Origin of the sequence: Pantoea trifolii, from assembly GCF_024506435.1 — a bacterium.
GTDB lineage: Bacteria > Pseudomonadota > Gammaproteobacteria > Enterobacterales > Enterobacteriaceae > Pantoea > Pantoea trifolii.
Window position 1 is genome coordinate 460052 of the sequence record NZ_JANIET010000001.1, and the last position, 461373, is coordinate 921424.

The following is a 461373-nucleotide window of genomic DNA, read 5'->3' on the forward strand; positions in this document are numbered from 1 at the left end:
GGTCGCCATAAATGGCGACCCTACGAAAAAGCGGGCCTAAGCCCGCTTTATTACTTCAACGCAAAAACTTACTTCGCATCTGGCAGTGCATAAGCAATCACATAATCACCCAGCTTGGTACCAAACGAACCGTGACCACCTGCCGCGATAACAACGTACTGCTTGCCATCCACTTCATAGGTCATCGGCGTTGCCTGGCCGCCCGCTGGCAGACGTGCTTGCCAGAGCATTTCACCGGTATTGGTATCGAATGCACGCAGATAGTTATCTGCGGTAGCACCAATGAAGAACACGTTACCTGCGGTGGTGATTGGGCCGCCCAGCATTGGCATACCCATTTTGAACGGCAGTGGAACTGGCGCGCTATCGCGAACCGTACCAATGCGTTTTTTCCACACAGTTTCGTTAGTCTTCAGATCAACCGCAGAGACATAGCCCCACGCCGGTTGTTTACACGGCAGACCAAACGGTGACAGGAACGGATTCAGCTCCACGCCGTACGGTACGCCGTACTGTGGCTGGATGCCGGTTTCAGTACCTGAACCGCCTTTGTCGTCAGCCGGTGGCTCGATCGGGTTGCCCGGACCGCGCGGAACCAGCTTGGAAACAAACGGCAGCGCCATTGGGTTAGCAATCGCAATCTGACGATGTGGATCCACCGCGATACCGCCCCATTCGAACATGCCGAGGTTGCCTGGGAAGACCAGCGTACCTTGCTCAGACGGCGGGGTGAACGGACCTTCATAGCGCAGACGCTTGAAGATCACGCGGCACACCAGCTGGTCGTACATCGTCGCGCCCCACATGTCCTTGTCCGTCAGATTCTGTTTCGGACGGAAGGTCAGTTCGGAGTACGGCTGAGTTGGTGAAACGTGGTCACCTTTGGCGGCGCCCTGTGGAACCGGGGTTTCCGGCGCAGGGACAACCGGCTCGCCGGTGCGACGATCCAGTACAAAGATGTTACCGGTTTTCGCCGGTGCATAAATCACCGGAACGGTTTTGCCATCTTTGGTGGTGATATCGGCCAGCGTCGGCTGCGACGGCAGGTCCATATCCCACAGATCGTGATGCACGGTCTGATACGACCACACCAGCTTACCGGTAGTGGCGTTCAGTGCCAGTACGCTGCTCGCATAACGTTCCTGCTCTGCGGTGCGGTTGCCACCCCAGATATCCGGCGTTGACACACCCATTGGCAGGTAAACGATATCCAGCTTCGGATCGTACACCGCCGGTGCCCATGAGTTCGGTGAATTCATGGTGAAGGTGTGTTCATCCTGTGGAATCGCGTTTGGATCTTTCGCGCCCGGATCGAACACCCACAACAGTTTGCCGGTGTTGACGTCGAAGCCACGGATGGCGCCAGACGGCTCACGGGTTGAGTAGTTATCGGTGACCGCGCCCGCTACCACGATGGTAGTGTCGGTGATGACCGGCGGTGAGGTTGGCTCGTACTGACCTGGAGTCAATACGGGCTGCTTGTGCTGCAGATCCAGTTCACCGTTGTTGCCAAAGGCAGCGCAACGTTCACCGGTTTCCGCATCCAGCGCGAACATGCGGCCATCATTTACCGGCAGGTAAATACGGCGTGAGCACAGCGCAGGTTGGGTATTGGCCGCATCAGCTGCAGCAGGGACTTCGTGATAAGAAACGCCACGGCAGGTCACGTGCTGGAAGGTTGGATTCGGCTTCAGGCCCGGATCAAATTTCCACTTCTGCTTGCCAGTTTTGGCATCCAGCGCAAACAGAATCTGATGCGGTGAGCACAGATACAGGGTGTCGCGGATTTTGATTGGCGTGACTTCATCGGTGATTTCGCCCGGATCGTTTGGCGTCTTCAAATCGCCGGTCTGGAACTGCCAGGCAACCTGCAGCTCTTTAACGTTACCGGTGTTGATCTGCTTCAGCGGCGAGAAACGGGTGCCTTGCTGGTCACGTGCATAGGCAGGCCAGTCAGCATCATTGATGTTGCTCAACGGCTGCGCCTGCGGAGCATTAGAGGCTGCCGCTGGAATTTCACCGTTCAGCTCTTGTGGATCGTGGAACACTGCCCACGCCAGCACCAGCACGCTGGCAAGCAGCGCCACTGACAACAGCGCCAGAGCGCCTTTGCCGGCATTATTCAGACCGCGATACACAAACGGCAGAATCAGCCAGATGCCGAAGATCACCAACACATCGGTACGCGGTGCCAGCGCCCAGAAGTCGAAACCGACTTCCCACACGCCCCACACCAGCGTTGCCAACAGCAGCAATGCGTACAGCAGTAATGCTGAGCCGCTACGGCGCCACAGCAGAATAGCGGTGATCAACATGACCACACCGCCAATAACGTAGTACCAGGAACCACCAATGGCGGCTAACCAAACGCCACCAACCAGCATAAACGCGCCCGTCAGCAGTGCAAAAAGCACTGTGAGAAAACGGATTACGCCAAAAGATGAGGAAGCTTTCCCCATAATATTGACCTCTTTCTTTGCCATTAAAAACTAAAAAGGAAACAACGCGTTGGGCTGCTTCCCGACATAGAGTACGAAATAACGAAACGGTTCGAACGACGCTTTCCATGCGGCGAGATGTTCCCTTTGCGTTAAATTTTATCTTAAAAACGTTAAAGGGTTTGATATTTTTAGTGCTTTGCACGCGTGGAGAGGAAGTAGTGCGACATTTTATGGGGGAATAACGGTGTTATGTCCGGTTAGATCGGGCCATAACACCTAAGAGCAACACTTTGTGTAAACGTTTACCCTTCGAGCAGCATGCTGCCGGTGCGTTGCTCTTGCCAGCCGCTCAAATTAAGTAGCGCATAGTGCTTAGCGGGCAGCGTTAACTGCGGAGTACGTAATATTACCTCCGCTTCTCTTTCGCGGCAGGACTCCAGTAGAAAAGGAAAGCTGAACTTGAGGTAATTATCGTTAAAAAACTCATCGGTCAGCACAATACCGCGAAAAGGAAAGGTGGATATATTCTTCCAGCAAGTGCCGGGTGGTGCCAAATCATATAGCCAAAATGAGAAACGCTCTGCGGCCTGGCGTAATGCACTATCTTGCTGAACTAAGTCGGCATAATTGATCGCCAGTTGTACATTCTCATTCTGCAGGCAGGAATAATTATCCGGCGCCTGTAAAAAGCGCACAAGGTTATTTCCCGTCAACGGGATGATTATTAATTCGGGTGCATCCGGCAACTGGTTATGCAGCGAAATTATGTTGCCTCCATTAAGTGTTGTCGTGCTTTCCTGTTCGCAATGCATAAAAGGTGCTGAATAACACACGCCAGCTAGCGCACCGTCGAAACGGCGAATGCGCTCAGTAATATAAGGATTATAAGATCTGTTTTCCATTTATCTCTGTGAATAAATTAATTGGATGCAACGTCTTAATTATTATAAGAACGGGCGACTGGTGAAATCTTAACCCCGACAATATAAACCCTTTGCTGAATAAAGTTGATCTTTTTTAATTTTCTCTGATAGAGAGATATTAAGTGAAGCGGTAGCGATAATTCGCCATCATCTTATGTGTGTTGATATTTTCAAACTACAACCATCAGCCCGCTAATATTAAGAGCGCTATGTTTAGCTGAATTCTGGATAAGCTTCTGTTTTTAAACAGCACGGCTAGCCATTGCTTGGCTCAACAAGATGTCGCACTCTGTGGCCTGAAAAAATAAAGCGGAAGCCATGATGGGCTTTTCACCAGGTTGGTGCAACGACGCTAACCGATGTAATGATTTAGGATGGGATAAAACTATGGGTTCTCCAGTATCCGCAGCAGAGGATTCATTGCTGCGGCACAGGTCGTTTGTCGCCTTTTGGCTGGCGCGCACCTGTTCATCGTTTGGTTTTCAAATGTTCTCGGTCGCGGTCAGCTGGCAAATCTACGCGCTGACCCACAGTGCGATGGCGCTGGGCATGATCGGTCTGATGCAATTTCTGCCTTCCGTGCTGTTGGCGCTGCCCGCCGGACATCTGGCGGATCAGCTCGATCGTCGCCGCATCGTTTTGCTCGGACAATGCATTGAGTGGCTGGCGCTGCTGGGGCTGGTTGCGCTCACGCTAATGAACTGGGCGGGCAAAATTGAGATTTGGGGATTGGTGTTCCTGATCTCTGTCGCTAAGGCGCTCGAGTGGCCAGCGATTACCTCTATGCTGCCGGCGCTGGTGCCGCCGCCGATTCTGGCTCGCGCCATGGCCGCCAGTTCGGTGGGCGGACAGGCGGCGGTGATTATCGGCCCAACGCTCGGCGGCTTCCTTTATGTCGCCGGTCCGGATGTGGTGTATGGCGTCTCGGCGCTGTTCTATCTGTTCTCCATCGTGCTGGTGAGCCGACTGCGCTATGAGCGGCCGCCACAGGCGCGCTTGCCGATGAATCTGCCGAACCTGTTCGCCGGCGTGCGCTTTATTCGCGATCGCAAAGATGTGCTCGGCGTGATTTCACTCGATCTGTTCGCGGTGCTGTTGGGCGGTGCAACCGCGCTGTTGCCGATATTCGCGCAGGATATTCTGCATACCGGGCCGTGGGGATTGGGCATCCTGCGCGGTGCGCCATCGGTCGGTGCGCTGCTGGTTGGCGTGTGGCTGAGTCGTCATAAGCTGGAAAAGAACGTCGGCATGATCATGTTCGGTTCGGTGGCGGGTTTTGGCGTGGCGACGTTGGTGTTCGCGCTCTCCACCCAGCTTTGGCTTTCGGTGATCGCGCTGGCGGCGCTGGGCGGCTTCGATATGGTCAGCATGGTGATTCGCGGCGCGCTGGTGCAGTTGGATACGCCGGATGACATGCGCGGCCGCGTCAATGCGGTCAACGCCATCTTCATTAATACCTCGAATCAGCTCGGCGAGTTTGAGTCAGGTTTGCTGGCGGCGTGGATGGGCGCAGTGCCCGCAGCGGCAATTGGCGGCATCGGCACGCTGATCGTCGTGGGGGTGTGGATGACGATTTTCCCGCATCTGCGTAAGCGGCAGAAGCTGGAAAACGAAACCGTGGTTTGATAGAAACGGTGCGCGTAGGGTCGCCATTAATGGCGACCGTCACGATGGACGCACGAAAAATGGCGACCGTCACGACGGACGCACGAAACTTTTCTCCCGCGTCACACGCTTATTGCTTTCCCCAGGCTAGCATCAAAGGTTTTCCAGCTCTCGGTCATATCCACCACGGTTTTCGATTTTCGCGCTTCATCGATTTTGATCGCGGTAAGTCCCGCTTCCAGCGCATCCACCACGGAAACCTTCAGCGGCGTTCCTTGCGTAATGTGTTTCACAATCTCTTCTGCCATCAGCGCATCGGCGCCGTAATGGCCGTCATAAGCGTTGCCGTCATACTCGGTATCCACTTCGCGCTCGCCGGTGCGGGCGTTGTGCACGCGGAAGTAGTTACGCACAAAGTCACCTTCGGCCATGCCATCGGTGCCCATCACGCAGAAGCGGCGGAACTCATCCGGCACGTTAAGGTTGGCGTGGAAGGCGAGGGTGGCGCCACCGGCATACTCAATCAGCGCGGTTTGGTAATCGACGATATCGGCATCGCCGTCAAACACCGCATCGGTGCTCGACCAGCCGCTCGGCTTAACGTGATACACCTCAGACTGCGGCGTTACCGCACCTTTAGGCGCATGCTGCGGCGTGAAGTTTTTGCGTCCGCCGAAGCTGGCAACGCTTACCGGACGCTCGCCGACCAAACCCTGATAGAGATCGATATCGTGGCAGCATTTTTCCAGAATGTACGGACCAGCGTACTTCTCAAGACGACGCCAGTCGCGCTGGAAGAACGCACCGTGGTAGGGCTTGATGTGTTCGGTGGCTTCAATTGAGGTAATTTCGCCGAGGCGATTTTCATCGCGCGCGGTGAGCAGGTCGCGATAGAGCGGCGAGTAGCGCAGCACCAAGCCGACCAGAATGCGCTCGTGACCATATTGCTGCACCAACTGTGCCATCGCCATGGTCTGCTCTTCGTTGATCACCACCGGCTTCTCGGTGAATACCGTGTAGCCCGCCGCCAAGCCCTGACGAATATGTTCAAGGTGCATAAAGTTCGGCGAACCGACCAGCAGCAGATCAAAGCCGCCGTGTTGCAGCAGCGCATCCACGCTGTCAAACGCGGTGCCCGCATCAATGCCAAAGCTGTGCAGATTCGGTAATCCTGCCGGAGCCGGATCGACATAACCCACCACGGAAAACGCTGTGTCGGCTTTGTTGAACTCTTTCACCACATGGGAAAGACGAAAGCCCAGACCAATAATGCCCACTTTCATGTTGTACCCCTGAAGCCCGTTGCCTGTAAGCCGCCCGACCTGTCAGGCTGCTGATAATCTGACCGCTAACTTATTACGACAGAAAAACTAATGTCAATCCGTGTGGCGGATCTCAATTGGTGAAAAATTGTTATTCATATGATTTATATCTATTTTAATTAACTATACGGATTGCCTATTTATTTGTTATTGCGATTTAAGTTTTTTTCCCCTATCTTTCGCACATCTATAAGCGTCATACCGTTTCGGGCTGGCAGGAGGAAGCGCGTGCAATCACTAATGCTGGGTATTGATGGCGGTGGTACGCACTGTCGCGGACGCCTGACCGACAGCGCCGGACGGCTGCTGGCGGAAGCCAAAGGCGGTCCTGCTAACGTCTGGTCGCAGTTTGATGCCGCCATTGCGGCCATCGGGCAGGTCATCGACGATCTGTTTACGCAGGCGAATTTACCCGCTGAAGCGCGCGACCGAACGGTGATCGTCGCCGGCCTGGCGGGCGCGAATGTCGCCTCAGTGCAAACCCGTCTCGCCAGCTGGCAGCCACGCTGTCAGGCGCGCTATCTATTTACCGATGTCGAAATCGCCTGTGCCGGTGCGCACGCCGGTGCGCCGGGCGCGGTGTTTATTATTGGCACCGGCAGCCAGGGCGCGGCCTGGGATGGCGCGCACTTCACGCTGCTCGGCGGCTGGGGTTTTGCCTTGTCGGATGCCGGTTCGGGTGCGATTCTCGGCCAGCGCGCGCTGCGGCTGGCGCTGCTGGCACACGAAGAGATTGTGCCCGCCTCGGCGTTAACGCAACGCGTCATGGCAAGCTATCAAAACAGTCCGGAACAACTGCTGATCTGGTCGAAACAGGCGACGCCTGCCGATTGGGGCCGCGTGGTACCTGAGGTCTTCGCTGCCGCGCAGCAGGGCGATGAGCACGGCACAGCGCTGGTGCAGCAATGCGCCGCAGATATCGTGCAGATGGTGCAGCCGCTGCTGGCGCGCAGCCACGGCAAACTGGCCTTAATGGGCGGATTAGCCGAACCCATTCAGGCGTGGCTACCGGCGGATATTGCTGCGCTGCTGGTGCCGCCGCAGGGCGATGCGCTGAGCGGTGCGATTCGCCTCGCCACGCAGTTCAGCCTGACACTTCCTGCTTAACTTCAGATAAAGAGGCTCATGAGCGCTCCCAACGTAACCGCGCGCATTCTGCGGCTGATTGTCGAAAATGCGCCTATTAGTCAATCCGATCTCAAAGTGCGCAGCGGCCTAAGCATGTCGACGGTATCGCAAGCCACTAATCGTTTGCTGACCGGCGGCATTGTGCAGGAGTTGGGGCTGCGTCGCGTCTCGATGGGGCGACCCAAAACGCTGCTTGGCCTCAATCCGGATCACGCCAGCGTGGTGGGGATTCAGCTCAACGCCGAACGTAATCTGATGGTGTTGACCGATCTCAGCGGCAACATCATCGGTGAACAGCAGATTCCTTCTGGCGCGATGACACCCAAGCAACTCGGCGATGCGCTGGCGAAGTTTTTGCGCGGCGTTGAAGGCAAAAAGGTTGGGGCGATTGGTCTGGCGCTGTCGGGTTTGGTTGATGCCAGCAACGGCGTTTGCGTGCTGTCACGCGCGTTGGGCTGGGATAACGTGCCGATTGCCCGGCTGCTGGAAGAGCGCTTCTCGCTGCCGGTATTTATTGAAAATGACGCTAACGCGCTGGCGATGGCGGCGCTGGTGTTTGGTCAGCTCGGCCACGCGCAGTCGGCGGTGATTGCCACTTTTGGCAAAGGCATCGGTGCGGGGATTCTGCTCGATCGCCAGCTCTATCGCGGTCGTCACGGCAAAGCGGGTGAGATTGGCGTTTCGCTGCTGGGCGACGGCTCTGAGCGTTTGCTGGAGGATGTGGCATCGTCGCAGGCGATTCTGCAGCGCGTGGCGGCCACCACCAAAGACGAGGCGCCGCACACGCTGCGCGATCTCGATGTGCGTCCAACGCCAGAGGTGCTGAGTGCGCTGGCCGAGGCCGGGCAGCATTTAGGGATGTCGCTGGCGAATCTGTCGGTGGCTTACGATCCGGACGTGGTGTATCTGGCGATGGAGCCGCAAATGGCCTCGCGCATTTTGCTTGATCACATTACGCAGAGTTTCCAGACTTACCGTTTGAAGCTGACGCCGCACATGACGCCGCTGCAATTCCTCACCGAATCCAACCGCATGTGGGCGCAGGGCGCTGCTGGGTTTGCAGTGAATAAGTTGCTGGATTTGTTGGCCGCGCAGGCCGATGAGGATATCGCGTCGTGATTTTGTGCGCGCGTTGAGACGGTCGCCATTTATGAACTGCACCCCAAATGTTGGACCATAATCTGACATTGAAGGTGCAGCTCTATGACAACAAAATATCCCATCGAATTTAAACTCTCGGCCATTCACTATTTTCTTAGCGGCCATGCCGGTATTGATGGAACGGCTAAGCACTTCAGCATTGCCCCTACTAACCTCCGCCGCTGGGTTGCGCGCTATCAGCATCACGGTGAGCAGGCTTTGCTTCCCCGCGGGCACCGGCGTTATTCTTCTGACTTCAGGGTCCAGGTGGCGCATTATGCTCTGGCTCATACCGGTGAGTCATACGCTGCGGTTGCGGCGCGTTTTAATATCAGCTCACACAAAACGGTTGAATCCTGGGTCCGCCAGTACAGCCTTAAAGGTCACTATGCTTTCCCGCCCGAAAACAGCACGCGGAGAACACCAATGTCAGGCAAAGAAAAATCACCAAAACCAGTCGGGTCAATGACGCCGGAAGAGCTGCTTAAGGAGCTCGAATACCTGCGTGCCGAAAACGACTATCTGAAGGTCATGCAGGAGATTATCCTGGAAAAAAAGCGCCGGGAGCGGGAGAAAAAGCCGCAGCCGTGACGCTGCTGCGCACGCGGCATCGCCTGCCGGTGCTGCTGAGCGTATCGCGGCTGCCAAAAAGCACTTTTTTTTATCAGCTTGCCCGCCAGCAGGCAGCGGATAAGTACGCAGAGGTGAAGACGCTTATCGTCAGGCTGTCAGAGGAGCATCGCAGTGTTTATGGCTACCGGCGCATGGGCTGCCTGCTCAGGCAGCACGGCTGGGCGCTGAGCGGGAAAACCGTGCTGAAGCTGATGTCGGCGCTGGGTCTGCAGTCGCCGGTAAGAAAGAAGAGATACCGGTCCTGTCGCGGGCCCGAGGGGCGGACAGCCGGCAACGTGCTGCAGCGCAACTTCCGGGCACAGGCACCGAACGAGAAGTGGGTAACGGACGTAACGGAGTTCAGCGTTGCGGGTGAAAAATGCTACCTGTCCCCGGTTCTGGACCTGTATAACGGCGAAATCGTGGGCTGGGAAACGGCGCGTAAGCCGCTGATGCCGATGATAAACGGTATGCTGAGCAGAGCCTTACAGCATCTGACGGGCGAGCAGCGTCCGCTTCTTCACAGCGATCAGGGCTGGCAGTATCAGATGCCGGAGTATCAGCGGCGCCTGGCGGAAAACGGGATAAAACAGAGCATGTCGCGCAGAGGAAACTGCCTGGACAACGCGGTGATGGAAAACTTCTTCGGTCATCTGAAGTCGGAAATGTTTTACCTGAAGAAATACCGTGACGTAGAGGAGCTGGAGAAGGACATCGGAGACTATATCCACTTCTGGAATACTAAGCGGATAAAAATGGGGCTGGGTGGGCTGAGTCCGGTAGCGTACAGGACTCAGCATTACGCAGCGCTTTAACTAAACGGTCCAGGTTATGGGGTTCAGTTCATTTATGGCGACCGCCACCATGAACGCACCGCACCCCTTAACGTAACCGCAAACCCTGCTCATCAAACAACAAACAATGCTCGGCGCGCAGCTGGTAACTCATCCTCTCGCCAATCGCGTGTTCCGCCACGTTGCGCTCTTCAATCACCAGCAGCTTCTCTTCGCCGATATCGAGATAGAGATAATTGGTGTGTCCCAGCATCTCGCTAAACGACAATTCGCCGCTGAAACTCGCGGCATCATCGTTGCTGCTCACCGGCTGGAAATGCTCCGGGCGCATGCCCAGCGTGATTTTCTGCCCTTCGCGGCACGGTGCGGCGATCGGCAGCGTAAGCTGATTGATGCCCAGCGCGGGCACACGTAGCCGCACCGCACCCGGCGCGATCGCCGCCACTTCGGCACTGAGGAAATTCATCTTCGGCGAGCCAATAAATCCGGCGACAAACAGATTATCGGGATCGCGATACAGCGCCATCGGTGCGCCAACCTGCTCAATACGGCCCTGACGCAGCACCACAATGCGATCCGCCAGCGTCATCGCTTCCAGCTGATCGTGCGTCACGTAGATCATGGTGTTGCCCAGCGAGGCATGCAGGCGAGCAATCTCAATGCGCATCTGCAAACGCAGCTCAGCATCGAGGTTCGACAGCGGCTCATCAAACAGGAATATACGCGGATGGCGGATAATCGCGCGGCCAATTGCCACGCGCTGCCGCTGCCCGCCGGACAATGCACGCGGTAAACGGTCAAGGAATTCAGTGAGATGCAGACGCGCCGCCGTCTTTTGTATCGCCTGCTCAATTTCCGCTTTCGGGCGCTTCATCACCTCCAGCGGATAGGCCAGATTGCCGCGCACCGTCATGTTCGGGTAGAGCGCATAGGACTGAAACACCATGGCGATGCCGCGCTCGGTGGCGTGCTGATCGGTCATGTCGGCACCTTCAATCAGCAACTTACCGTCGGTGATCTCCTCCAGCCCGGCAATCATGCGCAGCAGCGTGGATTTCCCGCAGCCGGAAGGGCCGACAAACACCACGAATTCGCCGCTGTTAATGGTGAGATCGATGCCGTGAATCACGTTCACATTCTCGTAGGACTTCTTAACGTTTTGCAGATGCAGGCTGGTCATGCGATGCCTCGAATCAGAGAAGTTGGCCCATATAAATGGCGTTGCTGCGCATAATCGGCGTGAAGCCGAGGCGCTGATAGAAACCGCACACCTGCTCATTCTGCAGGCTGACGCCGAGGTACACGCCCGGCACGCCTGCGGCACGCAGATCGTTTAGCAGCTGTTCAATCAGCTTGCGCCCCCAGCCGCCTTGTTGTGCGGCTGGCAGCAGATTGATGTGCAGATGCGCAGGCCACTGTGTCACCAGCTGATCCGCCGCCGCATCGGGCTGATGAATCGCTTCCAGCACTTTGCTGTCGAGCGCCGCCTGCGGCGCGTAATCGCGATACTGCTGTTGCAGCTGTGGCCACCAATCGCTATTCAGCTTTGCTTCGAAGGCGCGCGTATCGGGCGCGGCGACCGCGTAACCCACCACCTCGCCATGCTGTTCCAGCACATAAGCAAATTCGGGCGCAAAGCGCGCGTAGGGAATGACAAAGCGCAGGCCGGGCAGTGCGGGATCGGAGTAGAGCGCACTGGCATCGGTCCCGGCATTGGCGGTCTCTAAGCAGATGCGCGACAAGGCGGGGAAATCAGCCTCGCTGGCGCGACGAATAACACCTTCAGCCGTCATGGTGGAGCCTCTTGGTCAGGAGATGAACAGATTTTACGGTAAAGAAAGCCGACTTAGTTTTCAAGGTGTAATAATTGCGCTGGCGCACAAAGCTGATGCGAACTATAACCACAATGCATGACGGCGCGCCTGACAAACTCACACGCCACGCCGGTTTACGCGCCAGATGACAACACATTGCCTTTGGCTCTCGCAGCGTAATGATAATAACGATAGGATTTTCATATGCTCTATCAGTAAGTTAAAGCGATTCACTTGCCTGAGTGATTTATACTGATGCTCAGGCTTTAATCCTCAGTGCCGTCTGGTTTGCGCGCGGAATCGCAGCATGCTCTGCTGTTCCAGTGGCTTTTCTTCTTACTCTTTGCACTGTATCACAGAGCAAAAATTCCGCAGTGGCGATGTTTGACTTTCTTTTGTGCATAAAGTAAGTATGAATTATGTACGTTGTCGCTGCTGAATCAACCTGCCGGGAATCGCAGGTGTCGAGATGAAGGGATGCCAGTCATCTGTTGGAGAAACCGAGCATGATGTGTGATTCAACCAATCGTCCTTCCCGTTTGCAAAGCTCACTGCGCACCGTGTCGCGTCTGGTCTCCGCCGGGATTTTGCTCGGTGCGACCATGGCAGCCGCGCAGGCCGTCACCCTGAATGAGTGGGACATTTACAACTATCCGCAGCAAACCGAAGCGGTGGATGAAGCGGTAAAAGCGTTCCAGCAAAAGAATCCGGGCATTGTGATTCAGCGTTCGGTGCACTCGTTTGAAGACACGCGTATTCCGCTCAAGCTGGCGTTGACTGCTGGTGACGGCCCGCAGATTGCGCAGGTGAATCAGGGCGGCGGCGATATGGGCTCGCTGGTGAAAGACAAGCTGCTGTGGCCGCTGGATGATTACGCCAAAACCTACGGCTGGACCACGCGTTTCCCGGATTCGATCCTGAAGCGTAACCGCTGGTCTGATAAACAAGATTTCGGCAGCGGCAAACTCTACGGCGTGGCAAGCCTCGGCGAGATGGTGGGGTTGTATTACAACAAAGCGCTGCTGGATAAAGCCGGTGTCGCGGTGCCTAAAACCTTGCCGGAACTTGAGCAGGCGATGGAGAAACTCAAAGCCGCCGGCACGCCGCCGATGATGCTGGGCTTACTCGACGGCAACATGGGCCAGCAGCTGCTCAGCACCTTGTGGGAAGCGCAGATTGAGAGTAGCGACCGGAAAAAACTCGACGATCTGATTTACGACGTGGGCGGCACCTTTAAAGACGACAAGCTGGTGAAAGCCGCCAACCTGATGAAAGGCTGGAACGACAAAGGCTATCTGTTCCCCGGCTTCCAGGGCATTGGTCACGATGATGCCGCGACCCTGTTCCAGAATGGTCAGGCAGCGTTCCTGGTCAGTGGAACCTGGTATCTCGGCCAATTTAAAGACAACAAAGATCTGCACTTCGCCGCGATGCCAGCGGGCGAGGGCGTACAGCATCCGCTGATGGTGGGCGGCACCGATCTGGCGTTCTCGATCACCAGCACCGCCAAAGACAAAGCGCAGCAGGACGCCGCGGCGAAATTCATCGATTACATCGTCTCGGATGAGATGGCGAACCGCTGGTTGAAAGTGGGCTTCCTGCCGGCCGGCACCAGCAAAAATGCGCAGATTCCGGCGGATAACCCGCTGCTGGCGGAAGCCTATCAGGTGTGGGTAACGCTGAATGACAACGATGGTCTCGGCCATTATCTCGACTGGGCTACGCCAACCATGAACGCTGAACTGAATCAGAATGTGCAGCTGCTGTTGGCGGGACGTCAAACCGCCGATCAGATGGTGATCAACTTCGATAACAACTATCAACGTTACCTGAAAACCCTCAAGCACTGATGACGTACGGCCCGGCGTAAGTGGCCGGGCCGCAACAGGCCCGCAAGCGAGTACGGTTATGCTGAATAAATCTGCCTGGCGCAATGCGCTCTATCTTCTGCCCGCGGTGCTGGTGTATGCGGTGTTTCTGCTGCTGCCGCTGCTGGCCTCGTTAGGGATCAGCTTTACCGAATGGGACGGCACTTCGTGGCCGATTTTCATCGGCATGGGCAACTATTTGCGCATGTTCCAGGATCCGGTGTTCTGGGTGGCGCTTGGCAATAACGCCTTGCTGATGCTGTTCTACACGCTGTTTCCGATTGGCGTTGGGCTGCTGTTGTGCAGCTTCCTGTATGAGACGCGCAATAACAAAGAGCGCAGCGTGCTGCGTATTCTCTTCTTCCTGCCGTACATCATGCCGATGGCGGTGCTCGGTGTGGTGTGGCGCTGGCTGTATAACCCGGCGTTTGGTCCGATCGATCAGTTCTTGCGTGCCGTCGGTTTGCCGCAGCTGGCAAAGTCGTGGCTGGGCGATTTTACCTGGGCGCTGCCCGCCGTGGGCTTTGTTGCCACCTGGTACTTCTTCGGTTTCTGCCTGGTGCTGTTTATGGCCGGCTTGCAGCGCATGGATCCCTCGCTGCTGGAAGCGGCCGATCTCGATGGCTCATCACGCCGCCAGAAATTTATGCGCATCACGCTGCCGTCGCTGCGTCCCGAACTGCGTATCGCGCTATTGCTGACGGTGATCGCCAGCCTCAAAGCTTTCGATCTGGTCTACGTGATGACACAAGGCGGACCGGGCACGTCCACTATGGTGACCAACATCTTTATGTATAAGCAGGGCTTTGATCTGCATTACTTCGGCTATGCCTCCGCCGTGGCGGTGTTCAGTATGCTGATTGTGTTAATGATCAACGGCTTAATTCATCTTTGTTTACGGGAGCGTCACTGATGCGCGGCACGCCAACTGTCTCACGCGCGCTGATCTGGATTGTCGCGCTGATGACCATTCTGCCGTTTTTAATGGCGCTGATGACCTCGTTCAAAACGCAGATGGAGCTGTTTCAGGGCGTATTCACCTTGCCCTCGTCGCTGAATTTTAAAAACTACGTCACCGCGTGGCAGCAGGGACATTTCAACGTCTACTTCATGAACTCGGTGCTGGTGGTGATTCCGGTGGTGATCTGCAGCATCCTGCTTGGCATTCTGGCGGGATTCGGTTTTGCCTGGCTGAAGATCCCCGGCAAAACGGTGGTTGCCGCGCTGCTGGGCCTTGGCATGGTGCTGCCGAGTGAAGCCTTTATTATTCCCCTCTATCACGAGTTGCGCTGGATGGGCCTCACCAATACCTATCTGGCGCTGATTCTGCCGCAAATTGCCCTATCGCTGCCGTTCACCACGCTGATGATCGCCACCGCGTTGCAGCAGGTGCCGCGCGAGCTGGTGGAAGCGGCGGTGATGGATGGCGCTTCGCGCCGTAAAATTCTCTGGGGTTTGCTGGTGCCAGCAATCTGGCCGACGCTGTCCACGCTGGCGCTGCTGCTGTTTATCTGGACGTGGAACGAGTTCCTTATTCCGTTGATTCTGGTGAATAAAGACGAGCTGCGCACCTTGCCGATCGGCATGATGTTTTTCCAGAACAAAAATACCATCGATATTCCGGTGCTGATGGCGGGCGCGATGATTGTCATTCTGCCGCTGGTGGCGGTGTTCCTGGTGTTCCAGCGCAAATTTATCAGCGGCGTCACCGAAGGCGCGGTGAAATAAACACGTTGTCCACCAGCAAAAGGTTTTGGTCATGCGGCGCGTGCTGCAATAGCGCATCGCCGCTATTCAGGAGAACCGCATGCACGTTTCACTGGCTGATTTCTATCCCATCGCCGATGGCGAGACGCTGGATACTTACTGCTTCCAGCGCGCGCTTAATCATCTGGCATCGCGCGGCGGCGGCACGTTGTCGGTGCCGCCCGGTCGCTATCATCTCGGCACCTTAACGCTGGGTTCCAACATCAATCTGCATCTCGAAGCGGGCGCCACGTTGCTCGCCAGTTCCCGCGTCGAGGATTATCAGCAGCAGTTGGCGCAGAGCCAGGCTGAACTGTCGCAGCATGTGCTGATCTACGCCGTCGGACAGCGCAATATCCGCATCAGTGGTAAAGGCGTGATCGACGGTAACGGCGATGCCTGGTTTGCCGCAGAAAAGGACGATCAGGGATATCGCCTGCCGCGTCCGCAGCGCCCGCGCATCGTGGTGTTTGAGGATTGCGAGCAGGTAACGCTGGAAGATTTCACCATCATTCAGGCACCGATGTGGACGGTACATCTGGTGAGTTGCCGTCATGTGCACGTCGATCACCTCACCATCGATAACAGCATGAGCATGCCGAACACCGATGCGCTGGATATCGACAGCTGTGAAGCGGTGTTTGTCAGTAACAGCTACCTGAGCGCGGCCGATGACGCCATCTGCATCAAAGCCACTCAAAAACCCGCGCATCTGCGCCGAGCCGCGCGACAAATCATGATCAGCAACTGCCTGCTGCGTTCTTACAGCTGCGCGTTCAAAATCGGTACCGAAACCTTCGACGACGTGGAAGATGTCACCGTCTCCGGCTGTACCATCTTTGATTCCAATCGCGCAATTGGCTTGCTATCGCGCGATGGCGGCCAGTTCCGCCGTTTACTGTTCAGCAATATCACGCTGGCCTGCCGCCATGCGCCGCCGTGCCATTGGGGTAAAGCCGATGCGCTGTTTGTTTCAGTACGCGCGCGCGATCCGGCGATCGCGCCGGGCAGCATTGAGCAGCTGCAATTCAGCAACGTCAGCGGTGTGATGGAAGGGGCAATTAACCTGCATGCGGAACAACCGGGACAGATTCGTGATGTGATGCTGGCGAATGTGCAGCTGCGGCAAGTGGTGGCGGCAGGCGCGGATCAAGGGCATTACGATGTGCGCCCGCCGTGTAATCCCGAATCGCCAACCGGCATGGGCCTCGATAATGCGTACAAACTGGATAGCGCATCGGGTTTAGCGTACGGCGTTGCCGCCTATCCGGATGGCTTGCCGGGCGTGTTTGCGCGCGGTGTGGAGAACCTGCAGTTGCATAACGTGGTAATTGCGCGCCCGCAACCGTTGCCGCACGGTTGGCATGCGGAAACGGTGCAGATTTTGTAGGGTGCGCATTGATGCGCACCTGGATGTTACAGCGCCTGCGCGATAGCCGCGCCCAGCTCCTCGGTTGATGCGCTGCCGCCGAGGTCGCGCGTCAGGCTGTTGCCCGCTGCCAGCGTGCGTTCGATGGCATCTAACACCGCCGCGCCCGCTTCCGCGTAACCGAGATGCTCCAGCATCATTGCGCCACACCAAATCTGGCCAATCGGATTAGCAACGCCTTTACCGGCGATATCGGGCGCCGATCCATGCACCGGCTCAAACAGGCTAGGGAATTTGCCTTCCGGGTTGATGTTGGCTGAAGGCGCGATGCCGATGGTGCCGGTACACGCTGGGCCGAGATCCGACAGGATGTCGCCAAACAGGTTGCTGGCGACCACCACGTCGAACCAATCCGGATGCAGCACAAAGTTAGCGGTGAGAATATCGATATGATATTTATCGACTTTCACATCAGGATAGCTCGGTGCCATCGCTTCCACACGGCTGTCCCAATACGGCATGGTAATGGCGATGCCGTTGGATTTAGTCGCGGACGTGAGGTGTTTTTTCGGGCGCTTCTGCGCCAGATCGTAGGCAAATTTCAGGATGCGATCGACGCCAACCCGCGTCATTACCGTTTCCTGAATCACCACTTCGCGATCGGTGCCGGGGAACATGGTGCCGCCCACTGACGAATATTCGCCCTCGGTATTTTCACGCACCACGTAGAAATCGATATCGCCGGGCTGACGATTGGCCAGCGGCGCTTTAACGCCCGGCATCAGGCGCACCGGGCGCAGATTGACGTACTGATCAAACTCGCGACGGAACTGCAGCAGCGAGCCCCACAGCGACACGTGATCCGGCACCACATCTGGCCAGCCCACCGCGCCAAAGTAGATGGCATCGAACTGGCTGAGCGTGGCGAACCAGTCATCGGGCAGCATTTTGCCGTGCTGCTGCCAATATTCGGCGCTGGCGAAATCAAACCATTGCCACTCCAGCGCAATATCAAATTTCTTTGCCGCTGCATCCATCACGCGGATGCCTTCAGGCATCACTTCTTTGCCAATGCCATCGCCAGGGATGACGGCGATTTTATAGTTTTTGCCGCTCATAGGGTTTCTCGCAGGTTGCTGTTGATGTTCTGTACGCAGTATAACCATGCATCTGTGGGAAATAATTAGCCTGAGCGATAAGCCAATGTTGAATAAAAGTAGAGAATCGCGCACTTCAACCGATGATCTGGCGTTCTTCGTGCGCGTGGCGGCGCTGGACAGCTTAACCGCCGCCGCACGTGAACTTGGCTTATCGCTTCCGGCAGTGAGCAAGCGCCTGAGCCAGCTGGAGCAGCGCTTAGGCGTGCAGCTGCTCAAGCGCACCACGCGGCGGCTGGAGCTGACGGCGGAGGGCAAACGCTATCTGGAGGGCGCGCGTCCGCTACTGGATCAGCTGGCGGAGCTGGAAGAATCGGTGAGCAGCCAAACCTCGGTGCTGCGTGGCTCGCTCAACATCAACGCCTCTTTCGGCTTTGGACGGCGTCACGTCGCCCCTTGTGTGTCGCGCTTTGCCGCGCTGCATCCCGAATTAGCCATGAGTTTGCAGCTCAGCAGCCAGCCGCTCAATTTTCTCGATGCGCGCGTGGACATCGACATCCGCGTCGGTGAGCCGCCCGATGCGCGACTGATTGCGCGTAAGCTGCGCACCAATCCGCGCGTGCTGTGCTGCTCACCGGCGTACGCCGCGCGCCACGGCATGCCAGCAAGCATCGCCGCGCTGGCGCAGCACAACTGCATTTTATTGCGCCAGTTCGACAGTGATTTCGCGCTGTGGCGCCTGGGCGATGGCACACAGCAGCTGACGCAAAAGGTGCGCGGCAGCTTAATCACCAACGATGGCGAAGTGGCGATGCAGATGGCGCTAGATGGGCATGGCATTCTGCTGCGTTCGTGGTGGGATGCGCAGCACAGCATCAAACGCGGTGAACTGCTGCATGTGCTGCCAGAGTGGAGCGCCGCCGATGGCGACATTTTTGCCGTCTGGCAGCCGCAGCGTCAGCTGCCGGTGCGCATCAGCGCGTTTGTCGATTTCCTGCAGACGGAGTTGTAATTAATAAGTTGATTTTGATTATTTGTAATCATCATTGATGATTTGTGAGCAACTTCAAACAAATCCAGCCCGGTTTACCCTATAAATTGCCCCTATTATGCGTAAATTCATTCTTGTTTGAGCGAAATGAATCATAAGCGTAAGTGGGGTGGCGAAGTGCAGAGACACGCGTTAATAACAACATTGGCCACCTCATCAACGGAACGCGTGAAGCCCAGCGCGTTCCACGACCCTACGTTATCGATGAGGCTGAAATGAAACAATTCTCTACAGAAGGGATGGTGATTATCGTCGGGATTGTCATTGCGTACATCCTGTTCACCACCTGGCTCACCTGGCGCCTGCGCAGTAAAAACAGCGGTGACTTTATGGCCGGCTCCAATGTGATGCCGGCTTTTGTGGTGGGCGTGATGCTGATGTCGGAATACATCGGCGCTAAATCCACCATCGGTACGGCTCAGGCGGCCTTCGAGGATGGCTTTGCCGCGTCATGGTCGGTGATTGGTGCCGCCATCGGTTTCCCGCTGTTTGGTTTTCTGCTGGTCAAACGCATCTACAACACCGGCAAAATCACCATCTCTGCGGCGATCGCTGAACGTTATGGCAACTCGACCAAAAACATTATCTCGCTGATCATGATCTATGCACTGCTGCTGGTTAACGTCGGTAACTACGTGAGCGGTGCGGCGGCGATCTCCACGGTGCTCAACCTCGATCTCACTACCGCAGCGGTGATCACCGCGATCGTCAGTACGTTCTACTTTATGTTCGGCGGCATGAAAGGCATCGCCTGGGTTACGCTGCTGCACAGCGGACTGAAATATATCGGGATTCTGATCATTCTTGGCGTGGCGTTGCACATGACCGGCGGCGTTAGCCCGATGATCAAAGAGATGCCGCATTTCTACTGGACGTGGGATGGCAATGTCGGCGGCAGCACCATCTTCGCCTGGATGATTGGTACCATCGGTTCGATCTTCTGTACGCAGTTTGTGATTCAGGCGATTGCCTCGACCAAAAGTGCCGAGTCCGCCAAACGTGCAACCTGGGTGGCGTTCTTCTTCTGCATGCCGATTGCCATTGCCATCGCGCTGATTGGCGTGGCGGCGAAATATCTGCATCCCGATATCAAAAGTCTCTATGCGTTGCCGGTGTTCCTGCAGGACATGAGCCCGTGGCTGGCGGGGATTGTCACCACCTCATTAGTGGCATCGATCTTTGTCAGCGTCAGCACCGTAGCGCTGGCGATTGCCTCGCTGGTGGTGAAAGATTTCTACGTGCCCTATCGCAATCCGACGCCGGAGCGCGAGTTCCGCATGACGCGCTGGCTGTCGCTGCTGATCGGTTTCCTGCCGCTGATTTTCGTGTTGTTCGTGCCGGAAGTGTTGAAGCTCTCATTCTTCACCCGCGCCATTCGTCTGTCGATTTCAGTGGTGGCAATCATCGCCTTCTATCTGCCGTTCTTTAAAAGCACGCGCGGCGCTAATGCCGGCCTGATTGGTGCCTGCGTCATGACCTCGGTGTGGTATCTGCTCGGCGATCCTTTTGGTATCAACAACATGTATGTGGCGCTGGTCACGCCTGCGGTGATCATGGTGATTGACCGCCTGATCCCGTCAAGCCAAACCGATGAAAAAAAAGCCCCGAAATCTTCAATGCAAAACAGTGGAGCCTGAAATGAGTGATGTAACCCTTACCGTTGAACGCAGCGGTAACCTCTCTCCGCACGCACAGGATGCGCAACAGCTCACGGCGATGCTGCCTTCGGTCTGCCCGCAGAACCACGCGGCGAATCTGCTGCCGCTGCCCAATGGCGACCTGCTGTGCGTATGGTTTGGTGGCACGCAGGAGGGGATCGCCGATATTTCTGTGTGGTGCTCGCGGCTGGAAAACGGCAGCACGCAGTGGAGCGAGGCGCAAAAGCTGTCTGACGACCCCACGCGATCCGAGCAGAATCCGGTGCTGTTCCTCGATCCCGACCAGGTGCTTTGGCTGCTGTGGACGGCGCAGAAGTCCGGCAATCAGGACACCGCGATTGTGCGCTATCGCCAGTCACGTGATTTCGGCCGCAGCTGGGGCGCTATCGACACTTTGCTCGATCAGCCCGGCACCTTTATTCGCCAGCCGATTGTGGTGCTGCCAAACGGTAACTGGCTGCTGCCGGTGTTTTACTGCCGCACGCAGCCCGGCGTGAAATGGGTGGGTAACGATGATATCAGCGCGGTGAAAATTTCCAGCGATAAAGGCCAAAGCTGGCGCGATGTGGCGGTGCCGGACAGCCTGGGCTGCGTGCATATGAACATTACGCTGCTGCAGGATGGCAGCTTGCTGGCGCTGTATCGCAGCCGTTGGGCTGATTTCATCTATCAAAGCCGTTCGACCGACGGCGGCGAAAGCTGGAGCGCGCCGCTGGCGACTGACCTGCCAAACAACAATTCGTCGATTCAGGTCACGACGCTGCACAACGGCCATCTGGCGCTGGTGTTTAACGCCATGAGCGCCAAAGATGCTAGCGAGCGCCGCTTATCGCTGTATGACGAAATCGAAGATGAAGAGGATGATGGCGATGTGGCGGTGGCGGCTGAGCCGGTGGTGCACAGCGGACGCACCGCATTTTGGGGCGCACCGCGCGCGCCAATGACGCTGGCGATTTCCGCCGATGGCGGCAACAGCTGGCCGTGGCAACGTAATCTCGACGAGGGCGACGGCTATTGCATGACCAATAATTCGCAGCAAAAGCTTAACCGCGAGTTCTCCTATCCGAGCATTAAACAGAGTGACGATGGTGCGCTGCATGTGGCTTACACCTATTTTCGTCAGGCGATTAAATACGTGCGCGTCGATGAACGCTGGGTGAAAGGATGAGCAGGCCGCGACACGCGCTGGTGACGGGCGTCAGCTCTGGCATTGGCGCGGCGATCGCTGACCATCTGTTGCAGCAAGGTTGGCAGGTGACCGGTTTTAGCCGCACACCGGTGCAGAAAGATCATTCGGCGTTCACCTCGGTTAGCGTGGATTTGCTGGATGCCAATCTGCTGAAGCAGGCGCTACTGGCGCTGCCGAAGGTGGATGCGCTGGTGCACGCTGCGGGCATGATGGCGGCTGCGCCGCTTGGTGAGCTGGATGAGGAGCAGAGCGCGCGTTTGTGGTACTTGCACGTGCAGGTGGCACAGATCATGGCGAATGCTTTGCTGCCACAGATGGCGCAGGGCGATCGTATCTTGCTGATTGGCAGCCGCACGTCACGTGGCGCGGCGAATCGCAGCCAGTACGTGAGCACCAAAGCGGCCATGGTGGGCATGGCGCGCAGCTGGGCGGCGGAACTGGCACCCAAAGGCATTACGGTAAATGTGATTGCGCCGGGCGCGACGGAGACGCCCATGCTGCAGCAGCCTGGCCGCACCAGTTCACCGCCAAAGTTGCCGCCGATGGGGCGCTATATCAAGCCAGAGGAAGTGGCGGCGCTGGCGGGATTTGTGCTGTCGCCGGCCGCCGATGCGATTACCGGGCAGGAGTTGGTGATTTGTGGTGGGGCGTCGTTGTAGTTTTTTCCCCTCACCCTAACCCTCTCCCAAAGGGAGAGGGAATTGAATAATGCACCGACTAGCTCCCTCTCCCTGTGGGAGAGGGCTGGGGTGAGGGCAACAAGCCGCACTTACCCGCGCCGCAATCCCGCCACATCCACCTGCCACTGATTCAGCTTGTTATACAGCGCGGTGCGTGAAATCCCTAGCAGCTGCGCGGACTGGCGCAGATTGCCTTTCTGCTCGCGCACCACCTGCATCACATGCTGGCGCTCATTCTCCTGTAGCGAGCTCAATTCGCTGGCGACAGGCGCGTTACGCAGCACCATCTCTTCCGGCAGATCGTGGCGATCAATCTCCAGCCCTTCACACAGATTCACCATGCGCTCGACCAGATTCTCCAGCTCGCGCACGTTGCCGGGCCAGTGCCACGCCTGTAAACAGCTCATCGCCTCGGCGGAGAGTTGCGGCGCAATGCGCTTCAGCCGGGTGCAGAGCGCCTGAATAAAGGTATTCACCAAACCGGGAATATCCTCCTGACGCTCGCGCAGTGGCGGGATCTCCAGCGAAATCACATTCAGGCGATAGTAGAGATCGCGGCGGAACGCGCCTTTCTCTACCGCGTCGAGCAGATTGCAGTGGGTGGCGGCGATGATACGCACGTTAACCTTGATGGGATGCGCCGCGCCGATTCTCACCACTTCGCCTTCCTGCAGCACGCGCAGCAGGCTGGTTTGCGCCTCGAGCGGCATTTCGCCGATCTCATCGAGGAACAAGGTGCCGCCATCCGCCAGCTCAAACTTGCCCGCCGAGCCGCCGCGCCGCGATCCGGTAAACGCGCCGTCGACATAACCAAACAGTTCGCTCTGCACCAAATCACGCGGCAGCGCGCCGCAGTTGAGCGCGATAAACGCTTCCTGCTGGCGTGGGCTGGCGTTGTGAATCGCCTGCGCGAACAGCTCTTTACCGGTGCCGCTTTCGCCGGTTAATAACACGGTGCTGTCGGAGCGACTGCTGGCGCGCGCTTTCTGAATCGCTTGCAGCACGCGCGGCGCGTGCCCGCGAATCATCTCAAAGGTGTAGCTGGCGCCCACGCCCATCACGCGGCGCGTAATGGCGCGGATACGCTGGTTCTCGCGCAGCGACAGCACGCGGCCGCCGTCGGGCGCGGGCATCAGCGAAATCAGGCAGGAAAGGGGATGGACGCCATCCGGCATAAATTGCAGCTCACGATCATTGCAGAACGGCATGGTGAGCAGCGATCCGCCTTGCGGTTGCAGCAGCACATCGATCGGCCCAGCGTGGGGATCGATGCCGCTGAAGATCTGGCGGGCATAGCGATTCAGCGTTTTGATGCGGCCGTGGCGATCGCAGACGATCACGCCCTCATTGAGGGTTTCGAGGATCGACTGCTGCTCGGCCAGCAAGCGGCGTAGCATCAATTGCTGACCGACCGCTTCCGCTGCCGCCTGCACCGTGCCGAGCGTGTGCGCATTGAAGTTGTCGGGCGTGGCGGTCAGCGTGAGTACGCCAAGCAGCTGGCCGGTGGCATCGCGCACCGGCGCGGCGGCGCACTGGCGATGGCGTTTGCGCAGATCGAGCTTCCAGTTTTCGCCGCTCAGCACATACACCAGCCGCTGCTCAATCAGGCAGCGTGCGGTGCAGTTGGTGCCGAGTACCTCTTCGCGCAGGATGCTGCCGACCGGCGTTAGATCCGCGCCGCAGAAATGCAGCGTCACACCTTGCGCATCGGTCAGGTTGATGTGGCCATCCGGGTTATACGCTAGCAGGTTTTCCATGATGCTGCGCGCTGCGAGGATCAACTCGGCGTTGTGCTCAAGGATCGCCGCCAGTTCCGTCGCGGGCGGCGAGACATAGGCAAAGGTGGCGGGATCGATCGCGCGCTGCTGCGATCGCTGCCACGACTGCAAAATGCTGTGCCGCATCCAGCCGGGCTGTTCACCGCGTTCGAAGCTGTGCCAGCCCTGCCACAACAACGTATCCCATTCACCCACCTCCGCGCTGTCCGGCAAGCTGAAGATCGGATCGCTTTCATCTTTAAACGGCAAACGCTCACTGGCACGCATGTGACACTCCTGATGAAGATGGAATGTCCATTTTATTGACATGTGAAGTTGACATGTAAATTTTGTTGCCAGATTGTGAGCGATATCTGTGTTATGCCTCACATAAAGCGGCGGATTGCAGTTGGCATCGCCTTTGCACTACAGATTGCACATCCCTGCGCTCGAATGAGTACATCCAAAACAAAAAGGAATAGGTCATGACATTTCATCTTAAGCCAGTACGCGTCGGCCTGATTGGCGCCGGACGCATGGGCAGTTTCCACGCGGAAAACCTGGCCTGGCGCGTGCCGGGAGCGATCCTGGCGGCGGTGGCCGATCCGCAACCGGGCGCCGCCGACGCGCTGACCAACAAGCTGGGCGTCGCCCAAGCCTATAGCGATCTGCATGCGCTGCTGCAGGATCCCGACATTGAAGCGGTGGCGATTGCCGCGCCGGCGCGTACGCACGCCGAATGGGTGATCGCAGCCGCGAATGCCGGCAAGCATGTGTTCTGCGAAAAGCCGATGGCGGTGACGCTGGATGAGGCGGATCGCGCGATTGCTGCCGCGAAAGCGGCTGGCGTAGTATTGCAGGTCGGTTTTAACCGCCGCTTTGATTCCGGCTTTGCTGCAGCGATCGCCGCGGTGAAAGCGGGTGAGAATGGCACCACGCAGCTGAGCCGATCGCTGACGCGCGATCCCGGCCTGCACGATCCTTCGCGCATCCCGCAGTGGACGATCTTCCTCGAAACGCTGATCCACGATTTTGACACGCTGCTGCACTTCAATCCCGGCGCGAAGCCGGTGGAAGTCTATGCGCTGGCCGATGCGCTGGTGCGCCCGGATTTCAAAGACAAAGGCTTGCTCGATACCTCGGTGGTCACTATTCGCTTTGATAACGGCGCGATTGCCACCGCTGAAGCCAACTTCCAGGCGGTATACGGCTACGACGTGCGCGGTGAAGTGTTCGGCAGCAAAGGCATGTTGCAGGCGGGCCACATCAACGTTAACAACTGCGTGCGCTATCACCAGGATGGCATCGCGATTGAAACCTCACGCATGGATTCAGACCTGCTGCGCGAAGCCTATGTGACGGAGATGGCGGAATTTGCCCGCTGCATTCGCCGTGGCGAAACCCCGCGTGCTACCGGTGAAGATGCGCGAAACGCGCTGGAGATCGCGCTGGCCTGTATCGACTCGGTGCAGCAGCAGCAGCCGATCAAACTGGGAGGTCGCTAATGGCCGGTTATCAGCTATCGGTTTGTGCCGAAATGGTGTTTCTCGATCTGCCTTTTGTCGAGCGCGTGAAACGCATTCATGAACTGGGCTTTGGCGTCGAAATCTGGGGCTGGGCCGACAAAGATATCGATGCGCTGGCAGCAACCGGCGCGCGTTTCACCTCAATGACCGGCTACCTCAGCGGCAACCTGACCGACGATAACGAGATCCAGCAGCTGCTGCAAAGTGCCGAAGCGTCGCTGGCGGTGGCCGAGCGGCTTAACTGTCCGGCGTTAAACCTGCACGGCACCGGGCTGGATGACAAAGGGTTGCCGGTCAAACCGGTGGAAGTGGTGACCGGCGCGATGTGGCTGAAAGCGGCCGATACGCTGCGCAAAGTGGCGCAGCTGGGCGAGCGCGCCGGACGCGTTTTCACGCTGGAGAACCTTAACTTGCCGGTTGATCATCCCGGCACGCCGTTCGCGCTGGCCGCCGACACGCTGGCGCTGGTGGAAGCGGTAAACAGTCCAGCGCTCAAGATGAACCTCGACCTGTATCACGCGCAGATCGGCGAAGGCAATTTGATCGAATTGATTCGCCGCTGTGGTTCGGCGATTGGGGAGGTTCAGGTGGCGGATGTGCCGGGGCGTCAGCAGCCGGGGACCGGTGAAATTAACTATCGCGCGATCGCCCGCGCGCTGCACGATGTCGGTTATCAGGGCACCGTGGCGCTGGAAGGCTGGGCCAGCGGCGAAAGTGGTGCCGCGCTGCAGCAATTCCGCGATCACTTCACGCTTTAACGGTTCCACCGCCGGGTATTTGCCTGTTGCCCGGCGTTAACTCGATGAAATAAATAATAATATCTCAACCCTACAGGACTAACCTATGAACATCAGAAATGTGATGCTGTGCCTCTGCGCATTGCTGCTCAGCCTGAGCGCGAGCGCTAAAACCTTCACCGTCGGCGTCGCGCTGGCGAACTTCGATCTCAACTTCGTTTCGATTCTGCGCACCCAGATGCAGGAGGAACTGAAAGCCAATCAGCTCAACAGCCAGTTTGTCGATGCCAAAGGCGATGTGGCGCTGCAGGTGCAGCAGGTGGATGATTTTGTTAACCAGGGCGTCGATGCCATCATCCTCAATCCGGTCGACACTCAGGGCGTATTGCCGATGATTACCGCAGCGAAAAACGCCGGTATTCCGCTGATCTTCGTCAACCGTAAACCGGAAGTGAAGCTGGCCACCGACATGGCGTATGTCGGTTCTGACTCGGCGTTGGGCGGCGAAATGCAGATGGAAGCGCTGGCGAAGAAGATGAACTACAAAGGCAACGTGGCGATTCTGATGGGGGCGCTGTCGAACGAAGAAGCGCGCGAACGCACCCGCGCGGTGGAAGCGGTGATCGCCAAATATAAAGATATGAAGGTGATTGAGAAGCAGAGCGCCAAATGGCAGCGCAACGAAGCGGTGGATGTGGTGTCGAGCTGGCTGCTGAATCAGCGACCGATTGACGCTATCGCGGCGAATAATGATGAGATGGCGATTGGTGCCATCATGGCGCTCAGTCAGGCGAAGAATGAGAAGATTTTGGTCGCCGGTATCGACGGCACGCCAGATGGTCAGCAGTTCGTGAAGAACGGTAAAATGACACTGACCATTTTCCAGGATGCAAAAGGGCAGGCGACCGGCGCGGTGCAGGTGGCGAAAGCGCTACTGGAGAAGCAGAAAGTGCAGGCGTTTAACTGGATTCCGTATCAAACCATTACGCCTGATAATTATGCGCAGTTTGTGTCAAAGTAGTTTTTCCCTCACCCTCTCCCATAAGCGGGAGAGGGAACACTTCAGGCTGATCATTCCCCACCAACACTCTTTTCCTTTTGTTAATCTGCAAGATTAATTCTCCACTTTGCTTACAACATTCAACGAACCAATTTAGCAAAAAGAGCTGAAAATCGTTGATGTTCGTGTAAAATTCCTCCGCTAAACACGATTAAGTTTTTGCATGATTTTGTCTTTTTTTTAGCTAAATTCTGAGGCGTAGATGAAGGTTTTTGTCATCAATTTGGAAAAAGATGTAGCAAGAAAGGAGCACGTACTCAAACAGTGCCAAAGTATTGGCTTTGAGGCTGAGGTGTTCAATGCAATTGATGGTCGTTTACTCTCGCCTCAGGAAATTAGTGATAAGACACATCCTGAACTTTCTGCTGGATTAACTGAAAGTGAAATAGGATGTGCGCTAAGCCACCATGGCGTGTATCAACAGATGGTTACAGACAATATTGAAGTCGCGCTGATATTAGAGGACGACGTTGAATTTGATCATCAATCACGTGATATTCTAAATTATCTCGCAAGCCATATACCTCAGCGACCGACTATTTATCTATTGGCGGGTGTGAGAAAATATCTTAAAGGTGGAAAAAAAATCCCTTGCAGTGAACATACATTGGTAAATGTTAGCCAAGCTGCACTATCTCATGCATATATAATTAATTTGGCAGCTGCAAAAAAACTAAATGATTATTTATATCCCATCTGGCTCGAAGCTGATCGCTGGACTTTCATGATTGAATGCGGATTGGTTAATATTAAGGCCATATTGCCTGTTATTGGACATTTGTCTGAATTGAGTCATGAATCGACAATATGGAGTTCTGAAAGTGATTTTGAACGCAAAGCGGCAATCAGAGAATTACGCAAAGTAACAGTAAAGAAGATTAGGAAAAACCGTACGCTATCGACTAAATGTAAAAATTCAATGTGGCGTATTTTTATTAGGCCATTTTTTGAAGTTAAACAGGAATAAAGGATGTCAATGTCAGTTTTAGATAGAAATAATCTTATTATGCTGCTTCCGTGGCTGGCATTTGCTTCACTCATCTCAATTTTGCCGTTAGCCTTTATTTATGAAAAAGGTGGGCGCGTAATTTTTTATTATTGTGCTTATTTCAGTTTGGCTGGTTTGGCCGTTGATTTTTATAGAAAGAAAAAGGTATTGCTAACTGATCGAAAAGCGTTGACCATGCTCATGCTGGGCATTATGTTTATTGGCTGGTCTATTTATGCAAAATATTTACACGGTGAAAAAGGCGAGCTTTACTTCACTGCGGGTAAAAGATGCGTTCTTGCTTTCATCATTATGACCTATATTTTCCATATTTATCATGAGAAATACATTAATAAATCATTCTTGATAAAATGCTGTACGGTTTCACTGGCATTAGCCTTCGTTACATCTAGTTCATTTGCGTTGCTTCAGGCGCTGACCTCTGCTGATCGAATTGTGCTGGGCATTAATCGCGCAACGCTTACGGCTTATGCTTATTCCGCAGTAACTTTGGCATTGATTGCGCTTATTCTTAAAATGCATGATGGTAAATATAAAAAGTTATATTTTCTAATCGTTTCAATTATGTCACTGTACGTCATTTTACTCACGCAAACACGCTCTGCGATGGTGATACACTCGCTATTTTTAGCTTACATGACATTTAGACTTTTTGCTGTGACAAGAAGTATTAAATTTATCAGCGTTGTAGCGGTACTAATGTTGGTAGCCGCAGGTGCAGGATATAAGCTGATTGAAAAACGACTTGATCTTACATTGCATGAATATCAAGCTTATGAAAAGGGTAATGACAGAACATCTCTAGGTTCCCGTTTCACTATGTGGAAAACTGGAGCGTTATCTTTTGAGAACGCGCCTTTGGGACAGGCTCAGGTCGAGCGTAACAAATTTATAAAATCGTATCTTGATGCACATAATAATAAAAATTCGCTGGCGCTCTTTTACATGAATGTTCACCTGCATAATGAGTTCATTCAATATGCATCTCTATTCGGTGTGGTCGGTGTATTGGTTTTGCTATACTTTTTTTACGTCTTCATCGTTTCTGAGTTGATATTAAAACGAACGCTGACTCCGATTGCGGCAGCGGGCATTGCAATACTTTTGTATGGCATGACTGATGTGGTGCTCACTTCCATTGAGTTTATCGTGATATTCAGTGTGTTAGTTGTTCTACTAACGCTAAAAGAAAAGAATGATGCACTGTAATATAAAAGGCCTCAAATGGGGCCTTTTTTTATAAGAAATTAAGCCATTCCCCGCAACTTCATCTTCAGATATTTTTTCTTCAGGCTAAATCTAACTTTCCCGTCCATCAGGAATGAAACCATAGGCACGTGCTCTATCGCCTGCTTCACCACACCTTTTTCATACTCATCACTGATTAACGGGTAAAACTTATGTGCCAGATTGATCCAATGACAAGCGAGCAAGTTACGGTATTTTTTACCCAAAACCGCATCCATCTGTTGCGTGGCTTTGATTAGCATCGATATTTTATTGGCATCCAGCGCGCTGGAGAGGCTTTGCCCTCGTTTAAAATAGAGATAAGGCCCGTACATTGCTAAAGAGATCTTTTCACTGGCTTTCAGGATAGAAGGGAATAAATACGCATCCTCGTAGCAGCTGAAATCAGGAAAGTGGTTATCAACCAACAGCGATCGTCTAATAAACTGGCCGATGAAATGCGCCTGAATATCGCGGTGGATAAGGAATTTTTCAATCACCTGATGCTGCGATAAGGCAGTAACCTGCAAACCGTTCCACTTTAGCGGCTGCGGTTTACTTTCATAAACTTCATTCAGCGGTGCCAGCAGAATATCCGGTTTTTGCGCCTGCAAAAAAGGCACGATGTCAGCAAAAGAGTTCTGAAGAAGCTGATCGTCACCATCCAGCATCGTAACGTAGTCGCCACTGCATTTGCTGACGCCAAAATTTCTTACCTTGCCGATGTTACGGAACATCACGTCGAAGATTTTCACCTGGCTGAATGAGGCGGCAAAAGTGTGCAGCAACTCACTGGTGTTATCTGTGGATGCGTCATTCACCAAAACAATCTCAACCGCATCCTCAATGCCCGTGCAGGCATTTTTAAGGCTGTTTAATGTCTCGGCAATATACTTTTCGCAATTATGAGCCGTGACCAGGACGCTGAGCGTGCAGGGTGAATCCATCATTAGCCTCTATCGGTTAGCAGCTTGTGTGGCGAACAAGTCTATCGTTTTCTGTGCTGAAGGGAATGAAATTGTGTTGCACGGCTTTGGTGATCATCCTCACAACTCCACACCTCATTTATTAGCGCAACTAAACTTTCTCACCGCTTCGCCGATATTTTTCACCACTGAGTCCGTGCGCTTTGCCCCACGATTTTGGGGCTCTACGATCAACTTCTGGTGTGGAAAAATGTCATGATCGCAACGCCCTTGTCAGGCCCGGCGGCTTCGCCGGTGGAGATGGTTTCGCTCAAACGTATCGCCCAGCGCGCGGATAGCCTGGCGGTGATCCTCAGTTGGGCGCTGTTGCCGATTGCACTTGGCGTTGGCTGGCTCAATGACAGCGTGCTGGTGGCGCTGATTGCCGGCTTAGTGCTGGCGCTGCTGGCGACGTTTTTCGGCACCGCACTGCGCGGTACGCTCACGTCACGGCTGGTGTTATCCGCGCTGTTAATCGGCTGGGCCGGTTTGCTGATTCAGGTTGGCGGCGGCGAAACCGAGTATCACTTCTCGGTGTTTGTGCTGATGTCGGCGCTGCTGGCATGGCGTGATGTGCGCCCCTTATTGATGGGCGCTACGGCGGCCGCCACGCACCATGTGTTGTTCAATTATCTGCAGGAAAATGATCTTTTCGGCGTGGTGGTGTTCCATCATCCGGGCTGGGACATGGTGTTGTTCCACGCGCTGTTTGTGGTGGTGCAAACGGCGATGCTGCTGGTGATTGCGCGCCAGATGGCAGCCGATGCGCGCTCCGCCAGCGAAGTGGCGCAACTGGCGGCCCACATCAATCAGCAAGCCGGTTACCTCACGCTGAGTGCCGATACCCAGCAGAGTGAAACGCCATTCGCGCGCACCTTCAGCACTACGCTCGGCACCATGCACGGCACTTTGCATCAGGTCAGCGACGGCGTCGACCAGTTGCTGGCGGAGTCCGACAGCATTCTTGAACGCAACGCCGCGCTTTCGACGCGTACCGATGAGCAGGCGCAGGCGCTGGAAGTGGCAGCCAGCGCCATGACGGAAATCAGCATCGCCGCCAGCTTAACCCGCGACAAAGCGCAGAGCGCACGCGCGCTGGCGAGTGAAACCCGTGCGGTGGCGACGCGTGGTGAAGAGAATATTCAGTCGGCGATTCGCTCGATGGAAAAAATCAGCGAAGAGTCGAGAAGGGTGAAGATCATTCTGGAGCTGATCGACGGCATTGCGTTTCAGACCAATATTCTCTCGCTGAATGCCTCAGTGGAAGCGGCGCGCGCCGGTCATCAGGGCCGCGGTTTCGCCGTGGTCGCCAGCGAAGTGCGTAACCTGGCGATGCGCAGCGAAAGTGCGGCGCGCGAAATCCGTCAGCTGATGGATGCCAGTTCCACCAGCACCGAGCACGGCACCGTGCAGGTGGAGCATGCGGCACAAACCATGCGCGAGATTCATCGCAGTATTAGTGGGTTATCGCAGCTGGTGACGGAACTGTCGGAGATGAGTGAGCAGCAGAATTTGAGCATTGAGCAGATTCAGCAGAGCATCAATAGCATCGATCACAGCGTGCATCATAACGTGCAGCACGTGGCGGAAACGCTGCAGGTGGCGCAGCAACAGCAGCAGCAGGCTAATGCGTTGAAGCAGGCGATTTCGTTGTTTAGGTTGGGGTAAGTGCGGGGTTTGATAAGGTCGCCATGAATGGCGACCTTACGTCAATTACGCGACGCCATTCACCAGCAGCACGCGGTACTTCGCGCCTTTCAGGCGATGCGCTTTGGCTTCCTGATACGCCGGGCTGAAATACCAGCCTTTCGCCGCTTCAGCATCCGGAAACTCCAGCACCACCACGCCTTCCGCTTCCGGACCTTCCAGCGTTTCCAGCTGGCCATAAAACGCCAGCGGGGTGATCGGGTGAATGCCGCGCGCCTGGCCAGCTTTCTCTGCGTAGGTTGCCAGCTCGTCTTTGTCTAAGGTTTCGTCCTTAATAAACACCACATATGCAGCCATTACTTCTCTCCTCGCGCCTGACGTTTGTCTTCAGTGTTGTTATCGAAATCGGCGGCATCATGGCGCTCCAGCAGCTGATCCTGCGGCTCGGCACCAAAGGCGCGATTCACTTTACGACCACGAATCACCGCCGGACGCTCAGCAATCTCTTTCGCCCAGCGCACCACATTTTTGTACGACTGCGCATCAAGGAATTCGCTGCCGCCATATTGGTTGTTCAGCACCAGATTGCCGTACCACGGCCAGGTGGCGATGTCGGCGATGGTGTATTCATCACCGGCGAGGAAGCGATGGTCGGCCAGCTGGCGATCCAGCACGTCCAGCTGGCGTTTGGCTTCCAGCGTGAAGCGGTTGATGGCGTATTCGATTTTTTCTGGCGCGTAGTGATAGAAGTGACCAAAGCCGCCGCCGAGGTACGGTGCAGAGCCTTGCAGCCAGAACAGCCAGTTCAGGGTTTCGGTGCGGCCCGCCAGCGAGGTTGGCAGGAAGTGACCGAACTTCTCGGCCAGATAGAGCAGGATGTTGCCGGATTCGAACACGCGCTGTGGTGGCGTGACGGAATGGTCGCTCAGCGCCGGGATTTTCGAGTTCGGGTTGACATCGACAAATCCGCTGGAGAACTGATCGCCATCGCCAATACGGATCAGCCAGGCATCGTATTCGGCGTCTTTGGCACCGACCGCCAGCAACTCTTCCAGCAGGATGGTAATTTTCTGGCCGTTTGGCGTGCCGAGCGAGTAAAGCTGTAGCGGATGTTTGCCGACCGGCAGGGCTTTCTCGTGCGTCGGCCCGGCGGTTGGACGGTTGGTTTTCGCGCCGTTACCTTTGGCTTCCGGGTCCCAGGTCCAGACTTTCGCGGGCTGATACTGATGTTCCGACATAGTGGTTTCGCCTTGTTGTGTTTGTATTTTTGCTGCTACTGAGTGTAGCAGCGCGTGATACAGGCGATTTAACCGCGCTGGCGGTGCGACGCAAAGTCCGATTATGTAAAGTTCTCTTGCGTAAACAGCATAAAGTCCACTTTACCGGGCTGATAAGTATCGGGAATCTCGCCCTCTTCCAGATGCCGCAGCATCAGCGTTAACGCGAGCTGGGCATGGCGCAGGGTGTTTTGATCGAGGGTTAAGGTCAGCACGCGATCCTGCAATAGCCTGCGTGTGGTGCTGTACAACTCGTGCGTGACATACAGCACTTTGCCGTCGAGACGATGCCGCGCCAGCGCTTCGTGCACCTGTGTATTGCCAATGCCGGTGTTATACAACCCGACAATCGGCGGCGAGGCAGCCAGCGTTTTTTCTAGCAGACGGCTGATGCGTTCGCGTTCATCCTGACCGGCAAGAATCTCGCGCAGGCGCAGCTGCGGAAAGCGTTCGGCCAGCACCGCCTGAAACCCCTCAATGCGCAGGCGATGCGCGGCGTAATCGGCGCGTCCGCTCATCAACACCACTTCACCCGGCTGCGACAGCATGCTGCCGAGCATCAAACCGGCGGTGCGTCCGGCTTTGTATTGATCGATGCCGACGTGACACAGCCGCGCGGCATCGGGCAGATCGGCGACCAGGGTGATTACCGGCACGCCACGCGCTTTACAGGCGGCGAGCGCATCGTAGATCAGCGGGTTTTCATGGGCGAAGACGATCAGCGCGTCCATCTTTTTACTGCTGGCGGTAATGTGTGCGGCAAGTTTTTCCGGCGCGTTTTCCGGAATCAGCGTGCGATGCAGACGCAGGCGACGATAACCGAGTTCGTCGGCGAGTTTGGCAAAATCTTGCGCGAGTTGCTGGAAGAAGAAGGAGGCGTTACCGCTGAGCAGCACTTCGATCTGCCACGGATGGCGATGCTCCTCGGGCAGAATGCGTTTCAAACCGGCGTCACGCGCTGCCTGCAGGATTTTTTTGCTCATGGCGGGCGATACGCCGCCGCGATCGTTGAGTACCCGGTCAACCGTGGCAACACCCACGCCCAGTTGTTTTGCCAGCTCGGCCAGCGTCACTGCTTTCATGTTGCGTGCATTCCATCAGAGCGGGCCCTCATCCTAACCTTCTCCCGCCAGCGGGAGAAGGGACTGTTTAGTTCCCTCTCCCTGTGGGAGAGGGCTAGGGTGAGGGCATCAGCGCCCACTTAACTAACCCAACAGCTCACGCTCAATCAGCTCACGGGTTTCCACCGCCTGATACTTCATCTTTTCCGGATAGCCAAACAGCGCCGCCGAGATAATCGACTCGCCGCCGACCTTAAAGGTACGGTTGGCGAAATTCATCTCGCGCAGCGCTTCAAACAGCGCATCGAAATTCACTTCGCCTTCACCGACCGCCACATGCTGGTGGATAGTCGCATCCACGCCAGGCGGGTTAACGATATAGCGGCAGTGTTTGGTATGGTTCATGGTATCGGCGATCAGCATATGCGACAGATCGTCACCGGCGTAATGCAGCATGTTCTTCACATCGCCCACGCCTTTGTCGTAGTAGAAGGTGTGCGGTGCGCTGTAGATGTACTTGACGTTTTCGCTGCGGAACGACTTCACAATGTCTGCGGTTTCGTTGTTCTGCTCGCAGAAATCCCACGGGTGCGCCTGTATCTCGACGCGGATACCTTCACGTTCGATGATCGGCAGCAGCTCTTCCATCGAGCGATAGAACATCTCTTCACAAATTTCCGGCTCGTTGGGATTGCCCGACAGCTCGGTGTTGATCACCTGCACGCCCATTTCGACGGCGATCTCGATCATGCGTTTCCAGTTCTTCACCGCCGCCTGACGACGCAGTTCATCCGGGCCAGACCAGCGATAAACGGTAATGAATGAGGAGATTTCCAGCCCGGTGGCATTCAGCGCATTTTTGTATTCGCGCATGATTTCACGGCTGGCTTTCGGATGTTTATAGAACGGATTGATCTGCGGGTGCGGCGACTGCTCGATGTACTTGTAGCCCCATTCCGCCACCTGATGCACCATGCGCGTAATGCCAAGATCCCTGATTACATCCACATCAAAAGCGATTTTCATTGTTTTCTCCTAAGCGTTAAGCGGTGTGGACTTTGATGATGACCATACGGATCTTTTTCCATGCTTCATCACTTTTTCTGATGCGAAACCATCAGCCTAAACCGCCTTTAATGCGCCAATAAATATCAAACATTTATTCTGAATGGTATGGAAATGAAATGGGTTATTCCGTTTTTGCGAGGGCGATCAAAATACTGAGAGATTCTCTATCACCCGATGCCGTTTAATGATGATTTCTGCGTTTGAGGATTGGTGATTTTTAGCGGGTTAGGGCATTATTTTTGATAATTTATTATCATTTTTAATCCGGAAATAGCGTATGAGTAAAATCACCATGACCGCGATTGCCGCCGCTGCCGGTGTTGGCGTGGCGACAGTCGATCGCGTATTGAACCGTCGTGCGCCGGTGCGCGCCGCCACTGAACAGAAGGTGCTGGAAGCAGCCAATCGCCTCGGTTATCGCATCGGCAATGTGCCACTGCTGAGCGGCATCGCGCACGCCTCGAGCGTAACGCTGCGCATGGGCTTTATCCTGCTGTCAAAATCCTACTCGTTCTATCATTCCCTCACTGATGCGCTGCGCCAGCATACGCAGCCGTTTCATCCGGCAGGCAGCGAACCGCTGTTTACCTGGCACGACATCGATGATGTGGAAGCGGTGGTGGCCTCGCTGTATGCGCTGGCCGAGCAGGTGGATGCCATTGGCCTGGTCGCGCTGGATCACCCGCTGATTCGCCATGCGATAGAAAACATATCGCGTCAGGGCGTGCGGGTTTATGCGCTGTTTTCCAACTTTTCACCGTGCGGCCACGCCGGTTATGTCGGCCTGGATAACCAGAAAGCCGGGCGCACTGCCGCGTGGATTGCCACCCATCTGCTGCATCAGCCGGGCTCGGTCGGCGTGCTGGTGGGCGACCATCGCTTTATCTGTCAGGAGAGTAATGAGATCAGTTTCCGCTCCTATCTGCGCGAACAGGACAGCGCGCGGCGCGTGCTGGAGCCGCTGAAGACCAATGAATCGATTGATGGCGGCTACCGTTCCACGCGTCAGTTACTGGAAGAACATGCCGATTTGGCGCTGATCTTCGCGCCGTGCGGCGGCATTGAGGGCGTGATTCACGCGTTGCGCCAGCAGCCGCAGCGCAAGGTGGCGTTGATTTGTCATGGTCCGGTGAAAGAGGGCGAGCTAGCGCTGATTGATGGCACTATCACGGTGATGATCCGCAACCGCATCGACGAAATGGCCATGCGTCTGGCGCAGATGGTGCAGCAGCATCATGCCGAACCGGGCGATCATTTCACTCAGATCATCCTGCCGTTCGATATCGTCACGCGTGAAAACCTGTAAAGCGCGTCATTGCTGGTTTTGATATTTTTTCTATCATTTTAATGATGCGAAATACTATGATCGCTATCAAAAAATGAATGTTTCATGGTTGTTGGTGATGAAATATTTATTTGATACTTGCGCTATCCACTACCGCAAGGAACGATCATGACTATTCATATTGCTAACGCGCCCTGTAGCTGGGGCGTTGATGACCCGAAAAATCCTTTCCTGCCGCCGTGGCAGAAAGTCCTGAGTGAAGCGTCGCAGGCCGGTTATAAAAGCATTGAGCTGGGCCCGTGGACCTATCTGCCGGTTGAACCTGCCGAACTGCGTCAGCAGCTGGAAGCGCACGACCTGTCGCTGGTGGCGGGCACCATTTTTGATAATTTGGTGAGCGAAGCCAATTTCCCGGCGATGGTTGAGCTGACGCACAACATCTGTCGCAACTTGTCTTTGGTGCCAACCGCCAGCAAAACCCATGCGGATAACAAACCTGCGCCTTATCTGGTCATTATCGACTTCGGTAATCCAGAACGCGCCAAATATGCCGGTCAATCCGCCAAGGCGCCGCGCCTGTCAGATGAGGAGTGGCAGCGCATGATGCAGCACATCACCACGCTGAGCCAGATTGCCTGGAACGAATACGGCGTGCGCGCGGTGATCCATCCGCATGCCGGCGGCTGCATTGAGTTTGCCGACGAGCTGCAACAGCTGGTGGAAGACATCCCGCACGAGGTTGCCGGTTTGTGCCTCGACACTGGACACTTGTACTACTCCGGCATGGATCCGATTCCTTACCTCAGCCGCTACTGGGATCGCATTGATTATCTGCACTTCAAAGACGTTAACGATGGGGTATGGCGCGACGTGATTGCACGCGGCGTCGATTTCTTCGCTGCCTGTGCAGAAGGCGTGATGTGCCCGATTGGCAAAGGGGCAATTGATTATCCGGCGGTGCGCGCCTTCCTGGCAGAGCGCAATTATCAGGGCTGGATCACCGTCGAGCAGGAGCGCGATCCGCGCGATGCCGACACCAGCCTGCGTGACGTCACCGCCAGCCTGCACTATTTGCAATCGGTCGGATTCTGAGGAGAACAACATGATCAACGGCATTAAGGCTTTGGATCGCTCGCTGCGCTGGGGCATGGTTGGCGGCGGCGGCACCAGCCAGATTGGGTATATTCATCGTTCGGCGGCCACACGTGACAACAACTTTACGCTGCTGGCGGGCGCGTTCGATATCAACGCCGAGCGTGGCCGCGCCTTTGGCACCTCGCTGGGGATTGACGCCGAACGCTGCTATGCGGATTACGAAACGATGTTTGCGGCAGAAGCGGCGCGTCCGGACGGCATTGAAGCGGTGTCGATCGCCACGCCTAACAACACGCACTTCACCATCTGCCGCGCCGCGCTCAATGCGGGTTTGCATGTGGTGTGCGAAAAGCCACTGTGTTTCACCGCCGTTGAAGCCGATGAGCTGGAACAGCTGTGCGCCGAGAAGAAGAAAATCATCGGCGTGACCTACGGTTATGCCGGCCATCAGTTGATTCATCAGGCGCGCGAGATGATTGCGGAAGGTTTGCTGGGCGAGATCCGCATCATCAACATGCAGTTCGCACACGGCTTCCATAACCAAGCGGTGGAATTGCAGAACGAAAGCACCAAATGGCGCGTCGATCCGCGCTTCGTCGGGCCGAGCTATGTGCTGGGCGATTTGGCGACGCATCCGCTGTTTATCGCTGAAACCATGGTGCCGCATCTGCAGGTGAAACGCCTGCTGTGCAGCCGCCAGAGCTTTGTCAAAACCCGTGCGCCGCTGGAGGATAACGCCTTCGTGATGATGGAGTACGACAACGGCGCGGTCGGCACCATGTGGGCATCGGCGGTGAACTGCGGTTCGATGCACGGCCAGAAAGTGCGGGTGATCGGCGAAAAAGCCAGCCTGGAGTGGTGGGACGAACAGCCGAATCAGCTGCGCTATGAAGTGCAGGGCGAGCCGGTGCAGATTCTTGAGCGCGGCATGGGTTATCTGCATCAAAGCGCGCTGGCTGACGATCGCATCGGCGGCGGGCATCCGGAAGGATTGTTTGAAGCCTGGTCCAATCTTTATCGCCGTTTTGCGCTGGCAATGGATGCCACCGATCGTGGCGATCGGGCGTTCCTCAAAGACTTCTGGTATCCAGGCGCGCATGCCGGTTTGATGGGCGTGCGTTGGGTGGAGCAGTGCGTGAAATCTGCCGATGCGGGAGCGGTGTGGGTGGATTGTTAAGATAGGTGCGGTAGTTGGCAAGGTCGCCATTTATGGCGACCTGAAATTCAGTGTGAACGCAAATCGCTGAGGAAGCGCTGTGCGCGTGGGTGTTGCGGTTGGGTGAAGAACTGTTCCGGCTGTGATTTTTCCAGAATCTGTCCCTGATCCATAAACCAGATGGTATCCGCCACTTCACGGGCAAAGTTCATCTCGTGGGTGACGCACATCATGGTCATTCCTTCCTGCGCCAGACCGCGCATCACCGACAACACTTCGCCGACCATCTCTGGATCGAGCGCCGAAGTCGGTTCATCGAACAGCATCACCGGCGGCTTCATCGCCAGCGCACGGGCAATCGCCACGCGCTGCTGCTGGCCGCCAGACAGCTGCGCCGGATAGGCATCGGCTTTATGCGCTAAACCGACGCGTTCCAGCAATTCACCGGCCTGACGACGCGCTTCGCTGCGCTTCACGCCCAGCACTTTCATCGGTGACATCATGATGTTTTCGGCTACCGACACATGCGGGAACAGGTTGAAGCTCTGAAACACAAAGCCGATGCGCGTGCGAAGTTGATTGAGGCGCGTGCTGCTGCCGTGAATATCGGTGCCATCAAACACGATCTGGCCGTCATCAATTGGCTCTAAGCGGTTAACGGTGCGAATCAGCGTCGATTTGCCCGAGCCGGACGGGCCGCACACCACCACCACTTCACCGGGATTAATCTCGGCGCTCAGGTTGGTCAGCGCCTGATACGCGCCGTACCATTTGTTAACCTGATTAAACATGATCATCGGTCCCATGCGGTTTCCTTATTGCGAAGAGGTTTTAGTCAGCATCACCGCGGGCGCCACGCTGGGCGTTGGCAGCGGCGGTTGACGACGTTTCTGCGCAATGTGCGCTTCGAGTTTATTGGCCAGCCAGGTAAGGCTGAAGCAGATGATGTAGTAACTCAGCGCCACAATGGCGAACACCTGGAACGGTTTGGTCAGCAGCTGATTACTCACCTGATTGGCGGCAAAGGTCAGCTCCGGCACGTTAATCACGTAGCCGAGCGTACTGTCTTTGATGATTGACACCAGTTGGCTAACCAGGCTCGGCAAGGTGTTAAACAGCGCCTGCGGCAGAATCACCAGACGCAGGGTTTTCAGGTGGCTCATGCCCAGCGCGCGTGAGGCTTCGTATTGGCCGTGCGGCAGCGCCTGAATGCCACCGCGCACAATCTCGGCGATATAGGCACTCTCATAGATCACCAGCGTACACAGCATGGTGGCGAAACCGCTGATGTTGTGGCCAATCAGCAGCGGCACGCAGAAGTAGGTCCAGAACACCACCATCATCAGCGGGATGCCGCGCAGCAGGTAAACCCAGCCGGTGGCGGGCCAGCTCAGCCAGCGCCACGGCGACAGACGCGCCAGGCCCAGCAGCACACCAATCGGAAACGCCAGCAGCACCGCCAGCACCGAGATCAGCAGCGTACAGAGCACGCCGCCAATCGGACCGTTCGGGTATTGCCCCATCAACAGCAGCATGCCGTTGTCATGCAAAATGGTGAAAATCTCAAACATCGCCATTACCTCGCATAGACGCGCTGGAAGCGGCGGGCCAGCAGTGCGCCAAGGCCCATCAGCAGCAGGGAGAAGAACAGATAGCCCACGGTCGCCACGATGTAGGATTCGAAGGTACGGAACGTTTGGTTCTCAATATCACGCGTCACATAGGTCAGATCCGCCACGCCAATCACCATCGCCAGGCTGGTGTTTTTAAACAGCAGCACCGTGTGATTGATCATCGCGGGCAGCGCGTTGCGAATGCCCTGTGGCAGAATCACGCCGCGCATGGCGCGCACGTAGCTCATGCCGAGTGCGCGCGCGGCTTCGTTCTGGCCGTCGGGAATGGCGCGCAGGCCGCTGCGGATATCTTCGGAGAAGTACGCCGCCTGACACAGACCCAGCGCGGTGAGGGAGAACAGGAACTCGGCGTTGTAGTTGTTGATCCACATCTGCAGCGCCTCTGGCAGCAGCGTGGGAATGGCGAAGTACCACATCATCAACTGGATCAGCGTCGGCACATTGCGGTGATAAGAGACATAGGCTTTGACCAGCCCGACCGCGATGCGGTTTTCAGTCAGGCGGATCACCACCAAAAGCAGCGCCAGCACCATTGCCAGCAGCCAGGCACCCAACGCCAGTTCAAGGGTGATCACCGTTCCGTCAACGATCATCTGGCCGTACTGGCCGGTTATCACACTGCTGAAATCGAGAGCCATTCTGTTACCTCATGGTCGCAAATTACGCGCTGTGGTCGCCCGGTCGCATAGTGGAAAGACCACCCGGCACCTGCAGCGTTGGGGTGATTTCGATGTTGCCAATATTCACCGCCAGCGGTGCCGCGAGCGCGAAGGCGACGCAGTCGGCGATATCTTTGGCCTGCGGCAGTTCAAAGCCATCAATGAAGCGGCGGCGCGCCTCTTCGTGATCGCCCGACACGTTGCCGAAGATATCGGTGGCGACGCGGCCCGGACAGATTTCGGTGATGCGCACGCGTGCGCCGTAGCAATCGACGCGCAGCTGGCGCGAAAGGGCATGCACACCGGCTTTGGTGGCGTGATACACCGAGTTGCCGTTGAAGTTGTAGATGGCAGCAATCGAGGTGATGTTGAAGACGTGGCCGCGATCGCGTTTCACCATGCCCGGCACCAGCAAGCGGCATAGATGCAGCACCGCGCGCAGATTGACGTCGACCTGGGTTTCAATCACGTTCTCGTCGGCATCAAGGATCGATCCCGGATGCGACAGGCCTGCGTTGTTGACCAGAATGTCGATTTCGAGATCTTTGCACAGCGCGGTCAGCGCGTTGACGTCGCTGACATCCACCGCATGCGGAATACAGCCGGTACGATCGGCCAGCGCCGCCAGCTGCTCTTTACGGCGCGCCACCGCGTGCACGGTGATGCCCTCTTTGCACAAGCGTTCAACGATCGCTTCGCCCATTCCCGCGGATGCGCCGGTTACCAGCGCGGTTTTGTAATCTGAAAATGGCATCTGCCTCTCCTCGTTATGGCGTCTTTTGACTGTATGCAGTTATGCCGCAAGGGCATAAGACATAAAAATTTTGAGGCAATAAGCGCCCCTTATAACCCCGTTCGCCCGCCATTTATGGCGACCGAAACGTCAACACGTCCTCGTCATACTCCACCGCAGACAAATGCTCTGCCGCGAACGACTGCACCGTGCCGCCATCCGGGCTGATCACCGGCACATACAGCGGGCCAACCTGCACCAGCGCCACCACTTCACCGGCCGTGATCTGCTGGCCGGGCGCGACAAAATCCTGCTGGCTATGCGGATGGCGGCGCAGCAGCGTGCCGGGCATCGGTGCGCCAATGCGTTGTGTGATGGAGGGGATTTCAGCGGCGGGAACCGTGGCAGGCGCGGGCGTGGCTGGCGTGGCGGCGAAGGTCAACCGCACCGACCAGTGCTTGCCATCGAGCGCCAGACTGTTCAGCCCGGAGGATTGCATCTTGCGTGCCAGCGCGCGCAGCGTCGGCAGCGGTATTGCGGTTTTATCCATGGAATTCCCGTCAAAGCGAAACACGCCCGCCTGAGCGGGCAAAATCGTAATCTAGCGCGTTCGCAATACGGGCAGTAAGAGGGTTTCGCTTTGCGGCAATAAGCGGGACTTATCCCACTAAGGTCAGTGGATGATTCTCAACGTTGCGGCGCGACATCAGCGACAGCAGGATCGATTTCACCGCTTCGGCCGGCTGTGACAGCGGCAGGTGATCCGACATGCAGAACGACAGCGACACCTGCACATCCGGATCGACGATCTTCGCCATCCACGCATCGCCGCTTTTCAGCATCGCGCGCGCGGCGGATTCCGGCATGATGGTGGTGCCGAGCCCGGCGCTGAGCGCGGCATTCAGCGTGGTTTGTGACTCGATCTCACATTTCACGCGGTACTGCAGATTGTTGTGTACGAAGGCATCGTCGAGCACTTTGCGCATGATGTTGTAAACGCGCGGCAGGAACAGATCGTATTGCGCCACCTGCGCCAGCGGGATCTCTTTCACCGGTTGCGCGAGGCTGAACGGGCAGACGAAGTAGAGATCCTCTTTCATCAGCGGCATAAAGCGCAGGCCGTGAATGGTGCGGTGATCGTAAATTACCGCCATATCCATGCGGCCATTCATAATCAGCTCGCTAAGCGTGGTGCCGAAGTTTTCATTGAAGTAGAGCACGATGCCGGGATGCTGCTGCTGCACTTCCATCATCAGCGGCAACGCGAGGTTTTGTGCGGCGGTGCCCGGCGCTAAGCCCACTGAGACGCTGCCGCTCAGCGATGCGCCAACCAGCTCAATGGCACTTTGTGCCTGTTCGCACTGGCGCAAAATCGCCTGCGCGTGGGAGTAGAGCGTTTTACCGGCTTCGGTCGGCGTCACGCCGCGCTTGGTACGAATGAGCAGTTGCTGATTCACTTCCCCTTCCAGCGTAGCCAACTGCTGGCTCAGCGCGGGCTGGGCAATATGCAAAATATCGGCGGCCTGGGTCAGGCTGCCTACATCAACAATTTTAACAAAGTACTTCAGGCGACGAAGATTCATGAACGCTTCCTCCAACAGAACGCATAGCGGGTATCAAGCAAAGTTGATGCCAAAATAAGCTTTCGCGAATGAACTCAGACAGGAGGGTAGAGCCACAGTGCCTCCTAAGGCCGATGCTGAGTTGGACAGTTGCCGTGACGGCGAGGGTAAAACAGCGACCTTTGCACTGGTATGGTGCGATTCACTCATTAGATTTGGCGATGATGGGAGTGAGTAAACGGGCGTTGCGCGCTGTTAACCGGCACTCAAAGTAACACTCTATTAACATTGCGTCAGGCGCTGACGCGTGACCTGCCGCGCATTTCCACATCAGGCTCGCCACCTTTATGGCGAAAGTGTGCGGTCGGTTCAGTCATCGCTTTGTGTTATATCACCACAACAAAGCACTATTAACTGCCGCTTCGGGCAAAAACCTATCCTCTGGTAAACGTCGTGTTTGCAGCTTGCTGCAAGCCGTTCATGCTGACACTGAGCCAGGATAAACCCATGCCCGAGATAGCCAATCGATTAAAGAATGTCACCGTTTCTGCCTCTGTTGCTATGACCCAAAAGGCCCGCGATCTCGCCGCGCAGGGTATTGATGTGGTAGCACTTTCCACCGGTGAACCCGATTTCCCTACGCCACCTCACGCGATTGAAGCCGCTTACGCCGCCGCGCGCGCCGGAGATACGCGCTATCCGCCTACCGACGGCACGCCAGCGCTGCGCAAGGCGATCCAGCTGAAGTTCAAACGCGATAATCAGCTCGATTACGACGTCAGCCAGATCCTCACCGCCGGCGGCGCTAAGCAGATCATCTTTAACGCGATCCTCGCGACCATTAATCCGGGCGATGAAGTGGTGATCCCAACGCCGTCGTGGATCAGCTATGCCGATATCGTCAAATTCGCCGGTGGCGTTCCGGTGGCGCTGCCGTGTGCGCAGGAGAACGGCTTCAAGCCGCTGCCTGTTGATTTAGACGCCGCCATCACCGACAAAACCAAATGGTTGCTGCTCAACTATCCGAGTAATCCCACTGGTTCGGTGGCGAGCAAAGCGGAGCTGCACGCGCTGGGCGAGGTGCTGTTGCGCCATCCGCAGGTGTGGATCATGACCGACGATATCTACGAGCACCTGATTTACGACGATGTGCGCTTTTATACGCTGGCGCAGGTTGAGCCGCGTCTCTATGACCGCGTGCTGACGGTGAACGGTGTGTCGAAAGCTTATTCCATGACCGGCTGGCGTTTGGGCTTCTGCGGCGGCCCGGCACCGTTGATCAAAGCAATGAGCAACGTGAATACGCAGAACAGCGGCGGCGTTTGCACCTTAACCCAGGCCGCGGCGGTGGCGGTGCTGGAAGGCCCGCAGGATCTGTTGCAGGAGCGCGCGCACATCTATCGTCAGCGCCGCGATTACGTGCTGGAGCGCTTGACGTCGATTGACGGCCTGCGCTGCCATAAACCGCAGGGCGCATTTTATCTGTTTGTGAATATCGCGGGCTACATTGGCAAAACCAGCGCCGGTGGCCGGTTGATCACCAATGATGCCGATTTTGTGCTGGCGCTGATTGAGGAGCAGCACGTGGTGACGGTGCAGGGCGCGGCGTATGGCATGAGCCCGTTTATCCGCTTGTCGTATGCCACGAGCATGGAGCGGTTAGAGACGGGATGCGATCGTATAGCGGCGTTTTGTGGTGGTTGCGTTTGATGTCCCGGTCGCCGTAAATGGCGACCCTACAAAACTTATTATTGCGCGATAACCTCTGCGGCCGGGGCGACCTGATGGCCGCAGGCTTCGATTTCGCTGCGCACAATGGTGGCGAGCGCCAGCGAACCTGGCGTGTCGCTGTGAACCAGAATCGAGCGCGCACGCACCGCAATCTCTTCACCTTCAATCGTCGTTACCGTGCCATGCTGCAAAAACTGGCGCACGCGGGCGCGCAACGCGGCTTCCTCTTTGATCACCGCACCGGCAATGCCGCGCGGCACTAAACGGCCTTGTGCGTCATAGGCACGATCCGCCAGAAACAGCGTCAGCGTCTTCAGGCCAGCGGCCTGCGCGGCGGCTTCGATGATGGTATCGGGCTGGGCGAAGATGATCAGATCGCTATTGATGCGCACCACCAATTCCATCACCTGTTGCGCCAGCGCGGCATCGCGGTTGACGATGTTGCCCATCGCAGCGTGGAAACTGAAGTGGCAAACATAGGTGCCTTCCGCGCGGGCAATCGCCGTGAGCGCGCCGAGCTGATAGGCCACTTGCTGGCAAATCTCTTCGGCGCTAAACGGCAGTTCGCGGCGGCCAAAACCCTGACGATCCGGCAAGCCAGGATGCGCACCAATCCCCACGCCATGTGCCTTCGCCAGCCGCACCATGTTGCTCATGATCGCTGGATCGCCGGCGTGGAAACCGCAGGCGATATTAGCCGATGACACCACTTTCATCAGCGCGGCGTCATCGCACAGCTGGTACACGCCAAAGCCTTCACCCATATCGGAATTCACATCTATCTTCATGTCTGGTTCCTTGTGCGGATTAAACGGTAAGCGCTTTACGCAGTGGCTGGCAGCTAAGGCGCAGGCGGCTCAGCCAGCGCGTGACTTCCTGTTCGATGGCGATCGCTTCGCGCACATCACATTGGATCAGCTGGATCGACTGGCCCGGCAGCACTTGCCCCAGCCGCCACAGATCCTGCTCGATCACGCCCGCGATCTTCGGATAGCCGCCAGCGGTGTTGGCATCGCTCAGCTGGATGATCGGTTCGCCGCCCGGCGGCACCTGCACAATGCCGGGGATTAGCCCGTACGATCGCATCTCAACGGTCTCTGACGGGAAGATCGGATCGCCTGAAAGCCGATAGCCGGTACGATTGCTTTGATTCGATACCTGCCACGACTGCTGCCAGAAACGCGCGGCATCGGCGGCAAACAGCGGGTATTCGCCGGAGGGAATGGCACGCAGCTGGATGTCTCCGGCGCTGTTGCGGGGAAAACAGGCGTGTAATGCGCTGTCTGGCGGTTCGATGCCGATGCCGCTGTGGGGAAGTGCCGGGCTGCAACTGTCGCCGAGCGCCAGCCGATCACCACGCTGTAGCGGACGTCCTTCAACGCCGCCGAAGCCGCCGCGCAGCGCGGTACTGCGCGAGCCGAGCACCAGCGGCACATCGATGCCGCCCGCAATGCACACATAGCCACGCGCGCCGCTGCGTGGATAACGCAGTTCCAGCACTTGCCCGGCCCGCACGCTGCAGCCCCACCACGGCGGCAGCGGCGTGCCATCCAGCGTGGCGCGGCAATCGGCACCGGTCACCGCGATGCTGCTTTTTTGCAAAAAACGCAGGCGAAACGGAAACAGCTGCACTTCAATCGCCGCTGCATTTTCGTCGTTGCCGAGCAGAAGATTACCAGCACGCAGCGCCAGCGGATCCATCGCGCCGCTCACCGACACCCCCATGTGGCGATAATTGAAGCGACCTAAATCCTGCACCGTGTTCAGCGCACCGCTCTGTTCGATCTCAATCACAGCTCAATCCTCTGCGGCAGAAAACGGATGCGATCGCCCGGTGCCATCAGCGCGGGCGATGCGGCCAGCGGATCAAATACCGCCAGCTCGGCAAAACCAATCGCGTTCCAGCCGTTCGGGCCGGTCAGCGCCGAGACGCCCGCCTGCGCGCCGCCGATGGTGACGGTGCCTTTCAGCATGCTGAGCGACGGCACTTTCTTGCGCGGCGTTGCGAGTAGCGGATCCAACCCATGCAGATAACCGAAGCCCGGCGCGCTGCCCAGCGCAAATACGGTGTATTCACTTTGATGATGCAGGCGCACCACGTCGCGCGGGCTTAAGCCGGTATGGCGACAGACCGCCTCGAGATCGGTGGCGTGTTCACCACCGTAATGCACCGGGATTTCAATCAGTTTGCCCTGCGGACTGATCGCCTGCGCCTGATCCCAGGCAGCATGCAGCTGCATGCGCACGGCGTTTTCATCGGCTGGGATATGGCGGAACAGCACCAGCAGATTGGTGACGCCGGGGATCAGCGCTTCAATGGCTTCGTCGGCATGCAGCAGGCGCGCCAGCGACCAGATGCGCCGCTGCGCCGGGAGATCGAAACCGCCCGGCGCTTCCACCAACCACGCGCGTGCGCCGATGGTGGAGAGCTTAATATCAGAGGAGCAAGCCAGCGCGGGGGCGCTGGCGGGCGGGAGTGCAGAGTGCGACTTCACGGGCATGGTTATTCCAGCGGTTCAAATTTCAGACTGGAGAGCGGCTGTACGCGCTCTTCGCGCACCATTTTGTATTCGGTGTTGGGCCCAATCCATGTATCCCAGATTTTGTCGATGGTGCCGTCATCGTCCATCGCCTTCAGGCTGCTGTTGACGCTGGCCAGCAGTGCCGGTTCATCACGCTTCATGCCAACACCAATCGGCTCCAGCGCCATCGGCTCTTTGATCATCGCCAGATTGATGCCGTCTTTTTTCGCCTGCGAAATGGTTTTGATGCCGGTCATGGTGTTGGTGACGAAGCCGACCGATTTGTTCTGCTCCAGTGCGAGGAATGCGGAGGCCGAATCCTGGAAGGTCACCGCTTTGCCGCCTTTAATGTGGATCGACTGTTCAGAGGTGGTGCCTTTGGTAGCGCTGATGCGTTTGCCCTGGAAATAGCTCAGCGGCTTATCGGCCAATGGTGCTTTCACCAGCAGCATCTCTTTGGCGACGTAATAGGGATCGCTGAACTGAATCTGGTTGCCGCGGGTTTTGGTATAGGCAAGGTTAGCGATCAGCACGTCGGCGCGGCCAGTGGCAATCACCGCAATACGCGCTTCCACCGAGGTGGGCACCAGTGTCAGTTTGACGTTCATCTGCTTCGCCAGCGCGTTGCACAGATCGATATCCATGCCCGCCAGCTGACGCGTTTTCGGATCCGGGGAAGAGAAGGGCGGCACGTCCGAATAGACCGCACACTTCAGCTCGCCGCTGGATTTGATGTTCGCCATCATGTCTGCATGAGCAGCCGAAATAGCCAGCAGCGGCAGCAGTGCCAGCCCGATGGTGGTACGTCTTTTCATGGTCATGTGAACTTCCTCAATGATGAATACCACGGCGTCACCGGGACGGAGCGCCTGATTTCTCGCTTTTCTGGACTATATCGGCTTTGTTTTCAGACGAAAAAGAGGGAAACCCTGTCGTGCAATAGCAAAAAAATATGGCTAAGCGGCGCATAAGTTCTTTCTATTCGGGCAGAGCAAAAAAGTGTTATCCAGCGCACACTTTTCTCGCCAGGCTGGTCGCATATCCTCTCGGCAGTCCCGCCGATTGCATGTGGTAGAGAGAAGTGAAAAAGCATGAATGCCCGATTAGGCGTGTTATTGAAGATAGTGGCCGCGCTGTGCGCCACCTTGATGCTGGCGTGTGTGAAGGGATTGAACGGCGCCATTCCCACTGGCGAAGTGATATTTTTCCGCAGTTTTATCGCGCTGTTTCCGCTGCTGATTTGGCTGAAAATGCAGGGCAACGTGCTGGAAAATCTCAAGACGCGTAACCTGTTTGGTCACTTCATTCGTGGCTTCTCCGGTACCGGCGGCATGTATTTTAACTATCTGGCGCTGGTGTATATCTCACTCGCTGATGCGACGGCGTTAAGCTATGCCGCGCCGCTGTTTACCGTGATTCTGGCGGCAATGCTGTTGAAAGAGCGGGTGCGGGTTTCGCGCTGGATCGCGGTGGTGGTGGGATTATCCGGCATTCTGATCATGCTCTCTTCCAGCCTGAGCGCCAGCGGCGCGCTGTTTTCTCAGGGTGCCAGCAACGCGACGGCGAGCCTTGGCGTGGCATTTGCGCTGATTGCGGCGCTGTGTTCCGCGACCTCTAACGTACAAATTCGCTTTCTCAACGGCATCGAAAAGCCGGGCGCGATTGTGTTCTATTTCTCTGTAATGACGACCCTTATTGGCCTGGCGACGGCGCTGTTTGGCTGGAGCAAACCGAGCGCGTTACAGCTGTTGTTGCTGGTGGGCTGCGGCCTGTTTGGCGGTCTGGCACAGATTCTGGTGACGCTTAGCCTGCGTTACGCCGATGCCTCACTGCTGGCACCGTTCGATTACACCACGCTGGTGTGGTCGATGCTGATTGGCTATCTGTTCCTGAACAGCCTGCCGGGCAGCACCACCTTGCTGGGCGCATCGATTGTGGCGCTGGCCGGGATATTTGCGGTGTGGCGTGAGAATCGCCAGCGCAAGCTGGCGATGGTGAGTAGCACGCCGTAGGGTTGCCATTAATGGCGACCTGGTGCGCATAAATACGCACCCTACGACGGCAAAAGATTAGCGGAATACATCATCAATGATTTCAACCTGCTTGGTGCGCAGCGTCTCATCCAGCCAGCCACGTTCCAGCGCGCCGGTTTTCGCCAGTTCGAAGTTGTGTTCATCAACAATGAGATACGCCTGCGCCGCTTCGAGAATGCGCGCGGCATCCTGACGTGGAATCACAATCACACCATCCGCATCACCCAGCACGATATCACCCGGCGAAACGTGAATTTTGCCGCAGGCAATCGGCACGTTGATCTCGCCGGGACCGTCTTTGAACGGGCCACCCGGCGTGTGACCGGCGGCGTAGATGGGGAAGTCCATGCGTGACAGCCCTTCGATGTCGCGGACCGGTCCGTCCAGCACAATGCCTTCCATACCACGCTGTCTGGCATAGGTCGCCATCACTTCACCCATCAGCGACTGGCTGCGATCGCCTTCGTTCGACAGAATAATCACATCGTTTCGACCTGCCATATCCAGCGCTTTATGCAGCATCAGGTTGTCACCGGAACGCGCTTTAACTGTCACTGCCAGGCCACACATGATCGGTTGGCGCGGCGCGGTTTTCAGGCTGATCTCTGCCGACAAAGCGGGCAAGCGGCTCATGCAATCCGCTACCACTGCGGCCGGTAATCGGCGAAAGGCTTCCAGCAGCGGTTCGGCATCGGCGGGACGGCGTAAATAGATTCGGTTTCCTGCGCTCATGGTTATTTTCCTGTAGGGAGTGATTTAATTAATCGAATCGTGTTTCTGAATAAATAATTAAATATGAAAGTAAGTGATTTTATTTTTCGTTTTGAACAGTCATTACTTCAATGATTAGGGCGTTAGGCTAACAAGCTGAATCAGCAGGTTATTACTGGGATGAGATTAAGCTTACGCGATTGCGCAGGTGTTGCGTATGGGATGTTACGGCTAACCGAGACAGGATCACGAATTAATATGTAAAATAGATTTAACTCACTGATAATTAATTTTATTGGATTTTATTATGGGGGAATAGATTAAAAGTATTAGCTAGGGATAAATAAATTGGTATCGATCAATGCTGAATAATCAACGTGTAGGGAAGGAAAGGAGGCAGTGGTTGAGATTAGCAAACGCAGAAAAGCAAAAACCCAGCCATAAGCTGGGTTTTCAGAATGTTGGTGCCCGGACGCGGAATCGAACCACGGACACGGGGATTTTCAATCCCCTGCTCTACCGACTGAGCTATCCGGGCAACGGGGCGCATTAAACCCTAATGGCTTATCGTCGTCAACGGCTTTCGTCAAAAAAGCGCTGCAATCGTGATTGATTGCTTGCTTTTCAGACAAGATGGATAAAAAGGCTACGCCAGCGCACCATTTTTGCGGCACAGCGCGATGCCGAGTACATCTTCCGCCAGGCGGCGCGCCGTCGCCACATCCTGTACGTTACGTTTCACCAGCAGTTTGCTCAGGCAACCTTCCAGAATCAGCTCCATCTGATCGGCCACCATGGTGGGATTATCCAGCGCTAAATCGACCAGAATTTCATGGGTGAATTGCCAGGAACTGCGCTTTTGCTGTTCTGCTAACTGATGCACCGGCTGATCGGGTTGCGGATAGAAACTGCAGGCGGCGATAAACAGGCAGCCGGGAAAGCGGCCTTTGCTGACGTGTTCACTCAGCACTTCGTAGCGGGCTAACAGCTTTTGTTCCGCGCTGAGATGTTCATTGAGCTGCACCTGGCGACGCCAGCTGTCAATCTGCTGGCCGTGATAGCGCAGTGCGTCGTACAGCAAGGCATCACGATCGGGCCAGAAACGCGTCAGCTGTTCGGCTTCAAGACCGGTTTCGCCAGCCAGTTGGCTCAGGGAAGTGGTGGCGGCCAGACCGCTCTGTTCGAGCACATTCAACGCATGCTCGAGTATTTGTTCACGTTGCAAGTGACTCTCCTCTGGAATGCGGGCCCGCTCGCGGACGCGCGGGCAGTGTTCTGCTGACAGTGTCGTTTAACGTGACACATTCTGCAAATGCGCACGGAAATCGGCGGCGTTAAGGAAGCCGGTGACACGCGAATCAGGGATCTCTTTGCCATGCGCATCGAAGAACAGAATGGTCGGCAAACCTAAAACCTGCAGATGCTGTAAAAGCGCGTTGTCCTGCGCGTTATTGGCGGTGACATTGGCTTGCAGCAATTGCACCTGACTTAATGCGTTACGCACACCTTCATCGCTGAAGGTGTATTTCTCGAACTCTTTGCAGGCTACACACCAATCGGCGTACAGATCGACCATGGTAATGCGGCCTTGCGCCTGCTGCAGCGCGCTATCAAGCTGCTCGCTGCTGGTGATGGTTTGGAACGGCAGATGCGCCACGGCTTGCGCGCTGTTGCTGCTGCCAAACGCCCAATCCTGTAACGGGCGAGCACTGACCAGCGCGGCGGCGAGCATGATGATCTGCAGCACACGCCATTTACCGCTGGCGCGCAGGCTAAGGCTGAATGCCCAGGCAAAAAACGCCACGCCGAGCAGGCTCCACAAACGGATGCCCCACAGATCGCCAATCACGCGTTCCAGCAGGAATACCGGCAGCGCCAGAATCACAAAGCCAAAACCTTCTTTGACGGTTTGCATCCACGGTCCGCTTTTTGGCAGCAGTTTGTTGCCAAACAGGGTCACGGCAATCAGCGGCAGGCCCATGCCGAAGGCATACAGCCACAGCGTGCCGGCGCCGGCCCACAGATTACCGCTCTGCGCGATATACAGCAGAATGGCGCTGAGCGGTGCGGTGGTGCAGGGCGAGCAGATTAATCCGGCCAATGCGCCCATCATAAATACGCCGGGCAGCGATCCACCTTGCTGGCGATTGCTCCACAGCGTGAGGCGCGTTTGCAGGCTGGCAGGCAATTGCAGCGAGAACAGGCCAAACATCGACAGCGCCAGCACGATAAACAGCGCCGACAAGCCCATTAAAACATAAGGATGCTGCAGCGCCGCCTGGAAGCGTAATCCCGCCGCGGCGACCACCATGCCGAGCACGGTGTAGGTTAGCGCCATGCCTTGCACATAGACCATCGCCAGCGCGAACAATCGTCCCATCGAATAGCGGCGCGGGCCACCTAAAATGATGCTGGAGATCAGCGGATACATCGGCAATACGCACGGCGTGAAAGCGACGCCAATACCAATCAGCAGCGCCCACAGCGGTGAAAACGGCAGCGGCGTGCTGTTTCTAGCGGGCTGCGCGCTGACTGCGGGCGCATCCTGATTGGCGGCAACCGCGCTCAGCGGTACGGCGCGGGTTTCAGGCGGATAGCAGAAACCGGCGGCGGCGCAGCCTTGATAGGTGACGGTAATGCTCGCGCCAGCATCGGCCTGACGCAGCGTGATCGGCAGTTGCAGATCCTGCGGGTAGATTTCACTTTTGCCATAGAACTCATCTTCGTGCGGCTGGCCAGGCGGTAGCGTCAACGGGGTAATCTGCGCTTTTTGCGGCGTAACGTGGATTTGCTGGCGATAGAGATAGTAGCCATCCTTCACTTTCCAGCTGAGCGTCAACTGATTGCCCTGCTGCGAGAAATCGAAGCCAAAAGCCTGATCAACCGGCACAAAACGGCTGTTGTTGTTCGGGGAGAAGAGTGAGGCTTGTGCCGAAAGGCAGAAAACCAGCGCCAGGCAAAAGCCGGCAAGGCGAAAGAGTCGTGCAGCCATAGCGAATAAATGAGCTCCGGTGGCGAATAGGCCGCGATAATAGCATGACCGCTTCGCCACGAGGTTTTCAGGATGTAACGGCGCTACAAAATCAGGCTGCCAAACAGGAAGCCAAACGCCACCGAGAAGGCAATCGCCAACACGCCGGGAATAATAAAGGAGTGGTTAAACACAAACTTACCGATACGGGTTGATCCGGTGTCATCCATTTCGACGGCGGCCAACAGCGTAGGATAGGTCGGCAGCACGAACAGCGCGGAAACCGCCGCAAAGGAGGCGACGGCGGCCAGCGGCGAGACGCCCAGCATCAACGCGGCAGGCATTAACGCTTTGGTGGTGGCGGCCTGCGAATAGAGCAGCGTGGCGGCGAAGAACAGCACCAGCGCCAGCATCCACGGATAACCTTGCAGCATGTCACCGGCTAACGCCTGAATGTCGTTGAGGTGTGCTTTAACGAAGGTATCGCCCAGCCACGCAACGCCCATCACGCAGATACAGGCGCTCATGCCTGATTTAAAGGTGCTGGCGCTAAGGATTTCACCGGTATCGATTTTGCAGGTCAGGCAAATTAGCGTGGCAACGGTCAGCATAAACACCACGATAGCTTCGTTGCGCGGCAGCACCGGATTGGTGATCAGGCCAACGCTGTCGCTAATCGCGGTGGCGTAGAGCACCACGGCGGCGATGCCGATCAGGAAGAGGAAGACAGCACGCTTCGCGCCTGGTTTGATGTCATAAACCTGCTCACCGCGCAGTTTCACTTCTCCTTTTGCTAAACGCGCCTGGTAAACCTCATCATCCTTGAGTTCTTTGCCGAGGAAACTGGTGATGATAGCGGCGCAGAAGATTGCTGCCATGGTAGAGGGAATCGCGACGCCTAACAGCGCCAGATAACTTACGCCGCGCGGTTCAAGAATGGAGGCGAAAAACACCACTGCCGCAGAAAGCGGCGACGCGGTGATGGCAATCTGCGAGGCGACGACCGCAATCGACAGCGGACGAGAAGGGCGCACGCCTTGCTCTTTCGCCACTTCAGCAATCACCGGCAAGGTGGAGAACGCGGTGTGACCGGTACCGGCCAGCAGCGTCATGATGTAGGTGACCAGCGGCGCAAGGAAGGTGACATAGCGTGGATGACGGCGCAGCAGGCGCTCGGCCAATCCCACCAGATAGTCGAGACCGCCAGCGATCTGCATCGCGGCAATCGCGGCAATCACCGCCATGATAATTTCGATCACATCGAAGGGGATCGCGCCAGGTTTTAAGCCGCAAATCAGCGTCAACGCCAGCACACCTAAACCGCCCGCGAAACCGATGCCGATGCCGCCAAGACGCGCACCGAGCCAGATCGCCAGCAGGACAATAACCAACTCCACTACTACCATTCGTTCCACTCCCTGAGCCGCAGAGAAATCCCGACTCTTAAAGTTGTAGCCGCCAAAATGAAAAAAGCACGCCGCATTGTATACGGGCGTGCTTTTGGCAACTTGATCCGGAACGGATTACTGTTCGTTTTCGTCAGTGTAGCGTTTGGCTTTATATACTGGATGCATCAGGTTCTGAATGGAGAAAATATCGTCCAGTTCGGTTTCCGTCAGCAGGCCGCGCTCCAGCACCACTTCACGTACGCTCTTGCCAGTTTCGGCACAAATCTTACCGACGATATCGCCGTTGTGATGGCCGATGTACGGGTTGAGATAAGTGACGATACCAATCGAGTTGAACACGTAAGCTTCACACACCGCTTTGTTGGCGGTGATGCCGTTGACGCATTTTTCCAGCAGGTTGAAGCAGGCGTTCGTCAGGATGCTGATCGATTCGAACAGCGCCTGGCCAATCACCGGCTCCATTACGTTGAGCTGCAGCTGACCGGCTTCTGACGCCATGGTGACGGTGATGTCATTGCCGATCACTTTGAAGCACACCTGATTCACCACTTCTGGCACCACAGGATTCACTTTGGCGGGCATGATTGATGAACCGGCCTGCAGTTCTGGCAGGTTGATCTCATTCAGGCCGGCGCGCGGACCGGAAGAGAGCAGGCGCAGGTCGTTACAGATTTTCGACAGTTTCACCGCCAGACGTTTCAGCGCTGAGTGCACCATCACGTATGCGCCGCAGTCGGAAGTGGCTTCAATCAAATCTTCTGCAGGCACCACCGGCAGATTACTCACTTCCGCCAGACGCTGTACCGCCAGCTGCTGGTAGCCATCTGGCGTGTTGAGACGGGTACCGATGGCGGTCGCGCCAAGGTTCACTTCCAGCAGCAGTTCGGCGGTGCGCAGAATGCTGCGGGTCTCTTCATTCAGCAGCACGTTAAATGCGTGGAACTCCTGGCCAAGCGTCATTGGCACCGCATCCTGCAGCTGGGTACGACCCATTTTCAGGATGTTTTCGAACTCAACCGCTTTACGCTGGAAGCCTTCGCTCAGCTGATTGATACCGTCGAGCAGTTTCAGGATTGAAGCGTATACCGCGATACGGAAACCGGTTGGATAAGCGTCGTTGGTGGACTGACACTTGTTCACGTGATCGTTGGGATTGAGGTACTGATATTCACCTTTCTGATGGCCCATCAGCTCCAGACCGATGTTGGCCAGCACTTCATTGGTGTTCATGTTGACCGAGGTGCCCGCGCCGCCCTGATAGACGTCAACCGGGAACTGATCCATGCATTTACCGTTATTCAGCACTTCATCACAGGCCTGAATAATGGTGTTGGCGATATTGCGGGGAATGGTCTGCAACTCTTTGTTGGCGAGCGCGGCTGCTTTCTTCACCATCACCATACCGCGGACAAACTCCGGTATGTCGCTGATTTTACTGTTACTAATATAGAAGTTTTCAATCGCACGCAGAGTATGAACACCGTAGTAAGCGTCTGCCGGAACTTCGCGCATGCCTAACAGGTCTTCTTCGATACGAATGTTGTTCGCCATGATTACCTTCTTATTATTGCTGCCTGGTTACTGCCGGGCGTCCGGATGGACGGGCGGCAATTAACGTGCAGGTGAAGCGATTATATTGTCGTGGAATGTCAGCGCCGACATATTATCCATCTTCGCGCTGACGGGCACGATCATATTCTGATGTTACAGAATTGTTTGTGCACAGATCACTTTACGGGCTTTTGCAGGCCCAGCGGTAATAACGATATGTGATGTACTTCGCAATTTTAAGTCAGTGGGAAAAAAATGGCAGGATCGGTTGAAAATGCCGGTGCAAATGCCCATCTCTATCAATACGGTCCTACAGACCCTACCTTTCTGCTGCCTGGCAATTTGCGGGGCAGCTCCAACTCACAGGAGAATTCGGTGCGCTGGTTACCGTTAGTGATTTTTTTTGTTTTGGCCTGGATTGAGATCTCAATCTTCATTCAGGTCGCACATGCGCTGGGCGTGCTGCTCACCATGCTGCTGGTGATCTTCACCTCGTGTATTGGTGTGTCGCTGGTGAAAAATCAGGGCATGAAGAACTTCCGGCTGATGCAGGAGAAGCTGGCGCGTAACGAAAGCCCGGCGGCGGAGATGACCAAAAGCGTTTCGCTGATTATCTCCGGCTTCCTGCTGCTGTTGCCGGGTTTCTTCACCGACTTCCTTGGTTTACTGCTGCTGTTGCCGCCGGTGCAAAAACATCTGACCCTGAAGTTGATGCCGCATCTGCGCATGTGGCGCGGACCGGGCGCTGGTCCGGATGCCGGTTTCACCGTGGACGGTGAATACGAGCGAAAAGATCAGGACCGAATTGGTCGCGATAAAGACCGATAAACTCATCAAGGCGGCGCAAGCCGCCTTTTTGCTGCATTTTTCGCCATCTGTTGCAAAAACGAAAATATTTATATTTTTTGCCCTTGAATCCCCACTTATTGCCCCTATCTCTTCCAGCACGAGGCTGGAAGCCCTGCTGTCCGGCTCAACCCCAAAAATGAATGATTGGACTTTCTAAAGGAGAGCTATCAAATGAAAATTCGTCCATTGCACGATCGCGTTATCGTCAAGCGTAAAGAAGTCGAAGCTAAATCAGCGGGCGGCATCGTGCTGACCGGTTCAGCTGCCGGTAAATCTACCCGCGGTGAAGTCCTGGCTGTTGGCAAAGGCCGCATCCTGGAAAACGGTGAAGTTAAGCCACTGGACGTAAAAGTGGGTGATCTGGTGATTTTCAGCGAAGGCTACGGTGCTAAAACCGAGAAAATCGACAACGAAGAAGTTCTGATCATCTCCGAAAGCGACATCCTTGCAGTAGTTGAAGCGTAATTTACGCGTAATTCACTGAACGAAACGAATTTAAGGGATATTTGAAATGGCAGCTAAAGACGTAAAATTCGGTAATGACGCACGCGTAAAAATGCTGCGTGGCGTAAACGTACTGGCAGATGCAGTAAAAGTTACCCTGGGCCCGAAAGGCCGTAACGTGGTTCTGGATAAATCTTTTGGTGCACCGACCATCACTAAAGATGGTGTTTCTGTTGCGCGTGAAATCGAGCTGGAAGACAAGTTCGAAAACATGGGCGCACAGATGGTGAAAGAAGTGGCCTCTAAAGCGAACGACGCAGCAGGCGACGGCACCACCACCGCAACCGTTCTGGCTCAGGCAATCATCACCGAAGGCCTGAAAGCAGTGGCTGCGGGCATGAACCCGATGGATCTGAAGCGCGGTATCGATAAAGCCGTTATCGCTGCCGTTGAAGAACTGAAAACCCTGTCTGTACCTTGCCAGGATTCACGCGCTATCGCACAGGTTGGTACCATCTCTGCTAACTCCGACGAAACCGTGGGTACTTTGATCGCTGACGCGATGGACAAAGTGGGCAAAGAAGGCGTTATCACCGTTGAAGAAGGCACCGGCCTGCAAGACGAACTGGACGTGGTTGAAGGTATGCAGTTTGATCGCGGCTACCTGTCTCCGTACTTCATCAACAAGCCAGAAACAGGCGCAGTTGAGCTGGAAACCCCGTTCATCCTGCTGGCTGACAAGAAAATCTCCAACATCCGCGAAATGCTGCCAGTGCTGGAAGCCGTTGCTAAAGCCGGTAAGCCACTGCTGATCATTGCAGAAGACGTGGAAGGTGAAGCACTGGCAACACTGGTGGTGAACACCATGCGCGGTATCGTGAAAGTGGCTGCGGTTAAAGCACCTGGTTTCGGCGACCGTCGTAAAGCTATGCTGCAGGATATCGCTATCCTGACCGGCGGTACCGTGATCTCTGAAGAGATCGGTATGGAGCTGGAAAAAGCTACCCTGGAAGATCTGGGTCAGGCTAAGCGCGTTGTGATTAACAAAGACACCACCACCATCATCGATGGTGTGGGCGATCAAGGCGCTATCTCTGGCCGCGTAACGCAGATTCGTCAGCAGATCGAAGAAGCGACCTCTGATTACGACAAAGAGAAACTGCAGGAGCGCGTAGCGAAACTGGCAGGCGGCGTTGCCGTTCTGAAAGTGGGCGCAGCAACTGAAGTTGAAATGAAAGAGAAGAAAGCACGCGTTGAAGATGCTCTGCACGCGACCCGTGCTGCAGTAGAAGAAGGCGTAGTTGCTGGTGGTGGTGTGGCGCTGGTTCGCGTTGCAGCGAAAATCGCCGCATCTGGCCTGAAAGGCGATAACGAAGATCAGAACGTGGGTATCAAAGTTGCGCTGCGCGCAATGGAAGCACCACTGCGTCAGATCGTGTCTAACGCCGGCGAAGAGCCTTCAGTTGTTGCTAACAACGTGAAAGCGGGCGACGGTAACTACGGTTACAACGCGCAGACCGAAGAGTACGGCAACATGATCGACTTCGGTATTCTGGACCCAACCAAAGTGACCCGTTCTGCGCTGCAGTACGCTTCATCTGTTGCGGGCCTGATGATCACCACCGAAGCGATGGTGACCGATCTGCCTAAAAACGATGCACCTGATTTAGGTGGCGCTGGCGGTATGGGTGGCATGGGCGGAATGGGCGGCATGATGTAATTGCCCCTGACTGCTTAAGTCATCTGGAAAACCCCCGATCGGAAACGGTCGGGGGTTTTTCTTTTGCTGGGGAACAAGGTATAAGTAAGGGCGCAATACTTCGGCTTTACGGGTTTAGGGCAATGAATGTTCAGAAAAAAAGTGCGCTTTTCTGCTACGCTGCCGCCCGACACTGATGATAATAAATGGGGATTACAATGCGGATTAACCTCTTGCTCGGTCTGGCAGTCGGAACTTTACTGCTGGCGGGCTGTAGCAGCTCCAATCAACTGAGTGCTGGCGGCGAACGCGTGACCTTCACCGACCAACAACCCGCAAGTCAATGTCAGCTGCTGGGAACGCTCACCGGCTCCCAGAGCAACTGGCTGAGCGGTTCAGGCGGTGAAGGCAGTTCACTGCGTGGCGCAGCGAACGACCTGCGCAACCGCGCGGCAGAAATGGGCGGTAACGTGATTTATGGCGCCACCAGCCCGACGCAGAATCTGCTGTCCGCTTTCGCGCCGCTCGACAGCAAAATGACCGGACAGGTGTATAAGTGCCCGTAAGTTGCAATCGTAAAAAAAGCCGCTAATGCGGCTTTTTTTATTCCTGACGCAGCTGTAAATCCAGCGGCGTCTTGCTGGGCTCGCCGCCAATCTCGCGCGCCAGTTTTGGCACCATATAACCGGACACCATCGCCAGCAGCTGGCGCACTATCATGCGTGCTTCTTCATCGGAAACAAAGAAGTGCGCCGCGCCTTGCACCTTATCCAGCACATGCAGGTAGTAGGGCAGAATGCCGGCATCAAACAGCGCATTGCTGAGATCCGCCAGCGTCTGCGCATCATCATTCACATCACGCAGCAACACGCTCTGATTAAGCAGCGTAACACCCGCACGCTTCAGCATCTGCATGCCGAAACGCAGCTCGTCATCAATTTCCTGCGCGTGGTTGATGTGGCTCACCATCAACACCTGCAGACGCGTGTCGGCCAAAATCTGACACAAGCCTTCAGTGATTCGCGCCGGGATTACCACCGGCAAGCGGGTGTGAATGCGCAGGCGTTTGAGGTGCGGGATTTTTTCCAGCGCGTCCACCAGCCATGCCAGCTCATGATCTTTCGCCATCAGCGGATCGCCGCCGGAGAAGATGATCTCATCCAGTTCCGGATGCGTGGCGATGTAATCAATCGCCGCCTGCCAGTTGCGCTTGTTGCCCTGGTTATCCTGATAGGGGAAATGACGGCGGAAACAGTAGCGGCAGTTGACCGCACAGCCGCCTTTTACCAGCAGCAGCGCACGGTTTCTATACTTATGCAGTAAACCCGGCACCACGCTGCTTTGTTCATCCAGCGGATCGGTGCTATAACCTGGCGCATCAATAAATTCCTGACGGCTGGTGAGCACTTGCAGCAGTAGCGGGTCCGTCGCATCGCCTTTTTTCATGCGTGCGATGAAGGCGCGCGGTACGCGCAGGGCGAAAAGCTTGCGTGCATCAGCGCCTGCAGCCAGATCAGCATGCTGATCAAGAGATAAAAGTTGCAGTAATTCAGCAGGTTCGGTGACAACATCAGCTAGTTGCTGCAACCAATCTTCTCTGACGGGGGGATTTAGGGTTACAATGTGTGCCATTTTTTTGGCTATTTACCAGTTCAATATTTACAGAGGGCCTTTATGGCGACTTATCTTAGCAACGATTTCCGTCCCGGTCTTAAAATCATGTTCGAAGGCGAGCCATATGCCATCGAAGCCAGTGAGTTCGTTAAGCCGGGTAAAGGCCAGGCATTTGCGCGCGTAAAAATGCGTCGTCTGCTGACCGGTTCTCGCGTTGAGAAGACCTTCAAATCTACTGACTCTGCCGAAGGCGCAGACGTTCGTGATATGACGCTGCAATACTCTTACAACGACGGCGACTTCTACTACTTCATGCATCCGGAATCTTTCGAGCAGTATCAGATCGAATCTAAAGTGCTGGATGACGTGACCAAGTGGCTGCAGGACAATGCAGATTGTATCGTTACCCTGTGGAACGATAAAGCGATCGCTGTTCAGCCACCGAACTTCATCGAAGCGGAAGTCATCGAAACCGATCCAGGCCTGAAGGGTGATACCGCAGGTACCGGCGGCAAGCCCGCTACGCTGTCGACTGGCGCGGTCATCAAAGTGCCACTGTTCGTACAGATTGGCGAAGTGGTAAAAGTGGATACCCGCTCTGGCGAATACGTTTCTCGCGTAAAATAATCGTCAAATCAGGCGCATCATTGATGCGCCTTTTTTCTCTCTGTGTGTTTCCCTTCTCTTTTTTCACCCGCCCAATCCGCAGTTTTACAGATCAAGACTATGCTTTAAGAGCTGTACTTTTACTGCAACCAAAAAGGATATGGCTATGTTAAAGAAAAGTATTGTCGCGATTTTTTCCGTGCTGGTGCTCTCATCCGTTCTGACCGCCTGTAATACCACCCGTGGTGTTGGCGAAGACGTTCAGGCGGGCGGGAAAGCGATTCAGCGCAGCGCACAGTAAGCTATTCCGGTGTGAAAGCGACTTTCGCACCGGTTCTCTCTATTTCTGCTCTACCCAAATCAATTCATCCACCGGGAATCCGGCACGTCTGGCCTGTTCAACCAAACGCTGTTTTACACTCTCATCCAGCTGCGGCGTACGCGACAGAATCCACAAGTAGCTACGATTCGGCCCGCATATCAGCGCATAGCGATAGTCAGGATCCAGCGCAATCACGTTGTAACCGCCATAAAACGGGCCAAAGAACGACACTTTCAGCGAGGCGCGCTGTTTATCGCCGGTGAAGTAGGCTTTGCCCACGCTCTCCTGCCAGCGCTGTTTCTGCGGATTGTAGCCACGGTTGATCACCTTCAAGCCGCCGTCCTCGCGCGGACTATAATTAGCGGTAACCTGTTGTAATCCGCGCTCAAAGCGGTGATCGAGGCGGGCGATTTCATACCACTGGCCGAGATAGCGCTGACTGTCGAAACCTTCTACCACCGTGACGCCTTTGGGCGGCGTGGTCGTACAGGCAACGGAGAGAAAGGCGCTCAGGCTGGCGAGCAGGGTTTTCCATGGGGACATTGTGGGATTCCTTTACGATTTTAATAGGTTAAGTATAGCTGCCCGATACCAAATTGCTGCCTGCGCCCGCTGTCGTTGTTTGCTTTCGGCAATGCGGGTAGACTTCCACCCCTTATCTGTATGAGGAGTCATCAACATGAGCGAAACGGCAAGCTGGCAGCCGAGCGCATCCATTGCCAATTTGTTGAAACGCGCCGCTATTATGGCGGAAATACGTCGTTTCTTTGCCGATCGCGGCGTGCTGGAGGTCGATACCCCGGCGATGAGCCAGGCGACCATTACTGACATCCATCTGGTGCCGTTCCAGACGCGTTTTGTTGGGCCCGGCGCTGCCGAAGGGCGCGATCTGTGGCTGATGACCAGTCCGGAATATCACATGAAGCGCCTGCTGGCGGCCGGCAGTGGCCCGATCTACCAGATGGGTCGCAGCTTCCGTAATGAGGAAGCGGGTCGTCACCACAATCCCGAGTTCACCATGCTGGAGTGGTATCGTCCGCACTATGACATGTACCGTCTGATGAACGAAGTGGACGATTTGATGCAGCAAGTGCTGGAGTGCGATAGCGCGGAATCGCTGTCGTATCAGCAGGCGTTTATCCGCCATCTGGAAGTGGATCCGCTGTCGGCCGATAAAGCACAGCTGCGCGAAGTGGCGGAGAAGCTGGGCGAGGGCGAGCTGGCGAATCGTGAAGAAGACCGCGATACGCTGCTGCAACTGCTGTTTATGCTGGGCGTTGAACCGAAGATTGGTAATGATAAGCCGTGCTTCGTCTACCACTTCCCGGCAACACAGGCCGCGCTGGCGGAGATCAGTACCGAAGATCACCGTGTCGCCGAGCGTTTCGAGGTCTATTACAAAGGGATTGAGCTGGCGAACGGTTTCCGTGAGTTAACCGATAGCCGTGAGCAGCGTCAGCGCTTTGAACAGGACAATCGTCGTCGTGCTGCGCGTGGCCTGCCGCAACATCCTATTGATACCAATCTGCTGGATGCGCTGGCACACGGAATGCCTGCTTGCTCAGGCGTGGCGTTGGGCGTGGATCGTTTGATCATGCTGGCACTGAAGGCCAGCTCGCTGAGCGAAGTGATCGCCTTCCCGGTTGATCGCAGCTAAATTATCAGGGCGCGCAAGCGCCCTTATGGCGTGGTGGTGGCGGGCGCGGTGACTTCAGGGAATTCCTGAATCGTCACCGGCAAGGTCATTTTCTTTTCATTACGCAAAATCTGCACGTCAATCACCGAGCCCGGACGAATTTCTGCCACCTGATCCATGGTTTCCTGCGCCGAGAGCGCAGGTTTTCCATTCACTTCAAGCAGCACGTCATTGGCTTGAATGCCAGCGCTATCGGCAGGCCCGCCCGGCGTGACGTCGTTAACGATGATGCCCTGAACGCGATCGAGATTATTGCCCTGGCCATGTAGCGGCGGCAGTTCGCGCCCCCTAATGCCGATATAGCCGCGAATCACCCGACCATCACGAATCAGCTTATCCATGATTTTGCTCGCCAGCGCGGTGGGAATGGCGAAGCCAATCCCTTCCGGGGTTTCGCCATCGCTGCTTTTATCAAACGTCAGGGTATTAATGCCCATCAGTTCGCCCAGCGAGTTAATCAATGCGCCGCCCGAGTTGCCCTGATTGATCGAGGCATCGGTCTGCAGGAAATTTTGTCGTCCGGATGAGCTTAAGCCCACGCGTCCGGTGGCGCTGATAATGCCTTGCGTCACGGTTTGACCGAGGTTGTACGGGTTACCGATCGCCATCACCACATCGCCGATGTGCGCGATGCGTTTGGCGTTGATGGGGATAACCGGCAAGTTGGAGGCGCTGATTTTCAACACCGCTAAATCGGTCATGGCATCGGAACCCACTAAGTTGGCTTCGAAGAAGCGTCCATCCTGCAGCGCGACGATGATTTGATCGGCGTTATTAATCACATGTTTATTCGTGAGGATGTAGCCTTTGCCGTTCATGATCACGCCGGAGCCGAGCGTGGTGATGCCGCGATTATTGTTGCCGTGGGCGCTGCGGTTATAGACGTTGACGACTGCGGGCACGGCGCGTCGCACACCCTGATTAAAACTAACGGGTGCTTCATCGTCGCTGTTGTCATGTTCAAAGGTGATGTTGCTGCCCATACGTAACGCAGGGATCGCGACAAGCAGTAAGCCAGCCACGATCAGGCCCATCACCACAGAACGCAAAAGTTTAAGAAACATGGTGTTATTTCAAGCCAGGTGAGATCGCAGGGCAGAATAGCATGAGAAAGGCGGACAAACACCTGCTTGTCCGCCTGATGCGAGGATTATCGCAGAAGCAGGTAAATACTCTCTTCGCCGCGCACCACGTTCAGTGCCAGCACCGGCGGTTTGCCTTCCAGCACTTTGCGCATTTCAGCAATAGAAGCGACGCGATTGCGGTTCACGCCGATGATCACATCGTCTTTCTGCAAACCCACTTGCTCCGCTGGCGTGCCTTTTTCGATGGCATCGACTTTCACGCCTTTGTCACCGGTTTTGGTCGCGCCATCGCTCAGCGTTGCGCCTTGCAGGGCCGGGGACATCAACTGCGCGCTGGCGGTGGTTTGCGCGCTCTGTTCCAGCGTGACGGTGACATTGACCAATTTGCCTTCACGCAGCAGGCCAATTTTCACGTCCTGGCCCGGCGGCGTGGTGCCGACTTTCACACGCAGCTCAGCAAAGCTGGTGATCGGCTTATCATTGATGGAGGTAATAATATCGCCGGCTTTAATGCCCGCTTTCTCGGCGGCTGACTTCGGCAGCACTTCAGAAACAAAGGCACCGCGCTGCGCATCCACGTTGAACGCTTTGGCGATATCGGCGGTCATTTCCGTGCCTTTAATGCCGAGCTGACCGCGCTTCACTTCACCAAATTGAATCAGCTGCTGCGCCAGATTCATCGCCATGTTGGCGGGGATGGCGAAGCCGATGCCGATGTTGCCGCCGCTTGACGCCAGAATCGCGGTGTTGATACCAATCAACTCGCCATTCAGGTTCACCAGCGCACCGCCGGAGTTACCGCGGTTAATCGCGGCATCGGTCTGAATAAAGTTCTCCAGACCTTCCAGATTCAGGCCGCTTCGGCCCAGCGCAGAGATGATGCCTGATGTGGCCGTTTGACCCAGACCAAATGGATTTCCGATGGCCACGGCAAAATCACCCACTTTTAACGAATCGGAATCGGCGATTTTTATCTGCGTGAGATTTTTCGCGCCTTCAACCTGAATCAAGGCGATGTCGGTTTGTTCATCGTGACCGATTAACTTAGCGTCATATTCGTTGCCGTCACCCAGCTGCACGCTGATTTTGTCGGCGTTGCTGACCACATGATTGTTAGTAAGGATGTAGCCTTTAGCGGCATCGATGATCACGCCGGAGCCCAGACCTTCAAAGGGTTGAGGCTGAGATTGGCCCGGAGCCTGACCAAAAAAGCGCTTCAGCGGTTCAGGAATCTCCTGCGCCTGCTGGCCGCTGTCGGTACCTTCAACACGCACGCTCACTACTGCGGGCAGAACTTTTTCCAGCATCGGTGCCAGGCTTGGCAATGCTTGTCCCTGAATCTGGGCGGGAAGAGTCGCCAGCGCACTCGGTGCCGCAGCCAAACTCATCCCGATACCCAAGGCTAATGCGCTTAACAGACGTGCTTGTTTTTTCATTGCTACAACGCTCTCGCTGCGAAAGGGATAAAAGAAGTGTGACAGTAGTTTGTGGTTTGTGTTCGAAAACAAAAAGGGCACAGCCAAGCTGTGCCCCAAAAGGATTAATTACGCGGTGCGCGGTCGCTGCCACGTAACAGGCCGGATGCGCCTTCAGAATAATCACGCGGCATCTGTACCGGCGCCTGATCGTTATCCGCTTCGGCTTCCGTCAGCTGGTAGGCAAACGGATTTTTTTCGCCCGGCAGGTTTGGCAGCAGGTCGTTAGATCCTTTCGCCATGTGCTGATACAGCTGGCGGTAATCATGTGCCATGTTGTCCAGCAGCTCGGCGCTGCGGGCGAAGTGGTTGGTGAGCTCTTCGCGGTAATCCGCCAGCTCAGCCTTCGATTTTTCCAATTCATACTGCATGCTACGCTGCTCGCGCAGCTTCTTGTTGCCAAAACGCATGACGACTGCGCCGACAATAATGCCAATCACTAACCCAATCAGCCCGTATTCCCAGGTCATAATGACTCCCGTGTAATTTCCGTTGTTTCGTAGGGCATTGCTTCTGTTGCAACATCAACTTCAATAGCAGCCACTATACCCAATAATCTATTGGAAGTGGAACTATCGGGCTGCATCGCTTAGTGTAGAGCGGCCTAATTTTCGTCAACCGACCCGTGAATCGGACTTTTTCAGGGATTCTGAGAGAACCATGCAAACCTCATCTCCGCTTGCACGCTACGAGCAGGCGCTGTCGCAGGGCGAATTCCGCCCGGATGACGTACAACGAGAAGCGATTACCCGCTTAGATACTATCCAGCAAGGATTGATTGCCCGCCAGCAACAGGTTGAACCGGCTGCCAAAGGTCTGTTTGGCCGCTTGTCTAAGATGATCAATAAAGAAAAAAACACCCATGAAGCGCCCGTACGCGGCCTCTATATGTGGGGCGGTGTAGGACGCGGTAAAACCTGGGTAATGGATCTGTTTTTTCAGTCAATTCCTGGTGATCGTAAGCTGCGCCTGCATTTCCACCGCTTTATGCTGCGTGTCCATCAGGAACTGACGCAGCTGCAAGGCCACAGCGATCCGCTGCTGATTGTCGCCGATCGCTTTAAAGCGGAAACTGACATTCTCTGCTTCGATGAGTTTTTTGTCTCAGATATCACCGACGCCATGCTGCTGGGCACGCTTATGGAAGCGCTGTTTGCGCGCGGCATCTCGCTGGTAGCCACCTCGAACATTCCGCCGGATGAGCTCTATCGCAACGGCCTGCAGCGCCCGCGTTTCCTGCCTGCCATCGAACAAATCAAGCGTCATTGTGACGTGATGAACGTGGACGCCGGTATCGATTACCGCTTGCGCACCTTAACCTCGGCGCATTTATGGAACTTCCCGCTCAACGATGCCACGCACAGCGAAATGGAGCGCATGTTCCGTGCGTTGTCAGGCAAAGTGCGTGAAGACGCGCCGGTGCTGGAGATTAACCACCGCCAGATGCCGACGCTCGGTGTGCATGAAGGCGTGCTGGCGATCAATTTCCTGACGCTGTGCGGCGAAGGGCGCAGTCAGCATGACTATATTGAGCTCTCGCGCCGTTTTCACAGCGTCTTGCTGTATGATGTGCCGGTGATGATTTATAAGACCGAAGATCAGGCGCGCCGCTTCCTGGCGCTGATCGATGAGTTCTACGAACGCCATGTGAAACTGGTGGTCGCGGCGGAAACATCACTGTTTGAAATTTATCAGGGCACACGCTTGAAGTTTGAGTATCAGCGCTGCTTGTCGCGTTTGCAGGAGATGCAGAGCGAAGAGTATTTGCGTCTGCCGCATCTGCCCTGATGACGTGGCATAAATCGTAGGTTTTAGATGCAAAAAGGTTCGATCTTTGAGTTCGACTTCTCTATAATCTTGCGACCCCACGTTACAGCATCGGTTTTCTTTCCCAAGAACTCGATGTGATCCGGTAACTCACTTGAAGGGGTGGCTTGCTGGGCAAAATGGTCGTGTGAGCCTCAATCGTTTACTTAGCGTTTGGGATTTCACCAACGTGTAACTTTTTATTTGGGTAAGCTTTTCAATGAAAACTTTTACAGCTAAACCAGAAACCGTACAGCGTGACTGGTATGTTGTTGACGCAACGGGCAAAACCTTGGGTCGCCTGGCGACTGAACTGGCGCGCCGTCTGCGTGGTAAGCACAAAGCGGAATACACTCCGCACGTTGATACCGGTGATTACATCATCGTTCTGAACGCAGAAAAAGTTGCTGTAACCGGCAACAAGCGTACTGACAAGATTTACTATCACCACACTGGCCACATCGGTGGTATCAAGCAAGCGACCTTTGCAGAGATGATCGAGCGCCGTCCTGAGCGTGTGATTGAAATCGCGGTTAAAGGCATGCTGCCGAAAGGCCCACTGGGTCGTGCTATGTACCGTAAACTGAAAGTTTACGCAGGCAACGAGCACAACCACGCGGCGCAGCAACCGCAAGTTCTTGACATTTAATCGGGATTATAGGCAATGGCTGAAACTCAAAACTACGGCACTGGTCGCCGCAAAAGCTCTGCCGCTCGCGTCTTTATCAAGCCGGGTAGCGGTAACATCGTAATTAACCAGCGCTCTTTGGAGCAATACTTCGGTCGCGAGACTGCACGCATGGTCGTGCGTCAGCCGCTGGAGCTGGTTGATATGGTTGGTAAATTTGACCTGTACATCACTGTTAAAGGTGGTGGTATTTCTGGTCAGGCTGGTGCGATCCGTCACGGTATCACACGCGCTCTGATGGAGTACGACGAGTCTCTGCGTTCTGAACTGCGTAAAGCGGGCTTCGTTACCCGTGATGCACGTGAAGTTGAACGTAAGAAAGTCGGCCTGCGTAAAGCACGTCGTCGTCCGCAGTTCTCCAAGCGTTAATTGTTTGCTGCTTCGGCAGCGGCAGTTGGCTCAAAAAACCCGCTTCGGCGGGTTTTTTATTATCTGCATTTATGATTTTTTCCCACAAAAAACGCGAGCTCTACCCGCATTTTGCCCGCAAATCATCACGCCCGCCCCACAAGCTGCTTAAAATCTGGTAAACTCACTGTCACTTTGCGCCTGCGAGACGCAGCGTTGTGCTTGTCGTTCCTGTCGGGAAGGCCGGTCGATGCGACTAACGCTGACGGTAGGCGAATCTGATGAGCCGGTGAGTCGCCGCGTGGTTGGCTATTCGCAGTATCTTTTTGTGAACAAACTTGGAGGTTTTCATGGCTGTCGCTGCCAACAAACGTTCGGTAATGACGCTGTTTTCTGGTCCGACTGACATTTTCAGCCATCAAGTACGTATCGTACTGGCTGAGAAGGGCGTCAGCGTGGAGATCGAGCAGGTTGAAACGGATAACCTGCCGCAGGATCTGATTGACCTCAACCCGTATCGCACCGTACCTACGCTGGTCGACCGTGAACTGACGCTGTATGAATCACGCATCATCATGGAATACCTCGATGAGCGTTTCCCGCATCCACCGCTGATGCCGGTTTATCCGGTCGCGCGCGGTGAAAGCCGTCTGATGATGCACCGCATTGAGCAGGATTGGTACAGCCTGATGCGCACCATCGAAACCGCCAACGGTGCAGAAGCCGACGCAGCGCGCAAGCAGCTGCGTGAAGAGCTGCTGGCGATTGCGCCACTGTTCGCACGCACACCGTTCTTCATGAGCGAAGAGTTCAGCCTGGTGGATTGCTATCTGGCGCCACTGCTGTGGCGTTTGCCGCAGATGGGTGTTGATCTGTCTGGCGCGGGTTCAAAAGAGCTGAAAGGCTATATGACGCGCGTGTTTGAACGTGACTCTTTCCTTGCGTCACTGACGGAAGCAGAACGTGAAATGCGCCTGCAAGCTCGGGGCTAATGTATGGAAATGTCGCAACTAACGGCGCGTCGTCCTTACTTGTTGCGGGCGTTCTACGACTGGTTGCTGGATAATCAGTTGACGCCGCATCTGGTGGTCGACATCAATCTGCCTGGTGTGCAGGTGCCGCTGGAATATGCGCGTGATGGACAGATCGTTCTGAACATTGCGCCGCGTGCGGTAGGCAATCTTGACCTCGCCAATGATGAAGTGCGTTTCAACGCACGTTTCGGTGGCGTACCACGTCAGGTTTCTGTGCCAATGGCTGCGGTTTTGGCGATTTATGCCCGTGAAAACGGCGCTGGCACCATGTTCGAGCCGGAACCGGCTTATGAGGTGGCGACGGACGAGCAGGATGGTAGCGGTCAGGAAGAGACGATGATGTCTGTGATTGATGGCGATCGTCCGGATGATGCGACTGACGACGATCACTCGCCAGATGATGAGCCGCCGCCGCGTGGCGGACGACCTTCACTGCGTGTGGTGAAGTAAAACGTGCAATAAAAAACGGGCCGATTGGCCCGTTTTTTTATGCCTGCGCGTCTTAGTAGACGTCGCGCAGGTAGCGTTTATCTTTCTTCAGCTGATCAACGTAAGCCGCCGCACGCTCGCTGGACAAGCCACCGAACTGACGAACCACTTCATACAGCGCGGCATCAACGTCTTTTGCCATGCGTGATGCATCGCCACACACGTAGAAGTACGCGCCATCCTGCAGCCAGGCGTACAGCTCAGCGCCTTTCTCCAGCATGCGATTTTGCACGTAGATCTTCTCTTCCTGATCGCGCGAGAAGGCCAGATCCAGATTAGTCAGCAGACCTTTCTCCTGCCATGCCTGCAGCTCTTCTTCGTAGATGTAATCATGTGCCTGATGTTGGTCACCGAAGAACAGCCAGTTTTTACCTTCTGCGCCAGTTGCCTGACGTTCCTGCAGAAAAGCGCGGAATGGGGCGATACCGGTGCCTGGTCCAACCATGATCAGCGGCGCATTGCCGTTTGACGGCACGCGGAACGCTTTGTTGGGCGAGATAAAGATCGCCGGCTTTTCGCCGCGACGTACACGTTCAGCCAGATAGGTTGAACACACGCCTTTGCGCTCGCGGCCGCCGCTGTGATAGCGCACGGAAGCGATGGTCAGATGCACCTGATTTGGATGGGCTTTTGAGCTCGACGAGATGGAGTAGGCGCGATGCTGCAACGGACGCAGCATGGCAACGAATTCCGGCACCGACAGGCTGCGCGTCAGCTCAAGCTGCAGCAGATCCAGCGTATCTTTGCCCCACAGCCAAACGGCAAGGGTATCTTTGTCGTCGTGTTGCAACACGTGACGCAGTTCCTGGTTAGTAGTGTTCTGGCCAACCCATTCAATCAGTTTGCGTGACGGCTCGGAAATTTCGAACTGATAAGTCAGCAGATCGCCAAGGTTGCGGTCAAAGCCAGGTACCGGCGTTTCGTAATCGGCTTTCAGCTGAGTCAGCAGCAGTGAAACCAGCGACGCGTCATTCACCGGGATTACACCCAGCGCATCGCCCGCTTCATATTTCAGACCGCTGTCGGTGAGATCAAACTCAAAGTGACGAATATCTTTCGCTGACTCTTCAGCCGACAGGCGCTTATTGGTCGCCAATGCGGCCGCATAAGGATTTTGCTTATTGCTGCCCGGAATGACAGGTGCTTCTGGCGCGCTTTCTAATGCATTACCGCTGCTGCCCGCACTGGCGGCGAATTGCGGCATTGCCGTGCCAATCCATTCGCTGGATGGCTCTTCGAAGTCGATATCGCAGTCGATACGATCGGCGACGCGTTTGGCACCGAGCTGCTCCAGACGCATATCGATGAATTTACCTGCCTGGCAGAAACCGTCGTAGCCGGTATCGCCAATTGCCAATACCGCAAAGTGCATCTGCTCCAGACGCGGCGCGGTGCTGGCTGAAATTGCGTTCCAGAACAGCTGAGCGTTATCCGGCATTTCGCCTTCGCCGTAAGTCGAGGTGACAATCAGCACGTGACGCATGGTAGCGAACACATCCAGATCCACTTCGCCCAGCGCCTGTACCACCGGCACCAAACCTTTGGCGCGTGCGGCTTTGGCAGCAGTTTGCGACAGCGCTTCAGCGTTACCGGTCTGTGAACCGAACAGAATATGCAACTGGGTATTTGCACCCGCAGCCGGTGCGCTCTGCTTGTCTTCTAATACCAGCAGGCGCGAATGGAGACCGGCGAGGAAGCCCGCCAGCCAGTATTTCTGCTCACCGTTAAACGGTGCATCTTCAGGAATGTAAGGAATTTTCATCGGTAAGGCACTCAATCCTGTTCAATCAAAATATAAAAACTAAATTACACATGTTCAGTAGCACTGTAATCAGGAAAGTTTTCCGACTGCAGCTGCGATTTCTGGCAATGCCGCACGCGCAAACAGCTCTTCAAAATCAGGCAGATGGCCCAGTACTTCACGGTTGCAGGCATCCTGATAAATGATCCAGCCGTATGTCGCCAGGCTGTCCATGGAGCGAATGTTGCGCTGCGTTAATGCTGCTTTGTAATCTGCCATACGTTTAGCGGCGATCAGGCTTGCCAGTTCGTCATCGCTGTAGCTCTCAATCGCCGAGCGTGCATGACGTTGCAGACGGCTTATCAAGGTGAAATCTTCGGTCATCAGCAGATTGCGTACCGCTTTTTCCACCGCCGGATCTTCCACTGCCGTGCCTTTCGGCAGTTTGCCCAGCGCCAGCTGCTGCGCGAGGCTGAGAACGGTGTAGTTGTTCAGCAGAACAAACATCTCCAGCGTATCGGTCGCGCCGTAAGCCGGAACCGCGCCATTGGCAATGGTTTTACCGTCACGCCAGGCCGATTTGAATTTCGTCACCTGATGCGCAGCCAGCGACGTTGACAGCTCTTCAAGCAAGTCTTTGCGTGATTTGGCTTTCAGGATCTCGGTGCCATCCTGATACAGCAGCAGCGAACGCGGCATCACATACACAAAGTGATGGCACTCGGTTTCCCAGTTATCCAGCAGCCAGGCCGCGCGTGGCGATTGGGTCGCTTCCAGATGCCAGTTCAGCATGGTTAGCACCGCTTGTTTGTGCACCTGCGCCATTTCATCTTCATCGGCGATGGAGCCAAACAGCACCGAATCACCTGCCGCGTGCGCAGCCAGCGATCCATACGGATCATACTGGTAAGCGAAACCGCCGCTCATGCCGTTGCCGAAGCCTTTACCAAAGGTGCCAAGGTTAAGAATGGCGCCGTTGGTCATGTATTCGCAGCAGAAATCACCAACGCCTTCAACTACCGCTGTAGCGCCGGAGTTACGCACGGCGAAGCGGTCACCCGCCTGGCCCTGAACGAACAGACGACCACCGGTCGCGCCAAACAGCGCGAAGTTACCGATCAATACGTTGCCATCGCTGTCCTGTGCGCCGCCGCCTGGTGACATCACCACCAGTTCGCCGCCGCACTGGCCTTTGCCAACGCCGTCGTTACAGGTGCCGTAATGCTTCATTTGCATGCCGTCGTTGCAGAACGCGCCGAACGACTGGCCAGCAGAACCGCTGGTGTTAATCTGCACGCTACGCGGCGCCAGATAGTGACGACCGCGATCGTCTTTCATTACCGCTGGCAGAGCTGCCAGTTGATCTTTAGGTAACTCATGGTTCAGCATGCGCTCGATATCGATCGCCAACTGACCGCCCACGCTCTTGTTACGGTTGTTCAGGGTGATGCCCGCGCCCAGCGCGATTTCACGGCTTGCCGCGCCAACCAGCTGCGTTTTCAGCTCGTTTACCCAGCCATCATCCAGTTCAAAGTCTTTTTCCAGATACACTGGCTTAGCAATTTTCTGCTCTGGCACCACGGTCAACATCGCGCGCAGATCCAGTTTGCCGACTTCCAGCGGGTGATCCATCAAGTGCAGCAGATCCGAACGGCCACGCGCTTCACGCAGGGAACGCAGACCAAGGCGGGCGAGGAACTCACGCACTTCCTGCGCCACGTTGATGAAGTACTGCGCCAGCTGACGCGGATCACCATCAAAGGCTTCGGCGTTGGTGGTTAAACCGGCCGGGCATTTGACGTTACAGTTTTTCGCCATCACGCATTTCAACATCATCAGCGCGGTGGTGCCGAACTCGAAGCTGTCGCCACCGAGCAGGGCAGATTTGATCACATCGCTGCCGGTCTGCTGCGCGCCGGAGCAGCGCAGCTGCACTTTGTCGCGCAGGCCGTTAGCACACAGCGCCTGATGCACTTCGGCGATACCGATTTCCGCGACGCGGCCGGTATATTTCAGGCTGGTAACGGAAGCTGCGCCGGTGCCGCCGGTATTACCCGCGACGTTAATCACATCCGCGCCGGCTTTCGCCACGCCGACGGCGATGGTGCCAATACCTTCAGATGAAACCAGTTTGACGATGACGCGCACGCGCGCGGCTTTACAGTCGTGGATCAGCTGTGCCAAATCCTCGATGGAGTAAGTGTCGTGGTGCGGTGGCGGTGAAACCAGCTCAACACCCGGCGTACCGCCACGCGCGGCGGCAATCTCAACGGTCACTTTCGGTGCCGGCAACTGACCGCCTTCACCGGGCTTCGCGCCCTGACCGATTTTGATCTCCAGCTCTTCGAGCATCGGGTCAGCCAGATAAGCCGCCCACACGCCGAAACGACCGGATGCCAACTGCTTGATACGTGACGCACGGATGGTGCCGTGACGTGAATAGTGCTCGCCACCTTCACCGCAGTTACTCATGCCGCCAACCATGTTGGTACCGTGCGCGACAGCTTCGTGCGCAGGCGCAACCAGCGCACCGTGGCTCATCGCACCGGAAGCAAAGGTGCGGGTGATTTCATGTGCCGGTTGAATCTCTTCCAGCGGCAGCGATGGCAGCGCGGTGAAGATCAGCGACAGATAATCAGCGGCTTTGCCGTAAGCGGTGATGTGCAGTACGCCATCCGCCACGCTGCTGCTTTCGATATCGTCGGTAAAACGGGTTTTCAGCGCACGCGCCAGCGCTTCCAGGCGCTCGTTCTCTGGTTTCAAGCCCGCAATCGCATCGATCAGACGCAGCTCAAATTGATTCAGGCTGCCGTTCACCGCTTCACACTTCAGGCCACGCGTAGCGAAGCCGTTGTTCACCAGCGAGTAGCGGCCCAGTTTGCGGCCGAATTCGGCTTCGCTATCAACGTGGGTCAAATCGCACGGCAGCGCAAGGATGTCGCGCAGGGCCGCTGGACGCCGTTTACGCTCGGCATGCATCAGGCCGGAGAACTGACGGTAATCGGGCGTGATGGCAAAGGTGTCGATCACATCATTCGGGATGCGCTCAAAGCTGCTGTCTTTAAAGGCTTCTGCTTTGATGTTGAATGCGTTATCCAGTTTGGCCAACGTCATCAAACGAATAAAGTTGTCCTCTTCGCGCTCTTTATTAGCAAAGCGAATCGGCTGTTCCGTCATATCGATAAAGGTACGTACCGCGATGGTGCCGTACGAGTGGCCCGCGCCTTCAGCACGCTCTTTGAACAGGCCGAGCAACGGCACTTCCGCTTCGCCCTGAATTTTCAACGCGCTCTGATGCCAGTCAACTGCCATTTGAGCGATTGCCGGGAAGCCCGCGCCGCCGACTGGGGTTTTGATATTCGGGAAATATTTCTTCAATACCGGATCGTCGGTATTGAGGAAGTTCGGCTCGAAGAACTCGCCGCAGCTGTAGCTCTCAACGGTACACAGGCCGACTTTACCCATGGTTTTCATCAGCGCTTTTTCGGCTGCTTTGGCATAGCGTTTAAAGGCTTTGTTGCCTTCTTCGCCTTCACCGAATTTCTCTTCTGCACGCATCTGCACGCCGAGTGGGTATACGGCAGAAGCACCGAAGCCCAGCGTCGCCGCGATGTGGTGTGAAGAGATGCTTTGACCACTTTCGACCACCAGCGAAACATCCAGACGCAGACCTTCCTGCACCAAGCGCTGGTTGATCGCCGACACCATCAGCAGCATCGGAATCGCTGCGTGCGTTGAGGAGATATGACGGTCGGTGATCACCGCGATGCCGCCTTGCTGGCGTGCGAAATCCACCACCTGCTGGGCTAAGTCATCAATGGCTTTTTCCAGCGCGTTGGCGTTGGCCGCACGGCTGACGATATCTTTGCCGACCACCGGCTCATACAGCATCTCGAAGCGCGCATAAGGTGCGACGGTTTGCTCGCGCAGGCGCAGCATGTCGAGATGCGTCAGAATTGGCGTCGGAACAATGATTTGCTGACCTTTACTGCGGCCGAGATGCGGTTTCGCACCCAGAGCAACGCGCAGCGTCATGCCGTCCGCTTCACGAATCGAATCGAGCGGCGGGTTGGTGACTTGTGCAAATCGCTGTGAGAAGTAGTGCGCCATGCCGCCTTCGTGATCGGACAGGCCATTGATGGCGTTGCCGTAACCCATTGCTGAGATCTTCTCAGCGCCGGTTTGCAGCATCGGATCCATCATGAATTTGAAGCTTTCCTGGTTGTAGTAGTAGGCGACAAAACGTTGATAGGTTTTGAGGTCTCCACGATAACGCAGCGGCGAGCCGAGTTGCTCCGCCTGAATTTCCGGCAGGTCGGCGAGATCGATACGCGCTTTGCTCAGCAGCGACAGGTAATCTTTTTCGGCCGCCAGTTTCTCCAGCGCTTCAACCGTGGTGTAAGAGCGTTTCTCTTTGTGATCGTAATAGAGCATGCCGCCCGCTTCGATGCGGCCACGACGCAGGACGCTTTCCGGTGGGAAGGCGATCTGGCCCGCTTCAGACATCGCACCGATGTATTCCGCAGTTTCAACGGAACGCAGCGGACGCAGACCGAGGCGGTCAAGACGCGCGCCGATCACTTCACCGTTACCGAAGATCAGCGCAGCTGGACCATCGTTCTTCTCTTCATATAAAGAGAAGTACTCGAGCATGGCGCGCACTTCGTTTGAGAGTGACGTATCGTTCTCCCACGCCGGCGGCATCATCGACACCACGGCGTTAATCAGGTCGAGATTATCTTCCATCAAACGGCTGTGGATGCTTTGGTCGAGACGTGAGCTGTCTGACTGACCTTTTGGACGCACAATTTTTTTACCGCGCGCCAGCATCAGTGCCGCTTCAGCGATGCGGTTTTTACGGTCGGTATTCAGCTCGCCGTTGTGCGCCATTAAGCGGAACGGCTGCGCCATGGTGGTGTGCGGATCGGTGTTAGTCGAGAAACGGGTATGGAAGAACAGCCCGCGGACCTGATGGTCCTCATCGGTCAAATCTTTGAAGTACGGGATCACTTCGTTGGAGTTCAGGCGTGCTTTAAATACCTGCGTGCGCGAAGAGAGCGACAGCGGATAGAGGCCGCCGAATTCGCTTTCGGTAAAGGCGCGTGCTTCGATATCCAGCAGCGCGCGATAAATTTGGCGCTCGAATTCGAGTTGTTCAGTCACTTCCTGCGGCGCGGCAAAAATCCACTGCACAATCGGCAGCTGGAATTGCAGGGCGGCCGGGCGCGTCACGCTGCCGTCGAGCGGCATATCGCGTTTCACTAAGATCGGGAAGTTATGCGCCGCCAGCGTTTCTTCGACCAGACGCTCGGCGTTAGCACGCAGCTCTGCGTCTTTTGGCACGAAGAAGTTACCCACGCCAAAACGGCCAGCTTCCAGCGCCAGACCGGTAACCTTGCGGAAGAAGTTCAGGGAGAGATCGACGTTCACACCCGCGCCATCGCCGACGCCTTCGGCAGACATGCCGCCACGGTGCGGGACTGTGCATAGCGCGCTATGGGCCATGCGCAGAATCTCATGCGTCTGCTCGCCGTCCTTACGGGTAATGAAACCTACACCACAGCTGTCACTTCCGGCTGATGGGTCATACAAACCATAGGGATTCGGTTTTTGCGTGGACATTGAGAGTCTCCTTAAACTTCTTTTGACATTACCTGCATTATTTCGCGTACCGCAGCGTGACAATTTAAGTCAGCGCGGCGGTATCAATTCTTGTGCCGCTCAGTAAAGAGCGGGCGTCGCAGCACCGAGCAAGGGCTCTTAAGACACTGTTGTCACGTCCTTAATGAGCTGCTCTTTTTATTCCGGTCTCTTTCGGGAGATAGCTTGCATCCAGAGGGAGGCTTCTTGCTGCATAGATATGCCGAGACACAGGCCCACCAGGAAAGCTTCCAGTGGAATTCCAACTTATCGGGAAAGCGAACTCAGGTCAAATAGCCAGCTTTGTTGCGGGTAATCCGCTTTCTTATCGCTTAATTAAATGATTATTAAGGTTTTATTGCGTAAATTTATGTCAATCTCCCGCTACGCATTCCCTCAGGAAGTGTGAGCCGTCTCACTGTGACCCAGCCCTCTAATATCCAAACAATGCTGGCAGGAAGGGTTACAACAGCATTTAATTCTGTTGGGGGCAGTTGATACACAGCATGTATCTGTTTTTCTTATGGCGTCATATTTGAATCAAAATGGGGCTGCCATTAGTAAAATTAATTACGCGCGGCGTGCTTAATAAATCACTTAAGTTGAATGGGTATGCAATAAAGAGGTGCAACCATCAGGGCAAATGGCTGCCAGGGTGCTGATTAGCACAGGATGTTGAGATAAGGCCCGCAAAAGCGCGGCCCTCCAGATTATTCAGTTGGCAGAATTAGTCAAGCGCTTTGCGCATATAGAAGGGAACGTCGGCGAAATCGCGCTACGATGCACCATTACAGGGCATAACCCGCGCGATATGGGCGGGTGAAGCGGGGCAGCGCAGCGATAATTACGCTATCATGAGCCAGATTTCGTTCAGGGAGCTCGTAATGAAACAGATTCGTCTTTTAGCGCAGTACTACGTTGATTTGATGGTCAAACTCGGCCTGGTACGCTTTTCGCTGCTGTTAGCCTCGGCGCTGGTCGTACTGGCGATGGTGGTGCAGATGGCCGTCACCATGGTGTTGCGCGGACATGTGGAAAGCATCGACGTTGTCCGCTCCATCTTCTTCGGTCTGTTGATTACGCCCTGGGCAGTCTATTTCCTCTCGGTGGTGGTCGATCAGCTGGAAGAGTCGCGCCAACGCCTGTCAAAACTGGTGGATAAGCTGGAAGAGATGCGTACGCGCGATCTTGAGCTTAATCAGCAGATGAAGGAGACCATCACCCAGCTTAATCAGGAAATTAACGATCGTATTAAAGCTGAGCAGGCGCGTGAGCAGGTGATGGATAAGCTGCGCGAAGAGATGGCACGACGCGAGCAGGCGCAAATCGAGCTGGAACAGCAATCCTCCTTCCTGCGCTCTTTCCTGGATGCATCACCGGATTTGGTGTTCTACCGCAACATTGATAAGCAGTTCTCCGGCTGTAACCGCGCCATGGAACTGCTAACCGGCATGAGCGAAAAGCAGCTGATTGGCCTGACTCCGCGCGATATCTACGATGACGAAGCCGCTACTAAAGTGCTGGAAACCGATGAGAAGGTGTTCCGCCACAATGTATCGCTGACGTACGAACAGTGGCTGCAATATCCCGATGGGCGCAAAGCCTGTTTCGAAATCCGCAAAGTGCCCTATTACGATCGCGTGGGTAAACGCAGTGGCCTGATGGGCTTTGGCCGCGATATTACCGAGCGTAAGCGCTATCAGGACGCGCTGGAGAACGCCAGCCGTGAGAAGACCACCTTTATTTCAACTATCAGCCACGAGCTGCGTACGCCGCTGAATGGCATCGTTGGGCTGAGTCGCATCCTGCTGGATACCGACCTCAATCAGGAGCAACTCAAGTACCTCAAAACCATTCACGTTTCAGCCATCACGCTGGGCAACATCTTCAATGATGTGATCGAAGTGGACAAAATCGAGCGCCGCAAAGTGCAGCTGGATAATCAGCCGCTGGATTTCACCGGCTTTCTCGCCGATCTGGAAAACCTCTCCGGTCTGCTGGCGCAGCCAAAAGGGCTGAAGTTTGTCATGGCGCCAGAGCTGCCGCTGCCGCATAAAATCTCGGCGGATGGTACGCGCTTGCGTCAGATTCTGTGGAACCTGATTGGCAACGCCGTGAAATTTACCCAGCAGGGCGAGATTGTGGTGCGCGTCGCCTATCGTCAGGATGAAACGCTGCACTTTGAAGTGCAGGATTCCGGTATGGGCATTCCGCAGGAAGAGCAGGACAAGATCTTCGCGATGTATTACCAGGTGAAAGATCAGCACGGTGGCAAACCGGCGACGGGCACCGGCATCGGTTTGGCGGTCTCGCGTCGTCTGGCACAGGCGATGGGCGGCGATATCAGCGTCAGTAGCGTCGCGGGGCAGGGTTCCTGCTTTACCGTCGAGATCAACGCGCCACGCGTCGCTGAGGAAGTGGAAGACGACAATCTGGATGACAGCATGCCATTGCCGGCGCTGCACGTGTTGTTGGTGGAAGATATCGAGCTCAACGTCATTGTAGCGCGTTCGGTGCTGGAGAAGCTGGGCTGCAGCGTCGACGTCGCGATGACCGGAACGGATGCGCTGGCGATGTTTGATCCGCAGGAGTTCGATCTGGTGCTGCTCGATATTCAGCTACCGGATATGACCGGCCTCGACGTGTCGCGTGCCATCCATCAGCGTTATGCAGATGTGGCGCTGCCGCCGCTGGTGGCATTGACCGCCAACGTCCTGAAAGACAAAAAAGAGTATCTCGATGCCGGCATGGATGATGTGTTGAGCAAACCGCTTGCCGTGCCAGCGCTGACGGCGGTGATCAAGAAGTTCTGGGATTATCAGCCGGAACAGGAAGAGATTGCCGTCGATTCATCAGACGCACAGTCGCGTACGCTGTTAGATGTGACGATGCTGGAGCAATACATTGAGCTGGTTGGCCCAGGATTGATTACCCAAAGCCTCACTATGTTTGAGCAGATGATGCCGGGTTATCTCGACGTGCTGGATTCCAACATGATGGCGCGCGACCAAAAAGGCATTGCTGAAGAAGGACACAAGATCAAAGGTGCAGCAGGTTCGGTTGGCTTACTGCATTTGCAGCAGCTAGCGAAACAGATTCAGTCGCCAGAATTGCCAGCGTGGTGGGACAATGTGCAAGAGTGGGTCGACGAATTAAAACAGGAATGGCTCAGAGACGTGAACGTTTTACGCGAATGGGTCGCTGAGCGGGAAAAATTACAGGACGTTAGAAAAAAATGACCCCAGTCGAAACTGGGGTGCGCGAATACTGCGCCAACACCAGGGAAATGGGTACTGTTGCTATTATTAGAAATCGAATAAGAAAGCAACAGTTCGGTATTGGTTAACGCTCCAAAATCACCTTAACAAATTCGCCAATGCTTGCGACAAGATTCATTAAATTGTGTGATGTTGAGCAGCGATTAAATACAGAAAACATTAATTTGATGACACAGTCAAGCAAGGAATTAATTTCTTTGCCATATTGCACCTTTTTTGACCAAATGTTCTGCTTTTAGCCTGGTTTTGCTTCAGTGAGCCACAAGAAAATCCGGGTGGAAGCATGGAAAATCTGATTCTGACAAAAAATTGAGGTTAAGTGAGATTAACACTCTGATGTTTATAGGTAAAAACAGATTTTTCGACGGCTTATCCAAAACGTTTTGGAAACCTTAAACGGAAAGTTCCAGTTTAGAGTTTATTGAATAATGTAAACCAAACGTGCGGTAAATCGCTTTACCATCCGTGAGGTCGAATGTGCGCAGGATCGTACAGATTTGGTGGCATTTTTCAGAATGGTCTCTGTTATCAATGAACATGTTCGAACAACAGTAAAATTGATAGTTAAGTATCATGAAAGAATTTGCGTGAGCGATATCACATTCAGTTAAGTGTCCATGCATGCAGCATTTGATCTATTTATCGTTATGGAACCGATTCCTTTTTGGCGGAAGTGCTTGATGTGATTGGCTCTAATAGAGGAACACTGATTACAATGGCAACAATTTTCCAGACGTCTTTACCTGTCTGAGGATAAAATTTAGTGGTTAATCGTTGGTATTCGCTATTGTGACTTGGGTGATTGATTAATACAGGGAACAGGTAAGAGAAAATTGCATGAGCAAGAGTAAAGGGACACTGGGAAAACGTATTAAAGTGCTGATTGCTAAAGTGCTGCTGGCCTGGCTTGGCATCTGGTTAGCGGGCATTTTGCTGTTTGCATTTTTACCGGTACCGTTCTCGGCGGTGATGGTGGAACGGCAAATCGGCGCCTGGTTTACCGGGCGTTTTGATTATGTGGCGCACTCGGATTGGGTCGGCATGGACGAGATCTCGCCATGGATGGCATTAGCGGTTATCGCCTCTGAAGATCAAAAGTTCCCTGAGCATTGGGGCTTTGATGTTGATGCTATCCAGTCAGTGCTGGATAACGATGGCAATGAACGCATGCGCGGCGCTTCAACCCTTTCGCAGCAGACGGCGAAAAACCTGTTGCTGTGGGATGGTCGCAGCTGGTTGCGTAAAGGGCTGGAAGCAGGATTAACGGTGGGAATCGAAACCGTGTGGACTAAGAGGCGTATCCTGACGGTTTATCTCAATATCGCAGAATTTGGCGACGGCGTGTTTGGCGTGGAAGAGGCTTCACAGCGCTATTTCCACAAACCCGCCAGCCGTCTGACGATGTCTGAAGCGGCATTACTGGCAGCGGTTCTGCCCAATCCGATCCGTTTCCGCGCTGATGCGCCTTCAGGCTACACGCGGCAGCGCCAGCAGTGGATTATGCGGCAGATGCGCCAGTTGGGCGGCGAAGGTTTCCTCAACCGATACAAGCTGCATTGATAGGTTTAATCTTCGTCAAAGCCCGCTTCAAACAGTTCTATAACCGCTGCCAGCGCCTGCTCTTCCTGCGGGCCGCTGGCTTCAATCTCAATATGGCCGCCTTTCGCTGAGTCGAGCATCAGCAGCGCAATCACGCTGCTGGCTTCGGCTTCGGTGCCCGATTCGTTACGCAGCAACACTTCAGCATCAAAACTCTGCACCAGCTCGAACAGCTTCATTGCCGGGCGCGCGTGCATGCCCAGCTTGTTACGAATCTCAACGGTTTGCTTCACGGTCATGATTTACGTTTTTCCAGAGTGCGATGACGAGATTGCACGTTTTTACCGCGTGAACGGAAATAATCCGCCAATTGTTCAGCGATATACACTGAGCGGTGCTTCCCGCCAGTACAGCCGATGGCGACGGTGAGATAGCTGCGGTTGTTGGTTTCCAGCATCGGCAGCCACAGTTCCAGGTAGCTGCGCGTTTGATAGATAAAGTTATGTACTTCGGTGTGGCGATCGAGGAAGGCGGCAACCGGACGATCCAGGCCGGTCATCGGACGCAGTTTGGGATCCCAATGCGGGTTCGGCAGGAAGCGCACATCGAAGACATAATCGGCGTCGATTGGAATGCCGTGTTTGAAGCCGAATGACTCAAACACCATGGTGAGTTCACGCTCGCGCTTGCCCAGCAGGCGCGTGCGCAGCATCTCCGCCAATTCATGAACCGACATCTCGGAGGTATCGATAATCAGATCGGCGCGTGAGCGCAGCGGCTCCAGCAGATCATTCTCTTCATCGATAGCACTCTCCAGCGACAGATTTTTGCTGGAGAGCGGATGCAGACGACGCGTATCGCTGTAGCGGCGAATCAGCGTGTTGCGATCGGTATCGAGAAACAGCAGTTGCGGCGAGAAGGTATCAGGCAGATTGTTGAGCGCGGCTTCAAAGACTTCCGGTGATTCCGGCATGTTGCGCACGTCAATGCTGACCGCCGCAGAGATATTGCGTTCGGTTAAGGTATTCGCCAGCTCCGGCAGCAAAACCACCGGCAAGTTGTCGACACAGTAAAAGCCCATATCTTCAAGGGCACGCAGCGCGACTGATTTTCCTGAGCCTGACCGACCGCTAACGATCATCAGCACCATCACATTTCTCCCGTTTTAAACCGGCGAACAGGCCGGTAAAAGTGTTTCTCGCTTAAGAGTGTGCTTCCTGAGCTTCTGTGATAATGGCGTAGAGCTCTTCGTCGCTCTGTGCCGCACGCAAACGACGACAGACGGTTTTATCCGCCAGACGTTTGGCAACCAGCGAAAGCGTGTGCAAGTGGGTTTTACACTGGTCTGCAGGTACCAGCAGGGCAAACAGCAGGTCAACCGGCTGATTGTCTACCGCATCAAAAGCGATAGGCTGATCGAGGCTGATAAACACGCCGACAGCGCGTAATGTGTCCTCCTCCAGCTTGCCATGTGGAATGGCAATGCCGTTGCCAATACCGGTACTGCCCATACGTTCGCGGGTCAGGATGGCTTCGAAAAGCGTCTGGTGCGGCAGATTGAGCTGCTTCGCTGCCAGCTCGCTGATAATTTCCAGCGCGCGTTTTTTACTCTGGCAGTGTACGCCGCTACGGGTACAGTCCAGTGAAAGGACCGAGCTCAATTCCAGTGTTAGATCGTTGTTCATCATCGTTTCACTTGCGAGTTCACATAGCCGCGAGGTTCAGGCGATTGATTTCATTGCCGTTCGCCCGCTGGCGCTTGCGCAGATGACAAAACGGGGCGGTAATATCCGCCCCATTAAGCTCTAAGTGCCGAATCAGTCAGCACTCTGCAAGCGTGAAGGTTAGTGTTTTTTCAGTTTGTCTTTGTGTTTGGTCAGCTGACGGGAAAGCTTGTCGATTAACCCGTCGATGGCCGCGTACATGTCTTCCGCTTCCGATGTGGCGTGCAGCTCCCCGCCGTTGACGTGCAGTGTTGCATCCGCAATCTGCGTCACCTTCTCAACCTTCAGAACAATATAAACCTGATTGATACGATCAAAATAGTGTTCCAGTTTGGCAAATTTGGTATTTACAAATTCACGCAGAGGTTCGGTAATCTCAACATTAAGTCCGGTAAGGTTTAGCTGCATAGGTCTTCCTTCTTCGTTCGGTCAAACCAGCTGTTTACGCTGGTTTGATGGCGGTATAGATAAAGACTCGCGATATTTAGCAACCGTACGTCGCGCTACCATGATGCCCTGTTCGGATAACATGGAGGTCAGTTTGCTGTCGCTCAAGGGTTTTGCGGGGTTTTCCGCCGAGATCAATTTTTTCACTAATGCACGAATCGCCGTAGACGAGGCTTCGCCGCCGCCCTCGGTGTTGACGTGACTGGAGAAAAAATACTTCAGTTCAAAGATGCCACGCGGGCTGTGTAAATACTTTTGCGTGGTCACGCGGGAAATAGTGGATTCGTGCATATCAACAGCCTGAGCGATATCCGCCAGCACCATCGGACGCATGTACTCCTCACCCTGCTCAAAAAATGCCTGCTGCTGTTCAACGATACAGCGTGTCACTTTCAGCAGCGTGTCGTTACGGCTCTCCAGGCTCTTAATCAGCCACTTGGCTTCCTGTAAGTTGCTACGAATATACTGATTATCGCTTTCATTACGGCCAGCTCCGCCCATCGCAGCATACTGCTGATTGATTTTCAGGCGCGGCATGCTGTCGGAATTGAGTTCAACTGTCCAGCGCTTGCTGATTTTACGCACCAGCACATCGGGAATGACATATTCCGGTTCGCTGGTATTGATTGACTGGCCAGGGCGCGGATCCAGTGACTGAATCAGCAACATCGCCTCCTTCAGCACCTCTTCCTTCAGACGGGTTACGCGTATCAGGCTGCGGAAATCATGGTTGGCCAGCAGATCAAGATGTTCGCTCACAATCAGGCGCGCTTCCGCCAGCATGGGCGTGGCGGCATCATATTGCGACAGCTGGACTAACAGGCAATCACGCAAATCACGGGCACCAACGCCGACTGGATCAAAACGCTGCACGCGCTTGAGCACGGCTTCAACTTCTTCCAGCGTCAGCTCTTCATCGCCAATACTGTCATAAATATCTTGTAAGTTGACGGTGAGATAGCCGGTGTCGTCAATGGCATCAACAATGGATGTGGCGATGGCGCGATCGGTATCAGTGAACGGCGTTAACTCCACTTGCCACATAAGATAATCCTGCAGCGATTGCGTGGTTTCGCCCTGATAGATTGGCAGTTCGTCATCCTGGTAATCGGTGCCGGTGCCTGACGGCGTGCCCGCCGTGTAGATTTCGTCCCAGGTGGCGTCGAGCGGGAGATCTTCAGGCATGTCTTTCTGTTCAAGTGCTTCACGTGTGTCTAATGAATCACTCTCTTGTTCCTGAAATTCTCGCGCGTCGATTTCTTCGTGCAGATCGGTTTGTTCAAGCAGCGGATTGCTTTCCAGCGCCAGTTGGAGTTCTTGCTGGAGTTCAAGCGTAGAGAGTTGCAGCAAGCGAATGGCTTGCTGCAACTGTGGAGTCATCGCCAGCTGTTGGCTGAGCCTGAGTTGCAAACCTTGCTTCATAATTCGGTTAGAATTTCCTAAGCAAACGTAGGGTGTTACGACACCTTATCAGAGTCTGAACTCTTCGCCCAAATAAACACGCTTAACCTGCTCATCTACAAGAATTTCATCAGGCGTGCCATGGGCAATTAAATGACCCTGGCTAACGATATACGCGCGTTCACACACCGCGAGGGTTTCACGCACGTTGTGGTCGGTAATCAGTACGCCAAGGCCGCTGTCACGCAGATGCTCGATGATTTTTTTGATGTCGATAACCGAAATCGGGTCAACACCGGCAAAAGGCTCATCCAGCAGGATGAATTTCGGATTAGCCGCCAGCGCGCGGGCAATTTCCACACGACGGCGTTCACCACCCGACAGCGCCTGGCCCATGCTGTCGCGCAGATGGCCTATATGGAACTCTTCCATCAGCTCGTTGGCACGATCCTGACGCTGCTCTTCTGTCAGATCATCACGGATCTGCAGCACCGCCATCAGGTTGTCGTACACGCTCAGGCGGCGGAAGATCGAGGCTTCCTGCGGCAGATAGCCGATACCGCGACGGGCGCGCGCATGCAGCGGCAGGATGCTGATGTCTTCATCATCAATTATGATGCGGCCCGCATCGCGCGGCACAATTCCGACCACCATGTAAAAGGTGGTGGTTTTACCGGCACCGTTTGGGCCCAGCAGGCCGACAATCTCGCCGGATTTTACCTGCAGGCTAACATCTTCCACCACGCGGCGGCCTTTGTAGGCTTTCGCCAGGTTCTCAGCGATTAGTGTTGCCATAGCAATCAGTTACTCTTTTTAGGGCTCGCGGACGAACCGTTTTTGTCCTGCAGCTGCGACGGAACCAGAACGGTGGTCACGCGCTTGCTGTCACCCTGGCTGAACGCCTGCATCTTCTGCTCTTTCACCAGGTAAGTGATGCGGTCGCCTTTGATGTTGCTGTCCTGCTGCTGAATGAAGGCATTACCGGTCAGTTCAACAAAATCGTTCGCCAGTTCATAGTGCAGTTTACTGGCGTGGCCTTGCACCGGCTTGCCGTTATCCTGCATCTGATAGAAGGTGGCTGGCGTGCCGTAAGCATCAACGATGGTTTTCTTGCTATCGCCGCCCGGACGGGTGACGACCACTTTATCGGCGGTAATCTTGATGGAACCCTGGGTCACAATCACGTTGCCGGTAAAGGTCGCGACGTTGCCCTGCAGGTCCAGCGCCTGGTTGACGGAGTCAATATTCACCGGCTTGTCTGAGTCGCCAGTTAATGCCAGCGCAGGCAGGCTCGTTGCCAGCAGCGTACCCACCAGCAATAACTTAAGGCTATTTTTGTTCATTTTGAATTTCATAGGAAGTTTTGACCTTTTCAAGCAGCTCTGCGTGTTTCGTCCGTAAATTGCCGCGCATTTTCATGCCAGTGGAATTAAAACTGCGGCCAAAAAGGGTGACTTGATCGTCAGATGTCACATCCTGGGTGACCAAATTAACCTGAGCGTTATCGGTAAGGATGCGCTCAAGCTGTGAATCCTGGGTCAAGGTATTGACGACAACGTTGCCATAAAGATAAAGCATACGATCTTTAGTCAGCTTTGCCTTATCGGCGCGCACCGACCATGTCGCGACTTTGTTTACGTCATAGGTGGTCATCACCGGATTATCGAACCAACTTATCTCATCGGCAGCAAAGTAGGTGACTTTATCGGAGACCAGCTTATAGCCCAGCGCGCCTGTTGGGTTATACACCACCGTGTTCGATTTCTCGCTGGTGTAGGTTGGCGCTTGATCGTTGGTTGCTACCGGCGTTCGGTCGTCATCCTGGTTGGTGAGATTCCAGCCGATCAGCACTAAGGCGATCAAGGCCAGGATCAGCGTCATCCAACGCCTGCTCTTACTCATATTGATTGCCCTTTGGCATCCTCAAATTTGTTCTGCGCCATCAAGATCAGATCGCACAACTCACGTACCGCGCCGCGCCCACCGGCAATGCGGGTCACATAATGCGCGCGCGGCAGTAAAATCGGGTGGGCATCGGCAACGGCCACGCTCAAACCCGCCTGCGCCATCACCGGCCAGTCGATCAGGTCATCGCCAATGTAGGCGACCTGCTCTGCGGTCAATGACAGTTTATCCAGGAGTTCCCGCCAGGCCAAAAGCTTATCCGATTGTCCCTGGTAAAGATGCGTAATGCCGAGCGTCTTACAGCGATCTTCCAGCAGTTTTGCTTTGCGGCCGGTAATAATAGCCACTTCAACGCCGGAGGTCAGCAGGCAACGCACGCCATAACCATCGCGCACGTTAAAAGCTTTCAACTCTTCACCGCTGTTACCCATGTAAATCACGCCATCCGACATCACGCCATCAACGTCACAAATCAGCAGGCGAATCTTCGCAGCACGCGCCATGACTTCCGCGCTCACCGGACCGTAGCACGTCTCGACCATTGCTGTTTCAGCACTCATTGTTTCTTCCTGTTCAGACTACGCCAGCGCGCAGCATGTCATGCATATGTACCACACCGAGCAGGCGATCGTCATCGGCCACCAGCAGGGCGGTGATGTTTTTGTTTTGCATCAGATTAAGGGCATCGACCGCGAGCATATTCGGGCGCACGCGAATACCGCCGCTGGTCATCACTTCCTGAATGGTGGCTTTCTGGAAATCGATGCCCATATCGAACACGCGGCGCAAGTCACCATCGGTGAAGATGCCTTCGATTTTCATCAGGTCATCGACAATCACCGTTAAACCAAGATTCTTGCGGGTAATTTCCAGCAGCGCATCACGCATCGACGCATCACGGCTGACGTGCGGGATTTCATCGCCGCTGTGCATGATATCGCTGACGTGCAGCAGCAGTTTGCGGCCCAGCGCACCGCCGGGATGCGACAGCGCAAAATCTTCCTGGGTAAATCCGCGCGCTTCCAGCAACGCCACGGCCAGCGCATCACCCATGACTAAGGTCGCGGTGGTGCTGGTGGTCGGCGCCAGGCCGAGCGGACAGGCTTCCTGCGGCACTTTCACGCACAGATGCACATCCGCGGCGCGGCCCATCGCGCTGTCCGGACGCCCGGTAATACAGATCAGCTGCACCTTCTGGCGCTTTAACACCGGCACCAACGCCAGGATTTCGCCGGATTCACCGCTATTGGAAATCGCGATCACCACGTCATTGGTGCTGACCATGCCGAGATCGCCGTGGCTGGCTTCACCGGGATGCACAAAGAAAGAGGGCGTACCGGTGCTGGCAAACGTCGCGGCCATCTTTTTACCGATATGTCCGGATTTTCCCATGCCCATCACCACCACTTTGCCTCGGCAGGCAAAGATCATCGCGCAAGCGCGATCGAAATCATCATTGATATATTGATCAAGCTGCTCCAGCCCTTCGCGTTCGATGCGCAGCACCGCTTTACCTGCTTGCTGAAAATCGAAATCCGGTTGCTGATGTGACATGGTCAGTCCGTCCTTAATAGCTTGTGATAAGCATGGGGCTGAGCCACAGCCACAGCACCCACGCGATAAAACCACCTAATAATAGTGTGCCTGCGATACGGCCAATACGGCGTTTGCGCAGCAGGCAGAGCAGGGCGAACAGCACGCTCACTGCCAGCATCACCCAGTAATCACGTGCGAAGGCATGCGCATCAACGCTGCCGGGATGAATCAGCGCTGGTAGGCCGAGCACAATCGCCAGATTGAAAATGTTGGCGCCGATCAGGTTACCGATAGCGATATCGTCCTCACCTTTCAGCGCGCCGGCCACAACGGTAGCCAGTTCGGGTAAGCTGGTGCCGACGGCAATCAGCGTCAGGCCCATCACCAGTTCGCTCACACCGAAGTAGTCGGCAAAGACGGTGGCGTTGTCGATCACCATCCGCGTTGACATCGGCAGAATAATTAGCGCGACTGCCAGCCACAGAAAGGCCACGGTGTTGCCAGCTTCGTCGCGCGGCAGTTCGGCCAGCTGTTCACGGGTGAGCGTGTCGTTATTGTCACGTTCAGCGCGGCGAGCAATGCGGATCACCACCAGCAGATAACCCAGCGCGATCAGTAGCAGCGCAACGCCATCAAGACGGCTCAGATGATTATCAAACAGCATGATGCCGCTGAGCAGTGAGACTAGCAGCATTAATGGCAGTTCGCGCCGAATCAGATTGGAGTGTACTGTCAATGGGTGGAGCAACGCTGCGCCACCCAGAATCAAGAGAATGTTGGTGATGTTCGAGCCCAGCGCGGTGCCAACCGCTAAATCCATCTGTCCATGCTGTGCGGCCGAAAATGAGACAATTAATTCCGGCAATGATGTGCCAATGCTCACCACCGTCATGCCTATGATCAGTGGTGGGATGCCAAAGGATCGACAGAGGATCGCGGCGCTAAATACCAGACGGTCGGCGCCGTAAACCAGTAAAATCAATCCGATAAACAGCAAGGCAGAGGCTACGAACATTAAAAATCCTTGATGGATGGAGGTGTCGGCGAACCTTGTCCGACAGGTAAAAACATTCTGCACACACTAACAGGCGCTGATTTTGACTGTCTGAGAGGCAAAAGTAAATTTTAAGGCCGTTTTCGCCACACTAAGTGGGTAAGTTTCTGTAAAACTATCGTGCATTCGAGGCGACCAGGCTACCATCCACCGTTTTGATAGCGCCCGATCCGCATAAAGAGGTAAAGATGATCCAGCAGCAAACGAATCTGGTTGAGGTTCGTGGCGTCAGTTTCACGCGCGGAGATCGTACAATCTTTGACGATATCTCGTTAACGGTACCCGCCGGTAAAGTCACCGCGATCATGGGGCCGTCCGGAATTGGTAAAACCACGCTTTTACGTCTGATTGGCGGGCAATTACAGCCCGATAAAGGCGAGATTTGGTTCCGCGATCAGAATATCCCGACGCTTTCCCGCACGAAATTGTACGAAGCGCGTAAAAAAATGAGCATGCTGTTTCAGTCAGGCGCGCTGTTTACCGATCTCAACGTGTATGAAAACGTTGCCTGGCCATTGCGTGAACATACGCAACTGCCACCAGAACTGTTGCACAGCACCGTATTGATGAAGCTGGAAGCGGTGGGTTTGCGTGGTGCTGCGAAACTGATGCCTGCCGAACTCTCCGGCGGTATGGCGCGCCGTGCGGCGCTGGCGCGTGCTATCGCGCTGGAACCGGAACTGATCATGTTCGATGAGCCTTTTGTCGGCCAGGATCCGATCACCATGGGCGTGCTGGTGAAATTAATTGACGAACTTAATCATGCTTTGGGCCTGACCTGCATTGTGGTTTCACACGATGTGCCTGAGGTATTGAGCATTGCCGATCATGCCTATATTGTTGCCGGACAAAAAATTATTGCTCAGGGCAGCGCGCCGGAACTGCGGGAAAATCCCGATCCGCGTGTGCGCCAGTTTATCGAGGGTCATGCGGATGGTCCGGTGCCGTTTCGCTTTGCCGCTGGCGATTATCTCAGCGACTTGACCCGCTCAGGGAGAACGTAAACTGATGTTGTTACAGGCGCTAGCGTCATTTGGACGTCAGGGAATTAATACCTGTGCCGCTTTTGGCCGCGCAGGCCTCATGCTCTTTCATGCGCTGGTGGGTAAGCCGGCGTTTCGTCGCCATGCGCCGCTGCTGGTAAAACAGCTCTACAGCGTGGGCGTATTATCGTTGCTGATCATTGTGGTATCCGGCCTGTTTATTGGCATGGTGCTGGGTCTGCAAGGCTATCTGGTGCTGACCACCTACAATGCTGAAACCAGCCTTGGCATGCTGGTGGCGCTCTCGCTGCTGCGTGAACTCGGTCCGGTAGTGACCGCATTGCTGTTTGCCGGCCGGGCAGGTTCAGCGTTAACCGCAGAAATCGGGCTGATGAAAGCCACTGAACAGCTCTCGAGCATGGAGATGATGGCCGTCGATCCATTACGTCGCGTGGTATCACCGCGCTTCTGGGCCGGCTTTATCAGCATGCCGCTACTGGCGCTGATCTTTACCGCCGTCGGTATTGCCGGTGGCGCGCTGGTGGGGGTGAGCTGGAAAGGGATCGATCCGGGTTTCTTCTGGTCGGCGATGCAGAACGCGGTGGATTTCCGCACTGATGTCGTTAACTGCATGATCAAAAGCGCGGTCTTTGCCGTTACGGTAACCTGGATTGCGCTATTTAATGGCTATGATGCCATCCCGACCTCGGAAGGGATCAGTCGGGCGACGACGCGTACCGTGGTGCATGCTTCACTGGCGGTACTCGGTTTGGATTTTGTGCTGACAGCACTGATGTTTGGGAATTGATGCAATGCAAAGCAAGAAAAACGAAATCTGGGTTGGCGTCTTCATGCTGGCTGCGCTGCTGGCGCTGTTATTCCTCGCTCTTCGCGTCGCCGATCTTAAAACAATCGGCACCGAACCGACGTGGAAGATGTATGCCACCTTCGATAATATTGGCGGACTCAAAGTCAGTTCTCCGGTAAAAATTGGCGGCGTGTTAATTGGCCGTGTATCAGATATCGCGCTTGATGAGAAAACCCTTTCTCCGCGTGTGACCATGGATATCAGCGATAAATTCGCCAATAAGATTCCAGACACCAGCTCATTAGCCATCCGCACCCAAGGTCTGCTGGGTGAGCAGTTCCTGGCGTTGAATTTAGGTTTTGACGATCCTGAACTTGGCTCTTCGATGCTGAAAGATGGCGGCACGCTGCGTGACACCAAATCGGCACTGGTGCTGGAAGACCTCATCGGTCAATTCCTCTATAAGAGCGGCGATAACAAACCCAACGACAAATCCCAGGGTGCGGAGAGCGCACCAGCAGCACCTGCAACAACGGAATAACCAACGAGGTAAAACATGATGTTTAGACGCTTACTGATGATTGCCGTGTTGGCAATCGCACCGCTGGCAGCCAACGCCGCAGCGGATCAAACTAATCCTTACAAGCTGATGAACGAAGCGGCGGAAAAGACCTTCACCCGTCTGAAAAACGAACAGCCGAAGATTAAGCAGGATCCGAACTATCTGCGCGAAGTGGTGCGTCAGGAACTGATGCCTTATGTACAGGTAAAATATGCCGGTGCGTTAGTTCTCGGTCGCTATTATCGCGATGCGACACCGGCGCAACGCGATGCCTATTTTGCCGCGTTCGGTGATTATCTGGCGCAGGCGTACGGCCAGGCGCTGGCGCTGTATAACGGTCAAACTTACCAAATCCAGCCGGAACAGCCGATTGGCGATGCCAATATCGTAGCGATTCGCGTCACCATTATCGATCCGAATGGTCGTCCGCCGGTGCGCCTCGATTTCCAGTGGCGCAAGAACAGCCAGACCGGCAACTGGCAGGCGTATGACATGGTGGCCGAAGGCATCAGCATGATCACCACGAAACAGAATGAGTGGGGCGACCTGTTGCGCACCAAAGGCATTGATGGCTTGACGGCTCAGCTGAAAGTCTATGCAGCACAGCCGATCACCCTGGATAAAAAGCAATAATGAGTGAACCGTTACGCTGGCAGCGTACTGCCAGCACGCTGGCTTTAAGCGGCAAATTAGATCGTGATACTTTGCTGACCTTGTGGCAGGAACGTGACACTGCGGTGGCGGATATCACCACCATCGACGTTGCCGGGCTGGAAAGGGTCGATTCAGCGGGTTTAGCGCTGTTGGTGCATCTGCGTGAAATCGCGCGAGCCCAAGGCAGCGTGCCACTTTTCTCTGGCATCTCCGATAAACTTCAGTCACTGATCACGCTGTATAACCTGCAGCAGATTATTGTTTCTGCGGAAAAAATCGCCTGATCTGCGGATGTCGATGCTAAGCCCCTGATTTTTTCAGGGGCTTTTGCGTATTTAAGAGTCAGGCGCTTTCCTCTAAGATGGCAGCCTTATTATTATTAAGTGAAGTAACGAGCGATGGAAAATAGTGAAGTTCAGGCCGTGCTGATGCAGGCGCTGGCATTAGAAGAAGTACACGTACTTAGCAACGATGGCAGCCATTTTCAGGTCATCGCAGTGGGCGAAATGTTCGGCGAACTGAGCCGCGTGAAGAAGCAGCAGGCTGTGTACGCGCCGCTGATGGAATATATTGCGGATAATCGTATTCATGCGGTTTCCATCAAAACTTATACCCCAGCCGAGTGGGCGCGCGACCGTAAACTCAACGGTTTCTGAGTGCCTCACCGGTTGTTTTATTGATAGATAATTGAGAGCCGTGTTAATGGACAAATTTCGTGTGCAAGGCCCCACTCGTTTAAGTGGTGAAGTGACCATTTCCGGGGCGAAGAATGCTGCGTTGCCGATTCTGTTTGCTGCGCTGCTGGCTGAAGAGCCGGTAGAGATTCAGAACGTACCGAAGCTGCGTGATATCGATACCACCATGAAGCTGCTGAATCTGCTGGGTGCGCGCGTTGAGCGTAATGGTTCGGTCCACGTTGATGCTCGCGAAGTTAATGTTTTCAGTGCGCCATACGATTTAGTGAAAACCATGCGTGCTTCGATCTGGGCGCTGGGTCCGCTGGTGGCGCGTTTTGGTCAGGGCCAGGTTTCACTGCCGGGCGGTTGCGCCATCGGTGCGCGTCCGGTTGATCTGCACATTACTGGTCTGGAACAGCTGGGTGCGGAAATTAAGCTGGAAGAAGGCTACGTTAAAGCTTCGGTGAATGGCCGCCTGAAAGGCGCGCACATCGTGATGGATAAAGTGTCTGTTGGCGCTACCGTCACCATCATGAGCGCGGCGACGCTGGCTACCGGCATCACCATTATTGAGAATGCCGCGCGTGAGCCGGAGATTGTCGATACGGCAAACTTCCTCAACACGCTGGGCGCGAAAATCACGGGTGCGGGCACAGATAAAATCACCATCGAAGGTGTTGAGCGTCTGGGCGGCGGCGTATATCGCGTTCTGCCAGATCGTATCGAAACCGGTACTTTCCTGGTCGCTGCAGCGATTTCACGTGGCAAAGTTGTTTGCCACAACACTAAGCCCGATACGCTGGATGCGGTGTTGTCTAAACTGCGTGAGGCGGGTGCAGAGATCGAAGTGGGCGAAGATTGGATCAGCCTGGATATGCACGGCAAGCGCCCAAAAGCGGTGAATATCCGTACGGCGCCGCATCCAGGCTTCCCAACTGACATGCAGGCGCAGTTCACGCTGCTCAACCTGGTGGCAGAAGGAACCGGTGTGATTACCGAAACCATCTTCGAAAACCGCTTCATGCATATCCCTGAACTGATTCGTATGGGCGCGCATGCGGAAATCGAAAGCAACACCGCGATTTGTCATGGCGTTGAAACCTTGTCGGGTGCGCAGGTAATGGCCACCGATCTGCGTGCATCAGCGAGCCTGGTGCTGGCGGGTTGTATTGCAGAAGGCACCACGCTAGTTGATCGTATCTATCACATCGACCGTGGCTATGAGCACATCGAAGACAAGTTGAAAGCGATGGGTGCAAATATCGAGCGCGTAAGCGGCGAATAATTTTTACCTTTGCGCATTAAAAAACCAGTCACGGTAACGCGGCTGGTTTTTTTTCATCTGCAGTATGGTCAGATCTTTTTACGATCTTTGGGCGCTCGTATGCGCTTTTTGCGATCCTTCAGCAGACCGGTAAAAGGATCATAATATCGGCTCGGCCAGATCTCTGCCGGATGCACCTTAATCGCATTGGCAATTAGCCATTCGCCTTTGGGCCAGGGGCGCGACAGCGCATTGGCCAATGTTGACGAGCTAAGCCCTGATTCCCGTGACAGCGCTGCCAGTGATGTGCCTTTCTTACGTAATGCTGCAATGATATCTGCCGGGTGCCAATCCACTTTCCTTGGGTACATAACTTTCTTCTCCGTGTCCGTGTTATTACTTCATCTCCGCTGAAAAAGCTTTCCCGTCGCAGAGATATCTGGAAAAAACCCGCATTTTTATAGCAAATGTTTCCAGTTAATTTCCAGTAAATGTTTGAACGGCGCACGAAACTGCGTCGCTTTTCGCAAAAGTGATGCAAGCGATGTAAGTAAAGGGGAGAAGAGTGAGAAAGGAAACGGGACCAATTCAGGCCCCGTTAAAATCAGAAGTCGCGTTGTACGGACATGTGCGCCAGCGCTTCAAGTGCGCTGCGCCACGGGCTTTCAGGTAATACTTGCAGTGCTGAGATAGCTTTATCCGCCTCTTCTTCAGCACGTTTACGCGTCCACTCCAGCGAGCCAGTTTGTTGCATCGCTGCCAGCACCGGTTCCAGCAGATGACGACCGTTGCCTTCTTCAATCGCTTTGCGGATCATCTGCGCTTGCTCAGGCGTTCCATTGTGCATCGCGTGCAGCAGCGGCAGCGTCGGTTTGCCTTCGCTCAGGTCGTCACCGGTATTTTTACCCAGTGTTTCGCCATCCGCGCTGTAATCCAGCAAATCATCAATTAACTGGAAAGCGGTACCAAGATAGCGACCATAATCCTGCAGTGCTTTTTCCTGCGCTGGCGACGCATCAGCTAAAATCGCCGATGCTTGCGAAGCTGCTTCGAACAGGCGGGCGGTTTTGCTGTAGATCACCCGCATGTAGCTCTCTTCAGTGATGTCGGGATCGTTGCAGTTCATTAACTGCAGCACTTCCCCTTCGGCGATCACGTTGACCGCTTCCGACATCAGCGCCAGGATCTTTAAGGATCCCATGCTGGTCATCATCTGGAATGAGCGCGTATAGATAAAATCGCCCACCAGCACGCTAGCCGCATTACCAAACGCGGCGTTCGCGGTGGCTTTGCCACGGCGCATATCGGATTCATCCACCACATCATCGTGCAGCAGCGTCGCCGTATGGATAAATTCGATCAGCGCCGCATTGGTGATGTGCAACGATCCCTGATAATTCAGCGCGCGTGCCGACAGCACAGCGATCATCGGACGGATGCGTTTGCCCCCGCCGCTGATAATGTAATAGCCCAACTGGTTAATCAGTGAGACTTCTGAATTCAGCTGCTCGAGGATGGTCTGGTTGACGGCCGCCATGTCCTGCGCGGTTAATTCATTAATCTGTTCTAAGTTCATTCGTCTTTTCAGCTTTACTCGTTTTTTGCATGGTAAGCGCTTTAAACAGCGTGAGTTCAGGTAATCTGTTACTGATTGTACTTGAAAAATCGGGTTGCGAAACGTTTGCATTCGCCTTGCGCTTTTTTTCTGCAAGAGTGTGCAAAGTGCTCTTGTCTTCTGCTGGAGTATTGCGTAGAATTCGCGCCCTATTGTGAATATTTATCGCGCCGCCTGATGAACAAGAAAGGCACGCGCAGAAGCGGAGTTTTATATGTACGCGGTTTTCCAAAGTGGTGGTAAACAACACCGAGTAAGCGAAGGTCAGACCGTTCGCCTGGAAAAGCTGGACATCGCAACCGGTGAAACCATTGAGTTTGACCAGGTTCTGATGATCGCAAATGGCGAAGACGTGAAAATCGGCGCGCCACTGGTTTCAGGCGGTGTGATCAAGGCAGAAGTTGTGGCTCACGGTCGTGGCGAGAAAATTAAAATCGTTAAGTTTCGTCGTCGTAAACACTACCGTAAGCAAGCTGGTCACCGTCAGTGGTTCACAGATGTGAAAATCACTGTGATCGGCGCGTAAGAGGAGATCTGACAAATGGCACATAAGAAGGCTGGTGGCTCGACCCGTAACGGTCGCGACTCCAACGCAAAACGTCTGGGTGTAAAACGTTTCGGTGGCGAATCTGTTCTGGCAGGTAGCATCATCGTTCGTCAGCGTGGCACCAAATTCCACGCAGGTAGCAACGTAGGTTGTGGTCGTGACCACACCCTGTTTGCCACCGCAGACGGCAAAGTAAAATTCGAGATTAAAGGCCCGAACAACCGTAAATATATCAGCATCGTTGCTGAGTAAGGTTGTCGTGCTGCAGACGTCTACCGTCTGAATACACGAATGAAAGGCCCCGCAGCTTTGCGGGGCTTTTTACATTCTGCTACTGAGCTTGCTGGATAACAGTTACGCTTTAGCACAGTTGTTGTACAATTTATGTACTCCTGGCTTTGCCAGTCTTGTATTATCCGCCGTCGGTCAGCGCAGAAGACCCTGGCGGACCCGTTTGCGGCCTGCAAGCTGCCGTGAACGACAGCGTGACGGAGAAATAAAATGAAGTTTGTAGATGAAGCGACGATCCTTGCGGTCGCGGGTGATGGCGGCAACGGTTGCGTAAGCTTCCGCCGTGAAAAATATATTCCAAGAGGCGGCCCGGATGGCGGCGACGGCGGCGACGGCGGCGACGTATATCTGTTGGCGGATGAAAACCTCAACACCCTGATCGATTATCGCTTTGAAAAGTCTTTCCGTGCCGAACGTGGCCAGAATGGCCAAAGCCGTGATTGCACCGGTAAACGTGGTAAAGACATCATCGTTAAAGTGCCGGTCGGTACCCGCGTCATTGACCAAGGTACAGGCGAAACGCTGGGCGACATGACGCGTCATGAGCAGAAGCTGATGGTGGCGAAAGGCGGCTGGCATGGCCTTGGCAACACGCGCTTTAAATCCTCGGTTAACCGTTCCCCGCGTCAAAAAACCATGGGAACACCGGGCGAGAAGCGTGACCTGCAACTGGAACTGATGCTGCTGGCTGACGTTGGTATGCTGGGTCTGCCGAATGCCGGTAAATCGACCTTTATTCGCTCGGTTTCCGCGGCGAAACCAAAAGTTGCGGATTATCCGTTTACTACGCTGGTGCCAAGCCTTGGCGTGGTGCGTATGGACAACGAAAAGAGTTTTGTTGTCGCTGATATTCCTGGCCTGATTGAAGGCGCAGCGGATGGCGCAGGTTTGGGTATTCGCTTCCTGAAGCACCTTGAGCGCTGCCGCGTGCTGCTGCACCTGATCGATCTTGCCCCTATCGATGAATCTGATCCGGTAGAAAATGCCCGCATCATTCTCGGCGAGTTGGAGAAGTACAGCGATAAACTGTTCCAGAAGCCGCGTTGGTTAGTGTTCAACAAATGTGACCTGCTGAGCCGCGAAGAAGCGGAAAGTCGTGCCAAAGCGGTAGTGGAAGCATTAGGCTGGGAAGAAAAATATTACCTAATCTCTGCGGCTAGCCATGATGGCGTGAAAGATCTTTGCTGGGATGTGATGAGCTTTATCATCGAAAATCCAAAAGAAGCCGAAGAAGAAGCTAAAGAGCCAGAGAAAGTGGCCTTCATGTGGGATGATTATCACCGTGAAGCCATGGAAACGGCGCAGGAAGTGGAAGAAGACGACGATTGGGATGACGACTGGGACGAAGAAGACGACGAAGGCGTCGAAATCATTTACCAGCGTTAATCGCACAAAAAAGCGGCCAGAAGGCCGCTTTTTTTATCTCTTAACCCAGCACCGCCACCGTCAATCTTGAGGTGCAGCACAGCTGATCGCGGGTATTACGAATCTCAATCTGCCAGCTTTGATTACGCGCACCAAGGTGTAGCGGGCGACAAATGCCACGCACTTCACCGCTGCTTACCGCGCGATGGTGGCTGGCACTCACCTCAATGCCCACCACGCTTTTGCCGTCTTCGATGCTGAGATAACCGGCGATCGATCCCATCGACTCCGCCAGTACCACCGAAGCACCGCCGTGCAGCAAGCCAAACGGCTGCTGCGTGCGGGCATCCACCGGCATGGTGGCTTCGAGATAATCTTCACCGATGGTGGTAAACACAATGCCAACGTGTGCCACCAGCGAGTTCTCACCCATCTTATTCAGCGTTTCAAGGTCGACCGATCGTTTCCAGATTGCCATCACTTAGGATCCCAGCGTTGCGCCACCGTCGACCACAATATCCTGCAGTACCACGTGGCTGGCAAGATCCGAGGCGAGGAACATCACGTTAGCAACGATCTCCTGCGGTTTAGCGATCTTACGCAGCGGGATCCCCAGCTTGTACTGATCCGGAAAACCGTTAATCATCTCCTGCTCGGCTTCTGGCGTATGCCACAGGCTGCGTTGCATATCGGTATCGGTGGAACCTGGCGAGACGATATTGCAGCGCACGCCGAACGGCGCCATTTCCAAACCCACGGTCAGACACAAGCTGCGCAGTGCGGCCTTGGACGCGCCATAAGCGGACATCCCAAGACGTGGCGCATGTGCCGCATTTGACGCGATGGTGACAATCGCGCCCGCACGCTGCTGGCGAAACACCGGCAAGGTTTGCTGGAACATGTTGAACGCGCCGCCGGCATTCACCGCCAGACACGCTTGCCAATCTTCAAACGCCAGTTCATCGGTGCTGCCAATACGCAGGATGCCGGCACCGTTCACCAGCACATCCAGACGTGGCTGGTCCGCCAGCAAACGCTGACAAACCGCTTTCACCTCGGCGGCGTTCGCGACATCCAATACCTGCGTGGTGAACGGATAGTCGGCTTGATCGAAACGCAGATCGAAGCCGATAACCTGCGCACCTGCCTGATGGAAGCTCAGCGCGGTGTGATAACCAATCCCTTTGCCCGCGCCGGTCACCCAGACAATCTTTCCGCTAAAGTCGAACGTCGCACTCATTTAGTCGGCACCCTTGATAACAGCGCCCACCAGCCATCGACGGTCGGATTTTTTGCCAGACTGACGAAGTCGATATCGCTGTGCACCTGACGCCAGCGCGCCGCTAGCGCCATTACGCGTACCGAATCCAGACCGTAATCGATTAGGTTCTCGTCATCTTCCGGCACATCGTCATCTTCCAGCAGCGGCAGAATCAGCGCACGCAGATCGTCTTTGCTCAACGGCAGCGGCATCAGATCGGCGGTCATCACCACTTTACCGCTGCGACCCGCAGTGTAAGTCAGCGCCATCATGTGCTCTTCACGCGTGAAGTCGGCCAGCGCATCCGCCACCATGAACGGCTGGATGTTACGCATAAAGGCGTCAGTCGCGGTGGTCAGGCAGCCGATATGTGCGTACACGCCGGTGATGATCAGCTGATCGCGGCCCATCTCCTGCAGGATCGATTGCAGCGGTGAGCGCACGAAGGCGCTGTAACGCCATTTGGTCAGAACCTGGTCGTCCTGATCCGGTGCCAGCGCATCAACGATCTTCTGCTGATCCGGATGTTTGTTCAGGCCCGGTCCCCACATGTCATTAAGCAACGCGCGATCGGCATCGCTCTGCTCGTTCGGCTGGGCGGTGTAGAACACCGGAATGCCCTGCGCTTTGCAGTAAGCACGCAGGCGAGCGATGTTTTCCACCACCTGATTAACCAGCGGGCTGTTTTCGCCCCAGAAATTGAGGAAATAAGCCTGCATATCATGAATCAGCAGCGCGGCGCGCTGAGGTTCCAACACCCACTTCACTTTATTGGTTGGCAGTTCAGTCGCTGCAGGCAGCGCGTAAGCGTTCAGTTTTGGAATAGCCATTACAATCTCCGGAACAGGTCAGGCTTGCGCTTGTTGATCGGCAAGCTGTTGGCGTAAACGTTTTTTATCCACCTTGCCGACAGGCGTCAGCGGCAGGGCATCTACGCAGGTAATACGGTCAGGTAATTTGAACTCGGCCACGCCCAGTTCGCGCAGGTGACGACGCAGCGCCACTGCTTTAATCGGTTGGCTGGCGACAATAAAGGCGCAGCTCTTTTCACCCATCAGTTCGTCGTTCATTGACACCAGCGCGGCGTGGATCACATCCGGATGGCGCTGCAGCAGGTTTTCGATCTCTTCTGCGGCGATCTTCTCGCCACCGCGATTGATCTGATCCTTTTCGCGCCCTTGCACGGTGATGTAGCCCTGAGCGTCGATCTCAATCAGATCGCCCGAACAGTAATACCCGTTGGCGTCGAAGCTGGCGGCGTTATGTTCCGGGCTCTTGTAGTAGCCTCGGAAGGTGTAAGGGCCGCGCGTCATCAGGCGGCCGATGGTGCCGGTTGGCAACGCGTTGCCATGTTCATCGGCGACCCACACTTCATCATCTTCAGAGATCGGGCGGCCTTGCGTGGTGAGAATGATGTTCTCATCGTCGCCAAAGCGGGTGTAGTTCACCAGACCTTCAGCCATGCCGAACACCTGCTGCAGCTGACAGCCAATTTCACGCTGAATACGTGCCGCCAGGGTTTCGCCCAGTTTGGCACCGCCCACCTGAATACGCTGCAGCGAGGCCAGCTGTGTATTGCTGCCCCATTCCTGAATCGCCTGTAACCACAAGCTCACCGCCGGCGGCACCAAACCGGTATCGGTGACCTGATGCTTCTCGATCAGCGGGAAGCAGAGCGTGGCGCTGGGATCGGCGGCCAGAATTACCTGACCACCGGCATAAAATACGCCGAGCGAGCCCGGTGAGCTCATCGCGAAGTTATGCGGTGCGGGCAGGGCGATGAGATAGCGCGTATCGGCGGTCACCTGACAGATCTCATCACTGGCGCGAATGCTGTAGTAATAGTCGTTGTGGGTGCGCGGAATCAGCTTCGGCGTGCCGGTACTGCCGCCAGAGAGCTGGAAAAATGCCACTTCATCGGCGGCGGTTGGCGTGGCGACGAAATCTCCCGCAGCTTCCGCCATCAAGGATTCCAGCGTGTTTTCCGGCTGGTTGTCATTGCGCAGAATCACCTGCTGCAGAGAAGGCTGCGCATCGCATAGCGTGCTGATAAAGCTATCGTCAGCAAACAGCGCGTGAGTGCGATCGGCAATCAGCAGCTTAGGTTCGATCTGCGCCGCATAGGCGCTCAGCTCGGTACGCTGATGGCTGAACAGCGCAAATACCGACGCCACGCCGAGCTTAAACAGCGCAAATACCGTGACATAAAAATCAGCCACGTTGCCAAGCTGCACCAGCGCCGTATCGCCGTTTTGGAGGCCACGACGCTGCAGCGCGGCGGCCAGATTGCTGCTCAGCACATCCATTTCGCGATAGCTGATCTGACGATCGCCATCAATCACCGCGATGGCATCATTGTGCTGATGACGCACCAGAATGTCGGTCATCGGCACATCCAGCCAGTAACCTTTTTCACGGTAGCGCGCAGCCAGATCGTCCGGCCAGCGAGTATAGGGAATGCTCATGCTCTTTCCTTTATTGCAGTCCAAAGGCGCGCAACATGGTGTCCAGCTTCACGCCGGTTTCACGCCACTCTGATTCGGGTTGGGAGTCGGCGACAATGCCCGCGCCAGCAAACAGGCGTACGCGCGTACCCTGCACGGTGCCGCAGCGGATGGTGACCACCCATTCGCCATTGCCTTCGCTATCGCACCAGCCGACGATGCCGCCAAACAGTTGACGATCAAAAGGTTCCAGCTGCTGAATGAGCTGCTGCGCGCGCTGATGCGGGAAGCCGCTCAGTGCTGGCGTTGGATGCAGCAGGCAGGCCAGCGACAGCGCATTTTCGCGCTCATCCTGCACTTCACCGTCAATTTGCGTGGCGAGATGCCACAGCGTGGCGGTGGTGATCAGCGATGGAATAGTTGGCACCGACAGCAAACGGCTGCGCGGCTGCAGGGTGTCGCGCATCGCATCGGTCACCAGTTTGTGCTCGTGACGATCTTTACCGGAGTCCATCAGCGTATCGCCTGCTGCACGATCCTGTTGAGCATCGTCGTGATTACGCCGCGCCGAGCCCGCCAGCGGGCAAGAGCTAAAATCGCGCCCCTGTTTGCGCAGCATCAGCTCCGGACTGGCGCCAATCAGCGCACCGCCTTGCGGCAGCGGCAGATGGAAATGGTAGCTGTTGGGGTTCTGCGCAATCACGCGCTGCATCAGTGCGGCGGTATCAACCGGCTGTTCGGTGACGATATCCATCAGACGCGACAGCACCACTTTATCCAGATCGCCGCGCTGCGTGGCCGCCACCGAATCGGCCACCATGGTGGTAAATACGTCGTGGTCCGGTATCGCTGCGCGACGACGCACCTGCGGCAGATCGCTGACGTTTTGCGGCAGCGCGCTTTGCAGGTCGGCGCGGTTAAACGTCTGATAGGTTTCAGGAATAAACAGCGCAGCCGGTTGGCTGACGTCAAACGGGATCGCGCCGACCAGAATCGGATTGTCGATGCCCTGTTTTTTTGCCGCGGCAAAATGCTGACGCAGCTGTTGTTGGAAATCACCGTCCAGCGACGCGGCGTCTGCTACCGGCGCGGTAATGGTGGTATAGCATCCTTGCGTTGCCAAACTACGCCACGGCGAGGTAAAGAGGAAACCACGGCTTAGCGCGGAATAATCCTTCAGCCAGGCATTTTCAAACGTGGAAGATTCCACCATAATTTTCACCTATAAATGATAAGATTATTAAGAATGATTATCATTTTTATTATGGGCCTGTAACCTACGTCGATTGGGCAAAGGTGTCAATCCATTCGCGGGATTTCAGCTGCGTTTAAACGTAATCAGGCGCTGACGCTAAGCAGGGCAATATGCTAAAAAGTGGACCAAAACTTATGAATAAATGCGGTTTTTGGGGCATTGCAGCCCTTATATGTGTTTTCCAGATTTTCACCAGCATCGCCCACGCTGAACAAGGTTGGCCGCGCACCGTGCAGGGCGCCAACGGGTCAATCACTCTTGATCACGCGCCGCAGCGCATTGTCTCGACCAGCGTCACGCTGACCGGCTCGCTGCTGGCCATTGATGCACCGGTCATCGCGTCCGGCGCAACCGCACCAAACAGTCGTCTTGCCGACGATCAGGGTTTCTTCCGTCAGTGGAGCGATGTTGCTAAAAAGCAGCATCTGCAACGTCTGTACATCGGTGAACCCAATGCCGAAGCGGTTGCTGCGCAAGCGCCGGATCTGATCATCGTCAGCGCTACCGGCAACGATTCTGCTATTAAACTCGCCGAACAGTTCTCGGCTATTGCACCGACGCTGGTGGTCAATTACGACGACAAAAGCTGGCAGGATGTTGTGACGCTGTTAGGCCAGGCTTCAGGTCACGAAGCGCAGGCGGCGCAGCGCATTAAAGCTTTCGACGATCGCGAAGCGGCACTGAAAAAAGCCATCACGCTGCCACCGCAACCGGTTTCCGCCATGGTGTGGAACGGTGGCGGGCGCGCGGTCAATCTGTGGACCACAGCCTCGGCGCAGGGCAAGCTGCTGGAACAACTTGGCTTCACCCTGGCAACGCCACCGGCGACGGTTGAGCAGGGCCACAGCATGGGGCAGCGCAAAGACATCATTCAACTGTCGGGTGAAAACGTTGCCAGCGGGCTGAACGGTAAAACCTTCCTGCTGTTTGCCGCTGACGATAAAACCACGCAATCGGTGTTAGGCAATCCGTTCCTTGCGCAAAACGCTGCCGTGCAGAACAAACAGGTGTACGAGCTGGGCGTCGATTCTTTCCGTCTCGATTACTACAGCGCCAGCAATCTGCTAGCGCGTCTGGAAAAGCTGTTCGTTAAATCATGATGCCTGTTCCGCCAGCTCCGGTGCTGGCGGATGGTAACGACGTAAACGGCCCATCACCAACCACATCGCTATGCCCAGTAGCGCCGCCGCAAAGCCAAACACGGCGGCGGCCTGCGGTGGCAGCAGCCATGAACCCATTGCGCCAATCACCGCCGCACCAATCGCATCGCCGGTCACGTTCTGCGCGGTCCACAAGCCGTTGATACGGCCTAACAGATGATCCGGCGTTAATGCCTGAATCATCGCGTACTGCACCAGACTGTTGATGGCGCTGAAGTAGCCGAAGGCGACTAAACAGGCGAGTGCCAGCGGCAGATTCGGCATCAGGCTAAACAAACCCAGCGCGATAAACGCCGCAATCGCGCTGCCGAGCACCAGCTGTCCGGGACGCGCGGCGTGTTTCAGTCTACCGCTGGTGAATGCGCCGATAGCCGCACCAAGCGGCACGGCAGCGTACATCAGGCCAAGCTGGTCCGCGCTTACTGACCAATGCGGCGCGAGGGATGGATAGAGCACGCGCACCGCGCTGGCCAGCGTCACTAATGCGCCAATCAGCGCCACCATGCCGACAATCGGGCTGGCGAAAAGAAACTGCACGCCAGCGGCGAGGGATTTCAGCGGATGTTCACGCGGCTGCGGCGGAGGCGGCAACGTCGGCAATTTCAGCAGCGTTAACACGGTAAGCAAAGTGCCGAAGGCGGCGAGGGCGTAGTTCCAGGTTATGCCGCCATGCGCAATCACCAGACCGGCAATCGCTGGCGATAAAATCGAGCCGAAGCGCACCGTCAACATGGTGATCGCGCCCGCCTGCATAATGTTTTCCCTGCCGACCAGCGCGGGCGTCGCCGCCAGCAGCGCGGTCACGCCAATCGCGCCGAAAAAGCCATCCCAGAAACCGAGCAGATAAACCGCGATCAAAGAGGGTTCTGGCAGCGCGGCGTTGGTGGCCAGCGCGATAAAACCTAAGCCGCAGGTGGATCGGGCAAACAGAATCAGCTTTTTGCGTTCATGGCGATCCGCCAATACGCCGCCGGTGAGCAGGCCGATAAACATGCCCGCAGCGGCCAGCGTCACCGCCAATCCCACCAGCAGCGGTGAATTTGTCAGGTGCTGAATCTGCACCGGCACCGCCACGGCGAGCATGCCGAGTGCGACAATCGAGATAAAACGCGCGATAAACACCGCGCGAAAAGCCGGATGGGTTTTCAGCAGCGAGAGATCGATAAAGTGGGAAGATTTGTTCATGTGTTCGCCTTATTGCACCAATTTTCCTCATCGTCCGCGAGGCGAGTCATGGTAACATAGCTAAACGCGAGTAATAACGATAACCATTATCAAGTTACATCGCGCATGCGACGACGTTGAACAGTGAAGGTTTAGAACGCTATGCGCCAGATTCGTGCATTAGCAGGCTCAGGGATTCTGCTCTTGCTCCTCATCGCGCTCAGCTTAATGCTGGGGGCAAAATCGATACCGCTTCCCGATGTTTATCATTCGCTTACCACCTCCTGTAACAGCGCGGAGTGCGTCATTGTGCGTGACGCGCGCCTGCCGCGTACGCTGGCCGGTTTGCTGGCGGGCGTGGCGCTGGGTCTCGCCGGTGCGTTAATGCAGAGCCTGACGCGCAATCCGCTGGCCGATCCCGGCATCCTTGGCGTTAACGCCGGAGCCGGTTTCGCGGTGGTGATTGGCATTGCGCTGTTCGGTGCGGACTCGCCGGTGGATTGGCTCGGCTTCGCCTTTGGCGGCGCGCTGCTGGCTTCAGTGCTGGTAGCGATGACCGGCGCGATTGGCGGCGGGCGCGTTAATCCGGTGCGTCTGACGCTGGCCGGCGTAGCGCTGGGCGCGGTGCTGGATGGATTAACTTCTGGCCTGTCGCTGCTTAATCCTGACATCTACGATCATCTGCGCTTCTGGCACAGCGGCTCGCTGGATATTCGCACCTTCTCCACGCTGCGCACGCTGTTTCCGGCGGTGCTGATCGGCAGCATGGTGGCCATTGCGCTGTCGCAGGCGCTGAACAGTTTGAGTATGGGCGGCGACATGGCGACCGCGCTCGGTACGCGGGTGGCGCGCACCCAACTGCTTGGCCTGCTGGCGATTGCGCTGCTGTGCGGCGCAGCCACGGCGGCGGTAGGCCCAATTGCGTTTGTTGGTTTGATGACACCGCACTTTGCTCGCTGGCTGGTGGGCAACGATCACCGCTGGATGCTGCCCGCCACCGCGCTGATCACGCCGATTCTGCTACTCGCCGCCGATATCCTTGGCCGCCTGCTGGTGGCGGGCGAGCTGCGGGTTTCCATCGTTACGGCGATGCTCGGTGCGCCGATGCTGATTGTACTGGTGCGCCGTAAATTGGGCCGGGGTGCACTATGACGCGTCGTGTCTGGCTTCATACGCTTTGGCTGCTGTGCGCCTGCGCTCTGCTGGCTTATCTGGCGATGACGCGCGGCGCATTGCAGATCAGCGGTGAACAGATCTGGCAAATTCTGCTTGGGCAGGGCGCCAGTAACGTCAAACTGATCGTGCTGGAGTGGCGTTTGCCGCGCGTGCTAATGGCGCTGTTGATTGGTGCCGCGTTAGGCATCAGCGGCGCGATTTTCCAGTCTCTGCTGCGTAATCCGCTCGGCAGCCCGGATATTCTCGGTTTCAACACCGGCGCATACAGCGGCGTGCTGGTGGCGCTGGTGCTGTTCAATCAAAGCGTCACGGCGATGACCGGCGCAGCGTTAATTGGCGGCATTGCCACGGCGGCGCTGGTCTATCTGTTTGCCTGGCGCAACGGCGTGGAAACCTTCCGCCTGATTATCGTCGGCATCAGCGTGCGAGCGCTGCTGATGGCGTTGAATTCATGGCTGATTATCAGCGCCTCGCTGGAGTCGGCGTTGAGTGCGGGCTTGTGGAGCGCCGGATCGCTTAACGGCATTACCTGGGCGAAAACGCCGCCGGTGATTGCGGTGCTGCTGCTGGCGTTACTGCTAATGGCGCTGCTGGCGCGGCGGATGCGGTTGCTGGAGATGGGTGACGACACCGCCTGCGCGCTCGGCGTACCGGTGGAGCGCAGCCGCATGTGGCTGATGCTGATTGGCGTAGTGCTCACGGCGGCGTCCACCGCGCTGGTCGGGCCGATTTCGTTTGTCGCGCTACTGGCGCCGCAGATTGCCCGTCGTCTCGGCGGCGGTGTCAAAGGTGCGTTGCCGCTGGCGGCACTGTGCGGCGCGCTGCTGCTGATAGCCGCAGACTTCGCCGCCCAGCATCTGTTCCTGCCTTATCAATTACCGGTTGGCGTGATTACCGTCATTCTCGGTGGACTTTATCTGATTGCTTTACTGGTGCGGGAGGCGCGACGCCAATGACCGAGATCCCTTCACGTCTGCGCGGCGATGACCTGACGCTGGGCTACGACAAAAAGGTGGTGGCAGAGAATCTGTCGGTGGCGATTCCGCAAGGTGAGCTGACGGTGATTATCGGCCCCAACGCCTGCGGCAAATCGACGCTGCTGCGTACGCTGAGTCGTCTGCATACACCGCTGCAAGGTGAGGTGTTGCTGGATGGCGCGGCCATTGCCAGCTATCCCACCAAAGAGGTGGCGCGGCGTCTGGGCCTGCTGCCGCAAAGTTCGGATGCGCCAGCGGGCATCAGCGTCACTGAGCTGGTGGCGCGCGGACGCTATCCGCATCAGGCGCTGTTTGGGCGCTGGCGTGCGGAAGATGAAGCGGCGGTGCAGAACGCGATGCGCGCCACCGGCGTGGCCGATTTGGCACAGCAGTCGGTAGATACGTTATCGGGCGGTCAGCGCCAGCGCGTGTGGATTGCCATGGTTTTGGCGCAGGAAACGCCATTACTGCTGCTGGATGAACCGACGACCTGGCTGGATATCACCCATCAAATTGAGCTGCTGGAGTTGATGCAGGATCTTAATCAGCAGCATGGTCGTACGCTGGTGGTGGTGCTGCACGATCTTAATCATGCCTGCCGCTATGCCACGCATTTGATAGCGATGCGTTACGGCAAGATCGTTGCCGAAGGGAAGCCGTCGGAGATTGTGACGCCGGCGTTGATCGAGCAGGTGTATGGTTTGCGCTGCGTCATTGTGGAAGACCCGGTGGCGCATACGCCGATGATTGTGCCGCTGGGGCGCGGGAGTAGTTAAAGACAGTGCGCGCTGGCCCTCATCCCAACCTTCTCCCGCAAGCGGGAGAAGGAGAAGATTAGTTCCCTCTCCCGCTTGCGGGAGAGGGCTAGGGTGAGGGAAAGAGCGCTATTGCAACAACCGCTGCAACAACGGCCCAATCTGCTCAAACATCTGCGGTGAAATGATCTCCACGTGGGCGCAATCCATTGGCCACACTTCCAGTTCACCGACATACGGCGCCCAGGCGTGGCGCGCATCTTGTCCTGGCTGCTGCGTCTGTTCGGCGAGGAACAGCGTGGCGCGACCGTTGAAACGCGCGCTGCGGGCCGTTGCCAGCAGGCGCACCGAACTGGCGTAGTTGGCTTCGATAGTATCGAACATCGCACGCATCTCTTCACCGGCCTGATGGCGCTGCGCGGCGATAAACTGCTCGCGCTCGCGATTGACCTCTTCCAGCACCGCCGGATCCAGCACGTTCTCGCCGCGTTTCTCATCCCAGTTTTGCGTTTCCGGCGGCCAGGTATCCAGCAGGCCGAGGAACGCCACTTCTTCACCCGCCGCTTCCAGCCGTGCGGCGATGCCTTGTGCCAGGGTTCCGCCCAGCGAATAGCCGAGGAAGTAGTAAGGTCCGTGTGGCTGCACCTCGCGCAGGGTTTGCAGATGGGCGTCACACACCTCATCCAGATGCGCACTTTGGTTCAGCGGGCTGTCGATATCCGGCGACTGAATGCCCACCAGCGACCAGCGCTGATTGAGATAACGCTGCAGAATACTGAACTGCCAGGCAAAACCCGACGCCGGATGGAAGCAGAACAGCGTCGGTCCGTTGCTCTGACGCAGCGGCAGCACCGCTTCAAAACCGGCTTGCTGGTGTGATTGCGTATCACTGAGCAGCGTTGCCAGTTTCTCCACCGTCGAGGCCACCATGATTTGCCCCACCGAAACCGGCTGTTGTAGCTCACGGCGCAGCTGCGCCGCTAAGCGCATCGCCAGCAGCGAATGGCCGCCGAGGGCGAAAAAGTCATCCTGCGCGCTGATTTGCTCGCGTGCCAGCAACTGACAGAAAGCCTTGGCTAAGGTGGTTTCCAGCCCGGCGAGCGGGGCACGCCCAGCGCTGACGCCAGCCGATTGCGGCAACGGCAGCGCTTTACGATCCAGTTTGCCGTTGCTGCTGAGCGGGAAGGCATCGAGCTGCACAATCGCCACCGGCACCATATGCGCAGGCAGGCGTTGCGCCAGCGCCTGACGCAGCGCGTCGCTATCAACCGGCTGCTCTGCAATCACGTAAGCGACCAGCTGACGCGCATCACCTTGCGCCGCCGAACCGCCGAGTACCACCGCGTGCGTGACCGCCTGTTCAATGCCGGGCTGCGCGCTGAGCACATGATCGATTTCATTCAGTTCGATGCGCTGGCCGCGAATCTTCAACTGATCGTCGCTGCGGCCAAGATATTCCACCGCGCCGTTATCCAGCCAGCGCGCCACGTCGCCAGTAAGATACATGCGCTCGCCGGGCATGAAAGGATCGGCGATAAAGCGGCTGGCGGTGAGATCGGGACGGCCGAGATAGCCATGCGCCAGCTGCACGCCGGTTAAATAGAGATCGCCCGCCACGCCCGGCGGCACCGGCTGCATGCGGGCATCGAGGATGCGCAGGCCGGTATTCCACACCGGGAATCCAATCGGCACGCTGGCGCCTTCGACGGCGGCCAGGGTATCACCAAACGCCGGATACCAGCTGACATCCACCGCCGCTTCGGTTGGGCCATACAGATTGTGCAGCGGCACGCGCGTCAGTTTTTCCCATTCGCGTGATAAATCCGTCGGCAGCGCTTCACCGCTGCAGAACACGTTGCGCAGACTGGCGCAGCAGGCAATCGCCGGTTGATCATCCAGCGCCGCGACAAAGGCCGCCAGCATTGAGGGGACGAAATGCGTGGTGGTAACTTTGTAACGGGCAAACAGCTGCTGCAGCGCTTCCGGATCGCGATGGGCTTCTGGCGGTGCCATCACCAACTGCGCACCGACCAGCAGCGGCCAGAAGAATTCCCACACTGAGACGTCGAAGCTGCTCGGGGTTTTCTGTAGCACCACATCATCGGCTTGCAGCGGATAGCGATCCTGCATCCACAACAGGCGATTGACGATGGCTTCATGTCCCACCAGCACGCCTTTAGGGCGACCGGTCGAACCTGAGGTGTAAATGATGTAGGCGCCATCCTGCGGCGTCGGCGCGCTGGCCGGCTGCGGCGCATGCGGGTTGTTATACAGCACATCAAAATGCAGCTGATTGACCGATGCGATGGCGCTGAAGCGCGCGCTGAGCGCCGCGCAGGTGATCAGCGTTTTCGGCGCGGCGTCTTCCAGCATCAGCTGCAAACGGTCATCCGGGTATCCGGTATCGAGCGGCAAATAGGCGGCCCCGAGCGAAACAATCGCCTGCAGCGCCAGCGAGAGTTGCACCGAACGCGGCAGCGCCACGGCGACAATATCGCCACGCTGCACGCCGGCGGTGCTGAGATCGGCGGCCAGCGTAAACACCTGCTGCTGCATCTCGCGGTAGCTAAGCTGATGCTGTGCGTCGGCCAGCGCCGGGGCATCGGGCGTGCGTGCTGCCTGCTGCGCTAACAGGGATGCCAGGGTTTCTGCTGGCAGCGGATAGGCGGTTTGGTTGATCGCGGCAATCTGCGCATGCTCTTCGGCGGTCAGCAGATCGAGCTCGCCGCACGGCCGTTGCGGTTGTTGCGCCAGCTGATTGAGCAGCAGAGCAAAACGGCTGGCGTGACGCTGCAAAGTTTGTTCGCTGTAGCGTTCGGCATTCGCCAATAGCTCCAGCGTCAGTTCACCGTGCTCGCTGATATAAATGGCGATCTCCAGATCGCGCACCGGCCCGGATGCCAGTTGATGTGTGATGCCTTCCACGCCAGCGAAATCGAGTTGGTAATCAAACATCTTCAGATTGATCACCGGTCCGTACAGCGGATCGCTATCGCCGAGGCGGCCGAGATCGCGCTGCACCTGCTCAGCGTCATAGCGCTGATGACGACGCATCTTTTTCACTTCGCCCGCCAGCTGGGCGGCGAGTGCGCTGATCGGCTGCGTCGGATCGTAATGTACCGCCATCGGCAATACGTTGATCACCGGGCCGGTGGCGCACAAGGCGGCCGAGCCGATACGGCGCATAAAGATGAAACCGGCGGCAAAGTCGTTTTGCCCGCTGAGACGCGCCAGCCACAGCACCACCAGCGCAAAGGCGAGATCGGCGGCGCTGGCGTGCGGATGCTGCTGCACCAGCGTCTGGAAGGTGCTGCGATCCAGCGTCACGCTGTGGCGCAGCAGATCGGTGCTGGCATGTTGTCCGGCGAGCGGCAGCGGCGAGAGCGAAGCCGGTGAAGGCAGCGCCGCGCCTTTTTCGCGCCAGAATTGGCTGTCACGCGCAAAGGAGGAGGATTCGCGATAGCGCTGATACTCGTCCACCACTTCGCTAAACGGAATAAACGGCGTTGGTTCAGCGGCTTGCTGGCGTACGGCCGCGCTATAAAGGTTGGCGATGCGGCGCGTCAGCGCGGTAAAGCTGAAGCCATCCACCACCAAATGGTGATAGCGCTGATACCAGAACCAATGCTGATCGTCGAGACGGAACAGGCGGTGATGCCACAGTTTTGCGCCGCTTAATACGCGCAGATCGCCATTCATGTCGTCACGCATCAGCGCACGCGCTGTGGCGGGCGCATCGGCCTCAGCACGCAAATCGACAATCTGCGGCAGGCTAAAGGCGTGTGGCTGCGGCCACTGCAACGCTTCGCCTTCCACCTCACCAAATGCCATGTTCAGCGTGTCGGCTTCCTGCATACCCGCGACGATCGACTGGGCCAACAGGGCGCTATCAATCTCACCGCGCAGTTCGACAAAGTGCGCCACCGCGTAAGCGTTGTGGTGCGGTGACAGCTGATCGGCAATCCAGATGCCGGGCTGTGCCGCGACTAACGGCAAGGTTTTTTGGTCGGTTTGCGTATTCATCAGGGATTCGGACATGGATGCTCCGGTTTGCTCCACAGCGCTTGCAAGCCATTCAGCAGGCCGCCGCGCCAACAGAGCGCGTCATGGCCGCCTTCCACCGGCTGGTAATTTACCTGATAGCCGGCAGCACTAAGCTGCTGTTTAAGTTGTTGATTAGCTTGCAGAATCAAGCCTTCGCGTTTGCCGGCTTCGAGCCAGAAACGCAGCGGTTGGCGCGGCGCGAGACCGCTATCCAGCGCCTGCAGCAACCAGCCGTGTGGATTGCCGCGTTCCGGCCACCAGAAGGATCCGGACAAGCTGAGCGCGTTGCCGAAAGTTTCTGGCCAGTGCAGCGCGGCAAACACCGACGCCAGGCCGCCAAAGCTTTGTCCGGCGACGATGGTGCTGTCCGCCTGCTGGCGATAAGGCGTTGATTGTGCGATTTGCGGTAACAGTTCTTGCTGAATGGCTTGCCAAAACTGCGCGTTGCACGGCAGCTCGCGGCTGCGGTGTTCGCTGTCGATGATGTCGATAAACAGATATACCGCTGGCGGCAAAGAACCGGCATCGGTGAGCTGCTGCAGCGGTCCGGCAATCGGCATGCTGTGCGCCCAAAATTGCCCGTCGAGCATGATGGCCAGCGGACGCTGCGCGGGGTTGGCCTCGCCGGTGGTGTGAATCCACACCTTGCGGCTGTTGCCCAAGAGCGCGCTATCCCATTGCTGTTGTTGCAGTTCAATGGCTGGCGCTGTGCCGTGATCCACCGCTTGCCACAGCTGTTGATTGGGCGCGTGCGGCAGATGCAGCGGCGATACGCCCATACCGCGACCACCGGACCAGCCACGTAAGTGATTCAAAGGATCGGCCTGCGCCGTCGGGAATTTATTGCGCCACCAGTTGCGCAGCGTGGACATCTCGGCAACGCCGGTGAAGTCGGTGGCCTGATCATCGGGCATCAAACAGTAACTGCCGCGCCAGTTGGCGGGCAACGAAGTCTGCCAATACCAAACATTGGTGCCCGCCACGCGCATTAACGACTGCGGCGGGCGGCGCTGGTGGTGATCGGTCACGCCGGTGATGTTGATCCACACGCGCTGGGTCGACGATTGCGTTTCATCGCCTTGTGGGTCACGCCAGAAGAAGGTGACCTGACATTGGCCATCGTCTGCTAACGCAATGCGGGGAATGCCTTGGGATTGTTGCGCCTGCCACCAGGCTTCACTGCCGGTTACATCATTTCGCCAGGTCATAGGGCTGCCAGTCGGTGTTTACGCGGAGATTTACATAAGCTTGATGAATAATACTATTGATAATAATTTGCATTTGCAATAGGGTGACTGCGCTCAAAAATGAGCACGCCTGTTCCGCCTGATGCTTACCGTTCGGTAAGGTTGCGCTACGGATGGTTTGAAGGGTCTGGAACTGGGCGCGATATGGACAGGGATTTTCTCACCGGCTCGCCAGTTAAGCATCCAACGGCTTTTCGCTGGCCATCCAGGAACGTATAAAATGAAAAATTACTCACGCTTATCATTAGCCATTCTGATTGAACTGGGGCTCAGCGCCGCACTGCTCTCCAGCAGCGCCTGGGCAGCAGAGACTTCTTCCAGCAAAACCTCAGCCAGCACCACTGACGCACCATCAATGGACGGCGGCATCTTGATGGTCACCGCGCAGCAGCAGAACCTGCAAGCGCCGGGCGTCTCAACCATTACCGCCGACGAAATCAAAAAGCATCCGCCAGCACGCGATGTATCTGAAATTATCCGTACCATGCCTGGCGTTAACCTGACCGGCAACTCCACCAGCGGCCAGCGCGGTAACAATCGCCAGATCGATATTCGTGGCATGGGCCCGGAAAACACCCTGATCATGGTAGACGGCATGCCGATCACCAGCCGCAATTCGGTGCGCCTCGGCTGGCGTGGTGAACGTGATACGCGTGGCGATACCAACTGGGTGCCGCCGGAGATGATCGATCACATCGACGTGATTCGCGGACCGGCAGCGGTGCGTTACGGCAACGGTGCAGCGGGCGGCGTGGTGAATATCATCACTAAGAAACAGACCGATCAGCAGTGGCACGGTTCCTGGAACACCTATTTCAACGTGCCGGAACATAAAGCGGAAGGCGCGACCAAGCGCACCAACTTCAGCCTCGAAGGGCCGCTGGGCGATGATTTCAACTTCCGTTTGTACGGCGGTTTAGCCAAAACCCAGGCCGATGCCTATGACATCAACGAAGGTCATGCGGCGGCGCGCACCGGCACCTATGCCGACAGCTATCCGGCGGGTCGTGAAGGCTCGGTTAATAAAGATATCAATGCCTTGCTGAGCTGGGCCTTTGCGCCGATGCAGACGCTGGAGCTGCAGGGCGGTTTCAGCCGTCAGGGCAATCTGTATGCGGGTGACACGCAGAACACCAACACCAGCGCGCTGGTGAAAAGCCTGTACGGTGACGAAACTAACCGTCTGTATCGGCAGAACATGTCATTGAAATGGACCGGCGCATGGGATAACGGCGTCAGCACCAACACCTACGCGCGCTACGAGAAAACCCGCAACTCGCGCATTAACGAAGGTTTGGCGGGCGGCACCGAAGGCATCTTCTCCAACAGTGATTTCAACACCATCCAACTGGATGATGTGCTGCTGCATAGCGAAGTCAGCATTCCGTTTGAACTGCTGTTTAACCAAACCGCGACGCTGGGTACCGAATGGAACCAGCAGCGCATGAAAGACGGTTCTTCCAACACGCAGGCGGCGAACTACGGTTCGGTGCCGGGCATCGATAACACCGGCCGCAGCCCGTATTCCCAGGCAGAGATTTTCTCGCTGTTTGCGGAAGACAACATGGAGCTGACCGACAGCACCATGCTGACGCCAAGCCTGCGTTTCGATCACCACTCGATTGTTGGCAATAACTGGAGCCCGTCGCTCAACCTGTCGCAAGGTTTGGGCGATGACTTCACGCTGAAGATGGGGATTGGACGCGCTTACAAAGCGCCGAGCCTGTATCAAACCAATCCAAACTACTTGTTGTACAGCAATGGCCAGGGTTGTGCGGCCAGCACCGGCGCTTGTTACCTGCAAGGTAACAGCGACCTGAAAGCAGAAAACAGCATCAACAAAGAGATTGGTCTGGAGTGGAAACACGAAGGTTATCAGGCCGGTTTGACCTGGTTCCGCAACGATTATCGTAACAAGATCGAAGCCGGTTACTCGCCAGTCAGCAAAGCGTCCAATGGCACCACCGATATTTATAAGTGGGAAAACGTACCGAAAGCGGTGGTGGAAGGGCTGGAAGGTACCGTCAACGTGCCGTTCTCCGACAGCGTGACGTGGAACAACAACTTCACTTATATGCTGCAGAGTAAGAACAAAGAGACCGGCGATCGTTTATCGGTGATTCCGGAGTACACGCTGAACTCGACGCTGAGCTGGCAGGCGACGCAGGATCTTTCACTGCAAACCACGCTGACCTGGTACGGCACGCAGACGCCGAAGAAGTATGATTATAAAGGGAATCTTTCTACCGGCAGCGCAACGGATAAAGTGAGTCCTTACTCAATTATCGGCATGAGCGGTACCTACGATATCAACAAGTACGCCAGCGTCACGGTGGGAATCGATAACCTGTTCGATAAACGCCACTATCGCGAAGGTAATGCGCAAACCACCGGTAACGCCAACACCAACTCTTATCTGTATGGTGCCGGCGCCAATACCTACAACGAATCCGGTCGTACTTACTTTATGAGCCTGAATACCCACTTCTAACGGCGTTTAGCCAATTAGTTGATGCGGTAAATAGCAGCGGGCAATCAGCCCGCTGCGATCTTCACGATTGACCAATTCCAGTCTGCCGCGATGCATCTGCACGATGCGCAGCACGATATTCAAACCCAAACCGCTGCCGCCGTAACGCTGATCGCGACGACGAAATGCTTGCGTGAGCTCTTCCGCTGCGGCGGCTTCAATGCCCGGACCTTGATCCCACACTTCGATAATCACTTGTTGCTGATCCTGCTGCATCTTCACCGCGACTTCGCTGCCTTCCGGGCTGTAACGCGAGGCGTTTTCCAGCAGATTGCGCAGCATCAGGCGCAGCAGTACCGCTTCGCCTTGCTGCGGCACATCGTTGTTCTGCGGCCAGTGCAGGATTTGCTGACGCTGTTGATACATTTCGGCCATTTCTGGTTTCAACGGTTGCATGATGTCTTGTTGCCACTGCAACTGCTGATAGTGACCGCCCGCCAGCGCTTGTCCGGCGCGCGATAACATTAAAAGCTGTTCCACGGTGTGCATCAGCTGATCGATGCGTTCAATGAGCATCTCGCTCTGCGGCACGTTCTGCTGGTGGAGCAGCTCGAGGTGCAGGCGCAACCCGGCCAGCGGCGTACGCAACTCGTGCGCGGCGTCGGCGGTGAACAGCCGTTCCTGCTGCAAGGTGTGATCGAGGCGTGAAAACAGTTGGTTGATCGAGGTGGTTACCGCCACGATCTCATCCATTTCGGAGTAGATCGGTAACGGCGTCAGATTATCCGCTGAACGATGCGCCAGGCTGTCCTGCAGCGATTTCAGCGGACGAATAATCCAGTTAATCGCCCAAAATGACAGCAGCAAGGTGAGGGCGACCATCACTAATGAAGGCAGCAGCAACGAGGCAATCGCCTCACGGATCTCGTTTTCCACGCGATCGTTACGCGCCTGCGCCGAGAGCGTTTCGTTGACCAAAAAACTGATCTGCTCGCGGCTTTCATGCCACAGCCAGATGGCGCTCATCACCTGACAGGTGAGGAGAATCAGCGCCAGCATAATCAGTAATCGCTGACGCATGCTGTTCATTCGCGGATTTCCAGACGGTAACCGACGCCGCGCACGGTTTTGATGCGATCTTTCCCGAGCTTGCGACGTAAATTGTGGATGTGAACTTCGAGGGTATTGGAGCCGGGATCGTCATTCCAGCTGTAGAGATCCTGCTGCAGCGTTTCGCGATGCACGTTTTGCCCCACGCGCATCAGTAAGCGGGTGAGCAACGCGAACTCTTTTGGCGTGATCTCCAGCGGAATCGCTTCCAGCAAAACCTGCTGTGAACTGAGATTGAGCGTCAAATCGCCCTGTTGCAGCAGGTTATCGCTGTGGCCCTGATAACGGCGAATCAGCGCTCGCACGCGTGCCTGTAACTCAACCAGCGCAAACGGCTTCACCAGATAATCATCAGCGCCGGCATCCAGACCATCAACGCGATCCTCCAGCGCATCGCGCGCTGTAAGGATCAATACCGGCACCGCAATGCCGTCGCGTCGCCACTGACGCAGCAGTGAAGCACCATCGCGATCCGGCAAGCCGAGATCGAGCACAATCAGGCTGTATTGCCCGCTACGCAGCAGCGCATTGCTCTCTGCAGCCGTGCTCGCGCAGTCGATGGCGTAGCCCTGCGAGCTTAGTGCCTGCGCAAGGCCCGATTGCAATAGTGCATCATCTTCAACAATTAGCAGTTTCATCAGTTGTTCTTGTTGATATCCGTATAGAGGCGGCTCTCAAAACGTACCAGCGGGATGCGGCGCGTTTTCTGATCTTCCGGCGGCACAGCATAGCCGGACAGGAACTGGACAAAGGCGACGCGCGCGCCGCTGGAGGTGGTGATGAATCCTGCCAGATTATAGACGCCCTGCAGCGAACCGGTTTTCGCCGATACTTTGCCATCCAGTCCTGCTTCGTGCAGACCGCCGCGATATTGCAGCGTGCCGTCGTAACCGGCCAGCGGCAGCATCGAAATGTAATTCAGCGTCGAATCATTTTTCGCAATGTATTGCAGCACTTGCATCATGGTATCTGGCGCGATCAGGTCATGGCGCGACAGCCCGGAACCATCAACCTGAATGCTGTTACCGAGATCGACACCGGCTTTTTCGCGCAGAATGCGACGTACCGCATCCGAACCCGCGCGGAAGGTGCCCGGCACGTTGAAGTAGTGATGGCCGATGGTGCGGAACACGGTATCGGCGATCATGTTGTCTGACTTCTTCAGCATGGTGTGCAGCAGCGTGTGCAGCGGTGCAGATTGCGTCGAAGCCAACACGGTGCCCGGCGATGTCACTTGTGCCTGGCGAACCAGATGACCACTGTAATCAATATCGGCGGCGCGCAGCTCGGCTTTAAGAATCTCACCGGCCCACGCAGCCCCGTCCTGCACGGCAAAGGCCAGCGGCAGCGGCTCTGAACGTTGGCGCATGCAGCCGGTTAAGGTGTAGCGATTGAGCTCGCCTGGCACCACATCCAGCTCGCAATATTGTCCGTCACCGCTGTTGCGGCCAATGGTGCGCACCTGACTAAACATGTGCGCCGGATAATAGGAAGCGATACGCACAAAGGCGTTTTCGCCCGGCGTGTTGGCGCTATACAGCGAAACCGAGAAACAGTTTTTATCGACGATTGCTGCGCCCGGCGGCGCACTGAAGCACTGCGTCAGATCGTTCCACGGCCAGCCTGGCGCCATATCGTGGCTGGCGAATACCGAGGTGTCGATCACCAGGTTGCCCTTGATATGGGTGATGCCCTGCTTTTTCAGCGCGGCAACCATGTTGCGCAGATCCTGGCGACCCAGCGTGGGATCGCCGCCAAAACGCGCCACCAAATCGCCATTCAAGGTGCCATCGTTAACCGCACCTTTGGTCTCCATGGTGGTCTGGAAACGGAAATCGGGCCCGAGTTCTAACAAAGCCGCCAGCGCTGTCACCACTTTCATGGTGCTGGCCGGTAACGCCATCTGTTTGCCGTGATAATCGATTATCGGGGTGGATGCGCCCACTTTTTGTACCATCAGCGCCAGGTTTGCGCCGTCTGGCAAATACTGCATGTATTCATCAACGGGGGCTGCTTGTGCCTGCAGCATAAACGCACAGGTTAATCCGGTAACAAGTCGTGAAAATCGCATAATCTCGCGGTAACTGACGGGTGAGGGCGTCAATACTACGTCCCCGGACGGTGCAAAGTAAACGATGACCCACAGGGAACTCTAGGGTAAAATACGTATCAAAATGCAAAACCGATCCTGACCCGGAAAGCTTTCCCGGTCAGGCTTCTTTTGCTTGTGAAAAGAGGTAACGCGCCGCAGAAGCTGTTTTCTGCTGTCACCGGTCAGGATGACGCCGTTAACCAGGATAGATGACGAGGAGCCAAAATGAATCAGATTCCGATGACGTTGAAAGGCGCTGAGAAGCTACGCGAAGAACTGAACGAACTGAAATCCGTGAAGCGTCCGCGCATTATCGCCTCCATCGCCACAGCCCGTGAGCACGGCGATTTGAAAGAAAATGCCGAATATCATGCGGCTCGCGAAGAACAGGGTTTCTGCGAGGGTCGTATTCAGGAGATCGAAGCCAAGCTTTCCAATGCGCAAGTCATTGATGTAACTGCCATGCCAAAAACCGGTCGCGTGATTTTTGGCGCTACCGTGACCATCCTCAATGTGGATACGGATGAAGAGTTCACCTATCGCATCGTGGGTGACGATGAAGCTGACTTCAAACAGAACCTGATTTCAGTGAATTCGCCGATGGCGCGTGGATTGGTTGGAAAATCAGCAGACGATGTCGCGATTGTGAAAACCCCGGGCGGGGATGTGGAATATGAAGTCCTGAAGGTGGAATACCTTTAAGATATTGCTACGCTTTGCAATATGTCGCTGCATTTTGTAAAGAAAGGAAAAAGGCCGCATTGCGGCCTTTTATCACATGCAGGAGCGTGGCACTTTCTTTGCCCGTCGCCGCCTTTAAAGGCATGATTAACGCGGAAGAGTAATTTTACGCTCTTTGGCAGGGCGATACAGCACCAGCGTGTTGCCGATTACCTGTACGTTGCCTGCTTTAGTCTCACGCACGATAGCGTCCACGATCAGCTGCTTAGTTTCACGATCTTCCGAGGCAATTTTTACCTTGATCAATTCGTGATGCTCGAGCGCCAGTTCGATTTCGGCGAGCACGCCTTCGGTCAGGCCATTACCGCCCAGCATGACAACCGGCTTAAGCGGATGGGCAAGGCCTTTCAGGTGCTGTTTTTGTTTGGTACTCAGATTCATCGTATTTTTTGCTTACTCAGGGATTGAAAACGGTTCATTCTACCGCCATCTCGGGTATATCGCCAAATCAACGCGACCATTGCGTGCTGATTTATCGCTACGATGACGATTTAATTGGAAAAATTATGACGGGTAAAAAGCGTTCGGCCAGTTCCAGTCGCTGGCTACAGGAACACTTTAGCGATAAATATGTGCTGCAGGCACAGAAAAAAGGGTTACGTTCGCGTGCCTGGTTTAAACTTGAAGAAATTCAGCAGGGTGACAAGATTTTCAAACCCGGGATGACAGTTGTTGATCTCGGTGCGGCACCCGGCGGTTGGTCGCAATATGTGGTTCAGCTTATCGGATCAAGTGGTCGTATCATCGCCTGCGATCTGTTACCAATGGATCCGATTGTCGGCGTTGATTTTTTGCAGGGCGATTTTCGAGATGAGGCGGTACTTAACGCCTTACTCGAGCGCGTAGGCGACCAAAAGGTGCAGGTGGTGATGTCTGATATGGCACCCAACATGAGCGGTACACCTGCGGTTGATATTCCACGTTCGATGTATTTGGTAGAATTGGCGCTGGAAATGTGTCGGGATATCCTGGCCCCAGGCGGCAGTTTTGTCGTGAAAGTGTTTCAGGGAGATGGCTTCGATGAATACCTGCGGGAAATTCGCTCCCTGTTTACGAAAGTGAAAATTCGTAAGCCGGACGCTTCGCGATTACGTTCGCGCGAAGTGTACATTGTGGCGACGGGGCGCAAACTTTAGCCCGAATTGCCGGAATCAAAGCAAGACGACCAATGCGTTTACTCTGATGTGTAATTCTGAGTTTCAGGGTAAACAAGCAAAATCATCCGCACTGCGATTCCAGGTATGAAGGAACTATAGTACCCTACGCTGTCTGTTAACATCGTTGTAATATGAGGTTAATCCCTTGAGTGACATGGCGAAAAACCTGATTCTCTGGTTAGTCATCGCGGTCGTGCTGATGTCTGTATTCCAGAGCTTTGGGCCCAGCGAGTCGAATGGCCGTAGGGTTGATTATTCAACTTTCCTATCGGAAGTGAACCAAGATCAGGTCCGCGAGGCACGAATTAACGGGCGTGAGATTAACGTTGTCAAAAAAGACAGCAATAAATACACCACCTATATCCCCGTCAACGATCCTAAGTTACTCGATAACCTGTTGACCAAAAACGTCAAAGTAGTTGGCGAACCGCCTGAAGAACCAAGCCTGCTGGCTTCCATCTTCATCTCATGGTTCCCAATGCTGCTGCTGATTGGCGTGTGGATCTTCTTTATGCGGCAGATGCAGGGCGGCGGCGGCAAGGGCGCGATGTCCTTCGGCAAGAGCAAAGCCCGCATGCTGACCGAAGATCAGATCAAAACCACTTTTGCTGACGTGGCCGGTTGTGATGAGGCCAAAGAAGAAGTGGGTGAGCTGGTAGAGTATCTGCGTGAGCCGAGCCGTTTCCAGAAACTGGGCGGTAAAATCCCGAAAGGCGTCCTGATGGTCGGCCCTCCGGGTACCGGTAAAACGCTGCTGGCGAAAGCGATTGCTGGCGAAGCGAAAGTGCCTTTCTTTACTATTTCCGGTTCTGACTTCGTTGAAATGTTTGTCGGCGTTGGTGCATCTCGTGTGCGTGACATGTTCGAACAAGCCAAGAAAGCTGCGCCATGCATCATCTTTATCGATGAAATCGATGCAGTTGGCCGTCAGCGTGGCGCCGGTTTAGGCGGTGGTCACGATGAACGTGAACAAACGCTGAACCAGATGCTGGTTGAGATGGATGGCTTTGAAGGTAATGAAGGCATCATCGTAATCGCGGCAACTAACCGTCCTGACGTACTTGACCCAGCGCTGCTGCGTCCAGGCCGCTTTGACCGTCAGGTTGTTGTCGGTCTGCCAGATGTGCGTGGTCGTGAGCAGATTCTGAAAGTCCATATGCGTCGTGTGCCGCTGGCCACCGACATGGATCCTTCAGTTATCGCACGTGGTACGCCTGGCTTCTCCGGTGCGGATTTGGCTAACCTGGTTAACGAAGCTGCGCTGTTTGCTGCTCGCGGCAACAAGCGTGTGGTTTCAATGGTTGAGTTTGAAAAAGCCAAAGACAAAATCATGATGGGTGCAGAACGTCGCTCCATGGTGATGACCGAAGAGCAGAAAGAATCGACGGCCTATCACGAAGCGGGTCACGCGATCGTCGGTACGCTGGTTCCGGGTTACGATCCGGTGCACAAGGTCACCATCATCCCGCGTGGTCGTGCTCTGGGTGTGGCGTTCTTCTTGCCAGTAGGCGATGAGATCAGCGCCAACCGTCAGAAGCTGGAAAGCCGTATTTCTGTGGCTTACGGCGGACGTCTGGCGGAAGAAATCATTTATGGTCCGGACTATGTTTCTACCGGTGCTTCATCTGACATCAAAATGGCAACCAGCGTAGCACGCAACATGGTTACGCAGTGGGGCTTCTCTGAGAAGCTGGGTCCATTGCTTTACGCTGAAGAAGAGGGTGAAGTGTTCCTCGGTCGTTCAGTGGCGAAAGCAAAACACATGTCAGATGAAACGGCGCGCATTATCGATCAGGAAGTTAAACACCTTATCGATACCAACTATCAGCGTGCACGCCGTATTCTGAATGAAAACATGGACATCCTTCACGCGATGAAAGACGCGCTGATGAAGTATGAGACCATTGATGCACCGCAAATCAGCGATCTGATGGCACGCCGCGAAGTGCGTCCACCAGCAGGCTGGGAAGAGGCGAAAGTTGCTGTGGGTAACGGCGACTCTACCCAGGCTCCACGTCCTGTTGATGACCCGAAAACACCGGGTTCAGACAAGATCATGTGATAGCTTTCTGGCGGGATACGTTGCTCACCGCCAGATTTGCAGCCGCAATACTTGTTACAATGCAAACCCCGGCAAGTCCGGGGTTTTTTACATTCTGCGATTCAGTGATTCCTCAAGGAGATTCTCGCCATGAAGTTGTTCGCCCGTGATTCCCATCTCGATCTCTCTTTTCCCCATGTGATGGGTATTTTGAATGTCACGCCGGACTCTTTCTCTGATGGTGGAAGCCACAACACGCTGGTCGATGCGCTGACGCACACCAATGAAATGGTGAATGCCGGTGCCACCATCATTGATGTGGGCGGTGAATCAACGCGTCCGGGCGCTGATGAAGTTAGCGTAGAAGAAGAGCTGGCACGCGTTATTCCGGTGGTGGAAGCCATCGCGCAGCGTTTTGAGGTGTGGATTTCCGTGGATACTTCCAAACCAGAAGTGATCCGTGAAGCGGCGCGAGTGGGTGCTCACATTATCAATGACATTCGCTCACTGTCTGAACCGGGCGCGCTGGCAGCGGCAGCAGAAACCGGTTTGCCGGTGTGTTTGATGCATATGCAAGGTGAACCGCGCACCATGCAGCAGGCACCGGAATATAGCCATATCGTGAACGAAGTGGACGCTTACTTCGCTGCGCAGATTGCGCGATGTGAAGCAGCCGGTATCAAAAAAGATAATCTGCTGCTCGATCCTGGCTTCGGTTTCGGTAAGAATCTCAGCCACAACTATGAACTGCTGGCCAATCTGAGTCATTTCCACCATTACGGCTTACCGCTGTTGGTCGGGATGTCGCGGAAGTCGATGGTTGGTCAGTTGCTAAATGTCGGTCCGGCGCAGCGCCTGACCGGAAGCCTCAGCTGTGCGGTGATTGCCGCCATGCAAGGGGCGCAAATTATTCGCGTGCATGATGTGAAAGAGACTGTCGAAGCGATGCGCGTCGTCGAAGCGACACGGAGAGCAAAAGGATAAAGGCATGAGTAATCGTAAATATTTCGGTACAGATGGTATTCGCGGCAAAGTCGGTGAAGCACCGATTACCCCTGATTTTGTTCTCAAGTTGGGTTGGGCGGCCGGTAAGGTGCTGGCGCGTCAGGGTTCACGTAAAGTATTGATTGGTAAAGATACGCGAATTTCAGGCTATATGCTGGAATCGGCATTGGAAGCGGGGCTAGCGGCGGCGGGATTGTCGGCGGCCTTCACCGGCCCGATGCCGACGCCTGCTATTGCTTATCTGACACGCACTTTTCGCGCTGAAGCCGGCATCGTGATTTCGGCTTCGCATAATCCCTTCGACGACAATGGCATCAAATTCTTCTCTGCTGAAGGCACCAAGCTGCCGGATGAAGTTGAAGAAGCCATTGAGCTGGAGATGGAAAAGCCGATCACCTGTGTGGAGTCAGCTGAACTGGGCCGCGCTAGTCGCATTGTCGATGCCGCAGGTCGTTACATCGAATTCTGCAAAGGGACTTTTCCCAGCGAGCTGAGCCTGAATGGGCTGAAGATTGTGGTCGATTGCGCTAACGGTGCGACTTACCACATTGCGCCGAATGTGCTGCGTGAGCTGGGTGCGACTGTGATTGCTATCGGCGTGCAGCCGGATGGCATGAACATTAACAAAGATTGCGGTGCGACCGATCTGCGTCTGCTGCAGCATCGCGTGTTGGAAGAGAAGGCCGATCTCGGACTGGCTTACGACGGCGATGGCGACCGCATCATGATGGTTGACCATTTAGGTCATAAAGTCGATGGCGATCAGATTCTCTACATCATTGCACGCGAAGGGCTGCGTCAGGGCCAATTGCGCGGCGGCGTGGTCGGCACGCTGATGAGTAACATGGGGCTGGAACTGGCGCTGAAACAGCTGGGCATTCCATTTACTCGTGCGAAAGTGGGCGACCGCTATGTGCTGGAAAAAATGCAGGAGAAGGGCTGGCGTTTAGGCGCGGAAAACTCCGGTCATGTGATTCTGCTCGATAAGACCACCACCGGCGACGGCATTGTGGCAAGTTTGCAAGTGCTCACTGCAATCGTGCGCAACCATATGACGCTTCACGATCTGTGCAGCGGCATGAAAATGCTGCCGCAGATTTTGGTCAATGTGCGTTTCGCTGGCGAGCACGATCCGTTGGAAAGCGAGAGCGTGAAAGCGGTGACCGCAGAAGCAGAAAAAACGCTGGCGGGGCGCGGTCGTGTGCTGCTGCGCAAATCCGGCACAGAGCCACTGATTCGTGTGATGGTAGAAGGCGAAGATGAGGCGCAGGTCAGCGCGCTGGCGCACAAAATCGCGGATGCAGTAAAAGCGGTTTAAGTTGTTTCAGGCGGAGAGGTTTTGTACTTTCCGCCTGCAAAATCACCGGGGTGGTGCTTTTTTCCGCAATCGAAAGCGATGGTGAAAATTGCACTTGCAGAGGTATGTGCCTTTGGTTAGTATTCACACCCGCTTCTGATGGGTGATGACGAGACTCCCCATCGATATTGGTTGAAGCTTTAACTGTGCAGATAACGCGCAAGGAAACAGGTTGATTATGTACGAAGCTCTGTTAGTTGTTTTCCTTATTGTAGCGATTGGCCTCGTCGGTTTGATCATGCTGCAGCAAGGCAAAGGCGCTGATATGGGAGCCTCATTCGGTGCGGGCGCTTCTGGTACGCTGTTCGGTTCAAATGGGTCTGGCAACTTTATGACTCGCATGACCGCAGTACTGGCTACGCTGTTCTTCATCATCAGCCTGGTTCTGGGTAACCTGAACAGTAATAAAACAGCCAAAGGTAGCGAGTGGGATAACCTCACTGCGCCGGCGCAGTCTGAACAGCAGACTCAGCCAGCTAAACCGGCAACGCCGGGCAATGATATCCCGCAGTAAGATCGTCAACGCTGTAGTGCGATAAAACAACGTCGCAGTCTAGTGATGTACCGAGGTGGTGAAATTGGTAGACACGCTACCTTGAGGTGGTAGTGCTCGAAAGGGCTTACGGGTTCAAGTCCCGTCCTCGGTACCAAATCTCAGTTTAACTTGCATTTTTTGCAAGGTCGGCGTATTATTCGCCACGTTTTCGGACGCGGGGTGGAGCAGCCTGGTAGCTCGTCGGGCTCATAACCCGAAGGTCGTCGGTTCAAATCCGGCCCCCGCAACCACTTTCCCTTAGAGTTCTTTTTCAAATATACTGTATGCATCGACGGACGCAATCTCAGTGATTTTTGAAAAAAATTCTTTTGGATTGTGCTCCGAAGCCGCTATGCGGCGTACAGGGTCCAGTCACAAAAAGCCCCGAATATTCGGGGTTTTTTGTTATCAGGAAATCGAAACACTGGGCTATAGGCCCTTTTTTTATGTCTTGGGGGTGGGCTTGTCCACATTAGAGCAAAAATTGACAGAGTTGATCTCTGCTCCAGTAGAAGCGCTTGGCTACGAATTAGTCGGTATTGAGTTTATTCGTGGTCGCACATCAACCCTGCGCATCTATATTGATAGTGAAGAGGGTATCAATGTTGATGATTGCGCCGATGTTAGCCACCAGGTTAGCGCAGTAATGGATGTGGAAGATCCAATTACCGTGGCTTACAACCTTGAAGTTTCCTCGCCGGGTCTCGAACGTCCTCTTTTCACTGCTGAACACTATGCACGTTTTGCCGGTGACGAGGTGAGCCTGGTACTACGCATGGCCGTACAAAACCGCCGTAAATGGCAGGGTATCATTAAGTCTGTTGAAGGCGAGATGATCACGGTGACCGTTGAGGGTAACGATGAAGTGTTCGCGCTGAGCAACATTCAGAAAGCGAACCTGGTCCCCCACTTTTAAAAGTCCGGATTGAGGCTAACCAGGATGAACAAAGAGATCTTAGCTGTAGTAGAAGCCGTTTCTAACGAAAAAGCCCTGCCGCGTGAGAAAATCTTCGAAGCGCTGGAGAGCGCTTTGGCCACTGCGACCAAAAAGAAGTATGAGCAAGAGATCGAAGTGCGTGTCAGCATCGATCGCCGCAGCGGCGATTTCGACACCTTCCGTCGCTGGCAGATTGTGGAAGAAGTCACGCAGCCGACTCGCGAGATCACGCTGGATGCAGCTCGTTATGAAGACGAAGCGTTCAATCTGGGCGAATTTGTCGAAGATCAGATTGAATCTGTCACCTTCGACCGTATCACCACCCAAACTGCTAAGCAGGTTATCGTACAAAAAGTACGTGAAGCTGAGCGCGCGATGGTGGTTGATCAGTTCCGTCAACACGAAGGCGAAATCATCACCGGCGTGGTGAAGAAAGTGAACCGTGACAACATTTCACTGGACCTCGGCAGCAATGCTGAAGCCGTGATTGTGCGTGAAGACATGCTGCCGCGTGAAAACTTCCGTCCAGGTGACCGTATCCGCGGTGTGCTGTACGCCGTTCGCCCTGAAGCGCGTGGCGCGCAGCTGTTTGTCACCCGCTCGAAGCCAGAGATGCTGATCGAATTGTTCCGCATTGAGGTGCCAGAAATTGGCGAAGAAGTTATCGAGATCAAAGCGGCAGCGCGCGATCCGGGTTCACGCGCCAAAATCGCGGTGAAAACCAACGATAAACGTATTGATCCAGTGGGCGCTTGCGTCGGTATGCGCGGTGCGCGTGTCCAGGCGGTTTCGAGCGAGCTGGGTGGCGAGCGTATCGACATTGTGCTGTGGGACGACAACCCGGCGCAGTTCGTTATCAACGCCATGGCGCCAGCCGATGTGGCGTCAATTGTGGTGGATGAAGACAATCACACCATGGATATCGCTGTTGAAGCCGGCAATCTGGCTCAGGCGATCGGCCGTAATGGCCAAAACGTGCGTCTGGCTTCCCAACTGAGCGGTTGGGAACTGAACGTGATGACCGTCGATGATCTGCAGGCCAAGCACCAAGCTGAAGCCCATGCAGCGATCGATATGTTCACCAAACATCTCGACATCGACGAAGAGTTCGCCACCATTCTGGTGGAAGAGGGCTTCTCTTCGCTGGAAGAATTGGCTTATGTGCCAATCAACGAGCTGCTGGAAATCGACGGCCTCGATGAAGAGACCATTGAAGCCCTGCGTGAACGAGCAAAAAATGCGTTAACTACCCTGGCATTAGCGAAAGAAGAGAGCCTTGGTAATCAGGAGCCCGCTGAGGATCTTCTGAATCTTGAGGGCTTGGATCGTGCGCTGGCGTATCGCCTGGCGGCGAAAGGCGTTTGCACGCTGGAAGATCTCGCTGAGCAAGGTGTTGACGATCTGACAGATATTGAAGGGCTGGATGACGAGAAAGCCGGTGCGCTGATTATGGCTGCACGTAATATCTGCTGGTTCGGCGATGACGCGTAATAACAGGAAGGAACAGCATGACAGATGTAACCGTAAAATCGCTGGCCGCCGAAATTCAGACCCCGGTCGATCGCCTGGTACAGCAATTTGCTGATGCAGGGATCCGTAAGTCTGAGAACGATGCGGTGTCCCAGCAAGAGAAAGAAACCTTACTGTCTCACCTGAATCGTGAGCACGGTCAGACCGGTTCAAGCAAGCTGACTTTGCAGCGCAAGACGCGCAGCACCTTGAATATTCCCGTCACCGGGGGTAAAAGTAAGTCGGTACAAATTGAAGTCCGCAAAAAGCGCACATACGTGAAAGGCGATGCAGAGTCTGAGCAAGCTCAGGCGGAAGCGGAAGCCGAGGCGCAGCGTGAAGCGGAAGAGCAGGCGCGTCGCGAGGCGGAAGAACAAGCCCGTCGCGAAGCTGAACAGAAAGCGCAACGTGAAGCCGAAGATAAAGCCAAGCGCGAAGCCGCTGACAAGGCCAAACGTGAAGCAGCGGAAAAAGAGAAATTGACTAATCAACCTACCGACGTAGTAGCCAAGGCTGCGCAGTCTGATAAAGCCCGTCGTGAAGCAGAAGCTGCCGAACTGAAACGTAAAGCAGAAGAAGAAGCACGCCGTAAGCTGGAAGAAGATGCGCGCCGCGTGGCTGAAGAAGCCCGCCGCCTGGCTGAAGAAAAAGCCGCTGAATGGGCCAAACCTGAAGAAGAGGATAAAGGCGACTATCACGTCACTACCTCAACTCACGCCCGTCAGGCAGAAGACGAGAACGATCGCCAGGTAGAAGCTGGCCGTGCACGTGCTCGCACTACCAAAGCTGCTCGCCCGGTGAAGAAAGGCAACAAGCATTCTGAAGCCAAAACCGATCGCGAAGAAGCGCGTGCGCAGGTTCGTGGCGGCAAAGGTGGCAAACATCGTAAGCCAAGCACCCTGCAGCAGGGCTTCAACAAGCCAGCTCAGGCTGTTAACCGCGATGTTGTCATCGGTGAAACCATCACCGTTGCTGAACTGGCCAACAAAATGGCGATCAAAGGTTCTCTGGTCGTTAAAGCGATGATGAAGATGGGCGCCATGGCGACCATCAACCAGGTTATCGATCAAGAAACCGCTCAGATGGTCGCGGAAGAGATGGGTCACAAAGTGATCCTGCGCCGCGAGAATGAGCTGGAAGAAGCGGTAATGGACGATCGTGATACCGATGCTGCGCAAGAGTCTCGTGCTCCGGTCGTTACCATCATGGGTCACGTTGACCACGGTAAAACCTCTCTGCTTGACTACATTCGTTCAACGAAAGTGGCATCAGGCGAAGCGGGCGGTATTACCCAGCATATCGGTGCTTACCACGTTGAAACTGACAACGGTATGATCACCTTCCTCGATACCCCGGGACACGCCGCGTTTACCGCAATGCGTGCTCGTGGTGCGCAGGCCACGGATATCGTTATCCTGGTTGTGGCTGCAGACGATGGCGTGATGCCTCAGACCGTTGAAGCTATCCAGCATGCGAAAGCAGCCGGTGTGCCAGTGGTTGTTGCGGTCAACAAAATCGATAAGCCAGATGCTGATCCAGACCGCGTTAAGAACGAACTGACCCAATACGGCATTCTTCCGGAAGAGTGGGGCGGTGAGAACATGTTCGTTAACGTCTCTGCGAAAGCCGGTACCGGTATTGACGACCTGTTGAATGCGATTCTGCTGCAAGCAGAAGTACTGGAACTCTCAGCTATCCGTGAAGGTATGGCGAGCGGCGTGGTCATTGAATCGTTCCTCGACAAAGGTCGTGGTCCGGTTGCTACCGTGCTGGTACGTGAAGGTACGCTGAACAAAGGCGATATCGTGCTGTGCGGCTTCGAATACGGCCGTGTACGTGCGATGCGTGACGAGCTGGGTCGTGAAGTACTGGAAGCGGGTCCATCCATTCCGGTGGAAATCCTGGGTCTGTCCGGTGTGCCGGCCGCAGGTGATGAAGCGACTGTCGTACGTGATGAGAAGAAAGCGCGTGAAGTTGCACTGTATCGTCAGGGCAAATTCCGTGAAGTTAAGCTGGCGCGTCAGCAGAAGTCTAAGTTGGAGAACATGTTCGCCAACATGACTGAAGGCGAAGTGTCTGAGCTGAACATCGTACTGAAATCTGACGTACAGGGTTCTGTCGAAGCGATCTCTGATTCGCTGCTGAAACTCTCTACCGACGAAGTGAAAGTGCGCATCATCGGTTCAGGCGTAGGTGGTATCACCGAAACCGACGCAACCCTGGCTGCAGCATCCAACGCTATCATCCTCGGCTTCAACGTGCGTGCTGATGCATCTGCTCGCCGCGTAATTGACGCTGAAAACGTTGACCTGCGTTATTACTCCGTCATCTATAATCTGATCGACGAAGTGAAAGCAGCGATGAGCGGTATGCTGGCGCCAGAGTTCAAACAGCAGATTATCGGTCTGGCTGCGGTACGTGACGTGTTCAAATCACCGAAGTTTGGTGCCATCGCGGGCTGTATGGTCACCGAAGGTAACATCAAACGTCACAACCCAATCCGCGTTCTGCGTGACAACGTGGTTATCTATGAAGGCGAGCTGGAATCTCTGCGCCGCTTCAAAGATGACGTTAACGAAGTTCGTAACGGCATGGAATGTGGTATCGGCGTGAAGAACTACAACGACGTTCGCGTTGGCGATATGATCGAAGTGTTCGAAGTGATTGAAATTAAACGCACCATCGATTGATCATCATTTGATGTGTTGCAATTTGGGAGGCCTCTGGCCTCCCGAATTATTTGGGAGAAAGAAATAATGGCAAAAGAATTTGGCCGCCCACAACGCGTTTCTCAGGAGTTGCAGAAAGAGATTGCAATCATCCTGCAGCGCGAAATTAAAGATCCACGTCTCGGTATGATGGTGACAGTGTCGGGCGTCGAAGTGTCGCGCGATCTCGCCTATGCCAAGGTGTTTGTGACCTTTTTGAATGACAAAGATGAAGAAGCGGTACAAAACGGCCTGAAGGCGCTGAAAGAAGCTTCTGGCTATATCCGTACGCTGGTAGGCAAAGCGATGCGCTTGCGTATCGTGCCGGAGCTGACCTTCTTCTACGACAACTCGCTGATCGAAGGTATGCGCATGTCGAACCTGGTCAGCAACGTCATTAAGAGCGATGTTGAGCGCCGTGGCGATAGCCCGGCGGAAGATGACAAGGAGGACTAATGAGTCGTCCTCGTCGTCGCGGTCGCGACGTCCACGGTGTGTTTCTGTTGGATAAGCATCAAGGCGCATCTTCCAATGATGTGCTGCAGAAAGTAAAACGTCTGTTCAATGCGAACAAAGCGGGCCACACCGGTGCCCTCGATCCGCTGGCGACCGGCATGCTGCCGGTTTGCCTCGGCGAAGCCACCAAGTTTTCGCAGTATCTGCTCGATTCTGACAAGCGCTATCGCGTCATTGCTCGCCTGGGTGAACGCACCGATACGTCTGATGCCGACGGCAATATTGTTGAAACCCGTGCGATTACTTTTGATCAGGCGGCACTGGACGCGGCGCTGGATTATTTTCGTGGCGACACCATGCAGGTGCCGACCATGTTCTCCGCGCTGAAGTATCAGGGACGCAAACTGTACGAGTACGCTCGTGAAGGCATTACCGTGCCGCGTGAAGCGCGCCCGATCAAAGTGTTTGAGCTGCAGTTTATTCGCTGGGAAGGGGATGAGCTGGAGTTGGAGATTCACGTCTCTAAAGGCACTTACATCCGCACTATCATCGATGATCTCGGTGAGCGGCTTGGCTGCGGTGCGCACGTTATCATGCTGCGTCGTCTGCAAGTGGCGCGTTATCCGATCGAAAGAATGGTGACGCTCGAGCAGCTGCAGGACGTGGCGGCTACCGTCAACATGGCGGAAACGCCAGATTACAGCGCGCTTGATGCGCTATTGCTGCCGATGGACAGCCCGGCAGAAGAGTTCCCGATTGTGAATTTGCTGCCCGCGGTGGCGGCGTATTTCAAACAGGGTATGCCGGTTCAGGTGGCGGATGCGCCGGAACAAGGATTGGTGCGCGTGACTGAAGGTGATGAGCACAAATTCATTGGTATGGCCGAAATTGCCGAGGATGGGCGCGTGGCGCCGCGTCGTCTGGTGGTAGAATTTCCTGCGTAATCAATCCTCTCGCATTTGACCTAACGGCGCATTTGCGTTGCTATCAGGCGAAGAGTAGAATGGCGCGGCTTTAAAAGCGGGCTGCTGAATTAGAGATCGGCACCCATACATTCATTATTTACTGGAGTTTATTATGTCTCTAAGCGTAGAAGCTAAAGCAGAGATCGTTGCTAAATACGGTCGTGGTACCAACGACAGCGGTTCAACTGAAGTTCAGGTTGCTCTGCTGACTGCTCAGATTAACCACCTGCAGGGTCACTTCTCTGAGCACAAGAAAGATCACCACAGCCGTCGCGGTCTGCTGCGCATGGTATCTCAGCGTCGTAAGCTGCTGGACTACCTGAAGCGTAAAGACGTTGCTCGCTACACCGGTCTGATCGAAAGCCTGGGTCTGCGTCGCTAAGTCTGAAGAATCTGATCAAGGGTGTAGCGCATGCACTATGCAAAAAAACGCATCTGACGATCAGATTTGTGCGAGTTTCGCGAAAAGGGGGCCTTTATGGCCCCTTTTTTCGAGCAATCCGCAGCAATCCGGACCAAACTCATGTATTGTTGCAGAGAGTGATCTTTGCTTGCAGAGGTTCGCGCGGCTAATGAGAGGCTTTACCGCATGGGCGGTTAAGGTTGTCATTAGTCGCGAGGATGCAACTGAAGATCGGTAATCCCCGGCGCGCCAGAATGGGCTGCGCCCCTGAATTTAAGGACTTAAATTTTGCTGAACCCGATCGTACGCAAATTCCAATATGGTCAGCATACCGTCACGCTGGAAACCGGCATGATGGCGCGCCAGGCTACCGCTGCAGTAATGGTGAGCATGGATGACACTGCTGTATTCGTTACCGTTGTTGGCCAGAAAAAAACGAAACCAGGTCAGGATTTCTTCCCGCTGACGGTTAACTATCAGGAGCGTACTTACGCTGCTGGTCGTATCCCGGGTAGCTTCTTCCGTCGTGAAGGCCGTCCAAGCGAAGGCGAAACCCTGATCTCACGCCTGATTGACCGTCCAGTTCGTCCGCTGTTCCCGGAAGGCTTCATTAACGAAGTTCAGGTTATTGCGACCGTGGTTTCTGTTAACCCACAGGTTAACCCAGACATCGTTGCGATGATCGGTGCATCTGCTGCATTGGCTCTGTCTGGCCTGCCGTTCAATGGTCCAATCGGCGCAGCGCGCGTCGGTTATATCAATGACCAGTACGTGCTAAACCCAACTGCTGATGAAATCAACGAATCACGTCTGAACCTGGTTGTTGCCGGTACCCAGAACGCGGTGCTGATGGTGGAATCAGAAGCTGACATCCTGACTGAAGAGCAGATGCTGGGCGCTGTAGTATATGGCCACGATCAGCAGCAGATCGTTATCGAAAACATCAATGCGCTGGTTGCCGAAGCCGGTAAACCACGTTGGGATTGGCAGCCACTGCCAACTAACGATGCACTGATCGCACGCGTTACTGCACTGGCAGAAGCGGGCATCAGCGATGCCTATCGCATCACTGATAAGCAAGAGCGTTACACTCAGGTTGGCGCAGTGAAAGACGCGACCATCGCGGCACTGCAGGCTGAAGATGAAACACTGGATGCTGGCGATATCGCTGACATCGTACACGACCTTGAGAAGAGCGTTGTTCGTAGCCGCATCATCCGTGGCGAACCGCGTATTGATGGCCGTGAGAAAGATATGATTCGTGGTCTGGACGTGCGCACTGGCGTACTGCCACGCACACACGGTTCTTCGCTGTTTACCCGTGGTGAAACGCAGGCGCTGGTTACCGCAACACTGGGTACCGCACGTGATGCGCAGAATCTGGATGAGTTGATGGGCGAGCGTACTGATAGCTTCCTGTTCCACTACAACTTCCCTCCGTACTGCGTGGGCGAAACCGGTATGGTTGGCTCACCGAAGCGCCGTGAGATTGGTCACGGTCGTCTGGCGAAGCGTGGCGTGCTGGCAGTAATGCCTAAGCAAGCTGATTTCCCATACACCGTGCGTGTGGTTTCAGAAATCACCGAATCTAACGGTTCTTCTTCAATGGCTTCCGTGTGCGGTGCATCTCTGGCACTGATGGATGCTGGCGTACCAATCAAAGCAGCCGTAGCCGGTATTGCGATGGGTCTGGTTAAAGAAGCCGACAACTTTGTGGTTCTGTCTGACATTCTGGGTGACGAAGATCACCTCGGCGACATGGACTTTAAAGTAGCAGGTAGCCGCGATGGTATTACTGCGCTGCAGATGGATATCAAAATCGAAGGCATCACCCGCGAAATCATGCAGGTTGCTCTGAACCAAGCTAAAGGTGCGCGTCTGCATATCCTGAGCGTGATGGAGCAGGCAATCAGCACGCCGCGTCAGGAAATCTCTGAATTCGCGCCGCGCATTTACACTATCAAAATCAGTTCAGACAAGATCAAAGATGTCATCGGTAAAGGCGGCTCGGTTATCCGTGCGCTGACCGAAGAAACTGGCACCACCATCGAAATCGAAGATGACGGCACCGTGAAGATCGCTGCAACTGATAGCCTGAAAGCTAAAGAAGCCATTCGTCGTATTGAAGAGATTACTGCTGAGATCGAAGTTGGCCGCATTTACTCAGGTAAGGTGACACGTATCGTTGATTTCGGTGCCTTCGTGGCAATCGGCGGCGGTAAAGAAGGTTTGGTTCACATTTCTCAGATCGCCGATAAGCGCGTAGAGAAAGTGACTGACTATCTGCAGATGGGTCAGGAAGTTCCAGTGAAAGTAATGGAAGTTGACCGTCAGGGCCGTGTACGTCTGAGCATCAAAGAAGCGACAGAGCAGAAACCAGCGGAAGAAGTTGCTACCGCTGCATCTGATGCATCTGACGCCGAGTAAGCGTTTACCGATTTACCTCTCCCTGCTTTGCGGGGAGAGGTGTTTAGATCATCGCGAGGGCGGGAATCCTTGTGCACAGCAGGAGGATGACAGGATGGTTGTCCCAATGTTTGTATTCGGGAGTGGGAAATGAAGCCTTTTTTGCGCTGGTGTTTTGTTGCGACAGCTATCACGCTGGCAGGATGCAGCAACTCCAATTGGCGTAAGAACGAAGTTCTGGCAGTACCTTTGCAGCCCACACTGCAGCAAGAGGTGATCCTGGCGCGCATGGAACAAATTCTTGCCAGTCGTGCCCTGACCGATGATGAACGCGCACAGCTATTATATGAGCGCGGAGTGTTGTATGATAGTTTGGGTCTGAGGGCACTAGCGCGGAACGATTTTTCGCAAGCGCTGTCTATAAGACCAGATATGCCTGAGGTATTTAATTATCTCGGTATATACTTAACGCAGGCAGGCAACTTTGATGCTGCCTATGAAGCGTTTGATTCTGTACTTGAGCTTGATCCAACTTACAACTATGCGCATTTAAACCGTGGTATCGCCCTCTATTACGGCGGTCGATACAAGTTAGCGCAAGATGATCTGCTGGCGTTTTATCAAGACGATCCTAACGATCCATTCCGCAGCCTTTGGCTCTATCTCGTTGAAAGCGATATGGATGCCGACAAGGCAAAAGTTACGCTGAGACAGCGTCATGACAAAGCGGTTCGCGATCAATGGGGATGGAATATTGTCGAGTTCTACCTTGGCGACATCAGTGAAAAAACGCTGATGGAACGTCTCAAGGCGGACGCAACGGATAACACCTCGCTCGCTGAACATCTCAGTGAAACCAACTTCTATTTAGGTAAGTACTACCTAAGTCTGGGGGAGAAGGACGACGCGAAAGCGTTGTTCAAACTGGCGGTGGCCAACAACGTAAACAACTTTGTTGAGCACCGATACGCATTGTTGGAACTGGCGCAACTCGGCCAGACACAAGACGATTTATCAGAATCTGACCAGCAATAGCTGACGAACTTTTATTGCCTGAATACCTGTAAAGTCATCATCTTCAGAGATGAGGGCTTTTCTGTTCGTCAAAACTTCTAATTTGAGCCGGTTCACACTTTTTGATGAAAATGACTGAAAGTTTTCACGACGAGTTATGTAGACTGGCCGCCGCAATCTAAGAGGCACGTGTACTACATGACTGATATTCAAACCACTTTTGCTGACCTTGGCCTGAACGCCGACATCCTCGAATCACTGAACGGTATGGGCTATGTTAAGCCTTCTCCAATCCAGGCTGAGTGTATTCCTCACCTGCTGGCTGGCCGTGACGTGTTGGGTATGGCGCAGACCGGTAGTGGTAAAACTGCGGCTTTCTCACTGCCGCTGCTAAACAACATTGATCCTACTGTTAAAGCACCGCAAATTTTGGTGCTGGCACCTACCCGCGAATTGGCGGTGCAGGTTGCTGAAGCCGTCACAGAATTCTCTAAACACATGCGTGGTATCAACGTTGTAGCCCTGTACGGCGGCCAACGTTATGACGTACAGCTGCGCGCACTGCGTCAGGGACCACAAGTTGTTGTGGGTACGCCTGGTCGTCTGCTGGATCACCTGAAGCGTGGCACGTTAGATCTGTCTAACCTGCGCGGTCTGGTGCTGGACGAAGCTGATGAAATGCTGCGTATGGGCTTCATCGAAGACGTTGAAACCATCATGGCGCAGATTCCAGACGGTCATCAGACCGCGCTGTTCTCAGCAACCATGCCAGAAGCGATTCGTCGTATTACCAAGCGCTTCATGAAAGATCCACAGGAAGTTCGCATCCAGTCAAGCATGACTACGCGCCCAGACATTTCTCAGTCTTACTGGACCGCTTACGGCCGTAAAACTGATGCGCTGGTTCGCTTCCTGGAAGCAGAAGATTTCGATGCAGCCATCATCTTCGTGCGTACCAAAAATGCCACGCTGGAAGTGGCCGAAGCGCTGGAGCGCAGCGGTTATAACAGCGCAGCACTGAATGGTGACATGAACCAGGCACTGCGTGAGCAGACGTTGGAGCGTTTGAAAGATGGTCGTCTCGACATCCTGATCGCGACTGACGTTGCAGCACGTGGTCTGGACGTTGAGCGCATCAGCCTGGTAGTAAACTTTGATATCCCAATGGATGCTGAGTCTTACGTTCACCGTATCGGTCGTACCGGCCGTGCAGGTCGTGCTGGTCGCGCGCTGCTGTTCGTTGAGAACCGCGAGCGTCGTCTGCTGCGCAACATCGAACGAACCATGAAGCTGACCATTCCAGAAGTTGAACTGCCGAACGCAGAACTGCTGGGTGAGCGTCGTCTGGCTAAGTTCGCGGCTAAAGTACAGCAGCAGCTGGAAAGCAGCGATCTGGACCAGTACCGCGCACTGCTGAGCAAAATGCAGCCGGGCGAAGATCTGGATATCGAAACTCTGGCCGCAGCACTGCTGAAAATGGCTCAGGGCGAACGTCCACTGATTCTGCCACCAGAAGCACCGCGTCCAGCGCGTCGTGAGTTCAGCGATCGTCCTGACCGTGGTGAGCGTCGCGATTCACGTGATTCTCGTGGTCCACGCGAAAGCCGTGACAGCCGCGATGGCGATCGTCCACGTCGTGAACGTCGTGACGTTGGCGAAATGCAGCTGTACCGCATTGAAGTAGGCCGTGATGATGGTGTTGAAGTTCGTCACATCGTTGGCGCGATCGCTAACGAAGGCGATATCAGCAGCCGTTACATCGGTAACATCAAGCTGTTCGGTACTCACTCAACTATCGAGCTGCCGAAAGGCATGCCGGGCGAAGTACTGCAGCACTTCACGCGTACGCGTATTCTGAACAAGCCGATGAATATGCAGTTGATGGGTGATGCACCGGTGCACGAGCGTAGCGAACGTCGTCCATCTGCTGGCGGCGAACGTCGTGGCAATGGCGCACCGCGCGGTGATGGTGCTCCACGTGGCGAAGGCGCTCCACGTCGCTTCTCCGAACGTCGTGAAGGTGGCCGCGAAGGCGGACGCTTCAGCCGTGAAGGTGGTCGTGGCCCGCGTCCAGAAGGCGCAGCTGCACCACGTCGTCGTGACGCATAAGCGTTAAACGCTAAAAGTAAAAAGGGACGCTGATGCGTCCCTTTTTTTATGCCTGTGGAAAGTAAATTTTACACGCCGCCGGCAATCAGCACGCGTTCACCGCTAACATATGCCGCCTCTTCCGACGCTAAAAATAGCGCGACTTGCGCCACATCTTCCGGCAAGCCAAAGCGCCCTAGTGGCGTTGCGGCAATTAGCTGTGCTTTCAACTCCGGATGCATCTTCTTCGCCGCCAGCAAACCTTCAGTCAAAATAATGCCGGGTGCTAACGCATTGACGCGAATATTGCGTGGGCCTAGCTCCCGTGCGAGGCCCTGCGTCAAGGTATCGATCGCGCCTTTGGTTGCCGCCCACAGCACCGAACCGGGCGTGCTGCGTTGGCTATTTAAGGCGCTTAGGTTGATGATGGAACCGCCACGCGCGGGGAAATGTTTTGCCGCCTGCTGACACACCAGCAAGGTGCCCAGCAGATTCACATTCAGCTGCTGCTGCATTTCGTTGATGCTAAGGTCAGCAAAGTCACCGTGGTGAAAAATGCCGGCGTTATTCACCACAATATCGGGTGTGCCAAACTGCTCAATGCTGCTAGCGAACAGGCGCTGCACATCGGCCTCGCGTGAGATATCAGCCTGGACGGCGATGGCGTCGCTACCCAGCGCCTGAATGTCGGTCACTACATCCGCCGCACCCACTTCGTCCTGAAGATAATTCACCACCACCCGAGCACCGGCCGCCGCGAAAGTCATGGCGATGGCGGCACCAATGCCTTTCGAAGCGCCCGTCACCAGCGCAATTTTGCCTTCAAGTGTTTTCATCGTGTCTCTCCACCTGAGATTTCGGGGAAGATAAAGCATGCGCTGTCCATACAATCGGGTGGTAGCGCAATCCTGCAAGCTTCTTGCACGATCCTGCAAATCTGCTGCTCAAGGACTAGGCGCAACGCCAGCGACAAGCGAGAATATCCACTCAGTGATTTCTTATCGCGGAGCGCAGAACGCATGATTCATCAGGAACAATGGCAGCAGTTGGTGGCAATTATTGCCCGCCATGCGCCGCAGGATGGTCGTCACTATTGCCCGATCGATTTTCTCTCTTTCGGCCGCAGTTCTCAGCCCACCAGTTTGGCGCATGTGGCGACCTGGGCCAGCTTTGCTCTGATCGCGCAGGGGCAAAAAGCGCTGCGCATGGGCGATGAAGTGATGCATTACGGGCCGGGCGATTTGCTGCTGGTGACGCTCGATATGCCGGTGCAATCCTGCGTGGTCATGGCGACGCCAGAGAAGCCAAATCTTGGCGTAGGCATCACCATTAATGAAACGCGTCTGATGCGTTATCTGGAACACTTTCCGCACCATCACCTCGCGACTACGTCGGTTAGCGAGCGCGGTATCGCCGTGCATAAAGTTGCGCCGCCGTTGGTGGATGCAGTGATGCGTTTGGTGGAGTTGCTGGATCACCCGCAGGACATTGCCGCGCTGGCACCGTTAATTGAGCAGGAGATTTTCTATCGTCTGCTGACCGGGCCAGAAGGACCGCGCATTCTCAACATGGCGTTGACGGAGCGGCCGGGCAACAAAGTGGCGCGTGCCGCACGCTGGCTACGGGAAAACTTTCATCATCCATTGAAAATGGATCATCTGGCGAGCAGCGTGGGGATGAGTATTTCATCGCTGCATCATCACTTTAAAGCGGTAACGGCGATGACGCCGATGCAGTATCAAAAGCAGCTGCGGCTCAACGAGGCGCGGCGTTTGATGCTGATTGAGAAGCTGGATGCCGGAACGGCGGGTTATCGGGTGGGTTATCAAAGTGCTTCGCAGTTCAGTCGCGAATATAGCCGCTTTCACGGCCAGTCACCGGCGCGTGACGCGCGAACAATTGCGGTGGGTGCAGAGTGGATAAACCCACCGCAATGAGGTTTACAGCGTGCGCGCGGCTTCCATCGCCAATGCGAACGAACGCAGACGCGCCTGCGAATCGTAAATCTGGCCGTTGACCATAATTTCATCCGCCTGGGTTTCACGCATTAGCGCGGCGAGGCCGCTGCGCACTTTATCGCTATCGCCGACAATCGACATGCTCAGCGCCTGCTGCACGCCATATTGCTCGGACGGTGACCATAGATTATCCATGTTCTCCACCGGCGCGGGCAGCGGACCCGGCTTGCCGCGACGCAGATTAATAAACTGCTGCTGCATCGAGGTGAACAGGAAGCGCGCATCACGCTCGCTATCGGCCGCCACCACATTGACGCACACCATCGCATACGGCTTCGCCAGACGCGCCGAAGGTTTGAATTTCTCACGATAAATATGCAGCGCCTGGAACAGCAAATCGGGCGCGAAATGCGAGGCAAACGCAAACGGCAAACCAAGCTGAGCGGCCAATTGCGCGCTATACAGGCTGGAACCGAGCAGCCACACTGGAATTTTCAATCCTAAACCTGGAACCGGTTGTACTGGCGGATGTTCACCCTCTTCGGCGTCAAACCAGCGAATCAGTTCAGAAACATCTTCCGGGAAGTTATCTGCCTGGGCGCTGGAAAGATGACGACGCAACGCCAGCATGGTGCGTTGGTCCGAACCGGGCGCGCGGCCCAGTCCCAAATCGATACGGCCAGGATAGAGTGATTCGAGGGTACCAAACTGTTCGGCGATCACCAGCGGCGCGTGGTTGGGTAGCATGATGCCGCCTGAGCCAAGGCGCAGCGTTTCGGTATTGGCGGCTAAATAGCCGATCAGTACTGAGGTCGCGGCGCTGGCAATCCCCGTCATATTATGGTGTTCAGCCAGCCAGTAGCGGTGGAAACCCAGCGCTTCAGATTGACGAGCCAGTGCCAGCGAATTATGGAACGCATCGCGTGCAGCGGAACCTTGTGGAATAGGCGCCAGATCCAACACGGACAGGCGAACAGTTTTTTTCTCAGACATGGGCACTCCAAATAGGGATGGCGCAGGTGTTTAGTCAGACCTGCGCTTGTGAGTATTACTCATCGTTACCCATATTAAAACTGCTAATAACCGCAGGAATATAGCCGGAATGTGCCTTTACCGCTCGCCTTCAAGCGCCATCCCGGCCAGGCGACGCCAATATCCGTTGCAGTCGCTGCCGCGCGCCATCATCAGCGGGGCCTGACCGGCTTCGTTGGCGCGGAAGCGATCCACTTCGGCGAGCGTGCTTTCGCCCTGTGGCGACAGACGCACAATGTCGATCCAATTATGCATGCCGCTCAAATCATTGCCGAGGTTGTAGCAATAGCCGCTCATGGTCTGAATGCCATTGAGGACAAACACCTGCTGGCCTTCCTGTGAAAGCACGCGGCGGCCAGTGGGATAATTGATGCAGCAGGTTTGGCAATCATCTTTGCCGCGATTCTCGGCGCGTGCGGTGAAGCAGCGCGCTGACAACGCCAGCGGCAGGTGGCCATAACCGAGCACTTCCACCTCAAATTGCTCGCGCACGCCCGCCACATCGCACTGTTGCAGCAGTTGAATCAGCCAGTCGCGAGACATCTCCACCGGAATGCACCAGCGCGTCATGCCTTCTTTGAGCAACAGTTGCAGCGTCTGCGCGTTATACACGTTGAGGGTTGGACCGGCGACAAACGGCAATTTGCGTTCTGCCGCCATGTTCACGGTGCCGATGTCATTGGCTTCCAGCAGGAACTCACCGTTCTCGACATAGCGTCGCAGCTCCTTCACTTCCGAGGGCGACTGCAGCAGTGCCAGCGTGCTCAGCACCACTTGCTTGCCTTGCAGCGCCAGCATGCGCGCAATCTCCATCCATTGATTGAACGATGTCGCGCGTCTCTTGCTGCACACCGCTTCGCCGAGATAGATAATCTCGGCGCTGCTCTCGGCGGCGCGGTGATAAAACGTTTCCAGTGTTGCAGTTGGCCAGTACCACAGCACCGGCCCGATGGCGTATTTCATGCGATCTCCTTATTGCCAGTCGCGGTGATAAGCACCGAGTGTTGTTTGGCTGCCTTCTGATAACTCGCCCAGCGCCTGCATCCAGGGTTCCTGCACGACATACTGTTCAGGCGATGCCATGCAGCGATCGATGGCCTGACGCCACACTTTTGCCACCTGCGCCACATACGCCGGGCTGCGCTGACGGCCTTCAATTTTCACCGAGGCAATGTTGGCGCGCAGCAGTTCAGGCAGCAGCGACAAGGTGTTCAGGCTGGTGGGTTCTTCCAGCACGTGATAGAGCTGGTTATCCACTTCATAACGCCCTTTACACAGCGTGGGATAGCCAGCGTTCTCGTCGGGCGCGTAGCGGTCAATCAGCACTTCATTCAGGCGTGATTCCATGCCCTTTGGCGTCTGTTGCCAGCGGACAAATTTCGCTGGCGAGCAGGCACCTGCGCTGTTAGGCGACTCGCCGGTCAGCCAGGATGAGAGATAGCAGCGGCCTTCGGCCATAATGCACAGGCTACCGAAGGCGAACACTTCCAGCGGCACCGGCGTCTCACGCGCCAGCTGTTTGACCTGATGCATTGATAGCACGCGCGGCAGCACAACGCGGCTAAGTTGAAAGTGACGATGATAAAAATGAATGGCCTGCAGATTGGTGGCGGAGGCTTGTACCGAAAGATGACGCTCAACCTGCGGATAGCGTTTTGCCGCGTACTCCAGCGTGGCAATATCCGCCAGAATCAGCGCATCTGCGCCGTTCTGAGCGGCAACATCAATCGCACTTTGCCAGCGATTCATCCCATCAGGATGGGCAAAGGTGTTAATGGCCACATGCAGTTTGCGGCGATGCTGATGCAGATAGCGCGCGGCTTCAGCCAGTTTCTTATCGGTAAAATTGAGGCCAGCAAAGTGGCGGGCATTGGTATCGTCTTTCAGGCCGACATACACCGCGTCAGCACCATGCTCCACCGCCGATTTCAGCGCAGGCAAATTCCCCGCCGGACACAGCAGTTCCATACATTTTCCTCCCCGGATTCTGAAGCCGAAGAGTGTAAATAACTGACCGGACAGCAATGTTGATTTAAGGCAGTGAAAGCGGCATTGATGATCGGGAGTGAAGCTTTTTCGTCCAGCCAGGCGGTGATTTCCTTGATCTCAGTGGAGGCGACGCCGGTCAGATGTGGCAAAATAGATGAAATTTTCTGAAGGGAATGTCGATGATGTTTGCGCGCTTACGCGGTCTGATTGTGGAAAAAGGCCCAGAATTCCTTGCTTTACCCGTTTCTATTACCCCTTTCCCGCTAAAAAAAGCTATTCTGCAACAACTCCTAAACTGGCAATTTCGTCATGCTTTGTCTGAAGGTGAGTTAGACTTTCTGGAAGGGCGTTATCTGGGGATCGAGGTTGCCGATGTGAATCTGCGCTGGATCACCACCCTGCAAGCAGGGCGCCTGACCGTTTCGCGCGACACCGAGGCTGATGTCTGGTTTCGCGGTGAAGCCAACGATCTGTTGCTGGTGGCAGCACGCAAAGCGGATCCCGATATGTTGTTCTTTCAACGCCGTCTAGTGATTGAAGGTGACACGGAGCTGGGACTAGAGGTGAAAAACCTAATGGATGCCATTGAACTGGATGCCATGCCCACGCCATTACGCACGGGATTGCAGCAGCTCGCTGCTTTTATTGAGGCAGGAATGAAACAGGACGCGAAGGCCGCTGAGGCGCGCGCGGGGATCTCATGTTGATTCGTACTGAAATTGGCATTGATGCAGCAGGCATCGATAGCCTGTTAAAGCGCAGTTTTGCTACCGCTGCCGAAGCGGAACTGATACAGCAACTGCGCGAAGATGGCTTGCTGACTCTCGGTGTAGTTGCCACGGATGATGAAGGTCAGGTGCTGGGTTATGCCGCTTTCAGTCCGGTGACCCTGCAGGGAGAAGACCGCAACTGGGTAGCGTTGGCACCGCTCGCCGTGGATGAATCGGTGCGCAAACAGGGCCTTGCTAAACAGCTAGTGTATGAAGGATTGGATTCACTTAATGAGTTCAGCTACAGCGCCGTGGTGGTGCTGGGCGATCCTGAGTTTTACAATCCACTCGGCTTTGAACCGGCAGCACGTCATGGTTTGCACTGTCGTTGGCTAGGCAGCGAAGCGGCCTTCCAGGTGTACAAACTGGCAGACGATGCGTTTGTCGGTGCAGAAGGGCTGATCGAATTCGCCGAGCCGTTTAATCGTTTCGACTAAACCAGGCCACTAAGCAGGGCGGCTGCTGTGCAACCAGCAGCAGCTTTTGCGCGCGGCTCAGCTGCTTCACCTGATATTCCAGACGTGACGCCGCAGCGCGATCGCCGGCATCGCAATGAAACACTAGCGTTAAGGGGCCTTTGCCACGCAGCGAACGCGCGCCGCGTCCCAGCTGATGCTGTTGCAGGCGACGATTAACATCGGTGGTGATGCCGGTATACAGCATGCCCGCGGCGGTTTGTAGCAGATAGAGCTGCCAGCCTTGTTCCATCATACTCATCTCGAAAATTAGCTGGCAGGCAGTGTAGCGCGCTTCAAGCCACATCGCTATTCGCCGCACGGAGTTCGATTTTGTCCGACCATGCTCATCTGATTCGCTATTTAAAAAAACAGCATGTGCTGTCGTTATCTGCCAGCCACGGCGACGATCTGTGGTGCGCCAACTGCTTCTATGTGTTTGATGCCGCAAACATGGCGTTCTGGCTGATGACCGAGCCGGATACGCGCCATGGCGCATTAATCCAGGCAAATCCTCACGTGGCGGGCACGGTAAATGGCCAGCCGAAAAGCGTGTTGTTGATCAAAGGCGTGCAGTACCGCGGCGTGATTCAGCTGTTAAGCGGAGAGCGGGAAACGCTGGCGCGTCACGCCTATCAGAAGCGATTCCCGGTGGCGAAGAAAGTCACTGCGCCGCTGTGGGAAATCATGCTCGACGAAGTGAAGATGACCGACAATGCGCTGGGCTTTGGCAAGAAGATTGTCTGGAGCCGGCCGTAGGGTCGCCATTTATGGCGACCTCAATGCGGGAAAAGATCAGGCCGCGTTCAAAATCCGCAGCGATTCGCGATTAAACGCGGGCAGGTCTTCAGGCGTGCGGCTGGTGACTAACTTGTCATCAACCACCACTTCTTTATCGTAAAAATCCGCACCCGCATTACGCAGATCGATAGCGATGGCTTTTACGCTGGTCATTTTGCGGTCGCGCACGCCATTCGCGCTGATCAGCAACTGTGGGCCGTGGCAAATGGCAAACACCGGCTTGCCGCTGGCGACAAACTCTTTAGTGAAGTTGATGAAGCGATCGTCACCGCGCAGAGCATCGGGAGAGTGTCCGCCGGGCAGCAGCAGCGCATCGAACTCGGCTGCATTCACATCATCAATAGACTTGTCGATGTTGACTTCAGCTTTACCCTGTTTACCTTTGACGATGTTTCCGGCCTTAAACTCGATGGTAACCACTTCGTGGCCTGCCTGAGTGTAAGCCTCCGCCGGTGAGGTAAACTCTGAGTCTTCAAATTCATCGGTAATCAGTACCGCTATTTTCTTGCTCATCTTTTTTCCTCCTTGTTGATCACGAACCTTATGTTCGTTGCACTTCTAACCCAACAAGCCTGGTAGCCATGTCGCAAAACGCAAGCCAGTCGGCAATTCTCACGGGAGGTAAATTTCCGTCCCGGATCAAGTTTAGGCGATTTCCACATGGCGGAATGAAATGACCTGAATAACACTAAGGCCTATCCGCCGCGTATCTCAACGCGGCATCGTTATTCAGTTGAATACGGAATTTTGTGATGACCCAACTCTCTTCTCACTTCCCAGCGACACGCTTCGCCTGGTGGAAACCGCTGCTGTTCCTCGCCGTGGTGGTAATCGGTCTGTGGTATGTCAAATGGCAGCCTTATTACGGCAAAGCCTTTACTGCCGCCGAAACGCACTCAATAGGTAAATCAATTTTGGCCAATGCGGCGGACTCACCGTGGCGCGCAGCGCTCGATTACGCCATGGTCTATTTCCTCGCCGTGTGGAAAGCGGCGGTGCTCGGCGTGATCCTCGGATCGCTGGTGCAGGTGCTGATTCCACGCGCCTGGCTGCTGCGTCTGATGGGCAGCTCGCGCTTTGGCTCGACGCTAATGGGCACTGGATTAGGTTTGCCAGGCATGATGTGCAGCTGCTGTGCCGCGCCGGTGACCGCTGGCTTGCGTCAGTCGCAGGTTTCCAGCGGCGCGGCAATGGCGTTTTGGCTGGCGAATCCGCTGCTCAATCCTGCCACGCTGATTTTTATGGGTTTTGTGCTCAGCTGGAATTTTGCGGCGATTCGGCTGGTGGCGGGTTTAATGATGGTATTGGGCATCGCGTGGCTGGTGCAGCGTAGTGTGCCGGATCAGACCGTTGCCGCGCCCATTATCCCGGCACGCGATGAGCAACCGTTTCTGACGCGCTGGCTGTGGGTAATGTGGCGGCTGTTCTGCAACACCATTCCGTTGTATATCATCGCGGTATTGTTGCTCGGTGCCGCCCGCGTTTGGCTGTTCCCGCACGCGGATGGCGCGGTGGGCAACACGCTGTTTTGGGTGATGTTGATGGCGATTGCTGGCTGCCTGTTTGTGATTCCCACCGCGGCGGAAATCCCGATTGTGCAGACCATGATGCTGGCGGGCATGGGCGTTGCGCCCGCGCTGGCGTTGTTAGTCACGCTGCCCGCCGTGAGTGTGCCGTCGTTATTGATGCTGCATCGCGCCTTTCCCGCACGGGCGCTGTGGATCGCGCTGATCGGCGTGGCAGGCAGCGGCATGCTGCTCGGCGTGCTCGCCTTGTGGCTGGCGTAGCCACCAAATCTTCTGATTGCGGCTGCCGCGCCACAGCAGCCGCGCATCTTTTTCCGCTTCGATAAAACGCCCGTCAATCAGCACATCAATTTCATCCACCACTTCGCGCTGCGCCGCACTGAGTTCCGCCATTTCGTAGCCGGTCCACAGCCAGATATCCTTATCCGGACATTCACGTCGCACGCGTTTCACCAGGCGACGCACATGCGGCACGTTATGCGGATGCAGCGGATCGCCGCCGCTCAGCGACAAGCCCTGACGCGGAATGCGCCGATCGTTAAGATCGGCGATCAACTGCTCTTCCATCTCCAGCGTAAAAGGTACGCCGGAATCCAGCCGCCACGTGCTTTGGTTGTAGCAGCCGCGACACTGATGTTCGCAGCCCGCGACAAACAGCGTGCAGCGCGTGCCGGGCCCGTTAACGATATCGACCGGATAATAGCCGTGGATGCGCATCATCCCAGTTTTCCTGTCTCCAGATGTTTAACGCGCCGCTGCACTTCTTCCTGTTTACCGGCGTTAAACGGACGCGCATCCGGGCTGCCGAGATAGCCGCACACGCGGCGCGTCACCGACACGCGCGCTGGATCGTGATTACCGCAGCATGGGCAGGTGAACCCTTTGCTGGTGCAACTGAACTCGCCGCTAAAGCCGCATTCGTAGCACTCATCAATCGGCGTGTTGGTGCCGTAATAGGGCACGCGGTGATAGCTGTAATCCCAGACGTCTTCGAGCGCTTTGAGGTTGTGCTGTATGTTGGGATATTCGCCGTAACAGATGAATCCGCCGTTAGCGATGGCGGGATAGGGCGCTTCAAAGTCGATCTTGTCGTAAGGATTGACCTTCTTCTCAACGTCGAGATGGAAGCTGTTGGTGTAATACCCTTTATCGGTCACGCCCGCCACCACGCCAAATTCTGCGGCATCGAGGCGACAGAAACGGTCGCACAGATTCTCGCTCGGCGTGCTGTACAAGCTGAAGCCGTAGCCGGTTTCCTCTTTCCAGGCATCCACCGCGTGGCGCAGGTGCGTGACAATCGCCACGCCTTTTTCGCGCAGATACTCCGCGTCATACGGATGCACTTCGTTGCCGCTCAGCGCATTTAGCGTCTCATGCAGGCCGATGTAGCCGAGGGAAATCGAGGCGCGGCCGTTGCGGAAAATGGCGCCCACTTCGTCATCCGCTTTCAGGCGCACGCCGCAGGCGCCTTCCATATAGAGAATCGGCGCTACGCGCGCTTTGGTTTTTTCCAGCCGGGCGATACGCGTCATTAAGGCACGCTTCGCCAGCGCCAGACGTTCATCCAGCAAGCGCCAGAACTGCGCTTCATCGCCTTTGGCTTGCAGCGCGATACGCGGCAGATTGAGGCTAATGACGCCAATATTGTTGCGGCCTTCGTGAATCTGCTCGCCGTTCTCTTCATACACGCCAAGGAAGCTGCGGCAGCCCATCGGCGTTTTAAACGAGCCGGTGACTTCAACCACTTTTTCGTAGTTGAGAATATCCGGATACATGCGCTTGCTGGCGCACTCCAGCGCCAGCTGCTTAATATCGTAATTAACATCGCCAGGCCGACGATTCACGCCTTCGCGGATAGCAAACACCAGTTTCGGGAACACCGCCGTTTTATGATTTTTACCCAGTCCGGCAATGCGGTTGCGCAGAATGGATTGCTGGATCAGGCGCGCGGCCCAGTCGGTGCCGAGGCCAAAGCCAAAGGTGACAAACGGCGTCTGGCCGTTGGCGGTGTGCAGCGTATTCACTTCATACTCCAGCGACTGAAACGCGTCGTAGCACTCTTTCTCGGTGCGTACGCGCGCATAGGCTTCGGCATCCGCAATCTGCCACTCTTGCGCCACCGCGCGGTGTTTTTCCAGGCTGAGCGTAACGAACGGTGCCAGCACTTCATCAATGCGGTTGATGGTGGTGCCGCCGTAAATGTGGCTGGCGACCTGCGCGATGATCTGCGCGGTCACCGCCGTGGCGGTGGCAATCGATTTGGGCGGCTCGATCTCGGCGTTGCCCATTTTAAAACCGTGGGTCAGCATGCCGTGCAGATCGATCAGCATGCAGTTAAACATCGGGAAGAACGGGGAATAGTCGAGATCGTGATAGTGGATGTCGCCGCGTTCATGCGCCAGCACCACATCGCGTGGCAAGAGTTGCTGCTGAGCGTAATGTTTGGCGACGATGCCGGCCAGCAGATCGCGCTGGGTGGGGATCACTTTGCTGTCTTTATTGGCGTTTTCATTGAGCAGCGCCGCGTTGGTTTGCTCCACTAAACCGCGAATGGCGTGATGCAGTTTACCGCGTTGCTCGCGTGCTAAATCGCGGTCATGGCGATATTCGATATAGGCGCGTGCCAGCTGCGGCCAGCGTCCGCTCATCAGCGTCTCTTCCACCGCGCACTGAATATCACGAATATCCACTTCGGCCTGTTCAGCCAGCTGCTGGCTAACCTGCGCCGCCACTTGCGCGCACCATGCCGTATCATCGATTTGTGCCGCACGCGCAGCCGCGCTTACTGCTGCCTCGATCCGCTGCGCATCAAACGGCACTCTGCAGCCGTCACGCTTAATCACCACCGTCGCCATTTCTTCTCCATGAAACTATATGTAGATAATTTTAAGGAGTGTAATCGCTATATATGGTGTTTACGCGCAAATTAATCGCAGGCGGTTTGACCTACAGCAAGGAAGCCACAACCAAGATTGAAAGCCGCGCAATGGTTAATCTGGCTAAACTACAAAAGTTTTAACCTGCCTTGATTTCAGTTTACGGCCACTTGCTTTGCAAAGCGAAACAGGTTTAATGGGCCTTTTGCCCATTTTGGTCCGCTGTTTCATTTACAAGGATGCCCAGATGCTATTGCAGAGAACCTTGCTTGCCTGTTGTTTATCCATGACTTTTTCCACCTTCGCCGCGCCCGCCGGGGATTTACCGCTGATGCCGTGGCCACAAAGCGTGGTGCAACCAAGCGGCGGCGGGGCGTATGCGTTAACGCCGCAGCTCACCTTGCATATCTCGGGCGATCATCTGGAAGGTGCTGAATCGCGCTGGCGTGCACGCATTGCGCGGCAAACCGGCTGGCCGCTGCTGCCAGCCAGCGCATCCAGCGATCATCCCAGCATTCAGGTGCAAATCGCGCAGGCGGTTGATCCGATCCCGCAGCCGGACAGCGACGAAAGTTATCATCTGCTGGTTAACAGCGATGGCGTGTTACTGAAAGCCAACACGCGCTTTGGTGCGATGCGCGGCATGGAAACCGTGCTGCAGCTGATTGAAAACACGGAAAAAGGCACCGAGATTCCCTACGTCACTATTGACGATAAACCGCGCTTTCCGTGGCGCGGTGTGCTGATTGATTCGGCGCGCCACTTCCTGCCGATTGAAACCGTGAAGCGGCAAATCGACGGCATCGCGGCCGCGCGCATGAACGTGTTTCACTGGCACTTAACTGACGATCAAGGTTGGCGTTTTGCCTCCAGCCACTATCCGCAGCTGCAGGAGAAAGCCAGCGACGGTCTGTACTACACGCAGCAGCAGATGCGGGATGTGGTGCGCTATGCCACGCAGCGCGGCGTGCGCGTGGTACCGGAAATCGATCTGCCAGGCCATGCCTCGGCGATCGCGGTGGCGATGCCGGAATTAATGAGCGCGCCGGGCCCGTATCAGATGGAGCGCGGCTGGGGTGTATTTAAGCCGCTGCTCGATCCCAGCAACGACGCGGTGTTCCGCTTTATCGACACCTTAATGGGCGAAGTCACGGCGATCTTCCCCGATCCCTACATTCACATCGGTGGCGATGAGGTCGATCCAAGCCAGTGGAATGATTCCACGCGTATTCAGCAATTTATGCGCGACCACGGCCTGAAAGATTCGCATGCGCTGCAAGCCTGGTTTAACCAGCGCGTTGAGAAAATCCTCGCAGCGCATCAGCGCCGCATGATCGGTTGGGATGAGGTTTACCATCCTGATCTGCCCAAAAGCATTCTGATTCAATCGTGGCAAGGACAGGATGCGTTGGGTACCGTGGCGAAAAACGACTTCCGTGGCATTCTCTCCACCGGTTTCTATCTCGATCAGCCGCAAACCGCCGCCTATCACTATCGCAATGAACCCTGGCCGCAAGGGCTTAACGGTGCGGATCAGGTGCAAGCCGGTGAGCAGACGCAGAGCTGGCAATTCACCATGCCGCGTCTGAAAGGCAGCGCGCTGAAAGGCAGCTTTACGCTGATTGAGGGGAAAAACGGCTGGCGCGGCTTTATCGATTTCAGCGGCAAAGCACGTCGCATGGTCAGCGATATCCGCTGGCTGTCGCCAACGCAGCTGACCTTCAGCGTCGATACGTGGATGGGGCCGTTCCAGCCGATGGTGACGCTGACGCAAGACAAGCTGACCGGTTATATGCTGGTGGGCAACGTGCGTTATCCCACGGAAGGCAGCAAACTGGCACAAGTGCCAACTGGTATTGCGCCATCGCTGCCGACGCCGCAACAGCTGCAAAATAACCTGATTGGCGGTGAAGCGGCGCTGTGGGCGGAGAACGTAAATAGCCGGGTGATTGATACACGCCTGTGGCCGCGCGCCTTTGTGGTGGCTGAGCGGTTATGGTCGGCGAAGGATGTCACCGACAGCGATAACATGTATCAACGCCTGAGCGCGGTGGATCGCTGGGGCACCATTTCTGTCGGTCTGCAGCAGCATCAGCAGGCTGAAGTGCAGATGATGCGACTGGCGAACAGCAGCGACATCACGCCGCTGCGCATATTGGCCGAAGTGCTGGAACCGGCGCAGTACTACACGCGCCAGCATCTGAAATTCCAGGCAGGGCATTACGACTATTTTGAACCGCTCAATCGTTTGGCGGATGTGCTACCTGCCGAGAGCAACGCGGTGCGTTTGCTGGATAAGCAGGTTGATCGCGTGATCGCCAATCGCGCCGATCACGCGGCGGCGCATGCCATCCGTCAGCAACTGCAGCGCTGGCAGAACAACAGCGATGCGGTGATGCCACTGATTCTGGGTAGCTATCAGCTCAAGCCGCTACAGCAGCAGGTGCAGCAAGTGGCGGAACTGAGTCGGATGGGGCTGGATTTGGTCAACGCGCTGGAGCGTAATCAGGCGTATGGCGCAGGCGAAGTGGCGCAGATGCATACGCAATTGGATGCGGCAGCGCAGGTGCAGGATGAAACGGTACTGGCGCTGGTGCGGCCGCTGGAGAAGTTGTTGCGATCATTTAAATAGATATTGTGCTGGCTGTCCCCCATCCCGGCCTTCCCCCGCTTGCGGGGGAAGGAGATGCTGCCACATGCAGCTTCAACACTGACATGTGGCAGCATCTTCCTCCCCCATTTATGGGGGAGGACCGAGGAGGGGGACAGCCAGCACCAACCAACCAAATCAACGACGAACCGCAATCGCCTCGATCTCAATCTTCACATCTTTCGGCAGACGCGCCACTTCCACGCAAGAACGCGCAGGGAAGCTGGCGTTATGCTCGGTGAAGAACGCTTCGTAAGTTGCGTTCACCGTGGCGAAGTCATTCAGATCCTTCACAAACACGGTAGTTTTCACGATATCGCCCACTTTCAGGCCTGCGGCTTCGACAATCGCCTTCACATTTTCCAGTGACTGACGTGCCTGCGCAGAAACATCGTCGGCAACGGCGCCAGTGGCGGGATCAACCGGGATCTGGCCTGACGTGATGATCATACTGCCGAGATCCACGCCCTGCACGTAAGGGCCAATCGCTGCGGGTGCGTTTGAAGTACTGATTTCGCGAGACATTGTTTCTCCTTGAAAGTGCGCGGCCGACCGATGTCCGCCGCGAAATGAATCGTCCCATTATAGGGACGACGCAGGCGATTACCAGTGACCGAGCACCACGTGGCGCGCGAACTCTTTCTCGCAATATTTGCATTTCAGATGAACATCATCTTCGCGCTTTTTCACCGCAAAGCTGGTGAACACCGGCTCGTTGCGGCTGATGCAGTTGCTGTTCGGACAGGTCAGCACGCGGTCAATACGATCTGGCAAGGTGGGGGCGATCTTCGCGACCACTTCGTATTCGTCAATGCGGTTCACAGTCGCGAGCGGCGCATACACCGCCAGCTGATTGATCTGATCGTCGGTCAGAAAAGTGTTTTCGATTTTGATCAGATCTTTGCGGCCCATCTCGCCCGACGGCAAGTTGAGGCCGATGGTGATGCGCTGATCGGTTTCGGTCAAACGAAACAGCGACAGTAACTTAAAGCCGACCTGCGCCGGGATATGGTCAATCACCGTGCCGCGTTTAATCGCTTCAACCTGCAATTTATTATCGTGTGTCATCGCTTTGCTCCTTACAGTGCCAGTTCGCGATTCAGTACCAGCGCCAGCAGTGCCTGGCGAGCGAAGATGCCATTTCCAGCCTGCTGGAAATACCAGGCGTGCGGCGTGCTATCCACGTCGGTGGTGATCTCGTCGATACGCGGCAGCGGATGCAGCACTTTCATGTTGTCGCGCGCACCGGCTAAATCGGCGGCGCGCAGGATGAACTGCGCTTTGACGTTGGCGTATTCCGACGGATCGAGGCGCTCTTTCTGCACGCGCGTCATATACAGAATGTCGAGTTCGGGCATCACTTCTTCGATGGTGTCGTGGCGCGACCAGGCAATGTTCTGCTCATCCAGCATATCGGTGATGTACGACGGCATCGCCAGCGCATCCGGCGCTATAAAGAAGAAGCGGTTGCCATCAAACTTCGCCAGCGCCTGCGTCAGTGAATGCACGGTGCGGCCATATTTCAGATCGCCGACCATCGCCACATTCAGGTTATCGAGGCGATTTTGCGTTTCGCGGATGGTGAAGAGATCGAGCAGCGTTTGCGTCGGATGCTGGTTGGCACCGTCACCGGCGTTGAGAATCGGAATGCCGCCGGAGAATTCCGTCGCCAGACGCGCCGCGCCTTCCTGCGGATGACGCATCACGATGGCATCGACGTAAGTACCAATCACCGAAATGGTATCGGCGAGGGTTTCGCCTTTCTTGCCGAGCGAGGTATTGCTGCCATCGGCGAAGCCCACCACCGATGCGCCGAGACGATGCATCGCGGTTTCAAACGACAAGCGCGTGCGCGTTGAAGCCTCAAAGAAGCAGCTGGCGATCACGTTGTGTTTCAGCAACTCCGGCTGGGGATTGGCTTTCAACTGGGCGGCGGTGTGCAGCACCAGCTCCAGCTCGTCGCGGTTGAGATCGTTGATGGAAATAATGTGCTTGCGATATAGCGGGTTGGCCATAGCGTTCTCCTCTGCGCTGCCGGATTGCGGACAAAAAAAAGCCCCTGCTTAAGGGGCTTTTTTAACGATCGATTGATGACGGAAAGAAACAGATGCGCCGCCCGCTGTCAGGCGTCGTTGAGCGTCAAATTTTGCGCTGCGCTGTTGCATGTTTCCTCCGGCAAATTGGGCCGCATTATACGCATTCACTGATTTGCATCAAGCAAATATCGCGCGCGAGGTAAACGTTTGCGGCGCGACCAATCATAGCTTGCCGAGTGTCGCCACCATCACCGCTTTAATGGTGTGCATGCGGTTTTCAGCCTGATCGAACACGATGCTGTGCGCCGATTCAAACACCTCATTACTCACTTCCATGCCATCCTGTAAACCGTACTGCTCGGCCATTTGCCGGCCCAGCGTGGTTTTGTCGTCATGGAAGGCCGGCAAGCAGTGCAGGAACTTCACCTGCGGGTTGCCGGTCAGTGCCAGCATCGCGCTGTTAACCTGATAAGGACGCAGCAGGGCGATGCGATCTTCCCACACCGATTTGGCTTCGCCCATCGACACCCACACATCCGTGTAGATGAAGTCGGCACCTTGCACGCCTTCGGCGATCTCTTCGGTCAGGGTGATTTTGCCACCGGTTTGCTGCGCGGCCACGCGGCATTGATCGACCAGTTCCGCTTCTGGCCAGCAGCCTTTTGGTGCCACCAAACGCAGATCCAGGCCGACCAGCGCAGCGGCTTCCAGCATGCTGTTGCCCATGTTGTTACGCGCATCGCCGACGTAAACCAGCGTCATTGCATTCAGCGATTTGCCTGGCAGATGTTCCTGCATCGTCAGCAGATCGGCCAGCAGCTGCGTGGGATGGAATTCAGTCGTCAGGCCGTTCCACACCGGCACGCCAGCGAATTCCGCTAAGGTTTCCACCAGTTCCTGGCCGTAGCCGCGATATTGAATACCGTCATACATGCGTCCCAACACGCGCGCGGTGTCCTTCATCGACTCTTTATGGCCGATTTGGCTGCCACTTGGACCGAGATAGGTAACGTTAGCGCCCTGATCGTAAGCGGCAACTTCGAAAGAGCATCGGGTACGAGTCGAGTCTTTTTCGAAGATGAGCGCGATGTTTTTGCCTTTCAGGTATTGCGTTTCGCTGGCATTTTTCTTTGCGTGTTTTAATTCACCTGCCAGGCTCAGCAGAGAATCGATTTCGGCTGGGGTGAAATCCAGCAATCTCAGGAAATGTCTTTGATGTAGCTGACTCATACAGCGCTCCGGGTGCCTACATTAAAATGAATTAAAATTCAATCTAACCGTATGAATATGCATTTTCAACCCCGGCGTTAAGAAACTTGTTGTTTTGTGTAGTGGCGCGCGAGGCAGTGTGGGAAAATAATGGTATTCAGCCGAATATTTGAGGACACACCCATGGCATATGAAGCATTGCTGGAAGAACAGCGCGAAGAGACGCGACTGATCATTGAAGAGCTGCTGGAAGACGGCAGCGATCCAGATGCGCTTTACACTATTGAGCATCATCTCTCCTGCAACAACTTCGACTCGCTGGAGAAGGTCGCGGTTGATGCCTTCAAACTGGGCTACGAAGTGAGCGAGCCAGAAGAGCTGGAGCTGGAAGACGGTACCACCGTGATGTGTGTGGATATCCTGAGCGAAGGCGCGTTGAAGCCTGAGTTGATTGATGCGCAGGTTGAGCAACTGGTTAATCTGGCAGGCAGCTACAACGTCGATTACGACGGTTGGGGCACCTACTTTGAAGATCCTGATGCCGAAGATGAAGACGACGATGGCGAGTTCATCGACGACGAAGAAGACAACGGTGTGCGTCACTAAGCATTAATGGGCGGCGCTCGCCGCCCTGAAACGTTTCCCCGTAACACAAAAGACTGCCCATGAATTACGCTCCGCTATTAGAACCGATCTATCAATTCCTGCATTGCCGCACGCCACAAGCGTGGATTGATGAAGCGCGCAAGCCGGAAAATCTGACGTTGTTGCTCACCGATCACATGGTTTGTGAATTAAAGGCCGCGCAAACGGCGGTGTTTATCATCCGTAAATACGTGGCGGATAAGCCGAGTGGTGATGCCATTCTGGCGTGGCTCAAGCCGTATGAAGATTTTATCTACCGCGACGAGCAGGACGGTAACTTTATCAATGCCCACAAGAATCTGACCAAAAGCATTATCGTGCGCAACGAGCTGCCGTGGGCCGATGATTTGGTGGAGATGATGGTGCTGCTGGTGAAAGAGGAGTTGCACCACTTCTATCAGGTGTGGGAAATCATGCAGTCGCGCGGTTTGCCGTATCGCAAAATCACCGCCAGCCGCTATGCCAAAGGGTTGATTCGCGAAATTCGCACTTACGAGCCGGAAGCGCTGGTGGATAAGCTGATTTGCGGGGCGTACATCGAAGCACGTTCCTGCGAGCGTTTCGCCAGCCTGGCGCCGTATCTGGATGAGCAACTGGAGAAGTTCTATATTTCGCTGCTGCGCTCAGAAGCGCGTCACTATCAGGATTACCTGAAGCTGGCGCAGCAGATTTCGCCGAAGGACATTGCGCCGCGGGTGCAGGTTTTTGGTGAAACAGAAGCGCGCTTAATCAGTGAGCCGGATGGCGAGTTACGCTTTCATAGTGGGGTGCCGGCGGTTTAGGTTTGTGCGCGCTGTCCCCCTCCTCGGTCCTCCCCCATAAATGGGGGAGGAAGATGCTGCCACATGCCAGTGATGAAGCTGCATGTGGCAGCATCTCCTTCCCCCGCTTGCGGGGGAAGGCCGGGATGGGGGGCAGCGAGCACATCACAGCCAGCAATCAAATCACAACACCTTCAGCATCCGCACTTCACAATCCACATGCCCGGTACAACCCATCGCGCTATCAATCAGCTCAAACCCCAATGACTCATACAACTTAATCGCACGCGTCAAACTGCCGGTGGTTTCCAGATAGCAGCGCTGAAAACCCTGCTGACGGGCAAATTCCATGGCGCGCAGCGCCAGATCGCGCGCCAACCCTAAGCCGCGCACCTGCGGCAGGAAATACATCTTCTGCAGCTCGCAGATATCCGGCGCGCTGCAGGCCAGCGGAGCAACGCCGCCGCCGCCCACCACCACACCATCATGTTCCACAATCCAGTAGGCGCTGTTGGCTGCGCTGTAGAGTTCGAACAGGCGATCGAGATGGGGATCGGACACGGTGTAGCCTTTGTCCGCCGTCAGGCCAAATTCAGCTGACACATCACGGATCACCTGTGCGATCAGCGCGTTATCGGCAGCGGTAATGGGGCGCACCTTTAAATTGATGGAGGCGTCGGTGGTCATCATTATCTTCCGGTATAAAAAAGCCGGGCAGTGCCCGGCTTCGATGAAGCAGTTGGACTGAAGCGCTTACAATGCCGCAATCACGCCCTGCTGTTCAAACAGTTTTGCTTTTGATTGCTCAAGCTCAGCCACGCGCTCACGCTCTTTCGCGACAACCGCTTCCGGCGCACGTGACACAAAGCCTTCGTTCGCCAGCTTGGTCTGGATTTTCTCGATTTCGACATCAAGTTTCACCAGCTCTTTCGCCAGACGCTCCAGCTCGGCTTCTTTGTTGACCAGATCCGCCATCGGGATCAGCAACTCAGCGCCTTCAACAATCTTGGTGACCGAAACCGGGCCTTTCTCGCCCGCAGGCAGAATGGTTAGGCTTTCCAGACGCGCCAGACGCGACAGGAAGGTGCGGTTCTCTTCTACGCGACGCTGAGCGGCGGCAGAGCAGTCACGCAGCAACACGTCGAGCGGCTTGCTTGGTGCAATGTTCATCTCAGCACGGATATTACGCACCGCAACGATCGCCTGCTTCATCCACTCGATATCGGCCTGCGCCTCGGCATCCTCTTTCGCCGCTTCATACTGCGGGAACGGCTGCAGCATGATGGTATCGTGGTCGATGTTTTTCAGGCCTTTCACACGCTGCCAGATGGTTTCGGTGATGTAAGGAATGATTGGATGCGCCAGACGCAGCAGCGCTTCCAGCACGGTAACCAGCGTATTACGCGTACCGCGCAGCTCCGCTTCGCTACCGCTGGTCATCACCGGCTTGGTCAGCTCCAGATACCAGTCACAGAACTGGTTCCAGGTGAAGTCGTACAGAATGTTGGCCGCGATATCAAAGCGATAGCTATCCAGCGCTTCGCGATAAGCTTTCACGCTGCGGTTGAATTCGCTCAGGATCCAGCGATCCGCCAGCGACAGCTTCATTTCGCCGCCGTTTTGGCCGCAATCCTGCTCTTCGGTATTCATCAGCACGAAGCGGCTGGCGTTCCACAGCTTGTTACAGAAGTTGCGGTAACCTTCGAGGCGCTTCATATCCCAGTTGATATCACGACCGGTAGACGCCAGCGCGGCGAGGGTAAAGCGCAGCGCATCGGTACCTGAAGGCACGATGCCGTCCGGGAATTGCTTCTCGGTACGTTTGCGGATTTTCTCAGCCAGCTGCGGCTGCATCATGTTGCCGGTACGTTTCTCCAACAGATCTTCCAGCGAAATGCCGTCAATCATATCCAGCGGATCGATGACGTTGCCTTTCGACTTGGACATCTTCTGGCCTTCTTCATCACGGATCAAACCGGTCATGTAGACGGTTTTGAACGGCACTTGTGGCTTGCCGTTTTCATCTTTAATGAAGTGCATGGTCAGCATGATCATGCGCGCAATCCAGAAGAAGATGATGTCGAAGCCGCTCACCAACACGCTGGTTGGATGGAAGGTACGCAGCGCTTCGGTGTTCTCAGGCCAGCCCAGCGTCGAGAAGGTCCACAGACCGGACGAGAACCAGGTGTCCAGCACGTCGTCGTCCTGGCGCAGCGCCACGTCGGCGGCCAAATTGTTTTCCTGACGTACTTCATCTTCGGTGCGGCCAACGTAGACGTTGCCGTCGTTGTCGTACCATGCTGGGATGCGATGTCCCCACCACAGCTGACGTGAAATACACCAATCCTGAATGTCGCGCATCCATGAGAAGTACATGTTTTCGTACTGCTTCGGCACAAACTGGATGTCGCCGTTTTCTACCGCTTCAACTGCAACTTTCGCCAGCGGTGCGGTGCGCACATACCATTGGTCGGTCAGCATTGGCTCGATCACCACGCCGCCGCGATCGCCGTAAGGCACGGTAAGGTCGTGCGGTTTGATCTCTTCCAGCAGGCCGATCTCATCAACGGCAGCCACAATCGCTTTACGCGCGGCGAAACGCTCCATCTTCTGGAACTGTGCCGGGATGTCGTCGGCGCACTCGTCGCTGACTTCGCCATTGGTGTCGAACACTTCCGCGCGCTCGCGGATATCGCCATCAAAGGTCAGAATGTTGATCATCGGCAGCTTATGACGACGACCCACTTCGTAGTCGTTGAAGTCATGCGCTGGGGTGATCTTCACGCAGCCGGTGCCTTTTTCCATGTCAGCGTGTTCATCGCCAACGATCGGAATGCGACGGTTCACCAGCGGCAGGATCAGCTCTTTGCCGATCAGATCTTTATAGCGCGGATCTTCCGGGTTAACTGCCACGCCAGTATCGCCCAGCAGGGTTTCCGGACGCGTGGTCGCCACCACCAGATAATCTTTGCCTTCCGCGGTTTTCACGCCGTCAGCCAGCGGATAGCGGATGTGCCACATCGAGCCTTTGCTCTCGCGGTTTTCCACTTCCAAATCGGAGATGGCGGTACGCAGTTTTGGATCCCAGTTCACCAGGCGCTTGCCACGGTAAATCAGGTTCTCTTTGTACAGGCGGACAAACACTTCGCGCACTGCGTTGGACAGACCTTCATCCATGGTGAAGCGCTCGCGCTCCCAGTCAACCGAGTTGCCGAGACGACGCATCTGGCGCGTAATGGTGCCGCCAGATTCCGCTTTCCACTGCCAGATTTTGTCGATGAACGCATCGCGGCCGTAATCCTGGCGCGTTTTGCCCTCTTCAGCGGCGATTTTACGTTCTACCACCATCTGCGTGGCGATACCGGCGTGATCGGTACCGGCCTGCCACAAGGTATTTTTACCCTGCATGCGCTGGTAGCGAATCATGGTATCCATGATGGTCTGCTGGAAAGCGTGACCCATATGCAAGCTGCCGGTGACATTCGGCGGCGGGATCATGATGCAAAAGCTTTCCTGGCTGGTATCGCCATTCGGTTTAAAGTAGCCCTGCTGTTCCCAGTGCTCGTAGAGCGGCTGCTCGATATCTTGCGGGTTATATGTCTTTTCCATTTCTACACTGTCGTTTGCGGCGAGGGTGGCGTCGCCGTATTCAATTGGAAACCAACGCTGCGATAGGCTTTATAGCGATCGCGCGCCAGTTGTTTTAGGGATTCTTCATAAGGAACGAAGTCTATCACTTCATGGAAACCAGTAGCAAAATCTGCGAACTGTGGCAGAAGGCTGATCAGCAGATCGCGCGGTGAACTGCCGCGACGCTGCGGCCAGGCCAGCTCAACCGGTGCGCCGTAGCGCGGGCCTTCACCGGCCAGGTTGTGCGGCACAAAGGCGTTGGCCGGGAGCTGCCAGAGCGCTTCATCCAGCCGATTGGCTTGTTCTTCGTTTTCGCAGGCAATCAGGATGCGTTTGCCGTCACGCCAGCGTGTTTCGGCAAGAGAGCAAACTAGAGCCTCGATGGCGGTTAAGCCGTCGCTGGCGCTCTCAGACTCCATCACATAGAAAGTGGCGTTTTTCATGGGATCCTTTGGATGAGAAGGGGGGCTGGGTGCTTGCTGTCCCCCACCTCGGTCCTCCCCCACAAGTGGGGGAGGAAGATGCTGCCCTATGTTAGTTGTGAATTCGCATGTAGCAGCGTCTCCTTCCCCCACTTGTGGGGGAAGGCCGGGATGGGGGACAGCCATCACCAAATCAATCGTCGCCGTTCAACCCTGCGCGATTCAGCAGGAACTGCGACAGCAGCGGTACTGGACGACCGGTTGCGCCTTTGGCTTTACCGGAACGCCATGCGGTACCGGCGATATCCAGGTGCGCCCAGTTAAACTTACGTGCAAAGCGCGCGAGGAAGCAGGCCGCCGTAATCGCACCGCCAGGACGGCCGCCAATGTTCGCCATATCCGCAAAATTGGATTCTAGCTGCTCCTGATACTCATCCGCCATCGGCAGACGCCAGGCGCGGTCGCCAGACTGCTCAGATGCGCTGATCAGCTCATGCGCCAGCGGATTGTGGTTCGACATCAAACCGCTGACATGATGACCCAGCGCAATCACGCAGGCGCCGGTCAGCGTGGCGACGTCAATCACCACTTCTGGCTCGAAGCGTTCGACGTAGGTCAGCGCATCGCACAGCACCAGACGGCCTTCGGCATCGGTATTCAGCACTTCAACGGTTTGGCCTGACATGGTGGTTAACACGTCACCCGGACGCATTGATTTGCCATCAGGCATGTTCTCACAACCCACCAGCACGCCCACCACGTTCAGCGGCAGATTCAGTTCCGCCACCATACGCATTACGCCGTACACCGACGCCGCGCCGCACATGTCGTACTTCATCTCATCCATCGCGTCGGCGGGTTTGATCGAGATACCGCCGGAATCGAAGGTTAACCCTTTGCCGACCAGCACAATTGGACGTGCTTCCGGATCGTTGTTGCCTTTGTACTCAATCACCGACATTAGCGATTCATTGTGGGAACCGGCACCGACCGCCAGATAGGCGTTCATCCCCAACTCTTTCATCTGCTGTTCGCCGATGACGCGGGTTGTTACATTTTTGCTGTACGCATCCGCCAGCTGACGTGCCTGCGACGCCAGATACGCGGCGTTACAAATATTTGGCGGCATATTGCTGAGGTCTTTTGCGGCTTTCACACCGGCAGCCACAGCTAAACCGTGTTGAATAGCACGTTCACCGCTGGTGAGTTCACGGCGGGTCGGCACGTTGAACACCAGCTTACGCAGCGGACGGCGCGGCTCGACTTTGTTGCTTTTCAGCTGATCAAAGTTATAGAGCGCTTCTTTCGAGGTTTCGACCGCCTGACGCACTTTCCAGTAGGTATTGCGGCCTTTCACGTGCAGTTCAGTCAGGAAGCACACGGCTTCCATCGAGCCGGTATCATTCAAGGTATTGATTGTCTTTTGAATCACCTGCTTGTACTGGCGCTCATCCAGCTCGCGCTCTTTACCGCAGCCGATCAGCAGGATGCGTTCGGAGAGGATATTTGGCACATGGTGCAGCAGCAGCGTTTGGCCCACTTTTCCTTCCAGTTCACCGCGGCGCAGCAGGGCGCTGATGTAGCCATCGCTGATTTTATCCAGCTGCTCAGCAATGGGTGACAAACGGCGCGGTTCGAAAACGCCAACAACAATGCAGGCGCTACGCTGTTTTTCCGGGCTACCGCTTTTTACACTGAACTCCATGCACTCTCCTGAATCTTAAAGACAACGGCCTAAGCTGTCGTTAGAATGTAGCGCGCTCGTAACTCATTAATTCGTTACGACGCCATGACAATTCAACGCCGGTAGTCATAATGAGTGGTGGTGACAAGTATGTTGTTTTTTCACCACGCTAACGCGTTCGTCATACTATTTTAGCTACGATGACGGCCATTGATGAAGAAAAATGGCTGATAAGCGTTGAAACTAGCGATTTTCCTGCAAAAAGACAAGTTATCACAGGCGTACTAAGCGTGATCATCATTAGATATCTGGTTCGGGAAACGCTCAAAAGCCAGCTGGCTATCCTCTTCATCCTGCTACTTATCTTCTTTTGCCAGAAGTTAGTGCGGATTTTGGGAGCTGCGGTGGATGGCGAAATTCCAACAAACTTAGTTCTGACATTGTTAGGACTTGGCGTGCCTGAAATGGCACAACTTATCCTGCCCCTAAGCCTGTTTCTGGCGATTTTAATGACCCTTGGGCGGCTGTACACCGAAAGTGAAATCACGGTGATGCATGCCTGCGGCTTGGGGAAAAGTGTGCTGATCAAAGCCGCGATGATCCTGATGCTGTTCACATCAATTGTGGCGGCGGTCAACGTCATTTGGTTAGGGCCATGGTCCTCACGTTATCAGCAGGAAGTGACGCAAAACGCCAAAGCCAACCCAGGCGCGGCGGCGCTGGCGGCTGGACAGTTCCAGACCTCCAGCGACGGCAATGCGGTGCTGTTTGTTGAAAATGTGAAGGGCAACCATTTCGGTAACGTATTCCTGGCGCAGTTGCGTCCGAAAGGCAATGCACGTCCATCGGTGGTGCTGGCTGATAGCGGCCACATGGAGCAGAAAAGAGATGGCTCGCAAGTGGTAACGCTGGACAAAGGCACGCGTTTTGAAGGCACCGCCTTGCTGCGTGACTTCCGCATTACCGACTTCGTCAACTATCAGGCGGTTATAGGCTACAAAGAGGCCACGCTCGATCCGAACGATGCCGATCAGGCGGATATCAGCACGCTGTTCCAGACCAAAACCCCGCAGTTCCAGGCGGAGTTACATTGGCGCTTAACGCTGGTGTTCGCGGTGCTGATTATGGCGCTGATGGTGGTGCCGCTCAGTGTGGTTAACCCGCGTCAGGGCCGTGTGCTGTCGATGCTGCCGGCCATGCTGCTGTACCTGATCTTCTTCTTGCTGCAGAGTTCTCTGCGCTCCAACGCCGCGAAAGGCCGCTTCGATCCGGCCATCTGGATGTGGGTGGTGAACTTCTCCTATCTGGCGCTGGCGGTGCTGCTGAACCTGTGGGATACCGTGCCGATGCGTCGCATCCGTGCGCGCTTTAGCCGTGGAGGATCGGTCTGATGTTTAAGGTTCTTGACCGCTATATCGGCAAAACCATCTTCAACACCATCATGCTGACGCTGTTCATGCTGGTGTCGCTGTCGGGCATTATCAAGTTCGTCGATCAGCTGCGTAAAACCGGGCAGGGCGCCTATACCGCGCTGGACGCCGGTTACTACACGCTGCTCAGCGTACCGAAGGATATTGAAATATTCTTCCCGATGGCGGCGCTGCTGGGCGCATTGCTCGGTTTGGGCACGCTGGCGCAGCGTAGCGAACTGGTGGTGATGCAGGCATCGGGCTTTACCCGCATGCAGGTGGCGCTGGCGGTGATGAAAACGGCGATTCCGCTGGTGCTGTTAACCATGGCGGTGGGCGAATTCGTTGCGCCGCAGGGCGAACAGATGGCGCGTAACTACCGTGCGCAGCAGCTGTACGGCGGCTCGCTGGTCTCGACGCAAAACGGCCTGTGGGCGAAGGACGGCAACGATTTCATTTACATCGAGCGCATCAAAGGTGATAACGAAATTGATGGCGTCAGCATCTACAAGTTCAGCGATCAGCGTCGTTTACTGAGTGTTCGCTATGCGGCGAGTGCCACCTGGAATGCGGATAAAAAGCTGTGGGCGCTGTCGCAGGTCGATGAATCGGATCTGCAAGACGCGAAACAGATTACCGGCTCGCAAACGCTGAGCGGCGAATGGAAAACCAACCTGACGCCCGATAAGCTCGGCGTGGTGGCGCTGGATCCGGACGCGCTGTCGATCACCGGCCTGTATAACTACAGTAAATATCTCAAGCAGAGCGGCCAGGTTTCAGGGCGCTACCAGCTGAATATGTGGAGCAAAATCTTCCAGCCGCTGTCGGTGGCGGTGATGATGTTGATGGCGCTGTCGTTTATCTTTGGTCCGCTGCGTAGCGTATCAATGGGCGTGCGCGTGGTGACGGGGATCAGTTTTGGCTTCCTGTTCTACGTGCTGGACCAGATCTTTGGTCCGCTGAGTCTGGTCTACGGTTTGCCGCCGATTCTGGGTGCGATTTTGCCAAGCGGCGCGTTCTTCGCCATCAGCTTGTTCCTGCTGATGAAACGCCGATAAGCCTTGTAGGGTCGCCATTTATGGCGACCTTTTTACTGAATACGCTCAACCCACCCCGGCACCTGTGACAACAAATACAAAATCAGCCCAATTGTCCCGCCAACCAGCGTGCCGTTAATGCGGATAAACTGCAGGTCGCGGCCAATATTCAGCTCAATTTGCTGCGACATATCGCGCGCGTCCCAGCTTTTCACCGTATCGCTAATATGGCGCGTCAGGAAGGCAGCAAACTCCGGCGCCACGCTACGTGCAGCGTCTTCGAGATGCTGATTCATAGAAGCGCGCAGCGCTTCATCGGCCGCAAGGGTTTCGCCCAGCCACAGTGCCGCCAGACGGACGCGCTCCTGCACCCGCGAATCTTCGCTGTTCAGATCGTCTTTCAGCCAGCCACGTAAATCCTGCCACAGCTCGCCAATGTAGCGATTGAACGACTCATCTTCCTTCAGCCAGCTCTTGATGGTTTCGGCGCGTTCCGCCATCTCAGGATCGCTTTTCAGCCGTTCAATCAGGCGCTGCACCGCGCGGTCAAAGCCGAGACGTAACTCATGTCCCTGGTCGAGCGCCACCTGATCGAGTATCGAATCCACCGCATTCGCCACCAAATCGGCGCTGTGCTCGCCCAGCCATTCGGTCGGCAGCATTTTGGCTTTGATCGGATGCTCGCGCTTCAGCCAGCGCACAATCTGAGCGGCGATAAACTCGCGTGTACCGGGCTTGTGCAGCAGGCGCAGCAGCTGTTGTACCGCCGCATCCAGCAGCTCCTGATGGCGATTATTTTTCGTCAGGCTATCCAGCAGCAGCGCGCTGGATTGGGTGAGATCAATCTTATCCAGTGCGCGATGCACTGCACGGCGCAGAAAACGCTGAATGCGTTGATCATCGGTGAGATCGAGAAAACCGCGCATCACCTGCAACAGATGGCGGCCAATGCGATCGGCGTTGCCCGGCGTGTTCAGCCACTGCGCCAGCATCTGCGAGGGATCGTGGCGGCGAATCAGCGCCAGCAGCGAATCGGTATCAAGGAATTTCTCCTGCACAAAGCGACCCAGATTCTCGCCAATGCGATCTTTATTGCGCGGAATAATCGCCGTATGACGCGAGATAAAGGGCACCGGCACGCGGCGGAACAGCGCCACCACCGCGAACCAGTCGGCTAATGCACCGACCATCGCCGCTTCGGCAATCGCCTTCAGCCCGAGTACCCAAAAGTTGGGGGGCAAAAACAGCGTTACCACAAAAGTCGCTGCCGCTATCAGCAGCAGCGACAGCGCCAGACGTTTGCTGCGCTTGAGTTGTTGAAATTTATCCATAGCTCCTTAAATACCCTAAATAATTCGAGTTGCAGGAAGACATGCAGCCAACGCACCTGCGGCTTGAAGTATGACGGGTATTAGCGACGACGTCCGCCAAGAAGGCTGCCAAGTACACCACGAATGATCTGATTGGTGACCTGGCGCGCGGCACTTTTTGCCACGCTCTGCACCACGCCGTCACGCTTGCCGCCGCGCGGGCCGGTGCTGCCGAACAAGATCTCCTTCAGGCCGCCGAGAATGCCATCATCGACGGCAACATTGTTGCCTTTGGCTTCCGGTGCATTGGCTTGCTGCGTGGTGGCCTGCACGCCTTTTTGCAGCATTTCGAATGCCGATTCACGATCCACTTCCGTGTCGTATTTACCGTACAGCGGCGAGTTGTTAATCAGGCCGTTACGTTCATCCTGGCTTACCGGCCCCATGCGCGAGCCGGGCGCAATCACCATCGCCCGCTGCACCATCGATGGACTGCCTTTTTCATCGAGGAAGGAGATCAGTGCTTCGCCAGTGCCGAGCGCCTGAATCGCCTCGACGGTATCAAACGCCGGATTGGCGCGCATGGTTTCGGCGGCACTTTTTACCGCTTTCTGATCTTTCGGCGTAAAGGCGCGCAGCGCGTGCTGCACGCGGTTGCCAAGCTGGCCCAGCACGTTGTCGGGAATATCGGCGGGATTCTGCGTAACGAAATAGACGCCAACGCCTTTCGAGCGGATCAGGCGAATCACCTGTTCCACTTTCTCCAGCAGCACCGGTGGCGCGTCGGTAAACAGCAGATGCGCTTCGTCGAAGAAGAACACCATTTTCGGCTTATCGAGATCGCCAGCTTCGGGCAAGTGCTCATACAGCTCGGCCAGCAGCCACAGCAGGCTGGTGGCGTAAAGTTTCGGCATTTGATAGAGCTTTTCCGCCGAGAGGATGTTGATAAAGCCTTTGCCGTTGCTGTCGCAGCGCATCCAGTCGCGGATATCCAGCATCGGCTCGCCAAAGAAGTGTTCAGCACCTTGCTGCTCCAGCGCCAGCAATCCGCGCTGAATCGCCCCAACGGATGCGCTGTTGATGTTGCCATATTGCGTCTGGAAGGCTTTGGCATTGTCGCCGATGTACTGCGTCATGGCGCGCAGATCTTTGAAATCCAGCAGCAACAAGCCCTGATCGTCGGCGATACGGAAGATGATTTGCAGTACGCCCGATTGCACCTCGTTGAGGTTGAGCAGACGCGCCAGCAGCAGCGGGCCGAGATCGGATACCGTGGCGCGCACCGGATGGCCTTGCTGACCAAAAATATCCCACACCATCACCGGATTTTTCTGCGCCTGCCAGTCGGTAACGCCAATCTTCGCCAGACGCGCCAGCAGCTTCTCCGCACCTTCACCCGCAGCGGAAATGCCGGTGAGATCGCCTTTCACATCGGCCATAAACACCGGCACACCGATATCGGAGAAGGATTCCGCCAGCTTTTGCAGCGTGACGGTTTTGCCGGTACCGGTGGCGCCGGTGATCAAACCGTGGCGGTTGGCCATGTTGGAGAGAAGATGCAGTTGAACGTCAGGCGTTTGGGCAATCAGTAACGGAGTGGTCATGATTTTTTCGCTCTCAGGCAATAGGTTATGCCTGAAAGGATAGCAAGCGGCGTGAGAGGAGAGAGGAGGATTGTGCCAAAAAAGGCGTAATTATGTGCCTGCTGTCCCCCATCCCGGCCTTCCCCCACGAGTGGGGGAAGGAGACGCTGCCACATGCAGCTTCAGTACTGACATGTGGCAGCATCTTCCTCCCCCATTCATGGGGGAGGACCGAGGAGGGGGAATGCGAGCACGCTCTAAACTACTTCTGCACCGAATCAAAAAACAGCAAACTCACGCCAATCCCTTGCTGCACATGATTCACGTTATTCCGCACCGCCACCTGCTGTGCGCCTTGCAGCGTCACTACGAACGGTGAGTTCTGTTGCACGGTTTTCTGCAACTCGGTATAGAGCGCGCGGCGCTTAGCGGCATCGCTTTCACCGGCGGCAGCGCGGGTTTTCGCGCTCAGATCCGGAATATCCCAGCCGACGCGCCACGCCAGGGTTTTGGAACCGCCCGGCACGTTATACGCAAAGGCGCTGGCGTTGGTGTTCGGATCGACATAGTCCGCGCCCCAATAGATGAAGATCGACTGGAAATCGCGACCGCGCATTTTGCTCCACAACTCGGATTCCGCCACCGGCTGCAACTCAATCTGCATATCGGCTTTGGCGAAGCTGGCCTGCAGCGCCTGCGCCACGTCAATGTAGGGCGGCTGATTGATCACCGTCAGCGCAAACTTCGTCCCTGGCTTGATGCCGCCTTTGGCTAAAATCGCTTTGGCTTTCGCCACATCGTAGTGGAACGGCTGATCGTCCAGCGCGCCGTCAAAGCCCTGCGGCAGGAAGCTCTGATGAATGCGGTACTGACCTTTCAGCAAATCCTTCGAGATGGAATGGTAATCCACCAGCCAGCGCGCGGCTTGCCACAGCGCCGGATTGCCTAATGCCGGTTGTGCTTTGTCTTTGGTATTGAAACCGAGGTAGTAAACCAGGCTAGATGGGAAGGCTTCAATGCGCAGGTTCTTGTCGCTCTTCAGCGCATCAATCTGATCCGGGCCAAGCTGATACGCCACATCGACATCGCCTTGCTGAATCAGCAGACGACGCGCACCGGCATCCGCCACGCCTTTAAGCAGAATGCGTTTCAGCTTCGGCTGCGGATTAGCTTGTTGGTTGGCGCTCAGCACCAGCGCCTGCTGCGGCACATATTGCTGAAGGATAAATGCGCCGCTGCCGGCGGAGTTGGTGTGCAGCCAGCCGTTGCCGAGATCGTTATTAGCGACGTGTTGCTGCACGGTTTTGCTATCCACCACCGAGGCCACCGGCGCGGTCAGCAGGCGCAGCGCCAGGTTCTGACCAATCTGCGCTGGCCACTGAATCTCCAGCTGATGGTCATTCAGCACTTTAAACTGGCTGGCGATGTTTTCATTGGTCCAGCCAAATTCGGCGAGAATGAAAGAGGGCGCTTTGTTGAGCTGTACCGCGCGCGTCAGTGAGAAGATCACATCCTGCGCCGTCACCGGATTGCCGCTGGAGAAGTGTGCGTCGGGTTGGATGTTGAACACTAAGCTGTGCGGCGTGCTGCCTTGTTGCCAGTGGGTGGCCAGCAGCGGAGCCAGTTTCTGTGGATCATTACGATCCGCCTCCACTAACGTTTGGTAGATGTTGTGCTGCACGCTGTTACTGACGGTTTCGAAGCTTTCAGCGGGGTCGAAGCTAATAATGCCGTCGAGCGGGACGGCGACGACAAGGGTATCTTTCGGTGTGGCGGCGTGCAGTGCAAAGCTGCTGCCCCATAAAGCGACGAGTAAAATCAGTGAGCGCATTATTATTGTCCTGAGTGATAGATAAATTCACTCTATCTCTGCCGTCGCGTTGGCAAAATGCCGGTTTGTTCTGAGCTGTGCCGGAAAATAACAATTGATTACCTTGAGGTATTATTGCGTTTGTTTTGTGCGCGACTTGTCATTTTCGCGAAATAGATCGTTCATCTGCTGGTCAATAAAGTAAATAGGATGTTATAAATGAGAATAATTCTCTGGTATGGAAGTATGATTTTTTTTCATTGATTCATTTGTGCGATTATTTCTTCGCGCGATAATACCTGGTCAAATGCCCACTGATTAGTGCCAATATCCCATCAAATGTACGGTTAAAACCGTGTTTTTCGCCTCGAAAGCCTTTTACCAAGCCTTAACCTAAATTCAACATGATGATTGAATTTCATCAAAACACATCCTTAATTGAATTTTTACATTCAGAAATACCTATATCCCTAAGATTGCCAGGTTATTTACCGATTTATAAAGCCATTAACAAAAATAATTATCTTTCTTAGCAAGTGAGAGTCGTCGCGCCATGCTTCTAAATAAACCGACCACCAGACGTAAGTTTTTACTTGGGTCGCTTCTGGCTTTGCCATTAAGTGACCTGGTATTTAAGGGATTGACTGCGGCGCAAGCTGCGGAAATGGCAGCACCTGAGCTCGCCGACTATAAACCGATCTTTTTCAGTGCCGATGAGTGGCAATTTATTCTGGCCGCAGCCGATCGTCTGATTCCCGCCGGCGGCAAAGGTAAAGCGCCAGGTGCACTGGAAACCAACGTACCGATCTTTATCGATCAGCAGTTACACAGCCCGGAGTTTGGGGCAGAGATCTACATGCAAGGTCCTTTCAACGTGCATGCGCCTGCCACCATGGGTTATCAAATCCCGTTCACGCCACAGCAGATGTACCAAACCGGTATCAAGCTGGTGAATCAATGGACGCAAAGCAACTTCCAGAAACCGTTCCATGCGCTGTCACTGGAAGAGAAAGATGCGGTCCTCACCAAAGTGAACAAAAACGACGGTATCGACTTCGCCGCGCTGGGCGAAGAGAACCTGAAAGCCTCGCAGTTCTTCAGCCAGCTGCTCTCAGATACCAAACACGGCTACCTCGCTGACCCGATGTACGGCGGCAACAAAGGCATGAAAGCCTGGATTGCCATCGGCTTCCCGGGCGCACGCGCCAGCTTTACCGAATGGGTGAAGCAGCACAACGTGCCGTACCCGCTGGGACCGGTCAGCCTCTTGGGTGAAAGCGCGTAAGCACACCCCCGTTTTTGGTATGTGAGACAGGATTAACATGGCACAGATTACAAAGAAAGAAGTCGACGTCGTCGTTTGCGGCCTCGGTTGGGCCGGCTCGTTGATGAGCATCGAACTGGCGATGGCGGGACTCGAAGTACGCGCATTAGAGCGCGGCGGCGAGCGTGATTACCCGGATTTCGCTTACCCGAAACCGGCTGATGAATACGCCTACAACGTGCGTAACAAAGTGTTCGCCACCCCGAAAGAAGTGGCGGTTACCGTGCGTTACAACAGCAGCCAGACGGCGTTGCCCACCCGTAAATGGGGCGCGTTTGCGCCGGGTACCGGCGTCGGCGGCGCGGGCATGCACTGGACGGCGGTGCTGATTCGTCCCACCCCAACCGATATCAAGCTGAAAACCTACGTCGATGAGGCCTACAAGCCGGGTATCCTGCAGGAAGATATGCGCGTGATGGACTTCCCGTTCACCTGGGAAGAGATCGAGCCGTATTACTACAAGTTTGAGCTGATCTGCGGTCAATCGGGTAATACCGGCAACCTGCGCGGCCAGATTCTGCCGGGCGGCGATCCGTTTGAAGGCCCACGCTCTGAACCTTATCCGTTGCCTGCACTGGAAGACACGCTGAACAACGTGATGTTCAAAGAGGCGGCCACCAAGCTCGGCTATCATCCGTTCCCGAACCCTTCTGCCTGCGTATCGCGCGCGTGGAAAAATCCGTACGGCAACCAGATCGCGCCATGTAACTACTGCGGCTACTGCTCCAAATATCCGTGCCTTAATTACTCAAAGGCCTCGCCCCAAACTGCGGTGATGGATGCGCTGAAGCGCATGCCAAACTTCTCTTACGAAGTGCATGCCGAAGTGGTGAAAGTGGTGCTGCACGACGACCAGAAAACTGCCAAGGGCGTGATTTATTACGATGTGGATGGCAACGAAGTATTCCAGCCAGCGAAGATCGTGGTGCTCTCCAGCTTCCAGCTCTACAACGTGCGCCTGATGCTGCTGTCCGGTATCGGCAAGCCGTATAACCCAATCACCGAAGAAGGTGTGGTAGGGCGTAACTACGCGTTCCTGTCGAACGGCGGCGCAACCCTGTTCTTCAAAGACAAAAACTTCAACTCTTACGCCACCGCAGGCGCCACCGGCCAGATGTTCAACGACATCTCGCCAGGCAACTTCGACGGTCCGGGCCTCGGCTTCCTGGGCGGCGCCAAGATCCACAGTTCACAGGCCACCGGTACGCCAATGGCCGCTGCGTTGCCGAAAGGCACACCGAGCTGGGGCATGGGTTACAAGGAAGGTCTGGAGGAGTGGTACAACCATTCCATGAAGATCAGCATCACCACCACGTGCCAGTCGTACCGTGATATCTATCTGGATCTGGATCCAAACTACACCGACCATCGCGGTCAGCCGTTGCTGCGTATGACGTTCAACTGGAAAGAGAACGAACTGAAGCTGCAACAGCACCTGAAAGGCATCGTCGGCAACATCGCCAAAGAGCTGAACCCAGACAGCATGAGCATGAGCTTCCTGCCAATGGGCGCGGACTTTGACCTCACCAAATACGTCTCGACCCACAACGTGGGCGGCGCGGTGATGGGCGATAACCCGAAAACCTCTGCATTGAACAAGTACCTGCAGAGCTGGGATGTTCATAACGTGTTTGTGCCGGGCGGCAACGCCTTCCCGCAAAACTTCCAGGCGAACCCGACCGATACCATCGGCGCGATCACCTTGATGGCGGCACAAGCGATTAAAGAACATTATCTGAAAAATCCCGGTCCACTGGTACAGGCATAAGCGCATGAAATTAAAATCATTGTTAATCGCCAACGCCGTGCTGCTGGGCAGCTTTGCAGTGCAGGCACACGCGGAAGATGAAGCTCAATTGATCAAGCAGGGTGAATACCTGTCGCGTCTCGGTGACTGTATGGCGTGCCATACGGTTTCTGGTAAAGGGGATTACGCCGGTGGTTTGGCGATTGAGTCGAATCTCGGCACCATTTACTCCACCAACATCACGCCGGACAAAGAGCACGGCATTGGCAACTACAGCGAGCAGCAGTTCTCGGACGCGGTGCGCAAAGGCGTGTTGCCGAACGGGTCGCGTCTCTATCCGGCGATGCCGTATCCGGATTACGCCAAAATCTCCGATGCTGATATGCACGCGCTGTATGTCTACTTTATGAAAGGCGTGAAGCCGAGCAGCGAGCAGCCGCCGGAAACCGATCTCAGCTTCCCGTTCAGCCAGCGCTGGGGCATGCGCTTCTGGAACTGGGCGTTCACCTCTGACAAGCCATTCCAGCCGATTGGTGGCGCGTCAGAAGAGGTCAATCGCGGGGCTTACATCGTGGAAAGCCTCGGTCACTGCGGCAGCTGTCATACGCCACGCGGCCTCGGTATGAACGAGAAAGCGCTGGATAGCAGTGACGAGCAGTTCCTTGCTGGTGGCAGCCTGAATAACTGGGATGTGCCGTCACTGCGTGGTTTGCCACGCTGGAGCGAGCAGGAGATCGTCGATTACCTGCAAACCGGTCGTAACGACAAGTCAGCGGTGGGCGGTGAGATGAAGTCGGTGATTGAGCACTCGAGCTCGCACATGACCGATGCTGACCTGAAAGCGATTGCCTCCTATCTGAAGTTCCTTGGCGGCAACCCGGCGCTGCAGGCGTATGACGTGAAGAAGCAGCAGGCGACGGAAGCGAAACTGACTGCCGCGAAAGGTTTGTCGGAAGGCGAACGTCTGTATATCGACAACTGCGGCGCTTGCCACTTTGTCACCGGCAAAGGCGCGCCGGGGATCTTCCCGGAGCTGGATCAGGCGACGATCGTCAATGCCAAGGATCCAAGCGGTTTGATCCACACCATTCTGGCCGGTGCGCAGCAGCCATCGACTGAGAAGGCGCCATCAACGCTGGCGATGCCAGGTTTTGCTAAGCGTCTGGATGATGATCAAGTGGCCAAACTGGCGACCTTCATTCGTCAGGGCTGGAGCAACAATGCGCCAGAGGTGACGAAAGATCAGGTAGCAGAAGTACGTAAGACGTTGAAATAAAACCGTAAGGTCGCCATTCCTGGCGACCTTCCTTTATGCCACGACCGAATGATAAGTGTGAATCACTTCTAACACGCCGTTTATCACGAACTGCACGCCCATACACACCAGCAAAAAGCCCATCAGACGCGAAATCGCCTCGATCCCGCCTTTACCTACCAGCTTCATGATGGCGCCAGAACTGCGCAGTGAAATCCACAGAATCACCGAAACAGCCAAAAACGTCAGCACCGGTGCAACGGCAACCACCCACGCCGGGAAATCCACGCCCGATTTAACCGTCGACGCGGAACTGATGATCATCGCGATGGTGCCCGGACCCGCAGTGCTCGGCATCGCCAGCGGCACAAACGCGATGTTTACGCTTTCACGGTTGCTATCGGTCGCGTCCAGCTCATCCTGCTTATGCTCGGCTTCGACCGAATGCCCCACCGGTTTGGCCGGAAACAGCATGCGAAAACCGATAAACGCCACAATCAGCCCGCCCGCCATGCGCAGGCCGGGAATTGAGATACCAAAGGTGTGCAGCACTGCGCTGCCGGCGTACCACGCCACCATCATAATCAGGAACACGTAGATCGAGGCCTGCATCGCCTGACGATTACGCTCCTGGAAATTCATCTCTCCGGCCAGGCCGAGAAACAGCGCCACGGTGGTCAGCGGATTGGCGAGCGGCAAAATCACCACCAAACCCAGCCCGATGGCTTTAAACAACTCCAGCATGAAATGTCCTCAGAATTCCTGGTCGCCATAAATGGCGACCCTACAAAAAACGGCAACGCCCAAACGTAGGGTCGCCATTTATGGCGACCGTGTCAGACGCCGCACCTACCCGAACATCAATGCTTCGGCGTATCCAGTGCCTCGATCAACTCGGGGAAGAAATCCTGCAGCAGTTCTGGTGTCATCAGCTCGGGATAATTGATCAAATGCTCACGAATGCGCTCATTCACATCGGGCAGCAAGCGCTGGGCAGCATCTTGCGCGCTGATCTTCTTCTGCTTCATCAGGCGCAGCACGTCATCCGGCAGATTGTCTTCATCTTCGACTTCATCCACACCTTCGAGATCGTCCAGCTCATCCAGCAGATCCATCAAGGCTTCAATCTGTGGCGTGCGCGACTGGTATTCGGATGGCTGCTCGCTCTCCAGATAGCGCAGCAGCGCGCGCACCGGTGAACCATCGGGTTCGGCAGGCGGTTCGTTGGCGAACCAGGTCAAGAGATCGTGCTGCGTGACCTGATGGACGTGATAACCGTTATCCACCAACTCATCGGCGAGGATATCGGCGGTATCGTGCTCAATCAGGCAAATGTGGGTGCGATTAGGTGTGAACTGCTCCAGCCACTGATAAATCTCTTCAATTACGCTGTCGTCGTAAATAAAGGTTTGGCTGAGATAGCTATCATCCTGCTGGTGAACACAGATGTGAATCTGGTCGGGATCGAAGTAAATCGCAATGTTGATGCCTTTCATGTGCGCTGTCCTGTGTGGTGCAAAATCTCACTATAGCCTCAGGCAGCGCAGATGAACATGGTGGTGCCAGCAGCATGGGCTACTGGCGGTAAAAATTAACGTAAATCAGCACGATCCAACCCATAAGCGCTGTCCAGTGCGCCCGGCGTCATCTGCGACAGCACCATCAGGCGGTTCCAGGTGTTAATCACCGCGATGCAGAACGTCAGTTCGCTGGTCTCCACTTCAGAGAAGTGTGCGCGTATCTCGTTGTACAGCGCTTCGTCGATGCCGTGATCGCCCAGACGCGTCAGCGCTTCGGTCAGCGCCAGCGCCGCTTTCTCTTTGGCAGTGAACAGCGGCGATTCGCGCCAGATCGCCACGTGATGTAGACGCAGCTCGCGCTCGCCGTGCAGTTTGGCCTCTTTCACATGCATATCGACGCAGAACGCGCATTGGTTGAGCTGCGAGGCGCGCAGATCGACCAGATGCTTCAGTGAGGTTTCTAATGAAACATTACTGACGTTCATAGAGAGATCGGACATGGTTTTGACCAGTGTCGGAACGGTTTTGAAGTGGTTAACGCGTGCAGTCATGTTTTTATCCTCAGGTCAGTCGTTTTTCAATGCGAAGGTAATGCGGGCATCTTAAACTTCCATGTCTGAGTGAAAAGGGTCAAAAAACGTGAAAACAGATAGGACATGGCGTGGGATATAAAGAGATTTATGCGCGATATCGCCAGCAGATTCTTGCAGGGCAGCTGAAGCCGGGCGACCGCGTCCCGGCGATCCGTACGCTGGCGAGTGAGTTGCAAGTGGCGCGAAAAACGGTGGAAGCTGCTTATGAAATCCTGATCGGCGAAGGCTATTTTGTCAGTCAGGGCGCGAAAGGCACGCGTGTTAATCCCGAACTGATTCTGCCGGAAACAACCGGAAAAACGGCAGTGCCTGCGCCGTCAGTGAGCGCGTTAATCCAGCGCGAGAGCAAAGGCGAGCTGCGGCTTGGCATCCCGGCACTGGATGCGTTTCCACATAAAAAGTGGCTGCTGATTTCCGGCAAAGCAGCGCGAACCCTGCGTGCGGATGAGATGATTTTGCCGCCAATTATGGGTTATCAGCCGCTGCGTGAAGCCATCGCCAGCTATCTGAATATATCGCGTGGGCTCAACTGCCAGCCGGAACAGATCTTTATCACCAGTGGTTATCGCGCCAACCTGCGACTGATTCTGGCGGTGCTGGCGCAGCCGAGCGACAAAGTGATGTTTGAAGATCCCGGCTACTTCTTCGGACAAAAACTGCTGAAGCGCATCGCGCCGAATCTGCATTACGTGCCAGTCGATCGGCAAGGTATGGATGTGGATTATCTGCTGCGCTATCACGCCGATGCGCGTTTCGCCATCGTCACGCCCACGCATCACAGCCCACTGGCGGTAACCTTATCGCTGCCACGCAAGCATCAGCTGCTGGAGTGGGCGCAGAATAACGATAGCTGGATCATTGAAGATGATTACGACGGCGAGTTCCACTACACGCGCAAAGTGATTCCGGCGCTGAAAAGTCTCGATGTGCACGATCGAGTGATTTACACCGGCACCTTCAGCAAAACCATGATGCCGGCGATGCGCGTGGGTTATCTGGTGATGCCGAAAGAGACCATCGCGCGCTTTAGCGAGCTGGGCGAAATCCTCGAAACCGGCATGTCGCTGCTGCCGCAAAAGATTCTGGCGCAGTTCCTGAGCGAAGGGCATTTCTATCGCCACATTAAAAAGATGCGCACGCTTTATCAGCAGCGACGCCGCATGATGCTGGATGCCTTGCAGGCGTGTTTCCCGGATGTGTTTGATTTTGAACTGACCGATGGCGGCATGCACATTGTCGCCTTCCTGCCACGCGGCACGCAGGACGCGGCGTTGGCGGCGATTTGGCAGCGGCATCAGCTGCGCGTCTTGCCGCTTTCCGGCTGGTATATGCAGACGCAGAAACGTTATGGCCTGGTGATTGGCTATACCAATATTCGATCGGTGGAGCAGGCGCGGGAGTTGTTGCAGAGAACGGTGCAGGAGACGCGAGCGTTATTGGGTTAAAGAAAAGGCGCGAGGGACAGCTCGCGCCTTGATACCGGCGCGTCCTTACATGCCGATATATTTTTTGCCTTGCTTCAGAACCACGTCGCAGGCTTTGGTTTTCAGCTTCTCACCCATCGGCGAGTTGCTCAGACTCTGCAAGTTCAGCTGCTGACCGTTGCCGGTGTTGAGCAAGCCTTGCAAACCCTGCTGATAATCGGTTTTCTGCTCTTGCGCGGTGGTGCTGTTCAGGCCGAGTTTGCTCAATACCTGATCTTTCACCGACTTCACGTTGTTATCCACCACGTTGTGCTGCACGCAATACGACATCACGCCTGCAGCGTTGGTCATGCTGTTGGAACTCACCGCTTTATCGCCGCCGTTCAGCAGGCCGGTGAGCGATGAGAGCGACATGCCGCCGTTCTGCGTGGTGCTGGTGCTGTTGTTCTGCTGCGACAGCTGCGATGCCGCGCTGCTCAGCTGATCCTGCCAACTTGCCGCGGATGCGCTCCCCGCAACCATGGCTGCCGCGATGCCCCATCCCCAAATCATGCCTTGTAATTTCATCTCAACCTCGTTGTCTTTTATGTTCTGACTGCGTCAGTTTTGGTTAAGAGAGGTTTGACTGCTGAAAGTTCCAGTTAAGCGGGCGGATTGGGGAAAATTGGGACCGTTCTGGGTTTTTGTTTTTGTAATTCGGTTAGTGGGATTGACGGTATAACAAGCAGTTATCTGCGAAACGCTGTTTTTTTCAACGCTTAGCGCACATCCCTAACGATTCCGGTTGCGCACTCTGCTCGTAACGGTATAATCCCCAACGTTTTCCGCATCCTCTTCAGTGCCGAAGTGGCGAAATCGGTAGACGCAGTTGATTCAAAATCAACCGTAGAGATACGTGCCGGTTCGAGTCCGGCCTTCGGCACCATTTACACCTTTCTTAGGAAAATCAAGCAGATAGGAAACATACTCTATCTTTCTTGCCCCTAAAAATTGTCTTAACTCTTTCCCGTATAAAAGCCACTGCGTTTGTTAATGGCTTTGGTATGTTATCACGCTGTGGCAAGTAGTTACCAGGCTCAACCTTGTACTGCTGTTCCCTTTGAAGCCGGAAGATGTGCCAGCATCTCTAAACCTTATACCAAGACACGATTGATCACACGCATTTAAGCCCGATGTGCGGCCTTATGGCTGCGTAAACAGGTCTATGGTGGTATATGCCCCGGTAGCTACAGATCCGGCTCTACCAGCGTCTCAGCCACGCTCCTAACGGTACACGGTTATCCTGATAAGGTGTGGTCATTCTGGACAATTGATGAAGTCGCTACGCTCCGCTTGTTGCCTTACCACCAACGGGGCTTTATGGCTGCTATTGTCTAAAAAATAGCTTTGATATTATTATTCCTTGTTAGTCTTTTTTAAGAGCTTAAGGTGGTTGGCGATAGCCTTTGCGATCTCCTCCTTCATCTTTAAGCCCCTAGCGCCACACTCCGCTTTAAACGTCCTGTATAGCTCTAAATCAATCTCAGCGCTGATCTTGAACAGCTTAGCCTTTGCTAATTCGTCTGCCGTAAGCGGGTGATAGTACTCTTTCTTCTGTGTCACTGGCTTACCCTCCAAAGATGTTTAGAGATAAGGATACAAAAAAGGCCAGCACGATGCCAGCCCTCTAAAATGTATTGAAAACATTGTCTAAAAGCTTTCAATAAAAGCATTAATTCATTGAGTTTGGGCTTCTTAATCTCTTATGAGCATAATAAACGCGATGAACTGTACTACCAGGAGCACAGCGGCTATCCGCTTAGCCCACATATTCTTAGTCAACTGCGACAACCAAGACCGCAGCACAATGTTGCGATAGCTTCTTTTCCACTGTTTCCGAGCGCTGAGCATCTTCATAAAAACATATCCTTTTGTTGTCGGTTTCAAACTCATCTACAAGCTGTAATGTCTTCTGCTGGTAGGCGTTGGCATCGATGGTGAACAACATTCCGACAAGGAATACCAACGCACAGCCTCTTACCTGGTGACTTTTCATTATGCCAACCTTTATAGATCTAAAGATCTTATGGGTGGAGGGAAATCGTTAGATAACCCTGTTTATGTTACTTGCAACTGTATTCAAGCATAAGAATACGTCTGATCATCTCTGAGGCTGACAGGCTATATAATTCGCTATGTCGTATAATGGAATAAGCCGCAGTGTTAACGATCTCCCCATTGGTAATCTTGTCAGGTAGGCAAAGCATTTGCGGCATATTTTCCAATGTACCTATAACATAACCGTAAAAATACCCATCATCCCAAGTAGGTGCAGATTGCGCTACCATCCCTTTAGCTACTTTTACGAGGTCAGAGGTGCTTATTGCAGAAGCTGGAGCACTTGCCAGAGACAGTGCAACCGCTGCACCTGTAAATAAACGTTTAATCACTTCCCATTCCTTTTACTTACAGTGGTTCGCGCTGCCTACTGCATAGCCGCCGCTTTTCAGTTCGGATTTGATGTAATAAGCCATTGTCTGATCATTCTTCAATGGCTCTTTGTCCCACACTCGGAAGCGGTTCCCATTAGGCAACTTCACCCACTGATCGCCGTCTGAGAACGTCACCAGCATAACGGCGGGTAGCGTGGAATACGTCTTACCGTCATACGTAGCTACAAACCTACACACAGACACGTTAACGATCCGCACGGTAGACGCTGGAGCCTGCTCTACCGGAGCCGCTACAGGCGCTGGCACTTGCACATAACGAGTCACACAGCCAGAAAGCAACAGAGAACCAAAAACAGCCAAAGACGCAATAATCTTAACTTTCATCTAATACCCTTTTCATTTCTAAGTTTATAGTTTGGTTTACTTTTACAATCAAAACAATAAGTAATGCAGTTATCATCCTCATTGTTGTTTGGAGGGTATCTCCAGATATTTCTAAAGTTATTGCAACTTCTCTTATGTAAACCCCTTAGATTTCAATGTGTGACACTGCAATGCCTGCACTTTTAGCACTTAGCTTTAGATAAGCTTTGGTACTCTGGAAGTTAGTGTGATTCAGAAGATCGCTAACCTGTGCTAAGTCTCTTGTCTTATCTAGCACCTGTGTAGCGCCATACTTGCGGAAGCTGTGAGCGCTGATTGTTCCTTCAATACCTAACTTTGTTGCCACCTTCTTGATCGACGTTGAGACGTATACGCGGCTTACTGGCGTATCCTTTTTGCAGCGGTTGCCCTTGCCAGCAAAGATAAACGTGTCTTTGGGGTAGGCCGCACGACGATTAGCCACCATAGCCAGGATTGAGGCTGGCAGGTTTTCAATCTCCTTTTTCTTCCCTGTCTTCTGCTCTACGATCTTCAACGTACCGCGCTCAAAGTCGCTGTAACGTAGGTTGATTGCATCTGACACACGGAGCAGACACACAGCCATAACACGGCACACATCAGCTACTAAATCGTTTCCTTGCTGTTCCAGTTCCTCAATGATTGCCTTTGTCTCGCTCACTTCTAAAATTGCTGCTGCTTTCATTCTTATTTACTCCTGTGTTGATTTGATAAGTAGGAGGCTACATTGGCTTTAAATAGATGTAAAGATCTTTTTTTGGGTATGCGTATAACGACAGCAATATCGTCTACACTCATTCACCCCCACGCCAGGGAGAAGGGAAGATAGCCGCACAAGGATGTGTAATTTATCAAGCGCACTTATTGAGTGCCGGAACGGATTTCAAAGGGGCGGGGGGATCTGACATTCCAAGCGCCGCAAATATCACTCACATTATTATTTCAATCGAAATTATTTTGTCGCAATACTGCATAAACACTGCATAAACCTTGCATAAGTTGGTTAGTGAGGTAGGCCCATTGCACGTAACAAGCGGGAAGCCTTGCTATTGCTGGGTTTGTTGAGTCTAGTTAACACAATCTATATAAAGTTAACTAGTGATTCAGCCCCGATCAGGGGCCACCACCTTGCACATAATAGTAACATACTGCGATTAATAGTGTCGTTATGAAACTATCACGCTTTGGTCAGAAACCAGGCAAGAAATCACGCTTTTTTCAGCTTTACTTTTAAAGTTAAAAACTCGTTCAGCAAAAGCCACTATAAGTGCATATTGTGGGGCAAAGTACTTTCATTCTACTTTCAGACATTGAGCTTAAGCCTTGCTGTGTGCGGCTTGTAGTGCTGTTGTGTAATTATGTCAGATGTAAGGGGATCTGTGTGGGGCAAGGTATTGGGCAAGAGTAAGGCTTACATTGGGGCATATATAGACTGATTATCGACTAAATAACGAAAGAATATTAATCAAGGTGTTTTAGATGTGTTTTGCAGGTGTTTTAGGTGACTAACCCCCCATCAGTCTGATACCCCCATCAGAATTATACCCCTACCCCCATCAATCTGATACCCCACCCCCATCAAATCAATACCCAATAAGAATAACTATAATAATAAACATAAGAATATATCTTTTATATGTTCTTTAGGCGGTTATCCCGCCTAATGATCTTACGCTGCCGCGTACCAGGTCAACTAATGGGCCTGCGGTTGTTACCGTTGGCTGTTTGTTCTATCTGTTCAGCTACCCGCTGAAATACTTCCTGATCATCTACTACGTGCAATGCCTACGGCAATAGCGAAGCTATGCCAGTATGGGTAAGAACCTGTCACGCTACGCTACCACGTTCAAACCTGCCCTAACTCCAACCTTCAACAAACAACAAACTAAAGTTTGTATGTCTGTCTTAGTCTGGTGAGTGCAGGCTCTTTGCATAAGTGTATGTGCTGCCCGTAGGGTGGAGAGTCTCCACAGCACAAGATCTTATAGAGGAAAGTTTCTTGAAATTATCAAAAGGGGCTTTAGATAAATTAGGGAAACTTTTATAAGTTCAGAAATATTATCTAAAGGTGCTTTCTAATAATAAAAATGAACTTTTCACTACGTGAAGCCGGAAAACAAACCTGTTTAAGTGTTGCATCTTCCTGTGTGGCTTCACTGGAGCGATTCTAAGCCCACCTGAGAGGCTTCCTAATACGTTTCCTCATCTTTGCTGTTACAGAGGCTTAGAGAGCGTTACAGGAGGTGTTAAGATGGTAAGATAATTACATAAAGTGCTTGCACTCAGAAGCTAAGTTGTGCTATATTACCTCACTTGAAAAAATATTAAATAAATCTATTGACAATGTACCTTTATTAGGATACAATGGAGATATAGACCAAAGAAACTGTTTTACAATGCACTGCCAGCTAAGTAGCTGGGCGGTGTTTTCCTGTTTCTAAATTGACACTAACACTAACTACACAAGGAGCATCTGACCAATGCCAACACGACTACCACAGGGCGGCAAGCCTAGAAAATACATCGACAGCAATCACGTATTCATTCTTATTGCTAACGCGAAAGATCCAGATGCAGAGGCAAAGAAAATTCTCAACACTGCTAAGGTTGCTAATCAGCGTGGAAATACAGACTATGCAAAAATGTTACGTCACGGTGTAAACCTTTATCGCGCTAAAAAGCTCGTAGAAGCTAACGCATAATAAAGGGAGGGGCTAGCGCAATGAGGAGAGCTATCACCCACAAGGAAAAACACAATGACAAGTACCGGATTTTTAATGATGCCTAATAACATTATGGCGATCAAAGAAGTAACCCATAACGGGAAGCAGCACAAACTAACGTTTCAAACTAAAGGCGTTTATTGTTACCTGTCATCACTATCTGATTCTTTCGAAATGGTTCGCCCGTCGATGCAGGGGATCGCAGATTGGTTAGGACTGACTGACGAACAGGCCGCACGTAGAGAGGTCAAGAAGCTGGCAGATGCCGGACTGATTGAGATCATTTCACGCCCTGGAACATCCAACGCTTTTATAGTGAAGCCGTTCCCTGTAGAGCAGCCAGAAACGCAACAGGAAGTCACACAGCAGCCTGAAACAGTGCAGGACGTACAAACGCCAGCGCCAGCATTAGAAGCCGTTACAGAGAAACACAGCGATTGTGATGATGACATTATCCCCGAACTGATGCACGGTTATAGCGCCCCTGTAAGATCTTTACATCTAGGAGAAACTGTAACGCCGCTTCGCACTACAGCCGCAGAAAATGACGCATTAGAAGACGCGAAACGCCGCGTAGCAAACAATAAAACACCGCTTATCACACCCCCACATAAAGAGGATGACGAGCCATTTTAAATAAAAGGAATAACAACAATGATTTTAAGAAATGATAAGAAAGAAGAATATTTGATTCTTGCACCTAAGCAGGCCGAACTATTCCGCTTTATGGTAGAACAAACTGAACGTGCAAGATCATTAGAGAATGCTCTAGGGTATTTTGAGTTTACTATTAAAGACTACCTAGAAACACACAAAGGCACACAATCATATTTGTATAATGTCTTAAGCAAGCTAAAAGCCTTTGGTGCTATCCAGCATATTCCACGCGGTGCTTTACCTTCATATGTAAAAGTTAACCAGGGATTCACTTTGATTGAGGTATCAGAATGCTAACAACCGACAGACAGCTTTTTATCAGATATAACGAAGACAAGCACGAACAACACTTTATTCAGTATGCAGAAGAGTTAGGAGAAGACTTAGATCAATGTGAATTGTTCTTTGATCATACCCCCGACAAAGTGCGAACCATTTTGAAGACACCTAATCACGGTAACTTTCTATTGGAGACTCTAATCAATGACAGCAAGAGAAGCAATTAACTTGCATTATAAGTATTTGAGAGAAGACCTGAAAGGGACAGAAGAATACACAAACGACTTTTACAGAAGAAGTAATAAGAAAGGCAATAAACTTTTCACCTTCTTTGTAAACGTAGAAACACAGAACTCTTATTACTATTGGACAGATTTAAATGACTAACAAAGAACAGCATTACGATTGCTTACTAGCAGCTTTAGAAATGAAACGCATCAAAGAATCAGGAAACCACGGAACATATGAGAGTGCATTGTTTGGATTTGCTCTTAAGTATTCTGACTTATTCAAGAACGTTAGCAGTGATAGCAAGTTTGATTATGATCGCCTTATGCTTCTGAAAGAGCTAAGCAACATTCTACCGGATTATTTCGTAAACTTATTTGATGATAATGGAGAGGTACACGCACATTATGTTAGTTGATACACAGTTATTAGGATTTGTACGCCGTGCCATCTATGCAGATGCAACTAAGATTTCAGATGAGCAACTATTAGAAATCATCAACCAATACTTTGAGAGTATCGGGAAACAGAATAACAAACGCTGCTTGATTCTATTCAACTCTATCTTATCTGCCCTTCAATACCTCGCTAACGTTTATAACATCGAACTAGCAGCCTCTACAGGAGGCGCTACAGAGCGAACGGAGAGAGTCGGACAGGTAGAATTAACAGCGAAGTATAACGATAAAAACTTATACGCTGATAACCCCTGGCAGCGCCTTTATGATGCGTACTTTTACGGACGCACTCAGGTGATTGGTTGTCCTGTTCAAGCGAAAGCAACAGATAACGTGCTAATCGGCGGCGTAGACCGTAGCGAGATCCACCGCGTGAAAGATAATTGCAACAGCGTAGATGGATTACAGGGACTTTATAATAAAAAGAGACATTGGGATCTAAGACGTGTTTAATAAATTTCGTACAGATAAAGTCCCTACTAAAGCAGAAACAACACTAGATGTTAACGTGATGAGGGCGAAGCAGAGACGCAGGGTAAAAGGGGAAGATAAGAAAAGTTTACCCTCAGGATATGCACTGGTAACTATTGAAGAAGATAGCAAACCTCTTTCACAGGAAGAATATAAAGCCGTCTCTGATATTACATCTGTGAAAGGTGTTTATTATAAACCCCGCAAGACTAAAACAACAAAGCCTAACGGAATCAAACCGCACAAATGGGAAGCTTTGGGCTTTCCTAGTGCAGAAGATTACGAAGGTTGGTTGATGTTCAACTATAGACAGATTACAGAAGAGGAAATGTTAGATGACAAGATGCACTAAGAAACCAAAAATGATCGACAGTGGAAAGATGAATAGCCTAGCCGCAAGACTTCAAACCCTAATAGAAAAAGACTTTCCCGACCTTGATAAAAAGTTGGAGAAGTTACTGTTTACTTTTCCTGTTTTGGAAGGTGAGGAGCTAGAGAAAACAACGGGAGAGGTTCAGGATCTAGATATCTACATCGGGAAAGAATACGACGACATTATACTAACTGCAAACGTCTGGCTTCAATCAGGAGAAATAACAGATCTGCAAAGTGACCATTTGAACTTAGTAGCTAATGACTTTTTAGCTGCTAGACAAGATATTATTTTCAAGTACGGATTTGACCAACAGGAAACACAATAATGAATGCACGTATTTTACCAGAACAGAAACAATCAGGCGCTTACACTTACTTTGTATCACTGGTTAATGACTTTGAAGACACCCACTATAAGCCAGTGATTGAAGCCTCTCTAAACTTCTCAACCCTACAGAGTGCAGAAGCATTGCAGGTAGTGAAAGCAGCCCTAGAAACCGCCTCCAAGCGTCTTAAAGCGTTGATTGACTTCGTAGCCGTCACAGCAGACAGCAAAGACTTTAGAATGTCTCTGGATGAGGTTAAGAGCCTACAGGCAATGCTACAAGACCAAGTAGATTGGCTGGGGTCTGAGGCGATGATTGTAGATGACGAGATTCACCAACAGATCGAACTAGCCGCCTTTGTGGTAGCAGAAGAAGCTAATTAACATTTTGCATAAAATAATATGCAAAAAAGGTTGACAAAGATCTTAAGATGTAGTATTATTAAAGGTGAGGGGAATACTAATCTCCTTCCTCTTACTTCAAGCACTTACGGCTACGAAGTTGATAGACCGCGACTCGCTGATCCCGCCTGCGCGGTCTGTCTTTTCCTTTTAGTATTCTTTCAAAAACTTATCATTGGGTTTTCTGACATAACATCCTTATTATGTTTTTTCCTACTTTCCTAGAAGTAGGTTTTTTAAAGAATATTACTATTCTACCTCATTAGCTTATTAAGCGTTCGCTAATAGTGTTGAGAAGCACTTAAAATTAAGAAACAGTTAGAGCCTGAGAGCCTCTAAATGTAGCTTATTAGATATCCTTTTAAATATGCAAAAGTATCCCCGATGACGGTTGTTAGATTCCCGAGGGGGCTTTTTTTATATCTGTCTGCATAAAATAATATGCATCCCTTCAAGGTATAAAATCAAATGGTATTACTTAACGCGCCAGACGCGCAACAACGCATTCTTAAATCTTGTAATGTTACAGGATTTACTAAGTCTGATTTAGAGTTTATTGCAAAACACTCTAACTCAACTGCAATAGAAGTTAAAAAGGCTTCTGAACTTCTGACAGGTGAAAAAGTTCCCGTAACTTTATTTGTCGATGACCTGGAAGAAGCAAACAATATTGTTATTCAAGCACGAAAATCAAAACTTGAAGCAACAATCATCAAAGCAGATACAGCTAAGCCTAAACCATCATTACAAGATTTAGTGAATGGCATTAAAAGTAACGCAGTATCTAAAAAATAAAAACTTAAGGAAAATAATATAATGGCTCGTTTCGGTCGTATTTTTCAAAGCGTGGACTTTCGTCACGCAGTAGTAGCTTATTCAGGTGATGGAATCCTACAGGATCGCAAACTTGAACTTTCAGCCCCACTAACCAGCGATTTGGTAGTCGGAAGTGTTATTGATGCAAGCGGAGCACTGATTCCAGATCTGTCTACTCCTATTGCTGGCGTCCTGGTAGAACCTGCAAACGCTGGAGATATTTTCGTTGTTATTGCATCTAAAGAACACACCATTCTGAAAGATCAAGCGCTGGTATTCAGTGAAAATGCTAATCGTGATGCAATTATCGCAGCAATGGCTAGTGATAAATATCGCTTTGCGTCTTGGGCTGAATTCGCTCTACCAACTACCTAATAACAAGGAAATATAAAAATGGATCTACGTGAAATCTTTGGCAGTAATGTTTCTATTGCAAACACTTTCGAAGTGCCAAACACACAAAATACCGTCTTCCTGAATAGTAACCTATTCCAGACTCAGCGCCACGCAAGCAACGAAATTCTGATCGAACGTCAGGAAGCAGACGGCGTTAATTTTATCAGTACTGAGACAATGCCTTTTGCTCAGAGTGATTGGAACTCTGCACCATCTAAAAAATGGCAGGCTTACAACTATCAACTGATTCACTCAGCAATCACTAATGATGTTAGTAGTAAGGATCTGGAAACTCAGCTTCGTTTCGGTATCTTTGACCGTACTGATCAGGCTGTAGCTCAACTGGAAGCCTATTCTAACCGTCAGCTAGTTATGGCAACTAACTTTGTTGAAGACAAGCTAGCAGAAGCTGTTATGAGTGGTGTAGCTCGTTCTACCTATGCAGGGCAGAAGGATCTAGACTTCTTCACAGAGTTTGAGCAAGAGCGCACCAACTTTACTCTGAATGTAGATGATACTTTCGGCGTGGATATTTTCGAACAACTGGACGACATTAGCCGCATTATGGGTACTAAGCTTTTAGGGCTGGAAACCTATCGTGAATCTATGATCGTACTGTGTGCCGGTAAAGCGGCTAAAGCCTTTAAGCGTCACAAGTCTATTAAAGACTTCGTACAGTTTACTATGGCGTTTAACAACGATGCTAACCCACTAACCCAGATTGCACCTAACCTGAACAAGGCCCGTAAATGGGAACTGAATGGTGTTGTTTTCCTGGACGTTGGCGGCTTGCCTCAGTATGAAAAATACCTGAGTAGCAAAGATAGCTTTGTTGCTGTTCCTCGCCTGATTGGTGCATCGCTGTTTGATCTGCACGTAGGGCAGGCTGTACGCCATATGGAGAGCCACGCGCTTAACGATAATGGTATCGGTAGCTATCTGACATACGATCAGCGCTGGGGCTTCCCTGGTGTGCATACTGAGGTTAGCATTCTGCCTGTTGTACAGCAGCCGCAAGCAATCGTCTATGGTAACGTTATCGGCGACATTTAAGATCTTAAGAGTTTAAGATTCTTTTTAAGGGGCGGGGCTTATAGCCTTGCCCTTTTTTATTATCTATAGGGGTATAGAAATGCAAATGATTTTAAAGAGTGCCGGAACACTTATTGAAGTGGATTTAAGCAAGCACGAAAACGCTATTAACGTTAGCTGGATGTGCAGACTCTTAGATGTGAATTACAGCACTTTAAAAAGTTACATCAACCGAGACGGTTTATCGCTGGATGCAGCATTAAAGAAAGCTGTAGCAAACAGCAAGAGTTAACTAGGATTAAATATTAGAGAGGTAATGTTAGGATGAATGTACAGAAGCTAACTAACGTCGTAGATTTTAAAGTTGATAAGCGTTCATTCAATGACGCAAAGAAATCTATTGAGCAGTTAAAGAAGTATTCAGAATCAGTAAAGGTGCGATCAGCGCCAGCTAAGAAGTTTAACGATAACCAGAAAAAAGCGGAGCAGGCATTAGCCCGAGTTAAAGCAGAGAATGCGCGTAAGGAACTCACAGCACAGCGCGAAGCAGCCCGAGCACAGAAGCAGGCAGACAGAGACGCGCTTGCAGGTGCCAGACGTAAAGAACAGGCAGACATTAAACGCCGCTCAGCACTGTTACAGCTTAATGGCATTACAGGCCGTACAGCAGAAGAAGAGCACAAAGTAAGCCGTGCTATTCACCAACAAACCCGCGAACTTGAACACGGACGCCAGAGCGTTGCACGTACCAACTTAGAGATCAGAGAACAGATCACCCTGTTACGCCGTGCGGCCAGAGAAAGGCATAAAGCGGAAGGCGGGGGCGCTGGCGGTGCTGGACACGGATCACACGGTGGAGGATTTGCCGCTGGGGTTGCAGGGGGAGCCGCTAGAGATTTCGTTAAGAAAGGTAGCCTTTCAGAGGGTCTATTAGGGGGCCTGGGGGCCGCTGGAGTGGGTGCAATCGGTGTAGGTGCTCTAGGGCTAGGGCTTGAGAAAGCGATCAGCGTGGTAAGCGATACAGCGCGAGAAAACAGGGAAGTAATCAACACAGCTAAATCTCTGGGAATCAACTCTAACAGCTTGCTTGCTATGACTCAGGCACAGAAAGCCGCTGGCTTCATTGGTGCCAACAATGAGAAATCAGGAGATCAGATTAAAGATACCCGAGAAAAGATCGGTGACTTCCTGAACAATGCCAGCGTGAACAAGAAAGGCGAGTTTACAGGCGGCGGCGCTGTGGGCGACATTGCCAACCAATTTGGCTGGGACAAAGACACAATCGCCAGCTTTAGCAAGAATCCTTTAGATTTCATTCAGGCTACAGTGAATGCAGGACAGCAAAAAGGGCTATCAGACGGCGAGATCTCCAACCTGATCGAGAGCCTGGGCGACCAGCTAACCTACCTGCTACCCGCGCTTAAGAATAACGGGCAAGGGCTGATTGATACCGTTAAGCAGTTGACATATGCAGGCGCAAACCTGACAGATACAACGATTGCCAACAACGATAAAGCCACACAGTTTACTACTGCATTAGAGTTAGGATCTGATGGGCTTAAAAACGAGTTTAGCAACGGTGTGTTAGATGCAGTTGGAAGCAGTGAACAACTTACAGAAGCCTTGCACAACTTGCTTCCTGCTGCTGAATGGATGGGCCAGCAAGTAGGAGATTTCATTACTCAGCTTGGGAACCTCGTTAAGAGCATCAAAGAGACCAAAGAGAGCATTTCTAACCTCTTCCATCGTAACGAAGTGACGCCGGAGCAGAAGAAAGACGTGCAAGACGCACTCTCTATGAAGCCTGCACCTGTTAACCCTAACACTGGTATTGCCGGAGCCGATGCAGCCGCTACAGCTAACGCTAATGCGTCTGGTGATGCACTCTGGAACTGGATTAAAGGCTTTAGCAGTAGATCGCAGGAAGCAGCACAAAGCACATCGAATATGTTCGCACCTGTCCTGGGTGAAAAGCCTAACCAGCTTGATAGCAGCGCACAGCAGATGATCAATGCATACAGTCCTAACGGTGCAATGTCTCAGGCTGTAGGCTATCCGAAGCCAGCCCCTGTGATCGTTAACATTCCTGACATTATCGTAAGAAGTGAAACAGGCGTTAATGATAGCGAGTTTAGACGTGTTATTAACACTAACGTTACTGCACTGTTTGAGGAAGGCCAGCAACGCACTACGCAGGCTCTACAGTCTTCTTATGCAGGATGGTGATCGATGTTTCAACGTAACAAGAAAGAAGAGCCAGAGAGTAAGCTGGCTTTTGCCTGGTGCATTATCGCTGTGCTGTTTGTCTGGTATGAATCAACATTGCCAGCAAGCCAACAGCTTTCAATAGCGGATATCTTCAAGGTGTTAGCAGCAGTATTTCTATGAATAAGGCTAAGGCGCAGAACGTTCTTCTTATGCTCTCGCGCCTCTGAATCTATCAGTTATTGCTTGATTTTATTTCGAAAGCGACTTTCTCAATATATTCTGATAACTCAGCAGGCGAAGCGGAGTTTTTCGAATATGTTTTAAAACTTTCCGTATTGCCGCGCTCGTGTCCTGCAAGCAAAGCGATACGGTCTTCTGGTATTTTTTCTCTATCCAACTGGCTTATAAACATACCCCTTAACGAATGGAAAACTTTATATTCATTTCCATTTTCTCCCAAAGCCTTACGCTTAGCCCTGGTAAATCGTTGTGTGTGCCACGTAGAGCGCTTGCCGTCTGCACGGTCTGTGATTGATGCACGGTAGAAAAGGAAGCCGTCATAAGGCTTCTGTTGCAACGTAATAACGAGATCCTTTAACTGACTATGCACAGGGACAATCCTTGCTGCTGATTTCGTTTTCCCCTCCTTGATTTCAAAACACAATACACCCTCGACTGTCTTAATACTTTCTGATTTCAGTGAACAGATCTCATTGAGTCGCATCCCGCTATACATCCCAATTAATGTAACAGCTTGCATCTCTTCGTCACCTTCCAATGCTGAAAATACTTTTGCTAACTCTGACACTGTGAACGGTTGGTAACTCACCTTACTGCTTTTTGCCTCCAAAGCGTGACCACGCCACGGGTTATCCTGTGGTGCATCGTGATACCGGTTCCTAGCCAGATCCCAAATCTGAGCAAGGGAGCTGATGTAGTTTTGTATTGTCTGTGCGGCCTTATCTTCCTTAAGGCTGTCTATCCAAGCGGTTACTGTTGTTCTGTTTACATCCTTCAACTTCACATCACGTTTTTTCAGGTGCAATAACAGCACTTCAACCGCTTTATTGGTTTTTGATAGGGTGGTGAGTTTTCTCTTCTCACTGAATTTCAAAATGTAGATGTCACGCATCATAAGTAGGGTGGGGACACCGCCAGATTGCACACTACTGAATTGCGGCATCGGCATTTCAAATGCACTTGTACTGGCTGATTTTAGCTCTTCAATAGCCTTCTCAATCTTGCTGGCTTCTTTAGGTTTTACCTGCTCCCGTAAACGTGCCCATTCAACGGCTATGGCGTCTCTGAATAGCCTTGCTTGCCTTATGTCACTTGTTCCTGTGCTCTTTACAAAATAGCGCTTCTGTTCGAACAGATGGCGCATATATGCAGGGATAGTGATCCTTACATAGTAGTTTCCGCATAAATCTAAAACGAGATAACGATCTTTCTTGACCTGCATATAAACCCCGGTTATTTTGCAGGGGCTTTTACACGGTAGAATTGCTTGTGTAGATTGTCGAAGTGGCGAAATTGTAGCTGTTGTTTCAATAGCTTAGATCAGCTTGCTGGATAAGCGACCACCGCCGCGAGGCGTGCCGGTTCGATTCCGGCCTTCGCACCATCGATTGATGCAAAATTAAGTCGCTTACGAGCGGCTTTTTTTGTGTCTGAAATTCGGCTTATTTCCTCAGTCTCGCATAATCACTTCTGCCTTAAGATCCTGTTAAGAACTCTTCGTATAATAGCGACCATCAACGTAAACCAAGAGTTCACCATGAAAAACACCCTGATTTCCCTTTCGATTCTTTTCTCTGCCTTGACTGTAACTTCTGTACAGGCTGCGAACCCAGTCTCCGGCTGCGCCGCCAAAAAGCAGGATATCCAGCAAGAACTGGCGATGGCGCGTGAGCATGGCAATCCAGCACGCATCGCGGGTTTGGAGAAAGCGTTGCGTGAAGCTAGCGAACATTGCACCGACAGCGGCTTACTCAAAGCGCGCCAGGAAAAAGTGGTCGAGAAGCAGTTGAAAGTGCAGGAGCGTGAGCAAGATTTACAAGAAGCGCAGGCCAAAGGCCGCAGCGACAAAATTGCGAAGCAGCAGCGTAAACTGGCCGGCGCGCGTGAAGAGCTGAAACAAGCACAGGACGCTTTGACGCAATAAACCGGGCGTCCCGCCCAGAAAATTCGCGCTTTGTCTCAAAATTCCCCCGCAGAGATTTTTTTCATCCAACTGTCGGGATTGCATGGCAGAATGGCGCTCCGGTGAAATCAGTGGAGTGCAGAAGCGATGACAGTTGAAATTGAGCAGCGTATCTACGAGCTGGTGAGACGTTACGACGGCGTTTACCTGTTCAAGCAGAAGACGCTGACGCCGCAAATTGATATCGATAGCGATCTCAACTTCGAACGTGAAGAAGCGGCTGCGCTGATGGATGAGTTCTTCGGCGAGTTCAGCGTTGATCGCGGCGGATTTGTCATCGAAACCTACTATCCCGATGAGCCCTCGCTGGCGCAGATTCTCAATCCTTTCAATAAGCGTGAAGTGCCGGTGGTGCCCGATTTCACGCTGGGAATGTTGATTGAATCGGCGAAAGCGGGGCGCTGGCTGTACGAGTAACCGCAGGCTCAGCGCCGAGCCTGCTACCTTTCACCGCTTTACATGCACGCCAAAGCCGCTCTCTTCGGCTACACACTCCGCTTTTAGCGTCAGCGCAGGAATTTCATAGTCGCCGCCGTTTTGCTGACGGTAGGCAATTGGCGCAGTTTCTGCCAACGTATCCAGCCTTGTGGCCAGCGCATCGCACCAGCCAGAAAATCGTTCTGCTGCCGACTTTTGTACCCGATAGAAAACCAGCGGCGGCAGCACGCTAAAGCCGGGATAAAACAGCATGCCGTGCTGAATCGGGAACAGCAGATCGTTCATCGGGCCGTTAATGCCGCGCGGACTGTAATGCGATTCCCATCCGCCTGTCGTCACCACCAGCATCGCGCGTTTGCCGCTGAGATTGCCTTCGCCGTAGCGATCGCCCCAATGCTGTTCGTTGTGCTCGCCTACGCCGTAGGCAAAACCGTTGGCGTAAACGCGGTCAAACCAGCCTTTCATGATGGCGGGCATCGAAAACCACCACAGCGGAAACTGGAAAATCACCGTATCGGCCCAGCGCAATTTTTCCTGCTCGGCGGCGATATCCGCAGCCTGAAGCTGATGATCGTAGGCGAAGCGTGAATCCACTGTCGCATCGTAATGGTCGCCCACTAACGGGGCGCGTGTGTCATCAGCATCGAGCTGCGCTTTCCACTGCATCGCATAGAGATCAGAAACCTGCACCTGATGTCCGGCCTTTTTTAAATGCTGCACGGCAAAGTCTTTGAGTGAACCGCTCAACGAACGCGGTTCCGGATGGGCATACACAATCAGTACATTCATGGGCTTAATCCTGTGAGATGAAAACCACTGCAGATTAAGTCGATGCTGGATATAGTAGAAATAAATTGCTGATATCTCAGGTATAGACAGAGTGAATATCAACTCACTGGATTTGAATCTGCTGCAGACGCTCAACGTGCTGCTAACCGAACTCAATGTCACGCGCGCGGCGCAGCGTCTTCATCTTTCGCAGCCGTCCGTTAGCGCTCAGTTGGCGCGATTGCGAAGGCATTTTGACGATCCGCTGTTGTTGCCCGGACCGCGCGGCATGTTGCCCACAGCGCGCGCAGAAGCGTTGCGTGAGCCGCTGCGGTTGGCGCTTGAGGCGGTGGAGCAAGCAGTCGCGCCGCCCGATACCTTTAATCCGGCCAATGCCGAAGTCACCTGGCGCATCGCTGCCACCGATTACACCTCGTCGGCGTTGGTGCTGCCCGCCCTCAACCTGATGCGCGCTGCTGCACCGCAGAGTCGTATGGCGATTCTGGCGCTTAATCCGCCGCTGGTGGCGCAGCAGTTGGAAAAAGGTGAGCTGGATGTGGTGTTTCACACCGGCGATAACGCGCCGCCGACGTTGCATCAACGCAAACTGTTCAGCGAGCGCTATGTGCTGGCGGGGCGATGCGAACACCCGCAATTACAACGTCCGCCGACGCTGGATCAATTCTGCCAGCTGGAATTTGTCATGGTGTCGCCGGATGGCGGCGGCTTCAGCGCCGCCACCGATCATGCGCTGGCGAAGCTGGGACGTTCACGCCGCGTGGTGTTGTCGGTGCCGCACTTCTTGTTTATGCAGGAGACGCTGGCGAACAGCGATTTGGTCGCGGTGCTGCCTGAGCGGTTGGTGCGTCATACTTCACACCTTGCGGTTGTCGATTTGCCGCTGGAGGTGCCGGGCTTTGATATCTTGCTGTTATGGCATGAACGTCTGCACCGCGACCCGGCTCAGCAGTGGCTGCGACAGCAGATTGTGGCGGCGCTGATCCTTTCTTAATCAACGTGAACAACCGCGAGTTTTTCCGGCATTTCAGGCGGCTCTATTCTGCTTAGCATTTCGTTAGCGACATTAAAATAATCGCATCCTGCCCAAATGGCCTTACTACCGATGATATAAACTCGGTTCTGCGCACGCGTTACTGCAACGTTTAACAAATTGGGTTTTGAAGATGCCCATTTTTCTCCGCCAGAATTATTAGCCGATAAACCAAGCACAATAATGACATTTTTCTCTTCTTTTCCCTGAAAGGTATGAACGGTGCCCACCCTATCATCAATCCAACGGTTGATATCCTTGATGCCTTTTAGTTCCTGACTCAATAAGGATTTAAGTTGGTTTTTAATCTGTTTAAAAGGCGAAATAATATAGACGTCCGGCAGCGCACCATGATGTTCAAACCAGTCATTAATCATCATGAGGACTTTTTTTCCCTGTGCGGGAACGTAATGTTTTCCTTTCACTTCACCACAAACATCTAACCAGCCGCTCTCTCCCCAAAGATTATTGTCAGTTGGCCAACGCTTGTCCCGACCATGTAGCATTTTATTGTTGTAAGCAATCTTGTTGGCGATACTGAACATGGGCTCATCACAGCGTCGATGGACGCGCAGCGGACTACCGAGCCAGTTCTCATTAGATATTTGTGCTGAACCATAGGGGTTCACTCTATCTGCAAGATTTTGTACTGACTGAGTTGTTGGAGACCACTCACGCCAATCATCGGCAAAGGCGCGTTGAGCAAGAGCTTCAACGAAGGCAGGAGGAATTGTAAAAACGGGCTCAATCTGTAAGGGGTCTCCCACCACAACAGCACGTTTCGCGCGCCATAATGCTCCAGCCGCTTGTTGAGGTGTTGCCTGCCCAGCTTCATCAATAAATAACCATCCAATATCACCGGCACCTAAATGCATAAACTGACGATGAACGGATGCAAATGTAGAAGAAACTACCGGCACAATCATAAAAAGAAGTTGCCACAAAGCGAGGCAGGCTTTGGTTTCTTGTACACCACCATTTATGGCGTCGCTGACGGAGAATATAACTTTAAGTAAGTTGCACTCTTTATAAGCCTCTTTCAGCCATGATTGATGTAAATCCAGGGCGCATGCTGAAAGCTGACTACGGGCTGCATTTAATATTGCGCCATGGCCGAAAGAGGTACGCTGAATGTCCTCAGCTTCGATATTGATTTCATCTGCGGCAAAAATGGTGTCTTGATACTTAATCTGCAATGCTAAACAATGTTTATGTTTAGCATCCAATTCATCTTGGATTTGACTTAAACGTTGCTCCGCCAGTTGTAACGCGGCAATGGTAGAATTTAATCTGTTTTTTAATCCAGTAATAATGGCTTTAACCCGGAAAATTTTTCTGAATTTTAAGGTTAACCAATGCGGTTCACGCTCTGCACATCGCGTAATTCGGGCGTTGAGCATAAACCTTCGTAAACGTAGTTTTTGTATTTTTATCTGCTGTTGATGGTAATAATTGGAAAGATCGTTAAGATCTTCAAGTTGCTGAAGTTCCTGAATGATAGAATGATGTTTTTGTTGAGCGTCAATGAAAGCTTTTTTAGCTGCTGCGAAGCTCGCTATGTCTTTATTTTTTAGTGATTCAAATAGGTGTCTATATTCATCAGCTGGTGGTGAAGTCACAGCTTTCGTATGATTATGTGTAAACACTCGCTCTTTAAAGCGATCGCGATTCTTTTTCTTTCCCAAAGCTACAGCAATCAATCCCCAACAATCATCATCTGGGGCAAGCGGTTTGATAAGAAAAGTTTTTTCTGGCTGTTTTTCGCTATTTTTTAGAGGTCGTGAAAATGCCGCGAGTTTTCGCGCAGCTGATTTAAAATAATCATGATGTTGCCACTCATCTCCAAGGCTTTTTAGCTGAGGTAGTTCGCGTGAGATATTTTCGACAGCAGCATTATTGCTTGAAGCTACCACCATTTCATAGCCACAAAGTTCAGGGCGAAGACAGGGTATCTTGCGCGTGTTGCCATTGACGCTAATGCTGATTGAGCCAGAAAAAACATCCTCAACCCGATTATAATTCGCAAGAATGGCAGCGCGCTTAACGATATTGTTTGCAATGATATCACGAAGTAGAGTTGTTTTACCCGTACCTGGTGGACCATTAACTGAATAAAGTCCTTGATGAGTAAGTTCTTGCTCAAGAGTATTAATAGCAAACTGCTGCATTAAACTCATGTTGTGTTTTCTATCTGAAAGCCAGCGTCCAGCAGGAAGTTGGGCTAGTCGTAATTTCTCAATCAATAGCGTCCTTCCTGCCGGTAGAAGTAAATCTACGTTTTTCTTACGACTGCCGGTCAGATAGCGTCCTAATGGTGAGTCAATATCAAGTTTATTTCGCTTGATATCTTCTATTATCCGCTCAATATCACGTATGTAGAAGCTATTTAATATACTGATCTCATTTGAATTATCTGAAGCGGAAGTCAGCGGAAAATCAGAATCGTTTGATAATGCCAGTTCAGTCTCGTCACTAAGTTTTGAAAGTAAAGATGGATCTAGCTGAGCTGAAATATTGAGTTTATTGGGTTTTGTTTCACTTAATTTAATGAATAGTGCAGGCGTAGGGGTTTGAGGAGAAAAAGTAGTCCACTGCGCCATTGATTTTAAAAATTCAATTATTTCAAATGTGGTTAAAATAGGTGGTAATTGATGTTTTGTTTTTATATTGTCAGCGGTGGTGACAATTTCATTAAAACGCTGCTGTAATTTTTTTGTATCGACTTCATAGGCATCAAAGTTCAGTCGTTCTAATCCACCTGTAGATATCTGACCTAATGCCCAGGTCACCGTTGAAAACTCAAAACTCTCGCTATCAATAACACCATTATGATCAAGCTTACATTTTATCGAGCATGTACGACCTTCATTGCCGAGCGCGTCATTCTCTATGTCACTTTGTTTATAAATAAAAGGCTTTGCTTGCTGAAATATTTCGTCACGTTCAAAGATGCCAAAAAAGAGCTCGTAACGATATTTTTTTTCAGGTGAATAATCACTTCCTGCACGCCTGATTTGCTGAGGTTCAATCCAGGGAAGTGATGTATTATGCTGTAATTCCTCCATGCTCAGTTGAATTACGCCATCCGCATTATTTTCAAGATCTTTAATGTCAGTTGATTCGAAAAACTCTATTTTGTGCCAATAATCCAGAATACGTATAGCTTGCTGGGTGGGCAACATTTTGCTTTGATCGTCCATGAAACTTTAATCCTCTGAATGTTTACCTGCTGATTCTTATACTACCGCTTTGAATGCTTGGCATTCAATGATTGGCTCATCGGTGGAATGGTTAAAGATGAACGATCGAATAGCTGCCGATTCATTAGCCATCCACATGACCTCAAAAATTCACTTCTCCCGCATCACAAAAATCATCACACTAGCCACCTTTACCATTATGGAGAGATGGCATGATTACCCGATTGCTGCTGGCGATGTCGCTATTTGCCAGCCTGAGTGCGCCGCTGTTGGCAGATCAAGACGGCGTCTCCTTTAGCCACAAAGACTGGGAATTGGCCTGCGATAACACGCTGACCTGTCGCGCCGCCGGTTACAGCGCCGAAGAGGGCGCGGGCGGCTCGGTGCTGCTGGTGCGTGCCGGAGGTCCCAATGCGGTGACGCACGGTCGCGTGGTGCTGGCCGATACCGGCGATGATGATTCTAAAGTGGTGAACAACTTAGCGTTGTGGATTGATGACCGTGCGCTGGGCGACGTGGCGAAAGCCGATAACGACGAATGGACGCTGACCGATGAACAAACCCAGGCGCTGATCAACGGCATCAAAGGCAGCGGCAAAGTGGAGTTTCGCGGTGGTGAAGAGCCTTTCGATCTCTCCAGCAATGGCGCGTTTGCGGTGCTGCTGAAAATGGATGATGCGCAAGGTCGTCTTAGCACGCCGGGCGCGCTGGTGCGTAAAGGCAACAAGCCGGAAAACAGCGTACCGGCAGCGGTGGCGATGCCGGTGATTCAGCAGGTAAAAGTGGTGAAGGCCGATGCGCGTCCGTTGACGGCCGATGAGCTGGCACTGTTGAAGCCGAAGCTGATTGCCTCGCTCACCGATGACGACAGCTGCGACAATCTGGCACCGTCCGACGATCAGCCGGAAGAGGGCGCGGAGCCGCTGACGTTAACGCCGGTTGATGATGCGCACGTGCTGATCGCCGCGCTGTGCTGGCGCGGGGCGTATAACGAAGGTTACGGCTATTGGCTGATCGACAAAGCGTTGCAGGGCACACCGCAGCTGGTGACGGATTCCGGCTCTGATTACAGCGAAGGTGTGATCACTGAAGCGCAGAAAGGGCGCGGCATCGGCGACTGCTGGAGCACAGCGGCGTGGGTGTGGGATGGCAAAGCGTTCGAGCAGAGTAGCGACGCTACCACCGGCATGTGCCGTGCGATTCGCGCGGGTGGCGCATGGCAGTTGCCAACCTGGGTGACCGAGGTGAAAGCGGCATCGCTGCCGTAAGGGGCGCAGTTATGCGCATCTCGTTGGCAGGTCGCCATGAATGAACTGAACCCCATAACCTGGACCGTTTAGTTAAAGCGCTGCGTAATGCTGAGTCCTGTACGCTACCGGACTCAGCCCACCCAGCCCCATTTTTATCCGCTTAGTATTCCAGAAGTGGATATAGTCTCCGATGTCCTTCTCCAGCTCCTCTACGTCACGGTATTTCTTCAGGTAAAACATTTCCGACTTCAGATGACCGAAGAAGTTTTCCATCACCGCGTTGTCCAGGCAGTTTCCTCTGCGCGACATGCTCTGTTTTATCCCGTTTTCCGCCAGGCGCCGCTGATACTCCGGCATCTGATACTGCCAGCCCTGATCGCTGTGAAGAAGCGGACGCTGCTCGCCCGTCAGATGCTGTAAGGCTCTGCTCAGCATACCGTTTATCATCGGCATCAGCGGCTTACGCGCCGTTTCCCAGCCCACGATTTCGCCGTTATACAGGTCCAGAACCGGGGACAGGTAGCATTTTTCACCCGCAACGCTGAACTCCGTTACGTCCGTTACCCACTTCTCGTTCGGTGCCTGTGCCCGGAAGTTGCGCTGCAGCACGTTGCCGGCTGTCCGCCCCTCGGGCCCGCGACAGGACCGGTATCTCTTCTTTCTTACCGGCGACTGCAGACCCAGCGCCGACATCAGCTTCAGCACGGTTTTCCCGCTCAGCGCCCAGCCGTGCTGCCTGAGCAGGCAGCCCATGCGCCGGTAGCCATAAACACTGCGATGCTCCTCTGACAGCCTGACGATAAGCGTCTTCACCTCTGCGTACTTATCCGCTGCCTGCTGGCGGGCAAGCTGATAAAAAAAAGTGCTTTTTGGCAGCCGCGATACGCTCAGCAGCACCGGCAGGCGATGCCGCGTGCGCAGCAGCGTCACGGCTGCGGCTTTTTCTCCCGCTCCCGGCGCTTTTTTTCCAGGATAATCTCCTGCATGACCTTCAGATAGTCGTTTTCGGCACGCAGGTATTCGAGCTCCTTAAGCAGCTCTTCCGGCGTCATTGACCCGACTGGTTTTGGTGATTTTTCTTTGCCTGACATTGGTGTTCTCCGCGTGCTGTTTTCGGGCGGGAAAGCATAGTGACCTTTAAGGCTGTACTGGCGGACCCAGGATTCAACCGTTTTGTGTGAGCTGATATTAAAACGCGCCGCAACCGCAGCGTATGACTCACCGGTATGAGCCAGAGCATAATGCGCCACCTGGACCCTGAAGTCAGAAGAATAACGCCGGTGCCCGCGGGGAAGCAAAGCCTGCTCACCGTGATGCTGATAGCGCGCAACCCAGCGGCGGAGGTTAGTAGGGGCAATGCTGAAGTGCTTAGCCGTTCCATCAATACCGGCATGGCCGCTAAGAAAATAGTGAATGGCCGAGAGTTTAAATTCGATGGGATATTTTGTTGTCATAGAGCTGCACCTTCAATGTCAGATTATGGTCCAACATTTGGGGTGCAGTTCATGAATGGCGACCCTACAAATGGTGCTCCTACTTGCCGCAGCACTGCTTATATTTTTTACCGCTGCCGCATGGGCAAGGATGGTTGCGGCCGGTTTTCTCGCCGGCAAAGTGCGGCAGTTGAGGCTCTGGATCGGGCTGCGCCATGCGCTGTTCCTGCCAGTATTCATGCAGTTCCAGCGCCGCAGGGCGAATCGCCTCGATGCTGGCTTCAAACTCGTCCGGTGTGAAGGCTTCGCGCTTCGCCAGGTGATCTTCGCTGCCGTGCAAGGCAATCACCTCCATCATCGGCTGCAGTGATTCGGGCAGCAGCGACCAATCTGCATCCAGCGCCACGCCGCGCAAATAGCCGTAGCACCAATCTTCCACCACGGTGAATTCCTGGCCTTCCATCTCTTGCGTGCCAAACAGCGGATCGAACTGCTCCGGGAATTCGGCCAGGCGTTCGGCGATGTCGTTGAGATGCTGGAACGTCAGCGTCATAAAGCGATCCATCTCGCGCTCATTCGACCATTTTGGAATGTGCTTTTTGCCGCCCCACATCGCCACCAGCCATTCGCTCGGTTCGATGTCGTTCGGGCCGGAGAGTAGCGCTGTCAGCATGCCGTCCAGCTCAGCGGTATCCACCACCGAGTGCTCGTTGCCGTATTTCTCCAGCATATCTTCCAGCCAGTTCAGCTCTTTTTCAGTTAACGGACCCTGGTTCATACGGCATCTCCTGCTTTCATTGATGGGCAATGCCCAAAGTTAATTGGCGGCGATTATAGCGGGAAGCGGGCGCGATTTATCGCTTTTTGCATATCGATTGCTGAACCTCTCCTAAAAAGGATTCGCCATAACTTATCACGCAACAGTATTGGCTGCTGTTGTCGACAGATGGCAGCGTAAAGGCAGAGTTTTTCTGCATAAAGGATGCAAATTATGGCCAGCACATTGCCGGTACTGGATTTAGCGCTGCTGGAACTGCCGGATGCGGAGCAGGCGCAATACCTTGCCGAACTGCGCGAAACCGCGCGTGACGTCGGTTTCTTCTATCTGGTGAATCATGGCATCAATCCGCAGCTATTGCAGAACGTACAAAGCATCACGCGCGCGTTCTTTGCGTTGCCGGATGAAGAGAAGCAGCGCGTTTCGATGATCCATTCGCCGCATTTTCGCGGCTACAACCGTGCGGGCGTGGAATACACCCGTGAGCAGCGCGATCAGCGTGAGCAATTTGATATCGGTGCAGAACGCGCCGCGCTGACGTTGCAGCCAGACGATCCAGCATGGAAGCAGCTGCAAGGGCCCAATTTGTGGCCGCAGGCGCTGCCGCAGCTGCGTCCGGTGATCCACGCGTGGCAGCAGGCGATGACTGACGTGGCGTTGCGTTTACTGCGCGCCTTCGCCAAATCCCTGGCGCTGCCGCCGGACGCTTTTGATGCGCTGTACGGCACGCATCCCAACGAACATGTGAAGCTGATTCGCTATCCGGGGCAGGATGCCGCTGCCAGCCAGCAAGGTGTTGGCGCGCATAAAGATTCCGGCTTTTTGACCTTTCTGTTGCAGGACGATCAGCCTGGGTTGCAGGTAGAAGTCACGCCGGATCAGTGGGTTGATGCGCTGCCGAAAGCGGGCGCTTTTGTGGTGAACATCGGCGAACTACTGGAAATTGCTACCAACGGTTATCTGCGCGCCACTGTGCATCGCGTGGTGTCGCCGCCGATAAACCAGCAGCGCATTTCCATCGCTTTTTTCCTCGGCGCACAGCTCAATGCCGAAGTGCCGCTGTATCAGCTACCGCCGCAGCTGGCGGCAGAAGCGCGCGGGCCCACCAGCGATCCCAGCAATCCGCTGCTGCGTGAAGTGGGTTGGAACTATCTCAAAGGACGTTTGCGATCGCATCGCGACGTGGCGCAGCGTTATTACGCTGACACTCTCAATCGCGTTAAATCATAAGAAACTAAGGGAAGCAGATGAATAAAAAGGTGATAGCGGCGTTAGCGATGGTTTCGGTGTTCAGCAGTTACGCGTCGGCGGCCGCGCTGCGCGTAGCGGCAGATGCCGTGCCGCACAGCGAAATCCTCAACCACATTAAACAGACCGACAAGAAGCTCGATCTCAAGGTGATTGAACTCAACGGCAACCTCAACGCCAACGAACTGCTGGCACGCGGTGACGTCGATGCCAACTACTTCCAGCATGTGCCTTACCTGCGCGATCAGGAAAAAGCGCTGGGCGAGAAATTTTCTGTGGTCGCCACCGTACATATTGAGCCGCTTGGCATCTACTCGCACAAAGTGAAATCACTGAAAGATCTGCCTGATGGCGCGCAAGTGGCCGTGCCGAATAATGTCACCAATCTCAGCCGCGCACTTTATCTGTTGCAGGCCAATGGGTTGATCAAATTGAAGAGCAATAGCGCCAATACGCTGGTGACTTCCGCAGACATTACTGACAATCCGCACCATCTGAAAATTATCGAAGTGGAAGCGCCGCAGCTGCCGCGCGCGCTGGATGATGCGCAGTTGGCGATCATCAATGGCAACTACGCGTTGCAGGCCGGTTTAGTGCCGTCGAAGGATGCGCTGGCGCTGGAACAAGCGAAGGATAATCCGTATGCCAACGTGCTGGTCACCACGCCGAAACTGGCGCACGATCCGCGTATTTTGGAACTAGCGAAAGATCTGGAGTCAAAGCAAACCGCTGAATTTATTAACCAGCACTACCAAGGATCGGTTATTCCCGTTAATCAATAATCCCCGCCGCCACCTGTTTTTGGCAGGTGGCGCTGACTTTCTTCTGTGTTATATTTCGCCACCAACACCCGTCGCACCCTTTATAAAACATAAAAATTCGCTCAATCCATTGCCATGATTATCTTTACCAGGAATAAATGGGTGCTGTGCCATCGTTTAGTAACATGCATCATTCTGCTGGGCATGAGCGTATTGCTCAGCGCCTGCGGCACCTTGTCGCAAACTTCCGCGCCCGTCAGCGATAAAGTCTATCTTTCGCACGCGACCTTTAAAGAAAATGTCGATGACATCGTGCGCCATTACATGCAGCAGAAGCAGGTTTCCGGCATCAGCATCGCCATCATCCATCAACGCAGCCAGCCTAAATTTTACAGTTTTGGCGTCACCGATGCGGTGCACCGTTATCCCATCACGCCAGATACTTTATTTGCGCTCGGTTCGCTGAGTAAAGGCATCACCGCTGAGGTGATTATTGAGCTGGTGGATCGCGGCGAACTGCACTGGAACGACACGCTCGCGACGCTGTTGCCGCCCAACGTGCCGCTGAGCGACGATGCCAAACGCATCACGCTGTTGCAGCTGGTGACGCACACCTCGGGCTTGCCGCGCCAGGATATGGATTTACCGATGTTCATGAAATTTATGGGCTATCTGCGTAGCGGCGAGAACTTTTACGGCAACCTCGACAGCGACGCAGTGCTGGATTATCTGGCCGACTTTGACGCGCCCGCGCATCCCAGCGCGCGCTATTCTAATCTCGGCTATGCGCTGTTGGGCTACATCCTCAAACATCGCTTCCATCAGGACATCGAAACGCTGGCGCAGCGCAATCTGTTTCAGCCGCTGGGCATGACCAGCAGCAGCTTCAAGCCGCAGCGTCTGCGCGGTTATCCGTGGCGTGCGCTCGGCCATGCGGGCGATCAGCCAAAGCTGATTCCACGCGGGCAAATTACGCCGGATTGGGCGTTTAACAACAATATGGTGGCGGCCGCCAGCCTCTACAGCAACGCGCGCGATTTGATTCGCTATCTGGATGCGCATCTGCATGACGGCGCGGGCGCTGCGCTCAACGCGGCCTTTGCGCAGGTTAATCACGGCTACGAGCAGCACGGCAATCAGGCACAAAATATCGCCTGGGTAACCGATACCTACGGCGATCAGCAGATCACCTATCAGGTGGGTTATATCGGCGGCTACTCGAGTTTTATTGGCTTTGATAAGCAGAACGGCAATGCGATTGTGGTGCTGCAGAACGCGTTTAACTGGAGTAACTATCTGGGCATCGCGTTATTGATGGATCTGGCGCAGAAAGCGCACGACAAAAACTAACATGGTTGCTTGCAATTTTACTGCGCCAAAAAATGCCTGAGCTGAGGTATGCTGAGCAGCGAAATTTGACGCGCTAAGCGCGCCGGGGGAACCTTCTGCGTGCTTAACTTGTCAGTTAAATGGACAGTTAATAATTAACCAGAGTGGAAATCACCCATGCGCAGGACACACGTCAATCTTCTTTCTGCAGGAATTTTTCTGGGCGCTTTAAGCCTTGCTCCGGCCGCGCTGGCGGAAGGCGAGCAAACAGACGCCGTACCGATGCCGCCACAAGTGCAGCAAACCGCACCCGATGCCCAAACCCAGGCGCCAGCCGCAGACCCGCAAACGCAGGCTCCGGCAGCCGATGCGCCAGCCAGCAATGAACCGGCTGAATCCAGCGGCGATGTCGCGCCAATTCGCCCACCGCAAAGCGGTGATGCGGCTGCACCAAACAACTACGATCTGACTACCATCATCATCGACTACAAAGAGTATAAAGTGGGCGATGTGGTGCCAGATGAGTATCGTAAAAAGCAGTACACCATTGTTGAGTGGAAGCCACGTCATCTGCCAGCGCCGCAGCCAGGCACGCACTGGGCGTACATCAATGCCAACTACATCCTGATCACCGATGACAGCGGTAAGATCGTGATGGGCAAATCAGGCGAAATCTTCTTCCGCGGTTAATTCCCGCGCAGCAGACGCGCTAACTGCGCGACGCCTGCCGTAATCTGGCTGGTGCTGGTGTTACCGTAACCCAGCACCAGCCCTTGTTGCTTCTGCTCACCCGAATAAAATCCCGACAGCGCGCCCGGCGCGTAGCCGCTCTGGATCAGCCGATCCACCAACCGCATATCGTTTTGATCCGCTTCCAGTGATAACACCAGATGCATGCCGCATTCGCCGCCCAGCAACGGAACCTGATCGCCAAACGTATGCTGCAAAGCCTGCCGCAAAGTTGCCTGCCGTTGGCGGTACAGACGGCGCATTTTGCTCAGATGACGGCTAAAATCACCGCTGCGTAAAAAAAGCGCCAGCGCCTGCTGCTCGGGACGATTGCCGCCGCGCAGCAGTTCATGTAGCGCAGGGCGGAGCGGCGTGACCAGCTGCGGCGGCAACACCATAAATCCAAGGCGCAACGCGGGAAACAGCGTTTTGCTGAACGAGCCAACGTAGATCACGGGCGTTGGTTGCGTCATGCCCTGCATAGCGGCGATCGGCTCGCCGCTGTAGCGAAAATCGCTGTCGTAATCATCTTCGATAATCCACGTTTGCTGTTGCCGGGCGGCCGCCATCAGTGCCAGACGACGCGGTGCGCTCATGATCACGCCGGTGGGATATTGGTGCGTTGGCGTGGTGTAAATCAGGCGCGGCGCACGCTGTTGCCAGTCCTGTGGCTGCGGCGCCAGCCCTTGCGCATCAATCGCTATCGGTTCAATACGCATATCTCCCAACCGCATCGCCGCTTTCGCGCCGCGATACCCTGGCTCCTCCACCCAACCAATGTCGCCTGGGCTGCTGAGCAGCGCCACGCACAGCGTCAATGCCTGCTGCGCGCCTTCGGTAATCACGATTTGTTCGGGCGTACAGCGCACGCCGCGCGCCAATGCCAGATGCTGCGCCAGCGCTTCACGCAGTGTGCGTTCACCGAGCGGATCGCCGTAACCCAGCAGTTGCTGCGGCTGATGCAGCATCACGCGGTTCAGCGCCCGTCGCCATTGAGCTAGCGGGAAATGTGCCAGCGAAGGCACGCCGGGGCGCAGCGCCATCTCCTGACTGAAGCTGCGATGGCTGGATCTCAGCTGAGCGATGCGCGGCGACAAGGTGATTTCGCTGTTGGTGTGCGGCTGATTTTCCTGCGGTAGCTGCGCCATATTGCTGATGCGACTGCCCTGGCGATCGCTCAGCAAAAAGCCTTCCGCCTGCAGCTGCGCCCAGACGGCGATCACAGTATTGCGTGAAACCGCGAGATCCAGCGCCAGCTGGCGTGTCGCGGGCAAACGCGTGCCGGCGGCGAGTTTGCCCGTCAGAATCGCCTGCCTGATACGTTGAAACAGTTGCTGTTGCAGCGTTAACTTGCCGTTGGTTTCCAGCGGAGCCAGCAATAATCGATGTAGCTCAATATCACTCATGTACGCAGTTCCGTGGATCCATCAATTTCATGCATTGTGGCGCTTTTTAACACGCCAGCAAAGTGGCACTCTGCATTTCTGGTCCTGACTGATAAAGGAATTGAGGAATGTCGCAACACACCAACGCTTACGGACAACCGGTAGGATTTCCGCTGCCAGATTGGCAACCCCGCGCCTGGCCGAGCTATGAAACCTTCACCGGTGACTATTGCCGCCTGGAACCGCTGAGTGCCGAGCGCCATGGCCGCGAACTGTATGCTGCCTATGAGCTGGCTGCAGATGGGCGTGACTGGACCTATATGTTCGCCGAACCTTTTGCCGATGAAGCAGCCTATGTTGCCTATGCGCGCAAGCTGGAAAATGGGCGCGATCCCATGCATTTCGCGGTGATCGATCCAGTGAGTAATCGTGCGGTTGGCAGCCTGGCGTTGATGCGCATTGATGCGACAAACGGATCGGTGGAGATCGGCCACGTCGCCTTCTCGCCGCTGCTGAAGCAAACGCGCATGGCCACCGAAGCGCACTATCTGCTGATGCGCTACGCCTTAGAGCAGCTGGGCTATCGTCGCTACGAGTGGAAGTGCGACAGCTGCAATCAGCCATCACGCAACGCGGCGCTGCGTTTAGGGTTTCAGTTTGAAGGCACCTTTCGGCAGGCGATTGTCTATAAAGGCCGCAGCCGTGATACCTGCTGGTTCTCGATTATCGACAGCGACTGGCCGCAGGTGAAACAAGGCTTCGAACGCTGGCTGGCGGCAGAGAACTTTACGGTGGAAGGGGCGCAACGCGAAAAACTGGAGGCGCTGCGTTCGTAGACTGCGCATCCATGCGCACCTGGTCGCCATAAATGGCGACCCTACGTTAGGTTTGCGGAATTATTTTTATATCCACCATGCCGATCCCCAGTTTGCGCGGATCCTGGCCGATGATATTGCCGACATTCGACTCCTGCGGCTCCGGCGGCGCAATGATCAAATTACGGCTGCCGGTTGGATTGGTGAAATGCAGCGTGGTGGTGGAGAACTCATCTCCCAAATTCAGTTGCTGCTCTTCATCGCCAACGTGCACGGGAATCGGTCGATGCGCATTCGGACCAAAAGCCCGCGCGGTGATTACCACATCAAAGCGTTCAGGCAGCGGATCGGTATACTCAATGTTCACTTCCGGTGCCAGATTGGCATTCGACCAGCGTCCCCACGCTTCCGGACGTGATATCCCCTTAAAACTCTTCACGCTATTTGGCGCGCCGGGCACCGTTAACAGGAAACTGTCGGCGTTGTAGCGAATCGCATTGTCTTCGATGCGTATTTGCTGCTCGTTGAGCTGGAAGGTTGCCGCACTGACTTCTGCTTTCGGGAAGCTGACTTTACCTTTCCACTGCGCTTTATCGATGCGGGTTACGCTGGGTTTGGCGCCCATTTGTCCCATCGACACGCACAAATCGTTCGACAGGGCTAAATCTGGCTGCCACAGGCGCGCCATCTTGAAGCAGCGATCGACCCAAACGAACTTGTCGGCGGCAGCAAAACTCGCCAGCTGATAACGCAGCGGTTCGGAGTATTCCCCTTCCGGCAGCGGTTCGACATGTTTGTCGGAGACGCGGAACAGAATCGGTAATTTGAAGGTCGCGCCAGAGAAGCTGAAGGTGTTTTTCTGTTGATCGACGGTGAAGCTATCCATCTTGCTGGGGAAATTCCACAGCTGAATAATGTCCGCTTTCCACGATGTGACGCGCTTTGCCATGTCGTCGAACTCGGTGGACAGCGATTTCGAAGAGAGGCCGCTGCGACCGAGCCCAATCGCGTTATCCCCGCCGAGAATATCCAGTACCGTGGCGCCGTTATCCAGCGTACTGCGTTTGGCGTCGAGCACTTCCGCCTGTGGCTGATCGCCACGAATCACCATAAACAGGTCACGGCGCGGCTGCTTGATCAGATATTGATGCGCGGTGTTGTTCATCGCCAGATGATCGGAGGTCACCACGATGATGGTGTTTTTAAACCACGGCGACGCTTTGATGCGTTCAATCAGACGCGCCACATGCTCCTGCGAGCAGGCGACCGCGCTAAAGGATTGGTTGGGTTTACCATCATAGCTGTAGCTTTTGCGCTGGCAGCTGCGCGAGATAAAACCATCCGGATGATGGGTGTCGACGGTGAGCGTGAACAATGCGAAGCGTTTTTGCGCGCGCGACAGCTCCTCGTATTTCTCAAACACCTCGTCCATCACCGTGTCATCGTAGTAGCCCCAGTTATTACGATAGCTGGGATCGGCAACGCGACTTTTCAGCTCCTGCGAGCCATACATATTGGCCGCATCAAAGCCATGCGACAGCAGAAAAGTGTCTTTACCGGCGAAGCGTAAATCGGCGCCCTGAATAAACCAGTTCTCATAGCCAGAGTTTTTCAGAATGTCGCCCAGACAAATATTCTGCGGATAGAAGCTGGAGAGCGAGGCCGAAGCATTGCCATCAAAAGGCGCAAACAGCGGGATGCCGCACTGTGAAGCTACCATGCCGGCAATGGTGTAATCGGTGCCGGGCAGCTGTTCGGTTTGGCTGAAATCGATGCTGTTCTCTTTTTCCCGGCTGAGTTCCGGGGCCAGACCAGGAAATGCCTGTTGATCGAAATAGGTCCGTTCAAGACTTTCGCCATAAATGTAGACCAGATTGAGCTTGGGCTCAGCGATCACCTTATTGGGCGTTTTGAAGTAGGTTTCGAAATCCGAATCGGCGAGGCGTGAATGTGAGGCAATCAACTCCTTCACCTGGCGGAACGCAGGCGTGGTTTGTACCGAACCTGCGGCACAGGCAATCGCCAGCAAACTCCAGCCGAGGTGATGCGGCCGCTTACGGCGGCGCAGTAACCACGAAAGCAGGCAAAACAGCGAGAACAGCGCGATGATCAGTCCGATGGCCGGCACCACATATTTGCTCACGCCCGCGCCGGTCAGGCTGTTGGTCAGCGTATACAGCACTGCGTCATTAATGCCATCGCCGGTAAAATAGTTGCTGGCGACCAGCGTGACGTTAAGCACGATAAACAGCGTGAGCAGCAGCAGGATCAGACTAAACCAAAATTTATTTCGCCCGGCTTTAGAGGAGTAGACCGCAATCGCGGCCAAAAAGAGTACAACCGAAACCAATTCGGACAACGTTAGATCCTCATGTTGAATGAATACGCATTCCTTGCGTCAACGACCCTCTGTGGGGATTTTGCGTCAATCTATATTGGGTGTCACAGGGCTGCAACACATCCAACCAGATTTGTGCGATGCATTCCGATTCGTTTAAGGCGGGTTAAGGCTAACTGTGGTTTCGCCTGGCAGCAACGGACGCGCTGCTGCCAGTGAGGGCAGAGAAGGGAGATTAGAGTTTTCCAGTGAGGTATTGCGCTTCGCCGTCGGCAAAGCTCCAGTCACCTTTACTGTTGGTGATAAAACTAATCATCAAATCTGTGCCCTGAACGCCGCAACTTTCCAGCAGTTCGCGCGCTAACTCTGCCATAAACAGGCACTTCTGTTCTTCACTTCTCGGGCTGGTATACACGCGCACCATCACCAGATTGTCGGTTCGCGCAAAGCCTAAGCCGGTATCCTGAAAGACCATCTGATAACCTTTGTTTTCATGAACAATCTGATAACGATCGCGGGCCGGGACTCTAAATGCGGTTACCACCGCGCGATGTGCGGCATCCAGCAATGTGCGGATTTCTGATTCTGAACGGCCCTGAATAACGTCGAATGTCAGTAACGGCATAAATAAACCCTCGTTTTTGCTCACATGAAAAGAGTAGGATATGGCTCTATGCTGCCGCTTGCTGCCGGAAAGAAAAAGCGCGCTGGTTGAAATGATTATTTATTATTTTGAACAATCGATATGAAAGAAATTAAAACCGATAGCCTTTGGGTCCATTTGCACTGGTTAACCGTGCTGGCTGAGCTCGGCAGTTTTACGCGCGCGGCGGAACGATTAGACGTCAGCAAAGCGGCAATGAGTCAGAAGATTAAAGAGCTGGAAAAGATGGCGGGTGTGGCGTTGGTGCAGCGCACCACGCGCAGCGTGCGGCTAACCTCTGCCGGTGAAAAGCTGGTGGATGAGCTGCGCGATCCCTTTGCGCGTATCGCGCAGAGCTTTTTCAGCGTGCGTGATGAAGCGGGGCCGGTGCGTGGCATGGTACGCGTGACTGCGCCAGTGGCGTTTGCGCGTCAGCAGCTGGTGCCGATCATCGGCGATTTCTTGCGCGACTATCCGCAGGTGCGCTTGCAGCTGGACGTCACCGATCGTCTGGTGTCGCTCGGCAGTGAAGGCTTTGATCTGGCGATTCGCCATAGCGATAGCCTGCCGGAAACGCATGTTGCGCTGCCGCTGTGTGAAACCCGCGCGCTGCTGGTGGCGTCGCCGGCGTATCTGGCGCAGAACGGTTTGCCGGATTCACCGCAGGCGTTGCAGCAGCACAATTGTCTTTATTACCCGCGCGGACTCGAGTCGCCGCAGTGGCGCTTTCAATTAGCGGACGGCGGCAGCGAAACCGTGCAGGTGAAGATTCAGGGCAACTTTGCCACCAACAACAGCGAGTCGATCCGTGATGCTGCATTGCAAGGTTTGGGCATTGCGATGCTGCCGGACTTCAGCGCCAGCGCGGCATTAGCCAGCGGCACGCTGCAGCAGGTGCTGCCGCAGTGGCAAGCGGTGGATGCCTTCGCCGCCCGGTTGTGGGTGGTGCGCCCGTATGCCGCACAGGTGCCACGGGCGGTGACCACCTTTATCCATTGGTTACGCGCGCGCTTTGTTGATGGGTGAAGCCAGCGCGATCGGTGCAGGCGTTTGCATCATCTGGCCCAACAAACTGCTGCGGTTGTAATGGCCGAGCCGCAGGTTGAAGTCGAGATGCAGCTGCTCATTGCCGCTGAGTTTAATCACTGGCGGTGGCGTGAGTGGACGCTGGTGAAACAGCACCGCGTGGGCAAACGCCTCGCTCTTCCAGCCACTTAAACGCTGATAGTAATAGGCGTTGGCTTCGCATTTACGCAGGTAGAGATTTACCCGGCGATGTTCGCGCATGGCGATCTGCTGCGCCAGTGAACCTAATTGCTGCTCCGGCTGCGCAATCTTCTGCGTTAGCAGGGAATAATCATCGCGCTTGGTCAATTCACTGAAGTAATTCTGTTCGCCGAGATGTTTGATTGGCGCGTAATGTTTTTGCCATTCGCGGATAAACGGATTATTGGCGGTCGCCGCCAGGAACCAGCTCTCAATCACCGGTGCGAGATAGTTGACGGTGGCATTTTCGTGATAATAACCAATCACATCCATACAACGTTCCTGATGCGCGCGATGCACCCAGGAGAGATCTTCAAATAATAAGGTGCTGCAATCAATGGCAATACCGCCATAGCGCAGCAGTAATTCCAGGCGAATCACTTCGCTTCTTTGTTGGGCGGTTAATTGGGTCGAGGTGAAGATAAAATCCGGTAAAACTTCTTTTACCGTTAAACGATTTAATAAATGGATTTCATGGTCGGGATTATCCTGACGAATCTTTTTAATATTTAATGCCAGTGATTTCGGTAAATATTCATTATCCCAATACATCCAGACTTTCTTTGGAATCTCTGGCAGATCTTTTTCGCCAGAAAGTAACACGATATTGTCCTCTTCGCTGGGATCGTATTCCGGCGCACAGAGCGCAGTATGCTGTTTTTTCTGCAGGAAAGTCTGGCTGGTAAACGCGAGTCTTTTCCAGTTATGCCAGAGGGTTAACGCTGGCTGAAGGCGTTTTTTATTCATGATGCACCTGATTATTGTGATTATGGTGGCAAGGCGTCCCTGATCAGCGGCGCTGAGCGCTCTTGATTGTCCTTTAGGCTGTGTGTAAAAAAGTACTCTCCTATGCTTAATAAAACATTCTGTGCGATGCGGCTATCACTTTTTGATCCTTTCAGATAAACCGGAAAATCAAGGATCCGTTAAGCTTTAAATTAACGATAAATAATCGCGTGAATTGTTGGTGTTTCTATTTTATCTCATTAAGACTATTCCTAATAAAATAAGCGTGGCATGGCGTAAGTAGCGGGTGAGATTAAAAAGTGCGCGTGAGATCACGCGTTAACCTGGCTGCATTTTTCGCTGGTCTGCCGGGAGAATCCCACCCTGAGTGAGGGTTAGCTACGCTTAAAGCAGGTGATCAACTAAAGGAGACACTATGCAGCGACACAACCGTGGATTATTGGCGGTCGATAAGCAGGGCAATCGCGTGCTGTTTCTCAATCCCGAAACCTTTGCCGTTGAGCAAGTGTTAAATGCCTTTCCGCCGCGTCCACACGAGCTTCTGATGCTGCCACAGCTGGAAAAAGCGTACGTGCCGATCTACGGGGACGGCATTCACGGCGACAATCCGCATCCTGGCCACAAAGTGGCGATCATCGATTTGCGCCTGCGGCAGATCAGCGGTTTTATCGATCTGTCGCCGTTAAAGGCACCGCACAGCGGCCAGTTAGGACGTGACGGCAAAGTTTATCTCTGCTGTGAAAACAGCGCGGTGGTGGCGGTGATTGATCCGGTTAGCGATCGCGTGGAGAAAACTATTCAGCTGCCGTCGCACAATGCGCACCGACTTACCTTGTCGCCCAGCGGCCGCAAGCTGTTTACCGAAAATGAAGAGGACGCCAGCATTACCGTGGTGGATCTGTGTGAGGCGGAAGGGCGGATTATCGACAATATCCTGATGCCCGGCCCGATCTCGGGTATCGCTGCCTCGCCGAAACATCCTTATCTGGTGGCGAGCGCCGCCGATGCGCCGCTGCTGTATGTGGTGGATCGGCAAAGCCATCGCATCCGCCAACGCCTGACGTTGCCGGGCCATCAGCAACCCTGTCAGGTGGTGCGCTTCAGTGCCAACGGCGAGCGGCTGGTGGCGATTGGCGATCAAGAACCGGTGGCGACGCTGTTTGACGATCTGCTCAATCCGCTCGGCGATATTCAGGTTGGCAATAAGCCGATGGATGGCTGCTTCAGTGAGGATAATCACAGCTTGCTGATTGCGAATGAGGGCGACGGTTCGCTCAGCCTGATTGATCTGCAGCAGATGAAGGTGATTGCCACGCCGCAAGCCGGTACCGGTTGTGAGGTGCTGAGCTACTTCCAACTTAAATGAATGGACGATGATAAATCGCACTGCTCCAGTGGCGGCTGCTGGCATGTTTTTCGGCCTGCCAGCCGCGCTTGCGTAACTCACGCGCAATCAGCTTGTTCATGATGCCGTGACCAACCAATAACACCGTGCCTTGCTGCGACAGCGTCACCAGTTTATCTGCCGCCAGACGGGCGCGTTGACGCGCATGCTGCACCGATTCCACATGGCCACTATAGCCGCACAGCCATAACAGGCGTAATAGCGCCAGCCAGACGTTGAGCGGCAGATGCAGGCGCTCAAACGGCAACGTCGGTATCGCGACTTCGCTAAAAACTTCATCCACCGCGTGCGGCTGTAAACCCAGACGCGTTAACGACGAACGGGCGCGCGGCAGCGGGCTGGTGGCGATCACACTCGCGAGGCGCGCAATGGTTTGGCTGCGCGGCGGCGGGGAGTCGCAAATATCAGCCTGATCGTAACCTTCACACCAGTCAGCCAATGCCCGCGCCGAGAAGCGCCCATTGACAGGATGATCGGGTTTACCGTGTCGCATAAGAATAATGGTCATAGCGCTCCTGTGATATTGCTCCAGTGTAATGCAGAGGTTGAGCAACTCGCGCATCCATGACGGGATTTAAGAGTATTGCCTGCTTGTCATTAAACCTTAACTGAACTGTGCGAAAAACAGCGCGATGAAGAGTTAGCCTGCGCCGTTAAATGGTAAGCAATAATCGTCAATCAAGCTTCAATAAGACAATTCTTGCGCCATGCATTAGATGTAATGTCATGATTTGAAGCCATTTTTGCCTTGTTTTCATGAGTTATAGTGAAGTTTATCTAATAAATTTCTCTATTATCACTTGATTTATCTACGCGCGTAGATAGACTGTATCCACAGTGATAACTCACGGTGCCAGAGACGAAGTTGGCCTTGAGATGACCCAGTTACATTTGCCTCACTAATGCGATCGATGAAAATTACATCGGCGGGAACAGGCGAAGAAGCGAATTCCAACACCAGGGAATTCATTACTGATTTTTCATCCAGGTTTGCCTACTGAACGTCGCCACCGGGGAGTTCCGCTTGTTGCAAGGGAACTGACCCACGGAAGGGCGTTTGCTGTTTTTACCTCATTCAGGGATTGGGTTATGACGGTTTCGCAACAAAGCTCACTGACATCCTCCTCAGCTGCCGATGCGCGGCTTGAAACATCCTCCGGCCGTAAAGATTTCTGGCGCGCCACGTTCTCCTGCTGGCTTGGCACCGCGATGGAATATGCGGATTTTGCGCTCTATGGCCTCGCCGCCGGCATTATTTTTGGTGACGTCTTCTTCCCGGAAGCTACGCCGGCTATCGCCTTACTCTCGAGTTTTGCCACCTGGTCGGTGGGCTTTATTGCCCGCCCGATTGGTGCCTTGCTGTTCGGCTGGATCGGCGATCGCAAGGGCCGCAAAACGGTGATGATCTCAACCATCATTCTGATGGGCGCCTCCACAACACTCATTGGTTTGATTCCTTCCTATGCCAGCATTGGCGTCTGGGCTCCCGCATGTTTGGTGCTGCTGCGGTTTACCCAAGGTTTGGGGGCGGGCGCTGAGTTGTCCGGCGGTACGGTGATGCTGGGCGAATATGCCCCGGTTGAACGTCGTGGATTGGTGTCGTCGGTGATTGCGCTGGGCTCAAACAGCGGCACGCTGATTGCGTCGCTGGTCTGGCTGGCAGTGATCCAGATGGACAAAGAGAGCTTGCTGGCGTGGGGCTGGCGTATTCCGTTCCTCAGCAGCGCGCTGATTGCGGTGGTGGCGTTGTGGATTCGTCGCAACCTACGTGAAACGCCGGTGTTTGAACGTCAGCAGGCGGAATTGCAGGCCGAACGTAACGCCACGCTGGCGCAGGCGAAAGAAGAAGTGGATACGCGCAGCTTCTGGCGCCGCACCCGCGCCTTCTGGACCATGGTCGGTTTACGTATCGGCGAAAACGGCCCTTCTTATCTGGCGCAGGGCTTCATTGTCGGTTACGTCGCCAAAGTGCTGATGCTCGACAAATCGGTGCCCACCACAGCGGTGTTCATCGCCTCTTTACTTGGTTTCCTGATCATTCCGTTTGCTGGCTGGCTGTCGGATCGCTTTGGTCGCCGCATTACCTATCGCTGCTTCTGCTTATTGCTGATGTTCTACGCCTGGCCTGCCTTTAGCCTGATGGACAGCCGCGATCCAGCGATTGTGATGGCGGTCATTGTGGTCGGTATGGCGCTGGCATCGCTGGGTATTTTCGGCGTGCAGGCGGCGTGGGGCGTCGAGATGTTTGGCGTGAAGCGTCGTTACACCAAGATGGCGGTAGCGAAAGAGCTGGGATCTATCCTTTCAGGAGGTACCGCGCCATTAGTGGCGGCGGCGCTGCTGTCGTTTACCGGACACTGGTGGCCGATTGCGGTTTACTTCACGGCGATGGCCAGCATCGGTTTTCTCACCACTTTCGTGGCGCCGGAAACGCGCGGACGCGATCTTAATCTGCCGGAAGATGCCATCTGACCAGCAGGATCGCGTAAATCAAAACCCCCATTGGCCGGCGATTCCGGCCAATGGCATTTACGCAGGGGCAAAGGAATGGCGAAATCTCCAACCGGAAACGTCACGCGCACCGACGTGGCAAAAATCGCCGGCACCTCGGTGGCGGTGGTCAGTTACGTGATCAATAACGGCCCGCGACCGGTGGCAGAAGCCACGCGTCAGCGCGTGCTGGAGGCGATCAAGCAGACCGGCTATCGCCCTAATGCGGTGGCGCGCGCGCTGGCTTCGGGCAGCACCAAAACCTTTGGTTTAGTGGTGCCGAACATCGGTAATCCCTTTGTTGCTTCGATGGCGCACATGCTGTTGCAGGAGTCGATGAATCACGGCCACGTCATGCTGCTGGGTGATGCCGGTGACGATCGCAAACGCGAGCTGGAGATTATTCAGGGCCTGTTAAATCGTCAGGTTGATGGCCTGTTTTACAACAGCGTCGATCGCCATCCCTATATTGATGTGATTCAGGCCAGTGGTACGCCGCTGGTGATGCTGGATCGCATTGAGCCGCGTCCGGGCGTCAGCATGCTGCGCGTTAATGAGCGTGAAGCGGCGTGTCAGGTAACGTCGCATCTGCTCAGCCACGGTTATCAGCAGGTAGGCATGATCAGCGGTCCGCTAGACATGCTTAACGCGCAGGATCGTATTCAGGGCTGGCGCGATGCGCTGGCGCAGAAAGGATTGCTGGCGGATGAGGCGATGATTTTTCCGGCCAGCTACACGCGGCAGGGCGGTTACGACGCCGCGCAGCGCATGGTGGCCAGCGGTCGTGTGCCGCGTGCGCTGTTTACCAGTAATGAAGGCCAGGCGATTGGCTGCATTCGTGCGCTGTCAGAGCATGGACTGCGCGTGCCGCAGGATGTCGCTCTGGTGTGTTTTAACGGTACCGATCAGTCGGCGTTTCATGTGCCGACGCTCACTACCGTTCGTCAGCCGCTGCGCGATATGGCGCGCAGTGCGATTGCCATGCTCAAAAATTGGGATGGCGATGCGAAGCTGGCGGAATTCCCTCACCATTTAGAAATCGGTGAGTCCTGTGGCTGCCAGTTTACTCAACAACAATAAAACTATAACACTATGAAAAGATTGATTATCGATTGTGATCCGGGAAACGGCATAGCGGGTGCCAACACCGACGACGGCCTTGCGCTGGCGTTAGCATTGGCTTCCAGCTCGCTGTCGCTGGAACTGATTACCACCGTCACCGGCAACACGCCGAGCGCGGTGGGTGCGCAGGTGGCGAAAGATTTGCTGCAGCGGCTGGGACGTAACATTCCGGTGGTGCAGGGCGCGCTGCAGGCGCTGCGCGAAGATCCTGCGCCGTGGCGTGCGCGTCTTGATCACGTTGCCGATGAAAAGCTCGGTGAACTATGGCGCGGCGTGCGTCAGCCGCAGCGTATTCCGGCAGATGGGCATGATGCGGCTGGCGTGATGGGCCAACTGATTTGTGACAACCCCGGCGAGTTTACGCTGGTGGCGATCGGTCCGCTGACCAACGTGGCGCTGGCGCTGCAGCGTTATCCGCAAATGGCAGAATCGGTGGCAGAGATTGTGATTATGGGCGGCGTGTTTGCGCTGGATGATTACATCAAAGACACCAATTTTGGCCTCGATCCGGAAGCGGCGCATCAGGTACTGCACAGCGGCGCCACCATCACGCTGGTACCAATGGACGCCACCACGCAAACCTTGCTGACGCAGCAGGATCTCACGCGGCTTACCGCCAACGATCATCCATTGCCACAGTTTGTGCGCGAGACGTTACGCCCATGGATCGATTATTCGGTTCGCACCCGTCATTTGCCAGGCTGCTGGATTCATGATGCGCTGGTGGTCGCCTGGTTGCTGAATCAGCGTGTCGCCGACGGCGTGGATTACTATGTGGATATTGAGCTGCGTCCCGGCGCCACGCGCGGCAAAAGCTGGCGTTATCGCACGCCGCTGCGTCTGGATATCGGCGTGCCACCGCAAACTGGCGCGTTGGTGCATGTAATTCAAACCGTCAATAACGCGCTGCTGCTCGAGATGATCGAAAAGGCGTTTAATCAGCTGAAACGCTGAAGCCGTTTTCCAGGTGCGCATAAATGCGCACCCTACAAAATCGCCGTAGGGTCGCCATTCATGGCGACCTATTTCTCTCTGACTCACATGACACGCTTTTTTACACCGCGAATCACTCGCTGACAATTCCCGCCACAGCCCGCCTTTCTGACATGCTATATACAAACAGTTAACATAATAGTAACCCGTGAAATTATTCGCGCGGTAACTTCTACTATAAATCCGGCCATCGATCCGGAAGCTAATCAGACAGGATACCGACATGTTCAACTGGACTGCGACCCAGCGCAACGTGGCTTTTGCCAGTTTCGCGAGCTGGACGCTGGATGCGTTCGACTTCTTCATCTTAGTGTTTGTCCTCAGCGATCTTGCCCAGTATTTCCATACCAGCGTCTCCGATGTTTCCCTCGCCATCATGCTCACGCTCGCCGTGCGCCCGATCGGCGCGCTGCTGTTTGGTCGGCTGGCGGAGAAGTACGGCCGCCGACCGATTCTGATGCTCAATATCGTGATGTTCTCGGCGTTTGAACTGCTTTCGGCATGGTCGCCCACCTTCACGGCGTTCCTTGGTTTCCGCGTGATTTACGGCGTGGCGATGGGCGGCATTTGGGGCGTGGCGTCGTCGCTGGCGCTGGAAACCATTCCGGATCGCTCGCGCGGCTTGATGTCCGGCATCTTCCAGGCCGGTTATCCGTGCGGCTATCTGCTGGCGTCGGTGATTTTTGGTTTGTTCTTCGAAACGGTCGGCTGGCGCGGTATGTTCCTGATTGGCGCGTTGCCGATTCTGCTGCTGCCGTTTATCTACTTTAAAGTGCCGGAATCGCCGGTGTGGCTGGCGGCGCGCGAGCGCAAAGAGAGCAATGCGCTGCTGCCGATTATCCGTCAGCACTGGAAAATCTGTATTTATATGGTGCTGCTGATGGCCTGCTTTAACTTCTTCAGCCACGGTACGCAGGATCTCTATCCCACCTTCCTGAAAGTGCAGCATCAGTTCGATCCGCACACCGTCAGCATCATTGCTATCAGCTACAACATCGCGGCGATGCTAGGCGGCATCACCTTTGGTGCATTGTCCGAGCGGATTGGCCGCAAGCGCGCAATTATTCTGGCGTCGTTCCTCGCGCTGCCGGTGCTGCCGCTGTGGGCCTTCTCCAGCGGTTCATGGATGATCGGTATCGGCGCGTTTCTGATGCAGTTTATGGTGCAGGGCGCGTGGGGCGTGGTGCCGACTTATCTCACCGAACTGGTACCCGCTAATGCGCGCGCGGTGCTGCCGGGCTTTGTTTATCAGCTGGGGAATTTGATCGCCTCAGTGAATGCGACGGTGCAGTCACGTATCGCCGAAGCACACGGCGGCAATTACGGTTTGGGGATGGCGATTGTCGCCGGAACGGTGGCGGTGCTGATTTGCGTGTTGGTGGCGTTTGGTCGGGAGACGCGCGGCATCGAAATCTCCGGTGCCGCCGCGCGCGAGTCGTCTTAAAGCGCCTCGCAGACGTCAACCCATTTCGCCGCGGTGAGTTCTGCCATACGCTGCGGCGAAATGCGTACCGCACTATGAATCGATCCGGCTGCGGGCAGCACTTCGTCAAAGCTGCGCAGCGACACATCGCAATAGACGGTAAGCGGATTTTCCAGCCCGAATGGGCAAACGCCGCCGACCGGATGTCCGGTCCAGTTCACCACTTCATCCACGCTTAACATGCGCGCCTTGGCGCCGAGCGCAGCTTTCAGCTTGCGGTTGTCGAGACGCGCATCGCCGCGCGTAACGATCAGCACGATGGCATCTTTCACTTTCAGCGATAAGGTTTTGGCGATTTGCCCAGGCTGAACGCCATGAACGCGTGCGGCCAGCTCAACGGTGGCGGTGCTTTCCGGCATCTCGATGATGTCGATATCCGGTGCATGTTCGGCAAAGAAGTGCCGTACCGACTCCAGGCTCATTGTTATCTCCGGTAAAAACAGAGCCGAAAAAATGCCATAAGCCTGGAAAAGTGTAAACGGGAGAAAAGGAGAATCTGTAACAGAATGCGCGGGTGCTACACCGCTTTTAACGTGCAGTTACCACAACGTTCTACATCGGGGATGCGATAGCGCTGGCAGCAGCTGCGTCGCTCCATTTCGCCATTGCGCGGGATCATGGTGCGATACAGCGGGTTATCGCTGCCATCGAGCAGTGACTGAGTGAAAAATAGCGCCTGCTCTAACTGCAAAATCGTCTCTTCCGGCAGCTGGTTTTTCAACTCGCCAAGGAACCAGTAAAACGAAAAGCCCATGTTGTTCCAAATGAGCTTTGCATTGATATCACCGTGCTGTGTCATGCCATTCACTGCCGGCATCAGGCATTGCTGAATCAGGCGATCGATACGCTGCTGGCCATTGAAGTAGCGCGCATCCTCATCTTCCTGCACATCCAGCCAGAACGCGCACGGATGGCCGTTTTCGTGGAACTCAACGTGAATCAGATGCGGCGAGCAGTTCAGCGCGCGTGGTTCCTGCAATAACGCCATCATCAGCGGTGGCAGCAGCAGACCAAAATACCATTGCGCCCACAGCGACTGCAGCGGCTTAGCTTCCTGCTGCACATCGGGGTGATCGCGATAGAGATAATCGCTGTAGCGCTGCGTCAGGCGGCGATAGTGAAGCGGACTTGACCACTCGGCCAGCGTTAAGGTCCCGGCGGGTGCCGGCTGGCCGAGCTTGAGGTTGTCCAGCATGTAGCTGCGTTGTTCGCGCATCAGATCTTCCAGTGCGCTCGCTAAGCTGCGATCGCTCTGCATAAAGATCAGCGGATGTTCGCTAAAGCGATGATCCTGACGCGTGATGATGGCCATGCCGGTCCTGACTGATAACGGGAATCGAGAGACAAATGATAATCGTTCCCGTCATTTTGAACAACATTTCTGCACACGGCAAAGCTTGACGAGGTAAGCGTAGGGTCGTCATTCATGGCAACCAACAAAACCTTACGCCAGGTTGTCACTCGCCTGGGTCAATTTCGGCAAATCTTCCCACGCTAAAATGGTGTTACGTCCCTGATTTTTCGCCACATACAGTGCGCGATCGGCATTGGCCACCGCCTGATCAAAATCCTCATCGAAGATGGGCGCAATCCCCGCGCTGATGGTGACGTGTGTCGACACTTTCTCATTAAAGCGATGCGGAATTTCCAAATCCACCACGTACTGACGAATGCGCTCCGCCAGTTTCATCGCAATCGAGGCGTTCACGTTGGTCATCAGCACCAGAAACTCTTCGCCGCCGTAGCGCGTCACCACATCGCGCGATCGTACCGCGTCGCGGATTGCCACGGATACACGCGCTAGAGCCTGATCGCCCATCGCATGGCCGTAATTGTCGTTGTAAGCTTTGAAATGGTCGATATCCAGCAGCAGCACAAAGTGGCTGCCGGCGTGGTTTTCCATAATGGTATCAAGGCGGTTCTTTAATCCACGGCGGTTGTACAAGCCGGTAAGCGGATCGAGCATGCTCAAATCGCTAAAACTCTCTTTTTCCTCATACAGCTGGCTCACCAGCCGACGGGTAAAGGTATCAAAGCGACGACGCATTAAATGGTGCAGTGAAAAGCCGATTAACGGCAGCGTAATGGTGAATAAGATCATCATTAAATGCTGACCATCATCCAATAACAGCACGGTTAATACCGGCGGCGTGATGTGTAAACAAAATGCGATCAAATAATCACTTAGCGCAATGGCACTGATAAAGAAAACGCTTAACAGGCTGATAATTAAAAAGCTGCCATCAAAATAGTAAACCAGATGATATCTGTGGTTAATATGCCACGCCCACAGCGCACCCAATATAAAAGCGACAGGATTTAGTAGCGGTAATTTATGTTTTGACGCCATTAAACAAATAACCAGCAGCGTAGCGCTGAAGCCCGCCACAATGGCCACCGGCAGCGAGCGTATTGGGCTGTCGCTGCCTAAAATCGGCAGCAGGCAAAAAAGCGAAACGGCGACATTAAGAAACAGAAATAGCATCAGCGACAGCCGATATTTACTCTGTTTCAACTCATCATAAGATTGTAATTTCATTATTATTCTCGTGACAGCCCTGATATATCAAAGCGCTACCCGTAAGTAATAGTTTACCTACCCGGATAGAGAGCACGTTATTGTTGTGTTAGCGATATTGTTATCGGCGGCAATTTAGCATTTTCCAGTAATTCTGTCATCCGGCATGGCTTGCGACAAAAAATTCGCTGCAGGATGAGAAATATTATCATATGATAATGCGAATATTTATCATCTGAGGGTTGCGCAATGATCATGGCGATAATGGCCGCCTGCGGACTGTGGGGCGTGAGCTGGATAATGGGTAAACGTCTGGATAGCGGCTGGGGCGTGTTATTACCCTGCGCAGCGATGCCGGTTTTCGCGTTATGGGAACCGAGTTTCAGCCAATGGCGGATAGTGATGATTGTCGCGCTGCTGCTGACCGTGGTGATGCTGTTTCATCATCGTCTGCGTCATTATCTCCTGCTGCCGTCTTGTCTGGCATTGGCGGGCGGATTAGCGGCGGTGTCGGTCAATTTCCACGTCATCTGATCAAAACGCAGAAACGACAACATCACGCTGAGAGCGTGAAGTTCGTTGAAATCTTTTTGGGAATTTACTGCTCGAAAGGAGTGACAACTGTTGGTGCGAAGGGAGGGACTTGAACCCTCACGTCCGTAAGAACACTAACACCTGAAGCTAGCGCGTCTACCAATTCCGCCACCATCGCATCTTAGTTGTCTGTTTATATCGTCGCATTGGTGCGAAGGGAGGGACTTGAACCCTCACGTCCGTAAGAACACTAACACCTGAAGCTAGCGCGTCTACCAATTCCGCCACCATCGCTCAGTGCGCAGATATAAACTGTGTGATTTTAGTTTGGTGCGAAGGGAGGGACTTGAACCCTCACGTCCGTAAGAACACTAACACCTGAAGCTAGCGCGTCTACCAATTCCGCCACCATCGCAAACTAACAACACCCTAAAGTATTGCTAACCACGGAGGCGCATTTTAGAGATTTTACTCATTGCGTCAACACATATTTCGCGACGGCAAAACGATCGCTGTAAAAAGCAACGTTTCTGCCGCCGCGCTTGAATTAACGCGTTTTGGCACCGCGACCGTAGACGGCACGATAGACTTTAAAGCGTCCGGTTTGCGCCAGCACTTCGTGATTGCCGAAGGTTTCATCGAGAATTTGCGGATACGGCAGGAAGGCGTTAGCCACGATACGCAGTTCGCCGCCGCTGTTCAGATGCTTAAGCGCACCGCGAATCAGCGTGTTGGCCGCTTCAAGGCTGGTTTGCAGGCCATCGTGGAACGGCGGGTTGGAGATGATCATGTCAAAACGGCCGGTAACGTCAGAGAACACGTTACTGGCAAACACTTCACCTTCCAGTTCGTTGGCGGCCAGCGTGGCTTTACTCGCTTCAATCGCAGCAGCATGCACATCACACAGCCACAGACGCACGCGCGGCGACACTTTCGCCATCACGGTCGCCAACACGCCGCTGCCACAACCGATATCCAACACTTTGCCACGGAAGTGCGGCGTCAGCGTGGAGAGCAGCAAATCGCTGCCGATATCCAGACCATCGCGGCTGAATACGCCCGGCAAGGTATGGATGGTGAGATCCTCGAGCTGATAGGTATTGCCATAGCTGCTGGCATCAAAGGTCGGCTGCTTATCGAGACGACCGTGATACAGGCCGCAACGACGCGCGCTGTCGACTTTCTCCAGCGTTGCCCACTCTTCCAGCATGCCTTCGGCGCTGCGCACGCCGCTGCGGTTTTCACCCACCACGAAGATATCGCAGCCAACCGGCAGCAGAGAGAGCAGATTTTGCAGCTGGTACTGCGCTTCGGGTTTGTTTTTCGACCAGTAATAAACCAGCGTATCGCAGCCTTCAACATCGGCAGCGGTTGCGACCATGCTGTAAACCGCACGTTCACCAAGGCGGTGGCTGAGGTTCTGCCAGTGATGATATTGCTGGGTATGCACGCGGCTCGACGCGGTTTCTAGCTGGGCGGGCAGGTCATCCTGCAAGTCGCCAGCGAACAATACGTGGCGGGCGGTAAATTCATCACTGTGGCGCAGAATCACTTCGCTGGCCGGGGTAAAAGCAGACATGGAACGCTCCTGTTAAATCAGAGCGTGGATTATAGTGCTTTGTTGGCGCATGTTCGATGGGTTTGCTAGCATAGCGTCGCATTCTGGCAGCATAACGGGTAATAGCATGAGCACAAGGCGCGACTGGCTTCTACAGCAAATGGGGATTACGCAGTATCAGCTGCGGCGTCCGCGCGTGCTGCAAGGGGAAATTGCCGTCACGCTTTTGCCCGACACACGTTTGGTTCTGGTGGCCGAACAGGCACCGACGCTACAAGAACCGCTGATTCGCGACGTGCTGCGCGCGTTAAACCTTCAACCCGCGCAGGTGATGGCGTTAACGCCAGACCAGCTGCAAATGCTGCCGGAGCAGGTCGACTGCGCTGGCTGGCTGCTGGGCGTCGAGAGCGAACATCCCTTTAACGGCATTACCTTTAACACCGCCGTTTTCAATGAACTGATCAGCAGCGGCGCTGCAAAACGCGCCCTGTGGCAACAAATGTGTAACCATGACAGCCATCTCTTTAGTCACCCCTGAAGACCAGCCGCAGCTGCTGGCGATTGAGCGCCGCGCGCATGCCTTTCCGTGGAGCGAGCAGACGTTTAGCAGCAATCAAGGCGAACGTTTTGTTAATTTCCGTATTGATGTTGAAGGTAAGCTGGCCGGATTCGCCATCACCCAGGTGGTGCTGGATGAAGCCTCGCTGTTCAACATTGCGGTGGATCCCGATTTCCAGCGTCGCGGCCTGGCGCGCCAGCTGTTACAGCATCTGATTGCTGAGCTCGAGCAGCGCGACGTCATGACACTGTGGCTCGAAGTGCGCGCCTCAAACACGCCGGCGATTGCGTTGTATGAGCAGCTGGATTTCCATCAGGTGAGCGCACGCCCCAACTATTATCCCACTGCCAGCGGACGAGAAGATGCCATCATTATGGCGCTAACCCTTTAAGGAGCACCATGCTAAACGATTGGGACTGCATCCTGTTTGATGCAGACGACACGCTTTTCCATTTCGATGCTTACGCCGGTTTGCAGCGCATGTTTGCCCGCTATGACGTGCAATTTTCGGCGCAGGATTACACCGATTATCAGGCGATCAACAAGCCGCTGTGGGTCGATTACCAGAACGGCACCATTTCCGCGTTGCAGCTGCAAACGCGCCGCTTCACCTTGTGGGGCGAAAAGCTCAGCGTCGCGCCGGAAGTGCTCAACAGCGATTTCCTCAGCGCGATGGCCGATATCTGCCTGCCGCTGGAAGGCGCAGCGCATCTGCTGGAGACGCTGAAAGGCAAGGTGAAGATCGCCATCATCACCAACGGTTTCACCGCGCTACAACAGGCGCGCCTTGAGCGCACCGGTTTCCGCGATGTGTTTGATGCGTTGGTGATTTCTGAAGAAGTTGGCGTACCGAAACCTGACGTGGCGATCTTCGACCATACGCTGGCCTTGTTGGGCAATCCGGATCGCAGCCGCGTGCTGATGGTCGGCGATACGCCGGAATCGGATATTCTCGGCGGCATGAATGCCGGTCTCAAGACTTGCTGGATCGATCACGGTACGCGTCCGTTACCCGATCACATCACGCCGACCTGGCAAGTAAAGACGCTGGCCGAGCTGGAAGCGATTCTGACCAAAGATTAAAAGTATCTATTCACCGTTATCATTGTGATGATGCTAAGAAGCCCGCTGTGCGGGCTTCTTTGTGCAAAAAATCTATTCAAGTATCTATTCACGAATCTATTCACGAATCTATTCATGAAGGTGCTGAGGAGGAAACGGAGAGATCGTTAACGCTCTTTTTCTGTCTCTGATATTGCCGTCTGCGTCTCTTCTTCCTCTTTCTCTTTATCCTCTTTCACCGTGCGGCTCGCCGTTAGCAGGAACGGCGATTGCTGCCAGCGGGTGCGGCGGTCACGCAGCAGGGTGCGCGTAAGGATAATGCCGATGGCCAGCGCCAGTAACATCATCAGGCGCAGGATGTTAGTGGTGTTATCCACCTGACGCGATTCCGTTACCAGCACGTGGGTATCCAGCGTGACGCGCAGGAAGCCTTGCGGGCCATCTTTGCCTTCCAGCGGTTGCACAATTTGATGGTTAAAGTAGCTGCCGGCGCGTTTACCATCCAGCGACAGGCGATCGCGCACATTAATGCTTTCGCCGCTGTGCGCCACCAGGCTGCCATCATCGGCGTAAACGGAGGCATCAAGAATACGGCTGTTATCGGTCATCTGATTGAGGATCGCGGCAATCTGCGTGCGGTTATCGTCGCTGTTATCCATCAAAGGTTTAAGGCTAAACGCCACCTGTTTAGTCAGCGTGCGCGCCAGTTCTTCCACTTGTTCAGAGCGTGCCATTTGATGGCCGAGGCTAAACCAGGATGCACCTTGCATCAGAACCACTAACAGAGCCAGCGAGATAAGAACAATCACCGTGCGATGCAGGCGAAATTTCAGTGCGGTTTTAACCATCAGAAACCCGTGTGATGTAACAGCAGAAAGGCTGGCAATTATGTTGCCAGAACCCGCGCAGACAAGGTAGCCTCTTGCGTGGTTTTGTTGTCCCTACAGGAGCTGTAATGCCAAATCGTCTTACCTGGTGCGATCTGCCCGCCGATGTTTCACTTTGGCCGGGTTTACCCCTTTCCCTCAGCGGTGATGAAGTGATGCCGCTGGATTACCGTGCCGGTCGAACTGGCTGGTTGCTGTATGGGCGCGGGCTCGATAAACAAAAACTCACCGATTATCAGCATAAGCTGGGTGCGGCGATGGTGATCGTCAGCGCCTGGAATGTCGATGAGTATCAGGTGATACGTCTGGCAGGCTCGCTGACGCCGCGCGCCAGCAAACTGGCGCATGAAGCCGGTTTTGATGTGGCGCCGCTCGGCAAAATCCCGCATCTGAAAACCCCTGGCTTGCTGGTGATGGACATGGATTCCACCGCGATCCAGATTGAGTGCATCGATGAGATCGCCAAGCTGGCGGGCTGCGGTGAGCAGGTGGCGGACGTCACCGAACGCGCCATGCGTGGCGAGCTGGATTTCAAAGCCAGCCTGCGCGAGCGCGTCGGCACTTTAGCGGGCGCGGATGCCAATATCCTGATGCAGGTGCGCGACGCGCTGCCGCTGATGCCAGGCTTAACCACGCTGGTGCAGAAACTGCAGGCGCTGGGCTGGCAGGTGGCGATCGCCTCGGGCGGCTTCACCTTCTACGCCGACTATTTGCGCCAGACGCTGCATTTAGCTGCGGCGGTGGCCAACGAGCTGGAAATTCGCGACGGCAAGCTGACCGGCCAGGTGCTGGGACAGATTGTCGATGCCCAATTTAAAGCCGATACCCTGAACGATCTTGCCGAGCGCTTTAATATTGCCCCGGAACAGACCGTGGCGATTGGCGATGGTGCCAACGATCTGCCGATGATTAAAACGGCGGCGCTGGGTATCGCCTATCATGCTAAACCTAAAGTGAATGAGCAGACGGAAATCATCATCCGCCATGCTGACCTGATGGGCGTGTTCTGCATCCTGACCGGCAGCCTGATTCACGAAGAGCGTTAACTGAGGATTTGATTTGGCCAAAGCGGCAAAACGCGCCTTCGTTTGTAACGAATGCGGCGCTGATTATCCGCGCTGGCAGGGGCAATGCAGCGCCTGCCATGCGTGGAACACCATCACCGAGGTGCGCATTGCCGCCTCGCCTGCGGCGGCGCGTAACGAGCGTCTGAGCGGTTATGCCGGCGGCAACGCGGGCGTGAGCCGCGTGCAGAAGCTTTCAGAGATCAGCCTCGAAGCCCTGCCGCGTTTCTCTACCAGTTTCAAAGAGTTCGATCGCGTATTGGGCGGCGGCGTGGTGCCGGGCAGCGCCATCTTGATTGGTGGTAATCCGGGCGCCGGTAAATCGACGCTGCTGCTGCAGGTCATGTGCAAGCTGGCGGAAGGGATGAAAACCCTGTACGTCACCGGCGAAGAATCACTGCAACAGGTGGCGATGCGCGCCCATCGTCTGGGATTACCCACCGAAAACCTCAACATGTTGTCGGAAACCAGCATCGAGCAGATCTGCCTGATCGCCGAGCAGGAGCAGCCGAAACTGATGGTGATCGACTCGATCCAGGTGATGCACATGGCGGAGATCCAATCCTCGCCAGGCAGCGTGGCGCAGGTGCGTGAAACGGCGGCGTACCTGACGCGCTTCGCCAAAACGCGCGGCGTGGCGATCATTATGGTCGGTCACGTCACCAAAGACGGTTCGCTGGCCGGTCCGAAGGTGCTGGAACACTGTATCGACTGTTCGGTGATGCTGGATGGCGATGCCGATTCCCGTTTCCGTACCTTGCGCAGCCATAAAAACCGCTTTGGCGCGGTGAATGAGCTGGGCGTGTTTGCCATGACCGAACAAGGCATGCGCGAAGTCAGCAATCCTTCGGCCATCTTCCTGTCACGCGGTGATGAGATCACCTCGGGCAGTTCGGTAATGGTGCTGTGGGAAGGCACGCGTCCGCTGCTGGTCGAGATTCAGGCGCTGGTGGACCATTCGATGATGGGCAATCCACGCCGCGTCGCGGTTGGGCTGGAGCAGAATCGCCTGGCGATCCTGTTAGCGGTGCTGCATCGCCATGGCGGCTTGCAGATGGCGGATCAGGATGTGTTTGTTAACGTGGTCGGCGGCGTAAAAGTCACCGAAACCAGCGTCGATTTGGCGCTGCTGATGGCGATGGTATCGAGCTTCCGCGATCGTCCGCTGCCGCAGGATCTGGTTATCTTTGGCGAAGTGGGCCTTGCCGGCGAAATTCGCCCGGTGCCGAGCGGTCAGGAGCGGATTTCCGAAGCGGCGAAGCACGGTTTCAAGCGCGCCATCGTTCCGGCCGGTAATGCACCGAAGAAACCGGTAGAAGGGATGAAGGTGTACAGCGCGAAGAAGCTGGCGGATGCGTTAGCGATTCTGGATGAGTTGTAAGTTTTCCCGGTCGGCATTCATGCCGACCCTACATTTGTAGGGTGCGCATTTATGCGCACCGTCTTAAAGGCCGCACCGCCCTTTATTCCACGCAGGAGGCACGCAATGTCATCATTTGACTACCTGAAAACAGCCATTCGCCAGCAAGGCCACACGCTGCAGCAGGTTGCCGACGCCAGCGGAATGACCAAAGGCTACTTAAGCCAGCTGCTCAACGCCAAAATCAAAAGCCCGAGCGCGCAGAAGCTGGAAGCGCTGCACCGTTTTCTTGGCCTGGAATTTCCGCGCCGTGATAAAACCGTTGGTGTGGTGTTCGGGAAATTTTATCCGCTGCATACCGGCCATATTTATCTGATCCAGCGCGCCTGCAGTCAGGTCGATGAACTGCATATCATCATGGGCCACGACGAGCCGCGCGATCGTGAACTGTTTGAAAACAGCGCCATGTCGCAGCAGCCGACCATCAGCGATCGACTACGCTGGTTGCTGCAAACCTTCAAATACCAGAAAAATATCCGCATCCATTCGTTTGACGAAGAGGGCATTGAACCTTATCCGCACGGCTGGGATGTGTGGAGCGGCGGCGTCAAAACCTTTCTGGCTGAGCAGGGCATCGAACCAAATTGTGTCTACACCAGTGAAGAACCCGATGCCGCAATGTATGAGCAGCACCTTGGCATTCCGGCGGTGGTGATCGATCCTAATCGATCCTTTATGAACATCAGCGGCGGCCAGATTCGTCAGGATCCGTTCCGCTACTGGGAATACATTCCCACCGAAGTGAAGCCGTTCTTCGTGCGCACCGTGGCGGTGCTGGGCGGCGAGTCGAGCGGCAAATCAACGCTGGTGAACAAGCTGGCGAATATCTTCAACACCACCAGCGCATGGGAATATGGCCGCGATTATGTTTTCTCGCACCTCGGTGGCGACGAGATGGCGCTGCAATATTCCGACTACGACAAAATCGCGCTGGGCCAGGCGCAGTACATCGACTTCGCCGTGAAGTACGCCAGCAAAGTCGCCTTTATCGATACCGATTTCATCACCACGCAGGCGTTTTGCCTCAAGTATGAAGGACGCGAGCACCCGTTTGTGCAGGCGTTGATTGATGAGTACCGTTTCGACCTGGTGATTTTGCTGGAAAATAACGTGCCCTGGGTGGCGGATGGATTGCGCAGCCTCGGCAGTTCCATGGATCGCCGCGAGTTCCAGACCATGCTGATCACCATGCTGCGTGAAAACAATATCGAGTTTGTTCACGTCAAAGAAGATGACTACGACACGCGCTTCCTGCGCTGCGTCGAGTTAGTGAAGCAGATGCTGGGCAGTTGATTCAGCCATAAAAAAAGGCGCCATGCGGCGCCTTTTTTACAGCAAAAGCCTTACTTCGCCATACGCTTGTACTTGATACGTTTCGGCTCCAGCGCGTCGGCGCCGAGGGTGCGTTTCTTGTATTCTTCGTACTCGGTGAAGTTACCTTCGAAGAACTCCACCTTGCCTTCATCTTGATAATCGATGATGTGGGTGGCGATACGGTCGAGGAACCAACGGTCATGCGAGATCACCATGGCACAGCCAGGGAATTCCAGCAGGGCGTTTTCCAGCGCGCGCAGGGTTTCGATGTCGAGGTCGTTGGTTGGTTCATCGAGCAGCAACAGGTTGCCGCCGACTTGCAGCAGCTTGGCGAGGTGCAGACGACCGCGCTCACCACCTGACAATTCACCAACGCGTTTGCCCTGATCGGTGCCTTTGAAGTTGAAACGACCAACGTAAGCACGGCTTGGCATCTCGGTGTTGCCCACGCGCATAATATCCTGACCGCCAGACACTTCTTCAAACACGGTTTTGGAGTTGTCCATCGCGTCACGGAACTGATCAACCGACGCCAGCTTGACGGTTTCGCCCAGCTCGATGGTGCCGGAATCCGGTTGCTCCTGACCTGACATCATGCGGAACAGCGTTGATTTACCCGCGCCGTTCGGACCGATGATGCCGACAATCGCACCTTTCGGTACCGAGAAGGTCAGATCGTCGATCAGTACGCGATCGCCATACGATTTCTTCAGGTTGGTCACTTCCAGCACTTTGTCGCCGAGGCGTGCGCCAGGTGGAATGAAGAGTTCGTTGGTTTCGTTACGCTTCTGGTAATCGGTGTTGTTCAGCTCTTCAAAGCGTGCCAGACGGGCTTTGCCCTTGGACTGACGGCCTTTCGCGCCTTGACGCACCCACTCCAGCTCTTTCTCGATAGATTTGCGACGCGCCGCTTCAGAAGACGCTTCCTGCGCCAGACGCTGATCTTTCTGCTCCAGCCAGGAAGAGTAGTTACCTTCCCACGGAATACCTTCGCCGCGGTCCAGCTCCAGAATCCAGCCAGCCACGTTATCCAGGAAGTAACGGTCGTGCGTGATCGCCACAACGGTGCCTTCGAAGTCGTGCAGGAAGCGCTCGAGCCACGCCACGGATTCGGCATCCAGGTGGTTGGTTGGTTCGTCGAGCAGCAGCATGTCTGGCTTTTCCAGCAGCAGACGGCACAGCGCCACGCGACGGCGCTCACCACCAGAAAGGGTCGCGATTTTGGCATCCCAGTCTGGCAGACGCATCGCATCAGCCGCACGGTTCAGTTGGGTATCGAGGTTGTGACCATCATGCGCCTGGATCACTTCTTCCAGACGACCCTGTTCAGCGGCCAGCTTATCGAAGTCCGCATCGGGATCGGCATACAGCGCATACACTTCGTCGAGACGCTTCAGCGCGCCAACCACTTCTGAAACCGCTTCTTCAACGGATTCACGCACGGTGTGCTCCGGGTTCAGCTGCGGTTCCTGCGGCAGATAACCCACATTGATGCCCGGCTGCGGGCGTGCTTCCCCTTCAATATCGGTATCGATACCGGCCATGATGCGCAGCAGCGTCGATTTACCCGAGCCGTTCAGGCCGAGTACACCGATTTTTGCTCCAGGGAAGAAGCTAAGAGAAATATTCTTCAGGATGTGACGCTTCGGCGGAACGACCTTGCCGACGCGATGCATGCTATAGACGAATTGAGCCACGTTGGATTGAGCCTTTTGGTCTGTGAGTTATGAACTTTAGGTACAGAAGTTTAGCTGTTTTCACCTTTTATTCATACCCGTCATACATCGGCTTGCCGCGGTCTTTATCGGTCACCATAGATGGCGACCCTACAACACATCTGCACGCTTTTGTAGGGTCGCCATTTATGGTGACCACATGCAATATCATCAACTTATGGCAAACGCAGCGGGATGTTTTGTTGCGCCAGCCAGCTCTTCAGCGCCGGTTCGGGCGCGCTATCGCTGACCAGCAAATCAAAACGGCGCAGTTCACCAATGCGCGCCGGCAGCACTTTGCCAAATTTACTGCTGTCCGCCACCAGCACGCGCTGACGTGCGCGCAGCATCGCGTGGTGCTTCATCGCCAGCTCGTTAATGTTGTAGCAGGTTGCGCCCTGTTCCTGATCGATGCCTGCCGCTGAAATAAACGCCAGCGTCGGGCAGAGATCGTCGAGGATAGAATGCGCGCCAATCGGCGTGAACAGCGCGTTGTCGGCGTGGAACTCGCCGCCGCTGAGAATCACGTTGCAGGCCGGTTTCTCTTTCAGCGCCAGGAAAGTGTTCATCGCGCAACAGATGGCGGTGAACGGCAAGGTGTCAGGGATCGCATCCACGATGTAGGGCAGCGTGGTGCCGCAATCAAAAAACACCGTGTCATTTTCACTGATCAGATCCGCAGCAGCCTGCGCCAGGCGCTGCTTGCGTGCGGCGTTCTGACCGTGCTGATCGGAGATGAAGTAGTGCCCGGCGTGGCTTTTGGGATCGCTAACGATATAGCCGCCCAGCAGCACCACGGTTGAAGCCGGTTCGGTGAGATCGCGGCGGATAGTCATTTCCGACACGCCCAGCAGCTGCGCCGCGTCTTTCAGATGCAGTTTATCGGTGCGTTTCAGCGCCTGAGCCAACTTGTGAATACGTTCGTCGCGCCGGGTTTCCATGATCATCTCTGCGTAATTAATCCTGAAGTCGAAGTAGCCTGGTCAAAAATCACGATAAATCTCACATATTTTAATGATTTGCGACGTATCCAGCAGGCCAGTTTTCAATCTTACCTGTAATGAGATCGGCCCGCAAACCTCACGCAGTGCCGCCAATATGTTGCTCTCTAGCCGCTTCGCTCGCCGCCAGGTTGCCTGCTCAATGTTGTTGCATTGTTAGAATAATAACATTCATTTCCATGAATGAATGGCTGTTTATCGGCTTTTTGTCATGATGTTGAGGTGTGAAATTTATCACATAATTAACTTTATTAACCTGATATTGTGATTTTAATAACATTATAACGTTAAAAATTCACCGGGAGAAAACAATGGATATTGCGGTTATTGGGTCAAATATGGTGGACCTCATTACCTATACCAATCAGTTGCCTAAAGCGGGCGAAACGCTGGAAGCACCTGATTTTGCTATCGGCTGTGGCGGTAAAGGTGCTAATCAGGCGGTGGCAGCGGCGAAGATGGGCGCCAGCGTGATGATGGTGAGCAAAGTCGGCGACGATCTGTTTGCGCCGAATACCGTGGCCAATCTGCAACAGCAGGGCGTGGATACCCGTTTTGTCACCACCGCGCCAGGCACCTCCAGCGGCGTGGCACCGATCTTCGTTGACGATCAGTCGCAGAACCGCATTCTGATTATCAAAGGTGCCAACCAGCAGCTGAAACCGGCGGATATTGATGCCGCCGCCGACGCGCTGAAAAGCTGCCAGCTGATCATTCTGCAACTGGAGGTCCCGCTGGAAACCGTCTATTACGCCATTGATTTTGCCCGCCAGCACGACATCAAAGTGATCCTCAATCCGGCACCGGCGGTAGCCGATCTCAATATCGAATACGCCTGCAAATGCGACTTTTTCATGCCAAACGAAACCGAGCTGGAGATCCTCACCGGCATGCCGGTCACCACCGATGAAGAGGTGAAACTGGCGGGGCAATCGCTGCTTAAACGCGGGCTGAAAAACCTGATCATCACGCTGGGCGGACGCGGTTCGCTGTGGATGTCCGGCGACAATGTGCATCAGGTCGCACCGACTGCGGTAAAAGCGGTCGACACCAGCGGCGCGGGCGATGCCTTTATCGGCTGCTTTGCTCACGAGCTGGTGAAAAGCGGCGATATTCCGGCCGCGATGGCGCAAGCCTCTGCTTATGCCGCCTGCAGCGTGACCGGTCGCGGCACGCAGCGCTCCTATCCCGACGCGGAAACCTTCCAGCGTTTTCTCAACGTTCACTGAGGTCGAGTTATGCAACCGAACATTGTTCAGCAATCTGATGGCTATCTGAATAAAACGCCGCTGTTCCAGTTCATTTTGCTCTCGTGCCTGTTCCCGTTGTGGGGCTGTGCGGCGAGTCTGAACGACATCCTGATCACCCAGTTCAAAAGCGTGTTCGCGTTAAGCGATTTCGCCAGCGCGCTGGTGCAGAGTGCGTTCTACGGCGGCTACTTCCTGATCGCCATTCCGGCCTCGCTGGTGATCCGCAAAGCCACCTATAAACTGGCGATTTTGCTGGGACTGGCGCTGTATATCGTGGGCTGCGTGCTGTTCTATCCCGCTTCGCACATGGCGACCTACACCATGTTCCTCGCGGCGATTTTCGCCATCGCTATCGGTTTGAGCTTCCTCGAAACCGCTGCCAATACCTATAGCTCGATGATTGGTCATCGCGATCACGCCACGCTGCGCCTCAATATCAGCCAGACGTTCTATCCGGTCGGTGCATTAATGGGGATCGTGCTGGGCAAATATCTGGTATTCCAGGAGGGCGACAGTCTGGAAAGTCAGCTGGCGGGCATGAACGCTGAACAGGCGCATGCGTTCCGTCTCACTATGCTCGAGCACACGCTGGAACCCTACAAATATCTGGTGATGGTTTTGGTGGTGGTGATGCTGCTGTTCCTGTTCACCCGCTATCCGCGCTGTAAGCCGGAAAGCAGTGAAAAATCCCTGCCGTCGCTCGGCGAGACCTTCCGCTATCTGGCGGCGAATCGTCACTTCAAACGCGGCATTGTGGCGCAGTTCCTGTATGTCGGCATGCAGGTGGCGGTGTGGTCGTTCACCATTCGTCTGGCGCTGACGCTTGGCGCGATCAATGAGCGTCATGCCTCTAACTTCATGATCTATAGCTTCATCGGTTTCTTTATCGGTAAATTTATCGCCAACTTCCTGATGACGCGCTTCCGTGCGGAGAAAGTGTTGATTGCCTACTCGCTGCTGGGTGTTCTCGCGCTGGCGTATGTGATGTTTGTGCCGAACTTTACTGCCGTGTATGCCGCGATCTTTGTCAGCGCGCTGTTTGGTCCATGCTGGGCGACGATCTATGCCGGTACGCTGGCGACTGTCGATAATAAATACACCGAAGTGGCGGGCGCGTTTATCGTGATGTCGATTGTCGGTGCCGCCTTTATTCCTGCGATTCAGGGCTTCGTCTCCGATCATCTGGGATCCATGCAGCTGGCGTTCGGCGTTTCGCTGCTGTGCTTCGCCTGGGTCGGTTACTTCTTCTGGGGCGAGCTGCGCCATAAAAAGCAGGCGGAAGCGGCCGGTCGTTTAGTCGAGGAGATGCCATGAAAACCCGTTTACCGTTACGTCGTGAGCAGTTTCACGAAACGCCCGCCACGCTGCTGCGCAACGAGACGTTCCACGTCGAGCTGTTTCGCTATCCCGCAGGCGTGGAAGCGGTGCGCATCAGCAACCCACGCGGCACGGTGATCGTGCTGCCGTTTTACGGTCAGATGGTGTGGGACGCCAACTTTGACGGCCATTCGCTCACCATGGGCCACAGCTTTAAGCAGCCGCTGCCCGGCAGTTCGATCATTGATACCTACGGCTGCTTTGCTTTCCACTCTGGGCTGCTGGCTAACGGCTGCCCGGCAGAGGATGACGAACATCCGCTGCACGGCGAAATGGCCTGCGCGCGCATGGACAGCGCGTGGATGGTGCTGGAGGAGGATCGCGTGTCGCTGGAGGGCGAAACCGAGTATGTGAAGGGCTTCGGCCATCACTATCTTGCCGCACCGGCGGTGCGCCTTGAGGCCAATGCGGCGCGCCTGCACATCGAGATGAACGTCACCAACCTGGCGGGTGCGCCGATGCCGCTGCAGTATATGTGTCATCTGAACAGCGCCTGGCTGGATCAAGGCCGTTTCCAGCAGTCGATCCCGACCGATGCTTTCCAGTTGCGCAGCTCGATCCCGGCACACGTGAAGCCTACACCGCAGTGGCGCGCGTATACCGATCGGCTGTCGCGCGATCCGCAGGCGTTTCAGCAGCTGGATCAACCTGAGATGTGCGATCCGGAGATCGTGTTCTTTGCGGACGATCTCCAGCAGTACGGCGATGAGATGCAGTTCGAACTGCACTCACCGCAGGGATTTGCCCTGATGACGCGCTTCTCCAGCCAGCAATTCCCGCACGCCACGCGCTGGATGCTGCACAACCGCGATCAGCAGGTCGCCGCCTATGTGCTGCCGTCAACCTGCCGCCCGGAAGGTTTCAAAGCAGCGCAGCGCGCCGACACGTTGATTGAGTTGGCACCTGGCGAACAGCGTCACTTTAGCGTTGAAACTGGTATTTTGTAGGGGCGCCATTTATGGCGACCTGGTTTCCAGGTGCGCATGAATGCGCACCCTACGAAAATGATGCAACTAAATCGCCACCAACCCGCGCACGCCGTCAGCTTCCATTGCGGAGCCGGCACCGCGCTGCACGATCTCGCCGCGCGACATCACCAGATAGCTATCGGCCAGTTCGGCGGCGAAATCGTAAAACTGCTCGACGAGCAGAATCGCCATATCGCCGCGCTGCGCCAGTTGGCGGATCACCGCACCGATCTCCTTGATCACCGACGGCTGGATCCCTTCGGTGGGTTCATCGAGGATCAACAGCTTTGGTGAACAGGCGAGGGCGCGGCCAATTGCCAATTGCTGCTGCTGTCCGCCCGACAGATCGCCGCCGCGGCGTGCTTTCATCTCACGCAGCACCGGGAACAGTCGATAAATCTCCTCCGGCACCGCTTTGGCCTGTGCGCCAGAAAAACGCGCCAGCCCCATCAGCAGATTCTCTTCCACCGTCAGGCGCGGGAAAATTTCGCGCCCCTGCGGCACATAAGCGATACCCGCCTGCACGCGCTGGTGTGGCTTGCGGCTGTTGATCACGTTATCCTGCCAGCGAATCTCGCCGGACTTGGCCGGAATTAGCCCCATCAAACATTTCAGCAGCGTGGTTTTGCCCACGCCGTTGCGTCCCAGCAGGCAGGTAATTTCACCCGGTTTCGCTTCAAACGACAGGCCGCGCAGAATGTGGCTGCCGCCGTAATATTGATTCAGTTCCGCGACTTGCAGCATATTAACGCCCCAGATAAACGTCGATAACCCGATCGTCCGCCTGCACTTCGCGTAACGATCCCTCGGCCAAAACCTGGCCCTGATGCAGCACGGTGACGTGATCGGCAATGGTTTCAACAAAGCCCATGTCATGCTCAACCACCATCAGCGAATGCTTCCCGGCGAGGCTGCGAAACAGCTCGGCGGTGTACTCGGTTTCGGCATCGGTCATGCCGGCCGCCGGTTCATCCAGCAGCAGCAGATGCGGGTCCTGCACCAGCAACATGCCGATCTCCAGAAACTGCTTCTGACCGTGCGACAGCAAACCGGCTTTGCGCTGGCGTTCACCGCCCAGCCGCAGCAGTTTCAGCACCTCATCAATGCGATCCTGCTGCTCGCCGTTCAGCCGCGCACGCAGACTTGCCCACACCGATTTGTCATTTTTCAGCGCGATTTCCAGATTCTCAAACACCGTCAGCGCTTCGAAAACCGTGGGTTTCTGGAACTTGCGTCCAATACCGGCACGCGCGATCTCCACCGGCGACATTTTGCTGAGATCGGTATCCTGGTCGTAGATCACCTGGCCATTATCCGGCCGGGTTTTACCGGTGATCACATCCATCAGCGTGGTTTTTCCCGCGCCGTTGGGGCCGATCACGCAGCGCAATTCGCCGACGCCGATCTTCAGCGAGAGATCGGTTAGCGCGCGGAAACCGTCGAATGACACGTTGATCTTCTCCAGCTGCAATACTGGATCGGTTTGTTCACGATGACGATCCGAGGGATGAGGTTGGGTAAACAGTTGTTCAGTCATCACGCCTCCGGCGCAGCAGGCCAATCACGCCACGCGGCAGGAACAGCGTGACCAGGATAAACATCAGGCCAAGGAAGAACAGCCAATATTCCGGGAAGGCGACGGTAAACCAGCTTTTGGCCCCGTTGACGATGGCGGCACCGAGCAGCGGACCAATCAAGGTGCCGCGTCCGCCCAGCGCCACCCAAATCGCCGCCTCAATCGAGTTGGTCGGCGACATCTCGCTGGGATTGATAATGCCGACCTGCGGCACATAGAGCGCGCCCGCCAGCCCGCACAGCACCGCCGAAAGCGTCCAGACAAACAGCTTGAAGCCTTTGGGATCGTAACCGACGAACATCAGGCGGTTCTCCGCATCGCGCACGGCGGTCAGCACACGGCCAAACTTGCTGCGTGCCAGCGCGAAGCCAATGCCGAGGCTCACCAGCAACAGCAGCACCGTGGCGACAAACAGCCCGATGCGCGTGCCGGTCGCAGTGACGTTAAAGCCAAGCAGCGTGGTAAAGCCGGTAAAACCGTTGTTGCCGCCGAAGCCGGTTTCGTTGCGGAAAAACAGCAGCATGCCGGCGTAGGTCAGCGCCTGCGTCATGATCGAGAAGTAGACGCCTTTGATTTTCGAGCGGAAGGCGAAGAAGCCAAACACCAGCGCCAGCAAACCCGGCACCAGCATGATCAGGCACAGCGCCCAGGCAAAATGTTGCGTGCCCGCCCAGAACCACGGCAGTTCGTTCCATGAAAGGAAGGACATAAACGCGGGCAAGCCGTCGCCGGATGCCTGACGCATCAAATACATGCCCATCGCATAGCCGCCAAGCGCGAAGAACAGGCCGTGACCCAGCGACAGCAGCCCAGCGTATCCCCACACCAAATCGAGCGCTACCGCGACCACGGCGTAACAGAGAATCTTGCCGACCAGCGTCAGCGTGTAGGTGGAGATCGCCAGCGGATGCGTGGCGGGCAGCAGGGCGCAGAACGGCAGCACCAACAGCAGCGCGGCGATCACCACGCCAAGGCTGATGGTCAGGCGCGGCGCTTTGCGCGCGATGGTTAACGTCATTGGCTGGCTCATCAGTCAATCACCCTCCCTTTGAAGGCAAACAGGCCCTGCGGACGTTTCTGGATAAACAGCACGATCAGCACGAGGATGAGGATTTTGCCGAGCACTGCGCCAATCTGCGGCTCCAGCACTTTGTTAAGAATGCCGAGGCCAAAGGCCGCCACCACGGTGCCCGCCAGTTGGCCGACGCCGCCCAGCACCACCACAAGGAAGGAGTCGATGATGTAGCCTTGACCGAGCTCCGGCCCGACGTTGCCGAGCTGCGACAGCGCCACGCCGCCGAGTCCAGCGATGCCGGAACCGAGTCCAAACGCCAGCATATCGATGCGTCCGGTCGGCACGCCGCAGCAGTCGGCCATCGCGCGGTTCTGCGTCACGGCTCGCACGCTTAGGCCGAGGCGGGTTTTATTCAGCAGCAGCCAGGTGAGGCCCAGCACGGCAAACACAAACAGGATCACCGCGATACGGTTGTACGGCAGCACCAGATTGGGCAGCAGCTGCAGCCCGCCGGAGAGCCAGCCTGGGTTAGCCACCTCCAGGTTCTGCGCGCCAAACAGCATACGCACCAGCTGAATCAGCATCAGGCTGATGCCCCAGGTTGCGAGCAGCGTTTCCAGCGGACGTCCGTACAGATGGCGGATGATGGTGCGCTCCAGCAACATGCCCATGCAGGCGGTAACCAGAAACGCCACCGGCAGCGCCAGCAGCGGATACCACGCCAGCCACTGCGGTGCGAACTGCTGGAACAGGCTTTGCACAAACCAGGTCGCGTAGGCGCCCAGCATCAGCATTTCGCCATGCGCCATGTTGATCACGCCGAGCAGGCCGTAGGTGATGGCCAGGCCCAGCGCCGCTAATAACAAGATCGATCCCAGCGATAAGCCGGTAAACGCCTGGCCAAGCAGATCGCCCCACATCAGGCGCTGTTTAATCTGCTTCAGGCTGGCTGCGGCGGCGTCACGCACGCGGGCATCGGATTCATTGCTGGCTTGGGTTAAGCGCGTGAGGCTGGCCTGAATATTGGGATCGCTGGATTCGCCGAGCAGTTTGACGGCTTTGAGGCGCAGCGCCGCATCCGGGCTGGCGAGTTGCAGATTGGCCGCTGCCATGAGTAGCACGTCGTGCACTTTCGCGTCTTTTTCCTGCGCGAGACGCTGTTCAATCAGCGGCAGCATATCGGCGACGCCATCGTTTTGCAGTTGTTGTGCGGCACGTAAACGGATCGCGGCATCGTCACTCACCAGCTGGTGGGCGGCGAGGGCGCTGGCGATCAGCACGCGCAGGCGGTTATTCATAAATAGCTTTTTAGTGTCGCCGCTGGGTTGTTGCGCGCTGTCGAGCGGCTGCAGCGTCTCGCCCTGTTTGCTGAACGGCTGCTGCTTTTGGTCGATGACCACGGTTTCATTGCGCAGCGCCTGCAGCAGCGGCAGGCGATTAGCCTGCGGTGCAGCGGCCCACTGCTGGAGCAGCGTGGCTTGTTGCGTGCGGCTGGCGGCCGCGAAGTCTGCGCCATCGCCCGCCTGGGCGAGCCAGGGCAGCAGTAACAGCAGACAGCAGAGATAACGGCGGATTGTCATGGTTCTGGCCCTGATGGTGAGAAGTTGTGCTGGGTTTGGATTGGTGTTGCTGTCCCCCATCCCGGCCTTCCCCCATAAATGGGGGAAGGAGACGCAGCCAAATGCATGTTCATTGCTGGCATTGGGCAACGTCTTCCTCCCCCATTTATGGGGGAGGACCGAGGAGGGGGACAGCCAGCACAACCCCTTACTGCGTTGATTTCACCGGATGATCTGGCTTCTTATCGTTACCCGCGATGTACGGGCTCCACGGCTGGGCGCGCACCGGTTGCTCGGTCTGCCACACCACGTTGAACTGACCGTTCTCTTCCACTTCGCCAATCATCACTGGCTTGTGCAGGTGATGGTTGGTTTTATCCATGGTCAGGGTGAAACCGTCTGGCGCTTTGAAGGTTTGTCCCGCCATCGCCGCGCGCACTTTATCCACATCGGTGGTGCCCGCTTTCTCTACCGCCTGCGCCCACATATGCAGGCCAACGTAGGTCGCTTCCATCGGATCGTTGGTCACCACGGTGTTAGCGTTCGGCAAGTTGTGCGCCTTGGCGTATGCGCGGTAATCCGCGACAAATTTGGCGTTGGTTGGGTTATCCACCGACTCGAAGTAGTTCCACGCCGCTAACTGTCCGACCAGCGGTTTGGTATCGATACCGCGCAATTCTTCCTCGCCGACCGAGAAGGCGATCACTGGAATATCCGTGGCTTTGATGCCCTGGTTGGCCAGCTCTTTGTAGAACGGCACGTTGGAGTCGCCGTTGATGGTGGAGATCACCGCCGTTTTGCCACCGGCAGAGAACTTCTTAATGTTGGAGACGATGGTCTGATAATCGCTGTAACCAAACGGCGTATAGACCTCTTCGATGTCTTTATCCTGTACGCCTTTGGTGTGCAGGAAGGCGCGCAGAATCTTGTTGGTGGTGCGCGGATAGACGTAGTCGGTGCCCAGCAGGAAGAAGCGTTTTGCGCTGCCGCCATCTTCACTCATCAGGTATTCCACCGCCGGAATCGCCTGCTGGTTCGGCGCGGCGCCGGTGTAGAATACGTTCGGTGACATCTCTTCGCCTTCGTACTGCACCGGATAGAACAGCAGGCCGTTTAGCTCCTCAAACACCGGCAGCACCGATTTACGCGATACCGAAGTCCAGCAGCCAAACACCGCCGCCACTTTGTCCTGGGTCAGCAGCTGGCGCGCTTTCTCAGCGAACAGCGGCCAGTTGGAGGCCGGATCGACCACCACCGGTTCCAGCTTTTTGCCCAGCACGCCGCCTTTGGCGTTGATCTCATCGATAGTCATCAGCGCCACATCCTTCAGCGGCGTTTCGGAGATCGCCATGGTGCCGGAGAGCGAGGACATAATGCCCACCTTGATGGTGTCAGCAGCCTGCGCCGCAAAGGCAAAGCCCATGCTGGCAACAGAGGCAGAGAGCGCGAAAGCCTTGAGCAACGAACGTCTTTTCATCAGTAAACCCCTCACGATGTTTGTATTGTTATTCAATGGGTTGAAGTCGAGCCTGCTGTAACATATGCAATGTGATCTTTCTGACCTCTGCCTTACTGACGGCGATGTGGTCGGTTAAAATGCGCTGCGCCTCCTCGGTTTGTTGCTGGAAAATCGCCCGTAAAATCTGGGCGTGCTCGCGGTATGTCGCCTCCATTCGGTCGTCACGGGTAAAATCGAGACGGCGAATGATGCGGATTTTTTCGGTCAGTTCGGCGTGGATGCGCGCCATCTCCTGATTGCCAGCGGCGGCCACCAGCGCCATGTGAAAAGCTTCATCCTGCGCCGAAACCGCTTTGCCATCGGCCAGCGGCGGCGCATCGATCCAGAAGCTTTTCAGCGCGGTCAGCATGTCAATGCACTGCGGTGCGGGCAGCGCGCACAGGCGGCGCACCGCTTCGCACTCCAGCACGGTGCGAAAGTCGTACAGCTCTTCGAAATATTCGAAGTCGAACGGCTTCACCTGCCAGCCGCTGCGGAACCACACTTCGACATAGCCCTCGCGCTCCAGCCAGAACAGCGCCTGACGCACCGGCGTGCGGCTCACTTCCAGCCGATCGGCGATTTCGTTTTCGCTGAAGCGGTCGCCCGGCATCAGACGGAACTCAAAAATGTCCTGCTTCAGCGCCTGATAAACCTTCTCGGCCAGCGCTTCCGGGCGACCTTTGCTACGAGGGCTTGTGTTCATGCCAACTCCTTATTCCAGCCACAGCAGGGCATCGCCCGGACTCACCGGACGTCCTGCCTGGCAGGCAATGCGTTTCACCGTGCCCGCCTGCGGCGCGACAATCGCCAGTTCCATTTTCATCGCTTCCACGATGATCAGCGTTTGACCGGCTTCCACCACATCGCCCGGCTGCACCAGCACTTTCCAGATGTTGCCGTTCATATCGGCGCACACTGCCAGCGCATCGTCGTCGGCTTCAGCCACCACCAAGGTTTCCTCGCTGGTGAGCGGCGCGTTCTGCTCTTCCTGCGCCCACAGCGTCACTTCCTGTTCAAAGGCGGCAGACTGACGCTGACGGAAATCGCTGATCGACGCGGCGTTTTCCGCGAGGAATTGGTGATGGGCGGCGAAGTCGAATACGGTTTCTTCGATGCGCACCGTGGCGCGGCCTTCGCGGAAGTCATCGCGCAGCTGCGTCAGTTCGTCTTCCGTTACCGGGTAGAAGCGCACCTGATCGAAGAAGTGCAGCAGCCACGGCTCGTCGGCCGCGAACTGATCGTTCTTGAGGAATTTGTTCCAGATTGGCAGCGTGCGGCCCACCAGTTGATAACCGCCAGGTGAATCCATGCCATAGATGCACATGTACATGCCGCCAATGCCGACCGTGCCTTCGGCGGTAAAGGTGCGCGCCGGGCTGTATTTGGAGCTCAGCAGGCGATGGCGTGGATCGATCGGTACCGCGCACGGCGCGCCGAGATAGACATCGCCAAGGCCGAGAATCAGAAAGCTGGCATCAAAAATGGTGTCGCGCACCGCTTCACGACTCGCTAAACCATTAATACGCTGGATAAAATCGACGTTATTTGGCAGCCACGGTGCGCTGGCACGTACGGTTTCTTGATAGCGTTCGACCGCGCCGAGCGTAGCGCTGTCTTCGAAGGCCATCGGCATCCAGACAATGCGTGACGGTACTTTCAGCTGGCTGACATCGCCGAGCCCGGCTTCCAGTTCCAGCAGCAGCTGCATCAGCTGTTTCTGGCTGAGAATCAGGCTGTCGTAGCGCACCTGCAAAGAGCGCACGCCCGGCGACAACTCTTCCACGCCCGGCACTGCGCGTTCACGCAGCGCATTCATCAGCAGATGCACGCGCAGACGCAGCGCCAAATCCAGTACGTTATCGCCGTACTCAATCAGCACATATTTGTCGCCCGCCTGGCGATAAACCGCCGCTGGCGTGGTTGCCGTGGCAGGGATCGCCGCCAGCAAGGTGGCGGAACCGATAGCGCTGGCCGCTAAAGAGGGCACGGCAAAGGCTGGCGCGTGGCTGCTGCGCAGGGTGGCTACGCTGTGCGCCTGGGCTTTTTCCAGCGCCACCGCTTCGTCGGCGCTGATCGGGTGGAAGCGGATTTTATCGCCCGGTTTCACCTGGCCAACTTTCCACAACTCAGCTTTGGCGATGGTTACCGGGCAGACGAAGCCGCCGAGACTTGGGCCGTCGTGCGTCAGGATCACCGGGAAGTCGCCGGTGAAGTTCACCGCGCCGATGGCGTATTCGCAGTCATGCACGTTTGAGGGATGCAGACCGGCTTCGCCACCGTTGGCGCGCGTCCACGTTGGTTTCGGGCCTACCAAACGCACGCCGAGGCGGTTGGAGTTGTAGTGCACCTGCCAGTCGCTGGCAAAGAACTCATCAATCGCCGCCTGGGTGAAGAAATCCGGTGCGCCGTGCGGTCCATATAGCACGCCGATGCGCCATTCCGTACCGTAATGCGGCACCAGCGCATGATCGAGCGCCTGCGGTGCGCTAACCGGCGCGGGCGTGGTGCAGGCGGCGAGCTGCGGCTGAGAGATTGGCAGCATGTCGGCGACGCGTAAGGTGCGTCCGGCGTGGCCGCCAAACTGACCGAGCGAGAAGGTGGAGCGGCTGCCGAGATATTCCGGCACGTCGAACCCGTTGCGCACCGCTAAGTAGGTGCGACAGCCGCTCTGCGCGCGGCCCAACGTCAGCGTTTGTCCTGCTTTGACGCTAACGGGCTGCCAGTACGCAATGCTCTCGCCATCAACGTCGGCTGGGCAATCGGCGCCGGTTAAGGCGATCACTGCATCGCTGTGGAAGCGCAGCGTGGGGCCTTGCAGCGTGAATTCCAGACCGGCGGCGCTGTCGTGGTTGCCGACAATGCGGTTGGCGAGGCGGAAGGCGAAATCGTCCATTGGTCCGGACGGCGGCACGCCGATATCCCAGTAGCCGAGGCGGCCTGGGAAATCCTGAATGCTGCTGAAGGTGCCGGGTTGCAGCACTTCAATCACGCTGGCGGCGGGCGTGAAGCCATCAAGGAAGCGCGTCCACACGCTGCCGCTGCGGAAGGCGTCGGTGGCGACGATCTGACGCAGATAATCAAGGTTGGTGGCGATGCCATGCAGTTGGGTAGCGGCCAGCGCCTGCTGCATCTTTTCCAGTGCCGCTTCGCGCGTGTCAGCATGTACGATCAGTTTGGCGACCATCGGATCGTAATACGCCGAGACTTCGCTGCCGGTAGCGATCCAGCCATCGACGCGCACATCATCCGGGAAACAGACGCCGGTCAACACGCCCGGACTTGGCTGGAAGTTTTTCAGCGGATCTTCAGCGTAGATACGTACTTCAATCGATGCGCCTTGCGGAGCCTGTTGCAGGCGCGCCCAGTCGATGGCATCACCAGCGGCCACTTTCAACATGCACTCAACGAGGTCGAGGCCGGTGACGCATTCGGTGACCGGATGCTCAACCTGCAGGCGAGTATTCACTTCGAGGAAGTAGAAGGCATCCTGTTCGGCGTCGTAGATATATTCCACCGTTCCGGCGCTGCGATAGTTCACCAGTTCGCCGAGGCGAACGGCGGAAGAGAGCAGCGCTTCACGCGTTGCCTGCGGCAGATTCGGTGCCGGCGTTTCTTCCACCACTTTCTGGTTGCGGCGCTGCAGCGAGCAGTCGCGTTCACCGAGGGCGATGACTTTGCCGCTGCCGTCGCCAAAAATCTGCACTTCAACGTGGCGTGCGCGGTCAATGCAGCGTTCTAAAAACACGCCCGCATCGCTGAAGAACTGCTCGCCCAGACGGCGCACGCTCTCCCACGCATTGCCCAGCGCATCGGCGTCGGCGCAGCGCGTCAGGCCAATGCCGCCGCCGCCCGCGGTGCTTTTCAGCATCACCGGATAACCGATGGTGTCGGCGGCGCTCAGGGCTTCATCCAGCGAACTCAGCAGCGGCGTGCCCGGTGTCATCGGCACGCCCGCGCTGGCAGCTAACTCACGCGCGCGGTGTTTCAGGCCAAATTCGCCAATCTGCTGCGCGGTCGGGCCGACAAAGGCGATGCCGGCTTTTTCACAGGCATCGGCAAACGGCAGGCTTTCTGACAGGAAACCGTAGCCCGGCCAGATGGCTTCGGCACCGGTTTCCTGCGCGGCGGCGAGGATTTTATCGATGCGTAAATAGCTGTCGCTGGCTTTGTCGCCGCCGAGGGCGATGGCCACATCAGCGTCTTTGACGTGGCGCGCGTTGCGATCGGCATCGGAATAGACGGCAACGCTTTTCACGCCGAGGCGTTTTAAAGTGCGGATGGCGCGGCAGGCGATTTCGCCACGGTTAGCAATCAGAACGGTGCTGAACATGCTTATTTACTCCCCAGAGATGCCAGCCAGTTGCGCCAGCCGCCAAATTCGGTAATTTCCAGCGCCTGCGACAGCACGGCCGGTTCACAGATAAAGCCTTTGACGATGCGTCCGTCGGCCAGCGTCAGCGAGCCAATGCCGAGCGGGGCCGGGATTTCCGCCACGAACTCGCCAAAGCGCGCCAGCGGGATATCCCACAGTTCTACGGTGATCGCCGCACCGCTTTCACCACGCAGCAGGCCCGGCTTCTTAATCGGGCCATCGAGCAGGGCGAACAGGCGGTAATTGCTGGCGGTTTGCGTCTCTTCGACTAACACCGCCTGGCGTGTAGTGAGCTGGAAGTTGAGCGGCATGCCGGTGAGGTGCGCGCCCACCACCGCCACGCGGACGTGATCGGCAGAAACCGGTAATGCGCCTTGCTGAGCAGGCTGCGCTTTGCCGGTGGCACCGAGCGGCAGCGCCATCTGCTGCTGCCAGCGCACACCAAAACCGGCCAGCGCGCGATCCTGCCAGGCAGGCGCAATCAGCGTGATGCCGGCGGGCAAACCATCGGCGCGGAAGGGCGCAGGCAGCGCCAGCGCGCTGAGATCGGCGAGGTTGGTAAAGTTGGTGTAGGTGCCGAACTGCGAGTTGTAATGCACCGGCTCTTGCTGCATTTCGGCCAGCGTATGGATGGTTGGCGAGGTGGGCACCACCAGCGCATCGAACTGCGCCAGCGTTTGCTGAATCTGACGCGTCAGTTCGGCGCGCAGATATTCCGCCTGATAGGCTTCGACCGCCGTGTATTTCAGGCCGCTGCTGACGATGCCGTACACCACCGGATCCATCTCTTCCGGACGATGGATCATCTCGCCCACCGCCACGGTGCGTTCGGCAACCCACGGACCGTAATAGAGCTGCTCGGCTAATTGATGGAATAGTGAAAAGTCGATCGGATGCAGCGTTGCGCCGCCAACCTGCAATTGCTCCAGCGCCGCCAGCCATGCCGCTTCGGCCTGCTTATCACCAAAGAACTCGGGCGTGGCGGGAATGGCGAAATCGGGCTGCGCTTTGAAGCGGGCTGGCGCGGTGTGCGGATTGCTGCGCGAATAGGCATCGCCCGCGTCATAGCCGCCCGCTGCGGTTGCCACGGCATAGGCATCGTCGACCGTTAACGCGAACACGGAAATGGTGTCATTGAGGCGGCAAGCCGGCACCACGCCGCTGGCGGAGAACCAGCCTTTGGTCGGCTTGAGGCCAACGATGTTGTTGAAACCGGCGGGCACGCGGCCCGAACCGGCGGTGTCGGTGCCGAGTGAGAAGCCCACCAAACCGCGCGCCAACACTGACGCTGAACCGGAGCTGGAGCCGCCGCTGACGTAATCAGGGTTGAAAGTGTTGCTCACCGCGCCAAACGGCGAACGCGTGCCGACTAAGCCGGTGGCGTATTGGTCGAGGTTGGTTTTGCCAATCACCACCGCGCCTGCTGCTTTGAGCTGCGCGACGACAAAGGCATCGGCTTCGGCGGTGTAGGTGAAGGCCGGGCAGGCAGCGCTGGTCGGCCAGCCGGCGACATCGATATTATCTTTTACCGCAAACGGCACGCCAAACAGCGGCAGCGCGGCCGGGTTGCGTTGATAGCTCGCCAGCAGCGGTTCAATTTGTGCCTGCAGCTGCGCTGGCGTGGCGAGATAGAGCCAGGCGTTATCCTGCGCGTCGATGGCGTCGAGATGGGCCGCCAGCAAAGCGGTAATTTGTTGTGGATCCTGTTGGTAACTGCGTTGCCAATCCTGGAGCGTAAAGCCAAAGGTCGATGCCATGAGTGAATTCCAACTGGTATACAAGATGGAATTCAACAGAGCAAAGCGCGTGCCATTTTTGTAAGCCGATGAAACCGCGTAGTTAATTGATGTGTAATACGTTTTTCTGATGATAAATTGCACAATGGCGGCGCAAACGCTGCGCAATGGCGGTGCGCGAGCGTAAATTTTGTGAAGAACATGGCAAGAGACGGTTGGCCTGGTTAGCATGAAGGATGTCTGGCATGAGCTGGATCGCAGCACTGAGAGGAGAGCGTAATGGAGAAGTGGCGTTACTGGATGCTAGGGATCTGTCTGGTCAGCACGGCCAGCAGCGTATGGGCCGATTCGCTGGATCAGCAGCGACAGCGCTATGCGCAAATCAAGCAAGCCTGGGATAACAAGCAGATGGACCAGGTGACGCAGCTGATGCCGACGCTGCAGGATTATCCGCTCTACCCGTATCTGCAATATCGCCTGCTGGCGCAAGATCTCGATCAAGAGACGCCGCTGGCGGTGAAGAACTTTATTCAACAGTATCCCACGCTGCCACCGGCGCGCTCGCTCTCAACGCGCTTTGTGAATGTGCTGGCGAACCGCCAGGATTGGCAGGGTCTGCTCAGCTTCAGCCCGGATGAACCCAAGCCGGTGCAGGCGCGCTGTAACTGGTATTACGCCAAGTGGGCCACTGGCCAGCAGCAGGCGGCATTTGCCGGTGCGAAAGAGATTTGGCTGCGCGGCACCGCATTGCCGAACGACTGCGACAAACTGTTCTCGGTATGGCAGGCCAGCGGGCAACTCTCGCCGATTACCATTCTCGAGCGCATTCGTCTGGCGATGAAAGCCGGTAACGACAGCCTGGTGAATTACCTGGCGAAAATGCTGCCGGCGGATTATCAAACCACCGCCAGCGCGCTGATTGCGCTGCAGCAGAATCCGCAAACCGTTACCACCTTTGCCAGCACCATGGGGCCAACCGATTTCACCCGCATGGCGACCAGCTACGCCTTCGCCCGTGTGGCGCGTGAGGATATGGACAACGCGCGCATGATGATCCCGCAACTTGTGCAGGCGCAGAAGATGAGCCAGGCCGATGAGCAGGATCTGAAAGAGACTGTGGTGTGGCGCATGATGGGCGCGGATCTCACCAGCGAGCAGGCACGCTGGCGTGATGCGGTGGTGATGAACAGCGAATCCACCGCGCTGGTGGAGCGCCGCGTACGGCTGGCGCTGAGCCAGAACGATCGTCGTGGTCTCAATACCTGGATCGCGCGTTTGCCGGTGGAAGCCAAAGAGAAAGATGAGTGGCAATACTGGCAGGCCGATCTGCTGATTTCGCAAGGCCGCAAAGAGGAAGCCAACGATATTCTGCGTAAGCTGATGCAGGCGCGCGGCTTCTATCCGATGGTCGCGGCGCAGCGCTTGGGCGTGGAGTATCCGTTGCAGGTCGATAAGGCACCGGCAGCTGATAGCAGCGTGACGCAAGGTGCGGAAATGGCACGCGTGCGCGAGCTGATGTATTGGGGATTGGATAACCTGGCGCGCAGCGAATGGGCCAATCTGATCTCCAGCAAAACCCGTTCGCAGCAGCAGATGCTGGCGCGTTACGCTAACGAGCAGGATTGGTGGGATCTCAGCGTGCAGGCCACCATCACTGCAAAAATGTGGGATAGCCTGAAAGAGCGCTTCCCGCTGGCGTGGCAAAATCTGTATCAGCAATACACCAGCGACAAAGGCATTCCGCAGAGTTATGCGATGGCGATTTCGCGTCAGGAGAGCGCGTGGAACCCGAAAGCGCGTTCACCGGTGGGCGCCAGCGGATTGATGCAGGTGATGCCTGGCACAGCGACGCATACCGTGAAGATGTATAACATTCCCGGCTATGTGAACAGCAGCCAGCTGCTGGATCCGCAGACCAATATTCAGATCGGGACGCAGTATCTGGAGTACGTCTATCAGCAGTTTGGTCAGAATCGCATCTTCTCCACGGCCGCCTATAACGCCGGTCCGGGACGCGTGCGCAGCTGGCAGAAAACCAGCGGCGGTAATCTGGATGCGGTGGCGTTTATCGAAACCATTCCGTTCTCAGAAACGCGTGGCTACGTGAAAAACGTGTTGGCCTACGATGCCTATTACCGCTACTTCATGGGCAAACCGGACAAGATTCTCGCCGACAGTGAGTGGAATCGCCAGTATTGACTGTGCTATGCTTCCGTACTCGTTAATGAGTACGGAAGCCCTTCATGAGCCAACCCCTTTCTTCCCAGCCGGAATCGGCTCAGCCTGTTGAAGATAACTGGCTGCGTTTTATCGAACTGATGCAAAACGCGTTTGCCGATGGCGTAGCGCTGCCCTTATTACAACTGATGATGACGCCGGATGAACGTGAATCCTACGGGACGCGTTTGCGCATTATTGAAGAGTTGATGAGCGGCGAGATGAGCCAGCGTGAACTGAAGAATGAGTTAGGCGTGGGCATTGCCACCATTACACGTGGCTCCAACAGTCTGAAAGAGGCGCCGCCAGAGCTAAAACGCTGGCTGGAAGCGCGTCTCGGCCGCGATTAACGCTGGCTGTACAGCGGATGCGTGAACGGACACAGCGCCAGAATCAACGCCTGATGGTAGACGCTGGAGCGGCTCAGCAGGCCGTGGGTTAAGGCTCCAATCGCGCCGCCTTTGTGTTTGATATTCTCCACGCCGGTTAAGCGTGCCATCTCATCACCCAATTCATGCCCGGCAGCTAAGCCTGTCACGACAATCGGCGGCAGCGTAAAGCTGGCCGAACGTGATTCCCCGCGCTGCTGCGCGTTTTCAATCACCATCCACGCAAAGGCGCAATCGCCTTCAATGCCCGCTTCAATCGCCACCCAGTAATCGGCCTGTGGACGCGCCTGACGCGCGTTCTCTACCCGCTGGCGTGCGCCAGTTCGCGTTTCAACATCACTAAGTGGCTGGGCTGAGACGCCGCTCTCGACCTTAACCCCGTCGATGTGGCAGGATCCTTCGCCGAAAACGTCGTTGAACGCCTGAGCAATCGCGCGAATTTTTGCCGGGTTGATGGTGGCTGCGACAACATGGTACATAATTGTTTGAACCCTCGAGGCAAATTTGTCGCAGTATAACGGAAATTAAGCATGCTACAGGTCTATCTTGTTCGTCACGGTGAAACGGTATGGAATGCGGCCCGACGCATTCAGGGGCAGTCTGACAGCCCGTTAACGGAAAAAGGTGAGCAGCAGGCGCATCAGGTGGGCGAGCGGGTGAAATCGCTGGGCATTACTCACGTGATAGCCAGCGATTTGGGACGTACGCGGCGTACGGCAGAGATTATCGCCGACGCGTGTGGCTGCACCGTTACGCTCGATGCGCGTCTGCGTGAGCTGAATATGGGCTGCCTGGAACAACGTCCACTCGACGGCTTAACCGAAGAAGAGGAAAACTGGCGTAAAACGCTGGTGGATGGCACTACGGCTGGGCGTATTCCGGGTGGCGAATCGATGGCGGAAATGGCAGCGCGTATGCACGAAGCGCTGAATGCGCTGCTTGAGCTGCCTGCGGGTAGCCGTCCACTGATTGTCAGCCACGGCATGGCGCTGGGCGTGCTGGTCAGCACCATTCTCGGTTTGCCTGCGCATGCGGAGCGTCGTTTACGTCTGCGTAACTGCTCGATTTCACGCGTGGATCATCAGCAGAGCGCGTGGCTGGCGGCCGGTTGGGTGGTTGAGACGGCGGGGGATGTGTCGCATCTGGATGCGCCTGCGCTGGATGAGTTGCAGCGCTGATCGGATGTGATGAATAAAGAGGTCGCCATGAATGGCGACCCTACGAACGGATTAATGGTTCTGTGGGCGAATCGGAATCAGGTATTCGCAGCGGATTTCCGTTGGCGGCTCGCTCCGCTTCTTACCACCGTGCGTGAAGAAACGCTCGATGTCCTGTCCCTGACGACGCACTAATCCCAGCGTCGGCATGCAGGTGCCGTACAGCAGCAGGATGAATTCACCCAGCGCGCTGCGCGCACCGTTGTAGGTGAACTGAACATAATCGCCCGCTTCCAACACCACGCTCTGATTCGACTGCATGCTTTTTGCCAGCTGATCGGCAGGCACCGCAGTGGTGTAGAGAATCTCCTGCTCATCATCCTTTTCCTGGCTGGCACGCACCTGATGCAGGCCGTACAGCACTGGCGGCACCGTGTCGGTTTCCAGCAGGAACTGTTTCCAGAAATGCATGCGCATCTCATCGCGGTAGCTGGAAATCTGCTCCAGCGTGCAGGAGTAACTCTGCGTTTGGCCGACCAGCACTGTTTCAGGCAGCGTAACAAACTGCGCTTCCGGAATGCTGTTATCGTCGAGGCGAATCGGTGGGCGAATGCCAAACGAGTTCCACTCCGACGAGCGACGATACCAGGCAGGCGTTTGATTGAACTGCTTTTTAAACGCACGGGTAAAGGTCTGCTGCGAGTCGAAGCGATATTGTAAAGCGATGTCGAGGATGGGGCGGCTGGTCAGGCGTAATGCCACCGCGGCTTTCGACAGCCGACGCGCGCGAATATACGCACCAATCGCGTGGCTGGTTACTTCCTTGAACATCCGCTGCAGATGCCACTTGGAATAGCCTGCTTTCTGCGCAACGTGATCTAATGAAAGCGGTTGATCCAGATGGCTCTCCAGCCAGACAAGCAAATCGCGAATGATACCGGCTTGGTCCATAAAACATCCTCATAACTCTCTGGTGGCGCAACTATGAAGTCGTCGAATAATAGCACGAAATGCACAAAAGCGTGGGGGCGGTTTGCTAATCGAGTGTGCTAAGTCAATGCGGGTTGAAACCCGTTTAGATTTGGTTCTGTGTTCGATTGACAGTACATTACATTCTCATCTATTCGATTGGCAATGGTAACTCAATGACAATAGCTCGTATTCTTATAATCACGTTGGCAACATATGCATTCAGTGCTGGCGTTCAGGCCGAAGAGATCGGCTCAGTTGACACGGTGTTCAAGATATTCGGCCCCGATCATAAGATCGTGGTGGAAGCCTTCGATGACCCGGACGTAAAAAATGTAACCTGTTATATCAGCCGGGCAAAAACCGGCGGTATCAAAGGGGGATTAGGTTTGGCGGAAGACACGTCCGACGCGGCCATCTCCTGTCAACAGGTGGGACCGGTAGAGCTTAGCGAGAAAATCGCACAAGGCAAGGCACAAGGTGAAGTGGTATTCAAAAAGCGCACATCGCTGGTGTTTAAGAAGCTGCAGGTGGTGCGCTTCTTTGACCAGAAACGTCATGCGCTGGTGTACCTAAGCTATTCTGACAAAGTGGTGGATGGATCGCCGAAAAATGCGCTGAGCGCCGTGCCGATTATGCCATGGCATTAATGCAGACATAAAAAAACGCCCTGACGGGCGTTTTTTCTTTCAACTCTTAATCCTGCAATTCGCCGCAGAAGCGGTAACCTTCGCCGTGAATAGTGGCAATGATTTCTGGCGTATCTGGCGTGGATTCGAAATGCTTACGGATGCGGCGGATGGTGACATCCACGGTACGGTCATGCGGCTTCAGCTCGCGGCCGGTCATCTTCTTCAGTAAGTCACCACGCGTCTGGATTTTGCCTGGGTTCTCACAGAAGTGCAGCATGGCGCGGAATTCACTGCGCGGCAGCTTGTACTGGTCGCCGTTCGGGCTGATCAGTGAGCGGCTGTTGATATCCAGCTCCCAACCATTAAAGCGATAGCTTTCAACCGTACGTCGCTCTTCGCTTGGCATCGCCAGATTCATGGTACGCGACAGCAAGTTGCGTGCACGAATCGTCAACTCACGCGGATTGAACGGTTTGGTGATGTAATCATCGGCACCGATTTCCAGACCGAGGATTTTATCCACTTCATTATCACGGCCGGTCAGGAACATCAGCGCGACGTTTGCTTGTTCACGCAGTTCGCGTGCCAGCAGCAAACCGTTTTTACCTGGCAGGTTGATATCCATAATCACCAGGTTGACGTCATTTTCCGTCAAAACCTGATGCATCTCGGCGCCGTCGGTGGCTTCATAGACCACGTAACCTTCTGCCTCAAAGATACTTTTGAGGGTGTTACGCGTGACCAGTTCGTCTTCAACGATAAGAATGTGCGGGGTCTGCATGTTTCGCTACCTAAAATTTGCCAACAAATCGAAAACAGGGCGTACGTCGGTTACGCTATTTTGCTGCAACCGGTATACGAAATAATCTTCGGAATACACCATCCATCTACGTCAACTTCAGTGTTAGCTCAGCCAGTCAGGATGGATATTTGCACGCCCCGAGGATATCGGACAGGCGCTCATCCTAACCGTATTAACAGCAACCTAACAGCACCAACAACAACCGATAAGCATAAAAACAACGCTTCGTTGACTTATATCAAATGCAAGTGTAGCACGTTAACACTTTTATGAAAAACTTCTCCAGGATTGCTAGTTTAGCTCACAAAATGCAGCATTTTTGCTACATTTATCCCTTATACAGCCAAAACTAAAACACGCAGGAAATTATATTTTAATGATATGAAAGAAAAGGGTTTTATATTAAATAGGTCATATAATTTTGCTTATGCCTGCTAATTTCTACTACAGCTGGATTTATCCCTCTTTTAACATCGTTAACATCTTATTTTCTCTGCTAGCCGCAGTTGGTATTTTCTCTCCTGCATGCCAACATAATGCGAGTTGTTAACAGTTCGATGGAAAAATCATGCATTTCCCCTTAATCCTTGTCTCTCCCGCCCGTCCGGAAAATATCGGCGCGGCTGCCCGCGCCATGAAAACCATGGGTTTTAGTGAGCTGCGCATTGTGGCCAGCGATGCCTGGCAAGATCCGGCAGCACGGCGCGTGGCGCACGGCGCCGGTGAGATTCTCGATAACGTCAAAACCTACGCCACGCTGAGCGAGGCGCTAAAAGATGTTGATTTTTCCGTGGCAACTACCGCGCGCAGCCGTGCGAAATTCCGCTATTACGCCACGCCTGCGCAGGTTGAAAACATCCTGCAGGAGAAGCGCCAATGGCTGAGCCGCATCGCGCTGGTGTTTGGCCGTGAAGACAGTGGCTTAACCAATGAAGAACTGGAGCTGGTCGATCTGTTGACCGGCATCCCGATGGCCAATGCTTATCCGTCGTTGAATCTCGGTCAGGCGGTGATGGTGTATTGCTATCAACTGTCAGCGCTCAATCAGATAGCGGCTGAGACTGCGGAAGTGGCGAACGAGCACCAACTGCAGGCATTGCGCCAGCGCTTCCACCAGTTGCTGGTTAAGCTGGATGTGAGTGATGACGTCAAAATGGCGGACTGGATCGATCAGCGTATCGGCCTGCTGGAAAAGCGTGACAGCGCCATGCTGCATCGTTTGTTACATGACGTAGAAAAAAAACTTATAGATAATTGCTCGGATAAATCCTGAGTTGCTAGTGACTGATGCGGGAATCCGCCGCATCTCCTGAATAATCGCAATAATTTTTGCTTTATTAAGCGCAGCACTGCGCAGCGCCAGGGATGGCGCGGCTAAGACAAATTCGTTGACTTAACGTGCGCTTTGCTTTACTTCTGGAAGGCAGACGGACAAGACAAAGACAGACAGAAAAAAATCTAAATGCGTAAACTCAGCCTGAACACCACAATTATTATTACCACCACCATTACCACAGGTAACGGTGCGGGCTGACGCATACAGGAAAAACAAAGAAAAAAGCCCGCACCTAAACAGTGCGGGCTTTTTTTTCGGCAAAAATTCAGGAGAGCTTTAACTATGCGAGTGCTGAAATTCGGCGGAACCTCAGTAGCCAATGCGGAACGTTTTCTCCGTGTGGCGGATATTCTGGAAAGCAATGCACAACAGGGACAGGTTGCGACCGTTCTCTCTGCACCAGCAAAAATTACCAATCATCTGGTGGCGATGATTGAGAAAACCATCAGCGGCCTCGACACCTTGCCGAATATCAGTGATGCCGAACGTATTTTTGCCGACCTGCTGCAAGGCTTGCGTGACGCGCAGCCGGGCTTTGATTACGACGGACTGAAAACCCGCGTTGAGCTGGAGTTTGCGCAGCTGAAACAGGTGCTGCATGGCATCAGCCTGCTGGGCCAATGCCCGGACGCCGTTAATGCTGCCATCATCTGCCGTGGCGAGAAGCTGTCGATTGCGATTATGGAAGCGCTGCTGCAGGCGCGCGGCCACAAAGTCACCGTGATCGATCCGGTGGAGAAGCTGCTGGCGATTGGTCATTACCTTGAATCCACCGTTGATATCGCCGAATCTACGCGCCGCATCGCCGCCAGCCAGATCCCGGCCGATCACTTTATCCTGATGGCCGGTTTCACCGCCGGAAACGAGAAGGGCGAACTGGTGGTGCTGGGCCGTAACGGCTCTGATTACTCCGCCGCGGTGTTGGCTGCGTGTTTGCGCGCTGACTGTTGTGAAATCTGGACCGATGTTGACGGCGTTTATACCTGCGACCCGCGGCAGGTACCTGACGCGCGCTTACTGAAATCGATGTCGTATCAGGAGGCGATGGAGCTCTCTTATTTTGGCGCCAAAGTGCTGCATCCGCGTACCATCGCACCTATCGCCCAGTTCCAGATTCCTTGCCTGATCAAAAACACGGCTAACCCGCAAGCGCCGGGCACCTTAATCGGTGGCGAAGGCGAGCTGGATGAAAATCCGGTTAAAGGCATCACCAACCTGAATAATATGGCGATGTTCAACGTATCAGGACCGGGCATGAAAGGCATGGTCGGCATGGCGGCGCGCGTTTTCGCGGCGATGTCACGCACCGGCATTTCAGTGGTACTGATCACCCAATCCTCTTCGGAATACAGCATCAGCTTCTGCGTACCGCAAAGCGAGCAGGCGCGTGCGCGTCGCGTGCTGGAAGAGGAGTTCTATCTGGAGTTGAAAGATGGCTTGCTCGATCCGCTGGACGTGCTGGAACAGCTGGCGGTGATCTCGGTGGTTGGCGATGGCATGCGCACGCTGCGCGGCATCTCGGCCAAATTCTTCTCGGCGCTGGCGCGTGCCAATATCAATATCGTGGCGATTGCGCAGGGTTCATCTGAGCGTTCCATTTCGGTGGTGGTGAGCAACGATGAAGTCACCACCGGCGTGCGTGTGGTGCATCAGATGCTGTTCGCCACCGATCAGGTAATCGAAGTGTTCGTGGTTGGCGTTGGCGGTGTCGGCGCGGCGCTACTGGATCAGCTGCATCGTCAGCAGACATGGCTGAAACAGAAGCATATCGATCTGCGCGTATGCGGTATCGCTAACTCGCGTGCGCTGCTCACCAACGTGCACGGTATCGATCTCAGTAACTGGAAGGCAGAACTGAACGAAGCCAAAGAGCCGTTCAATCTCGGTCGCCTGATGCGTTTGGTGAAGGAGTATCATCTGCTGAATCCGGTGATCGTCGATTGTACTTCCAGCCAGGCGGTTGCCGATCAGTATGCCGATTTCCTCGCCGAAGGTTTCCACGTGGTGACGCCGAACAAAAAGGCCAACACCTCGTCGTGGAACTACTACCAGCAGATGCGTGCAGCGGCAGCGAAATCGCGCCGTAAATTCCTGTACGACACCAACGTTGGCGCCGGTTTGCCGGTGATCGAAAACCTGCAAAACCTGATGAACGCCGGTGATGAACTGATCAAGTTCTCCGGTATTCTGTCAGGTTCGCTCTCCTTTATCTTCGGCAAGCTTGATGAAGGCGTTTCGTTGTCGGAAGCAACCAAAATGGCGCGCGAGATGGGCTTTACCGAGCCGGATCCGCGTGACGATCTTTCTGGCACCGATGTGGCGCGTAAGCTGCTGATTCTGGCACGTGAAGCGGGACATCAGCTGGAGCTCAGTGATATCGAAATCGAACCGCTGCTGCCCGCCAGTCTGACCGAGATCGCTGACGTTGAGCAGTTTATGGAGCGTCTGCCGGAACTGGATAACGCCTTTGCCGCGCGCGTTGCCAAAGCGCGTGACGAAGGTAAAGTATTACGCTTCGTCGGCGCGATTGAAGAAGGTGGCGTTTGCAAAGTGAAAATTGATGCGGTGGACGGCAACGATCCACTGTACAAAGTGAAAAATGGTGAGAATGCGCTGGCATTCTACAGCCGCTACTATCAGCCCATCCCGCTGGTTCTGCGTGGATATGGCGCGGGAAATGATGTCACAGCAGCAGGCGTGTTTGCGGACCTGCTGCGTACGCTGTCGTGGAAGTTGGGAGTTTAATGATGGTAAAAATTTATGCACCGGCCTCGATAGGTAACGTCAGCGTCGGCTTTGATGTGCTGGGCGCGGCGGTTTCGCCGGTGGATGGTACCTTGTTGGGTGACTGCGTTTCCGTCGAAGCCGCCGACAGCTTCAGCCTGGTAAACTCCGGGCGCTTTGTCAGCAAACTGCCGACCAATCCTCAGGAGAACATCGTTTATCAGTGCTGGGAGCGTTTTTGCCAGGCGATTGGTAAGCAAGTTCCGGTGGCGATGACGCTGGAAAAGAATATGCCGATCGGTTCCGGACTCGGTTCAAGCGCCTGTTCGGTGGTTGCTGGCTTGATGGCGATGAACGAATTCTGCGGCAAACCGCTCAACGATACCGAACTGCTGGCGTTGATGGGCGAGCTGGAAGGTCGTATTTCCGGCAGCGTACACTTTGATAATGTTGCACCGTGCTTCCTTGGCGGCGTGCAGCTGATGATTGAAGAGAACGGCATTATCAGTCAGGACGTGCCGTGCTTTGACGAATGGCTGTGGGTGATGGCGTATCCGGGGATCAAAGTCTCCACCGCCGAAGCGCGCGCCATTCTGCCGGCACAATACCGCAAAGAGGATGCCATCAAGCACGGTCGCCTGCTGGCAGGCTTTATTCATGCCTGTCATACGCGTCAGCCTGGGCTTGCGGCTAAACTTATGCAGGATGTTATCGCCGAGCCATATCGCACCAAACTGCTGCCAGGCTTCGCCGATGCGCGTAAAGCGGCGCAGGATATTGGCGCGCTGGCCTGCGGTATTTCGGGTTCCGGCCCGACACTTTTCGCTGTTTGCAACGAGATGGCAACGGCACAGCGGATGGCGGACTGGCTAAGCCAGCACTATCTGCAGAATGAAGAAGGTTTCGTCCACATCTGCCGTCTTGATACGGCTGGCGCACGTAAATTGGGATAACGCATGAAACTCTACAACCTTAAGGATCACAACGAGCAGGTTAGTTTTGCTCAGGCCGTGAAACAGGGCCTTGGCTCGCAGCAAGGGCTGTTTTTCCCGCTCGAACTGCCGGAATTCGAACTGACCGATATCGATGCCATGCTGGAGATGGATTTCGTCAGCCGCAGCAGCAAAATTCTCTCTGCCTATATTGGTGATGAAATTGCCGCGCATCAGCTGGCCGAGCGCGTGAAAAACGCCTTTGCTTTCCCGGCACCAGTGGCGAAGGTCAGCGATGATGTGGCTTGCCTCGAGCTATTCCACGGCCCAACGCTGGCGTTCAAAGACTTCGGCGGCCGCTTTATGGCGCAGATGCTCTCCTATGTGAGCGGTGCGGATGAGCAGATCACCATTCTGACCGCCACGTCCGGCGATACCGGCGCAGCGGTGGCGCATGCCTTCTACGGCATGGAAAACGTGCGCGTGGTGATTCTCTATCCACAGGGCAAAATCAGCCCGCTGCAGGAGAAACTGTTCTGTACGTTGGGCGGCAACATCGAAACCATCGCGGTTGAAGGTGATTTCGATGCATGTCAGGCACTGGTGAAACAGGCGTTTGATGATGAAGAACTGAAGAAGGCGATCGGCCTCAACTCGGCGAACTCCATCAACATCAGCCGTCTGCTGGCGCAAATTTGCTACTACTTCGAAGCGGTAGCGCAGCTGCCACAAGAGAAGCGCAATCAGCTGGTGGTATCGGTGCCGAGCGGCAACTTCGGTGACTTAACGGCGGGTTTGCTGGCGAAATCATTGGGTCTGCCGATCAAGCGCTTTATCGCGGCGACCAATGCGAACGATACCGTGCCACGCTTCCTCGGCAACGGTGCATGGCAGCCAAACGCCACGGTAGCAACGCTGTCGAACGCCATGGATGTCAGCCAGCCAAACAACTGGCCGCGCGTGGAAGAGCTGTTCCGCCGCAAAACCTGGCGCTTGACCGATCTGGCGTATGGCGCGGTATCTGATGAAACCACCAAATCCACCATGCGCGAGCTGGCTGAGATTGGCTACATCTCTGAACCGCATGCAGCGATTGCTTATCGTCTGCTGCGCGACAACCTGCAGGAGGGCGAATATGGCCTGTTCCTCGGCACTGCGCATCCGGCGAAGTTCAAAGAGAGCGTGGACGAGATTTTAGGTCAGGATCTGCCGCTGCCGAAAGAGCTGGCCGAGCGCGCCGACTTGCCGCTGCTGTCGCACAATCTGAAAGGCGATTTCGCTGAACTGCGCGCGTTTTTGCTGAAGTAAGTGCTCGTTGTCCCCCATCCCGGCCTTCCCCCGCAAGCGGGGGAAGGAGATGCTGCCACATGCAGCTTCCCAACTATCATATTGCAGCATCTTCCTCCCCCATTTATGGGGGAGGACCAAGGAGGGGGACAGCAAGCACGGACCGAGGAGGAGGACAGCGCTCGCTGAACTATTTCTGCTCGCGGCGCTTAAACACCAATTCGTTCTCGCTGCTTTCCGCCCCATCAAGAAAATACCCATCCACATCGAATTTCTTCAGCTGCGCTGGCTTGGTCAGGCGGTTCTGAATCACATAGCGGCTCATCAAACCGCGCGCTTTCTTGGCGTAGAAGCTGATGACTTTGAACTTGCCGTTCTTCTCATCCAGGAACACCGGCTTGATCAACTCGGCGTTGAGTTTCTTCGGCTTGATGGCTTTGAAATATTCATCGGATGCCAGATTGATCAGCACGTCATCACCTTGCTCAGCAATCGCCTCGTTTAACTTCTCGGTCAGCAAATCGCCCCAGAAACCATAAAGATCTTTGCCAGCCGGATTGGCCAGCTTGATGCCCATTTCAAGGCGATAAGGTTGCATCAAATCAAGCGGACGCAGCAGACCGTATAATCCGGACAACATGCGCAGGTGCTGCTGGGCAAAATCGAAATCGTTGTCACTAAAGGTTTCGGCCTGCAAACCGGTATACACATCGCCTTTGAACGCCAGAATCGCCTGACGCGCATTCTCCAGCGAGAAGGGCGGCTGCCATTGGTTAAAACGATCGGCATTCAGGTGCGCCAGCTTGTCGCTGATACCCATCAGTGAACTGATCTGCGACGGTGAAAGATCGCGCGCAACGTCAATTAATTGGTGTGATTTTTCTAACAGCGCCGGTTGGGTAAAACGTTGTGTCGCCAGCGGGCTTTCATAGTCCAGTGTCTTCGCTGGCGAGATAACCATCAGCATCGTGTACGTCCTCTTTGACCCGCAGGTTAATCAGGGAATTGAAGGGAAAAATGTCGCAAAGAGTGTAGCAAAAAAGCGGCATGGATCGGCAAATCGCTCCCATTTGTTAGCGCTATCGTAAAGGGCACTTCGTGGTGTTGCGCCGTCACTTGTGCGTGATATTATCGCAACAGCCTTTTACACCCTGACAGTCAACCTAAGAGAAAGAGAACCATGACGGACAAACTTACTTCCTTGCGTCAGCTGACTACTGTGGTCGCCGACACCGGTGATATCGCGGCAATGAAGCTTTACCAGCCGCAAGATGCGACCACCAACCCTTCTTTGATTCTCAACGCCGCTCAAATCCCTGAATACCGCAAACTGATCGACGAAGCCATTACCTGGGCGCGTCAGCAGAGCAGCAATAAAGAAGAACAACTGGCGCTGGTATCAGACAAGCTGGCCGTCAACATTGGTCTGGAAATTCTCAAACTGATTCCAGGTCGCATCTCGACAGAAGTGGATGCGCGCCTCTCTTACGACACTGAAGCGAGCATCGCTAAAGCGCGTAGCCTGATCAAACTGTACAACGATGCGGGCATTAGCAATGACCGTATCCTGATCAAACTGGCGTCAACCTGGCAGGGTATCCGTGCTGCTGAGCAGCTGGAAAAAGAAGGCATCAACTGTAACCTGACGCTGCTGTTCTCCTTCGCGCAGGCGCGTGCGTGTGCCGAAGCCGGCGTGTTCCTGATCTCTCCATTCGTTGGCCGTATCCTCGACTGGTACAAGCAGAACACCGATAAGAAAGAGTACGCAGCACACGAAGATCCAGGCGTGGTATCTGTGGCTGAAATCTACAACTACTACAAGCAACACGGCTATGAAACCGTGGTGATGGGCGCGAGCTTCCGTAACGTTGGCGAAATCATTGAGCTGGCGGGCTGCGACCGTCTGACCATCTCTCCGGGCCTGCTGAAAGAGCTGGCTGAGAGCGAAGGTACCGTTGAGCGTAAACTGAGCTACACCGGCGAAGTGAAAGCGCGTCCAGCGAAGATGACTGAAGCTGAGTTCTTCTGGCAGCATAACCAGGATCCAATGGCGGTGACCAAACTGGCTGAAGGTATCCGCAACTTTGCCATCGATCAGGGCAAACTTGAGAAGATGATCGCCGAACTGCTGTAAGGTGATTGGCCGTGGCGGCGACAGGCTGCCACGGTTTTACGTTTTTCCCGCACTTCCTGTATTATCCTTTTACTTCCCACGTCATTTGCTGCCTTGCAGCCAACCACAGCGATAACTCTATGGATACTTTACGAATTGGATTAATTTCCGTTTCCGATCGTGCTGCTAACGGCATCTATCAGGATCAGGGCATTCCGGCGTTAGAGAGCTGGCTCGCCGCCGCGCTGGCGACGCCGTTTGAAATCGAAACGCGTCTGGTGCCGGATGAGCAACCCATGATTGAGCAGGCGATCTGCGAGCTGGTCGATGAGCTGTTCTGCAATTTGGTGCTCACCACCGGCGGTACCGGGCCTGCGCGACGTGATGTGACGCCGGATGCCACGCTGGCGGTCGCCGACCGTGAAATGCCAGGCTTCGGCGAGCAGATGCGTCAAATCAGCCTGCAATTTGTGCCGACCGCCATTTTGTCGCGTCAGGTTGGCGTGATTCGCAAGCAGTCGCTAATCCTCAATCTGCCGGGTCAGCCGAAATCCATTAAAGAGACGCTTGAAGGACTGAAAGCGGAAGATGGGACGGTGAAGGTGCAGGGGATTTTTGCTGCTGTACCTTATTGTTTACAGCTTCTGGAAGGGCCCTATGTGGAAACACATGCCGATGTGGTAGCAGCTTTTCGCCCCAAAAGCGCTCGTCGTGAGACAAATGACTAAAAATCGGCATTTTCAGGCATAAAATTCAGCGGCACTGGTGTGGCAAAATATTGACGGTATAGTAATTCAATCTTTACACAAGTTGTTTTGCCTCTGGATACCGCTGGATTATGGATACGCACGCAACGCGTCGACTCAATGGACAGGATTACAAAACCCTGTCGCTGGCCGCCCTTGGTGGGGCGCTGGAATTCTACGACTTCATTATCTTCGTCTTCTTTGCCGCCGTGATCGGCGAGCTGTTCTTCCCGCCTGATATCCCCGAATGGCTGCGTCAGGTGCAGACCTTCGCCATCTTTGCTGCCGGTTATCTGGCGCGTCCGTTAGGCGGCATCATCATGGCGCACTTTGGTGACAAGGTTGGGCGTAAGAAGATGTTCAGCCTCAGCATTCTGTTGATGGCGCTGCCGACGTTAGCAATGGGTGCATTGCCCACTTATGCCAGCATCGGCATCGCTGCGCCGCTGTTGATGTTGCTGATGCGCGTGCTGCAAGGCGCGGCTATTGGCGGTGAAGTGCCAGGCGCGTGGGTGTTTGTCGCCGAACATGTGCCCGAAAAACGCATCGGTTTTGCCTGCGGCACGCTGACGGCGGGCTTAACCGCCGGCATTCTGCTCGGTTCGCTGGTGGCAACGGTTTTGAATACCACGCTGTCGCCTGCTGCGATTCGCGATCACGGCTGGCGCATTCCCTTCTTCCTCGGCGGGGTGTTTGGCCTGCTGGCGATGTATCTGCGTCGCTGGCTGCATGAAACGCCGGTGTTCCAGCAGATGCAGCAGCGCAAAGCGCTGGCAGAAAAAATGCCGCTGCAAACCATCCTCGCCAGTCATAAGCGCGGCATCGTGATTTCGATGCTGCTGACCTGGCTGCTGTCGGCCTGCATTGTGGTGGTGATTTTGATGGCGCCAACACTGATGCAGAAACAGCACGGCATTCCTGCCGCGCTCAGTCTGCAAGCCAACAGCTTCGCCACCATCATGCTGCTGCTGGGTTGCGTTATCGCCGGATGGCTGGTGGATCGTTTTGGTGCGGCGCGATCGCTGATGGTTGGTTCATTACTGCTGGCAATCGGCAGCTGGAACTTCTTCCATCAACTGGGCAGCTCGCCGGAAATGCTGTTTATCTGGTATGGCTTAGCGGGCCTGAGCGTTGGCGTGGTAGGCGTGGTGCCGTTTGTGATGGTGCGCGCGTTCCCGGCGGCAGTGCGCTTTACCGGCATCTCGTTCTCTTACAATGTTGCTTACGCGATTTTTGGTGGCCTGACGCCAATTAGCGTGACGCTGATGATGAGCCTGACGCCAATGGCACCGGCCTGGTATGTGCTGGCGCTGGCGATGATTGGCTTTATGGTGGGCATCTGGCTGTGGCGCGATAGCCGTCAGCAGCATGCGCAGTTGGATATGTCGCTGCACTCGTCATAATGCAAAAAGCGGAGCCAAGCAGCTCCGCTTTTTCATTTGTTACTCGCCAATCGGCAATACCGTACGACCAAACTTCTCATTCAACACTTCGCCCATCGCCAGATAGAACGCGCTCGATCCGCAAATGATGCCAACCCAGCCAGCAAAGCGCAGCAGCCCCGCGTTATCGGTCAGGTGGCCGATAGCCAGCAGCGCAAACAGCAGCGTCAGGCTGGCGAAGATGAACTGCAGCATTTTCGTTGAGTTGAGCGTGCCGACGAACAGGAACGCGGTGAACACGCCCCACAGCGCGAGATAGGCGCCAAGGAAGTGGCCGTCGGCTGCCTCTGCCAGCCCCAGTTTCGGCAGCAGCAGAATCGCCACTAACGTTAACCAGAAGCTGCCGTAAGAGGTAAAGGCGGTCAGCCCGAAGGTGTTGCCTTTCTTATACTCCAGCAGCCCGGCAAAAATTTGCGCGATGCCGCCGTAGAAAATACCCATCGCCAGGATGATCACATCCATCGCAAACAGGCCAGTGTTGTGTAAGTTGAGCAGGATGGTGGTCATACCGAATCCCATCAGGCCCAACGGGGCGGGATTCGCCAGCGTGGTATTGCTCATAATTCCTCAGAAGCAGCGTTGAAGATGTTGTTAGTGTTTTACCCCCGCGCAAACCGCTGGTGGCGCGAGGCGCTGCATAATAAGCGGCCTCTTTTTGGCCAACTTTGATCTGAATCGACCAGAGAATGAAATTTTTTTTAGTTTTAACCCTTGATGCGCATCGAACCGGCCCCATTTACTTGTCATCGAGCGTTGTGAGGCAGCAAAAAAAGCCTGCTTCAGCAGTTGAAAGTGGTCAGTTTGACCGCATCTCTGTTTCACAACCCTAATTGGCAAAGAATTTAAGTGGGAGATGTTTAGATGGGTAAGATTATTGGTATTGACTTGGGTACAACCAACTCATGTGTTGCAGTTATGGATGGTGGTAAAGCACGCGTGCTGGAAAACGCCGAAGGCGACCGCACCACGCCGTCGATCATTGCGTATGCACAGGATGGCGAAACTCTGGTTGGTTCACCGGCTAAACGTCAGTCTGTGACCAACCCGCAGAATACCCTGTTTGCGATTAAGCGCCTGATTGGCCGTCGCTTCCAGGACGAAGAAGTACAGCGTGATATCAAAATCATGCCTTACAAAATCATCGGCGCGGATAATGGCGACGCATGGCTGGACGTGAAAGGCCAGAAAATGGCACCGCCGCAGATCTCTGCTGAAGTGCTGAAAAAGATGAAGAAAACCGCGGAAGATTTCCTCGGTGAAGCAGTCACTGAAGCGGTTATCACCGTTCCAGCTTACTTCAACGATGCGCAGCGTCAGGCGACCAAAGACGCCGGCCGTATCGCGGGTCTGGAAGTAAAACGTATCATCAACGAACCAACCGCAGCTGCACTGGCTTACGGTCTGGATAAAGGTCAGGGCAACCGCACCATCGCGGTATACGACCTGGGCGGCGGTACTTTCGATATCTCAATCATTGAGATCGACGACGTTGATGGCGAGAAAACCTTTGAAGTTCTGGCAACCAACGGTGATACCCACCTGGGTGGTGAAGACTTCGATAGCCGTCTGATTAACTATCTGGTGGCCGAATTTAAGAAAGATCAGGGCATCGATCTGCACAACGATCCGCTGGCCATGCAGCGTCTGAAAGAAGCGGCAGAGAAAGCCAAAATCGAGCTCTCTTCAGCCCAGCAGACTGACGTTAACCTGCCGTATATCACGGCGGATGCGACCGGTCCTAAGCACCTGAACATCAAAGTAACGCGTGCGAAACTGGAATCACTGGTTGAGGATTTGGTTTCTCGCTCAATCGAGCCGTTGAAAGTGGCTCTGCAAGATGCGGGTCTGTCTGTTTCAGACATCAACGACGTGATCCTGGTAGGCGGTCAAACGCGTATGCCAATGGTTCAGGCTAAAGTGACTGAGTTCTTCGGTAAAGAGCCACGTAAAGACGTGAACCCGGATGAAGCAGTAGCTGTTGGTGCTGCGGTTCAGGGTGGCGTGTTGGCGGGTGAAGTGAAAGACGTTCTGCTGCTGGACGTAACTCCGCTGTCACTGGGTATCGAAACCATGGGCGGCGTGATGACGTCGCTGATCAGCAAGAACACCACCATCCCAACCAAACACAGCCAAGTGTTCTCGACTGCTGAAGATAACCAGTCTGCCGTGACCATTCACGTGCTGCAGGGTGAGCGTAAGCGTTCAGGCGATAACAAATCACTGGGCCAGTTCAACCTCGACGGTATCCAGGCTGCACCGCGCGGTATGCCGCAGATCGAAGTCACCTTCGATATTGATGCGGATGGTATCCTGCACGTGTCGGCGAAAGACAAAAACAGCGGTAAAGAGCAGAAGATCACCATCAAGGCTTCTTCTGGTCTGAATGAAGAAGAGATCGAAAAAATGGTGCGTGACGCGGAAGCGAACGCCGAGTCTGACCGCAAGTTCGAAGAGCTGGTTCAGACCCGTAACCAGGGCGATCAGATTTCGCACAGCACCCGTAAGCAACTGGACGAAGCGGGCGACAAACTGTCTGCAGACGACAAAGCACCAATCGAAGCGGCGTTGACCGAGCTGAACACCGCGCTGAAAGGCGAAGACAAAGCGGAAATCGAAGCCAAAATGCAGGCATTGATGGAAGTGTCCAGCAAACTGATGGAGCTGGCACAGCAGCAGGGTCAGGCAGCTGATGCAGGCGATGCTTCTGCACAGAAAGAAGACGACGTTGTCGACGCTGAGTTCGAAGAAGTTAAAGACAAAAAATAATTGCCCCTGACCGGGCGCGATGGCTGGCCTGACAGCCGTTGAAACCAGCACGGGCGTAGGAGATCTCTCCACGCCCGTGCGATCATGTTAAGGGCAGAACAAATATGGCTAAGAATGATTTATACGAGATCTTAGGCGTCTCTAAATCCGCAGATGAGCGTGAAATCAAAAAGGCTTACAAGCGCCTGGCGATGAAATACCATCCGGACCGTAATCCGGACAATAAAGAAGCCGAAGCAAAGTTTAAAGAAATTAAGGAAGCCTACGAAATTCTGACCGACGCACAGAAGCGTGCGGCTTACGACCAATATGGTCATGCAGCCTTTGAACAAGGTGGCATGGGCGGCGGTGGCGGCTTCGGCGGCGGCGGTGCTGACTTCAGCGATATCTTTGGCGACGTATTTGGCGATATTTTTGGTGGTGGCCGCCGTCAGCGTGCCTCACGTGGCGCCGATTTACGCTACAACATGGAGCTAACGCTGGAAGAAGCGGTACGCGGCGTGACCAAAGAGATCCGCATTCCAACTCTGGAAGAGTGCGATGTCTGCCACGGCAGCGGCGCGAAAGCGGGGACCAAACCGCAGACCTGTCATACTTGTCATGGCGCAGGCCAGGTGCAGATGCGTCAGGGCTTCTTCACCGTGCAGCAGGCGTGTCCGACCTGTCACGGTCGCGGTTCAGTGATCAAGGATCCGTGCAATGCTTGTCATGGACACGGTCGTGTTGAGCGCAGTAAAACCCTGTCGGTGAAAATCCCTGCAGGCGTGGATACCGGCGATCGCATTCGTCTAACCGGCGAAGGTGAAGCGGGCGAACACGGCGCACCAGCGGGCGATCTGTACGTTCAGGTTTCGGTGAAAAAACACCCGATCTTCGAGCGTGAAGATAACAACCTGTATTGCGAAGTGCCGATTAATTTCGCGATGGCAGCATTGGGTGGCGAGATTGAAGTGCCAACGCTTGATGGCCGCGTGAACCTGAAAGTGCCTTCTGAAACGCAAACCGGCAAGCTGTTCCGCATGCGCGGTAAAGGCGTGAAATCGGTGCGTGGCGGTGCGGTGGGTGATTTGCTGTGTCGTGTGGTGGTGGAAACGCCAGTCAGCCTCAACGACAAACAGAAAGCGTTGCTGCGCGAACTGGAAGAGAGTTTTGGTGGCCCGAGCGGCGAGAAAAACAGTCCGCGCTCCAAAAGCTTCCTCGACGGTGTGAAGAAGTTCTTTGACGATTTAACGCGTTAATTCCATCAGTTATGCAGTCACAAAGCGGAGAGGAAACTCTCCGCTTTTTTTATGTTTTGCCGCTAAACGGTCGCTCCTGATGTAAGCTCAACCTGCCTTGCGTGTGATATGAGCTGAAATGCCCTCATAATGCATCGGCATTGCCGAGCAATTAACGAGATATAAGCTGCTTTTAACGAGGTGTCTGAATCGCTACACTTCTCAGCCAAAATGTCTCTACTCAGGAGGAGTTGTGAACAAACCCCGTTCTATTCGAAGCTTGCTGAAAAGCTTTATCGCCAGTGACGCCAGCAACGGCATGGTGCTGATTTTGGCGGCCGTTGCGGCGATGATTTTGGCGAACAGCGCAGAAACCGCTCAAGGTTATCAATCGTTTCTTGCCGAGCCGGTGCAAATTCGCTTTGGCGCGTTAGACATCAGCAAAAACCTGCTGCTGTGGATCAACGATGCCATGATGGCGCTGTTTTTCCTGGTGATTGGTTTGGAAGTGAAACGTGAGTTGATCACCGGTGAACTTGCCAGCCGCGATCGCGCTATTTTCCCGGTGATTGCGGCAATTGGCGGCATGGTTATGCCGGGACTGATTTTCCTGATGCTCAATCATGGCGATCCTATTGCACGTAACGGCTGGGCAATTCCTACCGCGACCGATATCGCCTTTGCTTTGGGCGTGCTGGCGCTGCTGGGCAGCCGCGTGCCGACCGCGCTGAAAGTGTTCCTGATGGCGCTGGCGATTATTGATGATCTTGGCGCTATCGTGATCATCGCGCTGTTCTACACCAGCGATCTTTCGGTGTTGTCGTTGAGCGTGGCGGCGGGTGCGATTGTGCTGCTGGCGATTCTTAATCGTTGCGGCGTGCGTAACATTGCCATCTATATGTTGGTCGGCATTGTGCTGTGGACGGCGGTGCTCAAATCGGGTGTGCACGCAACATTAGCGGGCGTGATTGTTGGCTTCTTTGTGCCGCTGGAAGAGAAGAACGGTCATTCTCCGGCCGAGCATCTGGCGCATGGTTTGATGCCGTGGGTCAACTGGCTGATTCTGCCGCTGTTCGCTTTCGCTAACGCCGGCATCTCGCTGAGCGGCATTACCTTTATGGATGCGCTGTCGCCAGAGCCGCTGGGCATCATTCTCGGCTTACTGATTGGTAAACCGTTGGGCATCACGTTGTTCTGCTGGCTGGCAGTGAAGTGGCGGCTGGCGGTACTACCGGGAGGCACCACCCTACGCGATATCATGGCGATTGGTGTGCTGTGCGGTATCGGCTTTACTATGTCGATCTTTATTAGTTCGCTGGCGTTTGATGCCGCCCACGAGCAACTGGTGACCTTCTCCAAACTGGGGATTCTCAGTGGCTCGCTGCTTTCGGCGATCATTGGTTACACGCTGCTGCGCATCAAACTGCGTTAAAAGAGGAAGGAGGCGAAAGCCTCCTTTTTTTGCCGATGAATCAGCTCAATTTTAATCATCTCTACTATTTCTGGCAGGTGTGTAAAACCGGCTCGGTGGTGCGTGCGGCGGATGTGCTGTGCCTGGCGCCACAGACGGTTACTGGCCAGATTAAATCGCTGGAAGAGCAACTCGGCGGCGTGCTGTTTCGCCGTCAGGGACGCGGTTTGGTGCCCAATGAGCTTGGGCAACTGGTGTTCCGCTATGCCGATCGCATGTTCATGCTGAGTCAGGAGATGCTCGATATCGTTAACTACCGCAAAGAGTCGCATCTGCTGTTTGATGTAGGCGTGGCGGATGCGCTGTCAAAGCAACTGGTGAGTAAGGTGCTGGAGGCGGCAGTGGTGGCTGAAGAGAGAATCCATTTACGCTGTTTTGAATCAACGCATGAGATGCTGCTGGAACAGCTGAGCCAACACAAGCTGGATATGATCCTTTCCGATTGCCCGATTGATTCCACTCAGCAGGAAGGGCTGTTTTCGGTCAAGCTGGGCGAGTGTCCGATCAGCTTCTGGTGCAACACGCCGTTACCTAAGCTGCCGTTTCCCGCTTGTCTGGAAGAGCGGCGCTTGCTGATTCCTGGTCGTCGCTCAATGCTGGGCCGCAAACTGCTGAACTGGATCCACAGCCAGGGCTTGCAGGTGGAGATTCTGGGTGAGTTTGATGATGCGGCCTTAATGAAGGCATTTGGTGCGCTGAACAACGCGATATTTGTGGCTCCCACACTGTATGGTGACGAGATTTACCGGGATGACGCCATCAAAGAGATTGGACGGTTGGATGCGGTGATGGAGGAGTATCACGTGATTTTTGCCGAACGGATGATTCAGCATCCGGCGGTACAGCGGATCTGCCATGGCGACTTCAGTGCGCTGTTTACCCCTGAATTGCAGGCATAAAAAAACCGGCTAAGCGCCGGTTCTTTTTTACAAAGCGATAAACAGACAGGCGATTAAGCCAGTTTGTTGATCTGTGCAGTCAGGTTTGCTTTATGACGTGCAGCTTTGTTTTTGTGGATCAGACCTTTAGCAGCCTGACGGTCCACGAGTGGTTGCATTTCGTTGAATGCGTTCTGCGCAGCAGCTTTGTCGCCTGTTGCGATAGCCGCGTATACTTTCTTGATGAAAGTACGCATCATTGAACGGTTGCTTGCGTTATGCTTGCGACGTTTCTCAGATGTTACGGCGCGTTTCTTAGCTGATTTGATATTAGCCAAGGTCCAACTCCCAAATGTGATCTATATGGACAAATCAAAGGCCGAGGACTATGCCTTTTGCGCCTTCTTATGTCAATGGATTTGTGCAAATAAGCGTCGTTTTAAAAACAACACTCGATTACGTAATTGATGGCGCAGGATTCTACCAGCAACGCGGCGTTGAATACAGTATTTCGCAGCAAAAATCTTCAGATCCTTGCTAAGCAACTGGCTACGCGTGGAATAAGCCGCGCCAGAAGCAGGAAAGGCACGTATACGGGTTAACCTAAACGCCATTCAAGGGTATAATCCGCCGATTTCCACCGGTTTGAGTCAGCCATGAAGTTTATCCGCGGTATTTATAATCTGAAAGAGCAGCATCGCGGCTGCGTCCTGACCATTGGTAATTTCGACGGCGTACATCGCGGCCACCAGGCTTTGATGGCTGAATTAATTGCTGAGGGACGAAAACGCAATTTGCCGGTGGTGGTGATGGTCTTTGAGCCACAACCGCTTGAGCTGTTTGCCGGCGATAAAGCCCCGGCGCGCCTTACGCGTTTGCGTGAAAAGCTGAAATACCTCGAACAAGCGGGCGTTGATGCCGTACTTTGCCTACGTTTTGATCGTCGCTTCGCTGCGCATTCGGCGCAGAGTTTTATTTCCGAATTGCTGGTGGACAAGCTCAACGTCAAGTTCCTGGCCGTCGGCGATGATTTCCGCTTCGGCGCTGGTCGCCAGGGGGATTTCCTGTTATTACAGAAGGCCGGTGCGGAGTATGGCTTTGAGGTCATCAGCACCCAAACTTATTGCGATAGCGGCAAGCGCATCAGCAGCACCGCCGTTCGTCAGGCGCTGGCGCAGGATGATTTTGCGCAAGCCGAAGCGCTGCTGGGCCATCCGTTCAGCATCTCAGGTCGCGTAGTGCATGGCGATGCACTCGGGCGCACCATCGGTTTCCCAACGGCTAATCTCCCTTTGCGTCGCACCGTTACGCCGGTTAAAGGCGTGTTTGCAGTGGAAGTGTTGGGCCTCGGCGATCAGCCGCTGCCTGGCGTGGCCAATATTGGTACGCGCCCAACGGTAAAAGGTTTACGTCAGCAGCTTGAAGTTCACCTGCTCGACACAAATATGAATCTTTATGGGCGTCACATTGAAGTGGTGCTGAAACAGAAGATTCGCGATGAACAGCGTTTCGCTTCGCTGGACGCGCTGAAAGAACAAATTGCGAAAGATGTGGTGACGGCCCGCCAATTCTTTGGGCTAAAAACACCGGTTTAATGACCGAAATACGGAATCGAGAATCTGATGAGTGACTATAAATCTACCCTGAATTTGCCGGAAACGGGGTTCCCGATGCGTGGCGATCTGGCCAAGCGTGAACCGGGAATGCTGCAACGTTGGTATGATGACAACCTGTACGGCATCATCCGCGAAGCCAAGAAAGGGAAAAAAACCTTTATTTTGCATGATGGCCCTCCTTATGCGAACGGCAGCATTCATATTGGTCACTCAGTTAACAAGATTCTGAAAGACATTATCGTTAAGTCGAAAGGCATGGCGGGCTATGACTCGCCGTACGTTCCCGGTTGGGACTGCCACGGTTTGCCGATTGAGCACAAAGTTGAGCAGATGATTGGTAAGCCGGGCGAGAAAGTCAGCGCGGCTGAATTCCGTGCCGCTTGCCGCCAATACGCGGCAGAGCAGGTTGAAGGTCAGAAAAATGACTTCATCCGTCTTGGCGTGCTGGGTGACTGGGATCGTCCTTACCTGACGATGAATTTCCAGACCGAAGCCAACATCATTCGTGCGCTGGGTAAAATCATTGGCAACGGCCATCTGCACAAAGGCGCGAAGCCGGTGCACTGGTGCATGGATTGCCGCTCGGCGCTGGCTGAAGCGGAAGTGGAGTATTACGACAAAACCTCGCCATCTATCGACGTGATGTTCAATGCCGTTGATGCCGATGCAGTGCGCGCAAAGTTTGGTGTTGCCGCGTCAGAAGGCCCGGTTTCACTGGTGATCTGGACCACCACGCCGTGGACCATGCCAGCCAACCGCGGTATCTCGCTGCATCCGGAATTTGAATATCAGCTGCTGCAGATCGAAGGTCGCAGCCTGATCCTCGCCAAAGAGATGGTTGAGAGCGTGATGAAGCGCGCCGGCATCAGCGACTGGAAAGTGCTGGGCGAATGCAGCGGCGCGGCGCTGGAGCTGCAACTGTTTCAGCATCCGTTCCTCGAGCAAATCCAATCGAAAGTGGTGCTGGGTGAGCACGTGACGCTGGAAGCCGGTACCGGTGCGGTACATACCGCGCCAGGCCACGGCCCGGATGACTATGTTATCGGTCAGAAATACGGTCTGGAAACCGCCAATCCGGTGGGGCCAGATGGCGCGTATCTGCCAGGCACCTATCCCACGCTGGATGGGGTAAACGTCTTTAAGGCCAACGACATGATCGTTGAGCTGCTGAAAGAGAAGGGCGCGCTGCTGCACGTTGAGAAACTGCTGCACAGCTACCCGCACTGCTGGCGTCACAAAACGCCGATCATCTTCCGTGCCACGCCACAATGGTTCATCAGCATGGATCAGAAAGGCCTGCGTGCGCAGTCGCTGAAAGAGATCAAAGGCGTGCAGTGGATCCCGGATTGGGGTCAGGCGCGTATCGAAGCGATGGTGGCGAACCGTCCTGACTGGTGTATCTCACGTCAGCGTACGTGGGGCGTGCCGATGGCGCTGTTTGTGCATAAAGAGAGCGAGCAGCTGCATCCGGATACGCTGGAGCTGATGGAGAAAGTCGCCAAACTGGTTGAGCAGGACGGCATCCAGGCGTGGTGGGATCTCGATCCGCGCGATCTGATGGGCGACGACGCTGACCATTACGTTAAAGTGCCAGACACCTTAGACGTGTGGTTCGACTCCGGATCAACCAGCTACGCGGTAGTGGATGCGCGTCCGGAATTCGGTGGTCATACGCCGGATATGTATCTGGAAGGTTCGGATCAGCATCGCGGCTGGTTCATGTCTTCTCTGATGATCTCCACAGCGATGAAAGGCAAAGCGCCTTATCGTCAGGTACTGACGCACGGTTTCACCGTGGATGGTCAGGGCCGCAAGATGTCGAAATCGATCGGCAACACCGTGGCGCCGCAGGATGTCATGGATAAGCTGGGCGCGGATATTCTGCGTCTGTGGGTCGCCTCTACCGATTACTCCGGTGAGATGGCGGTCTCCGACGAAATCCTCAAGCGTGCCGCAGACAGCTATCGTCGTATCCGTAACACCGCGCGTTTCCTGCTGGCTAACCTCGCGGGCTTCAACCCGGCGACCGATTGCGTCAAGCCGGAAGAGATGGTGGTGGTGGATCGCTGGGCGGTTGGCCGTGCGCTGGCAGCGCAGCAGGATATCGTGCACTCCTACGAAAACTACGATTTCCACGAAGTGGTGCAGCGTCTGATGCACTTCTGCTCTATCGAAATGGGCTCGTTCTATCTCGATGTGATCAAAGATCGTCAGTACACCGCGAAAGGCGACAGCCTGGCGCGTCGCAGCTGCCAAACCGCGCTGTGGCATATCGTTGAAGCACTGGTGCGCTGGATGGCACCAATCATGTCCTTCACCGCAGACGAAATCTGGGGCTACCTGCCGGGCGAGCGCGCGAAATACGTGTTTACCGAAGAGTGGTACCAGGATCTGTTTGGTCTGGCGGATAACGAAGCGCTGAACGACGCCTATTGGGATGATCTGCTGAAAGTGCGCGGCGAAGTGAACAAGGTCATCGAGCAAGCGCGAAGCGACAAACGCATCGGTGGCGCGCTGGAAGCCACGGTCACGCTGTATGCGGATGCCGAGCTGGCCGCTAAGCTGCAGGCGTTGGGCGATGAGCTGCGTTTCGTGCTGTTAACTTCAGGCGCAACCGTGGCGGATTACGCCACTGCCAGCGATGAAGCGCAGCAGAGCGAACTGTTCAAAGGTCTGAAAATCGCGCTGCACAAAGCAGAAGGCGAGAAATGTCCGCGCTGCTGGCATTACACTACTGACGTTGGCCAGAATCCTGAGCACGCTGCGGTATGTGGCCGTTGCTACACTAACGTGTCCGGAAACGGCGAGCAGCGGAAATTTGCCTGATGAGTAAAGCTATTTCTTCGACGGGTTTGCGCTGGCTTTGGCTGGTGCTGGTGGTGATCGCCATCGATTTTGGCAGCAAAATGTGGGTTATGGATAACATGATGCTGCATGAAACGCAGCCGCTGATGCCGTTCCTGAATCTGTTCTACGCGCACAACTATGGCGCGGCGTTCAGCTTCCTGGCGGACAAAGGCGGCTGGCAGCGCTGGTTCTTTGCCGGCATCGCCATTGCTATCGTCCTGGCACTGTTGGTGATGATGTATCGCAACGCTGCCAGCAACAAATTAACCAATATTGCCTACGCGCTGATTATCGGCGGGGCGTTGGGTAACCTGTTTGACCGTTCGTATCACGGCTTTGTGGTCGATTTTATCGACTTCTATGTTGGTGACTGGCACTTCGCGACCTTCAACATCGCCGACTGTGCCATCTGTATCGGCGCGGCGCTGGTGGTGCTGGAAGGTTTTCTCAGCCCGAACGGCAAACCGGCAAAAGATAAAGGGTAAAAAATGAGTGAGTCTGTTCAGCGCGATAGCGCGTTGCTGGTGCATTTTACGCTGAAGCTGGAAGATGGCTCGACGGCCGAATCCACGCGCGCCAACGGCAAACCTGCGCTGTTCTGTCTGGGCGATGGCAGCCTTTCAGCCGCGCTGGAACAGCAACTTCTGGGGCGTAAAGTGGGCGACAAGCACGCCTTTACCCTCGAGCCGGAGGATGCCTTCGGCGGCACCAGCCCGGATCTGGTTCAGTACTTTTCGCGTCGTGACTTTAACGACGCGGGCGAGCCGGAAGTCGGTGCCATCATGCTGTTCAGCGGCCGTGGCGGTAGCGAAATGCCGGGCGTGATCCGTGAAGTTTCCGGCGACTCCATCACCGTAGATTTCAACCATCCGCTGGCGGGTCAGCGCATTCAGTTTGATATTGAAGTGCTGGAGATTGATCCGGCGCTGGAGGCCAACGATGCAAATCCTGTTAGCTAACCCACGCGGTTTCTGCGCAGGCGTTGATCGCGCCATCAGCATCGTCGAGCGCGCGCTGGAGATGTACGGCGCGCCCATCTACGTGCGTCATGAAGTGGTGCATAACCGCTACGTGGTGAGCAGCTTGCGCGAACGTGGAGCGATCTTTATTGAGGAGATCGCTGAAGTGCCGGATAACGCCATTCTGATCTTCTCCGCACACGGCGTATCACAAGCGGTTCGCGCCGAAGCCAAAGCGCGTAACCTCACCATGCTGTTTGATGCTACCTGTCCGCTGGTGACCAAAGTGCATATGGAAGTGGCGCGCGCCAGCCGTAAAGGTGTCGAAGCGATTCTCATTGGTCACGCGGGGCATCCGGAAGTGGAAGGCACCATGGGCCAGTACAGCAATCCCAACGGCGGCATGTATCTGGTGGAATCACCGGAAGATGTGTTCAAGCTGAACGTCAAAGATGAGAGCAACCTGTGCTTTATGACGCAGACCACGCTGTCAGTCGATGATACTTCGGACGTGATTGATGCACTGCGTCAGCGCTTCCCGGCGATTATCGGTCCACGTAAAGATGACATCTGCTACGCCACCACCAATCGTCAGGAAGCCGTTCGCGTGCTGGCGCGAGATGCTGAAGTGGTACTGGTAGTGGGATCGAAAAACTCCTCTAACTCGAACCGTCTGGCCGAACTGGCGCAGCGTGCTGGTAAGCTGGCGAAGCTGATCGATTCGGCTGATGACATTCAGGAAGAGTGGGTCAAAGATAAGCAGATCATCGGCGTCACTGCGGGCGCATCTGCTCCAGATATTCTGGTGCAGCAGGTGATTCAGCGTCTGCGTGAGCTCGGCGGTGAAGCGGCGATTGAGCTGATTGGCCGTGAAGAGAACATTGTGTTTGAAGTACCGAAAGAGCTGCGCGTTGACGTGCGTAACGTGCAGTAAGCGGTTCACACCGCAGTAAAATCAGGCCGACATTGTTCGGCCTTTTCTTTGCCTGTCGCAGCCAGAAATCCCACTTCCAGCATGCGGGATTGCTTTTACTGATAATGTTTCGCGGCTGGCATAAAATTCTTATATCCCTTTATTATTGTGGCGTGACTGTTATCTGACCGTTAACCTGTTTACGCTTTACATGCATAGATTTGTATCAGGAATGAATAATTATGAGTGAAATCCGCATTGCTATCGTTGGTGCGCCGGGTCGCATGGGACGCAATTTGATTCAGGCCGCACAGCAGGCGGAAGGTGTTGCGCTCGGCGCGGCACTGGCGCGTAGCGGTTCGTCATTGCTGGGCGTTGATGCTGGCGAACTGGCGGGCATCGGCAAAACGGGCGTGATTGTCTCTGACGATCTGCAAAAGGTGGTTAACGACTTCGATATCCTGATCGATTTCACCCGTCCGGAAGGCACGCTGGAGTATCTGGCGTTTTGTCGCCAGCACAACAAAGCGATGGTGATCGGCACCACCGGTTTTGATGAAGCCGGTAAAGCGGCGATTCGCGCGGCAGCCGAAGAGATTGGCATCGTGTTCGCTGCCAATTTCAGCGTGGGCGTCAATCTGGTGCTGAATCTGCTGCAGCAGGCGGCGAAGGTAATGGGCGACTACGCGGATATTGAAATCGTTGAAGCGCACCATCGTCATAAAGTTGATGCACCATCAGGTACAGCGCTGGCGATGGGCGAGGCGATTGCCGATGCCATGAAGTGGAATCTGGATGAGCACGCGGTATATGCCCGTGAAGGTCATACCGGTGAGCGTAAAGCGCAAACCATCGGATTTGCTACCGTGCGCGCCGGCGATATCGTGGGTGAACATACCGCGATGTTTGCAGATATGGGTGAGCGTGTAGAGATTACCCACAAGGCTTCCAGCCGTATGACCTTTGCAAATGGTGCAGTTAAGGCGGCAAGTTGGTTAAAGAACAAGAAATCTGGCCTTTATGATATGCGTGATGTGCTGGATTTATCGATGTTGTGAGTGTTGTGAACCATCGTGATGTGGTTATTTCAATCGGTAAGGCCTTGATTGACGAGGGCAATGTGATCATTGCCCTTTATTTTATCTGTAAATGGATGCTTTGTTTGTTTTTCACTGCGAAGTGCTTATTTATCGTGATTGGTGAGCGTATATCAGGCTTGCAATGGCTAGTTTTGACCATTTGGTCAAAAATTTATACGCGCCAGCATCAATTTGCCATCATCGCCGTCAGGCAACCGATTATTTTTCCGAGTTATCTCACTCTTTTATCGCCTTTCACCGTTTTTAACATTCAGTTGCCCGAAATATACAAAAAAATAACCACATGTTGTAGACAAGGTGCGGGGCGATCATTAGAATGCGCGCAATTTGCCAAAATTCGAGTACTCAGGCGGGTTTTGCATTGATTCTGCCACTGGTTTTGAATTAATATGCAAATATTGTGACTGTTTATTCCCTGGAGGATGTTTTGATTAAGTCAGCGCTTTTGGTTCTGGAAGACGGAACCCAATTCCACGGTCGGGCCATCGGGGCTACGGGGTCGGCAGTGGGAGAAGTTGTTTTCAACACTTCAATGACCGGTTATCAAGAAATCCTCACTGATCCTTCCTATTCCCGCCAAATCGTTACCCTCACTTATCCCCATATCGGCAATGTTGGCGTTAACGCCGCCGATGAAGAATCCAGCCAAATCCATGCTCAAGGCCTCGTTATTCGCGATCTGCCGCTGATTACCAGCAACTTCCGCAGTGAAGAAAGTCTGTCAGCTTATCTGCAGCGCAATAACATCGTTGGCATCGCCGATATCGACACGCGCAAACTGACCCGTTTGCTGCGCGAGAAAGGCGCACAGAGCGGCTGCATTATTGCGGGCGATAATCCGGATGCCGCACTGGCGCTGCAGAAAGCGCAGGCGTTCCCGGGCTTGAAAGGCATGGACTTGGCGAAAGAAGTGACCACCGCGGAAACCTACGCGTGGCAGCAAGGTAGCTGGACACTGGAAGGTGACCTGCCGGAACAGAAAACGGCGGAAGAGCTGCCGTTCCATGTGGTGGCGTACGATTACGGCGCCAAGCGCAACATCCTGCGCATGCTGGTGGATCGCGGCTGCCGCCTGACGGTAGTACCGGCGCAAACCCCGGCGGAAGAGGTTCTGGCACTTAATCCAGACGGTATTTTCCTGTCGAACGGTCCTGGCGACCCGGAACCGTGCGACTACGCGATTAACGCCATTCAGGCGTTCCTGAAAACCGATGTTCCGGTATTCGGTATCTGCCTTGGCCATCAGCTGTTAGCGCTGGCTAGCGGTGCCAAAACCATCAAGATGAAACTCGGCCACCACGGCGGCAACCATCCGGTGAAAGATCTCGACAACAATACCGTGATGATCACCGCGCAGAACCACGGTTTTGCGGTGGATGACAGCCAGTTGCCGGCCAATCTGCGCGTGACGCATGTGTCGCTGTTCGACCAAACCGTGCAGGGCATTCATCGCACTGACAAACCGGCCTTCAGCTTCCAGGGACACCCGGAAGCGAGCCCAGGCCCGCACGATGCGGCGCCACTGTTCGATCACTTTATCGAACTGATCGAAGCATACCGTTCTAACGCGAAGTAATCAGGAGCCCACGATGCCAAAACGTACAGACATAAAATCCATCCTGATTCTTGGTGCTGGCCCGATCGTTATCGGCCAGGCATGTGAATTTGACTACTCCGGTGCGCAGGCGTGTAAAGCGCTGCGCGAAGAGGGCTACCGCGTCATTCTGGTTAACTCGAACCCGGCAACCATTATGACCGACCCGGAAATGGCTGATGCGACTTACATCGAGCCGATTCACTGGGAAGTGGTACGCAAGATTATCGAAAAAGAGCGTCCGGATGCGGTGCTGCCAACCATGGGTGGTCAGACAGCGCTGAACTGTGCGCTGGAGCTGGAGCGTCAGGGCGTGCTGGCTGAGTTCGGCGTCACCATGATTGGTGCAACTGCCGATGCCATTGATAAAGCCGAAGACCGTCGTCGCTTCGACGTGGCGATGAAGAGCATTGGTCTGGGCACCGCACGTTCCGGTATCGCGCACACCATGGAAGAAGCGCTGGCGGTGGCCGAAGACGTTGGCTTCCCGTGCATCATTCGCCCTTCCTTTACCATGGGCGGCACCGGCGGCGGTATCGCTTATAACCGTGAAGAGTTCGAAGAGATTTGCGAACGCGGTCTCGACTTGTCGCCAACCAATGAGCTGCTGATTGATGAGTCGCTGATTGGCTGGAAAGAGTACGAGATGGAAGTGGTGCGTGATAAAAACGACAACTGCATCATCGTCTGCTCGATCGAAAACTTCGATGCGATGGGTATTCACACCGGTGACTCCATCACCGTAGCGCCGGCGCAAACCCTGACTGACAAAGAATACCAAATCATGCGTAACGCCTCGCTGGCGGTGCTGCGTGAAATCGGTGTCGAAACTGGCGGTTCGAACGTCCAGTTCTCGGTGAACCCGAAAGATGGCCGCATGATCGTCATCGAAATGAACCCGCGCGTATCGCGTTCGTCAGCGCTGGCTTCGAAAGCGACCGGCTTCCCGATTGCCAAAGTGGCGGCGAAACTGGCGGTGGGCTTCACCCTCGATGAGCTGATGAACGACATTACCGGCGGCTTAACGCCAGCGTCGTTCGAACCTTCAATCGACTACGTCGTTACCAAGATTCCTCGCTTCAACTTCGAGAAGTTCGCCGGTGCCAACGATCGTCTGACAACGCAGATGAAATCAGTAGGCGAAGTGATGGCGATTGGCCGTACCTTCCAGGAATCGATGCAGAAAGCGCTGCGCGGTCTGGAAGTCGGTGCCAACGGTTTCGATCCGAAAGTCAGCCTTGACGATCCCGAAGCGTTAACGCGCATTCGTCGCGAACTGAAAGATGCTGGTTCTGACCGTATCTGGTACATCGCTGATGCATTCCGTGCAGGTATGTCGGTTGATGGCGTGTTCAACCTCACCAACATCGATCGCTGGTTCCTGGTGCAGATTGAAGAGCTTGTGCGTCTGGAAGAGCAGCTTGAGCGCGAAGGTGTGAACTCGCTGAACGCGGAATTCCTGCGTGCGCTGAAGCGTAAAGGTTTTGCTGATGTACGTCTGGCCGCGCTGGCGGGTGTTTCTGAAGGCGAAATCCGTAAGCTGCGTCAGCAATTTAACCTGCATCCGGTTTATAAACGCGTTGATACCTGCGCGGCTGAATTCGCCACCGACACCGCTTATATGTACTCAACCTACGAGGATGAGTGCGAAGCCAATCCAAACCAGGATCGTGAAAAAATCATGATTCTGGGTGGTGGTCCAAACCGTATCGGCCAGGGCATCGAGTTTGATTACTGCTGCGTGCATGCGGCGCTGGCGCTGCGTGAAGACGGTTATGAGACCATCATGGTCAACTGTAACCCGGAAACCGTATCAACCGATTACGACACTTCGGATCGCCTCTACTTCGAGCCGGTCACGCTGGAAGACGTGCTGGAAATCGTACGTATCGAGAAGCCGAAAGGCGTCATCGTACAGTACGGCGGCCAGACGCCGCTGAAACTGGCGCGCGCGCTGGAAGCGGCTGGCGTTCCGGTGATTGGTACCAGCCCGGACTCGATTGACCGTGCAGAAGACCGTGAGCGTTTCCAGCAGGCGGTTGATCGCCTGAGCCTGAAGCAACCGGCTAACGCCACCGTTGCCACGCTGGAGCAGGCCGTTGAGAAAGCGGCTGGCATTGGTTATCCGCTGGTGGTGCGTCCTTCTTATGTGCTGGGCGGCCGCGCGATGGAAATCGTTTACGACGAAATCGACCTGAAACGTTACTTCCAGACGGCGGTATCGGTCTCTAACGATGCGCCAGTGCTGCTGGATCGCTTCCTCGACGATGCGGTTGAAGTGGATGTTGATGCGATTTGCGACGGCGAACGCGTGCTGATTGGCGGCATCATGGAGCACATCGAACAAGCGGGCGTGCACTCTGGTGACTCGGCATGTTCACTGCCGGCCTATACGCTGAGTACTGAAATCCAGAACGTGATGCGTCAACAGGTGGAAAAGCTGGCCTTCGAGCTGAACGTACGTGGCCTGATGAACGTGCAGTTCGCGGTGAAGGACAATGAGGTTTACCTGATTGAGGTGAACCCACGCGCCGCGCGTACCGTGCCGTTCGTGTCGAAAGCCACTGGCGTGGCGCTGGCGAAGGTTGCCGCGCGCGTGATGGCCGGTAAAACGCTGGCTGAGCAGGGCGTCACCAAAGAAGTGATTCCACCGTATTACTCGGTGAAAGAAGTGGTGTTGCCGTTCAACAAATTCCCAGGCGTTGACCCAATCCTCGGCCCAGAAATGCGCTCAACCGGTGAAGTGATGGGCGTAGGTCGCACCTTCGCTGAAGCCTTCGCCAAAGCGATGCTGGGCGCGCAGAGCAATATGAAGAAAACCGGTCGCGCGTTGCTGTCAGTGCGTGAAGGCGATAAGAAACGTATCGTCGACCTGGCGGCAAAACTGCAGAAGTTTGGTTTCGAGCTGGATGCGACACACGGTACCGCAGTGGTGCTGGGTGAAGCGGGCATCAATCCACGTCTGGTGAACAAGGTGCATGAAGGTCGTCCGCACATTCAGGACCGTCTGAAGAACGGCGAATATACCTACATCGTCAACACCACTGCAGGACGTCAGGCAATTGAAGACTCCAAGCTGATTCGTCGTAGCGCGCTGCAGTACAAAGTGCATTACGACACCACGCTCAACGGCGGCTTTGCCACGGCGATGGCACTGAACGCGGATCCGACTGAGCAAGTGATTTCGGTGCAGGAAATGCACGCGCAAATTAAAGGCTGATTTCTAACTGGCGACAAACTAACGGCTCCTGCGGGAGCCGTTTTTTTTGCCCTTTATCTGCAGCTGAATATCCTTATCTGTAAAAATCCTATTGATTTGACATATGTTTTATCAGTTGATGCGGAAAGGCTTACACCTCGGAATATCCGCACAAATTTATAAATAAGATCCCAGTCAGCGCACCGTACTATTTCGCTCGCTCATCAATAGAGCGCTCACCTTAACTGGGATATAAAAAATGCAAATGCGTGCTTTCACTCTCAGCGCTATTGCTGCGTTACTCGCAGCGGCGCCACTCGCCAGCCAGGCGGAAATTACTTTACTCAAGCAGGATCCACAGGCGGGCGATCCGCTGAGCCGTCTCGACTTCAAAGTGGGCGGCAGTATTCGTCCGCAGTACCTGCATCAGAATGGCGTCAACGACAAGTCTTACAAACGTAATGGCTATGACGGCGGATCACGTTTCCGTTTCACCGCCAATTATTACCTGTTTGACGATGTTAGCTGGGTGGGTTACTACGAGCTGGGCGTAAACTTCCCAGCCTGGTGGGGTTGGGACAATCATCATGCGGATGGTGCGAACAACACCTCGCGTCGCCAACTCTATACCGGCTTCAAAAGCGCCACCCTGGGTGAACTCTACTTTGGACAGCAGAACAGCGTTTACTACGATGTAGTGGGTGCGAAAACCGATATCTGGGATTACGACATGCTGGCCCAGGCGCCGGGCAACGGTATTAATGGCGACTACGACGGCTCTTACCGTTCGCGCAAAATGCTGAAGTACAAAAACACCTTCGGCGATGCGGACGTGTATGCGTCTTATCTGTTTGAAGATAACGAATTCCTGCCAGGCAATGGCCTGCGCTATAAGCGTAAAGGCGGCGGTTCGCTAGGCGTGAACTACCACATCACCAAAGATTTGGCATGGGGCACCGCGTGGAACTACACCCGCGCCGATATCCGCAATCCCAACAATGGCGACAGCAAACGCTATGACCAGAATATCTACGGTACCGCGCTCAGCTGGACACCGGATAACTGGACGCTGTCAGCCGGTGCCGGTTGGTATGAGAACTTCTCACCAACCAAACGCAACACCGTTAACAACTACTTCGCGGATGACGCGTGGGGCATCGAATACTTTGCTGGCTACAAATTCCCAATTGGTCAGTATGCGGTGAAATCCATCCAGCCTTACTTCATGGGCGACCGTCTGGAGTTCGTCAACGGACGTGACTACAAACGTATCGATAACGGCGTTGGCGTGAGTGCACAGCTGGATTACGGCTTCCGTGTCGATTACGAATATGTCATCACCTCCAGCACAGACAAGTCACTGGGCAACGTGAACCTGGTGCGTCTGCGCTACGATTTCTAAAGCGTCTCAACGGCTCCTGCGGGAGCCGTTTTCTTTTGTCGCACAGAGTGCGCTTTTCTTTACACTGCGATACCGATAATGCGACGTTTCGCGCGGAGTTGTGCCGCCTCGTCAGCAATTTCTGGCTCCTCGCCCCGCTATTGCCGGGAAAGCCGGTGTAAAACTCTGTCCAATAACAAAAGTGCGGTGGCATCGGAGCTTTACGCAAATAGCGGGGTCGGCCTATCGACGAAAGTTTCGCCTTTACGTATGATGGCGCCAATTTTTTCCAGTAGGTCTTTTAACATGATTAGTCTGATCGCGGCACTGGCAGCGGACCGCATTATTGGTATGGAAAACGCCATGCCATGGAACCTGCCAGCAGATTTGGCGTGGTTCAAACGTAATACCTTGAATAAGCCGGTGATTATGGGTCGTCTGACCTTTGAATCGATTGGCCGTCCGCTTCCTGGCCGCTTAAACATTGTGGTCAGCAGCCAGCCGGGCAATCACGAAGGCGTTACCTGGGTGACATCGCTGGAAGAGGCGGTAAAAGCGGCAGGTGATGTTGAAGAAATGATGGTGATTGGTGGTGGACGCGTTTACGAGCAGATGCTGGCTCGCGCGGATCGTCTTTATCTGACTCATATCGATGCGGAAGTGGAAGGGGATACGCAGTTCCCGGATTACGAGCCGGACGAGTGGCAGTCAACCTTCAGCGAATTCCACGATGCCGATGAGCAGAACTCGCACAGCTACTGCTTCGAGATCCTCGATCGCCGCACGTAGGGTTGCTATTTACCGCGACCAATAAAAAACCCCGCTTCAGCGGGGTTTTTTATTTACGGCGTATCACTTAACGGCGGATGCGCACTCACCGCGCTCTCGGCCATCGCCTGCTCTCGATTGGATGCCTGCACGTAATATTGTTTGGTTTCCCAATGCAGCAGCGTCAATGTTCCGCCCCAGCAGCAGCCAGTATCCAGCCCAATCACATGTTCCGGCGTGCCTTTACCTTCCAGCGATGCCCAGTGACCAAAGATCTGCGTATAGTCGCTGTCGATTTTGCCCGGTACGTTAAACCACGGCTTAAGCGGTGGCGGAGCCGATTCTGGCGACTCTTTGCAGATCATATCCAGCTGGCCATTCGGGAAGCAGAAGCGCATGCGCGTCAGCGCATTGGTGCTAAAGCGCAGTCGTGCCAGGCCGCTCAGCTCCGGCGTCCAGTTGTTTGGCATGTCGCCGTACATCGCATCAAGAAACAGCGGATAGCTGTCGCTGGAAAGCACCGCTTCCACTTCACGCGCGCACAGCTGCGCTGTCTCCAGATCCCACTGTGGCGTAATGCCTGCATGCGCCATCAACAGTTTCTTCTCTTCATCCACCTGCAACAGCGGCTGACGACGTAACCAGTTGATCAACTCATCGGCATCATCGGCTTCCAGCAGCGGCGTCAGGCGATCTTTCGGTTTATTGCGGCTGATACCGGCAAATACCGCCAGCAAATGCAGGTCGTGATTACCCAGCACCAGACGCACGCAATCACCCAGCGATTTCACATAGCGCAGCACATCGAGCGAGCCGGGGCCACGCGCCACCAAATCGCCGGTAAGCCACAAGGTGTCCTGCTGCGGATCGAAATCAACCTGCGCTAATAGCGCACGAAGCTCGTCATAACAGCCATGAACATCGCCAATCAGGTATGTACTCATTGTCAGTCCGATTAAAACGCGCCGCCCGGACGGGCCGGGCGGAAGGGATTAGTGAATGTGGGTTTGCACCGCGAGTCGGAACACCGGAATCTCGACGTGGAACTCTTCGCCCGCATCATCGACCATCACATAGTGACCTTGCATGGTGCCCATCGGCGTCTCCAGAATCGCGCCGCTGGTGTACTGATACTCGCCGCCGGCCGCAATGTGCGGCTGTTCGCCGACCACGCCTTCACCTTGCACTTCAGTCTCGCGACCGTTGCCGTTAGTGATCAGCCAATAGCGGCTGCGCAGCTGTACGTTGCTGCGCCCTAAATTGCGAATGGTGACGGTGTAGGCAAACACGTAACGATCCTCATCGGGCAAGGATTGCGATTCCACATACTGACTATGCACATGGATACAGACGCGGGCCAGTTCACTCATGCACTCAACTCTCCGGAGTTTCAGCCTGATGCTTGCTCAACCAGTTTGCCAGTTGGCAATATTGCGCCACAGAGACGTTCTCTGCACGCAGCGAGGCATCGATTTCTAATTGATCCAGCGCACCAGCCGCAAACATATGAGCCAGGCTGTTGCGCAGCGTTTTACGGCGTTTACCAAAGGCTTCGGTGGTAATGCGGCTCAGCAGACGAATATCGCTAACCGGATGCTGCGGTTGCATATACGGCACTAAACGCACCACGGCCGATTCCACTTTCGGTGCCGGCGTGAACGATTCTGGTGGTACTTCGAGCACAGGAATCACCTGGCAATAGTACTGCGCCATCACGCTCAAACGACCGTAAGCTTTGCTGCCCGGACCGGCGACTAAACGATTCACCACTTCTTTCTGCAGCATGAAGTGCATATCTTTAATCGAACCAGTATAGCTGAAAAGGTGGAACATCAGCGGCGTCGAGATGTTGTACGGCAGGTTGCCGAACACGCGCAGCGGCTGGCCTTTCTCTTGCGCCAGCGCAGAGAAATCAAAGGTCATCGCATCCTGCTGGAAAATGGTCAGCTTTGGACCGAGGAACGGGTGCGTTTGCAGACGCGCGGCAAGGTCGCGGTCCAGCTCGACTACGGTCAACTCATCCAGACGTTCGCCTACCGGCTCAGTTAATGCGCCAAGGCCGGGGCCGATTTCCACGATAGCTTCACCTTTTTGCGGGTGAATGGCGGAGACAATGCTATCGATAATGTACTGATCGTTCAGGAAGTTCTGCCCGAAACGTTTACGGGCGTAATGCCCCTGATGGACGCGATTATTCATTACTGCTCTTGATCATAGTGATGGCGAGATTAAGCGCCGTGATAAAGCTGCCCGGTTCTGCCTGGCCGAGACCGGCTAATTCAAGCGCGGTGCCGTGATCGACAGAAGTCCGGATAAAGGGCAGGCCAAGTGTGATATTCACCGCGCGGCCAAACCCCTGAAATTTTAGCACCGGTAAGCCCTGGTCGTGATACATCGCCAGAACCGCATCGGCATGTTGCAGGTATTTCGGCTGGAACAGCGTATCGGCTGGCAGAGGTCCGGTGAGCTGGATGCCTTGCTGGCGCAGTTCGTTGAGAGCCGGAATGATGGTATCAATCTCTTCGCGGCCCATATGGCCGCTTTCGCCGGCGTGCGGATTGAGGCCGCAGACGAAGATATGGGGATTGGGTAAACCAAATTTCTGCTGCAGATCACGATGTAAAATGGTGATAACTTCATGCAGCGTGTCGCGGGTAATCGCGGCAGAAACATCTTTCAGCGGCAGATGCGTGGTGGCCAATGCTACGCGCAACTCTTCCGTTGCCAGCATCATCACTACTAAATCGCCACCGGCGCGATCGGCAAAAAACTCAGTATGACCGGTAAACGGAATGCCGGCATCATTGATCACGCCTTTATGCACCGGACCGGTAATCAGCGCGGCAAATTCGCCGTTCAGACAGCCGTCACAGGCGCGCGCCAGCGTTTCCAGTACATAGTGGCTGTTCGCAACGTTGAGTTCACCTGCAGTCACCGGTTTAGCGGTATCGACCTGCAGCAGCGTTAGCGTGCCGGCCTGCTGCGGTTGTGCTACTGCAGGTTGATAATCACGCAGCGTCAGCGGCAAACCCAATAAAGCAGCGCGACGGCGCAAAAGCTCGCCGTCGCCGCAGACCACCAATTCAACTGGCCAGTTTTGCTGCGCCAGTTGAACGGTGAGGTCGGGACCAATCCCGGCGGGTTCGCCGGGCGTGATCACCACACGATAATTACTGACCATTGTTATCGAGAATCTTCACGTAAGCACTGGCGCGCTGTTCCTGCATCCAGGTTTGCGCTTCTTCCGCGAATTTACGATTAAACAGCATGCGATAGGCGCGCTCTTTCTGCGCGGCGTCGGTCTTATCAACCTGGCGCGTATCCATCAACTGAATCAAGTGCCAGCCAAAGGAAGAGTGAACCGGCTGGCTAACCTGGCCTTTCTGTAGCTTCAGCAAGGCATCGCGGAATGCCGGATCGTAAATCTCCGGAGATGCCCAGCCAAGATCGCCACCCTGGTTCGCCGAACCCGGATCGTCTGAGAACTCTTTGGCCGCTGCTGCGAAAGTGGTTTTACCACTTTTAATGTCGGCCGCGATCTGTTCGATCTTCGCCTGCGCCTGCGCGTCAGTCAGGATCGGTGACGGCTTCAGCAGAATGTGACGCGCATGCACTTCCGTTACAGAGATGCTTTTGCTTTCGCCGCGCAGGTCGTTCACCTTCAGGATGTGGAAGCCGACACCTGAACGGATTGGACCGACGATATCGCCTTTCTTCGCGGTGCTCAGCGCCTGCGAGAACAGCGTTGGCAACTCTTCGATTTTGCCCCAGCCCATGTTGCCGCCTTTCAGCGCCTGCGGATCGGCCGAGTAAGTTACTGCCAGCTTGCCGAAATCGGCGCCGCCTTTCAGCTGAGCAACCAGTTGGCGAGCCAGCGTTTCCTGGTCGTCAACCTGCTGCTGCGTCGGGTTTTCTGACAGCGGCAGCAAAATCTGGCTGATATTCAGTTCAGTACCTTGCGTGTTCTGCGCGCCGACCTGCGAAGCCAACGTATCCACTTCCTGCGGCAGGATAGTGACGCGGCGACGCACTTCGTTGTTACGCACCTCGGCAATCGTCATCTCTTTACGGATCTGTGCACGGTAGACGTTGTAGTTCATACCGTCGTAGGCCAAACGGCTACGCAGCTGGTCGAGGCTCATGCGGTTTTGTGCGGCAATGTTCTGAATCGCCTGATCCAGTTGCTGATCGTTAATCTGCACGCCCGCTCTTTCACCCATTTGCAGAATGATGGCATCCATGACCTGGCGTTCAAGGATTTGATGACGCAAGGTTTTGTCATCCGGGAGTTGCTGGTTTGCCTGCTGCGCCTGTGATTTCACGGTGCGCATCATGTTATCAACGTCACTTTCCAGTACCACGCCGTTGTTCACGACAGCGGCAACTTTATCAACCACTTGTGGGGCTGCGAACGCAGTGTTAGCGGTAATCGCTACACCAAGAATCAGCATTCTCCAGTTCTTCATACTTTATCCATTGTTGTTTCCGCACTGCGGGAGAGCCTGTCAAACATCACAACATCAGAAAGCGCGCTGGTAAGGAATGATGCCCTGACGCAGCATTTCATTAGTGCCTAAGCCATAGTTGGAACTCAGACCACGCAGCTCAATGTTGAATGAGATTTGGTTGTCATACTTACTGTCGTTGTTTTCCCAACCGTTGATCTTGCGTTCGTAACCCAGACGAATGGCATAGCAGCAGGAGCTGTACTGCAGGCCGACCAGCTGTTCAGCCGGGCGACTGTTGCGAGTATCGTAGTAATAACCGCCCACCAGTGACCAGGCGTCCGCAATCGGCCAGCTGGCAGTGCCGCCCACTTGTGAAATCCCGTTTTTGTAGATCGGGTTAGTCACCAGGCTTGAGTTGTTCAGCGCCTGCGCCACGTATTCCGGGCTGCTGTAGCGATAGCTCAGCTGCACCATACGATCGGCATCCTGACGATACTCAAGCACGGCATTACCTTGCGCGACGTTATCAAGGCGGGTGTCATACTGCAGACCGCCACGCGCCCCCCAGCGATCGCTGATTTTCCAGTAAGTGTCACCGGCCCAAACCAGGCTGCCAGTGTCATCTTCTTTGTTCGTCTGGTTTACACCGGTACGAGACGGGGTAAACGAGTAGATTTGACCCACAGAAACGTTAAAACGTTCAACCAGATCGTTATCATAAATACGCGTGGTCACGCCAGTCGCCACTTCGTTAGCCGAAGCGATACGATCCAGACCGCTGTAGGTACGATCGCGGAACAGGCCAGTATAGTCAGTTTGCAGCAGCGTAGAGTCGTACGGATAGATATCGCTCTGGTTACGATATGGGACATAAAGGTACTGAACACGCGGTTCCAGCGTTTGCGTGTAGCCTTGTTGCCAATCCATATCACGGTCAAAGACCAGGCGACCGTCCACTTTAAATTGTGGCAGGGTGCGGTTAACTGAATTTCTCAGTTGGTTGTCGCCAGTTCTATTAACCGATGTGTTGTAGTAATCAACATCATCTTGCTGATAATGGGTCGCCAGGAATTTTGCTTCGGTATCCAGGCTTGCCCAACCATTAGACAGGGGGAGATCGAGCGTTGGCTCAACATGCAAACGCGTTGCTTCCGGCATGCGGCTATCAACGTTGGTGAATTTCACTGCCTGGGCAAAAATACGTCCATCAAACGGCCCCATATCGTTCTGATAGAAGTTCAGATCGAGTTGTGGCATCGCACGATAGATGTTTCTGTTGCTGGTACTTCCGAAGACTTGGAAATCTTTCGTTGAAAGCGTTGCATCCCAATTGGTGTCGGCGTACCCCAGACTGAATTTTTGTGTCGCATAGCCATCGGTGGAGCTGTAGTACTTCGAGTCGAGATCGTTGAAGTAATACGGGTCGCTTACCTTGGTATAATCGGCGCTGAAACGCCAATGCTGTTCATATACACCTGCATGACGCCAGTAAAATAACCAGCGGTCATCACTGGAATCATTCGATACCAAAGGACGCGCGCTTTTATCTTTGTTGTATTGCTTATCTGAGGGGAGATAATCCAACTCCATCAAGCCCGCACCAAACACCGTTAAATAGCGGAATTCGTTCTGCAACTGCAGACCACGCTTTTCCATATAGTGCGGCGTGATAGTGGCATCGGCCTGCGGCGCGATGTTCCAGTAATACGGCAGCATGAATTCGAAGCCATTATTACTGCCGTATTTCGCATTCGGGATCAGGAAGCCCGAGCGGCGACGATCGCCAATCGGTAACTGAAGATAAGGGCTGTAGAATACCGGCACATTGCCGAGCTTAAAGCGGGCGTTCCAGATTTCTGCGACTTCTTCTTCGCGGTCCTGAATCACTTCGGAGCCGACCACGCTCCAGCTGTTGGACCCCGGCAAACAGGAGGTAAAGCTGCCGTTTTCCAGAATCGTGTAGCGATTATTACCGCGCAGCTTCATCTGATCGGCATCGCCGCGGCCCTGGCGGCCAACCATCTGATAATCACCGTTCCACACGTTAGTGTCTTTGGTGTTCAGATTTGACCAGGCTTTGGGACCTTTAAGGATGACCTGATTGTCGTCATAGTGCACATTACCCAGCGCATCCACGGTACGGACCGGCGTCGTTTGGCCATCTTGCTGACGCTGATGTAACTGCATTTCGTCGGCGCGCAGGCGGCTGTTGCCCTGCTGCACGTCGACATTACCGGTGAACACCGCATCATTCGGATAGTTGCCTTTAGCCGAATCAGAATGGATGGTGACCGGCAGCGAGTTGGCGTCGCCATTGACCAGCGGGCGGTTGTAACTCGGCACGCCCAGCATGCACTGCGACATCAGATCGTCGGCGAGTGATGACTGGCTATAAAGCGCTGCACCAATCATGGTAGCCAGCAAGGTAGGTATACGTTTTTTCATACGCGGTTTCGATAATTCCATGAAAACTGGCATCATGCCGACAATCCGGTCAGAGACTAACTTACTGCCCGGCGTTGCGCCAGTGTTAATCCTTGTCTGTCCGCGTTGCCGTTAGGCGCTGAGATAAATGACAGGTATGATAATGCAATTTTCAGCCGCAAGCATGGCGAATTGAGGAGTTTATGCGCTACTGGGGAAAAGTAATTGGTCTGGCGCTCGGGATATTTTCCGGGGCAGGCTTTTGGGGCATTGTACTGGGTCTGATCATTGGTCACATGTTTGACAAAGTGCGCAGCGTAAAAGGACAGGGCTACTTCGCCAATAACCAGGCGCGCCAAACGCTGTTTTTCAGTACCACCTTCCAGGTGATGGGCCATTTGACCAAGTCAAAAGGGCGCGTCACCGAAGCGGATATCCAGATTGCTTCCTTATTTATGGATCGTATGCAGCTGCATGGCGATGCACGCACTGCTGCGCAACGTGCGTTCCGTGAAGGCAAGCAGAGCGACTATCCGCTGCGTAGTAAATTGCGCGAACTGCGCAGCGCCTGCTTTGGCCGATTTGATCTGATTCGGATGTTTCTGGAAATCCAAATCCAGGCCGCCTTTGCCGATGGTTCACTGCATCCCAACGAACGTCAGGTGTTGTATGTGATCGCCGAAGAGCTCGGCATTTCACGCGCGCAGTTCGATCAATTCCTGCGCATGATGGAAGGCGGTCAGCAATTTGGCGGCGGCGGTTCTTCACGTGGCGGCGCCTATCAGCAGGCGCAACGCGGTCCAACGCTGGAAGATGCCTGCAGCGTGTTGGGCGTGAAAAGCAGCGATGATGGTACCACCATCAAGCGCGCATACCGCAAGTTGATGAGCGAGCATCACCCTGACAAGCTGGTAGCGAAAGGTTTACCGCCGGAGATGATGGAGATGGCGAAGCAAAAAGCGCAGGAGATTCAGGCGGCTTACGATTTGATTCGTAAGGAGAAGGGGTTTAAGTAATTTTATTGTTGTCCCCCATCCCGGCCTTCCCCCGTAAACGGGGGAAGGAGATGCTGCCACATGTAGTTCCAACACTGATATATTGCAGCATCTTCCTCCCCCATTTATGGGGGAGGACCGAGGAGGGGGACAGCAAGCTACATCACTAAAATTCCGCCGGCTGCCTGAACGTCATGCTGTTGCCAAACGCCGGATGTGTGATCGTCAGCGACTCCGCATGCAGCTGCAAACGCGGCGCCATCGCCAGCGCCACTTCATGCGCATAAAAGCGGTCGCCAAGAATCGGATGCCCCAGCGCCAGCAGATGCACGCGCAGCTGGTGTGAACGTCCGGTAATGGGCTTGAGCTTGACGCGCGCACTGTTCGTCGCTTCATACTCCAGCACCTGATACTCGGTTTGCGCCGCTTTGCCGTTCTCAAAACACACCATCTGCTTAGGCCGATTCGGCCAGTCGCAAATCAGCGGCAGATCGATTAAACCCTCTTCTGCCGCTGGATGGCCCCACACGCGGGCCACATAGTATTTAGAGGGCTCGCGTTCACGGAACTGGCGCTTGAGCTCACGCTCAGCCGCTTTATTCAGGGCCACGACGATCACGCCGCTGGTGGCCATATCAAGACGATGCACCGATTCCGCCTGCGGGAAATCACGCTGGATACGCGTCATCACGCTATCCTTGTGCTCCTCCAGACGGCCCGGCACCGACAGCAACCCGCTCGGTTTATTCACCACCATAATGTGCTCGTCCTGATACAGAATATGCAGCCAGGGTTCGAGCGGCGGGTTGTAAGCTTCCATCAGCATGAGGTCGCGGTCCTGAACATTATTGGTGCGTGACAACGATCAGGCGCAGCGCATCAAGACGCCAGCCGGCATCGCCCAGGCTTTCCAATACCTGTTCGCGATTGCTTTCCAGCGCTTCAACCTCATCATCACGGATGTTGGGGTTAACCGCGCGCAGCGCTTCGAGACGTGACAGCTCAGCGCCGAGCTTCTCTTCGGCTTCCACTTTCGCTGCTGCGATAATCGCCTGCGCTTCTGGCACGATCGCTTTCTCCGCCTGGGTCAGAATCTCATGCACATCTTGCTGCACTGCATTCACCAGCTTGCTGCCGGTATGGCGATTCACCGCATTCAGCTGACGGTTAAAGCTTTCGAACTCCACTTTGCCCGCCAGATTATTACCCGCACGATCCATCAGCAAACGCACCGGCGTTGGCGGCAGGAAGCGGGTGAGCTGCAGGCTTTTTGGCGCTTGCGCTTCAACCACATAGATCATCTCGACCAGCAGCGTACCGACCGGCAGCGCCTTGTTCTTCAGCAGCGACAGCGCACAGCTGCCGGTATCGCCCGAAAGAATCAGGTCAAGACCGTTGAGGATCAGCGGATGTTCCCAGGTAATAAACTGAGTATCTTCGCGCGACAGCGCCTGGTTGCGGTTAAAGGTCACGGTGCAACCCTCTTCCGGCAGGCCAGGGAAATCAGGCACCAGCATGTGATCGGATGGTGTCAACACGATCAGGCTATCGCTGCGGTCTTCCTGATTGATACCGACGATATCGAACAGGTTCAGTGCAAAGTTAACCAGATCGGTATCGTTGTCCTGCTCGCCGATGGCATTCGCCAGCTCCTGAGCCGCATCTCCGCCATTGGAGTTCAGTTCCAGCAGGCGATCGCGGCCCTGTTCCAACTGTGATTTCAGCGCATCGTGCTGCTTGCGGCTTTCGCTGACGAACTCATCAAGTCCCTGCGGATTTTCCGGCGCGGCAAGATATTCAATCAGCTGATTGTACTCTTTGTCATAAATGGCGCGGCCGGTTGGGCAGGTGTGTTCAAACGCGTCCAGCCCTTCGTGATACCAACGCAGCAGCACCGCCTGCGCGGTTTTTTCCAGCCACGGCACCAGAATCTGGATGTCATGCATTTGTCCGATACGATCGAGACGGCCAATACGCTGCTCCAGCAGATCCGGATTGAACGGCAGGTCGAACATCACCAAACGGCTGGCGAACTGGAAATTACGGCCTTCAGAACCGATTTCGGAACACAGTAACACCTGCGCGCCATCCTCTTCGGAGGCGAAGAAGGCCGCTGCGCGGTCGCGTTCGATAATCGACAAACCTTCGTGGAACACGGCGGCGCGGATGCCTTCGCGCTCACGTAAGACCTGTTCCAGCTGCAGCGCGGTCGCCGCTTTGGCGCAGATCACCAGCACCTTCTCTTTGCGGTTGCTGGTGAGGTAACCCATCAGCCACTCAACGCGCGGATCAAAGTTCCACCACGTGCCGCTATCGCCTTCAAATTCCTGATAAATCTGCTCGGGATACAGCATGTCACGCGCGCGCTCTTCTGCGCTTTTGCGTGTGCCCATGATGCCGGAGACTTTAATCGCGGTTTGATACTGCGCGGGCAGCGGCAGACGAATCTGGTGCAGCTCCCGTTTCGGGAAGCCTTTCACGCCGTTACGGGTGTTACGGAACAGCACGCGGCTGGTGCCGTGGCGATCCATCAGCATTGAGACCAGCTCTTTACGCGCGTCTTCTTTGCCATCGCGATCGCTGTTCGCCACCTGCAGCAGCGGCTCGATATCCTGTTCACCGATCAGATCGTTGATCAGATTCATCTCGTCTTTGCTAATGGCGTGATCGGCCAGCAGCGAGCTCACCGCATCGGCCACCGGACGATAATGTTGCTGCTCTTCGACAAACTGGCCGAAATCGTGGAAACGGTTCGGGTCAAGCAGGCGCAGACGCGCAAAGTGGCTCTCTAAGCCCAGTTGCTCTGGCGTTGCAGTCAGCAGCAGTACGCCCGCAGTTTTCTCTGCCAGCTGCTCGATAACCTGATATTCACGGCTCGGTGCGTCTTCGCTCCATGCCAGATGGTGCGCTTCATCGACCACCAGCAGATCCCACTCGGCATCGGCCAGCAGTTCAAGACGCTGCTTGTTACGGCGCACAAAATCGAGCGAACAGATAATCAGCTGCTCGGTTTCAAAGGCGTTGTCGCTGTCGTGCTGCGCTTCGGTGTAGCGATCGTCATCAAACAGCGCAAAGCGCAGGTTGAAGCGACGCAGCATTTCCACCAGCCACTGATGTTGCAGCGTTTCCGGCACCACAATCAGCACGCGCTCGGCACGACCGGCCAACAGCTGTTGCTGGATGATCATCCCGGCTTCAATGGTTTTACCCAAGCCCACTTCATCCGCCAGCAATACGCGCGGCGCGTGACGACGGCCAACATCGTGGGCGATATGCAGCTGATGCGGAATCAGGTTGGTGCGCATACCGCGCAGGCCGCTGATCGGCAGGCGGTATTGCTCGCTGTGATATTTACGTGCGCGGAAACGCAGCGCAAAGCGGTCCATGCGGTCGAGCTGACCGGCGAACAGGCGATCCTGCGGCTTGCTGAACACCAGCTTGCTGTCCAGCATCACTTCGCGCATGACGACGCCGGTTTCTTCGGTGTCGAGACGCGTGCCGATGTAAGTCATTAAATCGTTTTCGTTGCGGACTTCATCGACGCACATCTGCCAGCCTTCGTAGCTGGTGATGGTGTCACCCGGATTGAAAATCACACGAGTAACCGGAGAATCATTTCGGGCATACAGGCGGTTTTCGCCGGTTGCCGGAAAAAGCATGGTGATCATGCGCGTATCGATCGCGACCACCGTGCCCAATCCCAGTTCACTTTCCGTATCACTAATCCAGCGCTGACCCAGTGTAAAAACCATATATTTTTTGCTCGACTCTCTGACATGCCATAAAGAAGTTCACCTGTACTCAGGCAATACCCAACCGCCAAACGGGTGTTTGGTCAGATTGTGTGTGCGGTGAGAATCAGGAAGGGCGCTATGGTACTGGATGGCAAGGCATTCGTCACCTGTCAAAAAAGCCCCAGCTGCCCAGTAATCAGTGTAGCAAAGTCATCACCGACGAAGGGTAAAATGCCGTCAGCCACTGGCTGCAGCTGTTTGGTGACGTAATGATCGTAGTCGAGGGGCGTATTCCGCGCCTCAAGCGGTTCTGGGCCGGCCGTTGCCATCACATAGCGAATTGAGCCGCCATTTTGATACTGCAACGGGCGCTGCAGCTTGCGGTTGTGCTCATCGGCGAGGCGCGCAGCGCGCACGTGTGGCGGCACATTGCGTTCATAATCTTTCAGCGCACGGCGCAGGCGTTTTTTATACACCAGCTGATCGTCGAGTTCACCGGCCAGCAGCTGCGCCACCGTTTCGCGAATGTAATCCTGCCATGGCTCGCCACGGAAAATGCGGCCATAGAGAGTTTGCTGGAACTGCTGCGCCAGCGGCGTCCAGTCGGTGCGCACCGATTCGAGGCCTTTAAATACCAGCCGCTCGCCGCTATCGCTGCGAATCATGCCGGCATAACGCTTTTTGCTGCCCTGTTCGGCACCGCGAATGGTGGGCATCAGAAAACGGCTGAAGTGGGTTTCATACTCCAGCTCCAGCGCGCTATCCAGCCCATAAGTCGATTGCAGATGCTGCTGCCACCAGCCATTAACCTGTTCAGCCAGGTGACGACCAATCGCCGTCGCCTCCGCTTCACTGCGCGCGCCTTTCAGCCAGACGAAGGTGGAATCGGTATCGCCGTAAATCACATCAAAGCCTTCCGCTTCAATCAGTTCGCGTGTTTGCTGCATGATAGCGTGGCCGCGCAGAGTAATGGATGACGCGAGGCGCGGATCGAAGAAGCGGCAGGCGCTGGTACCAAGCACGCCATAAAAAGCATTCATGATGATTTTCAGCGCCTGCGACAGCGGTTTATTGTTGTCGCGCTTGGCAGCTTCACGGCCTTGCCAAATCTGTTCCACAATCGCCGGTAAGCAGTGCGTTTGGCGGGAGAAGCGCGCGTTGCGGAAGCCGGGCACGGAATCGGCGTCATCCGGATGCGCCAACCCTTCCACCAGCCCAACGGGATCGATGAGGAAGGTGCGAATGATTGAGGGATAGAGGCTTTTGTAATCCAGCACCAGCACCGAATCGTACAGGCCGGGCCGGGAATCCATCACGTAGCCGCCGGGGCTGGCTTCCGGCGCCACTTCGCCGAGATTCGGCGCCACGAAACCGGCGCGATGCATACGCGGGATGTAGAGATGGCCGAAGGCCGCCACCGAACCGCCGTGACGATCCACCGCTAAACCGTTCACCGTGGCGCGTTCCAGCAGGAACGGCATGATGGCCGTGTGCTGGAAAATGCGCGTCACCAGCTCGCAATCCTTGAGGTTATATTTCGCCAGCGCCGGCTTATCGTTGGCAAAGCGCCAGTTGATCTCCTCCATGCGATCCCACGGATTGTCGATGGCTTTGCCTTCGCCCAGCAGCTGGCGCGACACCGCTTCCAGGCTAAAAGAGGGGAAATCCCAGAAGGCGGATTTGAGCGCGTCGATGCCATCAATAATCAAGCGGCCCGTCGCCTGTGCGAAGAATACGCCGGGTTTGAAGCCGTGCTCGCGCCACTCCAGCGCCTGCTTGTGACGTCCTAAACGCAGCGGAATGCCGTAGCGATCGGCGTGTTTCTGCAATACGCGCAAGTCGAACTGCACCACGTTCCAGCCGATAATCACATCCGGTTCATGCCGCTTAAACCACGCGTTGAGCTGCTCAAGCAGCTGCGGGCGGCTATCAACATAAATCAGCTCAAAATCGAGCGTGCTGGCATCGCCATTGGGCGGGCCAAGCATGTAAACCTGGCGCTGACCGCAGCCTTCCAGCCCGATACAGTAGAGTTCGCCATGCTGCGTGGTTTCGATATCCAGCGATACCCATTTCAGCTGCGGACGGTAATCAGGATGCGGCTTCAGGCGCGCGTTGACCACGCTGTCGCCGCGCGTTTCACCGCTAAACCACACCGGCGCGGTGATAAAGCGCTCCATCAAATAGCGTTCGGGTGGACGAATATCCGCTTCATACACCGGAATACCGTTTTCACGCAGGCGCTTTTCCAGATTTTGCAGCTGGCGATTGCTGCGACAATAGAGGCCAAACACCGGGCGGCGGCGGAAATCCTTCAGCGCCAGCGTTTGCAGGCGTGTGTGTCGCTCATCGCGGATCAGCGCTTCGGTTTGCGTGCGAAACTCCTCGGGAACAAACGCCACGGATTCCTGAGCAGGCAGCACCAGCCGCTGCGGGCCGCTGTCGGTTGCCAGCCATAGCACCACTTCGCTGCCGGTCGGCGTATCTCGCCAATGTCGGGTAAGCAGAAAACCTGCGCGCGGATCGGTCACGTTAACTCCAGAGAATGAATTGCATGAAGTATAACATGGATGTTTATACAGTGTCCCGCAGGCGAAATTGTCACCACTTTGTCAACATCGTCCTACAATTCTTGCCTTGACGGTGGCGCAATGGCTCTGGACAATCCAGCCTCTATATTCCGCAGAGGATATTTATGGAAGCCTGGATTCAACACCTGTTTTCGCAATCGCTGGAGTACGCGCTGATCGCCGTTGCGCTGGTGACTTTCCTTGAGTCGCTGGCCTTCGTGGGATTGCTGTTGCCGGGCACGGTATTAATGGCCAGCCTTGGGGCGCTGGTCGGCAGTGGACAAATTGGGCTTTACCCGGCGTGGGCGGCAGGTTTTGCTGGCTGCCTGATCGGGGATTGGGTTTCGTATGGCATCGGCTGGAAGTTTCAGGGGCCGCTGCATCGTTGGAAATACATACAAAAATACAAAGGCTTGCTCGATAAAACTGAACATGCGCTGCATCAGCACAGCATGCTTACCATTTTGGTAGGGCGTTTTGTTGGGCCGACGCGTCCGCTGATTCCGCTGGCGGCCGGCATGCTGGAACTGCCGGTGCGCAAGTTCCTGCCGCCTAACCTGATTGGCTGCATTCTCTGGCCACCCGCTTATTTGATGCCGGGCATTCTGGCGGGCGTGGCGATTGACGTGCCGCAGGCCGCGCAGGGCGGCAGCTTTAAGTGGTTGCTGTTGCTGGTGGCGTTGCTGCTGTGGATCGGTGGCTGGTTGCTGTGGCGCTGGTGGCGCAGCGGCAAAACCGTCGATTGGGCAACGAAATATCTGCCGACTGCGCGCCTGCGCTGGCTGGCTCCGCTGATGGCGACAATGGGTCTGGGCGCGTTTATCGCTATCCAGTTCCATCCAATGATGCCGATCTTCCGCCACCTGCTGTGGAAAGTCTTCTTCGCTTAACGCGACGTCACGCCAAGGATGGCGGCCGCCTCACTTTCACCACGCACCAAACTTTCAGTGCTGCCATCCCAATAGATGCGCCCATCGACGATCACCAAACTGCGCGGCGCAATTTGCTGAGCATCTTCCAAACTGTGGGACACCATCAACAAGGTGATGTTGCGGCTTTCGCATACCGAACGAACCAGCTGCAGCATCTCGTTGCGCAGCGCCGGATCCAGCGCTGAGAAGGGTTCGTCCAGCAGCAAAATTGGCTGATTGCGCAACAGGCAACGCGCCAGTGCCACGCGCTGACGCTGGCCACCGGAAAGCTCGCCAGGCAAACGCGTGAGCATTGCCTGCAGGCCAGTTTGCTCGGCGATATCCACGACTTGCTGCTGCTGTTCACGCGTCAGCTTCAGGCCCGGATGTAAACCCAGCGCCATGTTCTGCTGCACCGTCAGATGCGGAAAAAGATTGTTCTCCTGGAACAGCATGGAAACCGGACGCGCCGACGGTACGCTGTGAGTATGATCGATGCCGTTCATCACCAGCGCGCCTTGATTGATCGGCAAAAAGCCGCCAATCAGACTCAGCAAAGTGCTTTTCCCCGCGCCGCTCGGACCGAGGATCGCCAGACGTTCACCTGCCTGCGCCGCAAAACTGAAGCGCATCGGCAGATGCTGATAAAGGTAAGCGAGGTTATTCAGTGTCAGCATGGCGACCCGGTAATTTTTCCATCAGAGTAAAGAGTAACAAGCAGAGGAGCAGCAATAGCAATGCGGTGACGGCGCCGTCCGCACCGCGATAGGCGCCAATCTGCTGGAACAGATAGAAGGGCAGCGTGCGGAAATCGGCGCTACCAAACAGTGCGACGACGCCGAAATCGCCAATCGACAGCACGCAGGCAAACGCCAGCGCCTGAGCAATGGGACGTTTCAACGCGCGCAGCTCAATCAGCCGCAAACGGTTGAAACCGGAGATGCCGAGTGAAGCGCAGAGCTGGCTGTAACGGGCGCTGATATCGCGCATCGGATTCTCCAGCACTTTCATGGCGTAAGGGATGGCGATCAGGGCGTTAGTGAAGATCACCAAACCATCGGCGCGCTGCGGCAGACCTACGGTGGCGTTGAACAGCAGGAAGAAACCGCTCGCCAGCACAATGCCCGGCATCGCCAGAATCAGCATGCCGCTCATCTCCATCGCCTGCGCCGCTATCACGTTCTGGCGCTGTCGCAGTTCGCGGCTGCTCCACAGCAGCATCATGGTCAGCACCACGCAAAGCAGGCCAGCACCGATAGCGATGCGCAGCGAGGTAAAGGTGGCTTGCCATAGCGCCGCTTGTTGCAGTGCACCGGCGACGCCGCCGCGCAAACCATCGACGATTACCGCCGCCAGCGGCGGTAACAGCAGCAGCAGCGCCAGGCCAATCAATACAGTATCGCTGATGCGCGCCTGCCATGAATCCTGCGGATCGCGCCAGCCGCGAATGCTCTGGCTGCCGGTGGGAATGGCTTTACTGAAGCGCTGGCTCAGCAACACCAGCAGCAAGCAACAACCCAGCTGTAACAGCGCCAGCAGCGCCGCGCGGCCCGGATCGTAGTCGAAATTCAGCGCCTGATAGATCGCCAGTTCCAGCGTAGTGGCCTGCGGTCCGCCGCCCAGCGCCAGCACCGTGGCGAAGCTGGCGAAGCAGAGCATAAAGATCAGCGCCGCCGTCGGCAGAATCTGACGGCGCAGCCACGGCCATTCCAGTAAATGAAACAGATTCCAGCCGCGCAGGCCGAGCTGGGCGGCGACTTGCCGCTGCTCGCCGGGAATACTCTCCAGCGCCTGTAACAGCAGGCGCGTCGCCAGCGGCAGGTTAAAGAAGACGTGCGCCAGCAGAATGCCCTGCAGGCCGTACGGCGAAAAATGGTAGTTAAAGCCAATGGCCGCGCACAGTTGCGCCAGCCAGCCGCTGCGACCGTAGACGCTGAGCAAGCCAAATACCGCCACCAGCACCGGCAGCACCAGCGTCATGGCGCATAAGCGCAGCAACAGGTTGCGACCGGGAAAACGGCGGCGATAGAGCGCGCGCGCCAGCAAGATTGCGGGCAGCACCGACAGCAACGCCGACAGTAGCGCCTGCTCGAACGAGAACAGCAGCACATGATGCAGATAACTGTCGTTGAGCAGCGCGCGCCAGTCGGTGGCCGGCGCAACCATCACCAATGCGCCAAACGCCAGCAGCGCCACCGCGCACAGCAACAGCGCGACAGCGCTACCGGGAATTAACCAACCGGACATTAACGGCTAACGGCGCTTTGCCATGCGCTGATCCACGCGGCGCGATGGTCGGCCACTTCGGCTGGCGTGTATTGCAACGCCTTGGCGGGCACCTGCAAAGCTTGATAACCGGCTGGCAGATCGCTTTTGATCACCGGATACATCCAGTTGCCAGTGGGAATGGTCTGCTGGAAAGCCGGAGAAACCATAAACTGCATGAACTGCTGCGCCAGCCTGGGCTGTTTGCTGCTGGCGAGCTGCGCGGCAACTTCCACCTGCAAATAGTGGCCTTCGCTAAATTCGGCCGCAGCGTAGTTCTCTTTCTTCTCTTCGATAATGTGATAAGCCGGAGAAGTGGTGTAGCTCAACACCAGATCGCCTTCGCCCTTCAGGAACAGGCCGTAAGCTTCACTCCAGCCTTTGGTGACGGTAACGGTTTTTTGTGCCAGCTTCTGCCACGCGTCAGGCGCGTTGTCGCCATAAACTTTTTGCATCCACAGCAGCAGGCCAAGACCTGGCGTGCTGGTGCGCGGATCTTCATAAATCACGCGCCATTTTTCCGGGCTTTCGACCAGTTCTTTCAGGCTCTTCGGCGGATTCTTCAGTTTGTTTTTATCGTAGACGAAGGCGAAATAGCCATAATCGAACGGAATGAAGGTGTCGCTGTGCCAGCCATCTGGCAACGTTAATGGTTTGGTATCAACGCTGCTTTTGGCAAACAGCCCGGTTTTCTCCGCTGCCTGCACCAGATTGTTATCCAGCCCCAGCACCACATCGGCTTTGCTGTTTTTGCCTTCCATGCGCACACGATTGAGCAGCGATACGCCATCTTCCAGCGCTACGTACTTCAGTTCGCAGCCGCACTGCGCTTCAAAGGCTTTTTTTACCGCTGGACCGGGGCCCCAATCGGCAGAAAACGAATCGTAGGTGTAAACGGTGAGAACCGGTTTGGCAGCGAAAGCCGGTGCCGCAACCAGCAGCAACACAGGCAGAACTTTGTTTAACACTTTGCGCTCCTTGAGGAGAAGATAAGGTCGAGTCGCAAAGGATCTGAGGAGTGAGGCATCTCAAATCCCTACGCCGGTATTAGCCGGATCAGGTTCGACGGGTTTCTCTCAGCCCTGATTTCAAGGCACCCCGTTGAGAACGGCTCATTCTAGACATTTATATGACAGCGCGAAAGGATCACAGCTCCGGCGGCGCAAACCAGGCCGATTTGAAGTCAAACCAGCCGAGCGTATTGAGGCGCACGCCACGCATACTGCGCTGCCCTTCCAGCAGCAGCCAGTGATGGAACAGCGGATGCAGATAGTCGCTGTCGATCAGCTGCTTACTCCATTCCGCCAACGGTAAATCCTTTTGCCGCCAGCGTGCGGCATCGGCTTGCCAGTCAATGGGGATGCAGTGATGCATCAACGGCAGCTCAAACAGTTGGGCAAACAGCGCGTACTCGAGCGGCAGGGTAAAGTTTACGCTGCCGAGCCAGATGTCACTCTCACCTTCGCCCTCGAACCACTCTTCGTAACATACGACGCGGGTGATCAGCTCAACACCTTGCTGCGCCAGCAGCGGTCGCAGCGCGTTGGCGATACCTTCATGCTCAACGTGATGGCTGTACCAGCTCAGCGTCAGCTGGATTAAACCTGCTGGCTTGTCGGCGGACGTGAGATCGCGGCGATGGTGCCAGCGCGGCAGCAAGCCATAAGCGGGGAACCAGTAACGCTGATAGCCGACGCCAGCATGATTCAATAAGGCGATCGGATTAAACAGATAACTCACCCAGCGGCGAAAATGCGCATCGCGGCCCAGCTCGGAGCGCTGATCGTAAAGCAGAAAGTAGCAGCCTTCCTCCAGACGGCTCTCTTCCGATTTTTCGTCGGCGGTTTCGCCCTGCAGTTTGACTCCAGCATACACCAATTCATCACTGATCTCCGGCAGCACCCAAATCGACACATCGTCAATCAGCGCGCGATAGCCAAAGTAATCATCGAAGGCGGCGATCTTCAGCTGCGTTTGCTGATTGCGCACCACGCTGTACGGGCCGGTGCCAATTGGCTGTCGCGCAAACTGGCGCAGCGTTGGCCATTCGCGCGGCAGGATCATCGCGCTGACGCTGGCCAGCAGCCACGGTAACCAATTGTCCGGCTGGCTCAGATGGATATCCAGCGTCCAGGGTGCGGGCGAATCCAGTTTACTGATGTGAGAAAACAGCGGCTGGCTGCGCACGCGTTCCAGCGAAGCAATCACATCCGCCATTTCCAGTTCACGGCCATGATGAAAACGTATCGCCGGGCGCAGGAAGAAGCGCCACTGCAGCGGCGAGGTTTGCTGCCAGTGATGGGCGATATCCGGTTCGATTTCCCCCTTTTCCTCATTTATGCGCATCAGGCCGTTGAAAATTTGCCGCGCCAGATGGGTTTCCGAGCGGCGCAGCGGCGAACCGGGCAGCAGATTGGGCAGCGGACGGTAATAGAGCACGCGCAGGATGTGTTTGCCCTGGCGGAAGCTGCGACCTAAATGCGCCGCGATCATCTGGCGCACCTGATTTTTATCGCCCACCAATTGCACCAGCTGTTCGATGCGATCCTGCTCCAGCAGATCCTCAGCACGCTGCTGCTGGAGCGCCAGGCCGGTATAGCAGAAACTCAGCATCGAGCGCTTGCCGCGTCCCGCTTCCGCCTGCCAAATCAGCCAGCCTTCGCTCTGCATGGCATTGAGCAGGTTGCGCATATGCCGACGCGAGCAGTGCAGCAGATCGGCCAGCTCGTTGAGCGTGGTTTCCTGATCCTGCCCCTGACAGCTTTGCCATAAGCGGATGAATTGCTGCTGCAAACGTGAAGAAGACATAAAAGGGGAACTCCTTGTCAGAATCGCTCAGTTTTTCCTGCCTCATATTAGAGGCATACTGCCCGGCAATGGAAGAGCGGGAGGCATTCAGCAATGAATGGCGCTCTGCCAGCGGTTCCACCGACGTGGAACCTCTTTCTGAGTAGGGTGCATTTTCACCGCCAGCAGCGCTTTATCTGCTGGCTTTTTTCGTTTTGCTGTAGAATCTTCTACCCTCATTTCTCTACCTATTTTTTTATTCGCAAAGGGATTTCTGCATGAAATCGCTGTTAACGCGTCAACGTCGCATCAATCCGGTCTATCTCTCGTTTATGGCGGTGTCGTTTATGACTGGCGTGGCCGGTGCGCTGCAGGCGCCGACACTCAGCCTGTTTCTGACGCGTGAAGTGCAGGTGAGTCCGTTCTGGGTCGGCTTGTTCTTTACCATCAATGCGATCGCCGGGATTGTGATTAGCCTGCTGATGGCGAAACGCTCCGATAACCAGGGCGATCGCCGCAACCTGATTCTGTTTTGCTGCCTGATGGCGACGCTGAATGCGCTGCTGTTTGCCTTCAATCGCCACTATTTAACGCTGGTAACGCTAGGCGTGTTTTTGTCGGCGCTGGCCAGCGTGTCGATTCCGCAGGTGTTCGCGCTCGCGCGCGAATATGCCGATCAGTCGGCGCGTGAAGTGGTGATGTTCAGCTCGGTGATGCGCGCGCAGCTGTCGCTGGCGTGGGTGATTGGGCCGCCGCTGTCGTTTGCGCTGGCACTCAACTACGGCTTTGTGACGCTGTTTTGCGTGGCGGCGGGGATTTTCCTGCTGAGCATGCTGCTGATCTGGCGCACCTTGCCCTCGGTGCCGCGCGTGGTGGCATCGCCTGAAGCGGTACTGACGCAGCTCAGCCCGTGGAAAGACAGTCAGGTGCGGTTGCTGTTTATCGCCTCCGTAACCATGTGGGCGTGCAACACCATGTATATCATTGATATGCCGCTGTATATCAGCGCCACGCTTGGCCTGCCGGAGAAGCTGGCGGGACTGCTAATGGGCACCGCCGCCGGGCTGGAGATTCCAATCATGCTACTGGCCGGGCATTACGCGCGGCGCACCGGCAAACGCAAACTGATGCTGCTGGCGCTGGTGGCGGCGATTGTGTTTTATCTCGGATTGGTGATGTTCCAGTCGCGTACTGCGTTGATGGTGTTGCAACTGTTTAACGCTGCCTTTATCGGCATCATCGCCGGGATTGGCATGCTGTGGTTCCAGGATTTAATGCCGGGGCGCGCGGGTGCGGCGACGACGCTGTTCACCACCTCGATTTCCACCGGCATGATTATCGCCGGCATCATTCAGGGCACCATGAGCGAGCGCTTTGGTCATGAGTCGGTTTACTGGCTGGCGTTGGGGCTGGCGGTGCTGGCCTTGGGATTGGCGTCGCGCGTGCGGGATGTATAAAGGAGAAGGGCGACATCACGTCGCCCTTGTTGCCTTAGCGTAAGAACGCGGGCTGATTGGTTTCGTAGCTGGAGATTGACGCTTCGTGTTGCAGCGTCAGTCCAATGCTGTCGAGACCGTTGATCATGCAGTGACGGCGGAAGCTGTCGATTTCGAAGCTATACGTCTTATCGCCTGCCGTAACAGTTTGCGCTTCCAGATCCACGGTGAAGCTCACGCCCGGCTGCGCGGCAACCAGTTTGAACATCTCATCCACTTCTTCATCGCTCAACTTCACCGGCAGCAGCTGGTTGTTAAAGCTGTTGCCATAGAAGATGTCGGCGAAGCTTGGCGCGATCACCACGTGGAAACCGAAATCGGTCAGCGCCCACGGCGCATGCTCGCGCGATGAGCCGCAGCCAAAGTTCTCACGCGCCAGCAAAATACTGGTGCCTTTGAACTCGGGTTTGTTCAGCACAAAGCTGGCCGTTGGCACAGTGCCCGCATCATCTTCAAAACGCCAGTCGTGGAACAGGTGCGCGCCAAAACCGGTGCGCGTCACTTTCTGCAGGAACTGCTTAGGAATGATGGCATCAGTGTCGACGTTGGCCGCATCCAATGGCGCCACAATTCCGCTGTGTTGAGTAAATTTGTTCGCCATGGTTTACGCTCCCTGAGTCAATTCACGAATGTCGGCAAAACGACCGGTCACGGCAGCCGCAGCGGCCATCGCCGGGCTCACCAGGTGCGTACGTCCACCGCGGCCCTGACGGCCTTCAAAGTTACGGTTGCTGGTTGATGCGCAACGTTCGCCTGGATTCAGGCGGTCATTGTTCATTGCCAGACACATCGAGCAACCCGGCAAACGCCATTCAAACCCGGCTTCGAGGAAGATTTTGTCCAGACCTTCAGCTTCGGCTTGTGCTTTCACCGGACCGGAACCTGGCACCACCATCGCTACCACGCCCGGCGCCACTTTGCGGCCTTTGGCAATCGCGGCAGCGGCGCGCAGATCTTCAATACGTGAGTTGGTGCAGGAACCGATAAACACTTTATCGATCGCCACGTCAGTCAGTTTGATGCCTGGCTGCAGATCCATATACGCCAGCGCTTTCTCTGCAGAAGCGCGCTCGACCGGGTCGGCAAAGGATTGTGGGTTCGGGATCGCTTGATCGACCGCCATTACCTGGCCTGGATTGGTGCCCCAGGTCACTTGCGGAGCGATATCTTCGGCATGCAGCGTGACGATGCTGTCGAATTTGGCATCGCTGTCGGACTTCAGCGTGCGCCAGTAAGCCACCGCTTGTTCCCACTGCTCGCCCTTCGGCGCGAATTGCTTGTCTTTGAGGTAAGCGAAAGTGGTGTCATCCGGCGCGACCAGGCCCGCTTTGGCACCCATTTCAATCGCCATGTTACACAGCGTCATGCGGCCTTCCATGCTCAGCGCTTCAATTGCTGGGCCACAGAATTCGACAACGTGACCGGTACCGCCAGCGCTGCCGGTTTTGCCGATGATCGCCAACACGATGTCTTTGGCAGTGATGCCCGGCGCAGCTTCGCCCAGCACTTCAATCTTCATGGTTTTCGCGCGGCCCTGTTTCAGGGTTTGCGTGGCAAACACGTGCTCAACTTCGGAAGTACCGATACCGAAAGCCAGTGAACCAAACGCGCCGTGGGTGGCGGTGTGGGAATCGCCGCACACAATGGTCATGCCCGGCAAGGTCATGCCTTGCTCTGGCCCAATCACGTGCACGATGCCCTGGAACGGGTGATTCAGGTCATACAGCTGAATGCCGAACTCAGCACAGTTTTTCATCAGCTCTTGCATCTGAATGCGCGCCATCTCGCCAGACGCGTTGATATCTTTGGTCTGCGTCGAAACGTTGTGATCCATGGTGGCGAAGGTTTTCGACGGCTGGCGCACCTTGCGGCCGTGCGCGCGCAGGCCATCAAAGGCCTGCGGTGACGTCACTTCATGGATCAGATGGCGATCGATATAGAGTAACGGCGTTTCGTTAGGCGTTTCATGGACGACATGTGCATCAAATAACTTCTGGTATAAGCTTTTCATTTTATTATTTTTCCTCGGCGATGAAACCGGCAATGATGCTGCCCATCTCATCTGTGCTCACGGCCTTGCCGTCACCGGCCAAATCACGGGTACGATAACCCGCTTCCAACGCGCGGCTGACAGCGCGTTCAATGCTTGCGGCTGCTTCATCCGCATTCAGGCTGTAACGCAGCAGCAGTGACAGCGACAGAATCTGCGCAATCGGGTTGGCAATGTTCTGACCGGCGATATCCGGTGCGGAACCGCCCGCTGGCTCAAACAGGCCAAAACCGTCTTCGTTCAGGCTGGCAGAAGGCAGCAAGCCCATCGAACCGGTAATCATCGCGCATTCGTCTGACAGGATGTCGCCAAACAGGTTAGAACACAGCAGCACGTCAAACTGTGATGGATCTTTAATCAGCTGCATGGTGGCGTTATCGATGTACATGTGGCTCAACTGCACATCCGGATAATCTTTTGCCACTTCGTTGACAATCTCGCGCCACATCACGGAAGTCTGCAACACGTTGGCTTTGTCGATTGAGGTGACGATGTTGCGGCGTTTACGCGCTGATTCAAAGGCGATACGCGCGATGCGCTCGATTTCGAAACGGTGATACACCTCAGTATCGAACGCGCGCTCATGTGGGCCGCTGCCTTCGCGGCCTTTCGGCTGACCGAAGTAGATGCCGCCGGTCAATTCACGCACGCACAGGATGTCGAAACCGCGCTCGGCGATATCGCTGCGCAGCGGGCAGAACGCTTCCAGACCTTTATACAGTGCCGCAGGGCGCAAGTTGCTGAACAGCTTGAAGTGCTTACGCAGCGGCAACAGCGCGCCACGCTCAGGTTGTTGCGCAGGCGGCAGATGTTCCCATTTCGGGCCACCTACCGAGCCAAACAGAATCGCATCCGCTTGCTCTGCGCCGGTAACGGTAGCCGGTGGCAGCGGTTCACCATGACGATCGATGGCGATACCGCCAACATCATATTCGCTGGTGGTGATACGCATGTCGAAACGCGTACGAATTGCATCGAGAACTTTCATGGCCTGCGCCATCACTTCCGGACCAATTCCGTCGCCTGGCAATACCGCGATATGAGAAGACTTAGACATAGTTACACCGTTTCCTTCTGATCTTTAAATTTACGCTGCAGTTCTTTTTCCACCTGCTTAGCACGCCAAATGTTGTTCAACGCGTTCACCATCGCTTTCGCCGATGATTCGACGATATCGGTCGCCAGGCCAACGCCGTGGAATTTACGACCGTTGTAGTTGACCACGATATCGACCTGACCCAGCGCGTTCTCGCCGTGGCCTTTTGCCGTCAACTTGTAGTTGATCAGTTCGGCTTCAAAGCCGGTAATACGGTTGATCGCCTGATAGACCGCATCAACCGGACCGTTACCGGTTGCGGCGTCAGCTTTGGTCTCTTCACCGCAGCCTAACTGCACGGAAGCCGTTGCTGTCACGCTGGAGCCGGTCTGCACGTTGAATTCGTTCAGCTGGAAATATTCTGGCTCTTCGTTCTGCTTGTTGATGAAGGCCAACGCTTCCAGGTCGTAGTCGAAGACTTGACCTTTCTTGTCGGCCAGCTTCAGGAAGGCGTCGTACAAGGTGTCGAGGTTGTAATCAGACTCTTTGTAGCCCATCTCTTCCATGCGGTGTTTCACCGCTGCGCGGCCAGAACGGGAAGTCAGGTTCAGCTGGATTTTGTGCAGGCCGATAGATTCTGGCGTCAGGATTTCGTAGTTTTCGCGGTTCTTCAGCACGCCATCCTGGTGAATACCGGAAGAATGGGCGAAGGCGTTAGAACCGACCACCGCTTTGTTGGCTGGAATCGGCATGTTGCAGATTTGGCTCACGGTTTGGCTGGTGCGGTAGATTTCCTGATGATTAATGTTGGTGTGGACGTTCATGATCTGCTGGCGGGTTTTGATCGCCATGATCACTTCTTCCAGCGCACAGTTACCGGCGCGCTCGCCTAAACCGTTCAACGTACCTTCAACCTGACGCGCACCGGCCAATACTGCGGCGATGGCGTTGCCGGTCGCCATACCCAAATCGTCGTGGGTATGAACGGACAAGATGGCTTTATCGATATTGGGAACGCGAGCCACCAATTGGCCAATGATGTTGGCGTATTCGCCTGGCAAGGTGTAGCCGACGGTGTCCGGGATGTTGATGGTGGTTGCACCGGCATTAATCGCGGCTTCAACCATGCGGCACAAATCGTCGATTGGTGTACGACCGCCATCTTCACAGGAGAATTCAACGTCGTCGGTGTAGTTGCGGGCGCGTTTAATCATATGCACCGCGCGTTCAATCACTTCCGGCAGCGTGCTACGCAATTTGGTCGCGATGTGCATCGGCGAAGTCGCGATGAAGGTGTGAATACGGAACGCATCAGCCACACGCAGTGATTCGTATGCGGCGTCAATGTCCTTCTCAACGCAGCGTGCCAGTCCGCAAACGCGGCTGTTTTTGATGGTACGAGCGATGGTCTGTACGGATTCAAAATCGCCTGGAGAGGAAACGGGGAAGCCCACTTCCATCACATCCACGCCCATACGTTCCAACGCCAGAGCGATTTGCAGTTTTTCTTTAACACTCAGGCTGGCCTGTAAAGCCTGTTCGCCATCACGCAGAGTGGTATCGAAAATAATAACTTGCTGGCTCATCGTAATCTTCCTTATGCATTAACGTTGCCGGTGCTACGAGCATAAAAAAACCCGCGCATTGGCGCGGGTTTCTTAAACTTCAGCAGGTTCGAATCAGTTATTGATTCCGCCCACGAGTCTACCGCGCAAACTGGATGCGTTTAGTAGTAGACCGAGTAGGCGGAAAGAATGAAACATGATTCAAACCTCGTAAATTTTTTGGATGCACATATTGGTACTGGAATTGAGGTGTGAAGTCAACCTTAAGTGCAAGGGTATTTCTGTGACGTAAGAAGGGCGATGTGCTGTGATTTTTCAGCTGCGCAGAGCAATGGCATTAATTAGTAACAGGAGAAGTGATTCCATCCACTTAAAAAATCGTTTAGAAAATAGAATTTATTTTAAATAATTGATAATTAATTAGTTATGTCGGAAATGCGCATTACTGATAAAACAAGATTAGGCTTGTTGTTAAGAAGAATATGATGTGATCGGACCGTTTTATAGATAATCACGCCATAAAGTAATTATCACAAAAGATTGTGGACTGAGTGGTCAGGCAATATGAAAATCATATTTCTTAGAACACGCTGCAAATAATCTCTAAACCAGCATTTTCCTCTGTGGTTATGACGAAGCATTAGTTTAATCCTCGCAGGCAATAATCACGCATCAGTGCCTTTATTGCCGGTTCGGGCGCGACGTGGCGTCCTGGCGTTTGCAGGCCGGGTTGTCTGCGGTTATGGTAATCGACCTACTCTCATATAATTAACTCAAGTAGATTCCCTGTACCTGGAAGGCGGAAAGAACGCCGCCTTCTGAGCATAAACATAAGGTTTTGATCTTAATTGGCGATCGGGGGCCGGATATCAGTGGTGTGCGGGAAACGCGAACGTCAGTGGATTCAGTCCCTCAAGCCTGGAGGCAGAAAATGGAGATGTTGTCAGGAGCCGAAATGGTCGTCCGTTCGTTAATCGATCAGGGCGTTAAGCAGGTATTCGGTTATCCGGGCGGAGCGGTGCTCGATATTTACGATGCGCTGCAAACGGTCGGTGGTATTGACCACGTATTGGTCCGCCATGAACAAGGCGCGGTACACATGGCCGATGGCCTTGCGCGTGCGACCGGTGAAGTGGGTGTGGTGCTGGTGACTTCCGGTCCGGGCGCCACCAACGCGATTACCGGTATTGCAACCGCCTACATGGATTCAATCCCAATGGTGATTCTGTCGGGTCAGGTGCCTTCGTCACTGATTGGTTACGATGCGTTCCAGGAGTGCGACATGGTCGGTATCTCCCGCCCGGTGGTGAAGCACAGCTTCCTGGTGAAAAACGCCGAAGAGATCCCAACCGTGCTGAAAAAGGCCTTCTGGCTGGCTGCCAGCGGTCGCCCTGGGCCGGTGGTTATCGATCTACCAAAAGATATCCTGAACCCAGCGAACAAACTGCCGTACGTCTGGCCGGAAACGGTGAGCATGCGCTCATACAATCCGACCATTCAGGGCCACAAAGGACAGATCAAGCGCGCGCTGCAAACGTTACTGGCTGCGCATAAGCCGGTGATTTACGCCGGCGGCGGGGCGATTATGTCGGGCTGCGAAGCAGAATTGCTGCAGCTGGCTGAGCAACTGAATATTCCGGTGACAACCTCGCTGATGGGCTTGGGCGTGTTCCCTGGCACGCATCGTCAGTGTATCGGCATGCTGGGTATGCACGGTACTTACGAAGCCAACATGACCATGCACAATGCCGATCTGATTTTCGGTATTGGCGTGCGCTTCGACGACCGCACCACCAACAATCTGGCGAAGTACTGCCCGAACGCCACCATTATGCATATCGATGTCGATCCGACGTCGATCTCCAAAACGGTCAGCGCGGACATTCCGATTGTCGGCGATGCGAAGCAGACGCTGGCGCAGATGTTAGAGCTGCTGGCGCAAAGCGATGCGAAGCAGGAGCTTGATAGCCTGCGCGACTGGTGGCAGACCATTGAAGGCTGGCGTGGCCGCAAGTGTCTGGAATTCGATCGCACCACTGACAAAATCAAGCCGCAGGCTGTCATCGAAACCATCTGTCGTTTGACTAAAGGCGAAGCTTACGTCACCTCTGACGTCGGTCAGCATCAGATGTTTGCCGCACTTTATTACCAGTTCGACAAGCCGCGTCGCTGGATCAACTCCGGCGGCTTGGGCACCATGGGCTTCGGCTTGCCTGCTGCGCTGGGCGTGAAGATGGCGCTGCCGGATGAAACGGTTATCTGCGTGACCGGCGATGGCAGTATCCAGATGAACATTCAGGAGCTATCGACCGCGCTGCAGTACGATTTACCGGTGCTGGTATTGAACCTCAACAACGGCTTCCTCGGCATGGTTAAGCAGTGGCAGGACATGATTTACTCCGGTCGCCACTCGCAGTCTTACATGCAATCGCTGCCTGACTTCGTGCGTCTGGCCGAAGCTTATGGTCATGTGGGGATCTCCATTGCGCATCCTGCGGAACTGGAAGAGAAGCTGCAGCTGGCACTAGATACGCTGGCGAAAGGCCGTCTGGTGTTTGTGGATGTGAATATTGACGGCAGCGAGCACGTTTACCCGATGCAAATTCGTGGTGGTTCGATGGATGAGATGTGGTTGAGCAAAACGGAGAGGACTTAATTATGCGTCGTATTTTATCGGTTCTGCTGGAAAACGAATCCGGCGCATTGTCCCGCGTAGTGGGACTGTTCTCTCAACGTGGTTACAACATCGAAAGCCTTACTGTCGCGCCAACCGATGATCCGACCTTGTCACGGATGACGATTCAAACGGTCGGCGATGAGAAAGTGCTGGAGCAGATCGAGAAGCAGTTGCACAAGCTGGTGGACGTGTTACGTGTCAGCGAGCTGGGGCAGGGCGCTTACGTTGAGCGTGAAATCATGCTGGTGAAAATCCAGGCCAGCGGTTACGGCCGTGAAGAAGTGAAGCGCAGTGCGGAAATTTTCCGTGGTCAGATTATCGATGTCACGCCAACGCTTTACACGGTTCAGCTGGCAGGCACCAGTGATAAACTCGACGCGTTTCTTAACACCGTTCGCGACGTAGCAGAAATTGTTGAAGTAGCTCGTTCAGGAATCGTGGGTGTGTCGCGTGGCGATCGCGTAATGCGTTAATCACCTTAAGTAACGTTTTTATCTGATTCTAACCCGGCGAAAAGCCGGGTTTTTTTATTTTATGCGCTTATCCAGGATGAGAGAGAAAAGCGGTTGCTCGGCGTAGTGTTCTGCGGTTAGATGTTACAAATGTTTTACCCATAGCTACTCTGCGGATATTTTCGCCAGCGCTGGCTTATCAGAATTAAGGTGTCACCGTGAAACTGGATGAAATTGCGCGCCTGGCAGGCGTGTCGCGCACCACGGCCAGCTATGTAATCAATGGCAAAGCGCGGCAGTATCGTGTCAGCGAGAAAACCGTCGAGAAAGTGATGGCGGTGGTGCGTGAACACAACTATCACCCGAATGCCGTCGCGGCAGGGCTGCGTGCCGGACGCACGCGTTCAATTGGTCTGGTGATCCCTGATTTGGAAAACACCAGCTACACGCGCATTGCCAACTATCTGGAACGTCAGGCGCGTCAGCGCGGTTATCAGCTTTTGATTGCCTGCTCGGAAGATCAGCCGGACAATGAAATGCGCTGCATCGAGCATCTGTTGCAGCGTCAGGTTGATGCCATCATCGTTTCGACTTCACTGCCGCCAGAGCATCCGTTCTATCAGCGTTGGATCAACGATCCCTTACCGATTATCGCGCTGGACCGTGCGCTGGATCGTGAACACTTTACCAGCGTGGTGGGTGCCGATCAGGATGATGCGCAGGCATTGGCGGCTGAATTGCGTCAGCTATCGGTGAAAAACGTGCTGTTCCTTGGGGCGCTGCCGGAATTGTCGGTGAGTTTCCTGCGTGAACTCGGCTTCCGCGATGCGTGGAAAGACGACGAACGGCCCATTGATTACATATACTGCAACAGTTTTGATCGTGCCGCCGCTGCAACGCTGTTTGAGAAGTACCTCGAAGATCATCCGATGCCGGAGGCGCTGTTTACAACGTCGTTTGGGCTGCTGCAGGGCGTAATGGACGTTACCTTGAAGCGTGATGGCCGCTTGCCAACCGATCTGGCGATTGCCACCTTTGGCGACCACGAATTGCTGGACTTCCTTGAGTGTCCGGTGCTGGCGGTGGGTCAGCGTCATCGTGACGTGGCCGAACGCGTGCTGGAACTGGTTTTGGCCTCGCTGGATGAACCGCGTAAACCGAAACCGGGTTTAACCCGCATTCGTCGTAATTTATTCCGCCGCGGACAATTAAGCCGCCGCGTTAAATGAAATGCTGGGCAGTTCACTGCCCAGTGTTAATTTAACCTGCAGCTATTTCCTGCAAACCTTACGGCGTAAATAAGCGTAAATAATCGCCACTCCAGCTAACAATTTAACCCTGCTGACTTTTCTTAACTGTTTACATCTTCAGCAGCGTGTCTTAGCAGAGCTGGCGCGATGATGCTGGGCTTCCTTTCAGAAATCCCCTAAAATGCCGCCGTCGTCGCAGATTGCAGGGCAAATATAATTCCGCGTAAAAGCGCTTTATTTTTCACCATTTTTCATGGTACGAAAATTTTTATTCAATTATTCATCAGGTTAATTTTTTATTTTGCGAATCCATGTCGATTAATTCCCTCTCTGATTAATTTCACCCGATGTAAATAGTGATATTCACTTGCCGTTGCGGCTTGACAAGGATTTCATCGGCTCCGTAAACTCGTTTCGTGGTAAAAAGTGGGATAAAGTGGTGAAAACGGGTGATTAAGGGGTAAGGCTGGCATGTTCCGTGGAGCAACGTTAGTCAATCTCGACAGCAAAGGGCGATTAGCAGTACCAACGCGCTATCGTGAATTGCTTGTCGCAGAGTCTCAGGGGCAAATGGTATGCACCATTGACCTCCACCAGCCATGCCTGCTGCTTTATACCCTGCCCGAATGGGAAATCATTGAGAAAAAGCTGTCTCGCTTATCCAGCATGAATCCCGCCGAGCGTCGCGTACAGCGACTGCTGTTAGGACATGCCAGTGAATGCCAGATGGATAATGCGGGTCGTTTGTTGTTGGCGAACACGTTACGTCAACACGCCGGCCTGACCAAAGAAGTGATGCTGGTTGGACAGTTCAACAAGTTTGAGCTGTGGGATGAACAGACCTGGTATCAACAAGTTAAGGATGATATTGACACAGAACAGTCGGCTCAGGAGCCTTTATCTGAGCGGTTGCAGGACTTGTCGCTATAGCTATGCAGGAAAATTTCAAACACACCACAGTGCTGCTGGATGAGGCGGTAAACGGCCTCAATATCAGGGAAGACGGCATTTATATCGATGGCACTTTTGGTCGCGGCGGTCACTCGCGCTTAATCCTTTCTCAGCTTGGCGAGAAAGGGCAACTGATAGCGATTGATCGCGATCCGCAAGCGATAGCCGCAGCCGCTGAGATAAACGATCCGCGTTTCTCGATCGTGCATGGGCCGTTTTCGGCCTTGGCGGAATATGTCGAAGAGCGTGGGCTGACCGGTAAGATCGATGGCGTTTTGCTCGATCTGGGCGTCTCTTCACCACAGCTGGATGATGCCGAACGCGGCTTTTCCTTTATGCGTGATGGGCCGCTGGATATGCGTATGGACCCAACGCGCGGGCAATCAGCCGCTGAATGGCTGATGAGCGCGGAAGAGGCAGATATCGCTTTCGTGATCAAAACCTACGGTGAAGAGCGTTTCGGTAAGCGTATTGCGCGCGCCATCGTTGAGCGCAACCGCGAGCAGCCGATGACGCGTACCAAAGAACTGGCAACCGTGATTGCCGCCGCGATGCCCGTCAAAGACAAATTTAAGCATCCGGCAACGCGTACTTTCCAGGCGATTCGTATCTGGATCAACAGCGAGCTGGAAGAGATTGATACTGCGCTGAAAGGGGCATTATCGGTTCTCGCACCCGGCGGCAGGTTGTCGATTATCAGCTTCCACTCACTGGAAGATCGCTTAGTGAAGCGCTTTATGCGCGATCAGAGCCGCGGTCCGCAGGTGCCAGCAGGGATTCCGATGACCGAGTCGCAGCTCAAAGCTTTAGGCGGACGTGAACTGAAAACGCTGGGCAAGCTGATTCCTGGTGAAGCCGAAGTGAATGAAAACCCACGAGCGCGTAGTTCGGTGTTGCGTATCGCGGAGCGAACGGCGTCATGATTGGCAACGAGCGCCACAGCTTACCCGGTGTTATTGGTGGGGACTTGCTGCGATTTGGCAAGATCCCAATGCTGTTGTTGGCTGCGGTGCTGGTCTCCTCGGTAATGGTGGTGACCACTACGCACAAGACGCGCCTGTTAACGGCGCAGCGTGAACAGCTGGTGCTGGAGCGTGATGCGCTCGATATCGAATGGCGCAACCTGATTCTTGAAGAGAACGCACTAGGCGATCATAGCCGCGTAGAGCGAATAGCAACCGATAAACTGCAAATGCAGCATGTTGATCCTTCGCAGGAAAATATTGTGGTGCAGAAATAAGGAATCGCAGAACTTAATGAGTGGCGCAGGCAAAACGCTGAAGTTAAAAAAACAAGAAGATAAGGCCAGCTTTGTAAGCTGGCGCTTTGCGTTACTGTGCGGGTGCATTTTATTGGCGCTAGGCGGACTGCTGTCGCGCGTAGCATGGCTGCAGGTGATCAACCCTGACAAGCTGGTGAAAGAGGGCGATTTGCGTTCGCTGCGCGTGCAATCGGTGCCAACCGCGCGCGGGATGATCAGCGATCGTGCTGGTCGTCCACTGGCGGTGAGCGTGCCGGTAAATGCGATCTGGGCCGATCCGAAAGAGCTGACCGAGCACGGTGGCGTCTCACTGGATAGCCGCTGGAAGGCGCTGTCGGATGCGTTATCGATTCCGCTTGATCAACTCGCTGCACGCATCAACGCCAACCCGAAAGGGCGCTTTGTCTATCTGGCGCGCCAGGTGAATCCGGCGATTGGCGAGTACGTGAAAAAGCTTAAGCTGCCGGGCATCTATCTGCGTGAAGAGTCGCGCCGCTACTATCCGGCGGGCCAGGTTACCGCGCACCTGATTGGTTTCACCAACATTGATGGTCAGGGCATCGAAGGCATCGAAAAGAGCTTCGACAAATGGCTGACTGGCGCACCGGGCGAACGTACCGTGCGTAAAGACCGCAACGGCCGCGTTATTGAAGATATCTCCTCGGTAGACAGCCGCGCTGCGCACAACCTCACGCTGAGCATCGATGAACGTTTGCAGGCGCTGGTGTACCGTGAACTGAATAACGCCGTGGCGTTCAACAAAGCCGAATCAGGCACCGCCGTGCTGGTGGATGTGAACACCGGCGAAGTGCTGGCGATGGCGAATAGCCCAGCTTACAACCCGAATAATCTCAGCAACACGCCGAAAGACGTGATGCGTAACCGTGCCATTACCGACATCTTCGAACCCGGTTCCACCGTAAAACCGATGGTGGTGATGACGGCCTTGCAGCGCGGTGTGGTGAAAGAGAACAGCGTACTGAACACCGTGCCGTACCGCGTCAATGGTCATGAGATCAAAGACGTGGCGCGCTACAACGAATTGACCCTTACCGGGGTTTTACAGAAGTCGAGTAACGTCGGGGTTTCACGTTTGGCGTTAGCGATGCCCTCCTCAGCACTCGTAGATACTTACGCGCGCTTTGGGCTGGGTAAACCGACCAATTTGGGGCTGGTCGGGGAAAGTAGTGGCTTATACCCTCAAAAACAACGGTGGTCTGACATAGAGAGGGCCACCTTCTCTTTCGGCTACGGGCTAATGGTAACGCCGTTACAGTTAGCGCGAGTCTACGCAACCATTGGCAGCTACGGCATCAATCGCCCGCTGTCGATCACCAAAGTTGACCCGCCGGTAGCGGGTGAACGCGTTTTCCAGGAAGACCTGGTGAAAACGGTGATGCACATGATGGAAAGCGTTGCGTTGCCTGGCGGCGGTGGGGTTAAAGCCGCCATCAAGGGCTATCGCATTGCCATCAAAACTGGTACCGCCAAGAAGGTTGGGCCGGATGGACGTTACGTCAACAAATACATTGCTTATACCGCAGGCGTTGCGCCTGCCAGCCGTCCTCGTTTTGCGCTGGTGGTGGTGATCAACGATCCCCAGGCCGGTAAATATTATGGTGGTGCGGTTTCAGCACCGGTGTTTGGTGCCATCATGGGCGGCGTGTTGCGTACCATGAATATCGAACCTGATGCGCTGCCGACAGTTGATAAGAACGAGTTGGTGAAGAATAGAAGTGAGGAATCAAGTGACAGATCGTAACCTGCGCGACTTACTGGCCCCGTGGGTGCCGGGTGCGCCGGCGCGTCCACTCCGTGACATGACACTAGATAGCCGCGCTGCGGCTTCTGGCGATCTGTTTATCGCCGTGGCGGGCCATCATGCTGATGGACGTCGTTTTATTCCGCAGGCTATTGCACAAGGCGTGGCGGCAGTGATTGCCGAAGCTGAAGGTGAAGCCAGCGATGGAGATATCCGTGAGATGCATGGCGTCCCGGTTATCTATCTGGCGCAGTTGCAGCAGCGTCTCTCTGCACTGGCCGGGCGCTTTTATCAGCAGCCTGCTAGCAAACTGAAATTAATCGGTGTTACCGGCACCAACGGTAAAACCACCACCACGCAACTGATGGCGCAGTGGGCCAACTTGCTGGGTGAAACCGGCGCAGTAATGGGCACGGTCGGCAATGGCCTTTACGGTCAACTGGTGGCCACCGAAAACACCACCGGTTCTGCGGTGGACGTGCAGCATGTGCTGAATGATTTAGTCGGGCAGGGCGCAACCCTGACGGCGATGGAAGTCTCCTCACACGGTTTGGTGCAGCATCGTGTTGCAGCCTTGCCGTTTGCGGCTGCGGTATTTACTAACCTAAGCCGCGATCACCTCGATTATCACGGTGATATGCAGAGCTATGAATCCGCTAAATGGTTACTGTTTTCTGAGCATCAAGTCGCTGAAGCCATCATCAACGCTGATGATGAAGTGGGCCGTCGCTGGCTGGCAAAATTGCCGGATGCGGTAGCGGTCACCATGGAAGACAATCTGCAATCGGGCTGTCATGGTCGCTGGCTCAAAGCCACCGCGGTGGATTATCACGATGGCGGTGCGCACATCCGGTTCAGCTCCAGTTGGGGCAACGGCGAGTTTGATAGCCGCCTGATGGGCGCTTTCAACGTGAGCAACCTGTTGCTGGCGCTGGCTACGCTGCTGGCGCTGGATTATTCGCTTGATGCGCTGGTTGCCACGGCACCGCAGCTGCAGCCGGTGTGTGGGCGTATGGAAGTGTTTACTGCGCCAGATAAACCTACTGTGGTTGTCGATTACGCTCACACGCCAGATGCGCTGGAAAAAGCGCTGGAAGCGGCGCGTCTGCACTGTAAAGGCCAACTGTGGTGCGTGTTTGGCTGCGGTGGCGATCGCGACAAAGGCAAACGTCCATTGATGGGCGCGATTGCTGAGCAGTTCTCCGACATCGTGCTGATCACCGACGATAATCCGCGCAGCGAAGAGCCGATGGCGATTGTGAATGACATTCTCACCGGCTTGCTCGATCCGGGCCGCGCGCGTGTGGTTTCCGGTCGTGCGCAGGCGGTCACCAACGCCGTGATGCAAGCTGGCGCCGATGACATCGTGTTGGTGGCGGGAAAAGGCCACGAGGATTATCAAATCATTGGCAACCGCCGTCTGGACTACTCCGATCGCGACACCGTCGCCCGTTTGTTGGAGGTGATGGCATGATTCCCGTTTCGCTCAACACGCTGGCCGAAATCAGCGGCGGCCAACTGCACGGCGCGGACTTAACCATTGCCGATGTCACCACCGATACACGTAAAGTCACCGCCGGCAGCCTGTTTGTGGCGCTGGTGGGTGAACGTTTTGATGCTCATGATTTCGCTAACGATGCCATTGCCAACGGCGCGCAGGCGCTGCTGGTAAGTAAGCTGCTGAAGGTTTCTGTACCGCAGGTGGTTGTCGCTGATACGCGCATTGCTTTCGGGCAACTCGCTGCGTGGGTACGCCAACAGGCGAAAGCGCGCGTGGTTGCTTTAACCGGTTCATCCGGTAAAACCTCGGTCAAAGAGATGACCGCCGCGATTCTGCGCCAGTGTGGCGAAACGCTCTACACCGCAGGCAACCTGAACAACGATTTCGGTGTGCCGATGACGCTGCTGCGTCTCACTAAAGAACATGCTTACGCCGTGATCGAGCTGGGTGCCAACCATCAAGGCGAAATTGCTTACACCACCGATCTGGTGCGCCCGGAAACCGCGTTAGTCAATAACCTGGCCGCCGCTCATCTGGAAGGCTTTGGTTCACTGGCCGGTGTGGCGAAAGCCAAAGGCGAGATTTTTGGCGGCTTACCGGTACACGGTACTGCGATCGTCAACGCCGACAGCAACGATCTTGCTAACTGGCAATCACAGTTTGTGGATAAAACCCTGTGGCGCTTCTCGCCGCAGCCATTGGCTGATGCTGAGTTCCGCGCCAGCGAAATCGTGCTGCGTGCCGATGCCACACTGTTCACGCTGCATACGCCACGCGGTGATATTGCCGTGGAATTACCGCTGCCAGGCCGTCATAACATCGCGAATGCGTTAGCCGCTGCAGCGCTCGCATTGTCAGTAGATGCGCCGCTGACGGCGATTAAAGTTGGCCTTAAAACGTTACAGGCGGTTCCTGGTCGACTGTTCCCGATTCGTCTGGCGGCCAATCAATTGCTGCTGGATGACAGCTACAACGCCAACGTCGGTTCGATGACGGCTGCCGCGCAGGTGCTGGGCGATATGCCGGGTTACCGTGTGATGGTGGTGGGCGATATGGCTGAACTGGGTGATGAAGCCGAGTTGTGCCATCGGCAGGTGGGCGATGCGGCCAAAGCAGCAGGCATTGATTGCGTGCTGAGCACCGGAACCCTAAGCCAGTTGATTGGCGAAAGCAGCGGCAAAGGCGAGCATTTCGCCACGAAAACCGCGCTGACTGAACGTTTACGCACATTGCTGTCCGAACATCAGGACATCACTATTTTGGTTAAAGGTTCACGTAGTGCCGCCATGGAGCAGGTAGTACAGAGCTTACAGGAGAAAGGAACATGCTAGTCTGGCTGGCCGAACATCTGGTCGCATTTTATTCCGGCTTTAACGTCTTCTCGTACCTGACGTTTCGCGCCATTGTCAGCCTGCTGACCGCTTTGTTCATTTCTCTGTGGATGGGCCCGCGCCTGATTGCCTGGCTGCAGAAACTGCAGATTGGCCAGGTGGTGCGTAATGACGGTCCAGAGTCACACTTCAGCAAGCGTGGCACGCCAACCATGGGCGGCGTGATGATCCTCACCTCTATCACCATTTCGGTGCTGATGTGGGCCTATCCATCCAATCCATACGTCTGGTGCGTGCTGGTGGTGTTGGTTGGTTTTGGCATCATCGGCTTTGTGGATGACTATCGCAAAGTGGTGCGCAAAGACACTAAAGGCCTGATCGCGCGCTGGAAATACTTCTGGATGTCAGTGATTTCGCTGGCCGTTGCATTCGCGCTGTTTATCGCCGGTAAAGATACGCCTGCGACGCAGCTGGTGGTGCCGTTCTTTAAAGACATCATGCCGCAACTTGGCCTGTTCTACGTGGTGCTGGCCTACTTCGTGATTGTTGGTACTGGCAACGCGGTTAACTTAACGGACGGCCTTGATGGCTTAGCCATCATGCCAACGGTATTCGTGGCAGCAGGTTTTGCGCTGGTGGCTTGGGCAACCGGTAACGTCAAGTTTGCCGAATATCTGCATATTCCTTATTTACGCCACGCGGGCGAGTTAGTGATTGTCTGCACCGCGATTGTTGGAGCCGGACTCGGATTTTTGTGGTTCAACACCTATCCAGCGCAAGTGTTCATGGGCGATGTCGGCTCACTGGCGCTGGGTGGCGCGCTCGGCACTATCGCCGTGCTACTGCGCCAGGAATTCTTGCTGTTGATCATGGGCGGCGTGTTTGTGGTCGAAACGCTGTCGGTGATTCTGCAGGTGGGATCGTTCAAGCTGCGCGGTCAACGTATTTTCCGCATGGCGCCGATTCACCATCACTATGAATTGAAAGGCTGGCCGGAGCCGCGCGTCATCGTGCGCTTCTGGATTATTTCGCTGATGCTGGTGCTGATTGGCCTGGCAACGCTGAAGGTACGTTAATCATGGCTGACTATCGGGGCAGAAAAGTCGTCATCATTGGATTAGGCATTACTGGCCTCTCCTGTGTTGATTTCTTCCTCGCGCAAGGCGTAACGCCACGCGTGATGGATACCCGTGTCTCGCCGCCGGGGCTGGACAAGCTGCCAGCCTCAGTGGAGCGCTATGTTGGCGGTATTAATAGCGATTGGCTGCTGGCGTCCGATCTGATTATCGCTAGCCCAGGCATCGCGCTGGCGCATCCTGCTTTGAGCGAAGCCGCCGATGCCGGGATTGAAATCATCGGCGATATCGAGCTGTTCTGCCGTGAAGCGCAGGCACCAATTGTGGCGATTACCGGTTCGAACGGCAAAAGCACCGTGACGACGCTGGTGGGTGAAATGGCGCGTGCCGCAGGGTGGCAGGTAGGCGTGGGCGGCAACATCGGTTTGCCGGCGCTAACGCTATTGAAATCGCCAGCACAGCTCTATGTGCTCGAACTCTCCAGCTTCCAGCTGGAAACCACACACAGCCTGAAAGCGGCCGCGGCGACGATCCTCAATCTCACCGAGGATCATATGGATCGCTATCCTCTCGGCATGCAGCAATATCGTGCCGCCAAGCTGCGTATTTACGAAAACGCCAGCGTCTGCGTAGTGAATGCTGACGATGGCATGACCATGCCGGTGCGCGGTGTCGATCAGCGCTGCGTGAGCTTCGGCATCAACCTTGGCGATTATCATCTCAATCAGCAGCAAGGCAGCACCTGGCTGCGGGCGAAGGGCGAGAAAGTCCTGAACACCGATGAGATGACGCTGGTAGGTCAACATAATTACACCAACGCGCTGGCAGCGCTGGCATTGGCCGACGCGGTGAACATCCCGCGCGCTTCCAGCCTGAAAGCCTTAACCACCTTTACCGGCCTTACGCACCGCTTCCAGCTGGTGCATGAAGCCAACGGCGTGCGCTGGATCAACGATTCCAAAGCCACCAACGTTGGCAGCACCGAAGCGGCGCTGAACGGCCTGAAGGTAAAAGGCACGTTGTGGCTGCTGCTGGGCGGCGACGGCAAATCGGCTGACTTCAGCCCGCTGGCGCGCTATCTGCAAGGCGACAGCGTGAAGCTGTTCTGTTTTGGTCGCGATGGCGATGCGTTAGCGGCACTGCGTCCGGAGATTGCCACGCGCACAGAAACCATGCAGCAGGCGATGACGCAAATTGCCGCACAGGTAAAAGCCGGCGATATGGTGCTGTTATCACCGGCCTGCGCCAGCCTTGACCAGTTCCGTAATTTTGAACAGCGCGGCGATCAGTTCGCGCAACTGGCGAAGGAGTTGAGCTGATGCGCATTCCTGGAGCCGGTATCGCCAATTATCTGTCAGTGCGCCTGCGCGATTGGGTGATGGGCGCGCGCGACAGTGATGATGCGCCGGTGGTCCTGTACGATCGCACGCTGCTGTGGCTGACCTTTGGGCTGGCGCTGATCGGTTTTGTGATGGTGACGTCGGCGTCAATGCCGGTTGGTCAACGTCTGAACGAAGATCCGTTCTACTTTGCCAAGCGTGATGCATTCTATATCGCTTTGGCGTTCGGCATGGCGCTGGTGACCTTGCGCATCCCGATGGATTTCTGGCAGCGCTACAGCAACGTGATGCTGATGGTATCCGTGGTGATGCTGCTGATCGTCTTGGTCGTGGGTAGCTCGGTGAACGGCGCATCGCGCTGGATTGCCCTTGGCCCGCTGCGTATTCAGCCGGCTGAGCTCTCGAAGTTGACGCTGTTCTGCTATCTCGCCAGCTATCTGGTGCGCAAAGTAGAAGAGGTGCGTAACAACTTCTGGGGCTTCTGTAAGCCGATGGGCGTGATGGTGGTGCTGGCCGTGCTGCTACTGGCGCAGCCGGACCTCGGTACCGTGGTCGTGCTGTTTGTTACCACGCTGGCGATGCTGTTCCTCGCCGGGGCGAAAATGTGGCAGTTCCTGGCGATCATCGGCTCCGGCATTTTCGCCGTGGTGCTGCTGATCATCGCCGAACCGTACCGTATGCGCCGTGTAACGTCCTTCTGGAACCCGTGGGAAGATCCGTTCGGTAGCGGCTACCAGCTGACGCAATCCTTGATGGCATTTGGACGCGGTGAGTTCTGGGGACAGGGCTTAGGCAACTCGGTGCAGAAACTGGAATATCTGCCGGAAGCACATACCGACTTTATCTTCTCCATCATCGGTGAAGAGTTGGGTTATGTCGGTGTGGTTTTAGCGCTGTTGATGGTATTCTTCGTCGCTTTTCGCGCGATGTCGATTGGTCGCCGTGCTCTGGAGATCGATCAGCGCTTCTCAGGCTTCCTCGCTTGCTCGATTGGCGTGTGGTTTAGCTTCCAGGCGCTGGTTAACGTCGGTGCGGCGGCGGGCATGCTGCCGACCAAAGGTCTGACACTGCCGCTGATCAGTTACGGTGGTTCGAGTCTGATCATCATGTCGACCGCCATCGTGTTTTTATTGCGCATAGATTATGAAACGCGTCTGGCGAAAGCGCAGGCGTTTACCCGAGGTGCTCGATGAGTGGCAAACGGCTGATGGTCATGGCAGGCGGTACTGGCGGACACGTGTTCCCCGGTCTGGCCGTTGCCCATCACCTGATGGAACAAGGCTGGCAGGTGCGCTGGCTGGGAACCGCTGACCGAATGGAAGCGGATTTGGTACCAAAACACGGCATTGAAATTGATTTTATCCGCATCAGCGGTTTACGCGGTAAAGGCGTGAAAGCGCAGTTGCTGGCACCGGTGCGCATCTTCAATGCCTGGCGCCAGGCGCGTCGCATCATGAAGAGCTGGCAGCCGGATGTGGTGCTGGGCATGGGCGGCTATGTTTCAGGTCCCGGTGGTTTAGCCGCGTGGAGCTGCGGTATCCCGGTGGTGCTGCATGAGCAGAACGGCATTGCCGGCCTGACCAATAAGTGGCTGGCGAAAATCGCCACCAAAGTGATGCAGGCGTTTCCCGGTGCGTTTCCAAATGCTGAAGTGGTTGGCAATCCGGTGCGTACCGATGTGTTAGCGCTGCCGTTACCGGCAGAACGTCTGAGCGCACGTTCCGGCCCGATTCGCGTGCTGGTGGTCGGCGGCAGCCAGGGCGCGCGTATCCTCAACCAGACCGTGCCACAAGTAGCCGCAGAGTTGGGTGAAGCCATTACGGTTTGGCATCAAACCGGGAAAGGCGGACTGGAAACCGTGCAGCAGGCTTACCGCGCAGCGGGCCAGCCGCAGCACAAAGTCACCGAGTTTATCGATGACATGGCCGAAGCTTACGCCTGGGCCGATGTGGTGGTGTGCCGTTCGGGCGCATTGACGGTGAGCGAAGTGGCCGCCGCAGGTTTACCGACGATTTTCGTGCCGTTTCAGCACAAAGATCGTCAGCAGTACTGGAATGCGTTGCCGCTGGAAAAAGCGGGCGCAGCCAAAATTTTCGAGCAGCCGCAATTTACCGCAGCTGTGGTAGCGGACACGCTGCGTCACTGGGATCGCACCACATTGTTGGCGATGGCAGAAAAAGCCCGTCAGGTCGCGATTCCCGATGCAACCGAGCGGGTTGCAAATGAAGTGGCGCGCGTCGCGAAGTAATTAATCGGCCAGTTGATTTGGCCCGTACCTTTAGCAGGTGCAAACGGGAAAAACAGGTAATTGAAACAGATGAATACACAACAATTGGCAAAACTGCGTTCTATTGTGCCCGAGATGCGTCGCGTCCGGCACATTCACTTTGTCGGCATCGGTGGTGCTGGCATGGGCGGTATTGCCGAGGTGTTGGCGAACGAAGGCTATCACATTAGCGGTTCTGATCTGGCACCGAACGCGGTGACACAGCATCTGGCGGCGCTGGGCGCGACGATTTATTTCAACCATCGTCCGGAAAACGTCACCGATGCCAGCGTTGTCGTAGTGTCGACAGCCGTTGCGCAGGATAACCCTGAGCTGGTTGCCGCACGTGAGCAGCGTATTCCCGTCATTCGTCGTGCTGAGATGTTGGCAGAACTGATGCGTTTCCGTCACGGCATTGCCGTTGCCGGTACGCACGGTAAAACCACCACCACCGCGATGGTGACCAGCATTTACGCGGAAGGCGGACTGGATCCGACCTTCGTTAACGGCGGATTGGTTAAGGCCGCAGGTACGCATGCGCGCCTGGGCAGCAGCCGTTACCTGATTGCAGAAGCAGATGAAAGTGATGCGTCCTTCCTGCATCTGCAGCCGATGGTGGCGATTGTCACCAACATCGAAGCCGATCACATGGACACCTATCAGGGTGATTTTGAGAACCTGAAGCAGACGTTCATTAACTTCCTCCACAACCTGCCGTTCTACGGACGCGCGGTAATGTGCGTGGATGACGCGGTGATTCGTGACCTGATTCCGCGCGTAGGCCGCCAGGTAACCACCTATGGCTTCAGCGACGACGCAGATGTGCGTATCGAGAATTACGAGCAGCGTGGCGCACAAGGTCACTTCACCATTATTCGTCAGGATAAGCCGGTGCTGAAAGTGACGCTGAATGCGCCTGGCCGTCATAACGCGCTGAACGCGGCCGCCGCGGTAGCTGTTGCCAGCGAAGAAGGCATTGAAGATAACGCGATTCTGGCCGCGCTGGAGAGCTTCCAGGGCACCGGACGCCGCTTTGACGTGCTGGGCGAGTTCGATACCGCCGCCGTCAACGGTAATGCAGGCAGTGCGATGTTGGTTGACGATTACGGCCACCATCCCACCGAAGTGGATGTCACCATCAAAGCCGCACGTGCGGGCTGGCCTGACAAGAAGCTGGTGATGGTGTTCCAGCCGCATCGCTACACGCGTACGCGTGACCTGTTTGATGATTTCGCTAATGTGCTGTCGCAGGTGGATGTGTTGCTGATGCTGGATGTCTATCCGGCGGGTGAAGCCGCCATTCCCGGCGCTGACAGCCGTTCGCTGTGCCGCGCGATTCGTAACCGTGGCAAGGTTGATCCGATTCTGGTCTCTGAGCATGACGCGCTGCCAGACGCGCTGGCGCCGTTGCTGTCGGGCGATGATCTGGTGATCGTGCAGGGCGCAGGCAACATCGGCAAGATTGCCCGCAAGCTGGCCGAAAACGCATTGCAGCCTGCTGTTAAGACGGAGGCGCGTCATGACTGAGAAGGTTGCAGTATTGATGGGCGGCACTTCGGCAGAGCGTGACGTGTCGCTGATGTCCGGTGCGGCGGTGCTAGCCGGACTGCGTGAAATGGGCATTGATGCGCATGCAGTCGATACGCGTGATGTGTCAGTGCTGGATCTGAAACAGCAGGGCTTCGCTAAAGCGTTTATTGCTTTGCACGGCCGCGGTGGTGAAGACGGCACGCTGCAAGCGGTGCTGGAGTTCCTGCAACTGCCCTATACCGGCAGCGGCGTGATGGCTTCCGCCATCACCATGGACAAACTACGCAGCAAATTGTTGTGGCAGGGCAGGGGATTACCCTCAGGCAAATTTGTCTGGCTGACGCGTCAGCAGCATGAGCAAGGTTTAGACGCGGATACCACCGCCGCCATTGAGGCGCTGGGCTTACCGCTGTTTGTGAAGCCAAGCTGCGAAGGTTCTAGCGTGGGTATTAGCCGCGTGAACCATGCGGATGCCTTACCCGCAGCGCTTGAAGAAGCTTTTCGTCATGATGATGACGTACTGATCGAAGCGTTTTTGAGCGGCGCGGAGTACACCGTGGGCATCGTGGGTGAGCAAATTCTGCCTTCTATCAGAATTAAAACCGCCAGCGAGTTCTATGACTATGAAGCTAAATACATTTCTGACGATACTGAATACTTCTGCCCGAGCGGATTAAGCGCCGAGCAGGAAGCAGAATTGCAGACGTTGGTGTGGTCAGCCTGGCGCGCATTGGGTTGCAGCGGCTGGGGGCGTGTCGACGTGATGGCTGACGGTGAGGGCAACTTCCAGTTGCTGGAAGTGAATACTTCGCCTGGCATGACCAGCCACAGCTTAGTGCCGATGGCAGCGAAGCAAGCGGGATACAGCTTCCCGCAGCTGGTAGCGCGTATTCTGGAGCTGGCTGACTGATATGTCTCAGGCGGCGATACGAGTACGCAATCGCGAACCTCAGGAGCGGACACGCTCCGGGCGTAGCAACGGTGCGCGACTGTTTGGCATGGTGTTCCTGCTGATTGTGCTGGGCATCATGGTGGCGGGCGGCCTCGTGGTGCTGAAGTGGATGAATGACGCGTCACGCTTGCCGTTATCGAAGCTGGTGGTGACCGGGCAAACCCACTACACCACGCATGACGATATTCGCCAGGCCATTTTATCGCTTGGCGCGCCGGGGACCTTCATGTCGCAGAACGTGGATATTATCCAGCAGCAGATTGAGCGTTTACCCTGGATTAAGCAGGTCAGTGTACGCAAGCAGTGGCCTGATGAGCTGAAGATAAATCTGGTGGAGTACGTTCCGGTGGCACGCTGGAACGACTCACACATGGTGGACGCCGATGGCGTCTCCTTCAGCGTACCGGCCAGTCACGTTGGCAAAGAAGCGTTGCCAATGCTGTACGGCCCGGAAGGCAGTGAAAACGAGGTGTTAGCTGGCTATCACACCATGAGTGATGTGTTAAAGGCTAACAAGTTTACCCTGAAGGTCGCGTCGATGACGGCGCGGCGCTCATGGCAATTAGTGACCAGTGACGATGTGCGCATCGAATTAGGTCGCAGCGATACCATGAAGCGTCTGAACCGTTTTATTGAGCTTTATCCGGATTTGCAGCAGCAGGGCCAGAGTCAGAACCAGCGCATCACGTATGTTGATTTGCGCTACGATTCGGGCGCCGCCGTCGGTTGGGCCGCTGCACCGATAGAGCCACAGGACAGTAATCAGCAACAGAACCAGGCACAGGCTAAACCACAATGATCAAGGCAACGGACAGAAAACTGGTAGTAGGACTCGAAATTGGCACCGCGAAGGTGTCCGCCCTGGTTGGGGAAATTCTGCCCGATGGTATGGTCAATATTATTGGGGTGGGCAGTTGCCCGTCTCGCGGCATGGATAAAGGCGGCGTAAACGATCTGGAATCGGTGGTGAAATGCGTACAACGTGCCATCGATCAGGCTGAATTGATGGCGGACTGCCAGATTTCATCGGTCTACCTTGCTTTATCGGGCAAACATATCAGTTGCCAGAACGAAATCGGGATGGTTCCGATTTCGGAAGAGGAAGTGACTCAGGATGATGTAGAGAACGTGGTGCATACGGCGAAATCCGTTCGCGTACGTGACGAGCATCGTATCCTGCATGTCATTCCGCAGGAATATGCCATCGATTATCAGGAAGGCATTAAGAATCCAGTGGGACTTTCCGGCGTGCGTATGCAGGCGAAAGTACATTTGATCACCTGCCACAACGATATGGCAAAAAATATTGTCAAAGCCGTTGAACGTTGTGGCCTGAAAGTTGACCAACTGATTTTTGCTGGCCTGGCATCCAGTTTCTCAGTGTTAACAGAAGATGAACGTGAGCTGGGCGTCTGTGTTGTTGATATCGGTGGCGGTACAATGGATATCGCTGTCTATACTGGCGGTGCACTGCGTCATACCAAAGTGATCCCGTATGCCGGGAACGTGGTAACCAGCGATATCGCCTACGCTTTTGGTACGCCGCCGACCGACGCAGAAGCGATTAAAGTGCGTCATGGTTGCGCATTGGGCTCGATTGTCGGCAAAGACGAAAATGTCGAAGTGCCGAGCGTAGGTGGACGTCCACCGCGTAGCCTGCAGCGTCAAACGCTGGCTGAAGTGATCGAGCCGCGTTACACCGAACTGTTGAATCTGGTCAACGACGAGATTCTGCAATTACAGGAGCAGCTGCGCCAGCAAGGCGTGAAACACCATCTGGCAGCCGGTATCGTGCTGACCGGTGGTGCGGCGCAGATTGAAGGTTTGGCAGCCTGCGCACAGCGCGTGTTCCACACGCAAGTGCGCATCGGACAGCCGCTTAACATCACCGGCCTGACAGATTATGCGCAGGAGCCGTATTACTCTACGGCAGTTGGCCTGCTGCATTACGGCAAAGAGTCACACATGAACGGTGATGCAGAAACGGAAAAACGCGCTTCAGTGGGCAACTGGTTTAAACGAATCAACAGCTGGCTGAAGAAAGAATTTTAATTTTTGAAAAAGGAGATCATGCTGGCAATGTTTATGATCTCCAGGCGACAGGCACATAACGGAGAGAAATCATGTTTGAACCTATGGAATTAACCAATGACGCGGTGATTAAAGTCATCGGCGTCGGCGGTGGCGGTGGCAACGCCGTAGAGCACATGGTACGCGAGCGTATCGAAGGTGTGGAATTCTTCGCTGTAAACACCGACGCGCAAGCGTTGCGTAAGACAGCGGTCGGCCAGACGATCCAGATCGGGACCAATATCACTAAAGGTCTTGGCGCAGGTGCGAACCCAGAAGTGGGTCGTAACTCTGCAGAAGAGGATCGCGAAGCACTGCGTGCTGCGCTGGATGGTGCAGACATGGTGTTCATCGCAGCTGGCATGGGCGGCGGTACCGGTACCGGTGCAGCGCCAGTTGTAGCTGAAGTGGCAAAAGATTTGGGTATCCTGACTGTTGCGGTGGTGACTAAGCCATTCAACTTTGAAGGCAAAAAGCGTATGGCTTTTGCTGAGCAGGGTATCGCGGAACTGTCTAAGCATGTCGATTCACTGATCACTATTCCAAACGACAAGCTGCTGAAAGTTCTGGGTCGCGGTATTTCTCTGTTGGATGCGTTCGGCGCAGCTAACGACGTATTGAAAGGCGCAGTACAGGGTATCGCTGAACTGATTACACGTCCTGGCCTGATGAACGTCGACTTCGCGGACGTGCGTACCGTGATGTCAGAAATGGGCTATGCCATGATGGGTTCCGGCGTGGCATGTGGTGAAGACCGTGCAGAAGAAGCGGCAGAAATGGCGATCTCCTCTCCACTTTTGGAAGACATCGATCTGTCTGGCGCGCGCGGCGTGCTGGTCAACATCACTGCGGGCTTCGACCTGCGTCTTGATGAGTTCGAAACCGTGGGTAACACCATCCGCGCCTTCGCTTCTGACAACGCAACCGTGGTTATCGGTACTTCTCTGGATCCAGAGATGAACGATGAACTGCGTGTGACTGTGGTGGCAACCGGCATCGGCATGGATAAGCGCCCTGAAATCACGCTGGTGACCAATAAACCGGCCACTCAGCCAGTGATGGATCATCGCTACCAGCAGCACGGCATGGCGCCGCTGCCGCAGGAGCAGAAACCGGCTGCGAAAGTGGTGAATGACCAACCGACTGCATCCAGTAAAGAACCCGATTACCTTGATATTCCAGCCTTCTTGCGTAAGCAGGCAGACTAAGAATATCCCGAGAATTGGGATTCTCCGCTCTTTGTGCTAAAGTATTCGCCCGCTGGTAATTTATACTGGCGGTCGGACAGGTAATATTGCGAGATAAAGCGATGATCAAACAAAGGACACTAAAACGTATTGTTCAGGCGACTGGTGTCGGTTTACATACCGGCAAGAAAGTCACACTGACGTTACGCCCTGCGTCGGCTAACACCGGGGTCATCTATCGTCGCACTGACTTGAATCCACCGGTAGATTTCCCGGCTGATGCAAAATATGTGCGCGACACCATGCTGAGTACTTGCCTGGTGAATGATGAAGGCGTGCGTATTTCAACAGTCGAACATCTGAACGCCGCATTGGCGGGCTTGGGCATTGACAACATTATTGTTGAAGTTGATGCACCGGAAATCCCGATTATGGATGGCAGTGCCGCACCTTTTGTCTATCTGCTGATGGACGCAGGCATCGAAGAGCTGAACAGCGCGAAGAAATTCGTACGCGTTAAGCAAGCGGTGCGTGTGGAAGACGGCGATAAGTGGGCCGAGATCAAACCGTATAACGGTTTCTCACTCGACTTTACTATCGACTTCAAACATCCAGCGATCGACTCAAGCTCGCAGCGTTACCAGCTCAACTTCTCGGCTGAGAACTTTGTTCGCCAAATCAGCCGTGCGCGCACTTTTGGCTTTATGCGTGAAATCGAATATCTGCAGTCTAAAGGCCTGTGCCTGGGCGGTAGTTTAGATTGTGCGATTGGCCTCGATGATTTCCGCGTATTAAACGAAGACGGTCTGCGCTTTGAAGACGAATTTGTTCGTCATAAAATGCTCGATGCGATCGGCGACCTGTTCATGTGCGGCCACAACGTTATTGGCGCGTTTACCGCCTTTAAATCTGGCCATGCGTTGAACAACAAGTTGCTGCAAGCGGTTCTGGCTAAGCAGGAAGCCTGGGAATGGGCGACCTTCGAAGATGAAGCAGAACTGCCACTGGCATTCAAAGCACCAAATTTAGTTCTGGCGTAAGCCAGACATAAAACGGCAGGTTTCGCTGACACCCTCTCCGGTCAGTTGAACCTGCCGTTTTTATTGCCTCGCTTTTAATCCTGCCAAACCGATCTCAATTCGCTGTTGTGACTGGCGAAACCCTGTACAAAAAAACGTGAATTCCGCCGAAGCCCCTTTAATGACTGGTGTCGAAGCCCCACATAAGTGCTATCATCTGGCGCTCATATAAGCTGGGTAACGCTAATTCTGGCGACCGCTTTATCACTTTATTCAATGCATTGTGGACGGATTGTGATCGGGATTTTCTCACGCTGGCGACAATTAGGTAGACGCTATTTCTGGCCACATCTCCTGTTGGGGATGGTGGCGGCCAGTTTAGGCTTGCCTGCCTGCGCGCAAAGTGCTGAGCCCAAAGCAAATGATTCGCCGATCAGTAGCCTGTTTGTCGGCAATGTTGTCCACTTTGATCATCTGATTCGTCTGCAGGAAAGCGTGCGTCGACCGAATTTCAACGTCGATTACTGGCACCAGCATGCGATTCGCACGGTTATTCGCCACCTTTCGTTTAGCATGACGCCGCCCGCTCAGGCGGAAGCCGATCAAGCTGTGCCGCTGGCGGCACAAAAGCTAGCGTTGATTGGTTCGCTTCAGGCGCTGCTGACTTCTCACGCGCAAGCGCTGACTGTTGTTGAGCCGCAACAAAACCTGCGTAACAACGAACCACAAATCCATTCTTCTGCTGATTGGCAGGCTGCTATTCATGGCATCCGCGCCGGGCCTTTCATTGCTTAACTGCTAACGTTTTTTCCACATCCTGTATCAGATTTTGCAGTCCGTGAGATCACGACTGAATTGAGAAAAATTTATCATGTTAATCAAATTGTTAACTAAAGTATTTGGCAGCAGTAACGATCGTACTCTGCGCCGTATGCGTAAAATCGTAGATGTCATCAATAAGATGGAGCCGGATTTCGTTAAGCTCTCTGACGATGAACTGAAAGCGAAAACTGACCTGTTCCGTGAGCGCCTGAAAAAAGGCGAAAGCCTTGAGAGCCTGATTCCTGAAGCCTTTGCTACCGTACGTGAAGCGAGTAAGCGCGTCTTCGGTATGCGTCACTTTGATGTGCAGCTGATTGGCGGCATGGTGCTCAACGAGCGCTGCATCGCAGAGATGCGTACCGGTGAAGGTAAAACCCTGACTGCGACCTTGCCCGCTTACCTGAACGCATTAAGCGGCAAAGGCGTGCACGTGGTTACCGTCAACGACTATCTGGCGCAGCGTGATGCTGAAAATAACCGTGCACTGTTTGAATTCCTTGGCCTGACCATCGGTATCAACTTGCCAAACATGCCAGCCGTGGCGAAGCGTGCAGCTTATGCCGCTGACATCACCTACGGCACCAATAACGAATATGGCTTCGACTACCTGCGCGACAATATGGCGTTCAGCCCGGAAGAGCGCGTGCAGCGTAAATTGCATTACGCATTGGTGGATGAGGTCGACTCAATCCTGATCGATGAAGCGCGTACGCCACTGATCATCTCTGGCCCGGCTGAAGACAGTTCTGAACTGTATACCAAAGTTAACAAGATCATCCCGCATCTGGTGCGTCAGGAAAAAGAAGACTCTGAAACCTTCCAGGGCGAAGGCGATTTCTGGGTCGATGAAAAAGCGCGCCAGGCACACATGAGCGAGCGCGGTCTGGTAAAAGTTGAAGAGTTACTGGTTAGCCAAAACATCATGGTAGAAGGCGAGTCACTCTACTCACCGACCAATATCATGTTGATGCACCACGTTACTGCGGCGCTGCGTGCTCATGCACTCTTCACTCGCGATGTTGATTACATCGTTAAAGATGGCGAAGTGATCATCGTTGATGAGCACACCGGGCGTACCATGCAAGGTCGCCGTTGGTCAGATGGTTTGCATCAGGCGGTTGAAGCGAAAGAAGGCGTGGAAATCCAGAATGAAAACCAGACGCTGGCTTCCATCACCTTCCAGAACTACTTCCGTATCTACGAGAAACTGGCCGGTATGACCGGTACTGCAGATACCGAAGCATTTGAATTCAGCTCCATCTATAAGCTCGACACTATCGTGGTGCCAACTAATCGTCCGATGGTGCGTAAAGATATGGCCGATCTGGTCTACATGACCGAGAAAGAGAAGATCGACGCCATTATCGAAGACATCCGTGCCTGTACCGCCAAAGGGCAGCCGGTGTTGGTGGGGACCATTTCGATTGAAAAATCGGAAGTCGTGTCCAACGAACTGACACGCGCTGGCATCAAACATAGCGTACTGAATGCCAAATTCCACGCCAGCGAAGCGGATATCGTTGCCCAGGCGGGGCAACCTGCAGCGGTTACTATCGCAACCAACATGGCGGGTCGTGGTACCGATATCGTGCTGGGCGGTAGCTGGCAGGCTGAGCTCGCCGCAATGGACGAGCCAACTGAAGAGCAGATTCAGGCGATGAAAGAGGCATGGAAGCTGCGTCACGATGCGGTACTGGCTGCGGGCGGTCTGCACATCATTGGTACTGAGCGTCACGAATCTCGCCGTATTGATAACCAGCTGCGTGGTCGTGCGGGTCGTCAGGGTGATGCCGGTTCTTCACGCTTCTACCTGTCGATGGAAGATGCATTGATGCGCATCTTCGCTTCTGATCGCGTATCTAACATGATGCGTAAACTGGGCATGAAGCCAGGCGAAGCGATTGAGCATCCATGGGTGACCAAAGCGATTGCCAATGCTCAGCGTAAAGTGGAAAGCCGTAACTTCGATATTCGTAAACAGCTGCTGGAATACGATGATGTTGCCAACGATCAGCGTCGCGCCATCTACAGCCAGCGTAACGAACTGCTGGATGTGTCTGATGTGTCTGAAACCATCAACAGCATCCGCGAAGATGTCTACAAAACTACTATTGATACCTACATTCCGCCGCAGTCACTGGAAGAGATGTGGGATGTTGCCGGTCTCGAAGAGCGTCTGCGTAACGACTTCGATCTCAATCTGCCTATTGCTGAATGGTTGGATAAAGAGCCCGATCTTCATGAAGAGACGCTGCGCGAACGTATCATGACCCACGCGGCGGAAAGCTACGCGGCTAAGGAAGAAGTGGTAGGCGAAGAGATGATGCGCAACTTCGAGAAAGGCGTGATGCTGCAAACGCTGGATTCGCTGTGGAAAGAGCATCTGGCGGCGATGGATTATCTGCGTCAGGGGATTCATCTGCGTGGTTATGCGCAGAAAGATCCGAAGCAGGAATACAAGCGTGAATCCTTCTCTATGTTTGCGGCGATGCTGGAATCACTGAAATACGAAGTGATCAGCACCCTAAGCAAAGTTCAGGTGCGTATGCCAGAAGAAGTGGAAGCGATGGAGCAGCAGCGCCGTGAAGAAGCAGAGCGTTTAGCGCAGCAGCAACAGCTGAGCCACGTTGATGATGCCACCGCCGCAGCCGAAGCGTTAGCCGCACAAGGCGGAGAGCGTAAAGTAGGGCGTAACGATCTTTGCCCATGTGGTTCTGGCAAAAAATACAAACAGTGCCACGGTCGTCTGGCCTGATAAAAAAGGAGCCTTCGGGCTCCTTTTTTTCGCTTACGATTTAGCGAGTTATCGCCATTAGTTTCTCTTCATTTAGGCGCACGCCATGATACGGCAGCGTCACCAGCAGACCATCCGGCAAGCCAGCTCGCTTCAACAGCGCTCGGCTTTGGAACAGTAGCTGATGGTAATTGTTATCGCTGATACTTGGATAGCTCTCATTCCACACCGTGGCAATAATCTGACGCTTGGAGGTAATCCGTAGCAGCAGGCAGGAGAAAAATCGTTTTTGCGCTTCATTCAACGAAATAACTTTGTGTTCAGGCCACCATGTTAAGGTGTTCTGAGCGCTGTCTAACGTCAGGATGTCATGAAATACCAGATGGCGTAGAGCATGTAATTGTTCCGGCGTATTTTGCGCCAGAAACGTTGTTTCTTTGAATTCCATAGGTAATCGGGTTTGGCAGAAGAAAGTGGCTGCGAGTATTCCCAACATTCCCGGTTGCGATCATTACGACATGTCTTAATCACTGGCTTTTGTGCGGCGCGGGACGTCACTTTCCTCTCAACGGTTAACATCACTCCATGTCTGATTTACACTCAGCGCTCATTTATTAAAAGCGGAATCCAGCTTATGAAACACCTGCAGGTTGCGGTGGGCATCATTCGCAATACAGAACGTCAAATCTTCCTTGCCCAGCGTGCGGCTAGCTCCTATATGGCGAATAAATGGGAGTTTCCTGGCGGAAAAATTGAACAAGATGAATCTGCCGAGCAGGCGCTCAAGCGTGAGTTGATGGAAGAAACCGGTATTGAAGTCACATCGGCAAGCGCAATTGGTCAGGCCGATCACAGTTATGAAGATCTGCGCGTTACGCTGCATTTCTTTCTGGTTGAAGGCTGGAACGGCGAACCTTATGGCCGCGAAGGTCAGCCACAGCGTTGGGTCGAACAGCAGGATTTGGTCGCGGATGAATTTCCGCCTGCGAACCATGAACTGATCAGCCGATTAGTGGCTGGCGAGATTTAAGTGAAGGGGCAGTAGGCCCCTTACTTTTACTGCTGTTCTTCGCTCCAGTCATCGCTGTCCATCTGGTCACCGCTGCTGGGAATGCGTTTCTCTTCTGCTGCCCATTCACCTAAATCAATCAGCTGGCAACGTTTACTGCAGAATGGCCGCCACGGGCTCAATTCATCCCAAATCACATCGCGACGACAGTTGGGGCAAGGTACGGTAATCATCTCTTCCGGCATAACTTCCTCTAACAACAAGCTAATTCAAAATTCAGTCGTGCGGGTACTTCTCCGCGTTCGCTGTCTAAGGGCAGGAAACGAATCGCATAACGGCTTTTGTGGCCCGATACTTGCGGATACAGCGCGTCTTCCAGCGTTAATTGCAGGCGCAGCAAATCAGATCCTTCGGCGTTATCCTGATAAAAGCCGTTGAGGCTGGTTTGATGACGAAAGATGCCAGACTGTCGCACTAAATCGAGGATCATCGTCAAACTATTACGCAGCGGATTCAGTGATTCCAGCCAGCCATTGACCTGAACATCTCGCACCGCTTGTTCCTGATGCAGCCAGATATGCAGGCTTGGAAGATCGAAACTGCAGCAGCCGCCAGGAATGCTCAAACGCTGACGCACCAGAGCAACCAGTCGATCTTCTCGTAACTGTTGGCCCATGCGCGGTGCCGCCATCAGTTCGCTTGAGTATTGCTTCAACTGCTGACGCAAATTATTCACGCGCAGTTCGTCAATGCCCGGCACATCCAGCCATGCGCGTAATTTTTGCTGTTGGCGCTCCAGTTCTTTTAGCAATTCAGTGCGCATATCGCCGCGCTCAAAAATATCCAGCAAATCACTGAGGATGCGGAACACGCCAAGTGCTGATACCGAACTGCTAACCGGCACCGTTTCATGCAACTGATCAATCAGATATTCGACGCGCAGCCAGGTACGCATCTTCTCGTTCAAAGGGTGTTCAAACATAACAACTGTGCTCATGATGTTAATCCTTTCCGGTTGCTGCCAGGCGTAGATAGCGCTGGTGAAGCTCAGCAACGCGCGGTAGCACCTGCTCAGGTGTACCGCTGTTATCGATGATGTCATCCGCACAGGCTATGCGCTGTTCGCGACTGGCCTGTGCGGCAAGAATATTTTTCGCCTGACTCAGCGAAATGCCATCCCGCTGTTGTGTGCGTTGCAACTGCGTGGCGGTATCCACATCCACTACCAACACGCGATCGGCCTGATGCTGTAAGCCGTTTTCGACCAACAGCGGCACCACCCAAAGCACATAAGGTGAAGTAGCCAGTAACTTTAATTGTTGCGTGCGGGCATTAATGAGTGGATGAAGCAATTGATTGAGCCAGTTTTTCTCTTGCGGCTGCTGGAAAATAATTTCACGAAGCCGTGCACGATAGAGCGTGCCTTCTGCCGTGAGAATGGTGTCTCCATGACGCTGAGCAATCGCCTTTAGGGCAGGCGTTCCAGGCTCAACAACTTCTCTGGCAATGACGTCAGCGTCAATAATATCAACGCCCAGCGCTGCGAAAGCGTTGGCAATAGTGGTTTTACCACTGCCAATGCCGCCGGTGAGCGCAACGGTATAAGGCATAACGTTCTCGCAAAATTTATATCGTGAGCGGCGATTAACCACAGCAAGATGAGAGCATGATCACAATCATTTTTCTCAGCTAAATTTAAGGGATTGTAGCCTAAATAAAGTGAAATTCGCAGTCTTGTCGCGGAACGAATGGTGCGTATGATAACGACACTGGAGCCGTGAGCGCTACCCGAACCGCGGTTCGTCGTCACTAACCAGGATAATCAGCTATGCGCATTGAAGAAGATCTAAAACTGGGCTTTAAAGATGTTTTGATCCGCCCAAAACGTTCCACGTTGAAAAGTCGTTCCGAGGTTGAACTGGAACGCACCTTCACCTTTAAACACTCAGGCTTGAACTGGAGTGGCATTCCGATTATTGCCGCCAACATGGATACCGTCGGCACTTTCACGATGGCTGAAGCTCTGGCGAGTTTTAACGTATTGACCGCAGTGCATAAACACTACAGCGTGCAAGAGTGGCAGGCATTTGTGCAGCGCGTGCCAGCGGCGGTGCTGAATCATGTGATGGTCTCATCCGGTACCTCCGAATCAGATTTCACCAAATTATCCGCCATTCTTGCGTTAACGCCGCAGCTTAACTTTATCTGCATCGACGTTGCTAACGGTTACTCTGAGCATTTTGTTCAGTTCCTGCTGCGCGTGCGTGAAAGCTTCCCGGGTAAAACCATCTGCGCAGGTAACGTGGTCACCGGTGAAATGGTGGAAGAGCTGATTTTGTCTGGCGCAGACATTGTCAAAGTGGGCATTGGTCCTGGCTCGGTTTGCACCACACGCGTGAAGACCGGCGTTGGCTATCCTCAGCTTTCAGCCGTTATTGAGTGCGCGGATGCGGCACACGGCTTAGGCGGACAGATCGTCAGCGACGGCGGCTGCTCGGTTCCAGGTGACATTGCCAAAGCTTTCGGTGGTGGCGCAGACTTCACCATGCTCGGCGGCATGCTTGCGGCCCATGACGAATGCGAAGGAACCGTCGTTGAAGAGCAGGGCGAGAAATTTATGTTGTTCTACGGCATGAGCTCCGAGTCGGCAATGAAACGCCACGTTGGCGGTGTGGCGCAATACCGTGCGGCGGAAGGAAAAACCGTGCGCCTTCCGGTGCGTGGCCCGGTTGAGGAGACGGTTAAAGATATCCTCGGTGGCTTACGCTCAGCTTGCACCTACGTCGGTGCGGAACGATTGAAAGAGCTGACGAAACGCACCACCTTTATCCGCGTTGCTGAACAAGAGAACCGCGTGTTCACGCGCTGATCTCAGACATCGGGCGCGCATCGCGCGTGCCCGTTAGCGAATTGCATCGCCAAGACCAAATACCGGCAGATACATCGCAATTACTAAGGTGCCAACAATTCCGCCAATTACCACCATCATCATCGGTTCCAGCGATGCTGCCAGAGCATCAGCGCGCGCTAACGTTTGCGCTTCATGCCATTCCGCCAGACGCGCCAGCATCACATCCAGCGCACCCGCTTCTTCGCCAACCCGGATTAGCTGGGCACAAAGGGGAGTGAACAACAGATGTTGTTGCAGCGCCTGATGCAGCGGCGCACCCGCAGCAATGTGCTGCTGCAACTGAATGATGGCATCGCGCCACAACCGGGAAACCAGCGTCACCTCAACCGCCTGCAGACTTTGTAGCAGGGTTAAACCGGATTGCTGCGTAAGTTGCAGGATGGCGTATATCTGGCTGAGCTGCCCGCCGCGCCACAGCGGTGATAACAGCGGCATGCGCAGCAGCCATTGATGTACGCGCTTTTGCCACGCTACTGAACGACGATAAGTTTGCAGCACAATCCCGATAAATACGGCGCATATCAGCGACAGCGGCAGTGCAGCTTTTTGCAGTAGTTCTGAGAGCGACATCACTGCGGCAGTAAAAGCGGGCAGCGGTGCATCAAAGCTGGCATAGACGGAGACAAACTCCGGCAAAACAAACAGTAGCATGCCAGCACTGACCGCCAGCGCCACCAGCAAGATAAACAGCGGATAACGCAGCGCCTTGACCACTTTCTGCCGTAAGTATTGCTGTTTACTTTGCTGCTGTGCCAACTGGCGACAGCACTCATCGAGCTGGCCGGTTAACTCACCCACTTGCATCAAAGCAGGAAACAATGGTGGAAAGATCTGCGGCCACTCCTGCAAGGCTTGCGAGAAGGGCTCACCGGCGATAACGCGGCGCTGCAATCCCTTAAGTAATACCCGCCAACCGGCATGGGGATGGCCTTCTGCCAACAGAATCAAACTTTCCGCCAGCGGCAAACCGGCCTTCAGCAGCGTCGCCAGTTGCCGCACCAGGTCGATTTTTTGCTGCCACTTCCAGTCGCGCGAACGCCAGCATTTTCCACGCTGCCAGCTCACCGGCAGCATGCCGCGATCGGAGAGTTGATTGAACAACGCATCCTGGCTGGCGTTAAGTGATTCGCCTTCCTGCAGCACGCCCATGGTATCGAGCGCCTGCCAGCGGAAATGATAGAGATTAGCCATCGCCCAATCCCACCACGCGCTGCATCTCTTCAAAAGACGTATCGCCGCGACTAACCGCTTCCAGCCCCGCAGCCAGCAAGGTTTTCATTCCCTGTTCATTTGCCAGCGTGAGCAGATGTTCCAGCGGCATATCTGCCGAAATAGCATTCTGCAATTTGCTGGTTACCGGCAAGATTTCAAACAGCGCCAGCCGCCCGTAATAGCCGGAGAAGCAGTGATCGCAGCCGGGCGCTCGCCAGGTTTGCAGCGTGCCCGGCCAGAGTTCGGCCGGCAGATGGGCGATAGCTTGTCCCGGCTGGCGACAATGCACGCATAGGCGTCTGACCAGACGCTGCGCCACCACTAACTGCAAAGCGGGACCCAGCAAATAGCCGGGAATATCCATCTGGCGTAGGCGCGTCAGTGTTTCGGCGGTTGAGTTGGTATGCAGTGTGGAAAGCACCAAATGGCCGGTCTGCGCGGCTTTAACGGCAATGCTTGCCGTCTCGGCATCACGAATTTCCCCGACCATAATCACATCGGGATCCTGGCGCAGCAGGGCGCGCAGTACACGGTTGAAATCGAGCCCGCTGCGCGGTTGGATCTGCGTTTGATTGATGCCATCCAGCGGAATCTCAACCGGATCTTCCACGCTGCATACATTCTTTTCCGGCACGTTCAGCGCGCTTAATCCGCTATAGAGCGTGAAGGTTTTACCGCTGCCGGTGGGACCGGTGACCAGAATCAAACCTTGCGGTTTCGCCAGCGCACTTTTCAGCAAGCGCAGTTGGGCGGCGGGCATGCCGAGTTTATCGAGCGTGATGGCGCTGTTTTCACTTTGCAGCAGCCGTACCACGGCTTTTTCACCCTGGCTTACCGGCAGTGTTGAAAGACGAAACGCTGCCAGTTTGTCGTCTATTTCCAGCGTAAACTGTCCGTCCTGCGGTAGACGCCGTTCGGCGATGTCCAATCCACCGAGGATTTTCAGGCGCGCCAGGATTGCAGCGGGTTGTGCTTCTGAGGGCTGAGGCAGTTTGTGCAACACGCCATCGATGCGCAGGCGCACCCGTAATCCCTGGCGCTGTGGTTCGAAATGCACATCTGAGGCTCGGCGCTGAATGGCCTGACGCAAAATCTGATCGACCGCGTTAATCGCTGACTCAGCGCTGGCGTGTTCTCGCGGTGCTGCGGCGGCATCCGGTTCGTGCAGTAACTGCTCAAGGCGTGCTGCAGGCCAGCACTCGACATCCACCTTGCACTGGCTAGCGAACTGTAACGCCTCCAGCAGCAGTGGATCGGGCGTGTCTGCTACCGCTACGCGCAATAGCGTGGCGTCGTGATGCAGTATCACTGCCTGATAACGTGCGCACAACGCATGCAGCGCACTATTAGGATTGTCCATCAGTTGGCATCCTTATCAGCAAAGCGGAACTGCTCGAGGCAGCTATCGCGCAGGCTGCTGTTATCGCTGGTGCAGCTGCGTTGCCAGCTCAACGTGCCATCGGTTGCGCTCCAGATTGGCAGCATTTCAACCGTCAATCCGCTGAGACTTTCCTGGCCGGTCAGGTTGATGGTTCCATTAACGACGCTGAGCGTTGCCACATAGCGCGACCCTTTGGCCACCGGAATACCGCGTTGTCCTGCCTGACACTGCGCCGGTCCGCCACGTTCAATGGCGCAGAGTTCTACGGCTGTTTTGTACGAAACCATGGTTTGCAGCATGTCGGTGAGCGCTGCGCGTTGCAGGTAGTTTTGGTAGGCCGGTAAACCGATGGCGCTGAGAATGGCGACGATACCAATCACAATCATCAATTCGATAAGAGTAAAACCGCGTTGTCTGTCCATAGTGAGGCTCCTTGTTGTGGAGCCGCTACGGTAGAAAAGGGCGAGGGAAAGCGGAAGTCAGGCCTGCGCAAGGCTGGAAAGTATCACGCAGAGAATCGTCAGGATTACAGCGCAGAGAACAGCGTTTTGGAAGCCATCTCGCATATCTGCCGCGCTAACAGGCGGCAGGCGTAGAGCATCAAAGTTCGCGGAAACGCATCGACAGATCCAGCGCACGCACATGTTTGGTCAGCGCGCCGACAGAGACATAATCAACGCCGGTCTGGGCAATTTGCGGCAGCGTGGTTTCGGTTACGTTGCCTGAGACTTCCAGCAGCGCGCGCTTATTGGTTAGCGCAACCGCTGCATGCATCATCTCAAGGCTGAAGTTATCGAGCATGATGATGTCCGCTCCGGCATCGATGGCATCCTGCAGTTCCGTCAGCGATTCGACTTCAACTTCTACCGGCACATCGGGCGACAGCCAAAGCGCTTTTTCTACGGCGTTACGTACCGAGCCGCTGGCGATAATGTGGTTCTCTTTGATAAGAAAAGCATCCGACAGGCCTAAACGGTGGTTGTTACCGCCACCGCACAGCACTGCATATTTCAGCGCGGTACGCAGGCCTGGCAAGGTCTTGCGCGTATCAAGCAACTGAGTTTCGCTGCCCGCCAGCAGGGCGACATAACGGCTGACCTCGGTGGCCACGCCGGACAGTGTTTGCACGAAATTGAGCGCGGTGCGCTCTGCGGTTAACAGCAGTCGCGCCGGACCGGTAAGCTCGAACAGCAGCTGATCGGCAACCAGTGTTTGACCATCTTCAACATGCCAGGTAAGAGTGACTTTATTGCCAAGCTGGATAAAGACTTCTTCCACCCAGCGTTTACCACAAAAAACACCGGCTTCACGGGTGATGACTTTTGCCACCGCCTGTTTTTCTGCCGGCAGCAGCAACGCGGTGATATCGCGATCCGCGTCCACTTCGCCGCCTAAATCCTCCTGAAGCGCCCGGGCAACGGCTTCGGGGATATCCTGTTCAATACGTTTAATCAGTTCCTGACGGCGATGATCGGGATCGTAACGACGCGTTGCCATGGTTTTGCCACTCCACAAGACGAGATTTTGTGCGCTCACCTTAGCCTGATTTATCGGTCATTGCCAGTTGCTGGTGGTGAAATGTTTAGTATCCTGAACTCACCTGCGCGGCGCATTAAGTCGCAAGCCTGTTGAGTGAAACATGTTATTCTCAGCCTGATTTTGCTTAGGATTTAACAGCATGAAACTGGAAGAGGGCTGGATTACCAGCGCGCGTAAAGTACCTTCACCACACTTCAATCAGCGTCCAAATGATGAAGTGCCCTCGCTGTTGGTGATTCACAACATCAGCTTACCGCCCGGTGAGTTTGGCGGGCCGTGGATCGATCGGTTGTTTACCGGCACGTTGCCTGCCGATGCGCATCCCTATTTTGCGGACATCGCCCATTTACGCGTGGCGGCGCACTGTTTAATCCGCCGCGACGGCGAGCTGGTGCAATATGTCTCTTTCGATCAGCGCGCCTGGCACGCCGGCGTGTCGCAGTTTGAAGGACGTGAAAGCTGCAACGATTTTTCCATGGGCATTGAACTGGAAGGCACTGATACGCTGCCCTATACCGATGCGCAGTACGCGACTTTGCAACAGGTGACTCACCTCCTGCTGCAGCACTATCCGTTGACGCCTGCGCGCATCACCGGCCATAGCGATATCGCACCAGAGCGGAAAACCGATCCCGGTTCCTCTTTTGACTGGTTGCGCTATAAAGAATCCATCAGGCAGGAGAATCCCTGATACAGCAGGAGCGGGTATGACGTTGTTTAGCTTGTTATTAGTTTTAGGTTGGGAACGCCTGTTTAAGTTGGGTGAGCATTGGCAACTGGACCATCGGCTGGAGCCGCTGTTTCGTGGCCGCCAGCGTTTTTCCCTGCTGCGCACGCTGATGATGACAGTGATAGCGATGCTGATCGTTTGGCTGGTGGTGTGGAGCCTGAAAGGCATTCTGTTTGGCGTGGCGCAACTGTTGTTCTGGATTGTGGTGGGATTACTGTGTATCGGCGCGGGTTCGGTGCGACTGCACTATCACAGCTATCTCAAAGCGGCGAGTCATGACGATGAAGCGGCGCATCAGGCGATGGCGGCCGAACTGACGCTGATTCACGGTGTGCCGGTCGAGTGCAGCGAGCGCGAATTCCTGCGAGAACTGCAAAACGCGCTGATTTGGATTAACTTCCGCTTCTATCTTGCGCCGCTGTTCTGGTTTGTGGTCGGTGGACCTTACGGCCCGGTGCTGCTGGTGGGTTATGCGTTCCTGCGCGCCTGGCAGAGCTGGCTGGCTAAGCATCATTCGCCGCTGGAGCGCTCGCAGTCAGGCGTTGATCGTCTGCTGCATGTGCTGGACTGGATCCCGGTGCGTTTGGCCGGCGTGGCTTATGCGTTGCTCGGCCACGGCGAACGTGCGTTACCCGCCTGGTTTGCCGCGTTGGGCGATCTGCATCGCCCGCAATATCAGGTGCTGACCAGCCTGGCGCAATTCTCGCTGGCACGCGATCCGCACATGGATAAAGTCGAAACGCCACGGGTTGCGGTGGCGTTGGCAAAGCGCATCTCTCTGGTGCTGGTGGTAGTGGTCGCGCTGTTGACGATCTACGGCACGCTGGTGTGATCGGCGGGCGGCACGCCGAAATCTGGAGTGCCGTCTTCGCGCCAGTCGAAGTATTTCAAACGCGTATGGCGATTCGGATCCCACAGCGGATCGCCCTCGATTTCGGTGTAATTGCGCGCGTGATACACCAGCACCGCTCTTCCCGTTTCATCTACCGTAAAGCTGTTGTGTCCTGGTCCGTATTGCTGATTATCCCAGCTGGTGGCAAATACCGGCCGCGCGGACTTATGCCAGGCGCTGATGTTGAGCGGATCGGCTAACACATCAATGCTTAATATTCCCAGGCAATAATTTTCATCAGTCGCGCTGGCGGAATAGGTGACAAACAGCTTGTCGCCATGCTGAATTACCGCCGGTCCTTCGTTGACGCTGAATCCCGCGCACTCCCATTCATACTCCGGTCGGCTCAACATCAGCGGGGCGCTTTTCAACGTCCACGGATTGAGCAACTCGGCAAGATACAGGTTGGAATTTCCGGGAATCGCCGGATCTTTTTGCGCCCACAGATACCAGTGTTTGCCTTGATGCTGGAAGTAGGTGGCATCCAGTGAGAAAGCGTCGATGGGCGTATGCACGCGGCGGCAGGGTTGCCAGTTACCGCTCAGCGGATCGGCATCGTTGCACACCAGCGCATACATGCGGTGCTGGAACAGGCCATCTTTTATCGCACGCGTCGGTGCGGCGGCGAAATAGATTACCCATTGCCCGTTGATATGATGCAGCTCCGGCGCCCAGATCAGCGCGCTAAACGGGCCGGTATCCGGTTTGTGCCACACCGTTACCGCTTCTGCCTCAATCAGGCCAGCCAGCGTCGAGGCATAGCGAATCTCCAGTCGGTCATATTCCGGCACCGAGGCGATAAAATAGTAGCCATCGGCATGACGCAGAATAAAGGGATCGGCGCGTTGAGTAATAAAAGGATTGGGCCAGCTCATTTGATCTCTCCAGGTTGCGCAGTCGCAGAGGACGCGATAGGGGATTCGTGGTGTGAATGGGCACGGCGCAGCGCCAGATCGGCCTGAATCGTACGCATTAAGTTGCGATCCACTTTCATTAAACGCACTACGCCGGCGGTGATCAGATATCCGACGCCCGGAATCACCGTGAACAGCAGCATGATGCCATTGATGGCGTTGGGTGCCTGCTGTTTTGCGCCCGCATCGTAACCGTAAATTGACAGCAGGAAACCGACCATCGCCCCTGCAACCGCCAATCCCACTTTGAGGAAGAACAGGTTGCCGGAGAAGCTCATGCCGGTGATGCGTTTGCCGGTTTTCCATTCGCCGTAATCATCCACGTCGGCCATTAGCGACCAATGCAGCGGCGACGGAATTTGATGCAGGATATTCAGCAGGAAGTAGGCGATCACCACCGCAACCGTGGCGTGCGGATCAATCCAATAGAAGCCGCAGGAGAACAGCGCCAGCGCGATGTTGGTCCAGAAGAACACCTTGAGCTTGCACCAGCGATCGGTGAGGATTTTCGCCAGCGTGCTGCCGCACATCATGCCGATCACGCCAAGGCTGATAAACAGCGTGGCAAAGTGCGTTGATTGCCCCATCACCCAGGTGACGTAATACATGGTGGCGGCCATGCGGATGAAACCGGGGCAGACGTTGCAGAAGGTCAGCAGCAGAATGCGCACCCACTGATCGTTTTTCCATACGTCGCGCAGGTCTTGTTTCAAATCATCGTTGCTTGGCGTGGCAGGTCGAATGCGCTCGCGCACCGTGGCAAAGCAGAACAGGAACATCACCAAACCAATCAGCGCCAGCACGCTCATCGCCAGTTGATAGCCGCGCGCTTTGTTGTCGCCGCCAAACCATTCGGCCATCGGCAGCAGCGAAAGTGAGAGGATCAGCGTGGCAATACCCACCATCACAAAGCGATAAGACTGACAGGAAACGCGCTCACCCGGATCGTTGGTAATCACGCCGCCCAGCGAGCAGTAAGGAATGTTGATGGCGGTGTAAGTGAGTGACATCAGGAAGTAGGTGACAAACGCCCAGATGACCTTGTTGTCGTAACTCCACTCCGGCGTGGTAAACATCAACACGCTGAACAGCACGTAAGGCACGGAAACCCACAGCAGCCACGGGCGGAAACGGCCCCAGCGGCTTTGCGTGCGGTCGGCAATCGCGCCCATGATCGGATCAGTAACCGCATCGAGTACGCGCACCGAGAGCAACAGCGTGCCGACCAGCGCCGGGGCTAAACCGAATACATCAGTGTAGAAATAATTGAGGAACAACATGATGGCACCGCCAATCATGTTGCATCCGGCATCGCCCATGCCATATCCCAGTTTCTCTCTGAACGAGAGGGCTGCTCCTTTCATTGATCGTCTCCAGCGATATGATGAGCAGGAATTATCTGTGCAAAATCAGTAATCTGCTGGGGAGCAAATGGTCGGGTAGATGGACAAAACGCGCGGGCGGGGAAAAATGTGAGCCAGATCCGAAGTGCTGCCCGGCAACGGCGTGCCGGGCAGAGAACAACATTACGCTTTCTGTAGTTTGTTCTTGATGGTGTAACCGATAGCCAGAATCACCAGCCAAACCGGAATCAGCCAGACCGAAATCGCCATACCCGGCGTCATCAGCATGATCACCAGCACACCGGCGAGGAACACCAGGCAGATCCAGTTACCCAGCGGATAGAGCACCGCTTTAAAGCGCGTGGTCACACCTTGCTGGTCTTTCTTCTTACGGAATTTCAGGTGCGCAAGGCTGATCATCGCCCAGTTGATCACCAGCGCAGAGACCACCAGCGCCATCAGCAGGCCAAAGGCTTCGCCCGGCATCAGGTAGTTGATCAGGACACACAGCAGGGTCGCTACGGCTGAGACCAGAATGGTCGCGACCGGCACGCCACGGCTGTCAACTTTCAGCAGTGCTTTCGGCGCGTTGCCCTGTTGCGCCAGGCCGAACAGCATGCGGCTGTTGCAGTAAACGCAGCTGTTGTAGACCGACAGCGCCGCCGTCAGGATCACCACGTTCAGCGCGTTGGCCACAAAAGCATCGCCCAGCTCATGGAAGATCAGCACGAACGGGCTGGTATCCGCCGTTACGCGCGTCCACGGCAGCAGCGACAGCAGCACCGCCAGTGAACCGATATAGAAAATCAGGATACGCCACAGCACCTGATTGGTGGCTTTCGGAATGCTCTCTTGTGGATTGTCGGCTTCTGCGGCAGTGATGCCCACCAGCTCTAAACCACCAAAGGAGAACATGATGATCGCCATCATCATCACCAATCCGGTCATACCGTGTGGCAGGAAGCCGCCCTGATTCCACAGATTGCTGACGCTCGCTTGTGGGCCGCCGTTGCCGCTAAACAGCAACCAGCCACCAAACAGGATCATGCCGATGACCGCGACCACTTTGATAATCGCGAACCAGAACTCCATTTCACCAAACACTTTTACGTTGGTCAGGTTGATAGCGTTGATCAGCACAAAGAAGATGGCAGCCGTGGCCCAGGTGGGGAAATCTGGCCACCAGAACTGCACGTATTTACCGACGGCGGTCAACTCAGCCATCGCCACCAGCACATACAGCACCCAGTAGTTCCAGCCCGAGGCGAAACCGGCGAAGTTGCCCCAGTATTTGTAGGCGAAGTGGCTGAAGCTGCCGGCAACCGGCTCTTCAACTACCATTTCGCCCAGCTGGCGCATAATCAGAAAGGCAATAAAACCGGCGATCGCGTAACCGAGAATCACGGCCGGACCGGCCGATTTAATCACTGATGCGCTGCCCAGAAACAGACCAGTACCTACGGCTCCGCCCAGCGCAATCAGCTGAATATGGCGATTCTTTAAGCCGCGATGCAGCGTGTCGCCATGCTGTTGTTCCATACAAACCTCGTGATGTTGTTATTGTGCACCTGCAGTGCGCGCACTGTAAGGCTGTTTACCCTAATGTATTCTTTTCTTTACGGTATCTGGCGTGCTGTGTGCATGCATGAGCTACCACGGCGTTCAGAATAGTGATAAGCGCGCCGCTTTGCACCTGCTTTTGCTTTTTGTGCTGAGAGATGACTGAAAAAGCAGCAGCATCCTCTGCGCGCCCGTCACATTATTTCTGCCATGAAAAAAGCGTGAACACGAATAGCTTTCGCTTATGGTTATGCCGCATTGACTCCGCTAACTCAGTGTAAGGTTTGGTAAAAACACAATTATTTAACATTTGCCACAGGCCAACATTTTCCTTCTTTATTCCGGTAAGTTAGTGCAGCGCCATTGCCATCGTCCCCGGAAGTGTGAAGCCCACCATATAGACACAAGGTGAATACTTTGTTACTTTACCGGCACCATTTTTCAATTGGTATTACCAATTTACTCCGGACGTTTGGCTGATAAGAAGGGAAGATGGCCTACAGTAAAATTCGCCAACCCAAGCTCTCCGATGCGATTGAGCAGCAGCTGGAATCCCTCATTATGGAAGGGACGCTCCAGCCGGGTGAAAAACTGCTCCCTGAGCGTGAACTGGCGAAACAGTTTGATGTCTCACGTCCATCCCTGCGCGAAGCAATTCAGAGCCTGGAAGCCAAAGGCCTGCTGCTACGTCGTCAGGGTGGCGGCACCTTCGTCCAAAAAAATCTCTGGCAAAGCCTGAGCGACCCGCTGGTCGGTCTGCTTGCTGAACATCCAGAATCTCAGTTTGACCTGCTGGAAACCCGCCACGCGCTGGAAGGCGTTGCTGCTTATTATGCGGCACTGCGGGGAACCGATGAAGATCTGCAGCGCATCCGTGACTGCCATCTTAACATTCAGCAGGCACAGGACAGCGGCGATCTCGACGCAGAGGCCGATGCAGTAATGAAGTATCAGATCGCTGTCACAGAAGCGGCCCATAATGTGGTGCTGCTGCATCTGCTGCGTTCCATGGGCCCTATGCTGGAACAAAACGTCCGTCAGAATTTTGAATTGCTCTACGCTCGTCGGGAAATGCTGGCGAAAGTGAGCGGTCACCGCGCCAGTATCTACGAGGCGATTGTGGCGCGTGAGCCAGAACAGGCACGCGAGGCATCCCATCGTCACCTGGCGTTCATTGAGGAAATCTTGCTGGATAGAAGTCGGGAGCAGAGTCGTCGTGAACGCTCCCTGCGTCGTTTACAGCAACGTAAGGAATAACGCACGGCAACGAACGTGCGGAAAACACGACGGGCCTGTCTTCTTGTGCTGTGAACCAGAAGCAAAGCACAAGCAGACAGGCTCCTGATAATTTCAACGTATTAGACACAGATAAGGAATACACCCCATGTCAGAACGTTTACAGAATGACGTGGATCCGATCGAAACTCGTGATTGGCTACAAGCGATCGAATCGGTCATCCGTGAAGAAGGTGTTGAGCGCGCGCAGTATCTGATTGATCAGGTAATGAGTGCAGCACGCAAAGGTGGCGTGAAAGTTGCCGCAGGTTCCTCTGCAATCAGCAACTACATTAACTCTATTGCTGTTGAAGATGAGCCGGACTATCCGGGCAACACCTCTCTTGAACGTCGTATCCGTTCCGCAATTCGTTGGAACGCCATCATGTCGGTGCTGCGTGCGTCGAAGAAAGATCTGGAGCTGGGCGGCCATATGTCCTCTTTCCAATCTTCCGCGACCATTTATGAAGTGTGCTTTAACCACTTCTTCCGCGCACGTAGCGACAAAGACGGCGGCGATCTGGTCTTCTTCCAGGGTCACATTTCTCCAGGTATCTACGCGCGCGCCTTCCTTGAAGGTCGTCTGAGCGAAGATCAAATGAACAACTTCCGTCAGGAAGTGCAGGGCAAAGGTCTCTCTTCTTACCCGCACCCGAAACTGATGCCGGACTTCTGGCAGTTCCCAACCGTTTCTATGGGCCTGGGTCCATTGAACGCGATCTATCAGGCGAAATTCCTGAAGTATCTGGAACACCGTGGTCTGAAAGACACCTCAGCACAAACCGTTTACGCCTTCCTCGGTGATGGCGAGATGGATGAGCCGGAATCCAAAGGTGCGATCACCATCGCCACCCGTGAGAAGCTGGACAACCTGGTGTTCATCATCAACTGTAACCTGCAGCGTCTGGATGGCCCGGTCACCGGTAACGGTAAGATCATCAACGAGCTGGAAGGCATCTTTGCCGGTGCTGGCTGGAACGTGATCAAAGTGATTTGGGGCGGTCGTTGGGATGAACTGCTGCGTCAGGACACCAGCGGTAAGCTGATTCAGCTGATGAACGAAACCGTGGATGGCGATTACCAGACCTTCAAATCCCGTAACGGCGCGTACGTGCGTGAGCACTTCTTCGGTAAATATCCGGAAACCGCAGCACTGGTAAAAGACTGGTCAGACGAAGAGATCTTCGCGCTGAACCGCGGCGGCCACGATCCGAAGAAAGTCTATGCTGCACTGAAAAAAGCGCAGGACACCAAAGGTCAGCCAACGCTGATCCTGGCTCATACCATCAAAGGTTATGGTATGGGTGACACTGCCGAAGGTAAAAACATCGCGCACCAGGTGAAGAAGATGAACATGGATGGCGTTCGCTACATCCGCGATCGCTTCAATGTGCCGGTTGCCGACGACAAAATCGAAGAGCTGCCATACGTCACCTTCGAGAAAGGGTCTGAAGAGTACAACTATCTGCACGGTCAGCGTGAGAAGTTGGGCGGCTACCTGCCAACGCGTCAGGCGGAGTTCAGCGAGAAGCTGGAAATGCCTACGCTGGAAGAGTTCCGTCCATTGCTGGAAGAGCAGAACAAAGAGATCTCAACCACTATCGCTTTCGTGCGTGCCCTGAACGTGATGCTGAAGAACAAGTCGATCAAAGATCGTCTGGTTCCGATCCTCGCGGATGAAGCGCGTACCTTCGGTATGGAAGGTCTGTTCCGTCAGATTGGTATCTACAGCCCGAACGGTCAGCAGTACACCCCGCAGGACCGCGAGCAGGTTGCTTACTATAAAGAAGACGAGAAAGGCCAGATTCTGCAGGAAGGGATCAACGAGCTGGGCGCAGGTTCATCCTGGCTGGCTGCGGCGACCTCTTACAGCACCAACAACCTGCCGATGATTCCGTTCTACATCTATTACTCGATGTTTGGCTTCCAGCGCATCGGCGATCTGATGTGGTTGGCCGGCGATATGCAGGCACGCGGCTTCCTGGTTGGTGGTACTTCAGGTCGTACTACCCTGAACGGCGAAGGTCTGCAGCACGAAGATGGTCACAGCCACATTCAGTCGCTGACTATCCCGAACTGTATCTCTTACGATCCGTCTTACGCGTACGAAATTGCGGTCATCATGCAAGACGGTCTGGTGCGTATGTACGGCGAAGCGCAGGAAAATATCTACTACTACATCACCACGCTGAACGAAAACTACCACATGCCTGCGATGCCGCAGGGTGCGGAAGAGGGTATCCGTAAGGGTATCTACAAGCTGGAAACTGTAGACGGTAGCAAAGGCAAAGTGCAGCTGCTGGGTTCAGGTTCAATTCTGCGTCACGTGCGTGAAGCCGCGCAGATCCTGGCGAAAGATTACGGCATCGGTTCTGACGTCTACAGCGTGACCTCGTTCACCGAGCTGGCGCGTGATGGTCAGGATTGTGAGCGCTGGAACATGCTGCATCCAACAGAAACCCCGCGCGTTCCGTACATCGCTCAGGTGATGAACGAAGCTCCGGCCGTCGCGTCAACCGATTACATGAAGCTGTTCGCAGAACAGGTTCGCAGCTACGTGCCTTCCAGCGATTATCGCGTGTTGGGTACTGATGGCTTCGGTCGTTCCGACAGCCGTGAAAACCTGCGTCACCACTTCGAAGTGGATGCATCGTATGTGGTTGTGGCTGCGCTGGGTGAGCTGGCTAAACGCGGCGAAATCGATAAGAAAGTGGTGGCAGAAGCAATCACCAAGTTCAATATCGACGCCGATAAAGTTAACCCGCGTCTGGCTTAAGAGGTAAGAGAGTAATGGCTATCGAAATTAACGTACCAGACATCGGGGCAGACGAAGTTGAAGTCACCGAAATCCTGGTCAAGGTGGGCGACAAAGTTGAAGCTGAACAGTCGCTGATCACCGTGGAAGGCGATAAAGCTTCCATGGAAGTGCCTTCGCCGCAGGCGGGCGTGGTTAAAGAGATCAAAATCTCTACCGGCGACAAAGTAGAAACCGGCAAACTGATCATGATTTTTGACGCTGAAGGTGCCGCAGAAGCGGCGCCAGCGCCAGCCGAAGAGAAGAAAGCGGAAGCCGCTCCTGCTCCAGCAGCCGCTGCTGCTGCGGTCAGCAAAGAGGTCAACGTACCGGACATCGGCGGCGACGAAGTTGAAGTCACTGAGATCCTGGTGAAAGTTGGCGACAAAGTTGCTGCTGAGCAGTCGCTGATCACCGTTGAAGGCGACAAAGCCTCAATGGAAGTGCCAGCCCCGTTCGCGGGCGTGGTGAAAGAGATCAAAATTGCCACCGGCGATAAAGTGAACACCGGCTCGCTGATCATGGTGTTCGAAGCAGAAGGCGCAGCGCCAGCCGCTGCCGCTCCAGCAGCCAAACAGGAAGCCGCACCCGCTGCAGCTCCTGCGGCTTCTGGCGCCAAAGACGTCAACGTGCCGGACATTGGTGGCGACGAAGTTGAAGTCACCGAGATCCTGGTGAAAGTGGGCGACAAAGTCGCTGCTGAGCAATCACTGATCGTGGTTGAAGGTGACAAAGCCTCAATGGAAGTGCCTGCACCGTTCGCCGGTACCGTGAAAGAGCTGAAAGTGGCGACTGGCGATAAAGTCAGCACCGGTAAGCTGATCATGGTGTTCGAAGTGGAAGGCGCGGCACCAGCTGCGGCGCCTGCCGCTAAGCAGGAAGCAGCTCCAGCGGCAGAAGCAGCGAAACCTGCAGCGGCTCCAGCAGCAGCGAAAGCGGATGCAAAAGGCGAGTTCGCTGAGAACGACGCTTACGTACACGCTACGCCGGTGATTCGTCGCCTGGCGCGCGAGTTCGGTGTGAATCTGGCGAAAGTCAAAGGCACCGGCCGTAAAGGTCGCATCCTGAAAGAAGACGTGCAGACTTACGTTAAAGACGCGGTGAAACGCGCTGAAGCGGCTCCGGCTGCAGCAGCCAGCGGCGGAAGCCTGCCAGGTCTGTTGCCTTGGCCGAAAGTGGACTTCAGCAAGTTCGGCGAAATCGAAGAAGTGGAACTGGGCCGTATCCAGAAAATCTCGGGTGCTAACCTGAGCCGTAACTGGGTGGTTATCCCGCACGTTACGCACTTCGACAAAACCGATATCACCGATCTGGAAGCGTTCCGCAAACAGCAGAATGCCGAAGCTGAGAAACGCAAACTGGATGTGAAATTCACACCAGTGGTGTTCATCATGAAAGCCGTTGCCGCTGCGCTTGAGCAGATGCCACGCTTCAACAGTTCACTGTCTGAAGATGCACAGAAACTGACGCTGAAGAAATACATCAACATCGGTGTGGCGGTTGATACGCCAAACGGTCTGGTGGTTCCAGTGTTCAAAGATGTGAACAAGAAAGGCATCACTGAACTGTCTCGCGAGCTGATGGCGATTTCCAAGAAAGCGCGTGATGGCAAGCTGACCGCTGGCGATATGCAGGGCGGTTGCTTCACCATCTCCAGCCTTGGCGGCCTGGGCACCACGCACTTCGCGCCAATCGTCAACGCGCCGGAAGTGGCTATCCTCGGTGTTTCCAAGTCAGCGATGGAGCCGGTGTGGAACGGTAAAGAGTTTGAGCCGCGTCTGATGATGCCGATCTCACTCTCCTTCGACCACCGCGTGATCGACGGTGCTGATGGTGCGCGCTTTATCACCATCATCAACAACACACTGTCCGACATTCGCCGTCTGGTGATGTGAAGTTAATCAAGGCCGGCGAAAGCCGGCCTTGTTGTAAGCATTCAATGTTGCCGCGGTTGGCAGTTTGTTAACAATTCTGTAAACTCTCGCGGTGAAATGTCCCGGCGGATATAGGGCATTAGAGCTTGGGAAAAGCTTTCTCCTGACTGCCGGTAATCAAACAAGAGGTCATGATGAGTACAGAGATTAAAACTCAAGTCGTGGTACTTGGGGCAGGTCCTGCAGGTTACTCTGCAGCCTTCCGTTGCGCTGATTTAGGTCTGGAAACCGTAATCGTTGAGCGTTACAGCACCCTCGGCGGTGTTTGTCTGAACGTAGGCTGTATCCCGTCAAAAGCGCTGCTGCACGTCGCCAAAGTGATCGACGAAGCAAAAGCCCTGGAAGAGCACGGTATCGTGTTTGGCCAGCCGCAAACTGACATCGACAAAATTCGTTCGTGGAAAGAGAAGGTTATTAACCAGCTCACTGGCGGCCTCGCAGGCATGGCGAAAGGTCGTAAAGTGAAAGTGGTTACTGGCCTCGGCAAATTCACCGGTGCTAACACGCTGGTGGTTGAAGGTGAAGGTGGCGCAACCACCATTAACTTCGATAACGCGATCATCGCGGCCGGTTCTCGTCCAATCGAACTGCCATTCATTCCGCACAACGATCCGCGCGTGTGGGACTCTACCGATGCGCTGGAACTGAAAGAAGTGCCGAAGCGTCTGCTGGTAATGGGCGGCGGTATCATCGGTCTGGAAATGGCCACCGTTTATAAAGCGCTGGGTTCAGAGATCGACGTGGTTGAGATGTTTGACCAGGTGATCCCGGCTGCCGATAAAGACGTGGTGAAAGTCTTCACCAAGCGTATCAGCAAGAAATTCAACCTGATGCTGGAAACCAAAGTCACCGCTGTTGAAGCGAAAGACGACGGTATCTACGTCTCGATGGAAGGCAAAAAAGCACCAGCTGATGCACAGCGTTACGACGCGGTGCTGGTGGCGATTGGTCGCGTACCGAACGGTAAAGGCCTTGATGCCGGTAAAGCTGGCGTGGAAGTGGACGATCGCGGCTTCATCCGCGTCGATAAGCAGATGCGCACCAACGTACCGCACATCTATGCTATCGGCGACATCGTGGGTCAGCCAATGCTGGCGCACAAAGGTGTGCACGAAGGCCACGTAGCGGCGGAAGTGATCTCGGGCCTGAAGCACTACTTCGATCCGAAAGTGATCCCATCCATTGCTTACACCGAGCCAGAAGTTGCCTGGGTTGGTCTGACCGAGAAAGAAGCCAAAGAGAAAGGCATCAGCTATGAAGTCTCCACCTTCCCGTGGGCAGCTTCAGGCCGTGCTATCGCTTCTGATTGTGCAGACGGTATGACCAAACTGATCTTCGACAAAGAAACTCACCGTGTTATCGGTGGTGCGATTGTCGGTACCAACGGCGGCGAGCTGCTGGGTGAAATCGGTCTGGCGATTGAAATGGGCTGTGATGCCGAAGATATCGCCCTGACCATTCACGCGCACCCAACGTTGCATGAGTCTGTCGGCCTGGCTGCCGAAGTGTTCGAAGGTAGCATCACTGACCTGCCGAACCCAAAAGCGAAAAAGAAATAAGTTTGCGCTTTGAATAAATTAACGGCTCCTTTAAGGAGCCGTTTTTTATTAGCGGTTCTATTTAAATAAACAAGTAAAAAAGGCGCGTGAGCTAACACATGCGCAATGCCGGAATAGCGGGAGCGAACCCCCGCTAGTGAAGTTTTACTGTTGTGCTTCGTAAGCCATAACAGCCGATAATTCAGCAGTGAATATCCGTAATCGTAACTCGCAGAGTGAACTGCGATTAACCAGACACAATCCTAATAGAATGAGCCCGCTGATAATCAGCTTGCTGAATATAGACTTCATAGTCACGTTCCTCTTGATTTAGCACGAGCAAGCGACTACCCTGACATTTCTCACGTGTAGGGAAGTGCGCTTGCCCGTGCGGTTAATGAAAGTTAACTGCACGGTTTCCGCTCTCCACAACCTACCTCAATAATTTCTGACTTAAGGCAGATTGCCTCAAGCGCCCGCAGGCAGTCTACGCCAAACTTCTTTTATTTCACCTTAATTTTTAAATTATTTATAATTAATGGATTTATATATTATCTAACCATTTAAATAGAATGCGTAATGGGTGTTTTTAAATAAAGGTTAATTTCTTTAAGCCAATCAATAAAATGCCTCAGTGGCGCGGAAAGATATTTACGACTCGGATAATAGAGCCAGAATCCTTCTTCTAACTGAGTGAAGTCCGCCAGTATTTCCACTAACTCACCGCGAATTAAATCTTCCCGCACCGTACCTTCATGCAGAAAGGCAATGCCCACGCCCGCACGCGCTGCCTGTAATATCCGCTCATTGTTATCCAGCACCAGCGACCCTTTTACCGCCACTTCCTGTTTGCGGCCATCCTGCCAGAATTCCCAGCGATAACGTCGTCCACTGGGAAAGCGTCGCTCAATGCAGGGAAACTGCAGCAGCTCAGCGGGTTGCTGTGGCGCCATGCTGCGCAATACGCCGCGTGGATCGCTGCGCAAGTCGTTGAGCTTGTCCACCGCTTGTGACAGATCGGCAAGCGCAGGCAAAGGGCGTTCTCCGGCTTCGGTGAGCGGCACTTTGCGTGTGGTGCGATTAAGCAGCCGCACACCCAAACGCGCTTCGAAATGGCGCATCGCGTGGCTCAGACTGGAGGGCGTGATGGCCGATCTGGTGCGGGAAGGGAAGGTGAGGTATCTCGGTTTGTCCGAGGTTTCATCCGCTACCTTGCGCTGCGCGCATGCGGTGCATCCGATTTCGGCGCTGCAAAGCGAATATTCGCTGTGGTCACGCGATCCGGAGCAAGACGTCCTCGCTACCTGCCGTGAACTGAACGTCGGCTTTGTACCGTATAGCCCGTTGGGACGCGGCTTCCTCACCGGGAAATTCCCCGCCACCACAACCCTGGCGGAAGATGACTTCCGTCGTTCACTGCCGCGTTTTCAGCAGGATGCGCAGGCGCATAACCAAAAGTTAGTGAATCAGCTCACTGAGATGGCCGCAGGTTATGACGCAACCCCCGCTCAGCTGGCGTTGGCGTGGGTGCTGGCCAAAGGCGAGTTTATTGTGCCGATTCCCGGTGCCAGCAAAATTGCCCATCTGGAACAGAACTGCGCCGCCGCCGATTTAGCATTACGCCCGGCGGATGTCGCCACGCTGGATGAGGTGTTTAGCGAGAAAAACATTCTGGGCAAGCGCTATAACAACAGCGAGTTTGTGCTGGTCGATCGTTAATACTCTTCCTCGAAAATGAGAACAAGCAGGCCTTCAAAGCCTGCTTTTTTATGTGATCCCGCTCAATTTGCAGATGAAGCTGCTAAAAAATGCACGAATGTTGCTTTTTTGTAAACAGATTAACAATCAGGCGAAATGCTGCTATGCTGCCCCACGCGGAACCGGGCACCTCACCCTACTGTTCGACAGCATCAAGGGGTGCACCGGAAAGCTATACAATGAGAGCGAGGAGAACGTCGTGCTAGAAGAATACCGTAAGCACGTTGCCGAGCGTGCTGCCCAGGGAATCGTACCTAAGCCGTTAGATGCTTCCCAGATGGCCGCGCTGGTTGAACTGCTAAAAAACCCGCCAGCGGGTGAAGAAGAATTCCTTACCGACCTGTTGGTCAATCGTGTTCCACCAGGTGTTGATGAAGCGGCGTATGTCAAAGCCGGTTTCCTGGCAGCTGTCACTAAGGGCGAAGCCCACTCTCCTCTGGTTACTCGCGAAAAAGCCGTTGAGCTGCTGGGCACCATGCAGGGCGGTTATAACATCCATGCGCTGATTGAAGCGTTAGAAGATGAAGCCTTAGCCCCCATCGCTGCCGAAGCCCTGTCTCACACGCTGCTGATGTTCGATAACTTCTACGATGTCGAAGAGAAAGCCAAAGCGGGTAACCCACACGCGAAAAAAATTATCCAGTCCTGGGCCGATGCCGAATGGTTCCTGAAGCGTCCAAAACTGGCTGAAAAAATCACTACCACCGTGTTCAAAGTGACCGGCGAAACCAATACCGACGACCTCTCTCCGGCGCCGGATGCATGGTCACGTCCGGATATTCCACTGCACGCGCTGGCAATGCTGAAAAACGCCCGTGAAGGCATCGAACCCGACGATGCGGGTAACATTGGCCCGATCAAACAGATCGAAGCACTGCAAACCAAAGGCTTCCCGCTGACCTATGTCGGCGACGTGGTCGGTACCGGTTCTTCGCGTAAATCTGCCACCAACTCGGTGCTGTGGTTTATGGGCGACGATATCCCTTACGTGCCAAACAAAAAGGGCGGCGGTCTGTGCCTCGGCGGTAAAATCGCTCCCATCTTCTTCAACACCATGGAAGATGCGGGTGCCTTGCCAATTGAGCTTGACGTAGATCGTCTGAATATGGGCGATGTCATCGACGTTTACCCATACAAAGGTGAAGTGCGCAATCACGAGACGGATGAAGTGCTGGCGACCTTCGAGCTGAAGACCGACGTGCTGCTGGACGAAGTCCGTGCTGGCGGTCGTATTCCGCTGATCATCGGTCGTGGCCTGACCACCAAAGCGCGCGAGTCATTGGGTCTGCCGCACAGCGATGTGTTCGTGCAAGCCAAAGATGTTGCCGCCAGCACCCGTGGTTACTCACTGGCGCAGAAAATGGTTGGCCGGGCGTGCGGCGTAGACGGTGTCCGTCCAGGCGCGTACTGCGAACCAAAAATGACCTCAGTCGGTTCTCAGGACACCACCGGTCCAATGACCCGTGATGAACTGAAAGACCTGGCGTGCCTCGGCTTCTCAGCTGACCTGGTGATGCAGTCATTCTGTCACACCGCCGCCTATCCGAAGCCGGTTGACGTGACCACCCACCATACGCTGCCAGACTTCATCATGAACCGTGGCGGCGTCTCGCTGCGTCCGGGTGATGGCGTTATCCACAGCTGGCTGAACCGTATGCTGTTGCCCGATACCGTTGGTACCGGCGGTGACTCACACACCCGTTTCCCAATTGGTATTTCCTTCCCGGCAGGTTCTGGTCTGGTAGCGTTTGCTGCTGCGACCGGCGTAATGCCGCTGGACATGCCGGAATCGGTACTGGTGCGCTTCAAAGGCGAAATGCAGCCGGGCATCACCCTGCGCGATCTGGTACACGCGATTCCGCTGTACGCGATCAAAGCGGGCCTGCTGACCGTTGAGAAGAAAGGTAAGAAAAACATCTTCTCTGGCCGCGTGCTGGAAATCGAAGGTCTGCCGAAACTGAAAGTTGAGCAGGCATTTGAGCTGACCGATGCCTCGGCTGAGCGTTCTGCTGCTGGCTGCACCATCAAGCTGGATAAAGAGCCGATCATCGAGTATCTGAACTCGAACATCGTGCTGCTGAAGTGGATGATCTCGGAAGGCTACGGCGATCGTCGTACGCTGGAGCGCCGCATTGAAGGCATGCAGAAATGGCTGGCCGATCCGCAACTGCTGGAAGGCGATGCGGATGCAGAATACGCGGCGGTGATCGACATCGATCTGGCCGAGATTAAAGAGCCAATTCTGTGCGCACCGAACGATCCAGACGACGCGCGTTGGTTGTCTGACGTGCAGGGCGAGAAGATCGACGAAGTGTTTATCGGTTCGTGCATGACCAACATTGGTCACTTCCGCGCGGCCGGTAAATTGCTGGATGCCCATAAAGGCCAGCTGCCAACCCGCTTGTGGGTTGCGCCGCCAACCAAAATGGACGCCGCACAGCTGACCGAAGAGGGCTACTACAGCGTCTTCGGTAAGAGCGGTGCGCGTATCGAGATTCCGGGCTGTTCACTGTGCATGGGTAACCAGGCGCGTGTGGCGGACGGCGCGACGGTGGTTTCCACCTCGACCCGTAACTTCCCGAACCGTCTGGGTACCGGCGCGAACGTCTTCCTGGCGTCGGCTGAACTGGCGGCGGTCGCTTCGCTGCTTGGCAAGCTGCCAACGCCGGATGAGTATCAGCAGTTCATGCTGCAGGTTGATAAGACCGCGGCTGACACTTACCGCTACCTCAACTTTGATCAGCTGGGACAATACACTGACAAAGCGGATAGCGTGATCTTCCAGACTGCCGTTTAATCGGCTATCGGGATGAACAAGGGACGATGAAAATCGTCCCTTTTTTTTATGCCCTTTTTTCCGCTGACATCTCCAGGCATAATGCGAGCGCGATCCCACTTTATTCAGCGTGCTGCGCACAAAATGCATTTACACGGTGCCGCGCGGCGCGCCATCAGTATGAGGCAAACCCATGGAGTACGAATTTCTGCGTGATTTGACCGGTCAGGTCAAAGTGCGTATGTCGATGGACCACGAAGCGGTGGGGCACTGGTTCAACGAAGAGGTCAAAGACAATCTGCCGTTGCTGGATGAGGTTGAGGCCGCCGCCCAACAGGTGAAAGGCACTATCAATCAGTGGCAGCGTGTCGGGCATGAATACACGCTGTGGCTGGATGAAGAAGAGGTGATGATTCGCGCCAACCAGTTGGCGCTGGAAGATGACGGCATGGAAGAGGGCATGACCTATTACGATGAAGAGAGCCTCTCTTTCTGTGGCGTCGAAGATTTTCTCGCGGTGATTGCCGCTTATCGGCTGTTTATCGCCGGTAAATAACCCTGGGTCGCCATTAATGGCGACCCAGCCGATCACCGCGCCGCGCCGCTTGCAACCGAATGTGAATCTGAAACCTGTTCCTCATCGACGATAGGTTCAACGTTACCCATCAGGAACAGATAGTTAAGGATGCCAATCACCACCAGCACCGCCGAGAACACCAGCGCCCAGGTAAAATGACCGGTTGCGCCAACTATCGCGCCGGTAATGATCGGTCCCACCGCGCCGCCCATGTTGGATACGGTATTCTGCAGGCCCGCGACAATCGACACGCTGTTTTGCGGCGCCACATCACCCGGCAACGCCCACACTTGTGATGCCGCTACGGTGGTGCCGGATTTGGCGATACACAGCAGCAGCACGGTCATAAACACCGAATCAGTGAACGGGGCAAAGCCGATGCACAGCGCCATCAACAGGCCGATGGTGAGAAACAGTTTGCGTGTGGCGGTCAGCGACAGCACTTTGTTATGCACCATGCGATCCGATGCCCAACCCGCCAGCACTTCAATCACCATGCCGCAGATCAGCGGCAGCGCAGCCACCATCCCCATTTTGAGAAAATCCATACCTTTATCTTTCACCAGATAGGTCGGCAGCCAGGTGATAAAGAAATAGGAGGTGTAATTGATGGTGAAGAAGCCAATGCACATCGCCCAGATATTGCGGTAGCGCAGCAGTTTGTACCACTTCATCGGACGCACGCTTTTATCGCCGTGCTTCTGCGCCTGGCCGCCACGGATGAAGCGCACTTCTTCTTTACTGATCGACTTATGATCTTCCGGGTTCTCGGCGTAGATAAAGTACCAGGCAATCACCCAGAACAAGCCGAGCGCACCAATCGCCAGGAAGGTCAGACGCCAGTCGAACAGGGCGATCATAAAGACGATCAGCGGCATGGCCACCGCACCACCAAATTTGGAGGCACTGTCGAACAGGCCAGAAACCGTGGCGCGTTCGCGATCCGGGAACCAGCGCGCGGTAATGCCCGCGTTGCTGGGATAGGCGGCGGCTTCACCGACGCCGAGCGCTAAACGTAGCGCCAGCAGCGATTTAAAGCCGGTCGCCAGTCCCATCGCCATGGTGGCGATCGACCACCAGCCGACGGCGATACCAAGCCCTTTTTTCTGGCCGAAGCGATCGGCAAACCAGCCCGCTGGGATCTGCAACAGCGCATAAGACCAGAAGAACGCCGCCATGATGAAGCCCATCATTTCAGGATTGATATCGAGTTCTTTGATCAGATGCGGAGCCGCTGCCGAGAGAACGGTGCGGTCAATGTAGTTAATGGCGATGGCCAGCCACATCAGGCCAGCAATCCACCAACGGATACGACTCGAGCGCGCAGAGTTAGTCATAGTAATTATCCACTCGAAAAAGGTTACAGGATAAGGCGGCGTGTTATTCCAGCCCGTTCATCACGTTGATTGGGCGTTCGCCCTGTTGGATGCACTGCACAATTTGCGTCACGCAGCGTTCACCAATCGCGCTGATCGCACCGTCGGTGTAACCGGCAATGTGCGCAGTAGGAATGAAATTGCTGAGCGTGAACAGCGGATGCTCGCTCAGCGGTTCCTGCACAAACACATCAGCCGCCGCACCGGCAATCACGTTATCCAGCAGCGCCTGATAGAGATCCTGCTCGTTCACCACGCCGCCGCGTGAGGCATTAATCAGGAAGGCTGTTTTCTTCATGCGTTTGAGGCGTGCGGCATCAAACAGATTGTGCGTTTTGTCGGTAAGCGGCATGTGCAGAGTGATGAAATCGCTGGTTGCGGTCAGCTGATCCAGCGTGACGAATTCGATACCGTGCTCGGCAGCAAACTGCTCATCGGGATAATAATCGAACGCGATCACCCGCATGTTGAAGCCTTTGGCGCGCAGCGCAACCTGCTTGCCAATATTACCCAGCCCGATGATGCCCAGCGTTTTGCCGTAGACGTCGGTGGCAAATATTCGCGGCCAGCTACCCGCGCGAGTTTCGATGGCGGCTTGGGTGATCTGACGCGCGCTGTTAAGGATCAAAGCAAAGGCGAAATCAGCGACAGCATGTTTATTGGCATCCGGCACGTTGGTGACGTAAATCCCGCGTGCACGCGTGGCATCCAGATTGATGTTGTCGACGCCAACGCCGTGCTTACAGACGATTTTCAGCTGCGGTGCTAACGCCAGCAGCTCTTCGTTGATGTCGGTAAAAGCCACGATCAGCGCCACGGTGTTAGCCAGATGCGGCTCAAGTGCGCTTAGCGGCGCATCGGCGGGCAGCATGATCAGCTCAAAACCGTGCTGCTGAAGCGTTGCTATCGGCGTCGCGTCATATTTCGCAAACGACGGTGAAGTGCAGATGACTTTCATAATTCTTCCCGATGTTGAAAAAAACAGATAACAGCCGGTGCCAGGGTCGCCATTGATGACGACCTGGCTGGCTACTCACCTGAAAATTACTGCAAATACTGATTCACAATCTGGCGGATCTTCTGCTCTTCTTCGGCAGAGAAACTCACCGCGTAGCGGCTGTCGCCAACCTCAAAGCCCAGCAGCGTCACCGCTTTTTTTACTGCGGCGGGAGAGAAGCCCACGCTATACAGATCGGTGCGCAGACCGGTGACATTCTCCTGCGCCAGGCGCGAACCTTCGATATCGCCGGCATGAAAGCGTGCCCAAATCGCATTGATCTCTTTAGGCGCCACGTTAGCGAGACCCGAAATACAGGCCGAGCAACCGTCGACAAAGCCCTGATGAATCAACGAATCCGGGCCGTTCAGCACATCAAAACTGTCGATTCCTACAGCCGCTTGCAGGAAGCCGCTCAGGCTTTCATAGCTGCCGGCGCTGTCTTTGATGCCGATGATGTTCGGGTGCGCGGCCAGCGTGCGTACGGTTTCTGGCTGCAGCGTGTTGCCGGTGCGTGCCGGAATGTTGTAGAGGAACAGCGGCACGTCGATGGCGTCGGCCACCGCGCGATAGTGGGCAATCAGCTCTTCCTGTTTCAGTGGCACGAAATAGGGCGTGATCACCGAAACCGCATCCACGCCCAGCTTCGCCACTTGTTTCCCAAGGCGAATGGTTTCACGCGTGGAGATCTCGCCAATGTGCGCCACCACCGGCGCGCTGCCGTTCACTTCATCAACGCAGGTTTGCGTCACCGCCAGCTTCTCCTGTTCGTTCAGCACGAAGAATTCGCCGTTGGTGCCGCCGCAGAAGATGCCGTTGCCAGCGCTTAACTGACGTTTAACCTGTTCGCGTTGGGCGGCTGGATTGAATGCGCCGTCGCGATCGAAAGTAGTGACGATGGCGGTTAACACGCCCTGAATTTTCTTGCTCATGTTGTCCTCGATAATCCTTAGTGATTCAAAGCCGGAAATAGCGTCAGGTAGACGTTGCGTACGTCATCGGCGCCCACTTTCATCGGTACATTCTTCATCAGGCGCTGCACGTCGAGCGCGGCTTCCACCAGATACGGCAGATGATCCGGGCCGATACCCAGCTCTTCCAGGCTGGCGGGCAGCTTCAGGCGTTTCACCAGCGCGGCAAAGTACGCCACCAGCGCGTGGGATTTGGCTTCGTCGTCCAGCGAGGTATCGGCATCCGGTAGCAAATCGTAAACCTGAGCGAATTTGCTCACCGCCGCCGGACGCACAAAGCGCATGCAGGGTGCGAGCAGAATGGCATTGGCGACGCCGTGCGGCAGGTGATATTTGCCGCCCAGCGGATAAGACATCGCATGTACCAGATGCGTACCGGCATGCGCAATCGATGCGCCACCGTAATAAGACGCCCACAGCATATTCAGGCGCGCTTCAAGGTTATCCGGCTCAGCGAGGGTGGTTTCGAGGCTGGCAAACAGCTTTTTCATGCCGATCAGCGCATAGTTATCGCTCACCGGATTCGACACGGTAGCGGTAAAGCACTCGATTAAATGGCACAGCGCATCGATACCGGTTGAAGAGGCGATGTGCGGTGGCATGCTGGTGGTGAGCTCTGGCACCAGCGCGACATAATCTGGCAGCATCACCGGCGAGATTATGCCGACTTTGGTCTCTTTCTCAGGGATTGCCAGAATCGCATTGGGCGTGGCTTCTGAGCCGGTACCTGCGGTAGTGGGGATCAGCAGCGAAGTGGTGCGCGTCTGCGGCTTTTCACCCGCCAGCAGCGCGTCCAGTGTTGGCGCGCCTTCAACACACAGAATCGACAGCAGCTTGGCGACGTCCAGTACGCTGCCACCGCCGACGCCAATCACCAAATCCACATCAGTACTCGGCAGCGCGGCGACAATGGCCGCCACATCGTGCTGGCTGGGCTCTGGCGGCACCGTATTGACGATGCTCAGGCTGGCAATCTGCTGCTTCAGCTGGGCGATTAGCGTCTGCACCGCCGGAATGCCTTCGATATTCTTATCGGTCACCAGCAGCGCTTTTTCTTTACCTTGCAGTAAATAGCTGAGGTCATTAAGCGCCTGAAAGCCACTGATCACGGTGCTGTTGATATTCATCTCTTACCCTTACGTTTTTTGCGCTGAATGATTAAGTTTGCTCATGCAGCGCGAGGTCTATCACTACAGTGCCTAATTTTATAGGACAAATTGATTTCGATTAATTTGATCTTGCTCACATATAATCAATCATGATTGAATATAATCATTGCAGCACGACAGCGGCCGGAACAGGAGAGAGCATGACTTTACCGCCATGGAAAACGCCAGTCCTGGTGATTGCCGATGATTTTACCGGCGCCAATGACGCGGGCAGCGGGCTGGCACAAGCCGGGGCGCGAGTGCATGTGCTGTTTGATAGCAGCACGCCGCATGACGCTGATGTCGCCGATGTGCTGGTCATCAGCACCGATAGCCGTGCGCTCAGCGAACAGGAAGCGGCCCGGCGCACGCGGGCGGCGATTGAGCAACATCAGGCCATCGCTAATGACGGTTGGTTGTTCAAGAAGATTGATTCCACGCTGCGCGGCAATCCCGGCGCGGAAATCGCCGCCGCAATGCAGGCCAGCGGCAAAACATTAGCCTTAGTGGTGCCGGCGGTGCCGAAGCTTGGACGCACCACGCGGGCGGGGGAAGTGTGGATCCACCAGCAACGTCTGATCGACAGCGAATTCGCCAGCGATCCTAAAACGCCGGTCACCAGCGGCCATGTGCTGACGCGATTGCAGATGCAGAGCGCCTTGCCGGGGGAAACCCTCGATCTCGCCACGCTGCGTGGCGACCAGCTGGCGCAGGTGCTGGCCAGCAAGCAAGGTTTGCTGGTGGTGGATATCGAGCAGGACGCCGACATTGCCTTATTAATGGCTGCGGCAGCCACGCTGGAGACGCGTCCATTGCTGGCCGGTGCGTCCGGGCTCAGCGATGCGCTTGGCGCGATGCTGGCGGCGCGTCAGCCGCGTCCGGTGCTGGCGGTGGTTGGCTCGATGAGCGCGATTGCGCAGCAGCAGATTACGTGCCTCGCCAGCCAGCGCGACATCCGCGTTATCGATATTGATATCCGCCAGCTTTTTGCCCAACCGGCCTGGCCGCAGGCTGAACAGTGGCAGCAGGCGATGCAGCAGGCGCTGCACGACGGCGCGCATTGCGTGGTGCGCACTACGCAACATGCCGATCAGCGCCACGAGATCGAGCAGTTGTGCCAACAGCATCAGGTTTCACGTCAGCTATTGGGCGAGCGCATCTGCCAGTTTCTCGCGCAGTTAACCCGCCGCGTGTGCCGCAGGGCGCAGCCTGCCGGGCTGTATCTCTCTGGCGGTGATGTGGCGATTGCCGTGGCGCAGGCGTTTGGCGCGAGCGGTTTCCAGATTCAGGGCCTTGTGGCGGGCTGCGTGCCGTACGGGGTTTTGCTTAACAGTGAATTACACCTGCCGGTGATGACCAAAGCAGGTGGCTTTGGTGACGAAAACACCCTGGTAGAAGCCATTCGTTTTATTGAGGAGAAGTCGAGTGAGTAAAATTATTGCGATTACCATGGGCGATCCGGCGGGCATTGGCCCGGAGATCATCATTAAAGCGCTGGCAGAAGGTGAGTTAGCGGGCGTGCCTGCGGTGGTGGTGGGTTGCGCCAACACGCTGCGTCGGGTAATGGGACTCAATGTCACGCCGCAGGCTGAACTGCGCGTGCTCGACCAGGTCAAGGATGCGCACTTCGCGCCCGGCATCATCAACGTGATTGATGAGCCGCTGGCGGATGCCGCCGCGCTGCAGCCCGGCGTGGTGCAGAAAGAGGCGGGCGATTTGGCCTGGCGCTGCGTGAAACGCGCCACCGAACTGGCGCTGGCTGGCGAGGTGCAGGCGATTGCCACCGCACCGTTAAATAAAGAGGCGCTGCACTCGGCGGGACATATTTATCCCGGCCACACCGAACTGCTGGCGCAGCTGACCAACACCAAAAATTACGCCATGGTGCTCTACACCGATAAGCTGAAAGTGATTCATGTCACCACGCATATTGCGCTGCGCAAGTTCCTCGATACCTTAAACGGCGAGCGCATTCAGACGGTGATCGGCATGGCCGATGGCTTCCTGCGCCGCGTCGGTTTCGACAAGCCGCGCATCGCCGTGGCGGGCGTCAATCCACATGCCGGTGAAAATGGTCTGTTTGGCGATGAAGAGATCACTATCGTCGCGCCTGCTATCAAAGCGATGAAAGCGCAGGGCATCGACGTCAGCGGCCCGTGCCCGCCTGATACCGTGTTCCTGCAGTGTCAGGAAGGGCAGTACGATATGGTGGTGGCGATGTACCACGATCAAGGACACATCCCGCTGAAACTATTAGGTTTTTATGATGGTGTGAATATCACCGCTGGCTTGCCGTTTATCCGTACTTCAGCGGACCACGGCACCGCATTTGATATCGCCTGGACAGGTAAAGCGAACTCTGCGAGCATGGCGATCTCCATTAAACTCGCGATGCAGCTTGCATAGGGAAATATGAAGGGACAAAGCCGTCTCGACCAGATTATGGACTATCTGAAGAGCCATAATTTGGTCACTGTTGAACAACTGGTGAGCGCTATTTCCGCCTCGCCAGCGACGATCCGCCGCGATCTGATCAAGCTGGATAAAGAGGGCGTTATTAGCCGCAGCCACGGCGGCGTTACGCTGAATCGCTTTATCCCCAATCAGCCGACCACGCTGGAGAAGATGCAGCGCAACCTCGCCGAGAAGCAGGCCATCGCGCAGTTTGCCGCCAGCTACGTGCAATCGGGTGATGCGGTGGTATTGGATGCCGGCACGACCATGCTGGAGCTGGCGCGCCAGCTGACGCACCTCAAGCTGCGGGTGATCACTGCCGATCTGCACATCGCGCTGTTTCTGTCCGAGTTTAAGCAAATCGAAACCACCATTATTGGTGGACGCATCGATGATTCCAGCCAGTCATGTATTGGTGAACATGGACGCCGCCTGCTACGCAGCATCAATCCCGACATCGCCTTTGTCAGCTGCAACTCGTGGAGCATCGAACGCGGGATTACCACGCCAACCGAAGATAAAGCCGGATTGAAGATGGATCTGCTGGCTAATGCGCGCCGCCGCGTTCTGCTGGCGGACAGCAGCAAGTACGGTTCATGGTCACTGTATTGCGCCGCGCCGATTGATAGCCTGACCGATGTGGTGACGGATGCGCGTCTGGATGAAGCGGTGTGCCGCGATCTGCGCGAGCGAGGTATTGGATTGGAGTTAACGGTTTAGATTTAGATTGAGATTGTGCTGGCTGTCCCCCATCCCGGCCTTCCCCCGCCAGCGGGGGAAGGAGACGCTGCCACTTGCAACCTCGGAGCTGCATATTGCAGCATCTTCCTCCCCCACTTGTGGGGGAGGACCGAGGTGGGGGACAGCGAGCACCAACCGAGGAGGGGGACTGCGGGCACCAACCGAGTCAGCGTACAGCGGGCACTCAGAATTACTTAACGTAAGCCAGCAAACTCAGCGAATCGCGCGCCAGCGACTTACACTTCTTGTCGTTGGTAATGGCGATACCGCTCAAATCCTTGTAGCTCTCTTCGCCCAGCGACTTCATGTTGTAATTGCTGTAGTTGCTTAAATCCCAACGGTTTTGTTGGGCGAAAAACACCAGCGCTTTACGAATCTGAGCGTCCGGCAAATCCTGATAGCCACAATCGTTCTTGAGATAAACGAACACGGCGGTGAGGTCGGCCAGATCTTCTGCTTCGGATTCGCTCAGGGCAAAACTGGTGGAGGAGAAGCCAAGGAGTCCCGCCAGCAGCAGGATCTTGATGCTTTTCGTCATAATGATTCTCAACAAGGGACAATTTATTGACGTTAGCACAGTTATTGCCGGTATTCCGCTAAATTTGCCCTTTCGGGCCATTCCCACCATTTTTATCAGCGCATTCTGTTTCAGGACTTGACCCTCCCGCAGGGTAAAGGTTTACGCTGTGCCCTTATTCACGACAAGGATAAGAATATGCAACGTCGTCATTTTCTAAAGTTGACTGCCGCACTCAGCGCCGCCGGTGCGCTGCCGCTATGGAGCCGCTCACTAATGGCCGCCACGCGCCCATTATTGCCGATTCCCTCTATTTTGCAGCCTGATGCCCGCGGGCAATACACCTTGACCGCCATGACCGGTAGCAGCCAATGGAATGGCAAAGCGGTGCCTACCTGGGGATACAACGGTGGATTGCTCGGGCCTGCGCTGCGTCTGCAACGTAAAAAAGCGGTTACGGTGAATATCCATAATCAGCTGCCAGAAGCCACCACCTTGCACTGGCATGGGCTGGAAATTCCCGGCGACGTCGATGGCGGCCCGCAAGGGATTATTGCACCCGGTGCAACGCGTCAGGTGAGTTTCACCCCTGATCAACCCGCCGCGACCTGCTGGTTCCATCCGCATCTACACGGTAAAACCGGTTATCAGGTGGCGCAAGGTCTGGCCGGTTTGGTGCTGCTGGAGGATGAAGCGTCCGGCAAATTGCGTCTGCCAATGCAATGGGGCGAAGATGATGTGCCGCTGATTTTCCAGGATAAGCAGTTGAATAAAGCGGGAACGCAAATCGATTATCAGCTCGATATCATGCGTGCCGCCGTCGGCTGGTTCGGCGATATGATGCTGACCAACGGCGTGCAATATCCGCAGCATGCGGTGCCGCGCGGCTGGCTGCGTCTGCGGTTACTCAATGGCTGTAACGCGCGTTCGCTGCATATCGCCACCAGCGATCAACGTCCGCTGTATGTGATCGGCAGCGACGGCGGTTTGCTGGCCGAACCGGTGAAAGTGGAGAGCTTGCCGCTGCTGCCGGGCGAACGTTTTGAAGTGCTGGTGGATACGTCAGATGGCAAAGCCTTTGACGTGGTGACGTTGCCAGTCACGCAGATGGGCATGACGCTGGCACCGTTCGATCAACCGCTGCCGCTGGTCAACATTCTGCCGCTGCGCGTGCTGGCCAGCGGCACGTTACCGGACAAGCTGGTGGATCTGCCACCGATTCCTGCCACCGAAGGTCTGCAAAGCCGCTGGCTGCAGCTGATGATGGATCCGCAGCTTGATCAGCAAGGCATGCAGGCGTTGATGGATCGCTACGGCGATAAAGCCATGGGTGAGATGAAAATGGATCATGGCAATATGGATATGAGTCACAGCGCCAAGCCGATGGATCATGGCGACATGGCGATGGATCACGGCAGCCACGGTAAAACCGCCGCCTACGATTTCCACAACGGCAACAAGATCAACGGTCAGGCATTTAACATGACCAAGCCGATGTTCAATGTCGAATTGGGCAAGCTGGAGAAGTGGACGATTTCCGGTGAAGGCGATCACATGCTGCATCCGTTCCACATTCACGGCACGCAGTTCCGCATCCTGTCAGAAAACGGCAAGCCGCCCGCGCCGCATCGCGCCGGCTGGAAAGACATGGTTAGCGTTAACGGTTGGCGCAGCGAAGTGCTGGTGCGCTTCAACTATGTCGCTAACGCCGACAATGCCTACATGGCGCATTGTCATCTGCTGGAACATGAAGATACCGGCATGATGCTCGGTTTTAGCGTCAGTTAACCGAGGCTTCCAGCGCCAGGCGCATATCCTCAATCAAGTCGTCAGGATGTTCGATACCAATCGACAAGCGCACGGTCGCGTCGGTGATGCCAATGCGTTGCCGCACATCCTGCGGCACGCCCGAATGGGTGGTGCTGGCAGGATGGCTGGCGAGCGATTCGGTGCCGCCGAGGCTCACCGCCAGCTTGAACAGTTCCAGCGCATTCAGGAAACGGAACGCCGCCGCTTGCCCGCCACGAATATCAAACGAGAAGGTTGAGCCCGCGCCGCTGCACTGGCGCTGCCAGGTTTTGCCCGCCGGACTTTCAGCCGCCAGATATGGCAGCCAATACAGTTTTTCCACCTGCGGATGATCGCGCAAAAACGCCGCCACTTTCTCGGCATTGCTGGTGGCTTTCTCCATGCGCAGCGACAGCGTTTCCAGCGAGCGACCAATCATCCAGCTGGAGTGCGGATCCAGCTGCGTGCCGATGGCGCTGCGCAGCGAACGCACTTTGCCGACCAGCGCTTCGCTCCCCAGTACCGCACCGGCAATCAGATCCGAATGGCCGCCGACATATTTGGTCAGGGAATAGAGCGACAAATCCGCGCCGTGCTGCAACGGACGTTGAAACAGTGGGCCGAGCAATGTGTTATCGCAGGCGAGAATCGGCCGTGAACCTTGCTGCTGCGCAATCACATCCGCCACCTGCTGCATCAACTGAATATCCACCAAACTGTTGGTCGGATTGGCGGGCGTCTCAATCAAAATCAGCGCCACGCGTCCGCGCTGCCACGCCAGTTTCGCCGCTTCATGCACTTTATCTTCGTCGGTGCCATCGCTGAATCCCACTGCTTTGATCTCTAAATCGTGCAGCGTTTTGCTCAACAGCGTTTCGGTGCCGCCATACAGCGGCTGGGAATGCAGAATCACTTCACCCGGACGCGCAAATGTCAGCAGCGTGGTGGCAATGGCCGACATGCCGGAAGAGAACAGCGCCGCGCTTTCCGCGCCTTCGTACACCGCCAGCCGATCCTCCACGATTTCGCTGTTGGGATGGTTGAAGCGCGAGTAGACCAGCCCGCCAGTTTTGCCTTCTGGCGGTTGTTTGCGTCCGGCGACGAAATCGAAAAAGTCCTGTCCCTCTTCGGCGCTGTTAAACACAAAGGTGGAGGTAAGAAACACCGGCGGTTTCACCGCGCCTTCCGATAACTGCGGATCGTAACCGTAATTCAGCATCTGCGTTTCCGGGTGCAACGCGCGCGTACCAATCGTGGTTTTTTTACTGGATGAAGCGGTCATAGGAACTCCAGAACTCGGCGGTGAAAGGGCGGACAGGTTCCTACAGTTAACGCCAGTGCGATAAATTTCGCCACGGAATCGTTTGCGTTCTGTGCGCGGCGTTAGACGCTGGCTCGACTATGATAGACTTCGTGGCTTTCCAAAAACCGTAACTGGACGCATGCAATGAAACATACCGTCGACGTGATGATCTCCGAGCAAGAGATCGCAACCCGAATTGCCGAACTGGGCAAGCAGATTAACGAGCACTACCGCGACAGCGGCAGCGAAATGGTGCTGGTGGGTTTGCTGCGCGGCTCCTTTATGTTTATGGCCGATCTGTGCCGCGCCATCGACGTGCCGCATGAAGTCGACTTTATGACTGCGTCAAGCTACGGCAGCGGTATGTCGAGCAGCCGCGATGTGAAAATCCTCAAAGATCTCGATGAAGATATTCGTGGCAAAGATGTGCTGATCGTGGAAGACATCATCGATTCCGGCAACACGCTGAGCAAAGTGCGTGAGATTCTGCGCCTGCGCGAGCCAAAGTCACTGGCGATTTGTACTTTGCTGGATAAGCCCGAGCGCCGCGAAGTGGATGTCACCGTCGAATACGTGGGCTTCACCATTCCCGATGAGTTCGTGGTGGGCTTTGGTATTGATTACGCTCAGCGCTATCGCCATCTGCCGTATATCGGCAAAGTTATCCCGACCGGTGAATAACCGCACAATCGTCCAAGGCTAATCTCCCCCGCCTGCGATACACTGCGCAGCCCGTGAGTCAACGACTTAGGGGCTGGCTTCACTCTCTGCTAAACTCCATTGATTTCTTAATGTTAATGACCGCGACATCGTTCGTGCGCATTACCATTTTCATAGGCCTTTGATGTCTCTACAACAAGGTATGGATTCGCAATGACATATGCACTGGAAATTTCCGGGCTGACCAAAACCTATCCCGGCGGCGTACAGGCGCTGAAAGGACTCGATCTCAACGTGGAAGCGGGCGATTTTTACGCTCTGCTGGGGCCAAACGGCGCCGGAAAATCCACCACCATCGGTATTATCAGCTCGTTAGTGAATAAAACCGGCGGTAGCGTGCGCGTGTTTGGCTATGACCTGCAAAAAGACGTGGTCAACGCCAAGCGTCAGCTTGGGCTGGTGCCGCAGGAGTTCAACTTCAACCCGTTTGAAACCGTGATGCAGATTGTGGTCAATCAGGCCGGTTACTACGGCGTTGAACGCGCCGAAGCCAATAAGCGCGCGGAAAAATACCTCAATCAGCTCGATCTGTGGGGCAAACGCAACGAACGTGCACGCATGCTTTCGGGCGGTATGAAGCGTCGTCTGATGATCGCGCGTGCGCTGATGCATGAGCCGAAGCTGCTGATCCTCGACGAACCGACCGCGGGCGTAGACATCGAACTGCGCCGTTCAATGTGGAGTTTCCTGAAAGAGCTGAATATCAAAGGCACCACCATCATCCTCACCACGCACTATCTGGAAGAGGCGGAAATGCTGTGCCGCAACATTGGCATTATTCAGAGCGGCGAGCTGGTGGAAAACACCTCTATGAAGGGATTGCTCTCTAAGCTGCAATCCGAAACCTTTATTCTCGATCTGGCACCGCGCAGCCCGCTGCCGCAGCTGGAGGGCTTCCAGTATCGTCTGGTCGATACCTCTACGCTGGAAGTGGAAGTGATGCGCGAGCAAGGTCTCAACAGCGTGTTCAGCCAGCTGAGCGCGCAGGGCGTGCAGGTGCTGAGCATGCGCAATAAAGCGAACCGCCTTGAGGAGCTGTTCGTCAGCCTGACACAGGGAAAAACAGGAGTGAAAGCATGACGCACTTGTATTGGGTGGCGCTCAAGAGCATCTGGAGCAAAGAAATTAACCGCTTCGCCCGCATCTGGATTCAGACGCTGGTGCCGCCGGTGATCACCATGACGCTCTACTTCATCATCTTCGGCAACCTGATTGGTTCACGCATCGGCGATATGCACGGTTTCAGCTACATGCAGTTTATCGTGCCGGGCCTGATCATGATGGCGGTGATCACCAACGCTTACGCCAACGTGGCGTCATCGTTCTTTAGCGCCAAGTTCCAGCGCAACATCGAAGAACTGCTGGTGGCGCCGGTACCAACCCACATCATCATCGCCGGTTATGTCGGCGGCGGCGTGGCGCGCGGCGTGTGCGTGGGGATTTTGGTGACCGCGATTTCGCTGTTCTTCGTGCCGTTCCACGTGCATTCGTGGTCGATGGTAGCGGTGACGCTGCTGCTGACGGCGATTCTGTTCTCGCTGGCGGGCCTGCTGAATGCGGTATTCGCGCGCACCTTTGACGATATCAGCCTGATTCCGACCTTCGTGCTGACGCCGTTAACCTATCTCGGCGGCGTGTTCTACTCGCTGACGTTGCTGCCACCGTTCTGGCAAGCGGTGTCGAAGCTGAATCCGGTGGTGTATATGATCAGCGGCTTCCGTTACGGTTTCCTCGGCATTAACGATGTGCCGTTGGTGTTTACCCTGTCGGTGCTGATCGCCTTTATCGTGGTGTTTTATGTGTTGGTGTATTCGTTGATTCAGCGTGGCAGAGGATTGCGGACGTAAAAAAACAAGGGCGCGGTATAAAAACCGCGCCCTTGTTATATCAGGCGACCTGAACCGGTAACGCTTTGGCGAGGCGCTTCATTTCGTTATCGCCTTCAAAGTAGGCGACTTTCGGCTGCCAGCTGCGCGCGACTTCATCTTCTACCTGCACGTAAGAGCAGATGATCATGATATCGCCGGCGCAGGCGCAACGCGCGGCGGCACCGTTGACTGAGATAATCTTCGAGCCACGTTCAGCGGCAATCGCGTAGGTGGAAAAACGCTGACCGTTGGTGACGTTGTAGATGTCGATGGCTTCGTATTGCAGAATGCCAGAGGCGTCGAGGAAATCCTGGTCAATGGCGCAGGAACCTTCGTAATGCAAATCTGCCTGAGTGACTTTAACGCGATGCAGTTTGCCTTGAAGTACGGTGCGAATCATAACTGTCTAACCTTGTTAAGCTGCCAATAAACGACGGAAAACTACTCCGTCAGATCCACTTGCTGATTATCAATCAGACGCGCATTGCCGAGCCATGCGGCCATCAGAATCACCGCGCGCTGGCTGTCCACGTTGAGCGCTTGTAAGGTTTCGGCATCGCAAATCGCCAGTCCATCCGGACGGAAACCCTTCTCGCGCAACGCCACTTCCGCGTGCTCGATAATCTCTTCGACATGGCGCTCGCCGTTGCTCAGACGTTCGGCCATGCTGTTCATCACCTGGCTGAGACCGGCGGCGATGTTACGCTCGTCGGCGGTGAGATAGCCATTGCGCGAACTCAGCGCCAGGCCATCTTTCGCGCGCACCGTTGGCACGCCCACAATCTCGATATCGAAGCCCATATCCGCCACCATCTTGCGGATGATTGCCAGCTGCTGAAAATCCTTCTCGCCAAAGCAGGCGATGTCAGGCTGCACCAGATTAAACAGTTTGCTGACGATGGTAGAGACGCCACGGAAATGTCCTGGACGGCTGGCCCCTTCCAGCAGCGATGATAAACCCGGCACTTCCACGAAGGTTTGGCTATCAAGGCCTTTTGGATAGACATCCGCGGGCGCGGGGGCGAACACCAGATCCACGCTATGACGATTCAGCTTCTCACAATCGTCCTGCAGCGTGCGCGGATAGCGCGCCAGATCGTCGGGACGATCAAACTGCATCGGGTTAACGAAAATCGAGACCACCACAACGTCGGCGCGCTCGCGCGCTTCATCGACCAACGTCAGATGACCGTCGTGCAGGTTGCCCATGGTGGGCACCAGCGCGATACGTTTGCCTGCCTGACGCCAGCGACGAATTTCACGACGCAGCATCGGCAGTGTTTCAATGATCAGCACTGCAAATCTCCTGATTTACTGGAAACTGTGTTCAGCGGCAGGGTAGCGGCCCGCTTCAACGTCGGCGATATATTGGCGAATCGCCGCGCGAATGTCGCCGGTTTCAGCGAGGAAATTTTTGGCAAATTTGGGAATGTGGCCGCCGGTAATGCCAAAGGCGTCGTGCATCACCAGAATCTGACCGTCAGTGACGTTGCCCGCACCGATGCCGATCACCGGCACCGACAGCGCTTTGGTGACGCGCTCCGCCAGCGCCACCGGCACGCACTCCAGCACCAGCAGCTGCATACCGGCGGCTTCCAGCGCTAGCGCATCGGCCAGCAGACGTTCAGCGGCAGCTTCATCGCGGCCCTGCACTTTATAGCCACCGAAGATGTTCACCGATTGCGGCGTCAGGCCTAAGTGGCCGCACACCGGCACGGCGCGCTCGGTGAGCATACGCACGGTTTCCGCCAGCCACTCGCCACCTTCCAGCTTCACCATATTGGCGCCCGCGCGCATCAGCTGTGCGGCGTTAGTGAACGTCTGTTCCGGCGTGGCGTAACTCATAAACGGCAGATCGGCCATCAGCAGCGCCAGCGGCGCGCCACGGCGCACGGCGGCGGTGTGATAGGCGATATCGTTCACGGTGACCGGCAAGGTCGATTCGTGGCCCTGCACGGTCATGCCGAGCGAATCACCAATCAGCATCACCTGAATGCCTTCATCGGCAAACAGGCGGGCAAAACTGAAGTCGTACGCCGTCAGCGTGGCAAATTTGCGGCCGCTGGTTTTGAGTTGGCGTAAATGGGAGAGGGTTGTTGGTTTCATCACACGCTCCAGAGTTTTCTGATGCGCGCAGTGTACTACGGCTTACTCAGACCACAAACGGATAGCGCTGCGATCCAGAGTGGCAAGAATGGCAGATAAAGCTTGCCCGTTCGGCAGCGACAATTGCGGGGCAATCTCCAGCAGCGGCACCAGCATAAAGGCGCGATTGTGCATGTCGTAATGCGGCACGGTCAGACGCGGCGTGGAAATGGTTTCGCTGCCAAACAGCATGATATCGAGATCCAGCGTGCGCGGTCCCCAGCGTTCGGCTTTGCGCACGCGACCGTGCTCCAGCTCAATGCGCTGGGTATGATCGAGCAGCGCATCGGCCTCCAGTGCAGTTTCCAGCGCCACCACCGCATTAAGGTAATCGGGTTGATCCGGCGGACCGTACGGCGGTGTGCGATACAGCGATGACGTGGCGATGCGCGAAGTGTGCGGAATGGCGTCTAGCGCGGCCAACGCTGCATCAACCTGATGCAGCGGATCGGCCAGATTACTGCCTAAAGCGAGGTAAACGCGGGTCATTGCGGGCTGTTAGTGCGCGGCCCGGTTGGACGGCGACGCGGACGGCGCGGTTTGCGGCGCGGTGCCGGATCGTCGCCCAGCGTGGTCATCATGGTTTTCTGCTGCACCGGTGCCGCCGCCTGGAACTCGCCCCACCAATGCGTCAGCTTTTGCAGCTCAGGATTGTTTTCCACGTCGGCACGCAGCGCCATCAAATCGTAAGCGGCACGGAACTTAGGATGCTCCATCAGCTTCCACGCACGCTTGCCGTGACGACGCGACATGCGCAGCTGCAGCTGCCAGATATCACGAATCAGCGTTGTGATACGTTTTGGAATCGCCAGCGCGCGGCAGGCTTCGTCCAGCGTTTCGTTCATCGACAGGGCGAAAGCATCGTAATAGGTCAGTCCGCTTTCCTGCGCAATGCGTTCGGCGGATTCCAGCTGCGGATACCAGAACATCGCGGCAAACAGGAAGGCCGGATTGACGCGCATATCATTCTGAATGCGGGTATCGGTATTTTTCAGTACCTGCGCCACCATACGTTCCATCAGGCTGTCGCTTTCGGCGGTGAAACCGCGCGTCAGCATAGGGAACAGCGGCTGGAACAGCTGATATTCGCGCATCATCTGATAGGTGCGGTAACCGTAACCGGCCTGCAGCAGCTTGAGCGACTCTTCAAACATACGCGCTGGCGGAATGTCATTCAGCAGCGTCGCCAGACGCGGGATTGGCTCGGCAGTTTCAGCCGCGATACGCATCTGCAGCTTAGCGGCGAAGCGCACCACGCGCAGCATACGCACCGGATCTTCGCGATAGCGGGTTTCCGGGTCGCCAATCATGCGAATGATGCCTTCGTGCAGATCGTGCAAGCCACCGACGTAATCACGTACGGTGAAATCGGCCACGCTGTAATAGAGGCTGTTAATGGTGAGATCGCGGCGCTGGGCATCGTCTTCAATGCTGCCGAAAATGTTGTCACGCAGCAGCATGCCGTTTTGGCCGCGCTGCGAGCTGTTGCGATCTTCTTCGCTCTCTTCATGATGATGGCCACGGAAGGTGGCGACTTCGATCACTTCCGGACCGAACATCACATGCGCCAGACGAAAACGACGACCGACCAAACGGCAGTTGCGGAACAGCTTACGCATCTGTTCAGGCGTGGCGTTGGTGGTGATATCAAAGTCTTTCGGCTTGCTGCCGAGCAGCAAATCGCGCACGCCGCCGCCCACCAGGTAGGCTTCGAATCCGGCTTTGTTCAGGCGATAGAGCACTTTGAGGGCGTTTTCGCTGATATCTTTGCGTGAGATGTTGTGGCTTTCTCGTGGAATGACAGTCATCTGACCAGGACTTTCAGCTTCCACCTCTTCAGGCGCCTCCTCATCACGCTTGAGGACTCTCCGGCAAAAATTAGCGACTCGGGTAAAAATGGGACACCTCGACAGTGAGAAAAAGGGTGTTAATAAAATCAGCGGCTAATCATAGCCTGTTGAGAACCATTTAGGAATGGTGATGTCGTTTCATCCTCTTTGAGACCGTTCTGCAACGGAATCAGGCGGATATTCCACTGTGCCACCGCCTGTTTCAACAGGCTTTCCAGCGATTCATCCTGCCAGCCTGGTGAAACCGGCTGGCCAAGAAAGCGCAAGGCTTGCACCAATAGCGGCCGCGCATCACCATCGGGCAGCGCCGGCGCATGATTCTGCTTGGAAAGCTTATGGCCATCGCGATTGACCGCCAGCGGCAAATGCAGATAATCCGGCACTGGCCAGGCAAACTGCTGATACAAGGCAATCTGGCGTACCGTTGGCTCAATCAAATCCGCGCCGCGCACGATCTCCGTCACGCCCTGAAAATGGTCATCGACCACCACCGCGAGGTTGTAGGCAAACAGCCCATCACGGCGATGGATAATAAAATCTTCCTGCGCCAGCTGCGGTTCGGCCTGCAAATGGCCGCGCAGGCGATCGTTAAAGCCGTTAACCGGCGCATGTTGACGCAGGCGCAGCGCGGCGTTGTCAGGCGGCAACTGCAAATCGCGGCAGTGACCATCATAAAAGCCGCCCAGCTGCTGAATACGGCTGCGCGTGCAGGTGCAGAAGTAACTTTGACGATGCGTTTGCAACCAGCTCAGCGCGGCGCGATAGGCGTCGTGGCGCTGTGACTGCCACAAAACCTCGCCATCCCAATGCAGACCATAATGTTCCAGCTGCTGCAAAATACGCGTTGCGGCACCGGGAACTTCACGTGGGGGATCGATATCTTCAATGCGCACCAGCCAGCGTCCCTGTTGCGCGCGCGCGCTCAGGTAACTGCCTAATGCAGCAATCAGCGAACCAAAATGGAGGTCACCCGAAGGAGAGGGGGCGAAACGCCCAATGCAGAGTGAAGAATTCATAACGAAGTGTACCGCACGTCGGGAAAACAGGGATTTTCCCGGCTGTGCGGTAGCAATTTGCTCACGGCCATTAGCCAGCCATCTGCTTCTCGCGGATTTCTGCCAGCGTTTTGCAGTCAATGCAGAGATCGGCAGTCGGACGCGCTTCAAGGCGGCGAATACCAATTTCTACACCGCAGGAGTCGCAGTAACCGAAATCGTCGTCATCCACTTTCTTGAGCGTTTTCTCAATCTTTTTAATGAGTTTGCGCTCACGATCGCGGTTACGCAATTCCAGGCTGAACTCTTCTTCCTGCGCGGCACGGTCGACCGGATCCGGGAAGTTAGCAGCTTCGTCCTGCATATGTGACACAGTGCGATCTACTTCATCCCGAAGTTGGTTGCGCCAGGCTTCCAGAATTTTACGGAAATGGCCTAGCTGGGCGTCGTTCATATACTCTTCGCCCGGTTTCACCTGATAAGGCTCAACTCCAGCGATGGCGAGGATACTCAGGGACGATGTTTTACGGTTTTGCCCTTCTTGCATGTTGTTTCTCCTGGATAACACGCACTTCCCTAAATACGTCAAGTTGCATGTGCGTTGACTGTGTGCCTACAACCCGAACGATTTAGGGCTTATCGATTCCCATAAAGGGAAAAAAACAGGCCGCTATAAATAGCAGAAGCAATCAAGGTTGGCAATTATTCCTGACCACTACTTGACAAGCCTCTGAACAATCGCGTATTCAGCGCCTCGCCCAGAACATTCCTATCACACCAAATTGCTATAAATATTACAACGCTACGTTAATCGGATGCGTCAGTAATATCTTTAACGGTGAAATTTGAGCTTGATACGCCAAAACTTCCACACCACAACGCTGCGCCTGTTCCAGTAGTTCTGCGTAGTGCACGTCGATATGGCGTGCCGGGGAAACGTCCTCAATCCCCGTATGCAAAACTGCGAACAACAAAACGGCTCGATGACCTTCTGCCACGATAGAGCTCAATTCGCGCAGATGTTTCTGTCCACGAGCCGTCACCGCATCCGGAAAATAGCCTTTACCTGCTTGTAAAAGGGTGACGGACTTGACTTCAATATAGCAGTTCGATCGGCCATCCGCTTGCAGCAGGAAATCAATTCGGCTTTTTTCCGTGCCGTATTTCACTTCAGGCTGGCAGCGGCTGTAAGCGGATAATTCCGGAATGGTATCGAGCGTCAGCGCTTCGCGCACCAGCTGATTAGCGCGCAGCGTATTGACGCAGATCCAGTGGCCTTGCTGGGTCTCGGTGAGCTCCCAACTGTGCGGATATTTTCGCGTGGCACTGTTGGAGGTTGAATACCACACGGTATCGCCCGGCGTGGCGCAGCCGGTCATCGCGCCGGTATTGGCGCAGTGAATGGTCAGCGTTTCACCTTCTGGCGTAACCACATCGGCTAAAAAGCGTTTGTAACGGGCGATCAAGCGGGCGGGTTTGAGTGGCGGATCGAACTCCATTTACTCTCCTGGGGATGATAGTAGCGGCCAGCGGGCCAGCGCCTGATAACGCGTGCGGCCACGCGTGACGTTCGAAGCGAACAGCGCAAAATGGCGGATATCGGCGCGCCAGTGAAAGCCGCGCGGCGGTAGCGCGATCTGCGGTGCTGCGTGGCGCAACAGCGTGACGTGCGGATGAAACGGCTGCGGGCTCTGCGCACAGCCATGACGCGCCGCTTGCGCACACAGCAGGCTGGCGAGCTGCAGTAATCCGCGCGGCGCACGCTGGCAGCCGAGCCATACCACGCCGGGACGCGGCCAGCGGCCGGCATCATCCAAATCGAGGGGAAAACCCGGCTGTTCGATGCGTGAGGCCAGCAGCTGCAGCTTACGTGAGGTCTCATCGCTGACCTCGCCGAGAAACGCCAGCGTCAGGTGCAGGTTGGCCGCCGCCACCGGTTTCCCGGCTTCGGCAGCAAAATTATCCGCGCGCCACTGTACCAGCTGTTGCTGGAGCGGAGCGGGCAGTTCAAGAGCAAAAAACAGACGTTGCGTTGCCAGGTTGGCCTCCGGTAATCCGCGCCTCAGAGTGCTACAATGCGCGCCATCTTAGCACAGGCATTTTGGGAGTTGAGTTTGAGTGAGTTACCGGTAATCGAGGTGCTGCCTGCGTTGCTGGCCGCGCTGGCGCAGTCGCCGCAGGTGTTGTTGGCGGCGCCGACCGGCGCAGGTAAATCCACCTGGCTGCCGTTACAGCTGCTAAAACACGCCCAATTGTCCGGCCGCATCATCATGCTGGAGCCGCGTCGGCTGGCGGCACGCAACGTGGCGCAGCGTCTGGCGGAACTGCTTGGCGAGCAGCCGGGCGGCACCGTTGGCTATCGCATGCGCGGTGAAAACTGCTGCGGTGCCAACACGCGCCTCGAAGTGGTCACCGAAGGCATTTTGACGCGCATGTTGCAGCGCGATCCAATGCTGGAAGGCGTCTCGCTGGTGATCCTCGATGAATTCCACGAACGCAGCCTGCAGGCCGATCTTGCGCTGGCGCTGCTGCTCGATGTGCAGCAAGGATTGCGCGACGATCTAAAAATCCTGCTGATGTCGGCCACGCTCGACAACCAGCGTTTGCGTCAGCTGCTGCCAGATGCGCCTTTTATCGTCTCAGAAGGACGCAGCTTCCCTGTCACGCGCCGCTATGCTTCGCTCAACAACCAGCAACGTTTTGAGGAAGCGGTAGCACGCGAGGTGGCACAACTGCTGCGCGACGAGTCAGGATCGCTGCTGCTGTTCCTGCCGGGCGTAGCAGAAATCGAAAGAGTGAAGCGCGAGCTGGAAGCGCGGGTCGGTGACGAGGTGGATCTCTCTCCTTTATATGGCGCGCTGTCGCTGGAAGTGCAACGCCGTGCCATCCTGCCGTCTCCGGCGGGGCGCCGCAAAGTGGTGCTGGCGACCAACATCGCCGAAACCAGTTTGACCATCGAAGGTATCCGATTAGTGGTCGATAGTGCGCTGGAGCGCTCGGCGCAGTTTGACGTGCGCAGCGGCGTGACGCGGCTGCAAACGCAGCGCATCAGCCAGGCATCAATGACGCAGCGTGCCGGACGTGCCGGGCGATTAGAACCGGGCATCTGCCTGCATTTGCTGCCGCAAGAGCAGGCGCTGCGCGCAGCAGCGCAGAGCGAACCGGAAATTCTCCAGAGCGATTTGACCTCGCTGCAGATCGATCTGCTGCAATGGGGTTGTCAGGATGCGACGCAGCTGACCTGGCTTGATGCGCCGCCGCCGCGCAACTTGCGTGCGGCGTGCGAGCGGTTAACGCAGCTCGGCGCGCTGGAGAATCACCAACTTAACGCACGCGGTCGCAAGATGGCGGCGCTGGGCAGCGATCCGCGCCTGAGCGCGATTCTGGTGGCCGCCGGGCAAAACAACGATGCCATCGCCAGCGCCGCGCTGTTGGTGGCGATTCTGGAAGATCCTCCACGCAGTGGCAGCGTTGATTTGCGTGATGCGCTTAATCATCCGCAGTCGCACTGGCAGCGCCGTGCGCGTCAGTGGCAGAAACGCCTCAACGTCAGTGGCGGCAGCATTAATCCCGACTTGTTCCCGCAGCTGCTGGCCGCCGGTTTTGCCGATCGTCTGGCGCAGCGTCGTGGCGACAGTGCGCGTTATCAGCTGGCGAATGGCATTGGCGCGATGCTCAACGAACAAGATGGTTTGAGCCGCTATGAGTGGCTGATTGCGCCGACGCTGTTGCAGGGCGCCAGCGCCGCTGATGCGCGCATGTTGCTGGCGCTGCCGGTGGATATCGACGCGTTACGCCGAGCGTCTCCAACCTTAGTTGAGCAGCGCACCGACGTGGAGTGGGACGAGGAGAAAGGCACCATGCGCGCGTGGAAGCGCGAACTCATTGGTGCGCTGGTCCTGAAAGCACAGCCGCAGGCGCGTCCGGAAGCGGAAATATTGCATCCGGCGATGCTGCGCTGGATTCGTGAAAAAGGATTATCGGTGCTGGGCTGGAAAGAAGACGCTGAGCAGCTACGCTTGCGGGTGCATTGTGCCATGCAGTGGTTGCCGGAAGAGGCGTGGCCGCCGCTGGACGATGAGAGCCTGCTCGAAACGCTCGAAAGCTGGCTGCTGCCGGAGATGAGCACGGTGCGCGATCTGAAAGGATTGCAGAGCATCAATCTTGTCAGCGCATTATTACATTTGCTGACATGGTCACAACGTCAGCGGCTGGATACTGTGCTGCCAACTCATTACACTGTGCCGACCGGAAGCCGCCTGCCGATCCGCTACGATGCCGAGAAGCCACCCGCGCTGGCGGTGCGGATTCAGGAGATGTTTGGCGAAGCACAGAATCCGGCGGTGGCCGATGGCCGCGTACCGCTGGTGTTAGAGCTGCTCTCGCCCGCGCACCGTCCGTTGCAGATCACCCGCGACCTCGCGGCGTTCTGGCGCGGTGCCTATCCCGAAGTGCAGAAAGAGATGAAAGGGCGCTATCCAAAGCATCAGTGGCCGGACGATCCGGCCAACGCCTTACCCACAAGGCGGACCAAGAAATTTTCATCGTGAAACGCTGTGGATCGAATTCAGAGGGTTCTGCCATGCGCAGCACGAGAAAGCAGTTAGAGTAACGGCCGCCGCCGTAGTAATGCCTGGAGAATAAAAGCATGTCTGGGAACGATCGCGAACCTATTGGGCGCAAAGGAAAAGCGCCAAAGCCGCCGCGCAGCACTGCGCGTCGGGGTCGCCGCAGGGAACTTGATGATGATATCGATCAGGACGATTTTGATGAAGAAGATGAGGAGAGTGGACCGGTGCCACCAAAAAGTAAAAAACGTCCGCCACGCGGCAAACGTCGCTGGTTAGGCTGGTTGATTAAACTCTTCCTGGTCTTTGTGGTAGTGATGGCCGCCTGGGGCGTCTATCTCGACTCGGAAATCCGCAGCCGCATCGACGGTAAAGTGTGGCAACTGCCGGCCGCCGTTTATGGCCGCATGGTTAACCTCGAACCGGGCATGTCGTACGACAAAAAAGAGATGATTGCGCTGCTGGAAGGCACGCAGTATCGCGAAGTGTCGCGCATCACCCGTCCGGGCGAGTTTAGCGTCAAAGGCAACACCATTGACCTGCTGCGTCGTCCGTTTGATTTCCCGGACAGCAAAGAAGGGCAGATCAACGCGCGTCTGACGTTTAGCAACGATGAGCTGAGCGAGATTAAAAACCTCGATACCGGCCGTGATTTTGGCTTTTTCCGCCTCGATCCGCGCCTGATCACCATGTTGCAGTCGCCGAACGGTGAACAGCGTCTGTTCGTGCCGCGCGCCGGTTTCCCGGATCTGCTGGTTAGCACCTTGATCGCCACCGAAGACCGTCACTTCTACGAACACGACGGCATTAGCCCGTATTCGATTGGTCGAGCGTTCCTCGCCAACATCACCGCCGGTAAAGCGGTGCAGGGCGGCAGTACGCTGACGCAGCAGCTGGTGAAAAACCTGTTCCTCACCAACGAGCGTTCGCTGTGGCGTAAAGCGCGTGAAGCCTATATGGCGGTGATCATGGATGCGCGCTACAGCAAAGATCGCATCCTCGAGCTGTATCTCAATGAGGTGTATCTCGGCCAGACCGGTAACGATCAGATCCGCGGCTTCCCGCTGGCGAGTCTGTATTACTTTGGTCGTCCGGTGGATGAGCTGAGCCTCGATCAGCAGGCGATGCTGGTTGGCATGGTGAAAGGCGCGTCGCTGTACAATCCGTGGCGTAATCCGAAACTGGCGCTGGAGCGACGTAACCTGGTGCTGCGTTTGTTGCAGCAGCAGAACGTCATCGATCAGGAACTGTATGACATGTTGTCGGCGCGTCCGCTGGGCGTGCAGCCTAAAGGCGGCGTGATCACGCCACAGCCGGCGTTTATGCAGATGGTGCGTAACGAGCTGCAGGCTAAGCTCGGCGACAAAATGAAAGATCTCTCTGGCGTGAAGATTTTCACCACGCTGGATGCGATCTCGCAGGATGCCGCTGAGAAAGCGGTAGTTGAAGGCATTCCTACGCTGAAAAAACAGCGGGGACTGAAAGATCTGGAAACCGCGATGGTGGTGGTTGACCGCTTCAGTGGTGAAGTGCGCGCCATGGTCGGCGGTGCCGATCCGCAGTTTGCTGGTTATAACCGTGCGCTGCAGGCGCGTCGTTCGATTGGCTCGCTGGCAAAACCGGCGACCTATCTCACCGCGCTGAGTCAGCCGAACAGCTATCGCCTCAACAGCTGGATCGCCGATGAGCCGATTGCGCTGAAACAGCCGAATGGCACCATCTGGAAACCGATGAATGACGATCGTCGTTTCAGCGGCAAAGTGATGCTGGTGGATGCGTTGACCAACTCGATGAACGTGCCAACCGTCAACCTCGGTATGACGCTGGGACTGGATGCGGTGGTCGATACCTGGAACAAACTCGGCGTGCCGAAAGATCAGCTGCATCCGGTACCATCCATGCTGCTGGGTGCACTGAACCTAACGCCGATTGAGGTGGCGCAGGCGTTCCAGTCGATTGCCAGCGGCGGTAACCGCGCTGAGCTGTCGGCGGTGCGTTCAGTGATTGCCGAGGATGGCACGGTGCTGTATCAGAGCTATCCGCAGGCGCAGCGCGTCGAACCAGCGCAGGCCGCGTATCTCACGCTCTACACCATGCAGCAGGTCGCCGATCACGGTACCGCGCGTGCGCTGGGTGCGCGATATCCGAAAGCGCATCTGGCGGGCAAAACCGGTACCACCAATGACCTGATCGACAGCTGGTTCGCCGGTGTCGATGGCAAAGAAGTGGCGATTACCTGGGTTGGTCGTGATAACAACCAAACCTCGAAACTGTACGGTGCCAGCGGTGCGATGCAGCTTTATCGTCGTTATCTCGACAACCAGGCGCCGATGCCGCTGGTGCTGACGCCGCCGGAAGATATCACGCAGATGAACGTCGATTCTGCCGGTAACTTCGTTTGCGGTAGCGGCAGCAGCACATGGCGTTCGCTGCCGGTGTGGTCGCTGGATCCGAATGCGCTGTGTCAGCAGCAGCAACAGCAGGTTCAGCAGCAACAGCAGCAGTTGCAGCAGCAACAAGAGCAACAGCAGCAACAGCAGCAACAGCCACAGAATGAGCAGAAAGATTCTGACGGCGTCGCGGGTTGGATTAAGGATATGTTCGGCAGCAAATAACTTGCCGAAAAATACAAAGGGCGCTGCGGCGCCCTTTTTCATTGGGATAGGTGGTCAGCGGGGCTGGTTCTTGCAGTTACTTTTACGAATATCAATAACCATACCAGTGCTTTGCGTCACCAGAACTTCCAGGCTTTTTACTGCAACGTCTCGCGCATGTAACAGTGAGTCTGCCGGTTCCTCGCCAAAATTAACGGTTCTCATCGGCGTTGCGGTACGCTCAGGATTAATGCAGTTCACTTTGACCTTATCCTCAATCCACTCTTCCGCCAGCGCCTGAGTCAAATTGACTACCGCAGCTTTTGCAGAGGAGTAAAGGGCATAAAAGGCCCGTCCGCGCGTATAGGAACTGGATGTAAAATTCAATAACATGCCGGAATTACTGGTTAAGCGCTCTTTTGCCGCAATCGCCACGTTTACGGCCCCGAGATAATTAATGTTAATCAGCGCCATAACTTCATGCTGAGTCAGCGTGGAGAGCGGTTTCTTAATTAATACACCTGCAGTGTTGACGATATAATCAATATTGCCATGCTCGGCAATGATGTTATTTAAATAGTTTTTAATGCTGTCGAGCTGAGTGATATCGATATCATTATGTGAACGGCTGGCAATATGCACTTTGGCCCCGCATAGCGTGGCAACTTTCATCATCTCCAGACCAATTCCACTACCGCCACCAAAAATAACCATATGCTTATCGCGCAGGAAATCGAGACTGGCAGTATTCAATGAATGTGAGCTTTTCTCCTGCAGCAATTTCTCTGCGATATAGAGGTCAAGTGGATGGGTGATTTTGATATTGTTTTCATCTCCCTCAACGGTAATAACACGCGTTTCAGGCAGCATATTACGCAGCACGCCGCAGTCGCAGGTAAACGTAAACTTACCTATGGCCGCCGCTTTCTCATAAGCCTGGCGAATTTTCTCCAGACGAAATGCTTGAGGTGTCTGGCCACGACGCATGCTGGCACGATGAGGAATATGGGCAATGCAGCCATCATCGTGTACTTCTACTAAGGTATCTGCTGAGGGGATCACCACATCTACGGCGTCAAAGGATTCCAGGGCATCTACGCATTTGCGAATGATTGCGTCGCTAATTAATGGCCGCACGGCATCATGCAGTAAGATTTTGCATTGACCGTCATAGTCGATAAGGGTTTTCAGTGCGGAATATGTCGAGTCAAAACGTTCTTTACCGCCGTTCACCACTTTACTCACTTTATGCCACTGATTTTTAGCCACCAGTTCCCACATAAAATCGATGTACTCATTTTGCGAGACAATAATAATCTCATCAATGTCGACCGACGTTTCAAAACGCTCGATGGTATATTCAATCACCGCACGACCCGCCAACTTAGCAAATTGTTTCGGCTTGTCGCTGCCAAAGCGGGTGCCTGTACCGCCAGAAAGTATTATGGCTACATTTTTCATTTTTTATTCCGCCGCTTGCGGTCTGAGTGATGAACAAATAATTTCAGCGATCTTCTCGCCCGCCGTTTTCTTTTCTATCTGCAGTTCCTCTTGCAGCACCTGTTCCCGGCGCATTTTCATTGCATCGCGCCCCGCGACAATGTTGTCAACAAAGGTGAAAATATCCTCTTCGCACCAGGCAACGTCGTAGGCGTCATAAATGAAATCTGCAGTGCGGTTTAAACCGTGGCAGGTTTCGTGGGTGAGATAGAGGATGGGTTTTTTCGACGGCAGATATTCCAGCAGGAAAGAGCCGGCGTCTGCGATGAGTGCATCGGAACGCGCAAAAGTATGGGTGTAATCATGCCCGTGATCCCACTCCAGATTGGCGTGCTGCTGCGCCGTGCTAAGTAATTGCTGATAAAGGCTACGTGCCGATGAGTTGGCTTCATTTATCCACTGGCTTAGCAGCGGATGAGGGCGAATGATCAGATGAATATTCTGACGCTCAATCAGCTTCAGGATCGCGCTGCCGTAAAGGTTGAAAGTGGTGTACATCTTCTGATCGCCCGGCAGCACGAAATGCGGTGTCCACAGGAAAGTGGTTACTGTGCGTGGCTGCGGCTTATCTGAAAGAGGGAAACGACGCTGATAGTGGTCAAATTTAGGATGGCCGGTAACGTGTACATGGCGATTTCCTGCCTGACATTGCAGTGCAAACTCAGCTTTATGTTTTTCTGAACGGGCAAATACCCACGTCGCCAGATTCTGACAGAGCAAATTATACTGATACACCATACTTTCAGCGCCAATTCCGGTGTCGAGCGCGTAAGGGATATAAGCGATCTTCACGCCGCGCTCATGCAAGTAGTCGCTGCGGAAGGCTTCGGGTCGCGCTTCGTCGTAAGGGTTTTGCAGGAACACCACATCCGGCTGACGCGCCTCCAACTGATAATCTTCAAACCCGATATAGTCGAGCCCTCTTTCACGCAGAATTTCACGCTGAATATCGCCATTAACATCGCTGGCCTTCCAGTTCAGGTAAGGCACCACCACGATGCGGCAATCGAAGACGGGATTGGCCTGCATCGCCTCAATTACCGATTCAAAATTTGTCCAACCCGGCGGCCACTGGAAGTAAAAATCGACCTTAATTGGACCGGTAGTGGAGGGCGTGAATTTGGCGGGCGCAACAATTTGACTCAACGGCTTTCTGAAGAGTGCGCGGTAATCTACCGTTCTATTTTCGATATCGCTTTTGTCGAGCCGTTGTGCGCCGGCGTTGGGGAACACGCCCAGCCACAGATCCTGCTGCATCAGGCTATTCCAGTGCACATCAAGGGCATATTGCGCCTGCGCGCCACCTTGCAATTGTGCCTGCAGCGCTGCGCGATAGTTTTCAATCAGCGTGGCGTAATAGCGGAGATTGACGATATACGCGCAGGCGCACCACGCGAAGTTAGCGCGCACGATATAGTCCACGCTTTTCAACGGCGTGACGCGGCGATAATTGGCCGCCAGAAAAGCCACTTGCCAGTTGATTTGCGGCAGGGCGGCAAAGTAGCGGTTGAGATTGTCATAATTCGCCTGGTTTTCATCAAAGCTGAAGTCATCTTCCAGAATCAGCACCCGCTCCCAGCCGTTATCGCGTGCCATCTCCAGCGCGGCAATATGCGATTGCGTGCAGCCGATGTAGCCCTTTTCATGCTTGATCGCATTCAGACGAACGATTTTTTCAGCGGTTAGACCTAACTTTTTAAGCTGTTTAGTGATGCGGGTTAATCGGTCTTTGCGTTTCTTCAAATTGATGAAGATAACGCGATCAACAATGTTCCAGTTTATAGCGGCCATGACGATGTCTTTAGAAAGAGAATGCATGACATAAGCAATTAGTGGGCCAATTCTTAAATAAATGATTTTATTGATTATTTTTAATTAATGGCTCAATCGGGATGAAATGAATTTCCGCTTTGCGGCAGTGTAATTTCCCGATTGGTGGCCTGCGCTCGCTTCATCGCTAATTTATTATTCGCGATCATGAATATGCGCGATCTGGCTGTAAACGCCGCGCTAACGGCCATTAGACGTTGCGAATGTGGAGTTATTTCGCCTAAAATCCGTGCGTCATAATAATCATTCTCGTTTGTATTCGCCTGCATCGACTTTTTTCGAGAGACCTCACTTATGAATACGCGAAACACCAATCCTTGTTTTTTCCGCCCGCGTTCGTTGGCTTGGCTTATTTCACTGACTCTGGGTACGTTCAGCGTGCAGGCGTTGGCAGAAGATACCGTGGTTGTCAGCGCCGATGGTGGCAGCGGCGTGGCGCAAGAGAATGCATGGGGCCCGTCGCCAACCATCGCGGCCAAACGCAGCGCCACCGGCACCAAAACCGATACGCCGATTGAGAAGAACCCGCAGTCGATCTCTGTGGTCACGCAGGAAGAGATGGCGATGAAAAACGTCACCAGCGTGAAAGGGGCTTTCAACTATACGCCTGGCGTATTGACCGGCAACCGCGGTAGCTCCAATGTCATCGATGCGCTTTCTATTCGCGGCTTCAGCGAAACCAACACCAATCAATATCTTGATGGCCTGAAACTGCAGGGCGATAACTACTCTGAGTTTGCTATCGATCCCTATTTCCTCGAGCGCGCCGAGCTGCTGCGCGGTCCGGTTTCGGTGCTGTACGGCAAGAGCAATCCGGGCGGCGTGGTGTCGCTGGTTAGTAAGCGTCCTACGCAGGAGACGCTGCGTGAAGTGCAGTTCCAGATGGGCACCAACAATCAGTTCTCCACCGGTTTCGATTTCGGCGGCTCGCTGGATGATGACGGCGTTTACAGCTATCGCCTGACCGGCCTCGCGCGCAGCGCTGATGCGCAGCAGGAGATGAATAAAGAGAAACGCTACACCATTGCGCCGTCGTTCAGCTGGCGTCCGAATGAGAATACGCGTTTTGATCTGCTGACCTACTTCCAGAACGAACCGGAAACCGGCTATTACGGCTGGTTGCCGCGTCAGGGCACCGTGGTAGGCATCACGCGTCCTGACGGCAGCAGTTACAAGCTGCCGACCAACTTTGATGAAGGCGAAGACAGCAACAAGATTTCGCGCAACACCAAGATGGTGGGTTACAACTTCGAGCACAGCTTCAACGACACCTGGACGGTGCGACAGAATCTGCGCTATGCGGATTTGAGAACGGATTATCGTAGCATTTATGGCAATGGTTTTAATTCAGTAACACAGCAAATCACGCGCGGTTCAGCGGTTTCTAATGAAAAGCTGAATCAGTTTGCCGTTGATAACCAGGCGCAGGCTAAATTTGCGACGGGGCAGGTTGATCACACGCTGTTGCTGGGTGTCGATTTCCAGCGCACCCGCAACGATATTGATGCGCAATTTGGTACCGCATCACCGCTGAATGCTGTTAATCCGCAATATGGCGATGACAGCGTGACGCCGTTTGCGACGCCTTATCAGCATCTCAATAAGCAGCGCCAAACCGGTTTATACGCACAGGATCAGATGGAGTGGAATCGCTGGGTGTTAACCCTCGGCGGTCGCTACGATTACGCGATGAACTCGGTATACGATCGCGTGGCCGATAGCGTTGATCGTCAGAACGATCAGGCATTCACCTGGCGTGGCGGGCTGAACTACGTGTTTGATAACGGCATCGCGCCATACTTCAGCTACAGCGAAGCCTTTATCCCGAATGCGGGTTCAACCTTCGATGGCGAAGCCTTTGATCCTTCGCGTGCCAAGCAGTATGAAGCCGGTGTGAAATACGTTCCTAAAGATCGTCCGGTGGTGCTGACGGCTGCGGTATATCAGCTGACCAAAACCAAAAATCTGACGGCCGATCCGGATACGGCTAACCATCCATTTGCCAGCATTCAGAGCGGTGAAATCCGTTCACGTGGCGTGGAGCTGGAAGCTAAAGCAGCGCTAAATGCCAACATCAACATGACGGCGTCCTATACCTACACTGATGCGGAATATACCGAAGACACCAATCTGAAAGGTAAAACGCCAAATCAGGTGCCGAAGCATATGGCATCACTGTGGGGCGATTATACCTTCCATGAAACTGCGCTTTCAGGCGTAACGCTGGGTGCAGGTGTACGTTATGTCGGCGAAAGCAAAGGTATCTACAGCGCCAATGACCCGGCGAACGAGAACCAAAACTTTGACGTCGCCGGTTACACCACCGTTGATGCCGCGCTGAAATACGATCTCGCACGCTTTGGCATGCCGGGCTCCACCATCGGCGTTAACGTCAATAATCTGTTCGATCGTGAATATGTCGCCAGCTGCTACCGCGACTACGCCTGCTACTGGGGCGCTGAGCGTCAGATTGTCGGTACTGCGACTTTCCGCTTCTGATCACGTTACGTAGGTCGCCATTAATGGCGACCCTACCGATTAACCAGGGATTATCATGCAGCATCCGCACCACGCAGAAACCACCTTCAGGCTGGATAACGTCAGTTTTCGTGTGCCAGGCCGCACGCTGCTGCATCCGCTGTCTCTTACTTTTGCACCGGGCAAAGTCACCGCGCTGATTGGTCATAATGGTTCCGGCAAATCCACGCTGCTGAAAATGCTCGGTCGTCACCATGCGGCGAGTGAAGGGCGCGTGTTGCTGAATGAGGACGCGGTAGATAACTGGGGCAGCAAAGATTTTGCGCGTCAGGTGGCGTATCTGCCGCAGCAGCTGCCCGCGGCGGAAGGCATGACGGTGCGCGAGCTGGTGGCGATTGGCCGCTATCCGTGGCACGGCGCGCTGGGCCGCTATGGTCAGGAAGATCGCGATCGGGTAGAAGAGGCGATTACGCTGGTGGGATTAAAGCCTTTTGCCGGGCGTCTGGTGGATAGCCTTTCTGGCGGCGAGCGCCAGCGTGCCTGGCTGGCGATGCTGGTGGCGCAGAACAGTCGCTGTCTGCTGCTGGACGAACCGACGTCGGCGCTGGATATCGCCCATCAGGTTGATGTGCTGGCGCTGATTCAGCGTCTCAGCCGCGAACGTGGGCTGACGGTGATTGCGGTGCTACACGATCTCAACATGGCGGCGCGCTATTGCGATCGTCTGGTAGCATTACGCGGTGGCGAAGTGATTGCCGAAGGCGGCCCTGAGGTGATCATGCAGGCCGATGTGCTGGGCAACATTTACGGTATTCCGATGGGCATTTTGCCGCATCCGCTGGGCGGCGCGCCCGTCAGTTTCGTTTATTAAGGCCTCGCCATGTTCGACATTTCTCGCCGCCGTCTGCTGACGGCGCTGGCGCTTTCCCCGTTGATGTCCGCGTTGCCGCTGCGTGCCGCTGTAACGGATGCGCAGCGCATTCTGGCGCTGGAATGGCTGCCGGTGGAGCTGCTGATGGCGCTCGGCGTGACGCCACTCGGCGTGGCCGACATGCACAACTACAACATTTGGGTCGGCGATCCGCAGCTGCCGTCCGGCGTTATCGATCTCGGTCTGCGCACCGAACCCAATCTGGAGCTGATGACGCAGCTCGAACCTTCGCTCATTCTGCACTCCAATGGTTACGGCCCGGCGCTGGATAAGCTGCAGCGCATCGCGCCGACCATGGGTTTTGACCTTAATAGCGGCGACGGCAAACCGCTCAGCACCGCGCGTCACTCGCTGCAGGCGCTCGGCGCGCATCTTGGCCGTGAAGCGCAGGCCGTGCAGCATCTGCAGTATGTGGATGAGCAGCTGGCGGCGGCGCGTGAACGCCTCAAGCCGTGGGCCGATCGTCCGGTGCTGCTGATGTCACTGATGGATAGCCGCCATGCGATTACCTTCGGTAAAAACAGCCTGTTTCTCGAGGTGATGGAGATCCTTGGCTTGAGCAATGCCTGGCAGGGTGAAACCAACTTCTGGGGCAGCGCGGTTGTTGGGCTGGAGCGGCTGGCGGAAGTAGGTGATGTGCAGGTGATCTGCTTCGATCACGATAACGATCGCGATATGCAGCAAGTGATGGCTACCGCGCTGTGGCAGGCGCTGCCGTTTGTGCGCGCGCAGCGTTTCCAGCGCGTGCCGGCGGTGTGGTATTACGGCGCGACCTATTCGGCGCTGAAATTTGTCCGCGTGCTGGAACACGCGCTGGAGTCGCACTGATGCGCAATCGTCTTTTTCCCGTCGCGCTGCTGAGTGCAGTCTTTCTGCTGGCGCTGGCCTTAACTTTTATCAATTTGCGTCAGGCGCTGCCAGGCGATCAGTGGTCTCAGGCGTTTTTCGCGCCTGACATCAACAACATCCAGCAAGTGGTGTTTCATCACAGCTTGCTGTCGCGTCTGGCGCTGTCGCTGCTGGTTGGCGCGGGCCTTGGCCTCGCTGGTTTGCTGTTTCAACAGGTGCTGCGTAATCCGCTGGCGGAACCTACCACGCTTGGCGTGTCGTCGGGCGCTCAGCTGGGGATTACCGTCGCGACCTTATGGCATTTGCCGGGCGGCGAGCTCACGCAGCAGTTTGCGGCGATGGGCGGCGCGGTGCTGGTCGGCATTCTGGTATTCGGCGTGGCCTGGGGCAAACGTTTGTCGCCAGTGACGCTGATTCTGGCTGGGCTGGTATTGAGTTTGTACGCCGGTTCGGTGAATCAAATCTTCGCTATCTTCAATCACGATCAGCTGCAAAACATGTTCCTGTGGAGCACCGGCGCACTCAATCAGCTGGATGGACACAACGTGGCCCAGCTGTGGCCGCGTCTGCTGCTGGCGTTTGTGGTGGCGCTGGCGCTGCTGCGCCCGCTGACGTTGATGGGGCTCGATGATGGCGTAGCGAAAAATCTCGGTCTGGCGCTGTCGGCGGCGCGTATTGCCGCGCTGGCGCTGGCGATTTTGCTTAGCGCGCAGTTGGTCAATGTTGCGGGCATCATCGGCTTTATTGGCCTGTTTGCGCCGCTGCTGGCGAAGATGCTCGGCGGACGTCGCCTGATGAGCCGCATGATGCTGGCCCCGTTGATTGGTGCGCTGCTGCTGTGGCTGGCCGATCAGTGCGTATTGTGGCTTACCAGCCACTGGCGCGAAGTCTCGACCGGCACGGCGACCGCGCTGATCGGCGTGCCGATTCTGCTGTGGCTGTTGCCGCGCTTGCGTACCGGATCGGTGCCACCGGCGCTCAATCAGGGCGATAGCGTGCCGGCTGAGCGGCAGAACGTCTTGCGCTGGTGCCTGATTGGATTGCTGATTCTGGGCGTGTTCAGCTGGGTTGGCATTACCTTTGGTCGTGATGCGCAGGGCTTTACGTGGGTGGGCGGCGATATGCTGCATCAACTGCTGCCGTGGCGCGCACCGCGCGTATTGGCCGCGCTGATTGTCGGCATGATGCTCGGCGTGGCAGGTGCGCTGATCCAGCGTCTCACCGGCAATCCGATGGCGAGCCCTGAAGTGCTGGGCATCAGCTCGGGTGCGGCGTGTGGCGTGGTGGTGATGATGTTCTTTGTGCCGGGGGATGCGGTAGCCTGGCTGTTGCCTGCCGGTGCGCTGGGTGCGGCATTGACGCTGATGATTATTATGCTGGTGGCGAGTCGCGGCGGCTTCTCGCCAGAACGCATGTTGCTGGCGGGCATGGCGCTCAACAGCGCGTTCGTCACTATTTTGATGGTGCTGCTGGCCAGCGGCGATCCGCGCATGGGCGGCTTGCTGAGCTGGATTTCCGGTTCAACCTACAACATCAATATGCAGCAAGCGGTGCAAAGCGCGGTGGTGGGTTTGGTGCTGATTGCGCTGGCACCGCTGGCGAGTCGCTGGCTAACGTTGTTGCCACTCGGCAGCGCCACTGCGCGTTCAGCGGGTATGGCGTTGACCACCTCGCGCCTTAGCTTGCTGTTGCTGGCTGCGGCATTGACCGCCACGGCCACGTTAACTATTGGGCCGCTGAGCTTTATTGGGCTGATGGCGCCGCATATCGTGCGCATGCTTGGGTTCCGCCGTGCGTTACCGCAGGTGTTGATGGCCGGTTTGTTGGGCGGCGGTTTGATGATTTTCGCCGACTGGTGCGGCAGGATGCTGGCGTTCCCGGATCAAATTCCAGCCGGGTTGATGGCGACCTTCTTTGGTGCGCCGTATTTTATTTGGCTGTTGCGGCGGGCATAGCAGAAGGGCGCCATGTGGCGCCCTTCTTATTTTACAGTTTCGCGAAGCTGCGTCGTGCGGCATCGATGGTGCGCTGAATATCTTCTTTACTGTGCGCCAGCGACATAAAGCCGGCTTCGAAAGCGGATGGCGCGAGGTAAACGCCTTCTTCCAGCATCAGGTGGAAGAAACGCTTGAAGCGTTCCACATCACACTGAGTCACGTCCTGATAGCAGGTGACTTCATCGGCGTCGGTGAAGAAAATCCCGAACATGCCGCCAACGTGGTTGATCACCAGCGGAATGTTTTCGGCCTTCGCCGCGTCCAGCAAGCCTTGCGCTAACTGCGTGGTCAGATCGGTCAGTGTGCTGTGCGTACCCGGCTGCGCAATCTGCGACAGACATGCAAAGCCCGCCGCCATGGCAATCGGGTTACCGGACAAGGTACCCGCCTGATAAACCGGACCGGTTGGCGCCAGCGCATCCATCACCTCGCGACGACCACCAAAAGCACCAACCGGCATGCCGCCACCGATGATTTTACCGAGGCAGGTCAGGTCTGGCGTCACGTCGTAATAGGCCTGAGCACCGCCCAGCGCGACACGGAAGCCGGTCATCACTTCGTCGATGATCAGCAGGGCGCCGAATTCGTCACACAGCGCACGCAGGCCCGGCAGGAAGTCTGGCTGCGGTGGAATGCAGTTCATGTTGCCCGCGACCGGCTCAACGATGATGCAGGCGATATCCTCAGGATATTGCTCGAAAGCCGCACGCACGGTGCTGAGATCGTTGTAGGTGCAGGTCAGCGTGTGTTTAGCGAAATCGGCCGGTACGCCCGGCGAGTTTGGCTGTCCCAGCGTCAGCGCGCCGGAGCCAGCTTTTACCAGCAGGCAATCGGCATGGCCGTGATAGCAGCCCTCGAACTTGATGATTTTGTCGCGATGGGTGAAGCCGCGCGCCAGGCGAATGGCGCTCATGGTGGCTTCGGTGCCAGAGTTAACCATGCGCACCATGTCCATGCTTGGCACCAGCTCGCACACCAGCTCGGCCATTTTCACTTCCATCTCGGTCGGCGCGCCGAAGCTCAGACCGCGCGCGGCGGCTTCAATTACCGCGTTACGGATGTTGGCGTTGTTGTGACCCAGCACCATCGGGCCCCACGAACCGACATAATCGATATAGCCTTTGCCGTCGGCGTCATACAGATACGCACCGTCAGCGCGTTCGATGAACAGCGGCACACCGCCCACACCGGTAAATGCACGTACCGGGGAGTTCACACCGCCGGGGATCAGGCGTTGCGCTGCGGCATACAGGTTTTCTGACTTACTCATTGTTCTGCTCCTGCTGTTCGGGAAAAAATCTGGCGCCATTCTACGGGAATAACGGCTTGCGCTAAAGTTTAGGGTATATACTTTCCTGCGCAGGCGGCGGCACGCAGTGTCAAGCTTGAGACTTGATTGCACTGGACGGCTGGCAGATAATAGCGAAATTAAGGTCGTTTTCTGACCTCGACGTTTACCCGGAGTAAAAGATGAGTGACGACTTAGCAGCGCTGCCTTTGCAATTCACTGATGCAGCAGCAAAAAAAGTGAAAAACCTGATTTCTGATGAAGAGAATCCCGCGCTGAAATTGCGCGTCTATATTACCGGCGGCGGTTGCAGCGGTTTCCAGTATGGCTTCACCTTTGACGATCAAATGAATGACGGCGACATGACCATCGAGAAACAAGGTGTGGCGCTGGTGGTGGATCCGATGAGCCTGCAATATCTGGTGGGCGGTTCCGTGGATTACACCGAAGGCCTGGAAGGTTCACGTTTTATCGTGACCAACCCGAATGCCAAAACCACCTGCGGTTGTGGTTCTTCCTTCAGCATCTAATACTGCTCTGGCTGCCGTTCTGGTAGCCAGATTCTTACCACTCTATTGTCACTAAACGCGCGGATTCACGGCGCGTGGCATCGCGTTTTAACACACGTTCGGTAATGCGCGGCTGCGCGCTGAAGTGGCGTCCACAATCCACGGTGGGCAGAGTGTGTTCATTCTGGCGTGAGATATCGCAACGCGAGAATAACGTTAAGGTGACGGCGATAGAGCCGGTCGACGTGGCCGCACTCAGTGGTGCAGCGATCACGAGCCCTATGGCCAGCAGCAGTGCTCTGGTCATGAATAGTTCCTGGTGAAGACAAAATTGTGCTAAGCGCTAAAAATGGGCACAGAGCATACGTGGCCGCTGCGCCTTGTATTATGATTTACGACAATTTCTGCCGGATCTTTAATCTTTAATGGTGCTTTTTTTCGACGGATGTAAATCTGCACACAGCTGTTTCGCTGCCAGCAGCATGCGAGGCCCCGGACGGCTCAGCCAGTCGTCATTGATGGCGATCACCGGCACATCCAGCTGCGGCTGCCAGAATTTGGTAATGCTGGCGGCGTGTGCGGCGTTACCACCGATGACAATCGCCTGCGGATGGCGCATCAGCACCTGTTCACGGCTCACCTGCGGCCAACTGACGCTGCTATCGGCAAAAATATTCCTGCCGCCGCACAGCTCAATCATTTGGTTTTGCATGGTGTTACGCGCAGCAGTAAACAGCGGTTGCTGACCAAACTGCAAAAACAGCGCGATCGGCGTACTTTGCTGATACTGCTTGCGCAGCGCCGCTTCCTGCGCGCGTAATGCCTGCGCCGCATCAACCGCTTGCTGCGGCTGCGGACTCCAGCGCTGTAACGCCGCCAGCGCATCGATCATTTGATCAATGGTTTGCGGATCGATCCACTCAACCTTTATCCCGAAACGCTGCAGCTGTTCGATTTGCCGCTGCGGATTACCGCCACGCCACGCCAGCACCACATCCGGTTTGAGCTGCAGAATGCGTTCCACTTTGATGCCTTGCCAGTTCGCGACCTGCTCCAGCGCGTTGGCCTGCGCGGGATAATCAGAGAAGGCGCTGACGGCCAGCGGCGTAATGCCTGCGGCGAAGGCCAGTTCGGTCAGATGGGGCGAAAGCGTAATAACGCGCGGCGCGGCGGCGAACAGGCTGTTGCACAGCAGCAACAGCCCGAGCAGCAGGATTTTAGCCACGCGCCAGCTGAACCAGCAGGTTTTCTACCATCAGCGAAGACTGTTTTGCCGCAACGCTTAGGAACTCGTCGAAGCTGAGGTGTGATTCCTGATCGGCGACGTCAGAAATCGCGCGCACCACCACAAACGGCACCTTGAACTGATGGCAAACGTGACCAATCGCGGTCGCTTCCATCTCCACCGCGATCGCCTGCGGGAATGTGGTGCGGATGCGCGTCAGCGGTGCCGCGCCGTTGATAAACGCATCGCCGCTCACGACCAAACCGCGCACCGCGTTGAGGTCGAGCTGCTTGATAACCCGCTCAGCGGCGACAATCAGCTTGTCATCTGCCACGAAAGCCGCGGGGCAGCCGGCCATCTGGCCGGGCTCGTAGCCGAAGGCGGTGACGTCGGCGTCGTGATAGCGCACTTCATCGGACACCACGATATCGCCCACTTTCAGCGTTGACGCTAATCCGCCAGCGGAACCGGTGTTGATCACCACATCCGGTTTGCACAGCTCGAGCAACAAGGTGGTGCCGAGCGCGGCAGCCACTTTACCGATGCCTGATTTCAGCAGCGCCACTTCAACACCATTCAGCGTGCCGGTGTAAATTTCGCAGCCGGCCAGCGTCAGTGTCTGGCGGTTTTCGATTTTGTCACGCAGCAGAGTAACTTCCTGCTCCATCGCGCCAATAATGCCTACTTTCATAAGAATCTCGCTAATTTAATGGATGTAACCCGCAAAAGTGAGGCATAGTCTAACATGGCTGATTGAGGAAGAATTCACGAAAAAATAAGGGGTAATTATGGCGGCGATTAATTTCAGGAAGAAGATCAGTTTCACCCGCCCTTATACCAGCCGCAAAGATCCCGAAGGGGAATACTTTATTACCCGCCACTTTGAAAGCGATCGCGGACGTATTATTAACTCCGCCGCTATTCGTCGTCTGCAACAGAAAACCCAGGTATTCCCGCTGGAGCGCAACGCGGCGGTGCGTTCACGTTTAACGCACTCGCTCGAAGTGCAGCAAACCGGGCGCTATATCACCAAAGAGATTCTGCAAGCGCTGAAAACGCAGGGCGGCGGGCTGGCGAATTATGGGCTGGATGAGTTTGAAGGTGCCTTCGAAAGCCTGATTGAGATGGCCTGTTTGCTGCACGATGTTGGCAATCCGCCGTTTGGTCACTTTGGTGAGGCGGCGATCAATGACTGGTTCGACGATAATCTGCCTGCCGAGCTGGTCGATCCGCTGGTGGCGGGCGTTGCCGATGAATCAGAGCGATCTGCTTTTGACCAGTTAAATGCAATGATTCGTCAAGATTTATGCCATTTCGAAGGCAACGCTCAGGCGATTCGTTTGGTGCACACGCTGCTGCAACTCAATCTCAGCTATGCGCAGGTCGCCTGTATTTTGAAATATACCGCGCCCGCATGGTGGCAAGGCGATAAACCGGCTGAATTTAGCGTATTAATGAAAAAACCGGGCTTCTATTTATCTGAGCGTGAATATGTGGCTGAGTTACGCGAGGCAACAAATATAAAAGAGCACCATCGTTTTCCGCTCACCTGGATAATGGAAGCTGCAGACGATATCTCTTATTGCATTGCCGATCTGGATGACGCCGTAGAAAAAGACATCTTCCATGTTGAAACGCTGTATAAGCATTTACTCGAAGCTTGGGGTACGGTAAAAACCGGCGATGTTTTCAGCCGCACCATCGGCGATGCCTGGAAAGAGGCTAATCAGAAAAAACGCCGCAGTATCAGCGATCAATTCTTTATGTCGCTGCGGGTTAACGTGCAAAACGTGCTGGTTAGCCATGCGGTTAAGCGTTTCATCGACAACTTGCCGGCTATTTTCGAAGGCGATTTTAATCACGCCTTACTGGAAGATGATGGCGAAGAAGGACGCTTGCTGAAACTGTTCAAAACGGTGGCGCGTCAGCAGGTATTTAATCATCCGGAAGTTGAACAACTGGAATTGCAGGGTTATCGGGTGATTAAAGGTCTGCTCGAAATATATCAGTCATTGCTGCTGCTGGATTACGAGCAATTTACCACCTTGATGAACGAGGATTTTCTGGCAAAGCATCCGATTGAAACTCGGCTGTTTCATAAGCTTTCCGGTAAACATCGCAAAGCCTATCAGCAACACATGCGTTCATTAATTGTTGAGCATAAATATCAACGCCTGTTGTGGGAACGTTATTATCGTGCGCGTTTAATTCAGGACTACATTAGCGGGATGACGGACAATTATGCCTGGGATGAATATCGTCGATTAATGGCGGTTGAATAAGCGCAGAATTGTAAAGACGAAGAACAATTTTTTACCTTTGCCTAAAACTTTATTAGGAACTTCGCGCTAAAAACTTAATCTCACCATCACGACCACAGCAATGGTCTGGCCGTAATTCTTAGAGAGACACAGATAAATGAAAAAAAACACAATTATGCTGGCGTTGGCGCTGAGTTTCGGCGCGACGGCGTTGAGCCCTGTGAGTGTATTTGCCGCAGAGACCGCTTCTTCTTCCAGCCAGCAGTTGCCAAGCCTGGCACCGATGCTGGAAAAAGTGATGCCGTCCGTGGTGAGTATCAGCGTGGAAGGCACGACGACGGTTAAAACACCGCGCATGCCACAGCAGTTCCAGCAGTTCTTTGGTGATAATTCTCCGTTCTGTCAGGACGGTTCACCGTTCCAGAGTTCGCCAATGTGCCAAAATGGCGCGGGCGGCGGCGGCGGCGGCGGGGATGGCGGTGCTAACGCGCAGAAACAGCAGTTCCGTGCGCTCGGTTCCGGCGTGGTGATTAACGCGGATAAAGGCTATGTGGTGACCAACAACCACGTGGTGGATAACGCTACCAAAATTCAGGTTCAGCTCAGCGATGGCCGTCGTTACGACGCCAAAGTGATCGGTAAAGATCCGCAGTCAGATATCGCGCTGATTCAGCTGCAGGATGCGAAAAACCTCACCGCAATCAAAATTGCCGATTCTGACAACCTGCGCGTCGGTGATTACACCGTGGCGATCGGTAACCCGTATGGCCTCGGCGAAACCGTGACCTCGGGGATTGTTTCAGCGCTGGGCCGTAGCGGTCTAAACGTTGAAAACTATGAAAACTTCATCCAGACCGATGCGGCGATCAACCGGGGTAACTCCGGCGGCGCGCTGGTTAACCTTAACGGTGAGCTGATCGGGATTAACACCGCGATTCTGGCACCGGACGGCGGTAACATCGGTATCGGCTTTGCGATCCCAAGTTCAATGGTGAAAAACCTGACCGCGCAGATGGTTGAATACGGCCAGGTGAAACGCGGCGAGCTGGGCATTATGGGCACCGAGCTGAACTCCGAGCTGGCGAAAGCGATGAAAGTCGATGCGCAGCGCGGCGCCTTTGTTAGCCAGGTGCTGCCGAACTCCGCTGCGGCGAAAGCCGGCGTGAAAGCCGGCGACGTGGTGGTTTCAATGAACGGTAAAGCGCTAACCAGCTTCGCGGCGCTGCGTGCGGAAGTCGGCTCGCTGCCGGTCGGCACCAAGCTGCAGCTGGGTCTGCTGCGCGAAGGTAAACCGGTGAATGTCACGGTTGAACTGCAACAGAGCTCGCAGGATAAAGTGCAGTCCGCCACTATTTACACCGGCATTGAAGGTGCCGATCTCAGCAATATCGATACAAATGGCCAGAAAGGCGTGCGTGTCGATAGCGTGAAGCCGGGCAGCGCAGCGGCGCGTATCGGTCTGAAGAAAGGTGACGTGATTCTGGGCGTGAACCAGCAAGCCGTGGCTAACCTTGGCGAGCTGCGTAAAGTGCTTGATACTAAACCTTCGGTGCTGGCACTGAACGTACAGCGCGGTGACAGCAGCCTTTATCTGCTGATGCAGTAAGTTTCAGGTTGTTGAAACAGGCGAGCCTCGGCTCGCCTTTTTTGTGTCTGTGCAAATGTCCGGTACTGAATGTGACGCTTACCGCAAATCCCGCATAATCCCCACGGCTATGTGCAGTTGCACAATGTCAGCGCCGTAACGGATGCGTATTCTGTCTGTTCGTCCTTATCTCCGGAGTGTTTGATGGCCACCTATCATCTCGATGCGCGACTGGCTCAGGATATTGTTGCCCGTACCATGCAAATTATTGATAGCAATGTCAACGTGATGGATGCGCGTGGTCGCATCATCGGCAGTGGCGATCGTGAACGCATTGGCGAATTGCACGAAGGCGCGCTGCTGGTGCTGTCACAAGGCCGCGTGGTGGACATCGACGAAGCGGTGGCAAAACATCTGCACGGCGTACGTCCCGGCATCAATTTGCCGCTGCGTATTGATGGCGACATCGTCGGCGTGATCGGTTTGACCGGCCAGCCAGCAACGCTGCGTCACTATGGCGAGCTGGTGTGTATGACCGCTGAAATGATGCTGGAGCAGGCGCGTTTGCTGCATATGCTGGCGCAGGACAGCCGCTTGCGTGAAGAGCTGGTGCTGAATCTGGTGCGCAGTGAAACTTTATCGCCAGCGCTGAGCGAATGGGCGCAGCGGCTCGGCATCGATCTCAATCAACCGCGCGTGGTAGCGGTGGTGGAAGTGGACAGCGGCCAGCTTGGCGTTGATAGTGCCATGTCCGAGCTGCAGCAGTTGCAAACGCTGCTGACCACGCCGGAGCGTGACAACCTGATTGCGATTGTTTCACTCACCGAAATGGTGGTGCTGAAACCGGCACTGAATGCGCATGGCCGCTACGATCAGGACGATCATCGCCGCCGCGTGGATCAACTGCTGCAACGCATGAAAGAGAGCGGACAGGTGCGGATGCGTATCGCGCTCGGCAACTACTTTACCGGTCCCGGCAGCATCGCACGTTCGTACCGTACCGCGCGCACCACCATGATGGTGGGCAAACAGCGCATGCCGGAACAGCGCAGCTATTTTTATCAGGATCTGGTGCTGCCGGTGCTGCTCGACAGTTTACGCGGCGGCTGGCAGGCCAACGAACTGGCGCGCCCGCTGGCGAAGCTGAAAAGTATGGATAACAATGGCTTGCTGCGACGCACGTTGGTGGCGTGGTTCAGTCATAACGTACAACCGAGCGCTACGGCGCGCGCGCTGTTTATTCACCGCAACACGCTGGAGTATCGCCTCAATCGTATTTCCGAGCTTACCGGGCTCGATTTGGGCAACTTTGACGATCGTTTGCTGCTGTATGTGGCGCTCCAACTGGATGAGCAAAGCTAATGAGGAACCTGTGGATTACGCTGTTGTGGCTGTATAGCGCGCTAGGTGTGGCTAGCGATCCGGCTTTCCTCTCTATAAACGATCTTCAGCGGGTTAAGCAGCAGTTGGCACAACATCAAACTGCGCCGCCCACGCTCGATGCCTGGCATCAGTTAAAGCAGCAGGCGGATAACGCGCTGAAGCACCCCAATCCCAGTGTCACTGACAAAGGAATGCTGCCACCGAGCGGCTCGAAGCAGGATTATTTAAGCCTGAGCGCCTATTGGTGGCCGGATGCCAGCAGCGCCGACGGCTTGCCGTGGCAGCGTCGCGACGGTGTAGTGAATCCCGCCAGTAAGAATGATCAAAGTGATGGCGTGCGGCTGGCGCGCTTTACCGCTGATTTTCAAGCACTGACGCTGGCATGGTATTTCTCTGGCGATCAACGTTATGCCGATAAAGCGCTGGCGATGATGCGCCACTGGTTTATCGATCCCACCAGCCGCATGCATCCGAATCTAAACTTTGCGCAGGGTATTCCGGGCCGATCCGCAGGTCGCCATGATGGCGTGCTGGATGGACGCTACTTTGCCACGCGCGTGGTGGATGCGCTAACTTTGCTGCGTAATGCGCCGGGTTGGCAGCCAGCCGATCAGCAGGCGATGCAGTTATGGTTTAGCGAGTATCTGCACTGGCTGCGGCACAATCCGTTAGCGCTGCAAGAAGCGGCGGCGGCGAATAATCATGGCAGTTGGTACTGCACGCAGGTGGCGGGAATTGCGTGGTATCTGGGCGATCGTGAGACGGTTAAAGCGATGGTGGAATTGGCGCGCAGTAAAATTGCGCTGCAAATCCGTGCCGATGGCAGCCAGCCAGCAGAGTTAGCGCGCACACGCTCCTTCCATTACAGCTACTTCAATCTGCAGGCGCTGACGGCATTGGCGCACTTGGCCGGTAAAGCAGGATTGGGTGATTTGTGGCATAGCAGGCAACAGCAAAGCGGTTCGTTGCTGGATGCGCTGGACATGATGGCGCCGTACAGCGATGCCAGTAAAGTCTGGCCGTGGAAAAACCGCGATCGGGTGAGCCAACGCATCATTCCCTTGCTTTCAATGGCCGACAACAGTTTGCAGCAGCCGCGTTATCAGCAGTGGATCAGGCAGACGCATTGGAAAGATCAAAACAGCGGGGCGGTGATGCAGGCACAGCGCGATACCTGGCTGCTTTCGCTGCCTTATCAGCAGCCATAAAAAAGGCCAGCATTCGCTGGCCTTTTTTCAAATGCGAACCATTATTTATTGCGGGTCAGCTGATCGAGGTCTGATTCGATCTCGGCGATCTTGTTAGAAACCACGCTTTCCAGATGGCGCAGATCCGCCAGAATTTTACGCTTCAGATCCACTTCAACCTGGTCGCGCTGGCAAATCTGGTCCAGCTCATCGATCACGTAACGCAGGTTCGGGCTGATTTCCTGCACTTCTTTGTAACCCTGGCTGGTGTGATCGGCGACGACGGTTTTGCGCTGACGTGGGTATTTGAATTTCACGCTTTTCGCGAAGAATTCACCTTTGTCTTTGCGGAAGTAGATTTTAAGAATATCGTTGTTAGCTTCCTGACGCAGGCTGTAACGGTCGATGTCTTCAGGAGAGCTGATACCTAAGCTTTTCAGGTTGTCGTACATAGCGTTTATATTCCATCTAAGAGTGGGTGAGCGCGCAGGACTATCATCATCATTCGGGATGCAGCAGAAACGCGGCAACCGGAACGCTTACGGCATACTTAATCAACTGTAGACACAAAAACCGGGATGAAAAGTGCGCGACCGGAGTTAACTTGGCGCGGATTATGAACTGTTTGAAAAATAAACGCACGTGTTAATTCGCGGCGCGAAACAGGTAATTCAGGCTGGAGTGTAAACAAATAATTACGGGCCTGTAGCCAGGCCCGTCGGGAAGATTTACAGGCAGGAAAAGCTTAGTCGATGCTGCGCAGCAATTCGTTAATGCCTGTTTTGCTAAGGGTTTTAGCGTCAACTTTCTTCACGATCACCGCGCAATACAGGCTGTAGCTACCGTCTTTTGATGGCAGGTTGCCTGAAACCACTACCGAACCCGCCGGTACGCGGCCGTAATGCACTTCGCCGGTTTCGCGGTCAAAGATTTTGGTGCTCTGGCCGATGTAAACGCCCATTGAGATCACTGAACCTTCTTCAACAATCACGCCTTCAACGATTTCTGAGCGCGCGCCGATGAAGCAGTTATCTTCGATGATGGTTGGATTGGCCTGCAGCGGCTCCAGCACGCCACCGATGCCCACGCCGCCTGACAGGTGGACGTTTTTACCGATCTGCGCGCAAGAACCTACGGTCGCCCAGGTATCAACCATGGTGCCTTCATCAACGTAAGCGCCGATGTTGACGTAAGAAGGCATCAGCACGGTGTTACGCGCGATGAATGCGCCCTGACGCACAGCAGCCGGTGGCACTACGCGGAAACCAGCGTTTTTGAAACGTGCTTCATCCCAGCCCGCAAACTTCATTGGCACTTTGTCGTAGAAGCGGGTTTCAGAACCTTCCATGACCTGGTTGTCGTTGATGCGGAATGACAACAGCACCGCTTTCTTCAGCCACTGATGCGTTACCCACTCACCGTTGATCTTTTCAGACACGCGCAGTTCACCGCTATCCAGCAGGCCGATAACCTGGGTGATAGCATCGCGGGTCGCGCTGTCTACGCCAGATGGCGTGATGTCGGCGCGGCGCTCAAAGGCAGATTCGATAACGCTCTGTAACTGTTGCATATTTATTTCCTGATTCTGTCATAACGGATGTCCGTAAATTCGGACATGATTAATATGTCTACCCTAAATCATTCAAGCTGCAGGAAGGCGGCGACGCAGCGAGAGCCTGGGAGCATACATCAGTATGTGACCAGGTCGAGCGAGGAAAGCCAACGCCCCTGCGGTTTGAATGATGACGGGTAGATCACAGTTTATCGTTTGGATTAAGGGCCTCTGTCAACCTCTGTTGCAACACATTGCGCATTTCCACCCCAAGCGCACGCCGCTCACTATCGGCGAGGATGAAAAGATCTTCCACCCGTTCACCAATCGTACTGATGCGTGCGCCATGCAGCGACACGCCCAAATCGGCAAACACTTCACCCACGCGCGCCAGCAAGCCGGGCTGATCGAGCGCGACCAATTCCAGATAGCTGCGGCGGTCGGTGTGCGTCGGCAGGAAATTGACTTCGGTATCGACACTGAAATGCTTGAGGCGCGCGGACTGACGGCGCGTGCGCGGCGGCACCCATTCGTTTTGCGTGATGGCTTGTTCCAGCGCCTGAATGATCAGCGGATGGCGATCGGCGGCCAGCGGGCTGCCATCTGGCTCCAGCACAATAAAGGTGTCCATTGCCATGCCATCGCGGCTGGTAAAGATCTGCGCATCATGCACGCTGAGATTGCGGCGATCCAACTCGCCGGCCACCGCGGCAAACAGGTGCGGACGATCCGGGCTCCAGATAAAGATCTCGGTACCGCCGCGTGTGGCCTGCGGGCTGACCAGCACCAGCGGTTTGTTGAGATCGTGGTGAATCAAATGGCGCGCATGCCAGGCGAGCTGATTCGGCGTGTGGCGCAGGAAATAGTCGGCGCGGCAACGGCTCCAGATATGGTGCAAACGCTCTTCGTCGAGGTTTTCCATGCGCAGCAGCGCCAGTGCTTGCAAGCGATGATGACGTACGCGTTCGCGCAGATCCGGGCTGTTTTCCATGCCGCGGCGCAGCTGTTTTTCGGTGGCGAAGAACAGCTCGCGCAACAGGCTCTGCTTCCAGCTATTCCACAAGCTTTCATTGGTGGCGCAGATATCGGAAACCGTCAGGCACGCCAGATAGCGCAGACGGTTTTCGTTCTGCATCACTTCGGCGAACTGCTGAATGACAGTCGGATCCTGAATGTCGCGGCGCTGCGCAGTGACTGACATCAATAAATGATGGCGAACCAGCCAGGCAACCAGCTGGGTTTCGCGGGAGTTGAGGCCATGTAATTCGGCGAAGTCGAGCGCATCCTGCGCGCCGAGAATCGAGTGATCGCCGTTGCGGCCTTTGGCGATATCGTGCAGCAGCGCGGCCATCAGCAACAGTTCCGGTTGCGGCAGGCGCGGCCAGAGTTCAACGCACAGCGGATGCATCGGGCGCGTGGCTTCGTCGGCAAAACTTTCCAGCTTTTGCAGCACGCGAATGGTGTGCTCATCCACCGTGTAAGCGTGGAACAGATCGAACTGCATCTGGCCGACGATGTTGCCCCACAGCGGCGTATACGCCCACAACACGCTGTGACGATGCATCGGCACCAGCGCGCGCTTTACCGCACCCGGATGGCGCAGAATCGCCATAAAGGTTTCACGCGCTTCAGGAATCTGGCACAGCGGCTGTTTAAGATGGCGACGCGCATAGCGCAGCTGCCGCAGCGTGGTGGAGTAGATGCCTTTGATGTTTTCGTTACGCACCATCACGTAGAACATCCGCAGGATGGCTTGCGGCTCACGTTCAAACAGCGTGAGATCGCGCAGGTCGATCAGGTCACCGCGAATCTGGAAGTCGTCATCAATGTTGCGCGGCTTTTCGGTGGTCGACAGCGCCAGAATCGCTTCATCGAACAGCTGCAGCAGCATCTGATTGAGTTCGCCGATGCGGCGCGTGACGCGGTAGAAGTCCTTCATCATGCGCTCAACCGGCTCGTTGACTTCGCCCAGATAGTTGAGGCGCTGAGCGACGGTCAGCTGGCGATCGAACAGCAGGCGGTTGTCATAACGCGTCAGCGTTAAGTGCAGCGCAAAACGAATGCGCCACAAAAATTCCTGACACTCATTGATTTCATTGCGTTCCGCTTCGGTAATAAAGCCGAATCCGACCATTTCATCCATGGTGGTGGCGCCAAAGTGACGGCGCGCCACCCATTGCAGCGTGTGAATGTCGCGCAGGCCGCCGGGGCTGCTTTTGATATCCGGTTCGAGGTTATAACTGGTGCCGTGATAACGCTGGTGGCGCTCCTGCTGCTCTTCAATTTTGGCGGCGAAGAAGCGTGACGACGGCCAGAAGCCATCGCTGAAGATGTTCTTTTGCAGTTCGAGAAACAGCGCTACATCGCCGGTGAGCATGCGCGATTCGATCAGGTTGGTGGCGACCGTAAGATCGGATAAGCCTTCCAGCAGGCACTCTTCCAGCGTACGTACGCTGTGACCGACTTCCAGCTTCAAATCCCACATCAGCGTTAACAGCTCGCTGGTGCGCTGCGCGGCCGCGTCATCCAGCGGCTGGCGGCTGAGGATCAGAACATCAATATCGGAGAGCGGATGCAGTTCGCCGCGACCATAGCCGCCAACGGCAACCAGCGCGATCTCCTTCATCTGGTCGAAACCAAAGAAGCGCCACAGGCGACGCAATAAGCGGTCGATAAACAGCGTGCGCGCATCAATCAGGGATTCGATATCGGTGCCCGCATCAAATGCGATACCCAGATGCTGCTGGAATTGCTCGAGATACTGTTTGATCTTGTCGCGCGTCAGGGCGTCATCGGGCCAGCTGGCGGGGGAATCGGTCAGGCCTTTGTGTACTGCTTCGGTCACGCTACCACTCATCAACATGCCTCTTCATTACGCACATAAAAAAGGCCAGCTATAAGCCGGCCTGGTACTGTCAGCGAGATGATTACGCGACGTTTTCGAGCACCGCTGGAATGGTGTCGTCTTCACGCAGCGTCAGAATCTCACAGCCGTTTTCTGTCACCACAATAGTATGCTCATACTGCGCGGACAAGCTGCGATCTTTGGTTTTCACGGTCCAGCCATCCTTCATGGTGCGGATGCGGTAATCACCGGCATTGACCATTGGTTCGATGGTGAAGGTCATGCCCGCTTGCAACACCACGCCGCTGTCATCCGCGTCGTAATGCAGGACCTGCGGCTCTTCGTGGAAGCCTTTGCCGATGCCGTGACCGCAATATTCGCGCACCACGGAGAAATCTTGCGCTTCGACATACTGCTGAATCGCGCGGCCCAGCTCACGCAGACGAATACCTGGTTTCACCAAACGTAACGCGATATAGAGACTTTCCTGGGTAACGCGACACAGGCGCTCGCCCTGAATGGTCGCTTTACCGACGATGAACATTTTTGAGGTATCGCCGTGATACTCATCTTTGATCACCGTGACATCGACGTTCACCACGTCGCCATCCTTCAGCACGCGATCGTCGCTCGGAATACCGTGACATACCACTTCATTCACCGAAATACACACTGATTTCGGGAAGCCGTGATAGCCGAGGCAGGCAGAAATCGCCTGCTGCTTCTGCGTGATGTGTTCGTGGCAGAGACGATCCAGTTCACCGGTGGTGACGCCAGGCACCACGTGCGGTGCAATCATCTCCAGCACTTCAGCGGCAAGACGGCCCGCCACGCGCATTTTTTCGATTTCTTCAGGGGTTTTAATTGAAATAGCCATTAAATTAATCCGCAATCGTCGAAATTTTCGACAATAATGAGTTCTGTGGCAGTCATGTTAGCAGCCAGCAAAAGGGCTGCCAAATGGCGATTGTCTGCGCCTGCGGCGCTCAACTACTATTGGCGTATTCCTGCGCATTGTGGTATAAAGCGCGCCGACGATTCTCTGTCACCGACGTTTGGCTGGCAGGAAACGCATAAAACTCATTATGTGTACTAAAACACACATGTATCGACACATACGCCGGGGTGCCTTGAAAGAGGTCGGTCGTATGGGATACATGGAGGCCCAACCCCAAATCAAACTTTAGAGGTAATCATGGCAACTGTTTCAATGCGCGACATGCTCAAGGCTGGTGTTCACTTTGGTCACCAGACCCGTTACTGGAACCCGAAAATGAAGCCATTCATCTTCGGCGCACGTAACAAGGTTCACATCATCAACCTCGAGCAGACTGTGCCAATGTTCAACGACGCTCTGGCTGAGTTGAAAAAGATCTCTTCCCGTAAAGGTAAGATTCTGATCGTTGGTACTAAGCGCGCTGCTGCCGAAGCGGTAAAAGAGTCAGCTCTGAGCTGCGACCAGTTCTTCGTAAACCACCGCTGGTTGGGTGGCATGCTGACTAACTGGAAAACCGTTCGTCAGTCAATCAAACGCCTGAAAGATCTTGAGTCTCAGTCTCAGGACGGTACTTTCGACAAACTGACCAAGAAAGAAGCGCTGATGCGCACTCGCGAACTGGCCAAGCTGGAAAACAGCCTGGGCGGTATCAAAGATATGGGCGGTCTGCCGGATGCACTGTTCGTTGTTGACGCTGATCACGAGCACATCGCTATCAAAGAAGCAAACAACCTGGGTATCCCAGTATTTGCTATCGTTGATACCAACTCTGATCCAGACGGCGTTGACTTCGTTATCCCAGGTAACGACGATGCGATCCGTGCTGTAAGCCTGTACCTGACTGCCGTTGCCACTACCGTGCGCGAAGGCCGTTCACAGGATCTGGCTGAGCAGGCTGAAGAAGCTGCTGAAGCTTAATAAGGTTCGCTCTTTCTAAGAGCCCTTAGACATCAGATGTTATCTGTTAAGGGGGCCGTTCAGGCCCCTTTATTTTATCTAAGTCTGTCACGCTCACTGCAGAGCGAGCGGGGCAGAGTAAATTTTCCGCAACAAGTTTCTGACAGTGTGTGAGCACACAGAGACGAATCGAGGATTCTGGAATGGCTGATATTACCGCTGCATTGGTAAAAGAACTGCGTGAGCGTACTGGCGCAGGCATGATGGACTGCAAAAAAGCGCTGACCGAAGCGAACGGCGACATCGAGCTGGCGATTGAGAACATGCGCAAATCTGGCGCAATCAAAGCCGCTAAGAAAGCAGGCAACGTTGCTGCTGATGGCGTGATCAAAACCAAAATCGCTGACGGCTTCGCGGCGATCCTGGAAGTAAACTGCCAGACCGACTTCGTTGCTAAAGATGGCGGTTTCCTGGCGTTTGTTGAAAAGGTTCTGGATGCAGCTGTCGCTGGCAAAGTTACCGATGTGGAAGTTCTGAAAGCGCAGTTCGAAGAAGAACGCGTAGCGCTGGTTGCGAAAATCGGTGAGAACATCAACATCCGTCGTGTTGCTATCCTGGAAGGCGCTGAGCTGAACAGCTATCAGCATGGCGCACGTATCGGTGTGGTTGTTTCTACCACCGGTGCTGACGAAGAACTGAGCAAGCAAGTTGCTATGCACATCGCTGCAAGCAAGCCAGAATTCGTTAAGCCAGAAAACGTGTCTGCAGACGTGGTTGAGAAAGAGTACCAGGTTCAGCTGGACATCGCCATGCAGTCTGGCAAGCCAAAAGAAATCGCAGAGAAAATGGTTGAAGGCCGCATGAAGAAATTCACCGGCGAAGTTTCTCTGACCGGCCAGGCTTTCGTTATCGATCCAAGCAAAACCGTTGGCCAGGCGTTGAAAGAGAAAAACGCTGACGTCATCAACTTCATCCGCTTCGAAGTGGGTGAAGGCATTGAGAAAGTTGAAGCTGACTTCGCAGCAGAAGTTGCTGCAATGTCCAAACAGTCTTAATGGTCCGAAAGAACCGCCACAAGGCGGTTCTTTTTTGTCTGCGATTTAGTGCAGCACTTTCAGTCTCATCCCAATAGCTTTTCTCGCGGGCTTTACGGATGATCGACCAGATTTTACTTCTCCTTTTCATCATATCTTCCAGGAAGAACTGACCATGGCGACCAACGCAAAACCTGTATATCAACGTATCCTGCTAAAACTGAGTGGCGAAGCACTGCAAGGTGCCGAAGGTTTTGGCATCGACGCGAGCGTGCTTGACCGCATGGCGCAAGAGGTTAAAGAGCTGGTTGAATTGGGCATTCAGGTGGGTGTGGTTATTGGTGGCGGTAACCTGTTCCGCGGCGCAGGTCTGGCCCAGGCGGGCATGAACCGTGTGGTCGGCGACCATATGGGCATGCTGGCAACAGTAATGAATGGCCTGGCAATGCGTGATGCGCTGCACCGTGCGTATGTCAATGCGCGCCTGATGTCAGCGATTCCGCTGAACGGCGTGTGTGATAACTACAGCTGGGCAGAAGCGATCAGTCTGCTGCGCAATAACCGCGTCGTGATCTTCGCGGCCGGTACCGGCAACCCGTTCTTTACCACTGACTCTGCAGCTTGCCTGCGCGGCATCGAAATCGAAGCCGACGTGGTACTGAAAGCCACCAAAGTAGACGGCGTCTACTCTGAAGATCCGGTGAAAAACCCGGATGCCACGCTGTATGACCAACTGAGCTATGCAGAAGTGTTGGATAAAGAGCTCAAAGTGATGGATCTCGCCGCCTTTACGCTGGCGCGTGACCATAAACTGCCTATCCGCGTCTTCAACATGAACAAGCCAGGCGCATTGCGTCGCGTCGTGATGGGTGAAAAAGAAGGCACCCTGATTACGCATTAATACCCGACGCACGTTAAAATAAGGTATATTCTTTTGCCGCGATGCTCTGGCATCGCGCAGCAATTAGGATGATCGATGTTTATCGATACCGCTTCCGGTTAGCCCGGAAATGGCCAGGTCAACCGAATTCAAGGGTTTCAACGTGATTAACGACATTAAAAAAGATGCAGACACGCGCATGGAAAAATGTGTGGATGCATTTAAAAACAACATCAGCAAAATCCGCACCGGCCGTGCTTCGCCTTCACTGCTCGACGGCATTGTGGTTCCTTATTACGGTACACCTACGCCGCTGCGTCAGTTGGCTAGCGTGACGGTAGAGGATTCACGTACGTTGAAAATCAACGTATTTGATCGCTCGCTGAGCGCTGCTGTTGAGAAAGCGATTATGACGTCTGATTTGGGTCTGAACCCAAGCTCAGCCGGTAGCGATATTCGTGTACCGCTGCCAGCGCTGACCGAAGAGCGTCGTAAAGATCTGATCAAGATCGTACGTGGCGAAGCTGAGCAGGGCCGTGTATCTGTACGTAACGTCCGTCGTGACGCGAACGACAAGATCAAAGCGCTGCTGAAAGACAAAGAGATCAGCGAAGACGACGAACGTCGTACGCAGGATGAGATCCAGAAAATGACCGATGCGCACATCAAGAGTGTTGATGCGGCATTGGCCGATAAAGAAAAGGAACTGATGGACTTCTAATTCCATCAACTGCTTTTCAAAACGCCGTTCAGAGACGAGACGTGTTCGACTCTGGCGGCGTTTTACATTGTGTCCGGCGCTGTTGCGGACACCCTCCACGACTTCACAGGGATAGCATGATGAAGCGATTAACTCTGCTGGGTTCGACCGGCTCCATTGGTACCAGTACGCTGGCGGTGATTGCCGCAAATCCTGAACTTTATCAGGTGACCGCGCTGGTAGCCGGCCAGAATGTGGCGTTGATGGCCGAGCAATGCCTGCAATTCCAGCCGCGCTATGCTGCGATGTCCGACGAGAAATCTGCCCAAGCGCTGCGTGAGCGACTGAAAGCACTCAACGTTAATACCGAAGTGCTCTCCGGCGTTCAGGCTGCCTGCGAACTGGCCGCGCTGGATGATGTGGATCAGGTGATGGCGGCGATTGTTGGCGCCTCAGGTTTACAGCCTACCATGGCCGCCATTCGTGCCGGCAAAACCGTGCTGCTGGCCAACAAAGAATCGCTTGTCACATGCGGCCGTCTGTTTATGGAGGCGGTACGCCAACATCAGGTGCAATTGCTACCCGTCGATAGTGAGCACAACGCCATTTTTCAGAGTTTACCCGCTTCCATACAGCATCAGTTGGGGTACGCTGATCTACGGGGGAACGGCATCGAGTCGATTCTCCTTACGGGATCGGGTGGTCCTTTTCGTGACACGCCATTAGCCGATTTAGCCGGTATGTCGCCGGATCAGGCCTGTGCGCATCCGAACTGGTCAATGGGGCGTAAAATCTCCGTTGATTCGGCCACCATGATGAATAAAGGTCTTGAATACATTGAAGCCCGCTGGCTGTTTAATGCGACTGACGCGCAGATGGAGGTGATCCTGCATCCGCAGTCGGTTATCCATTCGATGGTGCGTTATTGCGACGGCAGTGTGCTGGCGCAACTGGGCTCTCCGGATATGCGGACGCCTATCGCGCACAGCATGGCATGGCCAGCACGTATCTCTGCGGGCGTAACGCCGCTCGACTTCACTCGCATGAAGTCGTTGACGTTTGCCGAGCCGGACTACGAGCGCTATCCCTGCCTGAAGCTTGCGATTGATGCCTGTGCCACAGGTCAGGCCGCGACGACCTCGCTGAACGCAGCGAATGAAGTGGCGGTGGCAGCTTTTCTGCAGCACCAGATTCGCTTTACCGATATCGCTGCCATCAACAGCGAAGTGCTGGCGTCCCTGAGCTGTCAGGAGCCGGGCAGCATTGACGAGGTGATGGAGATTGATCGGTTAGCGCGCGTGCGTGCCAATGAATTGTTGCCGCGCTTTCGTTTAGCAGGTTGATAGTTCCCGCTATTTGTTCGCTCTGGGTGAAAATGGTATAGTCGCTCGCTCGCGTTTCACAGCCCGACATTGTTTCGATGTCATCTGGCGTGTTTGCCGGAGTTTGCTGCAGGCGCAATGTATTCAGAAACCACAGCATTTCTGATGAAAGGAATTATTACGCGTTATGTCGTCCAACAATCACAACACAATCGATGACGAGTCGTACTGCACGCCACGTCACGTGGCCATCATTATGGATGGTAATGGTCGCTGGGCAAAAAATCAGGGCAAACTGCGTATTTCAGGCCACAAAGCCGGGGTAAAATCAGTACGCCGGGCTGTCAGCTTTGCGGTTAGCCATAAACTGGAAGCGCTCACGCTTTATGCGTTCAGCAGTGAAAACTGGAGCCGTCCGATTCAGGAAGTGACAGCATTAATGGAGTTGTTTGTCTGGGCGCTCGACAGCGAAGTCAAAAGCCTGCACAAGCACAATGTGCGTCTGCGCATTATTGGTGATATCAGTCGTTTCAATAACCGTATTCAGGAACGTATTCGCCGCGCCGAGGAACTGACTCAGCAAAATAATGGACTGACCCTTAACATTGCTGCCAACTATGGCGGCCGTTGGGATATTATCCAGGGTGCCAGAAAATTGGCCGAACAGGTTCAGGAAGGTTTACTGCGTCCTGACCAGATTACCGAAGAAAGCCTGGCTCCGTATCTGTGTATGCAGGAGCTGGCGCCAGTGGATTTAGTGATAAGGACCGGGGGAGAGCATCGGATTAGCAACTTCCTGCTGTGGCAAATCGCCTATGCTGAGTTTTGGTTTACCGATGTTCTTTGGCCTGATTTTGATGAAAACGTTTTTGAAGGTGCACTGAATGCATTCTCTACGCGGGAGCGACGCTATGGCGGTACTGCACCAGGCGGCGCCTAAGCAATTTGGGGGTAACCTTTGCTGAAGTCTCGTCTGATTACCGCGTTAATTTTGATTCCGCTGGTGATCGCTGCACTGTTCTGGTTACCCCTGTCCGGTTTTGCGATTATCACTATCATCATCTGCATGCTTGCCGCCTGGGAATGGGGGCAATTTGCCGGCATGAAAACGCGTCAGCAACGTATCTGGCTCGCCGTGCTATGCGGTCTGTTGCTGTCCGCGATGCTTTTTACTCTTGAACCCTATCAACGCAATCTGCACCAATTTCAGATGGAAGGCTCGCTCTGGGCATCGCTGGTGTGGTGGATTGCCGCGCTCATCTTAGTACTGTTCTATCCTGCCTCTGCTGCCTTGTGGCGTCATTCGCGTGCGCTGCGCCTGCTGTTTGGCCTGCTCACCTTGATTCCCTTCTTCTGGGGGATGATGGCGCTGCGTCAGTATCATTACGATACCGATCATTTCGCCGGCGCATGGTGGCTGCTGTTCGTGATGTTCCTCGTCTGGGGCGCAGATTCTGGTGCTTACATGTTTGGCCGTCTGTTTGGCAAACATAAGCTGGCTCCGAAAGTCTCTCCGGGTAAAACCTGGGAAGGTTTCTTCGGCGGCCTGTTGTCATCTGCCATCATCGCCTGGCTGTTTGCCCTGCTGGCACCGCTTTCGGTTGCGCCGGGCACGCTGATTATCTGCGCGGTGATTGCCACGCTGGCATCGGTATTGGGCGACCTGACAGAAAGTATGTTCAAGCGTGAAGCGGGCATTAAAGACAGCGGTAACTTGATTCCGGGGCACGGTGGTATTCTCGATCGTATTGATAGCCTGACTGCTGCGGTGCCGGTGTTTGCCTGCCTGCTGCTGTTGGTGTTCCGCACCCTCTGAGGATAGCCGACGATGTTGAGTATACTCTGGAGTTTTGCCGCCTTTATCGTGGCGCTTGGCGTGCTGATTACCGTGCACGAGTTTGGCCATTTCTGGGTGGCGCGCCGCTGCGGTGTCAAAGTTGAACGTTTCTCGATTGGCTTTGGTAAAGCGCTGTGGCGTCGCAGCGATCGTCAGGGCACCGAATATGTCATCGCGCTGATTCCGCTCGGCGGCTACGTCAAAATGCTCGACGAACGCGTTGAGAGCGTTCCCGCCGAACTGCGTCACCAAGCCTTCAATAATAAAACCGTGCTGCAACGTGCGTCGATTATCGCAGCCGGTCCTATCGCTAATTTCATCTTCGCCATCTTTGCTTATTGGGCCGTGTTTATTCACGGCGTGCCGGGTGTGCGCCCCGTAGTTGGTGAAATTCTGAACGGTTCCGTCGCTGCTGAAGCGCAAATTACCTCCGGCATGGAACTTAAAGCGGTAGATGGTATCGAAACGCCTGATTGGGATGCAGTGCGTATGGCGCTGATCGGTAAAATCGGCGACAGCGATGCCACGCTTACCGTCTCGCAATTTGGCGAAGAAGCCACGCAGCAAAAGCAATTAAATTTGCGCGATTGGCAATTTGAGCCTGATAAACAGGATCCGGTGGTCGCTTTAGGTATTCGTCCACGTGGGCCGCAGATTGAAACGACCTTAGCTGAAGTTCAGGCAAACTCACCGGCAAGCAATGCTGGTTTGCAAGCGGGCGATAGGATCGTTAAAGTCGATGGTCAGCCATTGTCACAGTGGCAGGCTTTTGCGGCACAGGTGCGGGATAATCCGGGCAAAAACATGGCGCTAGACATCGAGCGCAACGGCGAACCTGTGGCGTTGACGTTAACGCCGGAAGCGAAACCGGGCAAGGAAGCGGAAGGCTTCGCGGGTGTCATTCCGCGTGTGATTCCGCTGCCTGATGAGTACAAAACGGTAAGGCAGTATGGGCCTTTTGCGGCGATCGGCGAAGCAAGTGTAAAAACCTGGCAGCTGATGAAGCTAACGGTCTCCATGCTGGGCAAGTTGATAATCGGGGATGTGAAGCTGAATAACCTGAGCGGGCCGATTTCGATCGCGCAGGGTGCCGGGTTATCAGCAGAGTACGGGGTGATTTATTACCTGATGTTCCTGGCGCTTATCAGCGTCAACCTGGGCATCATTAACCTGTTCCCTCTGCCGGTTTTAGATGGTGGTCATCTGCTCTTTCTGGCGATCGAAAAGATCAAAGGTGGACCGGTGTCCGAGCGAGTTCAGGACTTTAGTTATCGCATTGGCTCAATCTTGCTAGTGCTGTTAATGGGGCTTGCACTTTTCAATGATTTCTCTCGTTTGTAATAGCTGGAACGCATACAGACGCGGGATGTGTTAGGAAAACGCATAACAACGATGGCGATGAAAAAGTTGCTCATAGCGTCGCTGCTGTTTAGCAGCGCCACCGTTTACGGTGCAGACGATTTCGTAGTGAAGGACATTCATTTCGAAGGTCTCCAGCGAGTCGCCGTCGGCGCGGCTCTGCTCAGCATGCCGGTTCGTGTCGGTGATACGGTGAATGACGATGACGTCAGAAATACCATTCGCTCACTGTTCGCCACCGGTAACTTTGAAGATGTGCAGGTTCTGCGTGACGGTACCACCCTGATTGTTCAGGTGAAAGAGCGTCCGACCATTGCCAACATCACTTTCTCCGGCAACAAAGCGGTGAAAGAAGATCAGCTGAAACAGAACCTCGAAGCGTCTGGCGTGCGCGTTGGCGAAGCGCTGGACCGCACCACGCTCTCTTCAATCGAGAAGGGCCTGGAAGACTTCTATTACAGCGTCGGTAAATACACCGCCAGCGTCAAAGCCATTGCTACGCCGCTGCCGCGCAACCGTGTGGATCTGAAATTCGTCTTCCAGGAAGGCGTTTCAGCACAGATCCAGCAGATCAACATCGTCGGCAATAAAGCATTTAGCTCTGACGAACTGATCTCGCGCTTCTCACTGCGTGATGAAGTGCCATGGTGGAACGTGGTGGGCGATCGCAAATACCAGAAGCAGAAGTTAGCGGGCGATCTCGAAACCCTGCGCAGCTTCTATCTGGATCGCGGTTATGCGCGTTTCAACATCGATTCTACGCAGGTGAGCCTGACGCCAGATAAGAAAGGCATCTACATCACCGTGAACATCAACGAAGGCGATCAGTACAACATTGCCGGCGTGATCGTGAACGGCAGCATGGCGGGCCATTCTGCTGAAATCGAAAAGATGACCAGAATTCCAGCGGGTGAGCTGTATAACGGCACCAAAGTCACCCAAATGGAAGATGACATCAAGAAATTGCTGGGCCGCTACGGTTACGCCTATCCGCGCGTAATGACCCAGCCAGAAATTAATGATGCTGACAAAACCGTCAAGCTGCATATCAACGTGGATGCGGGCAACCGTTACTACGTGCGTAAAGTGCGCTTTGAAGGTAACGACACCTCAAAAGATTCCGTGTTGCGCCGTGAAATGCGCCAGATGGAAGGTGCCTGGTTGGGCAGTGATCTCGTCGATCAGGGTAAAGAGCGTCTGAACCGTACCGGTTACTTCGAAACCGTGGATGTGGATACGCAACGCGTTCCAGGTGCACCAGACCAGGTTGATGTGGTCTACAAGGTGAAAGAGCGTAACACTGGTACCTTCAACTTTGGTGTTGGTTACGGTACTGAAAGTGGCGTGAGCTTCCAGGTGGGTGTGACCCAGGAAAACTGGCTCGGCACCGGCAACACCGTTGGCATTAGCGGCACTAAAAACGATTACCAGACCTATGCTGAGTTCTCATTGACCGATCCGTACTTCACGGTCGACGGTGTGAGCCTTGGTGGTCGTTTGTTCTATAACGACTTTAAAGCCGATGACGCGGATCTGTCTGACTATACCAACAAAAGTTATGGTCTTGACGGTACGCTTGGCTTCCCGGTCAACGAAAACAACACCCTGCGTGTTGGTTTAGGTTACGTGCATAACGACCTCTCCAACATGCGTCCACAGGTGGCGATGTGGCGTTATCTGGATTCAGTCGGTCGTCATCAAGGCTTGAATGATGATGGTGATTTCTCTGCAGATGATTTCACCTTTAACTACGGTTGGACCTATAACACCTTAGACCGCGGCTTCTTCCCAACGCGCGGTAACCGTACCAACCTGAACGGTAAAGTGACGATTCCAGGCTCTGATAACGCGTTCTACAAAGCGACATTGGATAGCCAGCAATATGTGCCGCTGAACCGCGACGGTACATGGGTAGTATTAGGCCGTGGCCGTGTTGGATATGGTGACGGACTTAATGGTAAAGAGATGCCGTTCTATGAGAACTTCTACGGCGGTGGCTCGAGCACAGTGCGTGGCTTCCAGTCCAATACCATTGGTCCTAAAGCTGCGTATCTGAACGATGGCTCATCAACCTGTAATCTCTCAGATCCAAACGGCGTCTGTAAGTCGGATGATGCGGTTGGTGGTAACGCCATGGCGATTGCCAGCCTTGAGCTGATCACGCCAACGCCGTTCCTGAGCGAGAAGTATGCGAATTCCGTGCGTACTTCGGTGTTTATGGATGCCGGTACCGTTTGGGATACCAAATGGCAGAACACCGCGGAAACACGCGCGGCGGGTGTGCCAGATTACAGCGATCCTAATAACATTCGCGTCTCTGCCGGTGTGGCACTGCAGTGGATGTCACCGTTAGGACCGCTGGTATTCTCATACGCCCAGCCGATGAAGAAAGTCGAGGGAGACAAGTCAGAGCAATTCCAGTTTAACATTGGTAAAACCTGGTAAGGCTCTGAGCAGGGAAGTGAAAATACCGTCTTGCACGCGTGCTGCCTGATAATGCGGCACGCTGCAAACACACACGTTGAGGTAAGGAGTTTATAGTGAAAAAGTTGTTCTGTGCTGCTGCTCTGGGTGTTGCGTTAGCTGCTTCTGCGGGTGCCCAAGCGGCTGATAAAGTTGCCGTCGTGAACCTGAGCCAGGTTTTCCAGCAGTCTCCGCAGCGTGCTGCTGTTGCTAAACAGCTTGAAGGTGAATTCCAGAGCCGCGCCTCTGATCTCCAGTCTCAGCAGCAGAAGATCCAGCAAGAAATTCAGGATCTGCAGCGTAATGCATCGACCATGAAAGCGAGCGACCGCACCAAGAAAGAGAAGCAAATCTCTTCTGAGCGTGCTGCCTTTGAACAAAAAGCACAGGCTTTTGACAAAGACAACCAAACTCGTCAGATGCAGGAGCGTAACAAGCTGCTGGCTAAAATCCAGACCGCTGTTCAGTCTGTAGCGAAAAGCGAAGGTTACGATCTGGTTCTGGACTCTCAGGCCGTGCTGTACTCTTCTTCTGATGCTAAAGACATCACTGCTGACGTTGTAAAACAGGTTAAATAATTGATGTCATCAATTCGACTGGCTGATTTAGCCCAGCAGTTGGATGCAGAATTGCACGGAGATGGCGATATCGTCATCTCCGGCATTGCTTCTATGCAATCCGCCACAACTGGCCAAATCACTTTTCTTGCAAACAGCCGCTACCGCGAGCAGCTCGCTACTATCCAGGCTTCAGCCGTGGTGCTGACGGAAGCGGATCTGGAGTGGTGTAAAACGGCCGCCCTGGTGGTGAAAAATCCTTACTTAACTTATGCCCGCATGGCACAACTGCTGGACACCACGCCGCAGCCCGCGCAGAATATCGCGCCCAGTGCGGTGATCGATGCAACGGCTAAGCTGGGTAAGAATGTTTCGGTAGGCGCAAATGCGGTGATCGAGTCCGGCGTAGAGCTGGGTGACGACGTCGTTATTGGTGCAGGATGTTTTGTTGGTAAGCAGACGCGTATCGGTCGCGGCTCACGTTTGTGGGCTAACATCACGATTTATCACGAGATCCAGATCGGTCAGGATTGTCTGATTCAGTCGGGCACCGTTATTGGTGCTGATGGTTTCGGCTATGCTAACGATCGCGGCAATTGGGTGAAAATCCCACAGCTGGGTACCGTAGTGATTGGTAATCGGGTAGAAATTGGTGCCTGTACCACCATCGATCGCGGCGCGCTGGATAACACTCTGATCGGCAATGGTGTTATCATAGACAACCAGTGTCAGATTGCGCACAACGTCGTGATTGGTGATAACACCGCAGTTGCGGGTGGTGTGATCATGGCGGGTAGTCTGAAGATTGGACGTTACTGTATGATTGGCGGCGCCAGCGTCATTAACGGCCATATGGAAATCTGTGACAAAGTGACCGTAACGGGCATGGGCATGGTAATGCGCCCCATCACAGAGCCAGGCGTGTATTCGTCGGGTATTCCACTGCAACCCAACAAAACCTGGCGTAAAACAGCAGCGCTGGTGATGAACATCGATGAAATAAGCAAACGCTTAAAAGCCATCGAACGTAAGGTCGGCAAAGACGACTAAACGCATCCCACGCTACTCGCTTTCATAACAAGAAGTGTACTTTCTGCCACCTTCGGCTAACCCGAGAATGGCAGCAGGTATCGTAAGAAAGCGAAACGCCCCGAACTAATTTGCGGCCTGCGGAAGATCATTTTGATCGGTGCAGGCCGTGTTATTGTTGCCATCAGATTTTTTAGGACAGGAAGAGTATTTTGACTACTGAAACGCATACTCTGAAAATTGAAGAGATTTTAGAACTGCTGCCACACCGCTATCCTTTCTTGCTGGTTGATCGCGTGCTGGATTTTGAAGAGCATAAATATCTGCGCGCGGTGAAGAACGTTTCTGTTAACGAACCGTTTTTCCAGGGACATTTCCCTGGTAAGCCGATTTTCCCAGGCGTTCTGATTCTGGAAGCGATGGCGCAAGCGACCGGCATTCTGGCGTTCAAAAGCGTTGGAAAACTGGAACCAGGCGAACTCTATTACTTCGCTGGTATCGATGAAGCCCGTTTCAAACGTCCGGTTGTGCCGGGCGATCAGATGATCATGGAAGTGACCTTCGAGAAAACCCGTCGTGGCCTGACGCGCTTTAAAGGCGTGGCGACCGTGGACGGCAAAATTGTCTGTGAAGCGACCATGATGTGTGCCCGTAGCCGGGAGGCATAATAAGTGATTGATTCAACCGCCAATATCCATCCCAGTTCTGTCATTGAAGAGGGTGCCGTGATCGGCGCCAATGTTCACATCGGTCCGTTCTGCTTTATCGGTGCCAATGTGGAAATTGGTGAAGGAACGGTACTCAAATCGCACGTGGTGGTGAACGGCCATACGCGTATCGGCAAAGACAATCAGATCTACCAGTTCGCTTCCATTGGTGAAGTGAACCAGGACCTGAAATATGCGGGCGAACCAACGCGCGTTGAAATTGGCGATCGCAACCGCATCCGCGAGAGCGTCACCATTCATCGAGGCACCACGCAGGGCGGCAATGTGACCAAAGTCGGCAGCGATAACCTGCTGATGGTGAATGCTCACATCGCGCATGACTGCGTGATCGGCAATCGCTGCATCTTTGCTAACAATGCCACGCTGGGCGGTCACGTCACCGTTGATGATTTTGCCATTATCGGCGGTATGACGGCGGTACATCAGTGGTGCACCATTGGTGCTCACGTGATGGTTGGCGGTTGTTCAGGCGTCGCGCAGGATGTGCCGCCTTATGTCATTGCGCAGGGCAACCACGCAACGCCATACGGTATCAACATTGAAGGTCTGAAGCGTCGCGGCTTTAGCAAAGAAGCGCTGCATGCCATTCGCAACGCGTACAAACTGCTGTACCGCAGCGGAAAAACGCTGGATGAAGTGAAACCAGAGATTGAAGAGCTGGCGAAACAACACAGCGAAGTGCAGCCTTTTTATGACTTCTTTGCCCGTTCTACGCGTGGATTGATTCGTTAATCCATGTCAGCGCGTCCCCTAACGATTGCCCTGGTCGCCGGAGAAACCTCCGGCGATATTCTTGGTGCAGGTCTCATCCGGGCGTTAAAAGCGCGCCATCCCAATGCGCGCTTTGTGGGCGTGGCCGGTCCGCTGATGCAGGCCGAAGGCTGCGAAGCCTGGTATGAGATGGAAGAGCTGGCGGTGATGGGCATCGTCGAAGTGCTGGGACGCCTGCGGCGTCTGCTGAAGATTCGTCGTGACCTGACGCAGCGCTTCACCGAACTCAAGCCGGATGTGTTTGTGGGCATTGATGCGCCAGATTTCAACATCACGTTGGAAGGAAGCCTCAAGCGCACGGGCATTCGCACCATTCATTACGTTAGCCCTTCCGTTTGGGCGTGGCGTCAAAAGCGCGTTTTCAAAATCGGCCGCAACACCAATCTGGTGCTAGCATTCCTGCCGTTTGAAAAAGCGTTCTACGATCGTTTTAACGTGCCATGCCGCTTTATCGGCCACACCATGGCTGATGCGATGCCGCTACAGCCCGATAAGCTGGCGGCTCGCCGCGAGTTAGGCATCGCTGAAGAGGCGATTTGCCTTGGCTTGTTGCCGGGCAGTCGTGGTGCGGAAGTGGAAATGCTCAGCGCCGATTTCCTGCGCGCCGCGCAGCTGCTGCGTCAGCGCTATCCAACGTTGGAAATCGTGGTGCCGCTGGTGAATGCCAAACGCCGCGAGCAGTTTGAGCAGATCAAAGCGCAAGTTGCGCCTGAACTGCCGATGCATTTGCTGGATGGCAAAGGTCGTCAGGCGATGCTGGCCAGCGATGCCGCTATTCTTGCATCTGGCACCGCCGCGCTGGAGTGCATGCTGGCGAAATGCCCGATGGTGGTTGGCTATCGTATGAAGCCGTCGACCTTCTGGCTGGCAAAACGTTTGGTAAAAACGCCTTACGTTTCCCTGCCAAATCTGTTAGCCGGTCGCGAGCTGGTAAAAGAGTTGCTACAGGACGAGTGTCAGCCCGAAGCGTTAGCTGCGGCGCTTGAGCCGCTACTGCACGCGGGCCCTGAGCGCGACGCGCTGCTGAAAACCTTCACCGAACTGCATCAACAGATTCGCTGGAATGCCGATGAGCAGGCGGCGGATGCGGTACTGGAGATCATCAATGGCTGAATTTATCTATCCTAACGCGCAGCTGATTGCTGGCGTTGATGAGGTCGGACGCGGTCCGCTGGTTGGCGCAGTGGTGACGGCGGCGGTGATCCTTGATCCCGCCAACCCGATTGTCGGACTGGCCGACTCGAAAAAGCTCTCCGAGAAGCGTCGTCTGGCGCTGTATGACGAGATCAAAGAGAAGGCGCTGGCCTGGAGTCTTGGTCGAGCCGAGCCAGAAGAGATCGATCAGCTCAATATTCTGCACGCCACCATGCTGGCGATGCAGCGCGCGGTCGCGGGTTTGCACATTGCGCCGGACTTCGTCCTCATCGATGGTAACCGTTGTCCCGCGCTGCCGATGCCCTCGCAGGCGGTGGTAAAGGGCGATAGCCTGGTGAAAGAGATCAGTGCTGCTTCGATCATCGCCAAAGTCACGCGCGATCGTGAAATGGCCGAACTGGATCTGCTGTTCCCGCAATATGGTTTTGCGCAGCACAAAGGTTATCCAACCGCGCTGCACATGGAAAAGCTGACGCAGCACGGCGCCACACCTCATCATCGTCGCAGCTTTGCGCCGGTGCGTAACGCCTTGATTGATGCTGACGTGCTGGCAGCCCGCCAGCCAACTACGCTTTAATAGCCTGACGCTGTTTTAACCGGAAACTGATATGGCTGAACCTCGTTTTATACATCTGCGCGTCCACAGCGATTACTCCATGGTTGATGGTCTGGCGAAAACCGGACCTTTAGTCAAGAAGGCGGCTGCGCTGGGCATGCCGGCGATCGCCATTACCGACTACATCAACCTGTGCGGGCTGGTGCGTTTTTACGGTAGTGCGCACGGCGCGGGGATCAAGCCGATTGTCGGTGCTGATTTTCAGGTTGCCAGTGAATTAATGGGCGATGAGCTGACGCAGTTAACGCTGCTGGCGGCCAATAACACCGGTTATCAAAACCTGACCTTGCTGATTTCACGTGCCTATCAGCGCGGTTACGGCATTGCGGGCCCCATCATCGATCGCGACTGGCTGCTGGAACTGGGCGAAGGCCTGATTCTGCTGTCGGGCGGACGTCGTGGCGATGTGGGCCGCAGTCTGCTGCGCGGCAATAGCGCGATGGTCGCGCAGTGTTTGAGCTTTTATCAGGAACACTTCCCAAATCGTTATTACCTCGAATTGATGCGCACCGGTCGCGCCGATGAAGAAGCCTATCTGCATGCCGCCGTCGAGCTGGCGATTGCCGAAGGTATTCCCGTTGTTGCCACCAACGAAGTGTGCTTCCTCAATGAAGAAGATTTTGATGCGCATGAAATCCGCGTGGCGATTCATGACGGCTACACGCTGGACGATCCTAAGCGTCCGCGCAATTACAGTCCTCAGCAATATATGCGCAGTGAAGAGGAGATGTGCGAGCTGTTCTCGGACATCCCGGAAGCGCTGGAAAATAGCGTAGAGATTGCTAAGCGCTGTAACGTGACAGTGCGCCTCGGCGAGTACTTCCTGCCGCAGTTCCCCACCGGTGATATGAGCACCGAAGACTTCCTCGTGGCGAAGTCGCGCGAAGGTCTGGAAGAGCGTATGGAATTCCTCTTCCCGGATGCGGCGGTGCGCGCTGAAAAACGCGTGGAATATGATGAACGTCTGGAGATTGAACTCACCGTTATCAACCAGATGGGCTTTCCCGGCTACTTCCTGATCGTGATGGAGTTTATCCAGTGGTCGAAGGACAACGGCATTCCCGTCGGTCCAGGCCGTGGTTCGGGTGCCGGTTCATTAGTGGCATATGCGCTAAAAATTACCGATATCGATCCGCTGGAATTTGACCTGCTGTTTGAACGTTTCCTGAACCCGGAACGTGTCTCGATGCCTGATTTCGACGTCGACTTCTGCATGGAGAAACGCGATCAGGTGATCGATCACGTGGCCGATATGTATGGACGTGATGCGGTATCGCAGATCATTACGTTCGGTACCATGGCAGCGAAAGCGGTTATTCGCGATGTGGGACGTGTACTCGGCCATCCGTACGGTTTTGTTGATCGTATCTCTAAGCTGATCCCGCCGGATCCAGGCATGACGCTGGAGAAAGCCTTCCTGGCTGAACCGCAGCTGCCGGAGATCTACGAGGCAGATGAAGAGGTGAAAGCGCTGATCGACATGGCGCGCAAACTGGAAGGTGTCACGCGTAACGCCGGTAAACACGCCGGTGGTGTGGTGATCTCGCCGACCAAAATCACCGATTTTGCGCCGCTGTACTGCGATGAAAACGGGCAGTTCCCGGTTACCCAGTTTGATAAGAATGACGTGGAATATGCCGGGCTGGTGAAGTTTGACTTCCTTGGCCTGCGTACGCTCACTATCATCGACTGGGCGCTGAAGATGATTAACCCGCGCCGTGAAAAGCAGGGTTTGCCACCGATTGATATCGCCGCTATCCCGCTTGACGACAAAAAAAGTTTCGACATGCTACAGCGCTCGGAAACCACTGCGGTGTTCCAGCTTGAATCGCGCGGCATGAAAGATTTGATCAAACGTCTGAAGCCTGACTGCTTCGAAGATATGATCGCACTGGTGGCGCTATTCCGTCCGGGACCGCTGCAATCGGGCATGGTAGATAACTTCATCGACCGTAAGCACGGCCGCGAAGAGATTTCTTATCCGGATATTCAGTGGCAGCACGAAACTCTGAAACCGGTGCTGGAGCCGACCTACGGCATCATTCTGTATCAGGAACAGGTGATGCAGATCGCGCAGGTGCTGTCGGGCTACACGCTGGGCGGCGCGGACATGTTGCGTCGTGCGATGGGTAAAAAGAAACCCGAAGAGATGGCGAAGCAGCGTTCGGTGTTCCAGGACGGTGCAGAGAAGATGGGTGTCGACGGCGAACTGTCGATGAAAATCTTCGATCTGGTAGAGAAATTCGCCGGCTATGGCTTTAACAAGTCACACTCCGCTGCTTACGCATTGGTTTCCTATCAAACGCTGTGGCTGAAAGCGCACTATCCGGCAGAGTTCATGGCGGCCGTAATGACCGCTGATATGGATAACACCGAGAAAGTGGTTGGCCTGGTCGACGAATGCTGGCGCATGGGCCTCAAAGTGCTGCCGCCAGATATCAACTCAGGTTTGTATCCGTTCCATGTCAATGACGATGGCGAGATCGTTTACGGCATCGGCGCGATCAAAGGCGTGGGTGAAGGCCCGATCGAAGCGATCCTGGAAGCGCGTAACGAAGGCGGTTACTTCAAAGAGCTGTTTGATCTCTGCGCGCGCACCGACACCAAAAAGATCAACCGTCGCGTGATGGAAAAACTGATCATGTCAGGCGCGTTCGATCGTCTCGGCCCGCATCGTGCGGCCTTGATGAGTGCGCTTAGCGACGCCTTAAAAGCGGCCGATCAGCATGCCAAAGCCGAAGCCATCGGCCAGGCCGATATGTTTGGCGTGCTGGCGGAAGAGCCGGAGCAGGTGGAGAAATCCTACGCCAGCATCACGCCGTGGCCGGAACAAATTCAACTGGATGGCGAACGTGAGACCTTAGGTCTCTATCTTACCGGCCATCCAATTAATCAGTATTTGAAAGAAATTGAGCGTTACGTCGGCGGCATGCGCCTGAAAGACATGCATCCGACAGATCGTGGTAAAGTAACCGTCGCGGCGGGGCTGGTGATTGCCGCCCGCGTGATGGTCACTAAACGCGGCAACCGAATTGGTATTTGTACGATTGACGATCGTTCTGGTCGTCTTGAAGTGATGTTATTTACCGATGCGTTAGATAAATACCAGCAGTTGCTGGAGAAGGACCGTATCCTGATCGTCAGTGGACAGGTCAGCTTTGATGACTTTAGCGGTGGCCTTAAAATGACCGCTCGGGAAGTTATGGACATCGACGAAGCGCGGGAAAAATACGCGCGCGGACTTGCTATCTCGCTGACGGACAGGCAAATTGATGACCAGCTTTTAAACCGTCTCCGCCAGTCTCTGGAGCCTCATCGCTCCGGGACCATTCCGGTGCATCTCTACTATCAGAGAGCCGATGCGCGAGCGAAGCTACGCTTTGGTGCAGCGTGGCGTATTTCGCCCAGCGATCGTTTACTCAACGATTTGCGGTCGTTAGTAGGATCGGAGCAGGTGGAACTGGAGTTTGACTAAAACAGGAACATTATGAGTCTTAATTACCTGGATTTTGAACAGCCAATCGCAGAGCTTGAAGCGAAAATCGACTCGTTGAAATCGATTGGCCGTTCGGATGAGAAACACGATATTAATTTGGATGAGGAAGTGCAGCGTCTGCGCGAAAAAAGCGTCGAGCTGACCCGTAAAATCTTCTCCGATTTAGGCGCATGGCAAGTGGCGCAACTCGCGCGTCATCCGCTGCGTCCTTATACACTGGACTATATCCGCAACGCGTTTGATGATTTCGACGAACTGGCGGGCGATCGTGCTTATGCCGATGATAAAGCGATTGTCGGCGGTATTGCCCGTCTCGACGGTCGTCCAGTGATGATCATTGGTCATCAGAAAGGTCGCGAAACCAAAGAGAAAATCCGTCGTAACTTCGGTATGCCGGCACCAGAAGGCTACCGCAAAGCGCTGCGTCTGATGGAAATGGCTGAACGCTTTAAGATGCCGCTGATCACCTTCATCGACACGCCGGGTGCTTATCCGGGCGTGGGTGCAGAAGAGCGCGGTCAGTCTGAAGCGATCGCCCGCAACCTGCGTGAAATGTCTGGCCTGAAAATTCCGGTGATTTGTACCGTAATCGGCGAAGGCGGTTCCGGTGGCGCGCTGGCTATTGGCGTGGGTGACAAAGTAAACATGCTGCAGTACAGCACCTATTCGGTGATTTCACCGGAAGGTTGTGCATCAATCCTGTGGAAAAGCGCCGACAAAGCACCGTTGGCGGCGGAAGCGATGGGTATCACCGCTGAGCGTCTGAAAGAGCTGAAGCTGATCGATTCCATCATTCCTGAACCGTTGGGCGGCGCGCATCGTCAACCGGTAGATATGGCGGCTTCTCTTAAGCAGCAACTGCTGGCGGATCTGGCCGATCTCGATGTGCTGAGCACCGAAGAGTTGCTCAACCGTCGCTATCAGCGCCTGATGAACTACGGCTACGCTTGATACATCAAACTGAAGCAAGAAGCGGACCTCGGTCCGCTTTTTTTACGCCTGCTAATCGATAATTTCGCATTGGTCGCCATTCATGGCGACCTTTTCTGGCCTAAGCACCCAACCCAAAGCGCGATGAACCTCAACAGCAGAGCATTCCAGGTTTATCCGCGCGCGCTTTTCGCTATCCTTATTCAGTGCCACAACACCACAGGAGGTGAGCATTGAATATTATTGCGATCATGGGACCGCACGGCGCTTTCTACAAAGATGAGCCTATTCGCGAACTGGATGCTGCCCTTAAGCTGCAAGGCTTCCAAACCGTTTACCCCAATAATGCCAGCGACCTGCTGAAGTTGATTGAACACAATCCGCGTATCTGCGGAGTGATTTTTGACTGGGACGATTACAGTCTGGCGCTGTGTAGCGACATCAATCAGCTCAATGAATATCTGCCGCTGTATGCCTTCATCAACACCCATTCGCAAATGGATGTCAGCATCAACGAGATGCGTATGGCGCTGCACTTCTTCGAATATGCCTTGAGCGCCGCCGATGACATCGCGCTGCATATTCGTCAGTACACCGATGAGTACATCGACAACATCACGCCGCCGCTGACCAAGGCCTTGTTCACCTACGTCAAAGAGGGCAAATACACCTTCTGCACGCCGGGCCACATGGGCGGCAGCGCCTTCCAGAAAAGCCCGGTGGGCAGCCTGTTTTATGACTTCTTCGGCTCGAACACTTTAAAAGCGGATGTCTCGATCTCGGTAACGGAACTGGGTTCGTTGCTTGATCACACCGGCCCGCATCTGGAAGCGGAGGAGTACGTCGCGCGCACCTTTGGGGCTGAGCAAAGCTACATGGTGACCAACGGCACCTCGACCTCGAACAAAATCGTCGGCATGTATGCGGCGCCAGCGGGCAGCACCGTGCTGATTGACCGCAACTGCCATAAATCGCTGACCCATTTGCTGATGATGAGCGACATCATCCCGATCTGGCTCAAACCGACGCGCAACGCGTTGGGCATTCTGGGCGGCATTCCGCAGCGCGAGTTTACGCGTGACAGCATCCAACTAAAGGTCAATGCTACGCCACGCGCCAGCTGGCCGGTGCATGCGGTGATCACCAACTCAACCTACGATGGCCTGCTGTATAACACGCAATTCATCAAACAGACGCTGGATGTGCCATCTATCCACTTTGATTCTGCGTGGGTGCCGTACACCAATTTCCATCCAATTTATGCCGGCAAAAGCGGCATGAGCGGCGATCGGATTTCCGGCAAAGTGATCTATGAAACGCAATCGACACACAAACTGCTGGCGGCGTTCTCGCAGGCTTCGCTGATTCACATCAAAGGCGATTACGACGAGCACACCTTCAACGAAGCCTACATGATGCACACCACCACCTCGCCGAGCTACGCGATTGTCTCGTCGATTGAAACCGCGGCGGCGATGCTGCGCGGCAATCCGGGTAAGCGACTGATCAACCGCTCGGTTGAACGTGCGCTGCATTTCCGTCGTGAGATTCAGCGCTTGCGTGAAGAGTGCGACGGCTGGTTCTTTGATATCTGGCAGCCGGAACAGATCGATCAAGCCGAATGCTGGCCGATCCAGCCGGGCGAAGAGGATTGGCACGGTTTCACTCATGCCGACCGTGATCATATGTATCTCGATCCGATCAAAGTCACCATTCTGACGCCGGGCATGAGCGAGCTGGGCAAGATGGCGGAAGAGGGCATTCCAGCCGCGCTGGTGGCTAAGTTCCTCGATCAGCGCGGTATCGTGGTGGAGAAAACCGGGCCGTACAATTTGCTGTTCCTGTTCAGCATCGGCATTGATAAAACCAAAGCGATGAGCGTGCTGCGTGGTCTGACGGAGTTTAAGCGCGCATACGATCTCAACCTGCGGGTGAAAAACATGCTGCCGGATCTCTACGCTGAAGATCCCGATTTCTACCGCAACATGCGCATCCAAACGCTGGCGCAGGGCATTCATCAGTTGATCCTGCAACACGATCTGCCGCGCCTGATGTTGATAGCGTTCGATGTGCTGCCGGAGATGAAGATGACGCCGCATCAGGCGTTTCAGCGCCAGGTGAAAGGTCAGGTGGAAACGGTGGACATTCGCGAGCTGGTGGGGCGCATTTCGGCCAACATGATTCTGCCGTACCCGCCAGGCGTGCCGGTGGTGATGCCGGGCGAGATGATTACGGAAGAGAGCCGTTCCGTGCTCGATTTTCTGCTGATGCTTTGCACTATTGGTCGACACTATCCCGGCTTCGAAACCGATATTCACGGTGCAACGCTCACAGAAGATGGCCGCTATCTGGTGCGCGTATTGCGTGAAGAAGTCGGACAATCACCTCTTTCCAACGCCGCTTGTGCCACGTAGGGTAAGCGGCTTATGTCAAAACCGGAGTCGCTATGCTGCAAATAAAACAGATCCACCACATCGCCATTATTGCTACCGATTATCAGCGCAGTAAGGCGTTTTATTGTGATGTGCTGGGTTTTGAATTGTTGGGTGAATATTACCGCGCCGAGCGCGACTCGTGGAAAGGCGATCTGGGTCTGAACGGGGTTTACACCATCGAGCTGTTCTCTTTTCCCTCGCCGCCGCCACGCGTCAGTGGCCCGGAAGCCTGCGGCCTGCGCCATCTGGCGTTTTGCGTTGAGGATGTTGAGCAGTCAATTGCGGCGCTGGCGGAGAAGGGCGTGACGTGTGAGCCGATTCGTATCGATGCGTTAACCGGTAAAGCCTGCACTTTCTTCCCCGATCCGGATGGTTTGCCGCTGGAGCTGTATCAGGCGTAAACTAGCGTCCGCCGCGAGCCGCAATTCGGTGGCTCGCCCGGACGGAACGCGCTCATGTCTTTATCTCATCTTGCTTCGCTGCTGACACCCGACGCTGGCTATGTGCTGGCGTTCAGCGGCGGACTCGATTCCACCGTGCTGCTGCATCAATTGGTCTGCTGCCAACGTCAGCAGCCAGCGCTGCGCGTGCGCGCGTTACACGTCCATCATGGTCTCAGCCCGAATGCCGATAGCTGGGCGCTGCATTGCCAGTACCTTTGCCAGCAGTGGCAGATTCCCTGTGAAGTGCTGCATGTGCAGGTTGATGGTCGCGCCAACGGCATTGAAGCGGCCGCCCGCGAGGCGCGCTATCAGGCGCTGTTTCAGCAGCTGCAACCCGGTGAGCACTTACTTACCGCTCAGCACCTCGACGACCAGGCGGAAACGCTGCTGCTGGCGTTAAAACGCGGCAGCGGACCGGCGGGTTTGGCCGCGATGCCGCCGCAGCGCAGCGTTGGCGCACATCGGCATCTGCGTCCCTTGCTCGACGTTAGCCGTCAGCAGCTGGAAAACTATGCTGCCGAACATCAGCTGCGCTGGATTGAAGATGAAAGCAACGCCGATAGCCGCTATGACCGCAACTTCCTGCGTCAGCAGGTGCTGCCGCTGCTGCAGGCGCGCTGGCCACACTTCAGCGCCGCCAGCGCGCGCAGCGCCGCGCTGTGTGGTGAGCAAGAGCAACTGCTCGACGAGTTGCTGGCTGAACAGCTAGGGCAGCTTAGCGATGCGCAGGGCGCGCTACACTTCCCGCCGTTGATGAACATGAGCGAAGCACGGCGTCATGCCCTGTTACGCCGCTGGATCGCCCAACAGGGCGGCGCGATGCCTTCGCGCGAGGCGCTGAAGCGCATCACCGATGAAGTCATTAACAGCCGTGAAGATGCCAAACCCTGTTTGCGCTTTGGCGCTTTTGAGCTGCGCCGCTATCGCCAGCAACTCTATTGGTTAACGCCGCAGCCATCACTTAGTCAGCACTCGCTAACCTGGCAAGACCGCACGCAGCCGCTCGATTTACCGGCCGGTTTAGGTTCGCTGCAGGCAAATGCGTGGATTGCCGAGCTGCGTCAGCCTGCAGCGGATGAAGCCATCACAGTCCGCTTCCAGGCGCAGGGTTATTATCACTTGCAGGGGCGCGCAGGTGGCCGCGAGATGAAGAAGCTATGGCAAGAGTTGGGCGTTGCGCCCTGGCTGCGCGAACGTATCCCGTTGATTTACTTTAACCAGACGCTAATTAGCGCGCCGGGGCTGTTTATTACCCGTGAAGGCGCTGCCAGCAATGAGCAAGGCTGGCAGGCGATCTGGTCACCACAACAATAAAATGGAGAGCAATGATGAAACTTTGGATGGCAGCGACGTTATTCGCTGCGGCGCTGCCGGCGTTGGCCGACGGCGATGTCAATGCAGGCGCGCAAAAAGCGGCAAGCTGCATGGCGTGTCACGGTGCCGAGGGCAAAAGCGCGGTGCCGCTCTATCCCAATCTGGCCGGGCAACATGCGCCTTATCTGCTGCATTCACTGCAAGCCTATAAAAAAGGCGAGCGTAGCGGCGGCCAGGCGGAAGTGATGAAAGCGTTTGTGGCAGGATTGAGCGATCAGGATATGGCAGACTTATCGGCGTATTACAGTTCGTTAAAACCTTAAGCGAGGTGGGCGGGATGTGATTCCCGCCCGAGAGAGGTTTTACTCGTCTTCGCTAACGACGACGGTGCCCAGCTCCGGATGGGTGAAGCTGGCGATGTGGTCGAGCCGCACTTCGCGGGTCTCGCCTGAGAGATCGACGGCAAGGTACTCAACGTTTTTACGTGAGACCATGTCCACGGCTTTCGCCTTGAGCTGATCGCCGTTTTTAAGCTCTAACGACAGCGTCCAGTTTTTTTGGCAGGCGAGTTCGAGGTTGTCGTAATCATCGCAGTTGATGGGTTTATAGGCTTCATTCGTCAACATAGTCGCTCACCAATAAGTTTGCAGCGGCATACGCTGCTTGTTCCCTGAGAGAAGAGTTTAGCGCAGAATCAGCGGCAATATCGTTGAGAGCCTTCAACGCACAACCTATGGCGTCTGGCACATACCCAAGGTCGCCGCTACCAATTTCGGCATACTTCTGGCGAACTAACTCACAATACTTTTGCACATACACCTCCTCAGCAGAGTTGATACTCTGGATGATTGGCGACTATATCACAGGAATTTCATTGAAATCAGCCCGGTCGTCACGGGAATGATGCAAGGAAATGGGCAAAAGTGACATTTCGCGCTGGTCTCATGCACGCAGCGTGCGCACAAAAGGTTAAGTTGATGAACAGGTTATTACACGACGCAACGTCGAGCCAAACGGCAGGTGACAGATGATTGTGCTGTCTCGAACGGTTTCACTTGCAGATAATGAAGTGGAACTCAGTGCCATCCGTGCGCAAGGTGCCGGTGGCCAGCATGTGAATAAAACCTCCACGGCGATTCACCTGCGGTTTGATATTCATGCATCGTCGCTGCCGCCGTTCTATAAAGAGCGACTGCTGGCGGCCAGCCATCATTTGATCACTGCAGAAGGCGTGGTGATCATCAAAGCGCAGGAGCATCGCAGCCAGGAAATGAATCGGGAAGCGGCCGTGCAGCGGCTGATTAATCTGATTCAGGAGTTAACCACGGTGGAAAAAGTGCGGCGCGCGACCAAACCCACGCACGGCTCTAAAGTGAGGCGGCTGGAGGGTAAAACCCGGCGCAGTAACGTGAAGGCGATGCGCGGAAAGGTGCAATAAAAAACGCCTCCGGCTGGAGGCGTTTTAGCGTTACTTGTTCAGGGCTTTCGCAAGGAAGTCGACGATGTCATGTTGCTTAATCATCTGCTTCTCGCTGGCGGTACGCGCCTTGTACTCGATCTCTTCGTTATCGAGATTACGATCGCCAATCACGATGGTGTGCGGCACACCGATCAGCTCCATATCGGCGAACATCACGCCCGGGCGCTCTTTGCGGTCATCCAGAATCACGTCAATGCCTTTGGCACGCAGCGTGTTGTACAGCTCTTCAGCCAACTGCTGCACACGGAAAGATTTGTGCATGTTCATTGGCAGAATCGCCACTTCAAACGGTGCCAATGCCGCAGGCCAGATGATACCGCGCTCGTCGTTGTTCTGCTCAATCGCAGCCGCCACAACGCGCGTGATACCGATACCGTAGCAGCCCATGGTCATTACCTGGTTACGACCATCTTCGCCTTGTACTGCCGCTTTCATCGCTTCGGAGTACTTGGTACCCAACTGGAAGATGTGACCCACTTCGATACCGCGTTTAATCTGCAGCGTGCCTTTGCCGTCTGGGCTTGGATCGCCTTCTACCACGTTACGGATATCTTCCACACGTGGTTCTGGCAGATCGCGCCCCCAGTTGATGCCGCTCAAATGCTTGCCATCAATGTTCGCACCGGCGCAGAAGTCGCTGATTTTCGCCACGGTACGATCGGCGATCACTGGCATGGTCAAACCGACCGGGCCGAGCGAGCCTGGACCGGCACCGAGCAGCGCGCGAATCTGTTCTTCGCTCGCCATTTCCAGCGGTTCAGCGACGATATCCAGATTTTCGGCTTTGATCTCGTTCAGCTGATGATCGCCGCGCAGCAGCAGGGCAACCAGCGTGTGGCCGCTCTCTTCGGTGGCTTTGACGAACAGCGTCTTGACGGTTTTCTCAATCGGCAGCTGATGTTGCTCAACCAGCTCAGCGATAGTCTTGGCGTTTGGCGTATCGAACTGCGTCATGGCGGTTGTTGCCTGCGGACGCTCGCCAGCCGGCGCTACGGCTTCGGCTTTCTCAATGTTGGCCGCGTAATCGGATTCGCTGGAGAAGATCACGTCATCTTCACCGCTCAGCGCCAACACCTGGAATTCATGTGATGCGCTGCCGCCGATAGAACCGGTGTCAGCTTGTACGGCGCGGAAATCCAGACCCATACGGCTGAAGCTCTGGCTATATGCGCGGTACATCGCGTCGTAGGTTTCCTGCAACGATTCCTGCGTGGTGTGGAACGAGTAAGCATCTTTCATGATGAACTCGCGTGAACGCATCACACCAAAGCGCGGACGCACTTCATCACGGAATTTGGTCTGGATCTGATACAGATTAATCGGCAACTGCTTGTAAGAGCTCAGCTCGTTGCGGATCAGATCGGTGACCACTTCTTCGTGGGTTGGACCCAGCACGAAGGGACGTTCGTGACGGTCTTTAATGCGCAGCAGTTCCGGGCCGTACTGCTCCCAACGGCCACTCTCTTCCCACAGATCGGCAGGCTGAACCACCGGCATGGAGATCTCAATCGCACCGGCGTTGTTCATCTCTTCACGCACGATGTTTTCAACTTTTCGCAGCACGCGAATACCGGTCGGCAACCAGGTATAAAGACCAGAAGCCAGTTTGCGGATCATGCCGGCGCGCAGCATCAGCTGGTGGCTGATCACTTCTGCATCGGAAGGTGTCTCCTTCAGAGTGGAGAGCAGATATTGAGTAGTACGCATTGATTACGATTCCAGTTATACGGAAGGAGACTGACAAAATTTTTCTGGCGGCTAGTGTACCAGTGAGAACAATCACTCAAAAGCGCGTTTTAACGGGGATCGAGGGCGATCACCTCGGTTCCTGCCGCATCAATGCGCCAGCGCACGTTAAAGTCGAGTAGCCAGGCGGCATATTCACGATCTTCGGTCTCACCTTTACGGTAAGCCGGACGCGGATCCTGCGCTAGCACCTCACTGATGAAACGCGCTAACTGCGGGTAGGTTTTCTGCTGCTGTTGGAGCTGGCTCTGCGCCAGCAGCGAAAAGCGTACCGGCATGCTGGCATCAGGCGCCGCCTGCGCAAACCCGGCGCGCGCGTCTGGCAGCGCTTCGGCAAATGGCAGATAAGGTTTGATATCCACCACCGGCGTGCCATCGACTAAATCGAGGCTGCCGAGCTGCAAGATCACCTGCTGCTTCTCGCAGCGAATGCCTTTTAACTCAACCAGCGACATGCCGACAGGATTAGGGCGAAAGGTTGATCGAGTGGCAAACACGCCCATACGCGTATTGCCGCCGAGGCGCGGTGGGCGTACGGTCGGACGCCAGCCACCTTCCAGGGTTTGGTGAAACACAAACAGCACCCACAAATGACTGAATTCTTCGAGCCCGCGCACCGCTTCCGGCTGATTATAAGGCGGCAGCAGATGCAGCTCGCCGCCGCCATCCTGCACCAGACCGGGCTGGCGCGGGACGGCAAACTTCTCTTTCCACGGCGAACGAATTACGCCGATTTGCGCGAAGGCAAACTCACTCATTGATTCGAGACTTTCAGTGCAGAGCCCTGGCAAATGGCCTGGCGATAGCATCCCGGCGTGCTGGTGACAATTTCGCACTTATGCAGCAGGACGGCGTTGGCTTTCATGCCGGCCGCTCGGATCTGCAGGCGCTTGCGCGCGGTGTTGATGTTAGGTGGCGAATCCTGGCTGCTGCTCTGGCAATCTTCAGCGGACACTTCGCCCAAATCGCGGAACGGGTTGCTGACCAGATCGGCCGCATCGGTGTAGATCTTCACCGGCGCAGGACGTGGAGTCGGTTTGCGTTCTGGCTCGCTGGATGCCTGTTGCGGGCGAGAAGGAGCACTGCTTATCGGGTGATATTCACGCACACACCCGGTTAGCATCAATGCCAACAAGCAGAGCGGTAAAAAACGCATGGCAACATCCTCAAGTAATAAAAAGTGGCGTTATTGAAACAAGGACGACAATAAATAACAAGTCAGGTGCAATTTATGGCAAAAGAAAGGGCGGCCGAAGCCGCCCTGTAAGGCATGAAAGGTGAAAATTACCAGCCTTTCACTGCGCCGCCGTTGAAGATCTTGTTGGCCGCTTCAGACACTTCGTCTGACTGGTAAGCCTCAACAAACTTCTTCACGTTCTCAGCGTCTTTGTTGTCTTCACGGGTCACGATCAGGTTCACGTAAGGTGAATCTTTGTCTTCCACGAAGATGCCATCTTTCGCTGGCGTCAGACCAATCTGGCTAGCGTAAGTGGTGTTGATCACCGCCAGAGCGATCTGCTGATCGTCAAGTGAACGTGGCAGCTGCGGCGCTTCCAGCTCAACAATCTTCAGTTTTTTCGGGTTCTCAGTGATATCCAGTGAAGTTGGCAGCAGACCAACGCCATCTTTCAGTTTGATCAGGCCCACTTTCTGCAGCAGCAGCAGAGAACGTCCCAGGTTGGTTGGATCGTTGGGGATGGCGATCTGTGAACCGTCCTGCAGATCATCCAGTGATTTGATTTTCTTCGAGTAGCCCGCGATTGGGTAAACGAAGGTGTTCGCCACCGCAGTCAGCTTGTAGCCACGATCTTTGATCTGCTGATCCAGATACGGTTTGTGCTGGAAGGCGTTAGCGTCGATATCACTTTTGCTCAGCGCTTCGTTTGGCAACACGTAATCGTTAAAGGTCACCAGCTCAACGTCGAGACCATATTTCTCTTTCGCCACTTTCACCGCGGTTTCAGCAACCTGCTGCTCAGCGCCGACAATCACACCCACTTTAATGTGGTTTGGATCTTTTGCTTTCTGATCGCATCCTGCCAGCGCAATTGCGCCAATCAGAGCACCCACAGCGGCAATCTTTTTAAATGTAAAAGACATATCCCTTCCTTAATAGAGGACTATTGATGTTGCTTGCTTACTTATGGGACACAGCACGTACGATGCGGTCGCCACAGAATTGGATTAAATAGACCAGCACAACCAGCAGAACCAGCACGGTGTTCATTACAGTCGCGTTATAGCCGATGTAACCGTATTGGTAGCCAATCTGACCCAAACCGCCAGCGCCAACCGCTCCGCCCATTGCGGAGTAGCCAACCAGGGTAATCAGGGTAATTGTAGCGGCATTCACCAGACCTGGCAGCGCTTCCGGCAGCAGGACTTTGCGCACGATCTGCAGCGGCGTGGCGCCCATGGCGCGTGATGCTTCGATCAAACCGGTTGGCAGCTCCAGCAGGGCGTTTTCCACCATACGTGCAATAAACGGCGCGGCACCCACGGTCAACGGCACGATAGCAGCTTGCAGGCCAATCGAAGTGCCGACGATGGCGCGGGTGAACGGAATCATCCACACCAGCAGGATAATGAACGGAATTGATCGGAAGATATTCACCAGCGCCGACAGCACGCGATAAAGCACGTTGTTGGCCAGAATCTGGCCGGGACGCGTCACATACAGCAGCACGCCCACCGGAAGACCGAGGACAAAACCAAAGAAACCAGAGACAAAGGTCATCATCAGCGTTTCCCAGACGCCGCGCGTCAGTAACCACATCATCGCTTCAGACATAACCCAACACCTCTACTTTCACATGATTTTCTTTCAGCCAGGCAATCGCGGCTTGTGTATCTGTTTCGCTGCCATCCATCTCAGCCAGCATGATGCCGAACTTCACGCCACCGGCGTAATCCATCTGCGCACTGATAATGTTGTTATTGACGTTGAAGCGACGGGCCGCTTCAGACAGCAGCGGAGCATCAACCGATTTGCCGGTGAACTCCAGACGCAGCAGCGGCACACTTTCGGCTGTTGGCTGTGGCGCCATGCGTTGCTGGTAATCGTCGGGGATATCCAGATGCAATGTCGATTGAATGAACTGCTGCGCCAGCGGCGTTTTCGGATGCGAGAACACTTCGCTCACGCTGTCTTTCTCTATTAACTCACCGTTGCTGATGACCGCAACCTGATCGCAGATGCGTTTCACCACATCCATTTCATGCGTGATCAATAGAATGGTAATGCCGAGACGGCGGTTAATGTCTTTCAGCAGTTCCAGAATCGAACGCGTGGTGGCAGGATCCAGTGCGCTGGTGGCTTCATCACACAGCAGCACTTTTGGATTGCTTGCCAGTGCGCGGGCAATCGCAACACGCTGCTTTTGTCCGCCAGAAAGATTCGCTGGCCAGCTATCATGCTTATCAGATAATCCCACCAGATCCAGCAATTCGCTAACGCGCTTCTTTATCTGTTCGCGTGAAAGATTGCCTAACTCTAAGGGCAGCGCCACGTTGCCGGAGACGGTGCGGGAGTTCATCAGATTAAAGTGCTGGAAAATCATGCCAATCTGGCGGCGTGCCAGCGTCAATTGACCAGAGGAAAGCGTGGTTAATTCCTTGCCATCAACCAGTATGCGTCCGGAGGTTGGGCGCTCCAGCAGATTGACGCAGCGAATCAGTGTACTTTTACCGGCACCGGATGAACCGATGACGCCATAGATCTGACCAGCAGGCACGTGCAGGCTGACGTTGGACAGCGCCTGAATGGTGCGTGAGCCTTGCTGGAACACTTTGGTGATATTTTCGAGTTTAATCATTAGTTTATTTATTATCGTGTTGCATAGTCCGTGGTGTATCGGGCTTCACTCAGCAGGGCTGTGCGAAATTTGGATGGATGTTAAGGCATCCAGACGGCTAAATCAATGGAAGTCATTCAAACTGCCATTCTCTCGCTATACGCAATCATGCGATACTTAGCGACACATTTTCAGCAGGAGTTTCTACGTGGCGAACAAAGTCCCGGCTATTTTTCTTGATCGTGATGGCACATTGAATGTCGATCACGGCTATGTTCATGAAATCGATAATTTCGAATTCATCGATGGCACCATCGAAGCGCTGCAGGCGCTGAAAAAGATGGGCTATGCGCTGGTACTGGTGACGAACCAGTCGGGCATTGCGCGTGGCATGTTTACCGAAGATCAGTTTATGCAGCTCACCGAATGGATGGATTGGTCGCTGGCCGATCGCGATGTTGATCTGGATGGCATCTATTTCTGTCCGCATCTGCCTGATGCCACAGTAGAAGCATATCGCCAGCAGTGTGATTGTCGTAAGCCGCAGCCGGGCATGTTGCTCTCCGCGCAGCAGCATCTGGATATCGATATGGCTTCTTCTTATATGGTAGGTGACAAAATAGAAGATATGCAGGCGGCGTTAGCAGCGGGTGTGGGCACGAAAGTGCTGGTACGTAGCGGCAAGCCGGTAACGCCGGAAGGTGAAGCGGCAGCGGATTGGGTGATTAATAGTCTGGCAGAGCTGCCTGCACGCATTAAAAAGGCCTAAAAACGGGCCTTTTGCGCAAATTTCAAGCGAACAGCAAAAAACTTGAAATTTGCACTTGTCAGCTCCGAATAACTCCCTATAATGCGCCACCACTGAGACGGCAAAGCGGCAACGCAGACGCCTCAGCAGGGAGTGAAGAAATTCATCCCGCCGGATGAAAACGCTGAAAAAAAGTGTTTGACTCCGAAGGAGAGTCGCGTAGTATACGCCACCTCGCGACAGACGGTTCAGCCGCTGCTCGCAACGCTCTTTAACAATTTATCAGACAATCTGTGTGGGCACTCGCAGGATTGATATCAGCGTCTTAGGACGCAACAAAATATCAAAGCCTCACGAGTGAACACATAATGAAATTCATTATGACGTTTTACAGATGAGCACCGCTGAACTTGTTTCAGCAAATCAAACTTAAATTGAAGAGTTTGATCATGGCTCAGATTGAACGCTGGCGGCAGGCCTAACACATGCAAGTCGAACGGTAGCACAGAGAGCTTGCTCTCGGGTGACGAGTGGCGGACGGGTGAGTAATGTCTGGGAAACTGCCCGATGGAGGGGGATAACTACTGGAAACGGTAGCTAATACCGCATAACGTCGCAAGACCAAAGTGGGGGACCTTCGGGCCTCACACCATCGGATGTGCCCAGATGGGATTAGCTAGTAGGTGGGGTAATGGCTCACCTAGGCGACGATCCCTAGCTGGTCTGAGAGGATGACCAGCCACACTGGAACTGAGACACGGTCCAGACTCCTACGGGAGGCAGCAGTGGGGAATATTGCACAATGGGCGCAAGCCTGATGCAGCCATGCCGCGTGTATGAAGAAGGCCTTCGGGTTGTAAAGTACTTTCAGCGGGGAGGAAGGCGGTGGAGTTAATAGCTTCACCGATTGACGTTACCCGCAGAAGAAGCACCGGCTAACTCCGTGCCAGCAGCCGCGGTAATACGGAGGGTGCAAGCGTTAATCGGAATTACTGGGCGTAAAGCGCACGCAGGCGGTCTGTCAAGTCGGATGTGAAATCCCCGGGCTTAACCTGGGAACTGCATTCGAAACTGGCAGGCTAGAGTCTTGTAGAGGGGGGTAGAATTCCAGGTGTAGCGGTGAAATGCGTAGAGATCTGGAGGAATACCGGTGGCGAAGGCGGCCCCCTGGACAAAGACTGACGCTCAGGTGCGAAAGCGTGGGGAGCAAACAGGATTAGATACCCTGGTAGTCCACGCCGTAAACGATGTCGACTTGGAGGTTGTTCCCTTGAGGAGTGGCTTCCGGAGCTAACGCGTTAAGTCGACCGCCTGGGGAGTACGGCCGCAAGGTTAAAACTCAAATGAATTGACGGGGGCCCGCACAAGCGGTGGAGCATGTGGTTTAATTCGATGCAACGCGAAGAACCTTACCTACTCTTGACATCCAGAGAACTTAGCAGAGATGCTTTGGTGCCTTCGGGAACTCTGAGACAGGTGCTGCATGGCTGTCGTCAGCTCGTGTTGTGAAATGTTGGGTTAAGTCCCGCAACGAGCGCAACCCTTATCCTTTGTTGCCAGCGGGTTATGCCGGGAACTCAAAGGAGACTGCCAGTGATAAACTGGAGGAAGGTGGGGATGACGTCAAGTCATCATGGCCCTTACGAGTAGGGCTACACACGTGCTACAATGGCGCATACAAAGAGAAGCGACCTCGTGAGAGCAAGCGGACCTCATAAAGTGCGTCGTAGTCCGGATCGGAGTCTGCAACTCGACTCCGTGAAGTCGGAATCGCTAGTAATCGTAGATCAGAATGCTACGGTGAATACGTTCCCGGGCCTTGTACACACCGCCCGTCACACCATGGGAGTGGGTTGCAAAAGAAGTAGGTAGCTTAACCTTCGGGAGGGCGCTTACCACTTTGTGATTCATGACTGGGGTGAAGTCGTAACAAGGTAACCGTAGGGGAACCTGCGGTTGGATCACCTCCTTACCTGAAGATACCTTCCCGCGCAGTGCTCACACAGATTGTCTGATAAAAAGTAATGAGCAAGACGGCTGCGAAGTCGTGACACTATCGTGTCCCCTTCGTCTAGCGGTTAGGACTCCGCCCTTTCACGGCGGCAACAGGGGTTCGAATCCCCTAGGGGACGCCACTTGCTTGGTGACAGGTGAAAGGTGTCTCCACGAAGTATCTCAAAACTGACTTAACCGTCATGTTTGAGATATTGCTCTTTAACAATCCGGAACAAGCTGAAAATTGAAACGACGTGTTGGTTCATTTCTCCGTAATAAGAAATGAATAACAACATGTTCGAGTCTCTCAATGCCTGCAGTCCGCAGCGTTGCAAAACGCCTGTGGGTTGTGAGGTTAAGCGACTAAGCGTACACGGTGGATGCCCTGGCAGTCAGAGGCGATGAAGGACGTGCTAATCTGCGTAAAGCGTCGGTAAGGTGATATGAACCGCTACAGCCGACGATGTCCGAATGGGGAAACCCGGTGCACTCAGTGCATCATCGCAACATGAATACATAGTGTTGCGAGGCGAACCTGGGGAACTGAAACATCTAAGTACCCAGAGGAAAAGAAATCAACCGAGATTCCCCCAGTAGCGGCGAGCGAACGGGGAACAGCCCAGAACCTGAATCAGTTTGTGCATTAGTGGAAGCGTCTGGAAAGTCGCGCGATACCGGGTGATAGCCCCGTACACGAAAGTGCACATACTGTGAGTTCGAAGAGTAGGGCGGGACACGTGGTATCCTGTCTGAATATGGGGGGACCATCCTCCAAGGCTAAATACTCCTGACTGACCGATAGTGAACCAGTACCGTGAGGGAAAGGCGAAAAGAACCCCGGCGAGGGGAGTGAAACAGAACCTGAAACCGTGTACGTACAAGCAGTGGGAGCCTCATTTATGGGGTGACTGCGTACCTTTTGTATAATGGGTCAGCGACTTATATTCTGTAGCAAGGTTAACCGTATAGGGGAGCCGCAGGGAAACCGAGTCTTAACTGGGCGTTAAGTTGCAGGGTATAGACCCGAAACCCGGTGATCTAGCCATGGGCAGGTTGAAGGTTGGGTAACACTAACTGGAGGACCGAACCGACTAATGTTGAAAAATTAGCGGATGACTTGTGGCTGGGGGTGAAAGGCCAATCAAACCGGGAGATAGCTGGTTCTCCCCGAAAGCTATTTAGGTAGCGCCTCGTGAACTCATCTTCGGGGGTAGAGCACTGTTTCGGCTAGGGGGCCATCCCGGCTTACCAACCCGATGCAAACTGCGAATACCGAAGAATGTTATCACGGGAGACACACGGCGGGTGCTAACGTCCGTCGTGAAGAGGGAAACAACCCAGACCGCCAGCTAAGGTCCCAAAGTCATGGTTAAGTGGGAAACGATGTGGGAAGGCACAGACAGCCAGGATGTTGGCTTAGAAGCAGCCATCATTTAAAGAAAGCGTAATAGCTCACTGGTCGAGTCGGCCTGCGCGGAAGATGTAACGGGGCTAAACCATGCACCGAAGCTGCGGCAGCGACACTATGTGTTGTTGGGTAGGGGAGCGTTCTGTAAGCCGTTGAAGGTGGCCTGTGAGGGTTGCTGGAGGTATCAGAAGTGCGAATGCTGACATAAGTAACGATAAAGCGGGTGAAAAGCCCGCTCGCCGGAAGACCAAGGGTTCCTGTTCAACGTTAATCGGAGCAGGGTGAGTCGACCCCTAAGGCGAGGCTGAAAAGCGTAGTCGATGGGAAGCAGGTTAATATTCCTGCACTTGGTGTTACTGCGAAGGGGGGACGGAGAAGGCTAGGTTATCCGGGCGACGGTTGTCCCGGTTTAAGCGTGTAGGCTGATATCTTTGGTAAATCCGGGATATCTTAAGGCTGAGGCGTGACGACGAGCCACTACGGTGGTGAAGTAACTGATGCCCTGCTTCCAGGAAAAGCCTCTAAGCTCCAGGTAACACGAAATCGTACCCCAAACCGACACAGGTGGTCAGGTAGAGAATACCAAGGCGCTTGAGAGAACTCGGGTGAAGGAACTAGGCAAAATGGTGCCGTAACTTCGGGAGAAGGCACGCTGGCGCGTAGGTGAAGGGACTTGCTCCCGGAGCTGAAGCCAGTCGAAGATACCAGCTGGCTGCAACTGTTTATTAAAAACACAGCACTGTGCAAACACGAAAGTGGACGTATACGGTGTGACGCCTGCCCGGTGCCGGAAGGTTAATTGATGGGGTTATCCGCAAGGAGAAGCTCTTGATCGAAGCCCCGGTAAACGGCGGCCGTAACTATAACGGTCCTAAGGTAGCGAAATTCCTTGTCGGGTAAGTTCCGACCTGCACGAATGGCGTAATGATGGCCAGGCTGTCTCCACCCGAGACTCAGTGAAATTGAAATCGCTGTGAAGATGCAGTGTACCCGCGGCAAGACGGAAAGACCCCGTGAACCTTTACTATAGCTTGACACTGAACATTGAGCCTTGATGTGTAGGATAGGTGGGAGGCTTTGAAGCGTGGACGCCAGTCTGCGTGGAGCCAACCTTGAAATACCACCCTTTAATGTTTGATGTTCTAACGTAGGCCCGTGATCCGGGCTGCGGACAGTGTCTGGTGGGTAGTTTGACTGGGGCGGTCTCCTCCCAAAGAGTAACGGAGGAGCACGAAGGTTGGCTAATCCTGGTCGGACATCAGGAGGTTAGTGCAATGGCATAAGCCAGCTTGACTGCGAGAGTGACGGCTCGAGCAGGTGCGAAAGCAGGTCATAGTGATCCGGTGGTTCTGAATGGAAGGGCCATCGCTCAACGGATAAAAGGTACTCCGGGGATAACAGGCTGATACCGCCCAAGAGTTCATATCGACGGCGGTGTTTGGCACCTCGATGTCGGCTCATCACATCCTGGGGCTGAAGTAGGTCCCAAGGGTACGGCTGTTCGCCGTTTAAAGTGGTACGCGAGCTGGGTTTAGAACGTCGTGAGACAGTTCGGTCCCTATCTGCCGTGGGCGCTGGAGAATTGAGGGGGGTTGCTCCTAGTACGAGAGGACCGGAGTGAACGCACCACTGGTGTTCGGGTTGTCATGCCAATGGCACTGCCCGGTAGCTAAGTGCGGAAAAGATAAGTGCTGAAAGCATCTAAGCACGAAACTTGCCCCGAGATGAGTTCTCCCTGACTCCTTGAGAGTCCTGAAGGGACGTTGAAGACTACGACGTTGATAGGCCGGATGTGTAAGCGCAGCGATGCGTTGAGCTAACCGGTACTAATGACCCGTGAGGCTTAACCTTACAACGCCAGAGGCGTTTTGGTCTGAGAGACCGAAGATTTTCAGCTTGTTTTACGGATTAAAGATTTAGCGGAAGCGGATGTCATTCGTTTTTGCACAAAGAATTTGCCTGGCGGCTTTAGCGCGGTGGTCCCACCTGACCCCATGTCGAACTCAGAAGTGAAACGCCGTAGCGCCGATGGTAGTGTGGGGTCTCCCCATGCGAGAGTAGGGAACTGCCAGGCATCAAATTAAGACCCGTTATCGGGTCGTGACCTTCCCGGTGACGCGGAAAGGGCGAAACACCTGAAATCAGAACGATTGTCTGATATCAGTACAGAATCGGTGGAGCGGTAGTTCAGTTGGTTAGAATACCTGCCTGTCACGCAGGGGGTCGCGGGTTCGAGCCCCGTCCGTTCCGCCACTTAATTGATAAGCCCTGACTGGAAAGTCAGGGCTTTTTCATGTCTTTAATTCCGCTAATATTGTTGATGAAAAATCAAAATTCTTCTGCTTATAAGCGGATTTTTCAGCAACAATAAACCTGCCAGAATAGTTCCCATCGAATACAACGCTATCCGATGAGGAAATCATGACAATCCCCGCCTTTGGTTTAGGTACTTTCCGTCTGCAAGACGATGTTGTAATCCATTCTGTTAAAACAGCTCTGGAACTTGGCTATCGCACAATTGATACCGCGCAAATCTATGAAAATGAAGCAGCTGTGGGTCAGGCGATCACTGAAAGTGGCGTAGCACGTGGCGACTTGTTCGTTACCACCAAAATCTGGATTGAGAATCTTTCGGCTGAGAAGTTGATTCCCAGCTTGGAAGAGAGCCTGGCAAAACTGCGCACCCACTATGTCGATCTCACCTTGATCCACTGGCCTTCTCCAGAAGGGGCGGTATCAGTGAAAGAGAGCATGTTGGCATTGATGGCAGCAAAAGAAGCAGGCCTGACGCGTCAGATTGGTATCTCAAACTTCCCAATCGCCTTGATGCAAGAGGCGATTGACGCGGTTGGTGCGGAAAATATTGCCACTAACCAGATTGAGCTGCATCCTTTCCTGCAGAACCGGCAGGTGGTTGAATTTGCTCAAAAGAATGATCTTCACATCACTTCTTACATGACGCTGGCTTATGGCGACGCGCTGAAAGATCAGGTAATCAACGCAATTGCACAGAAGCACAAAGCCACTCCAGCTCAGGTGGTTCTGGCATGGGCGATGACGTTAGGTTACGCGGTGATCCCGTCATCCACCAAACGTGAAAACCTGGCGAGCAACATGGCAGCAGTTGATCTGCAGTTAGATGATCAAGATATGGCAAATATTGCCGCGCTGGATCGTCAGCAGCGTTTAGTAAGTCCTGAAGGTCTGGCACCAAACTGGGATTAATCGCGACTTACCTCTTCAGCCCTGCACTCGCCAGGGCTGATCTTTAACCCATTCACTTAGAAAATCAATAAATGCCCGAACGCGCTGACTAACTCCCAAGTCGCTGTAATAGACCGCATTAAAGGGCATCTCGACTGGAACTCGATGTTCAGCTAGCAGTTCAACAAAAGTGCCATCCGCTATCTCTTTATCCACCATAAAATCTGATAAACACGCGATACCTTGATCGCCTAGCACTAACTGTTTGAGCGTTTCGCCGCTGTTAGATGACATACCCGGCGTGATGTCATAAAGCTCGCCACCTTCATCTGTGACAGGCCAGCGATTTAAGCGTGGCGTTTCAACAAAGCCGAGGCATTCATGCAGCGCCAAATCAGCTGCAGATAGCGGTACGCCATATTTCGCCAGATAAGCCGGCGTGGCCACTAATTTGCGATAACTAATAAAGAGCAGACGAGCGCGCAACGTAGAATCTGTCAAATTGCCGGCGCGAATCGCCACATCGACTTTGCGTTCGATGAGATTAATAAAGCTCTCCGAAGAGACCAGCGATAGCGTGACGTCTGGATAGCGCTCACGAAAAGGTTTAATCATTGGCAGCAACAGATGCAGAATCACGGGCGTAGCTGCATCGATGCGCAGCACGCCCTGAGGCGCCAGCTGCCGCTCAATCAGCTCGCTCTCGGCAGTCGACATCTCCTGCATCAACTTTTGCACGCGGCGAAAATAGTGCTCGCCTTCATGAGTAAGTGCTAGCTGACGCGTAGTACGCGTTAAGAGCGAGACACCCAGCTTATTTTCCAGCTTTTTAACCGTGCGACTTACCGCTGAATTGGCCATCTGCAACTGTGCTGCTGCACGACTAAAGCTGCCGCTCTCCACCACAGCGATAAACACCTTAAGCTCATCGGACGATGCCTTCATTATCCCTCCAAAAGCAAAAGTTTATTATCACTTTGCATCTTATTGGCATTAAAGCATGAGGCAATACTAACGCCCATCAAAACTTCATGGGAGTTAATCATGCCACTCTCTATTTATGCTCTGGGCGTTGCCGGTGATGACTGCTTTGACCAGTAAGTTAGCGCGTAAGCAATTATTAATGGGTTTGATGGTGCTCTTCACCGTTGGCAACCTGGTTGCCTGGCTGGCAGCAAACTATGAAACGCTGATCATTGCCCGACTGATTACCGGCCTTGCTCACGATGTGTTCTTCTCCGTCGATTCCACGATAGCGACCAACCTCGTAAGCAAAGAGAAGGCAGCGAGTGCCATCGCCATCATGTTTGGCTGTTGGTGACTGGCGTGCCGCTGGGTACGCTCATCGGGCAACACTTTGGCTGGCGTGAAAGTTTCCTGGCTGTGTCATTGCTCTGGTGGCAAGCCAACTGCTTATCCCGCGTAATATTGCTCAGCCGCTGGCAACAACATTCGCCCAGCAAGCGCGTGTGATGATCAATCCACGTCTGCTGCTGATTTATGCGATTACCGCGCTGGGTTATGGTGTGTCGGTCGCCATTGGTAATATCTGGGGCGGCAAGCTGGCCGACCGCCGTGGCGCGTACCTGCTTTGACACTGTTCTTTATGGCGCTGGCCATTCTGCTGATGGTGTTCCAGTTCACCGCCAGCATGCACTTTATGTCAGTGGCGACAGTATTAGTGATGGGCATCTTCGCCTTTGCCAACGCGCCGGGTTTGCAGGTTTACGTGGTGCAGAAAGCTGAACACTATGCGCCAGGCGCGGGAGATGTTGCATCAGGCCTCAATACTGCAGCCTTCAATATCGGTATCGTTCTGAGTTCCACTTTAGGTGGTTATATTGTCGAGCATTATGGACTGGCGCAAACGCCGTGGGTTGGCGCCGTGATTGTGCTCGGCGCGCTGCTGCTGGTGCGAGTGAGTGGTCAACTCGACAAACCTCAAACGGCGATAGCGATGGAATAACACGCGCAAAAGCCTGCCAATTGGCAGGCTTTTGCATTGGTATGCTGTGAGGCAAATTCCGACAATCAAGAACACCAATTGAAACCCCGCGCTAAAATCCCTATAACAGTCAGGTGAAGTACGAGTCGTAAACCAGTCAGGCGGGAAAGTGCGGAAAAAAACTTATTCTATGCGTTATGTAGCAGGACAGCCAGCAGAGCGGATCTTTCCGCCGGGGGCAATGCTGCATCTTGGGCAGGCATTACCGCCTGGCGCACCTTTGCCAGCCGATCCCACACTGCGAGTCTTAGTCTGGAATATCTTCAAGCAACAGCGCGCAGACTGGATGTCGGTGCTGCAAGGTTTTGGCAAAGATGCCCATCTTGTTCTGCTGCAGGAGGCGCAAGCTACGCCCGAACTGGTCAAATTCGCCACCAGTAACTATCTCGCGGCCGATCAGGTCCCTGCCTTTGTCTTACCGCAACATCCTTCAGGCGTCATGACATTGGCCTCAGCGCATCCTGTTTACTGCTGTCCATTACGCGAGCGAGAGCCGCTGTTGCGTTTAGCTAAATCTGCACTGGTTACCGCATATCCGTTGCCCACGGGCGAAATGCTGATGGTGGTGAACATTCACGCAGTCAATTTCAGTCTGGGTGTCGATGTCTACAGCAAACAGCTCGGGCCGATTGGCGAACAGATTCAGCATCATCGCGGGCCGGTGATCATGGCGGGAGATTTTAACGCCTGGAGCCGTCAGCGTATGAATGCGCTGTATCGCTTTGCGCGGGAGATGTCACTGCGTGAAGTGAACTTCACCGATGACCATCGTCGCAAAGCCTTCGGTCGCCCACTGGATTTCGTTTTCTATCGTGATATGAAGGTCAGTGAAGCCTCAGTGCTGGTGACGCGCGCCTCAGACCACAATCCGCTGCTGGTTGAGTTCAACTCTCTCTACGGTATCGAGCGTTAAGCCAATACGCTCTAGCTCCCATCTAGCAACAATCGAACTCATACTGCTAAGGGTAAGTTAGTGCCTGAACAGGCGATATGCAGAATTCAGCGGAAGCAGAAAATGAAAAAGGCTGACAAATGTCAGCCTTTTCGGGGCATTAGGTATCAGGTGTTGCGCTATTATTCACAAACAGCGTGAGCTTGTCGCCCGGCTGAATGTCTTTAGCGTCACTGTTCCAGCGCATAACGTCTTTGGTATTCACACCGTGACGTTTTGCAATACTGGCAAAAGAATCACCCTTACGTACACGGTAGGTGATGCTGTTGCCGTTATCAGCCAATTGCGTGCTCGCTTTGCCGCTCACGGTCAGAGTCTGACCGGTACGAACAGAAGCGCTGCGCAGATTGTTCTGCTGTTTCAGTGCACTGACGCTTACGCCAAGCTTGCTGGCAATACCAGACAAGGTGTCGCCTTTGCGTACCGTGTAGCTGTTTCCTGCCGCGCTGACTTTCGCCATCTCGGTAGGCTGCACGGAAGCGATATCACCGGAAGCCAGTGAATCGCGCAACTTAGCAACGTTGGACTTCGGCACCATTATATAGTGCGGTCCATTTGGCGCTGTGGCTCCGTTTTTATAACCGGCATTAAATGTCTTCAGCTTGCTGAGAGACATACCGGCCATATCGGCGGCCTGCGTCAGTTCAATCTGCTGTCCCACCTCTACTCGAGCTAATGCACGGCTCTCATTCGGGGTCGGCAATTTGATACCGTAACGCTTGTTGTTCTTGAGAATCTCACTCAAGGCCAACATTTTAGGTACGTAAACCGTAGTCTCGCGTGGCAGCGATAAATTCCAGAAATCAGTCGGCTTACCGCGCGCCTTATTCTGTTTCATCGCCTTCAGCACACGTCCTTCACCGCTGTTGTAGGCGGCGATGGTCAGTAACCAGTCACCGTCAAACATACCGTTCAGACGCTGCATCATATCCAGCGCGACTTTGGTCGAGGCCACCACATCGCGGCGTCCGTCGTACCATTGGTTCTGTTTCAAACCATAGTTTTTGCCCGTTTGTGCAACAATCTGCCAGATGCCGGCGGCATTCGCAGAAGATGTTGCGTGTGGGTCAAAAGCGCTCTCCACTATGGGTAGCAGTACCAGTTCCATCGGCATTTTACGTTTCTGTATCTGCTCGACTATCCAGTACATGTACGGCTCTGCCCGTAATGTTACATCGTGGAGATAGCTCTTATTTTTTAAAAATTTTGTTTTTTGTTCGCGGATCCGGCTGTTTTCCGGAATCCCCATCTTCAACTCGTCACTAATGTGATTCCAGAGATCAGTATCTTCTGCGAGGCTTGTTCCATCATCCTGCCATCGCGGCGATAACAATCGATCTCCGTACTTTCCATTTTCACCTTGACCAGCTGAAGACAGACTCTGTGCATGCTGTACGGGGATATTGGCGTCATTCCTTGATGCCTGACATCCTACCAGCAAGACCGAGGCGAGTAAGATCGCTTTAGCCTTCATGTGTGTGTCAATAGTTCGCTTAAAAGACGAGCAACTATACGTGACGGTCCATCACAACACAACCTCAAATATCAAAAGCGGT

Annotated in this window: 410 protein-coding genes, 9 tRNA genes, 3 rRNA genes, 2 pseudogenes, 1 riboswitch and 1 other annotated feature (1 of these 426 running past the window's edge); of the genes and pseudogenes, 235 read left to right on the forward strand and 189 right to left on the reverse strand. The window is 54.9% G+C overall.

Features of this window, described 5'->3' with window-relative positions; genetic code table 11:
• Positions 1–68 precede the first annotated feature (68 nt).
• Together NQH49_RS02010 and NQH49_RS02015 are read right to left on the reverse strand one after the other, a co-directional pair.
• Positions 69–2459 carry a glucose/quinate/shikimate family membrane-bound PQQ-dependent dehydrogenase gene (locus NQH49_RS02010; protein ID WP_256698192.1) on the reverse strand — a complete coding sequence of 797 codons (2391 nt, stop codon included), beginning with the start codon at positions 2457–2459 and terminating at the stop codon, positions 69–71.
• A gap of 284 nt (positions 2460–2743) precedes the next feature.
• On the reverse strand, positions 2744–3343 hold the full coding sequence (locus NQH49_RS02015; RefSeq protein ID WP_256698193.1) for a hypothetical protein: 600 nt from the start codon (positions 3341–3343) through the stop codon (positions 2744–2746).
• Between the two features lie 408 nt (positions 3344–3751).
• On the opposite strand from NQH49_RS02015, the gene NQH49_RS02020 reads away from it, so the two are divergent.
• Complete coding sequence (locus NQH49_RS02020; protein WP_256698195.1) at positions 3752–4990, forward strand: MFS transporter; 1239 nt, start codon at positions 3752–3754, stop codon at positions 4988–4990.
• 101 nt (positions 4991–5091) lie between these two features.
• Here the strand turns inward: NQH49_RS02020 and NQH49_RS02025 are convergent, their stop codons facing one another.
• Entirely contained in the window at positions 5092–6252 is a 1161-nt protein-coding gene (locus NQH49_RS02025; RefSeq protein WP_256698196.1) for a Gfo/Idh/MocA family protein, read from the reverse strand.
• A gap of 267 nt (positions 6253–6519) precedes the next feature.
• Between NQH49_RS02025 and NQH49_RS02030 the strand changes: the two genes are divergently transcribed.
• The 3 genes from NQH49_RS02030 to NQH49_RS02040 all read left to right on the forward strand — a co-directional run bounded on the left by NQH49_RS02030 (position 6520) and on the right by NQH49_RS02040 (position 9986).
• Positions 6520–7398: a glucosamine kinase nucleotide-binding domain-containing protein gene (locus NQH49_RS02030; protein ID WP_256698197.1), complete on the forward strand. Its 879-nt coding sequence runs from the start codon at positions 6520–6522 to the stop codon at positions 7396–7398.
• A gap of 18 nt (positions 7399–7416) precedes the next feature.
• Positions 7417–8538, forward strand: coding sequence for an ROK family transcriptional regulator (locus NQH49_RS02035; RefSeq protein ID WP_256698198.1), 1122 nt, complete (start codon positions 7417–7419; stop codon positions 8536–8538).
• Between the two features lie 84 nt (positions 8539–8622).
• Positions 8623–9986 (forward strand): IS3 family transposase gene (locus NQH49_RS02040; protein WP_256696421.1). Its coding sequence is split into 2 segments (ribosomal slippage): positions 8623–9118 and positions 9118–9986, totalling 1365 coding nucleotides; the frame shifts between segments, so codons are not numbered across the junction.
• 67 nt (positions 9987–10053) lie between these two features.
• On the opposite strand, the gene NQH49_RS02045 is transcribed toward NQH49_RS02040, so the two are convergent.
• Together NQH49_RS02045 and NQH49_RS02050 are read right to left on the reverse strand one after the other, a co-directional pair.
• Positions 10054–11145, reverse strand: coding sequence for an ABC transporter ATP-binding protein (locus NQH49_RS02045; protein ID WP_256698199.1), 1092 nt, complete (start codon positions 11143–11145; stop codon positions 10054–10056).
• Positions 11146–11158: 13 nt separating this feature from the next.
• Positions 11159–11758: a GNAT family N-acetyltransferase gene (locus NQH49_RS02050; protein ID WP_256698200.1), complete on the reverse strand. Its 600-nt coding sequence runs from the start codon at positions 11756–11758 to the stop codon at positions 11159–11161.
• Between the two features lie 527 nt (positions 11759–12285).
• Here NQH49_RS02050 and NQH49_RS02055 point away from each other — a divergent pair.
• The 4 genes from NQH49_RS02055 to NQH49_RS02070 all read left to right on the forward strand — a co-directional run bounded on the left by NQH49_RS02055 (position 12286) and on the right by NQH49_RS02070 (position 16783).
• On the forward strand, positions 12286–13629 hold the full coding sequence (locus tag NQH49_RS02055) for an ABC transporter substrate-binding protein (RefSeq protein ID WP_008105576.1): 1344 nt from the start codon (positions 12286–12288) through the stop codon (positions 13627–13629).
• Positions 13630–13687: 58 nt separating this feature from the next.
• Complete coding sequence (locus NQH49_RS02060) at positions 13688–14560, forward strand: carbohydrate ABC transporter permease (RefSeq protein WP_061718332.1); 873 nt, start codon at positions 13688–13690, stop codon at positions 14558–14560.
• Positions 14560–15375 carry a carbohydrate ABC transporter permease gene (locus NQH49_RS02065; protein WP_256698201.1) on the forward strand — a complete coding sequence of 272 codons (816 nt, stop codon included), beginning with the start codon at positions 14560–14562 and terminating at the stop codon, positions 15373–15375. The genes NQH49_RS02060 and NQH49_RS02065 overlap by 1 nt, the downstream gene beginning before the upstream one ends.
• A gap of 79 nt (positions 15376–15454) precedes the next feature.
• Positions 15455–16783 (forward strand): glycoside hydrolase family 28 protein, encoded by a 1329-nt coding sequence (locus tag NQH49_RS02070; protein WP_256698202.1) that lies wholly within the window; start codon positions 15455–15457, stop codon positions 16781–16783.
• 26 nt (positions 16784–16809) lie between these two features.
• Here NQH49_RS02070 and NQH49_RS02075 read toward each other — a convergent pair whose 3' ends face one another.
• Positions 16810–17880: a tartrate dehydrogenase gene (locus tag NQH49_RS02075; RefSeq protein ID WP_256698203.1), complete on the reverse strand. Its 1071-nt coding sequence runs from the start codon at positions 17878–17880 to the stop codon at positions 16810–16812.
• Positions 17881–17965: 85 nt separating this feature from the next.
• Here NQH49_RS02075 and NQH49_RS02080 point away from each other — a divergent pair, with 85 nt between their 5' ends.
• The 4 genes from NQH49_RS02080 (at position 17966) to NQH49_RS02095 (ending at position 22416) form a co-directional block, all read left to right on the forward strand.
• Positions 17966–18871: a LysR family transcriptional regulator gene (locus NQH49_RS02080; protein WP_179452016.1), complete on the forward strand. Its 906-nt coding sequence runs from the start codon at positions 17966–17968 to the stop codon at positions 18869–18871.
• Between the two features lie 254 nt (positions 18872–19125).
• Positions 19126–20547: a sodium:solute symporter family protein gene (locus NQH49_RS02085; protein ID WP_154154614.1), complete on the forward strand. Its 1422-nt coding sequence runs from the start codon at positions 19126–19128 to the stop codon at positions 20545–20547.
• Position 20548: 1 nt separating this feature from the next.
• Positions 20549–21736 (forward strand): sialidase family protein, encoded by a 1188-nt coding sequence (locus NQH49_RS02090; protein ID WP_256698204.1) that lies wholly within the window; start codon positions 20549–20551, stop codon positions 21734–21736.
• The gene (locus NQH49_RS02095; protein WP_256698205.1) at positions 21733–22416 is read left to right on the forward strand and encodes an SDR family NAD(P)-dependent oxidoreductase; all 684 of its coding nucleotides are present in this window, start codon (positions 21733–21735) and stop codon (positions 22414–22416) included. Before NQH49_RS02090 ends, NQH49_RS02095 begins: the two co-directional genes overlap by 4 nt.
• A gap of 110 nt (positions 22417–22526) precedes the next feature.
• Here NQH49_RS02095 and NQH49_RS02100 read toward each other — a convergent pair whose 3' ends face one another.
• A complete protein-coding gene (locus NQH49_RS02100) occupies positions 22527–24482 on the reverse strand; it encodes a sigma-54-dependent Fis family transcriptional regulator (RefSeq protein WP_256698207.1) in 1956 nt (651 codons plus the stop codon).
• Positions 24483–24679: 197 nt separating this feature from the next.
• On the opposite strand from NQH49_RS02100, the gene NQH49_RS02105 reads away from it, so the two are divergent.
• The 5 genes from NQH49_RS02105 to NQH49_RS02125 all read left to right on the forward strand — a co-directional run bounded on the left by NQH49_RS02105 (position 24680) and on the right by NQH49_RS02125 (position 29735).
• Positions 24680–25699: a Gfo/Idh/MocA family oxidoreductase gene (locus NQH49_RS02105; RefSeq protein ID WP_256698208.1), complete on the forward strand. Its 1020-nt coding sequence runs from the start codon at positions 24680–24682 to the stop codon at positions 25697–25699.
• Complete coding sequence (locus tag NQH49_RS02110) at positions 25699–26478, forward strand: TIM barrel protein (protein WP_256698209.1); 780 nt, start codon at positions 25699–25701, stop codon at positions 26476–26478. Before NQH49_RS02105 ends, NQH49_RS02110 begins: the two co-directional genes overlap by 1 nt.
• An 85-nt stretch (positions 26479–26563) precedes the next feature.
• Complete coding sequence (locus NQH49_RS02115; protein ID WP_256698210.1) at positions 26564–27478, forward strand: substrate-binding domain-containing protein; 915 nt, start codon at positions 26564–26566, stop codon at positions 27476–27478.
• Between the two features lie 241 nt (positions 27479–27719).
• Positions 27720–28484: a glycosyltransferase family 25 protein gene (locus NQH49_RS02120; protein WP_256698211.1), complete on the forward strand. Its 765-nt coding sequence runs from the start codon at positions 27720–27722 to the stop codon at positions 28482–28484.
• A gap of 3 nt (positions 28485–28487) precedes the next feature.
• Positions 28488–29735: an O-antigen ligase family protein gene (locus NQH49_RS02125; RefSeq protein WP_256699405.1), complete on the forward strand. Its 1248-nt coding sequence runs from the start codon at positions 28488–28490 to the stop codon at positions 29733–29735.
• Between the two features lie 38 nt (positions 29736–29773).
• On the opposite strand, the gene NQH49_RS02130 is transcribed toward NQH49_RS02125, so the two are convergent.
• Positions 29774–30703 (reverse strand): glycosyltransferase family 2 protein, encoded by a 930-nt coding sequence (locus NQH49_RS02130; protein ID WP_256698213.1) that lies wholly within the window; start codon positions 30701–30703, stop codon positions 29774–29776.
• A 231-nt stretch (positions 30704–30934) separates the two neighbouring features.
• Between NQH49_RS02130 and NQH49_RS02135 the strand changes: the two genes are divergently transcribed.
• On the forward strand, positions 30935–32386 hold the full coding sequence (locus NQH49_RS02135; RefSeq protein ID WP_256698215.1) for a methyl-accepting chemotaxis protein: 1452 nt from the start codon (positions 30935–30937) through the stop codon (positions 32384–32386).
• Positions 32387–32431: 45 nt separating this feature from the next.
• Here NQH49_RS02135 and NQH49_RS02140 read toward each other — a convergent pair whose 3' ends face one another.
• From NQH49_RS02140 to NQH49_RS02155, 4 genes are all read right to left on the reverse strand, one after another.
• Entirely contained in the window at positions 32432–32722 is a 291-nt protein-coding gene (locus NQH49_RS02140) for a DUF1330 domain-containing protein (RefSeq protein ID WP_256698217.1), read from the reverse strand.
• Positions 32722–33603 (reverse strand): glutathione-dependent disulfide-bond oxidoreductase, encoded by an 882-nt coding sequence (gene yghU / locus NQH49_RS02145; RefSeq protein WP_256698219.1) that lies wholly within the window; start codon positions 33601–33603, stop codon positions 32722–32724. Before yghU ends, NQH49_RS02140 begins: the two co-directional genes overlap by 1 nt.
• A 101-nt stretch (positions 33604–33704) precedes the next feature.
• Positions 33705–34724 (reverse strand): LacI family DNA-binding transcriptional regulator, encoded by a 1020-nt coding sequence (locus tag NQH49_RS02150; protein WP_008106937.1) that lies wholly within the window; start codon positions 34722–34724, stop codon positions 33705–33707.
• Positions 34725–34847: 123 nt separating this feature from the next.
• The gene (locus NQH49_RS02155; RefSeq protein ID WP_256698220.1) at positions 34848–35729 is read right to left on the reverse strand and encodes a sugar phosphate isomerase/epimerase family protein; all 882 of its coding nucleotides are present in this window, start codon (positions 35727–35729) and stop codon (positions 34848–34850) included.
• A gap of 319 nt (positions 35730–36048) precedes the next feature.
• Between NQH49_RS02155 and NQH49_RS02160 the strand changes: the two genes are divergently transcribed.
• The 3 genes from NQH49_RS02160 to NQH49_RS02170 all read left to right on the forward strand — a co-directional run bounded on the left by NQH49_RS02160 (position 36049) and on the right by NQH49_RS02170 (position 39328).
• Complete coding sequence (locus tag NQH49_RS02160; protein ID WP_256698221.1) at positions 36049–37077, forward strand: LacI family DNA-binding transcriptional regulator; 1029 nt, start codon at positions 36049–36051, stop codon at positions 37075–37077.
• A 147-nt stretch (positions 37078–37224) separates the two neighbouring features.
• A complete protein-coding gene (locus NQH49_RS02165) occupies positions 37225–38148 on the forward strand; it encodes a TIM barrel protein (RefSeq protein ID WP_256698222.1) in 924 nt (307 codons plus the stop codon).
• A gap of 10 nt (positions 38149–38158) precedes the next feature.
• Positions 38159–39328, forward strand: a complete 1170-nt coding sequence (locus NQH49_RS02170) for a Gfo/Idh/MocA family protein (protein WP_256698223.1) — start codon at positions 38159–38161, stop codon at positions 39326–39328.
• A 47-nt stretch (positions 39329–39375) separates the two neighbouring features.
• Here the strand turns inward: NQH49_RS02170 and NQH49_RS02175 are convergent, their stop codons facing one another.
• From NQH49_RS02175 to nac, 6 genes are all read right to left on the reverse strand, one after another.
• Positions 39376–40113, reverse strand: coding sequence for an amino acid ABC transporter ATP-binding protein (locus tag NQH49_RS02175; protein ID WP_008106948.1), 738 nt, complete (start codon positions 40111–40113; stop codon positions 39376–39378).
• Between the two features lie 9 nt (positions 40114–40122).
• Positions 40123–40878, reverse strand: a complete 756-nt coding sequence (locus NQH49_RS02180) for an amino acid ABC transporter permease (RefSeq protein ID WP_256698224.1) — start codon at positions 40876–40878, stop codon at positions 40123–40125.
• 5 nt (positions 40879–40883) lie between these two features.
• Entirely contained in the window at positions 40884–41579 is a 696-nt protein-coding gene (locus NQH49_RS02185; RefSeq protein ID WP_154154570.1) for an amino acid ABC transporter permease, read from the reverse strand.
• A gap of 22 nt (positions 41580–41601) precedes the next feature.
• The gene (locus NQH49_RS02190; RefSeq protein ID WP_008106954.1) at positions 41602–42354 is read right to left on the reverse strand and encodes an SDR family oxidoreductase; all 753 of its coding nucleotides are present in this window, start codon (positions 42352–42354) and stop codon (positions 41602–41604) included.
• A 112-nt stretch (positions 42355–42466) separates the two neighbouring features.
• Complete coding sequence (locus tag NQH49_RS02195; protein ID WP_256698226.1) at positions 42467–42883, reverse strand: biotin/lipoyl-containing protein; 417 nt, start codon at positions 42881–42883, stop codon at positions 42467–42469.
• A gap of 109 nt (positions 42884–42992) precedes the next feature.
• Complete coding sequence (gene nac / locus NQH49_RS02200) at positions 42993–43916, reverse strand: nitrogen assimilation transcriptional regulator NAC (protein ID WP_049851333.1); 924 nt, start codon at positions 43914–43916, stop codon at positions 42993–42995.
• A 486-nt stretch (positions 43917–44402) separates the two neighbouring features.
• On the opposite strand from nac, the gene NQH49_RS02205 reads away from it, so the two are divergent.
• Complete coding sequence (locus tag NQH49_RS02205) at positions 44403–45605, forward strand: pyridoxal phosphate-dependent aminotransferase (protein ID WP_256698227.1); 1203 nt, start codon at positions 44403–44405, stop codon at positions 45603–45605.
• A 38-nt stretch (positions 45606–45643) separates the two neighbouring features.
• On the opposite strand, the gene NQH49_RS02210 is transcribed toward NQH49_RS02205, so the two are convergent.
• The 4 genes from NQH49_RS02210 to NQH49_RS02225 are packed head-to-tail and all read right to left on the reverse strand — an operon-like array spanning position 45644 to position 48969.
• Positions 45644–46414: a 5-oxoprolinase subunit PxpA gene (locus NQH49_RS02210; RefSeq protein ID WP_256698228.1), complete on the reverse strand. Its 771-nt coding sequence runs from the start codon at positions 46412–46414 to the stop codon at positions 45644–45646.
• Between the two features lie 19 nt (positions 46415–46433).
• Positions 46434–47420, reverse strand: coding sequence for a 5-oxoprolinase subunit C family protein (locus tag NQH49_RS02215; protein WP_256698230.1), 987 nt, complete (start codon positions 47418–47420; stop codon positions 46434–46436).
• On the reverse strand, positions 47417–48127 hold the full coding sequence (pxpB, locus tag NQH49_RS02220; protein WP_256698231.1) for a 5-oxoprolinase subunit PxpB: 711 nt from the start codon (positions 48125–48127) through the stop codon (positions 47417–47419). Before pxpB ends, NQH49_RS02215 begins: the two co-directional genes overlap by 4 nt.
• A gap of 2 nt (positions 48128–48129) precedes the next feature.
• Positions 48130–48969 (reverse strand): transporter substrate-binding domain-containing protein, encoded by an 840-nt coding sequence (locus NQH49_RS02225; protein ID WP_061718305.1) that lies wholly within the window; start codon positions 48967–48969, stop codon positions 48130–48132.
• 270 nt (positions 48970–49239) lie between these two features.
• On the opposite strand from NQH49_RS02225, the gene NQH49_RS02230 reads away from it, so the two are divergent.
• Positions 49240–50160, forward strand: coding sequence for a DMT family transporter (locus NQH49_RS02230; RefSeq protein WP_256698233.1), 921 nt, complete (start codon positions 49240–49242; stop codon positions 50158–50160).
• A 57-nt stretch (positions 50161–50217) separates the two neighbouring features.
• Here NQH49_RS02230 and NQH49_RS02235 read toward each other — a convergent pair whose 3' ends face one another.
• The 6 genes from NQH49_RS02235 to aspA form a co-directional block, all read right to left on the reverse strand.
• On the reverse strand, positions 50218–50913 hold the full coding sequence (locus NQH49_RS02235; RefSeq protein ID WP_256698235.1) for an RraA family protein: 696 nt from the start codon (positions 50911–50913) through the stop codon (positions 50218–50220).
• A gap of 441 nt (positions 50914–51354) precedes the next feature.
• Positions 51355–51430, reverse strand: a tRNA-Phe gene (locus NQH49_RS02240).
• Positions 51431–51538: 108 nt separating this feature from the next.
• Positions 51539–52117, reverse strand: a complete 579-nt coding sequence (gene dicD, locus NQH49_RS02245) for a division control transcriptional repressor DicD (protein WP_008104431.1) — start codon at positions 52115–52117, stop codon at positions 51539–51541.
• A 66-nt stretch (positions 52118–52183) separates the two neighbouring features.
• The gene (locus tag NQH49_RS02250; protein ID WP_256698237.1) at positions 52184–53884 is read right to left on the reverse strand and encodes a protein-disulfide reductase DsbD; all 1701 of its coding nucleotides are present in this window, start codon (positions 53882–53884) and stop codon (positions 52184–52186) included.
• 83 nt (positions 53885–53967) lie between these two features.
• Complete coding sequence (locus NQH49_RS02255; RefSeq protein WP_256698239.1) at positions 53968–55269, reverse strand: anaerobic C4-dicarboxylate transporter; 1302 nt, start codon at positions 55267–55269, stop codon at positions 53968–53970.
• Between the two features lie 117 nt (positions 55270–55386).
• Positions 55387–56823: an aspartate ammonia-lyase gene (gene aspA, locus NQH49_RS02260; RefSeq protein ID WP_008104424.1), complete on the reverse strand. Its 1437-nt coding sequence runs from the start codon at positions 56821–56823 to the stop codon at positions 55387–55389.
• A 375-nt stretch (positions 56824–57198) separates the two neighbouring features.
• Here aspA and NQH49_RS02265 point away from each other — a divergent pair, with 375 nt between their 5' ends.
• From NQH49_RS02265 to NQH49_RS02280, 4 genes are all read left to right on the forward strand, one after another.
• Complete coding sequence (locus tag NQH49_RS02265) at positions 57199–57651, forward strand: FxsA family protein (protein ID WP_256698240.1); 453 nt, start codon at positions 57199–57201, stop codon at positions 57649–57651.
• A gap of 192 nt (positions 57652–57843) precedes the next feature.
• Positions 57844–58137: a co-chaperone GroES gene (locus tag NQH49_RS02270; RefSeq protein ID WP_008104420.1), complete on the forward strand. Its 294-nt coding sequence runs from the start codon at positions 57844–57846 to the stop codon at positions 58135–58137.
• A 46-nt stretch (positions 58138–58183) separates the two neighbouring features.
• Positions 58184–59836, forward strand: coding sequence for a chaperonin GroEL (gene groL / locus NQH49_RS02275; protein WP_256698241.1), 1653 nt, complete (start codon positions 58184–58186; stop codon positions 59834–59836).
• Positions 59837–60033: 197 nt separating this feature from the next.
• Positions 60034–60381, forward strand: a complete 348-nt coding sequence (locus tag NQH49_RS02280; RefSeq protein WP_061718298.1) for a DUF4156 domain-containing protein — start codon at positions 60034–60036, stop codon at positions 60379–60381.
• Between the two features lie 37 nt (positions 60382–60418).
• On the opposite strand, the gene epmB is transcribed toward NQH49_RS02280, so the two are convergent.
• Positions 60419–61447: an EF-P beta-lysylation protein EpmB gene (epmB, locus tag NQH49_RS02285; protein WP_256698243.1), complete on the reverse strand. Its 1029-nt coding sequence runs from the start codon at positions 61445–61447 to the stop codon at positions 60419–60421.
• 42 nt (positions 61448–61489) lie between these two features.
• On the opposite strand from epmB, the gene efp reads away from it, so the two are divergent.
• Both efp and NQH49_RS02295 read left to right on the forward strand, forming a co-directional pair.
• A complete protein-coding gene (gene efp / locus NQH49_RS02290; protein ID WP_034826669.1) occupies positions 61490–62056 on the forward strand; it encodes an elongation factor P in 567 nt (188 codons plus the stop codon).
• A gap of 145 nt (positions 62057–62201) precedes the next feature.
• Complete coding sequence (locus tag NQH49_RS02295) at positions 62202–62336, forward strand: entericidin A/B family lipoprotein (protein WP_008104408.1); 135 nt, start codon at positions 62202–62204, stop codon at positions 62334–62336.
• A gap of 39 nt (positions 62337–62375) precedes the next feature.
• Here the strand turns inward: NQH49_RS02295 and NQH49_RS02300 are convergent, their stop codons facing one another.
• Entirely contained in the window at positions 62376–62900 is a 525-nt protein-coding gene (locus tag NQH49_RS02300) for a lipocalin family protein (RefSeq protein WP_256698244.1), read from the reverse strand.
• Positions 62901–63036: 136 nt separating this feature from the next.
• On the opposite strand from NQH49_RS02300, the gene epmA reads away from it, so the two are divergent.
• Entirely contained in the window at positions 63037–64014 is a 978-nt protein-coding gene (epmA, locus tag NQH49_RS02305; protein WP_256698245.1) for an elongation factor P--(R)-beta-lysine ligase, read from the forward strand.
• Positions 64015–64037: 23 nt separating this feature from the next.
• Here the strand turns inward: epmA and degS are convergent, their stop codons facing one another.
• The 3 genes from degS to zapG all read right to left on the reverse strand — a co-directional run bounded on the left by degS (position 64038) and on the right by zapG (position 67083).
• Entirely contained in the window at positions 64038–65117 is a 1080-nt protein-coding gene (gene degS, locus NQH49_RS02310) for an outer membrane-stress sensor serine endopeptidase DegS (protein WP_256698247.1), read from the reverse strand.
• An 86-nt stretch (positions 65118–65203) separates the two neighbouring features.
• Positions 65204–66574: a serine endoprotease DegQ gene (gene degQ, locus NQH49_RS02315; RefSeq protein WP_256698248.1), complete on the reverse strand. Its 1371-nt coding sequence runs from the start codon at positions 66572–66574 to the stop codon at positions 65204–65206.
• 104 nt (positions 66575–66678) lie between these two features.
• Positions 66679–67083: a Z-ring associated protein ZapG gene (gene zapG, locus NQH49_RS02320; protein ID WP_064737767.1), complete on the reverse strand. Its 405-nt coding sequence runs from the start codon at positions 67081–67083 to the stop codon at positions 66679–66681.
• Positions 67084–67273: 190 nt separating this feature from the next.
• Between zapG and zapE the strand changes: the two genes are divergently transcribed.
• From zapE to sspB, 5 genes are all read left to right on the forward strand, one after another.
• Positions 67274–68401 (forward strand): cell division protein ZapE, encoded by a 1128-nt coding sequence (gene zapE, locus NQH49_RS02325; protein ID WP_256698249.1) that lies wholly within the window; start codon positions 67274–67276, stop codon positions 68399–68401.
• 238 nt (positions 68402–68639) lie between these two features.
• Positions 68640–69068, forward strand: coding sequence for a 50S ribosomal protein L13 (gene rplM / locus NQH49_RS02330; RefSeq protein ID WP_007886599.1), 429 nt, complete (start codon positions 68640–68642; stop codon positions 69066–69068).
• Between the two features lie 15 nt (positions 69069–69083).
• The gene (gene rpsI, locus NQH49_RS02335) at positions 69084–69476 is read left to right on the forward strand and encodes a 30S ribosomal protein S9 (protein WP_007886600.1); all 393 of its coding nucleotides are present in this window, start codon (positions 69084–69086) and stop codon (positions 69474–69476) included.
• A 329-nt stretch (positions 69477–69805) separates the two neighbouring features.
• On the forward strand, positions 69806–70447 hold the full coding sequence (gene sspA, locus NQH49_RS02340) for a stringent starvation protein SspA (protein WP_008104394.1): 642 nt from the start codon (positions 69806–69808) through the stop codon (positions 70445–70447).
• Positions 70448–70450: 3 nt separating this feature from the next.
• Entirely contained in the window at positions 70451–70939 is a 489-nt protein-coding gene (gene sspB, locus NQH49_RS02345) for a ClpXP protease specificity-enhancing factor (protein WP_256698250.1), read from the forward strand.
• Positions 70940–70991: 52 nt separating this feature from the next.
• Here sspB and NQH49_RS02350 read toward each other — a convergent pair whose 3' ends face one another.
• Complete coding sequence (locus tag NQH49_RS02350; RefSeq protein ID WP_008104389.1) at positions 70992–72740, reverse strand: sulfite reductase subunit alpha; 1749 nt, start codon at positions 72738–72740, stop codon at positions 70992–70994.
• A gap of 69 nt (positions 72741–72809) precedes the next feature.
• Positions 72810–78341, reverse strand: a complete 5532-nt coding sequence (locus tag NQH49_RS02355) for a glutamate synthase-related protein (protein ID WP_256698251.1) — start codon at positions 78339–78341, stop codon at positions 72810–72812.
• Positions 78342–79243: 902 nt separating this feature from the next.
• Between NQH49_RS02355 and arcB the strand changes: the two genes are divergently transcribed.
• Complete coding sequence (gene arcB / locus NQH49_RS02360) at positions 79244–81598, forward strand: aerobic respiration two-component sensor histidine kinase ArcB (protein WP_256698253.1); 2355 nt, start codon at positions 79244–79246, stop codon at positions 81596–81598.
• An 876-nt stretch (positions 81599–82474) separates the two neighbouring features.
• Positions 82475–83197, forward strand: a complete 723-nt coding sequence (gene mtgA, locus NQH49_RS02365) for a monofunctional biosynthetic peptidoglycan transglycosylase (RefSeq protein WP_256698254.1) — start codon at positions 82475–82477, stop codon at positions 83195–83197.
• Between the two features lie 5 nt (positions 83198–83202).
• On the opposite strand, the gene npr is transcribed toward mtgA, so the two are convergent.
• From npr to NQH49_RS02420, 11 genes are all read right to left on the reverse strand, one after another.
• A complete protein-coding gene (gene npr, locus NQH49_RS02370) occupies positions 83203–83475 on the reverse strand; it encodes a PTS phosphocarrier protein NPr (protein ID WP_008104379.1) in 273 nt (90 codons plus the stop codon).
• Positions 83472–84326: an RNase adapter RapZ gene (gene rapZ, locus NQH49_RS02375; RefSeq protein ID WP_008104378.1), complete on the reverse strand. Its 855-nt coding sequence runs from the start codon at positions 84324–84326 to the stop codon at positions 83472–83474. Before rapZ ends, npr begins: the two co-directional genes overlap by 4 nt.
• A 52-nt stretch (positions 84327–84378) precedes the next feature.
• Entirely contained in the window at positions 84379–84861 is a 483-nt protein-coding gene (ptsN, locus tag NQH49_RS02380; protein WP_175501705.1) for a PTS IIA-like nitrogen regulatory protein PtsN, read from the reverse strand.
• A gap of 159 nt (positions 84862–85020) precedes the next feature.
• Positions 85021–85308 carry a ribosome hibernation promoting factor gene (gene hpf / locus NQH49_RS02385; RefSeq protein ID WP_008104375.1) on the reverse strand — a complete coding sequence of 96 codons (288 nt, stop codon included), beginning with the start codon at positions 85306–85308 and terminating at the stop codon, positions 85021–85023.
• Between the two features lie 21 nt (positions 85309–85329).
• On the reverse strand, positions 85330–86769 hold the full coding sequence (rpoN, locus tag NQH49_RS02390) for an RNA polymerase factor sigma-54 (protein ID WP_256698255.1): 1440 nt from the start codon (positions 86767–86769) through the stop codon (positions 85330–85332).
• A gap of 48 nt (positions 86770–86817) precedes the next feature.
• Complete coding sequence (gene lptB / locus NQH49_RS02395) at positions 86818–87543, reverse strand: LPS export ABC transporter ATP-binding protein (protein ID WP_256698257.1); 726 nt, start codon at positions 87541–87543, stop codon at positions 86818–86820.
• Positions 87544–87548: 5 nt separating this feature from the next.
• Entirely contained in the window at positions 87549–88103 is a 555-nt protein-coding gene (lptA, locus tag NQH49_RS02400) for a lipopolysaccharide ABC transporter substrate-binding protein LptA (RefSeq protein ID WP_256698258.1), read from the reverse strand.
• The gene (lptC, locus tag NQH49_RS02405; protein WP_036648345.1) at positions 88078–88650 is read right to left on the reverse strand and encodes an LPS export ABC transporter periplasmic protein LptC; all 573 of its coding nucleotides are present in this window, start codon (positions 88648–88650) and stop codon (positions 88078–88080) included. The genes lptA and lptC overlap by 26 nt, the downstream gene beginning before the upstream one ends.
• Positions 88647–89213 (reverse strand): 3-deoxy-manno-octulosonate-8-phosphatase KdsC, encoded by a 567-nt coding sequence (gene kdsC / locus NQH49_RS02410; RefSeq protein WP_256698259.1) that lies wholly within the window; start codon positions 89211–89213, stop codon positions 88647–88649. Before kdsC ends, lptC begins: the two co-directional genes overlap by 4 nt.
• A 13-nt stretch (positions 89214–89226) precedes the next feature.
• Positions 89227–90207 (reverse strand): arabinose-5-phosphate isomerase KdsD, encoded by a 981-nt coding sequence (gene kdsD / locus NQH49_RS02415; RefSeq protein WP_101762279.1) that lies wholly within the window; start codon positions 90205–90207, stop codon positions 89227–89229.
• 13 nt (positions 90208–90220) lie between these two features.
• On the reverse strand, positions 90221–91204 hold the full coding sequence (locus NQH49_RS02420) for a calcium/sodium antiporter (protein WP_008104362.1): 984 nt from the start codon (positions 91202–91204) through the stop codon (positions 90221–90223).
• Between the two features lie 227 nt (positions 91205–91431).
• Between NQH49_RS02420 and mlaF the strand changes: the two genes are divergently transcribed.
• From mlaF to murA, 7 genes are all read left to right on the forward strand, one after another.
• The gene (mlaF, locus tag NQH49_RS02425; RefSeq protein WP_008104360.1) at positions 91432–92247 is read left to right on the forward strand and encodes a phospholipid ABC transporter ATP-binding protein MlaF; all 816 of its coding nucleotides are present in this window, start codon (positions 91432–91434) and stop codon (positions 92245–92247) included.
• Positions 92248–92251: 4 nt separating this feature from the next.
• Positions 92252–93034: a lipid asymmetry maintenance ABC transporter permease subunit MlaE gene (gene mlaE, locus NQH49_RS02430; protein WP_007886633.1), complete on the forward strand. Its 783-nt coding sequence runs from the start codon at positions 92252–92254 to the stop codon at positions 93032–93034.
• 4 nt (positions 93035–93038) lie between these two features.
• On the forward strand, positions 93039–93575 hold the full coding sequence (gene mlaD, locus NQH49_RS02435; protein ID WP_256698261.1) for an outer membrane lipid asymmetry maintenance protein MlaD: 537 nt from the start codon (positions 93039–93041) through the stop codon (positions 93573–93575).
• Between the two features lie 18 nt (positions 93576–93593).
• On the forward strand, positions 93594–94229 hold the full coding sequence (gene mlaC / locus NQH49_RS02440) for a phospholipid-binding protein MlaC (RefSeq protein ID WP_256698472.1): 636 nt from the start codon (positions 93594–93596) through the stop codon (positions 94227–94229).
• Complete coding sequence (gene mlaB, locus NQH49_RS02445; RefSeq protein WP_256698262.1) at positions 94229–94534, forward strand: lipid asymmetry maintenance protein MlaB; 306 nt, start codon at positions 94229–94231, stop codon at positions 94532–94534. The genes mlaC and mlaB overlap by 1 nt, the downstream gene beginning before the upstream one ends.
• 114 nt (positions 94535–94648) lie before the next feature.
• Positions 94649–94906, forward strand: coding sequence for a BolA family iron metabolism protein IbaG (ibaG, locus tag NQH49_RS02450; RefSeq protein ID WP_008104351.1), 258 nt, complete (start codon positions 94649–94651; stop codon positions 94904–94906).
• Positions 94907–94952: 46 nt separating this feature from the next.
• Entirely contained in the window at positions 94953–96212 is a 1260-nt protein-coding gene (gene murA / locus NQH49_RS02455) for a UDP-N-acetylglucosamine 1-carboxyvinyltransferase (protein WP_008104349.1), read from the forward strand.
• A 68-nt stretch (positions 96213–96280) separates the two neighbouring features.
• On the opposite strand, the gene NQH49_RS02460 is transcribed toward murA, so the two are convergent.
• On the reverse strand, positions 96281–96562 hold the full coding sequence (locus tag NQH49_RS02460; protein ID WP_256698264.1) for a helix-turn-helix domain-containing protein: 282 nt from the start codon (positions 96560–96562) through the stop codon (positions 96281–96283).
• A 233-nt stretch (positions 96563–96795) separates the two neighbouring features.
• A complete protein-coding gene (gene ispB / locus NQH49_RS02465) occupies positions 96796–97767 on the reverse strand; it encodes an octaprenyl diphosphate synthase (RefSeq protein WP_008104346.1) in 972 nt (323 codons plus the stop codon).
• Between the two features lie 253 nt (positions 97768–98020).
• Between ispB and rplU the strand changes: the two genes are divergently transcribed.
• The 3 genes from rplU (at position 98021) to cgtA (ending at position 100030) form a co-directional block, all read left to right on the forward strand.
• Positions 98021–98332 carry a 50S ribosomal protein L21 gene (rplU, locus tag NQH49_RS02470; RefSeq protein WP_007886644.1) on the forward strand — a complete coding sequence of 104 codons (312 nt, stop codon included), beginning with the start codon at positions 98021–98023 and terminating at the stop codon, positions 98330–98332.
• Positions 98333–98347: 15 nt separating this feature from the next.
• A complete protein-coding gene (gene rpmA, locus NQH49_RS02475; RefSeq protein ID WP_007886647.1) occupies positions 98348–98605 on the forward strand; it encodes a 50S ribosomal protein L27 in 258 nt (85 codons plus the stop codon).
• Positions 98606–98854: 249 nt separating this feature from the next.
• Positions 98855–100030 carry an Obg family GTPase CgtA gene (cgtA, locus tag NQH49_RS02480; protein ID WP_008104343.1) on the forward strand — a complete coding sequence of 392 codons (1176 nt, stop codon included), beginning with the start codon at positions 98855–98857 and terminating at the stop codon, positions 100028–100030.
• A gap of 40 nt (positions 100031–100070) precedes the next feature.
• Here the strand turns inward: cgtA and NQH49_RS02485 are convergent, their stop codons facing one another.
• From NQH49_RS02485 to NQH49_RS02505, 5 genes are read right to left on the reverse strand one after another with little or no spacing between them, the layout of a single operon-like run.
• Entirely contained in the window at positions 100071–100487 is a 417-nt protein-coding gene (locus NQH49_RS02485) for a hotdog fold thioesterase (RefSeq protein ID WP_256698265.1), read from the reverse strand.
• Between the two features lie 3 nt (positions 100488–100490).
• The gene (gene dhbA / locus NQH49_RS02490; protein WP_256698266.1) at positions 100491–101249 is read right to left on the reverse strand and encodes a 2,3-dihydro-2,3-dihydroxybenzoate dehydrogenase; all 759 of its coding nucleotides are present in this window, start codon (positions 101247–101249) and stop codon (positions 100491–100493) included.
• Positions 101246–102100: an isochorismatase family protein gene (locus tag NQH49_RS02495; protein WP_256698267.1), complete on the reverse strand. Its 855-nt coding sequence runs from the start codon at positions 102098–102100 to the stop codon at positions 101246–101248. The genes dhbA and NQH49_RS02495 overlap by 4 nt, the downstream gene beginning before the upstream one ends.
• Before the next feature lie 18 nt (positions 102101–102118).
• The gene (locus tag NQH49_RS02500; protein WP_256698269.1) at positions 102119–103735 is read right to left on the reverse strand and encodes a (2,3-dihydroxybenzoyl)adenylate synthase; all 1617 of its coding nucleotides are present in this window, start codon (positions 103733–103735) and stop codon (positions 102119–102121) included.
• A 10-nt stretch (positions 103736–103745) separates the two neighbouring features.
• Complete coding sequence (locus tag NQH49_RS02505) at positions 103746–104927, reverse strand: isochorismate synthase (protein ID WP_256698270.1); 1182 nt, start codon at positions 104925–104927, stop codon at positions 103746–103748.
• Between the two features lie 176 nt (positions 104928–105103).
• Between NQH49_RS02505 and fepB the strand changes: the two genes are divergently transcribed.
• On the forward strand, positions 105104–106069 hold the full coding sequence (fepB, locus tag NQH49_RS02510) for a Fe2+-enterobactin ABC transporter substrate-binding protein (protein WP_256698272.1): 966 nt from the start codon (positions 105104–105106) through the stop codon (positions 106067–106069).
• Here the strand turns inward: fepB and entS are convergent.
• Entirely contained in the window at positions 106064–107314 is a 1251-nt protein-coding gene (gene entS, locus NQH49_RS02515) for an enterobactin transporter EntS (protein WP_256698273.1), read from the reverse strand. The two genes, fepB and entS, sit on opposite strands and share 6 nt — an antisense overlap.
• Positions 107315–107455: 141 nt before the next feature.
• Between entS and fepD the strand changes: the two genes are divergently transcribed.
• Genes fepD through NQH49_RS02530 form a run of 3 tightly spaced genes read left to right on the forward strand, consistent with a single transcriptional unit; the run spans position 107456 to position 110222 of the window.
• Positions 107456–108445: a Fe(3+)-siderophore ABC transporter permease gene (fepD, locus tag NQH49_RS02520; protein ID WP_256698274.1), complete on the forward strand. Its 990-nt coding sequence runs from the start codon at positions 107456–107458 to the stop codon at positions 108443–108445.
• The gene (fepG, locus tag NQH49_RS02525; RefSeq protein ID WP_256698275.1) at positions 108442–109425 is read left to right on the forward strand and encodes an iron-enterobactin ABC transporter permease; all 984 of its coding nucleotides are present in this window, start codon (positions 108442–108444) and stop codon (positions 109423–109425) included. The genes fepD and fepG overlap by 4 nt, the downstream gene beginning before the upstream one ends.
• Entirely contained in the window at positions 109422–110222 is an 801-nt protein-coding gene (locus tag NQH49_RS02530; RefSeq protein ID WP_256698276.1) for an ATP-binding cassette domain-containing protein, read from the forward strand. The genes fepG and NQH49_RS02530 overlap by 4 nt, the downstream gene beginning before the upstream one ends.
• Positions 110223–110330: 108 nt before the next feature.
• On the opposite strand, the gene NQH49_RS02535 is transcribed toward NQH49_RS02530, so the two are convergent.
• A complete protein-coding gene (locus NQH49_RS02535) occupies positions 110331–114239 on the reverse strand; it encodes an enterobactin synthase subunit F (RefSeq protein ID WP_256698277.1) in 3909 nt (1302 codons plus the stop codon).
• Positions 114224–115453 (reverse strand): enterochelin esterase, encoded by a 1230-nt coding sequence (fes, locus tag NQH49_RS02540; RefSeq protein WP_256698279.1) that lies wholly within the window; start codon positions 115451–115453, stop codon positions 114224–114226. Before fes ends, NQH49_RS02535 begins: the two co-directional genes overlap by 16 nt.
• A 259-nt stretch (positions 115454–115712) precedes the next feature.
• Here fes and NQH49_RS02545 point away from each other — a divergent pair, with 259 nt between their 5' ends.
• Positions 115713–117983, forward strand: coding sequence for a TonB-dependent siderophore receptor (locus NQH49_RS02545; RefSeq protein WP_256698280.1), 2271 nt, complete (start codon positions 115713–115715; stop codon positions 117981–117983).
• 6 nt (positions 117984–117989) lie between these two features.
• On the opposite strand, the gene pmrB is transcribed toward NQH49_RS02545, so the two are convergent.
• The 3 genes from pmrB to dacB are packed head-to-tail and all read right to left on the reverse strand — an operon-like array spanning position 117990 to position 121143.
• Positions 117990–119051 carry a two-component system sensor histidine kinase PmrB gene (gene pmrB, locus NQH49_RS02550; RefSeq protein ID WP_256698281.1) on the reverse strand — a complete coding sequence of 354 codons (1062 nt, stop codon included), beginning with the start codon at positions 119049–119051 and terminating at the stop codon, positions 117990–117992.
• The gene (gene pmrA, locus NQH49_RS02555; protein ID WP_008104316.1) at positions 119048–119710 is read right to left on the reverse strand and encodes a two-component system response regulator PmrA; all 663 of its coding nucleotides are present in this window, start codon (positions 119708–119710) and stop codon (positions 119048–119050) included. The genes pmrB and pmrA overlap by 4 nt, the downstream gene beginning before the upstream one ends.
• On the reverse strand, positions 119710–121143 hold the full coding sequence (dacB, locus tag NQH49_RS02560; RefSeq protein WP_154154463.1) for a serine-type D-Ala-D-Ala carboxypeptidase: 1434 nt from the start codon (positions 121141–121143) through the stop codon (positions 119710–119712). Before dacB ends, pmrA begins: the two co-directional genes overlap by 1 nt.
• A 246-nt stretch (positions 121144–121389) precedes the next feature.
• Between dacB and greA the strand changes: the two genes are divergently transcribed.
• Positions 121390–121866: a transcription elongation factor GreA gene (gene greA / locus NQH49_RS02565; RefSeq protein ID WP_008104312.1), complete on the forward strand. Its 477-nt coding sequence runs from the start codon at positions 121390–121392 to the stop codon at positions 121864–121866.
• Positions 121867–121992: 126 nt separating this feature from the next.
• On the opposite strand, the gene yhbY is transcribed toward greA, so the two are convergent.
• Positions 121993–122286, reverse strand: coding sequence for a ribosome assembly RNA-binding protein YhbY (gene yhbY / locus NQH49_RS02570; protein WP_007886683.1), 294 nt, complete (start codon positions 122284–122286; stop codon positions 121993–121995).
• A gap of 125 nt (positions 122287–122411) precedes the next feature.
• Between yhbY and rlmE the strand changes: the two genes are divergently transcribed.
• The 17 genes from rlmE to NQH49_RS02650 all read left to right on the forward strand — a co-directional run bounded on the left by rlmE (position 122412) and on the right by NQH49_RS02650 (position 140507).
• Complete coding sequence (gene rlmE / locus NQH49_RS02575) at positions 122412–123041, forward strand: 23S rRNA (uridine(2552)-2'-O)-methyltransferase RlmE (protein ID WP_007886684.1); 630 nt, start codon at positions 122412–122414, stop codon at positions 123039–123041.
• Positions 123042–123216: 175 nt separating this feature from the next.
• Positions 123217–125124 (forward strand): ATP-dependent zinc metalloprotease FtsH, encoded by a 1908-nt coding sequence (gene ftsH / locus NQH49_RS02580; RefSeq protein ID WP_036620266.1) that lies wholly within the window; start codon positions 123217–123219, stop codon positions 125122–125124.
• A 129-nt stretch (positions 125125–125253) separates the two neighbouring features.
• Entirely contained in the window at positions 125254–126087 is an 834-nt protein-coding gene (folP, locus tag NQH49_RS02585) for a dihydropteroate synthase (RefSeq protein WP_256698283.1), read from the forward strand.
• A 4-nt stretch (positions 126088–126091) separates the two neighbouring features.
• Positions 126092–127426 carry a phosphoglucosamine mutase gene (glmM, locus tag NQH49_RS02590; protein ID WP_008104307.1) on the forward strand — a complete coding sequence of 445 codons (1335 nt, stop codon included), beginning with the start codon at positions 126092–126094 and terminating at the stop codon, positions 127424–127426.
• Positions 127427–127643: 217 nt separating this feature from the next.
• Positions 127644–127979 carry a preprotein translocase subunit SecG gene (gene secG / locus NQH49_RS02595; protein ID WP_007886689.1) on the forward strand — a complete coding sequence of 112 codons (336 nt, stop codon included), beginning with the start codon at positions 127644–127646 and terminating at the stop codon, positions 127977–127979.
• Between the two features lie 49 nt (positions 127980–128028).
• Positions 128029–128115 (forward strand) — tRNA-Leu (locus NQH49_RS02600).
• A gap of 59 nt (positions 128116–128174) precedes the next feature.
• Positions 128175–128251 (forward strand) — tRNA-Met (locus tag NQH49_RS02605).
• A gap of 212 nt (positions 128252–128463) precedes the next feature.
• Entirely contained in the window at positions 128464–128916 is a 453-nt protein-coding gene (rimP, locus tag NQH49_RS02610) for a ribosome maturation factor RimP (RefSeq protein ID WP_036620302.1), read from the forward strand.
• Between the two features lie 24 nt (positions 128917–128940).
• Positions 128941–130428: a transcription termination factor NusA gene (nusA, locus tag NQH49_RS02615; protein WP_008104302.1), complete on the forward strand. Its 1488-nt coding sequence runs from the start codon at positions 128941–128943 to the stop codon at positions 130426–130428.
• Positions 130429–130445: 17 nt separating this feature from the next.
• Positions 130446–133136, forward strand: a complete 2691-nt coding sequence (gene infB / locus NQH49_RS02620; protein WP_256698284.1) for a translation initiation factor IF-2 — start codon at positions 130446–130448, stop codon at positions 133134–133136.
• Between the two features lie 66 nt (positions 133137–133202).
• Entirely contained in the window at positions 133203–133610 is a 408-nt protein-coding gene (gene rbfA / locus NQH49_RS02625; RefSeq protein ID WP_007886693.1) for a 30S ribosome-binding factor RbfA, read from the forward strand.
• A complete protein-coding gene (truB, locus tag NQH49_RS02630; RefSeq protein ID WP_256698285.1) occupies positions 133610–134554 on the forward strand; it encodes a tRNA pseudouridine(55) synthase TruB in 945 nt (314 codons plus the stop codon). Before rbfA ends, truB begins: the two co-directional genes overlap by 1 nt.
• A 133-nt stretch (positions 134555–134687) precedes the next feature.
• A complete protein-coding gene (gene rpsO / locus NQH49_RS02635) occupies positions 134688–134957 on the forward strand; it encodes a 30S ribosomal protein S15 (RefSeq protein WP_036620269.1) in 270 nt (89 codons plus the stop codon).
• 309 nt (positions 134958–135266) lie between these two features.
• Positions 135267–137405 (forward strand): polyribonucleotide nucleotidyltransferase, encoded by a 2139-nt coding sequence (pnp, locus tag NQH49_RS02640; RefSeq protein WP_008104291.1) that lies wholly within the window; start codon positions 135267–135269, stop codon positions 137403–137405.
• A gap of 129 nt (positions 137406–137534) precedes the next feature.
• The gene (gene nlpI, locus NQH49_RS02645) at positions 137535–138419 is read left to right on the forward strand and encodes a lipoprotein NlpI (protein WP_008104288.1); all 885 of its coding nucleotides are present in this window, start codon (positions 137535–137537) and stop codon (positions 138417–138419) included.
• A gap of 104 nt (positions 138420–138523) precedes the next feature.
• Positions 138524–138580, forward strand: coding sequence for a protein YrbN (gene yrbN, locus NQH49_RS23505; protein WP_098053093.1), 57 nt, complete (start codon positions 138524–138526; stop codon positions 138578–138580).
• 16 nt (positions 138581–138596) lie between these two features.
• Complete coding sequence (locus NQH49_RS02650; protein ID WP_256698287.1) at positions 138597–140507, forward strand: DEAD/DEAH family ATP-dependent RNA helicase; 1911 nt, start codon at positions 138597–138599, stop codon at positions 140505–140507.
• Between the two features lie 68 nt (positions 140508–140575).
• Here NQH49_RS02650 and NQH49_RS02655 read toward each other — a convergent pair whose 3' ends face one another.
• Positions 140576–141322: an SDR family NAD(P)-dependent oxidoreductase gene (locus tag NQH49_RS02655; protein WP_256698288.1), complete on the reverse strand. Its 747-nt coding sequence runs from the start codon at positions 141320–141322 to the stop codon at positions 140576–140578.
• Between the two features lie 183 nt (positions 141323–141505).
• Between NQH49_RS02655 and NQH49_RS02660 the strand changes: the two genes are divergently transcribed.
• Entirely contained in the window at positions 141506–142423 is a 918-nt protein-coding gene (locus NQH49_RS02660) for an AraC family transcriptional regulator (protein ID WP_008104282.1), read from the forward strand.
• Between the two features lie 3 nt (positions 142424–142426).
• Here NQH49_RS02660 and NQH49_RS02665 read toward each other — a convergent pair whose 3' ends face one another.
• The 3 genes from NQH49_RS02665 to ubiU all read right to left on the reverse strand — a co-directional run bounded on the left by NQH49_RS02665 (position 142427) and on the right by ubiU (position 145444).
• Positions 142427–143437: a luciferase-like monooxygenase gene (locus tag NQH49_RS02665; protein ID WP_256698290.1), complete on the reverse strand. Its 1011-nt coding sequence runs from the start codon at positions 143435–143437 to the stop codon at positions 142427–142429.
• A gap of 117 nt (positions 143438–143554) precedes the next feature.
• Complete coding sequence (locus NQH49_RS02670; protein ID WP_256698292.1) at positions 143555–144439, reverse strand: U32 family peptidase; 885 nt, start codon at positions 144437–144439, stop codon at positions 143555–143557.
• Positions 144440–144448: 9 nt separating this feature from the next.
• The gene (ubiU, locus tag NQH49_RS02675) at positions 144449–145444 is read right to left on the reverse strand and encodes a ubiquinone anaerobic biosynthesis protein UbiU (RefSeq protein ID WP_256698294.1); all 996 of its coding nucleotides are present in this window, start codon (positions 145442–145444) and stop codon (positions 144449–144451) included.
• 203 nt (positions 145445–145647) lie between these two features.
• On the opposite strand from ubiU, the gene ubiT reads away from it, so the two are divergent.
• Together ubiT and NQH49_RS02685 are read left to right on the forward strand one after the other, a co-directional pair.
• Entirely contained in the window at positions 145648–146172 is a 525-nt protein-coding gene (gene ubiT, locus NQH49_RS02680; protein ID WP_036648365.1) for a ubiquinone anaerobic biosynthesis accessory factor UbiT, read from the forward strand.
• Positions 146166–146672 (forward strand): GNAT family N-acetyltransferase, encoded by a 507-nt coding sequence (locus NQH49_RS02685; RefSeq protein WP_256698295.1) that lies wholly within the window; start codon positions 146166–146168, stop codon positions 146670–146672. The genes ubiT and NQH49_RS02685 overlap by 7 nt, the downstream gene beginning before the upstream one ends.
• Here NQH49_RS02685 and NQH49_RS02690 read toward each other — a convergent pair.
• Positions 146656–146943 (reverse strand): GIY-YIG nuclease family protein, encoded by a 288-nt coding sequence (locus NQH49_RS02690; protein ID WP_061718453.1) that lies wholly within the window; start codon positions 146941–146943, stop codon positions 146656–146658. The two genes, NQH49_RS02685 and NQH49_RS02690, sit on opposite strands and share 17 nt — an antisense overlap.
• An 80-nt stretch (positions 146944–147023) precedes the next feature.
• Between NQH49_RS02690 and NQH49_RS02695 the strand changes: the two genes are divergently transcribed.
• On the forward strand, positions 147024–147449 hold the full coding sequence (locus NQH49_RS02695) for a YhbP family protein (protein ID WP_256698296.1): 426 nt from the start codon (positions 147024–147026) through the stop codon (positions 147447–147449).
• Positions 147450–147485: 36 nt separating this feature from the next.
• Here the strand turns inward: NQH49_RS02695 and NQH49_RS02700 are convergent, their stop codons facing one another.
• Entirely contained in the window at positions 147486–148004 is a 519-nt protein-coding gene (locus NQH49_RS02700; RefSeq protein ID WP_256698297.1) for a type 1 glutamine amidotransferase domain-containing protein, read from the reverse strand.
• Positions 148005–148243: 239 nt separating this feature from the next.
• Between NQH49_RS02700 and NQH49_RS02705 the strand changes: the two genes are divergently transcribed.
• The gene (locus tag NQH49_RS02705; protein ID WP_256698298.1) at positions 148244–149278 is read left to right on the forward strand and encodes a permease; all 1035 of its coding nucleotides are present in this window, start codon (positions 148244–148246) and stop codon (positions 149276–149278) included.
• On the opposite strand, the gene nrdG is transcribed toward NQH49_RS02705, so the two are convergent.
• Entirely contained in the window at positions 149171–149737 is a 567-nt protein-coding gene (nrdG, locus tag NQH49_RS02710) for an anaerobic ribonucleoside-triphosphate reductase-activating protein (protein ID WP_256698299.1), read from the reverse strand. The two genes, NQH49_RS02705 and nrdG, sit on opposite strands and share 108 nt — an antisense overlap.
• Positions 149734–151872 (reverse strand): anaerobic ribonucleoside-triphosphate reductase, encoded by a 2139-nt coding sequence (nrdD, locus tag NQH49_RS02715; protein ID WP_256698300.1) that lies wholly within the window; start codon positions 151870–151872, stop codon positions 149734–149736. The genes nrdG and nrdD overlap by 4 nt, the downstream gene beginning before the upstream one ends.
• Before the next feature lie 268 nt (positions 151873–152140).
• Here nrdD and NQH49_RS02720 point away from each other — a divergent pair, with 268 nt between their 5' ends.
• Positions 152141–154525 carry a beta-N-acetylhexosaminidase gene (locus NQH49_RS02720; RefSeq protein ID WP_256698301.1) on the forward strand — a complete coding sequence of 795 codons (2385 nt, stop codon included), beginning with the start codon at positions 152141–152143 and terminating at the stop codon, positions 154523–154525.
• A 156-nt stretch (positions 154526–154681) separates the two neighbouring features.
• On the opposite strand, the gene ridA is transcribed toward NQH49_RS02720, so the two are convergent.
• The 4 genes from ridA to argF all read right to left on the reverse strand — a co-directional run bounded on the left by ridA (position 154682) and on the right by argF (position 157809).
• Positions 154682–155068 carry a 2-iminobutanoate/2-iminopropanoate deaminase gene (gene ridA / locus NQH49_RS02725; RefSeq protein WP_061718232.1) on the reverse strand — a complete coding sequence of 129 codons (387 nt, stop codon included), beginning with the start codon at positions 155066–155068 and terminating at the stop codon, positions 154682–154684.
• A gap of 78 nt (positions 155069–155146) precedes the next feature.
• Positions 155147–155611 carry an aspartate carbamoyltransferase regulatory subunit gene (pyrI, locus tag NQH49_RS02730; RefSeq protein ID WP_007886734.1) on the reverse strand — a complete coding sequence of 155 codons (465 nt, stop codon included), beginning with the start codon at positions 155609–155611 and terminating at the stop codon, positions 155147–155149.
• Positions 155612–155622: 11 nt separating this feature from the next.
• On the reverse strand, positions 155623–156558 hold the full coding sequence (pyrB, locus tag NQH49_RS02735) for an aspartate carbamoyltransferase (protein WP_008104258.1): 936 nt from the start codon (positions 156556–156558) through the stop codon (positions 155623–155625).
• A 243-nt stretch (positions 156559–156801) separates the two neighbouring features.
• On the reverse strand, positions 156802–157809 hold the full coding sequence (gene argF, locus NQH49_RS02740; protein WP_256698302.1) for an ornithine carbamoyltransferase: 1008 nt from the start codon (positions 157807–157809) through the stop codon (positions 156802–156804).
• A 162-nt stretch (positions 157810–157971) separates the two neighbouring features.
• Here argF and rraB point away from each other — a divergent pair, with 162 nt between their 5' ends.
• Positions 157972–158394 (forward strand): ribonuclease E inhibitor RraB, encoded by a 423-nt coding sequence (gene rraB, locus NQH49_RS02745; RefSeq protein ID WP_008104254.1) that lies wholly within the window; start codon positions 157972–157974, stop codon positions 158392–158394.
• Positions 158395–158453: 59 nt separating this feature from the next.
• Positions 158454–159215, forward strand: a complete 762-nt coding sequence (gene miaE / locus NQH49_RS02750; protein ID WP_256698303.1) for a tRNA isopentenyl-2-thiomethyl-A-37 hydroxylase MiaE — start codon at positions 158454–158456, stop codon at positions 159213–159215.
• Between the two features lie 162 nt (positions 159216–159377).
• On the opposite strand, the gene NQH49_RS02755 is transcribed toward miaE, so the two are convergent.
• The 4 genes from NQH49_RS02755 to pepA all read right to left on the reverse strand — a co-directional run bounded on the left by NQH49_RS02755 (position 159378) and on the right by pepA (position 164951).
• A complete protein-coding gene (locus NQH49_RS02755) occupies positions 159378–159881 on the reverse strand; it encodes a GNAT family N-acetyltransferase (protein ID WP_256698473.1) in 504 nt (167 codons plus the stop codon).
• A gap of 66 nt (positions 159882–159947) precedes the next feature.
• Positions 159948–162803 carry a valine--tRNA ligase gene (locus tag NQH49_RS02760; RefSeq protein ID WP_154154416.1) on the reverse strand — a complete coding sequence of 952 codons (2856 nt, stop codon included), beginning with the start codon at positions 162801–162803 and terminating at the stop codon, positions 159948–159950.
• A 2-nt stretch (positions 162804–162805) separates the two neighbouring features.
• The gene (locus tag NQH49_RS02765) at positions 162806–163267 is read right to left on the reverse strand and encodes a DNA polymerase III subunit chi (protein WP_008104246.1); all 462 of its coding nucleotides are present in this window, start codon (positions 163265–163267) and stop codon (positions 162806–162808) included.
• A gap of 172 nt (positions 163268–163439) precedes the next feature.
• Positions 163440–164951, reverse strand: coding sequence for a leucyl aminopeptidase (gene pepA / locus NQH49_RS02770; protein ID WP_256698304.1), 1512 nt, complete (start codon positions 164949–164951; stop codon positions 163440–163442).
• 269 nt (positions 164952–165220) lie between these two features.
• Between pepA and lptF the strand changes: the two genes are divergently transcribed.
• Positions 165221–166321 (forward strand): LPS export ABC transporter permease LptF, encoded by a 1101-nt coding sequence (gene lptF / locus NQH49_RS02775; RefSeq protein ID WP_256698305.1) that lies wholly within the window; start codon positions 165221–165223, stop codon positions 166319–166321.
• Positions 166321–167397 (forward strand): LPS export ABC transporter permease LptG, encoded by a 1077-nt coding sequence (lptG, locus tag NQH49_RS02780; RefSeq protein WP_008104239.1) that lies wholly within the window; start codon positions 166321–166323, stop codon positions 167395–167397. The genes lptF and lptG overlap by 1 nt, the downstream gene beginning before the upstream one ends.
• Positions 167398–167429: 32 nt before the next feature.
• Here lptG and NQH49_RS02785 read toward each other — a convergent pair whose 3' ends face one another.
• The 3 genes from NQH49_RS02785 to NQH49_RS02795 all read right to left on the reverse strand — a co-directional run bounded on the left by NQH49_RS02785 (position 167430) and on the right by NQH49_RS02795 (position 172100).
• Positions 167430–168707: a DUF445 domain-containing protein gene (locus NQH49_RS02785; protein ID WP_256698306.1), complete on the reverse strand. Its 1278-nt coding sequence runs from the start codon at positions 168705–168707 to the stop codon at positions 167430–167432.
• Positions 168708–168787: 80 nt separating this feature from the next.
• Positions 168788–170290, reverse strand: coding sequence for a helicase HerA-like C-terminal domain-containing protein (locus tag NQH49_RS02790; protein ID WP_256698307.1), 1503 nt, complete (start codon positions 170288–170290; stop codon positions 168788–168790).
• A gap of 241 nt (positions 170291–170531) precedes the next feature.
• On the reverse strand, positions 170532–172100 hold the full coding sequence (locus tag NQH49_RS02795) for an ABC transporter substrate-binding protein (RefSeq protein ID WP_256698308.1): 1569 nt from the start codon (positions 172098–172100) through the stop codon (positions 170532–170534).
• Positions 172101–172632: 532 nt separating this feature from the next.
• Between NQH49_RS02795 and NQH49_RS02800 the strand changes: the two genes are divergently transcribed.
• Genes NQH49_RS02800 through NQH49_RS02810 form a run of 3 tightly spaced genes read left to right on the forward strand, consistent with a single transcriptional unit; the run spans position 172633 to position 176426 of the window.
• Positions 172633–173364 carry a gluconate 2-dehydrogenase subunit 3 family protein gene (locus NQH49_RS02800; RefSeq protein WP_256698309.1) on the forward strand — a complete coding sequence of 244 codons (732 nt, stop codon included), beginning with the start codon at positions 172633–172635 and terminating at the stop codon, positions 173362–173364.
• Between the two features lie 37 nt (positions 173365–173401).
• Complete coding sequence (locus NQH49_RS02805; RefSeq protein WP_008104227.1) at positions 173402–175171, forward strand: GMC family oxidoreductase; 1770 nt, start codon at positions 173402–173404, stop codon at positions 175169–175171.
• A 4-nt stretch (positions 175172–175175) separates the two neighbouring features.
• Positions 175176–176426 (forward strand): c-type cytochrome, encoded by a 1251-nt coding sequence (locus tag NQH49_RS02810; RefSeq protein WP_256698310.1) that lies wholly within the window; start codon positions 175176–175178, stop codon positions 176424–176426.
• 33 nt (positions 176427–176459) lie between these two features.
• Here the strand turns inward: NQH49_RS02810 and NQH49_RS02815 are convergent, their stop codons facing one another.
• The 3 genes from NQH49_RS02815 to NQH49_RS02825 form a co-directional block, all read right to left on the reverse strand.
• Positions 176460–177149 (reverse strand): MarC family NAAT transporter, encoded by a 690-nt coding sequence (locus NQH49_RS02815; protein ID WP_256698311.1) that lies wholly within the window; start codon positions 177147–177149, stop codon positions 176460–176462.
• A 116-nt stretch (positions 177150–177265) separates the two neighbouring features.
• Positions 177266–177901, reverse strand: a complete 636-nt coding sequence (locus NQH49_RS02820) for a hypothetical protein (protein ID WP_256698312.1) — start codon at positions 177899–177901, stop codon at positions 177266–177268.
• Between the two features lie 95 nt (positions 177902–177996).
• Positions 177997–178476 (reverse strand): carboxymuconolactone decarboxylase family protein, encoded by a 480-nt coding sequence (locus NQH49_RS02825; protein ID WP_256698313.1) that lies wholly within the window; start codon positions 178474–178476, stop codon positions 177997–177999.
• 110 nt (positions 178477–178586) lie between these two features.
• Here NQH49_RS02825 and pdxR (NQH49_RS02830) point away from each other — a divergent pair, with 110 nt between their 5' ends.
• Complete coding sequence (pdxR, locus tag NQH49_RS02830; protein ID WP_256698314.1) at positions 178587–179963, forward strand: MocR-like pyridoxine biosynthesis transcription factor PdxR; 1377 nt, start codon at positions 178587–178589, stop codon at positions 179961–179963.
• A gap of 45 nt (positions 179964–180008) precedes the next feature.
• Here pdxR (NQH49_RS02830) and NQH49_RS02835 read toward each other — a convergent pair whose 3' ends face one another.
• Positions 180009–180509, reverse strand: coding sequence for a YjjA family protein (locus NQH49_RS02835; protein ID WP_256698315.1), 501 nt, complete (start codon positions 180507–180509; stop codon positions 180009–180011).
• A 273-nt stretch (positions 180510–180782) separates the two neighbouring features.
• Here NQH49_RS02835 and NQH49_RS02840 point away from each other — a divergent pair.
• Positions 180783–180867, forward strand: a tRNA-Leu gene (locus tag NQH49_RS02840).
• 470 nt (positions 180868–181337) lie between these two features.
• Here NQH49_RS02840 and NQH49_RS02845 read toward each other — a convergent pair.
• The 5 genes from NQH49_RS02845 to NQH49_RS02865 all read right to left on the reverse strand — a co-directional run bounded on the left by NQH49_RS02845 (position 181338) and on the right by NQH49_RS02865 (position 183461).
• Complete coding sequence (locus tag NQH49_RS02845) at positions 181338–181544, reverse strand: hypothetical protein (protein WP_191931110.1); 207 nt, start codon at positions 181542–181544, stop codon at positions 181338–181340.
• 211 nt (positions 181545–181755) lie between these two features.
• Positions 181756–181977 carry a hypothetical protein gene (locus tag NQH49_RS02850; protein ID WP_086905105.1) on the reverse strand — a complete coding sequence of 74 codons (222 nt, stop codon included), beginning with the start codon at positions 181975–181977 and terminating at the stop codon, positions 181756–181758.
• Positions 181978–182044: 67 nt separating this feature from the next.
• Positions 182045–182371, reverse strand: coding sequence for a Rap1a/Tai family immunity protein (locus NQH49_RS02855; RefSeq protein ID WP_086905106.1), 327 nt, complete (start codon positions 182369–182371; stop codon positions 182045–182047).
• Positions 182372–182383: 12 nt separating this feature from the next.
• Positions 182384–182758, reverse strand: coding sequence for a hypothetical protein (locus NQH49_RS02860; RefSeq protein ID WP_191931109.1), 375 nt, complete (start codon positions 182756–182758; stop codon positions 182384–182386).
• 145 nt (positions 182759–182903) lie between these two features.
• The gene (locus NQH49_RS02865) at positions 182904–183461 is read right to left on the reverse strand and encodes a tyrosine-type recombinase/integrase (protein WP_191931108.1); all 558 of its coding nucleotides are present in this window, start codon (positions 183459–183461) and stop codon (positions 182904–182906) included.
• Between the two features lie 1795 nt (positions 183462–185256).
• On the opposite strand from NQH49_RS02865, the gene NQH49_RS02870 reads away from it, so the two are divergent.
• The 14 genes from NQH49_RS02870 to NQH49_RS02935 all read left to right on the forward strand — a co-directional run bounded on the left by NQH49_RS02870 (position 185257) and on the right by NQH49_RS02935 (position 193326).
• On the forward strand, positions 185257–185478 hold the full coding sequence (locus NQH49_RS02870; protein ID WP_256698316.1) for a hypothetical protein: 222 nt from the start codon (positions 185257–185259) through the stop codon (positions 185476–185478).
• A 54-nt stretch (positions 185479–185532) separates the two neighbouring features.
• Entirely contained in the window at positions 185533–186135 is a 603-nt protein-coding gene (locus NQH49_RS02875; protein WP_256698317.1) for a helix-turn-helix domain-containing protein, read from the forward strand.
• 18 nt (positions 186136–186153) lie between these two features.
• Positions 186154–186453 (forward strand): hypothetical protein, encoded by a 300-nt coding sequence (locus NQH49_RS02880; protein ID WP_256698318.1) that lies wholly within the window; start codon positions 186154–186156, stop codon positions 186451–186453.
• Positions 186454–186814: 361 nt separating this feature from the next.
• Positions 186815–187081 carry a hypothetical protein gene (locus tag NQH49_RS02885; RefSeq protein ID WP_256698319.1) on the forward strand — a complete coding sequence of 89 codons (267 nt, stop codon included), beginning with the start codon at positions 186815–186817 and terminating at the stop codon, positions 187079–187081.
• Positions 187071–187574: a hypothetical protein gene (locus NQH49_RS02890; RefSeq protein ID WP_256698320.1), complete on the forward strand. Its 504-nt coding sequence runs from the start codon at positions 187071–187073 to the stop codon at positions 187572–187574. Before NQH49_RS02885 ends, NQH49_RS02890 begins: the two co-directional genes overlap by 11 nt.
• On the forward strand, positions 187567–187944 hold the full coding sequence (locus NQH49_RS02895) for a hypothetical protein (protein WP_137269549.1): 378 nt from the start codon (positions 187567–187569) through the stop codon (positions 187942–187944). Before NQH49_RS02890 ends, NQH49_RS02895 begins: the two co-directional genes overlap by 8 nt.
• A 10-nt stretch (positions 187945–187954) precedes the next feature.
• Entirely contained in the window at positions 187955–188293 is a 339-nt protein-coding gene (locus NQH49_RS02900) for a hypothetical protein (protein WP_137269548.1), read from the forward strand.
• Entirely contained in the window at positions 188293–188676 is a 384-nt protein-coding gene (locus NQH49_RS02905; RefSeq protein ID WP_137269547.1) for a hypothetical protein, read from the forward strand. The genes NQH49_RS02900 and NQH49_RS02905 overlap by 1 nt, the downstream gene beginning before the upstream one ends.
• A 486-nt stretch (positions 188677–189162) precedes the next feature.
• Positions 189163–189489: a hypothetical protein gene (locus tag NQH49_RS02910; RefSeq protein WP_256698321.1), complete on the forward strand. Its 327-nt coding sequence runs from the start codon at positions 189163–189165 to the stop codon at positions 189487–189489.
• A gap of 21 nt (positions 189490–189510) precedes the next feature.
• Positions 189511–189885, forward strand: a complete 375-nt coding sequence (locus NQH49_RS02915) for a hypothetical protein (RefSeq protein ID WP_137269545.1) — start codon at positions 189511–189513, stop codon at positions 189883–189885.
• Between the two features lie 18 nt (positions 189886–189903).
• Entirely contained in the window at positions 189904–190959 is a 1056-nt protein-coding gene (locus NQH49_RS02920) for a major capsid protein (protein WP_137269544.1), read from the forward strand.
• 79 nt (positions 190960–191038) lie between these two features.
• Positions 191039–191230, forward strand: a complete 192-nt coding sequence (locus NQH49_RS02925) for a hypothetical protein (protein ID WP_256698322.1) — start codon at positions 191039–191041, stop codon at positions 191228–191230.
• Positions 191231–191262: 32 nt separating this feature from the next.
• Positions 191263–193164: a hypothetical protein gene (locus tag NQH49_RS02930; RefSeq protein WP_256698323.1), complete on the forward strand. Its 1902-nt coding sequence runs from the start codon at positions 191263–191265 to the stop codon at positions 193162–193164.
• Between the two features lie 3 nt (positions 193165–193167).
• Entirely contained in the window at positions 193168–193326 is a 159-nt protein-coding gene (locus tag NQH49_RS02935; RefSeq protein WP_256698324.1) for a hypothetical protein, read from the forward strand.
• A 52-nt stretch (positions 193327–193378) separates the two neighbouring features.
• Here NQH49_RS02935 and NQH49_RS02940 read toward each other — a convergent pair whose 3' ends face one another.
• A complete protein-coding gene (locus tag NQH49_RS02940) occupies positions 193379–194608 on the reverse strand; it encodes a site-specific integrase (RefSeq protein WP_256698325.1) in 1230 nt (409 codons plus the stop codon).
• Between the two features lie 315 nt (positions 194609–194923).
• Here NQH49_RS02940 and NQH49_RS02945 point away from each other — a divergent pair, with 315 nt between their 5' ends.
• Both NQH49_RS02945 and NQH49_RS02950 read left to right on the forward strand, forming a co-directional pair.
• The gene (locus NQH49_RS02945) at positions 194924–195310 is read left to right on the forward strand and encodes a DUF1090 domain-containing protein (protein WP_256698326.1); all 387 of its coding nucleotides are present in this window, start codon (positions 194924–194926) and stop codon (positions 195308–195310) included.
• 126 nt (positions 195311–195436) lie between these two features.
• The gene (locus tag NQH49_RS02950; RefSeq protein ID WP_008107769.1) at positions 195437–195766 is read left to right on the forward strand and encodes a DUF1493 family protein; all 330 of its coding nucleotides are present in this window, start codon (positions 195437–195439) and stop codon (positions 195764–195766) included.
• A 30-nt stretch (positions 195767–195796) separates the two neighbouring features.
• Here the strand turns inward: NQH49_RS02950 and NQH49_RS02955 are convergent, their stop codons facing one another.
• A complete protein-coding gene (locus NQH49_RS02955; protein ID WP_256698327.1) occupies positions 195797–196576 on the reverse strand; it encodes an NAD(P)H-dependent oxidoreductase in 780 nt (259 codons plus the stop codon).
• 91 nt (positions 196577–196667) lie between these two features.
• On the opposite strand from NQH49_RS02955, the gene NQH49_RS02960 reads away from it, so the two are divergent.
• A complete protein-coding gene (locus tag NQH49_RS02960) occupies positions 196668–197567 on the forward strand; it encodes a LysR family transcriptional regulator (protein ID WP_256698328.1) in 900 nt (299 codons plus the stop codon).
• On the opposite strand, the gene NQH49_RS02965 is transcribed toward NQH49_RS02960, so the two are convergent.
• A complete protein-coding gene (locus tag NQH49_RS02965) occupies positions 197564–200806 on the reverse strand; it encodes a DEAD/DEAH box helicase (RefSeq protein ID WP_256698329.1) in 3243 nt (1080 codons plus the stop codon). The genes NQH49_RS02960 and NQH49_RS02965 overlap by 4 nt on opposite strands.
• A gap of 212 nt (positions 200807–201018) precedes the next feature.
• On the opposite strand from NQH49_RS02965, the gene NQH49_RS02970 reads away from it, so the two are divergent.
• Positions 201019–202074: a DUF1176 domain-containing protein gene (locus tag NQH49_RS02970; RefSeq protein WP_256698330.1), complete on the forward strand. Its 1056-nt coding sequence runs from the start codon at positions 201019–201021 to the stop codon at positions 202072–202074.
• A gap of 72 nt (positions 202075–202146) precedes the next feature.
• Here the strand turns inward: NQH49_RS02970 and NQH49_RS02975 are convergent.
• Positions 202147–203510 (reverse strand): IS3 family transposase gene (locus NQH49_RS02975; RefSeq protein WP_256696421.1). Its coding sequence is split into 2 segments (ribosomal slippage): positions 202147–203015 and positions 203015–203510, totalling 1365 coding nucleotides; the frame shifts between segments, so codons are not numbered across the junction.
• 79 nt (positions 203511–203589) lie between these two features.
• Positions 203590–204267, reverse strand: coding sequence for a YecA/YgfB family protein (locus NQH49_RS02980; protein ID WP_256698331.1), 678 nt, complete (start codon positions 204265–204267; stop codon positions 203590–203592).
• Between the two features lie 210 nt (positions 204268–204477).
• Between NQH49_RS02980 and NQH49_RS02985 the strand changes: the two genes are divergently transcribed.
• From NQH49_RS02985 to NQH49_RS03000, 4 genes are all read left to right on the forward strand, one after another.
• The gene (locus tag NQH49_RS02985) at positions 204478–205497 is read left to right on the forward strand and encodes an isopenicillin N synthase family dioxygenase (RefSeq protein WP_256698474.1); all 1020 of its coding nucleotides are present in this window, start codon (positions 204478–204480) and stop codon (positions 205495–205497) included.
• 17 nt (positions 205498–205514) lie between these two features.
• The gene (locus tag NQH49_RS02990) at positions 205515–206297 is read left to right on the forward strand and encodes a MetQ/NlpA family ABC transporter substrate-binding protein (protein WP_256698332.1); all 783 of its coding nucleotides are present in this window, start codon (positions 205515–205517) and stop codon (positions 206295–206297) included.
• Between the two features lie 183 nt (positions 206298–206480).
• Entirely contained in the window at positions 206481–207626 is a 1146-nt protein-coding gene (locus NQH49_RS02995; protein WP_256698475.1) for a serine hydrolase domain-containing protein, read from the forward strand.
• A 156-nt stretch (positions 207627–207782) separates the two neighbouring features.
• A complete protein-coding gene (locus NQH49_RS03000; protein WP_154193090.1) occupies positions 207783–208295 on the forward strand; it encodes an RcnB family protein in 513 nt (170 codons plus the stop codon).
• Here NQH49_RS03000 and pdxR (NQH49_RS03005) read toward each other — a convergent pair.
• A complete protein-coding gene (gene pdxR, locus NQH49_RS03005; RefSeq protein WP_256698333.1) occupies positions 208292–209740 on the reverse strand; it encodes a MocR-like pyridoxine biosynthesis transcription factor PdxR in 1449 nt (482 codons plus the stop codon). The two genes, NQH49_RS03000 and pdxR (NQH49_RS03005), sit on opposite strands and share 4 nt — an antisense overlap.
• Before the next feature lie 107 nt (positions 209741–209847).
• Here pdxR (NQH49_RS03005) and NQH49_RS03010 point away from each other — a divergent pair, with 107 nt between their 5' ends.
• The gene (locus NQH49_RS03010; RefSeq protein ID WP_256698334.1) at positions 209848–210555 is read left to right on the forward strand and encodes a GNAT family N-acetyltransferase; all 708 of its coding nucleotides are present in this window, start codon (positions 209848–209850) and stop codon (positions 210553–210555) included.
• Positions 210556–210601: 46 nt separating this feature from the next.
• On the opposite strand, the gene opgB is transcribed toward NQH49_RS03010, so the two are convergent.
• A complete protein-coding gene (opgB, locus tag NQH49_RS03015; protein ID WP_256698335.1) occupies positions 210602–212893 on the reverse strand; it encodes a phosphatidylglycerol--membrane-oligosaccharide glycerophosphotransferase in 2292 nt (763 codons plus the stop codon).
• Between the two features lie 214 nt (positions 212894–213107).
• Complete coding sequence (locus tag NQH49_RS03020; RefSeq protein ID WP_256698336.1) at positions 213108–213497, reverse strand: tautomerase family protein; 390 nt, start codon at positions 213495–213497, stop codon at positions 213108–213110.
• A 120-nt stretch (positions 213498–213617) separates the two neighbouring features.
• Here NQH49_RS03020 and NQH49_RS03025 point away from each other — a divergent pair, with 120 nt between their 5' ends.
• Positions 213618–214541: a LysR family transcriptional regulator gene (locus NQH49_RS03025; RefSeq protein ID WP_256698337.1), complete on the forward strand. Its 924-nt coding sequence runs from the start codon at positions 213618–213620 to the stop codon at positions 214539–214541.
• Here NQH49_RS03025 and NQH49_RS03030 read toward each other — a convergent pair.
• Entirely contained in the window at positions 214515–215528 is a 1014-nt protein-coding gene (locus NQH49_RS03030; protein ID WP_008107736.1) for a glycosyltransferase family 32 protein, read from the reverse strand. The two genes, NQH49_RS03025 and NQH49_RS03030, sit on opposite strands and share 27 nt — an antisense overlap.
• A 415-nt stretch (positions 215529–215943) precedes the next feature.
• On the opposite strand from NQH49_RS03030, the gene NQH49_RS03035 reads away from it, so the two are divergent.
• Positions 215944–216894: a beta-propeller fold lactonase family protein gene (locus NQH49_RS03035; RefSeq protein ID WP_256698338.1), complete on the forward strand. Its 951-nt coding sequence runs from the start codon at positions 215944–215946 to the stop codon at positions 216892–216894.
• Here NQH49_RS03035 and NQH49_RS03040 read toward each other — a convergent pair.
• A complete protein-coding gene (locus NQH49_RS03040; protein ID WP_154193074.1) occupies positions 216887–217441 on the reverse strand; it encodes a histidine phosphatase family protein in 555 nt (184 codons plus the stop codon). The two genes, NQH49_RS03035 and NQH49_RS03040, sit on opposite strands and share 8 nt — an antisense overlap.
• 581 nt (positions 217442–218022) lie before the next feature.
• On the opposite strand from NQH49_RS03040, the gene NQH49_RS03045 reads away from it, so the two are divergent.
• The 4 genes from NQH49_RS03045 (at position 218023) to NQH49_RS03060 (ending at position 222982) form a co-directional block, all read left to right on the forward strand.
• Positions 218023–219405, forward strand: coding sequence for an MFS transporter (locus NQH49_RS03045; protein ID WP_256698339.1), 1383 nt, complete (start codon positions 218023–218025; stop codon positions 219403–219405).
• 75 nt (positions 219406–219480) lie between these two features.
• Positions 219481–220503: a LacI family DNA-binding transcriptional regulator gene (locus tag NQH49_RS03050; RefSeq protein ID WP_256698340.1), complete on the forward strand. Its 1023-nt coding sequence runs from the start codon at positions 219481–219483 to the stop codon at positions 220501–220503.
• Between the two features lie 12 nt (positions 220504–220515).
• Positions 220516–221499 (forward strand): nucleoside hydrolase, encoded by a 984-nt coding sequence (locus NQH49_RS03055; RefSeq protein ID WP_256698341.1) that lies wholly within the window; start codon positions 220516–220518, stop codon positions 221497–221499.
• Between the two features lie 262 nt (positions 221500–221761).
• On the forward strand, positions 221762–222982 hold the full coding sequence (locus tag NQH49_RS03060) for an MFS transporter (RefSeq protein WP_256698342.1): 1221 nt from the start codon (positions 221762–221764) through the stop codon (positions 222980–222982).
• Here NQH49_RS03060 and NQH49_RS03065 read toward each other — a convergent pair.
• The 3 genes from NQH49_RS03065 to NQH49_RS03075 form a co-directional block, all read right to left on the reverse strand.
• A complete protein-coding gene (locus NQH49_RS03065; protein ID WP_008107722.1) occupies positions 222979–223443 on the reverse strand; it encodes a YbaK/EbsC family protein in 465 nt (154 codons plus the stop codon). The two genes, NQH49_RS03060 and NQH49_RS03065, sit on opposite strands and share 4 nt — an antisense overlap.
• Before the next feature lie 95 nt (positions 223444–223538).
• Positions 223539–224333, reverse strand: coding sequence for a siderophore-iron reductase FhuF (gene fhuF, locus NQH49_RS03070; RefSeq protein WP_256698343.1), 795 nt, complete (start codon positions 224331–224333; stop codon positions 223539–223541).
• Between the two features lie 132 nt (positions 224334–224465).
• On the reverse strand, positions 224466–225560 hold the full coding sequence (locus NQH49_RS03075) for a GGDEF domain-containing protein (protein WP_256698344.1): 1095 nt from the start codon (positions 225558–225560) through the stop codon (positions 224466–224468).
• 228 nt (positions 225561–225788) lie between these two features.
• Between NQH49_RS03075 and NQH49_RS03080 the strand changes: the two genes are divergently transcribed.
• On the forward strand, positions 225789–226073 hold the full coding sequence (locus tag NQH49_RS03080) for a DUF1435 domain-containing protein (protein ID WP_154181769.1): 285 nt from the start codon (positions 225789–225791) through the stop codon (positions 226071–226073).
• A gap of 91 nt (positions 226074–226164) precedes the next feature.
• Here NQH49_RS03080 and NQH49_RS03085 read toward each other — a convergent pair.
• From NQH49_RS03085 to rsmC, 4 genes are all read right to left on the reverse strand, one after another.
• Positions 226165–226251: transfer RNA gene (locus tag NQH49_RS03085), tRNA-Leu, on the reverse strand.
• 29 nt (positions 226252–226280) lie between these two features.
• A tRNA-Leu gene (locus NQH49_RS03090) sits at positions 226281–226367 on the reverse strand.
• 34 nt (positions 226368–226401) lie between these two features.
• Positions 226402–226488: transfer RNA gene (locus NQH49_RS03095), tRNA-Leu, on the reverse strand.
• Positions 226489–226620: 132 nt separating this feature from the next.
• Positions 226621–227652, reverse strand: a complete 1032-nt coding sequence (gene rsmC, locus NQH49_RS03100) for a 16S rRNA (guanine(1207)-N(2))-methyltransferase RsmC (protein WP_008101784.1) — start codon at positions 227650–227652, stop codon at positions 226621–226623.
• 106 nt (positions 227653–227758) lie between these two features.
• Here rsmC and NQH49_RS03105 point away from each other — a divergent pair, with 106 nt between their 5' ends.
• Genes NQH49_RS03105 through yjjG form a run of 3 tightly spaced genes read left to right on the forward strand, consistent with a single transcriptional unit; the run spans position 227759 to position 229273 of the window.
• Positions 227759–228169, forward strand: coding sequence for a DNA polymerase III subunit psi (locus tag NQH49_RS03105; RefSeq protein ID WP_036647611.1), 411 nt, complete (start codon positions 227759–227761; stop codon positions 228167–228169).
• Positions 228141–228581, forward strand: coding sequence for a ribosomal protein S18-alanine N-acetyltransferase (gene rimI / locus NQH49_RS03110; protein ID WP_256698345.1), 441 nt, complete (start codon positions 228141–228143; stop codon positions 228579–228581). The genes NQH49_RS03105 and rimI overlap by 29 nt, the downstream gene beginning before the upstream one ends.
• 8 nt (positions 228582–228589) lie before the next feature.
• Positions 228590–229273: a pyrimidine 5'-nucleotidase gene (yjjG, locus tag NQH49_RS03115; protein ID WP_256698346.1), complete on the forward strand. Its 684-nt coding sequence runs from the start codon at positions 228590–228592 to the stop codon at positions 229271–229273.
• A gap of 146 nt (positions 229274–229419) precedes the next feature.
• On the opposite strand, the gene NQH49_RS03120 is transcribed toward yjjG, so the two are convergent.
• Entirely contained in the window at positions 229420–230100 is a 681-nt protein-coding gene (locus NQH49_RS03120) for a YtjB family periplasmic protein (protein ID WP_256698348.1), read from the reverse strand.
• 107 nt (positions 230101–230207) lie between these two features.
• Here NQH49_RS03120 and serB point away from each other — a divergent pair, with 107 nt between their 5' ends.
• From serB to nadR, 3 genes are all read left to right on the forward strand, one after another.
• Positions 230208–231185 (forward strand): phosphoserine phosphatase, encoded by a 978-nt coding sequence (serB, locus tag NQH49_RS03125; RefSeq protein ID WP_256698349.1) that lies wholly within the window; start codon positions 230208–230210, stop codon positions 231183–231185.
• Between the two features lie 13 nt (positions 231186–231198).
• Positions 231199–232584, forward strand: a complete 1386-nt coding sequence (radA, locus tag NQH49_RS03130) for a DNA repair protein RadA (protein WP_007886867.1) — start codon at positions 231199–231201, stop codon at positions 232582–232584.
• A 105-nt stretch (positions 232585–232689) separates the two neighbouring features.
• Positions 232690–233916 carry a multifunctional transcriptional regulator/nicotinamide-nucleotide adenylyltransferase/ribosylnicotinamide kinase NadR gene (gene nadR / locus NQH49_RS03135; protein ID WP_256698350.1) on the forward strand — a complete coding sequence of 409 codons (1227 nt, stop codon included), beginning with the start codon at positions 232690–232692 and terminating at the stop codon, positions 233914–233916.
• Between the two features lie 50 nt (positions 233917–233966).
• Here the strand turns inward: nadR and ettA are convergent, their stop codons facing one another.
• Together ettA and deoR are read right to left on the reverse strand one after the other, a co-directional pair.
• Positions 233967–235634, reverse strand: a complete 1668-nt coding sequence (ettA, locus tag NQH49_RS03140; protein WP_097095007.1) for an energy-dependent translational throttle protein EttA — start codon at positions 235632–235634, stop codon at positions 233967–233969.
• 194 nt (positions 235635–235828) lie between these two features.
• On the reverse strand, positions 235829–236593 hold the full coding sequence (gene deoR / locus NQH49_RS03145; protein WP_256698476.1) for a DNA-binding transcriptional repressor DeoR: 765 nt from the start codon (positions 236591–236593) through the stop codon (positions 235829–235831).
• Positions 236594–236964: 371 nt separating this feature from the next.
• Between deoR and rbsK the strand changes: the two genes are divergently transcribed.
• Genes rbsK through NQH49_RS03160 form a run of 3 tightly spaced genes read left to right on the forward strand, consistent with a single transcriptional unit; the run spans position 236965 to position 240227 of the window.
• On the forward strand, positions 236965–237882 hold the full coding sequence (gene rbsK / locus NQH49_RS03150; RefSeq protein ID WP_256698351.1) for a ribokinase: 918 nt from the start codon (positions 236965–236967) through the stop codon (positions 237880–237882).
• 9 nt (positions 237883–237891) lie between these two features.
• Complete coding sequence (gene fucP / locus NQH49_RS03155; protein ID WP_008101752.1) at positions 237892–239217, forward strand: L-fucose:H+ symporter permease; 1326 nt, start codon at positions 237892–237894, stop codon at positions 239215–239217.
• Complete coding sequence (locus NQH49_RS03160; RefSeq protein ID WP_256698352.1) at positions 239214–240227, forward strand: aldose 1-epimerase family protein; 1014 nt, start codon at positions 239214–239216, stop codon at positions 240225–240227. The genes fucP and NQH49_RS03160 overlap by 4 nt, the downstream gene beginning before the upstream one ends.
• Positions 240228–240293: 66 nt before the next feature.
• Here NQH49_RS03160 and urtE read toward each other — a convergent pair whose 3' ends face one another.
• The 8 genes from urtE to atzF form a co-directional block, all read right to left on the reverse strand.
• Positions 240294–240992: an urea ABC transporter ATP-binding subunit UrtE gene (gene urtE, locus NQH49_RS03165; protein WP_256698353.1), complete on the reverse strand. Its 699-nt coding sequence runs from the start codon at positions 240990–240992 to the stop codon at positions 240294–240296.
• 1 nt (position 240993) lies between these two features.
• The gene (gene urtD / locus NQH49_RS03170; protein WP_061718176.1) at positions 240994–241785 is read right to left on the reverse strand and encodes an urea ABC transporter ATP-binding protein UrtD; all 792 of its coding nucleotides are present in this window, start codon (positions 241783–241785) and stop codon (positions 240994–240996) included.
• A complete protein-coding gene (urtC, locus tag NQH49_RS03175; RefSeq protein WP_256698354.1) occupies positions 241778–242854 on the reverse strand; it encodes an urea ABC transporter permease subunit UrtC in 1077 nt (358 codons plus the stop codon). The genes urtD and urtC overlap by 8 nt, the downstream gene beginning before the upstream one ends.
• Complete coding sequence (gene urtB, locus NQH49_RS03180) at positions 242854–244419, reverse strand: urea ABC transporter permease subunit UrtB (RefSeq protein WP_256698355.1); 1566 nt, start codon at positions 244417–244419, stop codon at positions 242854–242856. Before urtB ends, urtC begins: the two co-directional genes overlap by 1 nt.
• Positions 244420–244606: 187 nt before the next feature.
• A complete protein-coding gene (gene urtA, locus NQH49_RS03185) occupies positions 244607–245875 on the reverse strand; it encodes an urea ABC transporter substrate-binding protein (RefSeq protein WP_256698356.1) in 1269 nt (422 codons plus the stop codon).
• A gap of 28 nt (positions 245876–245903) precedes the next feature.
• A complete protein-coding gene (locus NQH49_RS03190; protein WP_256698357.1) occupies positions 245904–246602 on the reverse strand; it encodes a GntR family transcriptional regulator in 699 nt (232 codons plus the stop codon).
• A gap of 9 nt (positions 246603–246611) precedes the next feature.
• Positions 246612–250229 (reverse strand): urea carboxylase, encoded by a 3618-nt coding sequence (uca, locus tag NQH49_RS03195; RefSeq protein WP_256698358.1) that lies wholly within the window; start codon positions 250227–250229, stop codon positions 246612–246614.
• A gap of 2 nt (positions 250230–250231) precedes the next feature.
• Positions 250232–252028 carry an allophanate hydrolase gene (gene atzF / locus NQH49_RS03200; RefSeq protein ID WP_256698359.1) on the reverse strand — a complete coding sequence of 599 codons (1797 nt, stop codon included), beginning with the start codon at positions 252026–252028 and terminating at the stop codon, positions 250232–250234.
• Between the two features lie 258 nt (positions 252029–252286).
• Here atzF and sltY point away from each other — a divergent pair, with 258 nt between their 5' ends.
• Both sltY and trpR read left to right on the forward strand, forming a co-directional pair.
• On the forward strand, positions 252287–254206 hold the full coding sequence (gene sltY, locus NQH49_RS03205) for a murein transglycosylase (protein WP_256698360.1): 1920 nt from the start codon (positions 252287–252289) through the stop codon (positions 254204–254206).
• Positions 254207–254250: 44 nt separating this feature from the next.
• On the forward strand, positions 254251–254574 hold the full coding sequence (trpR, locus tag NQH49_RS03210) for a trp operon repressor (RefSeq protein WP_008108696.1): 324 nt from the start codon (positions 254251–254253) through the stop codon (positions 254572–254574).
• Here the strand turns inward: trpR and yjjX are convergent.
• Positions 254571–255092: an inosine/xanthosine triphosphatase gene (gene yjjX / locus NQH49_RS03215; protein WP_256698361.1), complete on the reverse strand. Its 522-nt coding sequence runs from the start codon at positions 255090–255092 to the stop codon at positions 254571–254573. The two genes, trpR and yjjX, sit on opposite strands and share 4 nt — an antisense overlap.
• Positions 255093–255143: 51 nt before the next feature.
• On the opposite strand from yjjX, the gene gpmB reads away from it, so the two are divergent.
• Positions 255144–255791 (forward strand): 2,3-diphosphoglycerate-dependent phosphoglycerate mutase GpmB, encoded by a 648-nt coding sequence (gene gpmB / locus NQH49_RS03220; RefSeq protein ID WP_061718168.1) that lies wholly within the window; start codon positions 255144–255146, stop codon positions 255789–255791.
• A 51-nt stretch (positions 255792–255842) separates the two neighbouring features.
• Here the strand turns inward: gpmB and robA are convergent, their stop codons facing one another.
• Complete coding sequence (gene robA / locus NQH49_RS03225) at positions 255843–256721, reverse strand: MDR efflux pump AcrAB transcriptional activator RobA (RefSeq protein WP_256698362.1); 879 nt, start codon at positions 256719–256721, stop codon at positions 255843–255845.
• A 194-nt stretch (positions 256722–256915) separates the two neighbouring features.
• Between robA and creA the strand changes: the two genes are divergently transcribed.
• Positions 256916–257389, forward strand: a complete 474-nt coding sequence (gene creA / locus NQH49_RS03230; RefSeq protein WP_256698363.1) for a protein CreA — start codon at positions 256916–256918, stop codon at positions 257387–257389.
• A gap of 46 nt (positions 257390–257435) precedes the next feature.
• On the opposite strand, the gene arcA is transcribed toward creA, so the two are convergent.
• Entirely contained in the window at positions 257436–258152 is a 717-nt protein-coding gene (gene arcA / locus NQH49_RS03235) for a two-component system response regulator ArcA (RefSeq protein WP_008108686.1), read from the reverse strand.
• 589 nt (positions 258153–258741) lie between these two features.
• On the opposite strand from arcA, the gene NQH49_RS03240 reads away from it, so the two are divergent.
• The 5 genes from NQH49_RS03240 (at position 258742) to thrC (ending at position 264473) form a co-directional block, all read left to right on the forward strand.
• Entirely contained in the window at positions 258742–259446 is a 705-nt protein-coding gene (locus NQH49_RS03240) for a tRNA/rRNA methyltransferase (RefSeq protein ID WP_256698364.1), read from the forward strand.
• Between the two features lie 189 nt (positions 259447–259635).
• On the forward strand, positions 259636–259707 hold the full coding sequence (gene thrL / locus NQH49_RS23510; protein WP_071531027.1) for a thr operon leader peptide: 72 nt from the start codon (positions 259636–259638) through the stop codon (positions 259705–259707).
• Positions 259643–259765, forward strand: a sequence feature (Thr leader region). It overlaps the preceding gene by 65 nt.
• A 26-nt stretch (positions 259766–259791) precedes the next feature.
• Positions 259792–262254, forward strand: a complete 2463-nt coding sequence (gene thrA, locus NQH49_RS03245) for a bifunctional aspartate kinase/homoserine dehydrogenase I (RefSeq protein WP_179451946.1) — start codon at positions 259792–259794, stop codon at positions 262252–262254.
• A gap of 2 nt (positions 262255–262256) precedes the next feature.
• The gene (gene thrB, locus NQH49_RS03250; RefSeq protein WP_008108677.1) at positions 262257–263186 is read left to right on the forward strand and encodes a homoserine kinase; all 930 of its coding nucleotides are present in this window, start codon (positions 262257–262259) and stop codon (positions 263184–263186) included.
• A 3-nt stretch (positions 263187–263189) separates the two neighbouring features.
• Positions 263190–264473: a threonine synthase gene (gene thrC, locus NQH49_RS03255; protein ID WP_154154288.1), complete on the forward strand. Its 1284-nt coding sequence runs from the start codon at positions 263190–263192 to the stop codon at positions 264471–264473.
• A gap of 169 nt (positions 264474–264642) precedes the next feature.
• Here thrC and yaaA read toward each other — a convergent pair whose 3' ends face one another.
• Complete coding sequence (gene yaaA / locus NQH49_RS03260) at positions 264643–265419, reverse strand: peroxide stress protein YaaA (RefSeq protein ID WP_256698365.1); 777 nt, start codon at positions 265417–265419, stop codon at positions 264643–264645.
• A 213-nt stretch (positions 265420–265632) separates the two neighbouring features.
• On the opposite strand from yaaA, the gene tal reads away from it, so the two are divergent.
• The 3 genes from tal to NQH49_RS03275 all read left to right on the forward strand — a co-directional run bounded on the left by tal (position 265633) and on the right by NQH49_RS03275 (position 268714).
• Positions 265633–266586 (forward strand): transaldolase, encoded by a 954-nt coding sequence (gene tal / locus NQH49_RS03265; protein ID WP_061718163.1) that lies wholly within the window; start codon positions 265633–265635, stop codon positions 266584–266586.
• Positions 266587–266705: 119 nt separating this feature from the next.
• The gene (mog, locus tag NQH49_RS03270) at positions 266706–267293 is read left to right on the forward strand and encodes a molybdopterin adenylyltransferase (protein ID WP_256698366.1); all 588 of its coding nucleotides are present in this window, start codon (positions 266706–266708) and stop codon (positions 267291–267293) included.
• A gap of 110 nt (positions 267294–267403) precedes the next feature.
• On the forward strand, positions 267404–268714 hold the full coding sequence (locus NQH49_RS03275; protein ID WP_256698367.1) for an MFS transporter: 1311 nt from the start codon (positions 267404–267406) through the stop codon (positions 268712–268714).
• A 39-nt stretch (positions 268715–268753) separates the two neighbouring features.
• Here NQH49_RS03275 and satP read toward each other — a convergent pair whose 3' ends face one another.
• The gene (satP, locus tag NQH49_RS03280) at positions 268754–269314 is read right to left on the reverse strand and encodes an acetate uptake transporter (RefSeq protein ID WP_256699406.1); all 561 of its coding nucleotides are present in this window, start codon (positions 269312–269314) and stop codon (positions 268754–268756) included.
• A 300-nt stretch (positions 269315–269614) separates the two neighbouring features.
• On the opposite strand from satP, the gene dnaK reads away from it, so the two are divergent.
• The 4 genes from dnaK (at position 269615) to nhaR (ending at position 275106) form a co-directional block, all read left to right on the forward strand.
• Positions 269615–271519 carry a molecular chaperone DnaK gene (gene dnaK, locus NQH49_RS03285; protein ID WP_256695562.1) on the forward strand — a complete coding sequence of 635 codons (1905 nt, stop codon included), beginning with the start codon at positions 269615–269617 and terminating at the stop codon, positions 271517–271519.
• A 104-nt stretch (positions 271520–271623) separates the two neighbouring features.
• A complete protein-coding gene (dnaJ, locus tag NQH49_RS03290; protein ID WP_256695563.1) occupies positions 271624–272757 on the forward strand; it encodes a molecular chaperone DnaJ in 1134 nt (377 codons plus the stop codon).
• A 232-nt stretch (positions 272758–272989) separates the two neighbouring features.
• On the forward strand, positions 272990–274168 hold the full coding sequence (gene nhaA / locus NQH49_RS03295; protein ID WP_256695565.1) for a Na+/H+ antiporter NhaA: 1179 nt from the start codon (positions 272990–272992) through the stop codon (positions 274166–274168).
• A gap of 35 nt (positions 274169–274203) precedes the next feature.
• Positions 274204–275106 carry a transcriptional activator NhaR gene (nhaR, locus tag NQH49_RS03300; protein WP_256695567.1) on the forward strand — a complete coding sequence of 301 codons (903 nt, stop codon included), beginning with the start codon at positions 274204–274206 and terminating at the stop codon, positions 275104–275106.
• A gap of 53 nt (positions 275107–275159) precedes the next feature.
• Here nhaR and rpsT read toward each other — a convergent pair whose 3' ends face one another.
• Entirely contained in the window at positions 275160–275423 is a 264-nt protein-coding gene (gene rpsT, locus NQH49_RS03305) for a 30S ribosomal protein S20 (RefSeq protein ID WP_036619798.1), read from the reverse strand.
• 318 nt (positions 275424–275741) lie between these two features.
• On the opposite strand from rpsT, the gene ribF reads away from it, so the two are divergent.
• The 11 genes from ribF (at position 275742) to folA (ending at position 289483) form a co-directional block, all read left to right on the forward strand.
• Complete coding sequence (gene ribF, locus NQH49_RS03310; protein WP_256695569.1) at positions 275742–276680, forward strand: bifunctional riboflavin kinase/FAD synthetase; 939 nt, start codon at positions 275742–275744, stop codon at positions 276678–276680.
• Positions 276681–276707: 27 nt separating this feature from the next.
• Positions 276708–279527 (forward strand): isoleucine--tRNA ligase, encoded by a 2820-nt coding sequence (gene ileS / locus NQH49_RS03315; protein WP_256695570.1) that lies wholly within the window; start codon positions 276708–276710, stop codon positions 279525–279527.
• Positions 279527–280033, forward strand: coding sequence for a signal peptidase II (lspA, locus tag NQH49_RS03320; RefSeq protein WP_256695572.1), 507 nt, complete (start codon positions 279527–279529; stop codon positions 280031–280033). The genes ileS and lspA overlap by 1 nt, the downstream gene beginning before the upstream one ends.
• A 3-nt stretch (positions 280034–280036) precedes the next feature.
• Positions 280037–280507: an FKBP-type peptidyl-prolyl cis-trans isomerase gene (gene fkpB, locus NQH49_RS03325; protein WP_008108656.1), complete on the forward strand. Its 471-nt coding sequence runs from the start codon at positions 280037–280039 to the stop codon at positions 280505–280507.
• Complete coding sequence (gene ispH, locus NQH49_RS03330; RefSeq protein ID WP_008108655.1) at positions 280488–281441, forward strand: 4-hydroxy-3-methylbut-2-enyl diphosphate reductase; 954 nt, start codon at positions 280488–280490, stop codon at positions 281439–281441. Before fkpB ends, ispH begins: the two co-directional genes overlap by 20 nt.
• Positions 281442–281662: 221 nt before the next feature.
• On the forward strand, positions 281663–282478 hold the full coding sequence (dapB, locus tag NQH49_RS03335) for a 4-hydroxy-tetrahydrodipicolinate reductase (RefSeq protein WP_256695573.1): 816 nt from the start codon (positions 281663–281665) through the stop codon (positions 282476–282478).
• Positions 282475–282885 (forward strand): hypothetical protein, encoded by a 411-nt coding sequence (locus NQH49_RS03340; protein ID WP_256695574.1) that lies wholly within the window; start codon positions 282475–282477, stop codon positions 282883–282885. The genes dapB and NQH49_RS03340 overlap by 4 nt, the downstream gene beginning before the upstream one ends.
• A gap of 62 nt (positions 282886–282947) precedes the next feature.
• Positions 282948–284096 carry a glutamine-hydrolyzing carbamoyl-phosphate synthase small subunit gene (gene carA, locus NQH49_RS03345; RefSeq protein ID WP_256695575.1) on the forward strand — a complete coding sequence of 383 codons (1149 nt, stop codon included), beginning with the start codon at positions 282948–282950 and terminating at the stop codon, positions 284094–284096.
• Positions 284097–284109: 13 nt separating this feature from the next.
• Complete coding sequence (carB, locus tag NQH49_RS03350) at positions 284110–287334, forward strand: carbamoyl-phosphate synthase large subunit (RefSeq protein ID WP_256695576.1); 3225 nt, start codon at positions 284110–284112, stop codon at positions 287332–287334.
• Positions 287335–287572: 238 nt separating this feature from the next.
• Positions 287573–288715 carry a porin gene (locus NQH49_RS03355; protein ID WP_008108651.1) on the forward strand — a complete coding sequence of 381 codons (1143 nt, stop codon included), beginning with the start codon at positions 287573–287575 and terminating at the stop codon, positions 288713–288715.
• A 285-nt stretch (positions 288716–289000) separates the two neighbouring features.
• On the forward strand, positions 289001–289483 hold the full coding sequence (folA, locus tag NQH49_RS03360) for a type 3 dihydrofolate reductase (RefSeq protein WP_137385137.1): 483 nt from the start codon (positions 289001–289003) through the stop codon (positions 289481–289483).
• A 53-nt stretch (positions 289484–289536) separates the two neighbouring features.
• Here the strand turns inward: folA and apaH are convergent, their stop codons facing one another.
• Genes apaH through lptD form a run of 6 tightly spaced genes read right to left on the reverse strand, consistent with a single transcriptional unit; the run spans position 289537 to position 296355 of the window.
• A complete protein-coding gene (gene apaH, locus NQH49_RS03365) occupies positions 289537–290406 on the reverse strand; it encodes a bis(5'-nucleosyl)-tetraphosphatase (symmetrical) ApaH (RefSeq protein WP_154154257.1) in 870 nt (289 codons plus the stop codon).
• 48 nt (positions 290407–290454) lie between these two features.
• Positions 290455–290832 carry a Co2+/Mg2+ efflux facilitator ApaG/CorD gene (apaG, locus tag NQH49_RS03370; protein ID WP_256695577.1) on the reverse strand — a complete coding sequence of 126 codons (378 nt, stop codon included), beginning with the start codon at positions 290830–290832 and terminating at the stop codon, positions 290455–290457.
• A 4-nt stretch (positions 290833–290836) separates the two neighbouring features.
• Positions 290837–291661, reverse strand: a complete 825-nt coding sequence (gene rsmA / locus NQH49_RS03375; RefSeq protein ID WP_061718142.1) for a 16S rRNA (adenine(1518)-N(6)/adenine(1519)-N(6))-dimethyltransferase RsmA — start codon at positions 291659–291661, stop codon at positions 290837–290839.
• The gene (pdxA, locus tag NQH49_RS03380) at positions 291654–292643 is read right to left on the reverse strand and encodes a 4-hydroxythreonine-4-phosphate dehydrogenase PdxA (RefSeq protein ID WP_256695578.1); all 990 of its coding nucleotides are present in this window, start codon (positions 292641–292643) and stop codon (positions 291654–291656) included. The genes rsmA and pdxA overlap by 8 nt, the downstream gene beginning before the upstream one ends.
• Positions 292633–293928, reverse strand: coding sequence for a peptidylprolyl isomerase SurA (surA, locus tag NQH49_RS03385; RefSeq protein WP_256695579.1), 1296 nt, complete (start codon positions 293926–293928; stop codon positions 292633–292635). Before surA ends, pdxA begins: the two co-directional genes overlap by 11 nt.
• A gap of 54 nt (positions 293929–293982) precedes the next feature.
• Positions 293983–296355, reverse strand: a complete 2373-nt coding sequence (gene lptD / locus NQH49_RS03390) for an LPS assembly protein LptD (RefSeq protein WP_256695580.1) — start codon at positions 296353–296355, stop codon at positions 293983–293985.
• A 182-nt stretch (positions 296356–296537) separates the two neighbouring features.
• On the opposite strand from lptD, the gene djlA reads away from it, so the two are divergent.
• Positions 296538–297350, forward strand: coding sequence for a co-chaperone DjlA (djlA, locus tag NQH49_RS03395; RefSeq protein WP_061718138.1), 813 nt, complete (start codon positions 296538–296540; stop codon positions 297348–297350).
• Between the two features lie 145 nt (positions 297351–297495).
• Here djlA and rluA read toward each other — a convergent pair whose 3' ends face one another.
• The 3 genes from rluA to polB all read right to left on the reverse strand — a co-directional run bounded on the left by rluA (position 297496) and on the right by polB (position 303594).
• On the reverse strand, positions 297496–298155 hold the full coding sequence (rluA, locus tag NQH49_RS03400) for a bifunctional tRNA pseudouridine(32) synthase/23S rRNA pseudouridine(746) synthase RluA (RefSeq protein ID WP_256695582.1): 660 nt from the start codon (positions 298153–298155) through the stop codon (positions 297496–297498).
• A 19-nt stretch (positions 298156–298174) separates the two neighbouring features.
• Positions 298175–301081 carry an RNA polymerase-associated protein RapA gene (rapA, locus tag NQH49_RS03405; protein ID WP_154154243.1) on the reverse strand — a complete coding sequence of 969 codons (2907 nt, stop codon included), beginning with the start codon at positions 301079–301081 and terminating at the stop codon, positions 298175–298177.
• A gap of 152 nt (positions 301082–301233) precedes the next feature.
• On the reverse strand, positions 301234–303594 hold the full coding sequence (gene polB, locus NQH49_RS03410) for a DNA polymerase II (RefSeq protein WP_256695583.1): 2361 nt from the start codon (positions 303592–303594) through the stop codon (positions 301234–301236).
• Between the two features lie 164 nt (positions 303595–303758).
• Between polB and NQH49_RS03415 the strand changes: the two genes are divergently transcribed.
• Entirely contained in the window at positions 303759–304523 is a 765-nt protein-coding gene (locus NQH49_RS03415; protein ID WP_256695584.1) for a DedA family protein, read from the forward strand.
• Here the strand turns inward: NQH49_RS03415 and thiQ are convergent.
• The 4 genes from thiQ to sgrR all read right to left on the reverse strand — a co-directional run bounded on the left by thiQ (position 304520) and on the right by sgrR (position 309617).
• Complete coding sequence (gene thiQ, locus NQH49_RS03420; RefSeq protein WP_256695585.1) at positions 304520–305221, reverse strand: thiamine ABC transporter ATP-binding protein ThiQ; 702 nt, start codon at positions 305219–305221, stop codon at positions 304520–304522. The two genes, NQH49_RS03415 and thiQ, sit on opposite strands and share 4 nt — an antisense overlap.
• Positions 305205–306791: a thiamine/thiamine pyrophosphate ABC transporter permease ThiP gene (gene thiP / locus NQH49_RS03425; RefSeq protein ID WP_256695587.1), complete on the reverse strand. Its 1587-nt coding sequence runs from the start codon at positions 306789–306791 to the stop codon at positions 305205–305207. The genes thiQ and thiP overlap by 17 nt, the downstream gene beginning before the upstream one ends.
• The gene (thiB, locus tag NQH49_RS03430; protein WP_256695588.1) at positions 306791–307777 is read right to left on the reverse strand and encodes a thiamine ABC transporter substrate binding subunit; all 987 of its coding nucleotides are present in this window, start codon (positions 307775–307777) and stop codon (positions 306791–306793) included. The genes thiP and thiB overlap by 1 nt, the downstream gene beginning before the upstream one ends.
• A gap of 47 nt (positions 307778–307824) precedes the next feature.
• Positions 307825–307920, reverse strand: a riboswitch (TPP riboswitch).
• Positions 307921–307955: 35 nt separating this feature from the next.
• Positions 307956–309617 (reverse strand): HTH-type transcriptional regulator SgrR, encoded by a 1662-nt coding sequence (gene sgrR, locus NQH49_RS03435; protein ID WP_256695589.1) that lies wholly within the window; start codon positions 309615–309617, stop codon positions 307956–307958.
• 257 nt (positions 309618–309874) lie between these two features.
• Here sgrR and NQH49_RS03440 point away from each other — a divergent pair, with 257 nt between their 5' ends.
• A complete protein-coding gene (locus NQH49_RS03440; RefSeq protein WP_256695591.1) occupies positions 309875–311053 on the forward strand; it encodes an MFS transporter in 1179 nt (392 codons plus the stop codon).
• Between the two features lie 34 nt (positions 311054–311087).
• On the opposite strand, the gene leuD is transcribed toward NQH49_RS03440, so the two are convergent.
• The 5 genes from leuD to leuL all read right to left on the reverse strand — a co-directional run bounded on the left by leuD (position 311088) and on the right by leuL (position 315941).
• Positions 311088–311693, reverse strand: coding sequence for a 3-isopropylmalate dehydratase small subunit (leuD, locus tag NQH49_RS03445; RefSeq protein WP_008108627.1), 606 nt, complete (start codon positions 311691–311693; stop codon positions 311088–311090).
• 3 nt (positions 311694–311696) lie between these two features.
• The gene (gene leuC, locus NQH49_RS03450; RefSeq protein ID WP_256695593.1) at positions 311697–313103 is read right to left on the reverse strand and encodes a 3-isopropylmalate dehydratase large subunit; all 1407 of its coding nucleotides are present in this window, start codon (positions 313101–313103) and stop codon (positions 311697–311699) included.
• A 4-nt stretch (positions 313104–313107) separates the two neighbouring features.
• Entirely contained in the window at positions 313108–314199 is a 1092-nt protein-coding gene (gene leuB / locus NQH49_RS03455; RefSeq protein WP_256695595.1) for a 3-isopropylmalate dehydrogenase, read from the reverse strand.
• 2 nt (positions 314200–314201) lie between these two features.
• Complete coding sequence (gene leuA, locus NQH49_RS03460; RefSeq protein ID WP_256695596.1) at positions 314202–315764, reverse strand: 2-isopropylmalate synthase; 1563 nt, start codon at positions 315762–315764, stop codon at positions 314202–314204.
• 93 nt (positions 315765–315857) lie between these two features.
• Entirely contained in the window at positions 315858–315941 is an 84-nt protein-coding gene (leuL, locus tag NQH49_RS23515) for a leu operon leader peptide (protein ID WP_099686952.1), read from the reverse strand.
• Between the two features lie 733 nt (positions 315942–316674).
• On the opposite strand from leuL, the gene ilvI reads away from it, so the two are divergent.
• From ilvI to secA, 21 genes are all read left to right on the forward strand, one after another.
• A complete protein-coding gene (ilvI, locus tag NQH49_RS03465; protein WP_256695598.1) occupies positions 316675–318399 on the forward strand; it encodes an acetolactate synthase 3 large subunit in 1725 nt (574 codons plus the stop codon).
• 2 nt (positions 318400–318401) lie between these two features.
• Positions 318402–318893: an acetolactate synthase small subunit gene (gene ilvN, locus NQH49_RS03470; protein ID WP_008108620.1), complete on the forward strand. Its 492-nt coding sequence runs from the start codon at positions 318402–318404 to the stop codon at positions 318891–318893.
• Between the two features lie 197 nt (positions 318894–319090).
• Positions 319091–320101: a catabolite repressor/activator gene (gene cra / locus NQH49_RS03475; RefSeq protein ID WP_256695599.1), complete on the forward strand. Its 1011-nt coding sequence runs from the start codon at positions 319091–319093 to the stop codon at positions 320099–320101.
• 492 nt (positions 320102–320593) lie between these two features.
• Positions 320594–321052: a division/cell wall cluster transcriptional repressor MraZ gene (mraZ, locus tag NQH49_RS03480; RefSeq protein WP_007885013.1), complete on the forward strand. Its 459-nt coding sequence runs from the start codon at positions 320594–320596 to the stop codon at positions 321050–321052.
• Between the two features lie 2 nt (positions 321053–321054).
• Positions 321055–321996: a 16S rRNA (cytosine(1402)-N(4))-methyltransferase RsmH gene (gene rsmH, locus NQH49_RS03485; protein WP_008108618.1), complete on the forward strand. Its 942-nt coding sequence runs from the start codon at positions 321055–321057 to the stop codon at positions 321994–321996.
• The gene (gene ftsL / locus NQH49_RS03490) at positions 321993–322313 is read left to right on the forward strand and encodes a cell division protein FtsL (protein WP_256695601.1); all 321 of its coding nucleotides are present in this window, start codon (positions 321993–321995) and stop codon (positions 322311–322313) included. The genes rsmH and ftsL overlap by 4 nt, the downstream gene beginning before the upstream one ends.
• Before the next feature lie 16 nt (positions 322314–322329).
• The gene (locus NQH49_RS03495) at positions 322330–324096 is read left to right on the forward strand and encodes a peptidoglycan DD-transpeptidase PBP3 (RefSeq protein WP_008108616.1); all 1767 of its coding nucleotides are present in this window, start codon (positions 322330–322332) and stop codon (positions 324094–324096) included.
• Positions 324083–325570: a UDP-N-acetylmuramoyl-L-alanyl-D-glutamate--2,6-diaminopimelate ligase gene (gene murE, locus NQH49_RS03500; RefSeq protein ID WP_256695603.1), complete on the forward strand. Its 1488-nt coding sequence runs from the start codon at positions 324083–324085 to the stop codon at positions 325568–325570. The genes NQH49_RS03495 and murE overlap by 14 nt, the downstream gene beginning before the upstream one ends.
• The gene (gene murF / locus NQH49_RS03505; RefSeq protein ID WP_256695604.1) at positions 325567–326928 is read left to right on the forward strand and encodes a UDP-N-acetylmuramoyl-tripeptide--D-alanyl-D-alanine ligase; all 1362 of its coding nucleotides are present in this window, start codon (positions 325567–325569) and stop codon (positions 326926–326928) included. Before murE ends, murF begins: the two co-directional genes overlap by 4 nt.
• Positions 326922–328004, forward strand: a complete 1083-nt coding sequence (gene mraY / locus NQH49_RS03510; RefSeq protein ID WP_008108613.1) for a phospho-N-acetylmuramoyl-pentapeptide-transferase — start codon at positions 326922–326924, stop codon at positions 328002–328004. Before murF ends, mraY begins: the two co-directional genes overlap by 7 nt.
• A gap of 2 nt (positions 328005–328006) precedes the next feature.
• Positions 328007–329323 (forward strand): UDP-N-acetylmuramoyl-L-alanine--D-glutamate ligase, encoded by a 1317-nt coding sequence (gene murD / locus NQH49_RS03515; RefSeq protein ID WP_256695605.1) that lies wholly within the window; start codon positions 328007–328009, stop codon positions 329321–329323.
• Positions 329323–330537, forward strand: coding sequence for a cell division protein FtsW (gene ftsW / locus NQH49_RS03520; protein ID WP_256695606.1), 1215 nt, complete (start codon positions 329323–329325; stop codon positions 330535–330537). The genes murD and ftsW overlap by 1 nt, the downstream gene beginning before the upstream one ends.
• Positions 330534–331592, forward strand: a complete 1059-nt coding sequence (gene murG / locus NQH49_RS03525; RefSeq protein WP_256695607.1) for an undecaprenyldiphospho-muramoylpentapeptide beta-N-acetylglucosaminyltransferase — start codon at positions 330534–330536, stop codon at positions 331590–331592. Before ftsW ends, murG begins: the two co-directional genes overlap by 4 nt.
• A 69-nt stretch (positions 331593–331661) precedes the next feature.
• Positions 331662–333137, forward strand: coding sequence for a UDP-N-acetylmuramate--L-alanine ligase (murC, locus tag NQH49_RS03530; protein ID WP_256695608.1), 1476 nt, complete (start codon positions 331662–331664; stop codon positions 333135–333137).
• Complete coding sequence (locus NQH49_RS03535; RefSeq protein ID WP_154181788.1) at positions 333130–334050, forward strand: D-alanine--D-alanine ligase; 921 nt, start codon at positions 333130–333132, stop codon at positions 334048–334050. Before murC ends, NQH49_RS03535 begins: the two co-directional genes overlap by 8 nt.
• Before the next feature lies 1 nt (position 334051).
• Positions 334052–334891, forward strand: a complete 840-nt coding sequence (ftsQ, locus tag NQH49_RS03540; protein ID WP_154192991.1) for a cell division protein FtsQ — start codon at positions 334052–334054, stop codon at positions 334889–334891.
• Positions 334888–336144: a cell division protein FtsA gene (gene ftsA, locus NQH49_RS03545; protein WP_007888634.1), complete on the forward strand. Its 1257-nt coding sequence runs from the start codon at positions 334888–334890 to the stop codon at positions 336142–336144. The genes ftsQ and ftsA overlap by 4 nt, the downstream gene beginning before the upstream one ends.
• Before the next feature lie 71 nt (positions 336145–336215).
• Positions 336216–337370 carry a cell division protein FtsZ gene (gene ftsZ / locus NQH49_RS03550; protein WP_256695609.1) on the forward strand — a complete coding sequence of 385 codons (1155 nt, stop codon included), beginning with the start codon at positions 336216–336218 and terminating at the stop codon, positions 337368–337370.
• Positions 337371–337471: 101 nt separating this feature from the next.
• On the forward strand, positions 337472–338389 hold the full coding sequence (gene lpxC, locus NQH49_RS03555; RefSeq protein ID WP_256695610.1) for a UDP-3-O-acyl-N-acetylglucosamine deacetylase: 918 nt from the start codon (positions 337472–337474) through the stop codon (positions 338387–338389).
• A 273-nt stretch (positions 338390–338662) separates the two neighbouring features.
• Positions 338663–339163 (forward strand): secA translation cis-regulator SecM, encoded by a 501-nt coding sequence (secM, locus tag NQH49_RS03560; protein WP_256695611.1) that lies wholly within the window; start codon positions 338663–338665, stop codon positions 339161–339163.
• A 76-nt stretch (positions 339164–339239) separates the two neighbouring features.
• Positions 339240–341945, forward strand: a complete 2706-nt coding sequence (gene secA / locus NQH49_RS03565; RefSeq protein WP_256695612.1) for a preprotein translocase subunit SecA — start codon at positions 339240–339242, stop codon at positions 341943–341945.
• Positions 341946–341985: 40 nt separating this feature from the next.
• Here the strand turns inward: secA and NQH49_RS03570 are convergent, their stop codons facing one another.
• Positions 341986–342372 (reverse strand): winged helix-turn-helix domain-containing protein, encoded by a 387-nt coding sequence (locus tag NQH49_RS03570; protein WP_008108595.1) that lies wholly within the window; start codon positions 342370–342372, stop codon positions 341986–341988.
• Positions 342373–342558: 186 nt separating this feature from the next.
• Here NQH49_RS03570 and mutT point away from each other — a divergent pair, with 186 nt between their 5' ends.
• Positions 342559–342954 (forward strand): 8-oxo-dGTP diphosphatase MutT, encoded by a 396-nt coding sequence (gene mutT, locus NQH49_RS03575; RefSeq protein WP_101762107.1) that lies wholly within the window; start codon positions 342559–342561, stop codon positions 342952–342954.
• A gap of 26 nt (positions 342955–342980) precedes the next feature.
• Here mutT and yacG read toward each other — a convergent pair whose 3' ends face one another.
• From yacG to coaE, 3 genes are read right to left on the reverse strand one after another with little or no spacing between them, the layout of a single operon-like run.
• The gene (gene yacG, locus NQH49_RS03580; protein WP_064737573.1) at positions 342981–343178 is read right to left on the reverse strand and encodes a DNA gyrase inhibitor YacG; all 198 of its coding nucleotides are present in this window, start codon (positions 343176–343178) and stop codon (positions 342981–342983) included.
• Between the two features lie 8 nt (positions 343179–343186).
• Positions 343187–343930 carry a cell division protein ZapD gene (zapD, locus tag NQH49_RS03585; protein ID WP_256695613.1) on the reverse strand — a complete coding sequence of 248 codons (744 nt, stop codon included), beginning with the start codon at positions 343928–343930 and terminating at the stop codon, positions 343187–343189.
• A 4-nt stretch (positions 343931–343934) separates the two neighbouring features.
• Positions 343935–344543, reverse strand: coding sequence for a dephospho-CoA kinase (gene coaE / locus NQH49_RS03590; protein WP_256695615.1), 609 nt, complete (start codon positions 344541–344543; stop codon positions 343935–343937).
• A gap of 218 nt (positions 344544–344761) precedes the next feature.
• Here coaE and NQH49_RS03595 point away from each other — a divergent pair, with 218 nt between their 5' ends.
• Positions 344762–345802, forward strand: coding sequence for a GMP reductase (locus NQH49_RS03595; RefSeq protein ID WP_256695616.1), 1041 nt, complete (start codon positions 344762–344764; stop codon positions 345800–345802).
• Between the two features lie 33 nt (positions 345803–345835).
• Here the strand turns inward: NQH49_RS03595 and hofC are convergent, their stop codons facing one another.
• The 4 genes from hofC to nadC all read right to left on the reverse strand — a co-directional run bounded on the left by hofC (position 345836) and on the right by nadC (position 349934).
• Positions 345836–347035: a protein transport protein HofC gene (hofC, locus tag NQH49_RS03600; protein ID WP_256695617.1), complete on the reverse strand. Its 1200-nt coding sequence runs from the start codon at positions 347033–347035 to the stop codon at positions 345836–345838.
• A complete protein-coding gene (gene gspE / locus NQH49_RS03605) occupies positions 347028–348416 on the reverse strand; it encodes a type II secretion system protein GspE (protein ID WP_256695618.1) in 1389 nt (462 codons plus the stop codon). Before gspE ends, hofC begins: the two co-directional genes overlap by 8 nt.
• Positions 348416–348859 (reverse strand): prepilin peptidase-dependent pilin, encoded by a 444-nt coding sequence (gene ppdD, locus NQH49_RS03610; protein ID WP_154154180.1) that lies wholly within the window; start codon positions 348857–348859, stop codon positions 348416–348418. The genes gspE and ppdD overlap by 1 nt, the downstream gene beginning before the upstream one ends.
• Positions 348860–349037: 178 nt before the next feature.
• Complete coding sequence (gene nadC / locus NQH49_RS03615; RefSeq protein WP_256695619.1) at positions 349038–349934, reverse strand: carboxylating nicotinate-nucleotide diphosphorylase; 897 nt, start codon at positions 349932–349934, stop codon at positions 349038–349040.
• Between the two features lie 181 nt (positions 349935–350115).
• Between nadC and ampD the strand changes: the two genes are divergently transcribed.
• Both ampD and ampE read left to right on the forward strand, forming a co-directional pair.
• On the forward strand, positions 350116–350667 hold the full coding sequence (gene ampD / locus NQH49_RS03620) for a 1,6-anhydro-N-acetylmuramyl-L-alanine amidase AmpD (protein ID WP_008108575.1): 552 nt from the start codon (positions 350116–350118) through the stop codon (positions 350665–350667).
• Positions 350668–350683: 16 nt separating this feature from the next.
• On the forward strand, positions 350684–351538 hold the full coding sequence (ampE, locus tag NQH49_RS03625; protein WP_008108573.1) for a beta-lactamase regulator AmpE: 855 nt from the start codon (positions 350684–350686) through the stop codon (positions 351536–351538).
• Here ampE and NQH49_RS03630 read toward each other — a convergent pair.
• The 3 genes from NQH49_RS03630 to aroP all read right to left on the reverse strand — a co-directional run bounded on the left by NQH49_RS03630 (position 351520) and on the right by aroP (position 355394).
• Entirely contained in the window at positions 351520–352473 is a 954-nt protein-coding gene (locus NQH49_RS03630) for a glycoside hydrolase family 43 protein (RefSeq protein ID WP_256695621.1), read from the reverse strand. The two genes, ampE and NQH49_RS03630, sit on opposite strands and share 19 nt — an antisense overlap.
• On the reverse strand, positions 352470–353876 hold the full coding sequence (locus tag NQH49_RS03635) for a glycoside-pentoside-hexuronide (GPH):cation symporter (RefSeq protein WP_256695622.1): 1407 nt from the start codon (positions 353874–353876) through the stop codon (positions 352470–352472). Before NQH49_RS03635 ends, NQH49_RS03630 begins: the two co-directional genes overlap by 4 nt.
• Positions 353877–354038: 162 nt before the next feature.
• The gene (aroP, locus tag NQH49_RS03640) at positions 354039–355394 is read right to left on the reverse strand and encodes an aromatic amino acid transporter AroP (protein ID WP_256695624.1); all 1356 of its coding nucleotides are present in this window, start codon (positions 355392–355394) and stop codon (positions 354039–354041) included.
• A 513-nt stretch (positions 355395–355907) separates the two neighbouring features.
• Between aroP and pdhR the strand changes: the two genes are divergently transcribed.
• The 4 genes from pdhR to lpdA all read left to right on the forward strand — a co-directional run bounded on the left by pdhR (position 355908) and on the right by lpdA (position 362977).
• Positions 355908–356672, forward strand: coding sequence for a pyruvate dehydrogenase complex transcriptional repressor PdhR (gene pdhR, locus NQH49_RS03645; RefSeq protein WP_256695625.1), 765 nt, complete (start codon positions 355908–355910; stop codon positions 356670–356672).
• A gap of 127 nt (positions 356673–356799) precedes the next feature.
• On the forward strand, positions 356800–359466 hold the full coding sequence (aceE, locus tag NQH49_RS03650; RefSeq protein WP_008108564.1) for a pyruvate dehydrogenase (acetyl-transferring), homodimeric type: 2667 nt from the start codon (positions 356800–356802) through the stop codon (positions 359464–359466).
• Positions 359467–359480: 14 nt separating this feature from the next.
• Positions 359481–361379: a pyruvate dehydrogenase complex dihydrolipoyllysine-residue acetyltransferase gene (gene aceF, locus NQH49_RS03655; RefSeq protein ID WP_256695627.1), complete on the forward strand. Its 1899-nt coding sequence runs from the start codon at positions 359481–359483 to the stop codon at positions 361377–361379.
• A 173-nt stretch (positions 361380–361552) separates the two neighbouring features.
• Positions 361553–362977: a dihydrolipoyl dehydrogenase gene (lpdA, locus tag NQH49_RS03660; RefSeq protein WP_008108560.1), complete on the forward strand. Its 1425-nt coding sequence runs from the start codon at positions 361553–361555 to the stop codon at positions 362975–362977.
• Positions 362978–363121: 144 nt separating this feature from the next.
• On the opposite strand, the gene NQH49_RS23520 is transcribed toward lpdA, so the two are convergent.
• Entirely contained in the window at positions 363122–363268 is a 147-nt protein-coding gene (locus NQH49_RS23520) for a Hok/Gef family protein (protein WP_137385164.1), read from the reverse strand.
• Between the two features lie 251 nt (positions 363269–363519).
• A complete protein-coding gene (locus NQH49_RS03665; protein ID WP_372340030.1) occupies positions 363520–364197 on the reverse strand; it encodes a LysR substrate-binding domain-containing protein in 678 nt (225 codons plus the stop codon).
• Here NQH49_RS03665 and NQH49_RS03670 point away from each other — a divergent pair.
• The 3 genes and pseudogenes from NQH49_RS03670 to yacL all read left to right on the forward strand — a co-directional run.
• A pseudogene (locus tag NQH49_RS03670) lies at positions 364097–364675 on the forward strand (aldo/keto reductase); the annotation flags it as partial. The gene NQH49_RS03665 and the pseudogene NQH49_RS03670 sit on opposite strands and share 101 nt — an antisense overlap.
• A gap of 238 nt (positions 364676–364913) precedes the next feature.
• Positions 364914–367511: a bifunctional aconitate hydratase 2/2-methylisocitrate dehydratase gene (gene acnB / locus NQH49_RS03675; protein WP_256695628.1), complete on the forward strand. Its 2598-nt coding sequence runs from the start codon at positions 364914–364916 to the stop codon at positions 367509–367511.
• A 172-nt stretch (positions 367512–367683) separates the two neighbouring features.
• A complete protein-coding gene (gene yacL, locus NQH49_RS03680; protein WP_008108552.1) occupies positions 367684–368046 on the forward strand; it encodes a protein YacL in 363 nt (120 codons plus the stop codon).
• A 32-nt stretch (positions 368047–368078) separates the two neighbouring features.
• Here yacL and NQH49_RS03685 read toward each other — a convergent pair whose 3' ends face one another.
• The 4 genes from NQH49_RS03685 to NQH49_RS03700 form a co-directional block, all read right to left on the reverse strand.
• Positions 368079–369404: an MFS transporter gene (locus NQH49_RS03685; RefSeq protein WP_256695630.1), complete on the reverse strand. Its 1326-nt coding sequence runs from the start codon at positions 369402–369404 to the stop codon at positions 368079–368081.
• Positions 369405–369447: 43 nt separating this feature from the next.
• The gene (locus NQH49_RS03690) at positions 369448–370401 is read right to left on the reverse strand and encodes a phosphoglycerate dehydrogenase (protein ID WP_256695631.1); all 954 of its coding nucleotides are present in this window, start codon (positions 370399–370401) and stop codon (positions 369448–369450) included.
• Positions 370402–370487: 86 nt separating this feature from the next.
• Entirely contained in the window at positions 370488–371372 is an 885-nt protein-coding gene (locus tag NQH49_RS03695; protein WP_256695632.1) for a dihydrodipicolinate synthase family protein, read from the reverse strand.
• A 17-nt stretch (positions 371373–371389) separates the two neighbouring features.
• Positions 371390–372538: an iron-containing alcohol dehydrogenase gene (locus NQH49_RS03700; protein WP_256695633.1), complete on the reverse strand. Its 1149-nt coding sequence runs from the start codon at positions 372536–372538 to the stop codon at positions 371390–371392.
• Between the two features lie 182 nt (positions 372539–372720).
• Here NQH49_RS03700 and dtnK point away from each other — a divergent pair, with 182 nt between their 5' ends.
• The 3 genes from dtnK to NQH49_RS03715 are packed head-to-tail and all read left to right on the forward strand — an operon-like array spanning position 372721 to position 375733.
• Complete coding sequence (gene dtnK / locus NQH49_RS03705; RefSeq protein ID WP_256695634.1) at positions 372721–373992, forward strand: D-threonate kinase; 1272 nt, start codon at positions 372721–372723, stop codon at positions 373990–373992.
• Complete coding sequence (locus tag NQH49_RS03710) at positions 373985–374965, forward strand: D-threonate 4-phosphate dehydrogenase (protein ID WP_256695635.1); 981 nt, start codon at positions 373985–373987, stop codon at positions 374963–374965. Before dtnK ends, NQH49_RS03710 begins: the two co-directional genes overlap by 8 nt.
• 6 nt (positions 374966–374971) lie before the next feature.
• A complete protein-coding gene (locus NQH49_RS03715) occupies positions 374972–375733 on the forward strand; it encodes a DeoR/GlpR family DNA-binding transcription regulator (RefSeq protein ID WP_176970675.1) in 762 nt (253 codons plus the stop codon).
• A gap of 211 nt (positions 375734–375944) precedes the next feature.
• On the opposite strand, the gene NQH49_RS03720 is transcribed toward NQH49_RS03715, so the two are convergent.
• A complete protein-coding gene (locus NQH49_RS03720; RefSeq protein ID WP_007888732.1) occupies positions 375945–376292 on the reverse strand; it encodes a YacC family pilotin-like protein in 348 nt (115 codons plus the stop codon).
• A gap of 177 nt (positions 376293–376469) precedes the next feature.
• On the opposite strand from NQH49_RS03720, the gene cueO reads away from it, so the two are divergent.
• Complete coding sequence (cueO, locus tag NQH49_RS03725; RefSeq protein WP_256695636.1) at positions 376470–378059, forward strand: multicopper oxidase CueO; 1590 nt, start codon at positions 376470–376472, stop codon at positions 378057–378059.
• On the opposite strand, the gene NQH49_RS03730 is transcribed toward cueO, so the two are convergent.
• Complete coding sequence (locus NQH49_RS03730) at positions 378052–379341, reverse strand: cystathionine gamma-synthase family protein (RefSeq protein ID WP_256695637.1); 1290 nt, start codon at positions 379339–379341, stop codon at positions 378052–378054. The two genes, cueO and NQH49_RS03730, sit on opposite strands and share 8 nt — an antisense overlap.
• A 165-nt stretch (positions 379342–379506) precedes the next feature.
• Here NQH49_RS03730 and hpt point away from each other — a divergent pair, with 165 nt between their 5' ends.
• From hpt to NQH49_RS03745, 3 genes are all read left to right on the forward strand, one after another.
• A complete protein-coding gene (gene hpt, locus NQH49_RS03735) occupies positions 379507–380043 on the forward strand; it encodes a hypoxanthine phosphoribosyltransferase (RefSeq protein WP_176970671.1) in 537 nt (178 codons plus the stop codon).
• Between the two features lie 192 nt (positions 380044–380235).
• Positions 380236–381162 carry an ABC transporter ATP-binding protein gene (locus tag NQH49_RS03740; RefSeq protein WP_008108526.1) on the forward strand — a complete coding sequence of 309 codons (927 nt, stop codon included), beginning with the start codon at positions 380236–380238 and terminating at the stop codon, positions 381160–381162.
• Positions 381159–381929 carry an ABC transporter permease gene (locus NQH49_RS03745; RefSeq protein WP_256695638.1) on the forward strand — a complete coding sequence of 257 codons (771 nt, stop codon included), beginning with the start codon at positions 381159–381161 and terminating at the stop codon, positions 381927–381929. Before NQH49_RS03740 ends, NQH49_RS03745 begins: the two co-directional genes overlap by 4 nt.
• Positions 381930–381969: 40 nt before the next feature.
• Here the strand turns inward: NQH49_RS03745 and panD are convergent, their stop codons facing one another.
• The 9 genes from panD to thpR all read right to left on the reverse strand — a co-directional run bounded on the left by panD (position 381970) and on the right by thpR (position 388979).
• A complete protein-coding gene (panD, locus tag NQH49_RS03750) occupies positions 381970–382350 on the reverse strand; it encodes an aspartate 1-decarboxylase (RefSeq protein ID WP_007888760.1) in 381 nt (126 codons plus the stop codon).
• Positions 382351–382391: 41 nt separating this feature from the next.
• Positions 382392–383246 (reverse strand): pantoate--beta-alanine ligase, encoded by an 855-nt coding sequence (gene panC / locus NQH49_RS03755; RefSeq protein WP_256695639.1) that lies wholly within the window; start codon positions 383244–383246, stop codon positions 382392–382394.
• Positions 383247–383261: 15 nt separating this feature from the next.
• Positions 383262–384056, reverse strand: a complete 795-nt coding sequence (panB, locus tag NQH49_RS03760; protein ID WP_256695640.1) for a 3-methyl-2-oxobutanoate hydroxymethyltransferase — start codon at positions 384054–384056, stop codon at positions 383262–383264.
• Between the two features lie 42 nt (positions 384057–384098).
• Positions 384099–384584 (reverse strand): 2-amino-4-hydroxy-6-hydroxymethyldihydropteridine diphosphokinase, encoded by a 486-nt coding sequence (folK, locus tag NQH49_RS03765; RefSeq protein ID WP_256695641.1) that lies wholly within the window; start codon positions 384582–384584, stop codon positions 384099–384101.
• Positions 384581–385993 (reverse strand): polynucleotide adenylyltransferase PcnB, encoded by a 1413-nt coding sequence (gene pcnB, locus NQH49_RS03770; RefSeq protein WP_256698369.1) that lies wholly within the window; start codon positions 385991–385993, stop codon positions 384581–384583. Before pcnB ends, folK begins: the two co-directional genes overlap by 4 nt.
• 38 nt (positions 385994–386031) lie before the next feature.
• Positions 386032–386961: a tRNA glutamyl-Q(34) synthetase GluQRS gene (gluQRS, locus tag NQH49_RS03775; protein WP_256695642.1), complete on the reverse strand. Its 930-nt coding sequence runs from the start codon at positions 386959–386961 to the stop codon at positions 386032–386034.
• Between the two features lie 70 nt (positions 386962–387031).
• Positions 387032–387487 (reverse strand): RNA polymerase-binding protein DksA, encoded by a 456-nt coding sequence (gene dksA, locus NQH49_RS03780; protein WP_007888770.1) that lies wholly within the window; start codon positions 387485–387487, stop codon positions 387032–387034.
• A gap of 247 nt (positions 387488–387734) precedes the next feature.
• Complete coding sequence (sfsA, locus tag NQH49_RS03785; protein ID WP_256695643.1) at positions 387735–388439, reverse strand: DNA/RNA nuclease SfsA; 705 nt, start codon at positions 388437–388439, stop codon at positions 387735–387737.
• Entirely contained in the window at positions 388440–388979 is a 540-nt protein-coding gene (thpR, locus tag NQH49_RS03790) for an RNA 2',3'-cyclic phosphodiesterase (RefSeq protein ID WP_256698370.1), read from the reverse strand.
• 36 nt (positions 388980–389015) lie between these two features.
• On the opposite strand from thpR, the gene hrpB reads away from it, so the two are divergent.
• Positions 389016–391490: an ATP-dependent helicase HrpB gene (gene hrpB, locus NQH49_RS03795; RefSeq protein ID WP_256695644.1), complete on the forward strand. Its 2475-nt coding sequence runs from the start codon at positions 389016–389018 to the stop codon at positions 391488–391490.
• A gap of 98 nt (positions 391491–391588) precedes the next feature.
• Positions 391589–394123: a bifunctional glycosyl transferase/transpeptidase gene (gene mrcB, locus NQH49_RS03800; protein WP_256695645.1), complete on the forward strand. Its 2535-nt coding sequence runs from the start codon at positions 391589–391591 to the stop codon at positions 394121–394123.
• Between the two features lie 54 nt (positions 394124–394177).
• Here the strand turns inward: mrcB and NQH49_RS03805 are convergent, their stop codons facing one another.
• Together NQH49_RS03805 and NQH49_RS03810 are read right to left on the reverse strand one after the other, a co-directional pair.
• Positions 394178–395563, reverse strand: coding sequence for a bifunctional cytidylyltransferase/SDR family oxidoreductase (locus tag NQH49_RS03805; protein WP_256695646.1), 1386 nt, complete (start codon positions 395561–395563; stop codon positions 394178–394180).
• Positions 395564–395566: 3 nt separating this feature from the next.
• A complete protein-coding gene (locus tag NQH49_RS03810) occupies positions 395567–397393 on the reverse strand; it encodes a glycosyltransferase family 25 protein (RefSeq protein WP_256695647.1) in 1827 nt (608 codons plus the stop codon).
• A gap of 333 nt (positions 397394–397726) precedes the next feature.
• On the opposite strand from NQH49_RS03810, the gene fhuA reads away from it, so the two are divergent.
• Genes fhuA through fhuB form a run of 4 tightly spaced genes read left to right on the forward strand, consistent with a single transcriptional unit; the run spans position 397727 to position 403645 of the window.
• Positions 397727–399931 (forward strand): ferrichrome porin FhuA, encoded by a 2205-nt coding sequence (fhuA, locus tag NQH49_RS03815; RefSeq protein ID WP_256695648.1) that lies wholly within the window; start codon positions 397727–397729, stop codon positions 399929–399931.
• 55 nt (positions 399932–399986) lie between these two features.
• Positions 399987–400781 (forward strand): Fe3+-hydroxamate ABC transporter ATP-binding protein FhuC, encoded by a 795-nt coding sequence (gene fhuC, locus NQH49_RS03820; protein WP_007888799.1) that lies wholly within the window; start codon positions 399987–399989, stop codon positions 400779–400781.
• A 9-nt stretch (positions 400782–400790) separates the two neighbouring features.
• Complete coding sequence (fhuD, locus tag NQH49_RS03825) at positions 400791–401669, forward strand: Fe(3+)-hydroxamate ABC transporter substrate-binding protein FhuD (protein WP_256695649.1); 879 nt, start codon at positions 400791–400793, stop codon at positions 401667–401669.
• Entirely contained in the window at positions 401669–403645 is a 1977-nt protein-coding gene (gene fhuB / locus NQH49_RS03830) for a Fe(3+)-hydroxamate ABC transporter permease FhuB (protein WP_256695650.1), read from the forward strand. Before fhuD ends, fhuB begins: the two co-directional genes overlap by 1 nt.
• A 31-nt stretch (positions 403646–403676) precedes the next feature.
• On the opposite strand, the gene hemL is transcribed toward fhuB, so the two are convergent.
• Positions 403677–404957, reverse strand: coding sequence for a glutamate-1-semialdehyde 2,1-aminomutase (gene hemL, locus NQH49_RS03835; RefSeq protein WP_256695651.1), 1281 nt, complete (start codon positions 404955–404957; stop codon positions 403677–403679).
• Positions 404958–405157: 200 nt separating this feature from the next.
• Between hemL and erpA the strand changes: the two genes are divergently transcribed.
• On the forward strand, positions 405158–405505 hold the full coding sequence (erpA, locus tag NQH49_RS03840) for an iron-sulfur cluster insertion protein ErpA (RefSeq protein ID WP_256695652.1): 348 nt from the start codon (positions 405158–405160) through the stop codon (positions 405503–405505).
• Positions 405506–405539: 34 nt separating this feature from the next.
• Here erpA and NQH49_RS03845 read toward each other — a convergent pair whose 3' ends face one another.
• From NQH49_RS03845 to mtnN, 3 genes are all read right to left on the reverse strand, one after another.
• Complete coding sequence (locus NQH49_RS03845; protein WP_008108497.1) at positions 405540–405791, reverse strand: hypothetical protein; 252 nt, start codon at positions 405789–405791, stop codon at positions 405540–405542.
• A 108-nt stretch (positions 405792–405899) separates the two neighbouring features.
• Positions 405900–406709 carry a vitamin B12 ABC transporter substrate-binding protein BtuF gene (btuF, locus tag NQH49_RS03850; RefSeq protein WP_256695653.1) on the reverse strand — a complete coding sequence of 270 codons (810 nt, stop codon included), beginning with the start codon at positions 406707–406709 and terminating at the stop codon, positions 405900–405902.
• Positions 406702–407400 (reverse strand): 5'-methylthioadenosine/S-adenosylhomocysteine nucleosidase, encoded by a 699-nt coding sequence (gene mtnN / locus NQH49_RS03855; RefSeq protein WP_256695655.1) that lies wholly within the window; start codon positions 407398–407400, stop codon positions 406702–406704. The genes btuF and mtnN overlap by 8 nt, the downstream gene beginning before the upstream one ends.
• A gap of 97 nt (positions 407401–407497) precedes the next feature.
• Here mtnN and dgt point away from each other — a divergent pair, with 97 nt between their 5' ends.
• The 4 genes from dgt (at position 407498) to NQH49_RS03875 (ending at position 413146) form a co-directional block, all read left to right on the forward strand.
• Positions 407498–408991 carry a dGTPase gene (dgt, locus tag NQH49_RS03860; protein WP_256695657.1) on the forward strand — a complete coding sequence of 498 codons (1494 nt, stop codon included), beginning with the start codon at positions 407498–407500 and terminating at the stop codon, positions 408989–408991.
• Between the two features lie 136 nt (positions 408992–409127).
• Positions 409128–410576: a serine endoprotease DegP gene (degP, locus tag NQH49_RS03865; protein ID WP_256695658.1), complete on the forward strand. Its 1449-nt coding sequence runs from the start codon at positions 409128–409130 to the stop codon at positions 410574–410576.
• A gap of 183 nt (positions 410577–410759) precedes the next feature.
• Positions 410760–411917, forward strand: coding sequence for a CdaR family transcriptional regulator (locus NQH49_RS03870; protein WP_061718082.1), 1158 nt, complete (start codon positions 410760–410762; stop codon positions 411915–411917).
• Positions 411917–413146, forward strand: a complete 1230-nt coding sequence (locus NQH49_RS03875; RefSeq protein WP_256695659.1) for an alginate lyase family protein — start codon at positions 411917–411919, stop codon at positions 413144–413146. The genes NQH49_RS03870 and NQH49_RS03875 overlap by 1 nt, the downstream gene beginning before the upstream one ends.
• A 41-nt stretch (positions 413147–413187) precedes the next feature.
• On the opposite strand, the gene NQH49_RS03880 is transcribed toward NQH49_RS03875, so the two are convergent.
• From NQH49_RS03880 to map, 4 genes are all read right to left on the reverse strand, one after another.
• Positions 413188–413577, reverse strand: coding sequence for a DUF3461 family protein (locus NQH49_RS03880; protein WP_008108490.1), 390 nt, complete (start codon positions 413575–413577; stop codon positions 413188–413190).
• 293 nt (positions 413578–413870) lie between these two features.
• Positions 413871–414695 carry a 2,3,4,5-tetrahydropyridine-2,6-dicarboxylate N-succinyltransferase gene (gene dapD, locus NQH49_RS03885; RefSeq protein WP_256695661.1) on the reverse strand — a complete coding sequence of 275 codons (825 nt, stop codon included), beginning with the start codon at positions 414693–414695 and terminating at the stop codon, positions 413871–413873.
• A 184-nt stretch (positions 414696–414879) separates the two neighbouring features.
• Positions 414880–417534 (reverse strand): bifunctional uridylyltransferase/uridylyl-removing protein GlnD, encoded by a 2655-nt coding sequence (gene glnD, locus NQH49_RS03890; RefSeq protein WP_256698371.1) that lies wholly within the window; start codon positions 417532–417534, stop codon positions 414880–414882.
• A gap of 70 nt (positions 417535–417604) precedes the next feature.
• Positions 417605–418399 carry a type I methionyl aminopeptidase gene (map, locus tag NQH49_RS03895; RefSeq protein WP_008108487.1) on the reverse strand — a complete coding sequence of 265 codons (795 nt, stop codon included), beginning with the start codon at positions 418397–418399 and terminating at the stop codon, positions 417605–417607.
• 318 nt (positions 418400–418717) lie between these two features.
• Here map and rpsB point away from each other — a divergent pair, with 318 nt between their 5' ends.
• The 21 genes from rpsB (at position 418718) to NQH49_RS04000 (ending at position 442808) form a co-directional block, all read left to right on the forward strand.
• Positions 418718–419437, forward strand: a complete 720-nt coding sequence (gene rpsB, locus NQH49_RS03900; protein ID WP_007893898.1) for a 30S ribosomal protein S2 — start codon at positions 418718–418720, stop codon at positions 419435–419437.
• A 182-nt stretch (positions 419438–419619) separates the two neighbouring features.
• Positions 419620–420471 (forward strand): translation elongation factor Ts, encoded by an 852-nt coding sequence (gene tsf, locus NQH49_RS03905; RefSeq protein WP_256695662.1) that lies wholly within the window; start codon positions 419620–419622, stop codon positions 420469–420471.
• Positions 420472–420625: 154 nt separating this feature from the next.
• Positions 420626–421351: a UMP kinase gene (pyrH, locus tag NQH49_RS03910; protein WP_007893903.1), complete on the forward strand. Its 726-nt coding sequence runs from the start codon at positions 420626–420628 to the stop codon at positions 421349–421351.
• 142 nt (positions 421352–421493) lie between these two features.
• On the forward strand, positions 421494–422051 hold the full coding sequence (frr, locus tag NQH49_RS03915; protein ID WP_036649587.1) for a ribosome recycling factor: 558 nt from the start codon (positions 421494–421496) through the stop codon (positions 422049–422051).
• Between the two features lie 119 nt (positions 422052–422170).
• A complete protein-coding gene (gene ispC / locus NQH49_RS03920) occupies positions 422171–423373 on the forward strand; it encodes a 1-deoxy-D-xylulose-5-phosphate reductoisomerase (RefSeq protein WP_196761366.1) in 1203 nt (400 codons plus the stop codon).
• Between the two features lie 166 nt (positions 423374–423539).
• The gene (ispU, locus tag NQH49_RS03925) at positions 423540–424292 is read left to right on the forward strand and encodes a (2E,6E)-farnesyl-diphosphate-specific ditrans,polycis-undecaprenyl-diphosphate synthase (protein ID WP_007893909.1); all 753 of its coding nucleotides are present in this window, start codon (positions 423540–423542) and stop codon (positions 424290–424292) included.
• Between the two features lie 18 nt (positions 424293–424310).
• Positions 424311–425168: a phosphatidate cytidylyltransferase gene (cdsA, locus tag NQH49_RS03930; protein WP_154154075.1), complete on the forward strand. Its 858-nt coding sequence runs from the start codon at positions 424311–424313 to the stop codon at positions 425166–425168.
• A gap of 12 nt (positions 425169–425180) precedes the next feature.
• Entirely contained in the window at positions 425181–426530 is a 1350-nt protein-coding gene (gene rseP, locus NQH49_RS03935; protein ID WP_256695663.1) for a sigma E protease regulator RseP, read from the forward strand.
• A gap of 51 nt (positions 426531–426581) precedes the next feature.
• Positions 426582–428993 (forward strand): outer membrane protein assembly factor BamA, encoded by a 2412-nt coding sequence (gene bamA, locus NQH49_RS03940; protein WP_256695664.1) that lies wholly within the window; start codon positions 426582–426584, stop codon positions 428991–428993.
• Positions 428994–429088: 95 nt separating this feature from the next.
• The gene (locus NQH49_RS03945) at positions 429089–429589 is read left to right on the forward strand and encodes an OmpH family outer membrane protein (protein WP_007893920.1); all 501 of its coding nucleotides are present in this window, start codon (positions 429089–429091) and stop codon (positions 429587–429589) included.
• A gap of 3 nt (positions 429590–429592) precedes the next feature.
• Positions 429593–430618, forward strand: coding sequence for a UDP-3-O-(3-hydroxymyristoyl)glucosamine N-acyltransferase (gene lpxD, locus NQH49_RS03950; protein WP_256695665.1), 1026 nt, complete (start codon positions 429593–429595; stop codon positions 430616–430618).
• 191 nt (positions 430619–430809) lie between these two features.
• On the forward strand, positions 430810–431265 hold the full coding sequence (gene fabZ, locus NQH49_RS03955) for a 3-hydroxyacyl-ACP dehydratase FabZ (protein WP_007893924.1): 456 nt from the start codon (positions 430810–430812) through the stop codon (positions 431263–431265).
• Between the two features lie 3 nt (positions 431266–431268).
• On the forward strand, positions 431269–432057 hold the full coding sequence (gene lpxA / locus NQH49_RS03960; protein WP_101762042.1) for an acyl-ACP--UDP-N-acetylglucosamine O-acyltransferase: 789 nt from the start codon (positions 431269–431271) through the stop codon (positions 432055–432057).
• Positions 432058–432060: 3 nt separating this feature from the next.
• Complete coding sequence (lpxB, locus tag NQH49_RS03965) at positions 432061–433209, forward strand: lipid-A-disaccharide synthase (protein ID WP_256695666.1); 1149 nt, start codon at positions 432061–432063, stop codon at positions 433207–433209.
• The gene (rnhB, locus tag NQH49_RS03970; protein WP_008108474.1) at positions 433202–433828 is read left to right on the forward strand and encodes a ribonuclease HII; all 627 of its coding nucleotides are present in this window, start codon (positions 433202–433204) and stop codon (positions 433826–433828) included. The genes lpxB and rnhB overlap by 8 nt, the downstream gene beginning before the upstream one ends.
• Before the next feature lie 31 nt (positions 433829–433859).
• On the forward strand, positions 433860–437342 hold the full coding sequence (gene dnaE / locus NQH49_RS03975) for a DNA polymerase III subunit alpha (protein ID WP_256695667.1): 3483 nt from the start codon (positions 433860–433862) through the stop codon (positions 437340–437342).
• A gap of 12 nt (positions 437343–437354) precedes the next feature.
• Positions 437355–438314, forward strand: coding sequence for an acetyl-CoA carboxylase carboxyl transferase subunit alpha (gene accA / locus NQH49_RS03980; protein WP_101762038.1), 960 nt, complete (start codon positions 437355–437357; stop codon positions 438312–438314).
• Between the two features lie 212 nt (positions 438315–438526).
• Complete coding sequence (locus tag NQH49_RS03985; protein WP_256695668.1) at positions 438527–440707, forward strand: lysine decarboxylase LdcC; 2181 nt, start codon at positions 438527–438529, stop codon at positions 440705–440707.
• Positions 440708–440739: 32 nt separating this feature from the next.
• Complete coding sequence (locus tag NQH49_RS03990; protein WP_008108470.1) at positions 440740–441129, forward strand: VOC family protein; 390 nt, start codon at positions 440740–440742, stop codon at positions 441127–441129.
• Positions 441130–441183: 54 nt separating this feature from the next.
• Positions 441184–442485 carry a tRNA lysidine(34) synthetase TilS gene (tilS, locus tag NQH49_RS03995; RefSeq protein ID WP_256695669.1) on the forward strand — a complete coding sequence of 434 codons (1302 nt, stop codon included), beginning with the start codon at positions 441184–441186 and terminating at the stop codon, positions 442483–442485.
• A gap of 14 nt (positions 442486–442499) precedes the next feature.
• Positions 442500–442808 (forward strand): c-type cytochrome, encoded by a 309-nt coding sequence (locus NQH49_RS04000; protein ID WP_154154817.1) that lies wholly within the window; start codon positions 442500–442502, stop codon positions 442806–442808.
• A gap of 39 nt (positions 442809–442847) precedes the next feature.
• On the opposite strand, the gene rof is transcribed toward NQH49_RS04000, so the two are convergent.
• Together rof and NQH49_RS04010 are read right to left on the reverse strand one after the other, a co-directional pair.
• Entirely contained in the window at positions 442848–443111 is a 264-nt protein-coding gene (gene rof, locus NQH49_RS04005) for a Rho-binding antiterminator (protein ID WP_008108461.1), read from the reverse strand.
• Positions 443098–443298 (reverse strand): YaeP family protein, encoded by a 201-nt coding sequence (locus NQH49_RS04010; RefSeq protein WP_036622231.1) that lies wholly within the window; start codon positions 443296–443298, stop codon positions 443098–443100. Before NQH49_RS04010 ends, rof begins: the two co-directional genes overlap by 14 nt.
• Positions 443299–443512: 214 nt before the next feature.
• Between NQH49_RS04010 and arfB the strand changes: the two genes are divergently transcribed.
• Positions 443513–443923, forward strand: a complete 411-nt coding sequence (gene arfB, locus NQH49_RS04015; RefSeq protein WP_256695670.1) for an alternative ribosome rescue aminoacyl-tRNA hydrolase ArfB — start codon at positions 443513–443515, stop codon at positions 443921–443923.
• Positions 443924–443953: 30 nt separating this feature from the next.
• On the opposite strand, the gene proS is transcribed toward arfB, so the two are convergent.
• From proS to metN, 6 genes are all read right to left on the reverse strand, one after another.
• Positions 443954–445672, reverse strand: coding sequence for a proline--tRNA ligase (proS, locus tag NQH49_RS04020; RefSeq protein WP_256695671.1), 1719 nt, complete (start codon positions 445670–445672; stop codon positions 443954–443956).
• An 89-nt stretch (positions 445673–445761) separates the two neighbouring features.
• Positions 445762–446469, reverse strand: coding sequence for a tRNA (N6-threonylcarbamoyladenosine(37)-N6)-methyltransferase TrmO (gene tsaA, locus NQH49_RS04025; RefSeq protein WP_256695672.1), 708 nt, complete (start codon positions 446467–446469; stop codon positions 445762–445764).
• Positions 446466–446867, reverse strand: coding sequence for an envelope stress sensor lipoprotein RcsF (rcsF, locus tag NQH49_RS04030; RefSeq protein WP_061718072.1), 402 nt, complete (start codon positions 446865–446867; stop codon positions 446466–446468). Before rcsF ends, tsaA begins: the two co-directional genes overlap by 4 nt.
• A 128-nt stretch (positions 446868–446995) precedes the next feature.
• A complete protein-coding gene (locus tag NQH49_RS04035; protein WP_256695674.1) occupies positions 446996–447811 on the reverse strand; it encodes a MetQ/NlpA family lipoprotein in 816 nt (271 codons plus the stop codon).
• Positions 447812–447848: 37 nt separating this feature from the next.
• On the reverse strand, positions 447849–448502 hold the full coding sequence (locus NQH49_RS04040; RefSeq protein ID WP_256695676.1) for a methionine ABC transporter permease MetI: 654 nt from the start codon (positions 448500–448502) through the stop codon (positions 447849–447851).
• Positions 448495–449526, reverse strand: a complete 1032-nt coding sequence (metN, locus tag NQH49_RS04045) for a methionine ABC transporter ATP-binding protein MetN (protein ID WP_256695677.1) — start codon at positions 449524–449526, stop codon at positions 448495–448497. Before metN ends, NQH49_RS04040 begins: the two co-directional genes overlap by 8 nt.
• A 187-nt stretch (positions 449527–449713) precedes the next feature.
• Between metN and gmhB the strand changes: the two genes are divergently transcribed.
• The 7 genes from gmhB to dkgB all read left to right on the forward strand — a co-directional run bounded on the left by gmhB (position 449714) and on the right by dkgB (position 456881).
• The gene (gene gmhB, locus NQH49_RS04050) at positions 449714–450274 is read left to right on the forward strand and encodes a D-glycero-beta-D-manno-heptose 1,7-bisphosphate 7-phosphatase (RefSeq protein WP_008108445.1); all 561 of its coding nucleotides are present in this window, start codon (positions 449714–449716) and stop codon (positions 450272–450274) included.
• A gap of 410 nt (positions 450275–450684) precedes the next feature.
• Positions 450685–452225 (forward strand): 16S ribosomal RNA (locus NQH49_RS04055).
• Positions 452226–452313: 88 nt separating this feature from the next.
• Positions 452314–452388: transfer RNA gene (locus NQH49_RS04060), tRNA-Glu, on the forward strand.
• Between the two features lie 213 nt (positions 452389–452601).
• A 23S ribosomal RNA gene (locus NQH49_RS04065) occupies positions 452602–455507 on the forward strand.
• Between the two features lie 107 nt (positions 455508–455614).
• Positions 455615–455730 (forward strand): 5S ribosomal RNA (rrf, locus tag NQH49_RS04070).
• Together the 16S, 23S and 5S rRNA genes with 2 tRNA genes alongside form the textbook arrangement of a ribosomal RNA operon.
• Before the next feature lie 102 nt (positions 455731–455832).
• Positions 455833–455909 (forward strand) — tRNA-Asp (locus NQH49_RS04075).
• A 168-nt stretch (positions 455910–456077) separates the two neighbouring features.
• On the forward strand, positions 456078–456881 hold the full coding sequence (dkgB, locus tag NQH49_RS04080) for a 2,5-didehydrogluconate reductase DkgB (RefSeq protein WP_256695678.1): 804 nt from the start codon (positions 456078–456080) through the stop codon (positions 456879–456881).
• 15 nt (positions 456882–456896) lie between these two features.
• On the opposite strand, the gene yafC is transcribed toward dkgB, so the two are convergent.
• Positions 456897–457805: a DNA-binding transcriptional regulator YafC gene (gene yafC / locus NQH49_RS04085; RefSeq protein WP_256695679.1), complete on the reverse strand. Its 909-nt coding sequence runs from the start codon at positions 457803–457805 to the stop codon at positions 456897–456899.
• Positions 457806–457902: 97 nt separating this feature from the next.
• Between yafC and NQH49_RS04090 the strand changes: the two are divergent.
• Together NQH49_RS04090 and NQH49_RS04095 are read left to right on the forward strand one after the other, a co-directional pair.
• A pseudogene (locus NQH49_RS04090) lies at positions 457903–458826 on the forward strand (MFS transporter); the annotation flags it as partial.
• Between the two features lie 148 nt (positions 458827–458974).
• Positions 458975–459778: an endonuclease/exonuclease/phosphatase family protein gene (locus NQH49_RS04095; RefSeq protein ID WP_008105211.1), complete on the forward strand. Its 804-nt coding sequence runs from the start codon at positions 458975–458977 to the stop codon at positions 459776–459778.
• 139 nt (positions 459779–459917) lie between these two features.
• Here the strand turns inward: NQH49_RS04095 and mltD are convergent, their stop codons facing one another.
• Entirely contained in the window at positions 459918–461291 is a 1374-nt protein-coding gene (mltD, locus tag NQH49_RS04100; protein ID WP_036648534.1) for a murein transglycosylase D, read from the reverse strand.
• 71 nt (positions 461292–461362) lie between these two features.
• On the reverse strand, positions 461363–461373 hold the 3' end of the coding sequence (gloB, locus tag NQH49_RS04105; protein WP_256695680.1) for a hydroxyacylglutathione hydrolase. The gene runs 745 nt beyond the window's last position; 11 of the gene's 756 nt are visible here — the last part of the coding sequence; the start codon falls outside the window, past its right edge — the gene reads right to left on this strand; the stop codon is at positions 461363–461365.

What these genes read in the sequence shown, in the direction of transcription:
- NQH49_RS02010 (WP_256698192.1), bottom strand. Translation starts at nt 2,459, where the DNA reads ATGGGGAAAGCTTCCTCATCTTTTGGCGTAATCCGTTTTCTCACAGTG.
- NQH49_RS02015 (WP_256698193.1), bottom strand. Translation starts at nt 3,343, where the DNA reads ATGGAAAACAGATCTTATAATCCTTATATTACTGAGCGCATTCGCCGT.
- NQH49_RS02020 (WP_256698195.1), top strand. Translation starts at nt 3,752, where the DNA reads ATGGGTTCTCCAGTATCCGCAGCAGAGGATTCATTGCTGCGGCACAGG.
- NQH49_RS02025 (WP_256698196.1), bottom strand. Translation starts at nt 6,252, where the DNA reads ATGAAAGTGGGCATTATTGGTCTGGGCTTTCGTCTTTCCCATGTGGTG.
- NQH49_RS02035 (WP_256698198.1), top strand. Translation starts at nt 7,417, where the DNA reads ATGAGCGCTCCCAACGTAACCGCGCGCATTCTGCGGCTGATTGTCGAA.
- NQH49_RS02045 (WP_256698199.1), bottom strand. Translation starts at nt 11,145, where the DNA reads ATGACCAGCCTGCATCTGCAAAACGTTAAGAAGTCCTACGAGAATGTG.
- NQH49_RS02050 (WP_256698200.1), bottom strand. Translation starts at nt 11,758, where the DNA reads ATGACGGCTGAAGGTGTTATTCGTCGCGCCAGCGAGGCTGATTTCCCC.
- NQH49_RS02055 (WP_008105576.1), top strand. Translation starts at nt 12,286, where the DNA reads ATGATGTGTGATTCAACCAATCGTCCTTCCCGTTTGCAAAGCTCACTG.
- NQH49_RS02060 (WP_061718332.1), top strand. Translation starts at nt 13,688, where the DNA reads ATGCTGAATAAATCTGCCTGGCGCAATGCGCTCTATCTTCTGCCCGCG.
- NQH49_RS02065 (WP_256698201.1), top strand. Translation starts at nt 14,560, where the DNA reads ATGCGCGGCACGCCAACTGTCTCACGCGCGCTGATCTGGATTGTCGCG.
- NQH49_RS02070 (WP_256698202.1), top strand. Translation starts at nt 15,455, where the DNA reads ATGCACGTTTCACTGGCTGATTTCTATCCCATCGCCGATGGCGAGACG.
- NQH49_RS02075 (WP_256698203.1), bottom strand. Translation starts at nt 17,880, where the DNA reads ATGAGCGGCAAAAACTATAAAATCGCCGTCATCCCTGGCGATGGCATT.
- NQH49_RS02080 (WP_179452016.1), top strand. Translation starts at nt 17,966, where the DNA reads ATGTTGAATAAAAGTAGAGAATCGCGCACTTCAACCGATGATCTGGCG.
- NQH49_RS02085 (WP_154154614.1), top strand. Translation starts at nt 19,126, where the DNA reads ATGAAACAATTCTCTACAGAAGGGATGGTGATTATCGTCGGGATTGTC.
- NQH49_RS02090 (WP_256698204.1), top strand. Translation starts at nt 20,549, where the DNA reads ATGAGTGATGTAACCCTTACCGTTGAACGCAGCGGTAACCTCTCTCCG.
- NQH49_RS02095 (WP_256698205.1), top strand. Translation starts at nt 21,733, where the DNA reads ATGAGCAGGCCGCGACACGCGCTGGTGACGGGCGTCAGCTCTGGCATT.
- NQH49_RS02100 (WP_256698207.1), bottom strand. Translation starts at nt 24,482, where the DNA reads ATGCGTGCCAGTGAGCGTTTGCCGTTTAAAGATGAAAGCGATCCGATC.
- NQH49_RS02105 (WP_256698208.1), top strand. Translation starts at nt 24,680, where the DNA reads ATGACATTTCATCTTAAGCCAGTACGCGTCGGCCTGATTGGCGCCGGA.
- NQH49_RS02110 (WP_256698209.1), top strand. Translation starts at nt 25,699, where the DNA reads ATGGCCGGTTATCAGCTATCGGTTTGTGCCGAAATGGTGTTTCTCGAT.
- NQH49_RS02115 (WP_256698210.1), top strand. Translation starts at nt 26,564, where the DNA reads ATGAACATCAGAAATGTGATGCTGTGCCTCTGCGCATTGCTGCTCAGC.
- NQH49_RS02120 (WP_256698211.1), top strand. Translation starts at nt 27,720, where the DNA reads ATGAAGGTTTTTGTCATCAATTTGGAAAAAGATGTAGCAAGAAAGGAG.
- NQH49_RS02125 (WP_256699405.1), top strand. Translation starts at nt 28,488, where the DNA reads ATGTCAATGTCAGTTTTAGATAGAAATAATCTTATTATGCTGCTTCCG.
- NQH49_RS02130 (WP_256698213.1), bottom strand. Translation starts at nt 30,703, where the DNA reads ATGATGGATTCACCCTGCACGCTCAGCGTCCTGGTCACGGCTCATAAT.
- NQH49_RS02135 (WP_256698215.1), top strand. Translation starts at nt 30,935, where the DNA reads ATGATCGCAACGCCCTTGTCAGGCCCGGCGGCTTCGCCGGTGGAGATG.
- NQH49_RS02140 (WP_256698217.1), bottom strand. Translation starts at nt 32,722, where the DNA reads ATGGCTGCATATGTGGTGTTTATTAAGGACGAAACCTTAGACAAAGAC.
- yghU (WP_256698219.1), bottom strand. Translation starts at nt 33,603, where the DNA reads ATGTCGGAACATCAGTATCAGCCCGCGAAAGTCTGGACCTGGGACCCG.
- NQH49_RS02150 (WP_008106937.1), bottom strand. Translation starts at nt 34,724, where the DNA reads ATGAAAGCAGTGACGCTGGCCGAGCTGGCAAAACAACTGGGCGTGGGT.
- NQH49_RS02155 (WP_256698220.1), bottom strand. Translation starts at nt 35,729, where the DNA reads ATGAAAATCGCTTTTGATGTGGATGTAATCAGGGATCTTGGCATTACG.
- NQH49_RS02160 (WP_256698221.1), top strand. Translation starts at nt 36,049, where the DNA reads ATGAGTAAAATCACCATGACCGCGATTGCCGCCGCTGCCGGTGTTGGC.
- NQH49_RS02165 (WP_256698222.1), top strand. Translation starts at nt 37,225, where the DNA reads ATGACTATTCATATTGCTAACGCGCCCTGTAGCTGGGGCGTTGATGAC.
- NQH49_RS02170 (WP_256698223.1), top strand. Translation starts at nt 38,159, where the DNA reads ATGATCAACGGCATTAAGGCTTTGGATCGCTCGCTGCGCTGGGGCATG.
- NQH49_RS02175 (WP_008106948.1), bottom strand. Translation starts at nt 40,113, where the DNA reads ATGGGACCGATGATCATGTTTAATCAGGTTAACAAATGGTACGGCGCG.
- NQH49_RS02180 (WP_256698224.1), bottom strand. Translation starts at nt 40,878, where the DNA reads ATGTTTGAGATTTTCACCATTTTGCATGACAACGGCATGCTGCTGTTG.
- NQH49_RS02185 (WP_154154570.1), bottom strand. Translation starts at nt 41,579, where the DNA reads ATGGCTCTCGATTTCAGCAGTGTGATAACCGGCCAGTACGGCCAGATG.
- NQH49_RS02190 (WP_008106954.1), bottom strand. Translation starts at nt 42,354, where the DNA reads ATGCCATTTTCAGATTACAAAACCGCGCTGGTAACCGGCGCATCCGCG.
- NQH49_RS02195 (WP_256698226.1), bottom strand. Translation starts at nt 42,883, where the DNA reads ATGGATAAAACCGCAATACCGCTGCCGACGCTGCGCGCGCTGGCACGC.
- nac (WP_049851333.1), bottom strand. Translation starts at nt 43,916, where the DNA reads ATGAATCTTCGTCGCCTGAAGTACTTTGTTAAAATTGTTGATGTAGGC.
- NQH49_RS02205 (WP_256698227.1), top strand. Translation starts at nt 44,403, where the DNA reads ATGCCCGAGATAGCCAATCGATTAAAGAATGTCACCGTTTCTGCCTCT.
- NQH49_RS02210 (WP_256698228.1), bottom strand. Translation starts at nt 46,414, where the DNA reads ATGAAGATAGATGTGAATTCCGATATGGGTGAAGGCTTTGGCGTGTAC.
- pxpB (WP_256698231.1), bottom strand. Translation starts at nt 48,127, where the DNA reads ATGCCCGTGAAGTCGCACTCTGCACTCCCGCCCGCCAGCGCCCCCGCG.
- NQH49_RS02225 (WP_061718305.1), bottom strand. Translation starts at nt 48,969, where the DNA reads ATGACCATGAAAAGACGTACCACCATCGGGCTGGCACTGCTGCCGCTG.
- NQH49_RS02230 (WP_256698233.1), top strand. Translation starts at nt 49,240, where the DNA reads ATGAATGCCCGATTAGGCGTGTTATTGAAGATAGTGGCCGCGCTGTGC.
- NQH49_RS02235 (WP_256698235.1), bottom strand. Translation starts at nt 50,913, where the DNA reads ATGAGCGCAGGAAACCGAATCTATTTACGCCGTCCCGCCGATGCCGAA.
- NQH49_RS02250 (WP_256698237.1), bottom strand. Translation starts at nt 53,884, where the DNA reads ATGGCTGCACGACTCTTTCGCCTTGCCGGCTTTTGCCTGGCGCTGGTT.
- NQH49_RS02255 (WP_256698239.1), bottom strand. Translation starts at nt 55,269, where the DNA reads ATGGTAGTAGTGGAGTTGGTTATTGTCCTGCTGGCGATCTGGCTCGGT.
- aspA (WP_008104424.1), bottom strand. Translation starts at nt 56,823, where the DNA reads ATGGCGAACAACATTCGTATCGAAGAAGACCTGTTAGGCATGCGCGAA.
- NQH49_RS02270 (WP_008104420.1), top strand. Translation starts at nt 57,844, where the DNA reads ATGAAAATTCGTCCATTGCACGATCGCGTTATCGTCAAGCGTAAAGAA.
- groL (WP_256698241.1), top strand. Translation starts at nt 58,184, where the DNA reads ATGGCAGCTAAAGACGTAAAATTCGGTAATGACGCACGCGTAAAAATG.
- NQH49_RS02280 (WP_061718298.1), top strand. Translation starts at nt 60,034, where the DNA reads ATGCGGATTAACCTCTTGCTCGGTCTGGCAGTCGGAACTTTACTGCTG.
- epmB (WP_256698243.1), bottom strand. Translation starts at nt 61,447, where the DNA reads ATGGCACACATTGTAACCCTAAATCCCCCCGTCAGAGAAGATTGGTTG.
- efp (WP_034826669.1), top strand. Translation starts at nt 61,490, where the DNA reads ATGGCGACTTATCTTAGCAACGATTTCCGTCCCGGTCTTAAAATCATG.
- NQH49_RS02295 (WP_008104408.1), top strand. Translation starts at nt 62,202, where the DNA reads ATGTTAAAGAAAAGTATTGTCGCGATTTTTTCCGTGCTGGTGCTCTCA.
- NQH49_RS02300 (WP_256698244.1), bottom strand. Translation starts at nt 62,900, where the DNA reads ATGTCCCCATGGAAAACCCTGCTCGCCAGCCTGAGCGCCTTTCTCTCC.
- epmA (WP_256698245.1), top strand. Translation starts at nt 63,037, where the DNA reads ATGAGCGAAACGGCAAGCTGGCAGCCGAGCGCATCCATTGCCAATTTG.
- degS (WP_256698247.1), bottom strand. Translation starts at nt 65,117, where the DNA reads ATGTTTCTTAAACTTTTGCGTTCTGTGGTGATGGGCCTGATCGTGGCT.
- degQ (WP_256698248.1), bottom strand. Translation starts at nt 66,574, where the DNA reads ATGAAAAAACAAGCACGTCTGTTAAGCGCATTAGCCTTGGGTATCGGG.
- zapG (WP_064737767.1), bottom strand. Translation starts at nt 67,083, where the DNA reads ATGACCTGGGAATACGGGCTGATTGGGTTAGTGATTGGCATTATTGTC.
- zapE (WP_256698249.1), top strand. Translation starts at nt 67,274, where the DNA reads ATGCAAACCTCATCTCCGCTTGCACGCTACGAGCAGGCGCTGTCGCAG.
- rplM (WP_007886599.1), top strand. Translation starts at nt 68,640, where the DNA reads ATGAAAACTTTTACAGCTAAACCAGAAACCGTACAGCGTGACTGGTAT.
- rpsI (WP_007886600.1), top strand. Translation starts at nt 69,084, where the DNA reads ATGGCTGAAACTCAAAACTACGGCACTGGTCGCCGCAAAAGCTCTGCC.
- sspA (WP_008104394.1), top strand. Translation starts at nt 69,806, where the DNA reads ATGGCTGTCGCTGCCAACAAACGTTCGGTAATGACGCTGTTTTCTGGT.
- sspB (WP_256698250.1), top strand. Translation starts at nt 70,451, where the DNA reads ATGGAAATGTCGCAACTAACGGCGCGTCGTCCTTACTTGTTGCGGGCG.
- NQH49_RS02350 (WP_008104389.1), bottom strand. Translation starts at nt 72,740, where the DNA reads ATGAAAATTCCTTACATTCCTGAAGATGCACCGTTTAACGGTGAGCAG.
- NQH49_RS02355 (WP_256698251.1), bottom strand. Translation starts at nt 78,341, where the DNA reads ATGTCCACGCAAAAACCGAATCCCTATGGTTTGTATGACCCATCAGCC.
- arcB (WP_256698253.1), top strand. Translation starts at nt 79,244, where the DNA reads ATGAAACAGATTCGTCTTTTAGCGCAGTACTACGTTGATTTGATGGTC.
- mtgA (WP_256698254.1), top strand. Translation starts at nt 82,475, where the DNA reads ATGAGCAAGAGTAAAGGGACACTGGGAAAACGTATTAAAGTGCTGATT.
- npr (WP_008104379.1), bottom strand. Translation starts at nt 83,475, where the DNA reads ATGACCGTGAAGCAAACCGTTGAGATTCGTAACAAGCTGGGCATGCAC.
- rapZ (WP_008104378.1), bottom strand. Translation starts at nt 84,326, where the DNA reads ATGGTGCTGATGATCGTTAGCGGTCGGTCAGGCTCAGGAAAATCAGTC.
- ptsN (WP_175501705.1), bottom strand. Translation starts at nt 84,861, where the DNA reads ATGAACAACGATCTAACACTGGAATTGAGCTCGGTCCTTTCACTGGAC.
- hpf (WP_008104375.1), bottom strand. Translation starts at nt 85,308, where the DNA reads ATGCAGCTAAACCTTACCGGACTTAATGTTGAGATTACCGAACCTCTG.
- rpoN (WP_256698255.1), bottom strand. Translation starts at nt 86,769, where the DNA reads ATGAAGCAAGGTTTGCAACTCAGGCTCAGCCAACAGCTGGCGATGACT.
- lptB (WP_256698257.1), bottom strand. Translation starts at nt 87,543, where the DNA reads ATGGCAACACTAATCGCTGAGAACCTGGCGAAAGCCTACAAAGGCCGC.
- lptA (WP_256698258.1), bottom strand. Translation starts at nt 88,103, where the DNA reads ATGAAATTCAAAATGAACAAAAATAGCCTTAAGTTATTGCTGGTGGGT.
- lptC (WP_036648345.1), bottom strand. Translation starts at nt 88,650, where the DNA reads ATGAGTAAGAGCAGGCGTTGGATGACGCTGATCCTGGCCTTGATCGCC.
- kdsC (WP_256698259.1), bottom strand. Translation starts at nt 89,213, where the DNA reads ATGAGTGCTGAAACAGCAATGGTCGAGACGTGCTACGGTCCGGTGAGC.
- kdsD (WP_101762279.1), bottom strand. Translation starts at nt 90,207, where the DNA reads ATGTCACATCAGCAACCGGATTTCGATTTTCAGCAAGCAGGTAAAGCG.
- NQH49_RS02420 (WP_008104362.1), bottom strand. Translation starts at nt 91,204, where the DNA reads ATGTTCGTAGCCTCTGCCTTGCTGTTTATCGGATTGATTTTACTGGTT.
- mlaF (WP_008104360.1), top strand. Translation starts at nt 91,432, where the DNA reads ATGATCCAGCAGCAAACGAATCTGGTTGAGGTTCGTGGCGTCAGTTTC.
- mlaE (WP_007886633.1), top strand. Translation starts at nt 92,252, where the DNA reads ATGTTGTTACAGGCGCTAGCGTCATTTGGACGTCAGGGAATTAATACC.
- mlaD (WP_256698261.1), top strand. Translation starts at nt 93,039, where the DNA reads ATGCAAAGCAAGAAAAACGAAATCTGGGTTGGCGTCTTCATGCTGGCT.
- mlaC (WP_256698472.1), top strand. Translation starts at nt 93,594, where the DNA reads ATGTTTAGACGCTTACTGATGATTGCCGTGTTGGCAATCGCACCGCTG.
- mlaB (WP_256698262.1), top strand. Translation starts at nt 94,229, where the DNA reads ATGAGTGAACCGTTACGCTGGCAGCGTACTGCCAGCACGCTGGCTTTA.
- ibaG (WP_008104351.1), top strand. Translation starts at nt 94,649, where the DNA reads ATGGAAAATAGTGAAGTTCAGGCCGTGCTGATGCAGGCGCTGGCATTA.
- murA (WP_008104349.1), top strand. Translation starts at nt 94,953, where the DNA reads ATGGACAAATTTCGTGTGCAAGGCCCCACTCGTTTAAGTGGTGAAGTG.
- NQH49_RS02460 (WP_256698264.1), bottom strand. Translation starts at nt 96,562, where the DNA reads ATGTACCCAAGGAAAGTGGATTGGCACCCGGCAGATATCATTGCAGCA.
- ispB (WP_008104346.1), bottom strand. Translation starts at nt 97,767, where the DNA reads ATGAACTTAGAACAGATTAATGAATTAACCGCGCAGGACATGGCGGCC.
- rplU (WP_007886644.1), top strand. Translation starts at nt 98,021, where the DNA reads ATGTACGCGGTTTTCCAAAGTGGTGGTAAACAACACCGAGTAAGCGAA.
- rpmA (WP_007886647.1), top strand. Translation starts at nt 98,348, where the DNA reads ATGGCACATAAGAAGGCTGGTGGCTCGACCCGTAACGGTCGCGACTCC.
- cgtA (WP_008104343.1), top strand. Translation starts at nt 98,855, where the DNA reads ATGAAGTTTGTAGATGAAGCGACGATCCTTGCGGTCGCGGGTGATGGC.
- NQH49_RS02485 (WP_256698265.1), bottom strand. Translation starts at nt 100,487, where the DNA reads ATGGCAATCTGGAAACGATCGGTCGACCTTGAAACGCTGAATAAGATG.
- dhbA (WP_256698266.1), bottom strand. Translation starts at nt 101,249, where the DNA reads ATGAGTGCGACGTTCGACTTTAGCGGAAAGATTGTCTGGGTGACCGGC.
- NQH49_RS02495 (WP_256698267.1), bottom strand. Translation starts at nt 102,100, where the DNA reads ATGGCTATTCCAAAACTGAACGCTTACGCGCTGCCTGCAGCGACTGAA.
- NQH49_RS02500 (WP_256698269.1), bottom strand. Translation starts at nt 103,735, where the DNA reads ATGAGCATTCCCTATACTCGCTGGCCGGACGATCTGGCTGCGCGCTAC.
- NQH49_RS02505 (WP_256698270.1), bottom strand. Translation starts at nt 104,927, where the DNA reads ATGGTGGAATCTTCCACGTTTGAAAATGCCTGGCTGAAGGATTATTCC.
- fepB (WP_256698272.1), top strand. Translation starts at nt 105,104, where the DNA reads ATGAATAAATGCGGTTTTTGGGGCATTGCAGCCCTTATATGTGTTTTC.
- entS (WP_256698273.1), bottom strand. Translation starts at nt 107,314, where the DNA reads ATGAACAAATCTTCCCACTTTATCGATCTCTCGCTGCTGAAAACCCAT.
- fepD (WP_256698274.1), top strand. Translation starts at nt 107,456, where the DNA reads ATGCGCCAGATTCGTGCATTAGCAGGCTCAGGGATTCTGCTCTTGCTC.
- fepG (WP_256698275.1), top strand. Translation starts at nt 108,442, where the DNA reads ATGACGCGTCGTGTCTGGCTTCATACGCTTTGGCTGCTGTGCGCCTGC.
- NQH49_RS02530 (WP_256698276.1), top strand. Translation starts at nt 109,422, where the DNA reads ATGACCGAGATCCCTTCACGTCTGCGCGGCGATGACCTGACGCTGGGC.
- NQH49_RS02535 (WP_256698277.1), bottom strand. Translation starts at nt 114,239, where the DNA reads ATGTCCGAATCCCTGATGAATACGCAAACCGACCAAAAAACCTTGCCG.
- fes (WP_256698279.1), bottom strand. Translation starts at nt 115,453, where the DNA reads ATGACCTGGCGAAATGATGTAACCGGCAGTGAAGCCTGGTGGCAGGCG.
- NQH49_RS02545 (WP_256698280.1), top strand. Translation starts at nt 115,713, where the DNA reads ATGAAAAATTACTCACGCTTATCATTAGCCATTCTGATTGAACTGGGG.
- pmrB (WP_256698281.1), bottom strand. Translation starts at nt 119,051, where the DNA reads ATGAACAGCATGCGTCAGCGATTACTGATTATGCTGGCGCTGATTCTC.
- pmrA (WP_008104316.1), bottom strand. Translation starts at nt 119,710, where the DNA reads ATGAAACTGCTAATTGTTGAAGATGATGCACTATTGCAATCGGGCCTT.
- dacB (WP_154154463.1), bottom strand. Translation starts at nt 121,143, where the DNA reads ATGCGATTTTCACGACTTGTTACCGGATTAACCTGTGCGTTTATGCTG.
- greA (WP_008104312.1), top strand. Translation starts at nt 121,390, where the DNA reads ATGAATCAGATTCCGATGACGTTGAAAGGCGCTGAGAAGCTACGCGAA.
- yhbY (WP_007886683.1), bottom strand. Translation starts at nt 122,286, where the DNA reads ATGAATCTGAGTACCAAACAAAAACAGCACCTGAAAGGCCTTGCCCAT.
- rlmE (WP_007886684.1), top strand. Translation starts at nt 122,412, where the DNA reads ATGACGGGTAAAAAGCGTTCGGCCAGTTCCAGTCGCTGGCTACAGGAA.
- ftsH (WP_036620266.1), top strand. Translation starts at nt 123,217, where the DNA reads ATGGCGAAAAACCTGATTCTCTGGTTAGTCATCGCGGTCGTGCTGATG.
- folP (WP_256698283.1), top strand. Translation starts at nt 125,254, where the DNA reads ATGAAGTTGTTCGCCCGTGATTCCCATCTCGATCTCTCTTTTCCCCAT.
- glmM (WP_008104307.1), top strand. Translation starts at nt 126,092, where the DNA reads ATGAGTAATCGTAAATATTTCGGTACAGATGGTATTCGCGGCAAAGTC.
- secG (WP_007886689.1), top strand. Translation starts at nt 127,644, where the DNA reads ATGTACGAAGCTCTGTTAGTTGTTTTCCTTATTGTAGCGATTGGCCTC.
- nusA (WP_008104302.1), top strand. Translation starts at nt 128,941, where the DNA reads ATGAACAAAGAGATCTTAGCTGTAGTAGAAGCCGTTTCTAACGAAAAA.
- infB (WP_256698284.1), top strand. Translation starts at nt 130,446, where the DNA reads ATGACAGATGTAACCGTAAAATCGCTGGCCGCCGAAATTCAGACCCCG.
- rbfA (WP_007886693.1), top strand. Translation starts at nt 133,203, where the DNA reads ATGGCAAAAGAATTTGGCCGCCCACAACGCGTTTCTCAGGAGTTGCAG.
- truB (WP_256698285.1), top strand. Translation starts at nt 133,610, where the DNA reads ATGAGTCGTCCTCGTCGTCGCGGTCGCGACGTCCACGGTGTGTTTCTG.
- rpsO (WP_036620269.1), top strand. Translation starts at nt 134,688, where the DNA reads ATGTCTCTAAGCGTAGAAGCTAAAGCAGAGATCGTTGCTAAATACGGT.
- nlpI (WP_008104288.1), top strand. Translation starts at nt 137,535, where the DNA reads ATGAAGCCTTTTTTGCGCTGGTGTTTTGTTGCGACAGCTATCACGCTG.
- NQH49_RS02650 (WP_256698287.1), top strand. Translation starts at nt 138,597, where the DNA reads ATGACTGATATTCAAACCACTTTTGCTGACCTTGGCCTGAACGCCGAC.
- NQH49_RS02655 (WP_256698288.1), bottom strand. Translation starts at nt 141,322, where the DNA reads ATGAAAACACTTGAAGGCAAAATTGCGCTGGTGACGGGCGCTTCGAAA.
- NQH49_RS02660 (WP_008104282.1), top strand. Translation starts at nt 141,506, where the DNA reads ATGATTCATCAGGAACAATGGCAGCAGTTGGTGGCAATTATTGCCCGC.
- NQH49_RS02665 (WP_256698290.1), bottom strand. Translation starts at nt 143,437, where the DNA reads ATGTCTGAGAAAAAAACTGTTCGCCTGTCCGTGTTGGATCTGGCGCCT.
- NQH49_RS02670 (WP_256698292.1), bottom strand. Translation starts at nt 144,439, where the DNA reads ATGAAATACGCCATCGGGCCGGTGCTGTGGTACTGGCCAACTGCAACA.
- ubiU (WP_256698294.1), bottom strand. Translation starts at nt 145,444, where the DNA reads ATGGAACTGCTGTGTCCGGCGGGGAATTTGCCTGCGCTGAAATCGGCG.
- ubiT (WP_036648365.1), top strand. Translation starts at nt 145,648, where the DNA reads ATGTTTGCGCGCTTACGCGGTCTGATTGTGGAAAAAGGCCCAGAATTC.
- NQH49_RS02685 (WP_256698295.1), top strand. Translation starts at nt 146,166, where the DNA reads ATGTTGATTCGTACTGAAATTGGCATTGATGCAGCAGGCATCGATAGC.
- NQH49_RS02690 (WP_061718453.1), bottom strand. Translation starts at nt 146,943, where the DNA reads ATGGAACAAGGCTGGCAGCTCTATCTGCTACAAACCGCCGCGGGCATG.
- NQH49_RS02700 (WP_256698297.1), bottom strand. Translation starts at nt 148,004, where the DNA reads ATGAGCAAGAAAATAGCGGTACTGATTACCGATGAATTTGAAGACTCA.
- NQH49_RS02705 (WP_256698298.1), top strand. Translation starts at nt 148,244, where the DNA reads ATGACCCAACTCTCTTCTCACTTCCCAGCGACACGCTTCGCCTGGTGG.
- nrdG (WP_256698299.1), bottom strand. Translation starts at nt 149,737, where the DNA reads ATGATGCGCATCCACGGCTATTATCCGGTCGATATCGTTAACGGGCCC.
- nrdD (WP_256698300.1), bottom strand. Translation starts at nt 151,872, where the DNA reads ATGGCGACGGTGGTGATTAAGCGTGACGGCTGCAGAGTGCCGTTTGAT.
- NQH49_RS02720 (WP_256698301.1), top strand. Translation starts at nt 152,141, where the DNA reads ATGCTATTGCAGAGAACCTTGCTTGCCTGTTGTTTATCCATGACTTTT.
- ridA (WP_061718232.1), bottom strand. Translation starts at nt 155,068, where the DNA reads ATGTCTCGCGAAATCAGTACTTCAAACGCACCCGCAGCGATTGGCCCT.
- pyrI (WP_007886734.1), bottom strand. Translation starts at nt 155,611, where the DNA reads ATGACACACGATAATAAATTGCAGGTTGAAGCGATTAAACGCGGCACG.
- pyrB (WP_008104258.1), bottom strand. Translation starts at nt 156,558, where the DNA reads ATGGCCAACCCGCTATATCGCAAGCACATTATTTCCATCAACGATCTC.
- argF (WP_256698302.1), bottom strand. Translation starts at nt 157,809, where the DNA reads ATGAGTCAGCTACATCAAAGACATTTCCTGAGATTGCTGGATTTCACC.
- rraB (WP_008104254.1), top strand. Translation starts at nt 157,972, where the DNA reads ATGGCATATGAAGCATTGCTGGAAGAACAGCGCGAAGAGACGCGACTG.
- miaE (WP_256698303.1), top strand. Translation starts at nt 158,454, where the DNA reads ATGAATTACGCTCCGCTATTAGAACCGATCTATCAATTCCTGCATTGC.
- NQH49_RS02755 (WP_256698473.1), bottom strand. Translation starts at nt 159,881, where the DNA reads ATGACCACCGACGCCTCCATCAATTTAAAGGTGCGCCCCATTACCGCT.
- NQH49_RS02760 (WP_154154416.1), bottom strand. Translation starts at nt 162,803, where the DNA reads ATGGAAAAGACATATAACCCGCAAGATATCGAGCAGCCGCTCTACGAG.
- NQH49_RS02765 (WP_008104246.1), bottom strand. Translation starts at nt 163,267, where the DNA reads ATGAAAAACGCCACTTTCTATGTGATGGAGTCTGAGAGCGCCAGCGAC.
- pepA (WP_256698304.1), bottom strand. Translation starts at nt 164,951, where the DNA reads ATGGAGTTCAGTGTAAAAAGCGGTAGCCCGGAAAAACAGCGTAGCGCC.
- lptG (WP_008104239.1), top strand. Translation starts at nt 166,321, where the DNA reads ATGTTTAAGGTTCTTGACCGCTATATCGGCAAAACCATCTTCAACACC.
- NQH49_RS02785 (WP_256698306.1), bottom strand. Translation starts at nt 168,707, where the DNA reads ATGGATAAATTTCAACAACTCAAGCGCAGCAAACGTCTGGCGCTGTCG.
- NQH49_RS02790 (WP_256698307.1), bottom strand. Translation starts at nt 170,290, where the DNA reads ATGACCACTCCGTTACTGATTGCCCAAACGCCTGACGTTCAACTGCAT.
- NQH49_RS02795 (WP_256698308.1), bottom strand. Translation starts at nt 172,100, where the DNA reads ATGCGCTCACTGATTTTACTCGTCGCTTTATGGGGCAGCAGCTTTGCA.
- NQH49_RS02800 (WP_256698309.1), top strand. Translation starts at nt 172,633, where the DNA reads ATGCTTCTAAATAAACCGACCACCAGACGTAAGTTTTTACTTGGGTCG.
- NQH49_RS02805 (WP_008104227.1), top strand. Translation starts at nt 173,402, where the DNA reads ATGGCACAGATTACAAAGAAAGAAGTCGACGTCGTCGTTTGCGGCCTC.
- NQH49_RS02810 (WP_256698310.1), top strand. Translation starts at nt 175,176, where the DNA reads ATGAAATTAAAATCATTGTTAATCGCCAACGCCGTGCTGCTGGGCAGC.
- NQH49_RS02815 (WP_256698311.1), bottom strand. Translation starts at nt 177,149, where the DNA reads ATGCTGGAGTTGTTTAAAGCCATCGGGCTGGGTTTGGTGGTGATTTTG.
- NQH49_RS02820 (WP_256698312.1), bottom strand. Translation starts at nt 177,901, where the DNA reads ATGAAAGGCATCAACATTGCGATTTACTTCGATCCCGACCAGATTCAC.
- NQH49_RS02825 (WP_256698313.1), bottom strand. Translation starts at nt 178,476, where the DNA reads ATGACTGCACGCGTTAACCACTTCAAAACCGTTCCGACACTGGTCAAA.
- NQH49_RS02835 (WP_256698315.1), bottom strand. Translation starts at nt 180,509, where the DNA reads ATGAAATTACAAGGCATGATTTGGGGATGGGGCATCGCGGCAGCCATG.
- NQH49_RS02850 (WP_086905105.1), bottom strand. Translation starts at nt 181,977, where the DNA reads ATGAAAAGTCACCAGGTAAGAGGCTGTGCGTTGGTATTCCTTGTCGGA.
- NQH49_RS02860 (WP_191931109.1), bottom strand. Translation starts at nt 182,758, where the DNA reads ATGAAAGTTAAGATTATTGCGTCTTTGGCTGTTTTTGGTTCTCTGTTG.
- NQH49_RS02865 (WP_191931108.1), bottom strand. Translation starts at nt 183,461, where the DNA reads ATGAAAGCAGCAGCAATTTTAGAAGTGAGCGAGACAAAGGCAATCATT.
- NQH49_RS02870 (WP_256698316.1), top strand. Translation starts at nt 185,257, where the DNA reads ATGCCAACACGACTACCACAGGGCGGCAAGCCTAGAAAATACATCGAC.
- NQH49_RS02875 (WP_256698317.1), top strand. Translation starts at nt 185,533, where the DNA reads ATGACAAGTACCGGATTTTTAATGATGCCTAATAACATTATGGCGATC.
- NQH49_RS02880 (WP_256698318.1), top strand. Translation starts at nt 186,154, where the DNA reads ATGATTTTAAGAAATGATAAGAAAGAAGAATATTTGATTCTTGCACCT.
- NQH49_RS02885 (WP_256698319.1), top strand. Translation starts at nt 186,815, where the DNA reads ATGACTAACAAAGAACAGCATTACGATTGCTTACTAGCAGCTTTAGAA.
- NQH49_RS02890 (WP_256698320.1), top strand. Translation starts at nt 187,071, where the DNA reads ATGTTAGTTGATACACAGTTATTAGGATTTGTACGCCGTGCCATCTAT.
- NQH49_RS02900 (WP_137269548.1), top strand. Translation starts at nt 187,955, where the DNA reads ATGATCGACAGTGGAAAGATGAATAGCCTAGCCGCAAGACTTCAAACC.
- NQH49_RS02905 (WP_137269547.1), top strand. Translation starts at nt 188,293, where the DNA reads ATGAATGCACGTATTTTACCAGAACAGAAACAATCAGGCGCTTACACT.
- NQH49_RS02910 (WP_256698321.1), top strand. Translation starts at nt 189,163, where the DNA reads ATGGTATTACTTAACGCGCCAGACGCGCAACAACGCATTCTTAAATCT.
- NQH49_RS02915 (WP_137269545.1), top strand. Translation starts at nt 189,511, where the DNA reads ATGGCTCGTTTCGGTCGTATTTTTCAAAGCGTGGACTTTCGTCACGCA.
- NQH49_RS02920 (WP_137269544.1), top strand. Translation starts at nt 189,904, where the DNA reads ATGGATCTACGTGAAATCTTTGGCAGTAATGTTTCTATTGCAAACACT.
- NQH49_RS02925 (WP_256698322.1), top strand. Translation starts at nt 191,039, where the DNA reads ATGCAAATGATTTTAAAGAGTGCCGGAACACTTATTGAAGTGGATTTA.
- NQH49_RS02930 (WP_256698323.1), top strand. Translation starts at nt 191,263, where the DNA reads ATGAATGTACAGAAGCTAACTAACGTCGTAGATTTTAAAGTTGATAAG.
- NQH49_RS02935 (WP_256698324.1), top strand. Translation starts at nt 193,168, where the DNA reads ATGTTTCAACGTAACAAGAAAGAAGAGCCAGAGAGTAAGCTGGCTTTT.
- NQH49_RS02940 (WP_256698325.1), bottom strand. Translation starts at nt 194,608, where the DNA reads ATGCAGGTCAAGAAAGATCGTTATCTCGTTTTAGATTTATGCGGAAAC.
- NQH49_RS02945 (WP_256698326.1), top strand. Translation starts at nt 194,924, where the DNA reads ATGAAAAACACCCTGATTTCCCTTTCGATTCTTTTCTCTGCCTTGACT.
- NQH49_RS02950 (WP_008107769.1), top strand. Translation starts at nt 195,437, where the DNA reads ATGACAGTTGAAATTGAGCAGCGTATCTACGAGCTGGTGAGACGTTAC.
- NQH49_RS02955 (WP_256698327.1), bottom strand. Translation starts at nt 196,576, where the DNA reads ATGAATGTACTGATTGTGTATGCCCATCCGGAACCGCGTTCGTTGAGC.
- NQH49_RS02965 (WP_256698329.1), bottom strand. Translation starts at nt 200,806, where the DNA reads ATGGACGATCAAAGCAAAATGTTGCCCACCCAGCAAGCTATACGTATT.
- NQH49_RS02970 (WP_256698330.1), top strand. Translation starts at nt 201,019, where the DNA reads ATGATTACCCGATTGCTGCTGGCGATGTCGCTATTTGCCAGCCTGAGT.
- NQH49_RS02980 (WP_256698331.1), bottom strand. Translation starts at nt 204,267, where the DNA reads ATGAACCAGGGTCCGTTAACTGAAAAAGAGCTGAACTGGCTGGAAGAT.
- NQH49_RS02990 (WP_256698332.1), top strand. Translation starts at nt 205,515, where the DNA reads ATGAATAAAAAGGTGATAGCGGCGTTAGCGATGGTTTCGGTGTTCAGC.
- NQH49_RS02995 (WP_256698475.1), top strand. Translation starts at nt 206,481, where the DNA reads ATGAGCGTATTGCTCAGCGCCTGCGGCACCTTGTCGCAAACTTCCGCG.
- NQH49_RS03000 (WP_154193090.1), top strand. Translation starts at nt 207,783, where the DNA reads ATGCGCAGGACACACGTCAATCTTCTTTCTGCAGGAATTTTTCTGGGC.
- pdxR (WP_256698333.1), bottom strand. Translation starts at nt 209,740, where the DNA reads ATGAGTGATATTGAGCTACATCGATTATTGCTGGCTCCGCTGGAAACC.
- NQH49_RS03010 (WP_256698334.1), top strand. Translation starts at nt 209,848, where the DNA reads ATGTCGCAACACACCAACGCTTACGGACAACCGGTAGGATTTCCGCTG.
- NQH49_RS03020 (WP_256698336.1), bottom strand. Translation starts at nt 213,497, where the DNA reads ATGCCGTTACTGACATTCGACGTTATTCAGGGCCGTTCAGAATCAGAA.
- NQH49_RS03025 (WP_256698337.1), top strand. Translation starts at nt 213,618, where the DNA reads ATGAAAGAAATTAAAACCGATAGCCTTTGGGTCCATTTGCACTGGTTA.
- NQH49_RS03030 (WP_008107736.1), bottom strand. Translation starts at nt 215,528, where the DNA reads ATGAATAAAAAACGCCTTCAGCCAGCGTTAACCCTCTGGCATAACTGG.
- NQH49_RS03035 (WP_256698338.1), top strand. Translation starts at nt 215,944, where the DNA reads ATGCAGCGACACAACCGTGGATTATTGGCGGTCGATAAGCAGGGCAAT.
- NQH49_RS03040 (WP_154193074.1), bottom strand. Translation starts at nt 217,441, where the DNA reads ATGACCATTATTCTTATGCGACACGGTAAACCCGATCATCCTGTCAAT.
- NQH49_RS03045 (WP_256698339.1), top strand. Translation starts at nt 218,023, where the DNA reads ATGACGGTTTCGCAACAAAGCTCACTGACATCCTCCTCAGCTGCCGAT.
- NQH49_RS03050 (WP_256698340.1), top strand. Translation starts at nt 219,481, where the DNA reads ATGGCGAAATCTCCAACCGGAAACGTCACGCGCACCGACGTGGCAAAA.
- NQH49_RS03055 (WP_256698341.1), top strand. Translation starts at nt 220,516, where the DNA reads ATGAAAAGATTGATTATCGATTGTGATCCGGGAAACGGCATAGCGGGT.
- NQH49_RS03060 (WP_256698342.1), top strand. Translation starts at nt 221,762, where the DNA reads ATGTTCAACTGGACTGCGACCCAGCGCAACGTGGCTTTTGCCAGTTTC.
- NQH49_RS03065 (WP_008107722.1), bottom strand. Translation starts at nt 223,443, where the DNA reads ATGAGCCTGGAGTCGGTACGGCACTTCTTTGCCGAACATGCACCGGAT.
- fhuF (WP_256698343.1), bottom strand. Translation starts at nt 224,333, where the DNA reads ATGGCCATCATCACGCGTCAGGATCATCGCTTTAGCGAACATCCGCTG.
- NQH49_RS03075 (WP_256698344.1), bottom strand. Translation starts at nt 225,560, where the DNA reads ATGAAATTACAATCTTATGATGAGTTGAAACAGAGTAAATATCGGCTG.
- NQH49_RS03080 (WP_154181769.1), top strand. Translation starts at nt 225,789, where the DNA reads ATGATCATGGCGATAATGGCCGCCTGCGGACTGTGGGGCGTGAGCTGG.
- rsmC (WP_008101784.1), bottom strand. Translation starts at nt 227,652, where the DNA reads ATGTCTGCTTTTACCCCGGCCAGCGAAGTGATTCTGCGCCACAGTGAT.
- NQH49_RS03105 (WP_036647611.1), top strand. Translation starts at nt 227,759, where the DNA reads ATGAGCACAAGGCGCGACTGGCTTCTACAGCAAATGGGGATTACGCAG.
- rimI (WP_256698345.1), top strand. Translation starts at nt 228,141, where the DNA reads ATGACAGCCATCTCTTTAGTCACCCCTGAAGACCAGCCGCAGCTGCTG.
- yjjG (WP_256698346.1), top strand. Translation starts at nt 228,590, where the DNA reads ATGCTAAACGATTGGGACTGCATCCTGTTTGATGCAGACGACACGCTT.
- NQH49_RS03120 (WP_256698348.1), bottom strand. Translation starts at nt 230,100, where the DNA reads ATGGTTAAAACCGCACTGAAATTTCGCCTGCATCGCACGGTGATTGTT.
- serB (WP_256698349.1), top strand. Translation starts at nt 230,208, where the DNA reads ATGCCAAATCGTCTTACCTGGTGCGATCTGCCCGCCGATGTTTCACTT.
- nadR (WP_256698350.1), top strand. Translation starts at nt 232,690, where the DNA reads ATGTCATCATTTGACTACCTGAAAACAGCCATTCGCCAGCAAGGCCAC.
- deoR (WP_256698476.1), bottom strand. Translation starts at nt 236,593, where the DNA reads ATGGAAACCCGGCGCGACGAACGTATTCACAAGTTGGCTCAGGCGCTG.
- rbsK (WP_256698351.1), top strand. Translation starts at nt 236,965, where the DNA reads ATGGATATTGCGGTTATTGGGTCAAATATGGTGGACCTCATTACCTAT.
- fucP (WP_008101752.1), top strand. Translation starts at nt 237,892, where the DNA reads ATGCAACCGAACATTGTTCAGCAATCTGATGGCTATCTGAATAAAACG.
- NQH49_RS03160 (WP_256698352.1), top strand. Translation starts at nt 239,214, where the DNA reads ATGAAAACCCGTTTACCGTTACGTCGTGAGCAGTTTCACGAAACGCCC.
- urtE (WP_256698353.1), bottom strand. Translation starts at nt 240,992, where the DNA reads ATGCTGCAAGTCGCGGAACTGAATCAATATTACGGCGGCAGCCACATT.
- urtD (WP_061718176.1), bottom strand. Translation starts at nt 241,785, where the DNA reads ATGACTGAACAACTGTTTACCCAACCTCATCCCTCGGATCGTCATCGT.
- urtC (WP_256698354.1), bottom strand. Translation starts at nt 242,854, where the DNA reads ATGAGCCAGCCAATGACGTTAACCATCGCGCGCAAAGCGCCGCGCCTG.
- urtB (WP_256698355.1), bottom strand. Translation starts at nt 244,419, where the DNA reads ATGACAATCCGCCGTTATCTCTGCTGTCTGCTGTTACTGCTGCCCTGG.
- urtA (WP_256698356.1), bottom strand. Translation starts at nt 245,875, where the DNA reads ATGAAAAGACGTTCGTTGCTCAAGGCTTTCGCGCTCTCTGCCTCTGTT.
- NQH49_RS03190 (WP_256698357.1), bottom strand. Translation starts at nt 246,602, where the DNA reads ATGAACACAAGCCCTCGTAGCAAAGGTCGCCCGGAAGCGCTGGCCGAG.
- uca (WP_256698358.1), bottom strand. Translation starts at nt 250,229, where the DNA reads ATGTTCAGCACCGTTCTGATTGCTAACCGTGGCGAAATCGCCTGCCGC.
- atzF (WP_256698359.1), bottom strand. Translation starts at nt 252,028, where the DNA reads ATGGCATCGACCTTTGGCTTTACGCTCCAGGATTGGCAACGCAGTTAC.
- sltY (WP_256698360.1), top strand. Translation starts at nt 252,287, where the DNA reads ATGGAGAAGTGGCGTTACTGGATGCTAGGGATCTGTCTGGTCAGCACG.
- trpR (WP_008108696.1), top strand. Translation starts at nt 254,251, where the DNA reads ATGAGCCAACCCCTTTCTTCCCAGCCGGAATCGGCTCAGCCTGTTGAA.
- yjjX (WP_256698361.1), bottom strand. Translation starts at nt 255,092, where the DNA reads ATGTACCATGTTGTCGCAGCCACCATCAACCCGGCAAAAATTCGCGCG.
- gpmB (WP_061718168.1), top strand. Translation starts at nt 255,144, where the DNA reads ATGCTACAGGTCTATCTTGTTCGTCACGGTGAAACGGTATGGAATGCG.
- robA (WP_256698362.1), bottom strand. Translation starts at nt 256,721, where the DNA reads ATGGACCAAGCCGGTATCATTCGCGATTTGCTTGTCTGGCTGGAGAGC.
- creA (WP_256698363.1), top strand. Translation starts at nt 256,916, where the DNA reads ATGACAATAGCTCGTATTCTTATAATCACGTTGGCAACATATGCATTC.
- arcA (WP_008108686.1), bottom strand. Translation starts at nt 258,152, where the DNA reads ATGCAGACCCCGCACATTCTTATCGTTGAAGACGAACTGGTCACGCGT.
- NQH49_RS03240 (WP_256698364.1), top strand. Translation starts at nt 258,742, where the DNA reads ATGCATTTCCCCTTAATCCTTGTCTCTCCCGCCCGTCCGGAAAATATC.
- thrA (WP_179451946.1), top strand. Translation starts at nt 259,792, where the DNA reads ATGCGAGTGCTGAAATTCGGCGGAACCTCAGTAGCCAATGCGGAACGT.
- thrB (WP_008108677.1), top strand. Translation starts at nt 262,257, where the DNA reads ATGGTAAAAATTTATGCACCGGCCTCGATAGGTAACGTCAGCGTCGGC.
- thrC (WP_154154288.1), top strand. Translation starts at nt 263,190, where the DNA reads ATGAAACTCTACAACCTTAAGGATCACAACGAGCAGGTTAGTTTTGCT.
- yaaA (WP_256698365.1), bottom strand. Translation starts at nt 265,419, where the DNA reads ATGCTGATGGTTATCTCGCCAGCGAAGACACTGGACTATGAAAGCCCG.
- tal (WP_061718163.1), top strand. Translation starts at nt 265,633, where the DNA reads ATGACGGACAAACTTACTTCCTTGCGTCAGCTGACTACTGTGGTCGCC.
- mog (WP_256698366.1), top strand. Translation starts at nt 266,706, where the DNA reads ATGGATACTTTACGAATTGGATTAATTTCCGTTTCCGATCGTGCTGCT.
- NQH49_RS03275 (WP_256698367.1), top strand. Translation starts at nt 267,404, where the DNA reads ATGGATACGCACGCAACGCGTCGACTCAATGGACAGGATTACAAAACC.
- satP (WP_256699406.1), bottom strand. Translation starts at nt 269,314, where the DNA reads ATGAGCAATACCACGCTGGCGAATCCCGCCCCGTTGGGCCTGATGGGA.
- dnaK (WP_256695562.1), top strand. Translation starts at nt 269,615, where the DNA reads ATGGGTAAGATTATTGGTATTGACTTGGGTACAACCAACTCATGTGTT.
- dnaJ (WP_256695563.1), top strand. Translation starts at nt 271,624, where the DNA reads ATGGCTAAGAATGATTTATACGAGATCTTAGGCGTCTCTAAATCCGCA.
- nhaR (WP_256695567.1), top strand. Translation starts at nt 274,204, where the DNA reads ATGAATCAGCTCAATTTTAATCATCTCTACTATTTCTGGCAGGTGTGT.
- ribF (WP_256695569.1), top strand. Translation starts at nt 275,742, where the DNA reads ATGAAGTTTATCCGCGGTATTTATAATCTGAAAGAGCAGCATCGCGGC.
- ileS (WP_256695570.1), top strand. Translation starts at nt 276,708, where the DNA reads ATGAGTGACTATAAATCTACCCTGAATTTGCCGGAAACGGGGTTCCCG.
- lspA (WP_256695572.1), top strand. Translation starts at nt 279,527, where the DNA reads ATGAGTAAAGCTATTTCTTCGACGGGTTTGCGCTGGCTTTGGCTGGTG.
- fkpB (WP_008108656.1), top strand. Translation starts at nt 280,037, where the DNA reads ATGAGTGAGTCTGTTCAGCGCGATAGCGCGTTGCTGGTGCATTTTACG.
- ispH (WP_008108655.1), top strand. Translation starts at nt 280,488, where the DNA reads ATGCAAATCCTGTTAGCTAACCCACGCGGTTTCTGCGCAGGCGTTGAT.
- dapB (WP_256695573.1), top strand. Translation starts at nt 281,663, where the DNA reads ATGAGTGAAATCCGCATTGCTATCGTTGGTGCGCCGGGTCGCATGGGA.
- carB (WP_256695576.1), top strand. Translation starts at nt 284,110, where the DNA reads ATGCCAAAACGTACAGACATAAAATCCATCCTGATTCTTGGTGCTGGC.
- NQH49_RS03355 (WP_008108651.1), top strand. Translation starts at nt 287,573, where the DNA reads ATGCAAATGCGTGCTTTCACTCTCAGCGCTATTGCTGCGTTACTCGCA.
- folA (WP_137385137.1), top strand. Translation starts at nt 289,001, where the DNA reads ATGATTAGTCTGATCGCGGCACTGGCAGCGGACCGCATTATTGGTATG.
- apaH (WP_154154257.1), bottom strand. Translation starts at nt 290,406, where the DNA reads ATGAGTACATACCTGATTGGCGATGTTCATGGCTGTTATGACGAGCTT.
- apaG (WP_256695577.1), bottom strand. Translation starts at nt 290,832, where the DNA reads ATGAGTGAACTGGCCCGCGTCTGTATCCATGTGCATAGTCAGTATGTG.
- rsmA (WP_061718142.1), bottom strand. Translation starts at nt 291,661, where the DNA reads ATGAATAATCGCGTCCATCAGGGGCATTACGCCCGTAAACGTTTCGGG.
- pdxA (WP_256695578.1), bottom strand. Translation starts at nt 292,643, where the DNA reads ATGGTCAGTAATTATCGTGTGGTGATCACGCCCGGCGAACCCGCCGGG.
- surA (WP_256695579.1), bottom strand. Translation starts at nt 293,928, where the DNA reads ATGAAGAACTGGAGAATGCTGATTCTTGGTGTAGCGATTACCGCTAAC.
- lptD (WP_256695580.1), bottom strand. Translation starts at nt 296,355, where the DNA reads ATGAAAAAACGTATACCTACCTTGCTGGCTACCATGATTGGTGCAGCG.
- djlA (WP_061718138.1), top strand. Translation starts at nt 296,538, where the DNA reads ATGCGCTACTGGGGAAAAGTAATTGGTCTGGCGCTCGGGATATTTTCC.
- rluA (WP_256695582.1), bottom strand. Translation starts at nt 298,155, where the DNA reads ATGCTGATGGAAGCTTACAACCCGCCGCTCGAACCCTGGCTGCATATT.
- rapA (WP_154154243.1), bottom strand. Translation starts at nt 301,081, where the DNA reads ATGGTTTTTACACTGGGTCAGCGCTGGATTAGTGATACGGAAAGTGAA.
- NQH49_RS03415 (WP_256695584.1), top strand. Translation starts at nt 303,759, where the DNA reads ATGGAAGCCTGGATTCAACACCTGTTTTCGCAATCGCTGGAGTACGCG.
- thiQ (WP_256695585.1), bottom strand. Translation starts at nt 305,221, where the DNA reads ATGCTGACACTGAATAACCTCGCTTACCTTTATCAGCATCTGCCGATG.
- thiP (WP_256695587.1), bottom strand. Translation starts at nt 306,791, where the DNA reads ATGTCCGGTTGGTTAATTCCCGGTAGCGCTGTCGCGCTGTTGCTGTGC.
- sgrR (WP_256695589.1), bottom strand. Translation starts at nt 309,617, where the DNA reads ATGTCTTCTTCACGTTTGCAGCAGCAATTCATCCGCTTATGGCAAAGC.
- NQH49_RS03440 (WP_256695591.1), top strand. Translation starts at nt 309,875, where the DNA reads ATGAAATCGCTGTTAACGCGTCAACGTCGCATCAATCCGGTCTATCTC.
- leuD (WP_008108627.1), bottom strand. Translation starts at nt 311,693, where the DNA reads ATGGCGAACAAATTTACTCAACACAGCGGAATTGTGGCGCCATTGGAT.
- leuC (WP_256695593.1), bottom strand. Translation starts at nt 313,103, where the DNA reads ATGAAAAGCTTATACCAGAAGTTATTTGATGCACATGTCGTCCATGAA.
- leuB (WP_256695595.1), bottom strand. Translation starts at nt 314,199, where the DNA reads ATGTCTAAGTCTTCTCATATCGCGGTATTGCCAGGCGACGGAATTGGT.
- leuA (WP_256695596.1), bottom strand. Translation starts at nt 315,764, where the DNA reads ATGAGCCAGCAAGTTATTATTTTCGATACCACTCTGCGTGATGGCGAA.
- leuL (WP_099686952.1), bottom strand. Translation starts at nt 315,941, where the DNA reads ATGTTTCATTCTTTCCGCCTACTCGGTCTACTACTAAACGCATCCAGT.
- ilvI (WP_256695598.1), top strand. Translation starts at nt 316,675, where the DNA reads ATGGAGATGTTGTCAGGAGCCGAAATGGTCGTCCGTTCGTTAATCGAT.
- ilvN (WP_008108620.1), top strand. Translation starts at nt 318,402, where the DNA reads ATGCGTCGTATTTTATCGGTTCTGCTGGAAAACGAATCCGGCGCATTG.
- mraZ (WP_007885013.1), top strand. Translation starts at nt 320,594, where the DNA reads ATGTTCCGTGGAGCAACGTTAGTCAATCTCGACAGCAAAGGGCGATTA.
- rsmH (WP_008108618.1), top strand. Translation starts at nt 321,055, where the DNA reads ATGCAGGAAAATTTCAAACACACCACAGTGCTGCTGGATGAGGCGGTA.
- ftsL (WP_256695601.1), top strand. Translation starts at nt 321,993, where the DNA reads ATGATTGGCAACGAGCGCCACAGCTTACCCGGTGTTATTGGTGGGGAC.
- NQH49_RS03495 (WP_008108616.1), top strand. Translation starts at nt 322,330, where the DNA reads ATGAGTGGCGCAGGCAAAACGCTGAAGTTAAAAAAACAAGAAGATAAG.
- murF (WP_256695604.1), top strand. Translation starts at nt 325,567, where the DNA reads ATGATTCCCGTTTCGCTCAACACGCTGGCCGAAATCAGCGGCGGCCAA.
- mraY (WP_008108613.1), top strand. Translation starts at nt 326,922, where the DNA reads ATGCTAGTCTGGCTGGCCGAACATCTGGTCGCATTTTATTCCGGCTTT.
- murD (WP_256695605.1), top strand. Translation starts at nt 328,007, where the DNA reads ATGGCTGACTATCGGGGCAGAAAAGTCGTCATCATTGGATTAGGCATT.
- ftsW (WP_256695606.1), top strand. Translation starts at nt 329,323, where the DNA reads ATGCGCATTCCTGGAGCCGGTATCGCCAATTATCTGTCAGTGCGCCTG.
- murG (WP_256695607.1), top strand. Translation starts at nt 330,534, where the DNA reads ATGAGTGGCAAACGGCTGATGGTCATGGCAGGCGGTACTGGCGGACAC.
- murC (WP_256695608.1), top strand. Translation starts at nt 331,662, where the DNA reads ATGAATACACAACAATTGGCAAAACTGCGTTCTATTGTGCCCGAGATG.
- NQH49_RS03535 (WP_154181788.1), top strand. Translation starts at nt 333,130, where the DNA reads ATGACTGAGAAGGTTGCAGTATTGATGGGCGGCACTTCGGCAGAGCGT.
- ftsQ (WP_154192991.1), top strand. Translation starts at nt 334,052, where the DNA reads ATGTCTCAGGCGGCGATACGAGTACGCAATCGCGAACCTCAGGAGCGG.
- ftsA (WP_007888634.1), top strand. Translation starts at nt 334,888, where the DNA reads ATGATCAAGGCAACGGACAGAAAACTGGTAGTAGGACTCGAAATTGGC.
- ftsZ (WP_256695609.1), top strand. Translation starts at nt 336,216, where the DNA reads ATGTTTGAACCTATGGAATTAACCAATGACGCGGTGATTAAAGTCATC.
- lpxC (WP_256695610.1), top strand. Translation starts at nt 337,472, where the DNA reads ATGATCAAACAAAGGACACTAAAACGTATTGTTCAGGCGACTGGTGTC.
- secA (WP_256695612.1), top strand. Translation starts at nt 339,240, where the DNA reads ATGTTAATCAAATTGTTAACTAAAGTATTTGGCAGCAGTAACGATCGT.
- NQH49_RS03570 (WP_008108595.1), bottom strand. Translation starts at nt 342,372, where the DNA reads ATGGAATTCAAAGAAACAACGTTTCTGGCGCAAAATACGCCGGAACAA.
- mutT (WP_101762107.1), top strand. Translation starts at nt 342,559, where the DNA reads ATGAAACACCTGCAGGTTGCGGTGGGCATCATTCGCAATACAGAACGT.
- yacG (WP_064737573.1), bottom strand. Translation starts at nt 343,178, where the DNA reads ATGCCGGAAGAGATGATTACCGTACCTTGCCCCAACTGTCGTCGCGAT.
- zapD (WP_256695613.1), bottom strand. Translation starts at nt 343,930, where the DNA reads ATGAGCACAGTTGTTATGTTTGAACACCCTTTGAACGAGAAGATGCGT.
- coaE (WP_256695615.1), bottom strand. Translation starts at nt 344,543, where the DNA reads ATGCCTTATACCGTTGCGCTCACCGGCGGCATTGGCAGTGGTAAAACC.
- NQH49_RS03595 (WP_256695616.1), top strand. Translation starts at nt 344,762, where the DNA reads ATGCGCATTGAAGAAGATCTAAAACTGGGCTTTAAAGATGTTTTGATC.
- hofC (WP_256695617.1), bottom strand. Translation starts at nt 347,035, where the DNA reads ATGGCTAATCTCTATCATTTCCGCTGGCAGGCGCTCGATACCATGGGC.
- gspE (WP_256695618.1), bottom strand. Translation starts at nt 348,416, where the DNA reads ATGGACAATCCTAATAGTGCGCTGCATGCGTTGTGCGCACGTTATCAG.
- ppdD (WP_154154180.1), bottom strand. Translation starts at nt 348,859, where the DNA reads ATGGACAGACAACGCGGTTTTACTCTTATCGAATTGATGATTGTGATT.
- nadC (WP_256695619.1), bottom strand. Translation starts at nt 349,934, where the DNA reads ATGGCAACGCGTCGTTACGATCCCGATCATCGCCGTCAGGAACTGATT.
- ampD (WP_008108575.1), top strand. Translation starts at nt 350,116, where the DNA reads ATGAAACTGGAAGAGGGCTGGATTACCAGCGCGCGTAAAGTACCTTCA.
- ampE (WP_008108573.1), top strand. Translation starts at nt 350,684, where the DNA reads ATGACGTTGTTTAGCTTGTTATTAGTTTTAGGTTGGGAACGCCTGTTT.
- NQH49_RS03630 (WP_256695621.1), bottom strand. Translation starts at nt 352,473, where the DNA reads ATGAGCTGGCCCAATCCTTTTATTACTCAACGCGCCGATCCCTTTATT.
- NQH49_RS03635 (WP_256695622.1), bottom strand. Translation starts at nt 353,876, where the DNA reads ATGAAAGGAGCAGCCCTCTCGTTCAGAGAGAAACTGGGATATGGCATG.
- aroP (WP_256695624.1), bottom strand. Translation starts at nt 355,394, where the DNA reads ATGGAACAACAGCATGGCGACACGCTGCATCGCGGCTTAAAGAATCGC.
- pdhR (WP_256695625.1), top strand. Translation starts at nt 355,908, where the DNA reads ATGGCCTACAGTAAAATTCGCCAACCCAAGCTCTCCGATGCGATTGAG.
- aceE (WP_008108564.1), top strand. Translation starts at nt 356,800, where the DNA reads ATGTCAGAACGTTTACAGAATGACGTGGATCCGATCGAAACTCGTGAT.
- aceF (WP_256695627.1), top strand. Translation starts at nt 359,481, where the DNA reads ATGGCTATCGAAATTAACGTACCAGACATCGGGGCAGACGAAGTTGAA.
- lpdA (WP_008108560.1), top strand. Translation starts at nt 361,553, where the DNA reads ATGAGTACAGAGATTAAAACTCAAGTCGTGGTACTTGGGGCAGGTCCT.
- NQH49_RS23520 (WP_137385164.1), bottom strand. Translation starts at nt 363,268, where the DNA reads ATGAAGTCTATATTCAGCAAGCTGATTATCAGCGGGCTCATTCTATTA.
- yacL (WP_008108552.1), top strand. Translation starts at nt 367,684, where the DNA reads ATGGAGTACGAATTTCTGCGTGATTTGACCGGTCAGGTCAAAGTGCGT.
- NQH49_RS03685 (WP_256695630.1), bottom strand. Translation starts at nt 369,404, where the DNA reads ATGACTAACTCTGCGCGCTCGAGTCGTATCCGTTGGTGGATTGCTGGC.
- NQH49_RS03690 (WP_256695631.1), bottom strand. Translation starts at nt 370,401, where the DNA reads ATGAAAGTCATCTGCACTTCACCGTCGTTTGCGAAATATGACGCGACG.
- NQH49_RS03695 (WP_256695632.1), bottom strand. Translation starts at nt 371,372, where the DNA reads ATGAGCAAGAAAATTCAGGGCGTGTTAACCGCCATCGTCACTACTTTC.
- NQH49_RS03700 (WP_256695633.1), bottom strand. Translation starts at nt 372,538, where the DNA reads ATGAATATCAACAGCACCGTGATCAGTGGCTTTCAGGCGCTTAATGAC.
- dtnK (WP_256695634.1), top strand. Translation starts at nt 372,721, where the DNA reads ATGACTTTACCGCCATGGAAAACGCCAGTCCTGGTGATTGCCGATGAT.
- NQH49_RS03715 (WP_176970675.1), top strand. Translation starts at nt 374,972, where the DNA reads ATGAAGGGACAAAGCCGTCTCGACCAGATTATGGACTATCTGAAGAGC.
- NQH49_RS03720 (WP_007888732.1), bottom strand. Translation starts at nt 376,292, where the DNA reads ATGACGAAAAGCATCAAGATCCTGCTGCTGGCGGGACTCCTTGGCTTC.
- cueO (WP_256695636.1), top strand. Translation starts at nt 376,470, where the DNA reads ATGCAACGTCGTCATTTTCTAAAGTTGACTGCCGCACTCAGCGCCGCC.
- NQH49_RS03730 (WP_256695637.1), bottom strand. Translation starts at nt 379,341, where the DNA reads ATGACCGCTTCATCCAGTAAAAAAACCACGATTGGTACGCGCGCGTTG.
- hpt (WP_176970671.1), top strand. Translation starts at nt 379,507, where the DNA reads ATGAAACATACCGTCGACGTGATGATCTCCGAGCAAGAGATCGCAACC.
- NQH49_RS03740 (WP_008108526.1), top strand. Translation starts at nt 380,236, where the DNA reads ATGACATATGCACTGGAAATTTCCGGGCTGACCAAAACCTATCCCGGC.
- NQH49_RS03745 (WP_256695638.1), top strand. Translation starts at nt 381,159, where the DNA reads ATGACGCACTTGTATTGGGTGGCGCTCAAGAGCATCTGGAGCAAAGAA.
- panD (WP_007888760.1), bottom strand. Translation starts at nt 382,350, where the DNA reads ATGATTCGCACCGTACTTCAAGGCAAACTGCATCGCGTTAAAGTCACT.
- panB (WP_256695640.1), bottom strand. Translation starts at nt 384,056, where the DNA reads ATGAAACCAACAACCCTCTCCCATTTACGCCAACTCAAAACCAGCGGC.
- folK (WP_256695641.1), bottom strand. Translation starts at nt 384,584, where the DNA reads ATGACCCGCGTTTACCTCGCTTTAGGCAGTAATCTGGCCGATCCGCTG.
- gluQRS (WP_256695642.1), bottom strand. Translation starts at nt 386,961, where the DNA reads ATGAATTCTTCACTCTGCATTGGGCGTTTCGCCCCCTCTCCTTCGGGT.
- dksA (WP_007888770.1), bottom strand. Translation starts at nt 387,487, where the DNA reads ATGCAAGAAGGGCAAAACCGTAAAACATCGTCCCTGAGTATCCTCGCC.
- sfsA (WP_256695643.1), bottom strand. Translation starts at nt 388,439, where the DNA reads ATGGAGTTCGATCCGCCACTCAAACCCGCCCGCTTGATCGCCCGTTAC.
- hrpB (WP_256695644.1), top strand. Translation starts at nt 389,016, where the DNA reads ATGCGCGCCATCTTAGCACAGGCATTTTGGGAGTTGAGTTTGAGTGAG.
- mrcB (WP_256695645.1), top strand. Translation starts at nt 391,589, where the DNA reads ATGTCTGGGAACGATCGCGAACCTATTGGGCGCAAAGGAAAAGCGCCA.
- NQH49_RS03805 (WP_256695646.1), bottom strand. Translation starts at nt 395,563, where the DNA reads ATGAAAAATGTAGCCATAATACTTTCTGGCGGTACAGGCACCCGCTTT.
- NQH49_RS03810 (WP_256695647.1), bottom strand. Translation starts at nt 397,393, where the DNA reads ATGGCCGCTATAAACTGGAACATTGTTGATCGCGTTATCTTCATCAAT.
- fhuA (WP_256695648.1), top strand. Translation starts at nt 397,727, where the DNA reads ATGAATACGCGAAACACCAATCCTTGTTTTTTCCGCCCGCGTTCGTTG.
- fhuC (WP_007888799.1), top strand. Translation starts at nt 399,987, where the DNA reads ATGCAGCATCCGCACCACGCAGAAACCACCTTCAGGCTGGATAACGTC.
- fhuD (WP_256695649.1), top strand. Translation starts at nt 400,791, where the DNA reads ATGTTCGACATTTCTCGCCGCCGTCTGCTGACGGCGCTGGCGCTTTCC.
- fhuB (WP_256695650.1), top strand. Translation starts at nt 401,669, where the DNA reads ATGCGCAATCGTCTTTTTCCCGTCGCGCTGCTGAGTGCAGTCTTTCTG.
- hemL (WP_256695651.1), bottom strand. Translation starts at nt 404,957, where the DNA reads ATGAGTAAGTCAGAAAACCTGTATGCCGCAGCGCAACGCCTGATCCCC.
- erpA (WP_256695652.1), top strand. Translation starts at nt 405,158, where the DNA reads ATGAGTGACGACTTAGCAGCGCTGCCTTTGCAATTCACTGATGCAGCA.
- NQH49_RS03845 (WP_008108497.1), bottom strand. Translation starts at nt 405,791, where the DNA reads ATGACCAGAGCACTGCTGCTGGCCATAGGGCTCGTGATCGCTGCACCA.
- mtnN (WP_256695655.1), bottom strand. Translation starts at nt 407,400, where the DNA reads ATGAAAGTAGGCATTATTGGCGCGATGGAGCAGGAAGTTACTCTGCTG.
- dgt (WP_256695657.1), top strand. Translation starts at nt 407,498, where the DNA reads ATGGCGGCGATTAATTTCAGGAAGAAGATCAGTTTCACCCGCCCTTAT.
- degP (WP_256695658.1), top strand. Translation starts at nt 409,128, where the DNA reads ATGAAAAAAAACACAATTATGCTGGCGTTGGCGCTGAGTTTCGGCGCG.
- NQH49_RS03870 (WP_061718082.1), top strand. Translation starts at nt 410,760, where the DNA reads ATGGCCACCTATCATCTCGATGCGCGACTGGCTCAGGATATTGTTGCC.
- NQH49_RS03875 (WP_256695659.1), top strand. Translation starts at nt 411,917, where the DNA reads ATGAGGAACCTGTGGATTACGCTGTTGTGGCTGTATAGCGCGCTAGGT.
- NQH49_RS03880 (WP_008108490.1), bottom strand. Translation starts at nt 413,577, where the DNA reads ATGTACGACAACCTGAAAAGCTTAGGTATCAGCTCTCCTGAAGACATC.
- dapD (WP_256695661.1), bottom strand. Translation starts at nt 414,695, where the DNA reads ATGCAACAGTTACAGAGCGTTATCGAATCTGCCTTTGAGCGCCGCGCC.
- glnD (WP_256698371.1), bottom strand. Translation starts at nt 417,534, where the DNA reads ATGAGTGGTAGCGTGACCGAAGCAGTACACAAAGGCCTGACCGATTCC.
- map (WP_008108487.1), bottom strand. Translation starts at nt 418,399, where the DNA reads ATGGCTATTTCAATTAAAACCCCTGAAGAAATCGAAAAAATGCGCGTG.
- rpsB (WP_007893898.1), top strand. Translation starts at nt 418,718, where the DNA reads ATGGCAACTGTTTCAATGCGCGACATGCTCAAGGCTGGTGTTCACTTT.
- tsf (WP_256695662.1), top strand. Translation starts at nt 419,620, where the DNA reads ATGGCTGATATTACCGCTGCATTGGTAAAAGAACTGCGTGAGCGTACT.
- pyrH (WP_007893903.1), top strand. Translation starts at nt 420,626, where the DNA reads ATGGCGACCAACGCAAAACCTGTATATCAACGTATCCTGCTAAAACTG.
- ispC (WP_196761366.1), top strand. Translation starts at nt 422,171, where the DNA reads ATGAAGCGATTAACTCTGCTGGGTTCGACCGGCTCCATTGGTACCAGT.
- ispU (WP_007893909.1), top strand. Translation starts at nt 423,540, where the DNA reads ATGTCGTCCAACAATCACAACACAATCGATGACGAGTCGTACTGCACG.
- rseP (WP_256695663.1), top strand. Translation starts at nt 425,181, where the DNA reads ATGTTGAGTATACTCTGGAGTTTTGCCGCCTTTATCGTGGCGCTTGGC.
- bamA (WP_256695664.1), top strand. Translation starts at nt 426,582, where the DNA reads ATGGCGATGAAAAAGTTGCTCATAGCGTCGCTGCTGTTTAGCAGCGCC.
- lpxD (WP_256695665.1), top strand. Translation starts at nt 429,593, where the DNA reads ATGTCATCAATTCGACTGGCTGATTTAGCCCAGCAGTTGGATGCAGAA.
- lpxB (WP_256695666.1), top strand. Translation starts at nt 432,061, where the DNA reads ATGTCAGCGCGTCCCCTAACGATTGCCCTGGTCGCCGGAGAAACCTCC.
- rnhB (WP_008108474.1), top strand. Translation starts at nt 433,202, where the DNA reads ATGGCTGAATTTATCTATCCTAACGCGCAGCTGATTGCTGGCGTTGAT.
- dnaE (WP_256695667.1), top strand. Translation starts at nt 433,860, where the DNA reads ATGGCTGAACCTCGTTTTATACATCTGCGCGTCCACAGCGATTACTCC.
- accA (WP_101762038.1), top strand. Translation starts at nt 437,355, where the DNA reads ATGAGTCTTAATTACCTGGATTTTGAACAGCCAATCGCAGAGCTTGAA.
- NQH49_RS03990 (WP_008108470.1), top strand. Translation starts at nt 440,740, where the DNA reads ATGCTGCAAATAAAACAGATCCACCACATCGCCATTATTGCTACCGAT.
- tilS (WP_256695669.1), top strand. Translation starts at nt 441,184, where the DNA reads ATGTCTTTATCTCATCTTGCTTCGCTGCTGACACCCGACGCTGGCTAT.
- NQH49_RS04000 (WP_154154817.1), top strand. Translation starts at nt 442,500, where the DNA reads ATGAAACTTTGGATGGCAGCGACGTTATTCGCTGCGGCGCTGCCGGCG.
- rof (WP_008108461.1), bottom strand. Translation starts at nt 443,111, where the DNA reads ATGTTGACGAATGAAGCCTATAAACCCATCAACTGCGATGATTACGAC.
- arfB (WP_256695670.1), top strand. Translation starts at nt 443,513, where the DNA reads ATGATTGTGCTGTCTCGAACGGTTTCACTTGCAGATAATGAAGTGGAA.
- proS (WP_256695671.1), bottom strand. Translation starts at nt 445,672, where the DNA reads ATGCGTACTACTCAATATCTGCTCTCCACTCTGAAGGAGACACCTTCC.
- tsaA (WP_256695672.1), bottom strand. Translation starts at nt 446,469, where the DNA reads ATGAGTGAGTTTGCCTTCGCGCAAATCGGCGTAATTCGTTCGCCGTGG.
- rcsF (WP_061718072.1), bottom strand. Translation starts at nt 446,867, where the DNA reads ATGCGTTTTTTACCGCTCTGCTTGTTGGCATTGATGCTAACCGGGTGT.
- NQH49_RS04035 (WP_256695674.1), bottom strand. Translation starts at nt 447,811, where the DNA reads ATGTCTTTTACATTTAAAAAGATTGCCGCTGTGGGTGCTCTGATTGGC.
- NQH49_RS04040 (WP_256695676.1), bottom strand. Translation starts at nt 448,502, where the DNA reads ATGTCTGAAGCGATGATGTGGTTACTGACGCGCGGCGTCTGGGAAACG.
- metN (WP_256695677.1), bottom strand. Translation starts at nt 449,526, where the DNA reads ATGATTAAACTCGAAAATATCACCAAAGTGTTCCAGCAAGGCTCACGC.
- dkgB (WP_256695678.1), top strand. Translation starts at nt 456,078, where the DNA reads ATGACAATCCCCGCCTTTGGTTTAGGTACTTTCCGTCTGCAAGACGAT.
- yafC (WP_256695679.1), bottom strand. Translation starts at nt 457,805, where the DNA reads ATGAAGGCATCGTCCGATGAGCTTAAGGTGTTTATCGCTGTGGTGGAG.
- mltD (WP_036648534.1), bottom strand. Translation starts at nt 461,291, where the DNA reads ATGAAGGCTAAAGCGATCTTACTCGCCTCGGTCTTGCTGGTAGGATGT.